This is a genomic window from Dyadobacter sp. NIV53, from assembly GCF_019711195.1.
Lineage (GTDB): Bacteria > Bacteroidota > Bacteroidia > Cytophagales > Spirosomataceae > Dyadobacter.
In genome coordinates, this window is sequence record NZ_CP081299.1 from 6,121,353 (window position 1) to 6,582,725 (window position 461,373).

Below are 461,373 nucleotides of genomic sequence, written 5' to 3' on the forward strand. Positions count from 1 at the left end.
AGAAAGCATTGATTTGCTGAACTCTGGGGCCAGTAAGTTCAAGCAGCCAGCGAATATGTTCCGGAGAAACAAAGTGCCAGGTTGGCCGTAAAAGATGCGTTCTAAGAATAAGCCCGTCATTAAAGGCCTTTTCAATTTCCTGGTCGAATACACCATTTAACCTTAATCCGATTGCCCATTTTGCCATCGCATATTCCTGGGCCTGCATAGCGCCCATCCAGCTCACAACTTCCTGCGGACTGGTGAAATTTTGGGTGGTTATCTGTTGATTATATAGACGGTGGTTTCTGATTTCAGCATATGTCATTTGCAAAAAAAATTAAGATACCATTACCCTAAATATGGCCCGCCAGGAACTCCCCATCCCCATTTTGGCATTGGTTCGTCCGGGTTCATGTTCAATTCTTCTATATTGGAATTGAGTACTGCTATTCTGGTTCCCCATTCGATATAAGCCACAAATGCCGAGCGGAATTCAGGATCATCCGGCAGGTTCATTTCATCGGCCGTTTCTGTCAGTAATGAAACCCAACGCTTTCTATGGTTCTCTGTCAGATGTTTGGCTAAGTGTTTCCGGATCATTTTAAAATGACTGCCTTCTCCGGTACTGTACATTTCAGGCCCGCCAAAAACTTCTGCAATAAAATGGGCAACATGCAGCTGGTGTTCTTTTGACATGTGTTTAAAGACAGGTTCCAGAAGCTCATCACTTAATACTTTTGCATAAAAAAGCTCAGTAAGTTTTTCAAATACAGGCATTCCGCCAGCCCATTCGTAAAGTGTTGGAATTGTTGTTAGTTTTTCGCCCATTTTTATTCAGGTATATGTAGTTTCAGACTTTCCAAGTTTTTTAAACGGGGACGCCTCGTCTTGGAAAGTCCTCAAAGTTACCAATCCATCACCACACCTTCAAATGCATCCAGTTTACTCAGTTCCAGATCAACAAATCCATCTTTCCAGCTAAATTTAACAGGCTTGCCATTAACCATTCCAAAGACCTTTGCAGGTTTTTTATCAGACTTAATCCGGAAATTCAGGTTATAAAGTGTTAGAGGCTCAAAGTAAGTATTGCCACTGAATCCGGTCAGATTTACCAGATGCAGGATCATTCCGTCACTTGTTTTTTTGTCTCTGTTTGCAGTTGTGTTTTTAGTATATTCCTGTAATATAGTTTCCACTCTTGCAGGTGCATTGGTTTGGATTGTTTTAGAAATATCAGGATTAATAAAGTTAATTGCATCCAGTAGAATATTTTTATGTTCCTGATAACCATGCATATAGTAAAGCCGGCCAAGATTTACCGGGAAAATAATGGCCTTGCTTTTCTCATGGTTTTTTATTCCCATGGCATAATACCCAATCGGGTCATGTCCGCCAATAATTTCCGGCGGACCCGGACGCCCTTTTGCAAGAATGGGTAATGCAGTCTGGTCGGCGCCTTTCAGATCGTATAAACCAAGGTTAAATTTCCAGAAAAGCATTGATTGCCCTTTGAAACTTTTGAAGATCTGACGATTGTCTGGCACCAGATAATTGCCAGCGCCGTCGTTATCCTTACTAATGATTCTGGCACCAAACAACTCAAGCAAAGTTTCCGGACTGTCAAAAAGTGAACGGTTTGTAGCAATGAGATTGGTGCCTTTTTTACTGGCTTCTTTGAGGATCCGGATGGCCTCCGGTTTTAAATAAGTGATTTCGGGCAGGATTAATAATTTGTACTTTTTTACTTTCTCTTCCAGATTTGCGATTTGTCCGTCTTCAATAATATCAAAAGGAATATGTGCTTCCCGAAGCATTAGCTGAATCCCGCGATATTCCTGCATCGGTTCTCCGTTGGGCCAGGAACCGGGAGCAATCACTGCAATTTGAGCTATGGATTTGTACTTGCCAAAATAGATTTCATTTTTTTTATGATGTGCATACACTTTTTTAAGAACACCATAGTTCCGTTCATCTTCATAGCCTCTCAAATCACCCATCATGCTCATATCCAATCCTGAACCATTCGCAATGTTTTCATACAAACGGATCTGAACTTCCTGAGGCTCCACTGCATTATAGCGTGATTGAAACGAAATCTGCTGAATACTGGCATTGCTGATGATATGATCAGGAAAAGAATTGACAGCATTACTGACATTGTCGGAAGCTGTATAAGGCCAGTAGGGCAGGGTGGTCATGCTTTGGGATTCGTGACGGATAATATCAACAAACTTGTCGGAGTAAGTACAGATTGCGATCTCCTTGCTTTTGGATTTTACCAGTTTATGCAACCTTTCCGACCAGTCTTCAACAGTATATTTTTTAAATTCAACATACTTTTGGAACAATGTATCTGCTTTGTTTTCTACTGTTGGGAAAGCAGTTCCTTTACTAAATTCAGCAAAACGTTTCTTATCTGCTTCATTCTGATCTATCCCATGGTATTTTCCTTCATAAGGATTATTAACCTGGTACCCCGGCATGTTCAGGAAAATACCATCAATCAGATAGGTATCAATTACTTCCTCAATAATCCTGAACGCTTTATCCTGTACATATGGCGCATTGATAGAAACTACGTACATGTCAGTATTGATAATTCTCTCGCCTTTTGGAGAAATATAACACCATTCCGGATGAGCCTTAAAGATACTTTCGTGCACCCGGCTAAAATCAAAACGGACAATCACCCGGATACCTTTTTCATGACATTTCTTTATCACATCACCCAGCATGTTATTTTTCATGTAAGGATTGGTATAATGAAAATCCAGCATTGTCGGATAAAAAGCCATGATTCCACCGGCATTGATCAGCAAAGTATTAGCAGAAAAATCAACGAGATCTTTTACAAGCGAGTCGGGGTTGAGCGTGGCACCTTCGTAGGAAGGCAGATTGGTTTGAATAACCCTTAGATTATTTCGCTTCCACCACAGTTCAGTTTCAGGTAAAGATGTCTCTTGAGCCGTTGATTGATTGGAACAAAAAAGTAATAAAATCGCAAAGAGGTAAACGGTATTTTTCATTATAATTGATTTATCCTGTTCAAATGAAAGAGTAAAACCCAGGATGGCTACTATAAATTTTAATGTCATTTTAATACTGGACTGATTTTTATACATCATTATACGCGTTAACTATCAGCTTTTATCAGTCGTTATAAAATCACTTTTTAAATTGATCATACATTGAAATACAAATACTTTTGGATGTTTCTCTTAGCTTTTGGGCCGGAGGAATTTTCTTTTGCACAGGAAAAACCAGGTTGGATTAAGCGATTTATACAAAAGAGCATTTCAGATACTACTTCTAATGGAAAACCCAGTTTCAGGATTTATCCTACTTTGGCATATTCTCCTGAAACAAGTTTTGAGTTTGGATTTTCCTCCCTTTTACTTTTTCAGGCGAAAAATGATACACTGAACAGGCTAAGTGAAATTCAGGCATTTACATTCATTACACTGGAGGCACAGTATGGAATCTGGCTCGACAATGCTATTTATGGCAATAAGGACAAATGGTTTGTATTGGGACGTACACGTTTCCAGCGTTTCCCTTTGCTTTATTACGGGATTGGCCCTGAAACTACCGGTAACGAGCCGGCCTTAATTGATGCCAACTATATATTATTACGGCAGCGGATTTTGAGAAAAGTTGTTCCCAATTTGTTTATTGGCCCGGAAGTAGATTATCAGCAATTATATAACACAAAATTTAATCAGCCCGATGACCATGATGCGTACGAATTACCAATTGGGACTGGCGGAGGAAGGAATTTGGGATTAGGGGCAGCTTTGGTTTACGATAACCGGCACAATGTTCTGAATGTGAGAAAAGGGTTATTTGGGGAAATATCATTTCTGAATTACGCGAAATCTCTCGCAAGTGATCATAATTTTTATGGAGTCAATCTGGATATCCGATCATCTCATCCGACAAATGATCGTAATGTTCTGGCCTGGCAATTTCTGGGTAATTTTTTTACCGGTGAAGTTCCCTTTAATCAGTTGGCGCTCATGGGTGGCGAAATGATCATGCGCGGTTATTATTCCGGACGTTATCGTGACAAAAATATGCTGGCAACTCAGGTTGAGCATCGCTGGCTTCCATTCAAATTCAGTAAACGTATTGGCGGGACCGTGTTTGCCGCGGCGGCTGTTGTTGCACCCCGTGTGCATGAATTCAGCTGGAAACATATTCGGCCTTCCGGAGGGGTTGGGTTGAGATATTTGTTGTTTCCTAAAAAAGATATTTTTCTAAGACTTGATGTAGGTTTTACAAAAGAAGGACCTGGCTTTTATTTATTCACCGGAGAAGCGTTTTAAGCATTTTTTAGTGTAAAATACTCTTATAACCTGACTGTAATTAAGGGATTATGAATATTAAATTTTAAACTAAATGTACCTTAATGCCCCAATGGTAATGGCGTGTAACTGGTGCAGTCTACTTTTCCTTATAAGTAAAAGCAACAATTAATAATAATACGCCAACAAATCCCAATGCAATTGGCAGAGAAAAGGCATCAGCAATAAAGCCGATCATGGCCGGACCCGCAAGCTGGCCTGCATAACCTAAGGTTGTTACAGCTGGTAAAGAAACAGAAGTAGGTACGTTAGGAATGTTTCCCGCCGCCGTGAAAAACACCGGAACAACATTGGCAGCACCCAATCCAACAAGTACAAATCCAATTAAAGCAGCACCGGGCCAGGGTATGCACACCGCTATCATAAAACCTGCCGATGCAACCAATGCACCGTACAAAACCACTTTGGAAGACCCGATCTTATGGACGATCTTATCGCCTGTTAACCGCATTACTGCCATGGCAATCGAAAAAGAGGCATAACCTAGTCCTGCCATTTCGAGATCAAAACCCCTGTTAAACTGTAAAAATACAGCACTCCAGTCCAGCATAGACCCTTCTGCTAAAAAGAAAACAAAACACATTAACCCTAAAACCAGAACCGGGCCTTTTGGTAAAACAAATGCAAAAGAGTCTACTTTTTCTTCTTCTGAATGCGGCAACAGGTTTTTGTACTGGCTTGCAGCAATAATAAATAACATACCTGAAATACTGACTGCTGCAATCGTAGGCGACAAGCCTAATTTTATCAAAAAACCCAGTCCAATCGAACCGATTAATCCGCCCAGGCTAAACATGCCATGGAAGGAGGACATAATATGCCTTCCATAACGATCCTGAACAATGACTGCGTGGGAGTTCATCGCAACGTCGATAGAGCCGATTGCTGCTCCAAAAATAAAAAGTGCGATAGCCAGTTGTATTGATGAAGAGGTAAGAAGCAATGCAGGTAGAATTAAAGAAATGACTGTTGCAGCAATTAATGTTATTTTTCTGCTGCCGTATTTATTGATGAACATTCCGGTGAAGGGCATGATTAAAATAGCACCGGCACCAAGCGAAAGCAGGACTAATCCCAAAGCGGCATCGTCCAGTCCCAAATTAATTTTGGCGACTGGCACCATCGGAGCCCAGCTCGACAATCCGATTCCGCAAACCAGAAAGATCAACAAACTTGCTTTTCTGGCTGCTTTAATTTTTTTTAGCTGTAATCCGGTTTGAATGTTTTCCATTGTATGCTTCGTATGTCATTATAATTGCAAATATATGCAAATTTGCATAAATTTGCATAAATGATTTTAATATGACCAGGGAAAAGCGTTTTAATTTTATTCTTGAAAAATTATCAAACAAGAATGAAGTAGGATTCAGTCAGTTAAGCAAGGATTTAAATGTTTCTGAGGATACAATCAGAAGGGATATTGATGCGCTCTCTAGTAACGGACTTTTAATGAAAATCCGTGGAGGCGCTATTCCGCGGTCTCATAATCCGCTTACATTTAAAGAACGGATCGGACATTTGCGTGATGATAAAGAAATCATTGCCTTGAAAGCGCAGACCCTGATCAAATCCGGACAAACTATATTTATGGATGGTGGCACTTCTGTTTATACCCTGGTCTCACTTCTTTCCACTGACATCAAACTTACGGTCATTACCAATAATATGGCTATTATTCCTGCTTTGTCAGCTTATCCGGGCATTGAACTGATTGTACTTGGTGGAAAATATTTGAAAGAATCTGAAACAGTTGTTGGCTTTCAGGCTATAAAAATGGCTGAAAATTTTCAGGCGGACCTTTATTTTATGGGTATTTGTGCGCTCGATACTGAAAAAGGTGTTACCGCCAGTTTTATGGAAGAAGCTGAATTAAAGCAAATTATGATGCAAAATTCCGGAATGTCTGTTGCGCTAAGTACATTTGATAAACTCGGAACTTTTGAAACTTACCGCGTTTGCCCCATTCAGGACCTGGATTATATTATAACGGAAATGGATATCAGGGAAGAGAAGATTAATAATTTCAGAGCGCTAGGAATTAGTGTGTTATAATATTTTCACGTCATGTTGGAAATTGGACAGGGCCGATTTTAAGAGAAGTCAACTTTTTGAAAGTTGACTTCTCTCATTCACAAAACTCCTGCTTTTTATCTAGATATTTTTCTTCTTCGATTCTTTCACTGCAAAATCAACAGCTCTGGCGGTCATTGCCATGTAAGTAAGAGAAGGATTTACGCATGACGCTGAGGTCATGGAAGCTCCGTCTGTAACAAATACATTTTTCACTGCATGTAATTGATTGTTGCCATTCAGTACCGAAGTTTTCGGGTCACGGCCCATGCGGGCTGTTCCCATTTCGTGAATTGCCATTCCTAAATAAGAACCGTTGTCATGTGTTTTAACGTTTTTAACACCTGATTTTTCAAGCATTTCAGCCGCATCATTCATCATGTCCTTTCTCATTTTCATTTCGTTTTCGCGCAGTTCTGCATCAAAAACAACGGTTGGCATTCCCCATTTATCTTTTTTGTCCTTGTTAAGATACATGTGGTTTTCGTGATATGGAAGTGTTTCTCCAAATCCACCAAAGCCCATTGTCCAGTTACCCGGTGTTGTTAGTTCTTCTTTGAAATCCGCTCCGAAAGATAATTCGGCCACATTTCTTTGCCATCCCTGACGGCCGCCACCACCCTGATAACCAAATCCGCGGATGTAATCCCGTTTGTCATTACCGATATTCTGGTAACGTGGAACATAAATACCATTTGCACGGCGCCCGAAATAATATTTATCCAGATCACCCTCCCAAGTTCCGCTTGCTCCGGTGCGGAAATGGTGATCCATTAAATTATGTCCTAATTCTCCTGAATCATTTCCCAACCCGTTAGGAAAACGGTCAGAGGTGGAATTCAGCATGACAAGCGTGGAACCGATCGTACTTGCGCAAACGAATATGATTTTGGCAAGATATTCTCTTTCCTGCAATGTCACAGAATCAGTAACCCGAACCCCGGTTGCTTTTTTAGTTTTATCATCGTACATGATTTCACGCACAACAGTATCCGGACGAAGCGTAAGCAAACCTGTTTTTACGGCAGGAGGAAGTGTACTGGATTGAGTACTGAAATAAGCACCATACGGGCAACCCAATGAACATTTATTACGGTATTGACAAGGAGAACGGCCTCCTTCCAGCTGGATTTTAGTAGGCTGAGAAAGATTGGCAACACGGCCGATAGTCATAGTACGGCCTGGAAATTCTTTTTCCAGTCTCTTACGAACCTCTTTTTCAACATGGTACATTTCCATGGGCGGAAGAAAATCACTATCCGGCAGTTGCGGTAAACCCAGTTTCTCACCCGAAATCCCTACATGTTTTTCAACATAAGAATACCAGGGCGCGAGATCTTTGTAACGGATAGGCCAGTCAACAGCAATTCCGTCTTTTATATTCCCCTCAAAATCCAGGTCACTCCATCTGTACGACTGCCGTCCCCACATAATGGATTTTCCACCTACAATATTAGGGCGAAACCAGTCGAATCTTTTCTTTTCTTCGTATGGTGAATCCGAATCATTCATCCAGTATTTTTCCGTCATTTCATTATACGGATAATCGCGGGACAAAAACGGATGTGTTTCTTTTTGTTTAACCGTGAGCCGGCCGTTATACTCAGTTTCCCAGGGTGCTTTCAGTGCATTTTCGTAACCGGTTACGTGCTCTAAATTTTTCCCTTTTTCAAGCATTAAAACTTTAAGACCTTTTGCAGTAAGTTCCTTTGCAGCCCAACCACCAGATACGCCCGATCCGATGATTATGGCATCGTAAGACATATCTTTTACCGCATCAATATTTAAATTCGCCATTGTTGTTAAAAAATTATTCGTGATACTTTAAACACGGACTGCTATTGAAGAGTAAAGTCAGGAATTTTAAGTTAAGGTAGAGACGCAACTGTAAACTTTCAACCAGCTTCTGCTCTAAACTTTAAACTCTGAACTCTGAACTCTATACTTTTAAACTTTCAAATCGCCCAGCTTTTTTGTCCTTTTGGCATTGGCCATGAACCATCAAAACGGCCGGGAATCGGCAAATAATCCAATGCCTGGGTAGCACCTATTTCAGAAGTGAAATAGCCGGTTACAGTAAGTCCCTTCATTTGCAGGAAAAATGGCTTGTCGGATACTGTGGCTCTCTTAACCATATCCGTTTTCTGGGTAGCATCAAGGGATGCAAATCCTTTCTGATAGACTTCCTTGCTGTCTTTATCCAGTTTATCCAGACCGGCATAAAAAGTTTTCTGATCGTCGAACTTGTAACAATCACGCATCACACGGATTATAAATTTTTCGGCACCTGCTGCTTTTGCACCGGGAGTACCTGTTGTGGGGATAATAACGTCAGCAACATCGGCAAGTAGCGCCTCCTGCTCAGCTGAAACGTCAAGGAATGGTCCGAAATTTAATTTTTCGCCCATCACACCAGCCATAAGTGGTGCTGAAATCATACCACCCATCATGAGGGTAATTTTTTCAATAGCTTCTCTACGGTTCATCGTGTTTTGAAATGGTTACTTATAGGTTAGTTATAATCTTCTTATACGCTGGGTAGCAATGTATATTTTTAATAATACCTTGTTATTTTTGGATTAATAACGAAAAATAAAAGGTGCTCACAATTTAGGTAACTTCTGTCTGATTTGAACAACTGTTAACGAAATTAACAATTTGGAAGGATAAAGTAGGTGTTATTCGGCATAACGGTTTCAAAAGAAGGTGTATTTGTAAAAATACCGGAATATTGATTTACCAAAATTATTGTTCGCCACGGATCTGGCTTTCAGGTAAAATATCTTCAATATATAAATTCTGTTTAGTATTCAGGATCTCTACAAAATGACGGGCGTCTTTTCCGGTCAGTTCCCTGAAATGTTTTCCTTTGTGTTGGTCATAATACCATTGCCAGACCAATTCTGTTGAAATAATGATATAATTTAACTCTTTCATTTCTATACGATTTAGATGTCCGAATTTATGGATTTATTCCATAAATTCGGACAGAAGTCCATGAGAAAGTATTAAATATTTTGCAATTGGAGGTGTTTTGAATTAAAACGAGCAACTTTTTGATAAAAGCTGCTCGTTAAAAATGTTAATATCACACTGCTGGTTTCAATCAGGCTTCCTGGCCAATATGATTCAGCATTGCTTTTAATGAAATTGCTTCATGTGAAGTATTGTAAACACAAACACCGTTTTTAACAACAAGCACCTGTGGTGATTCGTGACGGATCTCGAAAGTTTTAGCGACAAACTGTGATTCCTGACGGTTTTTGATAACGTCTACCATATATATGGGTACATCAATATCATTTGCAGCACTGACTTCTGATTTTAACTGGCGATAAGCCATCAGGCTTGTCATGCATCTTGGGCTATGCTTATAAATAATCGCGTAATTGGCAGATTTACTGATATCAAGAACTTCTTCTTCGTTCGTTATTGTAATCCAATTCATAATTTATAAATGCAAAATGTGATGAGACATAGGAATGAAATTATTTCTATAACATATTTTTTTTCATTTCATTCCAAATGATCATTATCCATGAAGGTGTATTTATAGATAGCAATAAACTTTAACCTTTTATTATTTCTATATTTTAAAAATTATTGAGCTAAATCTTATTTCGAAAAAAATCACTTTATACATATTTACCTAATTTTTTATAAAATATAAAGAATGTGGGTTGTAGTACTACTTTAATTAAATGTTTGCTTTTATTCGTATAACTAAATCTTTATATTTATAAATCACAAATTGACAGGATATAATTTGTGATTCCCGCCGCAAGTGGAAATTATATTGGTAGCCGCACTGCCAGATCTGATTACTGAATACACGTATTGTGTAATTCCGGAAGTGTACAATATTCCAATACTTTAATTTCATACTTATTCTTAAACAGTTACTTATGGGACAGAACATCGACCGTAGAAGTCTTTTGAAATCGGGCTTTGCATCACTTGGTGCATTGGCAGTTTTACCGTTTATCAGCGAAGGGGCATTTGCTGAAACACCTATGCGTTTGGATAATGCTAACCGTATTGTTTATAGTCCAATGGTAAGAGGGCACTACATTGAGCGGGAACTGGATATGCCTAAAATGGTTGCCAGGATCGGTTCAAATGAAAATCCTTACGGTCCGCCGCCAATGGCCAGAAAAGCGATTGCGGAAACGATCGAAAAAGGTAACCGTTACGGAAGAACTGAGTTAAAAGCCCTGACTGATAAAATTGCAGTAAAAGAAGGTGTGGACCCTAACTATATTATGATGGGAAGCGGTTCAGGCGATTTGCTTGAAAAAACGGCTCTTGCCATGTTTAAAGACGGTGGAAATATCGTTTCGGCTGATCCAACTTACATGTCCCTGATCCGCGTTGCTGAATCTATCGGAGCAACCTGGAAACCAATTCCTTGTAAATCAGACTGGTCACATGATCTGGATGCTATGGAAAAAGCCATTGACAAAGACACCAAACTGGTTTATATCTGTAATCCTAACAATCCGATGGGAGCAGTGACTTCTACCAAGGCGTTGGTTGATTTTTGCAGCCGGGTTTCTGAGAAAGTGCCAATTTTTATCGACGAAGCATATATTGAGCTTGTAGAAGGTGCTGATAATAAAAGCATGGTGTTCTTGCTGAAAGACAAGAAAAATGTCATTATCGCCCGTACTTTTTCCAAAATTATGGGAATGGCCGGTTTAAGAGTTGGTTATATTGCTGCACTTCCAGCAACACTGGATACAATCAGGAAAACAACAAAAGGCGGCGGTGGGGGAATTCCTGTAACATCTGCTGCCGGTGCGCTGGCTGCTATGGATGATGTAGAATTCCAGAACATGACGCGTAAATTAAATACAGAAGCAAAAACCTATCTGTACGAAAACCTGACTGCGATGGGTTACAAATACGTGCCGTCATTTACCAATTTTGTGATTTTTCCTATTAACATGTCCGGAAAAGAATTGCTCAGTAAAATGGTAGACAAAGGGATTATGGTCAGGACCCTGGATATCAATGACAAACCATGGTGCCGCGTAAGTATTGGTACGAAAGATGAAATGAAAATATTCGTGACTGCTTTGCAGACTTTCAGTTAAGAGTTTTAGGTCATATTTATTCCGGATAGAATTTAGATTCTGTCCGGAATTTTTTTGTAAAATAAATACTGTCTTAAATAAAGATTATTTATTCAGTTACAATTGTTCAATTATCCATTGAATACATTCAGTTTCTTCAACAATGTTCCATGAATGAGGATGATGCAACCCGCTACTTCGTACTCCCTTTTTTGCTGATTGAATAAATTCCGCATGAGTATTTCCAATTAATGTCAATCTATTTATTAGTTCCGAGGAAAATAGAAAGTTCATATCTAAGGCGCTCCTTCTCCTTTCTTTCAAATACCAGTTAATATCTACATCATGATACACACGTACGCTCATATTTTGCAGATATTTTTCATTGCCCGGTTCTGGCAGATCTTTGTAAAAAGGAGTTAGTTTTTTGTATAAATTAATATTGAATTCTGGCGACCCTATCTCTTCCTGCATCAATTTTAAAGCGAATTTGGCTTCTGTCACACCAGCTTGAGAATAATTCCTACTAATTTCTCTTTCAAAATAATGATATATTTCAATTAAATCTACCGGGGAATCAATGCTGAAAACTGCTTTTGGTTGAATAGGATTAGATTTAGGGAATTCCTTACATAATTCGGCATATCTTAATGCTATTGTACCCCCGGCAGAAAATCCTCCAATTACGATTTTTTCAGGATCAACGGAAAAGTTTTTTATGACTTGGCTGAACGCTAAATTTAATTTTATTAATAAAGAAGAATCTGCATATAACCTGTTTCCTCCTGAAATAGCAATAACTAATATATCACTTTCATAAGCTGCATTTGGAAGTTTAGATTCCTGAAATATAGATTCGGGTGATTCGCCATATCCCGGCAATAAAATCAATGTGCCTTTGATAATGCCGGATTGTGGTTTAACTACAAGATAATATCCAGAATTGCCAACTGATGAATTTATGGAAACCTTTTCTATATTCTGACTATAAAGATTTGAGAAACAGAATATTGTTAAAATAGGTGCAATGAGAATTTTTAGTGTGTTCATATATGTTGGATTTTGGACAAAGCTAGTTTTTGTAATTCAGGTGAAAAAGTTAAAAAACATTAAATAGTGTGGGTTTAAACTGATATTGCCGATTTAAATTATTTCAAACTTATTTCCCCCTTCCCCGTTTTTCTTGTCCTAGTTCAATGTTTTGCCCCTGTTGGGGAGGTTATCTTTGTATCATTAAATCGAAAACAAAAAAACATTTACTGATATGGAAAATACAATCAACGGGATACACCACATTACAGCCATAGCTAGTGACCCTAAAAAAAATTATGATTTTTATACAAGAGTACTGGGTTTAAGAATGGTTAAAAAAACCGTCAATTTCGATGACCCAAATACATATCACTTTTATTACGGGGATAAAAACGGAACACCAGGAACCATCCTGACATTTTTTCCATGGGGAGATCAAATTCCTGCCGGCAGGAGAGGAACGCGTCAGGTTACTGAAATAGGTTACTCAGTACCGGAAGGAAGCCTGGATTTCTGGTTGAAAAGACTGGATGAAAATAAAGTAATTTATAATAAAGTCTCTGAAAAATTCGGGGAACAATACCTGACATTCCTGGATCCTGACGGTTTGAAATTTGAACTGACCGTCCCTAAGAAAGCGGACACCCGTACGCCTTGGGAAACCAGTGAAGTAACTGCCGAAAATGCAACGCGCGGTTTTCACAGCATTACGATCACCAGTAACAAAATTGAAGAAACAGCCAAAATCCTGACTGATATTTTTGGATATAAATTGCTGGAACAACATGTAAACCGTTACAGATTTGTAACAGATGCAGTTGAAAATGCAGCCATTGTTGATTTAGTAGAAGTACCAGGCGAAAGAGCGGGACATGTTGCAGGAGGTTCTGTACATCACGTAGCTTTCAGAGTTGCCAATGATGACATTTTAATGGAGTTCCGTAAAAAAGTAGTAGAAGCAGGACACCAGATTACCGACAAAATAGACCGGAATTACTTCTATTCATTGTATTTCCGTGAACCAGGTGGTGTGTTGTTCGAAATTGCGAGTGACAATCCTGGGTTTGGCACAGATGAAACCGTAGAAGAATTAGGAACGGGTTTAATGCTTCCTCCCCAATACGAATCCCGTCGCGCCCAAATTGAAAAGGTGTTGCCGAAACTGGTTTAGTGAATTGAACTTCTTATTGTAATACTATAAGTTGCTACAATGCTGTCACGCTGAGCGGAGTCGAACTGCAGTCAATTAAGTTTGAATAATCCGGCCCGGATTTCGACTGCTTCGACAGTCTGATCCGCTCACTCTGACAGGATTATGTATAATTCACAGAATTACTTTTAACTCAAAACGGAAAAATGTATTCCCATACAAAACAAATTATAACGAATGGAACGCCGGTTACGGAAGCTAAAAAGGCAATTATCATGCTGCATGGCAGGGGCGGTTCTGCAAGGGATGTTATTTCTTTGAAACGATACCTCAAACTGGAAGGAATGGCGATTTATGCGCCCGAAGCTACCAATAACAGCTGGTATCCTTACAGTTTTATGGCACCAGTTTCTCAAAATCAGCCTGCATTGGATTCAGCTTTAGAGCTAATTGACGAAGTGGTTTCCGAAATTGAAGCCGCTGGAATCTCAGCAGAAAACATATATTTCGCCGGTTTTTCGCAAGGTGCTTGTTTAACTCTGGAATACACAGCCAGAAATGCCAGACGTTACGGTGGAATTATTGCGTTGACTGGCGGATTAGTAGGGCAGGAGTTGGTAACAGAAAATTATCAGGGTGATTTTCAAGGTACTCCGCTTTTCGTTTCCACAGGTAATCCGGATCCGCACGTTCCGGTTTCGCGTGTTCAGGAAAGTGTTAAAATATTTGAAAGCCTGAATGCGGTGGTAACATCGGAAATATATTCCGGCCGTCCTCATACAATTTCAGCAGAGGAGATTGAAATAGTGAATACTAAAATATTGGTGTGAGGTAATATGCCACGAAGCCACAAAGACACGAATTTTAAAATAGTAAGAAATGGCCACCGATGCCTCTCATTACTATAATTCATTTAAAATGTATCATCTTACAAACAAAAAATAACCATGGAACAAAACATCTTACATAAAGCTTCGTCCCGGTTTTCGGCGGATCACGGCTGGCTTAAAAGTGCACAAACGTTTAGTTTTCATGGCCATTACGATCCTGAAAGATTGCAGTTTGGGGCACTAAGGGTTTTGAATGACGATACTGTAAGTGGCGGAAAAGGTTTTGGCAAACATCCGCACGACAATATGGAAATCATATCGATCCCGCTGGGAGGAACGCTGGAACACCAGGATAGTATGGGGAACTCTGCGTTGATCAGGCCGGGAGAAATCCAGGTGATGAGTGCAGGTACAGGAATTTACCATACCGAATACAATAAGGATGAAAATGAGCCTGTTACCTTTTTGCAGATCTGGCTTTATCCCAATCAACTGAATGTAACGCCGCGTTATGACCAGCAGAATTTTGGCCAGAAAGATAAACACAATAAACTTTTACAGATTTTGTCGCCTGATCAGGATGATGAAGGCGTATGGATTTACCAGAATGCATGGTTTCATATCGGAGAATTTGATAAGGATTTTAAAACCGAATATCAGTTAAAAGACAACACAAACGATGTGTATGTGTTTGTGATTGATGGCGAAGTGGAAGTGAATGGCCAGTTACTGAACAAACGTGATGGCTACGGAATCCGGAAAGCTTCTGTTGTTAATCTCCAGGCGGTAAGCAAGGCAAAAATACTGGTAATGGAAGTTCCGGAAAAATGGTAGATCATTCATAAACTTTGAATTCAATATGAGTAAAATTAACATTCTGGTACTGGCCAGTCATCCGGAAATCCTGGAAACGATCATCAGGCTGATCAACAAAAACGAGCGTTGGAATGGAGTAGGGGTTGTTTCGCCGGAAGAAGCAACAGCCGCTTTTGAAATAACTCAGTTTGATTTGGTACTTTTGGGCGTCGGGGTTAATGATGAAACGGAGCAGCGGCTGTTGCAAACTTTTAAGTCGTTAAACTCTGATGTGATTTGTATCAGGCATTTTGGCGGAGGCAGCGGCTTACTCTATTCTGAAATTGAGCATGCGTTTTCCGGCAGGAAGTTGTAACTCAATTGTTTTTATGTTTGAAAAAATTAATGCTTATGCCAAAAGATGCCTGGCTTTCGGAGCCGGTGATCTTGACTATTTTAATTCATTACTTCAGCATAAATTTCAACCCAAAAAGACTTTTTTATTACAGGAAGGCGAAATATGCCAGTTTGAAGCATACATACTAAAAGGCTGCATCCGTACGTATCACATTGACCAGTCTGGTGTGGAAGTGACGTTACAGTTTGCTGTGGAAGACTGGTGGGTGAGTGATATAACCAGTTTTCAGGAACAAAAACCAAGCCTTGTTTATATCGAAACCCTGGAAGACTGCGAGTTGCTGCTTCTTACACCTGAAAATAAAGAGAAGCTGCTCGCACGTGTTCCGGGCTTCGAAAGAATGTTCCGGCTTATGGTACAGCGAAACCTTGCACAATTACAGGAAAGACTGTTCCGCACAATTTCGACAACCGCCGTTGAAAAATATCTTGATTTTTTGAACCGTTATCCTGCTATTCCACAGCGTGTTGCGCAACATTATATCGCTTCTTACCTGGGGTTCTCACCGGAGTTTTTAAGTAAAGTGAGAAGGAAACTGCATAACCAATAGTTGCGTTTATTGCCAAACACGACCTCAATACTTATCTTTGGAGCATGTCAAAAATGATTCCTGAAAATCTTATAGAAATCATGATCCACAATTACATGGAAGTTCAGAACGAACTTGGTAAGGATCATGAACCGGTTGTAAAGCTGCATTCCAAATACGGAATAGCGATCTGGCTTTTGTCCGAACTGGATGCAACCAACCATATTGCCTTCGGACTTTGTGATTTGGGACAAGGAACTCCGGAGCTAAGTTACGTATCTATTGAGCATCTGGAAACCATCAAACACGCACGTTTAAAGGTTCGAATGGTGGAAACAGACCCGGATTTTGAAGGGAAATATCCCATGAGCGTTTACCTGGAAGCCGCCAAAATAAACAAGCGCATCACCGAAGATGAAGAACTTCTTAAACTGGCAGAGAAAACACTGGCTTCCAGAATTTAGTTTAGAGTGAAAAGTATCCGCTGGTTAACGCTTTGGGGAAGTTATAATTAGGAAATAACTTTCCTTTAATAAAATCCTTTTAATCCTGTAATCCTGTCTAAAAAACTTAATTAGACTTTGCAAAAAGTATTTTAATCGAGCGGACTTCCCGGATCCATCTTGCCTGCTTTTTATCGTTGGGAACGATCATACGGAATGGGCCTTCGCCATTAGGTAATGGCTGCCCATCTTTTTCTATTGCCAGTAAAATAACCTGGTCGGTAAATTCCGGATCAATTTCCGGTAAAGAATAAACGACCTCATAACCGTCAGCGGCACTGATTATAACGTATTTTGCCAGATTTTCGCCACGAAGTTTGCTGCCCGTGGTCACACCTGCTTTTTCCATTATTTCAGATAACGCTACACCCTTAAATTCGTGCTCCTTATTATCCCGGTCCTTCACCTTGTGGCTCAATTGTTTGTATCCGGCAAGATCTTCCTTCTTTAATGTCAATGGCGTGGTTACTTCACCGGTAACTGTAAATGAATCAGCATTTTGAGCCTGGCTTAAAATTGGCAACAACAGTAATACAGCGAGTACAAATGGTTTGATTTTGAACATGTTATTGTGTTTTTAAGGTTTGATGCGGATCTGAAAATTCAGGATTGGTGATAAAAGCTGAATCGGTAAGCATGTGCAGAAATGAGATAATATCTGTTTTCTCACTTTTAGTGAGTTCCAGATTTTTGCTGCCTTTCTTGTTTGATATATTTTGTAAAAAGCTGCTTAAGGTCGGGCTTTGCCGGATATGCTCATTGTAATGATCCAGTACATCTTCCAAAGTAGTAAAACGACCGTCATGCATGTATGGAGCAGTTAATGCAATATTTCTTAAAGTTGGAACGCGGAATCTTCCACGGTCTGTTGGCTGGCTGGTAAATTTTTCTCTGCCTGCGTCGGTGACTACGCTATCCAGTCCATTATTATGAAACAGTTCTTTGAACGTTTTTGGGCCGCCATGGCAATGTTCACAATTAGCTCCGCGTATCAGCTTTTCAGCATTTGGAGCATTTTGGAAAAGATCCATGCCGTGTTGTTCCTGTTCAGATGGCTTGTAGTTTCCGGCCAGATATTTGTCATAATTGGAATCTGCCGAAATAAGTGTCCTTTCAAACTGCGCCAAAGCTTTCCTGATCTGATTTTCTGAAATAATATCACTGCCAAATGCACTTTTAAACAAAGGCGGATATAACGTACTGGTACGAAGTTTAGAAACGGATGCTTCCAGTGATTGCCCCATTTCGTGTTCGTTTGTCAAAGGAAAAACAGCTTGTTCTTCCAGGCCCGGCGAACGCCCGTCCCAAAAGAAATTTCTTACCCAAAGCAAATTAGCGAGCGACATAGAACTTCTGGCTGTCAGTGACTTATCTACGCCTTCGCTCAATGCTTTTCCATCCGTAAATGCCATGTTTTGCTGATGGCAGCTTGCACAGGAAAGTGTATTATTGGCAGATAATTTTTTTCATAAAATAACAGACTGCCCAGATAAACACCTTCCTTAGTCGTAGGATTATCCGTTGGAATAACGAAGCGGCCGCCAAAATTGGCAGGATATTTAAGTACATATGGCTCTGTTTCCTGGCTTTGTAAAGAAGGTTTTAGTCCGCAAAATAAGAAAAATGAAACGGCAAGGCATACCTGACACCATCTTGACAGATATGCCTGAAATTGTATGTTCCGTTTCTTTTTCTCTTTTTTCATTTCTTTAAAAATCATTGAAAACAAGATTAACAAAGAAATTGCGCCCAGCTTCCGGAAAGCCTTCAACCAGAGAATAATTGATGTCGAAAATATTATTTAATCCGGCTTCCGCTGAAATAAATTTATATAATTTAACGGATGCTTTGGCATTTATAAGGGTATAGGCTTTTGCTTTCGTGCCATAACTGGTGCTGAACCTGCTGCTGTTATTCTCTATACTCACTAAAATATTGGCACGTTTTAGAAAAGATAAATCAGCATATCCGAAAACTTTATTTTTGGGAACATTCGTAAACAGAATTTCCGGATTGGTTTCGTTTTTTCTTTTGATGTAAGTATAGTTACCACCAAATTTGAAATTACTGATAAGCTGATAATCTGCCCCAAATTCTGCCCCGTAGAATAATGCTTTGCCCGCATTTTGCAATTGAAATTTTCCGGGCTGTACATTGTCCACCTGTTGAATGATATCATTGATATCACTCCTGTAAACACTGGCTTGTAAACTGAGTTTGTCTGCAATTTTTCTGGTGTAACTTACATCATAATTCACAGTAACTTCGGCTGCAAGGTCCGGATTAGGAATTGCTAATCCCATCCGGTAGGAATACCTGTCTTTAATTGTGGCAAAGCGCGTTTTTCTCGCAACTGATCCACGTAGTGAATGATTGGAATTTATATCCCAAAACAGGCCGATCTGAGCATTCACAGCATTATTTTTACTATTGGCAAAATCGGTAAGTTCTTTGGTGGTTCCGTTATATTCCTGTGCCTGCTCACTTTCTCGCGCGTTGAAACTGATACCGGGAACAATTGCCAGTGACGGTAATAACTGATACGTATTTTCGATTCCGATTGAAAGGGTATTGTCAATATAGGATTGAACCGGTTCGTTCAGGTCATTTTCCCTGTGTACATCCCGTTTATACTGAACATTTATTTTGAAAATATTATTGGCCAAAGCCCTTGATTCAAATTCGGCATTTCCGCCAATGGTATAATCATTATAAAAACTTTGGAAAGCGTAGCCTCTCGTTTGTTTTGTATACGTAGTGTCGTCATAGCTGAAAAGCTGATTTACAAATGTGTCGTAGTACAATCTGGTTTTCACTTTATTGCTTTTCCCAATTGCAGTATTGGAAATGAAGTACAGGCTTTGTTTATTCCATTTAGGCCATTTCCAAAACCGGGTTGTTATTTTAGGATCATCACCAACGTAAGGAGGATTTCCCTTTTCCCCTTTTTGATTCACATAACCAATCACATATTCGTCCGTAGCGTTCGGTGTAAAACCTGCTTTAACACTAAATTTCAGATCATCCCGGTAAGAATTTTCGCGGTTTTCCGGTATTTGAAATTTTCTTGCAACATAATCGGCAGACAATGGATATGATTTTTGCTTCAATTGGGAAGCACCTATCTGATAGTAAAATTTGCCCATTCTCGACCCGGCATTTACATTCCACCGATAACCGTCACCACTGTAAATTCCGGCTCTGCCATTAACTTCAAATTTACTGACGGGCTTGCGTGAAATCAGGTTAATGGCACCACCCATCGTATTTGCGCCATAAAGTATTGATGAAAACCCTTTTGAAACGTTGATTTCTGCAAGATCAAAAGTCGTAAACCGCCCCATATCTACATAGCCGTCATAAGGTACATACACCGGCACACCATCAATAAATACCGGAACCTGCCTCAGATCAAAACCACGAATATATACAACGGACTCATTTCTGGGGCCGACATTAGCAATGCTTACACCGGGAAGAATGTTCAGCGCACTGGAAATGTCAGTCCGGTTAAATTTTTCAATCTGCCGGTATGTAAGTGTCTGGCTGCTGTCAGTATTTCCGGTGCCCGAGATTTTTACTTCTCCAAGCTGGAATACCCTTTCCTGAGGTAGTTCCGACTGGGCAAAAATGAATGACATTGAATGAACGGTAATGCTTAATATCAATAGAAGTCTTTTCATTATTTTCGATATGTATGCTTAGCTATATCGCAAATATAAAGATAGACTTTTGTTCAAAAGATCATTTTGTAAAAAATAATATCATATTAAAGTCATAAGCTCCTTTTCGGCTTCCACCACAGCAAGCAGTTTGTCAGTTAGCTTTTTGTAGGTTTCAATAACATTTTTGGCAGTTTCAGTCAGTTCAGCACCACCTCCCTGCTGTCCTCCCTTATGTGTGATTACATAAGGTTGCTGCCCGTAGGTATTCATGGCATCCACCATTGCCCAGGCTTTCTTGTAAGACATATCCATCGCCTTTGCTGCTTTCACAATAGAACCTGTTTCCCGGATATGTTCCAGAAGTTCAAGCCGGCCCGGCCCGAAAAACTTCATGTCGTTGATGAATACCCAATGACGTAAACGTATTTCAATATTTTTTTCCATATCTATTTGTGAAATTTATACTGAGCTTGATATATATGTGCAAATCTATTCTTTAAACGATACATTTGTAAGTATACATTTTATTGAATACGACCAACTTTTGTAAATTTATATTTTGCTGCAATATTTGCGTCTGAACTCAACGTTGATTTAATAGATATATGTCGCTAAAAGGGCCGATAATTTTAGTGGAAGATGATGAAGATGATCAATATCTGATCAATAAAATTTTAGAAGAATTACAGATTCCCAATACACTGCGCTTACATCAAAATGGTCTGGAAGCCCTTAATTATTTAAAAACAACACAGGAGAAACCACTTCTGATTCTTTGTGATGTTAACATGCCCGTAATGAACGGGCTGGAATTGAGAAAAGAAATAGAAGATAATCCGTACCTGAAACAAAAAGCAATTCCGTTTATCTTTTTAAGCACTTCCGGAGATATCGGGATTGTGAAGGAAGCTTACAAAGGAACGATTCAGGGATTTTATAAAAAAGAGAGTAATTACAGCCAGTATAAAAATAATGTAGAAGTGATCATCCGTTATTGGCAATCATGCCTGCATCCTAATAAATAACGTTGTTGCTTTTACTCTGTATGCATATCAAAAAGTGCTTTTGAAATCGATTTCAAAAGCACTTTTTATTTTGAAGGAAATGCACCGGAAAGCTTTGAATTTGAGCCCGTTATAATTTGATAACAAGCTGTTTATCTGTTTTCACCTCATTATTAACAGAGGCTTTGGTTTGCAGGTAAGGCAGATGGTATTGTTCGTAAAAATCCTTCTTTGAATCTTTGTATGAACTGATTGCGCCCAGTTTGTTCATGAATTTAATATAATACCAGGCCAGGTCTATCTGATGTGGTTTAAATCCGCTACGCGCGCTTTTAGGAAATAAATGATGATTATTATGCCACTCGCCGGCTACAATGCCAGGCCATAACTGATTCACGGACATATCTTTCTGGTTAAAATCTATTCCTTCACGCTGTACATGTTCTCCTTTTCCATGCCCCTCATAGTTGAAAGTACGTACACCTACGGCCCAAAAACCCGCAGCTCCAAACAACGTGCAAGCAAGCGCATGACCGCCCAAAAGATAAAATGCCAGGTACCAGAATGACCAGCTCAGCGCCCAGGCCATTACAGCACGGCCCGGATTCACATAAGAACCCCATTTTTGATATTGTTTATAGGTATTGCCTTGTACACCAGTATGTTTCATGAGCAATGTTACTCTGTGGTAATCCTGCCCGTTCAGATCTTTGGCAATTGGCTGATGATTCACATCGGCTAAAAAACAATATAGAAAACCCGCCTGAGCATTGTAAGGATCTCCGGGCTGATCAGATTTGGCATGATGGACATGATGAGAAACTACATAAATTTCTTCGGGGATAACGTTTATTGTAAGGTTTTGTGTGAAAAAACGCCAGAATGCATTTCGGAATTTATAGGCACCGTGCGTACAATATCTGTGATGCCATATAGTACCATGTGTTCCCATGATGATCATGCTGTATAAAAAAGCTGCGGCCAGCATCCAAACACTGAAAAACTTGAAAATAAACAACAGGAAAAATGGAAGCAGGCATAAAACTTTAAGCCAGCTAAAAAATGGCAACCAGTTTTTACGATCTTTAAAGACATTTAAACGAGCAAAAAACTCTTTGAAAATCTGATTCATTTCCGGTTTAACCAAATTCCCTTGTTTGTCTTCCCATCCGTAGGCCGGTGGTTGTAATACGTGGTCCAAAAAAGCCATTAATGAGTATTTAATAATATAATAATTGACAGTCCTCCACTTCGGATTGACTGTTATTGAATATACGAACTATAGTAAATATTCGATTTGACAATACATTTATATGCCCGTAAAACATTAATAATGTTGCATTTACAAAACGTATATAAATAATCTTTATTGTCAGAAAGATTAAACGTACAGTATTTTCACTTTGAATTCAAAAGTAGCTATTCTATTGAGACTGGCAACATTAATTTATTGGATATTAGCCATGTATTTCTGATTTATTTTTATATTTGATTACTTAACCTGCTAAGGGTAAGGATATTGTATTCAAAACTCACTCATATTAATAAACGTTTTATTATAAAACATGATAAGGCATGTTAGCAATTAATCATTGATCTGCCTTTTGAAGAATTTCCAGGTTTCAGTAAACAGGTCAATGTCAGTTGGAAATTCGTGTTTCCCGTTGATCACTTTCAGTAGCGTCACTTCCGGTTTTTTCTTGTTTTTAAAAGTGTAACTTTCCACTGTTATATCATTATTTGGGTTTGCATCTGGTAGAATTCCCCTGACAGGTTCTCCATTATATCCACTTAAAGCAGCCCAATATCTGAACGATTCGTCGGTTGATCGAACATTGCCCAGGGTTAGTCCGCCAGCTTTCACTTCTCCTCCTGCGTAAGGATTGACCGGATCAGCAGTGCCATTGATAATCATAGTGGCAATGGCAGATTTCGATTCAGTGCAATCCAGATTATCTATGGTAGGCATGTTGGCGACCATTGCGGAAATCCCTTTGAATTTTTCTGGCATTGTAATAGCCATCCGGTAAGCCATTTGTCCGCCACCGGAAAAGCCGGATGCAAATACATGCTGGCCGTTAATCTTATAATTCGTTTTAAAATAATTTATCATCCCGGTAAAAAATGCGTCTTCATCAATATTTTCCAGATTAGCAGCTACTGTTGAGGCTTTCCGGCATTCATTCCAATAATTTTTATATCCCTGCGGAAAAACCAGGATAAAATTCTCAGTATCTGAACGAGTTTCCAGTTTTGCAGCATTTTTCATAAAATCCTTTGCATTTCCACCCGAGCCATGTATGGCAAAAATTAGACTGGCGTTTTTAGCAGCAGTCTTTGGTTTATTAAAATAAAATATCCTGTAACGGCCATCAATTAATAATGAATCACTTATAACCTGTGCTTTTGCGGATAAAAAGCTTGTTATCAAAAGAAGAAAAAAGAGGACTTTTAGCATTAATTTGGTTGTTTTTAATTGAAATTTGGGAACTTTTAAGCCAGATTTTCACAAAAGGATATTAGTCAAATCGGATGAATTAATCTGGAATTATTAAAATGCATCATTCACCTTAATTTACTAATATATGACAAACAAGAATGAATTTCGTTTTAAAAAATGCGGATCAAACCTGTCTGTTATGTTCATAACAAGTATATTAAGGGATGGAAACGGTTTTTGCTTTTAGTAACTATTTGTTATTTAAATAATGGGCCATAAAAAGAGAAAATATGAGTGAAATTCAGCTACAACTTGATTCAAGAGGGCGCGGAGCCTTTTATATAGAAGAAAATAAAGTAAAAGTAGGGGAAATGGTTGTAGGGATTTCCGAAACATCCCTCACCGTATACCATACCGAAGTAAATCCGGAAATGGAAGGTAAAGGATATGCAAAACAATTACTGGATAAAATGGTGGAATATGCCAGGGAAAAAAGATCCAGGTACTTCCGTTGTGCGAATACGTGCACACGCAGTTCAAACGGCATCCCGATGAATACGCAGATGTGTGGAAGAAGGGAGTTTAAGAGTTAAAAGTTCAGGAGTTCAAAGTTTACAGTAATAAAATTTAAGCAGCCTAAATGCGGTAAAAGTTTTAAAGGCTTATACGTGAAATTAAAGTGGCTGTGGCAGGTATACCATAAACACGGATCCTTCTCCCGGAGCACTTTTGGCGGTGATGTAACCATGATGGTTTTGCGCTACTTTCTTGCACAATGCCAATCCAATTCCTGAGCCGCTGTATTCACTCTTTCCATGCAGCCTTTGAAACATCTGGAATATGCGGTCCAGGTATTTTTCATCAAAACCAATTCCATTATCCTGAATTTTGATTAGTACATAGGGATGATCTTTCAGGAAATTCGGGAAATTTGCTACTTCTTCTTCGGAAGTTTTTTGATAAGTAATACTGATTTCAGGAATCTGTTCAGACAATCGGTATTTAATCGCATTACTGATCAGATTTTGAAACAATTGTAAAAGCTGCCGCTGGTTGCCAAAAATAGAAGGCAACTGATCCACCTCAATTTGTGCCCCTTGTTCCTGAATACCAATTTCCAGGTCTGAAATTACTTCTGTGATAATAGTGTTTAAATCAACGGCTACAAATTCCCCTTCCTTAGTGGTCAGGCGGGAGTAAGCCAGTAAATCGTCTATCATCATGGACATGCGTTTGGCTGCATCCTGCATGCGGTTCAGCATGAAAATCCCATTTTTATCCAGTTCCTTCGTGTACATCTCCTGCAACCGCGAGCTGAAAGACTGGATCTTACGCAAAGGCTCCTGCATGTCGTGGCTGGCCGCGTATGCAAATTGCTGAAGGTTGTTATTTGAATTGATCAGTTCCTGGTTGGCCAGCCGTAGTTCATGAGTCCGCTGCTGAATCCTCAGTTCAAGTTCATCTGCCAGTTGCCGGTATCGTTCCTCACTTTCTTTAAGCTCCTTACCAGCAATCACCTGCGATGTCACATCCACGGCCATGTCCATAATCGCATAAACCTCACCATCGTGGTTACGTAAGGGTTTGTAAGTATAATCAAAATAGAATGTCTGCAGAACGTTGTCAATGATCAGTTCTGCGGGTTCGCCCTCCGCATGATACGTTTGACCGGAACGATATACCTCATCCAGTATTTCCAGAAAGGGTTGCCCGACCAATTCCGGTATAGCTTCCCGCAATGGTTTCCCTAATACTTCATTTCCCTTTCCCCAGTATTTCAGCATGGTTTCATTAGGGATTTCAATCACCATATCTTTTCCTAAAAACAGAGCTGTTGCAACAGGCGCCTGTTCAATCATGCTGCGCAGGTACTCTTCACTGCTCCTTATTTTTTGCTCGCTTTCAATCCGGTCGCTGATATCGAATAAGATACCGGATAAAGACACGCCTTTACCCGAATTATCATAGAGATACCTGCCGATTACTTTGACCCAGTGTACGGTGCCGTCGTTCCAGACAAATCGTGCTTCGTAATTTAATTCCCCCGTTTCGGCTGCCAGCTGATATGCCTGGTTCCTGATAGGAGAATCATCCGGATGAAGGTGATCTATAAACACACTCCGGTTTATTTTATCCGTAATTTCGCCTGTGATGATCTTCGCCATAGCCGGCGAATAAATTATCTCATCGGTACTTACGTCGACAAGAAACGAACCCGCTCCTGTACCTTCCAAAGTCATTGCAGCCTGCTGGTCGGCAAAATATGCTTTTTCCTGATCAGCCCTCTGATCCGTAATATCCTGGGCAATGCCAGCGAACCTGTAAGCTTGCCCGTCGTTTCTGAAATAGGCCTGTCCTCTGCAATGCAGCCATCTTACTTTCTGGTCACTCTGCGCAATGGTCCTGAACTGAACGTTGTAACTACCATCCGTTACACATGTAATTGCTTCTTTTACAGCTCTTCTGACTTTATTCTGATCTTCCGGATGAATGTATCTGAACAAATCCTGAATGGGTATACTTTCATCTTTGAGATAACCGTAAAGCTCTCTGGTACGGGCATCCCATTCTATTATATTGGTCTCCGGATCAAGGCTCCAGGTACCCAGCTGTGCAGATTTCAAGGCAAAACTCAGCTTGTCATCACTTTCCTTACGCGCTTGCTGCGCCTGTACCTGAGCGGTAACATCCTGCATGGAACCGACCATACGAAAGGGCATATCATTCCGTCGTATCATATAACCGCGGTCATGAACATGCAGGTAAGAGCCATCGGCACACTGAAAACGGTAGAAATCCGACCAGTTGGATCCGCCCCTGTCAATAGCTTCATGAATTTTTTTATCACCCTTTCCTGATCTTCCGGATGAATTCTTGAATACCAGGAATCAGGGCCTCCTTCCAGTTCGTCCTCCCTGTAACCGAAAACCAGATTTATCCCTTCATTCCACCAAACTGTATTTTCCTCAAGATTCCAGTCCCAGATTACATCATGGGTTGCTTTTACAACCAACTCAAATCTTTCACTTGTCAATACTATATTTTCGGGGTTATTGAGCTTACCAGTCATTGCAAATATTCCTGCTTTATACATTCTTTTGAGTTATTTCCAGCATTTCAACAAACGCCTGATTACTACAATTTCAGCAGTATGATACGCATTATGATCTGCTATCAGTACCGCTTCCTTAAACAGGTTTTGACCCTCTCCCCATTCGAAAGGACTAAAAAGATTTAGTTCGCCATTGTTCAGAAGCTCAAAAAAAGCAGCTCTGTCAGTGTTGAGTTCCTTTAAAGATGCTTCCCATTCTTCATCCGTTACTTCTTCTTTGTTAGATGTCCAGTAATCATCCGGCCAGCTTTTGGCTTTATAATCAGCTGACAAAGAAAATTCAACAATATCCTTTTGTGTAAATCTCATGTGATCAACAAGTTGCCAGATACTATAAGGCAACCCGCCGGGTATTTCCGTTCTTGCTTTTGGAGGAAGGTCAGCCAGTGCTTCTTCGAGCGATACATGAGCATGGCTCTTCGTAATCAGCCTTTTTAATTCTGTAACAATAGAAGTTCTGCTGTTTTGCTCCATTTTTTTTGTGTTAAAATTCAGGATTCTAATGTAAAATAAAACAATTAATATGATGTTAAAAACTGGTTAAATATCAAACGAAATGCAGATACGGAAATCCTTCATTTTGAATTAGCTGGACATGGATTTATTTTTTATTTTAGGGTTTTTACTAATCTTTCCTGAATGATCCCTAAAAAACTATGAATCCCAACCGTAGAAATTTCCTCAAAAATGTTACTGCAGGATCAGCATTGCTGGTAACAGACAGCATTGCCAAGCCATTCAATATCATACGTGACTTAAAGAAAATAAGTCCGAATGATAAGATTAGATTTGCCACCTTTGGTATGGGTATTCAGGGAAATCAGGATACGGAAACGGCGATCAGAAGTTCACCTGATTTTGAATTTGTTGCAGCCGCTGATCTGTATGATGGCCGTTTGACACATGTCAGGGAAAAGTATGGAAAGGATATTTTTACGACAAGGGATTATCGTGAAATTCTGGAACGTAAGGATATTGATGCAGTACTTGTTGTAACCCCGGATCATTGGCATGACCATATTACGAAGGCTTCACTGAAAGCAGGAAAACATGTGTATTGCGAAAAACCCATGGTTCACCATATTGATGAAGGGCTTTCCGTAATTGAGGCCTGGAAAAAATCCGGAAAAACGATGCAGATCGGTAGTCAGCGTATCAGTTCTGCTTCTTTTAAAGAAGCTAAAAAATACCTGCAGGCTGGAGAGATCGGTGAAATTAATTACATAGAATCCAATAACGACCGATTCAGCTCACTGGGAGCCTGGAATTACTCAATCCCGACAGACGCATCCGTTTCTACACTCGACTGGGATACTTTTCTGGGTGATGCACCTAAGGTTCCTTTTGACTCCAGGCGCTTTTTTCGCTGGAGAAATTACCGCGATTACGGTACAGGTGTAGCGGGTGACCTTTTTGTACATTTAATAACCGGCGCTCATTTTGTGACAAATGCAATCGGGCCGGAACGTATCTTTTCTTCCGGCGAATTAAGTTACTGGAATGATGGACGGGATGTTCCTGATGTTCTGGTCTCAATCCTGGATTATCCCAAAACGGATGTGCATGCCAATTTCCAGATGGTCCTGCGTGTAAACTTTGCAAATGCAGGTGCAATAAATAATAACACCAGGATTATAGGAACAGAAGGACAGATAGAATTTTCACAAAACGATCTTGTACTGACTAAGAAAAAATTGCCAAAAGCCCCCGAATATGGTGGTTATGACAGCTACGATACATTTTCAAAAAGTGAACAGGTTGAATTCAAAAAACAATACGAAGCGCAATATGCAGAAGCGACCCGTCGGGCTGATCCGGTAAAAGAGATAAAATTTGTGGCACCAAACGAGGATGACGAACATGCCAGCCACTTCCGGGACTTTTTTGAAAATGTTAAAAAGGGAAGTTTAGGCACTATTGAAGATCCCGTTTTCGGATTCCGTGCAGCAGCTCCTGCCTTAGCCTGTAACGCCAGTTATTTTGAAAAGAAAATTATAAAATGGGACCCGGTTGAAATGAAGGTGAAGAAATAGAAAACCATTGGCACCGGATTTGTAATGCTCAGATTATGAAAATTCTTCTCACCGGTGCCACCGGTTATATTGCCCAGCGTCTGCTCCCGGTTTTATTGGAAAACGGGCATGATGTATATTGTTGCGTCCGAGACCAGGCCAGGTTTAACAATCAGCAGTTTCCTTCGGTGCACGTAATTGAAGTTGACTTTCTGAAGAAAGAAACCGTCGGAAATATTCCTGAAGATATAGATGTTGCTTATTATCTGGTTCATTCCATGTCGGCAAGTGGCCAGGATTTTGAAAAACTTGAAGAAACATCAGCGATAAATTTTAAAGAAAGAATTGAACAGACTAATGCCAGACAGGTAATATATCTGAGCGGTATTATCAATGAAGATAAACTATCCAAACACTTACTTTCCCGTAAAAATGTTGAGGAGATTTTAGGTTCTGGCAACTATGCGCTTACGACATTAAGGGCTGGAATTATTGTTGGTTCAGGCAGTGCTTCCTTTGAGATAATCAGGGATCTTGTCGAAAAATTACCAGTTATGATTGCGCCAAAATGGTTGCATACAATTTGCCAGCCTGTTGCTATCCGTAATGTTGTTGAGTTTTTGTACGGCGTATTATTATTGCCATATGCTTACGGTAAAAGTTTTGATATCGGCGGCCCTGATGTGCTGAGTTATAAGCAGATGTTACTGAGATTTGCAAGTGTGCGTGGACTAAAAAGAAGCATTCTGGTTGTTCCGGTTATGACGCCCAGACTGTCTTCCTACTGGCTATATTTTGTGACTTCGACTTCCTATTCGCTCGCAAAAAATCTTGTAAATAGTATGAAGGTCGAGGTGATCTGCAAGGAAAATGATCTGGCGGAAAGGCTAAATATCAAACTGATTGGTTACGAAAAAGCAATTTCCCTGGCTTTTGACAAAATAGAGCAAAATGAAGTATTATCAAGCTGGAAAGATGCCCAGTCGAGTAACGCCTTGTATAAAGGCATCCGTAATTATATTGAGGTACCGGTTAACGGCTGTTATGTAGATAAGCGTGAAATGAAGGTAAATGATACTGAAAAAGTATTAAACCGGATCTGGGCAATTGGCGGAAAAACAGGCTGGTATTACGGAAACTGGATGTGGCAGCTAAGAGGATTTATGGACAAACTTAACGGTGGTGTAGGGTTGAGAAGGGGACGGAAACATCCGAACCAGATATTTGCGGGAGACCCGTTGGATTTTTGGCGTGTGCTGCTGGCGAGTAAAGAGGAAAAACGGCTGTTACTGTATGCTGAAATGAAGCTTCCCGGCGAAGCCTGGCTGGAATTCAAAATTGATGAAGATAATATTTTAAGACAAACAGCTACGTTTCGCCCGCTGGGAATTTTAGGCAGGCTTTACTGGTATTCAGTCCTTCCTTTTCATGGATTTATTTTCAATGGGATGATCAGGAATATTACAGGGAAAATAGAATAATTTAGAATTGCAAAAGGGCATTTGAAAATTTTGGTTTTCAAATGCCCCTTTCTAATTGTCGTCACAAAAACAATATGATCGTTAAGGTCAATCTTTGGTGCTGCGCACGGCTGTTATCGGAAACTCTCCATAATTGGTAAGTACAGTTCCATTTAGTTTTTCTCCTTCCAAAGTCAACTTATAATCTATCAATCCGCCCTCAAATTCCATTTTAAACGACACTTTTCCCGCATCAACTTTCAGCTCCTTCATTTCTCTTGAGCTGCCTGTTTCACCAACATAACCAGTTATTTTTTCTTCTTTCTGCTCGAAAGTCATAACACCACTTTCATACTCAGGCGGGACATTCGAAATGGTATAACTCCATTTACCTACTAATTCATCAGCGTTTATTGCCCGGTGAGCTGCCACGAAAAACATGGATACTACGATAACTGCTACAAAATAAAATTTCCCTTTCATACTCCGATAAAATTTTTAGTTGGTAAAAATAAGCGTCTGAATACATCTTTCGTAAATATAGATAAAAGCAGGTAAGTCACAAATTTTGAAATTGTATTTAGATTTTGTGAAAAAAAATGTCGAATCAGTGGTTTCACCATTTACTCAACATGATTATTCTTCTGGCATTATTTTAACATTGCTATTATTAACTTAAACATTGCTGTTATTAACTTAAACTCATACTGGTTATCAACCTGCATTTATCCGGAAATCATTCATGGCAAACGAGGCATTATTTAAATTGAAAGAAGACGAAACTTCTGAAATCAGGATTTGTAAAGACGAAGTAGAAGAAATCATTCCTGATGCGGATTTCAGGTTTAGTCTCGTCATCCTGAAAAATGGAGGCAAACACTTTGTTTTTGGAACAGAAAAGGAAATCCTGGAACAATTGGATGGCGGTATTTTATGAATTCAGGTTTTTCGTGGAGAAACAAAATTGGCATAGGAATTCCTGGTTTGCCATGTACATAATTTATGCTTTATACATTTTGGGTATAATCCACATAAAACAATCTTGTATAAGCAAAATTTATTTTTAACCGCCACAACCCGTCAAATATGAAGGCTGTAAATTTTGCTTTTTTACTACTGTTTTTGGTTACCTGTTCCTATGCACAATCGGGAAAAGTGCTTGATAACCTGACTGTGCCAAGTAAGCTTTTAAAGTCCGACAGGAAATTTGCCATATACCTTCCAGCAGATTACGAAACATCAGACAGAAGTTACCCGGTTTTGTACCTTCTACATGGCGGGGGAGATAATCATACCGGCTGGGTGCAATTTGGAGAAGTCCTGAACATCACAGACAAAGCCATCAAAGAGGGAAAAGCAACACCCATGATCATTGTGATGCCGGATGCTGATACGGGTAGGAGAGGATATTTCAACGATGTAAAAGGAGACTGGCCATATGAAGACTTCTTCTTTACAGAACTAATGCCTTTTGTTGAAAAGAAATACCGTATTAAAGGAGAAAAACGTTTCCGGGCGGTGGCCGGTTTGTCGATGGGTGGGGGTGGAAGTTTCATGTATGCGCTGCACCATCCCGAATTGTTTTCTTCAGCCTGTCCGCTTAGTGCCTCAACTGGGCCGTTAACAGTGGAAGAGGCCAAAAAAATCTTATTAAAAACAATCCGGATATTCAGGATGCTGCTGTTACAACCTATTTCAACAGGCACAGTGCGCTGGAATTGATAAACAACATACCGGATGATCAGAAAAAAGCGGTTCGCTGGTATATAGACTGCGGCGATGATGATTTTCTTTATGAAGGAAACAGTCTGGTTCACATTGCTTTACGTAAAAAAGAAATTCCACATGAATTTCGTATCCGCGAAGGCGCGCACAACTGGACATACTGGCGCGAATCACTTCCGACAGTTTTAGAGTTTGTTTCCCAGGCTTTTCACCAATATTGAAAAATAAATATACGTAATTGAATATCAGTCAAAAATGATCAACCGGTATAAATTTGTTACTTTAAGTTACTGTTTTAGTTAATTTTAGTTACAATCTTATTAATTGTATTATTTTTGTTAAAAATTGAATCATTTGAAAAGAATTATATCAGCCAGCCTTCTTGTGTTGTTGCTCTACAATATGTTTGGGCTGGCTGTTGGTATTTTCTTTTTTGAAAAAGATTTTCAGATTGCTACCGAAGTACAGTCTGATGACGAATATAAACTAATCAAATACCCGGTTGTAAACGTACCTTATAATACAACCTGGGAAAATACCGATGACGTATCAGGACTGCTCAAAACTGAGGGCAAGTTTTATAATATTACCCATCAGAAAATTGAGAATGATACTGTATATCTCACTTTAAAAACCAATATTTCGGCAAGAGATCGGTTTCTGGAACTGGCAGATCAGATCACTCGCGCAGAACAGGATGATCCGGGCCAGTCTGTTCCGCTGCGTAAGGCGATACATTCCCTGGTTGACCTTGCCAAAATATATTGGGTACATCACTATCAAAATTTATTTGGGATAGCCGATGAATTACTGAATGTTTTTACATCTTACCGCCATCTTCATTCGCATTTTATTTCTCCGTTTCCTTCTGAATTTTCTCTTCCGCCAGAAGCCTGATTTCCATTTTACTTTGTCAATTCTTTTTTTAGACGGATGTCAGTACTGATTGACCGGCTTCAGACATTGTATCATTTTAATAGCTTTCAGACCCAATCCTTACCGGGATGAGGGGTTGTATCATATTGATCTTTTCTACTTTACTCTTATGAAAAACATATATTTTTCCGGAATGCTGCTGATAGCATTCCTTATCAGTTCTGAAATTGTTTCAGCGCAGGGCTGTGTAGCTGTGCGCCAGATGGGTGGCATCAATCCTATGCTTGGATCGTCTTCTTATAATCTTCAGAAAGGCCAGTTTCAGGTAGGAACAAGTTATCGTTATTTTCACTCCTGGCGTCATTTTGTTGGAAAAGAAGAACAACCAGAACGGCAGACTACCGGAGGGGGCCATGGCCCTGACGGAAAAGACAGGGGAAATGCCGTAAATATATATTCCCACGCGCTCGATTTCAACGTGTCTTACGGACTTTCCAACCGTATTCAATTGAATGCAAGTATTCCTTTTGTCCATAATGAAAGATCCCAGGTTTTACGGTCGACTGTCATTGACACTACACGATACAGTGTTTTTGCAAAGGGTTTGGGTGACGTCCGTCTGGGAATTAATTACTGGATTATTGATCCTGACAGAGAGCATAGAGGTAACATTATGATTGGCGCAGGCGTGAAACTGGCTATAGGAAAACACGATGTAATGGACGATGCACTATAGGCTGATGGTTCCAAGCTTAGTGTTGTCATGGATCAGGCTATACAACCGGGTGACGGTGGACTAGGGGTTTCACTTGAAATTCAGGGATTCAGACAAATTGCGAAAAATGTGTATGGTTTTGCTAATGCATATTATTTATTTAATCCCAAAGAATCGAATGGTTCGTTCAAATCAGCACCAGCGGCTGGTTTGGAGGGATACAATATTTATGCGTGTCCTGATCAGTATTTTGCCAGAGCTGGTGTAATGGCTGCTATCGGAAAAGCACAGAAACTAACTTTGTCACTCGCAGCAAGACTGGAAGGAATTCCTGCCTACGATGTTTTTGGAGGAAATCGTGCCTATCGCCGTCCTGGCTATGTGGTTGCCGTTGAACCGGGTGTAACTTATCGCACCGGACAGCATACGTTCAGTATTTTTGTTCCTTATAATTTTATCAAAAACCGTATTCAGAGCGCGGCAGATATTGCCAGCCAGAATTTACAGAATTCTGTAATTACGGACGAAGCTAAAAAGGTACACGTACAGGGAGATGCTGCTTTTGCGGATTATTCTATCAGTATTGGTTATGCTTTTCGTTTTGGTGGAAAAAACAAACTGGGTGCAATTCACTAAAATTCGGTCTTAATGGATATTTAAAAATCCCTGAGGAATGATTTTCATTTTTTCAGGGATTTTTTTATTGCACATTTAAACACCTCACGATCTTGGTATTGCCGGCATTCATTCAATATGTAAATTGAACCGAATTATATATTTACGAAAAAGCTTCATTTTAAATCATGAACAAACAAACTCTTCCCGGCATTAAGCAATTTGACATTACAGGAAAATCGGCCATTATAACAGGCGGTTCAAAAGGCCTGGGATTTGCCATGGCTGCCGGGCTTGCGTCGGCGGGTGCTGACCTGATGCTGGTAAACCGAAATGAAGAAGAGGGGAAAAATGCCGCCGGGGAATTGAGCAGGGAATACGGATGCCGCGTCATTTCATTTACGGCCGATATCACAGAAGTGAAAGAAACAGAGGCTATGGCAGCAGCAGCTGTTGCACTTTTTGGTAAAATTGATATTCTGGTCAATAGTGCCGGAATTAACATCCGTGGCCCGATTGATGAAATTGCACCGGAAGATTTCAGGAAAGTAATGGAAGTCAATGTAAATGGTACCTGGCTTAGTTCGCGTGCAGTTGTACCATTTATGAAAGAAAAATGAACGGTCGGATTATCAATATAGCCAGCACATTGGGTTTGGTCGGATTGGCAAACCGTACGCCTTATACAGCCAGCAAGGGAGCCGTTGTACAAATGACAAGGGCATTAGCGCTGGAACTGGCACCGTTCAATATAATGGTGAATGCAATTTGTCCCGGTCCGTTTCTGACGGATATGAATATTCCGATTGCTGATAGTGAAGAGGCTAAAAGTATTATTTTGGGTGCAACTGCATTGGGCCGCTGGGCACAACTGAAAGAAATTCAGGGTGCGGCAATTTTTCTGGCCAGTGAAGCTGCCAGTTATATGGTAGGTTCAATACTGACTGTCGACGGAGGATGGACAGCAAGATAAATTATGTAATATCCTGGTTATGAAATTGTAAATAAACCGGAAGGAAAACCACAAATTTTGATGCAATGTAACTTTGACACTCGCAGGTGTAGATTAATTTCTTCATAAGATGATACAAAGAATGCTGCGGGAGGCCTATTTGTTTTGGTACGGGATTTAATGGGATTAGTCAGCCGAACGAATTTAAGTTTGGTATAAACCAATATCTTTTTAAATCAACTACTATGAAAACTGCCAAAACCAAAGCAACTAAGCAAATTACTGAAACTGATAGCGAGAAACTGAAAGAACTGTTTGTAGATGGTCTGAAAGACATTTACTGGGCGGAAAAACACCTTGCAAAAGCATTGCCAAAAATGGCAAAAAATGCTACATCTGATGAATTAAAATCTGCTTTTGAACTACATACAACCCAAACCGAAGAGCATGCGACAAGGCTGGAAGAGATATTCGGGATGATTGGTGAAAAAGCACAAGCCAAAAAATGCGCTGCCATGGAAGGCCTTTTGGAAGAAGCTACTGAAATTATAGAGGATACAGAAAAAGGAACAATGGTTCGTGATTGCGGTTTGATTATGGCTGCTCAAAAAGTGGAGCATTATGAAATTGCAACGTACGGAACGTTAAGAAACATCGCAAGAACACTTGGACATGGCGATGTTGCAGATCTTTTGCAGCAAACATTGGATCAGGAAGGAGAAACGGATCATATTTTGACCGGCCTGGCTGAAACCTACGTGAACGAAGAAGCAAACGCAGAATAAATTACTGACCGTATAGTTTCAAAAGTGCTGATAATCTGACGATTATTGGCACTTTTGCGCATAAAACCATTTTGTCGTACTCCTAAAACTTTTACCATTATGTAATTGTCAATAATGGTTAACGACTTTGAACATCTAACTTACTCAACTCTGGTTTTATGAATAAACCAATTATTTGTCTGTTAATTGATGATGATCCGGATGATCATCAAATATTCTATATGGCACTGAAACAGGCATTTCCGGAAGCTATCTGCTCTTGTACATTGAACTGCATTCAGGCAACAGATCAGCTCAGGAATAAAAGCATACCCACTCCTGAATATATTTTTATGGATTGGAATTTACCATATCTCGAAGCAAAGGAATGTATACAATGCTTACAGGATGTTGACGAATTAAAAAATGCGCACATTTTTATATTATCCGGGTTCGTCCCGTTTATTAATGTAAAAGATCTGGATAAACTAGGCTTGAAAAAAGTCCTGAAAAAACAAAATACGATCAGCCTGCTTTCAAAGGAACTCAGCGAAGTATTGCCATAATCTGCGACAAGCCCTGAAATTATGTTCAAATTACTCTCTGCGTTATTTTACCTGAATAAACTGCTCTTTTACGTTCCAGCCATCAAGTGATACCATTGGCAATTCGCCGGATGCGGTGTAATCCAAAATCACAGTTTTCTTTTCACCCGGTAAAACAGATACATAATTATCATCATAGAAAACAGGCAGGATCCGCTTTTTCGTTTGGGGATCCACAAGCGACAATCTGTTGAAAAAGGCGACCGGATTTTTAGCTGGATTCATGAGTGTAACTTCAATTTTTCCTTTCCCCAAAACGCTCGCCTGAACGTCAATTTCCGCTTTTGACATTTGATTTAATCCGCTGTAATTTCCCTCAGAATCTGCCAGCCAATAGAGGTTGTCGCTGATGATTTCTTTATTCAGGTTCAGCAGTCGCAGTGAAAGAAAAGTGCCTTCTTTTTGAGCTAATTTCCTGATCTCATTATTGATAGGAAATATGGTACGCGTAGTGGATGGCCCCATCTCTACAAATGCCTGTCCAAGATTTGTCGCTTTCCCATTCATATCAATCGCATTGACAACCATCATCATATCATACTGATGTTTGAAAGTATTGTTTGTCACCATCACGGTACTGTCGGCATGGTTGTACATAATATGCAAGGGCGCGCTGCCGTTGTGCAGGCCATACAGACAGGCATTCGGGTCAAGGTAATAATCATACATTTGCCCGCGCAAAGCCGTCCATGGATTTTGCGTTTTCCAGATAATTACACCGGTATACCAATCCCACATGTGCGCGCTGAAACCTTCCATCATGGAGCGGTACTGATCATAATTAACAAGCTGTGCTTTTTTGCCGAAATCCTGTAAATCTTTGGGTTTTCCGTAAGCATCCACATGATCCAGATAGCCAATGTATTTGTGGTAATTCCAGACTGAATCCACCTTTTCTTTACCACTTTTTACAGAATAAACCGGGGCAATAAGGTTTTCTTTGGGAATAAATCTCTCCAGGGATTCCAGATCGCCAACACCAACCGAACCAATTTCTGAGTTAAAAGGCCAGGTTTTGTAGTTGAAAAAGCGTTTCAACGGCTGAATACCATATGGGCCGTCCCCATTGCCTCCGATTGAATTAAAAGACATATCGTCGGAATTGGAATAATCCACGAACCAGCGTGTGCCATCAAGTTTGGTAAGGATGGAATCACGAAGGGGGAGCATAATATCCTGCGGTAAGGTAATTTCATTTCCTCCGCACCAGATTGCCAGAGAAGGATAATTACGGATCATTTTGATCTGGTCTGCTGCCGATTCCAGAAACAGGTTATGGTCATCCGGATAGTTGCGCCGTGTCCATTGATCATCCAGTTTCATAGGATCAAGCCAGCGGCCGTTGCAATCGCCCGAGCCCCAGAAATCCTGCATTACCAGAATGCCATATTTGTCGCAGGCGTCATAAAATTCAGGGCGCTCAGTTAAAGCGCCACCCCAGATGCGCAACAAATTGAGGTTCATATCGCGGTGGAAACGTATTTCTGCATCATAACGGACGTCGGAGAAACGCAGCATCGCATCGGAAATGATCCAGTTCCCGCCTTTGATAAAAACCCGCTGGCCATTAACGGAAATTTGCTTGCTTTTGGTAACAGTATTCCAGTCGGCCTGGATTTCGCGGATCCCGACGTTTATATTTTCTTCATCAGAGACTACGCCGTTTGCAATAAACTGCATTTTTAACGGATAAAGCTGTTGTGAACCGTAACCGTGCGGCCACCACAATTTTGGATTTTCAAGCTGAAGATCGGGCAAACTGATTTCCGTAGTTTTATGGGCGGGAATGGTTACTGCTTTCGAAATTTTGCGGCCATCCAGCACATATTGTAAAATTCCTTTTAAGGGTAAGTCAGTAGGATTTTCAAGTTCTGCTGAAACTTGTATTGTTGCTGGTTTCTGTGGTCCGTCAGGTTTTCGCTGACCGGGAACCAAGGTAACAATGTGTGGATTTTTAATGTTTATTTTCCCCGTTTTTTCAATCAGGACTTTATCCCAAATTCCAGTATTACGGTCGCGCACAGGCTGGATCCAATCCCAGCCGGCTACGTACTGATGAGCCACATTTTTTGCAATGGCACCATCGCCGCCCTGTCCGCCATTAGGATTTCCGACCGCATCAGGCGGAAAAACTATTACTGCCAGACGGTTCCGGCCATTTTTTTGCAGCGCAGCAGTGATATTAAAAGACTGGCGCAGGAACATACCGCTATGCCTTTTACTGTTTAATTTTTTTCCATTCAGATATACATCAAAACTGTAATTTACTCCGCGGAAATGCAGCCATGCCTGTTCGCCGGGCTTTACATTTTCTGTAAAATCCTTTACAAACCAATAAGTATAATAATCGCGTCCGGTATTAAATATGTCTGGTATCTTCTCATTATTCATCCCGTAAAAGGGATCGGGTATTTGTTTGTTTTCCAGCATTGTAGTGAGGACAGTGCCCGGAACTACTGCCGGAATCCAGTCTGCTAATGAATATGCCGGATTAGAAATGGCTGAACCATCCGCTTTTATTTTTAAAACCGGACTGCATTTCCAACCTGAGTTCAATTCATATTTGCTTTGGGAAAAAACATTAAAACATATCAGGTTCAGTAAAAGGAGTAAACAAGTGAATATCCGGTTCATCGAAATTTTAGAATTTGGAAGTATTAACGCAACAAATATATTACTACAAAAAACGGGAAACTAGGTATAAACGTTGGTTTGGTAAAATATTGAAGAAGATTCCTGATATTATTAAATTATTTTAAAATCACATCCAATTAAGATGTTCTCAAACTATACTGAAATAGATACAACCACAGAAATTCAGACCCGTTATAGTATCCCATTAAATTTTTCTGGTATGATTATTTATAATTAAAGTCATATTACTTTAAAATAATTTACAACAAATATAGAAATCATGAAACGTATAAAATTGAGTATCATCGCATTGACACTTATAGGTTCAACGGTTGCATTTGCACAAACGACAACATCACCAGGTACTGGCAGTGGAGCAACTACCACACAGCCATCGTCAATTCCGGGGTCAACGCAGCCAACATCCATCCCGGGTAGTACAACACAACCGTCGACCACACCGGGCACCACACAACCATCAACAGTACCTGGAAGCAGCACAACATATCCGTCGTCAACAACGCCGGGCGCTATAACAACTCAGCCATCATCGGTACCGGGAAGTTCTGTTAATCCATCGTCGACAACACCTGGTGCTACCACACCGGGAAGTACGACTCAGCCATCAACAGTTCCAAACAGTACAACAACACCATCAACAACACCGGGAGGAACAATCTCTAATCCTTCAACAGTACCGGGAAGCACTACTTCACCGACTACAAATCCAAGTGATGTAAGAACAAATCCGGGAAGTTCGACCAAACCAATGACAACACCCGGAGGAACTCCGAAATCATCATCGACACCGGGAAGTACGACTACAACGCCGTAATTTCCAGAGTTTGATTTATAAGTAATAACTAAAAACCTGATTACCAAGTCCTAAGGATGGAAGTAGTCAGGTTTTTTACGCTATAAATGTTTTTAATCTGAAATCAATCAGTTAATTGCTGACAGCCAAGCGCTCGGGAAATCCTCAATGCTCATCTTCATCCTCTGAATTTTTTAGTTTTGATAATAGTGTATAAGCACCTTTGATCACGATTTTAGCTTTGGAGCCATCAAATTGATCCGAAAATTTCACCTGCGAAAAACCATTTTCTGAAACACCGAGAATTACTTCTTTCATCTCAAAAAACAGATTTGCAGGGTCTTTATTAACATCACTGATATTTTGTAAAAAAATGTAAGGTTTACCTTCAAAGTCGACGATGGCTTCATCTGGCAAAGCAGTTACCGGATTAGCACCGGTTTCTATAATTGCTTTTACAAAATTCTGTGGTAACAATCCAGGATCATCTTTGGTCAAATGGCAATGCACCCGTACAGTCCTATCTTCATTTATTTTTTGATTGATCAGATAAACTTCCGCCAGATTTTCCTTGCCGGGATTATTGGTAACTGTAAAGCGTATAAGTTGCCCCAGTTTAATTTTGGGAATATCCTGTTCAAAAACAGAAAGTTCTACGTGTAAATGGTGCGTGTCAACAATTTCAAACATTACGTCAGTCGGATTTACATATTTGCCAATATTTACATTTACGGTCGTAACTGACCCATTGATAGGGGAAGTGATGGTAGTATGGTTGACAATCGTACCATTTGCCAGTGTATTCAAATTAATGCCTGCTGTTTTAAGCCTTTCCTTTAATCCGGCTAAACGCGCTTTTTGAATCCTTACTTCTGAATTGGCCTGTTGCTGCACTTTTTTAGCGCTCACATTTTCCTGGCTTAGCTTGTTCTGGCGTTCATATTCGAGCTCGGCATATTCCAGTTTACTTTCAGTTTCCAAATAATCCTGCTGAATTTGTATAAAATCAGGGTTTTCGATGATAGCCAGAACCTGCCCTTTTTTTACTTTCATCCCTTGCAAAAGCTCTGTTTTTCTAATAAATCCACCCATCGGGGCTGAAATACTCACCAGGTTTTGAGGAGGAATGTCGATAATTCCATTGGCAACAACCACGTCACTGAGATTTCGGATACTGATTGGTCCGGTTTCAATTCCGGCAATTTTATACTGAGACTGCGTAATTTCGACGCTGTTACCAGACTCTTCGTGAGGAGCATGTTCTACGATTTCCTGTTTTTCTTCCGTTTTTTTATTGCACGAAAAAATGATAAAAATGATAAAAAAAGTGATGGCTATATTTTTCATTGAATATTTCGGTATTGAAAATCTTAATAGGAAATAAAATATTATTGAACAACAATTAGTGTCCATTCAGGGAGCTTATATCCGTTCCGGAAGGTTTCCTGAAATCCTGCACAACGGTTTTATTTAATGCAGAAAATGCAGCCATATTAAACAGAATAAGTAATACCATGGATTGTGATACCGTATTGCGGGTAAAACGCTTTTCAATAATCAGGTATAAAACCGGCAGGACCAATAAAGTTAGAAGTGTAGCCGAAACCAGTCCGCCAATTACGACTGTGGCAAGCGGCCTTTGTACTTCGGCTCCCGAACTTGTGGAAAGTGCCATGGGCAAAAATCCCAGGGATGCTACCAGAGCTGTCATCAGTACAGGACGTAAACGGGTTTCGGTTCCCTGGAAAATAACCTGTTTTAAATCATTTATTCCTTCTTTACGCAAAGAATTGAATTCGGCAATCAGGACAATCCCATTTAAAACAGCTACTCCGAAAAGAGCAATGAAACCAATCCCGGCGGATATGCTAAATGGCATTCCACGCAGATACAATGCGAAAATACCTCCGATAGCTGATAATGGTATTGCAGTTAAAATCAGGAAACTTTGTCTCAATGAGCGGAAAGTAAAATAAAGCAGCACAAAAATGAGCAGCAACGCAATCGGAAGTGCAATGCTCAAACGGGTATTGGCTTCCTGCAGATTCTGGAACTGGCCGCCATAAGTGGTGTAGTATCCGGTTGGCAGTTTTATCTGGCTGTCAATTTTATTTTGAAGTTCAGCAACTATACTTTTCACATCCCTTCCACGGACATTAAAAGCAACTGTAATCCGGCGTTTTGCATCTTCACGCTGAATCTGATTAGCACCGATTTTCATTTCAATAGTGGCAATCTGGCTAAGCGGAATTTGCTTTCCGTGAGGTGTGGTGATAAATAATTGTTTAACGTCTTCCATAGCCTGGCGGTTGGCATTATTAAGCCTCACAACCAAATCAAAACGTTTTTCACCTTCATAAACCAGTCCCGCGGAACTTCCTGCAAATGCAGTATTAATCGTCCTGCTCGCTTCTTCTATACTGATCCCAAAGCGGGACAGCCGGTCACGGTCAAAATTGACAACAATCTGAGGCAAACCACTCACTGCTTCCACATACAGATCCTCGGCACCTTGTACCGATTTTACTATTTTTCCGATTTTCTTCGCCTGTTCGGCCAGAACGTCCAGGTCTTCGCCAAAAATTTTGATGGCCACATCTTGTTTAACCCCAGTCATGAGTTCATTAAACCGCATCTGTATCGGCTGCTGAACCCCAAATGTGACACCAGGAACTGATTCTGAAAGAAAATCCTGCATTTTTTCTGCCAGTTCTTCTCTGTTCCTGGCCTTTTTCCAATGTGATTTTTCATGCAGGATCACCATCACATCGGCTGCTTCCACAGGCATCGGGTCTGTCGGGATTTCCGAAGAACCTATCTTACCAACCACTTCAATGACTTCATCCGGAAAATCCTTTCTCAGAAAACGTGCGGCTTTCTGACCTGCATCAATGGTTTCTGAAAGTGAACTGCCTGTTAGTACGCGCATTTCAATAGCGAAATCACCTTCATCAAGCTGTGGAATAAATTCGCCTCCCATATTTAGAAAAAGTACAAAACTCAGTATTAATAGACCAAGAGCAGTGACCAGGATTATCGCCCGTCGCCGCAATGCAAAAGTGAGTGCAGGAGAATATAAACGGTGAAAAAAAGCAATGATACGATCGGAAACGTTGGTTTTATGCGTGTTTTGCTTGCTTAAAACCAGTGCGGAAATCATAGGAATATATGTCAGTGAAAGTACAAAGGCACCCAGAATGGCAAAACTGACTGTTTGTGCCATCGGGCGGAACATTTTGCCCTCAATCCCTACCAACGCTAAAATTGGCAGGTAAACGATCAGGATAATAATTTCTCCGAAAGCTGCCGAATTACGGATTTTAGAAGCTGATTCGTACACTTCTGCATCCATTTCCTTCTGTGATAAGCGATGTATATATTTTTTACCCGCGATATGGTGCAGCGTTGCTTCTACAATAATGACTGCACCGTCTATGATCAGCCCAAAGTCTATTGCACCCAGGCTCATCAGATTACCTGAAACGCTGAAGAACGTCATCATACAAACTGCAAATAACATAGCGAGAGGAATCACGGAAGCGACAACAAGCCCGGCCCGCAGATTTCCAAGCATTAAAACAAGTACAAAAATGACGATCAGTGCGCCTTCAACGAGGTTTTTTGAAACGGTGCCAATGGCATTATTAACCAGTTTGGTACGGTCAAGAAATGGTTCAAGAACAATACCTTCGGGTAAAGTTTTACGTATCTGTTCAATTCTTTCTTTTACTTTACCAATTACCAATGATGAGTTGGCGCCTTTCAGCATGAGCACCAAACCGCCCACAACTTCACCATCTTCATTGCGGATCATAGCACCATATCGGACTGCATGCCCAAACCGGACCGTTGCAATATCCCTGATCAGTACGGGAAGGCCATTTTCGGTCTCAGCAACCTGAATTTTTTCAATATCACTAATACTCCCGATCAGCCCTTCGCTCCTTATAAAATATGCATTGGGTTTTTTATCAATATAGGCACCTCCTGTATTCTGGTTATTTTGTTTAAGCGCCGCAAATATGTCGTTCATTGATATTCCGAAACTTCTTAATCTGAACGGATCAATGGCAATTTCATATTGTTTCAAATACCCGCCAAAACTACTTACATCGGCTACGCCTTCGGTACCAAGGAGTTGCCTGCGTACGATCCAGTCCTGGATACTTCTCAGTTCCATGGGCGGATACTTTTTTCATATCCTTTTTTGGTGTGAAGCACATACTGATATATTTCGCCAAGGCCGGTCGTAACCGGGGCCAGTTCCGGTATTCCTGCTCCTTCGGGAATCTGCTGCGAGGCATTTTTCAGGCGCTCGGTAATCTGCTGGCGTGCCCAGTATATGTCCACATGGTCTTTAAAAACAATGGTAACTACGGAAAGGCCGAATCTTGAAATGGAACGGATCTCTTCGGTATTGGGAATGGTAGCCATGGCTGTTTCCACAGGAAATGTAACGAGACGCTCCACTTCCTGTGCAGCCAGCGAAGGGCTGCTTGTGATAATCTGTACCTGGTTATTGGTAATGTCGGGTACTGCATCTATGGGAAGCCTTGTCAGAGAAAAAATACCTGTTACAATCAGTGCAAGTGTGAAAATGCCAATGACAAGCTTATTTTGAATTGAAAAAAGAATGATTTTATCTAACATCAGATTTAGATTGGGTATACAAATGAGCCTGTACACGCCTGAAAAGTGCACAGCAAAAAGCCAAACCGTAAAATAACGTGTCAGATTAAACCCTGGGTGGTTGCCAGATCATCATTGTATTTCCGGAGCCGGAATGAGGAATGTACCTGAAAGATTTTTCGTCAGGAAAAAGAGAATATGAAAGGGCAGGCAACGAAGCTGTTGCATACTGTAACGTAACTCCCGCACAACAAGCACAAATACAAAATGGTGAGCATAAATCAACAACCTGCTGCTCTGCGTTTTGGTTGGTTTTGATATTTGCAATTGCTGAATAAGAATCATGAGACGGCATTACAATTTCGTCCTGGCATGGAATGCAGGATAGAGAAATCGTGTAGAATGACAGTAAATAGAAAATGAGCCTCATGATGCACCAAAGGTAATAGAAATTACTCCAATTTAGGATAATTGGAACTATCAGGCAAAATCCGGAATCTGTTAAATTTAGCATGCACAAATAATGGCAGCTGGTCGAAAGCAACAGTTAACTTTCAATGCAACGCACATGCCGGGACTTAAAGAATACAGAATTTTAGCTACGTTTTTTTTGATTATTCTTTGTTATTCAAACTGTAACAAACTGTTGTTATTTTAGTATGATAGTCAATGTCGTACGTATAGTATAATATTCTTTTGATAAATTTTTTTACAACCCATTTTATTAATAATTTTAAAAACTCAAAGAGTTCCGAAAAAATATGCGTTTTAGATTAATGCTAATTTTGTCCTCACAATAGGAGGTAGTCCGATGGTTGATAGATTAGGTTAATAGCACATACCATTGCCAGTTTAAAAAGTTTTCAGGGATTTGATATAACTAAATTCCGGTTAGTATTTTGAAGTATATTTTTGATCCTTTTGTTATCAGGATAAAAACTGCCCGGATTTACTAAGCATATGATTTTACTCAACGTTATTGAACATAAAAAATGGTACTTGAAGAGAAGCAATGGGAGTTATTTGATTTTGTCAAAGAAAGGCATGAAAATCAAAAAAGAAAGTACACGGGCGAACCCTATTATACACACCTTCTGCGTGTTGCAGAAATTGTAAGTCAACATTCCAACGATGAGATGGAGATAGAAATAGCTTTGTGTCATGACCTTCTTGAAAATACCCAATGTACCAAACAAGAACTCGCTTTGAAACTGATCGATATCGGATATAGCCTGTTTCCGAGAAGTAAAGTTTTAAAAGGAGTGTATGACCTGACAGACCATTACACTTCCGGTGCTTACTCCATGTACGACAGAAAAAAACGCAAGGAACTGGAAGCTGAAAGAATGTGCGATATGCAGCCGTTTTCGCAGACAGTAAAATATGCTGAGATCATTGATAATGCAAAATCTATTATTGAGCACGATCCTGAATTTGCCCCGGTTTATCTTCAGGAGGTTTTAGCTTATATTGATGATATTGACGAAGGCGATCCGCAATTATATAGCAAATGCCGTAAAGTTGTAAAAAGCGCAATGGAAGAACTATTGCTTGCCTGACCATTCCTGAAACCATTAATAAACGAGCCGTGAAATTCATTTTTCATGGCTCATTTGCTTTATGGATATTTGAGAAACCTTGTGTACGGAGCAATACAAATATCATCACAGGCTTAAATAGGACCGATAAGTAAAACTATATCAAGATATTTTTTAAATATTTATTACTTCAAGTGAGTACATCGCTTAAACTGGCTTCTCTCTCTACATAGAAACATTATTGTGCCTATGTCTATTTCTCCAAATCCGGGTTTAATTGATTTGTTATCTGATGCTGGTTTCAGGCAGTGGGTAAAAACCGGTGATTATAAAAAAGCAGATAATTACTGGTCTGATTGGCGCGTGAAAAATGCAGATAAGGACGAAATTGTAAGACAGGCAATTCATATTTTACTGGCATCCCATATAGATGAAAATATTACGGATGCAGATATCGATGAAATTGTGGAAGGGACTTGGGAGCGTATTCATTCTCAGCAAAAAAGAGTAAAACGATTATCGCCACAGTGGTGGTGGGCAGCCGCTTCCATTGGAGTTGTGCTGGCGGGAATCTGGCTGGCGCGTAATCCTGAAACTTTAAATCAGGAAAAGGCAGCAATAAAAATAGTTGCCCGTCAAGATTTGGAGGATTTTATAACACAAACCAATTCAGATAAAAAACCAATGCTGATTATGCTGTCCGACAGCAGTTCGGTTGTTTTGCTACCAGGAAGTGTGTTACGATATCCTGCTGTATTCATGGCTGATACCCGTGAAGTTCAGCTTACCGGGGAAGCTTTTTTTGAAATAAGTAAAAATCCCGCCCGGCCATTTTTTGTGCATACTCTGTCGATCACAACCAAAGTTGTAGGAACCAGCTTCAATGTGCGTGCTTACGAAAATGAGCCGGATGTAAATGTGACCGTAAAAACGGGTAAAGTTTCGGTTTATACCAATGATGAGGACTGGCTTTCGGTTCAGGAGAATGCAGTTCTGGTTCTTCCCGATCAGCATATTATTTATGACAAAGTAGCCAATAAAATGTACCAGCCGGTAATTCAGTCTGATGATGCGCAACTGGCGCTTAGTAAAGCTTCTTTTGAATTTATTGATATGCCGGTAACCGCAATTCTTGATTCCATTGCCGGTATGTATGATTTACAAATGGATTACACCCAGGCTGATCTCAGCAAATGTATCCTTACTACTTCCCTGACAGATGTACCGTTGCAGGGGAAATTGAAAATTATCTGTACTGCCCTGGGACCAGCCGCACATTACAGCATAACCGAATCCGGAATTATAATTACCGGCCGGGGATGCGATTGATATAGAACGATTTACCAAACAAATTTTAACAATATTTTTATGGAATCTATAACCCGGACAAAAGAAGAGATGCTTGTTTCAAGAAATGTGTCAATTATACACACTTAGAATTTTACTAAACTTTTAACTTAAACAAATGTGAGGATATGAAAAAACGTGTAAACGTTAAGCGATGGTTGTGTGTCAGTATGCGGATGTCGATGATCCAGCTGCTATTGGTGCTTGTTTTTACCGGCGGTTCTTGGGGACGAAATATTAATGGACAGGATTTAATGGACAGGAGAGTTAGCCTGAAAGTATCCCGGTCAGAATTACGCAATGTTTTAAACCTGATCAGTAAAGAAGCAAATGTTCGGTTTACCTATAATTCCAAGACCATACAGGCAGACCGGAAAGTGGACGTAAATGTAAAAAACGAACGTCTTGAAGAAGTTTTGAATCAAATCCTGAAACCGCTTCACATTGAACAGGACGTAGTGGATGGACAAATTATACTTCGTAATGCGGCACCAGTGGGTTTGATGAATAACGAGCCGGTACAAAATTCCGCTTCCGTTACAGAAGCTGCCGACAGAACTATAACTGGAAAAGTTTCGGATGCAAAAGGAGGTGTACTTCCGGGGGTAAGTATTGTGGTAAAAGGTTCACAGCGCGGTACAACTACCAATGAAAATGGTGCTTTCAGTATCAGTATCCCGACGGATGATGTAACCCTGATCTTTTCTTTTGTTGGTTATACCTCACAGGAAATCGTTGTAGGTGCACAATCTGTCATTAATCTTACATTAGCGCCTGATACCAAATCACTGAACGAGGTAATAGTTGTAGGTTATGGAACACAAAAACGCAGGGATGTACTGAGTGCGGTATCTTCAGTTAGCGAAAAAGATTTTAAAGCGCAACCGGTAACCCGGGTTGATCAGGTTTTACAGGGCAGGGTTCCCGGTGTACAGGTAACCAATTCCGGCGGTGCACCCGGTGGCGATGTGCGGATAAGGATCAGAGGGTCCAACTCTTTGAGCGGGGATAATGAGCCATTGTATGTAGTGGATGGTTTTGTAGGTGCTGATTTTACAACCATTAACCCGGACGATATTTCTTCGGTTGAAGTATTAAAAGATGCCTCGGCTACTTCCATTTATGGGAGCAGAGGAGCGAACGGTGTTATTATTATTTCGACAAAATCAGGCAAAAGCGGTGCTATGCAGGTTAGTTTTGGGGTAAATGCTTACAGTTCCAAACTCATCAAAAAATACAATACGCTTAACGCTGCCGATTTTGCAGAGACAGTCAACCAGCGAGGCCTGGCACTGGCACCAGCCGGCAGTACCTATATTCCACGATTTTCTGAATCGGAAATACAGGGATTCAGACAAAACGGAGGGACCGACTGGCAGGATGAGATATTCAGGACAGCTCCCGGAAAAGAATATAAGATCGGGATTTCTGGTGGTAACGAAAAGACCAATTATCTTATTTCCGGTAATTATCTGACCCAGGACGGTATCATTGACAATTCTGATTTTAAACGTTATTCTATCCGTACCAATATTGCTTCCCAGCTTTCAAGCAAGTTTTCTTTTCGCATGAATTTTACCGGAACCAGAAAGGAAAACCACAATACCAGCGGAACTTCCCAGCGAAGCGGTGCACTGGCGCAGGCACTCGCATGGGCCCCGACTACTCCCGTATACGATGCAAATGGAAACTATATCTTGTATGATCCAACAAGTTCTATTTTTTCCAATCCGGTAGCTTTGGCCAAAGAGAATGAATACCGTTTTGAGAATACCAATATCAATATCCTGACAGGCTTGCGGTATGAAATACTTTCGGGATTATCACTGGATGTTCAGGTAGGTTTAAATTACGGGAATCTTCAAAGTAAAGCGTTTCAGGGTATTCCGGCATCCAGATCCTGGGCAACGGCCGGCCGTTCGTCGAGCGAAAATATTACTTTGCAAAATACCAATACACTGAACTACAAAAAGACATTCAATGACTTGCACCGTGTTGACATTACGGCTGTTTTTGAAACACAAAAATTTATTGGAACCGGCTTCAATGCCAATGTAACCAACCTGACCTATCCGGCCCAGTCTTATAATAACCTGGCACTTTCGGCTTCCAGTACTGTTGGTTCGGGTTATGGCGGATGGAGCATTTTATCTACGCTGGGAAGGTTCAATTATTCATTCAAAGACCGTTACCTGGTGTCGGCAACGGTGCGGAGAGATGGTTCTTCCAAATTCCAGGGAGACAACAAATACAGTGTTTTTCCTTCCATAGCAGTTGGTTGGAAAGCTTCTGAGGAATCTTTTATCAAGGATTTAAACGTTTTCAGTAATCTTAAAATAAGAGGAAGCTGGGGACTTACCGGAAATCAGGGAATTGGCTCTTATGGAACTTTATCTTCCTATGTAACCAATCTGGACGATGCAGGTGCAGTTTTCAACGGTGCAGGTGCAATTGTACCTGGAATTATGCTGGGAAATCCTGGGAATGTTGACCTGAAATGGGAAACGACGGAACAGATCAACGCAGGAGCGGACCTTGAATTTTTAGATGGCAGAGTTACTTTAACAGCGGATTATTTTGTAAAAAATACACGCGATTTGTTGATGCTGAGATCATTGCCTGGTTATATCGGCGGATACAGTATACAGTCAAACATTGGCCAGATCCAGAATAAAGGATGGGAGTTTGCATTAGGTGTAACGCCGGTTCGGACCAGTGATTTTTCATGGAATACTTCTGTAAATCTGGCTTTGCTTAAAAACAAAGTGGTAAGTCTGGGTGGTGACAGGGATACTATTCCATTGGGTGAAAATGTACTGATTCCGGGTCATTCCATGAATTCGTTCTGGGGTTATAAATTTTTAGGGACATTCAAAGCAAATGAGGCTGATCAGGCAGCAGTTTTTGGCCTGAAACCGGGCGATGCGCACTATCAGGATGTGGACGGAAACGGTATAATTAACGAAAAAGATTACCAGATCATGGGAAATGGTACACCTAAAATGTCGGTTGGCTGGAACAATACATTTGCCTACAAAAACCTCTCGCTGAATGTTTTCTTCCAGGGTATGCTTGGTTTTGATAAACTGAATTACACGTATGCAAACGGGATGCTCGGAAGTACGGACGCTAAGGAAATTATTTTTCAGGATATCAAGAAAAGGTACATTCCCGGTGTGAATGAATCATCCGAGATTCCGGCGTTCAGCAGCGCAGCGAGTAACATGTATGTGCAAACATCCCGATTTATTGAACGGGGTGATTTTCTGCGACTTAAAAACGTGAGTTTGTCTTATACCATTCCCAAATCTATCCTGAAAAATATTGCCAGTGTCAGGTTGTTTTTGAGTGCCACAAATTTGCTGACAATCACAAAATACAAAGGAATTGATCCTGAATCCAACTCAAATAATGTAAGCGGTTTGACCTGGGACAACTTTGGTACCGACGTGCAGCAGGGGATTGATTACGGTTCCTATCCCAATTCAAAAACTTACACAGCTGGTCTTAATCTTACTTTTTAGCCTATCCTGAATATTAATTTTATGAAAAAGATACTCATATATATACTGCTTGCCAGCCTGACTGCATGCAGCGATTTCCTTGAAGAAGATCCTAAAGGCGCCATTATTGGTACCAATGCCATTAGTAGTGTGGAAGGATTGGAAGCGGCATTAACCGGAACTTACAAAGGTTTGCTGAGAACCTGGTCAAGAGGTTTTCTGACTTCTTCCATGCAGGGGTTTGTAATGGGCGGCGACGATCTGACAACGCTTGTTGCAGGAAATAAATCAGATTTTCGCCAGCAGGACCAGTTTGTGGTAACATCGGGAAATTCTCATATCGCCATGATCTGGAACGGTTGCTATAAAACCATTCAGGGAGCCAATAACATTATCAACAACTATCAGAATACGACAGGTGATAAAGCCAGAATTGACCAGATTGTGGGCGAAGCATACTTTTTGAGAGGGTTGTCCTATTACTGGCTGGTGCGTGGATTTGGTAAAGTGCCTGTTATTTTATCTGCTGATTTCTCAACTGACTTGCTTACCATTGGCAAAAGTCCTGAAACAGAAGTTTATGCACTGATTGAAGCTGATTTGCAAAAAGCAGAAGAATTGGTAGCCAATGTAAAGCGTGATCAGGGTCGGCCAAATAAGGGTTCGGTTAAAGCACTTTTGGCAGATGTATACCTTACAGAAGGAGGATGGCCAATAAAAGACCCGACAAAATATGCACTGGCCGCTGCCAAAGCAAAAGAGGTAATTGATAACAAAGCAACATACGGTTTTGAACTGATTGATGATCTGAGCAAACTTTGGTCGCAGGGTGGTGCTTCCGCCATCGGTACATCGGAGGAGGTACTGTCGTTCCAGACCTCGGATCAGTATGGAGGTTCTGCCAATGCATTTTGGGGTGATGCAGCCAGGCCGGGAGATGAAGGTGGCTGGGATGATTACTTTTCCGAAATCAATTTTTTTAACAATTTTCCCGAAGGAAAAAGAAAAGATGCTACGTTTTATACAGTATTTACAAAGAGCGATGGTAGTAAAGTAAACTGGCAAAACAGCCTTTCCAAACATCCATACTACAAGAAATTCCGGCTGACTGTTCCTAACTATATATCTTCCATGCCGGTTCACATTATTCGTTATGCACACGTTTTGCTGATTTATGCAGAAGCGCAGGCAAGATCTGGCAGTACCCCTAATACGGAGGCCTACGCAGCACTGAACGCAGTTCGGGAAAGAGCGGGATTGAAGGCACTGACTGGTTTGACAAACGAAGGTTTTACAAAAGCAGTGGTAGATGAAAGATCCTGGGAATTTGCAGGTGAATTTACCCGGTGGTTTGACCTGGTTAGACTGGAATTGGTAGAAAGCGCCAATGCCAGTAAAAACGTGGACGACCTGAAACCGCTTGCTGCTATCGGCAAAGACAAATACCTTTTTCCTGTTCCCTTAACCGACGCAAATATTAACCCTAACCTTGGACAATAACAGCTCGTCTGTTAGTCTGGTAATTCTCTTTGTAATGAAAGAGGATTGCCAGATTTTTTTATTACTATATTTTGCTGGTAGAATTGATGTGGCCATGGATAGCATTTTGGGTGTTGCATACCTACCGCATTGCCATCTTCGACCTCTGTTTATATTCTACCGATATTATGTCCCTGACCGGACTTGACATGCAATTATTTTTTTATCAGGAACTATCAATGAAAATAACCCACTTCTTTAAAATAACACAACGAACAATAATAATACTGGCAATTCTGATTCTTCAATTCACAAACACAACTGCACAGAAAATTCAATCAAAAATCATTACTATGGATCAGATGATTGGTGCAAATGCGTTTGTGGATGATCCGGTCGATAAGATACAGGCTGTTGGTTTTATCAGGGAGTATCACAACTGGGATTGGGATGAATATGGCGATAACTATCAGGGTTATCCCAATAACCAAATGAAATGGGCACCTGGAAAATGGAATTTTGACACATTTTATACCAATATAAAAAATGCAAATGTGGGCATTTCTCCTTGTTTGCAGGGTGCTGCTAGCTGGCTGCAAGGCAAAACCAACTTTCCTTCTTCACATAAACCGTTGGATAGTGCGGGTGCAAATGCGGCAGATCCTGATTCCTACCGTGCCAAAGCACACCACATGTTTCAGTTTGCTGCCCGTTACGGATCAAAAAAAGTGGCGGAAGATAAACTCACGCTCGCTCCCGGCCAGCCAAAAAATACAGGTTTGGGATTGATACGATATATGGAAGACTGGAATGAACAGGACCGCACATGGGAAGGGCCGGATGCACAGTTTTTACCCGAAGAATATGCAGCCATGGCGAGTGCGGATTATGACGGGCATGGCGGAACGATGAACAAAGGCCCGGAAACTTTTGGTGTTAAAAATGCTGATCCGGATATGAAATTTGTCATGGGCGGGTTAATTGAACTAAAAGTAGATTACATAGCAGATATGAAAAAGTGGTTTTCGGAAAACCGACCTGACGGAAAATTTGCTGCTGATGTGATCAATTTTCACCATTATTCATGGAAAGACGGCGAAAGCTGGCAGGGTGGAGGACCGGCAAAAAGTCCGGAGGAGGACGATTTCAGGGGTAAAATGGAAAAGGTCGTAAAATACCGGGATGAAAATCTGCCGGGCGTCGAGGTATGGATTTCTGAATTTGGCTGGGATACGCATCCGCTTTCCAGGTTAAGAGCTCCGGCTATCGGCGCGTTCGATTCCCAGGAGGTGCAGGGACAATGGCTCGTGCGGTCTTATCTTGCTTTTGCGGCTGCAAAGGTCGATCGTGCACAAATGTTCATGCTACGCGATGTAGATTCAAAAGATACAACATGGTTTGCGACCTGCGGACTCGTTGGCCCGAAAGGAGACTGGACCCCAAAAATATCCTGGTATTACGTTTATACTCTAAAAAACACGCTGAAAGATATGGTCTATATCGGTGATGAGCCTTCTGGTGATCCTAATATCCTGATCTATAAATTCAAAAATGTAAGCGGGAAAAATGGTGTTTATGTGGTTTGGTCAAAAACCAAAGAAAATTATGTAATGAAAGATTACAGATTAGAATTAAAAGGAAATCCAAAGTCGGCAAGGAAAATAGAAATGGCTGTTGGGAGCATTCAGGGTAAAAGCGCCGGTTTGGCTGTTCGTAATCGAAAAGTCATTGTCGATGTGAGCGAAAGGCCATTATTTATTACCGTTGACGAAATCCTGTAAGCCTTGTTTTATCTCGTTTTATGAAAATATTATATCTGTTTATTTTTACATTCATTGTCCATGCATCTCCAGCTCAGCAATTGAATGACAGGCATACTGAATTTTTTAATTTCGACTGGAAGTTCCATATGGGTGATACTTTGGGAGCTGAAAAAGTAACATTTGCAGACCAAAGCTGGCGAAAGCTGGATGTTCCGCATGATTATAGTATCGAAGGTTCATTCGACCAGAATCTGCCAAGCTGTAATGGATATTTGCCCGGTGGAATTGGCTGGTACAGGAAATCATTTTCAGTTTCTGCCTCCGGAAAGGACAGGAAAGTTTTTGTCCGTTTTGATGGTGTATACAAAAATAGTGAGGTCTGGATTAACGGGCACTATCTGGGTAAAAGGCCGAGTGGTTACATTGCTTTCGAATACGACCTTACACCATGGATCAGGTTTGGAAAAGAAAATATCATAGCCGTTAAAAGCGATCACACTGATCTTACAGATTCAGGCTGGTACACGGGTTCAGGAATTTTCAGAAATGTTCATTTGATTTATACTCATCCTGTACACATCAGAAAATGGGGTGTTTTTGCAGCCACAAGCAAGGTGACTGCAACGAATGCCAGCATGGAAATTGCAGTGGATGTAATAAATGAAACAAAAATTCCGGCCGATGCAATTGTACAGGTTAGCCTGGTAGACAAAGCTGGGAAAGAAGTGGCAAAATCAACCGTGAAAAACGTTGTTCAACCCGAAAAGGAAAATAAATTCAATCTGCTGTTAGATATTAAAAATCCGCAATTGTGGTGTGTTGAAAGCCCTTATTTGTATACTTTGAGAACTGTTGTCATGCTTAATAATAGGGTGATAGACAGTGAAACTATATTAACAGGAATCAGGGAGATCCGGTTTGATGCAGATAAGGGCGTATTTCTAAACGGAAAAAATATCAAATTAAAAGGAGTTTGCCTGGTCCATGATGCGGGTGTTTTAGGATCGGCTGTACCTGGGGAAGTTTGGGAAGGCCGTCTTAATACATTGAAATTACTGGGCTGCAATGCAATTAGGGCCTGTCATAACCCGCATGCATCCGAGTTTCTGGATCTGTGTGATAAATTGGGTTTTTTGGTAATTGATGAGGCTTATGATGAATGGGAGCAACCCAAAACGAAATGGATAGATGGCTGGAACCAGTCGAAAAAAGTAAAAAACGGCTATTACAGGTATTTTCCGGAATGGGGAAAACAAGACCTTTCGGACCAGGTGATGAGAGACCGGAACCATCCGTCGGTAATGATGTGGAGTATTGGCAATGAGATCGATTTTCCCAATGATCCCTATTCCCACCCCAGCCTCGATAGCTCGGCGAATCCGCAGACCTTTGCCAAATATATGCCTGAGAATCCGGATGCTTCCAGGTTAAAAGACATTGCCCATGAACTGGTAAAAATTCTAAAGGAAAGTGATATGACGCGTCCTGTTACAGCAGGACTGGCATCTGCGTATATGTCCACGCAGGTTGGGTTTGCATCGGAACTCGATGTAACCGGTTACAATTACCAGGAAAAATTATATGCAGAAAGCCACAAAAAGTATCCAAAGCAAGTTTTATACGGAAGCGAAACCGGGCACAGGTATGAATACTGGAAAGCAGTTGCAGATAATGATTACATTTCCAGCCAGTTTTTATGGACTGGTTTTGAGTATCTGGGTGAATCTTTTAAGTGGCCGCAGCGTACTAATCCATTCGGGATCATTGATTTAGGCGGTTCTTTCAAGCCGGAAGCCTATTTCCGCCAAAGTTTGTGGAGCGATAAACCCATGGCATACATTGGTGCATGGGACACAACAATGGTTGAACCAACACTATTTTACCTCTGGGATCATAAAAACGCATTGCCTCACTGGAACTGGGGAAAAGGCAAAGTGCTAAAAATCAGCGGATTTACAAATTGCGAAGAAATGGAATTGTTTCTGAATGGTAAATCATTAGGTACTAAAAAAATGATTGATTTTGCCGATCATGTTATTACCTGGTATGTGCCGTTTGAACAAGGCGTATTAACAGCTGTGGCGCGTATAAAAGGTGCAGAACTGGCGAAATATGAACTGGCAACTTTCGGTAAGCCTTTTAAGATCAGTGCGGTAAGTGATTTACAACATTTGAAAGCAGATAGGAGGGATGTTGCCAGGATTGTCGTAAATGTAACGGATACTAAAAATGTATCTCATTATCTCGCAGAAAACAGGATTTATGTTGAAACACAGGGAAATATCAGAGTGCTTGGTATCGAAAATTCAAATCCGGCGGATACGGAACATTATAAGAAAAACGAACACCAAGCCTATCATGGGAGAGTGGTAGTATATATTCAGTCGCTTGATAAGCCAGGAAAAGCGTGGGTTAAATTGACTTCTCAGGGTTTGCAGCCTGCAACTGTAAATCTTGATATTGTAAAATAAAATATTTGTTTGATAAAATTATCTTGGATGAGGCATAAAATTTGTAAAATTTGTTCAATAATCTGATCTTCACAATGGTAAATCTTTTTTCTTATTGGTATGTCTATTCAGTTAACGGATCTTTCAGATGAACAACTGTGGAGATCATTGCAAGAAGATGATTCAGAGGCGTTTACGATTTTGATTAAACGTTATTCCAGGTTTTTGCTAAGTTATGGAAGAAAGTTTTCTTCTGATCAGGAATTAATTAAAGATTCGGTCCAGGATCTTTTTACTGAGTTGTGGCTGTATCGCAAAGGTTTATCAAAAATAACTTCTATTCATAGTTACCTTCTCGTATCATTAAGAAGAAAAATTTTCCATTCTTTTAAATCCTTTCCGCACACATCTCTTGGTGATCCCGAGGAAGATGAATATTCGTTTATGATCACTTTTTCTATTCAGGATCAGTGGGTTGAATCCGAAACTGAACAGCACAGGCTGGATCAGCTGAATTTCATGATGAATATGTTGCCAGCCCGCCAGAAAGAAGTATTATACCTGAAATTTTACCAAAATCTCAGCAATCAGGAAATTGCTGAATTACTGAAAGTTCAGTATCAATCCGTCTCCAATTTGTTACAACGTGCACTCACATTTCTTCGCACACATTGGAAAGAAGAATTTACACTTTCTATGATTATTTCTATGTTGTTTTAATTTGCCGGCATGATCGGCATTATGGAATTCGGGTGCTCAAAATGGAGTACTTGTGTCTGCATATGAAGCGTAAAAATTCCGGTCAGAGGCTCGGAATTGGGGTGCTAGATATCAAAAGTGTCAATTATAAAATTATAATTGTCTTATTATCAATTTATTAAGTATTTAAGTATTTAATGATTTAATGATTTAATGATTTAATGATTTAATGATTTAATGATTTAATGATTTAATTTTTTCTGTATTAAAAATAATATTGAGATACCAAAAATAAATTAGTAGAATAAGATTTACAGATTTTAGAATTTGACGTATATTCGAAGTGTATTTTTAATTCTATTAGAACTACTTAAAGTCCAGTAATTAATTATACTATATAGTATTATGATTATTGAAGAACCCCACCACATAATTGCGATAGGTGCTTCCGCAGGCGGAATGGAAGAAATAAATGCTTTTTTTGACCATACCCAGCTTGATGGTGTTTCTTATGTCATTGTACAGCATTTATCAGGAGATTTTAAAAGCCGGATGGTAGAATTACTTTCCAAACACAGCAAACTTGAAGTTAAGGAAGCCGAAGATGGGATGCCTGTTAAAAGTAACCAGGTGTATCTTATTCCAAACGACAAATTTATGACCATACGTAACCGGAATTTAATTTTGGTCAATAAAAATAAATTCCGGGGGCCTCACCTGACGATAAATACTTTTTTCAATTCCCTTGCTGCTGATACAGGCTCCAAAGCCATTGGTGTCATTCTGTCCGGATTGGGTGCTGATGGAACCGAAGGAATTCAGGCAATTAAAAACGCCGGCGGAATGGTCATCGCACGTAATCCTGACACCACTGAATTTGCCAGTATGCCTTCTAATGCAATCGCCACTGGTTCAGTTGATTTTGTGCTGGAGCCCGAACTTATGCCTTCAACCATTGAGGATTATGTAAAACAGGAAGCAGATAAACAGGCAGATAAAATAAAAGACAATCAGAACGTAGATGCTATTCTGGCCCTGATCAATGATCAGCTTCCGCTCGATTTTTCTGATTACAAACAAAGCACCATTTTACGAAGGATCAAACGAAGGGCTGCCATTCACAATTTTACAAAGGTGAAAGAATACCTTGCCTACCTGAAAACGGATCAAAAAGAGGTAGAAACCCTTGCGAATGATTTCCTGATTAATGTTACAGCTTTTTTCAGGGACCCGGAAGCATTTGAAATAATTGGTAATACAGTGTTGCCGGCAATTATCAGGAATCTAAAACCAGAAGACGAAATAAGGTTTTGGGTTGCGGGCTGTGCTACTGGCGAAGAGGCCTATTCACTCGCAATGCTGGTTCATGAGCAATTAGGAGGGAAAACCGATGAACTGGTAATAAAAATATTTGCAACCGATATTGACAGTGCAGCATTAACGCGTGCAGGAAAGGGGATTTACAATAGTAGCAGTCTTAAAAACCTATCACCGGAACGGCAGACAAAGTTCTTTTTAAAAGAAGGGGATAAATACAAAGTCATTCCTGAAATTCGCAAGATGGTCATTTTTGCGAAACACGATCTGGTCAAAAACCCTCCGTATTGCAACATGCAGCTCATCAGTTGCCGTAACCTCCTCATTTACATGACGCCGGCATTGCAAAAGAAAATATTTTCCATGCTGTTGTTTGGCCTTAAACTGAATGGTTATTTATTTCTCGGTTCCAGCGAAAATCCATTGCAGATTCTTGACAGCGTGGAAGTGGTCAATAAGAAGTGGAAGATATTTAATAATCAGGTAACGAAACGGAAGAGTGGGTTTGATGCATTTTCCATACCCGATTTTTTCGAAAAAAAGCAAAATCTTTTTCTTTTCCACAAAAAGACGCATTTCGTAGCGCCAATTATCTTACAGAGGAAGTAAATAAAACGCTGGTGAACAACCTGGATTTTCTGATCATTTGTATTGATGAAAATAACCTGGTTGTAAAGTCATATGGCGATACAACAAAATACCTTTTCCAAAGGAATTTTACACTCAACCTGACGGATCTTTTGGAAGATCGACTTGCAGTTGCTTTCAAAACGCTGAGAAACAAGGTGATAAAGACCAACAAAAAAGCATCCGTAAGCGGTATAGAAATAGAGAAAGGCAAGGCTGCAATTCAGGTGAATTTATCTGTAAGCCCTTTGGCTAACAGCGGTAAAGATCAAAAAATGCTTCTGGTAGTTTTTAGTGAAAACAAACAAGGAAGCCCGGTATCGAAAGAGAATATTATGTTTGATAACAAGATGTATCTGGACCAGTATACACAAAGCCTGGAAGAAGAATTGCAGGAACTGAAAGATACGCTGCGGGATTCTAACGAAAAGTTATATGCCACCAGTGAGAATATGCAGTCTTTCAGCGAAGAGCTTTTATCGGCCAATGAAGAAATGCAGAGCACGAATGAAGAGATGGAGTCAGTAAATGAAGAATTACACACAATAAATTCTGAATACCTTTTTAAAAATAAGGAACTGCTCGAATTAAATGACGATCTCAATAATTATTTCAAGAGTAATATTAATGGCCAGTTGTTTGTGAACCAGCAACTGGAGTTAATGAAATTTTCACCGGGTACATTAAAGCTGATCAACTTACAGGATAGTGATCTGGGGCGGCCAATCAATAAAATCCTGACTAATTTCAAGTTTCAGGCCATTACTGAGGATATTAATAAAGTAATCAAAGATGGAAGTGTTATTACAAAAGAGATTGAAACAAATGATAACAAATGGTATCAGGTCATGACGATGCCATATATCAAACAAGCCGGGAATATAAGAAATGGTGCAATTGTTACTTTCGCCGACATTACAGAATTGAAAGACACACAAAAACAGCTCGATGAAAAGAACAAAAGCCTGATGCGGATCAATGCTGATCTGGACAACTTCGTTCATACTGCTTCACACGATCTTTTATCACCACTGGGAAGTATAGAAGGCAGCATATCAGCAATGAATGAAATAGGAGTGAATGATCCGGAGCTGAAAGTGTTTCTGGATATTATTGATTCATCTATTAAAAAATTCAGATCCCTGATCATTGACATTGCCACCATTGCCAAGCTCGAAAGCAATACTATAATTATGGAGATGGTTGATCTCAATGAAACGATTAATAATATAGAATGGAGCCTGAATGATAAAATCGCCTCGTCGAAAGCTGTGATACACAGGGATCTGGAAATTAAGGAAATCTATTTTTCGAAAAAAAACCTGAGAAGTATAGTGTTTAACCTGATCTCGAATGCTATTAAATTTAAAAGTGATAAACCGCCAGTGATCTATATTAAAACTAAAAAGGTAAATAATAATACTATCCTTACGGTTGAGGATAACGGAATTGGAATTGCGGAAAAAGATAGCGAGCAAATTTTTAAAAAATATGGCAGACTTAAAATGGATATTGATGGCCAGGGAATCGGTTTATATCTTGCAAAAAAAATAGTTGATTCGGCAGGTGGGGACATAATTGTAGAAAGTACGCCGGGAAAAGGAAGCAAATTTATTTTATGCTTTCCAACAGTACAGGATGCTTCGTAACCTGGCGGTTTTGAAAGCATCCTTTTATATATTACCTGCTATTTATCAGTTGAACGATTGCCGGAATTCCAAGGGCGAAAGGTTAGTTTTTGTTTTGAACAACTTACTGAATGACTGCGGATGCTCAAATCCAAGTCCGTACGCAATTTCACTGACAGATAAACTGGTAACAGATAACTTCTCCTTTGCTTTATCAATCAGTTTGTCATGTATATGATGCTGAGTGCTTTGTCCTGTCAGTAATTTAAGTAATCCGCTCAGATAATTTGGTGATACATTTAATGCATCTGCAACATACTGAACGGTTGGCAATCCATTTTGTACCAGAATGTCATTATCAAAATAGGCCGAAAGAATAACTTCCAGCCGGGCAAGAACCTGGTGATTCGTGATTTTCCGGGTAATGAACTGGCGCTGATAAAACCGCTCCGAATAAGTTAAAAGCAATTCCAATTGGGCTATAATTACATCCTGACTAAACTTGTCAATATTGGAATGGTATTCATATTCAATGTTTTGCATAATTCCTGCAATCATTGTTTCCTCTTTTTCTGAAAGATGCAATGCCTCGTGAACTGCATAACTGAAATATTCGTATTGTTTGATTTTTTGTGCCAGCGGTGTGTTCCAGAGAAAGTCGGGGTGAACAAGTAAAGACCATCCTTTGTGCATAATCTCCTTACTTGCTTCAATAGAAAAAACCTGGCCCGGCGAAATAAAAAACATTACTCCTTCATCAAAGTCATATTCCTGCTGACCATATCTCATCTTTGCCTTAAAGCTTCTCTTAAGTGCAATCGTGTAAAAATCATTGATGATACTTTTAGGTTCCTCCTGGCGAAGCCGGGTCACGTTTTCAAAATTGATCACACTGACTAACGGATGTTCAGGTTTGGGCAAATATCTCAACTGATGCCATTCAGCAATTGTTTTAATCCTGAGAGGTTCCATGTTTGTCATATTTAACTGTAATTACTTCTGGTTAAATGCTTTTGCAAAATCCTTGGCAAAATCTTCCAGCTTTACCTTCCCCAATACTGCTGGCTTGTGCAAATCGTAATCCCGCCGTAAACCACCATTGTGAATGCTGGCGTTCAACTCTACCAGTTTCGTAGCCAGGTTAGGCGGTATTCCACTGTTTTCCATCGTTGCCTGCACTTGTTCATCACTAAAAGTTAGCCATTTTAAATCGGGTTTTCCAATGGCAACTCCCAGAATATGCGCTATTTCGTTGCAGGTATGCTCGTCACTGGCAACATACCTGATTTTAATATCAGTGGCTGGTGAAATTATTTCTTCAAAAGCCGCGTCTGCAATGTCATTAGGTGAAACAATTGTCACTTTGTCTTCACCTCCATAATTGGTACCAATACATCCTGTAACTTTTATCATGTTTATAAAATGGTACAGATTGTAGTAAAAAAAAGTTGGGCGAAGATGTATGACTGTAACTTCGGACAATGTATTTAAAATCTGTTCCACATGATAGGAGCCTACAATGACACCTGTTCCTTTTTTAAGGTCAGCGCCCCAGCTGCTAAGATTAACCACTCGTTTTACTCCCGAATGCTGAATAGATTCTGCATAACAGTTTCCAATTATTTTATATCGTTCTACCTGATCCGGTGCCGAAAAATTTGGTGGTATCATAGTGTAAATGGCATCGCTATCCTTAAATGCAGCTGTTAAAAACCCAGTGTCTTCCACTGAGCCGATTGCTGCCATAGCACCCAAAGCTTCGATATCTGTTTGTTTCTCCGGATTGGTGCTGATAACGGTAACTGTATGCCCTTTTTCTATCAGTCTTTCCACCAGCGGCTTACTTATATTTCCTAAAGAACCTGTTACTACAACTTTCATTTTGTTTCTGTTATTTGACATTGCAAAGTTGCACTGTATGAGTCTGACAGAAGTAGCCAAATCTATGGTTGTTGTAGCCGAAAAAATGAAGATAGTTGAAGTCCGCAATTAAAACCAATGTAAAATCCTCATCAATTACATGTTTATTTTTTATCTTTGGTTCAAAAGTTTTAAATGATATAGGATGAGCAGAAAAGAGATAAAAGCATTCGAAATCGCTTTACGTAAGCAGCGAAAAGAAGTTGTTAGCTCGAAAACAGCTGCCAAAAAGTTTTTAACGGATCTTGGAGTCTTTGAAATCCTTGTCCCTAAGGGTACAAATCAAGTGATTTTAAAAAACTAAATTCTAAGTATTCGGTTTTCATGTATTCTTCAAAGCCAGGCTTACTTATAGGATTTCATGGTTGTGATGAAAGTGTTCGGGACGATATTGTATTGGGTAGAAAGAATATGCTTTCCAGCAAAAATGATTATGACTGGCTCGGCAAGGGATATTATTTTGGGGAAAATAATTATGAACGAGCTTTGGACTTTGCACATAATCCTCCCGGAAAGACAAAAATTGCTAAACCTGCTGTACTTGGTGCCATTATTGATCTGCAAAATTGTTTAGATCTTTTAGAAATGGATTATTTGCGACTTGTTCAATATTCTTATCAGAGTCTAGCCTTAACTGCTTCAAAATTTGATCTGGAACTTCCCATAAACAGATCTGGAAAAGGATCAAAAGATTTAGTTTTAAGAAATTTGGACTGCGCTGTTATTGAAAATCTGCACCATACCCAAAAAGCCAATAATTTTATTCCTTTTGATTCTGTAAGAGGTGTTTTTGTCAGAAGGGACTGAACTATACCCGGGAGCTGGCTTTCATGAAAAGAACCATATCCAAATTTGTATTCGAAATCCTAATTGCATCAAAGGGTTTTTCATTCCCAGGGAGGAAGTTGATTGGCCCTGATATTACTTTGTGCCAGAAACCCCTGATTCTTCCTTAGTTTTCCTGCAATTTTATATGGCAAAATTTTAACTTAAAATGAACAGTATTTAATTGATTATGCTGAAGAAATTAAAACTTCATAATTAGTGCCCTTTTGATAAGATTTCAATATCGCAGCCAAAATAATAGTTTTCTTAGTACATTCAGGAATTCAACTTTAACATAAAATCAGCTACATGATTAACTTAAAAAAATCTGCAACAGCGGCTAAAATTCTCTATATCGGGCTTATTGCGATGTTCTTTGCGAGCGGTAGTTTTGCACAAACGGCTGGTACAACCATCACGCTAGCAGGTAATGCAATTCATACAGTAGGGAAGTTGCCGGCTGTGGGAACACAGGTAAAAGATTTCACTTTAATCGGCGTAGACCTTAAAGACAAAACATTAGCGGACTTTAAAGGAAAATACGTTATCATGAATATTTTTCCCAGTGTAAATACCGGAGTATGTTCCAAATCAGTAAGAAAATTTAATCAGGATGCTGCCGGCTTAAATAATACAGCGGTACTTTGTATTTCCAAAGACCTGCCCTTTGCACAAAAAGCTTTTTGCGGTGCAGAAGGAATTGACAAAGTTGTGATGCTTTCCGATTTCAGAACTGATTTTGGAAACACGTATGGTGTTCAAATTGCAGACGGACCCATGAAAGGTTTACTTAGCCGTGCGGTAATTGTGGTCAATCCGGAAGGTAAGATCGTTTATGAACAGCAAGTGCCGGAAATTGGCCAGGAGCCTGATTACACAGCTGCCATAGCTGCAATTAAGTAACTTTAGCTAACAGCAGTCAGCTATCGGCAATCGGCTCAAAATTATTTCCTGGAATAATCCGAAAGCCGATTACCGATAGCTACTTAATTAATATAGCTTTAACTTTAATAAGCATTGTAATATCTGCTTATTAGGATTTTATAAAGGCTAAAAGATCATTATTGATGGTTTCAGCTTCAGTGGCTGGCATTCCATGAGGAAAGCCCGGGTAAGAAATAAGTTTTCCATTTTTCAAAAGTTTGATTGCCTTTGCTCCGGAAATGGGAAACGGAACAATCTGGTCATCTTCGCCATGTAAAACAAGTACAGGAAAATCCACACTTTTAAGGTCTTCTGTAAAGTCGGTTTCTGAAAAGGCTTTGATGCCATCATGATGCGCTTTTACGCTGCCCATCATTCCCTGGCGCCACCAATTATCCCTGATTCCCTGTGATATTGTAGCCCCTTCACGATTATATCCATAAAACGGAATTGTAAAATCCTGAAAATACTGCGCCCGTTTTGTCGCCGTACCTACACGTATTTCATCAAATATGGATAAAGGAACACCTTCGGGATTGTTTTCAGTTTGTACCATAAGTGGTGTAACCGCACTGATCAATACCACTTTTGCAACACGCCCTTGCCCAAATTTAGCGGCATAATGTATCGCTTCACCACCACCAGTCGAGTGACCGATATGAATGGCATCTTTCAAATCAAGTGCCTGAGTAAGCTCAGCAACATCTGAAGCATAAGTATCCATATCATGGCCTCCATCAACCTGAGATGATCTGCCATGTCCCCGGCGATCGTGGGCAATAACCCTGTATCCCTGGCTTAGGAAAAACATCATTTGTCCGTCCCAATCGTCGCCGGATAATGGCCAGCCGTGATGAAAAACAAGTGGTTGTCCTGTTCCCCAATCTTTGTAATAAATTTCAGTACCGTCTTTTACAGTTATTTTAGGCATGATATTGAGGTTTTGAAAGTTAAGAATAGAGTTTTTGGGAAGTTACTTTTTTTTAATGAAAAAGTGGCTTAAACAGGATCCATTTAATGTTTTCTTAATTTAACGGGAAAAGCTGGGGATGGAGTTTGATAAGGTACGGAGAGACCTGGGCCATTGTTCAAATGTAAAAAAAGTAATTCGTTCGATCATCTCAAAATTTCATTATTAGATAGTTATTAAACGGTTTTATGTGATTAAAACTGACTATTAGTTTGGTTAGCAAACGCATGTTTCAAATTAGAACCTGCGAAGGTCAACCGAAAATATACAGTGCTTTTTGCAATACTTATCTCTTCCTATTTTGCAATGATCATTGCTTTCCAAAATCTCCCCCAGGTTATAAACCCAGCAATAACAATGCAGAATATATTTACTCCAATCACTGCTGTTTCTCCTCTTGAAATATGAAAAACAATAGCGCAGAACATCAGTAAAATAATGCATACAGCTGCCCATGGAGTGACTTGTGGTTTGATCCGGAGTAATGACGGGAGAATTAAGCCGATAGCACCAAGTAAATCTATAACTCCAAGAAACCTTACACCTACCTTCGGTATTTCTCCAGTCCATGGCATCATTACAGAAATCTTTTCAATAGGCAGGAATTTCATAATTGCTCCTGATATTAAAAAAACCGCTAATATTACCTGTGCTGCCCAAAGTGAAATGTGTACTATTTTTGAGGATTTTTGTTGAATTGCCATAATGTATTATATTTTAGTTATAGCACAAACGTACTTACATTTGCTTTCCCCTGGAAAGCACTTCCACTTTGGATAGCGCTATCCATTTTGATAGTATCAGGAAAATTAAAACTAAAAACGAATAATGTTAAGTACAGGCGGATGTCCAAAAACTGCTCTTTCCATTAAAGATGCACTTGAAGCGCTGGAAGGCAGATGGAAACTGTTAATTCTGTTTTCATTGTCCGTTGGTCCAAGACGATTCAAACAGATATCGAAAGAAGTAGGAGGGATTACAGATAAAACACTTTCCAGGGAATTGAAAAATCTTGAAGCCAATAGATTAATAAAAAGGCAGGTATATGATACGTTTCCCCCTACTGTTGAGTATTCTATTACAGCACACGGAAAATCACTCGAAAAAGTAATGGATGAACTGCATTATTGGGGGTTGGCACATCGCCAGGAAATTATGGGCAGTTGAATTGGGTTTTACGTAAAAGACTTGCGTTTTTCACAAGTTTTTGATTCGATCCCTTACTAAGGCGGAATTATTTACAAAAAAAGGCTTCGAATTCGAAGCCTTTTTTTGTGTTGTAGGAGGGACAGCATTCGAACGCCAGCGGGCGACCGTCTGTGACCCTCTGGTCCCAAACCAGATGCGCTACCGGGCTGCGCCACTCCCCGAATTTATTAATTGTACATTCTATAAAAAAAGCGTTTAAGTTTTACCTTAAACGCTTGATTATCAATGTGATCCCGTTGTGATTCGAACACAAGACCTACTACTTAGAAGGCAGTTGCTCTATCCAGCTGAGCTACGGGACCCTATTTTCTTTTTAATTTTACTTAATACTTTGTAAAAAAAACAGGCAGTTTTCAGTTTACAGGATGCAGTATCTTTACTGCTTACTGAGGACTGCCAACTGCCTGCTTCAAGTGTCGGGGAGACAGGATTCGAACCTGCGACCCTCTGGTCCCAAACCAGATGCGCTACCGGGCTGCGCCACTCCCCGAGGTATTTTAACAGTTGTTTGACTCTAAATTTTGCAATTTTTGAAAATCAAATTTACTGATTTCAGAAACAGTGTAGAGGAAGCGGGATTCGAACCCGCGGTACCCTTGCGAGTACGGCAGTTTAGCAAACTACTGGTTTCAGCCACTCACCCATCCCTCCTTCTTTCCGTTCTGGGTTGCAAATATACGAGGACGCTCATCAGAAAAACAAACAATTCAGAAAAAAAACTTTACCAGACGTTACAATTGCCTATTTTTGAAAAATTTTAAATCTCACAAAGCGTTCATTATGAACTGGAATTACCCGTTTGATACAACTGAATTTTTTTTCATATTTTTTTTCATACTCGTTTATACCGGCTACATTATTCGCACAATCAGGGTTGCCCGGCAGCTTAAAACAACAGCAAGGACAATCATCATCAAGCTATTTTTACGTGCCATAACTTTTGTTTTGTTAATCATAAGTTTGCTTGGACCATCTTTTGGAGAGGCTGACCGGGACGTTGCTACAAAAGGAAAAGATATTTTTTTACTCGTTGACCTTTCGAAGTCAATGGATGCTGCCGACGTAAATCCATCGCGTCTTGAAAAGGTGAAATTTGAAATGAATCGCTTTGTAGAGAATGAAAGAGCTAACCGGATTGGCATCATTGTTTTTTCCAATGAGGCATTTCTGCATGTTCCGCTTACTTATGACGGAGAAGCATTGGGACTTTTTATCCAGTCGCTTCAAACTGACATGTTACCTACCAGTGGTACGAACATTTGTTCCGCAGCTGAACTGGGTTTCACAAAATTGATCAATACTATAGACCCAACCGGCCGTTCCAAAATTATGGTGTTGTTCACCGACGGCGAAAGCCAGGCCGATTGCAGAAGAAGCCTGTACAATAATGTTCGCCGCTTTGGCATTGGCTTTTATGTAATGGCCGTCGGAACTAAAAATGGTATCAGTATTCCTTCCAATGGGAAACCTTTAATGGATGAAAATGACAAAATTGTGATCAGCAAACTGGATGAGAATTATTTACAAACATTGGCAAATAATACAATGGGTAAGTATTATGAGCTGAATAATTCTAAAAATGAAGTTGGCCAGATGATCACCGATGTGAGCAATGCTGATGGAACACTGGTTGACTCCCGCACTGTAACAGTAGTAAGTAACAAGTATTATTATTTTTTAGGCGCGGCGCTTATTTTAATACTGCTGGATGTTTTAATTACGATAGGAACGTTTCGTCTGTGATATTCTATTGTTAAATTTGCGAATCACAAACCTGATTCTATGACAGCGCTCATACTTTATGTTTTACTCTGGCTATGGGACAACCGGAATTTTGATTCCATAACAAAAGCGAATGAGCGGAAACTGGGAGCGGAACAGGCTTACGACAGGAAGGAATACCGGGAAGCCGCAAAATTGTACCGTCAGATAACTTACGGGTCCATTTTTTCAGACCCGGCTGCAAGGTTAAATATGGCACATTCTTATTATCTGGCAGGGAAATACAGCCTTGCACTACAACATTACGAGCTTTTAAAAAAGGTAGATAATAAGTCAATAGCTTCTACTGCTAACAGTCAGATTGCTATGATTCAGGTCATACAAAAAGACACTGGTGCGGCGCTGGGAAGCTTGAAAACTGCATTGAGACTGGAATCGGGGAATGATATTGCACGCCTGAATTACATTACATTAAAGAGAAACTTTTCCGGAGTTGAGAAACCTTCGGAAGTGAGGATAAATAAAGAAGAATCTGAAAAACAGATCATATCCAGTCAAAAGCCACCAGCTGCTTCCAGCCAAACACCCAAAAATCAGGAAGTGGAAGAAAGTGTGAAAAAAGAGCAGCTTTTAAATAGCCTGAGAGCGATGAATATGTCTGAGGATCAGGCCAAGGCAATATTGGATGCAATGAAATCAAACGAATCGCAATATATTTACCAGCTCCAAAGAAAACAATACGCTAAAAAACCGAAGGAGAACGATCGAATAGAATGGTAATTTTTATAAAAAACCAATGAACAGCATATCTGAAACCAATTTTCAATTCCCTAATCAAACATCCTTTTATAAGGGAAAAGTAAGAGACGTTTATTCTTTTGAAAAACATCTCGTTATGGTAGCTACCGACCGCATTTCAGCGTTTGATGTAATACTTCCCAGGGCGATTCCTTTTAAAGGCCAGGTATTGAATCAAATTGCGGCATATTTTTTAAATGCCACCGCTGATATTGTACCCAACTGGTTAGAGGAAGTGGCGGATCCAAATGTAAGTATCGGTATTAATTGCCAGCCTTATCCTGTTGAAATGGTGGTGAGGGGATATCTTGCCGGCCACGCGTGGCGCGAGTATTCCTCGGGAAAAAGGGCCGTTTGCGGCGTAACGCTTCCGGATGGATTAAAGGAAAATGATAAGCTTCCGCATCCCATTATTACCCCGACAACCAAAGCACATGAAGGACATGATGAAGATATTTCGCGCGAAGAAATCCTGGCACAGAAATTGATCAGCGAAGACGACTATGAGCATTTGGAAAGATATACACTTGCTTTATTTGGAAGAGGAACAGAAATGGCAGCAGATCAGGGATTGATACTGGTTGATACCAAGTACGAATTTGGCAACCTGGAAGGTGTTATTTATCTGATTGACGAAATACATACACCTGATTCCTCACGTTATTTTTATAAAGATGTATATCAGGAAAATCAGCGTTTAAATCTGCCTCAGAAACAACTATCGAAGGAGTTTGTAAGAGAATGGCTCATTCAGAACGGTTTTCAGGGTAAAGAAGGGCAGTCGATCCCCGCAATGGAAGATGAATGGATCCAACAGATTTCGGAGAGATACATAGAATTATACGAAAAAGTAACAGGTAATAAATTTCAGAAAAGTAAAGCCGAGAATCCGTTGCAACGTATAGAAAAGGCAATATTAAGAGCGACAGAGAAATTTTAAGAACAACTATTAATCCTGGTTAAATTTTACACCAGAAATTTAACCAGGCCCATAAAAATCATTTGGTTTAAAAACAAAAACTCCAATGAACCATAAACTGGAAAAAAAGAGCAATACGTATATATTGACCTGGAAGAAGAAGCATTTGCGAACGATATACCGGCTTCCTTCGAAGAAACAGCACGGGCACTTTTCCGTGAAGGATACCACAGCCTGATTGTTAACATGCAACCCGTCAAATCAATTGACACAGCGGGAAGTACAGTACTGAAAAAAGTAAACTGGTTGTGTACGAACGATCTCGGTATACTTGTGATCGTAACTAAGGACGATGATTTTATTGATGAACTGGAAGCATTAAAAATTCCGGATATAAATATTCTTCCAACCAAGGAAGAGGCTATTGATGCAGTGTTCATGAATAATCTTGAAAACGAATTCGGGGCAGGAGATGACGATTATGACGCAGAAGATTATGAAGGGGTAAGCGAATCCAGCGAGCCCTGATCGGTCAAGCCAATTTTAACATTACTAACAAGATTCCATCAGAACCGGTGGGATCTTTTTTTGTGCCTGTAACGAAAAAACATATTTGCATATTCATTTATCTTTAAATAAACAAATAGTCTTACAAGCTAATGATATAATTTGTTTTTAAGACGCCATTTACATTTTTTAAATAATCTGCTAGATTAATTGCAGAACTATTAATATTTACAGATAATTTGTAATTTAAATATTAAAAATGGCTTATGAAAGAAAATTTTGCCATTTGCATATTTCACCAAATATTTTTTATGATTATCTTTCGAGGCTTTACCCTATTCATAATACAATAGAGGTTTAGCGCATAATTTTGTTTGCTTATTTATATAGTTTCTATATACGAATTTGTTAATTACTCTACACTCTTCGATATATGTCGCAAATGTCTGAACCAATGGTAGAAAATCAAGGACTTTATCGTCCGGAATTTGAGCATGATGCATGTGGGATCGGTTTCCGGGCCAACATTAAAGGTCGTAAGTCACACCAGATTGTAGCTGATGCTATTCATATGCTCGAACGTATGGAACATAGAGGTGCTACAGGTTTTGACCCAAATACAGGAGATGGTGCCGGTATCCTGATTCAAATACCGCATGAATATTTTGTTGATGAATGTTTACAATTAGGCTTTCAGTTACCTCCCGCCGGTGAATATGGTGTTGGAATGATTTTCTTTCCAAATGACGAAACCATGAGGGAAGAGTGCCGTAACATTTTAAACCGCAAAATTAAAAAGCTCGGTTTGCCTCTGCTTGGTTACAGAAAAGTACCCACGCTCAATAATACTTTGGGAGAAGGTTCTTTATCGGTTGAACCACATGTAGAGCAGGTTTTTATCAAACGCCCGGACGATGTTACTGATGATATCGGATTTGAGCGTAAGCTTTATATTCTCCGCCAGGTTTCAGCCAGACTGATCAATGATACTGTTAAGGGATCGAAAGGGTGTTTTTATTATTCGTCACTTTCCTGCCGTACTATTTCTTATAAAGGACAGCTAACTACTGCCCAGTTAAAATATTATTTCCCTGATCTGGAAAATGAGGCTGTGGTTTCTGCTTTGGCAGTTGTGCATTCACGTTTTGCAACCAATACTTTTCCAGCCTGGGAACTGGCGCAGCCTTTCAGGTATATTGCTCACAATGGAGAAATCAATACTGTAAAGGGAAACGTTAACTGGATCCGTGCCGGGGAAAAATCTTTTTCTTCTGAATTTTTCAGCAAAGAGGAAATGGATATGATTCTTCCGATTTGCGACAGAAACCAGTCCGACTCAGCCAATCTGGATAATGCCATTGAGCTTTTACATCTTTCAGGACGATCATTGCCGCATGTAATGATGATGATGATTCCTGAAGCCTGGGATGGTAATGAACAAATGGATCCGGCCCGTAAAGCTTTTTATGAATATCATGCCGCTATTATGGAGCCCTGGGACGGGCCTGCTTCCATATCTTTTACAGACGGGAAGATAGTAGGTGCTACTTTGGATAGAAATGGTTTACGCCCGTCGCGTTACTGGGTGCTCGATGATGATACCATTATTATGGCGTCTGAAGCAGGTGTCCTGGATGTAGATCAGGCAAAAGTAGTAACGAAAGGCCGTTTGCAGCCAGGCCGCATGTTTATAGTTGACATGGAGCAAGGCAGGATCATTCCTGATGAAGAGGTGAAAGCAAGTGTTTGTTCAGCTCAGCCTTATCAGCAATGGCTTGATGATTACAAACTGCATGTAGATGTCCTGGATCATCCTATACGTACCTATAGACCTTACGAAGAGAATGCATTATTAAAACGTCAGGTTGCGTTTGGTTATACCTCAGAAGATTTAAGAATGATTCTGGCTCCAATGGGCCAGACTGGTATGGAGGCGATTGGTTCTATGGGAACAGATGTGCCATTAGCCGTCCTTTCTGAACAAAGCCAGCATCTTTCCAACTACTTCAAACAATTATTTGCGCAGGTAACGAATCCACCGATCGACTCTATTCGTGAACGGGCGATCATGTCGCTCATCTCGTTTGTAGGCGGTACGGAAAATATACTCACTGAAACGCCAAAGCACTGTCGCCAGATTGCACTACCGCACCCGGTACTGACGGTTCATGAATTTGACAAACTGCGTTTTGTAGATAAAGCCGGTTTTCAGGCTAAAACAATTAATACTTATTTCCGGGCCGATGAAGGTGGTAAAGCTTTGGAAAGAGCACTTGACCGAATTTGCCGTTATGCTACGGATGCCATTGATGACGGATTTGAAATCATTATTCTGTCTGACCGCGCCATTGATTCGGACCATGCACCGATTCCTTCCATGCTGGCTACAGCAACGATTCATCACCACCTGATCCGTGAAGGATTGAGAGGTAAGGTTGGGTTGCTTGTTGAAGCCGGTGATGTTTGGGAAACCCATCATTTTGCTACTTTAATTGGTTACGGTGCCGCAGGAATTTGTCCTTATATGGCTTTCGAAACTCTTTCTTATATGAATAAGAAGGGCATGATTGATGAAGGATTTACAGACGAAAAATTACATTACAATTATATAAAGGCGGTTAATAAAGAATTGCTGAAGATATTCTCTAAAATGGGGATTTCTACATTGCAATCATATCAGGGCGCACAGATTTTTGAATGTGTTGGTTTAAATAAGGACGTAGTGGACCGTTATTTTACAGGAACCATTTCCCGTATCAGCGGGATGGGGCTTTCTGAAATTGCCCGGGAAATTCTCGTGCGTCATAAAGTTGCTTACCATGAAACAGCCGACGCACATCCTAAGCTGGAAGTGGGTGGCTTTTACCAATGGAAACAGCGTGGAGAAGCACATATTTTTAACCCGGCTTCTGTTCATTTATTACAGCAGTCGACCAAAACAAACAGTTATGAATTATTTAAAAAATTCTCAAAACTGATAGATGATCAAAGCCATAAAGCGCTGACATTACGTGGTTTGATGCGCTTCAAAAAGGGAACACCAATTCCAATTGAGGAGGTTGAACCTGTTGAAAATATATTTAAACGCTTTGCTACCGGAGCCATGTCATTCGGTTCGATTTCGTGGGAAGCTCATACCACGCTGGCCATCGCGATGAACCGTATTGGTGGTAAATCCAATTCCGGCGAAGGTGGAGAAGATGAATTGAGATATAAAAAGCTGCCCAATGGCGACTGGATGAATTCTCAAATCAAACAGGTCGCTTCGGGACGTTTTGGTGTAACGAGCCATTACCTGAGCAATGCTGGTGAATTACAAATAAAAACGGCACAAGGCGCAAAGCCGGGTGAAGGTGGACAGCTTCCAGGCTTTAAAGTGGATGACTGGATTGGCCGTACACGTCATTCTACTCCAGGTGTTGGATTAATTTCGCCACCGCCTCACCACGATATTTATTCAATTGAGGATTTGGCTCAGTTGATCTATGACCTTAAAAATGCAAATCGCACTGCCCGTATAAGTGTGAAACTGGTATCAGAAGCTGGGGTAGGTACGGTTGCCTCCGGGGTTGCAAAAGCACATGCAGATCATATCCTGATTTCTGGTTATGATGGCGGGACAGGAGCTTCTCCGTTGAGTTCTATTCGTCATGCAGGATTGCCCTGGGAGCTTGGGTTGGCAGAAACGCACCAGACGCTGGTAAAAAATAAATTGCGTGGACGTGTTACTGTTCAGGCGGACGGACAATTGCGTACAGGTAAGGACCTTGCGGTTGCGGCCTTGCTTGGTGCCGAGGAATGGGGTGTTGCCACAGCAGCATTGGTTGCGGCTGGTTGTATTATGATGCGTAAATGTCATTTAAATACTTGTCCGGTTGGTGTTGCTACACAACGTAAAGAATTACGTGCCCTGTTTTCTGGTAAACCTGAACATGTGGTAAACATGTTTACTTTCATGGCAGAAGAATTAAGGGAAATCATGGCGCAATTAGGTTTCCGGACTGTTAATGAAATGGTTGGCCAGGCTCAATACCTGGAAATGCGTAACGATATCAAACACTGGAAATATAAAAACCTGAATTTTGATGCTATTCTGTATAAAGAAGGTGACCTGAATGTTGCTCAGTTTAAACAGGAAGAACAAGATCATGGTATCGACAGTATAATTGACCTGGAATTGATAAAAGCAGCGAAATCTGCTCTTGAAACCCAGGAAGAGATTTATAAAGAATTTCCGCTCAATAACCTCAACCGCGCGGTCGGAACAATGCTTTCAAATGAAATTTCCAAGCTTTATGGCGGGTCAGGCCTTCCAAAAGGAACAATTCATTTTAAATTCCGCGGAACGGCCGGTCAGAGTTTTGGTGCTTTCAATACAGCAGGGCTTCGTCTTGAACTGGAAGGAGACGCCAACGATTATTTTGGTAAAGGCCTTTGCGGAGCAGAACTGATTATCTACCCGGATCGTGAATCCAAATTCAAACCTGAAGAAAATATTATTGTTGGTAATGTGGCATTTTATGGTGCTACTTCCGGCGAGGCTTATATTCGAGGTACTGCGGGAGAGCGTTTTTGTGTCAGGAATTCGGGTGCGAAAGTGGTTGTAGAAGGCCTTGGTGATCATGGCTGTGAATATATGACAGGCGGGTTAGCTATCATACTCGGAGAAACTGGACGGAATTTCGCTGCCGGTATGTCGGGCGGTGTGGCTTATGTGCTTGATAAAGCAGGTGATTTCCGTGAAAAGGTAAATATGGAAATGGTGGCACTGGAACCATTGAATGAAGAAGATCAGGGTATTTTGCGTGAATATCTTGACAGACATTTTCAGTATACAACCAGCAATGTTGCTTTCCAGCTTATTCAGAATTGGGAAGAATCTGTGAAACAATTTATCCGGGTATTGCCAGCTGATTTCAAAAATGCTTTGGAAGGCCGTGGAATATCACTGGCGCAACAAATAGCTGATAAAAATGTAGTGTATCAGGATATTGTTGTGGATGTTGATCACTTGTAGCAATTAGCCGACAGGTTAATAGCTTAGAACCACCGGTCACTTTGCAAACCGGAAAGAACCACTAGCTTAGGCTGCTAGATTCGGTTTTTTGATAAAATAATAAATAGCCTGATTGAATCACGTTTAATAAGGAAATAAAAAGAATGGGAAAACCAACCGGATTTTTAGAGTTTGAAAGGGAGTTGCCGAAGAAAAGAGCAGTTGAAGAACGTCTTCATGATTATAAAGAAATCGAAACTGCTCCTACGGATACTCATTCCAAACAACAGGCAGCCCGCTGTATGGACTGCGGAATTCCTTTTTGTCATAATGGTTGTCCGCTTGGAAATATTATCCCCGAATTCAATGATGCGGTATATGATAGCAATTGGGGACTTGCATACGAAATCCTGAGCTCAACAAATAATTTCCCTGAATTTACCGGGAGAATTTGTCCAGCTCCGTGCGAGGCTGCATGTGTATTGGGTATTAACAAGCCGCCTGTTGCCATTGAATATATTGAAAAGGCAATTGCTGAAAAAGCATTTGAATTAAACCTGGTAAAACCTCGTATTCCGAAAAGCCGTACAGGCAGGAAAGTAGCTGTCGTAGGTTCAGGGCCTGCCGGAATGGCGGCAGCAAGCCAGCTTAATCAGGCCGGGCACACAGTTACACTACTGGAAAGAGCGGATCAGATTGGAGGATTGCTTCGTTACGGAATTCCTGATTTCAAACTTGATAAAGGTGTAATTGACCGTCGTCTGGAAGTTATGCAGGAAGAAGGTATTATATTCCGCACCAGTGTGAATGTAGGTGTGGATATCAAAGCAAACGAATTACTTGATGATTTTGATGCGGTTGTACTTACAATGGGTTCTACTGTTCCGAGAGATGTGAAAATAGAAGGCCGTCATCTTAAAGGCGTTCATTTTGCAATGGAGTTCCTTAGCCAGCAAAATAAACGTGTGGCAGGAATTAACCCCGAAGTGGATCAGCGTGGTGTGTCATATACAAACGGTCAACTATTGGCAACTGGTAAAAATGTGCTGGTGATAGGTGGTGGTGATACTGGTTCCGACTGCGTTGGAACATCTTCACGTCACGGCGCTAAATCAGTAACACAAATTGAGTTAATGCCAATTCCTCCAAAAGAACGCGATTCCAGTACGCCATGGCCTAACTGGCCAATGATGTTGCGAACATCCACTTCTCATGAAGAAGGTTGTGACAGACATTGGTCTATTAATACCAAGGAATTTTTGGGCGATGAAAACGGAAATTTGAAAGCAATCAAGATTGTAGATCTGGACTGGCAGAAAGATGCAGAATCCGGGCGTTTGCAAATGAAAGAAGTACAGGGAAGTGAACGCACAATTCCATGTGAACTGGCACTTCTGGCAGCAGGGTTCTTACATCCGCAGCAGGAAGGTTTGTTAAATGACCTTGGAGTTGAATTTGACGACCGCGGAAATATTAAAGCAAATGGATACCAATCCACTACCAATGAAAAAGTGTTTGCCGCCGGTGATTGCCGCCGCGGACAGTCTTTGGTCGTATGGGCAATTAGCGAAGGCCGTGAAGCTGCACGTTCTGTTGACGAATTCCTGATGGGTGAATCATTTTTGGAAGCAAAATCAATATCAGCTTTTAATCCGGTTTTTGCTCACGCCTGATCGTTTAAAAAGTAAATGCGGGTTTTTAGTTTTTAAGTTAACAATGAAAAATCTGAATAGTAGATATCCACCAATTTAAATAATAGTGGTGCTGTTAAATCAGATTTGGCTTATATCAGTATAAAGTTCAGGGAGCGGTCAATTGGCCGCTTCTTTTGTTTTCACGAATTGTACAATTTGCAGGATACACTAATATAAATGATCGTCTGTATCTTTGTCCCAGAATTAACATAGCAAAATTGCCTGACGCAAATTAAATTTTCCAGATGTTTTTACATTATTCCCCTTTTTGGTTAAAGGCTTTTTTTCCACGTTACGTTTGGCACATTCCAACTGTTGAAAAAAAAATTTTTCTGACTTTTGACGATGGGCCAATTCCGGAAGTGACTGAATATGTATTGGCTAAACTGGAAGAATTCGGAGCAAAGGCGACTTTTTTTTGTATAGGTGATAATGTAAGAAAACATCCGGATATTTTTCAAATGTTGTTGACAAGCGGACAGTCGATAGGAAACCATACATACAATCATTTGAATGGCTGGAAAACGGATGATGAAATTTATATGGAAAATATTGCCAGATGTGATGAACAGTTGAATGTATCAACTAATTTATTTCGTCCTCCTTATGGAAGAATGAAGAAAAGCCAGGCAAGATTTTTTTCTACAGATAGAAAAATTATTATGTGGGATGTTCTGAGCGGTGATTTCTCTCCTAAAATTACACCTGAAACCTGTCTCGAAAAGAGTATAAAATACACAAAGCCCGGATCCATAATTTTATTTCACGATAGCTTAAAAGCAAAGAAAAACATGACCTACACGCTTCCTCTTTTTCTTGAACATTTTACAAAACAAGGTTACGGCTTTGAAGCGATTCCCATGATTTGAGCTATATGTTGTCTTTGTAGGCTTTTTCCAAATTCACTTGATTCACCATTTTTTATTACATGTCCGTTCCAGATAATCAGATTGAAGTAAGCGTATTATTAGCGGCTCGTAATGAAGAACACAATATCAAAAAGTGCCTCCAGTCACTATCCGAATTGGATTTTCCAATAAATAAGATTGAGATACTTATTGGAGATGATGATTCTGACGATCAAACTGCTGAAATTATTCAGAGTTTTATTCTTGATAAACCACAATTTGTGTATTTCAGGATTTCAGAAAATGTTTCAGGTTTAAAAGGTAAAGCAAACGTATTAGCACAGCTTTCAAAGAAAGCACAAGGTAAATATTTTCTGTATTGCGATGCGGATATCACCGTTCCGGTTACATGGGTTTCGTCTATGTTAAGTCATTTTGAAGGAAATACAGGTGTTGTTGTTGGTCTGACCCGAATGAAAAAAATCAATTTGCTGTCTGACTTTCTCTCTCTCGAATGGTTGTTTATTTTGACAATCATGCGTTTTTTTTCTTTGTTTAAAATTCCTATGACCGGGTTAGGCAATAATATGGCAGTTTCCAGAGAAGCTTATGATGCAGTTGGTGGTTACGAACAAATAGGTTTTTCCATAGTCGAGGATTATGCACTATTTATAGCCATCATCAGAAAAAAATATGGTTTTGTGCAAACTTACACGAATAAAATTGTAGCGGATTCAGAGCCGGTTTTAACGGTCAGCGAGCTTATCTTACAAAGAAGAAGATGGATGCACGGCATTATGGCATCGCCGGTCATACTCCAGATATGCGTAATTGCGTGCGCACTTTTTATTCCTGCAATGGCAGTTCTGTCTGTTTGGGATATGGAAAGAAGTATTAATATGATCGTTTCCCATTATTTATTTATAACAGGCATCATCATATTAGCAGTTATTATTCTACAACAAAGAGACTTATGGAAAACTGTCTTTTTATTTTGGTTCCATCTGATGGCAATCTGTTTGCTGATGCTTGTAATTTATGTGATCCCCGGTAAAACTTTGTGGAAGGGGAGAGAATATTAATGAGAGAGGTGTAAAGGAGAAAAGGTAGGAAGGGGATTAATTTTATTGAATGCTTAAAATTTGAAAGGATGATAGAAACGCATGCGCATATATATGATGAAAAATATGATGAAGACCGCACCAATATGTTACAGCGTGCATGGGATTCAGGAATTACACAGATATGGATGCCCAATTGTGATCACACGACAATACCCGGTATGATGCAGCTTGCAGAATCATATCCGGGCCGCTGTTTACCCATGATTGGTTTGCATCCAACTTATGTAAAAGAAGGTTTTGAAGAAGAATTACAACTCGTGGAGGAATGGCTGAATAAACATAAATTCATTGCAATTGGCGAAATTGGAATGGATTTATTTTGGGATAAGACCTTTCAGGTACAACAGGAAGAAGCATTTTTGTTTCAATGCGGATTAGCCCGCAAACATAATTTATGGATTGATATTCATTGCCGGGATGCATTTTGGGAGACGGTTTCACTGATCGAAAAATTTGGTGATAGTAAACTGACTGGTATATTTCATTGCTTTACAGGAACTTTGGAAGAAGCTGAAAAAGTAATAGAGCTGGGTTTTAAAATCGGAGTAGGAGGTGTTGTAACTTTTAAAAACGGCGGCCTGGATAAAGTTATTCCCTATGTCGGTCTGGAACATATAGTTTTGGAAACAGACAGTCCTTATTTAGCACCTGTACCATACCGCGGCAAAAGAAATGAAGTTTCTTATATTGATCTGGTAGCGCAAAGAGTGGCCGATTTGAAACAAATTTCAAAAAATGAAGTAATTGCTCTAACCGACAAAACTGCATTAAGTTTGCTCAGTTTGTAACACAATCTATCATTTTGATTTGACTGACAATATTTGATATCCTCATGTCTTACAGCACCATACATATTAACCCTATATCTCCGGCACCAACACAAGGTTCAGTTTTAGTAATTTATACCGGCGGAACTTTGGGGATGGTTTATGAAACCAAAGGCAAACAACTCGTACCTTTTAACTTTGACCAGATATTTGAGAAAATTCCTGAAATAAGCAGGTTAACTTTTGAAATTACTTTTCTGTCGCTGCATGAGCCAATAGATTCTTCTAATATGAGTCCTGCAATCTGGGTTGAACTAGCAGGAATTATTGAAGAAAATTATGACGCTTACGATAGTTTTGTAATACTTCATGGCACGGATACCATGGCTTATACAGCCTCTGCATTAAGTTTTTTACTGGAAAATTTGAACAAGCCAGTTATACTTACCGGAGCACAATTACCAATTGGCGTTGCAAGATCAGATGCGAGAGAGAATTTTATGACCGCACTGGAACTGGCAGCTGCTACTTACCCGGATGGAAAACCTATTGTAACCGAAGTCTGTATTTATTTCAATTCTGTTCTATTAAGAGGTAACCGGGCAAAGAAAAAGGAAAGCTCAAATTTCAATGCTTTCATTTCAGAAAATTATCCACACCTTGCCAACGCAGGCGTCAGAATTGATTATAATTTTCCTTTTTTAAAGCTACACGGCACTGATGAAAAATTTAGCGTTCATAAAGATTTAGATACAAACGTCGCTTTTCTTAAAATGTTTCCGGGTATTAACCAAAGTGTAGTAAGGTCTGTTTTGAAAATTGAAGGATTAAAAGGGCTTGTCCTGGAAACATATGGATCAGGAAATGTTATGACCGATAACTGGTTCCAGAATGTGGTCAGTGAAGCAATAAATAATAAAATCGTAATATTTAATGTTTCGCAATGTTACGGCGGACGCGTAAATCAGGGGCAATACCAGACTAGTAAATTTCTAAAAAAAGCGGGCGTGATCAGCGGCTCAGATATCACAGCCGAAGCCGCTATTACCAAAATGATGTATGTATTTGGGAAAGAGACTGATAAAGGAAAATGTAAAGAAATGCTGGCAATGCCGCTTTGCGGGGAAATGAGCGTTTAATTTTTCCATTAGTCATGCCTCCGGCATTTTGTAGATTAGTATTAACGATTATTTTAATGGATGTAAAATAAAAGCCCTGCAAATCCATCATTTGCAGGGCTTTTGTTATAAAATGCAGAGAGGAAGAGATTCGAACTCTCGATACAGTTACCCATATACTACCTTTCCAGGGTAGCTCCTTCAACCACTCGGACACCTCTCTGTGTGGTTATTCAGGGTGCAAAGATAGCCTTTCTTAATTTATAAGCAAACCTATCTTTGTTTTTAAGCCTGTTTTCTTTTATCGGCATATTGAGATTTTCTGAGCATAATCATAATTGGTATAATTTTTTAATACTCACATTATTGATCCACATATTCAAATCTTAATAATAAAGACATGAAAAAAATCTCGTTAGCATTGTTGTTTGCAGTATTCAGTACTGCTGCTTTTTCACAAGGCTTTTCGTTCGGCCCAAAAGCTGGTATTAACATTAGTAATTATACAGGTGGCGATATCGAATCAGATGCATTGGTAGGATATCACTTCGGTGGATTACTCAACTTTGGAATCGGGAAAAACTTCTCAATTCAACCGGAAGTCTTGTTTTCAACACAGGGAGGGAAAATTAACGACAGCGGAACAAAGTCAAACTTTAAAACCTCTTATGTAGCCGTTCCGGTAATGATCAGATTAAAAACCAATGGCGGATTTTACATTGAAGCAGGTCCTCAGGCTTCCTTCAGGACAGGTGAAGATGTTCCGGATCAAACCATTGACCATTTTGCAAAAAATCTTGATCTTTCAATCGGAGCAGGAATTGGCTATCAATCCAGTATTGGCTTAGGAATCGGAGCAAGGTACATGGCAGGCCTTTCTAAGGTTGGGGATTTTGAAGGAAACGACATTGATCCTGATTTCAAGAACAGCGTTATTCAGGTTAGCTTATTTTGGGTAATTCCAACAAGCAGTAAATAATAACACACTATTTGATTCTTAAAAATGAGCTACGGCTCATTTTTTTGCTTTAGACCCAATCATTTATTTTGATCATAGCCCAGTGCAGCAGCAATCGCTTCCAATATTGCTTTTTTGCCTTCCTCAGATTTAACAATAAGTGCTGCTTCTAAAATATTATTTCTCCTAATTTCACAAGCAATGTGTAAAGCCTGAAAATTGCTTAAATCATTGTATCTGGATTTAAGCTCGCTGACAATCTCCGTTTCTGTTTTCATTTTACAATTAGAATTATTTGGTTGTGAAGTAAACTATCTAATAAAACGATATTTAAATCTCCTTAATTATCAAATAGTTATTACCCGGACAAATATTATTTTTGAAAAAACAGGGAGAGTTTTAGTTTTTCTGAAAAATAAAATTAACCTTTGTCTATCGAATTAGTAGATTTATCGAGAATGAAGGGAGAGGTTAGGCTCTATGATCTTCTGGCAACCTATGACCAATTAAGGTGCCCCAACCTAATTCTAAGGATAAATCTAAAAAAACCAATGGAATATTGAGTTGAAGGCGTGCCGAATTTAATGATGCAATTACCAGAAGGATATGAACTTTCTGAGATACATCATTTATATCACAGATCAGTTTATCGTTTAGGTTTTCAAAAATTACTCTATTACTAAAAGCAAAATTATAAGTAATGAAAATTAAAAGTTTATTTTTCGTAGGTACAATCAGTGCAGTTTTATTGTCTACCACTTTGCTGGCTCAAAATAAGCCATTGACCAATGGCAAATGGAGAGGTGTTTTTCAGGTTGGGCAAAGAGCTGTCCCTTTTAATTTTGAAGTCGCAAACGGGGCTGGCCAAGCACCGGTTTTGACGGCTACGAATGGAGACAGGAGAGATGATTTTAATGTAAAACATATTTCACGGGATTCTATCCAGGTTACTCTAAATACATTTGAATATGCCTGGTTTGCTAAAATTCAAGGTGACGGGAGCATTAGCGGAGTACAGAAAAGCCTGATCGCCGGAAATAAATCAACCCCGGTTTCTTTTACCGCACAGCCGGGACAATCTTATCGGTTTACAGAACCCGGGAAGGAAGTTGCTCCTACAACTAATTTGTCTGGAAAGTGGGTAATTAAAATCAAAGCAAATTCCCCAACAACTGGTAAACCATTACCCGATCGTGTGGCTGTTTTTGAACAAAAAGGAAATAAGCTGAATGGGATTATTCTAAGTGTTTCAGGAGATAGCAGGGAATTGGAAGGAAATGTACAAGGCAATGAATTTGAACTTTCTGGCTTTACCGGATCGGGTGTAGCTTACGTAAAAGGTAAGATCACGGATGATAAAACAATAACCGGTGCCATTGGTGCAGGTGCCGAACCTATCCTTTTTGAAGGTACAAAAGATGATAAAGCTGCTTTGCCTGATGCTTATGCATTGACTTTCCTGAAACCGGGATACGATAAACTGGACTTTACTTTTCCTGATGTAAATGGAAAATTGGTTTCGTTGAGTGATGAAAAATACAAAGGCAAGGTCGTTATAATTGAATTGATGGGAAGTTGGTGCCCAAATTGTATTGATCAGATTCAGTTTCTGGCACCCTGGTATAAGGAAAATAAAGCAAAAGGTGTAGAAGCAATTGCCCTGGCTTTTGAAGCAAAAGACGATTTACAATTCGCAAAAGGTACTTTGACAAAACTGAAAAACCGTTTTGATATCCAGTATGATATGCTTTTTGCAGGAAAAGTAGGAGGAGATATTGTTGCAGAAAAATTACCCGCAATCGACAAATTTATGGCTTACCCGACTACGATTATTGTAGGCCGTGATGGGAAAGTGAAGGAAATACATACTGGTTTTTCAGGAAAGGGAACCGGGCAGTTTTATCAGGACTATGTAAAAAAATGGAATAATGATCTTGCAAAATTAATAGCAGAACCATTGCCATGATCAATTATTGATCGACAACATAGATAGCTAATAACCAGATAATTGAAATTTTAAGAATGGAAATATATTGTGATAACGCTGCTACGACAGCAGTTGATCCCGAGGTAGTAAAAGCCATATTGCCTTATCTGACATCTAATTATGGTAATCCTTCATCAAGTCATTGGGCAGGCCGTAAAGTGAAAGAGGCCATTGCTTCATCTAGGCAGACTATTGCCGGTTTGCTTGGTGCCGATACGAATGAAATTTTCTTTGTGTCGGGAGCGACGGAAGCTAATAATCTTGCTTTGTCAGGAGCAATCAATGCTTACGAAATCAGTCATGTTATCACTAGTAAAATAGAGCATAAAGCAGTTTTACAGACCTTGGCTGTTTATGAAAAAGCCGGTGATATTGAGATTAGTTTTGTGAAACTGGATGACTTTGGGAATGTAGACCTGAAGCATTTGGAAAATCTTTTAAAAGCCAATCCGCAAACACTGATCAGCCTGATGCACGGTAATAATGAAATTGGGAATATAACCGATATCGCTGCAATCGGTGTACTTGCGAAGCAATACAATGCTATTTTTCATACAGATACCACACAAACAATTGGTAAACTTCCTTTTAATTTAAAAGAAATAAATATTGATTTTCTGGTTGGTTCTGCACATAAATTTCATGGGCCAAAAGGGGCCGGATTTATATATATCAATAAAAAGCATAAAATTAAACCGTATATAATTGGCGGAGGCCAGGAAAACGGGCAACGCGGCGGCACTGAAAATGTAATTGGTATTGTTGGTTTGGCAAAAGCACTCGAACTTTCTTACCGCAGTAAAGAAGTCGTACAAACCCATCTGGCAAAATTAAAAAAACATTTTATTTCAAGCCTGGATGATCTGACGATTGGCGGGATTACTTTCAATGGTGAAAGCAGGTCTGTACATAAAAGCCTTAACAATATTGTCAGCGTTGCCTTTCCGTGTTTATCGTCAGGTAATCTGGTTAGTAAGCTAGATAATTTAGGAATTGCAGTTTCGGGTGGAAGTGCCTGTTCTAATTTGGGTAGTGGAGGTTCACACGTTATCAGCGCGATCTATAAAAATCCGGACAAGGAAATTGTTCGTTTTTCGTTCAGCAAATTTAATACAATTGAAGAACTGGATTTTATTGTCAAAGCGATCATCAGTATATACCAGAAAGACCGTATAGAAGAAGCGAAAGATTACGTTCAAACTTTTAATCTGGCTTCCTGAAACAGTTTTTGAGATAAACTAAATCTTATTTTTAACGGTCAGGCTGTTCGCCAGTTCAGATTCCCTGCTATTTTCCTTTACCAGATTATTGACTGTTTTTAACCAATAACGCTGTCCGTGGGTGTTCCAGTGGCCATCTCCAACGTGATACCATTCGGGATGGTTTCGAACAGTGTCCTGAATAGAAAGAACTGGCGTTTTTAACAAAGGATGGTTTTCAATGCGCGTGATTTGATTGTTGTATTCAAAACGGTCGTTTTCACAAACGGTTACTTTATTGGGAACCAAGCAGAAATATACTTCATTGAAGCCCAGGGATTTATAGTAATCCCGCAAATTGTTCATATTGTTTACAACGGTGTCTACCGATCCGTCGGTAATTTTATAAAATGGAGATAAGCTGATTTTTTTGTCAGCCTCTACGTCATAAAATAAATATTGTTGGTTTCGGGAAATTAATGCGCCAGTATGTTTCCTGTCAAACCAGGTGAGCATGATTTCAGATTTTAACTCCTTGATTTTCAGAAAAACAGGAAAATTAAAAAATAAGAATTCAATCCGCTGATTGATCTGTTCACCAAATTTAGCCCACCAGAACGACGGTATTTCTTCCTTTATTTCCTCAAATTCATTTTTCGATTTGCCCTCAACTTTAAACCCTTTGCCAATATATAATTTCTTGTAATCGTCACGAAGGCGTTCCTGAATGGTGCGTTCTATGATTTCAATCACAAGTAATGACTTTTTTCAGGATCGAGTTTGACGGTTTGCGTGTTGACGCCCAGCCAGATATGCGAATTTTTATCACCAGCATAAAAGCTGGTATCCATCTGCGTAAAACTGTCCCCAAGCGTAAAAAGATCCACGTCTTTATAACGCATCACTGGTTTATCCGTTGGAAGCAGCATGCGGTTTTGCTCAAAATCTTTTTCCTTAAACTGTTTTAGGTTGGTCGTATTATAAAGGTCACCAAAGCGATATTGATCGGGTATCCAGCCTTTTGCAGCAATTTTTCGTTGTACATCCTTAGACAGGCTGACAAAAAGTAAAACTCCGGAAATCAGAAGTAATGAACGACGGACAAATCGATTTAAATAATTCATATCTCAGAACTGAAAATAGATAAATTGATTACTGGTAAAAACGCCGAACAGATAACAGAAGAGGCACGTTGGAATAAACAGAAACCAGAAAACACTAGTTTTTGGCATAAAATGAGCAAAATAGCGATCTTTAAAAATAAGCAGGAGGAGCAGCCCGATTGAAAACACATATTCCCCACTATTTATTGCTATGTGTGTGCCGGTGTAAGCCGATGGTGTGAAAATCTTTTGAATGATTTCAAATGCCTGGGAAACGCTGCTTGCACGAAAAAAGATCCAGGCAAATGCAACCAGTAAGAATGTCCAGATAATGTGAAACAATTTTACAAAAACCGGACCTCCCTTTTCAGCATGGTGTGGCCGGAAAATTCTATGTGTTTTAAAAATCTGTGCAAGTATGAGATAAGCACCATGTATGCAACCCCAGATAATGAATTTCCAGTCGGCACCATGCCATAAGCCGCTCAGTAAAAATACCAGCATAGTATTGAAATATAACTTTGCTTTGCCGTGACGGTTTCCGCCTAAAGGAATATAAACGTAATCCCGAAACCAGGTTGACAAGGATATATGCCATCGTTTCCAGAATTCAGAAATTGATTCGGCAAAATATGGTGCATTAAAATTGGTCATTAATTTGAAACCCATAACACGTGCCGTACCCAACGCAATGTCGGAATAGCCCGAAAAGTCACAGTAAATTTGAAAACAATAGAAAAAAGTAGCAATGAGCAGAGTAGAAGCACTCTGATTAGGTACATCGGCATAAGCTGCATCAGTTACCAAAGCCAGGCGGTCAGCAATTACAACTTTTTTGAACATTCCCCAGGCAATCAGAGTAAGGCCTGCCTTAATATTTTCCCAATCATAATCGAATTTTTCGCGAAACTGCCAGAGCACATTTTGTGGCCTTTCGATTGGTCCAGCTACCAACTGGGGATAAAACAGTACATACAAGGAGTAAATACCAAAATGATGTTCGGCTTTCTGGTTCCCGCGATATACCTCAATCGTATAACTCATTGACTGAAAAGTATGAAAGGAAAGCCCAATGGGCAAAATCAGAGAGGGAAACATGACGTGCAATGAAAGCATTTCATTTTTCCGCCCCATCATTTCTAACAAATAGGTGATATTATTATTTATAAAATCAAAGTATTTGAAAAATGAAAGAAAACCAATGTTTGCCACCAGACTAAGTATAAGCAAAAGCAACCGTTTATGTCCCGAAGCATTCTCTATCCAGATACCTGCAAAATAATCGACAACGATCACAACGCCCAGAATCAGCAGGTACACCGGAATAAAAGAAGCGTAAAAATAAGCACTGGCAGCAAGTAAAAGTACCCACCTTAGTTTCCAGGGTATGGTATAATAAAGCGTTGTAACAAAAATAAAAAAGAATAAAAAGTGTAGTGAATTAAAGAGCATTACTTTCAAAATAAGCGATAAAATCCAAAGTAGTTCATCTTGGCCGATGTCGGACGGAATCGCAACGTTGAGTTATCCTGCAAATATAGAGCTATCCTGCAAATAATCGGATCGCTTGCAAATGAAATACGATTATAGCTACTGATGAACTTAGAAGATCAAGGCTTATGCTGTGGTTAGTGTTTTGGTAGAAGTTTTGCGGTATTTGTGTAAGTTAATCAGCAATACACTGCCCAGAATGATCAGAAGCCCGATAATTTGAATTTGCGATATGGTTTCTTTTGCAAAAAATATCCCAAGTAATACCGCCACTATAGGGTTTACGTATGCATGTGTGCTTACTTTTGTTACTGGCTGCACTTTCAATAACCACACATAAGCACTGAATCCGATAATTGATCCGAAAATAACCAGGTACACAATTGCTAACCAGGCATCTGCGGATATATTTTGTAAGTTCACATCCATTATTTCACCGCTAACGGTGCTGGACAACACAAACGCAATACCTGCGGCCATCATTTGCCAGGTTGTGTTTACCGTCGCAGAACTTTGGCCAGGTTGATATTTGGAATACAAAGAACCACCTGCCCAGGACATTGAACCTAATAACACAAATACCATTGCAATGAGATCCCTGCTGCTATTCAGCGATGAAAAAGAGCTGACAATTCTTTCGCTGAAAAGTAGTACAACCCCGGCAAATCCAATCAGTAAGCCGAAAATGGTTGATTTATTGCTGAAATTTTCTTTCCATTTTGGTTTATCCAATAGCACAAACCAGAGTGGGGTGGCGGAAATCATAATTGCAACCATTGCACTGGGAAGGAATTGCTCTACCCATATTACGATCCCGTTGCTAACAAATAAAAGCAGCAACCCGGTTATCATGGCCGGTTTGATCAGTTTCCATGAAAAAACTTTTTCTCCCTGGGTTATACACCAGATCATCATTAATAATCCGGCTGCTACAAAACGGAATGCCCCTAAAATAAGCGGAGGAAAACCAACCAGGGCTTTTTGAATAAAAAAGTAAGTTGATCCCCACACAACATAAATAATAGCATATGCCATTACGAGCATAAAGGTTGACGGAGTTTGGTTTGATTGCGTTTTCACGGTTTCTATTTTTCTGGTATTACCAATTGTTGTTCTTCTTTCACTGTTTCCAGAACGATGGTTGTTCGGGTAGAAAGAATATTAGGAATTTTACTGAATTGATTCCGCATCAGATCCATAAGTGAGGCCGAATCTGCCGTCCTCACTTTAACCAGATAACAATCATCACCTGCAATGTGATGTACTTCCTGCACTTCCGGTATTTTAGCCAGCGCCTTTGCCGTATTATTACTTGCCATTCCTTCCGAAGATTTCATGGAAATAAAAGCGAGTAATTTCTGGTTCACCGCCGATGGATTGAGCCTTGCAGTGTATTGCAGGATCACATTTTTTTGTTCAAGCTTTTTGACCCGTTCGAGTACGGCCGAAGGAGCCATTTCGAGTTCCCGGGCCAGATCTGCATTAGAAATTCGTGCATTTTCCTGCATCAGTTTCAGAATGCTCAGGTCAATCTTATCCAAAACTATATCGTTTCCGCTTATCATTCTGTAAAAGTATTGCAATTCAGAATATAAGTCAATATTAATTATATATTTTTGAATTAAATTCGAAATTATTTACTAATTGGTTATGATTGTTCTTATGTGTCAGAGATATGCCGTCAAAAAACTTACTTATTTTTGGTTATGTTTTTCAATTGGGTTGGTAACCGGTATTATTTAAGTTCAGCAAGAATCTGTAATGCTAAACCGGAACAAGATTTTAAAGGCATTAATACATAAAAAGACATTCTTTTATGTATAAATTTGTTTATGCTCATAGATGGAAATACGATTAAACTTCTGAGAATTCCTTTCTCTTTTTTCCTGTTGCCTTTGTTTCTGTTTGCTCTTAGCCAGGCAGAAACTATTTTATTTCCGCAGGCTTTGTGGGCATTTATCATCATTCATTTCCTGGTCTATCCCGCAAGTAATGGATATAATAGTTATGTTGATCGTGATGAAGACAGCATTGGTGGTTTGGAAAATCCTCCTTTACCGACTATCCACCTGTTTTACACCACTGTTGTTTTGGATATTGCCGGAATCGTTTTAGCTGCATTTTTCGTAAGTATACCATTTGCTTTATGCCTTGTTCTTTACATTGCCGCGTCAAGAGCATATAGTTCAAGGCAGATCCGTCTAAAAAAATACCCGGTTATTGGCTTTTTGGTAGTGATAATTTTCCAGGGCGCTTTTACCTATTATATGTCAATTGCCGGAATAACCGGAAAACTACTTGAACTGAACCGGGAAAACATTTTTGTATTGCTTGGTTGTTCGTTCCAAATAGCCGGGGCTTACCCATTAACACAGATTTACCAGCACAAACAGGATTTAAAAGACGGCATTACGACACTGAGTTACAAACTGGGATATATTGGAACGTTTACTTTTACTGCATCCATGTTTTTGCTTTGTAATGTTTTTTATTATCTGTACTTTATAGAACAGGATCTTGGAACAGTTTTTTACACGGTCCAGGTATTCTTTTTGCCTATTATCGTTTATTTCGGCTATTGGTTTTATCTGGTCAAAACAAACGTAATAAATGCCAGTTTCAAGAATACAATGCGCATGAACTGGATTGCAGCAATTTGCATGAACAGTTGTTTCCTACTACTAATTTATATTAATCATTTTCCTTTGAGTTACATTACTGCTATTGAGACAGCCGTTCCGGATCATTGCTTTTCTCAGGAAATCCTGACTTCGTTTTACATTAAATCAACCGAGGATTTAACGAATAAAAGAAAAATTAAAATTGTAGCCAGTAAAACCGGTATCGAGAAAAGGTATTCTGTTATTTCTGATTTTGATAAAGAACCGGAAGAATACACATTTTTTAACAAGACAAAAACGCTTCTGCCTGAGCCTGGATTAACGCAAAGAATGCAGCTTTATCAGCAACACGCTACTGCACTCTCAATAAAGGCAATTGAGAAGATCAAAGGTTTTGAATTTTTGAAAAAATCTATTACACATCTGATAACGGTGACCTGCACGGGCCTTTTCGCTCCCGGACTTGACGTAGAGTTGATGCGTGAGCTTGACTTGAAACCTTCAACACAACGCAGCAGTATCAATTTTATGGGTTGCAATGCAGCCATTATTGCACTGAAACAAGCCGATGCTATTTGCAGAAGTCAGCCAGATGCGAAAGTATTAGTGGTTTGTACAGAACTTTGTACTATCCATTTTCAAAAAAGATACAACGACGATTATATACTTTCCAACCTTCTTTTTGGAGATGGTGCCGCGGCAGTAATAGTTAGTTCGAAACCCGCAGGAAACTACAATGCCGGTGTGCAGATCAATTCCTTCAATTCTTTAATACTGCACAATGGATATTCGGATATGGCCTGGCAATTATCGGAAACGGGGTTCATTATGAATTTAACTTCCTATGTACCGGATCTGATACGGGAAAACATTAGGCCTATGCTGAAATCTATTCATCTGAAACCGGAAGACATCAGACACTGGGCGGTGCATCCGGGTGGAAAGCGAATTGTTGATGATTTTGCGGCTGCACTGGAACTGGACAAATGTAAACTGGAACCGACGTATAATATTTTGAAAAATTATGGGAATATGTCGTCTCCAACGGTTTTGTTTGTATTAAAAGAAGTACTTGAAAAAGTGAAGCCGGAGCATAAGGGAAGTAAAGCTTTTGCGGCTGCATTCGGGCCGGGTTTAAGTATTGAGACGATGCAGCTGCAATATGTTTAACCGAAGAAGTGATAAAAAAGAACTGCTTGACGAGGATAATATTCCAGCAAGAGATTTATTCCAAAATCTAAAAGAACTGGATTTTATCAATCATTGGCTTGGCGGATATAATATTTCTTTTTCTGCATTAAAGAAAGTCATCAAACCGGGCCGCAATTATAAACTGGTTGATATCGGTTGTGGGGGAGGAGATACATTAAAACGGATCAGTAACTGGAATAGAAATTATGAATATAAACTGGATTTATACGGCATTGATCTTAAACCGGTTTGTATTGAATATGCAGAAACACATTTAACAGATAAATCCATTCAATTTATTTGTGACGATTACCGAAATATTTTCCTACACTTAGCAAATGTCGATATTATACACGCCTGTCTTTTTTGCCATCATTTATCCGAAAATCGATTAATTGGTCTGGTGAAATTTGCGCTTGAAAACCAATCTGTTTTGGTAATTAATGACCTGGAAAGAAACCCGCTTGCTTATTATTCCATTAAATATCTAACACAACTTTTCTCTAAATCGTATCTTGTTAAAAACGACGCACCATTGTCTGTACTGCGTGGTTTTAAAAAGAAAGAATGGTTAGAAATTCTGGAAAAATCGGGTGCAGTAAAATATTCCGTTCGTAATAAATGGGCATTCCGGCATGAGGTGATTGTATATGCAAATTAAAAAGTAATTCATGGAATTTCAATCCGGATCATTTGATTGTGCTATTATCGGAGGCGGTTTGGCAGGCCTTTGTCTGGCCATTCAACTGGTTGAAAAAGATATTTCTGTTGTATTGTTTGAAAAAAATAAGTACCCTTTTCATAAAGTTTGCGGCGAATATATTTCAATGGAAAGCTGGGATTTTCTTAGCGGATTGGGTTTACCATTAGCTGAACTTGGCCTGCCTGTTATTCATCAGTTAGGGATTAGTTCTGAAAAAGGTTTTATGCTAAATCACTCCTTACATATGGGTGGTTTTGGAATTAGCAGGTACAGCCTTGATGATTATTTAAGTAAAATTGCAATAGAAAAAGGTGTAGTCATTTTTGAAAACTGCAAAGTGAATTCAGTTAATACTATTTTCGTTAATAATTATGAAATAAACAGTACCAGCGGATCATTTTCTTCAAAAGTTGTTTGCGGAAGTTATGGAAAATATATGCCGGCTTTTATGCAAAAGAGTATTAATGTTGTAAAAGAGAATAGTAATTATATTGGTGTAAAATATCATATCAAAGCTGATTTACCATCAAACAAAATTGAATTGCACAATTTTACAGATGGTTATTGCGGAATTTCAAAGGTTGACAATGATTGGCATTGTTTATGTTATCTTACTACTTCCAAAAATTTGCACGAAAATGGAAAGGATATCAAACAAATGGAGGAGAATATTCTTTATAAAAATCCATTTCTTGAAAAATACTTTACCCAATCTGAATTCATAAATTCAAATCCTCTGGTAATCAGTAATGTTCAGTTCAGTAAAAAGTATACTGATTTAAATGGCATTTTTCTATTAGGTGATGCTGCTGGTTCAATTACACCATTATGCGGGAATGGAATGAGTATGGGAATGCGTGCATCAAAATTACTGGCAACTGAATTAATTAAGTTATTTGCCAATAAACAACTAAAAAAAGAAGTTATAGTAAATTATAAAGCCTCATGGAATCAGGCATTTAACCGCAGGATTATGGCCGGATATTACCTTCAGAATCTGTTTGGAAAAAGAAATACCACGGATTATGCGTTAAGAATTTTATCAGGATTGCCATTGATTACCAGTAAATTGGTTTCATTAACACATGGTGAGAGATTCTGATGCTTTGAGATTTATTTAAATGGTTGTTATACGCCTCCGGGATTGTGTCAACAATTTTATTTAATATGACTACCGATATTCCATCGCTCCGCAATTGTTCATTAATACCGTTAGGCATTTAACGGACATTACCCAATTTATTTTTTAATTATTTCCTTTCTTTGCATAAAAAATTCAAAGAGAAACGTATTCAGCAACAACATCAGCATTCCATAAAAAAAATCTTCAAATGGAATTGTAAAAAATCTGAATCCCATATTTTCTGCATCATTATACCAAACAACAGGTTTTTCCAATCCAGTTCCCGTTAAAATTCCATTCACAATAAAAAATGGAATCAACAAAAACATGTGTGAATAATAAAACAAACTCAACCATTGAAATTTTACTACATATTTTAAAAATAATAGAAATAATGTAAGTCCGATTGCCGTATAAAAAGTATACAATCTGTCATGGAAGTATATTCCTAATCCTATTGTCATAGTGAGTACAATCCATGTAATTAAATTTTCATATTTTAAAACAAATTTATTTCCCAAATAAATTCTAAAACAGAAATAGGTAAACAGACACGCATACGGAATACAAATAAAGAAAAGGATTTCTTCAATTGGCAGGTGAAAAAAATAAACGTTGAGTAAATATGATGCTGTAAATCCCCATACCCCAATTTGAGTAAAGTGACTATCCCATATTATAAATGGAATTGTAGAAATTAAAATGGCTGGCCAGAGGAATTGCCATTTTTTATATAATGCTATTTGAGGATGAAATGAAAACAAAAACGGAATTGATATGGCTGTAATATCAATGAGCAGGTACGTGAAATTCATTTAGCCATAGAGTTTTTAGCTTCTTTAAAATATTTTAATGGTACCCAAAGCATACCGAAACACTCTCCCTGATGTTTTCCCAAATGTTTATGATGCATTTTATGAGCTCTTCTGATTGCTTTTAAATATATGGAATCCGTATTCCGGAAAATTTTAAAACGCTGGTGTATAAATATGTCATGAATCGTAAAATAGGCAAATCCATAAATCGTAATTCCTAATCCAATCCAGAAAAATGCATTCATCCCATTATTTAGCCCAAATAGTAAACAAAGAATTCCTGGAATAGCGAAAATGACAAAGAAATAATCATTTTTTTCAAAGAAATCCCCATCGTCTCTTTGATGATGGTCATGATGCAAAAACCATAAAAAACCATGCATCAGATATTTGTGCGCCAGCCAGGCAACACATTCCATTCCCACAAATGCGGCTAACACAATTGATGTATTGATAATCCAGGGATTCATGTCAGATCAAAATTTAATTTTATCAGCGACTTCGTCAAAACATATTTTAAGCCATTCGGTATATCTGGCAGGATTTTGTTCCAAATCTGTCTTTAATTCCTCTATTGTAACATATTTATAATTTGATACTTCGGAAGTATTAATAATGGGTTCATGATCCGAAATTCCCCAAAAAATGTGGTCCAGCTCATGTTCAATCAATCCATTTTCAAGCTCAGCTTTATATATAAAAGAATAAAGAAATTCGAGGGAGGCCTGAATGCCCATTTCTTCCTGCAAGCGTCGTACTGCACCACTTGCCGGACTTTCATGTGGCAACGGATGGCTGCAGCAGGTATTGGACCAAAGGCCTTCGGAATGATATTTCCCCATAGCTCTTTGTTGTAACAGAATCTCACCTTTGGAATTAAAAATAAAAACGGAAATCGCGCGGTGTAAAACACCTTTTTGATGCGCTTCTAATTTTGGCATATAGCCAATTTCATCATCGTGTTCGTTAACCAGAACCACTTCATTATCATTTAAACTGGTATTCAAATTTTCAGGAGCTAATAGCATTTTATAAGCGTTAAAGTTCAGTGTTCGGTTTTACAACAACGATTTGTTATAAAAGATCAAACTGGTGCCGTACTAATGAACGAAACATTAAACCGATTTTATTGTAATCCGGAATGCGAATCCTTGCATCCATTACTTTTTCAGGTGGCGTTTCTTTAATTCTAAGGAATAATTTCAGGTAATAATAATAGGCCAGGTATACGCCTCTTCTTGCACCGGCAGGTAATCTTTTTATGCCGATTAACGCCTGTTCGAAATCCGCTTCGATTTCTTTCTGGATTACTTCCTTTTCCTGAAATGAGAAATGATTAAAATTTACTTCCGGGAAATAAGTTCTGCCAAGCATCTGATAGTCAGCTTTAAGGTCACGAAGGAAATTGACTTTCTGAAAAGCGGCACCCAGTTTCATGGCATAAGGCTTAAGGTCGTTGTATATTTTGTCATCGCCTTCTGCAAAAACGCGCAGGCACATGAGCCCCACTACTTCCGCAGAACCCAAAATATACAGATCATATGAATCGCTGGTGTGTTCCTTTTGCATCAGATCCATTTCCATGCTCTTCAGGAAAGTATCAATCAGTTCCCATTCAATGTTATAAGTACGAACAACCTGCTGGAAACTGTTCAAAATTGGATTAATACTTATTCCGTCACGGATCGCTTCCACCGTGTCTTTCCTGATTTTATCCATCAAAAAGACTTTATTGTAATCGTGAAAGCTGTCAACAATTTCATCTGCAAGCCTTACAAATCCATAAATGCCATAAATAGGTGCGTGGAATTCTGTTTTAAGAAAATGAATACCTAGTGAGAATGACGTACTGTACAACTGCGTAGTTTTTTTGCTGCATGAAGCTGATAGATTGTCAAATAAAATTTTCATACGTTACCTGTTTAGGAATTTGAGTAGTTCATTCGCTGCAATTCGTCCTGAAATAATGGAGGGAGGTACGCCGGGGCCAGGCACAGTAAGCTGGCCCGCATAGAAAAGATTCTGTACTTTTTTACTTTTTAATTTTGGTTTGAAAATGGCTGTCTGCATCAGCGTGTTGGCTAACCCATAAGCATTTCCTTTATATGCATTGTAATCATTTATAAAGTCGGATGTTGCATAACTTTTTTTATACACTACATGGCCCCGGATATCTTCACCCGCAAATTTTTCCAAACGGCTCATTAACAAATCATAATACCGTTCACGTGTTGCTTCAGTATCCTCTAAACCAATCGCTATCGGCATCAGTACAAACAAATTTTCACTCCCTTCCGGGGCAACAGACGGGTCAGTTTTGGAAGGGCAGCAAACGTAAAATAGCGGATTGTCCGGCCACTTTTTATCCTTGTATATTTCTACGGCATGCTGTTCAAAATCTTCGTCGAAAAATAGATTGTGATGCCGCAGCTTATCAATTTTTTTGCTCACTCCCAGATAAAAAAGCAAACATGATGGAGCAAAAGTGCGTGAGTCCCAATATGACTCCGGATAAGATCTGTAACGGTCTTCCAGCAGAGCATTTTCAATATGATGATAATCAGCGGAACCGATCACAGCATCAATTTTTTTACTGCTTCCATTACTGTGTAAATGGCTGATCTCTCCTGAATTAATTTCAAGATGACTGACAGTTTCAGATGTACGGAAAGTAACCCCAACATCCTCAGCAATTTTTTGAAATGACCTGGCAACTTGCCCAAATCCGCCCATCGGGTAAAACGTTCCTTGTTTCAGTCCTGAAAAATTCATCAGGCTGTACATTGCTGGTGTATCTTTTGGCATTGCGCCCAAAAACAATACTGGAAATTCAATTAGGGCAAGCAACCTTGGATCTTTAAAATAACGCCTTACATGTTTGCTGAATGAAGTAAATATCTGAAGTTTCAGAGCATCCTTAAATAACTGCAGGCTGAAAAACTCAGTAATAGAATGGCCCGGTTTGTAAACCATATCACCCATGCCAACATGGTATTTGAATTCACCTTCTGCAATAAATTTTTTTAGTTTATCAGCAGCGCCGGTTTCGATACTTTCGAACAACGCACATACTTCGGTAAAATCAGCTGGTATATCCAGCACTTCACCGGCACCAAAGATTACAGCAAAACCCGGATCCAGTTTTTTTAATTCGTAAAAATCAGATGTTATATTTCCAAAAAGATTGTAATAGCTTTCGTAAACATCAGGCATCCAGTACCAGCTTGGCCCCATATCGAACATAAAACCATCACTTTCAAATGTCCTTGCCCTGCCGCCAATTCCAGCATTTTTTTCATAAACAAGTAACCCTGCTGCCGTTCATAGCCATTACTGCTGATGCAGCCATGCCCGCAAATCCGGAGCCGATCACCGCTACTTCGGGAGCCTTTTTAAATAATGTTTTTTTATAAGTCATCAGGTTTTTTAACGATATCAATCAAACTATCAATGGACGATATAAAGCGTACTTTTTTATCGGCAGAAGCCTTGCGAATAAGTTCATTATCTCCGGAAATACAGATATTTAATCCATTAAAATCCGCCGTCAACCGGCTAAGCAGCTGCTCCATTTCTTTGTCCGGCTGTTTTCTGACAACAAAGGAATAAATGTGAGTCGGCTTACATTGGGAAACTACTCCGAAAAGATTCTCGTACGGAACCCGTGCTCCCAGATAAATGACTCTTTTACCATACTGCCTTAATAAATAATATGCAAACAGCAACCCAATCTCATGGTCTTCTTCTTCATTCAGAAACAGGATCCAGGTTTGATCAGGATTATCGGGTAAGGGCAATGTATCAATGGCAGAAAATAACTTTTGTCTGATCAGATTTGATAAAAAATGCTCCTGTGCAGGAAGCAAATCGTCTTTAATCCACATGAGTCCGGTTCGAACAAGCAATGGATAAATAATCTTAACGTATGTTTTATTTAATCCCATTCCTTTAACGGAATTGGAGAACAATACATCAAAAAGCGTTCCATTGTACGTTGAGATCGCAATAAGCGCCTCGTTAATAACAGCTTCAATATGAATATCACTCTGAAAAGAATCTGCTATGATCAAATCAATCTCATCGGCAATCTCTTTCCGGCTAAGTTTGCTGACATGGGAGATTTTCATCCCATTACGGATTAACGTACATACATTCAAAAGTTTCTTTAACTGGTCATCATTATAAAACCTGATGTTGGAATCTGTCCTTTCAGGCTCTAAAAGACCGTAGCGCTGTTCCCATATTCTGATAGTGTGGGCTTTCTGGCTACTGATCCGTTCAAGATCCTTTATAGAGTATGTTGACATTTTGTTTAACTTTTATCAAAAATAGTTAAACAAAATTATTTTACATATTTTTTGCTAAAAATAAAATTTGCTATTACATTTGATATTGTAAGTATCTAATGTTTGATTTTTTAAATATCAATTGATTATGAAAGCTCAGGAAATGTTTTGGTCAGTGAATATTAAGTTTCTTCGGTTACGTCAGAAGCTAAGCCAGGAAGCCCTGGCAGAGAAGTTAGGGATCACGCGCGTGAAATTAAATGCGCATGAAAGCGGAAGAACTACTAATCCAACAATTGATGATCTTATCAATTTTTCTGAGTTATTCAGGATGAGCATTGACAGTCTTTTGAAAATTGATCTGAGCAAATTGTCAGAACAAAAAATCAAGGATCTTGAACTTGGCAGTGAGCTGTTCATGAAAGGCAATAATATTCGTGTACTGGCTGTAACGGTGGATAAAGACGAAAACGAAAATGTAGAGTACGTTCCTGTAAAAGCAAAAGCAGGTTATCGTTCCGGCTATAATGATCCGGAGTTCTTGGCGAGCTTACCAAAGTTTAATCTACCAAACCTGCCTAAAAATGGTACATTTCGTATGTTTCCGACTATTGGAGATTCTATGCTTCCTGTGCCGGAAGGCAGTGATGTTATTACGCGTTATGTACAGGACTGGACAAGGCTGAAAGCTGAAACTCCCTGCATTGTTATTTTAAAGGGTGAGCAGGATTTCGTTTTCAAACAGGTTACCATCAAGCTGGATGGAACAATGCTGCTTCAGTCTTTTAACAAACAATATTTTGCTTACACAATTCCGGTTTCAGAAGTGATTGAACTGTGGGAATATTACAGTTTTCACAGCAAGCAATTGCCAGAGCCGCAAACAGATATGCAGCAGCTTTTAAAAATGCTGCAGGAAATGCAAATGGAAATCAAAGAATTATCGGAGCGTCCTTATAAAAAGAAGTTTACTGGTGGTAATAACTAAACCAGTTTGCGTCCTTTCCATTCATATTCCGGCCTTTGCGCAGCGAGTCCGAACAGACAGACATAAAACGGATAAATAATTTGGGTAACCGGAATATAAATAATTGATCTCTTTTTTTGAAGAAAACCAAGTACTAAACCCAGGAAAATCCATTCCGGTATACATTTGATCATCCATAATATTGCCAGTTCGCCAAGTTCTATATTTCCGGAAACATAATAAATAATGGAAAGTATGAGAGACAGGTTGCAAAGGAAGATATAGAGTGCTAATACAAGCGGAGTTTTACTTTGATAGTGCTTCCACTTACTGGCCCAGCGTTTTCTTTGGCCGCGGGGCGGGCCGGCCGCCCCCCCCCAGCCCCCCCCCCCCCCCCCCCCCCCCCCCCCCCCCCCCCCCCCCCGCGCGCGCGCGCGCGCGCGCCCGCCCGCCCGCGCGCGCGCGCGCGCGCGCGCGCGCCCCCCCCCCCCCCCCCCCCCCCCGGCCGCCTCATTTTTTTTTTTTTTTTTCACACACTTTAAAAAAAAAAAAAAAAAAAAGATTGGTTCTGGCCGATACGGGGGAGCTCCCAGAACTGAGAGAGACTCCCCCCACGATTTTTTTTTTTTTTTTTTTTTTTTTTTTTTGCTGCAGCAGGACACGGAAAACTCATGACATTTGAAAAGTTCCCACGATACGGGAGGCTGTGGGCAGGAGAACCGCGCTTGATTTTTGACAATGCAGGTTTAAAAACACACACACACGCTCACTGGGCACTGTGGGTTGACTTGCCCCTGGACCCTCTGCCGTCGTTCTGTCTGGTGTATGATTGCTTTTTGCACGTCCTTCTTCTTTTAATGCATGTGTTCTTTATTGTTCTCTTTTTATTGATGGAAGAATCTGTTGAAATTGGGTAAATTAATTAAACGAATATTTATTTTTAAGCTTTTAATGCATTGATTGACAATAGCTTCTGTATTATCAGTAGAGCTGTCATTCATTACAAGCACTTCAAACTGATCTTTTGGAAACGTTTGTTTATTGATGTCAGAAAGAAGTGATAAAATATTTTCTTCTTCGTTTCGTACAGGAATAATTACGGTAATAAAGGTTGATGTTTCAGATTGGCCGGGATATTGTGTTTTCAGCTTAGACCATAAAACGGTAAGTCCAACAGTGAAAATGGCATAACTGACCAGAAGAAACCAGATAAAAGGTAGTAACCAGGAAAAAAGGTGATGTTCGGGCATAATTTATTTGATCACATTTTTCCATTTATATTTCCAAATCAGAAAAATTCCGATCAGAATTGGCCCTAATACATTGATAATCCAGATTAAAAATGTGGCTGCGATAATTTCTTCTGCCGGCAAATTGTATTGTTTGAAGACAAAAAGTGCTGTGAATTCCCTTAATCCAAGATCACCTAAAACGTTGATAGCTGGAATTAATGTTTTGGCAAGAAAAATGAGTGCAACACAAGAGCTGAGTTCGGGATAGGTAAGTGGAAAATCAAACAACGAAAGTGCCAATACAAACTGTGTCAGAAAAACGAAATAACGGAACGTTCCATATGCGGTAGACAACAGCAAGTCCGCGGCGGTATATTCGCCGATTATTTTCAGATAGGAATGTAGTTTTTGCAGATATGGCCTGGATGGATGCCAGTTCATCAATTGTTTCCTGAACAAAACAACAATCCAACCCAGGGTTATAATAATGACTAATAAAAGATTTAAAAGTTGTTTGCTGTTTTCAGTTATTGTTAAACGATCCTTTATGAAAAACCAGCCCAAAGCGCCGATTACCACAGATACATAAAACTGGATCCCATTGGAAACAAGGGCTGCACCAATTGCCAGCAACCGCTTGTCTGAACGTAATGCAGCGATGCGGCCGATGGTATCTCCTAATTGAGCAGGGGCAGCAACGCCAATGGCAAGCCCGGTTAATGTCCCTCGAAAAGCGTCCCAAAAACTGATTGGAACTACTTTCCTAGCTAACTGTCGCCATTTCAGGCTTTCCAAAGCCCAGTTGAGCGGCACCAGAATAAGCATGAAGGTTAATATGGGAAAGTGTTCACGTGCTAAAATTCTTTGAAAAACGTCAGCAACATTTCCTATACCTTTTTCTTCGTTTCGAAATGTAGTAACGATATAACTTATTATCAGGATGGTAACCATGAGCTTTCCGATCCACAAAAGCTTTCGCCAGCTTCTTTTTCTTTTGACAAATAGAGTTCCTTATCTTGCACCATGATAAAAATGCAGCAGGCAGACGCTACCGAAAAGGTGATTATTGGAGTAGATCCCGGAACCCAGATTATGGGCTACGGGGTAATATCGGTAAAAGGCCAGCAAATTACTTTGATGCAGTATGGTGTGATTCATTTGAGCAAATATACTACGCATGAGCTGAAGTTGAAGAAAATCTTTGAGCGTATCACACAACTTATCATTGATTACCTGCCTGATGAGATGGCAATTGAAGATCCGTTTTATGGAAAAAACCCGCAATCCATGCTAAAACTGGGCCGTGCTCAGGGAGTGGCCATGGCGGCTGCATTGGCGAGGGATATTCCTATTGTCGAATATTCTCCGAAAAAGTGAAACAATCAGTAACTGGTTCGGGTAGTGCATCTAAGGAACAGGTTGCTTATATGCTGGAAAAAATCCTGAACATGGAATTAAGTAAAGAATTTATGGATGCCACAGATGGAATCGCCATTGCAATCTGTCATCATTACCACGCAAATTCCCCGGCCGCCGCTGCTTCCACGACTTCCAAAAATCAAAAAAAGGAGGTTGGGGAGCTTTTATCACTGAAAATCCCAAAAGGGTTAAGAGTTGAGGAGTTAATGAGTATAGAGTTAATGAGTTCAGAGTTAGGTGCAGAAAAGGGCTACCTCATTTTTTTACTCTGGACTCCTAAACTCATAAACCCTTCACATTATCTCCCCGGATAATGGCATCATCAAAAGAAATTGAAAAAATTACACGCGGTTTGATCTTCCATGATGATCTTAAAATGCCGGTGCTCATGGATTTCAATAACAAACATTTCCTTGTCGAAAGGCAGCCAATGTTCACTGAATTTTGTTTTCTGAAACGCAATGGCTGCATCGTACAAAGTGAAAATCTGGTCCAGGTCTTCTAATGTGTTGTTGGAAAATACTATATAATGCTTTTTGAATTACAATGTTTTTTAAAATCTAAATATAGAAACAGTTGTATTTAGCAGTGAATCAGGTATCTGTGAAATACCATCGAATTCATAATTTCAACAGAATATGATAATAATAAGACCCGGAATTCTTCATTAATAAAATTTTAATGGTATTAATTTAATAAACCCTTGAATGAATCAAACGTTTGTTTGCTAAAATCAAACGATCGTTTGATTTTAGTTTTTCTATGTGTTATTTTTGTATCGTCATTTAGCCAAACTATTAACTGGCAGGTAACTGTGACTTAGCAATGGAATATAACACAAAGCAAATACAGATTATTGAGGTAGCCAGAAGAATTTAACATTTGCCGTTTTACAGGACTTCCCATAAGGGATACCTTCGAAGCCAAATCAGCCAATACTTATCCCCACCCAGTGTCCCCTATTGGCTTTTGGTTCCCCAAAGAAATCAATTGACTCATTTTAATATGTCCCCCTACCCACACTGGTGTGCAACCATGGGGCCAGATCTCATAGAACTGACCTGTGTCCCATCTCGTGTTCTCGGCCCCAACCCCATTCAAGGAAAGAGCTTCCCACCTCCCATCTTGCCCCTGTCCCATTCATGTGCTGTTATAAACCTGTTCTGCCCCATGTGTGTGCTTTCTGCCTACAATTTGGACTTTGGCTTATGGGTTGCATCAAATGGGTCAAATATCAACAAAAATATGAGAAATTCTCTTCCTTACCCATCAATCTGATGTTTTTTTTGGCTTCTGCCATATCATGGGCATAAGTTTGGACAATGAAAACTTTTCATGGTAACTTTTGTTGAAGGTTTATCCAGCTTTTTGGTAGTTATGTGAAGGCCTCATAAATTTTCTTTTTTTTGGCATCAGCTTTTCTAGTTTCAGCTTCTACAATCTTGCTTCCCATTAATTCTGCTGAGCATTTCCAACTTCTTCTGTTGGTCTGTTTGTTCCTTCTGTACTTAATTTGCTATTGAGTTCCAGTTCTGAGCTTCTGGTCTCTCTGGCCTCAGTTTATAAATATTCTTTCTTTAAAATTGAGTCAAACCAATATTGATCTTGCAGGACTCAATATTCGCCAGATAAAAGAAAACCAGCTGCCAAGTTTAAGTGTTTCAGGATCTTATCTGCGTTTAAATACGCCTAACATTAACCTGAAACTAAACCAGAGCGGAGGTGATAGTACCGGAAGCTCCCTTTCCGTACATCAGGCTATGTATGCAATGGCAAGTGCGTCTTTACCTTTATTTTCAGGATTTAAGTTTAAATATGGCCTGGAATCGGCAAAATACCTGGAACAGGCTGCAAGACTGGATGCAGATAATGACCGCGATGCAGTTATCCAGAATGCCATTGCTGCATATGGGAATTTATATAAATCAAGAAAATCGGTAGATCTGGTTGCGGAAAACCTGAAAAGGGAACATGAGCGTGTTATTGAATTTACTAACCGGGAAAAAAACGGGTTACTTGCCCGTAATGATCTGATGAAGGCCCAATTACAGGAATCCAATGTACAGCTTACGTTACTTGATGCAGAAAATGCTTTGAGAATAACAACGATCAACATGGACCTGCTGCTCGGTTTACCGGAAAATACTTCCCTTGAAGCAGATTCGAATAGTTTTATTTCCTTAAAAGAAGAAGGAAATGTGAATGACTGGGAACAGAACGCAATCACGCACAGAAAGGATATCGCAGCAAACGGTATTCGTCAGAAAGCAGCTAATATTGATATCAAAACTGCCAAATCTGATTTTTATCCGAGTGTTGCTCTGACAGCCGGTTATGTTGCTTTGAGTATTCCGGGTGTGGCTACAATCCCCAATGCGATGAATGCCGGGATCGGTTTTAAATACAACATTTCTTCGTTCTGGAAAACCGGTGCGAAAATAGCGCAGGCACGTACGTATGAATATCAGCTGAAGACCAACGAAGAAATTTTAATGGATCGCCTTCATCTGGAAGTGAATACGGCTTATTATAATTATGTTTTGAGTAAAAAGAAAATTGATGTATATGCCAAGGCGGTTGAACAGGCCGACGAAAACTATCGGATTACTAAAAATAAATTTGATAACAGTCTGGTCACGACCACTGAATTACTGGATGCTGACGTAGCGCAGGTTCAGTCTAAAATCAATTTTGAATCAGCAAAAGCAGATGCAATTGTAGCTTATAAAAAGCTGGAACAAACAGCCGGCGTTATCAATTAATGTGATTATTCAAACCAAAAATCATTCGAACATTCTATTATAAAAAATATGGAAACCACGCAGAACACCACAACAGAAGAAGCACCTAAAAAGAAAAGTTACACCTTCGTAATTATATTAGCATTATTAGTACTTGTAGGCGGAACATGGGGTTATACAAAATATAATCACGGGCAGCATCACGAAGAAACGGACGATGCACAAATAGATTCAGATATCAGTCCGGTAATTCCGCGTATATCAGGTTACGTAACAGAAATAAAAGTAAAGGATAACCAGTCAGTTAAAAAAGGGGATACTTTATTGGTGCTGGACAACCGTGATCAGTTAATTAAACTGGAACAGGCACGTGCAGGTTTGGCGGGTTCGGAAGGTAGCCTTACTGCTGCCAATGCAACCACAAATGCATCTGCTGCGACCGGGATAACTTATCAGGCCAACGTGTCAGTAGTAGCCGCACAGATTGAAGAGGCAAAAGTGAATGTGTGGAGAGCGAACCAGGATTTTGCAAGATATCAGAACCTGATTAAAGACCATTCCATAACCCAGCAGGAATTTGAAAAAGCGGATGCTGCCAAACAAACGGCAGAACGTCAGCTGGCAGTTTTAGAAGCGCAAAAATCAGCAGCAGAACGTCAGGCCAGAGCCGCAACATCGCAAACGCAGGCAACTTCCCGCCAAACCAATATAGCCAATGCAACGATTAAAGCCCGCCAGGCGGAAATTGACAATGCGGAATTATTACTTTCCTATACAGTGATTACTGCACCAACTGATGGCCGTGTTTCAAAAGTGAACGCTCAGCTTGGACAATATCTACAGGCAGGGCAGTCTTTGTTCAGCATCATTTCAACGCATAAACCCTGGGTTGTTGCCAATTTTAAAGAAACACAATTGACCCGGATTAAACTTGGACAAAAGGTGATTATCCATGTAGATGCTTATCCTGATCATGCTTTTGAGGCAAAAGTAGCATCGTTTTCTCCTGCAACGGGTGCTCGGTTTGCTTTGCTTCCTCCTGATAACGCAAGCGGTAACTTTGTAAAAGTGGTACAGCGTTTACCTGTCCGTATTGAATTTGTGGAAGGAAAAGATCAGTATATCGATCAGTTGCGCCCGGGAATGAATGTAGATGTAGACGTCGAGCTGGACTCTGTTAATTGAGTTTAGGGTTAAAAGTTTAGAGTAAGAGTTCAAAGTTTAGAGTTCAAGGTTAAGAGGTAAAAGTTCAAATTTAACCTCATTTTAAACTCTTCACTTTAAACTCTAAAAAACTCTAATCTATTTCCTCCTTGCTCTGAATTTATTACTAAAATAAAACAAATGGAATTACATGAATCTCTTGTAGAATATGGTTTTCGCAGGGCGATCATTACAATAACAGCTGTACTCTGTGCACTGCTGGAAATTGTAGATACCACGATTGTGAATGTTGCCCTGAACGATATGAGGGGAAACCTGGGCGGGACATTGTCAGAAGTGAGCTGGGTAATTACAGCTTATGCGATTGGAAACGTAATTATCGTACCGATGACTAGCTGGCTGTCACAGCAATTCGGACGGAGAAATTATTTCGCGGCATCTATTATTATTTTCACAGTTGCATCTTTTCTATGCGGGAATGCAAACGGTATTTGGGAACTGGTGTTTTTTCGCCTTGTACAGGGTTTAGGCGGTGGCGCATTGCTTGTAACTGCACAAACTTTGATCACGGAAAGCTGGCCTCCTGAAAAACGTGGAATTGCACAGGCTATTTATGGTTTGGGTGTTATTGTTGGTCCTACACTAGGCCCTCCGCTGGGTGGATATATTGTGGATAATTACAGCTGGCCGTATATATTTTATATCAATATTCCTTTGGGGATAATCGCTGCCTTGCTTACACTGCAATTTATCCGCAGTCCTAAGTATTCCGAGAAAAAAGCGAGCAATGAAATTGATTACTGGGGTATTGTCCTGTTGGCAATTGCTGTTGGTTCTTTACAGTACGTATTAGAAAAAGGCCAGGAGGAAGATTGGTTCAACGACGAAATTATAACGCTTTTGAGTGTTACCACTGTTTTTGGATTCTTCTTTTTCATTTGGCGGGAATTAACATACAAAAACCCGATTGTAAATCTCAGGGTTTTATCTAACGGAAACCTTCGGGTTGGGACGGTTCTTTCCTTTATACTTGGATTTGGCCTTTACGGTTCAACTTTTATTATTCCTCTGTATACACAGGCAACTCTTGGCTGGACAGCCACGCAATCAGGACTGCTTATGGTCCCCGCTGCCATTGTTACAGCGATTATGATGCCTATTGTCGGACAGCTTTTACAACGAGGGGTAAAACAGCAGTACCTGGTAGCACTAGGAATGATCTTTTTCTTCATTTACAGTTATTGGGGATACCTGATCCTGACACCGGACACAGGCAAAGATGCATTTTTTAATATGCTTCTGGTACGTGGAATAGGATTGGGTTTATTGTTTGTGCCTATTTCAACTCTGGCTTTGTCGACTTTAAAGGGCCGCGAAATCGGGGAAGGTGCGGCATTTACCGGGATGATGCGGCAATTGGGCGGATCATTCGGTGTAGCAGTAATTACTACTTTTATAGCCCGGCAGAACATGTTTCACAGAAATGATCTGGTTTCAAAACTGGACATTAATAATCCTGCCGTTCAGCAACGGGTGAAAGGTCTGGAGCAGGGATTTCTTGCAAATGGTATTTCACCTGATATTGCTTTGAAAAGAGGATACCAGATCCTTGATCTGACTGTCAGCAAGCAGGCGGTGGTGATGTCATATATGGATGTGTTTCTTTATTTAGGGCTTATGTTCTTAGTCTGTGTACCGTTTGTTCTCTGGACCAAAAGCGGCAAAGGAAAAGTTGATACCTCGGCGGCTCATTAATATAATATCCAAAGGTTTAAACTTTGGATTATTGAATATTTTAAAACCCGGAATTTGAGCTGCTGGCTTAAATTCCGGGTTGTTTTATTTTAGCTGTACCGGTCATTTCTCCAAGGGTATGCCGTACTCGAATAACCACGGACTTCCCAGAATCCGAGTTTGTTATAGGGCAAAAATTCAATCCTGTTAATCCATTTACTTCCTTTCCAGGCGTATAGCTGAGGTGTTATCATACGAACCGGCCCTCCATGATCTTTTTCCAAAGGCTTGTTGTCAGCAGTATGAACCAGTAATACGTCATCTTTCAATGCTTCTGCGAGTGATACATTGGTGGTGTACTTGTCATATCCATAACAAAGAATATGTGTAGCCGTTGTCTTCGGAACTACCAGTGCTGCCAGATCAGCCAACCGCACACCAACCCATGGAACATCCATACGCGACCAGGTAGTAACGCAATGAAAATCACTTACATCTTCGGTTTGTGGTAAATTCATAAAGTCATTCCAACTTAATGTTACCGGATTTTCCACTTCGCCATCAATAGTCAGTTTCCATTTTTGGTGTGAAATATCTGGTTTAAAACCCAGATCGAGTACCGGCCATTTTACCGTTTTTATTTGTCCTACCGGAAGTTTTGGCATTCCATGACGGTTAATTTCTCCCGTACCCATTGGCTTTGTATCAGACATTGACGGAGTACCTTTCATTTTTTCTTCAAAACGCGCCTTGAGTTTTAATCTCGCTTCTACTATTTTATCCAGTTTATCCTTCTCTTCCATGCTGGTATTTGATAAAAATGGTTGGTTATCTCAATATGATGAATATACACATTTTATCTTTTTTAATTCTTAGCTAACCAATTTATCTAACGAGTAAAACCACTTTGTTTTTAGATTTTATACTTAATCATATTAACCCTAAGGTGATTTTTAATTTATATCCAGTCTGTACAATTTGATCAAATTTTAAAATTATGGAATTGATATCACGGCGTCATTTTTTACAGTCATCAGGAGTAGTATCGGCCGGATGCGCAGCTGGCTTTATATCACCCGTTTTTGCGGCCCGGACAGCATTGCGATTGGGAGGGCCAATATTTTTGAAAAGTGATGATCCTTTGGAAGTGGCAAAGGAACACCGGAGGCTTGGATATTCTGCTGCTTATGTACCGCCGGTTGAACTAAAAGATGCTGATAAAATCAATGCGATCGGTAAAGCTTTTGCTAAGGAAAATGTGATCATTGCAGAAGTGGGGGCGTGGGTAAATATGCTGGAAAGCGATGCGGAAAAACGAAAGAAAAACATGGATTATGTGACAGAAAGGCTGGCACTAGCGGAAGAAATTGGCGCAATAAATTGTGTGAATATCGGCGGATCCTATAATACTAAACAATGGGACGGGCCGGATGCCAGAAATATGACAGCCGAATATTTTGACGCCACAGTAGAAAATTGCAGAAAATTGATTGATGCTGTCAAACCAAAAAGGACAAAATTTTCGCTGGAAATGATGGGATGGAGTTTACCTGACGGCCCTGATTCATACTTGAAATTTATTAAAGCAATTGACCGACAGGAATTTGGGGCACATATTGACATCGCCAATATCTTAAACAGTCCCGGGAGATTCTTTAATAACAAAGCATTGATTGATGATACATTTAAAAAGCTGGGACGCTGGATTACTTCATGTCATGCAAAAGATGTTGTCGGAAAAGATGTTCATCTGGCTGAAACCATGCCTGGAAAAGGTGGAATGGATTATACCGCATATCTTCGGAACGTCACCTCATTATCGAGAGAAATTCCATTGATGCTGGAGCATTTGAAAACAGCCGGAGAATATGACGAAGCAAGAGAGTTTGTGATTAGTAAAGCAACACAATTGGAAATAAAAATGGCCTGATACCATGATCCTCATACCGATACATCAGAACCAAAACCTGAATTCAGAATTAGCGACAGATCCTGATTGTCTTGACATCCTGGATGTATATCCTTCATTTTATGAAAAGATTGGTTTTAATCCGCCATGGATCGGTTATTTCGCATTCATGAATAATAAAATAGTAGGTGGTGGCGGATTTAAAGGGAAACCAAAAGATGGAAGGGTTGAAATTGCTTATACCACTTTTAGTATTTATGAAGGACAAGGAATAGGCACAAAAATTTGTGGTCAGCTGGTTTCATTATCTTTGGAAACGGATCCGGAAATCACAATAGCTGCCAGGACAATTTTGCCTGACAATGCTTCTTCCGTAATTTTAAGCAGAAACGGATTTGAGTGTGTAGGACAGGTTTGGGATGAGGAAGACGGGAATGTGTGGGAATGGATTTATAAAAAACTATAATTTGATTTATGTTCGATGTTTTTCGAAATTACCTTACCAGTAAAGTTGCACTTACTGACAATGAGCTCGAAATGATAGAAGCAGTAAGTGTCATTAAAAAATTGCGTAAACGACAGTATCTTTTACAGGAAGGTGATCTTTGGAAAATGAACGTATTTATCTGCAAAGGCTGCCTGAGAACCTATCGCGTAGACGATAAGGGAATAGAACATATTCTGAACTTTGCCATAGAAAACTGGTGGAGCGGAGACCGGGAAAGCCTGATGACCGGAAATCCTGCCAAATCCAATATAGATGCATTGGAGGATTCTGTCGTACTACTTATTGAAAAAGAGAAATTTGATAATTTGTGTGATCAGATTCCTGCTTTTAATAACCTTATAAATAATCTTTTACAAAAAAGCCTGAATGCCTCATATAACAGGATTATTGCAAATATCAGCTATACAGCAGAGGAAAAATATCTGAATTTTATAGCGATCAGGTCGGATATTGCTAACCGCATTCCACAGCACATGATTGCTTCTTACCTTGGAATTTCCGCTGAAACATTAAGCAGAATAAGAAACCAGATGTCTAAAAAGTAATAGGGTTAAAATTTCTGATTTTTTAATTCATTGATAATCTTTCTGTTATAATATTCCCTTGATCTAAATCAAGATTTTATTTAGTAAATGTCAATGGAGCAATAGGCTTCATGGATGCACATTTGTATATGGTTTTGATGAACGAAATCTATACAAAAAGATAACATTTACGAAGATGAAAAAGATAATTCTGATTACAGGAACAAGTACAGGTTTTGGAAAATTAATGACGATTACTTTATCAAAAGAAGGCCATACGGTGATAGCAGGCATGAGAGGAACATTAGGTAAAAATGCAGAAGTAGCCAAAGAACTGAATGCATTGCCTCACGTGGAAGTGGCAGAACTGGATATTACCAGCGAGGAATCAGTAAATAGTGCTGTTCAAAAAGTTCTTGATAAATATGGTAAAATAGATGTTTTGGTGAATAACGCAGGAGTTGCAGGATTTGGGCTTGTGGAAGGTTATTCTATTGATCAGGTTAAAAATATGTTTGATGTCAATTTTTATGGCGTTTTGAGAACATATCAGGCTGTTCTTCCATCCATGCGCAAAGAAAAAAGTGGACTGATCATCAATCTGTCAACTGGCGCAAGTGGCTTCACCCTTCCTTTTATGATTCCTTATATGGCATCAAAATTCGCAGTTGAGACGCTGACAGAAGGGATTCAAATTGAATTGAAAGATTATAATATTGATAACGTGACCATACAGTCGGGCGTCTACCCAACAGAAATGAACACAGGTGTAAAAGCTGGAATTCTAGCGGATAAGCCTGAAATCATTGCGGTTTATGGTGATACAGCAACCGAAAAATTCAATGAAATGGGCAACTCATTATTTGGGAAAATGGCTGATTTTAAAATGGATCCGCAAACAATTGCTGATGGTGTTTTGACATTGGTAAATATGGAGAGCGGCACACGTCCTTTACGTTTTCCACTCGATGCGGTTGCGCAAGGCTCAGATATTGAGTTTATTGAATCAAGAGCACAAATTAAAGAAAAATGGGCTGGACATTACGGATTTAACCTGTAACGTTTGTTGTTCTGATACAGATTTGAACCCTGCAAGCATAAAAATGCGTTGTTGATCCAAACAGAAATTACAAAATATTTATGGAAACCGCCACCGTTCATTCTGAAAAAGAATTGTTAGTAAAAATTGTAATTTCTAACTGGGAATTACAAAATAAAAGAATTGATGCATTACTGTTAAAATTGTCAGATGAACAGATTTCATCAGAAGTAAGTCCGGCCAGAAACAGCGGTTTTTATCTCCTGGGACATCTTACGGCAGTCAGTGACGGGATGATTACCTTGCTTGGTTTAGGTGAAAAATTATATCCTGAACTTGAAAATATTTTCATTAAAAATCCGGACCAATCTGGTTTGGAAAGGCCTTCCCTAAGTCAGGTAAAGGCATATTGGAATCATGTAAACAGCACATTGGCTTCATATTTTAGTGAAATGCGTACGGAAGAATGGTTTGCTCCGCATACTGCCATTTCAGCCGAAGATTTTGCAAAAGAGCCGCACCGGAACAAGTTGAATATCCTTCTGAACAGAACTAATCATGAAGCTTATCACTTGGGTCAGCTGATTTTTTTGAAATAAAGTAATTGAGTTAGATGGCACGAACGGGGACTTTAGCGCCATCTGGCTCAATGCATTATTTCCACATTTGTCTTGTTTTGAAAAAGAGTCCAGAGTTTTTGGGCAAGAATATCAGGGGAATGTGTCGGGCTGCCTGTTCTGATAAAACCATTGATAGTTATTGTCCCCACGAAAATTCCATCCGGTTTTAAGCGTTGGTTTAACTGATGTGCAAGATTTAGAATTCCTGCTTTTCCAAGAGCCAGTGATCCGTATTTTGGATTGGGGTTTTTCGCTAAACTTCCTCCTGTCAATAGAACAGCACCCTGGTTACTCTTCAAATCTTCGTGCAGAAGCTGGGCACTGTATAAAGCATGAGCAACATTAAGTTTAAAATCTTCTGCCAGCTCATCCGGTGTTTCCAGCCAGATATCTTTGCTTTTTAATGCTGCCGCATTGTATAATAGCACGGAAATACCACCCAATCTTGTTTTTAATTCAGTAATTGCTTGTTCCAGTTCAATTGGATTACTCGCGTCCGCCGCAGCAAAAAAGCAGGTAATCCCCTTTGCTTCAAGGCCATTCGCCAGTTTTTGAAGTTTTTCTGTATTTCTGCTAATCAGGCCAACTGTATAACCTTCTGCTCCAAATTTTTCGGCAACTCCCGTACTGAATCCTGGCCCTGCGCCTATAATTAAAATTGATTTGCTCATGTTCGTATTGGCTTAATTAATATTAATTTCTACAAGTTAGTTAAAAAGCAGGCACATAAGATTATACGATTTATAATCGTGTAATGATAAAAACTAATTGAATTATGCAAAACCAACTGAAAATAAGTGAATTATTCTCGTATTTTTTTGAATAAATTAATTTGAATTAGTTTAAATTGGAGTGCGATACAAACTTTCAATTACCGATTCCGGTTTGTAATTGAAAAGGCATTCAATCAAGTCCTGTAAATTTAAAAACTGATCTTTGTTACTAAATTACAACAACCTTCACCATGGCAGTATATAACTTAACAGTCAATAATAAAAAAGTCAAAGTGGACGTGGAGCCGGATATGCCCTTGCTTTGGGTAGTCCGTGATTTTGTTGGTTTAAAAGGAACCAAATTTGGTTGTGGAATGGCACTTTGCGGGGCTTGCACGGTACATCTTAACGGAGAACCTGCAAGATCATGCCAGACTCCGATTTCAAGTATTTCGAAAACCGATAAAATAACTACAATTGAAGGAATTGGCGATGGTCAGTTAAATGCTGTTCAGAAAGCATGGATCGAAGAACAGGTTCCGCAATGCGGCTATTGTCAGTCGGGACAAATTATGACGGCCGTGGCTTTACTTAAATCAAATCCGAATCCTGATGATGCCGCTATTGATTCTGCAATGAGTGGTAACTTGTGTCGTTGCGGAACGTATGACCGTATCCGTAAAGCCGTACATCGTGCAGCTGATACAATGAAAGTATCTGGAAACGGAATTGGTCAAAAGTAATCGGGTTTCAATTTTCTATCCACATAAGAACTTCAGATTTTGGAAAATATACAAACATCACGTCGCGATTTCCTAAAGGCCACCGGTTTGACGACTTTTGGCCTGGCTTTGGGCATTTCTTCTTTTGGCAGGGATGCAACAGTCAAAAAAATTACACCTGCTATTTTAAAACTGGAAATCAATCCGTTTATCGTTATTGATACTGCCGGAAATATTACGCTGATCAATCCACGTCCTGATATGGGCCAGGGTTCTACACAAGCCGTTCCATCCTTGCTTGCGGAAGAATTGGAAGTCAATCTGGAAAAAGTACTTATTGTACAAAGTGATGGCAGTGGAAAGTATGGCAGCCAGACATCCGGAGGCAGCAGTTCTGTAAGAGAACTTTGGATGCCGATCCGGAAAGCAGGAGCTGCTGCACGGGAAATGCTGACAACAACAGCTGCCGGACGCTGGAATGTACCTGTTGGAGAATGTATAGCAGAAGATGGCAAGATTCTGCATAAAGCCTCCGGTAAATCACTGAGTTATGGTGAACTGGCTGATGATGCATCTAAACTGGAAATTCCAAAAGAACCCAAATTAAAAGATCCCAAAGATTTTAAAATTATTGGAAAATATAACAAACGGCTTGATGTTCCCGAACGTGTGAATGGAAAAGCGGTTTATGGAATCGACGTAGATGTGCCGGGAATGGTATATGCCAGTATTTTACATTCACCCATTATTCATGCCAAAATAGCTTCTATTGATGATAAGGAGACAAAAAAAGTAAAAGGAGTTCTTAGGGTTATGAGAACTGAGCGTACAATGCCTCACCGGACTTCCGAAGCCGTGGCTGTAATAGCAACCAATTATTGGGCAGCACTGAAAGGCAGAAAGGCACTGAGTGTGAAGTGGGATAATGGTGATTATGATAAAACCGTTAATACTGCTAATTACTTTGCAGCAACTTATGAAGCTGCAAAAAAAGATGGTGTGAATTACGAAGAAAAAGGAAATTTCAATAGCAAGTATGCGAAAGCAGAGAAGAAATTGGAATCTCATTATGAAACTCCGTTTCTTGCCCATGCGCCGATAGAACCAGAGAATGCAGTTGTACATGTAAAAGATGACGGCACAGTGGAAATCTGGGCGCCGGTTCAGGGGCCGGACTGGGCCATGCGTGATGTTTGTGCGTATTTAAAAGTAAAACCGGAGCAGGTAAAAATCAATGTGACCTTATTAGGCGGTGCATTCGGGCGTAAAGCATACCACGACTTCTTGCTGGAAGCATGCCATCTTTCCAGGGAGTTGAAAAAACCGGTAAAAGTATTGTGGACAAGAGAAGATGATCTGAGTCAGGGCCCATACCGACCTGGTATGTTAAGCCACATGCAGGGATATGTTGAAGGTGAAAAAATAACGGGATTTCATCATCATGCTATTGGCGAATCTATTCTGGGCCAGGTTTTTAAAGGTTTGAATGAAGACGATGCTGATGCGTGGATAGGTGAAGAACTTAGTACTGAAAATAATAAATATAAATTTGCATCGGCTTCAAAAATCAGCTGGACCAATGTGAAAACAGATATTCCAATCGTTTGGTGGCGTTCTGTTTATGCTTCTAATTTTGGTTGGGGGCAGGAATGTTTTATTGATGAATTAGCACATTTGGCGGGGAAAGATCCTCTTAAAGCCAGACAGGAAATTTTATCTGATGATCGTATCCTGAAAGTTCTTTCTACTTTGGCAGAGAAAGCTAAGTGGGATGAAAAACTTCCCGAAGGTTCTGGTAAGGGATTAGCCGTGTTTAAGTCTTTTGGCAGTATCTCTGCAACCTGTATTACAGTTTCAAAAAATGATAAGGGTGTAAAAATTAACAAAGTAATATCAGTGATAGACTGCGGCCATTATGTGAATCCTGATAATGTTAAAGCACAAACCGAAGGAAACATTGTGATGGGTTTGACAGCTGCCATTAAAGACGGAATTACATTTGCCAATGGTGCAGCTGAACAAAGTAATTATCATCAGTATAATATTTTGAGACTCAATGAAATGCCCGCTATTGAAATTCATATTGTTGATAGTGGTGCAGTTCCAGGTGGAGTAGGAGAGCCTGGTTTGCCACCAATTGCTCCTGCTTTGGGCAATGCAATATTCGCGGCAACCGGAAAACGAATGAGAAAGCTGCCATTTAATATTGATGATTTAGGTTAGAATATTGTATTCAATTAAGTAACGGACGGAATCATTTTCTGTCCGTTTTTTTTGTGATTTAGTAATCAGTTGGATAATAATTATATAGAATTGCAAATTTTATTTATATTGGTCGCTTGAAAACAAAATAAAGTGGAGTCCAGCAACCACTTCAAAAAACGGGGCGTATCCGAAAAGCCATACGAGTAGGAAATCCTCCAAAAAATTTTTTTAATGAATTATTTTATCAAGGTTTTAAAAAACTATGCAGTTTTTACCGGACGTGCCAGGCGAAGTGAATACTGGTATTTTTTCCTTTTTTACATCATTATATCAATTGCTGTTGCATTTCTTGATAGTATGCTTGGATCCAAAATGGCTAATGGTAGCGGTATACTTGGATCTGTTCTTACAATTGCATTTCTTATTCCTTCAATTGCCGTAGGTGTCAGAAGAATGCATGATGTAGGTAAAAGCGGTTGGTATATTATTATTCCAATTTATAACTTAATTCTTGCTTGCACCGAAGGGGTAAAAGGAAGCAATGAATATGGCCCGGATCCTAAGAATGTAGGGTTGGATGCCCGTTTGGAAGAGATATAATGTAAATATAAAAAGAGCGGCACTTTCCAATTTTAATGGAATGTGCCGCTCTTTTTATATCGAAATAAAATTTTATCTATTCTGCACCATCTGTTTTAGCTCTTGCCACAGCATATTCTCCTACTTTATGCCCTGTTGCCAGTCCAACTTCACAATCGAAACGATAATGGATGAGTCCGTACATTCTGGATACAGAGGCCTCAACAGCCATTGCATTCAGCTTTTCTGCTTCTGCGGGGAAGATATGAGCCAGTACTTCTGCACCAGCTCCGGAGAACATGGAATGTCCTGACGTATAAGACGGGAAGTTTGGCAGACCAACAGATGTTTTGATTTTACTGCTCATTTGGTTCGGTCGTGGATAATAGTAATAATATTTAGCATCCCAGCAACAGATCCCTGCATCCTGCATAGCGGTTCCCAGCAATGCAAAGGTACGCGCGGTACGAATTTCACTAAAATTATTATCATGACATAGAATTGCCGCTCTTCTGTGCCAATGTCCCGGAGGTGTATAACTTCCTACACCATCTGACCAGAAACTGGCAATACGCGCCTGTTCACGGGTTTGCTTTTTAGCAATATCCAGCAATTCATTCATGTCTTTCTGGAATTCTGCGCTTCCCAGAACAGGTGGAGGCAATGGTCGTAAAGCTGTAACGGTTGGTTTATCAAAATTCCACGGTGCAACCAATCCATAGGTAGGAAGCATTGGAGGGCGTTTAGGGAATTCCTGGCTTACCCAGGGTTCTGTAATACCAATTACTTTTGCATTCGCAATCATTTCAGCTGTTTTAGCCTGGTTGTTAGCTGTTCCCATTCCGTCTGTTTTTGCTCTTGCCATTACTTTCGCCCCAACAGCTTTTCCCAATTCTGCACCCGCAGTAATGTCACTTTCCACATTCATACCAGCCAATAACCTGCTGTTTTTGTGTTCAGCCAGTTTTCCTTCAAGAAATGGTACTTCTCCCGGAAACATTGCTTTCAGGATTGCAAAAGATGCTTCCGCCACAACAGCATCTTCAGAAGGATAAGAAGGCAATTCGGTTACAGGTAGTATGGCCATAACAGACGCATCTGTTTTTGACGGTGCTTTCCGGTTATATTTAAACTTGTAGTTCCAGGCTGCTACCAAAGCATCATACTGAGCCACACTCAGGTATGCCAGTGCACGTGCGGTATAAGGTGGATTGGCAAATGGAAATTTTGGATCTGCCAAAGGATTTGCAGCATCCGGAATAGGATATTTGCCATCTTTATCTGAAGCCGGAGGCGTGTTATACCTTGCTGCCAGTTCCCTGCCAATTTCATTCCATCGGTAGGCTGCACCTGCACCCCAGTAATTAACCTGATCACGCTGCATTGGCGTGATCTTGGCCATTGTTTCTTTCAGTTTTTTAATCTCATCAGCATATTCCGCGGAAGTCGCAGCTTTTGGCTCGGCTACCGCAATTTCGCTGGATGATGTTAATATATAAGGTTTCCAGGTTCCGGCATTTTCGTCCAGTGTGGAAGGTGTATTTATGGAAGCAGTTGGCTCATCCACTGTTTTAGAACAGGAAGAGACAAGTAAAATGATTGCTGCTAATCCTGAAATGGAATATTGCCTTGTAAGTTTTAAAGTATATATCGTTTTCATTGTTATTGCTTAAATACGTTTTTATTATTTTCAGATTTCTTTGCATATCTTAACTGGTACAATACGCCGATCATGTAGGCAGTGCTTTTGCCAACATTACTTCCTTCTATCACTTTGCTTGCACGGGCGTTTACACCTATATTTTTAGGTTGAAATTTTGCATAAACTCCGACCGCCGTGGATTTCATATTGTTCGTTGGAAAAGGCATATCGTTTCGGCGGATATTGTCGCCACCATCACATCCTCCGTGTTCGATAAATCCTTCTGCCTGAATTGCTTTTTTCAAATAGCCAATACGGGCCGACATATCATATGCATTAGGTGCACTTACCATATTGGAAGCATACAATTGTCCGTCTGCCTGGTAAGAGTCACGATCAATTTTCACTTTGCTTCTGAAAATATAACTTCCTGAAGCTGTCGCATATAAGCCGGTTGGTTTATTCCGATAACTTGCAAGCAGCCTGCCGGTTGCTGTTTTACACTGCATACCTATGGACATGGGCATAAAGTCCGGGATATAGTTGGTAACAGGAATAGACGCTCCTGCAATTGCATGTAATGAAAAACCGGAGACATTTACAAATCGGTATTTAAGCCAGCCGGAAGCATCCTGTACGCCACTTTGCCACATCAGGTTTCCTGCACTTGCCTGTGTCCAGACGTAAGGAAGCCCAACGATGACATTCAGGTTTTTTGTAACGCCAACAGCTAGCATCGCCATGGCACTTTGGGTAGTGTGCGTGCCAATATTTAGGTTTTCGCGAAGAAGTTTATTTTCCCAATATTTATCCCAGGAACTGTGATTGTAGGATACAGCTAAACAAGCAGTGCCTTTGGCCATATAAATTGCATCATTGGGCATTTGGGCAAACGCTGGCGAAATAATACCTGTAAGAGCAGTCAGCAGAACTCCTGAAAGATACTTTCTAATCTGTAGAATTTGAAACATAGGTTATTTAAATTAAAAGAAGATAACTAAGCACAGAATTTCAGGGTATCAAAGCGATGCCTGAAATTCTGTGATGGCCAGGTGCAGGTACACAACTTAGCCGGACAGTGTTATGTAAAGTTAAAACAGAGAAAACATGCAAATTAAGGTTTGCGGTTATGCAATTTCGGGAGGCGGTGTATTGAGATTAATTTCATACCCGGAGTACACCGGAGTAACGGCAGGCTGATAAATGCCAGTAATCACATTTTCCGGGCAAGTAACATTAAAATCTATATGATGTGAATTCGGGACGTAGATTTTAATTAAGTCATTGAAAAGTTTAAGTGCTGTATTCTGCGCACTTTCCGGAAGCTCTTTATCATTATCAGTCATCATTTCCATCATACTGACTAGTTCAAAGAATTGATCCCTTGCAGCCTGATTAGATTTTAAGGTAACATACAAAGTATCATTTTCATGAAGAACATGCGTAGCATTATAAAATTTACCGTTTTCATGAAGTAACCCTTCAACATTGTCATTTTCCCAGGAACCCGAATAAGGAAGTGATGGAAAATACAATTTCATTGTTTCGAAATCATCATCCTGACTAACGCGAGAAGCAACATTGAAATTTTTCTCAAAGAAGAACACAGCAAACGTGAGCCCCAGAGTATTATAGAGCAGTAAAACCAATAAACCTATGGCCGCAATCTTTTTCAATTCGTCTGAGGATTTGTGCCCAAAATTATAAAATTATTGACTATAAAAATGCAATGATGTGCTAAAAAAAGGCCACACATTGCATGCTTGACATAAGTGATTGATAATCAATTGTATTTTTATTAAAAACAAGGTTTTATTTAAAAAAATCACTTGTAAAGATCTTATTTTTGGTAGAATAAATCCTACTATTAATACTTTTTTTCGGGAATGTTTGTGTAACCAATATTTACTTAAATTAAAATTTAATAGCTCATGCGGATCCGGATTATGTCAGATTATTAAAAATTGAGTAAGTTGCTTTTTGTAAAAAATGAAGTTGTAAAATACTTTCTGCAAAAATATAATCTCAAAATGAAGAAATCAGCCATTAATCCAATGCCGCCTTTTTTTGACAGGTACATTAACATCATTGAAGACATTGATATTTTTGATGCTTTTGAAAAATACCCCCTCGAAAAGGTCTATTCAGAAATAGATAAAATAACAGCTTTGGAAGATAAAATTTATGCACCCGGCAAATGGACCATAAAGGATATTTTTCAACACGTTATTGATAATGAAAGAATTATGTCATACCGGGCGCTTCGTTTTTCGAGAAATGACAAAACACCATTGGCAGGATATGATGAAGAGCCATTTGCAGCGAACACAAACGCAATAAACAGGACTTTACCGGAATTAATGCAGGAAATGGTAGATGTAAGAAAATCGACTATCGCACTTTATAAAGGAATGACGAGTGAAATGATGCTAAGGCCGGGAACAGCTAATAACATCGAAATATCGGCTTTGGCCTTAGGCTTTGTCATTTTGGGACACCCCGTTCATCATATGAATATTATCCGTGAAAGGTATTTTCCACTTCTTTCGTAATCAACATAGTATTAAATCTATTTCCCATTAATCTGTATAAGTGCTTCTTCAACGCTTGTAACTGGTAACTGACAGGTTTTATCATAACAAACATAAATAACGGATTGGCCATTACGGTCAGTCCGGTTATGTAATAAGGGTAATTGTGATTCATTTTTTGTTCCTGTTACAACCTTGTTGGGAATAAAAAAGCGGTCGAGATCTTTACGTAATGAGTCAGCATCATTCCCGACTATGGCGATTTCGGTAGTAGGAGTGGTTCTAAGACAATATAATGCTCCCCAGTTAGTAACCCATTGTACATCAGCCATTAAAATTTTCCGCATACGGGAAAGCATTCCATCTGATAACTTTTCATACTTTTCATGATCAAGAATTTTTCCCAATATGAACAGATTGGAAGCCATAATGGAGTTGGAAGCTGGTATTACATTATCAAAAAGCTCCTTTTTACGTGCAATTAGTGATTCACCATCTGCGTCTGTAAAATAGAAATAACCGTCCGTTTCATCATAGAAATTAGCAATAGAGTAATCCGTGAGTATTTGCGCTTCATTAATCCAGTTTTCATCAAAAGTGATTTGATATAAGCCCAGATAACCATCAATTACCGCTGCATAATCTTCCAAAAAAGCAGTGATTGTTGCCCTGCCATTTTTAAAACTGTGACGCAGTTTGCCTTCAGTTGTCATTTTATCCTGAATGAATTTACCGCATTTCACTGCAAGATCACGTATGTTTTCGTCACCCAATGCACGGTAACAATCTGTCAATCCTTTTATCAAAAGCCCATTCCAGGAAGCAAGTATTTTGTCATCAAGTCCGGGACGAATACGTTCAGAACGTTTTTGAGCAAGTTTTTCAAGTGCCTTTTTGTATTGAGATGAAAAATCAGCCGTATAAATTCCCAGTGTTTTTGCAGTCTGATCGGCATAATTTGTCAGATGCAGGTGATTGTAACCATGCTCCCAATTGCCCCTTTTTTTGATATGATACAATTTTGAAAACCAGTTGAAATCATCACCCAGAATTTCTTTCAATTCCTCCTCTGTCCAAATATAAAACTTGCCTTCAACCCCTTCACTGTCAGCATCCAGCGCTGAGAAATATCCTCCATAATCGCTGAGCATTTCCGTTTCCAGCCATAAAATCGTTTGGCGTATGCGATCCGAATACAATTCATTATTGGTCAACGAGTAGGCTTCGGCATAGATGCTCAGCAATTGGGCATTATCATATAGCATCTTTTCAAAATGCGGAATGAACCAGTCTTCATCCACGGAATAACGCGCCCAGCCGCCTCCTGCATGATCATAAATTCCTCCCAGGGCAATCCGGTTTAATGACAATTCCAGTTGTGCCAGTGCTTCCGGATTCTGGGTGATGTCGTAATACCGAAGCAGGAATTTATAAATAGAGGGCATTGGAAACTTAGGAGCACGATCCATTCCGCCATTCTGAGTATCAAAATGTTTTTTTAATTGTTCAAACATTAAATCCAGTTCATCTATAGAATAATCTGATGTTGAAGGGACCAAGCCATATTTTTCGGATTCCGAAAGGATCATATTCTGAACAAAACCTTCGGCTGAACCTGCCAGTTCATCGTAATGTTTTCCAAATGCTTCTTTAATGCTTCCCAATAACTGCACCCAGTTTTGTGGAGGAAGATAAGTGACTCCATAAAACGGCTTTGCATCGGGCAGAAGAAATACATTTAACGGCCAGCCGCCTCTTACTCCCATTGCATGTACCGCATCCATGTAAACTGCATCGACATCCGGACGTTCCTCACGATCGACTTTTATACAAACGAAATGGTCATTCATAACCGCGGCTACATGATCTTTTTCAAAACTTTCACGCTCCATTACATGGCACCAATGGCATGCAGAATATCCTATACTAACCAGAATTGGCTTATTTTCTGTTTTTGCTTTTGTTAATGCTTCATCACCCCAAGGGAACCAGTCAACAGGATTGTGGGCATGTTGCAATAAATATGGGCTTGTTTCCTGGCTCAGACGATTCATAAAAGCAAATGATTTGAATAATGATAATGTTCACCTTATTGTAAACAGATAACGGTGTTTTGGAATTTAATTCACGGTTATTGATTTACAACAACCTTTTTAATAATGATTTTATTTTTGCTTGCAAATCGGGCAAAATATATGCCAGAGGCCAGTTTGGGAAGTAATATTAACTGTTTGGTATCTCCTGCAAATGACTGCATTTTCTTTTCAAGCACAATCTGCCCTTTAATATTTGTTAAAGAGAAATCCACTTCGGCAATACCAGTAAAGCCGGTCAATACTACGTTAAGGTCATGCTGAACCGGATTGGCATATACATAAGCATCGGCCAAAACAGGTTCAATCGATGTTACAACATCATTCAGATCAAATTTGCACAAAAAAACTTCCTTTCCTTTCAGCGTAATCGTTTTGTACCATTTTTGGTAAGAAACATTTACAAGCGTTTCCGCATCATCCGCTGCGTATGGATTTTGCGCTGCAATGACAATATCAGTTCCTTTTACAACACCACGCCAGATGGGGTTTTGCGCTACCATTTGATCTCTCGCCGATTGTGGGATAACAAGTTCATGAGTTCCCTCAAACATATCTTTGAATTCCGATAACCGATACAACCCATTGATAAAGTGCTCATAGGCCCCATAATTTTCCTGGCGGTTACCCGGAAAAAAAGGATTTTCCCAAAGCCAAAGTCCGGATGCACCGGAAAAGAATGGGAATATGGCCGTAGCCTCTGCCATAAATGAAGTGATCAATGGGGTATTTGGATCATAGCTGTCATGAATGCGAAGCCATACGAACGGAATAACGGGTTTGTCACTCCAGGCACGATTTACTTCAATGTGAAACAGCAAGTAAGACAAATAGTCCTTTCCGAAAGGATTGTCGTATCCATAATAATAGTAAGGCGACGGTGAGATATAATCCAGTGCATCGTAATAACTTCCACCAATTTTACCTGAATTGTCCTGTGTCAGATAATGCGTTCTGGCCAGGTTTGTAGTCCAGTCCTGCCAGCTATTCGCCGTAATATTAAGCCAGGTATTACGAACAGGGACATCACTGTAACCTGTTATGTGAGGTGCAGGATTCAGTCCTTTATTTTTCAGGCGGTTAATCGGTTCAGTATACCACCATCGCATATCTTTCTTATAGGCAGTCAAAAAATCGGCATCAGAAAGATTTCTGTATTGCTGTGGAATCTGACTGTCCAATTTGAGTGCCAATATATCTCTGTCATCCCTTTGCATTCTTTCGATATCCAGGCAAACAATATCTGCCTGAATACCAGCTGTATAATTATCCCAATAATTGCGATATGCCACAGTATCGTTTCCCCAGGGACTGCGTAGTGAATTATTTGCCCAAGGCTGATCGCCGGTTGAAGTTGCGACACCATACCAAAGAACTGCCCGGTTTTTGACAGGAAGTGAACCAGGTTCAGTGCCGCTGAAAGTTGCTAAATGGCTAAATCCGTGTTTTATAGGTTGTGATTGAGTATCACCAAAACGAGGGCCGCTGTAAATGATTTGAAATGGGAGGGTAAATTCAGGAAATTTATTCCATTCAATTGTATTGTTAACCGTAACCGGATTAAGCGTATAAGCCGGCAAACAATTTTGTCCAAACGAATAAATTGAATTGACGAATATGAGAATAATGACAATATGGTATTTTCTTAAGTGCATCTTTGTTTAGTTGTTGATAAGAATAGACGGAACTAATTCGTTAATTTTGCAGGATTTATTTTCAGGCAACTAATTTATATTAATAATGCTTTATTAGTATAATGCAGATTCTGCCCCGTTTGATAACAAATATATAATCGTCAAATACTAATATGAAGCAAAAAATGAACCGGATATTTAGTCTGTTGCCTGCACTTGTAATTTTCTTTACACTCATTTCCTGCAAGGGACAAAGATAAGAACGGAACAGTACAGCCAACTGAAAAGGATAAAATTCTTGTGAATTATCCGTGGAAAATGGCTTCCGTAACTGATCTGTCTGGTAATACGATCCCACCCTCAAAACTGAATTTGCAAACACAAGCCATCCCATTATTAGAAATAGAATTTGTGAGCGGTAATAAGGTATACGCAAAAAGCACTGCTGATTCACAGGTTCAAAATGGAGGTACATGGTATTTGACAGACAATCTGCAGGTACTTGATATTGATATCTCAGGATTCGCCGGAAAGTTTGGCATCGAAGAATTAACTAACAGCAAAATGAGACTTAAGAGTACTATGCCGGTAAGCGGTGTTGATCAGGAAACTATCATGGTATTCAATCCGGTGATTCGGTAATCTTGTTGTTGGATAATTATTAATCAGCCGTCTTTTTGCTGATGGTGGTATATAAAAGAATTTGTTTACAGAGCGGCGGAAATATTCTGCCGCTTTTCTTATTTTGCAATTAATTTTTTCTATGAAAAAGAATAATCCGCTTATTATCAACGCGTGGTGTATGTACGATTGGGCCAATTCCGTTCATGCACTTGTGATTGTTGCAAGTATTTTTCCTGTATATTTTAGTGCGACAGCATTAAGTGCGTCGGGAACACTGGAAATTAACTTTTTTGGATATGAAATTAAAAGTTCAATTTTATTTTCATACACTGTTTCAATTTCTTTTTTAATTACAGCTGCGTTAATTCCATTGTGTACTGCCATTGCTGATTTTACCGGAAGAAAGAAAAGATTCATGAAATTCTTTTGTTATACCGGTGCGGTGAGTTGTATGCTCCTGTTTTTCTTTACAAAGGAAACGCTGACTTCATCCATTTTAATTTTTGGACTGAGCCTGATAGGGTGGAGTGGAAGTATCGTTTTTTATGATTCCTATCTTCCCGAAATAGCCACTGAGGATAACTTCGACCGTTACAGTGCACGAGGTTTTTCAATGGGTTACCTGGGTAGTGTACTTTTATTATTATTCAATTTAAGCATGATACTTTTTCCGGCTTTTTACGGGATAACGGACAAAGGCACACCAGCAAGAATTTCCTTTTTTACGGTTGGCGTGTGGTGGATTTTATTTGCCCAGATTCCTTTCAGGTATCTTCCGGCTCCCGTCAAAAATGGTAAACAAAGAAAAGGAAACTGGGTATTCAATGGATTTCGTGAACTGAAAAAAGTATATATCGAATTACAGGAACAACCTTATCTTGCCAAATTCCTTTCTGCATTTTTTATTTATACTATGGGTTTGCGTACGGTGATGTACATTGCCACGATCTTTGGAGCAACTGAATTGAAACTTCCGTCTCAAAGCCTGATTATAACAGTTCTTTTAATCCAGCTTGTTGGTATTGTGGGTTCATTTGCTTTTGCATGGCTATCCGGAAAATTAGGTAATATTCATGCATTGATGATTGGTGTAGCTATTTGGATTGGAATCTGTACAGGCGCTTATTACACCACAGAAGCTATGGAGTTTTATGTTTTGGCCTGCACAGTTGGAATGGTCATGGGTGGAATCCAATCACTTTCCAGGGCTACATATTCTAAATTGATTCCTGAAAATACCAAAGACACCGCATCTTATTTCAGTTTTTACGACGTAACCGAAAAACTGGCAATTGTGGTTGGAACATTTATTTATGGAATGGTTGAACAGTTGACCGGAAGCATGCGAAACAGTATTCTGGCACTTCTGGTTATATTCATTTTAGGATTGATATTATTATACCGGATTCCTTCCCAAAAGGTTTACAGATATGGATTGGGTGATGGGGAGGGGTGAAATTTAAAAAATATGGGTTGAAGGTAAATGGAGGAACGGTTAAATGACAACGGCTAAATTTTTTAGAATATAAAAGCAAGAGCCTGATCGGGTACCCGATCAGGCTCTTGCTATATTTTCTGGAAGTGAATTATAAAATGAAAAACTTTTAATATTCCATTCCGCCTTCTATTTTCTATTAAAGTGATCTTTTCACTTCACGTAGTTCAAAGCTTTCAATAATATCGCCAACTTCGATATCATTGAAGTTTTTGATACTTAAACCACATTCATAGCCATTTCTAACTTCCTGAACATCGTCTTTATAACGTTTCAAAGAGTCAATTTCGCCAGTCAGAAGTACAATACCATCTCTCACGATACGAATTTTATTGCTTCGTTTAACAAAACCGTCCGTAACATAACATCCGGCAATAGTACCGATGCGGCTGATTTTGAACACCTCACGAATCTCAATATTACCAGTAATAATTTCTTCAATTGTTGGAGCTAGCATACCCGTCATGGCATCCTTAATCTCGTCAATGGCACTATATATTACTGAGTAGTGGCGAATTTCAATCTGATCCTGTTCTGCCATTTTCTTCGCATTCGAAGAAGGACGAACCTGGAAGCCAATCACAATTGCATCAGAAGCAATTGCAAGGTTAACATCCGACTCAGATATCTGACCAACACCTTTATGAATAATATTTACCTGAACTTCGGAAGTAGACAATTGCAACAGCGAATCAGAAAGTGCTTCTACTGATCCATCCACATCACCTTTTATAATCAGGTTAAGCTCACGGAAGCTACCAATCGCCTTACGACGTCCAATTTCTTCCAGTGTGATATGCTTACGGGTACGAATTGTTTGTTCACGTTGAATCTGCTCACGTTTGACAGCAATATCACGTGCATCACGTTCATTTTCAAACACATTGAAACGATCACCTGCTTGCGGCGCTCCATTTAAGCCAAGCAGCTGAACCGGCATAGAAGGTCCTGCTGTTTTAAGCTTGCGGCCTAAATAATCTGTCATTGCCCTTACTTTTCCAAAATGCGCACCTGCCAAAACTACGTCTCCCACTTTAAGTGTACCCGTTTCAACAAGGATCGTAGTAACGTATCCACGTCCTTTATCCAAAGATGCTTCAACCACACTACCAATCGCACGGCGGTTTGGATTTGCTCTTAGTTCAAGTATTTCAGCTTCGAGAAGTACTTTTTCCAAAAGAACATCAATACCTAAACCTGATTTGGAAGATATTTCCTGAGTCTGGTACTTACCACCCCATTCTTCTACCAATATATTCATGTTAGCAAGTTCCTCACGTATTTTTTCAGTATTGGCTCCTGCTTTGTCGACCTTACTAAATGCAAATACAATAGGTACACCAGCAACCTGTGAATGGTTAATCGCTTCACGTGTTTGTGGCATGATACTATCATCCGCAGCAATTACAATAATAACAACGTCAGTAACTTTTGCTCCGCGGGCACGCATCGCTGTAAATGCTTCGTGACCAGGAGTATCCAGGAACGTGACCTGTTTGCCTGTTTTTGTTTTTACACTATATGCACCAATGTGCTGGGTAATACCACCTGCTTCACCGCTGGCAACATTTTCCTGACGGATGTAATCAAGTAAAGAAGTTTTACCGTGATCGACGTGACCCATGATCGTTACAATCGGCGCTCTTTCAATCAGGCTTTCTTCGGAATCAACCTCTTCAACAACATCATTCTGAACTTCTTCTTCTGCTGAGATGAAGGCTACTTCAAATCCAAATTCATCAGCGATAAAAGTAATTGCTTCTGCATCAAGTCTTTGGTTGATAGAAACGAACATACCCATGCTCATACAAACCGAAATAACCTCCTGCACTGTAACATCCATCAGTGAAGCCAAATCGTTGGCCGACACAAACTCTGTTACCCGCAATACTTTTGTTTCTGTTTCGTCCTGTGCATTAGGATCGTTCTGGTCAGCTCTGTCACGACGGCGAAGTCCTCTTCCTCTTCCTGAACTTTTGGTGTTTGCACCTCCGCCTCCCATACGTGCCATTGTTGCACGAATATTATCGGAAACTTCTTTATCAGAAACTTCTTCGCGTTTACCACCGCGACGATTATTATTTCTGCCAATGTTGCTTCCGCTTTTTGGAGCAGCATTACCGGTACCTGGTGTAGTACTGCCAGTTGTGCCAGCCGGAGCCGTCGTTCCTGATAGTACCTGTGGCTGGTGGCCGGTTGTTTGTTCTGTCAGTTCTATTTCCCGGAGTTGCGTTAGCGTCTCTTGGTGGACGGGGAGTTTGGTTAGTACCCGTACTGTTAGTGGTACCCGTTGGAGTTCCTATAGTTGCAGTAACTGTAGTAGCTGGCCTTGCATCCCCAGGCGTAACCACACCATCACGAATCCGTTTTCTCTTACGGCGGCGTTTTTTGTCAGCAGCTGTATCGCTACTGGATGCAACAGGATCTTTTTTCTTGGCTTTATCGGAAGGAAGTTCAATTTTCCCAATTACACGAAGTCCACGCAATTGCTCTCCGCGTGCTTCAATAAGATCAGAACCTCCGGATTCCGGCATTGCCGCTTCTTGTTCCGGAAGCGGTTTTATTTCTGTTTTAACCAATTCGGGTGTTTCAGGTTTAGCTTCTATAACAGCAGGTTTTTCAATAATTGTTTCAGTAGGTATAATTTCTGCTTTTGAAACAACTACTTCCTGAACAGGCTGTTTTTCTTCAACAACAGGTTTTGCTTCAACAGGTTTTTCTACCTTTATTTCAACTTTTTCAGGTTGAACTATTTCTTTAACCGCTTCCACCGGTGCAGTAACTACAACCTCAGGTTTAGCTGGAATTGCGGCTTCAGGTTTTTCCTGCTCTTTAACAGCAGGAGCCGGAGCTTGTTCAACTGGTTTTTTCTCTTCAGCAGAAATAGCTTTAACAGGCTCTTCTACTTTCGGTTCCACTACAGCAGGAGCTGGGGCAGGAACTGGCGGCGGAGTCTGATAAACCGGTTTTTTTGCATCGAGGTCAATCTTTCCAATGACCTTAATACCGGGAAGCCTGTTTTCGAGAGCTGGTAATGCTGCTTCGGTTTTTTCCTCGACTTGCTTTTTCTCTTCAGCAGGTTTCGCAGGATTATTGCGGAAGTATAAAATTCCGTCTACATCACTTTTTACCTTATCTTCCTTTGTCTCAGCAGGTACTTCATGCGTAACGGGCTTCGCTACCAATGAGGTGCGAAGATCTTCCGATTTGAAGTCTTTTGCAAGAAACTCAATTTGATCAGAATTAATTTTGGTATTAGGGTTACTTTCCACCTTATACCCTTTGGCAGACAGATGATCTACGATCGTAGTAATTCCTACGTTCAGGATCCGTGCCACTTGGCTCAGGCGCATCATTTTATCTTCTGCCATATTAGCAATTAATAGAAAAAGTTTTGCATTTGCGGATATATAAACACTATGTTGATATATCCAAATTATATATTATTCAAATTCTTTACGAAGGATATCCAGAATTTCTTCCACGGTCGCCTCTTCCATATCCGTCCGCCTTACAAGTTCTTCTTTATTCAGTGCAAGGACACTTTTTGCAGTATCCAAACCAATTTTGTGCAGTTCACTGATCATCCAGGCTTCAATTTCATCGCTAAATTCCGAAAGATCTACATCCTCGTCATTATGCTCTTCAATATCTCTGAATACATCAATTTCCATTCCAACCAGCTTACCTGCCAGCTTAATATTCTGGCCGCCTTTCCCGATTGCAAGAGAAACCTGGTCAGGTTTTAAAAACACCGAAACGCGCTTTGTGTCACGGTCGATCTGCATAGAACTTACTTTTGCCGGACTAAGTGCCCTGCTGATCAATAATTCCAGGTTATCAGTATAGTTGATAACATCGATATTTTCATTTCCAAGCTCACGAACAATTGAATGGATACGTGACCCTTTCATTCCGACACATGCTCCAACCGGATCAATTCTGTCGTCGTAAGATTCTACTGCTACTTTTGCACGTTCCCCTGGTTCACGAACAACTCTTCTTACCGAAATAATTCCATCATATATCTCAGGAATTTCAACTTCAAACAATCTTTCCAGAAAAACAGGAGAAGTTCTCGAAAGGGTAATTTTTGGAGAACCATTGTTCATTTCTACTTTATGAATGACCGATTTCACGGATTCACCCTTACGGAAACGATCCTTGGAAATTTGCTCAGTACGGGGAAGGGAAAGTTCGTTTCCTTCTCCATCCATGATAATTACTTCGTGGCGCAAAGTCTGATACACTTCTCCGGTGATCATTTCACCCACCTGATCTTTGTATTTTTCATACATAATCTCTTTTTCCATATCCTTGATCTTTTGGATCAAAGTCTGGCGGGCAGTCTGAACAAGCCTGCGTCCGAATTCCACAAGTTTAACTTCTTCGGCAACTTCTTCGCCTACTTCAAAGTCACTTTGTATTTTTCGTGCTTCAGCAAGTGGAATTTTATTGTAATCCCATATATCTTCCGAGTTATCGTCAACAATCTCGCGTGTGCGCCACATTTCAAGGTCACCGCTTTCAGGGTTGATGATCACATCAAAATTATCATCGGTACCGTATTTTTTGCGAATCATTGTGCGAAATACTTCTTCCAAAACACTGATCATCGTAGGACGATCAATATTTTTAGAACTTGCAAACTCGGCGAATGATTCAATTAATATTCCGCTATCCATTGTTATGTTAAAGAATATTTGCTGATACTAAGTTAAACATATTATATAATTGATTACAAATCAGAAAATGATTGTCTGGTATGTAAGTTATTTAAAAGTGATTTCAATCAAGGCTTTTGAAATATCATTTCTGGTGATTTCTTTCAAAAGTGATGCTTCATCAACAGGTATTTTTGTTTTCTTCTTTGGCAAGGGCAATTGTAATTTTACAGTTTCCTCATTCGCATCTGTCAAAGTACCGGAAACAACTTCACCTGTTTTTAAAGTAACCTTCAAATTCCTTCCCAGGTTCTTTTGAAACTGGCGCAACAGAATAAGGGGCTGATCCAGACCAGGTGAGGATACTTCGAGTGTATATGCTTCTGAAAAAACTTCCAGTTCTTCAAGCTGTTTTGCTAATCGCCGGCTTATTGAGGTGCATTCCTGGATAGTAATTCCTTCATCGCTATCAACCAGAATGGTTATTTTTTGACTTACCTTGGAAGGTTTGAAAATGATATCTACCAGAAAAAAGTTGCCTTCCTCCAGCATTGGGTTGAGCAAAACTTCTAAATGTTCTTTTATGGTCATGTATGGCTTACTGCAAATAAAAAAGGGGATTAAATACCCCCTCAATCAACCGATCAAACTTGAATTATGATGCAAAGGTAAAACTATTTTATCATTTGTACAAGTTATGATTAATGAACTAAATTGAAACTGTTGTTCTATTTTTGCAAATGATTTGAAATACATGCTCCATGAAAAGAATAAACGGAATTTTCTTATTTTTTTATAAATGTTTTGCCCTTTATACATTAGTCGTTTATGCCCTTCTGATTTGGTTTCCATTTAAAGACTGGTTTTCAGGTTTTATCATGATGACTTTTCCCGTTGTCATCTTAGGTCATTTGTTTTGCCTGATTTCCTCTTTGTTGACAAACAGGCTAAATATTGTTCTTCCACTTGTACTGCTTGCAGTAGGATGTATTTTTTTACCAAGAACATATTCAATTCATTTCAATAAAGATGACGAAATTGATAACCGGAAAAAAACATTCAAAGTTATGAGCTATAACGTTCATGTATTCAGGCATAATTCGGACAACAGTTCCGATGAAGCAAAGACCGAAATCAGGGATATGCAAAAATGGATATCTACTTCTGGTGCTGATGTACTGTGTATGTTTGAATATTTTAGCAGACGTAAATCATTATTGTTTAATTCGAACAAAATTTTTGAAAATAATGGCTACAAACACGTGGCTTACCTGAATAAATCCGGTTGGAACAGACCTGAAGACTATTGGGGCCTCGTGATCTACTCCAAACTGCCAATTACCGCAGTTCAGGATACACTTTTTATGGCTCAGAATGGTATGATCAGTGCGGATGTGAAAGTAGGTAAGGACACCGTCCGAATAATTGCATTGCATCTCTTTTCCATGACCCTGAAGCTAGATGCATTAAGCAGTCAGCGAACACTTAAAGGACTATGGAAAGAGGGTAAGGATAATGCAAAACGAATAAAGACAGGGTTTATAAACCATGCAGATGAAATGGATATTCTGGAATCATGGATAAATGTATCTCCTCATCCTGTTATAGTCTGTGGAGATTTTAACGAAACCCCGTATAGTTATGTCTATGGCAAAAGCAGGTCTTTGCTTGCCAACTCGTTTGAGGATAGAGGGAAAGGATTTGGATTTACATTTAACGGACTTCCTTATTTTATCCGTATTGATAATCAATTTTATAACTCAGATAAAATCAATCTCCTGAATTTCAAAACAATCAATAACGTACATTATTCTGATCACTATCCGATTTTAGGAACCTACCAGATCAAAAGTAAGGTTGAATAATTGTTAATGGTCAATTTTCAATTGATAAACCATTTTCAATCCCTTTAGCTATATCCTGTAATGCAAAAAAAGCCCGTTAAAAGGGCTTTTTTTGCATTACAGGAAGTATTAAAAATTAACAATTGCAATTAGCCCTTAATAATTAACCTTCATGCTATCAAGCTCAAGTGCCGTAATGGTAGGTGGGAAAATTCCTTTTTCTAATTTGTGAATAACCAGCCTGCCTGTTTTTAACGCGAGATCCTTCGTCTGAAAACCTATTTTACCGGAAACACCCGGAATATACAATTGTTCGATAATGGCTGTTGTATCGGCATAGATCCGGTATCCCCAACCCGTTTCTCGTTTAAACGCCTCCACCTTCAAATTGCGAAAGCCTTCGCTGTTCTGGCTTTCATTTCCATTGGGTATACCCCTGAAAAAAACGAAAGCTAAAACTGCAAAGGCTATAAGGCAAATCAGAATAATTTTATATTTATTTCTAATTTTCACTATATCTTAATTGTCATCATCATTTATGGCAGCAGTAGGATCGAAGGCCCAGAAATCATCTGTATTGACAGATCCGCTGATACCTGTTCCGATGTAACCTGTTGTGCCCAAAGTGAACCCGCCTGCATAACCTCTTGCACCTGGCACAAATGGAGCAACTGATACCCATGTATTTGTTCCCGGTGTATATTCCCATACATCCGATGCACCAGAACCACCTACTATATATGCTTTTTCATTAAGTACCAAAGTGAATGAGAATGAACGTGCGGTCAAATCATCATTTGTGTCTTCCATTAATGACCATGCACCTTTTCCGCTATTGCCGGTTGGATCAAATTTATACAAATCTCTTGTAGCAGCACTTGAATTGTTTTGACCGAAACCTACATAAGCTACACCTCCAACTGTGAAAGCATTGGCACCCCTGCGTTTTCCACCAGTGAATGTAGCGACCTCAGACCATGTATCTGTTGTTGCATTGTACATGTGGAAATCCTGATAAAAACCACTTCCGTTATATCCAAGGCCAACATATGCTTTGTCACCTACTACGAACGCAGACGCATACTGACGCGTTGCAGGGAAATCAGCAACAGCAGTCCATTTGTTGGTTGCCGGATCAAATTGATAGAAATCTTTTTTGTAAGCCAGATCTACAACTGAATTTGCATCATATCCTGTTCCAACGTAAGCTTTGCTTCCAACAACGAACGCTACTGCATCCTGTCTGCCGGTTCCTGCGAAGTCTGCAACCTGCGACCAGATTTTACCTGTTGCGTCGTAAGACCAGAAATCTTTAACTCTAGATATGGTTTCATTTGTATAACCTGTACCAATATATCCTTTTGTACCAATTACAAAACTTACGGCATGACTTCTGGCAGATCCTCCAAATGAAGGGATTCCTGATTTATACCAGTTTCCCAGTTTGTCAGCGTCTACATCATTATTGCAACTAAACTGTACGAGTGAGGCAGAAGCAACGAGAAGAGCTAATGAGGCCTTTTTTAAAGTATTAAACATGAAAAAATTATGGTTTGACTAATTGTTACAAATGAATTTATGCTGCTTGTTCTTAATTCTGAAATAAAAATGACAATGAAATGTTAACGCTTTGGAGACATATTTTCATCAAATTTTCTGCAAACATAACATCTTGAACCTGCTAAGAGAAATTATATAATTACTTTTTGCATAAAAGTTATATTTCAGTCCGGATTTTTTAACGCAAAAATGCCCCGGATGTTGTTGGAAATAATCTTTTTAAAGGCTTAAACAACGATTTATTCTTTTTTCTCAATCACTTTTTCTTCTGAAATACAATTCGTGTTTTTACGTTTGTTTTTTAAGTTTTGCCACTTTCCGGGTTTTTTATGCGTACTGGAAAATAATTAAAACTTGTATTTAAAAGATAAAGAGGCAATTATTCCTGATTCATTGCCGTTTGTCTGACAGAATTATTAACCTTTACGTCCATTACCGGGATTATGTTGCAATGAACCGGATATTGATAAATTTTGCTCATAATGTTTAATTCATGTTGTAATTAACGTTACATCTGATAATTTTGCACTTTTACTGTTCTTGCCTTAAATGAAATTTATTTCTTTTTCTTTCAAAACGTTTTCTCCAGCTGTCCAAAACTTTCTGGTTATAATAGGTCTAAGTGTTTCAATGGCATCATGCCAGTGGGGAGACGAGATTGTATCGCTGGTTCAGCCAAACCCGGATGATTTCACCGCTTTATTTACTGATACCACTACGGTAAAGCTTTCAATCGTTGCACCTGATTCTGTTATGACAGGTTCATCCAGCAGAATATTTGTCGGAAGATTTGCAGATCCCTATATGGGGAAAATGCATGCTGCCTCGTTTTTTCAACCTACTTTGGATGCAGCAGTTAGCCTTGCAGAAACAGCGGTTTACGATTCGCTGATATTGGCTCTGCGTTATGACGGCTATTATTACGGGGATACTACCAAATTAATGAATTTGTCAGTTCATGCATTAACAGAAGATATTCTGGATAAAAATGTGTATTTTAACAATTATTCAACTCCTTATGATGCAATTCCACTCGGTAAAATAAGCCTTTTACCACGGCCGCGTACACCGCATCGGGTGGTAAAGATCAAGCTTTCAAATGTATTGGGTAAAAAGGTATTTGATCTTGCAAAAGGTAATTTGCTAACAACCAATTCGGATTGGATTAATTTATTGAAAGGAATTACTGTACTTCCGGGTGCTTCAGATAATGGCGCAGTAGTAGGATTTACATACTACCAAAATGACAGTACTGGTATACAATTGCATTACCATAATCAAGGTATTGACGCGATAACCAAGGATTCGGTTACATTTAATGTAACAGCATTATACAACCAGGTCGTGGGCGACAGAAGCCAGACTGTTTTAGCCAAATTGCCAGGACGACGGTATTCTTTGCCAACATCTCAAACAGGGGAAAAAGCATTTATTCAGGCCGGACCTGGAATTATGACGCGGGTAGACCTGCCTAGTATACGGCAACTTAAGGACATTAAATATACCTACGCTAACCGTGCATATTTACGGATAACGCCATTGAACCAATCAGCTGCTGAACAGTTTAAAGCACCCTCAACGCTCTATGCGTATTACTGTGATAAAAATAACGAATATTATTCTGGTAGCACCGGGTTGCCGCTGGCCGTAACCGACCTTGCTAATGGTGCAGTTAGTGCGCCTTTAGTTAATGATATGCTAAACAATACACAGTATTATTTGCTTGATTTAAGCGCTTATGTAAGCACAATTCTAAGTAGTGATTCTGAGGAAGCAGCTGGCCTGCTATTGCGATCGGCACCATTTACTGGTTCTGTTACTTATCCTGATGCCAATTCGGAATTTACTAAAGGATTTCACCGCCTGGTGTTTGGCAGCCAGAATAACCCAACGGACAGGGGAGTGAAACTTGAATTATATTACACTGTTGCAAAAGGGAATCAGTAAGTTATACGATACATTATTTTAAAAGCGGATCGGGAATTATTTTGAAGGATATTCAAAATGTTCCCGATCTGCTTTTTATTTACATTACGTAACCATTTTTCGGCAGGATCTTATCGGGAATATTAGGCTCCTCGATAATCTGAAGCAGATTGATTTCAATGGTTCTGCATAAAGTTGTCATGGGTGTATCATTTGCCCCGTTTTCAAAAGGGTTTTGCATCACATAGGAAATGTTTTCAATATAAAAGAACAGAAAAGAAATAACGAAGGTGATCGGGATGGCAATACGTCCTATGCTGTCTATTAGCCCCATTGGAAGTATAATCGTAAATATGAAAATGTTCAAATGCAGAAAGAAACTATACTGGGTTGGAAATATGGTATTTTTAATTCTTTCACATTTTCCCATAGCATCGCACAAACGGGTAAGTGTACCATCCAGGGCCTGAAATAATATATTGTCGATTTCTCCCCGCTGATAAAATTCCGTTAGTCTTAATTGCATCAGATGCAAAATAGCATTGGGAATATTATCGTGGTCTTTGACAAATAAAAGTTCCTCCTCGTTTAAATACAAAGCCGCCATTACAAGAACAGGCTCTCTCCTGAGTGTGTTGCACAAGGCATAACACCATGCGATCTGTAAATGCGCCAGGTTCTTCACTGCTTCGGCTTTATCTTTGGCTTCAGGATTAATGAAAGAAATGGATTGCCTGATTAACGTACGGCTCTCATTCACTATTTCGCCCCAAACCTGCCGTGCTTCCCACCAGCGGTCGTAAGCAGAGTTAGTCCGGAAACCTAATAAAAGTGACAGAGCAGTACCTAAAATTGAAACAATAGAAATGGGGAAAACCAGAAAGTGCCAGTTTTGGTATTGATAGAGATAAAATACAAGCGAGGCATAAGCGGTAACAGCCACAACACCCAGCCAAATGCTTCGGAGCAGTCGCCAGATTGAAAAAACTTGCTTAACGTACATGTTTCAGTAATATGAGTTATTAAGAGGTCAGGAAGATAATACAACAGGCTCTAAGTTTAAAGATATAATTTCAGAGTTAAAAATCAGACTGTTTTTGAGACTAGGTTATCCATATTGTAGGAGAGTGGTGCCTATAAATCAAAAGAAGCACAGAACCCGCGTTCTGTGCTTCTTTTGATACTAAAAAATATTTTTCTCTTATATTCTGGATTCTCTTTCCTGGCGTCTCAGTTTACCTTTGGTTGCGAATTTTTCAATTGCTACAAAAAGTACAGGCACCACAAAGATAGCAAGAGAAGTAGCTGCAAGCATACCTCCAAATACTGTCCAGCCGATCGTTTTACGGGATTCGGCCGCTGCCCCACTTGCGAAGGCTAATGGCAGTACCCCAAGGATAAATGCTAGCGACGTCATAATAATTGGTCTTAAACGAAGCTTAACTGCATCCAGGGTTGCATCAACAATAGGCATTCCGCCATCGACCCTTTCCTTGGCAAATTCCACAATCAGGATCGCATTTTTGGCTGCAAGCCCGATCAGCGTTATAAGCCCGATTTGAGCATAAATGTTGTTTGTCAGGTTCGGAAGGAAAGTAAGTGTCAGGATCGATCCGAATGCACCGATAGGAACCGCGAAGAGTACCGAGAATGGTATCGACCAGCTTTCGTATAAAGCGGCTAGGAACAGGAATACAAAGATAATAGAGATCGCAAAGATGGTGGTTGTACTGTCACCCGCTTTTATTTCTTCACTGCTCATCCCGGAAAATTCATATCCGTAACCGGCCGGAAGTGTTTCTGCCACTTCTTTCAATGCTTCAATCGCTTGTCCGCTACTGAATCCAGGTTTCGGAGAACCGTTAATTTCCACCGCACGATAAATATTATAGTGAGAGATTAAAGCAGGGTTTTCTACCAGCTTGCTCGTAACCAATGCACTTAACGGAATCATATTTCCTTCACTGTTACGTACATAGAATTTATTGATCTGATCCAGATTGGAACGGAAACTACTGTCTGCCTGTACCATTACACGGAAATTCCGTCCGTAAAGGTTGAAGTCATTCACATAAGTACTACCAAGTAAAGTAGACAAAGAACTGAAAACATCATTGACCTGAACACCCAGTTTTTTAGTTTTATCACGATCTACATCAATCTGGTAACTTGGTGTTCTTGCATTAAAGAACGTATAGGCAAAACCAATTTCAGGACGTTTATTTAAAGCACCCAAAAACTGCTGGGTAACGGCTTCGAATTTTTTAATATCATCCGTACTGGTCGTTTGCTGAAGTTCAAAGGTGAAACCGGCGGTCTGTCCCAAACCTGGAATAGCGGGAGGTGCAATAGCCAGTACACGCGCTTCTTTTATATCGCCTGTATTTTTCTGGATCTGTGCAATTACCGCCTGTACGTGATGCTCTGCACCTTTTCTATCTGCCCATGGCTGCAAACTTACAAACATGGTTCCAACATTGGATTTGTTCGAAAAGCTGATAACGTTAAGTCCTGCCAAACCACCGACCGTTTTAACTTCCTTGATTGCCGACACACGTTTCATGATGTCTTTAAGCATTTGAATGTTTCGTGTGGTAGACGCAGCTTCCTGCATTTCATACGTAACAAAAAGACGTCCTTCATCTTCAACCGGAATAAATCCTGATGGTTTATTTTTGAACAGGAATACCAACCCGACGATCAGGCATATCATCATGATAATTACATACGGAGTTCCTTTGATCCATTTTGATACACTACGGGTGTAAGAATTGGAAAGTTTATCAAACCATCTGTTGAAACGGGCAAAGAATTTTTCAAGTACATTCTTTTTCGCATCAGCCGCTTTGGTTGGTTTCAGCATAATTGTACACAATGCAGGTGTAAGAGAAAGCGCAACAAATGCAGACAAAAGAACTGAAACCGCTATGGTAATGGCAAACTGCTGATAAAGCCGTCCAACAATTCCCGGAACAAAACTAACCGGCACAAACACCGCTGCAAGAATCAATGCAATGGCAATTACAGGACCTGAAATTTCACTCATCGCCTTGACCGTTGCTTCACGCGCAGACATTTTATGATGGTCAATATTATGCTGTACGGCTTCCACTACCACAATCGCATCATCCACCACAATACCAATTGCCAGTACAAAGGCAAATAAGGTCAGTGTATTGATCGTAAAACCGAAAGGAATAAAGAATATAAATGTTCCGATCAATGAAACAGGTATCGCAAGGATAGGAATTAAAGTTGCGCGCCAGTTCTGAAGGAAAAGGAAAACCACGATAACTACCAGGATCATTGCTTCGGCAAACGTATGAAGTACTTCTTCGATGGATACCCGTACAACCGATGCAGTTTCTACAGGTATTACGTAGTCAATGTCTTTCGGAAATGTTTTCCTCATTTCACCAAGCGCTTTCATTACACCGTCGTACGTATCCAATGCATTTGCACCCGGGGCCTGATAGATCAGGATAAATGCAGCTGGTTTACCATTCACAAATGCATTACTGGTATAATCAAATTTACCCAGTTCAACTCGTGCAATGTCTTTCATGTAAACTACACTTCCTTCAGACGGTGAAGAACGTACAATAATGTTGTCAAATTCTTCCTTGGTATTTAACCGGCTGTTTGTTAAAACACTGTATTCAAAACTTTGCTGGTTCGGCTGTGGATTACCACCAATTGTACCGGCTGCTATCTGAAGGTTTTGCTCTGCCAATGCAGCTGAAATATCAGACGGTGTCATTCGCAAAGCCGCCAGTTTTTCCGGATTCAGCCAGATACGCATACCAAAGTCATCCGCACGTGAAACGATATCACCCACACCTTTTACACGCTGTATTGCATCTTTCAGGTAGATATTGGCATAATTACCAATGAACTGTGAGTTATGTGTTCCTTTTGGCGAATAAAGAGCCAGGGCGATCATGATACTTGGCTGTCTTTTCCGAACTGTAAGTCCGAGTCTTTTTACAACATCAGGAAGAGCAGGTTCTGCCACACTTACACGGTTTTGTACGTCCAGTGCGGCAATATTTACGTCAGTACCAATGTCAAACACCACGTTGATGCTGCTTTGTCCGCTACTTGTACTGTTACTCGACATGTAGCTCATCCCAGGAGTACCATTCACCTGCGTTTCAATAGCGGTGGTAGTTGTTTGTTCTACCGTCTGGGCGTCGGCACCGGTGAAGTTACCGGATATCGTAACCGTTGGCGGTGTTACATCCGGATACTGCGCTATGGGTAATGTTGTTAATGCAATAAGCCCAACCAAAACAAGCACAATCGATGTAACGATTGCCATAATGGGCCTTTTAATAAAAATATCTGCAATCATTTTTTTTGTATTTAGAGGAATCAGTAGGAGTGGAAATTTTAAAAGCCAGCATCCCGTTTATCTATTTTGCTGCTGGCGCACCCGCAGCCACAGGAGCAGGTTGCGTATTGATCGTGGCGCCTTCACGTAAGTTCTGGACACCTTCCACTGCGATTTTTTCGCCTTCTTTCAATCCCTCTTTTACAATAATATTGTTGCCGATCGCCTTGCCAAGTACAAGTCTTCTCTGGCTCACTTTACTGCTGTCTCCTGCAACATAGGCAAAGAATTCACCTAATTGTTCTGTCACAGCTTTGTATGGAATTACGACTGATTTAGCTGATGAATTGTTTAGAACGCGCACTGAACCCGTCATGCCTGAACGAAGGACATTGTCATTATTAGGAAAAACTAGACGCGCTTTGATTGTACCTGTCTGTGGATCAACGGCTCGGTCAAGTAATGTTATTTTTCCGGGATATGGGTAAATGTCGGTTCCGAAAGCAAGTGTAAAAGTTGAATCTTTCGATTTACTGCTTTTTAGAAGATTAGTAAAACGGAATATTTCTTTTTGATCCACATTAAAATCAACAGCCAGCTGGCCGTCGGATGAAACCGTGTTCAACACCGTTTGTCCCGCAGAAACCGCTGCACCCGGTTTTACCATTGAAATACCAATTGTTCCGTTAAACGGTGCAAATACTTTGGTATAACGAACATTGGTAGAAACAGCCGTAATATTTGCTTTTGCCGCATCTGCCTGTCTTTTAGCTACTTCAAGTGCAGCATCAGCATTATCAACGAGCTGTTTGGCAACGGCATCATTTTTATCCAGTTCGTGATAACGGTCTGCATCTTTTTGCGCTTTTACCACATTTGCTTCCTGTACATTCAAATTGGCAACAGCCTGTTCATAATTAGCAGAATACAATTGTGCATCGATTGAATAAAGCAATTGCCCTTTTTGTACTTTGGCGCCATCCTGGAAATGGATAGACGTTATAAAACCTGTTACCTGAGGCCTAAGCTCAACCTGGTTTAATGCTGTAACACTGGCAGGATATTCGTCGTAATAAGCAGCATCCATTGTTGTTACTTCCTGCAAGGTTACATTAACCGGAGGCGGGCCTTGCTGTGCTGCCTGCTGTGCGTCTTTCTTTCCGCAAGAAACCAGTATTAAAACTGATAATGCTGCTGTATAATATTTCATTGTATTTGAAAACATGGGGATCAATGTAGTTTAATAATTAAATTGGCCTAGGGCTTTTTGTACGTCTATTTTATTTGCAAGAACCTGATAAAGTGCATTGTAATAGTTTATTCTGGCTAGTCGGAGGTCTGTTTCAGACGTAATTACTTCCAGGTAAGTTTTGATACCAGATTTGTATTGTAACTGGATCACATCATATACTTCCCGGGCCAGGTCCACATTTTCTTTTTGTGCCAAAAGATTAGCCAGACTGCCTTTGTAATATCCTAATGCATTGGCATATTCTGAGTTAACATTCATGTTAAGGCTCTTAATATCCAGATCGGTTCGTTTGATCTGCCACTCGGCAGAATTGATATTTAGCTTCCGTTTTCCTCCCTGATAAAGTGGTAATGCCAGTGTAACTGCTGCAAATGAGCTTGGGAAATTGTTTCCATAAAGTTCATTGAACTGGTTATTCTGGTAATTCAGGTTATAAGCCCCGTTTGCAGAAATGGTCGGCAGGAAACTCATTTTGTTATACTGAAGTTGGTATTCTAGTAATCTTTTTTGCGTACTAAGCAACTGATACTCAATTCTTGAAGCAACCTGAGGAGCCTGTAAAGTATCCAAAATCATTTCTCTTTCCATCTGAAGACTGTCGTATTTGATCTTCAGCTCGTTTTCCATCGGATAACCCATCAGAGATTTGAGATATTCAATCTTTCCCTTCAATACCTCTTCATTACTTTTCTTAGCTGCTCTGGTATTATTCAGCGTGATCATTGCCCTTTTGTAGTCAATTTTATCCGCAATACCAGATTTATACTGATTTTCGGCATCTTTCAGACTTCTTTCCAAACGAACTATATCTTCCTGAGAAACATCTATCTGCTGGGTGGTAGCCAAAACATCATAAAATGCCTTTGAAACATTCACGGCAACATCAATTTTATTAGCTGCTGTTGTTTGGCTTGCCTGCAAACGAACATCGCCTTTGGTCCTTTTTGCCAGAATGACATCCCTGTTAAAAATAGCCTGGGAAACCGTAAACTGGGCTGCCGAGGTATTTCCTACGCCCAGTTTAACAGGATTTCCTGCAATGATGCTGGTTGGCACTATTAAATTGTGCTGGAGACTATAGTTGAAATTGATCTGCGGATACCAGTCTGCCAGTTTGGTTTTGATCGTATTTTCAGTAACACGCTCATCGATAACAGACTGTTGTATGAACGGCTGGTTTTTAATTGCATACTGAACGACATCTTCCAGTGTCCCATCGTTTAATGTAGGCTGCCCGGAGCCATTTTGTACGGCCGTTGCTGTTGACTGTGCAAAAACCAGCACAGGCGCCAGAAGCATGAGGGAAAAATTTAATGCTAAAAACCTTATTGTTTTAGCGGTATGGTAAAAATGCATGTAAAAAAGAACGTTAATTTAAGAATAATGAAAATGGTGTTAATGGTAACTAAAATCAAATTGTTGTAGGACACTAACTTGATTCAACTTCGTTTAATTCCTCGATTAGATTCACCATGAATAATTTCCGCAGGTGGATACTTAATTTCTGTTTGAGGGAATTTTCCAGATCCTGCTGGGAAAGTGCGTGCAGATCGTGGAATTTTTTGTAAAAGGCCTGGGTACTTAGTGCCTGGTTAATTGTCCCGAACATGGCAGTTGACAACATAAAAACATCAATATCATTTCGAAATGTCCCGGTCTGCTGACCTTCTGAAATGAGCTTTTGAATTGCCTTTAAATTATTGGTTTTCAGTCCTTCCAGTAATTCTGAAATAATAGGTGTACGGTTATTTCCCGATAACTGCTCCCTCAATACGATATTGTGAAAGCAACGAGTGTCGACTAAGCGGTCAATTACACCGTCAATCATCAGGTTTACTTTTTGAATGGGAGACAGATCAAGATTGACCATCAATTCTTCCAGCCTGTTAATGAAATCTTCCGACCTGACTTTGAAAAGAGCTTCAATCAGCTTTTCTTTTGATCCGAAGTAATAGGATATCATGGACACATTGATATCTGCTTCCTGTGAAATGTCGCGGATAGAAGTTCCGGAAAAGCCTTTTTCGGAAAATAGCTTTTCAGCTACACCAATAATCTGTAATTGTTTGGGATTGTATTTCATTTTGACTTTTATTCAACATCATTGTAAGTAGAATGCCCTGATGCAAATATTACGTCAAATGTAGGTCTTTAAAAAAAGTAAATCAAACGTTTGTTTGAAATAATCAAACGGTTATTTGATAAATATTAGTTTATCTTTATTTAAGTATATATTTTTAAAATTTTGGCATTTTTTTGCCTGAATGAAATCGAATAATTAAAGGTAATGAATCCATTATGTCACCGGTAGATCGGTGGATATATCTGCTACCATGGCCTTTTTAGGTGCTTCCGGCCAGATTTTTTCAAGCAGCCACGCGAAAGAAATTACTAACACACAGCCAATTAAATTCAGCCATAAAAATGCTGTAAGATCTATAACATAACAGATTATCACGAAAATCTCACCAATGATACTTCCCCAGAAAACGGCACGTCCGCCAATATTTTTGAAGTAAAAAGCAACCAGAAATATTCCCAGGATCACACCATAGAACAATGAGCCCAAAATATTCACGGCCTCTATCATACTGCCGAGCCGGGAGGCATATTGAGCCACTGCAATACAGAATATTCCCCAAAAGAATGTAGCCCAACGGGATGCTGTCACGTAGTTTTCTGTATCGCCGTCTTTTCTGTAAATCCGTTTGTAAATATCGACTACTGAACAGGAGGCAAGTGAATTGTAAGCCGAAGCCACAGAACCCATTGATGCAAGAAGTATTACAGCGATCAGTAAACCTACCATTCCAACGGGTAAATAATCGGTTACAAAACGAAGAAAGATGTAATTGACATCATTCGTGTCTTCGCCATTTGCCTTGGATAAAAGGGTTTCAGCTTCTTTTCGGACCTCTTTTACTTCGGTTTCTATATTACCCAGCACGAGGCGTGACTTTTCAATTCCCGTTTGGTCATCTTTTTTTACTGCCTCACTTAAATCCATCACATGCTGGCGTTTGCCGGCCTGAATGATTTTGTGTTTGTTTTCCAGTTGCTGATACTGGGTGGCATATTCGGTTTTCTTTATTTTGTCAACAGCAGTCTGGTTAAAAAATAATGGCGGTGTAGTAAATTGGTAAAAAGCAAAAACCAGAACACCGACTAGCAGAATCAGGAATTGCATAGGGATTTTCAGCAAACCGTTCATGGCCAGTCCAAGCTTGCTTTGTCCCTCAGAACTTCCGGTCAGGAACCTGCCCACCTGCGATTGATCTGTGCCAAAATAGGAAAGCTGCAAAAAGAATCCACCAATAAGTCCTGACCATACATTGTAACGGTTATTGAGATTAAAGGTAAAATCGATCACGTTTGTTTTACCCATTTTCCCTGCCACCTGGAGTGCATCAGTAAATGAAATATTTTCAGGAAGGAATTTTACAACCATTATACCCGCTACGACCATTCCAATTGTAATAATGGCCATTTGCTGCATGTGCGTATGGGAAACCGCCCGGGAGCCACCGGTAATGGTGTAGATCATTACAATACTACCGGAAATAATATTGGTCCAGGTAATATCCCAGCCTAAAATGGCAGAAAGGATTAAAGAAGGTGCATATATGGAAAGTCCGGTTGATAAGCCGCGCTGTAACAGAAATAAAAAGGAAGTAAGCGCGCGCGTTTTCAGGTCAAAACGGCCTTCAAGAAATTCGTACGCAGTAAATATTTTTAGTTTATGAAATTTTGGTACAAATGTGATGCACAATACGACCATTGCCAGAGGCAGGCCAAAATAGAATTGTACGAACCGCATTCCGTCGGTGTAAGCCTGTCCGGGTGCAGATAAAAATGTAATGGCACTGGCTTGCGTAGCCATTAATGATAACGTAACGTGGTACCAGGGTAACGACTGACCAGCCAGCAGAAAGGAATTCATCGTTTGTTTTTCACGGCTGCGGTACATACCGTATGAAACGACAAAAATTAAAGTAAGAGAAAGTACAATCCAGTCAAGATAGCTCATTGAAAATGGGTCATGAATAAGTAAAACAAGAAAATAAGCAGGATCAGCGTACCGATCAGCATTGCATAAAGCTGTGGCCAGCTTTTAACAAATGGTGGAAGCCCGTCGCGATCCTGCGGCGTCTGGTCACTTTCATTCATGATAAGGTTGGGTCTTAAAAAACTGAAAAAATCTCAAATCTTAACTTTGGCAAAAATAGAACGCTTTTTAGATTGTTTTAGCATAAAAAGAGAGAATGATGAGTTTGGAGCTAAGAATGATGAGTTAGGAATTCGGAATGATGACATGAGAATTAAAAATGGTGAGTGAAGAATAATGGCTTAGGAGCAAAGTAATTCCTTGCCCATACTAAAACTCTAAATTCCTTACTCCCTACTCTAAACTTTAAACTCTAAACTCTAAACTCTAATCTCCAACTAGCAGGATACAACAGGCTAGTTTTGTGGATTTTAATCATTTATTTTCGGGGAATATTACAATTTAATTCAAAAATCATCTTATTGTGAAAAAAATATTTGCCCTTATCTGCTGTATTATAAGCTTTTATCCAACTTTTATAATGGCTCAGCAACTGCCTCCGATTTTTGATAATTCATTTGAGGACCAGAAGGATTCCAGAGTAAGGCAATATTTGAGTCCGAAACGTATCGTTTGGTCATCCGATAAAACCGGAACAAACGTAATAGATGCTAAAAATCTAATTAAAAAAGGAACCGGACAAGCTGATCTTGTACATCAGAACATTTGCAGGCTGGTCAGTACTTTTGATACAAGGCCGGGGATTATGCTTGATTTTGGGAAAGAAATTCAGGGTGGGATACAAATCGTAACAGATCAGCCTGCTAATCAGAAACCTATAAAAATCAGGATACGTTTTGGTGAATCGGTCAGTGAGGCAATGTCTGATATTGATACGATCCAGGGCGCTACCAACGACCATGCCATGCGCGATTTTATGATCGAAGTTCCATGGCTTGGCGTCATGAATGTAGGAAACACAGGCTTTCGTTTTGCCCGGATTGATCTCGCCGATCCTGACCGCGAGCTTCCAGCTAAAAGAAGTAAGGGCAATTTTTGAATATCGTGATATTCCGTATCTGGGTTCATTTAAAAGCAATGATGACCGCCTTAATCAGATATGGAACACAGGTGCTTACACGGTACATCTTAATATGCAGGAGTTTCTTTGGGATGGTATAAAACGTGACCGCCTGGTTTGGGTAGGTGACATGCATCCGGAAGTGATGACAATCAATACCGTTTTTGGAAAAAATGAGGTCGTGGCAAAAAGTCTGGACCAGGCACGTGACATTACGCCACTACCAGGCTGGATGAACGGAATCAGTGCTTATTCTATGTGGTGGGTTCTAATTCACCGGGATCTTTACAAAAATCAGGGAGACCTTGAATATCTGCGGCAGCAGCAAAAGTATCTGGTCGGACTTCTGGATTTACTTATTTCGAAAACAAAAGACAATAAAGAGAACCTGGATGGCGGGCGTTTTCTCGACTGGCCTTCCAGTGAAAACCCATTGGGCGTACATGCAGGCCTTCATGCCATGATGGTGATGACACTGGATGCAGGAGCGGAACTATGTACGATTCTGGACGAACCTGCACAGGCAGCAAAATGCAAAGCAACTTCTACCAGTTTGAAGTTATATGTACCGGATGCCAATAATTCCAAACAGGCAGCTGCTTTGCTGGCATTATCGGGACTGGTTCCGGCCGAAAAAGCCAATGCAGATGTAATTTTAAAAGGCGGGTGCGACAATTTCTCCACCTTCTACGGTTACTATATGTTACAGGCAAAAGCTAAAGCCGGAGATTATCAGGGAGCTATGGATTGTATCCGAAGTTATTGGGGTGGAATGCTGGATATGGGAGCAACTACATTCTGGGAAGATTTTGACCTTGCTTGGACCAAAAACGCAGCTCCGATAGACGAGCTGGTACCAGAAGGTAAAGATGATATTCATGGTGATTTCGGAGCATATTGTTATAAACATCTTCGCCATAGTCTTTGCCATGGCTGGGCTTCCGGGCCCACATCCTGGCTTACAGAGCATGTTCTGGGCGTGAGTGTTGTGGAAACAGGATGCAAAACAATACGTATCCAGCCTAACCTGGGTGATTTGAAATGGGTGGAAGGTACTTATCCCACTCCAATGGGCGTGGTAAAAATCCGGCACGAAAAGCAGGAGAACGGAAAAATTAAATCAACCATTGATGCTCCAAAAGGAGTAAAAATATTACGCTAAACGTTAAAATGTGCTCATTTTCATGAAATCCATTCTCTTTTTCTTTCTGCTCATTTTTGCATTTGATATGAGTGCCAAAGGTGTTAATCCGGTTTATCTGCGTTGTGAATACAAAGAAAATCCTGTAACAGACGTTTCAGCTCCGCGCCTTAGCTGGGAATTGACATCAGAAGAAAATAATCAGGTTCAATCTGCCTATCAGGTATTGGTAGCTACGTCCGCGGGTAAATTAACAGAGGAAAAGGCAGACTTGTGGAATTCGGGAAAGAGTGCCGGCAGAATGACGTCACAGATTGAGTATTCAGGTAAGCCATTGATTTCAAGACAAATATGTTATTGGAAAGTACGGAGCTGGGATAAAAATGGTATAGCTGGTGAATGGAGTAAGGTTGCTCATTGGGAAATGGGTTTGCTGGACAAAAAGGAGTGGAAGGGAGATTGGATCGGCCTGGACCTGGATCATCTTGGAAAAGGTAAAACGTATCATTTACCACCGGCTCCATATTTTAGAAAGGACATTAACATCAAATCCGGTTTCGTTAAGGCCAGATTATACGTGACAGCATTAGGATTGTATGAATTTTCAATCAATGGCAAAAAATCAGGCGATGCATTTCTGACTCCCGGCTGGACGGATTATGACAAGCGTGTTTATTACCAGGTTTATGATGTTACTAATCAGGTGAAAACGGGTGTGAATGCATTGGCTTCACAATTGTCTTATGGCTGGTACGCCGGATATCTGGGCTATTCTTTGTTAGTTGGAAACCCGGTGGTGCGTGCATTTTATGGAAAAGTGCCTTTGTTAAAAGCACAATTGGAAGTAACTTATGCGGATGGAAAAACCGAAACTTTCGTAACAAACAATCAATGGAAAGCCAGCAGTGGGGCTTTAATGGAATCGGATCTGCTGAATGGCGAAACATATGATGCCAGGCTGGAATTTACTAAATGGAATTTGCCGGGATTTAAGGATCAGCAATGGAAACAGGCAGAGGTATATCCTGATAAAACGGAGCGTAAAATTGAGGTATACCCCGGGCCTCCGGTAAAAATCACAGAAACTTTATTGGTAAAAAATACAATCAGCCGTCCCGGAGGAGCTTACATATTCGATATGGGACAAAACTTTGCCGGAATTATCCGTTTGCAGGTGAATGGCAGGGCAGGGGACACGATCCGTATGAGATATGGAGAAAAACTTTATCCGGATGGGAGACTTATGACCGAAAATCTTCGGATGGCAAGGGCAACCGATACTTATATATTGAAAGGTGCACCGGAAGGTGAGGTTTGGGAGCCAAAATTCACATTCCACGGATTTCAGTATGTGGAAGTAAGCGGTTTAAAAAGTAAACCATCTGCCAAAACGCTAACGGGACTGGCCATCGGTTCGGACACACCCAAAGTAGGTTCGTTTGAAACGGATAATAAGATGGTGAATCAGCTTTACAGTAATATTGACTGGACGCAACGCGCAAATTATGTTGATATTCCTACTGATTGTCCCCAGCGTGACGAGCGCGTCGGATGGACCGGAGATGCGCAGGTTTATGTAAAATCGGCAACTTTCAACCGCGATGTAGCTTCGTTTTTTACTAAATGGGTGGTAGATCTTAACGACGGCCAGTTTGAAAGCGGTGCTTATCCGCTGTACGCACCAACACCTAATCTCCGCAAAACCGACACATTTTCACCCGGCTGGATGGAAGCCGGAATCATTTGCCCATATCAGATTTACCGCTCTTATGGTGATACGCGTATGATCAGGCAAGGATGGAGCTACATGGTGAAGTTTATGGACTTTTTGGAAAAGCGGAGCAACGGAAATGATGTATTTAAGGAAAAGTCGTTTGAAGATATTGATCCAAAGGGTGGCTATGGTGACTGGCTTTCTTTTGGCAAAAAAACGCCACCGGATATGCTTGCATCATTTTATTATACCTATTGTGCAGATTTGATGGCTGAAATGGCAGGCGCGATAGGGAATGATGCAGATCAAAAACGATTTACAGAAATGGCTGGTAAAGTGCGAAAAGCTGTGTTAGCACATTATTCTGATAAAGATGGAAAATTAATATGTGATTCCGCAGCGTATGGAGATGGCAAAGGTTATGTAGACGGGCAGCTTGGCTTTACAGGAAGTACGCAAACGGCCTATGCCAATGCGATTTATATGAATATTATAAATGGAGAAAATAAAAAACAAGCTGGCCAATATCTTTCAGGCTTACTGACCCAAAATGGTGAAAAGCTTGCGACGGGTTTTCTGGGTGCCAAATCATTATTGCCGGCCTTATCTGCCACCGGTCATTCTGATCAGGCTTATAAGCTTTTTCTGAGCAAGGAATTTCCTTCCTGGGGTTTTGAAGTTGAGAATGGATCGACTACCATTTGGGAACGTTGGGACAGCTTCACCAAGGAAGATGGTTTTAAATATAATGCGGCTATGAATTCATTCAGTCATTATGCATTTGGTGCAGTTTGTGAATGGATGTTTGGGAATGCCGCTGGTATTCAGTTAACAAAACCCGGTTTCTCCGAATTCAGTATCCGCCCGGAAATCGCACCTGATCATTTGAACGGTCAAAGCATCAGCCACTTAAAAGCGAGTTATCATTCTGTAAACGGAACTATTCTTTCAGAATGGAAAAAGGTAGGGAACAAACTTTTAATAAAAGTAAAGGTTCCTGTAAACACTATTGCTACAATTTATATTCCGGCAGATACAGACGAAAAAGTTACCTTAAATGGCAAAAGTCTTGATCAGGACGCAAGGAATCCATGTGAAAGGAAAAGAGGAAGGTTACCTGGTTATTCACGCCGGTTCCGGTAATTATGCATTTGAGACGGGGTATTATAAGAGGTGATGTTCAATCAGTTCATGAATTTGTAGTATTATTGTGCTACCACTTTTGCTTTATTCTATAATAAATAGAATAAATTTGATTTTGGGGTATTGAAATTGCTTGGAATATGTTAATTTTGAACTATAAATTCAGGATTTTGAACTATAATAATTTATGCCTTGATATAAGTGAATCCATGGGACATTCAGTTTTGTACGAAAGTATTCTCTACAGGCGGTATTTGGTTCATTACTTTTAAAGTCAATAAATACTCTTGAAACTGCACTAAATTCGCTGGTTTTGGCTGATCAGATCCCACGTGATTTTAAGCTTTTAAAGATGAATTTTAACCTGAAGTTTTTGAAAAGTGGCTTTTTATGATTGGACATCATTTTTTAAATGAAGAATATCGTTAGTTAAACACGGATAAACTGCCATTTTCATTATTTGCGTATATAGATAATAGTTAATTTTTTCTCTGCTAATTATATGTACTTTGTTATAAATCAGTACGAAATTAATTTGTTGGAAAATAACGATTGACGAATCAAAAAGTGCTTTTATGCAATAAAAATGGCAAAAAAGTAATTTATCAAGTCGTTAGAATCATGAATCAATACTAGTACTAGAAACTATATTTATTGAATATTGAAAGTGTGTTAAATTGGTAATAAAAACCTTAGCTATAATAATTTAAGGTTGCGAACTAATTTTATAATTTATAAGCATTTTTAAAAATAGTAAATAGTATGGTAAGTATATTGAATGAAAACTTCCAGTAAATCTGCTTGAATAAGACTAATTTTTGTTAAATTATTCTCCATTTATTTCTATTATTGATATTTTCAAATCAAAACATATAGTGGGATTTTTTTGAACGAAAACAGAAGAGCCAGGGATAGTCAATATAAGATTATTACATTTTTTGTAAAATAATATTTATATGAAAAATCCGGTGTAAGGAAATCTATACTAATTTTGAAATCGGGATTGTAAATTCATAATCGTACCCGGGCATTTTATATTTAATATAAACTTTTTTAGATTTGGCTACAATGATCTGCTTTAAGAGATAATTTATATCGGGCTCAAACTGATCATTCAAAATTTTACATTCAGCGATTCATTGGATTGATAATCAGTTAAAAATAAGCCAGTAACTTATATAGGGATATTAGACAGGAACTTAGTATGCTTTCTAAGTCAGGATAAAACGCAATTTTTGGCATGTAGTAATGTGCCTGGTACAAATTGTATAATTTGATAGTTGGCCAGGCCGTTTTTTTGAATTTTTTTGATAATTAATTTAAAATTCGTGAAATTGCGATGAAATAATTTCTATAAACAGCCGTTTCAACTATACGTAACATAGAGGAATAATAACAAATCCTTTGTTTGCCAGTTTGCGATAGAGAGACTATTTATTTTTATTTTGTCTATCATGATAATAGATAATATTCAGTTCTTTTGATAAGGCCATAAATGTTTTAATAGAAGATTTACTATGATGACCGATAAAAGTTTAGGACAAACCCACATTATTTAGATGTTTTATGCCCGCTTTAAACGTCAATTTGTCCGTCTTGTTGGGATATTGTTTGCTTTGAAAGCTTATGGGTTCTTTTTGCCTTATGATAAGCTGCTGATTTTTTTAAGAGCAGAAGCATTATGGTCAAGTAAATTGTTGACTTGTGGCAGTTTTAAGCCAATTGGTCAGTCAAATATTTGAACAACAAATTATGACAAAAACTATGCACCCTAGATACAATCATTTAACATCGTTACTCTATAAGGTACCTTTGTTTTTTGCATTGATCCTCACTTTTAACAACTCTGTAAATGGTAGGCCATCTTCACATCCGAATAACAAAAATCCCAATACCACCAGGGAAATAAATTACCAGAAAGCTCTCCCGAATATTTGCCCGCCCATTGATAAGTTTTCTTACTCCACTCCCAAAGCTAACCTGTCCTTCACTTCCATATTTGATACAGCCATCACTGGTACTTTTACCAACCAGAATGCAGCTTTATTTGCAAAGACAAAGGCGGATACAACTGGTGAGACAGAGAACCAAAACCAGCTCACAGCTGCAATAAACTGGCTAAACATAAAATTCGCAGCATATACTACCGGTTTATTACCATCCTCCGGTGATTCAGGAAATCGTGACGGAAAGGATGCCGGTGAAAATTTCAATGCTGATTTTTTACCCGAAGGCAATTCTGCTCCAAATGGTTACGTAGCTGATATTGGTCTGCCTTTTAGTGAAGAACGCAAATATGGCTGGGTCAACCCCGTAACAAAAGCACCAGTGAACCTGGCAGCCAACATGCGGATAAGGAAAACCTCGCCAAACGCAAAACAGCGGGCGCTGGTGCAAATGCAGGCAGCTACTGAAAACCAGGTACCGGGTGCATGGGAATATATGGTCAAAAATGGTTTTTATAAAGTAACCGTAAGTGCCGGCGATTATGATTGTTTTGATGGCAGTAATCATGAGATCAATGTAGAGGGATTACCAGTAATCAGTGATTTTGTGCCATCTTACAAAGAGCGGTTTCGTGTTTCAACTGCAACCGTAAAGGTTACGGATGGTAAGCTGACAATTGATGCAAAAGGCGGGTTTAATACCAAAATGAATTATGTAAATATCAGCAGGGCAGAACCAGTGAACGATACGATTGCGCCTTTGGTAAATGCACGGTTTTCCGGGCCGGTTAAATCAGGAGCGGTTTACAAAAACCAGGCACAGGTGTTTATTACTGCCAGCGATTCCGGCGGATCCGGGCTGGCAACTTTGCAGTATGCTCTAAACAATGGCAAATATGTTAATTATTCATCGCCGCTGACCATCACAAAGCCTGGTAAATACAGGTTGAAAATTAAGGCAATTGATGCCAGTAATAATGAGACCGTTGCCGATGATTATAAATTTCAGATCATAGACGCTACTGTTGGAAGAACACTTTCGTTTTCAGTTCGTAAGCTGAGTTTTACCATTTTAAAAGGTACACGCATACTTCCGCAAATGGTTAAGATTACGGGAAGCCCGGCAATAGCATGGTTTAGTTTATCCAAAACAAAAGCAGACTGGCTCAAACTTGCAAAAAAAACTTCCCGGTTTTTAGAATTCGGCCCGCAAAATATTAGCTCCGACCTGGATGCTGGTAATTATCATACTTTGGTTACGTGCAGTGCCGAAGGCTATAAATCCGCTTCTTTACTTATCGATCTGCATGTAGTTGATGCAATGGTGCCGCAACCTATTAATGTAGATTTTCAGGATCCGCAAAGCGAACCACCGCTTGGTTATGTCCGGGATTACGGTCAGGCTTTTGGAAAACGGACAGACTTATATCAGGGTGCGGGATTAGAATACGGATGGAGGAAAAGATCAGATGGAAGTCTGCTGGACCTGACGGCGAACGGACGTAACCGTAATACTCCGGAAGATGTATTGCTTGCCACACTGGTACACATGCAGGCTAATCATATCCATCGTTTGTGGAGTGGTATAAAAACGGAAGGGTACTGGGAAATCAAAGTGCCCAACGGTATCTATGATGTAACTGTTTCGGTTGGAGATGGGGTTTTAAACATGGCGCCCGAATACCATAGTATCAATGTAGAAGGTGTCAATGCAATAAATAAATTTATACCAAATGGTAAAAAGGGCACGATAAGCCGGTTTAAATCTGCTACTGTGAGGGTAAATGTGGCCGATGAACATTTAACAATAGATGCCGACGGAGGAACGAGTACTAAAATTAATTTTGCGAGCATTGTTCCGGTTTCTCCGGCTCCGAATTTATTCTGGGCATCCAATTGCTCCAACATCATTATCAAAAAAGGTTCGGCTGAAACCAACAGATTTTCGATCGTTCTGGGCAGCTCCAATCACAGGGCGTCGTCCTACACGATCGGTGTTCGTTATGCAGAAGGGGCAGCTAAATGGATAAAGCTGAAAACGGCACCCTTGGGAATACAACCAACAATTTCCTTTGATTATTCATTGGCCAGGAATCTGCCGGTTGGAATTTACAAAGCCACACTTTATGCCATGACACCGCAGTTTACCAGCGCAAGTTTTGACGTTCAGCTAAATGTGGTAGATAAAACAAAGCCATATGTTGTTTCCTCTTCACCTGCCAATGGCTCGACGAAAGTAAGCCTTAATACAGTTAGTATAGCGGCTAACAATCTTCATATACCGGTGGCGCGTGGTTACAAAGGAGGTGTTAACAATAAAACAATCACGAATTCCAGTGTCAAATTGCTCAAACTGGTTGATAAAAATTTGATCGAGGTGACAGGTGTGGTGCAGGGAACCGGGGGCGGTGATGCGATCAGTTTTACTCCATCGGCCAGTCTGGAAGCAAATACAATTTATAAGTTTGTGGTAACTCCGTATGTGAAATCTTACACCGGAGCTGAGTTTGCGCCTTACGAATCCACTTTTGTTACCGATGCGGCCAAAGTAGACTCCAGTAATATTCTGGATGCCCAGTTTACCAAAGTTGCTATGCCGGGGACACAAAACAAAAAATACAGCACTCTGACAATTGGCCCGGACGGCAGGTTTTACGCTTTGCGCCTGGACGGAACCATTGAGCGGTATAATATAAATCACATTGACGGCATGTTGACCGGCCAGAAAATTATAAGCACTCTGGTTAAAAAATATGGCAGCCGTTCGGCAATCGGGCTGACTTTTGATCCAAAATCAACGCCAACCAATTTAATTGCCTGGGTATCACATTCTTCTGCCGGCCTTTCAGCTGCACCTTCTTTTGATGGTAATATTTCACGCCTGAGCGGTGATAGTTTACAATTTGAGGAGCTGGCAATTACCAAACTACCTCGTTCTAAAAGAGATCACCTTGTAAATAGTATGGCTTTTGGGCCGGATGGGACGCTGTATATTTGTCAGGGGAGTATGAGTTCGGCGGGTTCTTTCGATGACGATTGGCAGCGCGACGAAAGCCTGCTTGCAGGAACTGTTCTGCGATTAGATGTTAACAAGCTGAATAAATTCGTACTGCCTCTGAATGTGAAAACGACATCCAACCAGAACGTGATCAATCATGCTCCGGCCAAATCGGCCAGCATGCGTGACGGCACTTACAATCCTTATGGCAGCAGTGCTCCGCTAACTATTTATGCGTCGGGAGTACGTAACGCGTTTGATCTGGTCTGGCATTCTAACGGACAATTATATTTACCCACGAATGGCTCTGGCGGCGGTGGTAATTCTCCTGCTTCGGTAAGAGGCACTCGCAGGCCGAATGGTACATTTTATAGTGGCCCTGGTATACCGGCTACAAATGGCATACAGGCACAGCATGACTGGTTGTTCCGCATTAATCCATCCAAACCTATTGGTTATTATGGCCATCCCAATCCGCTGCGGGGCGAATACGTTTTAAACCGTGGTTTTGAAGATAATCCCTTGTATTTACCCTCGGTATCTTCCGATGATAGATATCGTGGAGGTTATGATTTTGGATTAAACAAATCTCCCAACGGCGCTTTGGAATACAAAAGCAACACATTTGGCGGCGTTTTAAAGGGCAAATTGTTAGTCTGTCGATTTTCCGGTGGCGGTGATATCGCTGTTATGGAGCCCGGTTCGTTCGTCCCAACCAGTACTCCGGCAAATGACGACAGCATTTATGATATTGTAAAAGTAACAACCGGTTCAGGAAACAGCGGATTGGTTGGTATGTCAGGTTTTGGCAATCCGCTTGATATAGTGGAAGATGTAGTAAACGGGAACCTGTATCTGATTCAGTATAACTGGAACGATAGCCCAAATCTTACCTCGCAGATTATACTTTTACGTGCACATGCTGATCAGGCACCGCTAACACTTACAACTCCGGCGAATAAACCGGCGCGCAAAATCCAGAAAAAATCAAAAAAATAATAAAGAAAGTTTTGAGAGAATTAGTAACGGAAAATTCCTGACTATTTTCATAAAAAAAGAGGCATTCTAGCCTCTTTTTTATTTTGCTAACGGTCAATAATTACGATTTGGTAGTTTTGGAAATGTAAAAAAATGAAACTCCGACACCAAGAACCAAAAGGATGATAACCAAAAACAGTGGGAGCTTGTAAGTTATATTCACAAGTTTTAAGGCATAGTCAAAGAGAAAGCTTAAACTGTTCCAAACCTTGGTATTTTTGATTGCATTGTAAATTAAAGTCCCGATTGTACCACCTGCTGCACCAATTAATAATCCGGAAATAAGAGGGTTGAGACCTGTAAAAAATTTCTTCATAGGGGTTTACTTATTTACTTTTTCTGTACTAATGGTTGAGAGTATCCAATCCTTATTATTCGTTATTTTCAACATTTAATTTACTAATTAATTCCATAGGAACCAAACAAAAAATGCAATTTTACGCAAAATATATCGTATTGTCAATAATGTCATTTAATGAATAGTAATTATTGATTTTCAACTTTTTATTTAGGTATAAATTGAATATTTCTTACTTGTATTAACGGTATGATTCGTATTGAAAATATTATTTAAATTCAATTAATTTTTTATTTGTAATAAAACTATATCTAATAGATGCAGCTTTTATATCCTACAAATTTGTACTTCTTCTGATAACATCTATGTGAATGAATTTTAGGGTAAATATTCAAAATTCAAAAATACCTGCCCAATAGTTCCAATCAAAATAAAATGATATTTTAAGTTAAATAAAGTATGTTTATATTGATAAAATTGAAATTTTGATGAAAATTTTCGTGATATAGTATAAGAAATAATTGAAATTATCAAAGCTTAAAAAATCTAAGTTGTTTGCGTATATATATGATAGTTAATTAAGTTGCTATCATATTTAGATGGCCAGGATTATCAAATAAAACATTGCTAATCTGTTTTTTGATCATGAAAAGAACTGCTTAATATATAATGGATTGTAACAGGCGGATATTTATTGTGTAGAATTTTTTTAATAGAATGTCAATAAGCTTTTATCGGTAATTATTAATTTATAAGATAAGAGCAACTATTTGTTGGTCAATTAGTTATTTTGTTTCTAAAAATGCAACTCATAATTATTCAAATGGAAACAGGTGGTTTTGTTTTAAAAGTTGATTCGAAAATATTTATCAAATAAATTTAATTGAATTGCCTGTTTAATGTGTGAATTTGCCCGTTTTATTATAATTTTTCTAAATAATAAGTCGTTGATTTGATAATTTTACGTTATTTGCAGATCCGTTACACTCCTTCCACAATATTTATCTGATATAGTGTTTTAGTAATCCGGATTTGACCGATACCAATTTTATATCAATCTTCTTAAAAAATAATTTGCTTGATTTATTCAGAAACCCCGCAATTATTTGAATCTATATTTTACCCTCCCAATTTTTTTTAAGATATCGTCGTTTTCACTAATAACTAAGAAATCTTATGCGGAAAAAGGATCACTTATTAATGTTGTAATGGCCGTAAAAAGCTAAATGCATTTCCATATTCAGGTTTACAATTCAATGAGTCTTCTTATTATTCAGACGGTATTCAACCAACAGCAATCCTTGTTTTATTTATGAACTTTGTTTTTTTGCTGTTGCGGGGATTTCAGGCTGGTACATTTTTAGATGAGCTTAAAACATAATCATGACAAAAACTATGTACTTTAATTCTAAATCTCATTTAATATTATTTTTAAAAATACAATTCACACTGATTGTATTCGCAGCCTCTTCTAACGCTTACAGCAAAGCTATTCCGGCCCTCCATAAAACAATTGAAGCGTCTGGTTATCCCGATACATTAGCAGTAGGTTGTTCTCCGATCAGTACATTGTCCTGTTCGGCACTTAAAGTTGACCTTCCTTATTCTTTATCATTTAATGCCGCCGTTGCTGGTACAATCACCGATAAAAATGGTGTAGGAACCGGATTTACTACAGTAAATACTTATTCGGGAACACGGCTTACAGCGGATGGTCAGCCAACGAACACTCAGGTTCCTGGTTATGAACCATCAAAAATAACGGTCACCGGTGGGCGCTTACAGCTTGTAGCCAATAAGGGCATCGATTTCCTGACTAATAACAACCAGCTCAATGTTCTGGGCGTGAAAATTAAACCAACCAGAAAAGTGCAGCTTGAAGTAAAGCTGATCAATCCTGTGAATAAAACGGCATCCCAGCAAGGCGGGTTATGGTATGGTCGTAACGATAAGACATACATTAAGCTGGGCGTTACGGGTAATAAAGTTGAGCTGAGAAAAGAAATAAATGATGTGACCAGTGTAACAGCAGGGCCCAGTAATCCTGACCAGCGCATTACCGCCGTAATCAGTAATCTGAATACAAAAACCGTACAATTGCGAATGGTGATTGATTCCATGGCTGGTACGGTTGCAGGTTATTATTCAATAGATGGAGGTATCACATTCATTAATGCGGGCATGACGTATGCGTTGCCGGAGCTTAGTGTTACCGGTATGGCTTTAACGGACAGTGTTGCATACGGCGGAATTTTTGCGACTTACCGTAACGGATCGAACCCTGATACTTACAATTTTGATGATTTCGGTATCAGCAGTTTAACTACACCGACCGTATTACAAACTGTTCAGATTGATTTCCTTCCCAAAACAACGACTGCACCTGATGGTTTTCTGGCCGATGTTGGACTGGCTTTTAATGTAAACCGTAAATATGGCTGGCTGAATACGGCTACTCAGCAGCCATCGGATTACAGTGCCAACATGCGATTACGAAGCGGGACTACGGACGCAAAACAACGCTCGCTCGTGCAAATGCAGTCTACCACGGATAATAAGGCTCCCGGAAGCTGGGAATATACGGTACCGAACGGCTTGTACACGGTTACAGTAAGTGCGGGGGATAATAATTACTATGATAGTAATCACCAGATTAACGTAGAAGGATTACCGGCTGTTTCGGATTTTACGCCATCTTCTTCGAATAAATTTCGGGTTGCTACGGCAACTGTGCAGGTCAATGACGGGAGATTAACTATAGATGCAACGGGGGGAACAAACACTAAAATGAATTATCTGATTTTTGCACCTGCAAAATCAGTAACGGACGTTACTACGCCAACTGCAAGTGCCAGATTTGTCGGTACACTTAAATCAGCAAGAGTTTACGACAAACAGGTCCAGGTATATATTACAGGCAAAGATGAGGGCGGGTCTGGATTGACCAAGTTGCAGTACACTTTGAATGGAAGTACATATACCAATTATACTGCTCCTTTTGTGATTAACACACCGGGAAGTTACAGCATGGCTGTTAGGGCTGTTGATGCGAATAATAATGAAACCGTTACAAATGTCTATTATTTTAGCGTTTACGACGAAACTGCGTATCAGGCTGTCAATATAGATTTTTTGCCTGAGGGGGCTCCATTGGCAGTAGGCTTCACCCCGGATTACGGAAATCCGTTTGCATCCTCAAGGAAATTTGGCTGGTTGAGTGCATATTCCGGAAATCCATCCGATTATCGGGCTAATATGCGTTTGCGGAGTGATACTACCTATGTAAAACAACGAACGCTGGTAGAAATGCAGTCCAATACGGACAATGAGCAGCCGGGAGTATGGGAACATATTGTCCCAAATGGACTATACACGGTAATTGTAGGAGCAGGTGACAGCGATTATCTCGACAGCGATCACCAGATCAATGTGGAAGGTTTACCCGTTGTCAGTGATTTTATTCCTTCTGCTGACGAAAAATATCGCGTTGGAACAGCAACTGTTCAGGTTAATGACGGCAGGCTTACAATTAATGCAACCGGCGGAGTAAAAACCAAAATGACTTACCTGAGTTTCAGCCTCGCCAGTACAGTTGCTGATACGGTTGCACCGGTAACGAATGCCCGTTTTGAAGGTTCGGTATATGCCACAGATGTTTACAATGATCAGGTTAAGATATTTATTACAGCAGCAGATGAGGGCGGATCAGGCCTGGCAATCCTGCAATATGCGATAAACGACGGAGCCTACATTAATTATACAGTACCTTTTGCCATACAAACCCCGGGTGATTATAATTTAAAAATCAAAGCTGTTGATGCTAACGGGAACCAGAAAATTGTATCTGCCTATAATTTCACGGTAATTGATCCGAATGCGCCTAAAATCCTTTCTTTTTCGAAGGAAAGAATAAGTTTTACCATATTGAAAGGACAAACGATATTGCCGCAGACCGTAAATCTGACAACAAGCCCGACAACAAATTCGTATATTTTTGCTAAAACGGAAGCAAGCTGGCTAACTCTGCCGGCAAAATCACGCACTTTACAATTTGGCCCGGACAACATTAATTCCAACATGCCGGTAGGGGATTACCAGGCTCTGGTGACTTGTACTGCGGATAATTATCAGACTGCAACGCTTCTCATCGATCTGCATGTAATTGAAGATAGCAAGCCACAAGTCAGTGATGTAAATTTTCAGGATGCTGCAACTGTACCTCCATTGGGTTATGTGCGTGATTATGGGCAGGCATACGGAGTACGGACCGGGCAGTATCAGGGTGCAGGGTTGGAATATGGCTGGAGAAAACGCTCGGATGGAACTGTTGTCAACCTGACAGCGAACGGCCGTAATCGTAATACGCCGGAAGATATTTTACTGGCTACGTTATTCCATATGCAAGCCGATGACATCCCCGGGACTTTTGCTGGTACAAAAACGGAAGCATACTGGGAAATGAAAGTGCTGAATGGTACTTATGACGTAACCGTCGCTGTGGGCGATGGTTTGGTAAACACTTCTCCTGAACTCCATTCCATTAATATTGAAGGGGTGAATGTAATAAACCAGTTTATTCCAAACGGAAAAAAAGGGACTAACAGTCGTTTTAAATACGTTACATCCAGGATCAATGTCACGGATGAATATCTGACTATAAATGCCGATGGAGGTACAAATACCAAAATCTGTTCAGTCAATATTCTACCGGTTTCGCTGGCTCCTTATTTATTCTGGGCGTCGAAAACTACAAACGTTCTTATAAAAAAAGGATCTGCTGAAAACAGTTCATTTTCGATTGTGCTGGGAAGTTCCACGAGTTCGGCATCCGGTTACACACTCACAGCAAATTATGGGTCAGGTGCGACAGGATGGCTTTCTTTCAACCCGTCTCCTACAGGATTACAGGCTAATGTAAGTTTTGATTTTTCGGCGGCGAAAAATCTGGCAATAGGAATTTACAAGGCAACAATTAAAGCAACCTCAGCCGGATTTACCAGCGCAGCATTTGACATTCAGATTAACGTAGTAGATGGTTCAAAACCCTACGTAATTTCTTCATCGCCGGCTAATGGTTCGACTAAGGTTGCTTTAAGTACGGTCAGTATCGCTGCTAATAATTTACATATTCCTATTGTTGAGGGATTTAAGGGCGGGGTTAATAATAGCACCATTGATAGTTCGACTGTTAAATTACTTAAAATTGTAAACGGTACAAGTACCAAAGTGGCAGGAGTAGTGCAGGGAACGGGTGGAGGTGATGTAATCAGTTTCTCGCCATCGAGCGGCCTTGAAGCCAATACAGTTTATAAATTCGTAATTACGTCCGGTGTGCAATCCTACACAGGTGCAGGTTTTTCACCATACGAAGCAACCTTTACTACGGCAGCAGCCAAAATTGACTCAAGCAATATTCTGAATGCCCATTTTACCAAAGTGCCGATTCCCGGTACGCAGAATCAGAAATATACTTCTTTAACCGTCGGGCCCGATGGCAGGTTTTATGCACTCAGGCTTGACGGAGCAATTGAACGTTACAATATCAATCATGCAGATGGTATGCTGAGCAGTAAATTTACCATCAGTACGCTGGTCAATAAATATGGTAACCGTTCGGCAGTTGGGCTGGTTTTTGATCCACTGTCAACCGCATCTAATTTGATTGCATGGGTTTCCCACTCATCAGAAGGATTGGCTTCGGCACCGACTTTTGACGGTAACATTTCGCGTTTACAGGGAGATAATCTGCAAAATGAACAGTTGGCCGTTACTAAACTACCGCGTTCAAAAAGAGACCATCTGGTCAACAGCCTCGCTTTCGGGCCGGATAGCGCCTTGTATATTTGCCAGGGAAGTATGAGTTCGGCAGGATCTTACGATGGTGACTGGCAACGGGAAGAAGTGTTACTTTCAGGTGCCGTGCTAAGGCTTGATCTGGTAAAGCTCAGCGGGTTCAATTTACCCTTGAATGTTCAGACTACCTCAAACCAAAACCTGATCAATAATGCACCGTCCATTTCGGTGACTATGAGCGACAGTACCTACAATCCTTATGGAAGCAGCTCGCCTTTAACTATTTATGCATCTGGTGTTCGTAATCCTTATGATTTGGTGTGGCATTCCAATGGCCAGCTTTATCTGCCCACGAATGGTTCGGGAGGTGGAGGTAACTCTCCGGCTTCGGTAACCGGTACCCGAAGGCCAAATGGCACATTTTATAACGGGACAGAAGTAACTGCTACAACAGGCATTGCTGTACAGCACGACTGGCTGTTCAGGGTTAATCCTGCCATGCCGGTTGGTTATTTCGGGCACCCAAATCCACTGAGAGGTGAATATGTTCTGAACCGCGGATTTATGGATAATAATAAATATTTCCCATCTGTTGGTACTGACGTTAATTATCGGCCGGCTGCTTATGATTTTGGATTAAATAATTCACCAAACGGGGCTTTGGAATATAAAAGCAACACATTTGGTGGTATTTTAAAAGGCAAACTCCTTGTGTGTCGTTTTGCCGGGGGAGGAGACATCGCCGTTATGGAACCGGGTTCCAAAGTGAAAACCAGTTATTCCGGTAATGACGACAGTATTTATGATATTGTAAAGGTTACTACCGGTTCGGGAAATAATGGGCTCGTGGGCATGTCGGGATTCGGCAATCCGCTTGATATTGTGGAAGATGTGGTTAACGGGAATTTGTATATAGTAGAATATAACTGGAATGACAGCCCTAATTTAATATCACAGATAACGCTGTTAAAGGCGCAAACAGGACCTGCTCCGGCTGTAAGAACTGCGGCGAGCTACGAACCTGTAAGCAATGAAGTTCAGGCTAAGAACAAGAAATATGATATTACTGTAAGTAACAAAGGCGGTGATGTTCTGAGGGTGAAAAGTATCCGCATTACCGGACCTGACGCAGCAAAATTCAGGATTACTGATGTAAACCTGCCAACTGAAAAATCTCCATTAAGAATACGCAAAAATAGCCCGGTAACATTTAAAGTATATGCTAAAGCTGCGGCACCTGAGTTCGCTTGCTATGCGAAACTGTTGATAACCAGCATGGATAATTCAGTAACAGAAGTTGATATCAACAATGCGCTGGAAAGTGATATCATTGAATTTGAAAATATCCAGGCGGAAATTAATGATGACGGTTTAATGGATCATAGCCTGGAAGTGTACCCTAATCCTAATGACGGGCGTCCGTTGTCAGTTCAGCTCAAAAGGTTTAACAGCCAGGAAAAGGTCAGTATTTATCTGTACGATAAAACGGGCAACATGATTAAATTTATAAAAGGGGTAACGAATGAAAAAGGTGAATTCACAACCGGAATTCCCCTGAATGGCATTGTAAAAAGCGGTTTTTACATTGTCAGGGTTGAGTATTTATCAGGTTTTAGAGTTGCGAAAATTATCAATATAGATTAATTGCCCTGAATAATATTAGTCTTACTGAAACTTACAAATGCAATCTGAAATGGATAAAAACAGGTTGCATTTGTAATTAATAGGTTTTTTATCCTAAAAATTGGCATGATTTTAATAAAGCAACGGAGAAAATTTTATTCAGGTTCTTTTGGTTGATTGCAATATTGACAATTTTTAAAACAGAATTTCGGTTTGATCGGACTAATTAAAAATTTTAAATTTTTACTAGCGATAACCTGTCTTTTTTATATTCAGCACATATTTTCGTCATATTTTTTGTAAACTTTGTATATAATATAATTGTTAGCAAGTTAAAATGTTGGGGATAAAATTCCACTATTTGTCCTTTAATGTAATATTATTAAGAATTAACTTTGTCTGAAATAAACTTATGATGAAAGAAATATATTAAGATTACATATATCCCTTATCTTCGTATAACCGTTAACTAACTTCGCCTGATATAGCGCATATACATCCGTAGTCACCGTTTAGAACAAATTAAAACTAAAATATAGTAACCGTAATTTTATCAGATAAATGTTTCAAAAGTTGCCGGGCATAAATGTTTGGTGAAATAGGGGGTTCTAATTCGATACAACCTAAAAATTATAATAATCCAATATTCTGGTTTTAAACAAAAAACAATTGCAAGATACTATTTTGTACAAATTCGCAATTATTAAGTTTTTGTCACAATACAATCCAGTCTTTTAGCTTCGGCCCGGTTTAATCATGTAATGAAGATAGTAATCATTTTAAGTAAATTTCCCTTCCGTTATGACTGATGTATTAATTATTGAAGATGATTTAGAAGAGGCAAATCTGTTAAAGGAAATGATTGAAGATACTGGGACTGACTACAAGGTTTGCAGTATAATACACTCTGTTGCAGATGCCAGAATATGGCTAATGAAAAACAGGGCTCCTCAGCTCATTTTTTGCGATATTCAATTATCTGACGGATTGGGTTTTAAAATTTTCCAGGATCTTTCCATTACAATTCCTGTTGTATTTTGTACTACTTACCATGAATATGCGCTTGAAGCTTTTGAAAATAATGGTATAGATTATCTCATTAAACCAATTGACAACGTAAGGCTGCATAAAAGCCTGAGAAAGTACTCCCAGCTAAAGGAATTATTTGGGGAAGCTAATAATTCCAATTATAACAAGCGCTTTAATGGTGGCATTCCATACATGAATGGCTACAAAAGTTCTCTGCTGGTTTATTATCAGGATAAGATCATACCAATCAGCCTGGATCAGCTGGACTTCATATATTATAACAACTATCAGGTAACGGTTCATACGCAAAATGCTCACTATGAGACCCGTGATACATTAAATAATATATTCGCAACACTCAATCCCCGTGATTTTTTTCGTGCTAACAGGCAGTTTATCATACATCGCAAGGCTGTTACAAGTATACAGCAATACTTTGGCAGGAAACTATTAATCGGTACATCATCGCCAACTCCTGAGCCTGTAATTATCAGTAAGGCCAACGCATCTGAGTTTCTGAAATGGGTCGAAGGATTGAAAAGTGATGCAGTTACAATGCCCCTGATTATGGATAGCGCCCGTTTTATTGGTTAATTTGTCCGTCTTATTATATTGTTATTCAAGCCTGACTATTTTCTTCGCATTTTTGACTGAAAATGTGATATTACAGTTCTAAATCCAATTTAATCAACTTTGGAATTTTTTACATTTGAATCCGAAATTCAATTCCAGCTACTTTTCTTTTTATAAATATTGCATGGGCGATATGGATAAAACATCATTTGTATAACTAATATTACAAGTACTCAAAGTATATTTACGACGGTTGATTCAGTATATCTTTTAAATAAATATAAGACATTTTGGTTGTCTTAAAGATGCTGTTGATTTAAAGAAACGAAAAGTAGTTTTTGAAAAAAGAGAATAATAACATAAAATAGGTGTTCGTATATTGATAAACGTTATTTTTTATATAGCCGAATAAATTTGACATTATATCATATTATTTATTAATGTCTAAGCAATCTGGATTGACTCCGTACAATATGAAAAAGTCTAATATTTTTGTTTACATTGAATTGTCTAAATTTGTTGAAAGTCTTACAACCAACATGTTATTATGTAAGCAGCATTTGAAGTCGCAGGCAAGTTATTTTTTGTTAATTCCATCTAAATACTTCTCGGTCAACCTGAATACGGAATGGGAAAGCATTTGTCATGTAGTCACGAAAAATGGCCCGGGACTAAATGAAAATGGTAAGGTAATATGCAATGCAGTGATCAATACAATTGACCAAATGTCGGCACAGGAGTGCCTGGCTGTAGCAAACCGTATTTTTTTACTGCACGAACAAGTAAAAAAAGAGTTTGCTTAATAATATACCCTTTCAAAATCAGTTATTTAAAGAAATTGGTTTACTTGGAACCCAATAGATACTCCCTCCTGACATAAAAATAAATTAGTGTTCTTATTATAAGTTTAACCCTCTTTACAAGTGTAATTAATAGAGTTCAGATCCGTTCAATCCTTATTCAGGTTTTGTTGAAATCACTTTACAATAATGTAAAGGTGATATAATCCGGGCTATATCTATTCCTAACATTTTTTAGAAAACCTTATGTACGTATCCATATATTTTTTGTCAATTTTTGAAAATTTAAAAACAAATCATGATTAAAATGATGTACCGAAGATTAAATTACTTATCGTTTCTCTTTAAAATGCACATGATTCTGGCAGGATTATGTGCATCTTTTCATTTAACCCAGGCCAAAGCGGTAGTTGAAGCTGGACACAGCAATACGGCGATAGTTGAAGATGCCTGCTCGCCGGTAAGTACACTTCCTTGTTCTGCCATCAAGGTCACCCTTCCTTTTACATTGTCGTTTAATGCTGGTGTTGCAGGTTCTATCCTTGATAAGGCAGGGGTTGGAACTGGTTTTACCACCGTTAATACGTATTCGGGAACCAGAGCTGCTTCCGACGGAGCGGTTGTCAATTCACTGGTACCGGGTTATGTTCCATCCAAAATATCGGTTACCGGTGGCAGTTTAGTACTCACCGCCTGTAAAGGGATAGATTCACAGACCAATAATAATATGCTCAATGTGCTTGGGGCAAAGGTTGCGTCGGTGAAAAAAATGCAGCTGGACGTCACTATTATTAATCCTTTAAACGCAGCATCTTCCCAACAGGCTGGATTATGGTATGGCATCAATGACAAAACGTTTATTAAGTTGGTTGTTTCCGCCAACAAAGTTGAATTAAGAAAAGAAAAAAATGATGTAACAAGCTCTGTCACATCTAATAATCCTGACCAACGTATTACAGCTACTATCAGTAATCTTAATACGCAAACTGTGCGCCTGCGTATGGTTATTGATTCGGCAGCCAATACGGTTGAAGGTTTGTATTCCACCGACGGTATCAATTATATTAGCACCGGAGCCACTTATTCAATTCCAACCCTGGATATTACAGGATTAGGTGTTACGGGAAATGAAGTTTATGCGGGTATTTCCGGAACGTACCGCAATAGCAGCACTGCCAATACATATACCTTTGATGACTTCTCAATTAAAGATTTAAACGCAGTCGCTCCTGTTTTTCAAGCTATCAATGTTAACTTTCGCCCGACAGGAACGGCTGCACCAGCTGGTTACCTGGCTGATAACGGTTTGGCGTTTGATGCAACACGTAAGTACGGATGGATCAGTCCGACTACAAAGCTGCCAATTGATCTTAAAGCAAATATGCGTTTAAGAACCGGCTCCACTGATGCCAAACAATTGTCTTTGGTCCAAATGCAGGCAACTACTGATAACCAGAAGGAAGGTGTATGGGAATACGCTTTGCCGGCGGGATTATATACCGTTACAGTCAGTGCGGGAGATAATAATTTTTACGACAGTAACCACCGTATCAATGTTGAAGGTTTACCAACAGTGAGTGATTATGTTTCCAGTGCTCAAAATAAATTTCGCGTGGCAACAGCAACCGTTCAGGTTAATGATGGAAAACTTACAATTGATGCTACCGGCGGGGTTAATACAAAAATGAATTACGTTATCATCAACCAGGCTTCGACTGTTGCTGATGCAGTTGCTCCTACTGCCAGTGCACGTATTACAGGTACCTTATTATCACCTAATGTTTATGAAGATCAGGCGCAAATATATCTGACCGCTACGGATACAGGAGGATCGGGCTTGTCAAAACTACAATACTCCATCAACAACGGAGCCTATATCAATTATTCACTTCCTATCAGTATCATCACCTCAGGTAATTACAGCCTGAAAGTGAAGGCAGTGGATGCCAATAATAATGAAACCATTACCAGTGATTACAATTTCGGCGTAATAGTTAAGCCAGCTACAGGTGTATATATGGTATTGAAAAATATGGATAATTTCCCGGCCAATGACCAGCTGGTTTTTTCATATATCAATATTCCATGGAGGCGTACAAGCCCGGATACAACTGTATATAACTCGAATCATGACCGGGTGAAACTCAGGATTTACAGCAAAGGCACTGGAAAGCTTACTATAAATAGTATGGGATTATCCAATTCTTCGGCCTGGAAAATAGCTTCTATCAATGCGGACACCACTTCGGCACTTCCTATACTGATTAATCCCGGCGCTTATGCTGAGGTGACTGTGCAGTTTATGGCACGTGATCTGATGCCAAGAGTTCAGTTGTTTGCAGATACCCTGACCATAACGAGCAATGACAGCCTGGCTCCGCTCAAAAAAGTTATGCTGCGCGGTATATGGCAAAAAAGAGGTGAAGGGAATTACGAGCCTTATGCACAGGAAATTATCAACGGATCCGGATTCAAATCCCAAACCGGATATACTAACAATGATGCTGGTATAAATGGTAAAACGATAGTTCCGAATTCAAGCGAGATTGCTGCTTCCTACTTTGTAAAAGCGGATAATAGTAAGCCTGTTACGGTTTACCAGGTAGCTGCTTATCACGGTTGCTGTGCTGCAACGGAATCAATCAGGTTTTTCCCGAAAGGATCCACCACGCTTACAACCATTTTTACCCATACGAATCTGGATGGACAGTCTATGCTGCCGAGGTTAAGAACGCCGATCACTTCTCCTGCCCAGGGTTCTTTTGAGTCAGCTGTTCCTTTTGGATTTACCATTGGTACTGCCAATACGGACAGAACAAAGAACTACAATAAACTGATTGGGATCCGGATTTTGAAAGCTTATGATTCTGATGGTAATATTATTCCTAATGCCTATTTCTTCAATGGTGATTACCTGGGAACGGCATATACCAACTTTGATTATCAGGATAATATATACTATGTAGAAAACATCAAGCCTGAAACAGGCTCTGTTGGTTATTCCGATCTGGCATCTGTCAATGCTTCTGCAGTGAATTTCAATACCATTCAGGCCGGTGCCACTACTCCTGTTACGCTTACACTTAAAAACATGGGCATAGCTTATTCTGGTACGCCGAGCGATCCTGCTATAACGCTCATCAGTGCACAGATATCAGGTGTTAATGCCAGCGAGTTTACGGTTGGTTCACTGGCAACTACTAATATGGCTGTGCAGGGTACGACCCCGCTGACAGTTACATTTAAACCTAATTCAGTGGGTATAAAAAATGCGGTTTTACTAGTAAAATACAACAATGCAGCTTCACCGCTCCGCATTCCGTTATACGGAATTGCCAATAGCAGCAGTGCATCGGTAAGTGTAGCGAAACGCATTAAAAGTGGTGTCAATACCAATATGACAATTGGAAATAACGTTTATGAAAACGACCAGAATTATAGAAAAGGGTCTGTCAAACTGGATGTTCAGGTAGGTCTGACGGATGTAAGAAGCACAGACATCGATTCTTTATACCAAAGTTATCTGTCATCCGCAGCTGACCTGGCCGAAACCAGTTATGAGATCCCTCTTTCCAATGGTAACTATGCTGTTCGTATGCATTTTATAGAAAATTACTGGACAGCCGAAGGCCTGCGTATTTTCAGTGTGACTGCAGAAAATAATAAAGTATTGTCCAATCTGGATATATTCAGGGAAGTAGGGTACAGGACTGCTCTGGTTAAAGATTTTAATGTAACGATAAGTGATGGTGTACTTAATATGAAGTTCAATCCAACTGCTAACCGATTAGCCATTGCCGGTTTAGAGATATATAAAATCACCAACAATAATACGAGAGTTGCAACTGCAGATAGTGTGGTTGAAACAGCTCCAAAGAAAATCCTGATTACTTCAGAAGATAAAATACTGGAGAAAGGATTGTCGGTTTATCCTAACCCGAACACCGGAAGCCAGATTTACCTGAATGCTACCAATTTCGGCAAAAATGAAAAGGTAAACGTATCTATTATAAACTTGTCCGGCCAGGTCATTCAGACACAGACATTTGTAACGGATCAGTCAGGTAGTGCAATTCTGCCTGTAAACGCGGGAAATAAACTGCACAAAGGAATGTATATCATAAGTGCTCAGTCGGCTACGGGTATTTTGCGCTCCAAATTGCTGATTGAATAGAAGATTTTTAATACATCTTACCAACTCTGCACAGGCTGGCTGAAATTTTCAGTCAGCTTTTTTAATACAAATAAATAAAAAACGCACCATTTGTTCCTATCCGGAATGGTGCGCTTTTTATTTATTTGTAATTTTTTATTGCTTCCAGTTTTTCAATGCAAACTGCAAGGCTGTCACGCCAGTAAGGAATTTTGATACCAAACGTATTTTTTATTTTTGTTTTGTCCATGACGGAATAAGCCGGACGGACTGCTTTTGTAATATATTCAGAGGTTTTTACCGGATTGGTTACAGCACTTGTTTCACTTATTTCAAATATAGCTTTTGCGAAGTCATACCAGGATGTAACACCTTCGTTACTGTAATGATAAATGCCGTATGCCTCACTATTTGATTCGATAATGTCGAGTATTGCCGCAGCCAGGTCAATCGCGTATGTAGGGGAGCCCACCTGATCCACAATCACACCTACCTGTCCCCGTTCTTTTCCGAGGCGCAGCATGGTTTTTACAAAATTGTTTCCATATTCCGAATACAGCCAGCTGGTACGCAGCGTAAAATGTTTTGGTAAAATAGTTGCAATGGATGCTTCACCTTCAAGTTTAGTAAGGCCATAAATATTTTCCGGCTCTGTTCGGTCAGTTTCCGTCAGTAAATGCGGAACATTGCCTTTAAAAACGAAATCGGTTGAAATATGAATCAACGCGGCGTTATGCTGAGCGCAGGCGATTGCAATGCAGGTTGCACCGTCACGGTTTACTTTACGGCATATTTCCTGGTCATCTTCCGCTTTGTCAACTGCAGTATATGCAGCACAGTTGATAACAAATGAAGGTTTTTCCTTCAGAAACAATTTATTCAGCAAATCAGCATCCAGAATATTTCCTTCTTCTTCGCTAGGGAAAGAAATGTTGGCAAGATTTCTCTCTGCGGATACTTTTTTTAAGCAACTACCTAACTGGCCGGAGGCTCCAAGAACAACTATTTTCATGATCGGATTATAAATAATTCTGCAAATATAACAGCTAAGGTAACATCTTAAGACAGAAAAACCCGGCAAAATAAATTGCCGGGTTTTTACTAAACTATATTTAACGTTGAGTAAGAGATGAGTTAGTAAATTCCAGTTATATCATTGCCCTCTGCCTAACACCATAACCTGAACTGTTCTGAAAATCAGCAGTACATCGTCCAACACACTGTATGTTTTTAAATACTGAAGATCATATTTCAATCTTTCCACATTTTTCGCCACTGTGTCCGCATATCCCACATTAATTTGTCCAATGGATGTAATGCCAGGCTTAACTGTCAGCAACCTCTGGAAATCATGGGGAGCAGCTTCCATCAGCATATCCACATCGTATTTGAACAAAGGACGCGGGCCAACTACCGACATTTCTCCTTTAAGTACATTGATGAACTGAGGCAATTCATCCAGTCTCGATTTTCTCAGAATCCTTCCAATTGAAGTGATCCTTGGATCGTGATCACCCTGAGAGTGCTGCAAGCCCATTTTGTCTGCATCAACACGCATACTCCTGAACTTGTAGATGTAGAACATTTCTCCCCAGCGTCCGGACCGCTGCTGTTTAAAGAACACGGGTCCCGGTGAGGTAATTTTAATAGCTGCCCATACTGCAAAGAAAATCGGAGCACCCAAAATCATAACAATGACTGAAAAAACAAGGTCAAAAGTGCGTTTCAGTGTTTGCTCATTAAAACTAGAGAACGGTTTCGTATTGACCTGAATAATCGGATACATATCGTGGTATTCGATTGTTGCCATATTCGTCATGAAGCCACGGAAATCAGGAACCAGCCTTATTTGTGTCCTCTGACGTTCGCCCATGCGGATCACATCCTGAACCTGTTCGTCGTCCATTTCGGACAAGCAGCAATAGATGTAATCAAGCTTCTTTTCTTTCACCATTGCTTCCAAGGATTCCAGTTTGTTGGACAGCCCGTCCATTTCAAACATACCATAAAAGCGATAACCCAACTCTTTGCGCTCGTTGTAAAATTCGCGGATCAAAGATGCAAGATCCCCTTTTCCTAAAATAACGTAGCGGTTGTAATTATATCCTGCCTGGCGGTAAACTTTAAGAAAAAGAATTGTGGCCGCTCTGAATGCTGTGGTAGTAACAATAAACAACCCGTAAGTCATCAAAAACTGGTATCTCGAATAATCTTCACCTTGTTTTGTAAGATAAAGAAAGGATATCATGATGGCACAATGTACCGATACCGCTTTCAGGAACTTACTTAACTGGGTATTAAAATGATAAGATAACCTTGTGAAGAGATAGGTTTTAAAAACATGTATGATAAAAATCCATACAAGGTTAGCAACCAGTAACAAATTTATATACGGGTGCTGAAATATGCCCGACCAATGCTCAAATCGAAATAAATAAGCTGCAAAAAAGCTAAAATTCAAGAGACCTACGTCTGCCCATAAGTGTGCTTTAGGGAGAAGTCCCTGATAATGATTTTTCATAAAAATAACGTTGAGTAAATTTTGTACAATTATAATACGCTTACAATGCTTTCCAGATTAACTTACCAGAGAAAATTGTTATTAGAACTTTCAGATTTCATTCATAAAACGTAATGTTTTAATTCTGCACTGCTCCAAAAAGTTTTATATTTGATTTAACAAGTTTAAGACAATTCTTTTATTTTTCAAAATAATATCAAATAAATATTTTGTTGCAAACTTGGTTAATCAATAGTTAATGTTCAATTTTTATTATTAGATCAATGTGTGTCTTTCTTTTATACAATTCACAAAAATCATTCCCGGGTCTTGCTTTTTGTGTCTTTAGGTGAATTAATTTTCACCTTCCTCTTATTTTAATACAAAAACAAATAAATCTTACTATCTGTATATTTGAGGAACCTGTAATTTTAATCTGACGCTCGTTGAGTACGTCGCAGATATATGACTATTCAGTGTATTTAGTTCACATATCTGTTCAATTGTTTTAATATGCTGTTTAAGTTAAAAAAAGAGAAAAGGGTTTAAGTAATTTATCACAGGTTAAAAGGTATTATGAAAAGTAATTCTTCGATTGTGTTTTTAATACCTCCGAAACCAGTGTCTTGAAAGCACCGTCATATTGTTTTTCCACTCGTTCCAGTGCCAGGTGAACATTCTTTTTGGCAGACGGATAATCATTATAAACCTGCATCAGCCGGTCTGTTATTTGTTTTCCTGTCGTTTGCATCACTTCAAATGTCCAGTCTTTCAATCCAAGGTCATAATACATTTGTCCTTTGATCGTATCCTCCGGCTGGCGGATATAAAAAGCGGGAGTGCCGTTTGCAATCGCAATAATTGGTGAATGGCACTCAAGGCTTAGTATGGTGTGTGCGTCTCGGTAAAGCGATGCTGCTTCGTCAGGAAGCCAGTATCCATGTTTTACAATAAATGGTTTCACATCTTCCGGTAATGGATTTACCAGAAGTTCATCAATAATATCCACCTGATATGTCATTTCAGGGCATACCACAATTTTATTCCCGGTTTGGCGCACCCATGCAATCATGGCTTCACGCACCTTCGCGTGGTCCTCTTCTTTATATTTATCGTTAATTGCGTTTACTTCTTTTATGCGCTCCTCAGACCATTTGGTTTTGCCAGTCCTTATTTTATTATAAGGCGTGATGCGCAGCCTTGGTATTACGCAAATAAACTTGCGGGCTTCCAGGTCATTCGCCTTCATGTAGCTTTTTGCTTTGGCATCATCATGGATTTCCAGAGCAAAAGTGGCATCCGGTGCGAAGCGTATGAATTCTCCTTCAATGCCGTTCTTCTTTAAAACAGCAATAGAGGCGGTTTCACGCGTGAAAATAAAAGTAGCTTTCTGAAGTATAGATTTTAACTCAGGGTTGATTTCCTGGATTGTTACCCCAAATATGCCAAAGGGTTTTGTGGTCTGTGCAGCCCAGGCCTGCAGATAATCAGCAGCAAGAACAGCCGGTCCTGATCCGTGTATGAAAAAATCGGCCTCCTGAAATGCTTCCCTCACAGCTTCACTTTGAGGAGTATCGTCGGAAACCGAGCCATGTATGATCCTAACCTCCGGATAATGCCTTTCCAGCATTTTATCCACTATTTCACTTTTATTCTTTTTCCAGAGAATGATATTTACCTTGGGAAGCCTTTGTTTGATAAGGCCTATCAGGCCGGGTGTGTGTGCAATGTCGCCGATGTTAACGTCTTGCCAGCCGGAAACAATAAGTATAGTTGGGTTCGTCTTTTCAGTTACCTTAACAATGGAGGTTGACAATATAGCACCCGTTAAAAGGCCGGCTTGCTGAAGAAAATTTCTACGATCCATATATATTATTGTTAGGTATTTTTAGATCCGGACATTAATTCTAAATATGATCCGGCCTAAATTTTCTAATCTTTAATTGAGTTTTTTTTGATTCTTATCCCTGTGTTTTAAACCTTGCCCGTTCATTTTAAGTCTGAGGAACATTTCCGGTAATTTCCGGACTGGTTTGTTTAAGTTTATATCTGTTGGACTTCTCAAAACCGGTCAAAACGCCTGGCTGAGATATTTGATATAAACATCCTTTAATTTTGTTCGAGACAATCAGAATAAAATTCATCCGCAGCTGGAACCATGCAGAGTGCAGTACTATTTACAACGAAGACGATCTCTGTCTAATTACAGATTCAGGTATATGCCGACACTAAATAGTTCTACATGAATAAAAACTTTTGTCTCCGGCAAAATTCTTAAAAGCCTCAAATAGTTGCTAACGCCCATTGTATACGCTACTAACATTTTCCGTTCACGCAGGTTTGGTGCCAGAAGTCAACTCTATGTCTAAACTAGTAACAGATTGCGATTGTAATTAGCTTGTATATTGTTGTCATATATAATTTTTTTAGTTGTCAAATAAGTGAATTACGTATTAAACAGTTAAGACAGCTTGATTTTTATCTATGAAAAAATATATTTCCTGCCGGTTTCCGCTTACTTGCAATTACAGATCAATTACAATCCTGACTTAGTCGGCACAGATTTAGACCAAACAAATGTGCATAATCGAATAAATTTTTCAAATAGTATTATAATAAGACGGACAAATTAGCCAGTGAAGCGGACATTGTCCATCATTAGCGGCAAAATTACATCTTCGGTACTCAATCCTTCGACCCATTTGAGGAAATCCGATGCATTTGCTTTACTGATGATAACTGGCTCCGGAGTAGGGGAATTGACACCGATAAGAAGCTTCCTTCCAAAGTATTGCTGGATGTTGCTTACCGCTTTACGATGTACGATAAACTGCCTGTTGGCACGGAAGAAATCCTTGGGATTTAGCGTGGAAAATATGTTATTAAGCGTGTCACGCGTTTCATACTGACCATTTTGCGTGTGTACAGTAACCTGATAGTTATTGTAATAAATGAAATCTACCTGATCCAAATTGATCGGAATGATTTTATCCTGGTAGTAAACCAGCAGCGAGCTCTTGTAATTACTGGTATAACCTCCTGTATAACTAATTCGCTTGCTGTAAGAAGAATTTACTTCTGCGAACAGCTCTTTTAGCTGTGTGAATTTTCTAAGGCTCTTATTCAGCCTTACATTGTCAATAGGCTTTATCAAATAATCGATTCCGTTATTTTCAAAAGCTTCCAGAGCGTATTCATGATAGGAAGTGCAAAAAATGACGGGAGCCGCGATCGGGAAATCTTCGAATATGTCAAAACCCGGTCCATCGGCCAATTGAATGTCACAGAAGATCAGTTGCGGCATTTTGTTTTTTAACAGCCATACCCTCGCGTTCATTATAGAACTAAAAATACCACAGACTTTAAATCCAGTTGCTGTTTGTTCGATCATTTGCTTCAGCAATTCTGCTTCTGACAAATTTTCTTCAATAATCAATACTTCAGTCATAACGAAGAGTTTTAGAACTAGTATGCCGGGGTTCATTCGACTATACCAGTGAATATGAATTTTTGTTGAGTTTAAATGCTTTCAGTGTGTGTGACCTGTCTAAAATGTCCGCTGCGCTTTGCAAACCGAACTATTAACTCAGGATTCCGTCTTGATTTCTTAAAATATCTTTAAACAATTCGAAGATATTTTAATTTAGTTTTGATGAAGGGTATGCCCTTGTCGCTTATTGTCTTACGGGCAATACAAAGAAAGTTAATCCTTTTTTAAACTCTAAAAATTTGGGGTGCAACACCTATATTTTGGGGTATAAGTCAGTCTTGTGAGATAAAGGCTTAAAATCAATTTTTATTTTAAAAAAAATGCCTTTTTCAAACTACTTGTAAAAAATAGTTTGATGGAATTATTTACAAAAAATATCGGTAAAATACAAAATCGAATTAATGGTATTAATCAGGATAATTATATTGATGACAAGAAGTCGAAGCAAAATGGAAGCTTGTTTGATTTTGGATTATTAGTAGCTGTTTATTCACTATGAAATAACTCTAAGGGGCTTATCAATCTTGTTTGGGCCTTACAGATATAAAATTGATTGTTTTACTTACCTGAGATTACAAAACTCAGCAATGTGTCGTATATAGTTCAGGCAAAGTTTTAATTTAATCACTGACAAATACAAAATCGGTTTTGCAGTGAACGAAATGTGTTTTTATAAAAATGCCAAGATTTTATAATGAAACATTGAGATTTAAAATACATTATTTCTGGAATGATCAGAAAAACTTACTGGTTTGTGCAGGTGCATTTTTTATTAATAAAATGGGAAGGATTAAAACTGAAAATCTGCCTTTCTATTGAAACTCCGGCTGGCGGGTCATCCAATAAAAAGACAGATTTGATTTTAGCCTGGCACAAGCCTGCTGCTACTCGTAGATATAGAGCTTACATATTTCTGATGTTAAAAATGTGGGAAGAACTAACTAAATCTAATGGGGAGGAATTATCTCACCAGTAATTTTTTGGAATACTGGGAATCTTTTTCACTGATTTTGACGAAATACATTCCGGAGGATAGTTGTGGAATGGCAACTGTTTGTTGTTTGTCTTTGAGGGTAAAGCTTTGCTGATTGATGACACGTCCAAGACCGTCGAATAAGGATACCTGAATTTCTTTTCCATTTTCAAAATCATCCAGTCCCAGTGTAATTTGTTGGCTGGTGCTAACAATTGGATTAGGATATACCGAGAAATCTTTTGCAACAGGTTTCACTTCGGCGGTAACCGGTGCAATGATCGTTTCTTTCTTTTTGCTTTCGGCCTGACGGATTGGATCAATTATAAAAACCAAACGGCTGCCTGCATGTAAGGATGAATCGTTCTTATTAATATTTTCTCCTTTGAAAAGAACACTGTTATTGGCAATACTACGGATAGAGAATTTTCCGTCTGAGCTGTAATCCAGATTATCCGCCGGTGCGTCATGAACATCTGTAAAAAGATACATGCGTTTAAGATTGGCCTGCCAGTTGGTTTTTGCGGGACGCACAGTTTTGGCTTGCTGAGCATACGAAACTGAGAACAAAACTGATAGAAATAAGACAAGGGAGTACCGTAGAACAACTGATGAAGTTCTTGCTGAAATTGAAAAACGCATGGTTGAAAAATGATAAATTGGTGAATTAGTAATTTTAGTTATTTCTCTCAGCCCGTATGGAGAGGAGGATTTAATGCTTTACTGAAATTTCTTAAACAATTAATAATGGATTGGTGATGCGCGATATCAGGGATTCGGTTGTACTGAGTTCCATGTTCGCGTAGTCAACCATAAGAGTTTCTACTGATTTGGTCCGGTAAATACCGAATTTCCAATAAGGTCCGACGGTGTCATTATTTCCCATTCCAATGTTGATCAGATTTAATTTTTCTACGCCGTTTTCCCACCATTGTAACTGACCGTTGGTATGATGAAACCGGATCCTCATTACGTTTCTGACCCATACACCCCGTTGCAATTTGCCAGTATAACGTATTACGCCAGCTAAGTTTTTTGTTGCGATCTTGTCTGTGTTGGCACAAGTTGTAATTGACAAGTTATCTTCTCCAACAAATCGGAATGTTAATACCGGTACAGATGCTGCATCACCTGCGTCTTCAGTAGCGTGGAACTGTCCAAAGTGGCAAAATTTTGAGGTAACAGCATCACCAGGAGCAACTTTTACAGCGTAAGACAACCAGATGTCCTGGTTAAACGGCATCTTGTCAAGTGAATATAATTCCGACCGTTCTTTGTCTTTGCCAGCATCGCTTGACCATTGATCACCGGAATTCAGTTGAAATTTGTATTGCTGACATGATTTGTTTTTAGCCAGGCTTACAGAATAATCTTTATTCGGGCTTTGTACGCGGTAATCGTTTCCGAATATGTTAAGCTTTGTTGTGCTCAGGCCAGCATTTTTATAATCAGCCGGGAACATTGTTTGCGAAATGTCTTCTTTCTGATCCCTGGTTGTTCCTGATGACCAGAAGCTGCCAGTCTGTAACTCATATCTTGAAGTTGGTACAATGTAGTTGTTCGAAACATTATCAACCCAGGTACCTCCGTTGGTTCTCTGAATCATGATATCATTTGACGAAGGGATCGGTGGCAGAAGAGCACAATTTTCTGCACTGCGCGTTACCGGTACTTTTTCGGTAGGGATATAGCTGCTGGCGTAAGTACCGGCTTCAAGCTGTGGGCCCCACACATATATTCCGTATGCACCGTTTCCTTTGTATGCTCTTTCGTTTTCGTTTATTTCTACTCCAACACTTGTATCCATTTCTGCGGTTGAAGCTACGAGTGTGGCACTGTAACGGCACCATCCGTTTCCAATCCGTTCAATATTTGTGGACTGATAGGCTGGATTCACACTTCTGCTCACAGATCCATCGCTCAGGTCAAAATGAACCGTTGCACCACCAATGTTGAAATATGCCCATTTACGTTCAGCCGGGCGGATGTAAATGCTGAATGTATAAACCTGGCCAACTATTACTGCCGGTTTGATCGCCGGGCGGATATAATGTGAATTGGATGTAGTGTCCTCAACAAGTTTAATTGCTTTACTGATACCATTAGGCGATAGGAATTTCTCATTTTGAACCTCTACGTTACGAATCAGCCAGATAGAACTGTCGCTGAAATTTTCTGATTGTTTTAAAATATTGGTTGCAGCCGGCTCTACCATGAGCCCTTTAAGTTCCAGAGTATCTGGATCGTAAGTATAACGTGGTTCTGCATATGGTTTATTGGTTGTCAACTTATAATCTGATGCTACCGGTGCTGCTTCAAACTGAGCTCCCCAGCTGTATATATAATTGGAATCACTTCCTGCATAACTGTAATTGTATGAATCATCTACGATGTATATGTTAGAACCGGATATTGTACTCAGATCAGGAATTGCTGTAAGAACAACTCTCCACCAGCCATTGCCTTCATCTGTTATCGAAGATTTTACAACATTCGATGTGATAGAAGAAATTGTACCCGTTACCAGATCGACATTCAGCTTTGGATTGCCACCTGTGTAACTCGAAGAATTGGACAACCCGATCCTTACCTTTGAGCGTGTACCTGCTTTTAAGTATATACTGAATGTTTGTGGTGCACCTTTTATTACTGTAAGTCCTTTACTTAAGCGATGCTCTCCAAGGCTGCCCGTTTCTGAAAGCATGTTGGTAGTACGGCTGCCATCCGGAGCAATAATATCACTTGCAGTTGTTACAACGGTTCCTGCTTTAACCCAGCTTGAATTGGCAAATTCCTGACTATATGTAAAAGAATTCTGACTTGTATATTTTAAGAAACCATTAGAATTGTAATAGGATGCAGCAGAAGAACGAGTCAGGGAGATATTTTCCATGTCTTCCAAAACACTTGCAGCATCGAAATTCTTTACTGGTTGTAGTTTTTTAAAAAGCTTTGATTTAGCTTCGGCACTTTTAGGAATAATAAACTGCGGAATCGCCATTAGCATAACACCAGCCATGGAAGATTTTTTAAGGAAGTCTCGTCTTGTGTTCATGATATTTAAAATTAAGTGTGATTATTTAAATATTTATTATTACTACAAATGAATATAATTACTTGTTGTTTCATTGTAGTATACAAATGTAGCTATTTGTAGTAATACTATTACGTTATTATGTAATTATTTTTTAATTATTTTTTCTGGATTGGGATATTTACAGGAAAAAGTGCCTTCACAGCGTTTAAATGGCATAGGTAGTAAAAAAATATTTTTTCAATTTGTACTACTACAAACAGTTTTGTAGTAGTTATTTGTAGAAATAAATAAAAAAAAGAGCCGTCCTGATTTCTTTTGTAGAAATCGGGACGACTCTTTAAAATGGTAGTTCAGGCTATCCTGAAAAGGTCTTACCTGTTATTTCACAAGTAATTTTTTTGAATACTGCTTATTATTTTCATTGATTTTAATGAAATACATTCCGCTGGACAATTTTGGAATAGCAACCGACTGCTGATTTTCCCGCGGAGTAAAACTTTGCTGGTTCAGTACCCTTCCTTGTCCGTCATATAAGGACATTTGAATTTCTGCTCCATCTTCGAAGCTGCCAAGGCTTACCGTAATTTCCCTTTGTGTATTATCAATCGGGTTAGGAAATACTGAAAATTCCTTTGGAAGTTCATTGATTTCCCGTTTCACTTCAACCACGCTATCTTCTTCGGTAGCTTGGGTTCTGCCAGCCGGATCAACTACGAAAATTGAATGGTTGGTAATTGTCACAGCGTTATCTTCCTTTTTGTTCAGATTTTCACCAGAAAATATCACTTTGTTGCTTGCCGTACTACGGATCGAAAATTTACCTTCGGCGGTGTAGTCAAAACGACTATCATTTTCTTCTTTTATATCTGTGAACAAAAATATTCTTTTCAGATTCGCCTGCCAGTTTGATTTAACAGCGCGCGGCGTTTTCGCATCCTGGGCATTACAAACATTTGAAAAAGTGGTTAGTAGCAGGAGTAAGGCGCACGGCAATAAAAATGCCGGTATTCTAATCTTAAGTGGAAGTAGAAGTAACATAATTTAATAGATAAAAGTGAGTCAGCTGAGTTTGAGAATATACATCCGGATTTGTTTCCGGTTAATAAGAATGGATTAAAGAATTAACAATGGACTTTCAATGCGTGAGCGCAATGAGGTCGTTGTAGAGAGCTCCATATTGGCATACTCAACCGTTAGCGTTTCCGGGGATTTTGTCCGGTACAGGCCATATTTCCAATATGGGCCGACAGTATCATTATTGCCAATTCCAACTCCGCTCAAATCCAGTTTCTTTACTCCGTTTTCCCACCATTCTACCTGTCCGTTTGTATGATGAAAACGGATCCTCAAAACATTCCTGACCCAAATACCACGTTTCAGTTTTCCGGTATAGCGCACAACGCCGGACGTATTGGTTGTTGCAATTTTGGCCGTATTGGCACAAGTCGTTACAGATAAATCGTCATTTCCGTTAAAACGAAAGGTTAACACCGGCACAGAAGCTACTTCATTTTGATCCTCTGTTGCGTGGAACTGGCCCAAATGGCAAAATTTAGAAGTAACTGCAGGGCCTTCCGCCACTCTAACCGCATAGGATAACCATACATCCTGACTGAAAGGCATCTTATCCAGAGAATATAATTCAGCTCTTTCCTTGTCTTTTCCGGCATCACTTGCCCACTGATCCCCGGATCTGAGCTGAAAACGATGGATCTGACTGGTTTTATTTTTGGCGTAGTTGACCGACCAGCTTTTGTCCGGACTTTGTACACGGTACGTATTACTGAATATTGTCAGTTTGGTGGATGTGAACCCGGCATTTACATAATCAGATGGAAAGAGGGTATCTACAATATCTTCTTTTTCCTCGTCAGTAGTTCCTACGTCCCAGAAACTGCCCGTCTGAAGTTCGTAGCCTGATGCAGGAACAATAAAAGAACTGGTTACATCGTCAGCCCAAAGACCGCCGTTTGTTCTTTGCAAAAGTATATCATGAGAATCGGTAGTAGGAGGAAGCAATCTGCATATTTCACCGCCCCGTGTAGCAGTGGAAGCGCCGGTTGGGATATAACTTGTTGCAACAATGCCTGTTTCAAGCTGTGGTCCCCATACATATATTCCTGAAGAACCATTTCCTCTGTATTGCCTTTCATTTTCGCTTACTTCAACACCAATAGTCGTGTCCATTTCGGTACCCGTGGCTATGATGGTACCAGAGCAGCGGAACCATCCGTTCCCCATTTCTTGTATGCTTGTATACAGATACAATGGATTTACACTCCTGCTTACTATTCCGTCGGTCAGATTAAAGTGAGCTGTTGATCCATCGAGATTAAGATAAACCCATTTTCTTTCAGCTGGACGTATGAAAACACTAAATGTATAAACCTGGCCTCTGGTTACAACTGGTTTGATGACAGGACGCATAAAGTGTGAATTGGTAGTACTGTCTTCAACCAGTTTCACTGCATTTACATTGCCATCCGGAGACTCAAACTTGTTAGCCTGCACTGTTGTGGCACGAAATAACCAGGCAGACGTATCGCTAAGTTTACCTGATTGACGCACAAAATTGGTTGCTGCAGGTTCTACCATAAGGCCTTTTAGCTTCCGGGTAGCAGGGTCATAGTTGTAACGCTCACCCGAAAAAGGCTTACTTGTTGTTGCAAAGTAGGAGGAAGGGCTAGAACCGGCTTCAAATTGTGCACCCCACAAATAGAAATTCTTTCCGCTTCCTGAATAGTTAATGATTTCAGATGTATTGAGCATGAAAATCTGAAAACCAGATATAGCACCCAGATCAGGTTTTCCTGTAATTGAAACTCTCCACCAGCCATCGCCTTCATTGACAACAGAAGAATTTATCACATTGGCTGTTTTGTTTGTGATTGCTCCTGTTGCCATATTAAAAAAGAAATTTGGATTCCCTCCTGTATAGTTTGCTGCGTTCATAAAACTAACACGAACTTTGGTACAGGAACCAGCTTTCAAATGGATACTAAATGTGTAATTAAGCCCTTGATTAACAGCAACGTTTCGGCTGAGTCGATGCTCGCTTCGAGCGCTTGTTTCAGTTAATACCTGAGCAGTTTTAGAACCATCAGGTGCATTGACGCTACTTGTAGAACCTGCCGTGGTTCCGGTTTTACTCCAGCTGCCATCTTTGATATCCTCACTGTAAGTCAGTAAATTCTGGTTGGCATAGCTGAGCACGCCGCTAGAGTTAAAATAGGTAGCAGAGGAAGGCCGGCTAAAAACGATGTTTTCGATCTCTTCCAATATCGGTGGTTCAAAAACCGATTTTTTTAGGTTTTCAGGCCTCATTTTCAGTAGCTGTGCCTTGTTGCGGCCATAGCTTTTCGTCGTAAACAAATGCGGAGCCGTAAAAAGCAGAGCACTTGCCAGGGACGTTTTTCGAAGAAAACTACGTCTTGAATTCATAGATACTAAGGTTAAGTTAGTGGAGTAATTGGTAAAACTTGAATTAATACTGTTACAATTTTAATAAAGCAATGCACTTGTCACAGAACTGAATCTGTGATTGCGGTATAGATTATAATGGTGTGTGATTCTTATTTTGTGTCAGTTACTCTTGTATAGTGTGTGGCTACATACTATATGTGAACATAGCAGCAATTGAATCGGAAGGCCTTTTACGGACTTACAGTATTTTTTATTAGAAGGGGCAATTAATAATCATTTTACATGCATAATTAATACAGGCTAATGCTTGCTATATGTTTATGTAAGTAAAATCATCTTTCAGTTCCGTAACCGAAGCAGCGTTACGGTCAAATACTTGATTAACAAAAATCACTCTTTTATTCAGTTTGGTTAAGTTTTAATGACTGGATCATTTTTAAATTAGCATTTTCATTTCCTATTATAACATCATCGAAAAAAACAACTCTTTTGGTCACGGTCGATTTACTTGCTTTATTTTTCCAGTCTGGCTTATATATCCCAAATTTGAAAAAGGGACCTTTTTTGTCATTGTAGTAGTTGGGGCCGGGATAGTTCAGGACGGGTTCACCGTTTTTCCATATTTCTATAAGCCCGTCGTCGTTGCAGGAAAAGCGGATATGGAATACCCAGTCAGTCCATTGATTTTTGTCTTGTTTGCCAAGAGCGAAGTTCTGTCTTCCGCCAATATTCTTGTCATCATTTACTTTGTCTGCCGACCATTGGATTGCGGCTCTCCAATAGCCATTTTGCGTCTTTAAAGCAATAGGTGCTGTTCTCCAGCTTTCACCCAGATCTAAATCAGGTGACTCATGCCATTGTGCAAGTATCTCGGATACCTGTTCTTTTTCATAATCTGCGGGCAAAAATATACTGAAAGAAAACCACCGGTCTATGTTGGTTTTCTTTTCAGTAAACCATGCTATTTCAGCGCGTTTGCCATTGGCAACAGACTTATCTTCTCTGTTAACTTCAAATCTTACGGAATGCTTGCCGGAATGGGCAACGGAGTCGGAACGTTGAATGGAAAAATCGCAACATTTTTCCCTGCCTTCTCCAACTTTTAGCAAATGAAGTATCTTCAAATGATTCATTAATGGAAAAAATCTGAGCAAATATTTTTTGCTCAGAAATAACAAACATGCAAGCAAAAATAGCTATCTGAAAAAGTAGTTTATTTCTTTTGCAAGTAAATTTGGTCATAACAACTTAGAATAAAACTCTATTAGTTTTTTACTTTCATAATCCCAGGACAGCTCGTTGATCACACGATTGTAACCAAACTCTCCCATTTTAATTCTAATAGCTTCGTTATTCAAAAGATAGTCAATTTTCTCAGAAAAATCCGCCACACTGGTTGCATATAAGGAAGCATCCCTGGCTGAATACCTTCCCTCTTTTAAATCAAACTGTACAATTGGTTTTTTTAAAGCCATGTACTCCATTATTTTGTTCATTGTCGACAAATCATTCATTTTTAAAGGCTTGTCCGGATTCACACAAATGTCTGCGGTGTTAAGAATGTCTACCATCAATTCGTCTGATACTCTTCCATAAAAATCCACGTATTCACCCAAGCCTTTTTCTATTGCAAATGCCTTGAGATTTTCAAGGCTCGTGCCACCTCCCACGATGGCAAGCTGCACATCTTTTCTATGGTCTGTTAGCAATTTAAATGATTCTAACAATAAATCTATGCCTTCCTGATCACCAATAACTCCTAAGTATCCAATTAAATAACTTCGACCTTTTTTGTAGACAGGATTTCCATTAGTAATTTTCAACCGGTCCAACTTCGGCCCGCTTCGGATCACCGTCACTTTATCAGGGTGCATTCCGCCTCTTTCAATTGCAATATTTCTGTACGATTCGTTGGTGGCAATGCTGGCATTTGCAGTCTTAAAAGTCAGCTTTTCAAACAGAACCATCAGCTTGTAAAAGGTATCTTTTTTCTCGAATTTAGCCTCGTACAATTCCGGGTTAATATCATGATGATCAAATACATACTTGACACCCAACAGTTTAAATGGGAGCGCCACCAGAAATATAAGATCCGGTGGATTGCAACCCTGAATAACATGGAACCTCTTTTTGGAAAATATTTTCACCGCCAGCACAAATTCCCAGAAGAGAGCAGCTCCATATTCCAGCAAATATCCAAGGGCTCCACTTGCCTCCAAAGGCAGTGGATGCCGATAAATATCAATACCATCAATAACCTCCCGGCTTTTTGTATACCCTTTCATTTTAGGACAAATGATAGAGATTTTAGCACCATACTCCTTTAATGTAGTTGCCTCCTGCCACACCCGGCGATCGAAAGGAACCGGAAGGTTTTCTACGACAATTAAAATATGTTTTCCTGAAAGGTTATTGTTCATTTTATTATTTATTGAGTGCAATTAAGCTTACCAGTTTATTCCGTAATAAATATTATTTTCTTTTACCTGAGCTGGCAGACGTACCATGTCCACAATTGTTTTGTCTTTAATTGTGTTGAGTTTTTCTACAAACTGTTGCTCTTTGTTACATACTACAAGTACATCACATTTATCCAGGACATAGTCAAGGTTATCAACAAGAAGCTTGGAAAGGTGAGGAATGCGGCTCTCAATATAGTCCTTATTCTTACCGGTCAGCTTCGCGATCTGAATGTTGGAATCGTAGATTGAGATGTCGAAACCTTTTCCGATCAGCGTTTCCACAAGTTCTACTGATGGGCTGTTACGAAGGTCGTCTGTTCCTGCTTTGAAACTAAGCCCAAGTACGGCTATCCTCTTACCAAAAAACTTACTTAATAAACCCACGGCGCGTTGGATCTGGATCGTGTTCGTAAGGTCGATACTTTCTATCAGAGGTACCTTTACGTATAGGTCATGAGCCAGTGTCTGCAAGCCTTTCAAATCTTTCGGCAAGCATGAGCCACCATACGCAAAACCCGGTTTAAAGTAGTATGGGGATATATTTAGTTGTTTATCCATGCAAAATATTTCCATCACTTTATGCGAATCAATACCCAGGGCACTCGAAATATTTCCTACTTCGTTAGCGAAAGAAATTTTCAAAGCATGGAAAGTATTGTTCACATACTTCATGATTTCGGCTGTTTTTGTATCCGTAATTACAACCTTAGCCGGAAGTTGTTCGTAAAGTGTTGAAAGCAGGGAAGTAGCTTGTTCGTTTTCACCGCCTATCAGTGTAAGCGGTGGATTATAATAATCCTGAACAGCAGTTCCTTCTCTCAAAAATTCAGGGTTATCGACAACTGCAAAATCTACATTGCTTTTCTTACCGGAAGCATCTTCAATAATGTGGGCGAACTTTTCGCAGGTACCAGGCAGTACAGTAGAGCGCAGTGCAATCACGTGGAACGCTTCTTTTTCTTTTAGCACTTCCCCAATGTTCCGCGCAACATTAAAAATGTAATCCAGGTTCAAATGCCCCTTTGCACTCGACGGTGTTCCCACTGCAATAATGGACACTTCGGTCTTCAGAATGGCTTCTTTGAAGTCAGAAGTTGCTGATATTCTACCTGCTTTATGCTGCTCCAGAATAATATTATCAATGTCTTTTTCTACAATTGTAGCCTGACCGCTATTGATCTGGTCGATTTTGTCTTTGCTGACATCTACTCCTATAACACTGTGGCCATTTTGAGCCAGACAGCCAAGGCTTACACAGCCTACATATCCTAATCCGAAAATACTGATGTTCATAACGTTGATAAAATTTTGATTTTTGTAGGTATTGAAATTGATTTAGTTAAAGTGGTGCGTCCAATTAATAAAGAGGAGGGCACCTTCACCATAAACGAGGGTGAATACCATCCCAGAGGATTATCCTCAGTAGCAGTTACGCTGTTCCAGCTTAAAAGCGGACTGAGTTCTATATGGATTTTAAGCGTTGTGTCTTCCGGTCTTGATAAAATATAACTGGTCGGGCTCACTTCCTCAATCTGAACAGAAGGATGCAAGTGAAAAGGCATCCTGATTTCGATGTCTTTTCCACCTTCCAGCTTTACTTCATCCAGCAAACGAAACTCCGACTCAGCTTTATGGAAATCGACTGTTCTTCTGTGTGTTATGCCCTGTTTAATATAACCGTTGTGGCTTGCGACCACTTTTTCTACACGGTCGCTCTTGTCAACAGATTCTACTTTGCTTTTGTAATGCTGCAGCCACATAGTAGGGCCGGCAAGTTTAGCCTGGTCGGTATCGCCAACAGCTACGGTATTATGGCCTAGTGTACTCACAAAGTACTCCCTCCATTCAGGATGCGTATGATAGGTGAAAGTTCCAGGGTCTACGAGGAAAGGATAGCCGTCGAGATTCAGAAAAAATGACAGCGAATCAGCGTGTCCGTGTGCTGCGATTGATAAAAAACCCAATGGTGCAGCATCCAGATGTGCATATATCTCTTTTCCTTTAAAGGCTTTGCTTTTGAAATAGAAATGGCCTTCTTCCGGATAAAAAGCGCTCTTAGCCGGAACAGAAACCGGGATAATTTTACTCCAGAAACTTTCTCCTTTACAGTAAGTAGTTAGTAATTCAGATTTGATATCCCATTTTGCATCAGGCCTTTTCCATTCCGGTTTTTTGAAAAGTACAACGGCTGTATTTAAAATGGAAATAAAATTATTGCTGTGCGTATCATTATCTGGCAGTATAACACGGCCGTCATCTTCATCCCCATACTTGGGGAAATTGCCTTTTGAGTCCAGAAACTCGAATATATAATTACAGATATTTCCGAGGCTGGTATGATAGGTAGTAGAAAATGAAATTCCGTGCTGTTCGCCGACAACATAACTCAGCAAAAAGAAATCAGTGATAAACTGAATGTATTCAGCTGCCTCTTCCTTATTGATACCGTTTTCAGAATGCTGGACTACAATTTCTTTTTCTAATCCTTTTTTTGCGAATTTCAGCCATTTTTCAGATTCCTGAAATTTCCAAAGGCAATTGGCAATGAACAATCCCGCATACTCTGATATCAAATGGTTATTTGCAGAAGAATAATAAGATGGATTATTGTATGAATAAAAACAATGCTGGTAAATCAGCGGCAACCAGATCCCATCGGTAAATTCTTTGTAACGGGCGTCTGCTTTCCAATTTTTGTCATTCGCCAGGATTTGCCAGCACCAGTACCAGTTAATAAGCCGGATATTGACTTCGATATTGCTGTACCAGTTAACTCCTTTCAGATAAGGATTTTGCACCTGCCAGTCGGTCATGATCTGAACGAACTGATCCAGCAATGACTGATCGTCTGTTTGTTTATATTTTATAATTAATGGTAATAGAAATTGCAGGCGATTAACCTCCCAAACCACTTTGGCACTGCCAAAAGCATCCGAACGGATATTGATGTCTTTTGAAAAGGACATCGGAAATTCCTTTCCGGTTGAGATATCAAGATGGAAATTGATAGGTTTACTGATATCCATTTCCAATCCAAAAAAATGATATTTGTTTATTTCCGGTAAATCAAATGCGCTGAAATTGCCTGGTTTAAATGTTGATAAAGCGTTGACATTAATTAATTTTGATTCAGGGGTTACAGATCTTTTTTCTCTATTTTTTTCTTTAAAAATTGATTTGTTCTAAACTGGATTTCTCCGGCACTCATTGTTTTCAGGCGATTGAATAACCATTTGACATCGGCCATACTTTATTAGATTAGGGTCTGTTAAATCATCACTATTGAGTAATTGCAGTATTCATTCTTCCAACCATTAAATCAATACTGGCTTCTTCATGAATGGTATTAAGTGCATTGTTGCTTAGTTTTTTGAGTAAAACAGGGTCTTTTAAAAGGAAAAGGATTTTATCTGCCAGTTCCTGTATATCGTTCTCCTTAACAAAATAGCCATTCTGTCCGTCATGCAGCAGCTGTATTTCCGGGCTATGAAAATCAATATCCTCGGTGATAAGCGGTAACCCATAAGTAAAAGCATGAACGATCGCAAGGCCGACATATCCTGGCATAATGAAGATGTCGGAAGACAGAAAATATTTCCCCACAATGGTTTCTTCGAAAACAGAACCCAGAAAATGGACTTTTTTGGATAGATTAAGCGAAGCACTTAATTCCGTCAAAGCGCCTCTTTCCTCTCCGTCTCCCACCACAATTAAATGAATGTTGGGATCAGCAGCACTGAGGAGTGACATGGCCCGGATTATAGCATCTACCTTTTTGAATTTGTTTAACCGGCCAGAAAAAATGATCACTTTTGATTCTTCGTTCAGGTCAGGAGACAGTGTTTTCAGGAACGTTGTCCTGTCAAAATCTGCTTTGATATTTTCTTTAATTGCCAAAAGCCTGTTAGTATCCAGCGTATTCGGGGCCACATGGATTTTATCTTTATTGAATCCTTTACCTACAAGATATTCCTTCCCTACATAAGAAAACGTAATGATGGAATCGGCAAGAGAAAAGAAATAATAATTCTGGAAATCTTTAAATGCCTTTTTAATTGGATTTTTGATCGGTTTGTGATCATAAGCGTGCGTCCAGGCAATAAATTTTATTCCTGTAAGCTTACAAAAAAGCAAACTGACATATTCCGTTATCTGTGTTCCGTTGTTAAGCCCAAGTATATAAGACGGCCGGTTTTTCAAGAAATAAGAAATTGCACCCGGAAAAAAGCTTTTTTTAGAATCATCTGAAAAAACATTTTTAAATATTCTGTATTTCAAACGGTCGTTTTCCTTGAGGTAGGGTTTTAATGTGCCTATAGTCAATATTTCTACCTGCAGATCATGTTTATTGGCAAGATAAGTTAGTACCTCATTACGATAATGCTGCCAGTTGGCATCCCTGGAAATAAAGTAAAGTTTTTTACTCATGATTTCGATTTATTTAATTTCACGCTGGATACCAATATTGACTTCATTACTCTTGATGTATCAATTAAAAAGTAAATCAGATGATGAGATTTTGAATGAACTTTTGCCCAGCGATAACGTATTTTTAAGTTCGATGGTGATTTAATGGAAAACAGCGACAGTTTCAGGAATTTAAAAAATGACAATTTTTTAATTGTGTTAATACCCGTATCATTTACATGGCTGAATACAACCGCTTTGGCAGAAACTAATAATTTATAACCAGCATTAGCCGCACGCAAAGTGTAATCATGATCGGCGTTGTACTGAGGGAAATTCACGTCATCAAACAACCCGATTTCCTTAAATGAATTAATTGGAATCAATGTACCTCTTCCTGGCAAATAGGATGTTTCTATAAATTCATAATCCTTTTGCAGCTGATCCAATTCCAGGGAACCATTTAGCGATGGCCGGCGATAGGCCAGGTAAGGATTCCATATAATTCCTGCATAATGAACAGAATTCGGATTATTGATATCCGCAGAAACGGAGCCGATCAGTGAATGCGGGTTTTTGTCTGCTGCTTTTACAAGCTCCTCTATATAATCAGGTTTTACAATTAAATCATTGTTCAATGCGAGAATAAAATCTTTTTCGCTGTGTTTCAAACCAAGTACATATTGTACACCCACATTCATCGCTTTCGTCCACCAAAGATTTCCATCTCCCTTCAAAACAATTACATCAGGAAATTTTTCAGCAATTACTTCTGATGTAGAGTCGGTAGAACCATCATCCACAACAATGATCCTGAAATCTGGATATGTTTGTGTTTTTAATGTTTCGATACATGCAAGTGTATAATTAAGCCTGTTATATACCGGAATTATGACTGATATCATGGTTATGTTTTTAAGCTGATTAAACTTTCCATTCATTGCCTGGTTTAGAAAATAATGCAATTCCGGAATGTTAAAATATTATTAGCTATGCTGAAATTCTCTGTACATCCCAGGATTTCTCCTCACCAGTTTTTGCTTTTTCTTTTTTTCGATAAAGTCTGGCTGTGCATAACATATTACGATCAGTGCAAAGAAAAAGATTTGCCGCGGATCAGTAATAAAGCGTGAATAATAGAACATGGCAATAATTAAAAGTGACATCACAGTGATAACAATGCCTCTGTTTTTCTCCCAAAATAAAGAAAACGTTACAGCAAATGTGATGACCAGTACAAGCATATTAGCAATACCCGTTTCATAGATTTGGATAAATGCCTCGTTCATACTGATATGTTCAAGTATATTGATGCGCTTGCCATCTATGTCAAAAATGTGGGAAACAATTCCTAAACCCTGCCCAAATGCATAGCTCTGCCGGGACTGCAAAATATATTCAAGTATTCGGGAGCGTTCTGCTTTTTCTTCATTGTCTGAATTCAGATACAAATCAAAACTCCTGAAAATTACTTTATCTACAAATATTTGAAAATCTGCAATCGCATTGTAACAGACCACTACCACAACAACTGTTAAAGTAGCGAGGGTAATGGTTTGAAAAATCAGTCTGGGGTTTTTAAACATATAAATTCCTACGGAGACAACCAGGCCCAGGTAGAAAAATTTGTTATCCGTAAGTGATGAAAGAAATATAGATATAAAAATGAGCGAAATAGTAAGCAGCTTAAATTTATCCCGAAGCAACCCGTAATTAATTAAAAATAACCAGAATATACCCGTTGCATGCGAGGATCCATTCCCAAATAATCCGTTGTGTTCGTCAATATTCCAGGGTTCAGCCAGATATTCTCTTACTATAAAAGGTATATTTAAAAAGAACTGAACACAACCTATGACGTATAAATGATATAAAACTTTCTTAATATCTATTTCTTCATTCTTAATTAACTGAGCGAAAAAATATAAAATAAAAATAAACCGGATGTTATAGTAAAACCGGAAAAGTGCTAAGGGGGATAATCCAAACATGTAGAGCTGTGCAAACATAAAACCAAAGTTTATGGCCAGCATAATTCCAATATTTATTAAATTTTGTGTCAGCGTTTGTGAAAAACATACATACACAAAAGATATAAGGAATAGCAGGTCAAACAGGAGCCATGGAGCTCGTGCTTTTCCTAAAAAGATAAGAAACACTGTCAAACCAACCAGAATATATCTGGTCCATTTATTTGTGTCAATAGTTTTGTTCAATAATGTATGTGTTGCCATATTTAAGACTTGTATTAGTAAGCCAATTGTGTAATTTTTATCAATTACCTATTCAGAAAAATAAGAAAATAATGTTTCTGAATTGCGTATATCATTATCAGTTTTTTAAGTCTGGAACTTTTTCAGAATATTCATCCAGAAATGGATCAATGTTATTAAATAAACCAATATTTTTTTGTATTTTTTCTGTTTCCCAATTCCACCATTTTAATTTTAAAAGTTTTTCAATTTGTTCATCAGAAAATCTTTTTTGATGGGCTTCGCAGGAATTCCACCAACAATCGTATAAGGTAATACGTTTTTGGTAACTACGGAACCAGCAGCTACAATAGCACCATCTCCAATAAACAAACCATCAAGAATCGTTACATTATTTCCAATCCACACGTCGTTTCCTATATTAAGAACATACTTTTTTCATCATCAACAAACAAATGTTCTTCAAAAATAGCCTCTTTCACAAAGCTTACTCCGGTCGGGCTGACCGGAGAAAAAACGAAGGATGTGTTGACACAAAAGTAGTAGAAGGATGCCTGCCTACATATGTTTGTACAAATGATCCAATTGAACAATATTTACCAATTTTACATTTTAAAATCCTGCTCTGATTAGCAATGTAAGTTCCTGTTCCTAATTCTGATGATCCTACAAATGATCCGTTTCCAATCCAGTTATTTCCTTCAAATTTATTTTTTGTATCCAGGTTTACATTCCCTTTAAACACAACACCATTTCCCCTGGAAGATAATTTATAGTATAAAATTTTTAAAAGCCTTTTCATATCTTCAAATGAGTTACTTATCCTGAATCAGTTTACCGGTTTATCTTTTTTAATAAAAAATGCTTTACCAGTGCATATGTATTTCGGGCAGTTATATTTTTATAATCATAAAGCAATCTGAGAACGGTTAAATCTTTTTGATTTTTTGTCCCGTTTTTTCCGGTTTTTGTATCATACAAAAAAATATCGGCTCCATCAATATCATAAATTATGTTATCTTCATGAGGACGCATTCTCAAACCAAATGACTTGACAATTTCAAAGGTTCGGCTGCCATAGACAGCAAATATCTTTTATTGGTATTTGTTTTGGTGCCGTATAAATTGACCAGCAACTCAGAATCCTGAACACTGATCATAATTCCCATTTCTTTCCTTTCAAAAAAAGCATCATATTTTACTGCTTCTTTCAATGAAGGAGTTTTATAATTCAGAAATGAAGTTTGTAGAGGAACCTGATATTTGGTGTTGTTTATTTTATTGTGGGTACCGGCATCACTAAAATTAGTTGATAATGAAACCTGTGGATAGACAAAATATTTATCCGTTTTCACAACATAAGTGATAAAATATTTAAGCCATGAAGACTTTGGCCAGCTCGTTACAAAAGCCGGGATCTCATCCTGGGAAACCAGCTCCTGTTCGTTCTGAATATACCAGTCATGAAATTTTTTCCACATCGCCGAGGTCCAGCATTGGCCCCAGGATTGTGCGAATTGCATGAAGAAAATGTCAAATCCATTATTGGAAGCTATAAACGGCCTTGCCGAATTGACATTCCATTCGTGTTTATATAATGATATTCCTGCTATGTAATCCTCATTGCCATAAGCAGTTAACATTTGCAGGCTGTAATTGTAAAATTGTGGCGAAACAAATACATCATCTTCAAGCATGATCAGTGAGCCATAAGTAGCTGACATATTTCCACATAAAAGAACGTGTTTTCTCAGACCCAGATTTGCTACATGTGGGATAACTGTCTTGTTGCCGTGTTTCCATTCGAACGCATTGGCAATTTCAACAACTTCCTGATGAGAATCAGAATCCTGATAATCAATGCTAATGATCAGTTCAATGCCGTTTACCGGATATTGTGCACGCTCTAGCGAGGACAACAGTCTTTTTAAAGAGACTGGCCTGTTATAAGTTACAACTGCTATTGCCGGTTTGATCATAAATTATTAGTCGTACGTTTTATAATTACTGTTTCTGATTTTTTGGAATGATTAAAAAATCAACCGAAATTCATTAACTGCTTTTTTATTATGTATTTAATATTTTGTTTCAGGCGTAATTTCCATGGTGCTCTTAAATGCAAACTTTTGATCTTTTCTGATACAAATTTTGGAGCAAGGATTTTTCTCGTGATTAAATGATTATATAAAAAGACATCAAGAAACTGGCTTAATTCATCATCATAAATTCCCTTTTCAAGTAAATATTCCTTTATTCTCATTCTGAGATTTACCAGATTATTTAATATTTTTTCAACCCTTGCCTGGTCATTACTTTTAGATACAGAATCGTCGAGACTATGAATCAAAGCGGACGGCGTCATATCAAAACAGATTTTGGATTCAGCTTGTATAAGCCTGAACAATAAATCATATTCTTGTGAAGAACTCAGACTTTCGTCCCAGCCACCAACCAGGTTTAATTTTTCCTTATTCCAAAGATTAGCACTTGTAATACCAAGTTTTGAAGAAATAAGGCCCTTCCAAACACTATTATTATTCGGGTTTACAACCTTTTTTGTTCCTGCCCCTTTATATTTTTTACAAGAAAAAACTTGAACTGACCAGATGTGCATTATGCTCTTTTAATAATTCCAGTTGTCTTTCCAGTTTATCAGGAAGTAATTCATCATCGGCGTCCAGAAACTCAATCCATTCACCTTTTGCTTCCGAAAGCCCCTTGTTACGTGCTGCACCTCCGCCTTTTTTCAATTCCATGTATGTCCGGATTTTATCAGCATATTTTTTCTGATAATCATCCAGCACTTTTTGTGTTTTGTCTTTTGAATTATTGTTAACCAGGATTAATTCCCAGTCTGTATAATGCTGGTTCAACACACTTTCTATGGCTCTGCTTACAAAGCTCTCACAGTTGTAACATGGGATTACTATCGAGACCATTAGATTTATTTTTTATTTCAATTCTTAAAAATAATTATACAGCAAACAGGTCTGACAATTTTTTCTTTATTGTTGTATGATTGCTTTCCTGTGCTTTTTTAAATCCGGCCATATTATTTTCTTCGTTTGCCAAAACAGCATTCAGTTTCTGAATATTTTCATCAGCACTTTCCTTTATGTCCAGAATCAGATTATTAAGATCATTATCATTAAAAATGCTGGTAATTTTTCTGTTATCCTGTTTGTCAACAAGAGGGAACGACAACGTACCGCATTTTAATGCAAGCAATAATACGTGTAATCTGTTGCTGATAATATAACTGGCACCGCCATATAAACCGATCGCTTCCTGCAAAGTCAGTTTGTGGTCAATCAGTTCAACATCAAAATCACTTTTTAAACTTTCATATATTTCAATTGAAGGTTCGCGGTCATATTTAACCTGATAAGCAACCTTGATCTTAACAGGTGGCTGCCCTGATTTCCCCAAAACATTTTTTATTCTTTCAATTAAAGGAGCGAGATAAGCTGAATCGTGGTTGACTCCAAATGCATTGGATCTCATACTGATCACGATGTAATCAGTTCCCGTGCCATTCAATTTCTTTTCCGGTGCATAAGCCCAGGCAAGATCAGGGAAATGCTGAGGTTTTTTGAATTTATACTTATTCGCAATTTTTAATGATTCGTGATCACGAACAGCATAATAGGAATAAGAGTAGGAAGCAAAAGATTCTGACAGGCCATTGTAAAAATCGAAAGGGCCAATTGAAAATCCAACCCGAACAATTTTACACCCGAGCAAATTAAGCAAGTGATATTTCATGTTTAACTGAACATGTTTTATCGCTCTTTTTAATCCTTTTCTTGAAGTATGTCCCGGCTGAATCACCAGATAATACTGAGTCCTTTCGCCTTTGGAAAACAGCTGTTTTTTTAAAATATCTGTTAAAGCATCTAATAATGGTTTATCTGAAATCTGTGATAAAAGCTGGTCACTTTTATCCGTACTGATTTCTTCTACAAACCAGGAAGGCGTTGCGGAATCGTCAATGACAACTTGTCCGAAAGGTCGCAGTAAATCAAGTTCTACTAAATTAATTAACAGATCTCCTATGTTTTCGACTTGTACCGCTGGTTTATAAAATATTTTCTTTTTCACTTTTTTTACTGGTTTTTTTAGGACTGTGCTTACGATCATCTTTTTCTCAGATGCACTAAGCAATACGTAGGATAAAGCACAAAAGAATATAAATAAGGCACCGCTGTGAACGATCAGGTGGGGCCAGTCATTTATTTCAAAAATGGTATAATAAAAAGTACTGGTAATCAATGCAATGGCAACCAATACAATGCTGCTTAATGATGCTTTAAAAAATGTTGTTTTACTGATCCCCATATTATGTGCTACATAAATAGGCATAAAAACGAAATTTTTGAAGGTCAGAATAATACCACTGGCCACAGCAACACCGTATAATTTGAGGCTTGTTTCGCTTACTAAAAATATAGCCAACAGTAAATTACATACTCCCATAAAGAGTGTATATATTCCTGGTATACGCAATTTGTTATAGGCACGGTTCAATGAAAATAATGGCAGAACCCCGAGATTTATTGGCAGCGGAAGCAATACTAATATAAACAGCCATTTAAGTGAAGCAAAATCCTTGCTGATCCAGATTGTAAGCAGGGCAGGAGCAATAATACAAAGTACGCTGACCATACACCCTACAAAAAGTGACAATGCTTTATTGGATAATTTAGTCAGACGAATCATCTGATCAAAATCTTTTTTAGCGTACAAATTCAGGATCAGCGGCCCAAGTGCTCCGGATAATGTAATGGATAAAGTCCGGATCATATTACTCCATTGCAGGATAATTCCATATTTTCCTGCTTCAACATTTCCCAGCACTTTATTAATTACCAATAAATCAATTTGCAGAAAAAGAATTGTTCCCAGCTGAATAACTATTAACCACCAGCCCATTGAAAGCAATTCGGAAAGAACTGATTTATCAAAAAGCTTGAAATTAATTTTTATTGTAGGAGTAAATTTTTTGAAAAGATAATAACTGTAAGAACTCGATATAATACTTCCGAAAAGAATGGCGATTCCATAACCTGTCAACGAGACTTTTAACAAAAGAAAAATCCCGAATATAAAAATCACCCTTACATAAGTATTAATTACCGAAACCCGGTTAACCAGGTCCAGTCTGTTCGCTATGTATGCTGATGAATTAAAAATAGATGCAAAAGCTGACATAATGAAAGCTACACTAACACACATGAAAAGAACCGAAGCATCGTGACCGATTCCAGCCGGAATTGAAATAAAAGATGAAATATTATATGAAAAAATAAACAAAAACGGAGCAAGTATCATTAAGAGAACAAACAGCGAAGTAAATGCTGTATTGAAAGTTCTGTTAGCAGCTTCGTAATTATGATTGGTAAGATCAAGTGCAAGGAAACGCGATAGAGAACTGTTAATTGCTACGGTTACAATAATCGCATATCCGATGAGCGAAGACGAAAGCGGAATAAGGCCGTACGATCCGATCCCAAGATTTTTGACCAGAAATGGTGGCAGCCAAAAACTAATCACTCCGTTGAGAAGGAAGAGAAGAATTTGTGAAATTAAATTTTTCTTTAAAGCACTCGCCGTATTCATTATAAAATTTTTACTTGAAAAATTGTTACCGGGCTTAGGTCATACCTGGTTATTTATAGCAATCAAAATCCTGAGTCAATTGTTATCAGGATTTTGATTTTATTATTTTCAGCAGAACAAAAAATACTGCTCAATTGAATTTTAACGGCTATAATTAATAAATAAACTATCCGGCATTGATAATAAACTATTGAAATTATAGTAAGTACCATTAATCATTAACAGAGCATCAGTTAGTTAAAAATGATGCTCTAAAAATTTCAAAATGATATCAGTTATTATTCAAAATAATTCAATACTCCAAATCCTTCTTTCAGCAATAACTGATCTTTCTGGAACAAACGAAGATCAGATGTTGCCATATCTTCTATCAGGCTGTCCAATGTATGTTTAGGTTTCCATCCCAATTTTTCGTTGGATTTTGCCGGATCTCCGATCAGCAATTCTACTTCGGTCGGGCGATAATATCTTGGGTCAATTTTCAGGATTACTGTTCCGGGAGCAAGGTGAGCACCTTTTGTTATTCCTAATTCCTGAATACGCTCTTCATTAATGGAGGCAATAGTTCCTACTTCATTTTCTTCCGAGCCTGTGAACTCAACCACAACACCCAGAAAAGCGAAAGTTTTACGGATAAACTCACGTACGCGGGTCGTAACGCCGGTTGCAATTACAAAATCTTCTGAAACTTCCTGCTGAAGTATCAGGTACATTGCTTCCACGTAATCTTTGGCATGTCCCCAGTCGCGCTGAGAATCAATATTTCCCATGTACAAAGTATCCTGCAAACCTAAAACGATTTTGGCAGCAGCACGGGTAATCTTACGGGTTACAAAAGTCTCACCGCGCAAAGGCGATTCGTGGTTAAATAATATTCCGTTTGAAGCAAATATTCCATAAGCTTCACGATAATTTACTGTGATCCAGTAAGCGTATAGTTTGGCAACGGCGTAAGGAGATCTTGGATAAAAGGGAGTAGTTTCAGATTGCGGAACAGCCTGAACCAAGCCGTATAGCTCAGATGTTGAAGCCTGATATATCTTGGTTTTTTTAGTAAGTCCCAAAAGTCTTACCGCTTCTAGTATACGCAATGTGCCTATTCCATCAGCATTGGCTGTGTATTCAGGCATTTCGAAGCTAACCTGTACATGGCTCATTGCCGCCAGATTGTAAATTTCGTCAGGCTGAACTTCCTGGATAATCCGGGTTAGGTTCATTGAATCCGTTAAGTCGCCATAATGCAGGATGAACCTGGCATTTGTAACATGAGGATCTTCGTAAAGATGGTCAATCCGGTCAGTATTGAAAAGGGAACTTCTACGTTTGATACCATGAACGATGTAATCTTTACTTAAAAGAAGTTCGGTCAGATAGGCGCCATCCTGTCCCGTGACACCCGTGATTAATGCAACTTTTGCCATATAACGATGAGATTTATAATTTTTTGTTCAGAGCTTTCAGCTATGAAACTAAGTTTCTTTGGATAAAACGGATAAATTCATGGCAGGCCGTTCCGTTTTAAACTTGCCTGCCATGTTTTTCTGTTTTATTGAACCAGTTCGGGTTTTTCCCTTTCCAGTCTTTCGTATATTTTCTTTACATCCTGCGAACTGCTTTTGGCAAGTACCAGAATAGCATCTGTTGTTTCTACAAGCACCAGATTATCCACTCCCAGGAATTCTACATGTTTGGTAGAACCAACCACACAATTGTTTTTAATAAAACGGTGGTTTTCACCCTGCACTTCCCAATGCTCCCAAATGGATTCAAACGAACCCAGATCTGACCAGCCAAAACTTGCTTTTACTACTTTGATCTTGTCAGAACGTTCCATTACTGCATAATCAATGCTGACGGAAGGGATCAGCATCGTTTCATCTTCCGGAAGAAAATCCTCCGATTTTGAAATGAATGCTGTATAGGAAGCCGCGAATATTTCCGGTTCGAATTTTTTCAGTTCTTCCAGATATTTTCCCGCCTGAAAGCAAAACATTCCGCTGTTCCACAAGAAGTTACCTGATTCCAGGAAAATATTAGCCAGGTCTGCATCCGGTTTTTCCCTGAAAGAAAGTACGTCGTTTTCTTCGAATTCGATATATCCGTAACCTGTTTCCGGTTTGGTAGGATTAATACCAAAAGTTACCAGATATCCGTCATTTGCAAATTCAATGGCTTCTGCAATGGATTTTGCATAGGCACTTTCATTTGTAATAATATGATCCGACGGCGTAACCAGTAATATATCATTCGGCTCAACGGCGAATGCCGCAAAAGCCACAGCCGCTGCCGTATTACGGGGTGCAGCTTCTATAATTTCGGCATATTGGTCTATATCAGCCCGAAGCATATCAGCCTGTGAAAGCAGATAATTATCTTTGTTTCCAACTACCAACGCCTGGCCTACCAAATGTTTGTTCCGTTCTGCTGTAAGCTGAAACAAAGATTTGTCCCCAAACATTGGAATATACTGCTTAGGCATAGACTTCCGGGATACTGGCCACAGCCGGCTTCCAACCCCTCCTGATAATATGACGTGTACGACTTTTGACATTTTATAACCTTTTAAAGGTGGGTTTCTGCTAATTGTCAGGTGTTATACAAGTTCTTTTACATTCAGCGCTTCGCGGCCGATACTGTAATAAGTGAATCCCTGCTCACGCATCTGATCAAGCTCGTATAAATTCCTTCCGTCAAAAATGACTTTCTCTTTAAGCAGTTTGCCCATTTTATCAAAGTCAGGCGTGCGGAACTGAGGCCATTCTGTAAATATCATCAGGGCATCAGCATCATCCAAAGCAGCATAAGCTGTGTGGCAATAAGTAATATCAGGAAGTAAACGTTTTACGTTTTCCATTGCTTCAGGGTCATACACAGTAACTTTTGCACCTTCGGCCAGTAATGCTTTAATGTTTTCCAAAGCAGGAGCTTCACGGATATCATCAGTATAAGGCTTGAAAGCAAGTCCCCATACAGCGATGGTTTTTCCTTTCAGGTTTCCGTCAAAATATTCTTTAACGATAGGAAGAAGTCTTTTTTCTGATCCTCGTTAACTGCCATAACTGATTGCAGTGTACGGAATGCATATCCATGATCCAGGGATGTTTTGGCCAATGCCTGAACGTCTTTTGGAAAACAGCTTCCGCCATAACCAATTCCTGCAAAAAGGAATCTTTTACCAATACGGCTGTCAGTACCAATACCACGACGAATATCGTCTACATTAGCACCAACTTTTTCGCAAAGGTTGGCAATCTCATTCATGAATGTGATTTTCAGCGCAAGGAATGAATTGGCAGCATATTTAGTCATTTCAGCCGAACGTTCGTCCATGAAAATAACCGGATTACCCTGACGAACCAATGGTGCGTACAGTTTTTCCATTACTCTTTTTGCCTTATCAGAAGTAGTTCCGACCACAACACGGTCAGGCTTCATAAAGTCCTCAACTGCAACACCTTCGCGTAAAAACTCAGGATTAGAAACGACATCAAAGTCAACTTTTGCATTCAAAGCGATTGCGGCACGTACTTTTTCTGCTGTTCCTACGGGTACAGTACTTTTATCAATAATTACTGCATAAGATTCAAGGATAGGGCCCAGATCGTTTGCAACTTTTAGAATATATTTTAGATCCGCTGATCCGTCTTCACCCGGAGGGGTAGGGAGTGCCAGAAAAATAACTTCGGCATCTTTAATTCCTTCTATCAGGTTAGTAGTAAATGTAAGACGTCCTTCGGCAACGTTTCTGTCAAATAATACGTCCAGCCCTGGCTCATAAATAGGAATTTCTCCTTTCATGAGGCGTTCAATTTTGTTGACATCGATATCAACACAGGTAACCTGATTTCCGGTTTCAGCAAAGCATGTGCCTGTTACCAAGCCAACATACCCTGTTCCAACTACTGCTAGTTTCATGTTTCGTTAAATAAAAATGATTGAATTCAGTGATATGCTTAATTACAGGGAGAACCCGATCTGCAATTGATGACTACGGTTCGCTAATGCATTGTAGCAGCCACAAGGAGAAAGAAAGATAGTTTTCATATAATTAACGTTGAGTGATATTTACATTAAGAATTACCGTGAATAGAGGGAATGATTGGCTTCTTAAAGTTTAGTATTCTAAAAATAGTACAATTTATATTGTAATCCTATCATTATTCAAATAAATGCTAAAAATTTAAAAAATTCCTTTTTCTGTTTAACAAAATCACGGACAAGGTATATTTTTTAAATTTTTAGCATTCTGTACTTTTATAACAAAAAGGTTGTTAGCTTTTTAGCTTCTTTTCATCATTTTTCTAAGCCGGGTTTCAATGTTCGGCTTTTTGATATCTGTATCTTCTCCGTAATACCCGTAGCCATAGCCTCCGTATCCGTAACCATATCCATATCCGCCGCCATATTTAACGCCGTTGAAGATGACTGAAAGATTGGTGAAACGATGCGCACGCTGCAATTCGCCTATACGTTTAAGGTGATCTACCAATGTATAGTTGAAACGAACGACATAAAGTGTTGCATCAGCATGTCTTGCTATCAATGCCGAATCGGTAACTAATCCGAAAGGAGGTGAATCGATCAGAATGTAATCATATCTCTCACGCAGTTCAGCAAGTAATATAGGCAGGCGTCCGTTACTCAAAAGCTCTGATGGGTTAGGCGGTATAGGGCCGCTTGTCAGTACATCAAATCTTGGATGAATTCCTGTAGGCTGAATATAATCATCTACATTGCCTTGTCCAATCAGGCAGTTGGTTACACCATATTTGTTGGATACCAGCAGGCGCTCATGAAGCGTTGGCTTACGAAGATCGAGTCCGATTAGTAATACTTTTTTGTCAGAGTAAGCAAGACTGGCAGCCAGGTTGATACTTATAAAGCTTTTTCCTTCTCCACCAATGGACGACGTGAACATAATAACCCGGCAGGACCCATCGCCCAGATATTGGAGATTCGTTCGTAATGCCCGGAATTGTTCAGCAACTGCTGTGCGGCTCGTCATTTTGATAATTGCCTCATCACCAGGTACATTTTTCACATTTTTCATGTGACCAATCTCACCCAGAACCGATACATGGGTAACCTTTTGGATTTCATCGCGGGTTTGTACCGTATTGTTTAAAAGTAACAACACATTGATCAGCAATGCCGGAAGTAAAAGTCCGCCAAGGCCGGAACCCAGCCAAACGAGTGCTTTCATTGGTTTGATCGGGTTGTAAGAAGCTTGGGGAGCATCTACAAGCCGGCTATCAGTAACAGTAGCGGCATATCCCAATGCAGTTTCTTCTCTCTTTTGCAAAAGATAAAGATACAAACCCTCCTTAATGCTTTGCTGACGCTTGATTCCAACATATTCACGTTCTTTCTGAGGAATGCTTCTCAAACCTGCTGAAAACTTGGAATTAACTGCTTCCAGACTTTTCTTGGTAATATCAAGGCCACGACGCAGATTCTGAAGGTTTTCTTTGATCGCCTGAACCGTACTCGTAATTTGTGTATTGATCGTACCCAGCAAAGGGTTGCCGGTTTGTGTTGTCTGAGCGTATTTTTTCTCTCTGAAGCTGTAACTCGTTGTATTTTGTTAATAAAGTAACAAGGACAGGATCGTTAATCATATAAGTGGCAGGAGCAGGAGCACCATTGTCCGAATTTTTTATATAATTATCAACGCTTTCTAAAACAGAGATTTTAATATTGACATCATTCAATTGCGTGTCATTTGCCTGAATGTTTTGCAGATACAAGTTTGATTCTGCACTAAGATCCGTAAGGCCCTGCGTTGTTTTATAAGATTCGACATCTTTTTCAACGTCTCCCAATTCTCCGGTGATCAGCCCAAGTCTCGACTCAATAAATTTAAGCGTATTACTTGCTTCATTATTTTTGTCATTCAGTGAAGACTGAACATAAACATCCAGTAATTTATTCAATACATCCCTGCTGCGCTGGATCGATGTATCTTCAAAACTTAATTCCAGAACAGTGCTTTTGATATTTGGCTTAATGATTTCAAGCCTTGCAAGCATGTTGGTTGTAAGGTTCGGAATATTCTTAAAAAGAACATTCACATCCTCGTATTCAGATTCCGTTCCCTTAGAAACAGTAAAAAGGCCCCATGCGTTACGAAGCTTCTGTCCGTATTTATACTGAATACCTTCTTCATTAATGGTATAATGCAGGCTGTCCGTAACGTGAATCGTCAAAGGATTCTTCAAAGCGAATTCAGAGATCAGCTCTGGTTTCACGATCACAGGGCTTGCTTTATATAAGTCTATTGTTTCAAGACCGTCGGTAGCCTCGAAACTTACGTCCAGATTGAGCTCCCTTACAATCTGTTCCATCAGAGTCTGGGATTTTAATATCTCAATCTCATTTTCTACCAGTTTGTTTCCGCCAAACTGAGTCATTTGCTCAATGATGTCACTACTTCCACCCAGGCCTTTTTGTTCATCCTTGATAAGGAGTGTAGCCTTTGCCAGATATACAGGTTGCGTCACCTGAATATAATAGTAAGCCGCGGCAAGCGCTGCAAGAAGAAATATTGGAAACAGAAACCAATAGCGTATATAACCCCTTACATAGCTTTGGACGTCAAATTTCTTTTCCTCCTCTTCAATTTGCTCCTGATAAAATTCAGTTTTTTGATTGTTCATAACTAACGTTGATTTCATTCTTTAAAAAAAAGACCTGTTTTAACTTGAAGTAAGTTATTTGTCAAACAGCTTACCTTAATCTATAATCTTAATCTATAAAATGCTAAACTAAGTGCCGTTACGATACCAAGGAATAACGGGGCAAGCTGAACTGTTCTGTCAGTAAGATTCATACGTGCTTTAATTGGCTCCACGTAGATCACGTCATTTTTATGCAAATTGTAGAAGGGGGAATCAAAAGTAGCTCTGGAGGTAAGGTCGATCCGCGCATACTGACGTTCGCCTTTTTCCTCACGGATGATCATGATATTGTTACGTTTACCGTAAATTGTAAGATCACCGGCAAGACTTAAAACTTCGGGAAGGGTTATTTTTTCGTCAGGAATCACATAAACAGATGGACGGTTTACTTCTCCCAAAACTGAAACTTTAAAATTAACATTTTTAATGTTAACTGACGGCTCTTTAAGGTACACCTTGCAGGCGTCTGCGGATTGTATCTGCTGCAACTTGCATTTTCAGGCCTTCAACCCGTATTTTACCAATAAGCGGGAGTTCTATATTACCCTCATTATCCACCAGGTAACCGAATGGCTGGCGTGCGATATTGCTTCCTGAGCCGTAACTGGTAGATGTGGTAGAATATTCGTTAGCAGAATTGAATATTTCGTTAGCTTCCTGATTTAAACTTCCTACAATGATAGATAGCAAATCATTGCTTTCGATGATTGGCACATAGTTTTGTAAAATTTTTGAAGATGATAAACGTGTTGTATCTCCTTGAAAATATACAATTGATTTGGGGGATACGCAGGAGGTCGTTCCTTCGATTATTACAATGGTAATTAAAAATAAAAAGAGGGGGAACTTAAGGGACTTTAAGTGGTGTAATTTCATATGTTAACGTTGAGTAAATAATTTTTCTATAATTTATTGATTGTAATACGTTTATCCAATCTTGATAAAATGATAATATGCTATCTGATTTGTATTCTGCTATTTAAAGTTAAAAATTAAAAGGCACGATTAAGGAGCGGTTTTTCTAGTTCTTAATATTATGCAAATTAATAAATTTTTCTGCAACGTGACAAATATAGATTAAATATGATTATCATCATTATATATTAATAATTTTTTCGTTTTGAAAATGATATTTTGACAGCCAGTTATTTTTGTCACCTTTATTGATTAAATCCAAATGCTGCATTCTGTGCGCATCAGTGCCTAAGAATGAAATGAGGTTGTTACGAAGAAGCCATTCTGCCATTTTATTTACATTTTCTCCATAGTAACCGCCAAGAGATAATATGTTGACCTGCAACTCACAGCCCTGGTCAACGAGTTTTTTATAAATCGAGGGATCAGAATAATAATAAGTGTAGCGTTCCGGATGTGCCAGTACAGGCTGATAACCTTTCCCAATAATGGAGAACAGCGTTTCAAAAGTATTCATGAGAGGAGTAGAGTAGGGCAGTTCTACTAAAAGCCGGTTGCCTGGAAGTGTTAAAAACTGTTCTTCATTAGCAAGCAGACTGATAAAATGCTCGTCGATAAAATATTCTGCCGCTGCATCAATCTGAATGGTGAGGCCAGCTTTTTTTACTTCATGCCTTACATCTTCCAGGCCGGCCAGAATAATTTCGGGTGTGTTTTTGTAACAATCCCACATTACGTGCGGAGTCGTTACCATCCGGCTGTAACCTAGTTCCTGCATTTTCTGAGCCATCATAACGGATTCCTGCACCGTTTCAACGCCGTCATCAATACCGGGAATAATATGGGAATGTAAATCTATTCCTATATGGGAAAGATTTACTTTTTCATTTTTCTTTTTATCGAATAGCCAGTTGAGCATGTTATTCGGTTATGTGTGTAAATCGTTGATGAGGGTCAAATCAGAGATATTAGTAAGCTCCTAATTTATTCTGAATAAGTCGAGCAAATTTAAGTTAAAAAAAACGACTGATAATAGAAATATCTCTATAAATAGAGAATAATTTCATAAACTGTAAAATTGGATTATTCTTTTGTACGATTCAGTTACAAATTATCCGGAAATTGAGCACAATCCTTCTTCGTTTACGACACTGGTAACATTCAAGCTAAGTACTATCTGATAAAGTAAATGAATTAGAAAATTACAAAAATCGGGTACTTGCCTAAGCCTTCATATTATTGTTTTTTCTAAAATGCATTTTTGTGTCAAATTGGTGCAACAGTATTTATTTTGATGGCGTATGAGCTAATATATCATTGGTGCTAAATCCGTTCCGTAATTTTTATCCGGTTTATGAAACAACTTCTGCTTCTGATTTTCCTGCTCTTACTTTTATTTGTACGTGCTGAGGCACAGGTGGATTGCAATAACATTGGATTTGAGCAGGGAAATTCTAACGGCTGGACTTTAACTTATGGCACAGTCACAGACCAAAATCAGAAAACGGTTTACGGTGCTGAATCGAACGGTACACTAAATAATGACCATTATGTGACTAGTCTTAGTGATGGTAATGATCCCAAAATTTCTGCCATTCCAATGGTGGCTCCGGGTAGTACACATTCTATCCGGATCGGGAATACGGTCGAAGGAAGTCATTTTTCAAGGATACGTGCCAATTACCTGGTTACTTCAGATAACACATTGTTCCAGTATAAATTCGCAGTAATACTGCAAAATACAGATGGAACCGGTGGTGGAAACGGAGGGGCTAACCACGAGCCTTACCAGAAACCCGGGTTTAATATTTTGATCTATGACAGTAACGGCGACGAATTGCCCTGTAGCAGCTATGATATTCAGCTTGAAGGCAATAACACTGTGGATGGTTTTACAACATCCGGTGATATACAGTACCGCAACTGGACAACAGGAGCGATAGATCTGAGAAACTATGTCGGAAAAAGTATAAATATCGTAGTAACTGCACACGGTTGTACGCGTATGAGGCATTTTGGTTATGCTTATTTTGATGCGGAGTGTTTGAAATCCGAAATAAAAATTGCATCATCCTGCCCTGACTCTGACGGTAATCTTACGCTGATGGCACCTGAGGGTTTCGGGCAATATGCTTGGAGTAATGGGGAAACAACACAAAATATTAAAGTAAAAGCTGCTTTGGGTGCTCAGTATAGTGTTCAGTTGGTGCCGCTTGGAAGCCTGGATGTAACTTGTGCCCTAAAACTGGATTATACCATTGAATATAAAAAAGCAACTGCATCAATTAACCGAACAATCTGTGAAGGGGAAGAGGTGGCAGTTGGTGATACAGTTTACCGCACTTCCGGTACTTTTATAAAGGTTGTTAATCAGTCTAACGTATGTGACAGTACGGTTACACTTAAACTGACTGTCAACCCGGTTGCAAGATATTCCCAGGACATCACCATTTGTGCCGGAGAAAGTTTGACAGTAGGCGATACAGTTTATACCACCTCCGGAACTTACACGAAAGTTATACCTCAGAATACCGGATGTGACAGTACTGTAATTACGAATCTTAATGTATTAGAACTTGATATTGCAGTAACTTCCAATTTTACAATTACCCAGGGAGACAGTGCCCAAATACAGGTTCTTGCAGAACCGCAGGGGAATTACATCTATCTCTGGGAAAAGGAAAATAGCGTAACGTGTCCTAATTGTGCACAAACCTGGACAAAACCGGATAAATCGACTCAATATAACATTACAGTTTCTGATGCAGATTTGGTTTGTTCCCGAAAGGGCAGTGTTTACATTTCTGTAAAACCATGCGGAATTACAGTTCCCGACGCTTTTTCACCTAATAATGACCAGTATAATGAAGTATTTTTTGTTTACGGCAACAGCTGTGTGAAACAAATACGGGAAATGATGATATACAACCGCTGGGGAGAAGTAATTTATGAGCAGTCTAATTTTGCCGCATCTGATCCTGCTTTCGGATGGCCGGGAACTTACCATGGTGTAGTAAGCTCCGCAGGCGTATATCCATATAAAATTCAGGTAGAGTTAAAAGATGGTGATATTCAGAATTATGAAGGGGTTGTGAATTTGTTGAGGTAGGAGGGAAGGGAGGGAAAGGGTTAAAAGGTGAATGGTTAAAAGGAATGATGGCGCGAACGTCCCCGTTCGTGACGGAATGATGGCACGAACGTCCCCGTTCGTGACTTTTATTGAAAGGCCTCTGGCCTTATTTTGAAATATTATTTTTGATATTAATGGTCAGGCCGGAGGCCTTGTAATAAAAGTCACGAACGGGACGTTCGCGCCATCATGGGACGTTTGCGCCATCATGGAAAAAAAAGGTTAAAAGGGCAATGAAAGGATGGCCGCCAGCGGGTCATAACGGTACTAGTTATTTTTTCCTTTTTTTATTAACCTTTCCACCATTAACCTTTTCCCTTTCTAACCTTTAACCCTTTCCCGTTTCCCTTCTTCTTCCAATACCTGTTGGTGTTTCCATAAATCCTGAAAAACACTGCTGTTTTCCCTCAGGTCATGAAAGGTGCCTTCGTCAATGACGTACCCATTACGCAGAATATATACGTAATCGAATTTGGCCAGCAAATGTAGACGGTGAAGCGATGAGAGTATTGCTTTTCCTTTAAATTCCTCAAACATATTATCGTAAAGCTGGGATTCTGTTTTAGAGTCAACACTACTGGTGGGCTCGTCGAGCAGAATGATATCACTGCTCCGGCCGGCTAAAATTCCTCTGGCCAATGCCAGGCGCTGCTTTTGGCCTCCGGACAAATTCACTCCTTTTTCCTGTATATTGGATTCCAGCCCGTTTGGAAGATTGGCAACGACATCTGAAAAATAGGCAGTATCACAAACCTGGTCGATCTCCTGATGATCGAAATCCAATCCTAACGTAATGTTATAAGCAATTGTGTTTTCAAAAATTTCGGGATCCTGAGGAAAAAGGGTAACGGTTCCTGCCAGCATTTTTATATTCGCTTCCAGGCCGTCGACTGAAACGATCACGTCTTTTTCCGGATCGTAAAGTCCGCGAAGTAATGCAAGTAATGTACTTTTCCCGCTACCGCTTTCACCAATAAAAGCGATGCGTTTACCACGATTAATCCGAATATTCAATCCATGAAGGCTATGTGCTTTCTGACCGGCCCGGTAGATATCATCATGTGAGAAATTAAGATTCCGGATATTAATTTCTTTCCAGTTTTCAGGAAGAGCAGTGCCGGTTTGAGGTATAAGGCGATTGTATTCTTCACTTATAACCCGTGCTGTTTGTACCTCGGTGTTATAACGAATAATTTCTGTATACTGCCAAGCCACATCCTGAAACACACTTGTAAACTGATTCACATATCCTAAAAGAGTTACAAGCCCGCCAACCAGAAATATTTGTCCGGGAGTATAATTTTGGTAGATGAAGCCAATGGTAACAACAATGTAGATCAGTGCCACGAAGATACTGGCAACAAACCATTTCCATTCGTTGATAACTACGCTCTTTAAAAACGAAGGGAAAACATCTTTCACTTTACTCATGAGGCTCACTTTCATTCGTTTTTCCAATCTCAGCGTAATGACTGTAATGATATTGGAAAGACTGTCAAAAAGTGTGGATGATACAATATGTTCTTTTTCGTTTGTATCGTCGAGTGCCTTCATAAAAGGTTTGTCGAACTTAAAAATCACCCAAACTGTCAAAGCGCCTATCAGTATACCAATACTGCCAAAAACCGGTGAGAACCATACGATGGCTATAAACGAAAACACAAATTTGAAAAAAGCGTGCAGAAATATAAAACCGTTCTGAAAAAACTCTTTCAGCGCTTCATATGCTTTTCTGATCCTGTTAATCGTCGAACCGCTGTGATGATCCTGATGCCATTTGATAGGCAGGTTCAAAACCTGATGATACAATTCATCCAGAAAATTACGGCTCAGGTCGAAGGCAAGTTTCCGTTCCATAATTCTGGCTGGTCCGTGAAATATCCATTCCAGTAAGGTAAGCAGAAGATAACCACAGGCGTACAGCCATACATTGCTCAGAACAGCGTCCGGTTCCTTTTGGACAGATTGTATAAACCAGCCTAATAATAAAGGATGCATGGCCAACGCCAGATTAGCCATAACGAACATGGCATAGATCAAAAGATATCGTTTCTTTTGCTGGCGTGCATAATGCCAGGCAGTGGCGAGGAGGGAGAGATAAGGGTTACGCATTGACTTTAATTCATAACAGAGATACTAAATCACCGGATTTTTTTAAAATATTATTGGACACTTTCCGTTTCGGAAGACAGTAATCTTTGGCAGGTTAAGCAGTAGTTTTCTAGCCAAAAATGTTTTTACTTATTAAGAAAATATGGCAGAGAATGGCTGATAATTTTATCCTGATTCCGTCAAAATAGTTAACGAATTGTAAAATATTTTAATCTGTACAAAGTAGAATAAATTTAGACAAATATTCAAATTTTATATTTCAGTTATTAATCAAAAATGTTCAAATGAAGAGATTATCATTTTTCAGCTCAATACTATTTTTAATCGTTTGTAGTAATCTTCCGGTTTTAGCTCAGGATGGCTGGGTTTCAATATTTAACGGGACCAGTCTTGATGGTTGGAAAGCAGGTGTAAACGCCTCCTCATTTTCCATTGTAGACGGTGCCATACAGGTTGCCGGTCCGCGTTCCCACTTGTTTTATGAAGGTCCGGTGAAAAACCATATGTTCAAAAATTTCGAGTTCAAGGCGACCGTGATGACGAAACCGGGATCAAATTCCGGAATATTTATCCATACTGCTTATCAGGAAGACGGCTGGCCGGCCAAAGGGTATGAAGTGCAGGTAAATAACTCGCACACCGACTGGAAGCGTACAGGAAGCTTGTATAATGTTATGGATGTAAAAGAGACTTATGTAAAAGACAATGAATGGTATACTGAATATATTAAAGTAGAAGGCAAACATATTACCATTATGATCAATGATAAAGTGGTTGTTGATTATGAAGAATCAGATATAGACAAACGGGAAGGTGATATGAAAACCAAATTTCTAAGCAGCGGTACTTTTGCCCTGCAGGCACATGATCCGAAAAGTGTAGTGCTCTATAAGGACATTAAGGTGAGGCCATTGACTGAATAAACATTCAATTAGCATTGGAAGAGGCTATTCATTTTGAATCCCAGCCTGATCGCCTCCCCAAAAAGGGAGGCGAATTTTATATGATGGTACCGGATGATGTTGCGCTGAAGTTTGTAAAAGGACGAAAACCGGCAAGGATAAGATGCAGACTCAATGATAGGGCTGACTTTTAATGTGCAATTATGATGATAGACCGGTTAAAAAGCGGTAAAATCTGATTTTTTTAATTGATAGCTTCGTTTTTATCCGTCACCGACCGGTACTGCGTTGGCGATATTCCTTCCGATTTTTTAAATTGCCTTCCAAAATAATTCAAATCCGTAAAGCCAAGCTGGTAACAAACATCGGAAATACTGGTTTTCGATTCACTCAGAATCTGCTTTGCTTTTTTGATTTTTTCCTTCAATATAAAATCAAGAGGACTTAGGTTAAATTCCCGTTTAAAGGCACGGTAAAAAGAGGTTCTGCTCATACATGCCTTTTCGCTCAGATCTTCCACCTGGATTTTCTCACTGATATTAGCCCGGATATAATTGACGACATAGGCCAACGGATTATTATGGTCAATGTTATCATCCATAATTGTTTGCAGATTTTGAGTCTGGAGAATATGTACAACCAGCTCCTGTAAAGTAAGATCCGCCAGAATATCTTTTCCAATTCCGGATCCGGAGCAGATCCTGATCAGTTTGTTCATAGTTTGTGCCAGTTCTACATTATTTAAGAAGTGGTACTGATTGTGCTGTAATTTCCAGAAATGTTCTTGTCCCTCACGCGGATATTCCTCATTGAGCCTGTCTATGATATGCTGTATTTTAGTCTGATCCAGGGCAAGCGCAATACACTGGGTCGGATTTTGTTCTGTTGCGTCTGGAAAATCAATTTTCATAGTGACATTAGCCGGCACCAAAACTGTTTCTCCGGGTAAATAGTCAAAACCAGGTTTGTCAAAAAGATGCATCACTTTTTTCCCCGAAGCATACTGGTAACGACAAAGTCTGAAAAGGTAAGCGGCACCAGTGCAGAAGCCTGCAAAGTTTCAAATAAATTCAGTTCACAATTTTGCAGGGTAAAAGCACGCCTGTTTTCAACCAAAGTTTTAAGGGATTTTTCACCTGAAACTTCGACCTGATTTAATTTATAACCTAATGGCATGACGTAGGGATTGAAAGTTTAGGAGTTCAGTATTTGGGAGTAAATAAGCGTAGTTGAAAATTGAATGTTGCAATAAACGAATCCTGTTTACATTTTAACAACGCACATTACTTTGCGTTAAGTCTACTTTTTCTGTGTTTTGCTAAATATAATTATTTTTTAAATAAATGAGATAATTATGCTACAATATGGAACGATTGTACCAATGTTTGGTCAAATGATCTTATAAATTTGTTGTATTAAATCATTAAATAAAATCATTTTTAAGTTATGGATACGATCACCGCAGAACCAAAAGCTGAGAGTAAAGCCAACGTAAATGAAACACTGGCGAACAGGCCGGAATTTAAGGAGAAGTACGGAAATTATATTGGAGGTAAATTTGTGGAACCCGTAAAGGGAGAATATTTTGATAATATATCACCTATTGACGGAAAGGTTTTCACCAAAGCAGCGCGGTCAACGAAGGAGGATATTGAAAAAGCATTGGATGCAGCTCATGAAGCATTTGCAACCTGGGGTAAAACGGCAGCAGCTTACCGGAGTAATTTGTTGTTAAAAATAGCGCAAATTATTGAAGACAACCTGGAATACCTGGCTGTGGTCGAAACGATTGACAATGGTAAGGCAATCCGTGAAACCCGTGCGGCGGATCTGCCTTTATGCGTTGATCACTTCCGTTATTTTGCTGGTGTAATCCGTGCAGAAGAAGGAGGGGTTTCAGAGCATGATGAGAATACGGTTTGTATCAATTTGCATGAACCGCTTGGCGTGGTTGCGCAAATTATTCCATGGAATTTTCCTTTGCTCATGGCAACCTGGAAAATTGCTCCTGCATTAGCCGCCGGCAATTGTATTGTCGTAAAACCTGCTGAACAAACGCCGACATCTATTATGGTATTGATGGAATTAATCGGAAATATTCTGCCTCCCGGCGTTTTAAATATCGTAACGGGTTATGGTGTGGAGGCTGGTAAACCGCTGGCATCTTCTCCCAGAGTTGCCAAAGTTGCGTTTACCGGAGAAACTACCACCGGCCGGCTGATCATGCAATATGCTTCTGAGAACCTGATTCCGGTTACAATGGAGTTAGGCGGAAAATCGCCAAATATATTTTTTCCCTCAGTTGCTGATGCAGATGATGCATTTTTTGATAAAGCCATAGAAGGTGCGGTTTTGTTTGCCTTGAACCAGGGCGAAGTTTGTACCTGTCCATCACGGATTCTGGTTCATGAAAGTATTTATGATAAATTCATGACCAGGGTAATCGAACGTACCAAAGCGATCAAAATGGGGCATCCGCTGGATAGTACTACTATGATGGGTGCCCAGGCTTCTAATGACCAGTATGAAAAAATCCTTTCGTATCTGAAAATAGGAAAGGAAGAAGGAGCAGAGGTATTGGCGGGCGGAGATGCGCAGACTTTTGAAAATGGGATTTCTGGCGGTTATTACATTCAGCCTACTATTTTTAAAGGACATAATAAAATGCGGATTTTTCAGGAAGAGATTTTTGGCCCGGTTGTATGTGTAACTACTTTTAAAACAACAGAAGAAGCTATCAGCATTGCCAACGATACTTTATATGGATTAGGTGCAGGAGTCTGGACAAGGGATGCACATGAAATTTATCAGGTGCCTCGTGCCATTCAGGCAGGCCGCGTGTGGGTGAATAATTACCATGCTTATCCGGCACATGCTCCGTTTGGCGGATACAAAAAATCGGGTTTTGGAAGGGAGAACCATAAAATGATGCTGGGCTATTACCGCCAGACTAAAAATATGCTTATTTCTTATGATAAAAATAAGCTTGGGTTCTTCTGATAAAAAGGTCTCACGCTGAGAGTAAGAAGTTAGTCACAAAGGTGCAGGTTTTTAGAGAAGTCAACTTTTCAAAAGTTGACTTCTCTTATTACCATTAAACTTTTCAATCAATTACTTCATTATCTGTGAAACCATTAATCGCATAAAACCTTATTCATTTAAATCTAATAATCCATGATACCAAGAGTCACAGTTACTCCGGAAGCTACCGAGATAATAAATCAGTTAAAGAAAAGATTTGGAGAGTTGATGTTTCACCAAAGTGGCGGATGCTGCGACGGTTCGCAACCCATGTGTTTTGAAAAAGGGGAATTCAGGACCGGTGATAGTGATGTATTGCTGGGGGAAATTGCAGGATGCGAATTTTTTATGAGCCGGGACCAGTTTGAATACTGGCAGCATACACAACTAACTATTGACGTTACGCCGGGAAGAGGATCGAGTTTTTCTCTTGAAATTCCTATGGGTGTGCGGTTCATCACCAAATCCAGGATGTACACGCCCGAAGAGGCAGGTGATCTGACAGAAGTAATATAAAAACTATTTTACCGAATTATTTTAAGTTAAGTCTTACATCCCCACACATATTCACTGTTAATCGGGATGATTCCTCTGTGCCTATTCTTCGCACTTCAAAGTTATTTAGTTATATTTGTTTAAAATCAAGCGGTTTGCTGACTGGGAAATTAAAAGTCAGCTCTTTTTGTTACCTAAATATGTCAGAGGCAGAATTTTTCTTCCAATGGCCTTAAAAAGCTGAATTTTGAATTTCAACGAATTTGATCTCCACGAAGACGTTCTCAACGCCGTGGATGCCATGAATTACCAACAAGCTACACCTATTCAGGAACAAGCTATTCCTCATATTTTAAAAGGAAAAGATCTTTTGGCCTGTGCCCAAACCGGTACCGGTAAAACCGCAGCTTATTTAATCCCCATTCTGGATAAAGTGGCTCATCAATCGGGCACACATACGGGTGCGCTTATACTTGTTCCAACGCGTGAACTCGCTGTTCAGATCGACCAGCAAATTCAGGGACTTGGCTACTTTGTGGGTGCAACCAGTATCGCCGTGTACGGTGGCAACAAAGGGCCTGAATGGGATCAGCAGAAAAAAGCGCTCACCCAGGGAGCCGATATTATCATTGCTACACCTGGCCGGTTGATTGCACATTTGCAATTAGGTTATGTTACTTTCAGCCAGATCAAACATTTGGTACTGGACGAAGCGGACCGTATGCTGGATATGGGATTTTTGAGCGATATCCTGAAAATCATGAGTTTTCTTCCTGCAAAAAGGCAGACACTTATGTTTTCGGCAACCATGCCTGCTAAAATCGGAGATCTTGCCAAACGCATTTTACACAATCCGGAAGAAGTAAGATTAGCCGTTTCCAGGCCTGCCGAGCGTATTGATCAGCAGTTTTACATGGCTAAGGACGAACAAAAACTTCCATTACTGACCCATTTATTGAGTGAAGTTCAAAATATAAGTATGGTATTGTTTACTTCACGTAAGTCTACGGTGGAGCCAATCGTACGTGCTTTGAGAAAACTGGGGCTTGAAGCCAATGGAATTTCATCCGATTCTGATCAGGCCAACAGAGAAATTGTACTGAGGGATTTCAAAAACAGAAAATTTCCTATTCTAGTAGCGACAGATGTTTTATCGCGAGGAATTGATATTGATAATCTGAGCCACGTTGTTAATTACGATGTTCCGCGTGACCCTGAGGATTATGTCCATCGGATTGGCAGAACGGCACGTGCTGAATCCAAAGGAATTGCGATCACTTTTATCAATGAGCAGGATCAGAAATATGTTCTTAAAATTGAACGCCTTTTTGAAAAAGAAATAGAAAAACGTTCTCTTACCCAGGAACTCGGATTAGGTGATGCGCCGGTTTTTGATCCGAGAAAGTTTAGAACCACCGGACCCGGGAAACCTGGTGGAAGCAAATCAGGCAATAAGCCTTCTGATTCTTCATCAAGAAATAAAAGACGTAAACCTAAAAATGACCAGAAAAGCCAAATTAAGGCTTAATTACCCCCCTATCAGTAGTTTGTCAATAATAAGGCAGCAAATAATAAAAGAAGATTAAAGGAATTATACATTGGGTCAATGCTCACTTTAACGAAAATTACCCGCTATTTATCTCTTCTGTTTGTTTGGTTTTTTATTGAAGTACGAAAATTAAAATTGAATGGCATTAGAACGATTTATAGAATGGGTTAAAAATTATAGGTTTACGGTTTCAAATCCTCCCATTATTTCAATGGAAGGATTATTTTCGTTGTTACTGCTCCTGATTCTCAGCCTGGTAGCCGTATTTTTTCATCTTGTCCGTATTTTCTTTAATGCACCCATTGATTTTTCAATGGACTGGAATTTGTTTCTAAGCTGGATACCGCTGATCATTGCGTTTTTTGCCAATAACCTGACAAAAAGATATGGGCAGATTCCTGTAATCCTGATTTTCCTGAGTTTTGTCTGGCTTGCTTTTCTTCCCAATGCGCCATACATGATTACCGATCTGGCGCATTTAGCAGTGGACTACAAGCGTGACCTCACATGGCATGATACCATTATGCTGTTTTTTTATGCAGAAGTAAGCCTGTTCAACGGCCTGGTATCGTTATACTGGATGCATCAGGCATGGAGGCACATATTTTCAAGAAACGTTAGCGCCACAATGCTTTTCATTAGTTTGCCATTAGCTGGTTTCGGGGTATATTTAGGCAGGGTCAGGCGGATGAACAGCTGGGACATTATACATGATCCGCGATTGATTCTTAAAAATCTTTTTCAAAGTCTTTTTGATAGAACTGCCTGGGTTTTTAGTTTGGAAATCGGTACATTATTAGGAATTTTGTACGTTGTTTTGTGGGTAATTATTCGCTTCAGGGTGAGGTACACCAAGAAAACATCCAGTTAAGATTTTATTTACTTCCAAGCTAATTATAATGCAGATATCTGAAAATATTAAAGAATCCTATTCCAGCCAGTACGACGCGGATTCTGTGGAATGGCGTAATACAGGTGCGAAATATAAAGCACTTAATATTGTAGCGCTTTCTAAAAATATTAGTTTTAAAAATGTTCTCGAAGTTGGAGCAGGAGAGGGAAGCATACTAAACTGGCTTTCAAAATGGAATTTTTCAACGGATCTTAACTGTGTGGAAATTTCGGAGAGCGGTATCGAAATGATCAAACAAAAGCAGATCGAAAATTTAAAAGAAATCCTGCTTTTTGACGGGTATAAAATTCCTTTCGCTGATGATCATTTTGATCTGGTTATATGTTCGCACGTTATGGAACATGTGGAACACGAAAGGGTTTTGCTCAGGGAAATAAAAAGAGTGTCCAAATACCAGATCTTTGAAGTACCTATCGACTTTTCATTTTATGTAGATAGGAAGCTGAAACATTTTTTAGCTTATGGTCATATCAATATTTATACACCAGGGCTATTTCGTTTTTTATTAAAATCAGAAAATTTTGATATTAAAAACGACATCTGCTATCTGTATCCGGACGAAGTATTAAATCCAACCTTTAAGAATAACCGAAAGGGATTTTACATTACCAAGATCAAGCATTTTATCCTTAAAATGTTTCCTTATCTCTTAGGGATCAAACCCAATTCGTATGCTGTTCTGACTTCTAAAAACAGTAATGAAATCTCCATTTTTTAATACAGTTTTTTGACAGCAGATCCATTACTCGAAATACTTTATCAGGATGCTGACCTGGTTGCGATTAATAAACCACACGGATTATTGGTACACAAAACGTCTATCGCAGCAGATACGAATCAGTTTGCTGTTCAGATACTACGTGATCAGCTTGGGAAAAAGGTCCATCCGGTACACAGGCTTGACCGTAAAACAGGAGGTATTTTATTATTTGCGTTAAGCGAAGAACTTAACAGCCTCATGCAGCAGCAGTTTGCGGAGGGCCTGGTAAAAAAGAAGTACCATGCGATTGTCCGGGGTTTTACCGAAGATTCCATGGAAATAGATTATCCATTAAAACGGGATGACGGCGTAGTGCAGGAAGCATTCACAGCTTTAAAAACACTTCGAAAAACAGAAGTTCCTCTGCAAATTGGCAAACATCCTACTTCACGTTTTTCATTGGTGGAGCTTACTCCGTCGACGGGAAGAATGCACCAGCTTCGAAAACACATGGCGCATATTTTTCATCCGATCATTGCAGACCGACCTCATGGCTGTAATAAACAAAATAAATACTTCAAAGAGCAGCTGGACATGGACACCATGTTGTTACATGCTATAGAACTGGAATTTAATCATCCGGTTACACAGAAACCAATCCACATTGAAGCAGATTACCAGCCTGAATTCAAACGAATGCTGAAAACTCTTGATTTTACAGTATTTACATCTGAACTGTAAATAGTATCCTAGCGGATTAAAATTTAATTAATTTCAGTTACAACTAATTTGTATCACGTTGTGTCCTAATTAAAAAAACGGGATACAATGAAGAATCTTATATTTCCTCTGCTTCTTGTAGTTTGTCTGCTGTCATGCCTGACAGATAACGGTGACGAACCAATTAACGGCATCAGCTTCGATGGTACCGGTTACATTCCAGTATATGCAACTGCTGCCGAGCTCAGCGAAGTAAAAATCACTGATGCACTTGCCTTGGCAGATCCGGGGAAAATATATCTTTTAGATCCTTACATTTTTGTGAATGAAAGGGGAAAAGGAGTTCATATTATAGATAATTCTGATCCGAAAAATCCGAAAAATATGGCTTTTATTTCCATTTTGGGTAATTACGATATTGCAGCAAAGGACAACTGGCTGTATGCCGACAATGTTTCTGACCTTTTAGTCTTTGATATTAGTAATCCCAAAGCTCCCAGGCTGAATAAGCGTATTGCCAATGCCATTCCCGTAAATAATTATCCTCCTTTTCAGAATGTTTACTTTGAATGCGCCGATTCGAAATCGGGCATTATTGTTGGTTGGGAGAAGGTTCCCATGTCGGTAAGGCCGAAGTGTTACAGATAAATATACAGTAAGATTTCAGTTTAAATTAAGCTTCTAAATCTGTATTGAAATGAAAAAAATTACTCCCTTCTTATTCATAGGCATTGCCTTTATTGGTTTAATAATCCTGATAACCAGTTGTGATAGCAGTTCAGATTCTGCGGTCAGTCCGCAAACCGGCTTAGGAGGCTCCATGGCTCGTTTTGCCATAACCGGTAACACCTTATATATTGTATCCAGGCAAAGCCTGGAAGTATATAATATTGCCAATGGCGGCAATCCTGTAAAAGCAGTAACAAAAAATATAAATGTAGGGATTGAGACCATTTTTCCATACAAAAACCACTTGTTTATCGGTGCTACGGATGGCATGTACATTTACAATAATCTGACACCTGATAATCCAACATTGCTGACAAAATATACACATGTCCAGTCTTGTGACCCGGTCGTAGTTCAGGGGAATTACGCCTATGTCACTTTACGCGGAGGAGTCGTTTGCAGAAACTGGGTTGCACAAAGCTCACTGGATGTTGTGGATATCAGCAATCCCGGAAATCCTCAGCTTATTAATTCCCAAAGTATGCAATCACCTTACGGACTGGGTGTGTCAGGAAAAAGATTATTCGTTTGTGAGGGTGATAACGGATTTAAGGTTTTGGATATCAGCGATCCACAATTGCCTGTCATCAAGCATCATTTTACTGATCTTGCTTCTTATGATGTAATTGTAAAAAATAACCGGTTAATTATTACAGGAGCCAAAGGACTTTTTCAGTACTTGTACGACGAAGATGACAATGTTGAACTGTTGAGTAAAATACCGGTATTATGAATTGTCGCATATCATTGCTTTTTATTTTTCTGCTGGTATTTCATTTTTCTCATGCTCAGATAGATCCTGATGAATCCAAAAATCATATTATACTGAAATGGTCCCCGCTTAGTCTGTTTGATATTGATAACACGGTGCAGTTGGGATTAGAAGTGCCGGTAAATGATAAATTTACTATTCAGCAGGATATCGGTTATGGCCATTCCGGTTTTAATGTCTGGTATGCTGATTATGAGAACCGTCCTGATATTGGTACCATAAAATCCAGGACTCAGCTCAGATATTATTTTTACGCAAAACCCAGATTCCGATCCTATCTTGCGGGAGAATATTTATTTAAAAGAGTAGTAAGGCAGGAAACCAAATGGGTAGGTATGGACTGTGTAGATAACGGCGGATGTTCCTATTTTTCGTATAAAAATGTAAAGCAGGGCAAATTTGTTAACGCCCTGCATGCAAAAATCGGATGGCAGTTTTACTTTTCCAACCGAACTTCTCTAGATTTATTTGTTGGCTTTGGGCTACGAAAAGCTCGAATAAGAACGCTGACAAAAGGTGTCGGAAATGTTGATTTTGATAATGGATGGGACTGGTGGATAAATGCTAATAACAACGATCCCCAAATCATTCCCAGTGTGTCAACAGGCTTTCATTTGGGCTTTGCATTAGGAAGATTTAAAAAGAAGGAAGACTAATCTGATGCTTGTTTTTATTACCGCAACTAAGGTTTTATTACCATAGTTCCGGGCTGTCCAACTTTGGATGTTAAAATAAAACGGTTGAAAACAACTTCTATAACTTTACCTGTAGAGTCAAGTAATAGCCTCTTCCGTCTGAAGGCAAAATCCCTGGCCCCGGATATCCGGTTGCACGCCGGGTAAAGTACATTTCATTTCCGAGGTTATTGATACTGGCTTCTGCTTTGATTTTTTTCCATTCGTAAGAAAAACTCAGATCCATAATTTTATAGGAAGGTATAATTCCGACAACAGAAGATATTCCTCCATCCCGCGCATTGGTTGCATCCGAAAACTGATCGGTGAGATAGGTAAACTGGAAAGAGCCTTTCAACTTTTTGTAACCCAGGCGAAGTCCGGTTTTAAGATTTATCTTTGGGACAAATTCAACTTGATTTTCCTGTACACCCGGAATTTCGCTCTTTTTGTATTCCGATTTGATAAATGCAAAGTTCCCGAATAACACACCGCTCAGATCCTTACTTTCCGAATTATTGATACGCAGTAAATCGGCTTCTGCATAAGACTCCAGTCCCATTATAACTGCCTGTCCGACATTACTTCTCAATCTTAAAACACGGTTGCTTTCATCATAAAACTGTACTTCACCAATACGGTTGTTATAATTTAGATAGAACAAACTTATATCGTAATTGTAGAATGAAGTTTGGTGGCTACGAATTCCAAGGTCTATCGAATAACCTTTTTCATCTTTCATATTGGGATCAATAACCGAAGACGGATTTGAAATGCGCATATCGCTAAAAGTAATCGAGCGGTAATTCTGAGAAATATTGGCATACAAATCGAATTTTATTACCGGTTTATAGCTAAACCCGACACCGGCCAGAACGAATTGCCTGGAGTTTTTTCGTGACTCATCGGTATGAGAAATATTAATAACATTGCCTGCAAGATCACGGGATATGTTTCCGTAAAAGCCATCAGCTGTTGTATTGATGTATTCAAACCTTACGCCTGGCGTTATTGAAAATTGGTCATTTACATAAATTATATTTTCTGCAAACGCAGAGACATTCCTGTTTGGAAAGCGGTAGTCGTAAGTGATGAATTTTTCAGGTTGTACAAATGTAAAATCAGCATCTTTTCCCGTTGTGCCTTCTCCTTGCAGGCTGTGGTTGTATCCATAATAATACCGGCTTCCTATTAAAAGCACCGAAGGTATTTTTGCAAGATTATAACGTTTCATATACCTGGCTTCGGCACCCCAGTTATTGAATTGTCCTTTGATCAGGTCCCTTGCGCTGCCATCGTCAATTGTTGCCACACGGTTGGGGCGGAAACCCAGTGAATAACGATGCGCCGACAGACCAAATACTCTCAGATTGAATTCGCTCGTTGTGTTGAATTTATGGTCAAAATGTAAAGCGAACAGATTCCAGCCCACCTGAAACCAGTTTCTTTCCCGGTTCGTTTGTCTTGGATTTTCTTTAAACATGGCGTCTGAAAGTCCGCCGGGTTGCTGCGACAAATAATGCATATGTGTTACATCCAGTCCGACAGAAGTTTTTTCTGTTAGTTGATAATCCAGATCTGTATAAAAAGTATAGCTGTCAAAGTGCGAGTTCTTCCGCCAGCCATTTGCTTTTTTATACTGAAAAAACGAATAATAACTCAGTTTTCCGACCGTTCCGCTCACGCTTGTCAAAGCATTATAAAAACCGAAAGATCCTGCGGTTTGTCGCGCGGCTACTTCTATATTTTTATTTTGAACGGGTTTTCGCATGATGAAATTGATGAGCCCGCCAAATTGTGTACCGTATTGCAGTGATGCTGCACCCCGTACGATTTGTATTTTTTCCACTGCTTCAACAGGCGGCGTGTAATAACTTTCGGGATAACCCAACGCATCTGCACTGATATCATAACCGTTTTGGCGCACATTAAAATTGGAAGTCCGGTTTGGGTCAAGTCCGCGGCCACCAATGCTGAGCTGTAAACCACCACCTTCATTTTCCCAGATATTAAGCCCGGCCACTCTTGAATAAATTTGTCGTGCATTGTTCGTTGACAGGTTGGCCACAAGCTGTTCGGGTGTTATCACTTCTGATTTTTTGCCTTCGTAAATTCCAAGGTTTTCAACGCCTCTTAATCTTGAAAAACCAAAATCGGTCTGTTTCTCTTTTACAGTTATTTCCTCCAATGTCCCATCCATCGTTTCCACCTGCACAACGGTATAAACATTTGATCCTGCAATTAGTATTTTATGCTTTTGCGATTTGTATCCGTTGTAATCCGTTTGAAGATGGTAAGTTCCGTTTGGTAAATCAGGAAATGTAAATAGCCCTTCTTCATCAGTAATTACACTTAAATTTTTATTTAGATAAACAGTACTTCCACTTACACCAGACGTGTCATGCCTTGAAATAATTTTTCCTGATAAACTAAATTGGGCAAATGCTGTTACGGAAAACAGGCACGCAAATATAAAAACACTAGAAACCTTTAATTTCATCGTTGAAGGGGATAATCCATGTTTTATGCCAGAAAGAATCAGTCTCTTCGGCAAGGTTAGTATTGGAACGAACAATTGGTTTTCCTATCCGGCCGTTAAGAGCAACATACGAATCCACATAGATCTGTGGTTTATTATAACCTTTTTGTTCATAATAATCGTGAAGGATATGCGCATATTGCAAAAGCATATCCGGCTGCGTACTCACCATTTTCTCCTGCAAAGTGGTAAGGAAATTGTTATTATTAATTATTTCCTGCTTTCCGCGATCATCTCTTACGGTGAACTGTGCATAACCTGCTTTTTCCATGAGCATAACCCGCCATGAAAAGCGATAACCCTCCTCGGTCCAGAAAAGCTCATCAGGATATAACAGGTACCGAAACGGGAATAAAAGCTGGATTGTAAAAAATAACACCAAACCGGAGTGCAGGACGAGGGCCGAAATGGGAGAAAAAACATAGTTTTTTGCCGGTCTTAAAAAATTAGGTTCAAACTGAAAAGCAGAGCCTATTGCAGTGATCAGGTTCTGATGGAATCGTCCTGAAAAGAAGATCAGCGCCGTGACAATCATTACATAAGGAAACATACCGATTGGAAACAAAAGCGCAGTAAGCAAGTGAAATAAGACAACAGTCGCATAAGCAAATGGCCTGGTTTTCCTGTTCCATAGTAAGAACCCGATGCTTAAATCATACAGGCAGCCAAACCAGCTGAATACAAATGGAACCCAGAAGGAATTAAATAAAGATCCGATCACAGGCATGTCGTTTCTCGCTGGCAGCCATATTTTCAAAGGTAAAGCGAGTAAGAGCCAGTCACTGTTCAGTTTGGCCAGCCCTGCATAGAAATATAAAATACAAACCATCAGCCGGATAGAATCAATGCACCATGCCGGAATTTTATCAGACCTTAATGTTTTTTTTCTGAAACTATCTACTGAAAAACAGACATGCGCAGGCAGGAAAATGAGCAGAAAACAAATCAGGCTTACAAAATAGTAATGATTTAAATAAGTGGATTTGTCAATGAGCTCAATGTAAGTAAAACTCAAAAATAAACCGGCTGCTGCCCAGCGATATAAAAAACCCAACGCTACAAGAAGTGCGCATATTCCGCAAATTGCAAATAGCAAGTAAGTATTTTCACCCAATGGTTTTACAAATTCAAATCCGTAGTAAGGGAAAAAATGCAGAGGTTTAATGTACAGCTCTTCTATCCAGCCTTTGTTCCAAAAGCGTATTATACTGGCCAGTATCATAAATCCAAACAGGATCCGGAATACAGCAAGCGGTGCGGCAGAAGTGTATTTTTGTAAATAGGGCATAGGCCACAAGGCTATCAGCCAAAGCTCATTGCAAAAAGCTATGAGCCAACAGCTTTTTGATTAATCTCCGTCGTTGTCTGTGTATGTAATGGTAATGCTCATCGCAGAAGTCATGTCAACTTTCAGCATCCGGACAGCTTTTTGCATTTCGGTATAAGTATCTTTCATGGCCTGGTTATTGGTCAAAACCTCTTCATAAAAGTTTGGATTTAAAGCATCAACCTTCTTTTTGCTTGCGTCAAATTGCGTATTGATCATATCGCTGAGCGTGGTACCAGTACTGCTGTCTTTTGCTCCCAAGCCATCCAGATAACTTTTCAGGGAAGGCCCGTTAACTCCGGTTTTCAAGTTTTTACCATTAAAGAAATCAACAACAGCCTGATGAGCAGCCTGTGCAAGACTTTGAGAAATATCTTTTTTATAAAATCCTTCTACTTTTTCAGCGGCTGCAACACCATTTAACATAGCCCCCGAAGGAATGCCGATTTTACCCGAACGGATATATCTTTCATAATGTAAAATGTAGCCATTCACCAGCTCACCCATGGGAGAACCAGTATCCGTTCCGGTTTTAGTAATAAAGTCTTCATGGTAATTTCCGTTCCATTCAGTTATTACATTTTGAATCAGATGATCCATGTGCCCGGTAATGCGCGTTAAGTAAGCAAGGCGTTTGGAACCATCCGATGCGGATGTATACCAGGTGATAATTTCTGCATCCGTTTTGCCAACTCCGTTTAGCATATAATCGAGTGCCGGAAATCCCTGCTTGTCATACGAAGCAGTTACTTCAAGATTTTCAGAAGGATTGTTGATATAGGCAATAATTCCCTGAACATTGGCAGGATAAATATTATAATAATTTCGGATTGCATTCCTGGCTCCCGGGCCAAAATCAAACAGCTCGGATTTTTGCCATTCGATGTATGCAGCTACCCAGGCGCTGCGGAATTCGGTGAGTGTTGTAATATCAGGTTTGGCAGTGAAAGCCTGGGATTTGGCCAGCATCACATCAAACTTAGTTTTAAAATTGGCGTACGACGGGATAATAACATTGTCGGCCAGGTTAGTAAGTACGGCCTTGCGGTCCTTATTCAGATCAGGTTGGGTTACATTGGTTTCACTGTCCGAACATGCCCAGGCTGATAGTCCTGCGAGGAGGAAAATGCCTGCTTTTTTCCAGAGTTTTTTAGTCATCACTTAAATGATAATAGTGGGCCGGTTGCAATATGATTGCCGCCAGCCCACTTTAATTTTATAATAAGAACGAAGATTTACAACTTGAATTTCGCTTTGATGGCGTCAGAAGCTGTTGTAATTTTTGTTGGAGTCAAATCCCAGAAACCGTTTTCAGAACCAACCAGCCCAAGAAGGATCTGATCAGAGAAAGCAGGTGTTCCACCATTGATCGTCAGAAAGCGAAGAGAATAAATAAAGCCAAGGCCTTCTCCAATTGCATGTGCTTTTATTGCATCCGTAGCACCATTTCCCCATTTGCCCAGATAACCAACTGCTGCTGCTGCAATTGCTTTTTCAAATGCTGCTTTGATAAAGTCAGCTTGCTTTTTTAATTCAGCTGTATCGTTGTTCACGATCGCTGCACGGCCTTTCAAAAATGCAGGATAGATCTGAGCATATTCTGCTTTGTTATATTCCCAAACATAAGAACCCAAAGCAAATTCGGTAGTTCCTCTCACATCGTTGGTAGAACCAGTCAAATAAACAGGATTTAAGGTAAGTAATCCATATGCTTCGTCCCAGTTTTGTTCAAGCTGCGTATAAAGTTTTCCGCTAACTACTGTTTTGTTATCGGCCTCAAGACCTTTTGTCAATAAAACATTGGCAATGTAATCGTATTCCAATGAGCCAATTAACGACTTCTGGATAATTTGTATCGGTTCAATACCCTGTGCATTCACCAGGTAAGTTCCCAGTTTCCCTGCTTTTCCTTTTTCAGCAACTGCCGTTACCGATTTGCTTGTAGCTGCTGTTTCGGTAAACAATGTTTCGAATCTCACACGTACTGCTTCTGCATCAGCTGCTGGCCATGAAGTTGCTACTACATTCCGCAATTGTACCCCGGAAGTATTCAGTTTGGTACTATCCGCGAAAGCATTACCTGTATTGGCAAACATGTTTTTGAGTACAGCTGCGTCAATTTCTTTATTATCACGAATAGAAGTACTGATGAGGGTATTCAACGCCTGGAACATCCTGTAGCGATTGTTTCCATTGGATAAATCAACAGTTGATTTACCGGCTGCGTCTACAAAAGGAGTCGAGTAGGGCGTCGTTGCTGTAAGCGTAGCATAATCAATCTTAGTACGCAGGTTGACAACTACGGGAGGTACAACATCGGGAGCTACATCGTCATCGCTGCACGAAAAAATACCTAATGAAAGTACTGATGCAAAGAGTAGGGCAGGAATGCGTAAATTTTGATAAAACATGATTTTTATAAATAATTGTTAGAGATGATTATCGGTGCAGCATTTCCAATCATTATCTGGATTAATACTAAACCGGTGACAAACATATAGATTATTTAGAATTAGAACAAATTATATTTGTTGATAAGAGGTTCGCCTGAATTCATTTATTTTTTGATTGTAATGTAAAACAGGAGTATGTGTCTGGAATTGAATTATTTAAATAAAAGAATATACGTTTTGCGTACACGGGATTCATTAAATTTTTGTCTGTATTTTATTGTAAAATACCTGAAAAATGAAAATTCCCGGACTAACAGTTTGTTACTGTTAATCCGGGAATTATAATCCTGTTTGTTTCTTTATATCAGCTTCCGCTGTTGGCTTTTGTCTTTTTGTTGTATTTTTTTTCTGCGGTCTGCGCTTTTTCAAAATCCAGAACTACTCCGTTGATACAATAGCGTAAACCGGTTGGCGGCGGGCCATCGTCAAATACGTGCCCTAAATGTGATTTGCAGCGGCCGCACATTACTTCCGTACGACGCATTCCCAGACTGTTATCACTCGCTTCAATAATGGATTTTTTACTGATCGGTTCAAAAAAACTTGGCCATCCGCAGCCGCTTTCATATTTGGCATTACTACGGAAAAGTGCATTTCCGCAAACAGCACAATAAAATGTGCCAACCTCTTTTGAATGCTCGTATTCACTGGTAAATGGCCGTTCTGTTCCTTTTAAACGCGCAACGTTATAAACTTCCGGAGCCAGGATCTTTTGCCAGTCTTTATTACCAACATTTACTTTTGAAGTATCAGTATGGGAATATTCAGGGCTTTTTTTCTGGTTTTCCGGTTTAGAAGCCGGCTGTCCGTAGCAGTTCTGGAGAAGTATCCCGATCATGCCGCATAACAGCAGGGTTATTTTATTTTTCATATGGTCTGTTGGTTTTATTTAACTTATATACGATAATAAGCGATCAAAAGTTGATTCAAAAATCATTTCTTTTTTAACAACAAAACCGACAAATAAATTAGAGAAATACTGATAAATCCTTTACGCCCAGTTTGCGGCAGGTAGTAAAACCTTCTCCAAAAGTTACACCAATCGAATGTCCCATTTCCCGCGCTCTTGCTATGGTAAATTCCAGAAAATCGGGAGATGAGATATAACTTTGCGGTTCATTGCTTGTTGCATCGTATTCAGGAATGTGAAACTGGCTTTTGAAAGCGCGGATCGCCTGAAGTTTCTGATCATGGAAAGGGGTGATATCTACTACAAAATCAGGTTTGATATACCGGTCCTGAACAGAATGAAATACGTTTTTGGGCCGCCATGCTTCCTGCGGCTGTCCATTTTCATCGAGTGTTTCTACCATCCTTAACCCGGAATAAAAACAGCTGTCGGAAACCAGCTGAGCGCCACGTCCATGATCCGGGTGACGGTCGTCAATACTATTTGTAATTACAATATCGGGCTGGTATTTTCGGATGTAATGAATAATTGCTTTCTGGGACTCTTCATCATTTTTAAAAAAACCGTCCTTCAAGCCTACGTTTTCACGAATAGCAATATTCTGGATTCTTGCTGCTTCCAAACCTTCAAGTATTCTGCCTTCCGGCGTTCCTCTTGTACCTAGTTCTCCTCTTGTCAGGTCTACGATCCCTACTTTTTTACCCAGAGCCATCTGTGCTAAAAGTGTACCGGAACAGCAAAGTTCCACATCATCCGGATGTGCGGTGATGGCCAAAATATCTAATTTCATAGGAAGGTGTTTCAATTATTTAATGCGAAGTTTCTGACCGGGACGCAAAGTCGATCTCGTAGAAATTCTGTTCTTTTTAGCGATGGACGAAATGGAAACGCCGTATTTGCCGGCAATGGATGACAAAGTATCACCCGAACGTACCTTATGCAAAATAGAACGTTTATAGGATACCGGTACAGCATCGCCGGATTCAAATTCGCTTTTGGTTGATTTGCCACGCAAGTGATTCCAGGCCTCACTGGTCAGCATAAAATGGTCAGATTTTATTTCTTTTTTATCCCAGTCAAAAATATGGCGGGAGTCGAATGGATTTCCTTCGTAACGGTTCTCATAATGTAAATGTGATCCTGTACTCCGCCCCGTATTTCCTCCAAGCCCGATTACTTCACCCGCTCTTACAAGCTGACCGGATTCTACGAGTTGCTTTGACATGTGTCCATAAAGCGTTTCCAGGCCATTATAGTGGCGAACCAATACAAATTTTCCATAACCGCTGCCGTCAAAGGCTACAATCCTGACCATACCATCGTACGTAGACCGGACACTGTCACCCGTTTCCAGGTCCAGGTCCGTTCCATTATGCCAGCGTCCCCATCGGTACGAAAAATTGGAAGTTGTACGTGTTGGATTGAGTGGCACACTCCACATTCTGTTCGCGGCTTCGTCAAATAATTTAAGATCTACGGGTTCGTCAAATTCCAGCGGGCTCAGGCCGTATGGATTAATAGCGCGTGCATCCCATATTACATAATATTCGGCTGCTTTTACCCATTCGTCTGCTACCAGTAATGAGTCTACTACCTCAACCACTTCTGTTTCACCTTCATCAATATTTGAGGTATCTTCACTTACAACCGGATTAAGTGGTTTGACAGGTTCGAACTGATTCTGGAATTTTAAGTTTGAAGTTTCTACCTGATATTCGTCTTCAGGCTGTGGAGTTCCTGCTTTGGTAGGCCCTTCGTTTGCATTGTCCCCGGACTGGTTAATTTTTGGATTCCTTTTAAATTTTCCCCGCTCTTGCGCTTGCGTGTCCCAGGATATCAAACACAACATCATTAGCAAACCAACAATAAGCTTTCCTTTCATAAGTATAAATAATAGATCAAGCTGCACTGTATATTTTATTTACAGTGCAGCTTGATTTAAATTTCTGAGTTCAGTGGATTATTTCCTTTATGCGGTTACTTCTATAATTTCTTCAACTTCACGTTCCATCAAAAAGCGTTCAGCATCCAAAGCTGCCATACAACCGGTTCCTGCTGCTGTAATTGCCTGGCGATAAACATTATCCTGAGCATCACCGCAGGCAAATACCCCTTTTATATTGGTACATGAACTACCTTTAATGGTTTGAATATAACCGGTTTCATCCATGTTGATATAACCTTTAAAAATATCCGTATTCGGTTTGTGGCCAATGGCAACGAAAAATCCGGTAGCTTCCAGCGTACGTTCTTCCCCGGTTTTGCTGTTTTTTACCAATACGCTTTCCAAACCATCTTCTCCATTCAATTTTACGGTTTCAGTACTCCATAATATTTCAATATTCGGAAGCATTTCCACACGTTTCTGCATGATCTTGGAAGCACGCATTTCATCACGGCGAACCAGCAGGTATACTTTACGCGCTAATTTTGCAAGATAACTCGCTTCTTCGGCGGCGGTATCGCCAGCACCAACCACCACCACATCCTGTCCGCGGAAGAAGAAACCATCACAGACAGCACAGGCAGATACGCCTCTTCCGTTTAATCTTTCTTCATCTTCAAGTCCAAGCCATTTGGCAGAAGCACCGGTTGAGATAATTACAGAATCTGCGGTAATCTCATGTTTCCCGTCAATAATTACTTTATGTGGGTATGATGTGAAATCTACTTCAGTTGCGAGTCCGTAACGAACATCGGTACCAAAGCGTTTTGATTGTTTTTCAAAATTTATCATCATTTCCGGGCCAGTGATCCCGTCAGGATAACCCGGATAATTGTCAACTTCTGTGGTGATTGTTAATTGTCCGCCAGGTTGTGCTCCCTGATACAAAACCGGGTTCAAACCCGCACGGGCAGCATATATGGCGGCTGTATAACCGGCAGGGCCGGAGCCAATAATAAGACAGGATACTTTTTCGGATGTCATGATATTTTATAACTAAATGTTATTTTAAATGAAGCTTTTAGCTACCAGCTTTCAGCTTTTTTGCTTTTTGGATGTTTGTTAAAAACGTCCGCATACTCGTAAAATACAACAAAGACTTGGTGACAAAAGTGCGAAAAATAGCTTCATTTAGCAAATTTCATTACTGTATCTTCCATTCAATGCGCCTGTTCTTCTGGCGATTTGGTTCTGAATCGTTGGTTATTACAGGTTTTGTTTCGCCATATCCTTTTGATACAATTCTTTCAATAGATATTCCGGTTTTCTGCAAATAATCCTGAACCGACTGTGCCCTTCTTCTCGATAATTCAAGATTTTCCTTGTCTGAACCTACATCATCCGTATGTCCTGATATTTCTATTTTAATGCTTTTATTCTGATTCATGAAATCGGCCATTTTATCCAGTTCCACCTTTGATTTTTCATCCAGATCGTAGGCACCAGTTTTAAAAAAAATGTTGTTTAAAACTTCAATACGATCTTTTTCTATTGCTTCCAATGGAATTTCGAGGTTAACAGATGAAGTAGAATCGGAAACATTGAAGGAAAGGCTTTTAAATAAATAACCTGTTTTTGACACATAAAAAGCATATTCGCTTCCACGGTTCAGTACCGCCAGGAAAGTGCCCGTTTTGCTGTCGGATGTAAATGTGGCAACCTTATGCTGTGATTTTAAATCGTAAAGATCAATATCAGATGACAACGCTTTACCTGTTTTTTTATCAAAAACTTTCCCCTTTGCATATCGGGTCGGCACAATCATTTTTTGAAGCGAATCAGGTAGTTCAAAAGTATAAAGTAACGAACGGCTCCGGCCATTATCCGACTGGTCGTCGTCTGAATAAAATGCTCTTTTGCCATCCGATGCTATATAAAGTCCTACCTGCTCCGAAATGGTATTGATCGGGTAGCCAATGTTTTTTGGTTCTGACCAGGTGGTATCAGCGCGTTGGGATACAAAAATGTCAAATCCTCCCATGCCTGGCAAACCGTTGGATGCGTAGAATAAGGTTCTTCCATTGGCATGAATAAATGGTGCATTTTCTTCGTCGGCAGTATTAATAGTTGGTCCCAGATTTTTCGGTTCGTTCCATTTCCCTTTTCCGTTCAGGTAAGAAACCCAAATATCTCTTTTTCCCTGTCCGCCACGACGGTCAGAAGCGAAGTAAAGCATGTGCCCGTCAGCGGACAAAGACGGCTGGGATTCCCAGTCCCTGGTATTGATCGGTTCGCCCATATTTACCGGCGTACTCCAGTCTTTCCCTTCTTTACGGGTAATGTAAAGGTCGCAGCTGCCATAACCATCCTGACGGTTACAGGCAGTAAAAACCAGCGTCCGCCCATCGGCAGACACACTGCAGGTACCTTCGTTATTGATTGTATTGATTTCTTTTGAAATTTCTTCCGGCACGTCCCAGCCTTTTCCCTTCCGGTGAGTGATGTAAATATTTTCGTCCCGGTTTTCTGTTAAACCAGAGAATATCAGTGTTTCATCATCTGCGGTTAATACGGGGAAATATTGTGAATGTAAAAAATTTACTGTGTCACCCAATGTATGCTTTTGAATTTTTAAAGGGCTTTTAACTGCATTTCGGGCAAACTTGGAAGAATTGACTGATTTTTCAGCAAGCCGTGCCAAACTTGATTTTGGTGGAAATAAGGAAAGCGCTTTTTGATAGTTTACCAATGCAGAATCATATTTTTCCAATTGAAAAAAATAACGCCCAAGCCACTGGTAAGCAGTAGCCGACTGGGCGACCGATGGTTGAATGGCTACAAGCCGGACGTAATGCAGTTTGGCTAAATCTGTATTTTTTTGAAGATCATAGATCTGGGCAAGACGCAAATGGCTTTCTGCGTGGTCTGGTTCTGCCTGAATAACTTTTTCAAACAATGCAGCCGCTTCATTCAGCTGACGATCCTGCCAGGCTTTTTGTGCTTTGTCATAAAGTTCCCGTGCTTTTTTTGACACTGGCACATTTTGCCCGAAACCGGGCTGCAAACAAACAAAAAATCCTATTAGAAAAGTCAGTAAAGCGCGGTGCATTATGGAATATTCATGTACTTGTGTGTCTGTAACGACATTTTCCATTTTGGATTGTCTTTGATATAATCAATTATCAAAGGCAGCATTTGCTCGTGCTTACTCCATTCCGGCTGTAATAATAAAGTACAGTTTTCATTGACTAATGCAGCATGTTCTTCGGCAAAAGCAAAATCACTTTTGTTATAAATAATCGCTTTCAGCTCATTGGCGGCTGTATAAATATCAGTATGCGGCGTTTTAAATTTCTTGGGAGAAAAACAAACCCAGTTCCAATGCCCGGTAACCGGATAAACACCGGATGTTTCAATATTCGTCTGGAAACCAGCATGCTGTAAACGGCTTGTCAGTTCATCCAGATTATACATCAGAGGCTCTCCGCCCGTTATCACCGCCAACCGGCCTTTATATTGCAAGGCACCTGCTATAATAGTATCCAATGAAGTTTTGGGATGAATGTCTGCATCCCAGGATTCTTTTACATCACACCAGTGACAGCCCACATCACAGCCTCCAAGGCGGATAAAATAGGCTGCTTTACCGCTATGCTGGCCTTCACCCTGTAAGGTGTAAAAGGCTTCCATCAGGGGAAGTTGAGTAGTAACGATGGGTAATGTTTCAGTAAGCAAAATTGTAAATGACAAGTGTTAAAAAATAGGTAACCGCTAAGTTAGGTCAACAAAAGTACGGCTGGAATGGTTTAACCGGCTGCCTTAGAAAGATATGTAGGTTAAAAATACTTGCTGATACAGTCAGCAATTGTCTGCATTCCTTTGTCCGAAGGATGCATACCAACACCTGCATCAGTAAAAGATTTATAAGCTGTAAGGCTTTTATCGTTAGAATAAGGCTCCAGATCTGCAACAAGATAGCTTTTCGATTTTGCTACATTTCTTATCCTGCTGCTTACTTCCTGCTGGTTTTTCCAAAAGCTGGTTGTACAAATTACTTTTGGCGTTGTTTTTGAAGTAAGCGTAACCAGAAACTGGCCGTAGCTGGCCTCAAAGAAATTAATATAGTCTTGATTCGTATTTTCAGCGATTCTCATGATGATCAGATCCGGCTCAAAATCTGCATAAGGCTGTAATTTAGCAAAATCATATTGCCAGAAATTCTGCTCAAAATCTATTGCCTGAACAACTTTTATCTCAACCCCGGAATTAAGAAGCTGCAATTCTTTTGTTATGATATGTACATAATCCTTTTCGGCGCTGCTTGCTGCCATACCCCAGTCACCTGACCAGCCTATCGCGGGAGCAGGAGCATGTTTGGTAATACTGTTTCCAAAAATTATAACTCGCTTATAATAAATGGAATAGACCGCTTTTGTGACTGCTGAAACAATATTTTTGTACCGTGACCTTCCCCATATTTCCCCGGAATTAAGCGCAACAATACACTTTGCCGGTTTCCATATTTTCCCACTGTCGATACTTACTTCAAAAATTCCTGCAACGGAGCCGGAATCAGCTAGCAAATGTACTTTACTGCCGTAAGGCAACAAACCAGAGGGAAGCGAAAATGAGGGCTGGTCTAATCTGGTAATAGTATCACCATTTGTAATATTCAGATAGCTGGTACAAGAGTCTGCAGGTACCGTTTCAATCGGATCCGGCTGATTTTTTTGTTGACAGACTGACAAAAATAAAAGGCAAAATAGGAGCAGGAGCCCTTTTAGAAATCTAAGTATCATTTAATAATGTTTTTTAACCGCAGACCAGGTGCTTCAACATAACGCCAGGAAAACCATGCGAATGGTAAAGTTAACCCGAATGAATACAGGAACATTTCAGCTATTGAAATATTGCCGGCACCAAAATAAAGTACAATGAGCTGTTGTAGTGGAAATGAATAAATATAAAGGCCGTAAGAAATATCACCTGAACTGCCAAAATGATTAAGCCGGCCTTTCTGAAATCCAAAGAAAATGATGGCGTAGGGAAGGAAAATATATCTTACCCATACTATACTTTTTAGGGGAATTATATCCCATTTGGACGACATAAAATAACTCAGCATAAAGACTGCAAAAAGCGAAATGAGCAGAATCCAATTGTATTGGACCAGATTGCTGAAAAAATAAAGCAGGCTTCCTGCCAAAAAGTATAAACCGAAATCAAGCAGATCTGATAAATTCAAATGAATGAAACGGATCGGAACGTGATAATTTATCAGATAGTCATGCCATAGGAAAAACGAACCCCATAAGGATAAAAAGACAAAAAGAGCCGCAAATTTAATTCGTTTGCCCAGAACAATATAAGCAGCAAGTGAAATCATATAACAGGAAACTTCGTAAGCCAGAGTCCATAAGGAACCGTTAATCAGCATGGAAGGCAAAGTTTTGAACACACCAGGTAAGCTGTCATTATATTCCGGAAACAGCTTGATAACCTTTGCATAGGCATAAGTGGCAGGATTTGTAAAATATTCGGACAAGGTAAGGCTTGTAGCCAGCGGCCCGATGACAAAAATGGTAAATAGTACTGCTACAATTAATCCGGGCATGATACGTACCAGGCGCTTCCAGAAAAAATGAAAGTAATTTTTACTTTGCACTAAACTTTTTGCAATAAGATACCCACTGATAGAAAAGAAAATACATACACCAATGTGGGCAGACGGAAACAAACCACTTGTTATTTCCTGAATATAATCCGCCTGCTCAAAACCTGCAAGTGGGTAAGAATGACCGAATATGACGAGTACAGCTGCAACAAAACGTAAGAAATGAAAATTATTAGTGTGCATTATATCAATATAAAAACCTCAGCGTGTGGGATTGAACAAGCGCGAAAGTATAAAGATGTGGTTAACTTACAAACAGGGTTATGAATGATTGTAGTTTTCAAATCAATATTATAGCCTTATAATTTATAAAAACTTTAAGCTGCAAATTTAAAAATATAACGTCTGGACTGTGCCATCTTTGCACTATGAATACAACTCAAATCCATCAGCAGGAAGTAATTTGTGCCCTGGCAACACCGTCGGGAGTAGGAGCGATTGCCATTATACGTGTATCTGGTTTAGGATGCATAACGCTGGTCAATACAATTTTTAAGGGTAAAAATTTAGAAAGTGCGGAAAGCCATACTGTACATTTCGGTACCATTCATACTGAAAATGAGATCATAGACGAGGTTCTGGTAACTGTTTTTAAAACACCCAGGTCCTTTACAAAGGAAGATTCAGTAGAAATTTCCTGCCACGGATCAGATTATATCATTCGCCAGATACTGAAATTAATTATTAGAAACGGCGCAAGAATTGCCAGACCGGGAGAATTTACACAACGCGCATTTTTGAACGGACAATTTGACCTCGTACAAGCCGAAGCCGTCGCCGATCTGATCGCAGCAGATTCCGAAGCAAGCCATAAAACGGCATTAAACCAGTTGAGAGGAGGTTTTTCCAAAAAACTGACTTCATTAAGAACAGAACTGATCCATTTTGCATCCTTAATTGAGCTCGAACTGGATTTTGGTGAAGAAGACGTAGAATTTGCGGGACGCGATGATTTGAAACGATTAATCAGTTCCCTTCAGCAAACGATTGCGCCTTTGATCGAGTCGTTTGATTACGGGAATGCGATTAAGGACGGTGTTCCTGTTGCCATCATTGGCTCCCCGAATGTTGGAAAATCGACCTTGCTCAATACATTACTGAATGAAGAAAAAGCGATTGTAACCAGCATAGCCGGAACAACGCGGGATGTAATTGAAGATACTATTATACTGGATGGTTTAAAATTCAGATTTATAGACACGGCAGGAATCCGGGAAACGACCGATCTGGTAGAATCCATTGGAATTGAACGCTCAAAAGGTGCAATGGAAAAAGCCGATATTGTAATTTTTCTGTTTGACAGTGAAGAAAACTTCAGGGAAAACCAACAGTTAGGAACATTGCTTTCGACTGATAAAGAACTTTTGTGGGTTATAAACAAAATTGATCTTTATCCTGACACAGCCGAAAGATTAATACAATCCAATCCCGAAATCATTTCCATTTCAGCACAAAACCATCAGGGGATTCAAACACTCACCGACAAACTGGTTTCGTTAGTACACAAACAAGCCGCTACCGATACCGTAGTAACCAACCTTCGCCACTACGAACATTTGTTAAAAACCCAGGATGCATTAAGTGATGTTTTAAACGGGTTGGCAACGGGCGTTACGGGTGATTTCCTGGCGCAGGATATCAGATTATCACTGTATCATTTGGGGGAAATAACGGGGACAATTGTAACGGATGATTTGCTGGATAATATTTTTAGTAAGTTTTGTATCGGCAAGTAGAAGGTCAAACTTAAAGAATCATTTTTCCAACTCTTCAAACGATTAACCAATATAAAAGCTAAATTTGACCAAATCTGTCATCACAATTTGAATGAGTAAGGAAAGCCAAATAGAAGATAGTCTGATCCAGCAACTTACGGAGCTTAAATATGTTCACCGCCCTGACATCGTTGATCGAAAAACACTTGAGCAGAATTTTAAAACCAAATTTGAAGCACTTAATCGTGTAAGGCTGACCGAAAATGAATTTTTTCGCCTGAGAGAAGAAGTCATCACTACGGATGTTTTTGCTGCTTCTAAACTTTTACGGGAAAGACAATACTTTCAACGCGAAGACGGTACGCCGCTTCATTATACTTTGGTGAATAACAAGGACTGGTGCAAAAATGATTTTGAAGTTATCAGTCAGTTACGCATTAATACTGAAAACAGCCATCAGCGTTTTGACGTCATTTTGTTGATTAATGGTTTGCCTTTGGTGCAGATTGAATTAAAGAAGGGAGACATTTCGCATCGGAAGGCGATGCAGCAAATTGTTGATTATAAAAATGATGCAGGCAACGGATATGGTAACTCTTTCCTGTGTTTTATGCAGCTGTTTATTGTCAGTAATGGAGGTAGAACGCTCTATTTTGCCAACAATAGAAATCAGCATTTCGCTTTCAATGCCGACGAGCAGTTTTTACCGGTTTACGAACTAGCCGATATTGACAACCAAAAAATTAACAGACTTGATCAATTTGCTGAAAAATTCCTGACCAAGTGTACGCTTGGTGAGATGATCAGTAAATATATGGTGCTGGTGGAGAGCGAGCAGAAATTGCTTGTTATGAGGCCATATCAGATTTATGCAGTTAAAGCCATTGTGGACTGCATACACCAAAATAGAGGAAACGGTTATATCTGGCACACAACGGGAAGTGGTAAAACCTTAACTTCTTTCAAAGCTTCTACTTTATTAAAAGATAATCCTGATATTGAAAAATGCCTTTTTGTTGTTGATCGCAAGGATCTTGACAGACAAACCCGTGAGGAATTCAACAAATTTCAGGAAGGCAGCGTAGAAGAAAACACCAATACCGAAACATTGGTAAGGCGTTTGTTATCCACGGATTATTCTGATAAGGTAATTGTCACAACCATTCAAAAGTTAGGTTTGGCGCTGGATGAGAACAATAGGAGAAACTATAAAGAACGTTTGGAGCCATTAAGCCAGAAGCGCGTGGTTTTTATTTTTGACGAATGTCACCGTTCGCAGTTTGGTGATAATCATAAGGCGATTAAAGAATTTTTTCCAAATGCCCAGTTGTTTGGTTTTACAGGTACACCTATATTTGAGGAAAACGCATCTTACATCGTTAGAGCAGGTGAAGAAGCTAAGTATAAAGAAACAAAAGACATATTTGAAAAGGAACTACACGCCTACACCATCACGAATGCTATCGATGATCGGAACGTTCTAAAATTTCATATTGATTATTTCAAAGGTCAAGGCACGCAAACTCCTAAACCGGGTGAAGCTGTTGCACAACAGGCCGTCGTTGGTGCTATTCTGGATAAACACACTGCTGCAACCAATTTCAGGCGTTTCAACGCAGTATTGGCAACGGCTTCTATCAATAACGCGATTGAATATTATCAATTATTTAAAGAGACTCAGAAGAAAAAATCCGAAGAAAATCCTGAATATCTGCCACTTAATATCGCTTGTGTGTTTTCTCCTCCTGCCCAATTGATAGCAAAAGAGGGAGACAAACAAAGTCAGAAAAATGCGGAGGATATTAAGCAGTTGCAGGATGATTTGCAGCAGGAAAAACAGGATAACCAAACCGATCCGGAGGGGAAGAAAAAGGCACTCATGGAGATCATTGCCGATTATAACAAGCAATTCGGCACGAATCATAACATCAATGAGTTTGATCTGTATTATCAGGATGTTCAGCGGCGGATCAAAGACCAGAAGTACAGCAACAAAGATTATCCGCACAAAAACAAAATTGATATCACGATTGTGGTAGATATGTTATTGACAGGGTTTGATTCCAAATACCTGAATACGCTGTATGTGGATAAAAATCTGAAATACCACGGTTTGATCCAGGCATTCTCCCGTACCAATCGGGTATTGAATGATACAAAACCATATGGAAACATTCTGGATTTTCGTTCTCAGCAAGATGCCGTTAATAAGGCCATTGCGCTTTTCTCCGGTAGAAGCAGCGAAGATGATGCACAGGAAATATGGATTGTGGAACCAGCGACAGTTGTCATCGACAAATACAAAGAGGCGGTAGAAAAGCTTGGTGGGTTCATGAAGCAGCACAACTTGTTGCAGGAACCGCAGGAAGTATATAACCTGAAAGGTGATGCTGCACGAATTACTTTCGTGGAAAACTTCAAGGAAGTACAAAAATTAAAAACGCAGCTTGATCAATATACCGATCTGGACAAAGAACAGCAGGCCAAAATTGAAGCTATTTTACCAAAAAATTCATTACAAGAGTTTAGGAGCTCTTATTTAGAAACCGCCAAGCAATTAAGAGAAATACAACAAAAAGGAGGTGACGACGTGCCGCCTGAAATATTGGAGCTGGATTTTGAATTTGTGCTTTTTGCTTCTGCTATTATCGACTACGATTACATCATGAATCTGATCGCCGACAGTACGCAGAAAAAACCATCCAGACAGAAGATGACCAAAGCGCAGGTGATCAGTTTGCTGGGTGCTAATTCCAATTTGATGGACGAGCAGGAGGACTTAACGGACTACATTAATGGGCTAGACTGGAATAGTGGAAAGGATGTAGATACATTAAGAAAGGGTTATGAAACTTTTAAAGTTGACAAAAACGACAAAGAACTGGCCGGTATCGCTCAAAAACACGGATTGCAAACGGCAGATTTAAAAGGTTTCGTGGATAGTATCATGAGCCGGATGATCTTTGATGGAGAAAAGCTCACAGATCTTTTGGAACCACTACAATTAAGCTGGAAAGCACGCCGGGTAAAAGAGCTGGCATTGATGGAAGACCTTGTGCCTCAACTCAAAAAAATAGCCGAAGGAAGAGAAATATCAGGATTGGCAGCTTATGAGTAACGACAAACCAAAACTACCGCAGCTGCAAGAAGCGGAGTATATAGATATATTGAAGCAGGCGATCAGCCAGATCCGTACGGCTCGTATTCAGATTGCAAAGCAGGTAAACAGCACCACAAACTCCGTGTATTGGAATTTGGGAAAACTGCTTTCCGAAAAACAATTGGAAGAAGGCTATGGCAGTGGAGTGGTGCAACAATTATCCATCGACCTAAAAAGCGAGTTTCCGGATTTGGGTCTGTCTCCGCGAAACCTTTGGGATATGAAACGCTTTTATGAGCATTATTCTCAGGCAGATACAAAACTGCGACAAGCTGTCGCAGTTTTGCCTTGGGGACACAACTTACTCTTAATCAATAAAGTTAAAGACAATTCGCAGATTGAATTTTATGTAAATGAAACGCTTCAAAAAGGTTGGTCACGCGATTTACTGCTCAATGCAATCAAAATGGACAGTTACAGTCTGGCACAAAGGCAGTTTAAAACACACAACTTTGATCAGACACTCCCAAAGGCACACGCCGATTATGCCAATGAAGTATTTAAAAGTTCTTACAACCTGGGTTTTTTGGGTATTACAGAACCCGTAAAAGAGTTAGAATTAGAAAATAGGTTGATAGCCAAAATCAGGGCTTTTGTGTTAGAGTTAGGAAAAGGGTTTTCCTTTATTGGAAACCAATACCGGCTGGAATACAACAACAAAGAATATTTTGTAGACATGCTTTTCTTTCACCGGGGCCTTCGTTCTTTGGTGGCGATAGAGTTGAAAATTGGTGGTTTTAAAGCGGAGTATGTGGGTAAAATGAATCTCTACCTTTCTTTGCTCGACCGCCTGGAAAAAGGTGAAAACGAAAACCCATCCATTGGGATCATTCTCTGTGCCGATAAAGACCACCTGGATGTGGAAATAGCCTTGCAAGACATTAACAAACCCATCGGCGTAGCTGAGTATCAGCTTTTGTTGCCCAAAGCAGAATTGCAATCCTTGATCCTGAACGAATTAAATGCCACTCAACAAGAAAATGAATAACGATACGAATAAATTAATACCTGAATTGCGCTTTCCTGAGTTTGTGAATGAAGGGAAATGGGACGAGAAAACAGTAGGAGACATTTATGATTTTAAAGTCACCAATTCTTTTTCAAGAGAAAATTTAAATTACGACAAAGGATTAGTTAAGAATATTCATTACGGAGATATTCATACAAGATTTAATACTCTTTTTGATATTTTAAAGGAAAAAGTACCATATATTAACCTAAATGTTCCCATCGAAAAGATTAGGGAAGAAAGTTTCTGCGTAGAAGGAGATATGGTTTTTGCAGATGCATCAGAAGACCTAAACGACATTGGTAAAAGTATTGAAATAATTAATTTGAATGGCCAAGCGGTTCTTCCCGGTCTTCATACTTTATTAGCAAGACAGAAAGAAAGGAGATTGATAACAGGTTTTGGCGGTCATTTATTTAAGACTTATAGTATTAGAAAACAAATTCAAAGAGAAGCACAAGGAGCAAAGGTTTTAGGAATCTCAGTCGGAAGAATTTCAAATGTGAATATTTCATTTCCGAAAAATCCTAAGGAACAACAAAAGATCACCTCTTGCCTTTCTTCCTTGGATGAAGTAATTGCAGCCCACAGCCAAAAATTAGAAGTTTTAAAAGAACATAAGAAAGGCTTGATGCAAAACCTTTTCCCGCAAGAAGGTGAAACGGTTCCGAAATATCGTTTTCCGGAGTTTTTGGGGGATGCGGATTGGGTGGAGAAGAGTATTCAAAAGCTAATTGATGAAAATAAAATAATTAGTCACCTTGACGGCAATCACGGTGCATTATATCCCAAAGCCGAAGAATTTTCGAAAGAAGGTATCCCTTATATTTCAGCCAATGACTTTATTAGTGGAATAATTGATTTTTCGAAATGCAAATACCTTCCTTTATCTAAAGCCAACAAGTTTAAAAAAGGGGTAGCCAAAGATGGTGATATCCTTTTTGCACACAATGCGACTGTTGGTCCGGTGGCAAAGTTAAATACGGATTTTCCATTTGTGATACTAAGTACAACAGCTACATATTTCCGATGTGACAATAAGAATTTAATCAATGATTTTTTAAGGTTTGCTTTGACAAGTCCATCATTTGTCCGACAATATACACGCGTGATGTCTCAATCTACAAGAAACCAAATTCCTATAACAGCACAAAGGGAATTTATTCTGCAAATACCAAAACCAAAGGAACAACAAAAGATAGCCGAATGTCTTTCCAGTTTGGATAATTCAATTACTGTGCAAGTAGAAAAAGTTGAGCAATTGAAGTTGTATAAAAGAGGTTTGATGCAGGGTTTATTTCCAAAAGTTATTGAAGAATAATGAGCGGCGAAAAAAAATTATATAAATATAAGACATTAAAAAGTGTCGCTGTTCGATTAAGGGACGATCTAAATGATCACCATTTTGTTTTGCTATATGCTTACAATGGAACCGGAAAGACGCGCCTTTCTATGGAATTTAAGGATATAGTAAAAAAGCGTAAGAAAAATCCACTTACAGACACACTTTATTATAATGCGTATACAGAAGATCTTTTTCACTGGAATAATGATTTGGATAACGACTCTGAAAGGCATTTAATAATAAATCAAAAGTCAAGGTTTTTTGAAGGGTTCAGGGAGCTTGCGCTTGATGAACGAATATTCGGTTTTCTAGAGAGGTATGCAGATTTCAATTTCACCATCAATTACGTTGATTGGAATATAGCTTTTAAGAAACAGATTAAGAACCACAAATTCAGGCCGGATTCTGAGGAGCCCGAATATGTAATTCAGGAAAATATCAAAGTCTCCAGAGGAGAGGAAAATATATTTATCTGGTGCATTTTTCTAGCTATTACTGAGTTAGCCATTGATGGTGATGAATCGTATGGCTGGGTAAAGCATATTTACATTGATGATCCGATTTCATCGCTTGACGATAATAATGCTATTGCGGTAGCTAGCGATTTGGCACAGCTATTAAAAAGAGGAAAGGATAAGCTTAAAGTCGTTATTTCTTCTCATCACGCGTTGTTTTTTAATGTGATGTATAATGAACTTAGGAACATTGCACATAAAAGCCATTTTCTTCATAAGAATGGATCGGATGGTTATATACTGAGAGCGACGGACGATACACCATTTTTCCATCACGTTGCTTTGTTGAGTGATCTTTGGAAGGCATCTGAGACGGGTAAAGTCAATACCTATCATTTTAACATGTTGCGTAGCGTGCTGGAAAAGACTTCTACCTTTTTTGGCTATGACGAATTTTCTAAATGTATATATGGTATTGAAGATGAAGTACTTTTCTCTCGAGCATTAAACTTGCTAAGTCATGGAAAATACTCGATCTATCAGCCAGTTGAGATGAACCTGGATAATAAAGAATTATTTACGAGGATACTGAAAGCTTTTCTTGATAGACATAGTTTTCAATTACCTGAAATTTTTGCATAATAATATATCATGACACAACAGCAACAACTGGGTAAAACCCTTTGGAATATAGCAGACCAATTACGTGGAGCGATGAACGCGGATGATTTCCGGGATTATATGCTTTCATTTCTTTTTCTTAGGTATTTGTCTTCCAATTATGAAGAATCTGCTAAAAAAGAACTTGGAGCAGATTATCCTATATTGGAAAAAGATGATAATCGGACACCTTTATCGGTTTGGTATGCAGCCAACGAAGATGACGTAGCAGAGTTTGAAAAGCAAATGCGCAGAAAGGTGCATTATGTAATTTTGCCGGAATACCTTTGGAGCAACATCGGAGAACTGGCGCGGACGCAGGGTGATGAATTGTTAAAAACCTTAGGTAAGGGATTTAAATATATTCAGGACGAATCTTTTGACAGCGCTTTCCAGGGGCTGTTTTCGGAAATCAATCTTAATTCTGAAAAACTAGGCAGAACGGAAACGGAAAGGAACAAAAAGCTCTGCACCATTATTCAAAAAATTGCCGAAGGTATTGCCGATTTTTCGACAGATTCCGATACGCTTGGCGATGCTTATGAATATTTGATCGGGCAATTCGCCGCAGGTTCGGGGAAAAAGGCAGGGGAGTTTTACACGCCACAACAAATCTCAACCATCCTGTCTGAAATTGTAACCCTTGACAGCCAGGATCCGAGATCTGGCAAGAAAATTAAGCTGGATAAAGTTCTCGATTTTGCTTGCGGTTCGGGTTCTTTGCTGCTAAATGTAAGAAAGAGAATTAAAGACAATGGAGGAAGTATTGGCAAAATATACGGGCAGGAAAAGAATATTACCACCTACAACCTTGCCCGGATGAACATGCTACTGCATGGAATGAAGGATACCGAATTTGAGATTTTTCACGGAGATACGTTGCTCAATCAATGGGATTTATTAAATGAGATGAATCCATCTAAAAAGATCGAGTTTGATGCCATAGTCGCTAATCCACCATTCAGTTTACGCTGGGAACCGAATGATACTTTTAGGAGACGATTTCCGTTTCAAAAGTTATGGTCTGGCGCCAAAATCAGCAGCGGACTTTGCCTTTTTGTTACACGGGTTTCACTTCCTGGGAAAAGAAGGTACTATGGCCATTATCTTGCCACACGGCGTATTGTTCCGTGGCGGCGCAGAAGAAAGAATCCGTACCAAACTTTTGAAAGATAATCACATCGACACGGTTATTGGTCTGCCTTCCAATCTGTTCTATTCAACCGGAATCCCGGTTTGTATTCTGGTTTTGAAAAAATGTAAAAAACAGGATGACGTACTTTTCATCAATGCCAGTACCCATTTTGAAAAAGGCAAACGCCAGAACGTACTGAGGGAAGGAGAAGACGGAGAACCTAATGACATTGAAAAAATTGTGCAGACCTATCAATACCGCCCGGATCATATTGAAAGATATGCTCGCAGGGTTTCCATTGAGGAAATTGAAAGGAACGGCTATAATCTGAACATTTCAAGATATGTGAGTACATCTGATGATGAGATACAGATTTCTTTGGAAGATGTAAATGCAAGATTGAAAGCAATAAATGAGGCTATTGAGACAAGTACAAATAAGCACAATGAATTTTTGAAAGAATTGGGGTTGGCGCCTATTTGAAAAATTGGTGATTGAAATCGTAAGCTTGTAGTAGTCTAGCGATTTCTTTTAAATAAATGGGTCTTAATTTTATAATTACTAATATTCAATGCAAATCTTCCAAAATAACAAACAAAGCCTCTCCACCCTTCGCGAACTCCCTTTCAAACTTGAAAAAGAAATTCAAACCCTCTTCGAGCAAAATATTGAATTGCTTAGCAGTTTGAAGCTTGTCAAGTCTGAGTTTACGATAAAGAGTAATAGGATTGATACACTGGCTTTTGATACAGAAAGCCAGGCTTTTGTGATTATTGAATACAAGCGTAGTCAGAATTACAGTGTTGTAGATCAGGGAGTTTCCTATCTGAATCTGATGCTGGATTACAGGGCCGATTTTATTATTGAATACAATGAAGTGCATGGTGAAAGTCTTAAACGAAACGATGTAGACTGGTCGCAAAGCCGAATTATTTTCGTTTCTCCGTCTTTTACCGATTTTCAAAAGCAGTCGACTAACTTTAAAGACTTTGGGATTGAGTTGTGGGAAATCAAGCAGTTTGAGAATGATATAATCACTATTAATCAGATCAAAAAGTCAAAGTCGGCACCAAGTATCGGACAGATGCAGAAGGGCGATAGTTCAGAAATTAGTAAGCTGGCCAAAGAAATCAAAGCTTATTCAGAAGAAGACCATTTGCAGGGAAAGAGTGATGCCACTGTTGAGCTTTACGAAACCTACAAAAATGCCATTCTTAATCTGGGCTCCGACATCGATGTAAAACCGCAAAAAATGGTAATTGGTTTTACTTGCAAAGGGAAAGTATTTGCAGATGTACTGGTTTTAAAATCTGAATTAAAGTTTTGGATTAATCTGAAAACCGGAAATCTTGACGATCCGAAATTATTAACCAGGGATGTTTCCAACGTAGGACATTGGGGCAGTGGTGATTATGAGATCAGGGTAAGTGATACCAGGAACCTTGAATATATTATGAGTTTGGTGAAGCAGGCTTTGGTGGTTTGAACTGAAAAATTGTTCATGCAAAATCAAATTGAAATATACCGCAGCAGTGATGGACAAACTCAGATCGAGGTAGTGCTTGAGGAAGAGGCGGTTTGGCTTTGTCAGTACCAACTGGCGTATCTGTTTGAACATACGAAGTAAAATATCAGTCTTCCTATCGGAAATGTTTTCAAGGAAGGAGAAATGAAGAAGGCGGCAAGAGGATACCTCAAAACCAAAATGAGGCATCCTCTTTCGTTTATATTGTGAACTTCAAGAAATTTTTTTTGAAGTTCACAATCAATTCTCACTGGCTTAAATTTGTAAATTCATCGTTAAAGCCATTCCTAAGCGGCTTTTTTTCTGATATTCTGAACCTTATGCCATTTAAAAGACCTGGGAGGCGGCCCGAAAGGTATTGGTGTGCGCTTCAAGAATGGTCCTGAGCTGAGGGGAGTAACCGCCACCCATGCTGCACTGCAGGGGTATACCATCCTTCTGCGCCGTATGCAGTACCATTTCGTCCCTTTGCCTGCAGCCTTGCTGAGTACAGGCCAAGCGCCCTATCCGGTCAGAATGCAGGATATCCACACCGGCCTGGTAGAAGATAAAATCCGGTCTTACCCGGTCAACGAGTTTGGGCAGTATCTCTGCCAGTATCCGCAGGTAAGCCTGGTCGGCTGTCCGGTCTTCAAACGGGATATCCAGGTCACTTTTTTCTTTTCTGAAAGGGAAATTATTGCTGCCATGCATCGAAAAGGTAAATACGTGCGGCTCATTGGCAAAGATAGCTGCTGTCCCGTTGCCCTGATGGACATCCAGGTCAACGATCAGGACCTGCTTTGCTTTTTTATGGTTGATCAGATACTGCGCCGCCACTGCCTGGTCGTTGATCATACAAAACCCCTCGCCGTAACCAGGGCCGGCATGGTGCGTGCCACCGGCTATATTGAAGGCGATACCGGTTTGAAGGGCTTTGAGTGCCCCCTGTAGGGTCCCGTTTGTGATCCTCAGCTCCCGCCCGGCCAGAAGCGGAGTCTGCTCAAAACCAATCCGGCGCATTTCCTTCGGGCTTAACTTTCCCTGCATGAACCGGTCTGCATAGGCAGCGTCATGCACGGCATATACGGCCTGCAGGTCCACGGGGCACGGACTGAAAAAGTCGGACGGTTCAGCCAGGCCTTCCCGCAGCAGCTGCAATGGCAGCAGCTCGTATTTATCCATCGGGAAACGGTGCCCTTCCGGCACGGGATATTTGTATATGGGGTGGAATGCAATCGGAAACATGCTGCTATTAAATTTGCCGGCTGGAAAGGCATACAAATCTAGTAAACTTCCGGTTATCACAACGTGGGACAGCCACAGTATTCATGTCTGACCATGTTGCCATCTGATACTGTTTTCATGATTTGCGGCCAAACTGCTCCACATAAATAAATTCGAGTTGTTTTCCTGACCAATTGGTCAGGTATTCCAATATCCCTTTCAACCATAAATTCAACATACTGCAGCAACGGATGAATGAAATTTATGTATGTTATTTGTCATCTTTGAAATTGAATTAACCAATTATAAGGCTAAACAAATTATAAAATGGATTTTACAATCGAACTGGAAGATTTGATCAGTATGCTGATGTCAATTCTTTGTGGTGGGATCATTGGTTTTGAGAGGGAATACAAAAACAAATCAGCCGGGTTCAGGACGATCGTTCTCATTACGCTGGGATCCACAATCTTTACCATCGTATCCCGGCATGGATCAGGCGCAGATGACCGTATCTCGGCAAATATTATTACCGGCATAGGATTTATCGGTGCCGGCGTTATTTTCAAAGACCGGTTTTCGGTTTGGGGCCTGACCACTGCTGCTGTCATATGGACCTCGGCAGCTATCGGTATGACCACCGGTATAGGCTACCATGCCCTTGCTTTTGTATTTACGATCATTACATTGGGCATTCTACTGATGGTAAGCAGGATCGAAAGACTGATCGGCGAATTACAAAAGCAGAAAATTATCAGTGTTACTTTTAGAAAGCCTGATTTTGACCAAATCAAGAAGCTTCAGGACCGGTTAGGGGAAATAGACGTGAAGATGGAACAGATACAACTTAGTAAGGACGAAGATCTTCTTACGGTGGTCTGGCAGGTTTCCGGAAAAAAACAATATCTGCTTAAATTAAATGAAGTACTGGCCGGAAGCCCTGAAATTATTGGTTTTAAATAAGTCACATTCTTTACCAGCCTGCCAGAACTAACGTCTTAAACGGCAACAGAACAGCAAGGAATAGTAAGTTCAAAAAGTAATGGTATCTAACGCGGTCTGTTGGCAATACTGGTGATTATTTTTGGAAATATATTGACTGTATGCCAACAGGCCTTTATCGGCGGTGAGTGGATCGCTTTTGATGTTGTCTACGGTTCTGTTTCACGTATTTCCTGGATATTGACACTTCAAACCACTGTCAAATATAGCATCCTGATTCTGTGGCCAGACAAAAAATGTGAAGGAGTTATCAAGACAGGTATATACCGGTGTCGCCATGGTTTGCTTGTTTTACTCCCGGTAGTTGACGGCAGTAGGGTAGGGATGACCTGCCAGTATACCTGGTTCATCCGTATTTGATACACAAGTACTAATTTCCTTACAAGGAGGGACTTCGTGAGTACTATCCTTAAATAATCAAAATGCAAGTGCACTGCAAAGCCATTTATGGTGTATTTTCAATGCTTAATATTCGAATTATGCAAAAATTAAGTTTTATAAAAAAATCCAGTTAAAAGAGGGGGGTAAAATGAGGTAAATACAGGTAAAAAAAATTACATTTGGATTATTTATAAATAGTCTAAATTAAAATGATGCAAAAACTACTCCTAACAGTGCTTTTAAGCCTATTATTCAACCAGGTTTATGCCCAGAATAAAACCGGATCAATTTCCGGGAAAGTAACAAGTCACCAGGGTACACCATTGCCCGATATCAATGTTGGACTAAGGGGAACTCCCTACGGATCGCTCACCGATAAAAATGGTGTTTACAATATCAGCGGGGTTGCTGATGGGCATTATACCATCGATATATCAGGGATAGGTTTTGATGCTCACACAAAAAAATCCATATAGTAGGTGTAACGGCACAAAATTTTACATTAAAGGAAAAAAATGAAGAGTTGCTTGAAGTGACTATTGCCGGTGTGAGGGAACAAAAGTATAACAACGAAATTTCCACTCTTGCTTCCAAATCGCCTATCCCGCTAAAAGATGTGCCGCAGGCAGTAAGTTATGTTACCAGGGAATTGATGCAGGACCAAAAGGCCTTCCGGATTACGGACGTGGTGAAAAATGTGAGCGGTGTGAACCAGGAGTCGATCACAGGTGATTACATGATCAGAGGATTTGCTACGGGTAACAATGCAATGATTAACGGCCTGAGGATCAGTAAAGGCTGGACGCCAGCCTTAATCAGTAATTTGGAACGGGTAGAGGTCATTAAAGGAGCGAATTCCGCACTATATGGATATTCCGATCCGGGTGGAACGATAAACAGCGTAACCAAAAAACCTTTGGATGTTTCTCGCCAGGGAATCAGTTTTACAACCGGCAGCTTTAATACAATAAGAGCGGAAGCGGATGTTACCGGTCCGGTCAACGACAATAAAACATTGCTTTACCGTGTCAATCTGGCCTATCAAAGTGCAGGTTCATTCAGGGATTTACAGGGTGGAAAAGATCTTTTGCTTGCACCTTCCATCTCTTATGTGCCCAACGAAAAAACAAGAATAGACCTTGATCTGATTTACAGTTCCATCAATGCAAGAGTGGACCGGGGACAGCCATTGCTGGGTGGAAATGGCGGGGATTCTCCCCTGCATTCCACTCCGGTATCTCTTATAGCTACCTACTCCAATAGTTACAATAAGGAGCAGGGGCTTTCTTTCCTGGCTTCTGTCAACCATAAATTCACTAAAAATATTACGTTTAATACCTCGTTCATTACCTACACGTATGACCGGGATTACCTGGAACACCGTGTAAACAATGTATATGCTCCGGATGCTGCCGGCAAGGAAATTTCAAACCTGGTAGAAATGCGTTTGCAGAGAGGTATGCAAAAAAATACGAATTTTAATCTGATGTCGTATCTCAATTTCAATCTGAATACAGGGCCGGTTGAGCATCATTTACTTGCAGGTTATGATATAGCAAAGCAAAGCACGCCTGCCGGATCCTGGCTGACCAGTTTGAAAGGCGCCTATCGGAATGCAGCAAACACAGCAGCAATTAATACTTATGACCCCAAAAAACCGGAGTTATATCTTCATGATAAAGCTGGTAACCCTGTGCCAAATATGCCGCATTTTGATCTTGCTAACCCAAACTACACACCTCAGGATATAAGCAGTTATTTTACTTCAACAGCCCAGGTTGCCACTACCATGTATTATACCAATGGTGTATATATTCAGGACCAGATCAAAATGGGCAAGCTGCAATTGCTTTTGGGGCTTCGCCAGGAATTTTATACTGATTTTCAAAACTATAAAAAAGCAGAGGAAAAGAAAGTCAGGCAGACGGCCTTGATCCCCAGGGCAGGTCTGGTTTACGCACTGAACAAAAATATTAATTTATACGGTACTTATGTGGAAGGATTTCAGCCGCAAAGTGCAGGGATCGTTGGTGATCCAGCCATTTATGGGGGGCCGTTTGACCCGCTTACAAGCAATATGATTGAATTCGGTTCTAAAACAGAATGGTTTAACAAAGGATTAACCCTTTCAGCTTCTGTTTACAGAATCGAACAAAATAATATTTTGATCAATGCAAATAATGCTGTAAACCCTGAATTTCTTGAGCAAAGAGGCCAGGAGCAATCCAAAGGAATTGAGCTGGATGTCAACGGGAGAATCCTGCCGAATCTTTCTGTCAGTGCAAACTATGCATATAATAAAAGCATTATCACTGAAAGTGCCAATCCGGAGCTGGTTGGTGCAGGGAAGGAATTTGCGCCGCACCACATGGGCGGCAGCTGGATCAGATATAATCTGATCAAAGGTGCACTCAAAGGTGCTGGTGTTTCTCTGGGGGCCAACTTTGTCACTTCTCAAAAAACGGCGCAGTACGGCTTGATTACTTTACCTTCCTACACTGTTTTCAATGCCGCTTTATTTTATCAGATCAGAAAGATACAGCTATCACTGAATGTCAATAACCTGACGGATAAAACGTACTGGCTGGGCCGGGGAAGGTCTACCGTGACGGTGAACCCGGGCGCGCCTCGTAATTCATTGTTTAGCATCGGCTACATTTTCTAACAGGTTAAGGATGAAAAAAGCAATTGCCAATATACACCTCTGGCTCGGGCTGGCGTCGGGGCTGGTGGTGTTTATCATCAGTGTCACAGGCTCCATTTATGTTTTTGAAAAAGAGCTGAAAGCCTGGTTTTATGCTGACCGGGAAACCGTTGAAGTACCTGCTCACCTTGTTAAAAAACCATTGCACGAGCTATTGTCAGTTGCTAACAAGGCAGCTGGTAAAGACCACACAATTCAGAGTATTACCGTTTCCAGCATTCCAAACCAGACTTATTCTTTCCGGCCAAAGCAAATACGCGATACGACGGCTTTCACTCATTTCGGGGAAATTGTTTACAATCACAGATTCTATCTGGATCCGTACACTGCTGCCGTGGTAAAAGATGAAAATACAACTACGGAGTTTTTTATGGTGGTTCTCAGAATGCACAGAAACTTGCTGATCAACAGAAGTCTGGGTAAAATGATCATTGGCATATCGGTAATCATATTTGTTGTCACGCTCCTGAGCGGAATCGTCTTATGGTGGCCGAAAAACAAGAATGCAGCCAAACAAAGAATCTGGTTCAAGTGGAAAGAAAGTACCAGTCCGAAACGAAAAAATTATGACCTGCACAACATCCTGGGCTTTTACAGTATGTTTATCCTGCTGGCAATTGCGTTGACAGGGCTGAGCTTTTCCTATCCCAAATTTGAGCAAAGCGTTGAATGGATGGTCAATGGAGGTGATAGTTCGCCTAAGCCCGAAAAGTTACGCTCCAAAAAAACAAAGCCAGGTGTACTGATGCCGCTGGACAGCATTCTTTACCAGGCCCAGGCGCTGAATCCAACCGCACATTCTTTTACAGTTACTCTTCCCGAAAAAGCAAAAGGTGTTATCAGTGTAACTGCGCAGATTGGGAAAGATACCCGTTACGACGAAAATGAGTACCAGTTTGACCAATATACCGGAAAACTGCTGTCATCCACTGGTTTTGATCAAATGAACCCGGGGCAGAAACTTTCAGCCATAAATTACGATATCCATGTAGGAGCTGTATTAGGCCTTCCAGGCAAGATCCTTGCTTTTTTTGCTGCCCTTATTTCTGCTTCTTTACCAGTAACAGGTTTTATGATCTGGTTGGCGCGTAGTAAGAAAAAAGCGCCCGTGAAACGTTCACGGACGCCAATTCCGTTAAAATAGTTTTGTCAATGCTATTAGGCATACGCTTATTTAACTGTAATTCATTATTTATTACACTGGTAGCTTAAAGTAGCATGCTGTGATCATTGGCAGGGAAAATAGTCAGCATATCGCCTAAGCTAATATTTGCCAACATTTTATTTCAATCCACCGGAGAATTCGACTAAGATGGACAAGAATAAGAAATAACCGAAAGATAGCTCCACCCATATCTATCCGGTGGTGCTTTTTGCCTTATTTGTAACAACTATTGCTTGTCTAATATCATGAAGGCTTTGTGTTTTTATAGACATTCTCATTTTGTAGCCGCATTTGTTGGTAAAAAAAGGTAGGATATGCTTTCAGTACTCTCAATTATTCTGAACTTATGTCTGTTAAGAATAATTAAATGATGTTTTCAGTACATTAAATTTGCACATGAAAGATGTTGCCGGTCTGCTGGTCAAACTCGATTTCCTGTGTTACGGTATTCAAATTTTTAATTAAATTTTTAAAGGATCACTTTTGAATTGCATCATTTCCTAAGTATAGGTAACTGCGTTTCAGTGATATAAAATTAGAAGTCATTTAGAGCCGAAACCATATTTAAAAGGAAGCAATCCATATCTAAAGGATAGTAATCGGGAATCAGGACTTTGAACTGCATTCCATGTTGATAAATTATTTTCTTCAAAAAAATAGGGCCTTTAAACGTCGTCACTGAAAAACTGCCCGAAGAACCATCCGCAATTATAATCGCAGCTTGTACCATATGCGCTGTGGCCGCCGATACCGTTCTCGGCCCGTTCTGATGGTTGAGATCGGTGGCGGTGTAGCTATAGGTAGCACATCATTATTGGAAGTTTCTGTTGCCAATGTGAATAGCTTCGTTAAATGTCAATAAAAAAGTAAGAACACATGGATTACAAGATAACTGGTAAATATTTCTATTGCAGCAAATCAACTGTCAACCTTGTTGGTATAGCAAAGTCTAGTTGCAATAGGAGAATACATATTTCAGGTGAATGCTATTTAGACCATGTGAACCGAAGGTCTCGATAAGTTAGGTAGTCTGGCATTCGGAACTAAGTATTGGCCGGCTGTTGCTGATCTAAATGGCGAACTAATTACCATTCGTTTCCGGCGGACCAGCGAAAGCTTTCATATTCGACATCATTTCATCAGAATAGGTGAAGAACTGGACCATATCCTTGTTAAACAGAATAGCTATTTAGACAATGTCTAGTTCAGAACTGACAACATGCTTCAAAATCACATCCAACAAAGGGTCTTCTTGTTCATCGCCACATTGCCTTAAAGCAGCAATCACGGGGATTACGGTTTTACCAAATTCGGTAAGGCTGTATTCTACTTTTGGCGGCACAACGGGATAAATTTTTCTAGTGGCCAGTTCGTGTTCCTCCAATTCTTTCAACTGAATATTCAAAACCCTGCGTGAAGCATCAGGGATCTTGCGCTGCAGTTCGCTCGGGCGTTGATGACCGATATGGATAAACCACAGCAAGCGGATTTTCCATTTGCCATAAAGCACTTCACCTATCAGGTCAAGCCCACAATTGAGATTCGGTATTATCTTTCTTTCATACATATTGTAAAATTAAACGTATGTCTAATTTGGTGCAATAGGGGATAAATTTTTCCCTATATGAATCGTAATTCCGTACTTGTCTAAACTTCTTTTACACACCAATTTTGTCCTATCAATAATTCTTAAAAGTTAGGACAATAGAATGGAACAGTTCAATTTCAACAATGAGTTATCAGGCAAGATTACCTTGGTAACGGGAGGTACAAAAGGAGCAGGAAGGGCCATTGCAGAAAGGCTTCAGCAAGCAGGTGCAACGGTTATTATTACCGCAAGAAACGCACCGGAAAAAGAAAACAGCAAGTTGCATTTCATCCCGTCCGATTTAGGTAAGGCAGATGAAGCACAAAAACTAATCAGCAAAGTGCTGTCAACTTATGGTAGATTGGACATCCTGGTGAACAACTTTGGTTCTTCGGTAACACCCGCTGGTGGGTTTGTAGTATTATCCGATGAAGATTGGGAATCTACCCTACAAGCTAATTTGCTTGCCCCAGTCCGGTTGGACAGAGGATTTTTGCCACAAATGATCGAGCAAAAAAGTGGCGTTATTATTCACATAGCTTCCATTCAGGGCAAGCTTCCCCTATTCGAATCTACTTTGCCTTATGCAGCTGCAAAAGCCGGATTGATCAATTACAGTAAAAGTTTATCCAATGAAGTTACGCCAAAAGGTGTCCGGGTGTTAACTGTTTCGCCAGGATGGATCAGGACAGAAAATGTCAAACAATTTTTGGACACGATCGCCAGGAATTCAAATATATCGATTGAGCAGGCTCAACAAAGTGTTGTGGATGCATTGGGTGGAATACCTTATGGCAGACCAGCCGAACCAGAAGAAGTAGCCGAGTTAGTTGGTTTTCTTGTTTCACCGAGAGCCAAATATTTGACGGGGACTGAATTTGTAATTGATGGCGGTACCGTACCGACAGTTTAATCACATTAAAAAAGTAGAGAAATGAAATTACCCAAAATAGTAGCAGATCTGGTAACAGCACAAAACAACTTTGATAGCGTTGCCTATGCAAATTGTTTTTCCGAAACAGCGGTAGTCTTTGATGAGGGTAAAACGCACCATGGAAGAAAAGAAATAGCACATTGGATTGCAAATGCCAACGAGCGGTATGAGGCTACGATGAAGCCCGTCAGCTTTGATGCGGAAAGCATTCTAAAAGCAGAAACCTCAGGAAATTTTCCCGGAAGCCCAATTGTATTGAGTTATCATCTTCAAATAGCAGATGGATTGATACAGTCATTGAATATTACCGGATAATTGGAAATGGCTAATTTTGGCCATTTCTTTTTTAGCTCCTAACAAGAAGAGAAGTAGATAAAGAATGACTAATTGTATAGCCATAGAAAATATGCAACTGAACAAAAAAACGCTTTGCACAAGAATGATCACGACAGCAAATCTCATCGGCCAAGCTTTCGGGCAGGCACGACAGCCAGGAAATCGGATAGTTTTTTTGAAATCCAGTAAGTCATGACCTAATAAAACAGCCTATCACCGGAAAAAAGGCACTACCCTGATTGTGGATATAAGCGGCTATTCCCAGTTTGAAGAACAAGCGGATAATACCGCAGGCGCTAATGTGATATCAAGCATGTTAGGCTGATTGTAAGAAATAATACACTGGATTTTCAAATTTCTATAAATAGAAGGAATCTATAAGAAATCAGTGCTGGATGATTTGGTAGTATTTCTGTAATCTTTGTATTTTCATCTTTTCTGCTCTTTTAATTCTTAAATAAATTAGATAATATTTTTAGTTCATTAAACTCCTTGGCCAATAGGTTTAAATTTATCTCTGTACTCTTGCTCCAAATTTTTATCCTGTCTTTTTAAATCGATACAGATAGGGTGCTGTATTTGCAGCACCAGTAAACTTCTTGTGAAGCCTTTCCAGAACATTCAGGTCCATGATCTTTTTCTGAAAATTGTTAATTGCAAATGGTTTATCATAAACCGCTTCATAGAGATGCTGCACTTCCCGTATTGTGAATGTTTCAGGTAAAAGATTAAACCCGATCAGTTTTTTGTCAAGATCCTGGCGCAGCGCATCTAAGGCATATGTTAAAATTTCTCCATGGTCGTGAATCATTTCCGGGATGTCTTTAACGCTTCTCCATTCAAAATATTCATCAAACTCACCGGGCATGGGATTAACTTTATTAATCTCGACGAGCGCGTAGTAACCAATAGAAACGAACCGGCTTGTCATCCATTCCAATACCCTTTCATTGAATCTTTGATAATCAAATTTATTTAGCTGTTCTTTCAAAACATCCTTATATCGGCTCTTGGCAATACGGTTTTCATCTCCAAATACCCTAAATTGTTCCAAGTAGATATTTTCCAGGTTAGTCCTGTTTTTCAGAATTCGTTGAGCTGCTGCATCTGTACTTTCGTTTTTATTAATATATCCGCCTGGCAGCGTCCAGCTGCCGTTGCCGAATTTGAATTTGGCAATCAGGACTTTCAATTCTTTGTTCTCAAAGCCAAAAACCACGCAGTCAATCGATAGATTTGATATGTAATTGTCGTAAATGGATTCCGTCATAGCGTTGCTTTAAAATTAACCAGCTCACCTAAGCCAGCTTTGTAAAGCAAAGATATTGCTAATCTCACAAATTTGAATTTTTAAATAATAGGATTAAACAAATTAATAACATTAAAAATAATATTTATCTTCTTTTTTTAGAAGATAAATATTATCCATACATTCGCTCCGTCTATTGGTATAAATCGCTCTAAAACAGATTATTTATGAAGTTACTTCTTCGGTTTGCAATCGTCCTGCACAATTTTAGCAGGCAGGTTTTATGCGCTATGTTCATGTTTTTTTCCCTTTGTTCATTTAGGCAAAGCGAAAAAGACACAACAAGCTACATTCAGACACTAGACATCCTGAGTGGCAAAATTGATACAGTCGTGATGATTAAAGCACATTTTGAAGCGCCTAACTGGCACCCGGATAATTATCTGGTTTTGAATTCCAAAGGAAGAATACACACGCTGGATCTGGTATCCCGAAAATTGACTGAGCTCAATACCGGTTTTGCGACACAGTGCAACAATGACCATGGCATTTCTCCGGACAAAAAATGGCTGGTTGTCAGTCACAACGACAAAAAAGATCCTTCGACAAAACGCTATAAGTCTGCATTATACATTTTGCCAGTGAAAGGAGGCGACCCTAAAAGAGTAACACCCGAAGTGCCATCTTTCTGGCATGGCTGGACTCCGGATGGAAAGACGCTGGCATACTGTGCGGAGCGCAGTGGCAATTTTGATATTTATACCATTGACATTGAAGTAGGCATTGAAAAACGCCTTACAACTGCGGATGGTTTGGATGATGGTCCGGACTATTCGCCGGATGGAAAGTACATTTATTTCAATTCGTACCGCAGCGGGCGCATGCAGATCTGGCGTATGCTGGCTGACGGATCTCAGCCTGAGCAATTAACATCAGACGAAAACTCCAACTGGTTTGCACACCCTTCACCTGATAACAAATGGATTGTTTACATCGCTTACACATCAGACCAGAAGCAGCAGCACTTATTTGGGAAAGATGTTAAACTCCGTTTAATGGATACCCAAACCAAAGTTATAAAGGATCTCACACCAGTATTTTTTGGAGGCCAGGGAACCATCAATGTTCCTTCATGGAGTGCAGACAGCCGTAAAATCGCCTTTGTAAGCTATTCAATTAACTAACTTTTACTAATCAATACATTTATGAAAATTATTAATCCATTTATCAGAAGACAAATACCGGGACAGATCGGAGCTGTAAGCCAGATCTTGTTTTGCTTTATTGTCTTTTTTACCATTGTAGGGAAAGTAAGAGGCCAGTCGCAGGATTCTCATGCTCAGAAAGTCGGGAATACTACCGAAACCTACATGGATGTAACATCAGAATTTGTCCCGATTGCCCCGGATTTACATGCATTGGACGCTGCGTTTGTGGATGTCGATAAGGACGGCGATTTGGATATTGTACTTGCTGTGGAATATGGAATTAACCGCCTTTACCTGAATGATGGAAAAGGGAAACTCACCTGGAAAGAAGGGGCATTCGGAAATGTGCGTCATGACAGTGAACATGTCTTAAGTGCCGATTTTAATAAGGATGGCTTTGCTGACCTTGTATTTGTAGCCGAGGACGATCATGTGCATCAGCTCTTTTTGGGTGGGCCTGATGGTAACTTTAAGGAAGTAACTGAAAGACTTCCCGCCCAGAGCGAAGGCAATGCGCTGGCTATTGCTGATGTAAACGCCGATGGACTGCCAGATATCATCATTGGCAACTCATCGGAAGACCGCGGGAAAAATAAAGAACGGGCATCGGGCCAGGATTTTCTCTGGCTGAATGATGCAAAGCGCCCAGGTTATTTTTTGGATGTTACTGCGACACATATGCCCAAAGACAATGACGATACTCAGGATATCAAACTGTCTGATCTGGATGGTGACAGAGACCTGGACATGGTGATTGCCAATGAAACGCCTCCGAGCCGTTTGCTTCGCAATGACGGCAAAGGACATTTTTCAGATGCTTCCGACAGACTGGAATTATTAGTACCCATGGAAACCCGGCAGGTTCAAATTTTTGATGCGAATGGAGATCATTTGCCGGATCTGCTTTTTTTTAACCTTACAAGTAATAACAAAGGTTGGGATAAAGATCCTCAGGACCGTTTACTGATAAACAATGGCAAGGGCTACTTTAAAGATCAGACCCGGGAACTTCTGCCCAAAAACACGTTTTCGAGCTGGAGTGGCATCATCACCGATTTTAATAGCGATGGACATGCTGACATGCTGGTTGGAGCAATTCAGGTTCCTGGCTTTGTTCCTATGCAACTCCGGGCCTGGCAGAATGATGGAAAAGGTCACTTCCAGGACGTAACCCCTAAAGTAATTCCTGAGCCAACGATTGGCCGGCACTGGGGCATGGCGATAGGGGATATCAATGGCGATGGAAAAGAAGATGTTTTTATTGGAGCATGGGGTAGCCAGGCCCGTCTGTTGATTCGCCGCTGAAAACAAAATTCATTCGGTTAATCTTCGTTGTTGCCTGATAATCAAGTTGCTAAATGTTGAGAAATTTCGAATTTTGTTGAATTATAATAACTTCTATGTTGCTGAAAGGTGGTCTACAATTTCAGGAAATGGAATTATTTCAACATTTTTTAAAAAAATACGAAATCTGGAGGGGACACTTTATGTTTTTTTTACTCTAATACATATAGTAAAAATTATTACGTTTTTTCTGGGATTAGTACCGTGATACACTACAAGAAATATACGACCGAGGATTTGATACAGGACGAATATTTTCGCCGCTGGGTTCTAAGGCCAGCTGAGGATACAAGTTTGCTTTGGGAGGAATTCCTGTCCGATTATCCGGAAAAACAAGGGGATGTGATCCGCGCTCGTGCACTTCTTTTGGCAATGCATCAAATGGATCAGGATCCTGGTGCCGGGCAAGGGGACCGCATATGGGGAGGTATTTTAGACAGGATAGAAACAGAAACTCAAACAGAACGACCAATACGAAGACTTGGTTTTGGCCAGTTTAACCGTTATTGGGCGTACGCCGCAGCTATGCTGGTTTTAGGTGGTGCAATCAGCTGGATTGTTTTGATTAAGGATTTTGGCAGTATTGCCCGCACTTATGAAAAACAAATAGCGCAAACGGATAACCAATTGATCGAGTATGTTAATCAGACCAAAGCAGCATCACGCCTCGTCTTGCCAGATGGAAGTATTGTGGTGCTCAGCATGGATTCAAAAGTGAGTTATGAAAAAGGGTTTTCTTCGGATCAGCGAAGGGTATATTTGTCAGGACAAGGATATTTTGAGGTAGAAAAAAATCCACAAAAGCCATTTTTAGTTTTCGCTGGAAATGTAGTTACCCAGGTAGTAGGGACCAGGTTCACAGTTAACAGCACCTCTGGAAGTTCCGATATCAGTGTGTCAGTAAGGTCCGGAAAGGTAAAAGTGTTTACAATTGATGATTATCAAAACCAGAAATCAGATGGCAGCACACAGTCTGTTATGCTCAGTGCAAATGAACAGGCGACTTTTGAGGGAGGAAAAAGATTGCTTACCAAGGGTATTGCGGCAAAGCCTGAGGTACTCAAAGCACCTGTTAAATTCCCGGATTTCAATTTTGAAAGAGCTTCTATGGAAGATGTGTTCACCACGCTGGGCGATTCGTATGGGGTAGTCATCGAGTACGATCCAAAGGTGATTGCAAATTGCAATCTCACAGCAGAACTTGGCAGCGAGCCGCTGTTTAAGAAACTGGATATCATCTGCCGGACTATTGACGCTACTTACGAAGTTTGGGGTACCAAAATTATAATCGAAGCAAAGGGATGCAATGCCTTTTAATATTTTTTTCTGCACAGTTTAAACTGCAATTGCCTATGAAATAACAATAGCTTAACCCACAAAAAAAGCCGGCAATGTTTCAGCATCACCGGCAAATTCTTCCCACGATTCTAGTCAGACTAAGTATCGACCTGTTTCAGCAGGCAGGGATTGTTTTGCCCAGTACTTCCAATACATGAACCAAAACAGTGTAAATCTATGAAATTTTTATTTGATTCATTACCACCATTGATCAAAATTATGAGGATCACGTGCACGCAGCTATTGCTGGTTATGATCTTTACCAATCTGTCGCTGGCACATCATAGCCTGGCGCAGGAAGTGTTGAGCCGGCCGGTGTCTGTAAATATGAAAAGCAGCGGGCTAGGCCTGGTGCTTGATCGTATTGCCAAAGAAGCCAAAATCAAGGTTACCTATGTGCCCAGTGTGATTGATGCCGATCAGAAGGTGTCTTTTACCGCATCCAACGAAAAGCTTTACCTTGTACTGGACAGGCTTTTAAAGCCTTTAAATATTAAATATGAAATTGATGGCAGGTTCATTGTTTTACGCCGCCAATCACCACAGGTTATCACACCAAAAGAAAGTGGTTCTGTGCCCAAAGAACAGAGTAAGCCCGCGTTGATTGTTCCGGCAGATATCACAATTACGGGCAGAGTTTCAGATGAAAAGGGGGAGTTTCTGCCGGGAGTGAGTGTGATCCTGAAAGGTACACAGCGGGGGACAACCACAGATATAGATGGCGCTTTTACAATTAATGTGCCTGATAACCAGGGGGCGTTGGTTTTTTCATTTGTGGGCTATGTTTCACAGGAGATAGTGCTCAGCAATCAGACTAAATTTGAAATCAAGCTTGTGTCGGAGAGTAAATCACTGGATGAGATTGTCGTGGTAGGATATGGGGTTCAGGAGAAAAAAACGCTTACTGGCGCAGTATCAGCTATCAATGAAAAGGATCTTAGGGCAGTACCTACAGGAGATGCTGCGGCAAGGCTCCAGGGCAGGGTTGCCGGTGTTTCAGTTACCAACAGCAGTGAACCAGGCGGCGGTTCAACGGTCCGGGTACGCGGGGTGGGTTCTATCAATAATAATGATCCGCTTTACATTGTCGACGGCATTCCAACCAATACGGGCCTTACCGGGATTAATCCCAACGATGTAGAATCGATGACCGTTTTAAAGGATGCATCTGCGGCAGCGATTTATGGTTCCAGGGCTGCAAACGGTGTGATCGTGGTAACTACCAAACGTGGCAAACAGGGTAAGGTAAAGCTGAGTCTGGACGTTCGCTACGGGTCACAGCGTGCTTCTAATAAGCTTGATATGCTTAATTCTCAGGAACTTGGTGAGCTGTTTTGGCAACGGAAACGTAATGCAGGGCTCACTGTCGGTGGGGCTGGCTGGGCAGATGCACAGTATGGTAACGGAGAAAACCCTGTTGTTCCTGATTATGTGCTGCCGGGAGGCGCCATGGCGGGAAGTGTCGACGAAAGTACCTATTCCTATCCGTCACCTTACAATGGTGTCAGCAGGGCGAATAAACAGGGTACAGACTGGTTTGATGACGTGTTTTCTGCAGCGCCCATTCAGGAATACAACCTTTCAGTAGGGGGAGGAGGGGAGAAAAGCAATTTTGCGATTTCAGGCGGGTACCTGAATCAGAAAGGAATTGTTGATTATACCGGCTTTAAACGTTATTCCCTTCGTGCAAATTCGGACTTTGTGGCCACCAGCTGGCTGAAAGTGGGGCAGACAATTGGTGCGACGCTGGCCGACCGTGATGGCAGCATCGGAGCAGTGCCTGTAACCTTTGCCATCCGCCAGCATCCGTTGATACCTGTCTACGACATCCGCGGACATTTTGCGGGTACCAAAGCTCCCGGAACGGGAAATGGACAAAATCCTGTGGCGATGTTATACCGGGCAAAGGACAATCTTAGCAGACAGATGCGTGTGATGGGAAGTGTTTACGGGCAAATCGATTTTAATAAAAGCTTGTGGTTTAAAAGTTTGGTGGGTATCGATTACAACACCACACGTGCCAGGGTACGGACGTTGGCTGATCCTGAGTGGACACAGTCTACCAACAATAATGTTCTGAGTGATAGCCAAAGGGAAATTTTTCAGTATAACTGGACAAACACCCTAAATTTCAGCAAAACAATTGGTGCGCACAAAGTAAATGCGCTCGTAGGGGTAGAGGCCATTAAAAACAGGGATGAAATCTTTCAGGCCAGCCGTTCCACGTTCCCGTTTACAGATCTGGATTACATGGTGCTCGATGCCGGGCAGAAAGACATTGCCAATACCGGTACATTTGATGAATGGGCATTGTTCTCTTACTTCGTACGTCTTAACTATGACTACAAAGGTAAATATCTGCTGGAAGCTACAACAAGACGGGATGCTTCATCACGCTTTTCTAAGGCTAACCGGTGGGGTACGTTTCCCGCATTTTCGGCTGGCTGGCGTTTGGTGGAAGAGCCATTCCTGAGGGATGTCAGATGGCTCAGCGATTTGAAACTTCGCGCCGGATGGGGCCAGAACGGAAATGACAATGTAGGAAATTACAACTCGTATACTACATACCGTGCGGCCGGTCTTGAATCTTATTATAATATTACGGGGATCAGCAGCACCAAATCTGATGCAGGTCTGCATCTATATTCAATAGGGAATCCGGCGGGGCAGTGGGAGACGTCCATTTCGACTAATGTTGGGTTAGATGCTGTATTTTTTGACAACAAATTAGAAGCAAATATTGATGTCTATAAACGCAGGACTACCAATATGCTGTATCCGGATTCCCGTCCTGATACATGGGGTGGGGTAGTGCTGCCATCAATTAATGTCGGGGAGATGCAAAATAAAGGAATTGACCTGATTCTGAGCTACCGTGACAAAATTGGAAAAGATCTGGAGTTTTCCATTGGAGCCAATCTTTCCCATTACAAGAATAAAGTAGTTACTCTTAATAACAATCCAAAAGAAATCCGTTTTGGAAACTCTTTGCTCAATGAAGTCTACACGGCAACAACTGCCGGACAGCCCATTTCGTCATTCTATGGATATATTGTAGAAGGCATTTTCAACACCCGGGAGGAAGTAGCCAATCATGCGAAATACAATCCGGATATCAATGGCAGGGACACCTACAGCATGCCGGGTGTGTTCAAATACAAAGACATGAACGGCGATGGAAAAATCACGACCGATGACCGGACTTTCATCGGAACGCCGCACCCAAGCTTGACCTATGGTTTAAACATCGGGTTTAATTACAAAAACTGGGACCTGACAACTTTTTTTCAGGGAATAACCGGAAACCAGCTGGTGAACTTTACCAACCGTGAAATCCTGTTCACACGTCATGAAAGTAACTATCTGAAAACGCGACTGTATGAATCCTGGACACCTGAACGATATGCCAATGGGGATAAGATTACATTGCCGATGACTCTTGCCAATGACGGAAACATGCAGAAGCCATCATCCTTTTTTGTGGAAAACGGCCGCTACCTGCGGATGAAAGATTTCCAGATCGGCTACACACTTTCTGCCAGGCTGGCTGAAAAGCTTAAAGTTGACCGTCTGCGTGTATATTTTCAGTCTACCAACCTTTTCACACTCACCAAATATTCGGGATTAGACCCGGAAGTGACAGAGCCTAATGATGGTCACAAAGGTGTGGATGCCGGGGTTTATCCGGTTCCACAGATTTTTATGTTCGGTGTTAATCTTAATTTCTAATCCTAAACAGAACCAGAAATGAATAAGAAAATATTAAAAGTCCTGATACTTTTACCAGTAATGCTTTACGGCTGCACGGGTGATTTCCTGGATATCAAACCCAAAGGACAAGCTTTTTTTGAAGCATTACCCAACAAACAGGGTGTGAATTTACTTCTGACTGGTGCTTATTCGGTGATCGACGGAGTCAACGGTCGCAATGGGGATGGCTGGGCCAGTGCGGTCAGTAACTGGGTTTGGGGCGGTGTGGCTTCCGATGATGCCATTAAGGGTTCAAACGCAGGAGACCAAAACGCGATCAATGCCATTGAAGGCTTTTTTGCAGATGCTGAAAATTTATATGTGGCCCAGCATTGGGCTCCGATGTATGACGGGATCGTGCGTTCAAACGATGTTTTGAAGGCAATCAAACTGGCAACGGATATGACCGCCGATGAGAAGAAACTGGCAGAAGGGCAAGCGCGGTTTCTGAGAGCACACTTTTACATGGAACTTACCAAGATCCATGGCAAAGTACCTTACATAGATGAGAATACTCTGGACCCGACTATTGTATCCAATGATCATATACTTTGGCCGGAAATTGAAGCTGATTTCGGCTATGCTATAAGTGTACTGCCCTCCCGCTGGTCTGACAAAGGACGTGCTACAAAATGGGCCGCTGAAACCTATCTGGCGCGTGCATACATGTTTCAAAAGAAATTTCCGCAGGCCCGGGAACTCTTGCAGGATGTGTATGCCAACGGCGGTTTTTCCCTTGTACCAAGCTATGAGCAGAATTACCTGATCAAAACCATTAATAATTCAGAGTCCATATTCGAGATTCAATATGCGGTCAATGACGGCTTTCCGAATTCTCCTAATGCAGGTGTGGGCGAGTCTATTGCAGGCCCGCATTTCATGGGGTCGAGTGGTTTTTATCTGCCAACGCACAGTTTGGTGAGTGCATACCGGGTTGGCTCAGACGGGCTTCCCTTGCTGGATGACACTTATTCGGCAGAGGATATTTTACCCTATTCGAAAACCGGTGCAGAGGTTTCCTATAAAGGGCTGGTAGATCCAAGATTAGATCATACCATTGGCCGGCCCGGTGTGCCGTTTCTGGATTGGGGGATTCATAAAGGTGATTCATGGATCAGGGATCCGAGTAATGCAGGGCCATATGTCAATAAGAAAAATATGTTCCTTAAATCAGAATTAGGAGCGCTTTCCAATACAACCGGCGTACGGGTGTTTCCAAACGCAAACAATTACCGTATGTTCAAACTTAGTAATGTGATTCTTTGGCTGGCAGAATGTGAGGCCGAAGCCGGGTCATTACAAACAGCGACTACACTAGTCAATCTGATCAGGAACCGCGCAAAAAATTCTAACGTGGTACGTTTCGCTGATGGCACACCTGCTGCAAACTACAAAGTTGAACCATATCCTTCGAGCTTTGCAAGCAAAGATTATGCGCTTGCAGCGGTCCGATATGAAAACAGGCTGGAGTTTGCCATGGAAGGGATCCGTTTTTTCGAGTTGGTACGGTGGGGCATCGCAGGGCCGGTCATGAACAACTACCTGACCGTTGAATCAGCAAGACTGCCCTATTTGAGAGGTAAGGCTTTTACGGTTGGGCAACATGAAATCTGGCCCATTCCACAGCGTCAGATAGATATTTCAGTCAAAGACGGAAAATCGGTATTGACACAGAACAACGGTTATTAGATCCACCAGCATGGCGTGCCAAGGCTAAAGCTCATGGCACGCGTATGCCCAAATTTCTTAAATATGCTATCAGTTACAAAAATGAACAGCCGAAAGTTGTTGTTTTCGACACTTACTTTCATTGTTGCCGTACTTGGTTTGACGGCCTTCGTGGGTTTTCGGCATGGAATCGATACGAAGGATCCGTATTCGCAGTGGACAGTTTACGGCGGCGGGAGCGATAATATCAAGTACTCCTCACTCGCCCAGATCAATACAGAAAATGTCGGCAAACTTAAAGTTGCCTGGGAGTACTCGGCTGGTGAGGCTTCACCGACGAATACCACCGACATGAAGGTAAACCCCCTTATTATTAACGGCGTTTTTTATGGTCTGAATCCGCAGCTTAAACTATTTGCGCTTGAAGCAGCCACTGGAAAAGTGAAATGGGTATACGATCCTGTCAGTATTCCCGTACAGGGAAAGAACACAGGCCGCGGCCCATTTGGTCCGTCCACAAAAATTAGCCGCGGGTTGACTTATTATCGCAAAGGTAACGACCAACGAATTTTCTATACGCCTGGTGGAGGCCATATGTTATACTGTGTCAATGCGCTAACCGGAAAGCTGATCACCAGCTTCGGAAATAATGGCCGTATTGACCTGCACGACGATCTGGATATGGAAAATGCACATGATCTGCATATATCCAATACCAGTCCGGGTATCATTTACAAAGACCTGATCATTCTGGGTTCCCGCTTGTCGGAAGTGGCTGCGTCTGCACCCGGCCATGTTCGGGCTTACGATGTACATACGGGTAAACGGAAATGGATTTTCCATACGATCCCACATCCTGGCGAAGCGGGTTACGAATCCTGGGAGAATCCGGATGCATATAAGTATGTAGGTGGTGCCAATGTATGGGGTGGTTTTTGCCTGGATGAAAAGCGTGGTTTGGTGTTTGCCGGCACAGGATCTGCAACACCAGATTTTTACGGCGGTAACCGGAAAGGCAATAATCTTTATGCTAATTCAATTTTGGCGCTTGACGCTGCCACGGGTAAACTGAAATGGCACTATCAGACAGTACATCATGACCTGTGGGACTATGACCACGCTGCACATCCGATCCTGGTTACAGTAAAAAAAGATAACCCCGACGGTCGGCCCCGAGACGTCGACGCTGTGGTTCAGGTCACCAAGCAAGGGTTCATCTTTATGTTCAACCGGGAAACCGGAGAGCCAATACATCCGATTAATGAAATACCTGTTCCCAAATCTGAACTGGCAGGAGAATGGACTTCACCCACCCAGCCTGTACCTACATTTTTTAAACCATTTGTACGTCAACGGCTCACCGAAGCAGATCTGCTAAGAGAAGGTATTCCTGATTCTTCATACCAGGATATTCTGAAACGATTCCGCTCTTATAAAACTGATAACATGTGGAACCCGCCTTCTCTGCAAGGGACGATTCAAAGTCCGGGATGGAACGGCGGCGCAGAATGGGGAGGTCCTACCTTTGACCCAACCAGTGGATTGATGTACATCAATGGTAACGAATCGCCATGGATCATGAAGATGGATGAAGTTAAAAAGACGGCAATGGTTTCCAAACAGACTAATCTGGAAGCCGGGGAGCTTCTTTATAAAACCAATTGCAGCGGGTGTCACGGTCAGGACAGAAGAGGAGGAGAAGGCAATCCGGCCCTGGCAGCTAACCCTTCCCTCTTAAATATTTCCAAAAAGAGCAACATGAGCCCAGGGATGAAATTTGATGAACCATCCTTTAAAAGTCTGATCACTTCCGGGCGCAATAACATGCCGCCTTTTTCACACCTGAGTGCGGAACAGAAAACGGCTCTGGCATCTTTTATTCTTGATCTGGATGAACTGAAAAAACAGCCATTCAAGGACTCCAATATCAATGAAGAGCCCGAACACTTTCGCTCTCCTTACAGTTTTTCAGGTGGCATGACCGGAGGAGGAAAGTTCCTGACAAAAGAAGGTTATCCGGCCGTGGCTCCTCCATGGGGACATTTGACAGCAGTTGATTTAAATACAGGAAAAGAGGTTTGGAAACAAACGATCGGTGATTATCCGGAAATGAAGGCAAAAGGAATTCATACAGGAAGTGAAAATTTTGGAGGCTCAGTTGTGACGGCAGGTGGTTTGGTTTTCATTGCTGCCACAAGAGATGAAAAAATCAGGGCATTTAACAAGAAGACGGGAGAGCTTCTCTGGGAGGCGGATTTGCCTGCCGCGGGTATCGCAACTCCTGCTGTGTATGAAGTGAATGGGAAACAATTCGTAGTCATAGCTTGTGGAGGTGGCGGAAAGCAGCGCACGAAGTCTGGCGACAAGTATTTGGCTTTTGCTTTACCTGATTCAGTGAAATGATTTCTTAACGTGTTTAATATAACAACTATGAAAAATTGCTTGAACGTTATCTCCTTCCTTCTACTGCTGATCATAAACTGCAAACTTGCTTTTGCTCAGAAATCTGACACAGACTGGGAGACTCTTTTCAATGGCAAGGATCTGAGCGGTTGGCGTCATATTAACGGCAATCACAAAGTTGAAGCAAAGGATGGAATGATTGTGGCTACTACGGTGCCGGGCGAGCCGAACGGGTTTCTGGTCACCGAAAAGGAGTTCGCAGACTTTATTCTTGAGCTCGATGTAAGTATTGATACAACGATGAACAATTCAGGCATACAGTTTCGGAGCCTGAGTAATTCCGAATACCAGAACTATCGTCTGCATGGTTTTCAAATGGAAGTTGATCCCAAACCACAGCGATGGAGCGGCAGTATTTATGATGAAGCGCGGCGTGGCTGGCTCTATACCACTGAACTCAATCCAGCCTCCAAATCTGCCTTTAAAAACAATACCTGGAACCATTACCGGATAGAGTGTTTTGGCACAAGCAACAGAACCTGGGTAAACGGAGTTCCGGTATCTCATTTAATTGACAATGAAACAGTTAATGGGCTTATTGGGTTACAAATGCACAGCAATAACCCCAATGATCCGATTCCGCCAGGTGATCACCAGATCCGGTTCAGGAATATTAGAATCAAAACGAAAAATATTCAACCCTCACCGCCGGACGACATATTTATCGTAAACCTGATCCCAAATGATCTTTCTGCCCAGGAAAAGAAAAATGGATACAGCCTGCTTTGGAATGGTAAAACCAGCAATGGCCTTCACGAAACAAATCTTGGGAAATTCCCTGAAAATGATTGGGTAATTGAGCAGGGAGGATTGACAATCAGGGAATCCAAGGCAAAGGAGAAAAAGAGTTTATTTTTCAAAAATCCTTACAAAGCTTTTGAGCTTAAATTCGATTTCAGGCTCGCAGAAAGCGCAGACAGTGGAATCAAATACCTACTGAGCAAACCGGATGAAAGTGCCGAAGGACTGGAATTCCAAATCCAGGATGACATGTTACCTGGTGGTGTTCCCAGGGAAAATCAGAAAGAATATTTGGCTTCTCTGAATGGGCTTGTGGCATCGCAACAGACTATTTTCTCAAAAAGACGTATCGGACAATGGCATTCGGCGATGATCCGTGTTTATCCCGACAACCGTATTGAGCACTGGCTTAATGGTTTTAAAATGTTGGAATACAAAGGAAAGGCACATGAGAACGGATTTATTATGTTGGAAAACAAGGGATTGTCGGTTTCATTTCGAAGTATCAAAATTAAAGAGTTACACTGATGGAGAAGGAAGACAGGCCCGTTTTCATCATGGTCAGCGGGACCTTGTCTTCTGTTGATCGCCATCATTAGGTATCCATGACTTAAATTTATATGTATGTATAGGCCTGCCATTTTTCTCTCTGATGTACTGATTAGCTTGTGCCTGGCTGGTGGTATAAATAAAGTCTTTTGCCAAGCTGCTATGGAAAATGTAACCACAAAAGATGGGCTGAAAATCCGTTTGGATTCAGATACCTGTATTTCCGTTCTAAAATCAGACGGAAAACAGCTTGTGTTACGGCAAGTAGCCAAGCCAGGTGAGCGGCCATATATTCATCCAATCTATTCCCCTGATGGCCAGACCGTGATCACTGAATTTCGTCCGGGCCACCATATTCACCAGACAGGCGTTTTTTGGGGACTTAAACGGGTGAACGGACGGGATTACTTTATGAATGGCCGGGGCGATTACTGGAAGCGCAAATCGTTGCAGGTGACAGAAAGATCCGGCAGGCAAGTGTCATGGCAGACCGTATATGACCTGCTGGATTCCACGGGACATACAATCATGGAGGAAGAGCAAAACTGGGCCATTGAGGAGATTGACAACAGATATATCCTTGACTTCGAATGGAAAGGAAAGGCCGGTGTCAATATTCACATCGGCAAGTTTTATGTCGGAGGTTTGTTTGTCCGTATGCCCTGGCGGAAAGGTACGCCAGCAGAAGCTATCAATGCATCCGGATTGATTGACAAGCAGGCTGAGGGGCAGCGGTCTGAGTGGTTTGATGTTGGCATCCAGTTCAAAGATCCAACCAAACGGATACATTTTGCCATACTGGATCATTCATCAAATAAAGCATTTCCAACACCTTGGAGGATCGACGGAGAGTTTGGCTTTGGGCCTTCAAGGCAGATCATGGAGGATTGGGAAATTGCCAGCGGCAAAACTGAAACCATTCGTTACCGGGCCATCATTTATACCGGGGATCTGGACAAGGCTCTAATTCAAAAAGAAAGTAACAAGTACCAGGCTCAATCCAAATTCTGACCAAACTTTAAAAGCGGTATACAGCTGGCGGAAATATCACCTGCTGGTTCACACAGCTCCATTTAAATTAAAAACAGGCACTGAGGTGTCACTAAACAAATATATCTAATGAAAATTAATGTTGCGATTGTTGGCCTCGGTTTTGGTGCGGAGTTTATACCGATCTATCAGAAACATCCTGATACCAGTATGTATGCGGTTTGTCAAAGAAATGAACAGAAATTGAAAGAAGTTGCAGATGCATACGGTATTGATGTCAGATATTCTAGTTTTGAACAGTTACTGGAAGATCCAATTGTTGATGCGGTTCATATTAATTCACCCATTCCCAATCACGCGGAGCAAAGCATTAAAGCATTAAGGGCAGGTAAACACGTGGCCTGCACGGTTCCCATGGCAACAAGCGTTGAAGATTGTTTGGAAATTGTACGCGCCACAAAGGAAACCGGCAAGAAGTACATGATGATGGAAACCGTTGTTTACAGCAGGGAATTTCTGTTTGTAAAAGAATTATATGAAAAAGGGGAATTGGGTAAAGTTCAGTTTTTAAAAGCAAGTCATCAGCAGGATATGGAAGGTTGGCCTGACTACTGGCCGGGCCTGCCTCCAATGCATTATGCCACGCACTGCGTTGGGCCTGTCGCCGGACTTCTCAGATTGGAAGCAGAATATGTTTCTTGTTTTGGTTCAGGCACAATAAGTCCGGAACTCGCCAGCATCCACAATTCGCCATTTGCGGTAGAATCAGCTCATATCAAGTTTAAAAACAGTGATTTGGCTGCCTATGTGTACAGGTCACTTTTTGATGTGGCGCGACAATACCGTGAAAGCTTTGAAGTATATGGTTCTAAAAAATCCTTCGAGTGGCCACTCATTGAAGGAGAAAAAGCGGTGATCCATACTGCCAAGAAACCGGAAGCAGAAATTGCTGAAAAGGTACGCGTTCCTGATTTTGCGCATTACCTGCCTGATGAAATTGCTTCTTTCACCATGCAGGGCGTTTATAATGAAGGCGAACAGCAACATTTGTCTTTTGTACAGGGAAGTGGTCATGGAGGCTCTCATCCGCATATGGTTCATGAATTTGTGACAGCCATTGTGCAGGGCAGAGATCCATTCCCCAATGCAGTGCAATCTGCAAACTGGACCAGTGTCGGTATCCTTGCGCATCAATCTGCTATGAAGGGTGGCAAGCTGATGCAGATACCTGATTTTGGTGAACTGTAAATGGAGTAAAGTGCTTATTTTGTTTAAAAATCAGAGGCTTAATCAATTGATCAGCAGAAAATGGTACAGATTGAGATGTACGGGTTTTAGGAGCAATGGCTACCTTCATTATTTGCAGACGGTAGCACAGTGGTGTGCCAACACTCAACCCGAACTACTGATGCTATACGCAGGTAAAGTTTAAGTTGATACCTGCTCAAAGCAGATTTATACAAAAGAGAATGAACAGTAAATAATCAAGAGCCTGGATATTGATACGTAAATGACAGATGGCCTTATGAAGGGTATTACGAACGGATTTTTCAGTAATACCCATGATTGAAGAGATCTCGGAGGTTGAAAAATTTTCGTAGTAGCGCAGCATCACTACATCCAGCTGCCGTTTTGGTAAACTTTTCAGGGTATTGCCTAACTTATTGATAAGCCATTTTTCATAGTCATCCTGTTCATAATGGGTTTCTTCAAAGAGATTCAACGAATCGGAAATGTCATCGATGTCAACGGCAAATTGGTCACTTTTAGATTTTCGGAGAATTTCCCTCCGAAAAATGGTAAACAGGTAAGATTTGACATTACGGAGTTCAGGGAGCTTGTGCCGGGTATTCCAGATATTAACAAACAAATCCTGGATTGTGTCTTCTATTGTATCCGAATCTGATTGTAACCGATTGCCATATCGGTATAGTTGACGGTAATAGAGTTGATACAACTCTCCCAATGAAACCTTGTTGCCATCTTTTATTGCATTCCAATGCGTGTTGTCTGCATGAGATACCTGTTCCAATGAATTGAGCTTAAACGTGGGTAATCGATATATTGCTAAATTACAAATTTACAATTTAAAAGCAAAAAAACACAAAACTAATAATGCCATTTACAATCCAAAGTGAAGAACGGTCAGGCCTGGCTTGATTGGTTCATTTGCTATAATAAAGTGTATCTGAACGGAAATAGGAAGTTTTATTGGTTTGATTTCAACTATAAAAAGTGTGCTGAGAAGAGTTCGGACATACCTATTTGCCGCTCCGGGAATAAAAGTTTAAACTGGCGCAATTCTATAAATTCTTTTGTAATAACTTCCAAAGATCAAAGTAGAAACTGATAAGAAATTCTTATTATGGCAACATCTCACGCCATTAATATTTCTTTCAAGTTTAATAATAAAATTCTGCCAGCAAATGGCTGTGCACCAATAGAATGCTTACCCGTAGGTAACGATTTGGATAGGTTTTCCACTTCGCCATTTATTTCTAACAAACCGTTAACACGTCAGATGAGATTCCATATTTATCCTTTTATATTTTCTTTATTTTTCATCGGTTGTATTATAAACCGGCCTCTTTCTGCACAGCAGTTAAGTGCTGATCTTTTACAGAAACCATGGAAGGCACAATGGATAACCGGACCGGGAAAACCAATTAACCGATTCAACGCTTCATCGGATTTAACCTTGAAAGAGTATGGCGTGTTTAAGTTTAGAAAAACAATCGAGCTGACAGCAAAGCCGACATCTTTTGTGATACACGTTTCGGGTGATAATCGCTACAAACTTTTTGTAAATGAAAAGCACGTCTCACAAGGACCGGCACGGGGAGATCTTTATTTCTGGAATTTTGAAACGGTTGATATTGCATCTTACTTACAAGCCGGAAAGAATACAGTTTCGGCGGTAGTGTGGAATGAAGGCCGTGTGAAACCTGAATCGCAGATTTCCTATTTGACCGGGTTTATCCTGCAGGGAAACACAGCGGTGGAAGAAATACTGAACACAAACGACAGCTGGAAAACTATAAAAGATGAAAGTTATCAGGCCCGGTCGGTTCGGGTGCCTGGGTATTATGTTGCTGGTCCGGCTGAACAGGTTGATATGAACAGTCATGTCACTGGCTGGGAAAAACCGGAGTTTGATGACAGCCAATGGGTAAAAGCGCGGCTGATAGGGCCTGGAGTTACAAAAGACGCAGCGGTGAATTCTTCCGGATGGATGCTGGTACAATCGCAGCTTCCTCAAATGGAAATGACCGTTCAGCGGCTTGCAACTACCAGGAAAGCGGATGGTATTCAGGTGCCCTCCGGATTTCCTGCCACCAAAATAAGTGTTTCCGTGCCGGCAAATTCAAAGGCTACAATTTTACTGGATCAGGGATTTTTAACCAATGCTTATCCAACGCTGGAATTTAGTGGAGGTAAAAACGCCGGTATATTAATGGGGTATTCCGAAGGGCTTTATGTGGGTAAGAAAGAAATGTTAAATAGCCCAAGGTTACCAATGATGCCCAAGGGGAACCGGAATGAAGTGGATGAAAAGATCTTTATTGGTAGGGCAGACAGCATCCGCTCCAACGGAAATGCCAACCAGCAATATACACCGCTCAGCTGGCGGACCTACCGCTACATTCAGCTGACCGTTGAAACCAAAGCAGATCCTCTGATCATTGAAGACCTGTACGGCACTTTTACAGGCTACCCGTTTGAACAAAAGGCAAAACTTCAAACCCAGAACGCAGAGATGGGAAAGATGCTCGATATTGGATGGCGGACTGCCCGTCTTTGTGCTTTTGAAACTTACATGGATTGTCCTTATTACGAGCAATTGCAATATATTGGCGATGCCAGGATTCAAGCGCTGGTCTCTATGTATAATGCAGGTGATGACCGGCTTGTGCGGAATGCACTTACATTGATGGACCATTCGCGGATTGCCGAAGGAATCACGTTAAGCCGTTATCCCACAGACCTGCACCAACAAATCCCAACATTTTCTCTGTGGTGGATTGCCATGCTGCATGATTATTACATGTACCGGCCCGACAGCCAGTTTATCAAAGACAAACTTCCAGGTACAAGACAGGTTATTTCATTTTTTGAACGATACCAACAGGCTGACGGTTCGTTGAAAAATGTGCCGTACTGGGTATTTACAGACTGGTCACAGGGAAAAGGCTGGGATTTTGGGATGGCTCCTATCGGCAAAAACGGGGAATCCGCAGTTTTGGACATGCAGCTGCTTTGGATATATCAGCAGGCAGCCGAAATGGAAGCTGCTTTGGGAGTTAAGGAACTTGCCAACGATTACAGAAGCCGGGCTGAAAAGCTGAAAAAGACCATCCAAAGTAAGTATTGGGATCCAGCTAAAAACCTTTATGCAAACACACAGGACAAGGATAATTACTCTCAGCACGCCAATTCACTGGCTATTCTTTCCGGCGTTGCCGCACAGCAGCAGGCAAAACCTTTGGCTATAAGAATGCTCGCTGACACAAGCCTTGCACCTGCTTCAATATACTTTAAGTTTTACCTTCACCAAGCCCTTACAAAGGCAGGACTGGGAAATGATTACTTAAGCTAGCTAGGTAAATGGCGTGAAAATATCGATATGGGCCTTACCACCTGGGCCGAGACCTCTGATGTAAATACATCAAGATCCGATTGCCATGCATGGGGATCAAGTCCAAACATTGAATTTTTCAGAATTGTCCTGGGAATTAACAGTGATGCCGCAGGCTTTTCAAAAGTACTGATCACTCCGCATTTGGGATCAATTGACGATATCAGCGGGGAGATGCCACATCCGAATGGGAAGATATTGGTTAATTACAAAGTGAAGCAAGGCGCGATACAAGCTGAGATTGAACTTCCGGAAAAGACATCTGGTAATTTTATATGGAAAGGCAAAACACTTGGTTTAAAAGCAGGAAAGAATTCTTTAAAATTGTAGTGGCCAAGTATAATTAACTATTGATTCAAATCTTTAACAATCCAATACTCCTAGTATGTTTTCCTTTAGAGTAAGAAGCCGTTTTCAGGCTTCCCACTCTAAAAAGATTTTCGGAACACTATTTCGTTTTATCGCTTTGCTTTCTGGCATCCTGTTTTTTAGATTTTTCCTGCGCTGTTTACACCAGCCGGGCACTCCACAAAGAAATAACCATTTTCCGTTAAGCTGGGGTAAAACCGGGTACTGTGAAAGAAAAGCATCCTGAATCAGTGCGCTCTTTTTCTCTGAACCATTGTCAGTCAAAGATTTAACGCCACCCAAGTCCAGGTGCCACATGCTCTAAAATAGAGGACAGCACATGTACATTGTAATCGACCCCCAGTGTATTGGGTATTGTCAGGAGAACCGTATCCGCTTCCTGAATAGCCTCGTCCTGCGCCAATTCTTTGATGAGCTGATCCGGTTCAGCCGAATAACTTCTACCGAAAATCGCGCGTTTGTCCTGTTCAATCATCCCGATTTTATCTCTCCGGTCAGACTCCTGTCCAAAGTAATAGCGGTCTTGATCGTTTACCAATGCAAAAATAGACCGGCTTACCGACACCCTTGGTTCACGTTGGTGACCCGCCTTTTTCCAGGCTTCTTTGTACAACCTGATCTGTTCCGCCTGCTGCACATGAAAAGGCTTGCCGTTCTCATCGTATTTCAGCGTAGAACTTTGAAGATACATTCCGTTTTCGGCCGCCCACACAGCAGTAGCATTAGAAGCGGCGCCCCACCAGATACGCTCCCGCAACCCTTCCGAGTGTGGTTCCAAACGCAATAAGCCCGGCGGATTCGGAAACATCGGGTTTGGATTTGGCCTTGCAAATCCTTTACCTTTTAGTCTCTCCAGGAATTCCAATGCCTTGCGGCGTCCCATATCCGCTTCGGTTTCTCCTTCAAGCGGCTCGTATCCAAAATACCGCCACCCGTCAATTACTTGTTCCGGAGACCCTCTGCTAACGCCCAATTGCAGTCGCCCCTCGGAAATTAAATCCGCAGCGCCGGCATCTTCCACCATATACAGTGGATTTTCATAACGCATGTCAATGACACCCGTTCCAATCTCTATTTTGCTTGTTTTGGCACCAATGGCCGAAAGCAGCGGAAAAGGCGATGCTAACTGAGATGCAAAATGATGAACACGAAAATAAGCGCCATCTAAACCAATTTCCTCGGCTGCAACAGCCAGGTCAATAGATTGCAGCAAGGTATCACTTGCTGTTTGCGCCTTATAAGCCGGATGGTCAGCCCAATGTCCAAACGATAAAAATCCTATCTTCTTCATTAAATGTTTTTCAGTTTCATTTTAGAATTAGACAGAATATTGGGCGTTAAAAGTTCCTGGGTTTGGATGCGGGTTGGTACTGGGTATTGTTTTGTGGTTTTTATAAATAGGATGGGTGGATAAACTGGAACCGATTTTCTAGGTCTGGGAAAAGTGCTGTAATAAAAATTTACGGGTCATTATTGGGAATGTTCCCGAAGCATTGTGTCCGGTTTAACCAGCTGACTGAACGGGGGATTTCTTCCGTTTGATAGAGGGGTATTCATAGCCTGCTTTTCATCAATGTTCCGAATCTTCCATAATGTTAGAAAAGCTAAACCTCGGCGAGGTAAGCCCTCTAAACCTTCCGCCCATTGACAAAGCCACCAATGCCCCATTTTTTGCCAAATGGCAAATAATTCCATTCTAATTAAAACCACCTTTGCCCTGTCGAACACCAAAAAATCAAAAAAACATTATTAATTACAGGAGCCTCGGCTGGAATTGGGAAGGCAACTTCGTCTATTTGCTTATTTCTAGTTCAGATCCGTATGAATCCGGTACTCATTGGGTGAAATTCCAACACGCTGTTTAAACAACCGGCTAAAATGCTGGGGGTATTTAAATCCGAGTTCATAAGCAATTTCACTGACGGATTTATCGAGATTAAATACCCGCTCTTTGGCCATGTTGATGATCTTCATCTGAATGAATTCCTGAGCAGACTTGCCGGTTTCTTTTTTGATTATATCCCCGAAATAATTGGGAGAAATATTAAGTTCGTCAGCACAGTAAGATACTGTTGGTAGGCCTAGTTGATGTGGTTTATCCGACTGAAAGTATTCGTTAAGCAAGCCATCAAACTTTTCCAGGATACCTTTGTTGGCTGTATCCCGGGTGATGAACTGCCGGTCGTAAAACCGTACGCAATAGTCAAGAAATAGCTCTATGTTGGCAGAAACCAGCTTTTTGCTATGTTTATCAATTCGCTGCTCCAATTCATACTGAATTTTTGAAAAGCAATCTTTTACAATGCTCCGTTCCTGTTCCGAAAGGTGAAGCGCTTCGTTGACTTCATACGAGAAAAAAGTATAGTCACTCATATGTCGTCCAAGCGTTGTGCCCAGCAAAAGATCGGGATGAAATACCAGTGCATACCCTTGAGGTTGGTAAAAATTATCCTTGATGTTCTCACCAATAGCTTGGCCTGGTGCAAGGAAAATCAGTGTTCCTTCTTCATAGTCATATATATTAAGACCATACCGCAGATCACCGCAATGAATTTTTTTGAGGAACACCACATAAAAGTCATAACTCATCCGGCGCGACTCTCTCGGATCTGCTTTAGACAGATCGACAATGCTTACCAGTGGATGAAGAGTTTCATGCTTGTTGAAAGCGTTGTACTCATGAATTGTTTTGAATCTCAGGATATTTTCCATAGACCAGGGATTTAGATAACTATATCTACAAATTTAGTTGATCATTTTCCATTAGATGCAAACCGTACCCCGGATCGGTAATATTGGTAGACAAATCAGGAATCTGTATACATAAGATGGAACAGAGAAACGAGAACTTTGCAAATCAATATTTTAGGAATGAACAACCGAAAGAATATTTGTGATTATGTCGGGACGAAATGTTTACACTTTACTGACCAAGATTTTTTTGATTTTTGCCGTTGCGTGGTTTTCTGGTTGCAAACCAGGTAATGACACGGACCGCACCTGGTCTGTTTACAAAGCTGACGTAAGCAGCAGCAAGTACCTACTATTAGATGAAATCGAAATATCTGATGTTGGCCAGTTCAAACTGGATTTTGGCATTTACAATGCTGCATTGGCTGGAGTGATCAATGCAAATGCTTGCAGGTATCGAGTAAAAGAACCGCAATATCCTACTGGCCCGGTAACATCCTCAATGAAAAATTTATTTGGTATTATTTAGCATTTGCTTAACCACGAACTTCGAGCAAAACGGTAAATTAGATTCGCAATAATAATTCTTTGTAAAATCATTTAAATTAAAAGGCTGTGTTAAAAAAGGTAATCCGAAATCTTTATTTTTCGAGTTTAGTAATCGGGACTTCCCTGACTGGTTATTCCTGTTCAACAGGTAAAATAAGTAAAAACGCTAATTTATTAAGCATTCGCGAGCAGGGAAGCTTTGCTGTGGGTGGCAGTATCATAACTAATCCCGGAACATTTGATGCAAAGACCCGGACTCCCGAAGGGCAAACCTTTCACGGAGACCATGCATACGTTTTTTATCAGATTCCCGATAAAGCCCGAAAGTTACCGCTGGTATTCTGGCACGGCATAGGGCAGTTTTCGAAAACCTGGGAAACAACACCGGATGGACGTGAAGGATTTCAAAATATTTTCCTCAGACGTAATTTCGGCGTTTATCTGATCGATCAGCCGCGCAGAGGAAATGCAGGTCGCAGCACCGTAGCTGCTACGATTGCACCGATACCTGATGAGCAAGGTTGGTTCGGTACGTTCCGGGTTGGCATTTGGCCCGACTACTTTCCAGGTGTTCAATTTTCCAAGGATCCGGAAGCTCTTAATCAATATTTCCGTCAGATAACGCCCAATATTGGGGGCTTTGATACCGAGGTGATCGCTAGTGCCACTTCAAAACTATTTGATAAAATTGGTCAGGGAATCCTGGTTACCCATTCTCATTCTGGTGGTTTTGGCTGGCAGACGGTCGTTAAAAACAGTAATGTGAAGGCTGTTGTCTGCTACGAACCAGGCAGTGGTTTTCTTTTTCCGCAAGGCGAGGTACCCTTGCCAATTGCCAGTTCCTCTGGCCCACTGGAAGCGACTGGTATACCCATGGCCGACTTTATGAAACTGACCAGGATCCCGATCATTATTTATTACGGTGATTTTATTCCTGATAAACAAATCGATAATCCGGGGCAGGATGGCTGGCGTGCCCGTCTTGAAATGGCCAGGTTATGGAGAGATGCTGTCAATAAACATGGTGGAGATGTGACGGTCGTTCATCTTCCAGAAATCGGAATCAAGGGAAATACCCATTTCCCTTTTTCGGACTTGAATAATATTGAAGTAGCAGACCAGATGTCTAAATTTTTAAAGGAAAAAGGCTTGGATAAATAACAAAACATCAGCTATAAAAGCAATGATTATTAGCCTTTGATGACTTAGTCTGCATCAAGTATTGGCAAAGGTTACATCCAAGATAAAATGGTGTAACGGTTAAAAAATAGCACTATGAATGATATTTCAAGAAGGCATTTCATTAAAGGGGCATCCACTGCAAGTGTTGCGATTTGGCTGGGACTATCCGCCAAAGGCGCAGCAACTAAAACCTCTGTTGCCGCAATTGCAAGGAATTTTACACCGTTCATTCTCGTTGAGTCAAACGGTCAAATAACACTTTTTAACACCAAACCTGAAATGGGGCAGGGGACTTTTCAGTCTATTCCTGCGCTGATCGCCGAAGAATTCGAGGTGTCACTTGATCAGGTAATCATTAAAAACACGGGAGGTGAAAAAGAATTTGGCAACGGGCAGCGTGCAGGAGGCAGTACTTCGGTACGCGGCAGCTACACCCAGATGAGGACTGTTGGTGCAGCTGCAAAAGCTGTTTTTATTAAAGCTGCCAGTAATAAATGGCAGGTTGATGAAGCCAGCTGTTATGCAGAAAATGGAAAAATTATTCATCGTCCCAGCAAAAAGTCAGCAGCATACAGTGAACTATTAGAGGAAGCATCCAAAATAGAGCTGCCAAAAGAGCCTAAGCTAAAAGATCCCAAAGATTTTAAAATTATTGGCAAACAGGCCCACCGTCCTGATGTTCCACTGAAAACGTCGGGCAAGGCAGTATTTGGTATTGATGTTGAAGTTCCCGGAATGTTGCATGCTGCCGTGAGCAGGTGCCCTGTTATTGGAGGAACTTTAAAGAGCTTTGACGCCAGTGAAACCCTTAAAATGCCGGGTGTGGTCAAGGTGTCTGAGGTTGAAAGAATTGTTGGAATTTACAGTTTTATTGGTGTGGTGGTGATTGCAGATTCATACTGGAATGCAATGCAGGGCAAAAAGAAACTGAAAATTCAATGGGACACCAAAGGTCACGAAACATACAATTCTTCCGATTATGACCAGTATCTGCGGGACCAGCAGGATCAGGAAGGCATGATTGATAAAAATATAGGTAGTATTGATGCTGTGAAAACGACAACAGAAAATACGGTTGATGCCTTTTACGAAACTCCGGTTATTTCCCATCAAACGCTGGAACCGATGGTCTGTGTTGCTCAGGTTGCGGGCGACAAAGTAGAGATCTGGTCATCAAACCAGGTGCCTAATCTAATAACCGGTCCTGGAAACAATGACATCCCTGCACTGACTGGATTTAAGCCTGAAAATGTCAAATACCACAATATGTTTATTGGCGGCGGTTTTGGCAGGCGGCTTTATTACGACTATATCGTTGAAGCAGTCAATGTCGCTAAATTAATAGACAGGCCTGTAAAAACACTTTGGAGCAGAGAAGAAGTGACGCAGAATGGACCATGGCGCATGATGACATTCTCGAAAATGAGTGGAACTATCGGTGAAGATGGGAAACTGACCGCTTTTCGGCATAAAGTAATCGGGCCAAATTTTCATGAATCCCTTTTTAAAAATTTCGATCAAACCAAGCTTGATCCGAGTATGGTAGAAGGAATCGGTACCCAGGATTATCAGATACCGAATCTAAAAACATCCTACGTTAAAACTGACTCCCATATTCCGGGTGCCGCTTTTCGTTCGGTAGTTAGCTCTACCATTTGTTTTCCCCACGAAAGTTTTGTTGACGAAATGGCCGTAAAAGCAGGGGCAGATCCTATGGAATTTCGATTGAATATGGTCGCCAAAGATTCTGATACCTACAAACTCTTAACAAAACTTAAAGAAGTATCTGGGTGGGAATCTGTCCTGCCAAAGCACAAAGGCCGGGGTATCGCCCAGTGGAAATTCTTTGGATGCCAGTGCGGACAGGTCGTTGAAGTGAGTTATGACCCTTCTAAAAAAGTAGTAAAAATCGATAAGGTTATAGTAGTTATTGATCTTGGCGTTGTGGTCAATCCTGATAATGTGAAAAACCAGATGGAGGGGGGATTATCATGGCTATGTCAGCAGCTACAAAACCTGGGATTACGTTTAAAAACGGGATTGTGGAGCAGAATAATTTTTATGATAACTCGGTACCCCGTATCAATGAGTCATTCCCTATTGAGGTGCACATCATAGCAGACGGAAGTAAAATGAAAGGTGTAGGAGAGCCAAGTGTTCCTCCTTTTGCACCGGCACTTGCAAATGCAATTTTTTCAGCCACGGGCAAACGTCTCAGAAAGCTGCCTATCGACCTTTTCAATGTATGAAACATGTATTAAGCGAGCTATTAGCAGTCAGCATTTTCTTGTTGTTCCTCTCAAATAATGTCCTTGGCCAGACAAGTGCTGATACCACCAATGCCGGACGGCAGGGTGTTTTGCAGGTAGGTTGCTTTATAACGGGTGGTGCATCTTCTGCCAGCAGACTTGCCCAGGTTCCACAGATGAATTGTGGTGTTAGCAGGGTAAGTTTTCAACCCGGTGCAAGAACAATATGGCATTCTCACGCAGGAGGAAAGGTCATTGTTGTAACAATGGGCACAGCCTGGTATCAGGAAAAGGGTAAACCCAAGCAAATACTTAACCAAAGTGAAGCCATCGTTGCCCCACCAGGCGTCATGCACTGGCATGGAGCAACACCTGACGCACCTATGATCCATACAGTGGCAACACCAAATCTGGATAAAGGCGGTGTAACATCAGGGGCAGCGGTAACAGATCAACAATATCTGAATCAGTAATATTGGCAGGCTTTTCAGTAATTTTTCCCAACTTAAAACGGTTTTTCAAAGTGAAAAAACTTTTAACAGGTCTTTCCATCATCATGAGTTTGGGGTTGCGCGCCCAACAAACACATCCCAGTGGTACATCGGCCGCGGGGCCAGTAGTTCGCACCTTGTCAGGATCGGTACGAGGCGTGATAGAAGGAAATTTTGACAGCTTCAAGGGAATTCCCTATGCTGCCGCGCCGGTGGGTGCGTATCGGTGGCGGCCGCCAAAACCCTTTCCTGTCTGGCAAAGGGTACGCGATGCGAGCAAGTTTTGCTCAGATTGCGCGCAGGCATGTTGGCCGCGTAAGGCTGGCACAATTCGGGAAAATACTTCCGAAGATTGTCTTTTTTTGAATTTGTGGAGGCCGGCAGGAGCAAAAAGAGGAGCAAAGCTGCCTGTTATGGTTTGGATTTATGGTGGCGCTTTCGTGGGAGGAGGCAGCTCTTATCCGGAAACTTTCGGTGATCACTTTGCCAGGCAGGGAGTCATTTTAATCAGTTTCAATTATCGCCTCGGACGGCTTGGCCATTTTGCATTTCCTGCCCTCTCTAAGGAGTATCCACAGGAGCTTAAAGGTAGTTATGCATACATGGATCAGATTGCGGCACTTAAATGGGTGCAGCAGAATATTGAGGCCTTTGGAGGTAATCCCCAAAACGTTACAATTTTCGGAGAGTCTGCAGGTGGTGTTTCGGTACATTCTTTAATAACAATTCCAGCAGCGAAAGGCCTGTTCCAAAAGGCAATTATTGAGTCCGGAGGTGGCAGGGACGGTGTGTTGACAGCCAGGCCGATAAATAAGGAAAATGCTGACCCTTATTACCCGGTTTCAGCAGAAGCGATTGGAATAAACTATGCGAAAAAACATGGGATTGAAACCAAAGATGCGGCAGCACTTGCCAAGCTCCGTTCATTAAGTGTTGAAGATATCGTGGACAGTGGACAAGAAAATAATGGAGAAGGAGGCGAACCTATTTATTCTGGGCCGATTCTGGACGGTAAGCTTGTCGTAGAAACAGCAGAGAGTGCATATAAGGCAGGCAGACAGTCCAGGGTACCACTTATTATCGGATCAAACAGCGCGGAGGTTCCAGCCGGATTTGTCAATGCCAGGTCAAAGGAAGAGTTGCTGGAGCAATTTGAAACTGTAAAAGTAGCGTTTTCAGCAGCATATGACCTGGAAGATAAAACGGATTTTGCCGAAGTGCTTACAATGGTTAATACGGATAAGGTATGGGCTGAGCCAGCGAGGTTCACCGCAAATGCTTTTACTGCCAAAGGCGACCGGGCATACATTTACCTTTTCTCCTACGTTGCCGAGTCGATGAAGCAGCGGATGAAATATGGCGCATCACACGCATCTGAAATTGCTTATGTGTTTGATAATCTGACAGGACGAAATGAAGCAGCTATAACATCTAAGGATTCTGAAGTTGCTAAAATGATGAACACTTATTGGTCCAATTTTGCTAAAACAGGAGATCCAAACGGAACGGGTTTACCAAAATGGCCCATTTACGATCCGAAAAAAGTGAAATTCTGGAATTTCGGGCAGACGGTACGGCGGTAGGTATTCCCGACCCCAAAAAGGCACGGCTGGATGTCATGGAAAAGGCTGCGAAAAAATAATGAATTTCCTAAACAGTAACATTGGTAGGTAAAACAGGAATTAGTATACAAAATTTGCCTGTTTATGTCAGGAACTTTGCATCATCAACAGATAACTAAAATATAGTGGAAACAGTAAAATTAAATAACGGTATTGAAATGCCCATTTTGGGTTTTGGAGTATTCCAGGTACCAGACCCAAAGGAATGTGAACGAAGCGTACTGGATGCTATTGAAACCGGTTATCGTCTGATAGACACAGCCGCTTCTTATGGAAATGAAGAAGCCGTAGGAACAGCAATTAAAAAGAGTGGACAACCACGTGAAGACCTATTTATTACAACTAAACTCTGGATACAATCCAATGGATATGAGGACACAAAGAGAGCTTTTGAAGCTTCAATGAAGAAGCTGCAACTAGAATATCTGGATTTGTATCTGATCCATCAACCATTTGGTGATGTTTACGGGGAATGGAAAGCGATGCAGGAGTTGTACAATGAGGGCAGGATCAGGGCTATCGGCGTTAGTAATTTTCACCCGGACAGACTTATAGATTTGATTGTTCACAATGAAATTGTTCCGGCGGTCAATCAAATTGAAACACATCCTTTCCATCAGCAAGTAGATACACAACAGTTTCTGGTAGAAAACAATGTCCAGATCGAATCCTGGGGGCCATTTGCAGAAGGAAAAAACGGGCTTTTTCAAAATGAGCTTTTGGCGTCGATTGGTGAGAAATACAATAAAACAATTGCACAGGTGGTTGTCCGATGGCTCACGCAGAGAGGTATAGTTGCAATCCCTAAATCGGTCCGTAAAGAAAGGATGGCCGAGAATTTCAACAGCTTTGATTTCCAGCTAAATACCGAAGAAATGGAAGCCATCAAAACATTGGACACAAATGCCAGTGCCTTTTTTGATCACCGTGACCCTAAAATGGTAAAATGGCTGGGGGAAAGAAAGTTATAAGTTTAACTCGCGGGATTGATTCCTGTAAAGATTATATTTTTAACCTATGAAAACATTAAAGAAAACGAACAAATATCACCTGACGTTGGAGCTAAGCGCATACGCTAATTCTGAGACTAATCCTGCGAAATATCTGGAAACAGACATTGAAAATCATGATGAGATCTTTGAAATTATTAAAACAGGAAGTATCTGGTACAAAAAAACGGACGTGCATGATGTGGCAGTAGAGACTTTTGATGACACGGCAATCATCTGGAGCCGCATTACATTGTCCGCTATGGTTCGGGGTACTGAGGCGAATACCGAATTTACAGTGACTGAGGTGTATAAAAAGAAAGGAAATGGTTGGAAAATGTTAGCGCTGACATTTAGCAGTGTACGGGACACCCATGTCATCAAACACTAGATATAAACCAATGTTAAACGAATCAAACCCATCATTATGAAAGAAATTACAAATCTTAAATGGTTAACCAGGAATCTGGTTGTTTTCATTGTTGGATTAGCGCTTATCCTGTCTAAGCCCGAAAGCGTATCCGCGCAAACACAAAATGCAAATACATCTGACGCAGAAAGACAGATCGCTACGCTTTCAAAAGATAAATGGCGCTGGATGTCAGAAAAAAATATAGACTCATTAGCCGCTCTTTTTGATGATAAGGCAGTCTTTGTCCATATGGGAGGTAGCTGGGGGAAAGACAGAGAGCTCGATGTAATTAAGGGTGGCGGCATTTGGTACAAAAAAGCCGAAGTTTACACAGTTTCTGTTAATATTTTTAACAATACTGCTATCCTCTTAAACGACATTGACCTCCTGGCTGTGGTCGGTGGAAATGAACCGGGCCGCCGGAGCGGTTACTCATGCCTTTATGGTCACTGAGGTATACATCCGTGAAAACGGTAAATGGAAAATGGGTTCCCTTACTTTTTCACAACTGCTCAGACCGGTGAAAATGAATGGCGCTACCAATAAGCCACAACACTAACACTAATCAGCGTCTTCCGGGTTTGAACAGCCGTCCGGAACATATTAAGGAAGTAGTGGAAGGAATGCTCAAACGCCTTCGCACCGACCGTATTGACCTATTGTATCAGCACCGTGTGGATCCGGCTGTTCCGATTGAAGACGTTGCTGGAGCAATTAAAGACCTTATCAAAGAAGGAAAAGTGCTTTACTACGGACTATCCGAACCAGGCGCTAAAACCGTCAGACGTGCACATGCGATTCATCCCGTTACGGCTATCCAGAATGAATATTCGCTTTTATGGAGAGGGCCGGAAAAGGTGATTATTCCTTTATGCCAGGAACTTGGCATTGGCTTTGTTCCATGGAGCCCTCTTGGTGTAGGCTTTCTCACAGGCGCTATTGATGCAAATACACGGTATGCTCCGGGTGACATTCGAGGTGGGGAATCCAGGTTTGCTCCTGAAAATATTAAAAATAACCTGGTATTTGTTGACCTGGTAAAAAAGTGGGCAGCACAAAAAGACGCGACCGCAGCACAAATCTCACTGGCCTGGCTTTTGGCGCAAAAACCGTGGATTGTGCCCATTCCCGGCACAACACAAATGGCGCATATGCTGGAAAATAACGGAGCAGATTCTGTAAAGTTTAATGAAGATGAATTAAAACAGTTCAATACAGAACTGGCAACGATTGAAATTAAAGGTGCTCGTTTGCCGGACTTTGTGCTTGCATTCTCCGATGTCGAAGCGCCGTTAAAGAAATAGGTATGAAAAGAATCATTTTTCTGTTAATAATAATTTTATGTTGCATATGGGTTAGCTCAAATGCTCAATTAATATCATCTGAAAAGGTGTTAATTGTGTATTTATCCAGAGCAAGCAACACGAAGGCTGTTGCGGAAATGATTAAAAAAAGTACCGGAGGAACCTTGGTAGCTCTGGAACTGGCAAAGCCATATCCGTAAAATTATAAGGCTACCATCGCACAGGTTGCCAATGAAAATGAAACAGGCTATTTGTCACCGTTAAAAACAAAAATAGCTGATATCGAAAAATACGACGTAGTATTTATCAGCTTTCCAACCTGGGGTATGAAACCGCGTCGGCGGCCCGGCCAACAGACGACAAAGGTTTCCGACACTTACCTTTGCGATTTCGTTATCGCGAAGCTTTAAGACTGTTTGGGTAGTGCGCCACTGCGACCAGACTTTTTTCGAATGGGTACATTTAACTCGTTTTCGGCAACCTCGATCATTGTGTTCAAAGCTAAAATCAGTAAGTTAGCCTGATTGAGGGCATATTCCAATTCCTCAATCCGTTGTTTCAGGTCTGTAATGTCCTGTGTCCGTGCCTTTTTCATAGCAGGTAAAGTTATCAAACCAGTTTGAATCTTTCGTTGATACAAAAGTACCCAGTTACGAAGCGTATAACTATTATGAATATGTAAATCAGCCATAACCTTGCTGGGTTTTTCCCCTCCAAAAAGGATTCGAAAAACGGCGCTCTCTTTAAGTTGCTCGCTATACTGAAAGCGATTAAGTAGGTCGCGAATGTGGTCTTGCATAGATGTGAATTGCGCAGGTCGTTGGGTTGTGCCAATCTGGCACCGTACAACCTGCGCCAGCTGAATGATCTCATTCGCTTCTCAGTGACGTTACCGGATTCATCAACGCTGATTTTATGGCTTGATAACTGATGGTAAGCGCAACAATAAAAAAGGCGATCAGCCCCGCTAAAACAAAAATCCAGAAACTGATCTCCACCCTGTAAGCAAAACCTTCAAGCCATCGGTTCATTACGTACCACGCCACCGGAGTCGCAATCAGAATAGCCACGACAACCAGTTTAATAAAGTCGCTGGAAAGCAACAGAACGATCGTGCGGGAATCTGCTCCCAACACTTTTCGGATACCGATTTCTTTTGTGCGCTGCTCTGCCATGTACGTCGCCAGTCCGAGCAGTCCCAGACATGCAATGGCTATGGCCAGGCAGGAAAATGTGGTAAACAACTTTCTGAAAGTAAAATCATCCTGATACTGGCGATTAAAATCTTCATCCAGAAAACTGTAAAGGAAAGGCCTGTGTGGTTCTATTTCACTCCAGATGGCACCAACCTGCTGAATCGTTTTTGTCAGGTCTTCTGACTTAACTTTAATGGATAGATACCGGCTTGAATAGGCCTGGAAAGGCAGGGTGAGCGGTTCGATTTTTTGATGCAAAGAAGTGAAATTAAAATCTTTCACGACCCCGATCACCACACCTTTTCTTCCCCACTGACTGAATTTTTTACCCACGATTTCTTCGGCATTTTTATATCCGTATTGTTTTGCTGCTGCTTCATTAATGACCAAAGCACTGCTGGAGTCCGCAGGGAAATCTCTGGAGTATGATCTGCCTGCAACGAGCTCTAAGCCAAAATGGGGTATAAAGTCTATTCCGACCTCGAAGATGGGTTGCCCCATCATTTTCGTTTCGCCATTCTTTGTTTCTATTTCCGTGCCGGCATGCGGGAAAAAGCTTCCGGGAACGCTTCGGGAAAAAGCGACTGAAACAATAGATGGGTTTTCTTCCAGCCTTGTCTTTAAAAGCTGCGACCTGGCATTCACGGCCTCATCGTAGTTGTAGTCGATTACCAGCATACTTTCTTTATCAAAGCCTAAATCTTTATCCAGTAAATGATTCATTTGTGTATAGACGATAATCGTCACCGCGATGAGCAGTATGGAAAGACTGAATTGAAAAACCACCAATCCTCTTCGCAGATTTACACCTGATGTTGACTTGGTCATACCTTTCAACACATGAACCGGACTAAATCCCGAGAGAACCAGTGCCGGATAAGAACCCGCCACAAAAGCGATCAACACCATGGCTCCGATAATGATGGGAATACTTTTCCAATGGATTAAAATGCCTGGTTCAAATTCTTTTCCGGTCAGTCCTGTCATAAAAGGTAACGAGACCACCACCAGAATTACAGCAGTTATCATCGACAGAGAAACGATCACAAAGGATTCGCCTAAAAACTGAGAGATCAAGCTGCTTCTGGCAGCACCAATTGATTTGCGGATGCCGACCTCTTTACTTCGTTCCATGGAACGGGCCGTGGACAAGTTCATAAAGTTGATCATGGCAATGACCAGGATGAACAACCCGATGATAGAGAAAATATACATGTTTGACAGACTTCCGGTTTCTCCCGGCTGGCGGTCCGCTTCGGATTTTAAGTAAACATCGTTCAGCGATTCCAGCTCTATGACATATTTTGTTTTCGGGTCCTTGCGCTGCCGCTTTACAAATTCAGGAAGCTTTTGTTTAAAAGCAGCTTCATTGAATTTTTCGTTTACCAGAAAGTAGGTGTAGAAATCAACATAGTCCCACGTCTCAAAGATTTCCGGTAACGATTTTTTAAACGTACTCAGCGAAAGGAGGGCATTAAACTTAAAGTGAGAATTGCCGGGAAGATCCTTCATGATACCGGTCACGATGTATTGACCGGCATTCGCTCTGCCTGGTGAATCGCTTCCTTTCAGCATTTTACCCAATGCATTTTCATTGCCGAAATATTTCCGGGCCGTGCTCTGTGTCAGTACGATGCTATACGGATTGACCAATGCAGTTTTAGGATCACCCTGCAACAAATCCCAGCTGAATACATCAAACACGGTGGAATCTATGAAGAATACGCCGTTCTCCTGATACTTTTTATCATCGTTAGTCAGCAGAATGTCAGACCTGCCTGAAAACTGAACTACTTTTTCTATTTCAGGAAAGTCATTTTTAAGTGCCGGTCCGACAGGGGCGTTACCCCAGACCCAGGAAGGGCCTTCTTTCGACAGATTTCGGGGATCTTCGGAAACTCTGGTTCCATGTATGATGCGGTAGATCCGGTCGCGCTTGCTATGATATGTATCGTAGGAAAGTTCACTTTGCACAAACGTAAAAATCAGAAAGCAGCAGGCAATTCCTACCCCCAATCCGAGAATATTAATGGCCGAATACGCTTTCTTTTTAATCAGGTTTCTCCAGGCAATCAGAAAATAATTTTTATACATGGCATAAGGTGTAAAAGTGTAGGATGATTTAAAATTTCTCAATAGCACCGGGCGAAGCAACTTTAACATTTCCCATGTATAAATCCGCTTTGCCTTCCTTACAGAATACTGATGAAGATTATCCTGAAAAATCTCCTCCATATCGCCTTCAATTTCTTCCAGGTATTCCGTCCGTAAAATGCCCCGCATCAAACGCAATGGCCATTGAGGCGGTTGAATATGCTCAGGCGCACTCATATCATTTTCAATTCAGAGGCTGTCAAAGGAATTGAACTCCACAGATCGGCGCGTATTGCTCTAATTTCTTCCAGCACTTTAAGCGCATAGGAAGTAGTATAGTAAATGCGTTTGCGTTTACCTCCTCTTTTCAAAGTGGCTTCGCCGAAGGCTGAGGTGAGAAAGCCTTTTTCTTCCATCCGTTTCAATGCCGACTGAATAGACCCTACACTTAGTTTTTCTTTCAACCGTGTTTCCAGCTCCCTTTTTATCTCCGCTCCGTACGCATCGTGCTGTAAGGCTGCTACTGTAAGCAATACGAGCTCTTCGAACTCACCCAGTTTCGTCTTCTTCATGATCTGCTATTAATCGTAATTGCAGTTAATATAAGTACTTTATTTTATTCTTAATTGCAGTTAATATTAAATAAAATAATATTTTTAATTCAGTGCGGTGAATATCAGTGTTTTATATTTTGAAAAATATTTAGTGTACAAATGGAATGATGGGTTAAATTAAAAGAAAGTGCGGCAGCGGCCTGGTCGGCCATGCCGCCGCAAAAGGCGCCACGGGTTTAGCGTAGCAAATTAAAGGGAACAAATGAGCTATAATCAGATCTCAGCCCCATCTTTAGAGATGTTTTGAAAATAGTCTGGTATGAAGCATAGCGACTTTGTCCCATTTTCTCATTTAGGATCAGTTTTGAATTGAAAAAATAACCAGTTGTCGCATAATTTGCGACCAACAGAAATAATTGCATCAAGATTGTAAACCTTCTGGTTTCGTTTTACTTCTCTTTTTCCCTCCATTTGAACTATTAAGAGATCCTTAATAGTTGCCTATTTTGTCAGCTCACCTTCATCGAATACATTGCTAAGGTGCATATTACTATTAGGCACCGTCGTATGAAACAAGACAGCCATCATCTTCTGCGCCAGCCAAACTGTGTCTTGTTCAAATTTTACTTCAACCTGAGTTTCACCATCACCACTTTGATAAATTTCTATTTGATTCTCCATTCCAAAGATTTAATAATTCAAATTTAAGGATAACCTGATGAATGAAGAATAACACCTATAATCGCATTACTGATAAGATCATTCGGCAATGCGAAGTATGCTTATTTATCAACGCGCTAATGGCTCCAAATAAAAAGTCTGGCTGAAAGCACCGTTTACAGCGCTGTCCCAGGCTTCTATGCGCATCCATTTTCTGCCTTTCAGTTTAGGATGGAACTGAAATTTTTGCTCGCCGAATGCGCGGGTGTTTGTTAGTTCGATTTGTTCCCTGTACACTTTTTCCCCGTCGCCCGATATGACCTCCACAAAATTCATCGGGAAAGTCCAGCTCAATTTTAAGTCTACATCGGCCGTGCCGTCGGCATTCAGCGTGAGCGTTTCACCGGACAACTTTCCGTTTACTTTCAGTTCATGTATCAGTACTTCTCCGGTGGTTCCGAAGAATTTCCCATGCTGCATCGCGTCTACAACGGGTTTCCAGCCTGAGTCAAATCCGGGCAGCTGGTTCAGCATCATGTAATTGACATTCATATGTGCATACATTTCGTTCTCCTGCGTAACTGTGAACAGGTCGGCTTCTGTGATCACGGTTTTTTTCTCTCCCCAATTGTTCATGTCATCCAGCAGATCAAGCACGCGGTTACCCAGCCGGGGCTGCGAAAGATCGGCAGGCATCGCTTTCCAGGCTGCACCCATAAAGCGGTCGGATTTGAAGAACGCTTCATGGTTATAAATGTCAGGGGTATTAACCGATCCCTTGGTTCGCGCATGAGCAGTCCAGGCCAGTCCCTGTTCATCCTGTAACAATTTCAGCATGTCTTTTTTATCACCAATATGGTACACTTTGCCAAATCCCGGCTTGTCTTCGACGAAAGGCGTTTCTTTATCACGCGACATAATCCAATAAACGGGTTTTGGGAAAATTTGCAGCCAATGCCCGCCGAAAAATTCGTTGGGTTCTTCTCCTGGCATAAGCAGAAAGTTGTTGTCCGACAGTCGCCGGCATTGCTCAAACAGCGCTTTCAATTCCCTGAGCCGAAGTGAATCCGGGCCTTTGGGATGAGCAGTATAGTGAAATTCTCCAAGGTGGACCATATCCAGGCCGAGCCGCTTGAACACTTCGACAAACTCAGGTTTTTCCGGAACCGGTTTGCCCGCCAGCACGACATTCATGATAAACTCATTATGAAAATGGCTTGACATCGTTTTGAAGCCCGGAAGCCTGACGTAACGATCAGAATTTGTGAATTTTTTAACGGCATCAATAGCTTGATTACCTTCTGCATTACTTATCAGACAGAAAAAATTCATACGCTGCTGCGTTCCGGGAGGGGCATTAAACCACGGAACAAAGCGGCGGTCACCTTCCAGTTCCTGCCGGATCCCGATACCGTAACCATCGAGCATTTTCCTGTAATTATTTCCATGCCAGATGAATTTCAGGTTGAATGCTTCATCAAGCGGATAAAAATATTGGTGTGGTGCAGGGAAAATGGCCATTGAACCGCCTTTGCTTCCGGCAGCGATGGTGCGGTATTTCACGCCCAGGTTTCTTGCCGAATCACTATATTGTACAGCCGCCGACTCCATCTGATCAGCCGTGTTCGTCCAGGAAAGATTTGTCCATTTCTGCGTTCTGCTAACCAGTCCGGCATCATACACGATGGCTGTTGCCTCAGCTTTGGTTGACATTACGGCTGCAATATTAAACAGGGGGCTGCCGTTGTAAAAAGTCACTTCGAGTACCCCCGAAAACCGGTCGGCGGTAAGGCTTCCGATTGTTACCACGGTGCGGGTGCCAGTACTCCTTACTGCAATATTAGTTTTTTTGAGGACTACCTTAAAAGTCTGAAAAGGCCGCAGAGGTACTTTATCGAAAAATATATTCCATCCGTTCTGTGACATCAGGTCCCGTTTTCCTACGGTCAGCAAAAATGCTGCATCCAGATCTTCTGACACAATAATCGGCTCCGTTTTCGTACCAAGAGCGATTCGTTTGAACAAAGGATTGGAAGGTGACATATCAAATTGTACTTTCCCTGATTTACCTTCCCCGGTTGGCCAGGTAATCTCCACCAGCTCCTTTTGTATCCAAAGTGTAGCTTCACCTTTCCGGTTGAATTTTTCTGTATTGAATTTTAGTTGAGCCTGCGCCGTTAATATTCCTGTTACCAGGATGGCGGTTAAAATAAAAGATCTGAGTTTCATGTATGGTCTTTAACAATTCTGACATTACTTTTTATTAATTGGCATAAGTAAATGCCGGCGGGCTTTTACCCGGTTTTAAACCGTTTTTAGGTAAGCAAAGTAATTTTATGTCCTATTTTAGTAGCTGAAAAGAATAAGGTTGGTAAATAGGAAAAGCATTTGTGAAGTGCTCAAAGGGAAGGTGAATCTTGCCCTAAACCAAAGTTCATTATATATTCCCATGGACCCTGATGATAGCGCCACAAGTCAATGCCATAGATGGTAAAGCTGAATGGTTTGAAATTCTTCGCTAAATCCGCCTGTAGTTTTTTTGCAGCCTGAGATTCTACTTTGTTTTGTATTGTAATATGAAAGTTTCTTTTCTGCCGGTCCTGGTCGGTCAGAAAATCAAACCAGTTTTTTTGAAGCTTCTGATGAAGTAAGGGCAGCTCGGGCGATGCAATTTTAAAAGCAGTCCCATTTCCAAGAGATACAATAGACTGGGCATTGACCTCGAAAGGCAGTTGATCTATTGCCAGTTTTTTAAGATCTTCCATAATCCACGGTTCATCTGGTAAAGCATGAAAGAGAGTCAGATGTGCATCCAGATAATTACGCTCAGCCGGAAAATGCTGTTTTCGCAGTTTGTTGAAGTAACTTTGTGCATACGTGCTGATTGCAAGTGTGGCAACCAGTGGCTTCCGTTTTGATTGCTCTGTCATCAGGCGTTTTGTTTTCTAATTTAGGTTTTTATAACTGAAATCAATTTTTATCTAAATAAAAACAGGAAGTAATGCATGCGTTTTTTGAAATAAACAACATTGATTTATGGATATTTTAATACACGAAATGAATAATACCAAAATAGCGGAGATTACCTCAGAAATTATCCTGGTCTCCAATCCTGAGGACAGCCTTCAGATACTTGCAGATATTTATTACCAGGATATTGATAAAATAATCCTGCATGAGAAGAATTTCAATCCGGAATTTTTTGAGCTTAAAACTGGCATGGCTGGCGAGATACTGCAAAAATATTCCAATTACAAAGTAAGGCTGGCCATCGTCGGGGATTTTTCTAATTATAAGAGTAAAAGCCTTAAAGATTTTATCTTCGAGAGTAATAAGAAAAACCAGATCAACTTTACCAGATCTGTTGAGGAGGCTTTACAAAAGCTATTATTGTGAGGAATTATTTGCTGCTGAAATGATTATTTAATGTAAATATCTTTATGGAAATACAGTACAAATATCTGATTTTGACGGTAATGTGTTTCAGCCACAACGGGTTTTGAATTCTGGTGAAAATTGCGGATTTAACCTGATGTGTTCTTCCAGTTCTTTTTTATAAGTGCATATTCAGCATTGTTTTCCGCTTCTTTCCATCTGGTGAAAAATATGGTAGCGGCTTCGGCTTTTTCCTGTTCGCCGGTACCTTTTTCCAGAAGCTGGTAGTCATGATCTTTATCATATTTTTTGCCGCCCTTGTAATTGGCATACCGGCGTGCGCGGGTAAAGCCCATTTGTAAATATTTGCGCGCCATATCGGCTCCGACAAAGTCTTTCTGATCCAGATAAGCCAGAAAAAGGTCATAAATTTTACGGCTGCTTTCCTCCGCAATGACTTTGGTTTTAAAACGCCAGAATTGTCCGATTTCTGATTTATACGGTTCACAAATCAAAACACCCTGTTCACCTTTTCCAACGCGGTATAGTTCAGGGTGTTCCCGATAATCGATATCAGGTTTCCAGGCATAGGCTGGCTTATCGAAATTCAGGTACGAAGGTTTGTCGCCCATGGATGATCGGAAAGTATACTGACTTCTGCAATCGGATTGATCTGACTATATTTAAACTATCACAAATCTTACGGATAGCCAGAAACTGACTAATAGTTTTTTCAAGCAGAATCATTCAATTTAAACTAAAAAAGCTGCCTCTTTCAAGGCAGCTTTCAACTAATTATTTTTTAGATCAGGCCTTTGCAGCATCGCGCAAAGCTTTAATCCGGTCATGGGCAGCATTTATTCCCTGCGCCTGGCTGCTTACAGTTGCGATAACATCAGAAGGAAGTTCACCTTCGCTTAAAGCATCTTTATACGCTTTTTTGATTGCATCTTCGCCACGTTCTGCTTCGGACAGAATACTTGCGCGGTCGCTTCCGCCAAACAATGATTTTACATCAATCCACGCACGGTGTAAAGTACCGCTTACACTATTGCCTGTTTCCACTTCTTCAGCCGAACCAACTATTGCAGCCAGTTCCTGTCCGTTTTTACGGCTTTGTTCTGCATACTCCTGAAAAAGCTCTTTCAGGTCAATGTTTTCATCATTAATATCTGCGATAGCCTTTTCAAAACCAGCTACGCGGTCATTGTTGATTTCGATCAGGTCATTAAGTACTCCAGTTGCATTTGTTGTAGTTGCCATAACAGTTTTTCTTTTTGTTGAAATAAATCTTGGTTTTAATTCACTGTTATGAAAACTGTGCCAAAGTATAGTTTTCCTCAGCTCCTTGATTGTTACGTTTAGTGGCTGTTTAAGTGAATTATTTATACAAAATGTGTTGATATTTCAAATTTTAAGCGATTTATCACCCATTATTATGAACTCAATCTATACAATTCAAAATTTGTCATCTTATCCTGATGAAACGATTTTCTTTATCCAACCGGGCAAATTCTTACACAGCCCGCTTATATTCCTGTCTGGATTTTATCATTATAAAGATGGTACCCATGCTCTGCTTTAACTGGTAGTAACTATGGTATCACCTTTGTGAAATTGGTTCAACAGGGCCTGTTTAGCTACTATTTCCCTTCGTACGCCTCCTGCAATGTTGCAATATCCAGCTTTTTCATCGGTAAAAATGCCTGTGTGATCCGGTTGATCTGCTCACGATTACCTTCATCCATCATTTGCTCCATGGCGGTTGGTGAAATCTGCCAGGATAAGCCATATTTATCTTTCAGCCATCCGCATTGTTCAGCTTCAGGAACTGACGATAATTTTTTCCAGTAATAATCTATCTCTTCCTGATCTTCACAATTTACCAGAAGTGAGATAGCTTCATTGAAATCGAATTGGTGTTCCTGTGCGCTGTCCATGGCAACAAACCATGTATTTTCGATCTTAAAATCCGCATACATGACCGTGCCTTCCTTGTCTGGCTGCTGGCCTTCACCGTAACGGAATATAGAGCCGGATTGTGAGTTTTTGAAAACAGAAACATAAAAGCTTATAGCTTCTTCCGCCTTTCCGCAATTGTCCCCTACAAACATAAGTGAAGGAATGATCGCCGGTCTTGGCTCACCTTCGGAACCTGTAAGTATCAACTGCCATGACAGGCCGTATTTATCCTGGATCCAGCCATATCGCTCACTAAATGGGTATTTATCAATGGGCATGAGCACATTACCACCGTCTGCCAGTTTGTTCCAGGCCTCATCTAATTTTTCACGGGCATCTTTTTCCGGCGCCGCAGATGAGCCAAACAACAACGGGTCAAAATTCACCATGAACGAGATAGACGGATTAAATTTAAACAGCGGGCCTGCATTGATGGCCATGAATTTTTGGCCCCAAAGCTCGAACGTTACCACGTCGGTATCACCCGATGGTGTATTCTCTAGCGTAGTAGTGCTGGTTACCCTTGAATTGGGGAACAGAGATGTATAAAATGCTGCTGCTTCTTTAAGCTTCCTTATCAAACCAAAGATGCGGGATAACTTTTGCGAATGTTTCCATATCAGTCAATTTAATATTTTTTTGGAAAGTGCAACCATAACTATGCCAGTGGGTTATTGTCAATTCTGTTAATAACGGATCATAAAATGGTGTATAGAAATCACTGCAAATCACTTTTATTATAGAAATAGCTGGCTGAGTATATATCTGCAGGGGTTTCTGTACTTAATGATTCAGAAAACAAAAGCGTAAATACGACTGATATAACAATATTTGATGTACATAATTCAAGTTTTTCATAGGATTGTCCATCATTTAGAAAAGAGCGTCCATTTTCTATAAGGTTATTAACAGGGAAATTTGTGAAGATATAAATAGTACTATACTGATTTATTTTTTTACAATATGGAGTTAATGACTGGCTTTTCTAAACTTTAACCAATTTATTATGAAACAATTAATACTTCTGATCAGAAGATTGATTTTAATGTTGATTGTATTTTCCACCTTGCGGGTAAGTGCGCAAAGCAATCTTATAGGTAAGGTTACCGGAGATAACAATGAGGCGCTTCCAGGTGTGAGCATCACGGTGAAGGGAACCAGTAAGGGGACTACAACAGATGCAGAAGGAAATTTTAAAATCGAAGCCTCAGCCGGTACCAGACTGGTTTTTAGTTTTATCGGTTTTGAAACTCAAGAATTAATCACGGATAATGCCACTACACTGAATGTCAGGATGCTGTCCAATGTGAAAGCGCTTGAAGAATTGGTTGTTGTTGGTTACGGACAGGTGAAAAAAGTGATCTTACAGCGTCCGTTTCCAGTGTCAAAGGTGCTGCAATCAAGGAGTTTCCAGTTACTTCACTGGATCAGGCTTTGCAGGGACGGGTTTCAGGTGTTCAGATTTCGCAATCTTCCGCCGCGCCAGGTGGAGGCCTTTCCGTACGTGTCCGTGGGCCTAATTCTATTCTAAGTGGTTCTGAGCCATTGTATGTTGTGGACGGATTGCCAATTTACCCTGATAATAATGCTGTTGGAACGGGCGGAAACCGTCAGCCATCTAATGCTTTGGCTATGCTTAACCCGAATGATATCGAGTCAATTGAAGTGTTAAAAGATGCATCCGGTACAGCCATTTACGGTTCCCGCGGCGCGAATGGCGTGGTGATGATTACGACCAAAAGAGGAAAAGACGGAAGCGGCAGATTAACTTATGACGGTTCTTATTCGTTTCAGCACATGGCCAGAAAGGTTAAAATGCTTCGCGCAGACGATTACATGCGTTACATTAATAAACTGGAAATCAGCCAGGGTGGAGCAGGCCGATACAGCGACGACCAGATTTCAGCTATCGGTGCAGGAACCAACTGGGTAGATGCAGTAACGCGTGCTGGTAGCATACAAAGCCATCAGCTTACTTTTTCAGGAGGAAACCAAACTACAAAATATGCTTTTAGTGCGAATGTGCTTGATAATCAGGGTATCGTTCTCAATACAGATTTTAAACGTTACGGCTTCCGTGTAAACCTGGACAATGACTTTCTGGGTGGAAAAGCGACGCTGAGCAATAGCTGGTCATACAGTCATTTGGTTTCCAATAACGTACCGACTGACAGAGGTGGCCCTGGCGGGATTATGATCACGGCACTTGGCCTTGATCCAACTGTTCCGATTTACAACCAGACCGGAGGTTACAATTATCCAAGCTACGATGGTCGTTTCGCGATCAATCCGGTTGCAGAGGCCAAGGAAGGTTTTGATCAGGATATTACAAACCGCCTTTTCGGAACAACGGCTATTACCTTCAAACTTTTACCAGGTCTGAATTTCAAGACCAGCATTGGTGCTGACGTGGTAAGCGCGGCAAGGACTTCGTTTTATAACAGCTTCACAAGGCTTGGACGGCAAAACGGCCGTGAGCTGGACAAGTTCAATAGAAATGTGTTGAATATTTTGAACGAAAACTTATTGTTTTATCACAAAGAACTCAATCCAAATCATGTTATTGACGCTACGGTTGGTTACACTTTTCAGCATGAAATTAACCAGTATGCATCAGCTTCTACTTTTGGGCTGCCTTCTGATGATGTGGAGTCAATGAACCTGCAAAACGGATCGAAAATCCAGACGCCTTATTCAGGAAGGCAGGAATGGAACCTTCAGTCAGTAATTGGCCGCTTCAATTATTCCGCTTATGACAAATATTTGCTGACTATTACTGTTCGTCGGGATGGTTCTTCAAAATTTGGCCCTAATAATAAACATGCAACGTTTCCTTCCGCAGCTTTGGGATGGAAAATTGCAAACGAAAAGTTCTTCACCGATTCGAGGCTAAGCAATATTTTTGACGACATGAAATTGCGGGTTAGTTACGGTATTACAGGAAACTCCAACATTCCTCCTTATCAATCCGTATCAGGCCTTGTTCCCTATAATTACGTTTTTGGAGGCCAGCTAAGTGCAGGTTACGGTGCGAACAACATTGCGAATCCGGATCTCAAATGGGAATCGACCAGAATGCTTAACATTGGTTTTAACACAAGGTTGCTTAAAAACCGCCTCGATCTTTCGATCGACTGGTATAACACCAAAACATCCGATTTGCTACTATATGTTTCCATTGCGCAAAGTACCGGTTTTGGTACTGTGTTGCTGAACTCCGGAACATTGACCAACAAGGGGATGGATTTTGAAGCCAATTTCAAAGCGATTGATGGCGAAAAACTGAAATGGGATATAGGAGGTAACATTTCTTATGTAAGAAACAAACTTACTGACCTGGGTAGAAGCACACCTTATTTTGCAAGCAGTCCGAGTGGTCACCTTGGGATCGACGGAAGCTGGGTGCAAGCCGGTAACCCGATAGGCGTTTGGAGAGGATATGAATATGCAGGCTTATTTACCTCTGACGGAGAGGCGGCAACTTACTCAGCAAAGGCAGGATACCCGAAATATACAGACGTAAATGGTGACGGCAAATACACATCCGATGATTATAAAATCATTGGTAATCCCAATCCAAAATTCACCTGGGGACTAAACAGCTCCGTGAAATATCGCGGTTTTGATTTTGGTATTTTCTTCCGTGGTGTTCAGGGGAATCAGGTTCGTAATTTGCAGCAATCTGAAATAGGCGATGGTGTTCAGAAAATTAACCAGCTTTCTAATATTTTGACTGACTCTTACAGTGCCGAAAATCCGAATGCAAGCCGGCCGGTTATTGATGGAAGAAGGGATTTTATCTCTTTCCGTAAATCGTCCTTTTTTATCCAGGATGGTTCGTTTGTAAGGTTGCAGAACGTGTCGCTGGGCTATAACGTCCCGCTTTCCAGCAAATTTATCCGCTCGGCAAGAGTGTCCGTGAGTGGCCAGAATCTATTTTTGATCACAAAATACAAAGGTTTTGATCCTGAGGTAAATAACAGTGGACAAAGCAATTTGAACCGTGGAGATGACTATGATGCTTACCCTCGTGCACGTACTGTGACCGTAGGTGTGAATCTTGGATTCTAGAAGATAGGTGGTGCAGAAATGTGAGCTAATTGTTTTTAAAACATAACAAGATTGATCAAATGAAAAACAAATTTATAAAACAAGCCAAGGTTGCAGTGGCAGTAGGAATGCTGATTACGGCTGGCTGTTCCGATCTTAAAGAAAAACCTGATTTTATTAATCCGGATAGCTTCTACAAATCAGCGACTGAGCTCGAACTGGGCGTGAATGCTATTTATGATGATCTGGGAATGGGAAATGGTGACTGGTCCAATCACTTTTATGACCGGTATGTATTTGAATGTCTGGTAGGTTACCAGATCGGGTGGGAGAAGGGCCCGCTTCAATACAATCTGGGGAATATCAGTGCTTCCGATGACTATATCAACATTTACTGGCAGGAATGTTACCGTTCTATCGACAGGGCTAATAAGCTTATCGAAGTTGCAGACGCAATGGACGATCCGGCCAATGTCGACAAAGTACAGAGGATCAAAGCAGAAGCAGAATTTCTTCGTGCGTTCTATTTCTATGAGCTTTTGAGATACTTTGATAACCCGCCAATTAAAATAACTTCCACAAAAAGCTTCAAGGATTTGCCGGATAACGCAGGCGGCAAGAGAAAAGTGATTGACCAGATCTATGCGGATGCTACTGCTGCTGCTGCTGTTTTACCTGCAAGTTATACCGGAACCAATGCCGGTCGTGCCACTAAATGGGCTGCAAAAACATTGCTGATGAAAGCGCAGCTGTGGGATGAGAAATGGGCAGATGCAAAGACAACAGCGGAAGATATTATTGCAAACAGCGGGATGACTTTGTATACTGATTTTGTAAATAATTTTGATACAGACCACGAAAATCAGGGCGAACGGATTTTCGAAGGGCAGATTTCGGCAAAAGCCAATTCTGCTGAATATGGTAATAACTCGGCGCATTTCAACCCGGAAGACTTTCCAAGCGACCTTGGCGGTGCCGGATGGGGTTGGTTGAGTGCGACAAAAGATTTCAGAATGTCTTATGAGGATGACGACAAAAGGATTGGAGGTACTTTTATTGAAACCTATCCAACAGGAAGAACCGCGAAAACATCCGACGGTAAATTTCCGATGGTAAAATGGTCGGCAAAAGCAGATTATAATTTATCCCGTTTCGGCGGACTAGTTGATCCGAATGCAAATCCCAATAAGCCTGAGGAGTTGATTTTTAGCAAAGCATGGTCTGGAAAACTTGTTGAACTGGATAAAAACTATTCAAATGCTGAAAAAAATACGATCTATATGCGCTACGCAGAGGTATTGCTCGGTCATTCGGAAGCCTGTAACGAAAGCGGACAAGGCGATGCTTATGAAAGTATCAACAAAATAAGGGCGAGAGCGGGCCTTACTCCTTTGAAAGGATTGACACAAGCCACTTTGCGTAATGCAATCGTTGACGAAGTAGTGCACGAATTTGCGTTTGAACAGGTTACTTATCCTGAACTTCGGAGAAAAAGTAAATTTGGTGGTTCGCCCGATTATCTGGGCGACTATATCAAGCGGTATTCTGCGACGTATAAGGTAGGGCGTGTTCCGAAAGCGAAAGATTATGTACTGCCGATTCCACTGATAGAGATCCAGGGAAATCCGAACGTTGTACAAAACCCGGAATGGAAATAAAAGCCTGAATAATAAAATGGGGAGCTAAACCAGGCTCTCCATTTTTCGTATATTATCAATTATCTTTTTGAATTAAAAATGAAAGTAAAGCTGAGCTGTTTCCTGTTTTGGATTTTAATCATTTCCTGTAATCAGGAAAAACAGACGCTATTTACATCACTCCCTTCTTCCCAAACAGGAGTCAAATTTGAGAATACCATCAGGGAAAATGACGATTTTAATCTGATTGATTATTACTATGTCTACAATGGCGGAGGTGTGTCGGTCGGTGATATCAACAATGATGGCTTACCAGACCTTTATTTTACCGGAAATCAGGTTCCTGATAAATTGTATTTGAACAAAGGGAAAACAGAAAATGGTGGACTTCATTTTGAAGACATTACAGAAAAAGCAGGTATAAAAACCGGCGGATGGAGCACGGGCGTAACCATGGCCGATGTGAATTCCGACGGTCTTATGGATATTTATGTTTGTAAATCAGGTAACTATCCGGCTGAAAAAAGAAAAAACAAATTGTTTCTCAATAAAGGCAATTTACAATTTGAAGAGTCTGCGGAGCGGCTTGGAATTGCGGATACAACCTTTACCAATCAGGCCGCATTTTTAGATTATGATAAAGACGGAGACCTGGATCTTTTCCTGATCACGAGTACGAATCTGATCAGAAATCCCAATAAGCTTGTCGCTCAGGTCAATGATGGAAGCGGGCTTTCACCTGATAAACTTTACCGCAACGACGGCGCCAAATTTACAGATGTGTCGGTACAAGCCGGTATTGTCCACGATGGAATGAGCCTGGGTTTGTCGGTTACCGATTTTAATGCCGATGGCTGGGATGATATTCTGGTCGGCAACGATTTTCTTTCCAGTGATTTACTGTATATCAATAACCAGGACGGCACCTTTACTGAATCCGCAAAGGAAGCTTTCGGGCATCACAGCCAGTTTACGATGGGAACGGACGCTGCGGATTTTAACAATGATGGGAAGATCGATCTGATGACTGTGGACATGCTTCCGGCTGATAATGAGCAACGGAAATTAATGGCCGGACCGGCGAATTTTCAGCAATTTCAAATGGCGCGTCAACTGGGTTATCATCCTCAGTATATGAGGAATATGCTTCAATTAAACGCCGGATCAGGCCAGGACGATGCTGAAAATAAACTGGTTCATTTTTCCGAGATCGGGCAGTTTGCAGGTGTACACAGCACAGATTGGAGCTGGTCTCCGCTTTTTGCAGATTTCGATAACGACGGATTGAAGGATCTTTGTATTACCAACGGCTATTTGCGCGACATAACGGATCTGGATTTTGTGGCTTACAATATGGAAATGGCGGCAGGCGGAGCGTCAATTGATATCATCAACAACCGGATGAAGACAGAAGCCTTGAAAATGAAGACTTTAAAAAAGAATAATTTTATATGCAAAAACAACGGCGACCTCACTTTCACAGACAAAACAAAAGACTGGTTTGGTGATTCTCCTTCTTTATCCAACGGTTCGGCTTATGCTGACCTGGATGGTGATGGCGATTTGGATTTGGTTGTGAACAATATTAACCAGGAGGCTTTTATTCTTCAAAATAACACAACGGAAAAAAACTTTTTAAATATTAATCTGAAAGGTAAAAAAGGAAATATCAGTGGATTAGGGGCCGAAATCACGCTTTACAATGGCGACAATTTGCAGAAAATAAACCACTCGGTTACGCGGGGATTTCAGTCTTCGAGCGATTACCAGGTTCATTTTGGTTTAGGAAATGCCAAGCTGGTAGATTCAGTTCAGGTTACCTGGCCGGATGGAAAAGGTCAGATAATTAAAAGGATTCCGGTCAATCAGCAATTAACGGTTAATTATCAGGATGCAAGGCAATTAACACCGAAGGAAAAAGTTATCGTTCCAATTTTGAAAGATGTTACAGCGCAAACGGGAATTAATTATCAGCATCAGGAAGAGCCGTACATGGATTATAACCAGGAACCAATGTTGCCGCATCTGCTTTCTAAACAGGGGCCGAAAATGACTGTTGGCGATGTTAACGGCGACGGGCTGGAAGACTTCTATATCGGCGGTTCGTATCGTCATCAGGGTAGTTTCTATATTCAGAATGTATCCGGAAAGTTTACTCAAAAGTTTATAAAAGGATTGGCTGAGCAAAAAGACGAAGAAGATACCGGCGTGTTGCTCGCAGATCTGGATGGTGATCAGGATCTTGATCTGTATCTTGTAAGTGGTTCTAATGAGTACTTTGATGGTTCGGAATATTACCAGGACCGGGTTTATCTCAATGATGGTCGCGGAAATTTTACGACTGCAGTAAACATGCTTCCTATGATCCGGCATAGTGGTTCCTGCGTTGTGGCAGCAGATTTTGACAAGGATGGCGACCTGGATTTATTTCGTGGTGGTAGGCTTACGCCGCTCGGTTATCCGAAGGCAGGCGAAAGTTGTATCTTACGTAATGACCGTGGACATTTTACGGATGTGACCGATTTGATTGCGCCAGGTTTAAGGAAAATTGGCATGGTAACCGATGCGGTATGGGCGGATATAGATAATGATTCCTGGCCTGACCTGATGCTTACCGGCGAATTAATGCCTTTGACTTTATATAAAAATACCAATGGGAAATTTGCTGATAAAAATAGTTTCCCCTTTTCAAATGGTTTCTGGAATTGTGTAAAAGCCGCTGATTTTGATCACGACGGCGATCTGGATTTTGTGGCCGGAAACCTCGGCATGAACAGCCGTTATCGTTTTTCAAAAGAACAGCCTATGTCCATTTACAGCGCCGATCTGGATGGAAATGGCCGTTATGATGCCATACCTGCTTATTATCTGAATGGAATTGAATATCCCGTTCCGTCAAGGGATGAACTGGCGAGGCAAATTCCGGTTTTCAAGAAACGTTTTCAGTCATACGCTTTGTATTCCAGGATCAGAATGAGCGAACTGCTGACTGCCGAACAGATGAAAGGAGTTACGGTAAGTAAGGCTTTTCAACAGCAAAGTGTATACATCGAAAATAAAGGATCAGGAAATTTTGTGATAATACCGTTACCCCAGATTGCTCAGCTTTCAGTAATGCAGGATATTCTGATTGAAGATGTTGATATTGACGGAAATATGGATGTGCTTCTGGTTGGAAATGATTTTACCACAGAACCAATTGCCGGACAATATGATGCGTCATATGGTTTGTTTTTGAAAGGAAATGGAAAAGGAGATTTTAAATCTGTTGCTACTGAAACTTCCGGTTTTTTTGCTGGCGGTGACTGTCGGAGTATCAAGAAAGTAACAGGTAAAAAGGATCTTTTCTTTGTGTCCAGAAACAGTGGAAACTTGTCTGTGTTTACCAAAAACTGACATTACCAGACCTTTTGTTTTAGTCAATTTTGGTATGAAATGAATAAATGGTTGTTGAAGTAAATTCTTCGCCAGGTAAAAGCAAAGTTGAAGGGAAGCCAGGCTGATTGGGAGAATCTGCGAAATGCTGTGTTTCGAGGCAAATCCCGGCATATTTTGGATAAGATTTGCCAAATTTTTCACTCGTTTTTCCATCAAAATAATTAGCACAATACACATGAATTCCAGGTTCCGTTGTGAAGGTTTCCATGGTAATTCCGCTTGTTGGAGAAAAGAGCCGGGCTGCTAATTGCAGTTCTTGGGAATTTCGGATTTTTAATACATAACTGTGATTGAGTCCAAAATCCAGTTTCATCTGAACATGGACGTCAGTAAGCGCGTCACCCAATTTTTCTGGCTTTACAAACGAAAATGGCGTTTGTAAAACGAAATCATAGTTGCCATTTGGTACAGACTGCTCGTTATTAGGAAGATACAAATCACTGTTTATCTGAAGAAAGTGATCTTCTATTGTTCTTTCTGAACCAGCTGAAAGATTAAAATAACTGTGTTGCGTGAAATTAATATATGTTGTTTTGTCGGTAATCCCCCGATATTCAATTTTAAGTTCATTCTTATCCGTTAAAGTATATAATACCTGAACGCTCAGGTTACCCGGAAAGCCTTCTTCACCATCCGGACTGGTGTATGCTATTTTCAGCGAATCAGAATTATGGCTTACTAATTCCCAAAGTTTTTTATTAAATCCATGAAAACCTCCATGCAGACAGTTCTGCCCATTGTTCACCGATAGTTGAAATTCCTTTCCATTCAGTTCAAAGCGTCCATTCGTTATACGATTGGAATAACGCCCGACCAGTGCACCCATGTAAGTTTGATCGGCCACATATTCTTCAAGCGATTCAAAGCCAAGTACCACATTAGTCATTAAACCAGTTTTATCAGGAACATGTAAGGATTTTATAATTCCTCCGTAATTCAATATTTCTGCCGTGTAGCCTTTGCTGTTTTTCAACACAAAAAGCGATACCTCTTTTCCATCAGGCAAGGTTCCAAACGTATATTCTGACATAGTTTATTATGAATTGATCCAGCTGATGGCCCTGTTTTCTCACTTAATCGGGAATGCAAATATATTATAATTAAGTTGTGAAATATTTGCACTAAAATTTTATAATGATAGACAATCTTATGAATTATTTGTTTAGGTTTGTTTAAAATTCATCGTTATGAGTGATACCGTTATTTCCAGAAAAAGAGACGGCTTTGCCGGCCAGCAAGCCATAGTACTTCCAAAAAGTGTGGTGGATATTTGTTCAGAAACGCCACCGATCAACACCATGTATGTCACGGACATGGGATTTTATCCAAAGGCGCAATTCCATTACAGGCAGCGCCTTGATGGTGTGCCCGAAAATATTCTTATTTACTGTGTAGATGGAAAAGGTTGGGCCCAGATGCCGGATAAGGGTATTGTTCCTATTAAAACAGGCGAATTTCTCATTATTCCAACCGGGACACCACACAGATATGGCGCTGACGAAGTCCATCCATGGAGTATTTTCTGGATGCACCTTAAAGGCGAACAGGCAACAAACATCGCTAAGCTAATGATGGATTCGGGCAAGAGCCACATAAATGCTGTGCCTTATGACGAAGAACGTGTACGGCTTTTTGATGACATGTATTACACATTGGAAAAGGGATATGGGCTGGACAATCTTATTTATGTTAATATGACGCTCTGGCGATTTCTGGTGTCTTTCATTCAAAGTGATAAATTTACTTTGACAAGAAAAACGATTGATAAGGACGCGATCAGTAAAACGATTGATTACATGCAGGAAAGTATTCATTTGTCTTTAAAACTGGATGACTTTGCGGCTTACGTTAATATTTCCCCTTCACATTATTCGGCTCTTTTTAAAAAGAAAACGGGTTATGCGCCAATCGAATATTTTAACCATTTGAAAATACAGAAAGCATGTCAGTATCTGCAATTTACAGATCTTCGTATTGGTGAAATTGCACAAAAGATCGGCATCAGCGACCAGTATTATTTTTCAAGGCTGTTCAGGAATATCATGGAAAGCCCTCCCATTGAATACAGAAAGAAAAGGTTGTTTGTGGAAGATAGCACGATAATAAACCAGGCATAACCGGTCAAATGGCAGAGGCCGGTTATGCCTGGTTTCAGGTGTAATCTGTAAGTACAAAAGCCTATTTAAGAAAGAGCTTTTCAAGTGCAGATTCAGTAATTTCCGTAGTCGGATTAAATTTTTTGCTGTTCAAATAATTAAGCAGGCTGTAACGCAGCTGGCGTGCAGAATGCCTTTCTCCAAGATCCGATTCCAGGTCTGCGCTGCAAATCAGTAATTTTCCTTTACCCACCTTCGCCTCAAATATCAGCCCCAACTTTCTGTTTTCGAACCAGGTATCAATTGGTTGAATCAGTGGATTAACAGACGGGCTCAGGTCGGTAAGTATCATTGCCTGGGATTTGCTCACTATTTCCTGCCATTGGTAATTGCTGTGGAATTCCGTTGGAAATTCAGTGAATAAAGGATGCTTCGGATCCACCAGTAATCCCAGCGTATGCGGCCCTTGCCCTTTTGTCCAGGATGTGTTCCAGAATATACTTGAAAAGCCTATTTTAACATCACCGCCCTGATCTTTTCTCACCTTACCGAATGCCTCAAAATACACCGTCGCTCCATTTTTGAGCTGGGTTAACACTTCTTCGGTGAGTTCTTTAACCACCAATGTCTTACCAATATTTTCATTTACTTTATCAGGATAAACCCACACGTTCCAGCTATTGTAAATGGTTGAGCCTTTCAGCTGTACTTTTAAGGTAAGTTGTTGAGCACGTTTGAAACCTTTCAATGAAAGATTAATAGACCCAATGGATTGCGCGTTCTCTATTAGTATCTGCTCTTTTTGGATCTGGCCACTTTGATACCTTTTTCCGGTTTCATCAATAATGCTCCAAAGCAAGGTCTGGTTCGCTAAAGGACTGGCTCCAAAATGGGCGATTTCCAGATCTGCCCTGAGCGTGTCAGACGATTTATACAACAATTTGTTCATTCTGGCCAAAAGCACAGTTTCATTGCAAAAAGTCCTGTATTCTTCGGGAGTAATGTATCCTTTCGACTGCCAGAATACATCCAAAACGCCGACCAGTGCGGAACCCTGTCCCGGAAAATCGTGTAAGCCCAGCAGCTGAAATCCGGCAAAACCGGGAGTACGAAGTGCAGCCTCGATATCAGCCTTATAGCAAAGTGCCTGCAACTTTCCGGAAGACATCAGAAACGGTTTTGCCAGATCGGCCATTCCGTTTTTTCGCAGGCTTTCCTGAAATATCTCAAAATTCGCAGCCTTCGTTACGCCTGAGTATTTTGGAATTTCCTCGAAATTGGGAAAAGCGCACCATTGTCCGATTTCGTGGCTGACGTAGGGGCGGGGATGTGATTTAATGATTTCCCGCCAGTCATATGCAGTGCTCGGCGCTTGTTTGTTTATGATACTCGTAAGCTCTTCACCCCATCTTTGGATCCGGGCGTCGGAATGAATATCAAAATCATTTTCCGGAATAGACGGCCAGCCTGCCGCGCTTGTATACAGTCTGCGGTTGTCATATTGTTTGAAAAAATTCACATATTTTCCCAGGAATTCTGTTTGATCTCCTCCGGCAGGCTCGTTGCCATACGACATAAAACAAAATGAAGGATGATTGCCATATTCAGCAATAAGCCGGAGCGATTCATCATAAATGAAGCGGTCAATAATACCATCTGTTCCTACCGCACTTCCCTGGTTTGCCCAAAGCGGCGCTTCCACATATAAATACAATCCAAGCCTGTCTGCCACTCTGAACGCTGCATCCGGCGGGCACCAGGAATGAAACCTAAGATGGTTAAGTCCATAGTTTTTTGCCGTTTTCATAATGGTTTCCCACTCCGGTTCTGAGGTTGGAGGAAAGCCAGTCAACGGAAATGCTGCACAATCGACATCTCCTCTCAAAAAAATGGGCCTGCCGTTCATGGTAATACGTGTGCCTTTTTTACCTACTTCTCTTAAACCAAATGTGTGTTTCTGATCAGAAACGACGACTCCTTCCTTACTTTTTAGCTGAACTGACATCGTGTAAAGATTCGGTGAAAATTCATCCCAGAGTTTTGGATTATCGATTTTATAACTTGTAATTAAAGTAGTCGTATCATTTTTCAGGTGTACAGGAATTTCAACAGTTTTGTCATTATCACCGACTTTTAACGTTAATGTTCCGTCAAATTCGTGGTTCCTGTCCTGTTTTATTTTAATAATGGCGTTCGCTGTACCAGTCGTTATGTCGGAAGATATTCGAACGTCTTCTATATAAGTTCTTGCAAATAATTCAAGCGATAAATCTCCGACTATGCCATTCCAGTTGGTTTGTGTGTGATCCGAAATGCTATGGGAATTCGGGCCGATATTCAGTTTTATCCGGTTGTCAACTCTCACCACAATGGCATTACTGCCTGCTTTTAAATATGGCGTTACATCAAACCTGTGCGGCGCGACCAGGCTGTTTCTTGATCCACAGAAAATACCGTTTACATAAACTGACGTTTCCCAATGGCATCTTTCAAGATTTAGCGTTACGCGTTGTTTTGACCAGTTTTCCGGAATATCAATTTTCCTTTTGTACCATGCCGGCCCGACATAATAATGTGCCGGAGTAAGCCAAAACGGGACTTTTACATGGCCTTCCCTGTAAGGTTTATATTTTTCAGATGTGAAATATGTACTGTCAAACAGATCACCAACCCATGGCGTATCGACACGGACGGTATCACCAATACCGTTTGATGTAAGGGATCCTGGCAGTTTGATTTTATCCGGATAAGTCTCGTACCAGTAATGTTTCCGCACACCAGTATCTGTTGGATCGAGGAGTACTGACCATTCTCCGTGCAGAGAAATTTTGGTTTGAGCAGTTACATGAAAATGTATTGTCGGAACCAGAAAAAGCAGTCCGGTCAACAGTAGAAATGTACTTATTCGTCGCATAAAAATGAATTATTTTAAAAGCGCAAGTACCTACATTTTTTATTTTCCCTCAATGGATAGCAATTGGAATTTCATGGATTATCTGATTATTGTTCAATGATTGAAACCCATAGGAATCGTCCTTTTCTTTTCAATATCCTTTAATGATGACCCCGGAAGGTTTACCAAATAGGTGATTTCTGAACATTAGCTACAAACGAACTGTGTAGATTGAGCGGGAAATTAGCAAAAGACAAATTAACCGGAGTATAGTTCATCATTTCGATAAATTAGTCCATTCTGTTATTCAAATCAAAAGGACAATTTTGCATATTGAAACAGGCCCGTTTAAAATGAAAAAGTGCTTTACAAAAACAATTAAGAGCAATGCAAACTGAACTCGTACAAAATACTATCCGATACAACAGCGGCTATATTGTGGGTATATCTTTGATTTCCGCACTGGGAGGATATCTTTTCGGATTCGACTTTGCGGTAATCTCCGGGGCGCTGCCATTTTTAAGAACTGAATTTCAGCTTGATGTCTGGTGGGAAGGTTTTCTTACCGGATCGCTTGCTTTGGGTTGTATGGTGGGCTGCATGTTCGCCGGAAAACTGGCCGATCTGTACGGACGTAAACCGGGGCTGGTCGTAGCAGCAGCTATATTTGCCATTTCTTCGGTAGGTATGGCTCTTTCGGGTAATCTGACCGTGTTTGTATTGATGAGGTTTGCGGCCGGCATTGGCGTAGGCATGGCTTCCATGCTGAGCCCCATGTACATTGCGGAAATCTCTCCCGCAGAAATGCGTGGAAGGAATGTGTCTATCAATCAGTTAACTATTGTATCCGGTATTTTGATCACGAATATGGTCAATTATTTTCTTGCTGATACCGGTCCCGATGCGTGGCGCTGGATGTTTGGCCTTGGCGCTGTGCCCGCCGCTCTGTTTCTAATGGGCGTAATCTGGCTTCCTGAAAGCCCGCGCTGGTTAATTAAAGACGGTCAGGTAGAAAAGGCGCATCAGGTATTGTCAAAAATTGGTAATGAACATTTTGTGCGTGAAACACAGGAGGCAATTGGTAAAACGTTATTGTCGGCACCGAAAGCCTCTTTTTCCGATGTTTTTCAAAAAGCGGTAAGACCGGCATTGCTGGTTGGGATTACACTCGCGGTATTTCAGCAGCTTTGCGGGATCAATGTCGTTTTTAATTATACATCTACCATTTTTGAATCTATCGGCGCAGACCTTGACAGGCAACTGATGGAAACTGTTGCCATCGGGGCAGTCAACCTGATCTTTACTTTGGTCGCCATGTGGCAGGTCGACAAGCTGGGCAGGCGGCCTCTGATGTTAATCGGATCACTGGGTCTTTCGATCACTTATATTGCACTGGCATATGTTTTGCAAAACGGCGCTCCTGCCATTGTGGTATCGATCCTTGTTCTGTCGGCAATTGCGTTATACGCCACTTCCCTTGCTCCCGTGACCTGGGTTTTGATCACCGAAATATTCCCCAACAATATAAGGGGAATGGGTATTTCGATTGCGACGGTATCGCTGTGGGGTGCCTACTTCATACTGGTTTTTACGTTTCCTGTTTTGGCCAAAACCTTGGGAACATTCGGGCCATTTTACCTGTACGCGGTTATTTGCTTTCTGGGTTTTGTATTTGTCAAAGCAAAGGTAGCCGAGACGAAAGGGCAGACATTAGAAAATCTGGAAGAAAGTTATATCAAACATTAATCAAATTAATACGGTAATGGATAACGTCGAGATTTGGGAAGAAAAAGTCATCATACCTACTTATGAAGTCGGTGAGCCTGAAAAGAATCCCATGTTTTTTGAAAAAAGAGTATATCAGGGAAGCAGTGGGGTGGTTTACCCAAATCCGGTGATTGAGAAAATATTTGATACAAAAGTTGAAAAGGAGTATACCGGGCTTTTTCTTGAAAACCGGTACTTGAAAATTATGATTTTGCCCGAACTTGGTGGCCGGGTGCAGATGGCATATGATAAACTTAAACAAAGACACTTCGTTTACTACAACCAGGTGATAAAACCGGCCCTGGTGGGTTTAACAGGTCCCTGGATCTCAGGAGGCATTGAATTCAACTGGCCGCAGCATCATCGGCCTTCTACATTCGAACCTGTCGATTACCGCATAGAGGAAAACGCGGACGGCAGCAAAACTGTTTGGGTCAACGAAATTGAGAAGATGTTCCGGACAAAAGGAATGGCGGGTTTTACGCTCTATCCCAATCATGCCTATCTGGAAATTAAAGCCCAGCTTTACAATCGCAGTACGCTTCCACAAACATTTTTATGGTGGGCAAATCCGGCTGTGAAGGTTAATGATGATTACCAGTCTGTTTTTCCTTCCGACGTAAATGCTGTTTTCGATCATGGAAAGCGGGACGTATCTACGTTTCCAATTGCGACCGGTACTTATTATAAAGTCGATTATTCGCCAGGTACTGATATTTCGCGGTACAGGAATATTCCGGTACCGACTTCGTACATGGCCATTAATTCCGATTATGATTTTGTGGGAGGTTATGAGCATGATACAAAGGCCGGATTGCTGCACATCGCCAACCATCATGTATCACCAGGCAAAAAGCAGTGGACGTGGGGACATGGCGATTTCGGGCAGGCTTGGGACAGAAACCTAACGGACGAAGACGGGCCTTATATTGAATTAATGACGGGTATGTTCACCGATAACCAGCCGGATTTTACATGGCTGATGCCCAATGAAGAAAAGTCATTTACTCAGTATTTTCTTCCTTATCATGAATTGGGTGTAGTAAAAAACGCGACCAGGGATATCCTGATAAATCTGGAAAGAGAAGATCTGGAAGTTAAAATACAGGTACTTGTCACATCTGAACAGGAAAATCTCCGTGTTGTACTTGTCCAGGGAGTTGAGATACTTTTTGAAATTCAAACCGATATTAAGCCAGAAAAGATATTTGAACACAAACTTGTACTGCCTGATCACATCAATCCTGCCAAAATTGCACTGACTGTTTACGACCGTTTTGGAAAAGAGAAAATCCGCTTTGATCCATCAGCAAACCGGAAAAATGAGATTCCTATACCGGCTGCTGCTCCGGCTGCGCCAAAAGACGTTGAAAGTAACGAACAACTCTTTCTGATCGGCCATCATCTGGAACAATACCGGCATGCTACTTATAGTCCGGTTCCCTATTATGAGGAAGCGCTTCGACGTGATCCTTCCGATATCCGTAACAACAATGCATTGGGTGCCTGGTATTTAAGAAGAGGACAGTTTGCCAGAAGTGAAGGTTATTTTCAAAAAGCGATTAAAAGTGTAACGAGCCGTAACCCAAACCCTTATGATGGGGAAGCCTACTACAATCTTGGTATTTGCTGTTTATTTCTGGGTGAAACCGACAAAGCATATAAGGCATTTTATAAAGCAGCATGGTCGTCGGCGTGGCAGGATGCAGCCTATCTTTCGCTGGCACAAATTGATATTAAAAGAGGAGATTACGATCTTGCTTTGGAGCACATTAGCTTTTCTCTCGACCGCAATGCCCGCAGCAGCAAAGCTTATGTCATGAAAGCTGCTTTACTCAGAAAACTGGGGCGTAACCAGGAGGCTTTGGTTGTTTGCCGGGAGGCCATAAAACGTGACGGGTTTAATCTGGGAGCCCGATATGAGCTTATTATAACTGAACATATAAATACCTCCGGCGCACCCGATCTAACCTTAATCCAGTCGCTGGGAAGGAACAACGACAATAATTATATTGAATATGCACTGGATTATGCATGGGCTGGCTTGTATGAAGAAGCGCTGGATTTTTTGTCCCTTTCAGAAAAATCAGGTTCGGGCAATCCAATGGTTTATTATCATCTGGCTTACATTTATCGCAGTCTCGGCCAGGAGGATCTGGCTCAAAACTATCTGATAAAAGCCGCAGCCCAAAAGCCGGACTACTGTTTCCCGAATAAACTTGAAGACATCCTTGCCCTGGAATCTGCAATTCAGCATAATCCGTCTGATGGTTATGCACCATATTATTTGGGAAATTTGTTTTACGACAAAAGGCAGTACAACGAGGCAATTAATTTATGGGAACAATCGGCGAAGATCAATAATGCCTTTCCTACTACATTCAGGAACCTGGGAATTGCCGTTTTCAATAAGCTTAATAATCACAAATTAGCTACTGAATATTTTGAAAAGGCATTTTCCTTGAATCAGAATGATGGACGTATATTAATGGAAGTGAATCAGTTGTATTTACGCTTAAATAAACCGCCGCAGGAACGATTAACCTTTTTATTGGAACATGCAGAAACGGCAGCCGGAAGAGATGATCTGTATCTTGAAATTGCCGCTTTGTACAATTTGACAGGAGAACCAGCAAAGGCTTTACAACTCATCGAAAAGCGGCAGTTTCATCCCTGGGAAGGAGGAGAGGGAAAGGTTTCCAGCCAATACGTATTTGCAATGATAAGTCTGGCGCTGGAAAATTTGGCAAATGAAAATTACAGGGAAGCCATTGCACAATTAGAACGTTCACGTACACTGCCGCATAATCTTGGCGAAGGTAAACTGCCGGATACGCCTGAAAACGATGTTCATTACTGGCTGGGATGCGGTTATGAAGGACTGAATGAAACAGATACCGCGAACGATTACTTCCGGAAAGCCACAAAAGGAAACAGTGAGCCGTCTGCGGCGATTTTTTATAATGACCAGCAGCCCGATAAAATATTTTACCAGGGTTTGGCATGGAAAAAACTGGGAGAAACAGAAAAGGCGAACCAGATTTTCGGCAAACTTATTGCTTATGGAGAAATGCACCAAAACGATCAGGTAACGCTTGATTATTTCGCCGTGTCCCTTCCGGATCTGTTGATATTTGATTCCGATCTGAATGTGCTTAATCAGATACATTGCCTGTATATTTCGGCTTTGGGATATTTAGGATTGGAAAATTATCAGACAGCTGTGGATTTATTCAAAAAGGTGCTCACAAAAGACGCCGCCCATTCAGGTGCTGCTGTTCATTTGGAAATGATTAAAAAGGCTCTGCCAATCGGATAATAATTTCTTTTATTTCTACAATCTTATCAAAGCTTCTCTATCAAAAAGGTGGAGGAGCTTTATTTTATTATCAGACATTCGGAGCATGAACCTGCCACAGGATCTGAGGCTTATTTCGATAAATTAGATTGGAAGTATTAGTGTAAGATTTGATAAGACTAAAAGGCCAATTATTCTAATGAGACCTCTTTCCGACAAAATATAAACTCCCAGCTTCTATTTTTGGAAGTTGGCTATACTTGCGATCTTTTCTTAGCCAGAATTCATCCAGATGTGTAAGTTCCTTAAAATCAAAGGATTTATTTTGCTAAGCAGACTTCTTTTGCAAGGAAACCTACTTTCTTGTTTGTAACACTTTTTTAGTGTTATCGTATGCGCAAAAAATATTATGTAAAATAAATTGTGACCAGTCCACAACTTCTGCGTCTGGTCTAACATAGTTATATAAATATGTTTTGTACAACTAGTTTATTAAATAGTGAAAAATATTTAATACTATTCATTTGAAAATAACTCTCCTTTCCGCACAATTTCGTTTATCTACGGCCAATTGTCTCGCTACCGTAAACAGGTGCAGCTGTTTTATTTTATTAATCCTGCTGGTACTTTCCTGCAAAGAGAAAGAGTCGCTGCCTGGCAATGGACATATCCTGTCTTTTGCCCTTCAAACTGTAACTGCGACAAGTATAAATATTGATGAAAGTACGGGCAGGATCCAGATAGCAGTTGCTTATGGGACTGTGCTGAACGCACTGTCTGCAGATATACAGATCAGTCCGTCTGCAACGATTGTGCCTTCCGGCTCTGTGCTTCAGGACTTTTCCAGGCCGGTAAGTTATACAGTCACCGCGGCGAACGGATCAAAAAAGGTATATACGGTTATGGTGTCTTCTGCACAGCAGCCAGCAGCTCAGATCCTTGGCTTTTCCAAAGAATCCCTCAGGGCAGGGGAGACGCTGCTGATTTCGGGAAAGGATTTTGGAAGCTTCGGTCTGGCTATCAATGCCATGCTAAAAAATGTACAGGGGCAGGAATTTGCCATTCCTTCGGAACTGATCGATTCGTCCCATGTGCGTCTAACCATCCCCGTCAGTATAGATCCTGCGGCCTATTTTGTGAAAATAATTAAAAACAAGCTGGAAACAGTTTCGACTCAAACGATCATGGTGCGAATTCCCGCACCGGAAATAACAGCAGTCAAAGTGCATAACATTTTGCAGGGAGATAGTCTTGTTGTAGCGGGCAGTTATATTGTCCCGGCTTTGCATGTGTACCAGCTAATCCTGGTAGGTGAACAGGGAACTTACAGTCTGCCATCTGCTGCCGCGCAAAATGGTAAACTTTCATTTGCTGTGGGTACGGATATTAAAGCAGGCCTTTACACGGCCTCCCTTCTGCAATACGTCCGAGTCAGTCACTGGTAAAGCGGCGGGGCAGATTATCCATATCTATGACAATCAACTGCCTTTTGTAACCGGAACTACAGCTGGGAAGTCTACATATAAAGCCGGCGATTTGGTAGAGCTTCGGACTAAAGGTTTTGACAAGCTAGCCACACGGTTTTACCAGGTACAGCTTACAGGCGCCGGAGTTATTTACAATCAGAACGGCGTCTATTTGGCTGAGAATAAAACCCTGTCCATCACTTTGCCGGCAGGTATAAAACCCGCTGCCTATATGGTCAGTATCCTGTTCCTGTCCACATCCGGTCAGCAGTTATATGAGCAGCAATCTGACCAGCAGCTGACCATTATTGAATAACATTAACTAGTATTCCATTTTCCATGACAAAATTATACACAAGGTTCCTGAAAGCGGTGCTTTTGCTGATTACACTCGCGGTACTCTTTCCACTAGTTTCCACAGCTCAGAACAAACTGTTTATGAACCCGGTCAAATATACGGACCGGCAGCTGGAAGTTTATGGCTCATCATGCAGTGATCCGTCAACCATCCATCTTTTCATCAACAATGCCGAGATAGGCTCTTCACAGCTAACACCACTCTATATTGTTGGGGGTTACTATGCCTTTGAAATGGATTTCGGGCTAATGAAACCAGGTGATGTTTTCAGGGCCACTGATGACTGCGGAGGGATCACTTACCAGCAGACTGTCAAGGATGATTATGTATATGTTCAGGTTCAGGGAGGCAGCGGTTTTTCTGGAAACGGTATCGGTGCCAACGACCAGTATCCGCCATACAGCAAACTTTCCACTCCGGTAGCGATTGGCAAATGTTCACCGGTAACTATCGGATCACACGGTCTGGTCAGCTACTATGTTTTCAGCCCGCAGACTAATGGTACATTTAAGGTAAATGGCACAGCATTGACCGACGGGGCGACAGGAATCAACCCGGGCGGATATGACATTAATTTCAACGGTTACCAGGGAACACCGGTTTACAGCATTAATACCAATGGGTCTATCACCAGTAATACCTCGGTCAAATTAGAAAGTAATACACATTTTTCCGGCGAAATCCCCATTGTGCTTGAGTACAACCATGGCGGGCAGGATCCGGCAGGTGATTTGTCTTTCGGCTTTAAAGCCATGGCTATCCGGCAGGTCAACAATGCCGGGTTCCAGATACAGAAAGCATCGCTGGGCGGAGTTTTGACAAGCACCTCTTACAGCTCTGGGCCGGCATCTAAATTTAAGGTCACTTATGACGGGGTGTACTACAGGGCTTATGTGGATAATGTGCTCATTGATGAGATGCGGCGCTTTGTCGAATATGGTTCATCCAGCGGCAGCCTTACACCGGGCTCCGGAGCGGGCCTGGATTATGGTACTGCGGTGAGTTGGACAGGTATGCAGACCGGCTCACAGTGGGTCAGTGTGCTGGTTGATGGGGTTCTGTATACCCGGCAGCTTTTCCAGGTAGCGGCCGATATTACGATTAACCCGATTGTAACCGATATAGCATGTAGTGGCAGCGGATCCGGCCAGATCACGGTGAATACGGCAGGCGGACTGGCACCTTTGCAATATGCACTCGACGGAGGGGCATATGTTTCATCAAACGTATTTACCGGCCTGGCTGCGGGAAACCATGTGATTAAGGTGCGGGATGCGTCAGGTTGCATGGCTACACGGAATGTCACAGTCGGTTCTTCTTCCGCCATGCTGATAAGCGTATCTGCCAAAACTGATGAAACCTGTGCATCAACTGCGAATGGCATGGTCACCATTGGGGTGACCGGCGGATCGGCGCCTTACCTGTATGCAAGTGACGGTGGCAGTTTTGGTAACGCCAATAGTTTTCCGGGCCTGGCGGCAGGTGTACATACTTTTTCAGTGAAAGATAACAATGGGTGCATAGCAGCTTTAAGCGATACAGTTCATACTACTAGCAAACTGTTGGCCAAAGTGGCCAGCCTGCAAAACATCAGCTGCTTTGGCGGCAATAATGGCTCCATTACAATTGGTACCGCAGGATCGCAGGTCAGCGGGACGCTTCAATTTTCTGTGGACAACGGTGTTACCTTCCAGGCATCCAACATTTTTTCTGGCTTGGCGGCAGGAACTTATTCGGTTGTTATAAAAGACAAGGTATGCTCCACAACCATCAATGCTACCATCACACAGCCCGGGGATCTCACTATTTCTGCTGATTTACAAAAGGCTGTATCTTGCAACGGACTTAGTGACGGGGCTGTACAGGGGTTAGCTGCTTCCGGAACCGCTCCGTATCAGTATTCAATCAACGGAACGTCATACGCTAATACCAATAGCTTTAATGGACTGCCAAACGGTAGTTATAAAATCTGGACAAAGGATGCCAACGGTTGTGTGAAGGAATCCAACATCGTAGCTGTAACCCAACCAACGGCGGTTTCTGTTTCTGTATTAAGCAAATCGGACGTGACATGTTTCGCTGCTGGAAATGGTTCGCTTACCCTGGCCGGATCGGGTGGGACCGTGCCTTATCAATTTGCAAAAGATGGTACCAGCTTCCAGGACTCGCAGGTTTTTGGTTCCTTGCCAGCGGGCAACTTAATCATTACACTGAAAGATGCCAATGGTTGCAAGGCAACCGTTTCCGGCGAAATCCTGCAGCCAACTGATCTTGTGGTAACGGCGTCCAATAGCGCAACAGTCAGTTGTTTCGGCGGGAGCAACGGACAGATCAGCGCGGTTGCTTCCGGAGGCACCGGTATTATCAAATATTCAATCAATACTACTGATTTTGTTACAGCTTCGTCCTTTACGTCATTAACAGCAGGCAGCTATCATATTACTATCCGCGATGCGAATGGCTGTCAGAAAATTTCTTCGGCCGTTACTGTTGTTCAGGCTTCTGATATTGTGCCGGCTTTTGCCAAATCCGATGTGAAGTGTTTCGGCGGGAGTGATGGCAGTGCAGCAATCACTGCTATAGGCGGAACCGGTGCTTACACTTATTCTATAAACGGCGTGAACTTTCAGGCTGCCGCTAGCTTTCAAAGTCTGGTAGCCGGTAGTTATGTGTTCTCGGTGAAAGATGCCAATAGTTGTGTCCGTACCATCAATGGAAACATTACGCAGCCAACGGATCTTGTCGTAAGTAATTCCATCATCCAGCAGGTTTTGTGTTATAATGGCAGCAGCGGCATAATCCAGGCAGCATCCGCAGGCGGAACACTGCCCTATCAATATTCAATTAATGCAGCATCCTACCAGGCTTTGCCCACTTTTTCATCGCTGGCCGTGGGGACTTATAAAGTTTGGGTAAAAGATGGAAACGGCTGTATAAAGGAAACGAACTCCGTAACACCCAACCAGCCCGCCGATCTTATCCCTTCGATTCTGTCACAAACCGCTGTGAAATGCAACGCTGGAAGTGACGGTTCTGTGCAGCTTGCCGCAACAGGAGGGGTGGCGCCTTATACTTTTTCCAAAGATTCGGTTAACTACCAGTCTGCTTCTTTATTTTCGGGCCTGAATGCTACCGGGTTTCGTTTCATAGTTAAGGACGGCAATGGATGTACCAAAGGGGTTTCGGCCCAGGTTGCCCAGCCACTGCAAGCTTACACAGTGACCATTGCATCGCAGGCCAGTCTGACTTGCTACAACCAAAACATTGGCCATTTTGAAATAAAAAATAATGGAGGTACCTCTCCATATCAGGTATCGCTGGACAACACAACTTATCAAAGTTCAGAGGTATTTGCCAGCTTGTCGGCCGGGACGTATACCGTGTATGGTAAGGACGCAAATAATTGCCTTTTTACCCTGCCAGGTATTAAATTAACACAGCCTATAGATATCCTCGTTTCGCTTCTAAGCAAAAAGGATGTGGACTGCGAGTACTACACGAGGGGAGAAGCGCTGGTAACTGCTGTCGGCTCTAACGGAAATTTTTCCTACACATTAGGCGGGTCGGATTTCAAGTTTAATCCCATAAGTCCTGTTACTAATGCAACAGGCTTTTTTGATAATTTAAAAGCAGGAGATTACACTGTTTCGGCAAGAGACCAGGCGGGCTGTACCAAGGACTTTCCAGTAACGATCATTCCAAAAAGTACCAACATCCGTTACGAGGTAACCAAATCTTTGCCCTCCGGCTGCACCAGTGAGGACGGCTCGATCAGCATTGTCAATGCGAACGGAGGCCAGCCACCGTACCAGTACAGTATCAGTTCCCAAAACAGTTTTTCTTCGAACGCGACTTTCTCAGGGCTTTTAAACGGGACTTATATTGTAACCGTTGCGGACGAGCTGTGTTCCTATAAAAAAGAGGTAGATCTTAGTTTACCAAACAGCATCAAAACGAGCTATACGATTGATCCGGTCAGCTGCGCCACGCCGGTTGCGAACCTGAACATTACCAATATTACCGGGGGCAATGGCAATTATCAGTTATCGCTAAACGGAAGTGCATTTTCGGGTAACAGAACATTTACCGGACTACACCCCAATGTGTATAACCTGGTTGTCCAGGATGCCCCGCTTTCCTGCAAAACAGCCACAGCTATTGAAATTAAGGAACAAAACCGGGCCGATCTATAGATTGTGGGCAGGCAGAATGTATTGTGCTACGGAGGAAACAGCGGGATAATTACGATTAAAGGGGATAATAATGCAGGCCCGTTCACTTACGCAATTGATAACGGCTCTTTCGGTAATGATGGCACTTTTGCGGGCTTGTCTATCGGTACATACCGTCTTTATGCTAAAAACCGGCTGGGTTGTATTGACAGCCTGAGGACTACACTTGTACAGCCTACGCAGCTGACGAGCAACTTTACCAAAAAAGACAACGATTGCAACGGAGATAAAACGGGAGGCCTGGAAATATCTGGAAACGGAGGAACTCCGGCATATACTTTTTCAGTCGATGGCACAAACTTTCTTTCATCTGGTAAGTTTGAAACACTAAGCGCCAACACCTATACGGCCTTTGTCAGGGATGCTAACGGATGCATCAGTACCCAGCAAGTTCCGGTGGTTCAACCTTCCTTACTCACCATGGCAACCGTTTACCAGGATACGATCCGTTGTTTTGGGGAGTCAAACGGAATGGTCAACGTGGCAGCAGGCGGCGGCACACCCACTTATCAGTATTCAATGAACGGCACCGATTTTTTCTCAGATTCCAAATTTTCTAACCTGGCGCTGGGTACTTATAAGTTTTATGTAAAAGATACCAAGGGATGTTTGAAAGAAAGCAGCCTGGCGCTCACACAACCTGACTTGCTTAGTCTCGCATTGGTTTCGAAACTGAACCCATTGTGTTTTGAAGGGAAAGACGGCAAGATTCAGGTTTCTTCAAAAGGAGGTAACGGTGGTAATATTTACACACTTGATAACGCTGTCAGCCAGCCGGAAAACCTCTTTCAGGGGCTGACGCAATCGATATATGCAGTTAAAGTGACAGACCGCAAAGGATGTAGTGTTTCCATGGAAACAGTGGAGTTGAAATGGCCGTCAAAGATAGAGTCCAAATATGCGACGGTTATGCCACTCTGTAACGGGGATGCCAACGGTACAATCACTGTGGATGTTTCGGGTGGGACACCGGGCTATAAGGCGATTTTTGAAGGACAAACGTTTAATCCTGTTAATAACCGGTTCGTTTTTGCCAATGTAAAATCTGCTACTTATGCTGTGGATATCAAAGACCAGAATGGCTGCACCGATAAATTAAGCATTCTTCTTGAACAGCCGACCCAATTGACTGGCACATTCACTGCGTCAAATAACAAATGTTACGGGGACCAAACGGGCAAAATAGAAGTCATAGGCTCGGGTGCTACCCCGGCCTATACTTATGCCATCAACGAAAGTTCCTATTCCAGCAACGGTACTTTTACCGGACTTACTGCCAATGGTTATAAGGTTCAAATCAAAGATGCCGTGGGTTGTGTCCTCACCAAACAAGTGGAGCTGATCCAGCCAACGATTGTGAGTTTGTCTGCTATCAACAGCGATACGGTTCGTTGTAACGGTGAGAAGAATGGTAGTATACGTATACTGGCCAAAGGAGGGACACCGGGATATGTCTATTCGCAGGACGGAAATCAGTACTACTCCGATGACACTTTTAAAAACCTTTCCGCTGGTGCATATCGCTTTTGGGTAAGAGATGCACAGTTGTGCGAGCATACGACATCATTGACCATTACCGAACCTGCCAAACTGGATTTTACCCTGATCAAAAAAACGGATCCGCTTTGTACGGGTGACCAGAATGGGAAAATACTGGTGAGCGCTGCCGGAGGAAATAATGCCTACGTCTACTGGAAAGACAATGTGACACAACAAAAAACGGGAGTTTTTGAAGGGCTGACCCAGGCTGAATATGCTTTTAAGGTGGTAGACCGTAAAGGCTGTGAAGCACTGATAGAACCTGTAAAACTGGTGTGGCCCAAATCACTTATGAGCCAGGTGTCCTGGCAGGGGCCGGTTTGCGCTGGAGAGAGCAATGCGGGTATTGCAATTTCCCTGGCAGGCGGCACATCACCGTATTCTGTTGTGGCGCCTTCAATAGCAAGCAAACCTACCGTGCAGGATAATAGTTGGAATTACAACGGACTTACCCCGGGTCAGTACATGCTCAACGCCAAAGATGCCAATGGGTGCGTTTCTTTTTCTGTGGTCAACATTACGGCCGCCGAAAAGATCAACAATGCCATTTTCCCAACACCTGAGCCGGTTTGTATCGGACAAGAAGTGATACTGGAGGCTAATAATCCGGGTATGGCCATTCAATGGTTTTACAAAGATGCGGAGATTTCCAGTGCCAAAAACAGTCAGAAACTGGCGGCTGTGGATGCCGGGATTTATAAGGTGGTGATGACCAATAAAACTGGATGCGCATCAAGCAGCGAGTTTGTTTTGGAAAATAACAACAATGCACTTAAAGCCGATTTCCTGATGACGATCCAGGCATTTGTCGGCGATACGATTACGGCACTGGATATTTCAAAGCCTGCACCCGACCAGATAATCTGGGAACTTCCTGCACAGGCGCAGACAATTGTAAACCAGATGACAAAACTCTCTTACTCGGTCATTTCGGCTGGCGAGTACACCATCAAAATGCTGGCCAGGAAGGGTGACTGTCTCAATACAAAAATCAGGACGATCCGGATTTTTGACAAGGACGATATTGACCAGACCGATTCATCACTGCATTACCATGATACCAATCTGATCCGGGAAATGAGTGTTTATCCCAATCCAAACTTTGGAAAGTTTACGGTGACCGTCAAGCTGACCAGGATAACGGATGTGGTGCTCACCATGGCCAGTTCGACTACGAATATTACCCTGCTGAAAGAAGAGAAAAAAGGCGCAAAAGAGTATGTTTTTGACATCGACCAGAAAGACTTTGAGCAGCAGGTGTACATCATCACGGTTCAGGCAGGTAAGTCAATCCTGTTCAAACGGGCGCTTTTGATGAATTAGGAGTGGGGCGAGGGGCAAGAGGGAAGGGCATGGGGTGAAGGGCAGGGGGCAAGGAGAGTGGGGATTGGGGAATTGTAAAAAAATAGCAACAAACAGATTTATGAATAAAATTTTATTATCCCTCTTTTTGTCTCTTGGACTTATGGCAGCTGGTCAGGCTCAGGACTACTCGCCACAGGGCCGCTCGCCGCATGGCCTGGAAAAACTCAAAGACCTTAAGAATGTTTCAGCCAAAGGCATTCTTAAAAAAGGCGTTAAAATAACGGGTATGGCCGGGGCCAATTTTGTGTACTATAATGCCAGTGGGATCGACGGAAGGAACATCCCCTTCAATACCCTTTTTACAGGAAACCTCAATATTGACTTGTTTGGCAAGATAAAAATGCCCGTCATGTTCAGCTTGTCAAACCAGAATATTAACTGGTCACATCCTTTTGATAAAAACCACCAGTTTATGCAGCCCTTTAACCGGTTTGTTTTTAAGCCAACTTACAAAGGGTTCACCTTGCACGTCGGTGTATGCTCATTGAATTTTTCCCCCTTCACACTAGCGGGCCACCGTTACGACGGGGTAGGGCTGGAGTACAGGCCCAAGGCAAAGCCGTTCTATTTCGGGCTCATGCTGGGTAACCTGCGCCGGGCAATACGGATAGACAGCACTTTTCAAACGCCTAACAATATCCCGTCCTATAAAAGGCCCGGCATGGGCTTTCAGCTAGGGTATAGGAAAAAAGAAGACAAAGCCGAACTGATATTTTTTACCGCAAAGGACATCATTAATTCCCTTCCGTACACATTGGATGCATATAATGTCATGCCTGAACAAAACGCAGTCGTTTCTTTAAAGGGAGCAAAGGTTTTAAGGAAAAAGTGGGTACTTGATGCTGAAATTGCTTTATCGGGAATCAGTCAGGATCTCCGGGCGCAGACTGAAGGCATTTCGTCCAATGTTTTCAATAGTTATCTTGGGGTATTGCCTGTCAGCAGTTCAACAGATTATAAAAAAGCGATCAAGGGCGGATTAACTTACCGGGGAAAAGGCTTTAACGCCGGCCTGGATTACAGCCGGATCGATCCGGGTTACCGGACATTAGGCGCTTACTATTTTGCAAACGACCTGGAAACCTATTCCGGAAAAGTGGCCAGCCAGCTGTTGCAGGGGAAATTAAATGTAAGTGCCAACCTCGGTATGCAGCATGACAATGTGCAGAAGCAAAAACTGAAAACCCTGAAACGCTGGGTAGGTGCCGCCAACATTACCTATATGCCGGCTGAATGGGCCACAGTGCTGCTGAGCTATTCTAATTTTACGAGTTTTTCTAATCTGCGACCTGTTTATGACTATCTGAAACAGGTAACACCCTACCAGGTATTGGACACGCTCAATTTCCGGCAGATTAACCAGAACATTCAGGGAGGGATTAATCTGGTGCTTCCTTCCAAAAACGAAGCCATTACCCAAAATATCGGGCTGAATATGGTTATGCAGCGCGGAGCCGACAACCAGGGTAGTCTACAGACTAATAACAATCTGAGCAATACCTCCCTGGATTACAGCTACGGTGTGAAACCCCTCAAACTGAACCTGTCTGCCTCCGTATATTATAGCAAAAGCGATATTTCGGGAATTTCGGGAACCCAATGGGGGCCTTCCCTGGGATTCTCCAAAGGTTTTGGAAGAGAAACGGGCGTGTTATGGAAAATGCAGCTGAATGGCACTTACACCTCTGGAAAAATGTCAGGCGGTCCGCCGCGCGTCGCCACGCCGCGCGGTGTGGACCAAAAAATGCTGAATGCCCGCGCGGGACTTGGTGCGAGCCTGACCAAACAACTTAACCTGAACTGCAACATCATTTACCTGAACCGCAGCAATGTCAGCACCGAAAGGTCCATTCCTTCTTTCAGTGAGATCACCGGGACGCTTGGGCTGGTTTATACATTTTCGGTGTTGTAAGCTGGCCTAAAGAGATTAAGTCTTTTGAAAAGAAAACCGGGCAGATAGAAAAATTTTCAATCAGGTTAAATCCTGATATATAACTAGTCAAAATGAAAAAATCATTACGCATCATCGTACTTGCAGGATTATGGTTTGGGGCTCCCGCTTTAAAGGCTTCCGATTTGGATCCCAAATTATCGACAGGGACGTCAACACACAAAACAGAATTAACTCCGCACCATGATGGCCGGCATTATTTCATCAGCCATTCGGCCCCGACAGGACAACCAACTCAGGCTGACATTGATGCAGCTATATCCGATGCAACCGGACAGGGGCGGATCATAAAAGTAATAACCGGAGGGCTTAATATTCCCGCAGCTATGAAAGAGGTCACGAGCCTGCCGGTTATTTTCCGGACTGTGATCAACGATTATTCCTACGACATTACGGTGATTTCTATGAATTTCACCCCAACCGGCGCTACACTCAATATTGGTTGCCGGTTCACTGTTCCCAACACGCCGACCAATCTTTATTTTGGAGCGAATGGTGTCCCTGTTTCGGGTAAAAGTGGTTTCAAGGGTGATCTCCCGATCCTGGAATCATCACTCAGTGAAGCAAACACAGCGCAGCTGGACGACCCTTCCAATTTGCTGGTTGGGCAGACAAAATTCACGGAATTTGTTTTACCAGGCTTCAAAGACCATCTTTTTATGGGTTTGGGAAAGGCGTCTAAGATGGATCTTTCCTGTGGCGCTTTCGGGAATTTTACTTTGTCAGGATATGTAAAAGCAGGCCAGCTGGTTGAAAAAGAAGGAGCGGATGGACAGTATACAGCCGATGGCAAACCCTTGCTGCTCGTTTTCGATAACCAGCAAACGGCAGACTGGAAAGATATTTTCTTCGATGCCAAGGTATCATCAGGTTTTCATGCTGCCGGTTACGATGATCTGGGATTCCACTTTGGGGCTGATAACCCGGCTAAAATTGATTTAAGTAATCTTCGTAATCCTGATAACCTGCCGTCCTGTGCCCAGGTTTCTGCGGAAAACTGGCAGGGAGTTGCTTTTCCAACCTTTAAGGTGCGGCTTCCCGGTTTCTTTAAATTGCGTTCGGGCACGTCTCTGGCCATGGGCAGCGTGGCTCCGGCCACCGGAAAAAACCTGTTTATGGACGCCAATGGACTGATCGGCAATGTGGCAGCCGAAAATGTATACACTTTGCAGCAGGGCTATACGGATGAAGTCAACAAATACGATATGTCTCTGGACAACCTGACGGCTACTTACACCTGTAACGGGCAGGTAACGGTTTCCATGCTGGGTAAGATAGGGCTTCCATGGTGCGGAGCGGCGGCAAAATCGACCACACCGCAGCTTGATTATAGTTTCCGGTATAGCAATAACCGTTACGAAGTATTTATCAAAGATACGGGTGCCGGTACTTTCAGTTCCAATAAGTATGCGCTTTCAACGGGATCGGATATTATTTTTAATGTCAACGACAATGGGCTTTCCGTTAAAGCAAGTCTGGCTGAAAAGCCCCTGCTTTCAGTGGACGTTTATGGAAACAGCATCTGTAAGGATTTTCCAGCCAAACTTTCGGCCTCTCAATGCACAGGTAAACAATTGCTTTGGAGCACGGGTGACACGGGTTCAACGCTTACCATAAAGCCACTGGTTACGACAACCTACTCAGTCAAATGCCAGGACAATTATTGCGTTGCGGCAGTTTCTGATTCTATAAAAATAACAGTTTATGAATCCTTGCCAAGCCCGACACTTGTTTCCGGGCGTGATGCTTTCTGCAGACCTGAAGGTACAGATCTTCGGGCAGACAATTGTGTTGGAAAAATGGAGTGGCAGCTGCCGGGCAGCAGTTCTTTTAAAGAATATGGCACCGATCAGCGTTTTCAAAACGCCAGCTTTCCTGACATCAACCAGACTTCCGCATTTACTTATTCAACCCGCTGTAACCTGAACGGATGTTTGAGCCCGGTCGCAGTCAAATCCGTGACGGTCAATCCTGAACCGGCAGTACCTGATCTTTATTCCAATGCGGCCAATAACACCATCGACCGGAATGGCCTGGTAAGCCTGGGCGGAAGCTGCGATGGCGGCGCCCGTTTGATCTGGGAAAATCTGGCACAAAGTACACTTTCATTATCCAATACCAGCACTTATAATGCAGTTTGCCGAAATGATGCTACCGGCTGTCAAAGCCGGACGAGCAGCAGTATTACGATCAGTGTTTTGTATTTTCCGCCCGGAGCCCCTTCAAATCTCACTTTTCCAGGTGCAGGAACAAATTATCTTACCCTTACCTGGCAGGACAATTCTAATAATGAAGACGGGTTTCAGATCTTCCGTTCAACTTCGCCTTCCTTTGTTAATCCTCAGATTGCGGGTAGTGTTGCGGCCAATACAACATCTTTCCAGGATAATAACCTTTTGGAGGGTGTAACCTATTATTACCAGGTTATCGCACATAATAAATATGATCATGGGTATTCGGGGTGGGCGGGTAAGAGCACGCTGCTCAAACCGACAGCACCGGAATTGAGCGCAGTAAGTTCACGAATTGTCAGAGGAACCAACGCCAATGTAAACGGATCTTGTAAGACTGGTAGTTTGGTCTGGACTGTCCCTGTTGGTTATGGGGGCGGAGAAAGAAATCAAACTGAAGAAGTAACCTACTGGGCTAAATGTGTGAGTAATGGTGTGGATGGACCCGGCTCAAGTATCACTGTTTATGTTTATGATGCAAAACCGGGTGTCCCGGTTTTGTCAGCGGTAAATACCAGGATACCAATGGGGGGTAAAGCAAATGTAACGGGCGTTTGTCCTTCAGGAACAGCTCTGGTTTGGACTGTGCCTGTTGGTTTTGGCGGTGGGCTTTTAAAACAGGAGGTTAATACAACTTATTGGGCCAAATGTGTTGGTAGCGGTGGGGAAAGTGATGGGGCGAGTATTGCAGTGAATGTATACAATCCCTGTGAGGGCTTTGCCTCTCCGGCAATATCGGGCACCAACAATACGGTCAAAGGGGAAAATTTCACCTTGACCGCGAGCGGTTGTGCCGACGGCAGCTCATACAGCTGGGAGCCACAGGGCAATGTCCGGTTCGACAACGGGGTCTCCAGCAATGAAATCAGTATCCAGTCTGACACCAATTTTAAGGTAAGCTGCAGAAGGGACAATTGTTACAGCGAATCGAGCCGTTACGTTTCTGCCAGTGACCGCACCAATCCCTGTGAGGGCTTTGCCTCTCCGGCAATCTCGGGCACCAACAATACGGTCAAAGGGGAAAATTTCACCTTGACCGCGAGCGGTTGTGCCGACGGCAGCTCATACAGCTGGGAGCCACAGGGCAATGTCCGGTTTTACAACGGGGTCTCCAGCAATGAAATCAGTATCCAGTCCGACACCAATTTTAAGGTAAGCTGCAGAAGGGACAATTGTTACAGCGAATCGAGCCGTTACGTTTCTGCCAGTGACCGCACCAATCCCTGCGACGGCTTTGCCTCTCCGGCAATCTCGGGCACCAACAATACGGTCAAAGGGGAAAATTTCACCTTGACCGCGAGCGGTTGTGCCGACGGCAGCTCATACAGCTGGGAGCCACAGGGCAATGTCCGGTTCGACAACGGGGTCTCCAGCAATGAAATCAGTATCCAGTCTGACACCAATTTTAAGGTAAGCTGCAGAAGGGACAATTGTTACAGCGAATCGAGCCGTTACGTTTCTGCCAGTGACCGCACCAATCCCTGTGAGGGCTTTGCCTCTCCGGCAATCTCGGGCACCAACAATACGGTCAAAGGGGAAAATTTCACCTTGACCGCGAGCGGTTGTGCCGACGGCAGCTCATACAGCTGGGAGCCACAGGGCAATGTCCGGTTTTACAACGGGGTCTCCAGCAATGAAATCAGTATCCAGTCCGACACCAATTTTAAGGTAAGCTGCAGAAGGGACAATTGTTACAGCGAATCGAGCCGTTACGTTTCTGCCAGTGACCGCACCAATCCCTGCGACGGCTTTGCCTCTCCGGCAATCTCGGGCACCAACAATACGGTCAAAGGGGAAAATTTCACCTTGACCGCGAGCGGTTGTGCCGACGGCAGCTCATACAGCTGGGAGCCACAGGGCAATGTCCGGTTCGACAACGGGGTCTCCAGCAATGAAATCAGTATCCAGTCTGACACCAATTTTAAGGTAAGCTGCAGAAGGGACAATTGTTACAGCGAATCGAGCCGTTATGTTTCTGCCAGTGACCGCACCAATCCCTGCGACGGCTTTGCCTCTCCGGCAATCTCGGGCACCAACAATACGGTCAAAGGGGAAAATTTCACCTTGACCGCGAGCGGTTGTGCCGACGGCAGTTCATACAGCTGGGAGCCACAGGGCAATGTCCGGTTCGACAACGGGGTCTCCAGCAATGAAATCAGTATCCAGTCTGACACCAATTTTAAGGTAAGCTGCAGAAGGGACAATTGTTACAGCGAATCGAGCCGTTATGTTTCTGCCAGTGACCGCACCAATCCCTGTGAGGGCTTTGCCTCTCCGGCAATATCGGGCACCAACAATACGGTCAAAGGGGAAAATTTCACCTTGACCGCGAGCGGTTGTGCCGACGGCAGCTCATACAGCTGGGAGCCACAGGGCAATGTCCGGTTCGACAACGGGGTCTCCAGCAATGAAATCAGTATCCAGTCTGACACCAATTTTAAGGTAAGCTGCAGAAGGGACAATTGTTACAGCGAATCGAGCCGTTATGTTTCTGCCAGTGACCGCACCAATCCCTGCGACGGCTTTGCCTCTCCGGCAATCTCGGGCACCAACAATACGGTCAAAGGGGAAAATTTCACCTTGACCGCGAGCGGTTGTGCCGACGGCAGTTCATACAGCTGGGAGCCACAGGGCAATGTCCGGTTCGACAACGGGGTCTCCAGCAATGAAATCAGTATCCAGTCTGACACCAATTTTAAGGTAAGCTGCAGAAGGGACAATTGTTACAGCGAATCGAGCCGTTATGTTTCTGCCAGTGACCGCACCAATCCCTGTGAGGGCTTTGCCTCTCCGGCAATATCGGGCACCAACAATACGGTCAAAGGGGAAAATTTCACCTTGACCGCGAGCGGTTGTGCCGACGGCAGCTCATACAGCTGGGAGCCACAGGGCAATGTCCGGTTTGACAACGGGGTCTCCAGCAATGAAATCAGTATCCAGTCTGACGCTGATTTCAAAGTGACTTGTAGTAAAAATGGCTGCAATAGCGAATCGGGCTGGCATGTTAAGGCAGGCGATAGTGTTCGACCTATTCCAAAGCCCAATGTGAATCCTACTTATACACACATGTGCGCCGGAAGTTCAGTTAACATTAGCATCACAGGATGCCCTGGAAACAATTTCTCCTGGAGAGACATCTATAGAAATCAAAGCGGCAGCCAGAATGGAACCAGCTACACGGCAGACCATCCGTCTTATTATGCATTAGCCTGCCTGGTCGATGGTCGCTCCGGTGATGGCGTAACTGTTGATGTGCTGGAAACTCAGGCTCCCTCAGCTCCATCGCTTTCCGGGCCTGATGAGGTATTACCCGGGGAGGCCTTTACCCTTAAGGCGACCGGATGTGCAGGTACGTTTAACTGGTCACCAGGAAATTACAATGCCGCATTACGGATCCTTCCCTATGGTGAATCTGCTATCAATGCCTCCATACATTCGGATACGCAGTTTAGTGTAAGCTGCACGAAGGATGGCTGTACAGGTCCGCCGGTTTCCAAGGTCGTTCGGGTAATTTCCGATACTTTCCCAAATTGGCAACAAACGACCGAAGTATGTAATAGAACAGGAAGAATATGGCAGGATATGAATCCCAACTCCAAGACACGTTTTCAGAAGCAGTGTAGAATGCCGACTGTCAAATGCATTACCTACAACGTATCTGTGAATACTTCCGAAAGACTGACAGATCCCAAAGACCCTAATTCAGATTACAATAATAATCCGGATACCTGTACTAACTGTATTATTTACAGGAATTGTAGTGGCGAATTGCAGGTCGGAGATATATGCTGTGGAACTTATAATTATCCTCTTGAAGCACTGGAAGGTTCAGTTACATGCCGCGGTTGTACTGCCTTCCCGAAATAATCCCTGAAATCTCGAAAACAGGGAGGTAGCCGAATCCCTCATTGTGAAACCTATTAGTTACTATTCAATAATATTGCCTTTCATGCGTAACCGCCTCATCCACCACTTAATCATCCTCCTGGGAATCCTATTCTTCTCCCGGGAAAACCTCGCCCAATCCACCGACCAGAATTTCCCTGTAACTGCCCAGGCGTTCATTGTGCCTCAGCCCAACCAGAAACTGGCTAACTATTTTTCAAGCAGCCAGGCGCTGACGATAAACCTGCTTTTAAAGGATCTGACCAAGACCAGTATCCAGGTTTATTTGAAATGGAGCATGGACGGGCCGGGTGTGAGGGTTGCGAGTATGGATGGTTATGTACCCCCGTCTTTCATCACGCTTCAAAAAGGCGTGATCGAGCGACTGAACGGTCTGAGCTTGCAAAATGATTATTTTAGGAATGGGCTCATTGAAGAACAGGGGCTGGGGGGGGTAATCCACTGCGAACAAGTTTGCCCGAAGGCTTTTACACTTTCCGCGTACAGGCACTGGAAGCAGGTACAGGCCGTGAGGTTTCCAATATCGGTGAGACTTATTTTAGTGTTACCACGCCGTTGCCTCCGGTGATCAACATTCCTTTTAATGGGGCAGAGCTGTTGATGTTGGAGCCACAGAAGGTTAACATCCAATGGATGCCACGCCATTACAAACAGGCTGGCAACATCACCACCTATGACCTGAAAGTTTGTAAAGTCCCAGACGGCTACGAACCGACGGAAGCTTTGGACGCCTGCGTGAGTCCGGTTATCGACGACAAGGCCAATCCCGGAACCTTTTATCCGGGCAATACTGGCATTGGTAACAGCATAATCGGCGCATTGGAACGCGGGGCAAGATATGCAGCGCGGGTAACGATCCATGAGTTTGACCCGGATGGGAACGAAGTGGCTTTTGCCAATGAAGGGAGGAGTGAGGTGACGTGGTTCCGGTATGGCGCGCCTTGTGTGTGTCCTGAAACTTTTGCGATTAAAGAAGCGGGGCCGGGACGTGTACAACTCACCTGGGAAACCCAAATCGACAACAAAAGTTATAAAATTTTATACAGGAAATCGGGGGAGAGTAATTGGATTACCCAAACTGTATCGGGGACTACTATAACGATCCCGAATCTTTCCAAAGGCACCTATGAATTTGCCGTACAAGTCGCGTGTACGGAAATTATGCCTACCAATTTACAGGCTTTTGAGCTGGAAGAAGAAGACGATGAGCAGTTGCCGCCAATCCTGCAAAATCCACTGCTGACGCTGGTCAGTGTTTCCGGTGGCGGCAAGCCAATTACAATCGACAGCCTGCATACTTTACTGGATTCTATCAAGATCCCATGCGCTGCCCAGATCAGTGACTATGCGGGTTGCGATGCCGACATGCCTACGGTTAATCCAACGGGCGTGGCGACGCCCGGAACCAAACCTCTTACCTCGTTAAACCCAGGAGACCTGTTGAGTATTTACGACATGACCGTCGTGGTGACCGAAGTGAGCGGCGGTAATGCATTTAGTGGCAAGGGTTTGGCACGTTTACCCTTCGCCCAGAATACAATGGTATCCGTGGAATTCAGCGGGGTAAAAGCCTGGAAGGCACAGTCCGAAGACATAAAAGGGGGCTGTGTGTATCAAATAGACGGCTACTTCAAAACCAAAAACCTGTCCCCAGCCGACCTGGCTGGCCAGCAGTCACTGGTGATTGCGGCGTTGACAAATTCAAAGGACACGATGGGTTTTAATGGCACGCTCACCGATGCGCTCAAAGCGTATGATTCAACCACAACGGTAGATGATCTTTCCAAATACACCGCGGCTGTATTGCAAGGGAGCCAGGCCATTGCAACGGCACTCGATGATTTGGTGGACGAATATTCTGACCCGCGCCTGATCAAAATCCGGACAGAACTGGATTCGCTGATAAAGGTGCTGGCGGTGAATGATTCGCTTTGCCGTGCGACCGGAAACATTACCAGGATCAATAATCTGACAAGCGTATACACTGATCTGTTCAAGAGGCTGGAAGATTTAAAAAACGAAGCCGGACAAGATCCGGCTGATGGGATTTATGCTATACGGAATGTGGAGGTGAGTAATGTGGACGATCAGTCGGCCAGGATAAGCTGGGTGCCGTCGGGCAACTTTGCGGAACGCCGCCCGACCAAATATGTGATAGAGTATCAGGACCCAAATGGTGGTGTGTTGCAGGAAACGGTGACTGGTTCGCAGGTCAACCTGCTCAGGCTACAGGAGGGTATTTCCTATAAATATAAGATACTTGCTTATAGCGGAGATAAAGTCGTGGCCACATATGGAGAAGGCATGTTTACCACGATTAAGCGTACCATCCCAAAGCCGGAAAACCTGGCATATACGGTGCTTGACGGAAACCGGGTAAAAATAACCTGGGACAAAAACAGCCTACATAAGGATTTTAAACTCGTGTTTCATGCTGAAAACGGTGAGACGGGGTCTGTTTATCCTACGGAAAACGAGATTATTTTAAATAACATCACTCCCGATCAGATATACAATTACGAAGTAGTGGCCTATGGAAACGAGCGCTTGTCAAGTGATGCTTCTACTGAAAGTTTTAATACGGGAAAGGTTTGCTCAGTTAAAATCATAGGGCCATCAAGGATCATTCAGGATGATGAAGTGAATCTAACGGTAGCTGGATGCAGGGCTCAAATTGGGAGTAACAAAAACGAACCGGTAAATGGCACTCTATCATGGGAAACTCCAGAGGGTATTAAACTAGGGTCGTCGATAACTGTGTCCCCTAGGGTGACCAGTACTTATAAGGTGACTTGTAGTTTTGGTAGTATTTCATGTCCTGATGAAATTACAATTTACGTAGATAAGAAGTGTAAGGGGGTGATGGCAAATATGGTTCCGGAAAATATTAAATCTGGGGAGCCGGTATTATTAAAGGGTTCAGGATGTTTAGGGAAATATTCATGGAGCGATGGGTATCCATCCGCTAGTATTTTATCAAATTCTAAAAGTTTTATAGCATACCCGCAAGCCGGTAATAAGACTTATACCCTTTCTTGCACAGATGCCGATGGATCGGTTTGTCTTGTTCAAACACCTGAATTAGTAGTCGATTGCAGTTTTAAACTGGCGGTCACAACTCACAACGATGAAATTCAAGATTGCGCCTTCATTTGCTTTCGCTCAAATACCGGGACAATTTATGTAGAGCCGGTAGGTTGCGATGGGACTATTGTATGGGAAAGAATAGGAGGTAAAGGACAGTGGGGGAACAAAATTGTAGAAAGTAATTGGGGTAATGGGGGCAAGAGCTATAATCCGGTTGAAAGAGGTTTTACTGTCAATGCAAAGTGTACTTCTAGTGGGTGCACGGCAACGACCGGGTTTATTTCCAGGCCACCTGTAAGAAAGGAGGGCGGATGTGACAATTATCCAGAAAAGAAGAGAATAACTATAGTAAGTGAAACCTCCAATGTTCTTAAACTTTCATTAACGGGGGCACCTAATTATAAATGGGATGATAATGAATCAACGGAAGAGATCAGATCCTTTCCCATGCCACAAACGGTTATGACGTATTCCGCATCCACGGATAATGGCTGTAAAACTTCCCTAGCCTATGCACCCAAGAAGATAACGAATGAAACATCGCCAATTCCTTGTAAGGATTTTATCATATCGGGACCAACAAATGTAGAGATACCAGAAAATGGATCTTCTGTTAAAATTCAATTGAAGGCATCCGGGTGTACCAATGGATTAGAGAATTCTATCATTAGCTGGAAGCGGGATGGTGTTCAAATAAGCTCTGGTATTCAGGAAAGTATAACGATTACTTTTTTAGATTCTGATAAAGATAAAACACGCAATTTTTCCGCTACTTGCACATTGACCGGGGATGTCAAAACGCATAACGTTAAGGTAACTAAGGTAATACCCGCTCCACTTGCACCCCAAGATCCTTGTGATTTTTACTTGTATACAAATAAAGGACAGTTCTATGATACTTTTTTAGAATCAAATCAGGAAAACGTTGAAATATTTACTTGGGGAATGGGTACTCAGGTTCAAGCTTTCTTACAAACTGATGATAACAAAATTATCTCTGTCGGCCCGAACGTGTCATATAAAAATGGTGAAGCAATAATATCGTTTTTCGTTCATAACGCTAAAAAGGGATCTATCTCTGTTAAAGTTACCAATTGGGTCGGAGGCGCTTTTTGTAGTAAGTCGATCTATATTAATGTAAGTAATGATCGAAGTGTCAACCCGAATTTTGTGCCATTCGAATTTAAAGGGCCTGTTACTCCGATCTCAGGGAATTGCGAAAAATACAGAGGCAAAACAGAAATTCCAATTATCAGAGATTCATATGGACAATCTCTATATATTCTGAACAATAGTAATCTTAGGGATTTTGGGGTACTTTCATTATATGTGAAAGGACAAACCGTCTTTTATCAAGATGTTACTGTTCCGGACAAAATAGCATTGGTAGATAAAGTGTGTAATGCAAACCGGGGTTCTACTTCTTATTGGTATGCAGATGCTGCTAGGACTTCCCGGCTTAATGATTTCATTACGTTAGGAGGCTACACGACAGCAATAGTGGACGATCCTGATTTTGAAAGAAGTAAAACTTATTTTTCACGCTGTGTATTCAGAAATGGAGATTATTGTGACAAGCAGGTTGTAGTAAATCCTGGAATGTCACGATATGGACGTATCGGAACGACAGAGTCAGGATCTTCCATTGTTGAAACGACGTTAGGCTGTCAGTTCTCCAAACAAAAAGCTGTCGATATTCTCTTATCCGATATCCTATGCCAAAAACTAAGTTTATTAAAAGGTAGTGAGAAGGACGTTCTGATTGCATTGAAAATAATTCTCGGTGAGCAAGGGGTAGAACTTGCTATCATCACGGATGCAATGGTAGCCGATATGGTAGCCGGTGAGTGCTATAAAGTGGTAGAGGCTCTCACGGCCAACATCACGGGAACCGCTTCGGTATCAGACCTCAATAATAATTTGGTAAATGAGAAAAATGTTAACAATATTTTCAGTCAGATTGGCGATAAAATTCTTGTCGATCCGATCGACGAATGCACCCCGCCTCCTGCCGATCTTGACGAATCTTCTTTCGGTGGCGGACGTGTAGCTGCAAATGTTATTGATTATAACCGTTTCTTTATCGCTCCTGATGGGCGCGCGATAAAGTTACCACCAGGAGCAGAACCCAAATTTTTCAATTTTGGAAAACGGTGGGGAGCGCCACCAAAGGGTACTTTGCAGGGTTTTGTACTTGCAAGTGGTAAGAAGTATTTTGCCGATATTACCAACAGTCCTCAGCGGTTTAACGGATATATATTGGTACAAGATCCGATTTGCGAGGAGAAGGAGATCTATCCTGAGTCACTTTATCAGACAGCGCCTGCAGGAAGTAAGGTATATTATCTTGAAGAGTACAAACAGGAGGGCGATTGCGGATACAACTGGATTGAAGCGAATTATACTTTTTCGCCGTCAAGCCAGGGTTCCATTAAGGACATTGTCCCACCACTCACAGGCAGTTATGTGAACATAACACGGTTTACCGGGTGTGTGGAGGAAACACCATGGACGACCGGAATAGACGGAATAAAACGTAAAACGATCATTGATGCGGGTAATAAGTTTTCCCTTGAAGACAAAAACGGAGACATCACCGTAAAGGGAGCATGGAAGTCTTTCCCAAAATGCCCAACCTGTGGTAAGGTTGCCGAAGATGCCCTGCAAAATGCATTGACCAAGGCGCGGCAGAAAAATGGAAAGATCACGGAGAAAACCAACGTAGTAGACAAAATTAAAATACCCTATGGTCTGGCAGGTAACGTGACCTATACGAACATGAATGTGAGTGACATCCTGAAAAACATGGCTGAAACTTACAACAGCTTGCTCGAAAAAGCGCGCATACCTGTGGAAGCCTGGCAGCCAAACGGGCAGTTTTACATCCGTGACGAAACGGCTGTGATTAGTGGGGCGATAGATCAGGCTATCGAAGAAACAACAGAGACGGCTCAACTGGTAGGTTTGGGACTTACTCTGGTCTCGGATCCCCAGGGAGCCTATGACCAGCTAAGTAGTTTTGGCAATGACCTGATGGACTGGGAAAAGGCACAGGGAATTGGTAAGGAACTTGTAAAAGGTGCGGTGTTTGCGGATGAATTCGGGAAAGGTGGAAAGTATGCGCTCCATGCAACTGGACGCGCCGGGGTTGTAATAGCGAAAACGGTGCTGACTGCTGGCGCAGCAATAGTGATCATCAAGGATGCGCCTGGTGCGCTTCGAAGAGCAGTGCTCATGAAGTTGCTAAGATCGAAGCTCAAAGACCCAAGCCTGGAAACCCAGCTTGAGAAGGATATTGCCAATGATGCTTTTTACAAACTTCTGGATGCAGATAATGGATTAACGGAAAGCTGGGAGGTGCTGCATAATGCCGAAAAACCGAAGCTGAAATTAGCAAAGGAGGCACTTGAAAAAGTAAAAGAATTACTGACGGATGCCAAAGTGCAAAAAGCATTAGGGGCAAATTATGCGGATGAATTGTCTGCGATTTGTAAAGCGCAGGGATTCCCACCTCATGGTGGATACGGCCCTAAATCCTTAGTTTCTCATCTTGACGATCTCAAAACATTCTTCACTAAATTTGAAGGCAAGGAAGATATGGCTGAAATGATTAAGGCAATGAAGAATTCCAATGAAAACGTGCAGGATGGTTTACAGCACGCTTTGGCGCAACTCAATAGCCTTGAAGCAAGTTCCGTTAAAAAGTTTGATGTGGAGTTTGATGCTGAAGGGTTTGATTGCCCAAAAACAGCTTGTAGATTGGATGTTGAAATGAATGGCAATAATCCACGTTTTTACGAGTATAAAAGTTATCAGGATGCTTCCCAGATTTCAGTTAATCAGTTTACTTCTTATCTTAGTAGGGTATCGTCATTGTCAGAAATGAAGTATATTTTCAATGCAGCAAAGTTGTCGACAGAGCAGGCTAAGGAGGGGATGAAGGTGTTTATGAGTAATTCTTCAAACAAAAAGCAAATATTTGATGCTATGCAGACCGAATTAAAAAACGCTTTGGAAATTGATGAACTCGGTGATTTGACAGATTTAAAAATTACAGAATTGGTAGAGATGTTTGTAGAATCAAAATAGAACAAAGGTGAATATAATCGGAAAATTAGAAAATACATCGTCTTTTTCAGCCCAGTTGGATAAAATTTATCTTACTAGGAATAAAACAGAAATTCTTGTCGTAACTAATAAACTAATCGTTCTACTATCCAAAAGTACTGGAAATGATTTACAGGAAATCAATTTGACAAACGGATTTTTCTGGATCAACACATCTTCAAAAGGGACTTCATTTTTTTTAAATGATTATCAATTTGAAGAAGAGCCATACTTAATAAAATATATATCAGAAAGTAGATGTATATATTGTAAATTGAGTGGAAAGGGAACTAAGCTTAACATTCATGGTGATATTATTTGGCAGTTGGGAGGCAATTTTTTTGAATTTATTATTACCAAAGGATCTTTTTTTACAGAAAAAGAACAGACATAATCACAAATATTAACGATCGATCGGGGATTGAATTGTGGAATTATTATTTGCCCGAACGAAAATACGACTGGTATACCAAGAATAACTACGAAAATGAACCTGATGAACTTCAAAAAGGTGAGATATCACGGATAATTGGAGAATATGCCGGAACGCTTTGGGTTGCATTAAATTCCGGCTTGATATTGGGTTTGGAGACTGAATCAGGAAAACTTGTTTATGAGTTAAGTCATCCCAACAATCATGATCAGAATGGGACACCATTCGGTCCTGCAATTAGCACTCAGTTGGATGAGAGAAATGGCGTTCTTTTTGGCCTTAGGAACAAATGTTATTGGGAAATTGATTTAGCAGATCCACAGAACAGATACCAGTTTTACGATGTATCACAAAGCTGCAACGCATGGCATATTTCAGCGGATATGCCAGTACGGGAGTGGTCATGGTGTAAAAATAATATCTATTTTGGAGAGATATACGACTCACCCCATGATCAAAACCTGAACAATGTGGGTGTCTTTGACAGAATAAAGAAAGAGGTGATCAGCGCAATGCGTATAGGAGAGGGAGGCAGGCGTGACGTACTGCCCAATATCCAGAAAATTCAATTTGAATCTGGTTGTCTTTATGTACTTGACGGCCGCAAAGTTTTGCATATTCTTGAAGAGGATCAAACCTTAACCGAGGCTTATGAGATGTAAATCCGGATGAAAACCACTAACGGGAACGTACAGGATGGCCTCCAGCATGTACTAACCCAGGTAAATAAAGCTGAATTTGATACAGGTAAGGTAGGTAAGTTTGATATGGAGTTCGAGGGTGAAGGGCTTCCTTGTAACAAATGTAAGTTCGATGTACAGCTTGCCGAGGGAAGCAAACCAAGGCTGATAGAATACAAAAGCTATTCAGACGCATCCCAAATCCAATTGCCTCAGTTTTTAAACTATATTGCTAGCGTGAACAATCTTTCGGAAATGAAATATGTTTTTAATGCAGCAAAGTTGACGACGGAACAGGCAAAGGAGGGGATGAAAGTGTTTATGAATAATTCTTCCAACAAACAAGCCATATTTGATGCAATGAAAGCAGAATTGAGACAGTCATTGGCAATCAGGAATATTGGTGACTTGACAGATACCAAGATTGTAGGCATGGTTACCATATTTGTAGATACTAAATGAAAATTCATGAAAAAGTTGACTGACATATTCAATATAAATTCATTTTGTTCGGAAAATGATGTAATCGCAGTAGTCTTTAAAAAAAGTACTGTTCAATTATTAAATGAGTATTTTGAAATAGATTATGAAAAAGATCTTGGAGAGAATTTACAAGATATTTTTATAGACGATAATTTCATTTGGACAAACACGGCGATGGATGGGAAAGCCGTAATAATCTCAAATGGCAGTATTACGGTTGAGAATTTCTATTTGACTACAATTAAAAATTATTTTTTTTATATTAGTCAAGATGGGAAAGATAAAAAGATAAATGAATCAGGTGAAGTAATGTGGGAAATTCCAGATGGTCTATTTTTTTATAAATTCCTTTGCAATGAATTATGTTACAAAAAAAATATAAATGAACTGATTCTACTGGACGATTTGAATGGAGAAAAATTGTGGAATTTTATACTCCTTGATGGAAAATATAATTGGGAAAGTAATGGGCCATATCCTACAAAGTACACGGGAGAAATAAATAATATAATTGGTGCATTTAATAATACATTGTGGGCGGTCTTAAATAGCGGGATATTAATTGGGATTGATGTGAAGTCTGGGAAAATAGAGTATGAATTAATATTTCCAAATAAGTCAGATGAAGATTTTACAAATAGTAGGAATGTATTTCTATATGGTTTACATACGAAACTAGATGAATTAAGAGGAACCCTTTTTGGCTTGTTTTTTCACTACTATTGGGAAATTGATCTGGCCCATCCTTTGGATACGTATGTCTATTACGATATAGAGGAGACCTGCAAGCAACATGAAATTGCCTACAACAACTTAAAATATCATTGCCACTTGGGTGATGAAGTCGTTTTTGCTCAACAGGAATTTGCGCAAGACCCTTCCTATGTTGGCATATTTAATCGAAACACAAAAGAAATCACCTGGACAAGCCGGGAGTTGGGTGAAGATGGGGTATTTAAGGGTGTAAAAAAGATCGATTTTTCCGACAATAGACTTTACGTTTTTGATCGGGCTAATACCTTGCATATCTTTGAGAGATAGGGAATTTCCGAGCCGCGTTTACTGCAAGACGTTGGGGTCTCGAAGAAACACTGGCTCAAATGAAAAGCTATAAAATCGGAGACAACGCCACTGATTTTGCTTCCATCTGTGAAGGCGTAAAGGATATGGTTGAAAATGCACTACCGGACGCGAGCAAAGTAGATGGACTGGATAAATATCTTAGGTAGCAGCGGTTTCACCAATGCCAGCGACTTTACACGACGCCATGCTGATCTTGGCTTGCAAAAAATCCGCGAGAATGCAGATTTTATTAAAAATGCGGAAAATGTTAAATTTGAAGAGTTGGCTAACTACGACGGGATACCAAATGCAATAGCGGATATTGATTTTGTGAAAGAGGGGAAACGGTATGTTGGAGAGTTTAAGGCTGGTGATGCTGTGATAACAAGTAATTTCCATACCCAATGTATCAATTATTTTCAACGGGTTACAGATCTTCGCAATTTTAAGTTATTTCGTAGACCTGATGTAATTTTAACAAAACAAACTGTTATTTATAACTGGGTTAGTAAGGGGGTAGTGAACGATGAGAGTTTCAAAAATCTAGTTAGACAATATGCTAATGGACTTACGATTTTGATTTAGGTAGTTATGCAGAATATTTAAGTAAAAAGTGATGATTGGTCTAATGGAATATTTAATTCAGATTTCAAATGAAAAATGAGATTACTAAATTATACAATATATATAAATACCTCATTTTAATAATAGAATTGTTTTGTTCTCGAATGAGAATAAGGTTGGGTACAATTCCATTGTATTTTCAAATTCCATACATTCCATTGGTTCAATAAAAAGCAATGGGAAGAGGTTATTTTATCAGCTACAAGAAAATTCAAATGTTATAGAGGTTAAAAATAATTTCGAATTGTGCAGTTTTGGATATGATTTTAATCCGGAAAGTAGATTTTTCACCGAGAATAGTTTGATTCTGGTAAATAGGAACACTAAAACGTTTTTTGAAATTGATGATGTTTCCTGAATTGAATTAGGATATTATAAAAGAAAGGATCAGATCTTACAAGGGAAATATTTTGTCAGGCGGTAAATTCAGATTTGATAAATATTTCAACTATTGAAAGTGACCTATGGCAGATTGATATATCGAATTACAATAATAGTCATGATTTGGAAATAGGAGAAAAACTTGACTTGAAAAAGAGCAACACGATTAGTGGAGATTTAATTTCGTATGGCAATACCGTGATTGCCCCTCTTTTGGATGGACGTGGTAGTGTATCAGACCTGTTGGTGGCTGCAAAAAACCGCTTTTTTGAATAATAAGTGACATTTTGGTTTAGCGATAGTTAAAACGGAGACTGCCGTTAGGGTTGTCTTTATGATTTTGGGCACCTTAGAATTGAAAATAGGATGAATTTTCACCCCAAGTGTATCAGACCTGTTGGTGGATATGTAACTTGTTGTAAATGTGGCAGTTGTACGATAAGACATGGTAGGTCAGCTCAAAACAAACAGCGTTACTATTGCAAACATTGTAAAAGTACCAGGGTTGAAAATTACTCTTATACAGCGCAGCAACCGGAGATTAATCCAAACATCATATCGCTCACCAAAGAAGGTTGCGGTATCCGTTCCACAGCACGGCTCTTAAGGATTTCAACTACCACAGTGACTTCAAGAATAAAGAAAATAGCTTCTAAGCTCGTTCAACCAACGATTTCGATTGGAAAGACTTACGAAGTAGACGAGCTGCGGACTTTTGTCAGAAAAAAGATAATTTGATCTGGGTGGTTTCAGCCTTTGAAAGAGAAAGTGGCAAAATAGTTTCATTCAAAGTAGGCCGCCGGACCAATAAAACTTTGAAAGTAGTTATTAATACCCTAATAAATTCGGACTGTAAGACGATTTATACTGATAAATTAAAGAACTACAAATCGCTGATTGACAAAACAATACATCGTACAAAACTACGAGGAACAAATCATATCGAAAGAGCGCATCTTACACTCAGGACGCATTTGAAAAGACTCAATCGGAAGACGATTGCATTCAGCAAAAGCGTGATTATGCTCAACGCGGTTTTGAAGATATACTTTTGGGGATAAGGGTTGCAAACAGAGAATCCGCTTCGTACCAACTTACCCGAAGGTTTTTACACTTTCCGTGTACAAGCCCTGGAAGCAGGCACAGGCCGGGAGGTTTCCAATATCGGTGAAACTTATTTCAGTGTTACCACGCCGTTGCCTCCGGTGATCAACATCCCCTTCAACGGAGCGGAGCTGACTATGTCTGAACCTCAGAGGATCAACATTCAGTGGATGCCCAGACATTACAAGCAAGCAGGTAATATTACGACTTATGATCTGAAAGTATGTAAAGTCCCAGATGGCTTCCGGGGCGCCGGACCGGAACCGACAGAAGCCCTTGACGCGTGCGTGAGTCCGGTTATTGACGACAAGGCCAACCCAGGAACTTTCTATCCAGGCAATACGGGCACTGGCAACAGCATCATTGGTGCGTTTGAAAGAGGCGTGAGATACGCCGCACGTGTAACGATTCATGAATTTGATACAGATGGAAATGAAGTGGTTTTTGCCAACGAAGGCCGGAGTGAGGTGAACTGGTTCCGGTATGGAACAGCTTGTGTGTCTCCTGAAACATTTACCATCAAAGAAGCAGGACCGGGGAGAGTACAACTAAACTGGGAAGCCCAAACCGATACCAAAAGTTATAAAATCTTATACAGGAAATCAGGAGAAAGTAATTGGATCACCCAAGCCGTATCGGGGATTACAATAACGATCCCGAATCTTTCCAAAGGCACCTATGAATTTGCCGTACAAGCCGTGTGTACGGAAATTATGCCTGCCAATTTACAGGCTTTTGAGCTGGAAGAAGAAGACGATGAGCAGTTGCCTCCCATCCTGCAAAATCCACTGCTGACGCTGGTCAGTGTTTCGGGTAGCGGCAAGCCCATTACAATCGACAGCCTGCATACTTTGCTGGATTCTCTCAAAATCCCCTGCGCTTCCCAGATCAGTGATTATGCAGGCTGCGATGCGGATATGCCAGTCATCCTGAGCCCGTCGAAGGACGCCAACAAGCAGCTCACCTCTTTAAACCCAGCCGACCTGGCTGGCCAGCAGTCACTGGTGATTGCGGCGTTGACAAATTCAAAGGACACGATGGGTTTTAATGGCACGCTCACCGATGCGCTCAAAGCGTATGATTCAACCACAACGGTAGATGATCTTTCCAAATACACCGCGGCTGTATTGCAAGGGAGCCAGGCCATTGCAACGGCACTCGATGATTTGGTGGACGAATATTCTGACCCGCGCCTGATCAAAATCCAGACAGAACTGGATTCGCTGATAAAGGTGCTGGCGGTGAATGATTCGCTTTCACGTGCCGCCGGAAACATCACAAAGATCAATAATCTGACAAGCGTATACACAGATCTGTTCAAGAGACTGGAAGATTTGAAAAATGAAGCTGAGCAGGATCCGGCTGATGGGATTTATGCAATACGGAATGTGGAGGTGAGTAACATCGGGGAAGAATCGGCGCGGATCAACTGGGTAGGGGCGAAGGGAAGTTTACCCGGTGATTTCACGAAATATGTGATCGAATACAACGATGCAAGCGGTGGGGTTTTGCAGGAAACGGTCGACGCCTCGGCGGGTACAAATCCGCTAGTCAATCTTCAAAGGTTGCGGACAGGGCTGGATTACCAGTTCACTATCACGGGTTATAAGGGAAACCAGGCCATGACCACGGCACAGGGGAATTTCAGTACGATAAAAAAGACGGTCCCTGTACCTGAGAACCTTGCATACACGAGGCTCGATGACAATTCCGTTAAAATCACCTGGGACCCGAATGCCCAGCACGAAAGTTTCAAGATCCGGTATACCGACGAGCGAGGGGAGGTGCATTATATCTATCCGACTACGAATACGGCCGTGCTGACGGGGCTTAATCCCGATGATTATTATGACTATGAAATTGTGGCCATCAGCCACCAGAATCTGGAGAGTGTTCCTGCGAACGCCAGGGTTACTACCGGGGAAAAGTGTAAACTGGCCGTTTCGGTTCTGAACGCGCAGAATTCGACTAGCCTTACAGGTTATCAGCAATGGCTCACAGTTTCGGGATGTTTGCCTGAGGGAGCAACTTCCAGTTCTGAATACCCTAAAATCACTTGGTCAAACGGAACACCCGGAGCAACGAATGGCAACGGCGCTATCCTTTTTGCCGATGGAGAAGCAGCTGAAATAAGTACGAAGAATTCACCATTCATTGGGGAGAACCGCCTGTTGGCTGTAAACCCATCTGGAAACAAATCCTATACGGCTATCTGTAAGATGAGTGCAACCTCGGAGGCTTGTACGTATACTGTAGATGTAAAAGTATCATCCCCGGAATGTAAGGGAGATTTTAAAATTAGTTCAGATTTGACATCAGTTACAAAAGGCAGCCCGGTTAATCTCCAAAGCACCTTCTGTCATGGACGAGTAGTATGGAATAATGGAATAGCTGAGGGGGGCAAAATTGTACTATATCCCGAGAAGGAATTGTTAATTTCCGCAAAATGTGTATCCGGGAGCACGGTTTGTTACTCGAACAGCATTTCAATCTCGGTAACTCCACTGGAAAAAAAATGTGACTTGTCTTTATATGTAAAGAGTAAAAACGTTATTGAATCGGGTCCGTTCAATAAGGCACATAGATACTTAGAAATAAGCTCGTTTGGCTGCAACGGTGGAAAAATTGACTGGAAAATTGACGCGGATGTCAGGATAGGTGGATCCAGGGTAGTCGGTACTACCGGAGTGTCAATCAACGACATGAAAAGCGATAATGCAACGATCACCGCTACCTGCGTACTGGACGGTGTAAGCTGCCCTGCGGTTACTTTAATCACGAATATTCCTCTTAAGGAATGCTCAAAGAAGTATCTGGAATCGACGACCGAAAATGCTTTGCCAGGACATATCCTCGTTACCGTATCGGATAATAGCCCGTTTGTTTTGAAAGATAATTTAGGGAATGTTTATACCTCGTCAGATGACAAAGGAGTGAATGTTCCGCTGTTTTCTCAGGAAAGACTTTGCCTGACAACCATTGATCCGGATTGTGGTGAGATTGGGACTAAGATTCCGGCTTTGAGTTTCAAAACCTTATTGGCCTATACCCAAACCAGCTTAAATGGCAACTGGATTTCTACCGGAATGGATGTAAACAAGTATGCAGAGATGAAAGTTGAAAGTCGCCAGTATCGGCTTTCTTTAAACAATTCATGTGCTGGCAAAGTCATTTGGACAAATAGTATAGATGCCAATTTTTATGCCGAAGGTCCCATCCTGACCTTCACAGAAGATGACAAGTCGGGCGTTATCGGCGATATTAATTACTTACCGTATCCGGAAATTACAACCACCTATAGTGCTGCTTGTCAATCAGCCAATACGGACGGGTCATCCGTTGTTTTCCCCGCAACAAATAGTCAGACTATTATTGTCGCTTCCAATTCGTGTTTTAGGATTACCCAAAATCTAAAGAGTGTAATTAAGGGAGGTCAAGTCAAATTTAATTCGATAGGATGCAGCACTGTTACCTGGAAGCAAAATAATGTAGTGTTGGGTGTTGGTACTGAGCTTTTGACAACTCCGACAGCTACGGCTACTCCATCCAGCGTGACTTACACCGCTGTCTGCGAGGAATTGGGATGCAGTGAAGAAGTTACTGTGCAAGTCCAGCCTTGTGATTTTAAAATAACACCTTCCAAAGCCCTGGCCAAAATTGCTGAACCGGTCACACTCACAGCAACGGGATGTTCCGGGGGATTGATACAATGGAGTACCGGGGAATCTGATAAAACCAGCATTACCGTCAAACCGCTGGCAGAAACCCATTATTTTGCGAGCTGTACTTTGGATGGACTAAGTCTGTGTGATAATTCAACCGTTGTGACCGTTGATAATCAGCCTCCTGCTGACATCGAATGCCCGCCTTTTGAAGTATCGTATCAGGCCGTTACAAAATGTTCCTCGGTTATCCTGGTTCCCAAGGGCTGTCCTGCCGATGGAACCATCTTATGGGAAAACACAAAGACAACCGGAGGTGCAGAAAAATACACGTTTGTGCTGAATGCGGAAAAAACGATAAGAGCAAAATGTACTACTATTTACAAGGATGAAGTGACCGTTGAGGTGAAAGTAATGCCTACAACTCCGGTATTAAGCGTTTCACCTTTGGAAGTTTATGCAGGTTATGCGGCGATATTAAGAGCTTCCGGATGTTATAATGATCAATGTAAAGAAGGAAGTTATAAATGGGAAAGGGACAAAGCGGCAACATTGTTTGGTAATAGCATTAAGGTAAAGTTAACTGAAAACACCGACTTTAAAGTAACCTGTGTTGAAAGTGGCAGTTCTCAAACAATTAACGTTAAGGCTAAAAAGAATGATTGCGACGTCAAATATAATTCGTTTATAAAAGGCAATTCCAGCCGGGTAGAAATTAATGCTTCGTGGTGCGATGTAAATTATCCTATTAACTGGTTTAAAAATTATTCAACCGGCTCGGTTGGGAGAAAGACAATAGAGTATACTGAGGGTAAAAACAGAAGAAGAATTGCTGTGGATCGTCCAGAAGAGACAAAACCTGTCGAAACTGGAATTAGTGATACCTATATTGTTTCATGTGTAAAAGAGGGTAACGCGGTGCCTTGTGATTACTCTTTTTCGGTGGAAAGTAAAGAATTATATGACAAATTTCCTTCCGGGACAGGTTTGTCCGGAAGTGGAAGTACTGATGATCCGATTATTCCTGATCCATGTAATGAACTGAAGTTTCTAGAAAAGGGAGGACTGAAAAACTTTACAAGAAGTCCGGGTGATGTTGAGGAATCCAATGGTAAGAGTTACGAACTTTACTCAGACTGGTGCCCTGGTAGTAAAGTAGAATGGTTTTCGGGAACTAATAAAATTGCACAACTAGCAACGCCTAACGATAGATACACAGTTGACAATGCCCAACCGGGAGCTATCTATCGCTACAAATGTTACCTAAGTGGCAGTAACTTTTGCGAAGATGTTTATAAACTTCCAAAAAGTGATGGATTGCGAGTAGCGGCAGTAGCTTCGGTGACCTCAAATATCGTTGAGGAACAATGCACGAATAGCATTTCATTAGCAACTGCTATGCAGGTTTATTATCAAAATATGCTTTGCCAGGATGTAAACTTGTACCAAGGGGATAAAACAAAATCTGAGAATTATCTGGAACTGCTTATCTCGACAACCAAGATAAGTACTGCCGGCACACCAGTTAAATTTCCTTCAAATACTGATGCGATCGTAGACGCAATGGTAGGAGGGCACTGCAAAACTGCGGGAAATCTCTTGGCAAATGCTAACGGTAACACGATAGTGCCAAAAGCGGAATTCAGTGATGAAATTTTACCAGATTATAATTCGACGCATTCTATTGTCATAGATGCGGAGTACAAAGCTGTCACCTTAATTGAGGGTCTTCCGGGAATAAATTATCCAGAAGGAGAAACGATCGGTGGCGAATGGTTGCCCTTAACTCCGCAGAAGTTTTTAGAAATTTGTGTTTCCAACGGAATAAAGAAGGAGATTGACGCTAAATTTCCAGCAATGAGTAGTGATGAGCGAAATACACAATTTATAGTTAGGATGGGTCGGATTTTTGAGAAAAGTATTCTAAAGTCTTTGGGTATACCAAAAAACAATAGAACTTTCATTGTGAGTAACCCATCTTTGAGCCCCTCAAAAGTAATACCAGACGGTCTAGATCATAGTGCGGTTGAGACAGAGGAGAAAATAAATGCGGTTAAGGAAAGAAAAATTTACTGGTGGCTAAATAGCGTATTTCTTGACGCCAAGATAACATTTACTAGTGAAAAGAAAATTAAACTAAAAGGAAATAACCCTAGAAATGAAGATCAAATAGAAGGCTTTATTGATGTACTTGCCAACAATAATGATGCAGAATTCACTACGGGGAACTATCTAGCAGAAGTAAAGCAGCTAATTGGACTAGGTACTAGGGTATTTAAGAATGCAGCCAAAATGGGTGGTGCTTACTTACATATTATTACTCCTGCTGAGGTTAGCTTGGAACAGCTTATACTATCTACCTCGGGGGCTCAAAATATTATTTTACTTCATTCCGAAGTTGAGTATAATTCTACATCAGGGCAAATTAGAGTAAAACCAGCAATAATAGAAAATAGCAATTGGCTAAATAAAAAGCCAGGTATAATTCGAAATCCTTATGGATATCCAATAGAAATTTCATTTGAACAACAATAAATCACTGTATATGAAAGGGGAACATATTTTGCATAACTTAAATCCTTTTGGAAAAGATTTAAAAAATCACATTGAATATTTGGTAGGAGTCTTGCCTGCAAGACTTGGTATTCCTATAAGTGAACTAAACTTCACTGAGGACAGTATTTATGCGCTTGATACTTATTTAAGTAAAATACAAAAAGAGATTGATGAAAAATTTGTGAATGAGAATGTTATACCACTAACTGTCTATTTGAACGAGATTTTTGTGAGAGCCAATGGTGGAGAATGGTTCATGGAATTCGATGAAGACACTTGGCAGCCAGTGATATTGACGAGGTTTGGAGAAAGAAGACAATATTTTAGTTACATATATGAAAATCTTATGTACGATGAAGTAATTAGTATTAATTCCTGTTATTTTTCTGGCGGTAGCCCTGCTTAAATAATATTTTATTTTGTCATAAATTGGTAGTTTGGCTTTTAAATTGACATCTGAATTAATGATATTTTCCACTGCACATTCCGCGAACAATCCGAGCAAAAACGTACGAATATTCGTACATGGAGAGTCAAAAACTTGGAATGAATAGCGTAGAATCGACATAGTGATCCCATGGAGTTGTTTTCGTTAGGGATCAGCATGTCAAAGAGCGGTCAATTTCAGGGTCTCATATCTGGCAAACCTGATCGTAGGAGACTTTTTGGTTCATATCTATTCGGGGTAGTGTATCAGACCTGTTGGTGGCTGCGAAAAACCGCTTTTTTGAATAATAAGTGACATTTTGGTTTAGCGATAGTCAAAACGGAGACTGCCGTTAGGGTTGTCTTTATGATTTTGGGCACCTTAGAATTGAAAATAGGTTGAATTTTCCCTCCAAGTGTATCAGACCTGTTGATGGATTCGTAACTTGTTGTAAATGTGGTAGTGGCATGGTAAGATATGGTAGGTCAGCTCAAAACAAACAGCGTTACTATTGCAAACATTGTAAAAGTACCAGGGTTGAAAATTACTCTTATACAGCGCAGCAACCGGAAATTAATCCAAACATCATATCGCTCACCAAAGAAGGTTGCGGCATCCGTTCCACAGCACGGCTCTTAAGGATTTCAACTATCACAGTCACTTCAAGAATAAAGAAAATAGCTTCTAAGCTCGTTCAACCAACGATTTCGATTGGACAGACTTACGAAGTGGACGAGTTGCGGACTTTTGTCAGAAAAAAGGATAATTTGATCTGGGTGGTTTCAGCCTTTGAAAGAGAAAGTGGCAAAATAGTTTCATCCAAAGTAGGCCGTCGGACCAATAAAACTTTGAAAGTGGTTATTGATACGTTAATAAACCCGGACTGTAAGGCGATTTATACAGATAAATTAAAGAACTACAAATCGCTGATTGACAAAACAATACATCGTACAAAACTTCGAGGGACAAATCATATTGAAAGAGCGCATCTTACTTTAAGAACCCACCGTGTGACGGACCGATCAAGCGTCTCAACCGTAAAACAATTGCTTTTAGCAAGAGCGCAGTCATGCTCAACGCAATTTTGAAGATATACTTCTGGGGATAAAGATTTTGAATTGGGAATGATAGCATCGATAGGGTTGGGGCATTCAGTAATGGTTTATTACAAGAAGCTTTGTGACAAAACGATATCATGTACGTCACAGGTAAGTACCCGACAGCCTCCATGCCATACCGCTTCATCCACCACATCATCATCATCCTGGGAGCCCTTTTCCTCTACCGGGAAAGCCTTGCCCAATCCACCGATGAGGCGGCCGTCCGCCAGAACTTTCCGGTAGTTTCCAAAGTTAGAGCCCAGGCCTTTATTTTGCCACAGCCCAACCAGAGATTGGTCAACTACTTTTCAAGCAACCAGGCTTTGACGGTGAACCTTTTGTTAAAGGATCTTACCAAAACCGGTATACATGTGCACCCGAACATGATCAGCATTTTCCGTATCAAAAAAAGTAGCCGACTTTGAGAACAATTTTACCACCCCGACTGAAGATTTGGATAGTTCTATTAATAGTTGCATTTGGTAGCTCTTGCTCGAAAGATAAAAGTGAAACAGTTCTACCACTTGCAAATACTATTTATGCAGTAAATGAAACTGGGGAAGTCTATGCTGTCGACGCCGAAAACGGGCTCATTAAATGGGTTTATCAGGCAAAGGGGTATATTGATGCAAGTCCAATTGTCAGCAAAGGTGTTTTATACATTGGTGACACCCGGGGTATCTTTGTTGCAATTGATGCGGTAAGTGGGAAAGAAAAATGGCAGGTTGATCTTCGTGGAAGAGATTTGTCTAGCGCAATTGTTTCCGACAATATCGTATATGTTACGATCGGTGCCACTTGCTTTGCTCTCCGCTGTTCTGATGGATCTATTCTTTGGAAATTCGAAACAACAGACAGTATCTACGGCGGACCAGCCATAGCGGGTGAAATGGTTTACTTCGGAGATTACGGGAAACATCTCTAAGCGGTTGATAGAAGGACTGGAAAAGAAAAATGGAAATTTGGAACGAGTGGCGAAATAATTGAAAACCCGATCGTTCGCAATGGTGTAGTTTACGTTAACGATAGCTTTGCAGGAGTTTATGCGCTGAATGCAGTTACCGGGCAAATGAAATGGAAGTTCGATACTAATGGACGTAGTCATGGTTCTCCGGTAATAACAGACTCGGAACTTTACTTTATCCAGATAGATGAATTAATTTCGGTTGATCTCAACACCGGGAAACAAAAATGGTCCTGTGAAATTAATCTGAAGGCAGGCATTGCGAGCCCGACACCAGCAATATCAAATGGGTTAGTTTATGTGCAGGGGCTGACTTATACAAAGGATGTAAGTTTAAACTGGCTTTGCGCAATTGATGCAAAAAATGGCAATCAAAAATGGAGATATGAAGCAAAAAAGCCAAACACTTCGAACTACCTCAGATGGTTTTCTCCTACTGCCAATGAGGGACATGTCTACATAGCCTCCTGGGACGGATACATCAGGTCAATTGACCCGAATACAGGAAAACTGCAATGGGAGCTTGAGACTATCTCCGCTTTTGGCGGCAGTATATGCGTGGCGAGTGCTGAGGGGCGTGTACTCAGAGGGCTTGGACAGATTGATACTTTTGAATAATATCCGTCACAACTGTACAAATCATTTCTTTATAAGCGATTGACTTTAATATGAGAACAAAGTTTGGATTGGGCGCTCTCTTGATTGTCTGGGTGGCAGTTTTATTTTACTCTTGTTCAAAAAACAAGGATAAAAAAGTTGACCCTCAAGCAGGTGCTGTTGTTTATGCCGTAAGCGAATACGGTAAGATCTATGCGATTGATGCCGGGACAGGGATACCGAAATGGGTTTATTTGGCAAAAGGTAATATAAATTCAAGTCCCATTGTAGACGCGGGGACTTTGTACATCGCTGATGTAAGGGGTCGTTTTGTCGCAATTGATGTGAACAACGGTAAGGAAAAATGGTTTCATAATTTGGGTTCCGGAAATGTAACCAGTGCAATTGTCGCTAACAATATCATTTATCTTACCTCGCGTGGAGCTTGCTTTGCACTTAGTCCTGAGGACGGCTCTGTTTTATGGAAATTTGAAACAGAGGAAAATATTTACGCCAGCCCGGCGGTGGACAATGAAACGGTCTATGTAGGCAATTTAGAAAATTATCTTCATGCTATTGATGGAAAAACTGGAAAAGAAAAATGGAAATTTTGTACCGAAGGTGAAATTTACGAGAGTCCGGTAATACGCAACGGAACTGTTTATGTCAGTGATTATAATAATGACGCGGGAGTTTACGCTTTCGATGCAAACTCAGGGCAATTAAAATGGAAAACCAATATTGAAGGCAACTACTACGTTGGTCAGCCTGTTGCAAGCGATTCTGGATTGTATGTTATGAAAGGCAACCAGCTTCTGTCCTTTGACCTTATTACCGGTAAACAAATATGGTCAGCTAAAACAGATCCAAACCTCAGTTTTGTTGTACCGATTCCTACTTTGGTCAATGGTCTGGTCTATGTTCAGGGCTACTATCAACAGGGAAATGTGTATGCTTGCTGGCTTCGGGCCATAAATGCAGAAACAGGTCAGCCAATTTGGCTTCACGAATCAAAATCAAACAAGCCGTTTTTTTTTAATTCTTTAAATGCCTCGTTTGCACCAACTGCTAGTGGGGATTATGTTTACTTCGCCTCACAGGACGGACATTTAAGATCCGTAGACGCCAGGACGGGGAAAGAAATTTGGGCCTTCAACGCAGATGAAACGCTTAACGGCAGCCCATGTGTAGTGACCGCACAAGGACATGTACGCCGGGGCCTTGGTCAGGTAGATTTATGATCTAGCATAGGTGATTGTGGGTGAACTTTGATTTATAAAATCCTTCACCAGTAAAAGGCGGCTATTTCAGTTTGTTTGGATGAAAATTAAAAAAGGGTTTTGTCAATTTATGAAAGGTAATAGATTTTTAATTGAGCTATGCTGATTTGGTTTAACGTTAACCAGTATTTTAATAACTGATGTGTTTTTCATCGCTGGAAACCTTTGTAATGAAAATTTCGGAACTCATTTATGAAAAACTCACTTCAACTTTTCAATCTGGTCTTCATAACGTTTCAAGTCCTCCTTAGCAGTACGGGCGATTCCCAACGCCTGTTCTGCATTTTTTAAGGCTACTTGTTTTTGCCCCATTATGCCATAAGCTTCTGCCAGTTCATAATACAGGCCGGCCATTTGTTTGGAATTTAGCTCTTCTGGTTTCGCAAGACAGATTCCTTCCGACGCCCAAACTGGGATTTCGGTTAAATAGGAAGTGTCAGTTGACTTTTCGTTGAAATATTTCATTAAATAGGCATAGTCAGCGGTACCGAGAGAAGGAGCGGTGATTCTGTATTCATTAAAACGTTTTACTGCTCCGCTCGTATTTTTGTCCCGCATATATGCGTCCAGTTCCTTTAATAGTAACCTGGCAGAAGCGTCCTGTGGCGAAACGCCGAGGTCTTCCATGCTTTTACGCATTCGGATGATCTCATTGACGCTGAAGCTGTCGGCTTTTGAACCATATAATGAATGATATAAGATCGCTTCACCAGCTTCCTTAACGTCCTTTGCGGGATACCTGGATTTGAACTCATTCAAATGAGAGAAGAAGTAAACGGATAAAGGGTTTTCGTAGTCGTTAATAAGTCTCTGCAATACATAAAATCCAGCCTGACTGGTCTTATCTTGTGGGGTAATGAGCGATTTGGCCAGAGCTTCATTGATTTCGTTCAATTTATTCTCATCCTTAATAGTCTTGCAATGCTTTCCGTAATTGATCAAAAACATCAGGTCACGGTCACCACCTGCGAACCTTGCCGAATAGCTGCCGGTCCTTTTCAGAGGATCAAGAGCAATTTTACCTACCAACAGTATTTCCTCTATGAACTTTTGTCTGGTAGGCCGATCAGCAGGATTGGAGAGATGGATCAGATCGCCATTAGAGTCAAAGAAAAACAGGATTGGGAATTCAGGATAAGTAACACCTTTCGCTTTTTGAAACGCAGCTGATTCCTTTGAATTCACCTCTGCTTTCCAGCTTACGAAATTAGCGTTATAAAAATCGCCAACTGCTTTTTCTGATAATACGGGTGCAAGAGCCTCACAATGAGGACAGCCATTCAGGTAAATCTCAACGAACAAAGGTTTATGTACTACTTTGGCCTTTTCAATTGCATTTTGGAAATCGCCTGGTAAAAAACGGATACCTGGGTTAGTGGCTTTACCAGTCTGGGCATTAGAATGGCGATTTAGGAATAATGACAGGAACAGAACAAATAAGAATAGGCGGGGGTGTGTTGAATGCCTCATTAAATTTTTTTGATGAAATGTATTTGATTACAAATTAAGGGAATATTCAAATCAACTGAAAATAAAGGCAGGGGATAGGGTGGGTGAGTTTAAATGAGATTTTATAGTTGCCATCCGTTCTGATTTTTTTACTATTTTAAAATGCCTAATGAAGTGCGGTCAGCATTAATTGAGCTTTCTTATTGATCCCGGTTGTAGTGGATTGTCTTTAATAAATTCATTCCAACAAATATTTCGAGATTTATTTCCAGATAATACCCGCAATTTAAAGTTTCCGGTGGATTTTGGTTCAGTGTAAATTAGTAAATCATAGCCTTTATTTATAATGCTGCTCTCATTTAAACCAGCATATTATCCAATACAATTCTTACGATGGGCTGTTTCTTTTGACCATAAAATTTGAACCAAACAGGATTGAATGTCAACCTGTTTCGGTAGTAAACAGATATGCAATTTCGGACATTAATTGTCCGGAATCGTACAAATTCCCTAACCGACTAGCTCTTTAATCATTGTAATAAAGGTTTTTGTTTCCTGGTATAAAAATTGAACTAATGCGGTTAGGGATGTCCTGTTCCATGCACCACGATTGAGAAATATGCTACGAAACTACCTTAAAATTGCCTGGCGTAACCTTAGTAAAAACGGCACTTATGCTTTCATTAATATAACAGGGCTGGCACTGGGTATAGGCTGTGCGCTGCTGATTTTTGCGCTTGTCCGGTTTCACTACCAGACCGACCGTCACCACCATAATTACGACCGGATTTATCAATTCACCTCACGGTTTACCTCGTCCTCCGGCGAGTTCAATATTCAGGGCATACCTTATCCATTAGGCCAGGCAGTCCGCAACGATTACCCCGGGATTGAACGCATTGCGATGCTGGATGAGTGGTATGGGCCATTGGTAACAGTGCCTGTCCTGAACCAGGCTGATAAAAAAATTAAGGACAAACATGATAAAGGAGCGTTTGTTGAACCGGCCTATTTCCGCATTTTCGATTACACCTGGCTGGCTGGGGGGCCAGACGATCTTAGTCAACCCGGCACTGTTGTGATGAGCGCTGATATGGCCCGAAAATGTTTCGGCACTGCAACCAACGTCATCGGCCGTATTGTAAAACTCGATGCCCGCATTCCTTCCCGCGTGGTAGGTGTGTTTGCTGACTACAGGGATGATACCGATCTGGCCTACTCGATCATGGCCTCATGGAGCTCACTAAAAGAACAGCTCAATGCCCGGCCCGAGGATCAGCCCTTTGACAACACCAACGGCAGCACCCACTGTTTTGCTTTGTTCAATGACCACTTCACGGTTTCCGACTGGAGCAGGCAGTTGCCAGCATTCGTCAAAAAAAATAATTCCCGAAAAATTAAAGAAACTTCTTATCCTGCCGTGCCCTTCCGAACAATGCATTTATCCACAGAGTACGGGGGTGTAAGCAAGGGGTTGTTGCTTTCGCTAATCTTGATTGGTCTGCTTCTGATCGGTACGGCAAGTATCAATTTTGTAAACCTGGCGACCGCACAGGCGCTCAACCGGGCACGGGAGGTTGGTGTACGCAAAGTACTGGGCAGTACAAAAACGCAGCTATTCTGGCAATTCATGGGTGAAACCATGCTTATTGTACTGGCAGCCCTGGCCTTGGCGATTGTAATATTTCAATATGGTCAGACGCTTGCACACACTTATCTGCATGGACCTTTCCGGTTTACATTTTACTTTTCACCATCAGTATTGGTATGGTTAGCACTTCTGGTGGCAGTTGTCATTTTATTGGCTGGTCTGTATCCCTCGTTGGTAGTAGCAGGTTTCCGTCCGGTAGTAGCATTAGCGGGACGGCTTACAACACAGCAGTCGGGTGGTTTTTCCCTTAGACGGGGACTGGTTGTGACGCAGTTCGCAATTTCACAAATGCTTATTATAGGTTTGATTGTAGTGGCCAATCAGCTCAGCTACATGCAGACAAAGGATCTGGGATTCAGAAAGGAGGCTATCCTGACTGTAAGCCTGCCAAATCTGCCGGCTCAGGACCTCAGTAAAATGCGTGCATTCCGTAACATGGCTTCCGCTTTGCCTGATGTAAGTAAGTTCAGCTACTCGATGAGCGGACCTCCCCAGTCAGGCTGGAACAGCCAAACCAGCGTCCGCTTCGACACACGCCCTGAACAGGAACCATTTGGACCGCAACAGACCTGGATTGATGCCAATTATGTGGGCTTGTATGGTCTGAAATTAGTGGCCGGACGCAACCTGCAACCCTCCGACACGGCCCGCGAAGCGCTCATTAATGAGACATTCATGCAACGGCTGGGTTTTACCCGGCCGGCAGACGTGGTGGGCAAGTACTTGTATAAAGCAGGTTTTGCACCGCTGGAAATTGTCGGTGTTTTAAAAGATTACAATCAGCTGAACCTCAAACAGCAGATTAACCCGCTGTTTCTGACCACGTTGGCCAGCGGCTTTTATTCCGCCAATATACAGCTGCGTTCTGCCAACTACAGCAGTGCATTGAGCCAGTTGGAGAAGGTCTACAACCAGGTGTATACTGATAACTTTTTTGAAACAGCGTTTGTAGATGACCAGATTCAGCAGGCTTACCAGCAGGAGCAGACGATGGCCAGGCTTATCAACTTTTTTACCGGGATTGCCTTGCTCATTGGCTGTATGGGCTTGTACGGACTTGTTTTGTTTATGGTCGTGCAACGAACCAGGGAAGTTGGTGTTCGTAAAGTATTAGGGGCCAGTGTGGGCAGCATTCTGTGGCTGTTCAACCGGGAATTTATGCAATTGATCGGCATTGCTTTTTTACTGTCAACGCCCGTTGCGTGGTGGGTGATGAACGGCTGGCTGAAGAATTTTGAGTACAAAATTTCTCTTAGTCCCGTCATATTTCTGCTGGCACTTTTGGCAACCATAGTTGTTGCGCTTCTAACGGTGAGTTTTCAGAGTGTGAAAGCGGCCCTGATGAACCCGGTGAAATCATTACGAAACGAATAAGAAAATGATTTTACCCGTACTAAAAATTTTCCCTATTAAAACTGCAAGGTAAGTTGGGGATTACGTTTATTAGAAGATAAGTTATTTGGTATAGTTTAACATTTTTTATGCTGTATTTTCCAGATATTATCTTGATGAACAAATAGCGGTTATGTCTACAGGGTGTAAGCAGTTAGCGAGTAATTGCTAAAAGACCTATGGATCAAATTACCTTTTTGTAACCTGTTTAATCAAAACGAACGGGATCATACCGCAACGGATTAAAGTAACACAAGCGGGCTGCCAATCCAAAAGCTGTACAAGCGTAAGTTGGAAAAAATAATGGCTGGGAATGTCCTTGCCAGGCAACAGTGAGTTTCTCATAGCTGCTTTTAATCACTTCATGGATGTTTTCTTACGTCCTGTAATTCTCCGTATTGAAAAATTCTGATGACAGAGGCAATTTTGTTAAGCCGGGCGACGATTGCCCGGGTTCATCTGTTAGCCATAAACTAAAATACAATGACAGTAAAATTCAGGAAACGCCGCCAAGATACCATGGACAGTCTGCTATTAATCAGCCCTGCTTTATGGTTTGTATCCAGTTTACGTACACTAGTATCCGTCATTTTTTTTGTCGTAATGACAGCCTGTACAATACCCCAAACCGGCGAGATGACGGCAGAGCGTGTAACCAGTCACCGGCTAACGGTAAGTGTTAAAACATTTGCCGGAACAGACACCAGGAAAGGGTACGCAGATGGCAAAGGTACAGCTGCCAGGTTTTTATATCCGGGCCAGATGGTGTTTGACAAACAGGATAATCTGTATGTGATTGATCAGCTTTACGGGTATGTGGGTGGCAGTGTTGTCCGTAAGATAGATGCGCAGGGAAATGTGACAACTTTTGCCAAAGGGCTGAGCGCCATTACGGACATCTGTATTGATCCGGCAGATGGCAAAACGATCTATGTAATTGAAAGTGGTGACCAAACCAGTGTCCCCAACGGTATTTTTCGTATTGATGCAAACGGAATTGTGAAACGCCTTAGTGGCGGAGCAGGCCTTCGCGGTTATGAAGATGGGCCGCTAGTTACTGCTAAATTTAACAGGCCAGGCGGGATTGCCATGGACAACAAGGGAAATTTATTTGTGGCTGATGCCGGAAATTATTGTGTCAGAAAAGTGAATCTTAAAACCGGCATGGTGACTACCCTGGCGGGTCAGCATTTGCCTGGCCAGACAAACTGCTTTTATGCAGACGGACATGGAAAAGCAGCCCAATTCTGTGCATTTGACGATCTTACGCTGGACGATGCCGGAAATGTATTTGTGCCCGACCGGATGAACCATCGGGTGCGCCGCGTTACCTCAGGTGGGGATGTGTCAACCTATCTGCAGATTGGGGGCGCGGGAACCGTGGAAGGCCCGTTAGCCAATGCTAAAGTGTGGTACCCAACCATGGCTCACTTCCATACAGGCAGCGGACAATTGTACCTGATAACCGATAGCGGTAAACAGCTGGATGTGGTCACAAGGGACAATTATCTGTTTAACCTGTCAAGATACATCGGACAAAACGACTATGTAAACAGCAGCACTGGCACGACACATGGTTACTATGGGCTGGCCGTCAATAGCAAAGGAGAACTTTTCATTGCGGACAAATACAATCATTGTATCCGCAAGATCATAGTCAGCTGGTAATTCCAATTTCACTAAGGATCCGGAATTGAATAAAACCGGTTTCATTGCCTGGTATTTACCGGGCAAAGTATAGGTGGTCCTGTACCGTACAGACTGGTATTGCGTTTCAGGCTGATAAAGGGATTAGGGACAATTTACAAATATCTTAGTACGTAAAGTTCTGCGCAGTAATACGTCGCAGGCCCGCAACTTTCCCCTTTCATAGCCTGGTGTAAGCAAAATCCGTTTCATCGGACGCTTATTCCGTTTCATCAGAATACCTGTTTTAACCAATTACTTTCGCTCCTATTTTTGATTCAAATTAAATTTTATTCTAAAAGAACATATCATTCGTAACCAAAACCGGCAACCAGCCACAAAAATCAAAAGCCATGGAAACACTTGAAATTACCCCAAAAACTCTTACCTCGCCAGCAGGCATTATGCAGATCGGCATGGGCTTCTGGGCATCCAAAACCCTGCTCACTGCTGTAAAACTCAACTTGTTCACCGAAATCGGAGACGGATCACTGAGCAATGATGAGCTTCGTATGAGGCTTGGTCTTCATACACGAAGCAGCGCCGATTTTTTTGATACACTTGTCTCGCTGGGCATGCTGAACCGTACTGGAAACGGAGCCGGATGCAGGTACTGTAACACGCTGGAAACCAGACTTTTTCTGGTTCAAACTTCGCCAGCCTATATAGGTGGGCTCCTTGAAATGGCAAACGACCGTCTTTATCCTTTCTGGGGTAGCCTTGAAGAAGCCCTCCGCACAGGCCTGCCTCAAAACGAGGTGAAACAGACCGGCAAGTCTGCATTTGAGGCCATCTATGAGCAACCGGCTGTTTTGGAGCAGTTTATGGACGGCATGGCAGGTGCGCAGGCAGGCAACTTTATGGCACTTGCCAATGCTTTCGATTTTGGCAGCTACAATTCGCTCTGCGATATCGGTGGCGCCAACGGCTTGTTGTCAGTATGCGTAGCACGCCTCCATCCTTACATTCAATGTTTGTCGGTTGATATGCCGCCGGTGGCACCGATTGCGGTACAGCATATAGCGCGGCAGGGCCTTTCACGGCAGATAGAAGCCGGTACATTGGATTTTATGTCAGAACCTTTTCCAGGTGCAGAGGTGATTACAATGGGAAACATCCTTCACGACTGGAACCTGGACGTCAAAAAGATGCTAATCCGCAAAGCCTTCGTGGCACTACCGGAAAACGGTGTGCTGATTGTGGTTGAAAATATCATTGACGATAACCGCCGGGAGAATACGTTTGGGTTGCTGATGTCTTTGAATATGCTGATCGAAACGGAAGGTGGTTTTGACTACACCCATGCCGACTTCAACGAATGGGCCATCGAAGCAGGTTTTCAGTCCACTGTGAAACTTGCCTTAACGGGCCCAAGCAGCGCTTTAATTGCATATAAATAAAGATTTCGCAGACAAAAGCAGTTATACAAAGGCTGTTCCTATAATAACGGCAGCTTCACACGGAAGTACATGCCATCGTCTTCGACGGTAGGGGCAGCTTGTCCAAGGACCTGATATTTGGTCAGTATATTGCTCAGTCCAACGCCGTTTGAAAGTATTCTGCTCGTCTTGCGCTGAAGATTATTACTAACAACCAGACGGTGTTTTTCATCAGTCGCCAGCCAGATTGTAAGTGGCTGTTCAGGAAGGATTATGTTGTGTTTTACAGCATTTTCAATCAATAATTGCAGTGTGAGAGGAGGAAGCTTCAATGATTCCTGTACGGGGTCAATATCAATTTCTACTTTTAATGAAGCCCCGTGACGTGTTTTAAGAAGCTCAAAATACGAGCGGATGAATTCAAGTTCACTGGAAAGTGTAGTCAAAGGCGATTCATTGCTCCGAAGCAGGTAACGATAAACGGAACTCAATTCTTCGGCAAAATTTTCGGCTTGCCGGGGATCTTCCGAGATTAATGAGATCAGGGAATTAAGGCTGTTGAAAAGAAAATGAGGGTTGACCTGCTGGCGCAGCGCATCCAGTTGTGCCTGAAGCTGGGCCTTGCTGAGTGCTTCAACTTCCTGGCGGGATTGCTCCCAACGGGCGAAATTGTGAATGCCTTCGTAAACAAAAACTACGACCAGAACAAGCAGTGAAATAAACAGCAAAGCCAGGGCCAGCCTGGATAAATCAGGCTCGAAATTGGGCAACCCGATCAGCGTGTACACAGTGAAAAGTGCCGTATAAATCAGACAGGAGCTTAATGCGCAGCTTCCATAGCGCCAGAAGGCCCTGCGCATGTAGGTGGACAGGCCAGGATATTTCTGGTCAAGCTTTATTGATATAAAGTTGTTGGCCAGCCAGTTGCCAAATGAAAAGAAAAGTGTCAGAAAAGTCGCGATCCAGAAGGTAGATAAGTTTTTGAGATATGGATCACCAATCAGAATCCAGTTGAAGCCCGCTATAACTATGGGCAGAACAATGGCTTGCAGGAGCTTATCGTAACGTGAATAGGTGATGAACTTCATATCGGGGCGAGCCAGAATTTGCTTACCAAAAATACATATTCGGGGAAAGAAGTCAAAGGTTAAATTTTAAGTCATTTGTTACAAATATCTTTCCCAACAGATAAATTTAACAGGCTTTATTTTCGTAAAAATAACTGGTTTATCAAATAACAGTCAGCCGTTTCATTGGCCTGGAAAGCTGTTTGATCCATGGCTTTTTACGCTTCATCGAACAAATGATTTTTTTTATCAATGATCGATATAACCTTGAGACCCGGTTTTGGTATCCTATTGCTGACTTAACTCTTGGAACAGCCTTGAAGATGCAGGTAATTACGAATTCTAATATCTTGTAAATGATTTGCGAAATAATGTTTTTTAGAAAGATGTATTTATCCAGGAAAAAAAGTCCTACGCTGTCTGAACAGGAAACGGAAAGACTTCGGATGGCCAATCTGCAAAGCCAGCTCGACGCATTAAAACAACAAATCAACCCGCACTTCTTTTTTAACAACCTGAATGTGCTGGATTCGCTCATTGAAGAGGATGCTGTGCGCGCGAGGGTTTTCCTGGAAGAACTTGGTGCGGTGTATAGATATCTGCTGAGATGCAGCGAGTTCCAGCTGATCGCATTGGCCAGCGAAATGGATTTCATCAAATCATATTACCATTTATTAAAAACCCGTCTCGGAGATGGCTTACAGTTGGTTATCCGGATTGACCAAAAATATGAGGCTTGCCAGCTTCCGCCGCTTACCATTCAATTACTGGTAGAAAATGCATTTATACAAAATATTGTTTTGCCCGAACAGCCATTGGTCATAACCATTTCAACCGATAGTAACGGGCATTTGTTGGTTTGCAATAATGTGCAGCGAAAACAAAATGTAGTTGTTACTAATCCAGCGGGGTTGGATGATATCCTTGATAAATATAGGATACTGCAAAAGGAATTGCCCGGGATTACGGAGCAACAAGGGCAATTCATAGTTACTATTCCACTGATTCCAGCTATTTGCCCATCCATTTTTTAAAATCAGTTGCGCGCTCACGGCTGATAAGCACCTCATCTTCCGTTTCGGGTTTGAGAGCCAGTTTGAGTTTATTGTTAAAGTAAGGATGGATTTGCTGAACGGAGCGAATATTAACGATATACTGCCGGTTTGCTCGAAAAAACTGAGCCGGGTCAAGCATGGTATCCAGTTCGTCGAGCGTGTAATCCAGGGTGAATTTCTGTTTTGACCAGGTGTAAAACAACGTTACGCCCGCTTCGGAATTAAAATAAGCAATCTCGCCTGTTTCCACAGGCACCCATTGAGAAAGATGCCGGACAAGAAAACGTCTTCTGTATTCAGTGGGCGCAATACGTTGCCGGAGTTGCTGAACCAGGGCGTCGATTGCCATGGCAGGTATCTTCTCAGCGGAACTGTTATTTAGTCTGCTGTGCTTTTCCAGACTTGCTTCTAATTCATGCCGTTTAACCGGCTTAAGAAGATAATCAATACTGTTGACCTTGAATGCACGCAAAGCGAATTCATCGTACGAAGTTGTAAAAATAACCGGAGCAGTTACGGCAGTCTTTTCAAAAATCTCAAAGCTCTGGCCATCTGCAAGCTCAATGTCCATCAGGATCAGGTCCGGGGCCAAAGGTTTACCAGCGGAGTTTGTTTCAAGCCATGCTATAGAGGCCCTGACGCTAGGTGCCGTACCTGCAATAGAAATAGATGGATCGATCTCATGTAACAGTCTGGCTAGTTTCCGAACCGCAAGATCTTCATCTTCAATTATGAAAACTTTCATGATCAGATATTTTGATAAGAATCCTTATAAATTTATCTATTACGGCAGGTAGAACCAAGATTGCTGGCTGCCAAACGGAAAATAAATTGGTTGGAATGGAATAGAGTGGGATGGAAGCGGGTACTTACATTTAAAAAAAGTACGTCTGTAATCAATTTTCCGGTACAAGTATGAAACCAGCTCATGTATGCCATGAAAGAAATAATCGTGTCGAATGTGTTTTTTGAAAATGTCCGCTTTTCCTGGTTCAGATGATTCGGAAGAAGCGGACATTTTTAATATGCTATACAATTAAATTAATCACTCAACAGCGAGCTTTATTACTTCACTGTATGCAGATGATTGTATTTCAAGCAAATACAAGCCTGCGTTCAGGTGTAATGACGAGGTATCAAATTTAAGTGTATTGCTGGTTGCTGACTGCGGTACTTTGCGGGAAATGATAGTATTGCCAGGTGAAGACATCAGCCGCAGGCTTACGTTACCTTTATGCCGGGATGACAGTTTAACCTGGAATGTGTTCTTTACCGGGTTCGGGTAAACATAAGAAGTCGTATTTGATGGTGCTTCCTCCACAGTTTCAGTGATGCCCTGCCTGATGTTGCTGTGATCATGTTCCTCCACATTTTCGATGATCAGTTGTGGTGGGAACTCTTCATTTTCACGGCTATGGAACACAGCACGGTCGTTCTGGACATTGTAAATGATAAAACTCGCCATCTTGTCGCCCTTCATTTCGGAAAGCACAAATTCGGTTACATCCATTTCGTAATACTGTAATGTACTTGAAATGCGTACCGTATCCATAAGATGGCCTGGTACTGACGGGGCATTTTCCCAGTTGATACCCGTTTCAGTCCACGAATCATTGGCCAGGCTGCGTGCTGCAATGGTGATCATGTTATCGTTTTGAATATTCTGTCCGTATAAACGGATCCGTGCCGAGCCGATTTTGGATACATCGGCCAGTGAGAATTTCAGGTAGGTACGCCGGTTAAAATCGGTAAATTCGGATCTCTTTGTTTCCAGGGTCGTATATAACCCGAAGTTTTCCAGTTTTGATTCACCGTTCCTTATGTAGGCATCTTCTATGGGTGAAAGCAGCTCCTGTTCAACAGGTATTACCTCAATGGCGCAAATGGTTGGTAAATCGGCATTACCCTTTGAGAAGTCAATATTTACAAAGCCGTCCTTTACCTCCACGGTAAATGTTTTCCTGACTGCACGCAGTGAACCGCCGGTTTCTGAATAGATATCATAGTTACTCAGGAAACGCTGCTCTTCAATATCGACATTAAACAAACGTTTTCTGAGTCCTTCTGCACCTCCGCGGCCTCTGATTCCCCAAAACAGCTCAGCAAAATGCAGTACAACGCGGACTTTACCATTCCTGACCGGGATTGTATAATTGAAGGCTGTCGACGATCGTTCTGCCCGGTAGAGTTCATCATCTTCTGTATTTTTGATATCCCATTCCGGAATAGCCACAACACGGTCGGTGCCTCCATAGTACCGATCCGCAATGAAGTGCCGGTTGGCTGAGGCATCAAACTCTTTTCCTCCTGCATTGATCCTGATACTTGCGGTGGGTGCTTCTGTCTGTCCAATCCCAAGTGCGGTAATGACTTTTCCGACTGGAATAGTTCCTGTCAGCATACTGTTTTCTGTTACAGAAGAAGCAGATTTTTGCCCGCTGAGGTCGATCCATTGTTTGCCGTCCCATCCTGCAAGCCGAAGATTTTCAGCAGCTGCAAAACCGGATACGTCAGGAATGGAAACCGTAACAGTAATTGGATTTGTCTGATCAGTAATACTTATCCAGTCCCACTGCCCAACCTTGGACACTGAAGAAAGCGGGGCCAGAAAATCCGTTACCGGATGGAATGGGCTGGCATCAGAAGGGTCTTGTGTTTCAGACGGATCTCCAGGTATCCACGCCATACTTATTTTTGCAGTTGCTGGTTCCGGGGCACTGATTTTGACCGGCCGGCTATCTGTACCGCTGCCTACCGGAAAGGTAAATGGTTGGTTGCCAACTTTGGTCACATACCCGTTGACATGCTGGGAGTCCTTATTACTATTGGAATAACCTGCACTTTCTTCAAACAAAACAGAACCTTTCTCCGTAAGATTTCTAAGGGTAGAGGTAATGCCGTTCTCGAAATTCAGGTTTCCCGCAATGACTATACCTTCAGTATTCGTAATCTTTATCAGGCTGCCGGTACCATTTACAAAGTCGGCATCAAAGAAATGAGGACGCCGCGAACCGGTAATTTCCTGTGTGCCACCCGCCGTACCTGGACCTTTGAAAACATCTTTATGCCCGCTTGATGTATTATATTCTCCACGATTCGTAAAGGTTGCCACACTTGGTCCATAATGACCTGATACACCGTTCCCACTACCGGCATACTTTCCGTCTGATGAACTGTTCCAGGCAGCATGGTTTTCGAAAATACCTCCTTTATTGCGTATTGTACCACTGATGTCGGTTACTGTTTCAGGATCACAACCTCCCAGAACAACGAGTTTGGCGGTTGCGGACAATGTCAGTTCCGATCCTTTTTCCATTCTGATAGAAGCGATACTTGCAGTTGAAATCAAGTCGCATCGTGGGGCATTAGCCGGGAAAATGACGGTAGTTTCCTGATCAGGAATTTGCATGATATCCCAGTTTTTAGGGTTAGACCAATTCGAACTGGTTTGTCCTTTCCAGATTGCGATTTTTTGCTTTACGGTAACTATCAGCGTGTCAGTACAGCCTGCGGGATTTGTAGCGACGAGCTTATAAATTCCTGCTCCCGCTTCTTCGGGTTTGTCTGTATTCCAGACTTTAGTAAAATCCATATTACTGAAAAGTACCGTCAGGTCCACCTTTTCGTTTGCACATTTTATTGCAATCGTACTGTCCTTGCCCAGTCCGGGAATAGCATTGACGGTTGTAGACCGGGTCGCAGTCTGGCCACTCAGTTTATAACTGATGATGTGCGTACCGGTTCCGGCCAGAGATGGGTTGAAGATATTCCCAACGACTCCCGGCCCGCTGAAAACACCGCCGGACGGAATTCCTGTGAGTTTTTGCGAAGATGAATTATGGCAATAGGCATCCTGCAAACCACTGAACGTAACTTCGCCCGATACGAACTTCACCACAACCACATCTGTACTGAACAATGTCCCGTCGCTTACAATCAGCATGAAAGAATACGTTTTTCCACGATCGGCTTCTGTCATGGTGAAGGAAGGTGAAACAGCCGTTGTATCGCTTAATATAATTCCTTCCGGAGCTACCCAGCTATATGTAAGTGCATCGGAGTCCGGGTCAGAGGATGCCGTGCCATTTAGTTTTATGGTCCCGGTTTTGGTCACACTGATGTCGGTTCCGGCATTTGCCAAAGGTGCCTTGTTGGCTGACTCGACAGTCCAGGATACAGAAACATTTCCCGGGTTTGTTTTACCGCTGCTGTATTTGCTTACATTCTGAATATTGAAAGTGATCTGGTAAGTTCCGGCCGTATTACTGATATTGTTGATGCCCTTGATCTTGTACAATGAATCATTGACCGTTTCAAAACCCAATCCGGACGATGGTATCAGAACACCATCCTTCCTCAGCTGGATGCCTTCCAGGAGTTTGGCGGTATTAAGCAGTTTTGATGAAAAAGCAAGCGGAATGCTGCTGATCTGCGTTTTCAGGATCTGTCCCGGTGCCAACTTCCAGTATGCAAGAAGCGGTAACTGATCAATATAAAGCGCTTTTTCTGCCATTACCGCCCCGCCAACGGCTGCTGTCGCGGTTATTCTGATCTTCAATTCACCCCCTCCTGAAATATTGATAGCAGCCGTCCGGTTACCGGCAGCAACAGCTGACGTGTTGGACAACACCACTTCACCACTTGGGTCAATCTGTGAAATTGTAACCTGTGATGCATTTTCATTCAGACGGTATCCGACTGTCAGAGACTGCCCGGAAGTATAGCCATCTGTTGAAGAAAACCCAAGGTCCGGACTAATGGTCACATTGGAAATGGTGATCGTAGATTGATGGTTTACTTTCCATGAAAGTTGTTTGGTGCCGCTGCCTATGTTTCCACTGCTATCGACAACATTTTCGAGGTTAACTGAAAACACATAATCTCCGTCAGGGTAAGTCTGCATACCGAAATTACCAGCCACCCAGTTCCTGGAATCCACAAAGGCCAGCTGCGTAAATCGGATCGGTATCGCTTCCCCGTTTCTTGTAAGACTGAATGCGGATGTATTCAGCCCTGAAACTCCTTCATTGAAACGGAGTTTTATAAATGCAACATGCAGCGGATCTATTGCGCCTTCATCCGACTTTTCTATACGGGTGAGGGTAGGGCCGGTATTATCTACGGTCAGGAATACGGACTGGACCTGCTTGCCTTTTACCTTTGTTTCAGAACTTATGTTCAGCATGTCTACCCGCAGTTCATAAACACCGCTTTGTGTAAGGATTTTATCCAGTCCCGACAAACTGAACAACCTGTGATCGCTGCTGACGGAATCGATCTTCAGACTGCCGGATTGCAGGACCTTGTCTTTATAAATTGTAAACCGGGCAGGTGTTACGGTTGCCACTTCGATGGGCAGGTTAAAGTAAATACCAACGCTGCTGTAAGACTGGGCAAACCGGTCAGCTGGCAGACCTTCAAATGCCTGAACGATTGGTGTATTCAGGAACTGTGACCAGGTGACCTGTTTTCCGCTCAGGCCAGAAGTACCATAAATATCGGTGATTTCCGCAGCTTGTGCGGTAAAATTGAAAAATCCATTGCCGGTAGTAACAGCAGACAGGTCTACATCGAAGGTTGCAGAGTCCAGCTGGGTGATAATGACAGATGAATTTATGATATTCGCTCCGCCTTGCAAAGTTAGGTTCAGGTCTTTATAGGTGAAGGTCGAGGCGTCAATCCCTTTATTGAAATAAACCTTAAGATGCTTCACCTGCTCCGATACCACTTCGGCCGGAGCACCCGCAATGCTGTCAATCCGTGGTACATCTGTATTGACAGGTTTCCAAATGACAGTATAATTTGTGGCTCCTTTTGAACCGAAGTGATCAACAAAATGGAATTTATTTTCATAAACCGGGGACCTGCTCACAGGCAGGGTAACGAAAGTAAGCCACGCATTATCCAGTGGTATTGCCTGTCCATCACCACGTGTTACGCTGACCAATTCGTAAAGCCTGTTGCCCGGGTCGTCAAGTTTGATATAATTGAAACCTGTATCTGCCGGTGTGACGGTAAGTGTATTGGTAAACGATGGAGGTGATACGGGGGCACTGAAACTTCCGCTAGCAGCAGCATTCACCTTGGCCGTCCTGTTGCCCTGGGAGAAATAAATGATATCCGGCCTGTCGGCAATATCAAAGACGTCGTTCACCAGGAAATCGTTGATGCCGTCTTTTAAACCGCCGTAGAGTTGGATGCTTTTGGTAAGCTCGTGTAATTTCACACCTTGTATCAGGCTGAGTTCCGGATTTCCGAAACTATTGGAATGAACAACTTTGGCATCGTAGCTGACAAATTTGCCCAGGAGGGAACTCGTAAAATACCACTGTCCTATACGTGTCTGCAGACCGGGAATGGTACCAAAATTTATATTGGTGATCCCAAGCTGTTTTGCCTGTCCCTGAAAATTGGAACCTATCAGGCTGAAATTAATAGCCAGCCCTTTTTCATTATCCACAATTTTTGGCTGGGCTGAAGAGATTGTCATGTTCACAGCCGGCCCGTAACCTTTGTTTTCAACCATCACAGCCAGTTCTGCCGGTATCGTAGGCTCAATCTCAGGTGAAGTAAGTGCATCGTCTCCCAGAATATTCCTTTGCATGAAATAATGCAGCATCAGATTAGGGCTTGGATTCACGGTGATAGATACAGCTGATAATGGCAGGGTGATAACCTTTTCTGCATAAGGGTCCCAATAGGTAATCGATCCGCCGAATTTGTATAATTTCGGTGCTTGTGGAGCCGCACCAATTTCGGGGATGAACAGGAATTTGACTGATCCCTTTTCCTGGGCTCCTATTTCCCCCGTACCGGTCACGTCGGATAAATTGGTCAGGCTTTTGGTCTGGATCTCAAAAAGCCCGTTACTCGGCGTACCTTCTTCGTCAGTGATCATAAGGTTGACCGAGATGGTCTTCATTGCGTCAGTAGGATGCCCGTTACTGATCTCCAGTGTTCCTTCGAATGCCTCCCGTGTCATGGTCACCTTTTGGTTAAACTGGACAACTACCGAAGCACATACACCTTCATTCTGACCGTCAATGATTTCGTTGAGCGCCGCAATCGACTTGCTATGCATGTCATCAATTGTCTGATATTCTTTCTCGACAGAATAGTTGTGCGCGTTAATCAGGGAATCAACATAATTATCGACCAGATTCCAGTTGATAATGTTTGGATATTCTGAATTAGGAGCCTGTACACCTTTGCTTAAAGCTTCCAGCGATTTGTTCCAGCGTACGAAGAAGGCTGAAAGGGTAGTTTGTTCTATTTCGTATCCTTCCATTGCAGTTAGGATATCGTTCTGAACATTTACCGGAATAGGGGTAAGATCGTTAAGGTATTTTTTTACCAAAGGAAAAAGAACTGTCAGGCCTTCTTCCGTGATCATATCGCCAAAATACTCTGACATCCAGGCCGAAAATGAAGTATAACCCTTCAGGACAACCTTAAGATTTCCTGATATCTCAGTAAGTGCCGCACTAGGCAAATCTTCCGAAGTTCGCAGTGCACTTTGCATGCCATTCAATCTGCCGCCACCTGCTACTTGCGTATTCGAACAGGTCTCAATAGCTTTTAATATTCCTCTTATACAAAGTAATTGTGCACCACCCGGAACTAGACCGCCAATTTTTCCTATAACACCTTCAAGTGCACAGTCAGCAAGTCCCGCCCCTTTTTTGTGATTCGCTCCATCCAGTGCTACACCTCCTACACACACCAGTAAACTAGGTAAATCGGCACCAGGAATGCAGCCAAGCACTGCTCCGGCAATGTCTGCAATACATGCAACACAGCTGGTTTTTGCAGCTTCAACGGTTGGAATATTACTGGCGCCACCTGATGAGGGGCCATCGCAGCCGATAAAGCATGGGGGCACCCCAATCGGGTATCCTGTGGCAGACGATCCGGTCCACCAGGGAGTGGGTATTTCACCTCCATTTCCCGGACAGGAACGACCCTGGTAAGTGAACGTCGCCGGATTCTGCTCCCACAAACCAGTAGCAAGATTACATTTGTAGGTATACATCACTACTACGTAATCAGAACAAGGCAGATCTTCTGCTGTTGCCATTGTCCGGCCACCTGTCAGCCCATTTTTTCTTCTCATAACAGCCGGAACCTGGATGCTCTGCTGGGCAAGGAGGTCGGCTGTTACATAATTAGTCACAAATTCGTATTGTGGGTCTGTCGTAGGCAGCATTAACGTTACCTGTTCAGCTGTAATAAGCCCATGATTGGTGAGTGTAATGTTAAAAGGATATTCCTGTCCCTCTGCCAGCTGGGGCATGGTCTTGGGCATTTCGATGGTCACTACGGGTATTGGTACATTCGTTTCGAACTTGGATTCCAGGACCACCTCATATTCATCCTGTATGGCTGTAGGCACCACTGTCCAGTTGAAAGTAATTGCCTGGTAGTTCAGGAAAACATCCTGTTCTACTGTGCGGCCCGGGTTAATTTCCAGCACATTATTGTAAGTCTGGTGATGCTCTTTTTCGACCGTGATCCGGTGAGTGCCCTCAGGGATATCTTTGGCTTCAAACACACCATCAGCATTGGTAGTGCCTTCGGCATAGACTTCTCCGGTAAAATAATTTTTGATGGTAACCTTGGCATCCTGTACTTTGGGCGCACCCTCAGAATAATAGGTAAACTGGTCTGAGACCGTAATCAGGGCTGTTCCGGAAGCTTCTGCTACTTTTTCGAAAATAAAGGGAATGGTGAAAGAATTTCCGTTTGCAGCGTTAATCCCGATATTTCCAGTGACCGGAAAGTCAAACGGGACTTCATCCAGTGCGAGAAAACTAAGCGTTACTACGGTTGTGTCTCCCAATGAAAGGGAAGATATGGTTTTAGGAGTAATGCTTTTCATCCAATTGACAGCAGGCAGGTTTACGCTGATCTCACCAGTTGCTCCCTTCCCTTTATTGACAAGCAAAAATTCAACTTTCCGCTCTCCTGAACTCTGGGAAACACTCGCCTGAATGCTGGATACATTGGAAACAAGGTACCCGTTTGCTGCCTGGCAGTAATAATAAATTTTTGAATTCTGGTTAAGGCCCTCATCGGATTTTGCCTGCAGGCCGGCCTCCAGATAGTTGTTGCCATTGGATAGTTCAGATCCCTTGATGGTGTAGCTAAGATTGACCGAAGCATTTCCGGCAAGGGAAGCCAGAGTAGCAAATTCCATTGTTAATCCGTCTGGTAATGTTACCGGATCCAATGTAAAATTCGTAAGTGATTTATTACTAAGATTTTGTATTTTTAATGATCCGGTCAGAGGTTCGTTTAAGATGACCTGAAACTTGGGAATTACGTTGTCATTGATGCTCACACCAAGGATATCAAAAGCGTCCTGCTCGGTAGTCTGGTTCATGCCCGGGAAGCTTGCTCCGAGTATATAATGCCCGGCCTCTCCGGCAAGTGGCGTAAACTGGACAGTAAACTTACCTGAGCCATCGGTAACAGCTTTAATATTCCTTCTTATTCCGTTTACAATTACATATACCTCTACTTCAGAATTGGGAGCGGGTGACCCGTCGGCTTTACTTGCAGAACCGGTAATAGGGATGTTCGTGCCCTTCTGGACAAATGTCGCAGCAGCTGATGCTTTAGCCAGGAAGCCCGGTTCAATAGTGAAGTCTATGGCCTTGGAAACGTTGTTGGTCAGCAGAATTTCGTTTTGTGCAGCATCCGGATTGACCCAGAAAAGCAGTTTAAACGATCCTGACAGATCAGGGCTTTTGGCCGCATTGATCAGTATCTTCGTTTGTCCGGCATCTATAGCTTCCATGAGCAGATTTTCCGAAACTAAAATATCAGAATTATCAATTACATCATCTTTGGACAAATAGCCGCGAACCAATATTCCCGAAGGCGCTTTGGAAGATCCTGAATTTTTTATGGACACCTGATAGTTAAATAAAGTGCCTGTCTGTACGGAATTGCTGCTTAACTGCACTAATGGGATTTCAAAATCCGGCTTGTTCAAATCTGTAACCATCACCCAGATAGATCCTGACGAAAAACCGCTCGCCGATACCGTGAAATATACCTGCTGGTTTCCGTCCGTAACGCCATCATTCAATGTTGTAACGGGTATATCAATAAAGGTTTTACCGATCGGTATTACAGCAGTTTGGGGAACAGTGGCTTCGCTGAGATCCGACGATGAAAGTGTAACGGAAAGTGCGTTTGTAGTGGGTGTGTTTCTGGTTATTCTTAACAGCCCCGCATTAGGCAGTCCTTCCGGAAATGTTTGCTGCGTTACGGTCAACTGCAAGGGACGGGCCATCGTTATCATTAATGGTAATATCCGCAGAAACCGAGCCGGAACTTGCCGGTGGTGTATTGCAGCCGCAGGAAGAAACAAACATGGAAGCAGTAAGAGTCACCTTGCGCTGACCGTCTGCTATGTTATTATCAATGACACCGATCGTAAAGGTTTTTTCATTTTCACCCGCTGCCAGGGAAATGGTTTCCGGCAGGACCAGTGTATTGGGTATACTTGCTGATAAATTGGCAGTAAAAGCAAATGATTTGCCAGTTGATGTCCTTCGCAAAGTTGCCTGGGTGGCATGAAGTCCGGCGGATTCTGAAATTGTATTGGTTTGTATTACAAGTTCAAGATTCGGTAAATCGTCGTCTTTCACCAGGATCGTCTTAGTCACAGGCTCGTGATTTGCTGCACCAGCTGTAAATGTAACGGCGAGGTCAATTTCGGGAATATCATCCTGGGCCAGAATAACCGGTACATCAATACTCAATGCCCCCGCAGGAATAATTACCGTGGCAGGAACCGGAAACCTTACTGGATTAGCAGATTGAAAATAAACCGTAAGCGGGCTTGAGGGAGCCAGGCTGGTTTGTACCTTAAATGTTACTGTCTGTCCTTCCAGGGCACTCGCCGGTAAATTGGTGACAGACAATGAAGCCAGATCATTGTCAAAAACTGTTATCTCACCTGATGCTCCCTGAAACCCTGAGGCCGAAACTTTAAGCTCGCTCGTTGCTGTTGATTCTGCTGTGCTGTTATCCGGAGCCTCAATTGTAAATGAAACGCCAGCCTGTCCGGCGGGAATTATTACAGATGCCGGAAATGAAAACCGGGATGCATTGTTAAGGCTGACAGAAACAGTTAGCGCATTGGCAAGTGAACCTGTCCTGTTAACTGTTGCTGAAATATCGTTGGAAGAACCTTCTGTTATCTGGCTGGATGATAACGACAGGGTAAGCACTTTTTTGATTGTCCATGCAGTTTGCTGGATACCGGTATTATTTTCCTGTGTCCCGGGTGCTTCCTGGACCGAACTGCCGGCAATTAATTCAACTACAAAAACAGCCTGATTCCCGACGTTTAGTTCGGCCGGAATAGTAACTGTATCGCTTCGTGAAATATGCTTTCCGGTAGCCAGGGTACTATTATTAAAGACAGTAACCTGCCTGATCTGCGTCCTGTTTTCGCCTGATGGGGATTGTATATAGATCCGCTCGGTCCAGTCTGCTGGTGAAGGTGCCGTGCCATCATTGTAAACATCCCAGGAAACATTAACCACCTCATTTGGCCCCGCACTTGACTTACCGGAAGTAACATTTTTTACAGCCAGGTCAGGATGCCCGGCAGAAACAATGAAACTTTGCCGAATGGCAGCAGCTGGACTGTATATGTTGTTCCCTGATTGCGTAGCCTCTATGGTAACCGTACCTGCAGCCGTTAATGTAACCAGGGTTCCGTTTAGTGTAGCTGGCCCGGAAATAATCCTGAATGCTACTGGTAATCCTGACGATGCTGTGGCATCCGGATTGAAAGGTGCATCACCAAAAGTTTTAGGAGGGATTGGTTCAAAAGAGATTTCCTGGTTACGTTTTATAACATCAAATATCCTCTCGGCCTGGGCAGGTTTGAAAAAATCGTTCCCAGCCTGAAAAGCTTTTACCTTTACTTTTCCAACACTGCCGGTAAAAGTGATTGTATCACCGGACAACCTTGCAACGCCGGAAGATGGCTGTGTGGTAATAGTATAAGTTACCGGTAAACCCGAAGATGCTGTGGCTCCAACGACCAGAGTACCATTCGGGTATTGATCTGGAATCACAGGAAAATCTATCGTTTGTTCGGCTGCCAGTATTTGTTTCGTATCAAAGGTAGAAACCGGCCCCGCAAGTTCATAACATGCCCGTCTGGCTACAACCTGCCATTTATAAACTTTTTCATCTGCGATAACGAATGGGTCGTTGCTTGTATAGCTCGTAGATGCAATATCTTTAATTACCGGTATTGCCGGCCTGGTTTCATTTTCAGGCCATATATAAAGGTCATATAACGACGCATCTTTTACCGCAGACCACGAAAAAGTCAAAGGCAGGTTTACATCGGTTTTTCCATTGGCCGGAAGCAGATTTTGAAAATTTCCGGTAAGCGGGCTATTAATGACTTTGACCTTTAAAGTTTTAACAGAATCATCCGCCGCACATACTCCGGTATATTTCACTTTGAGTACAAATGAACCTTCTGCATTCCAATTGACCGATGCCAGGTTTTGATCTGCCGAAAGGGCGCCGCCCCCGGAAAGTGACCACACATACTTCTCAACATCTGTGGCGTAATTGTTTAAAGCATATTGTTTGCTGCCAAAGCAAACCAACGTATCTCCCGTAATGGTGAAGGCCGGAGGCGTGGCGCGGATGGTTAAGTCAGTATTGTTTGAAGCACTGGTCCTTTCAGGATTGCTGGCTATTATCCGGATCCTGTATGCAGACCCTGGTGTTACTTGAGGTACCACAGCTTCGATTGTTCCTGATTTGGTACCTGATAACGTTCCAATTACCCGTGGAGAACTGAAACTCCCGTTTATATCGGATAACTGTGCTGTAAAAATATTATCTGCTGAAAAATTCCCGTTTACTGTAAAGGGCACCGAAACAGAACTTCCTGTGCATAAGATTTTATTGATCTGCCCTATTGTAACGAAAAGTCCGGTAGGAGGTTCTATTCTGAAGGTGTTTGAATGTGCAATACTCCAGTTGTCGTTTTCATCCTGCGCCCTTATAAAAATTAAATGATCACCCAATGAAAGTGTATTGTCTTCTATTTCAAAAGCAATATTTTTAATATCAGTACCAGATGTAATAGCGATTCTTTTGCCTTTTCCAAAGCCCGGATCTTTGTCTATGAAATATTCTACCCTGCTTATTTCGGATAACGTGTCTGAAACGGGTAAAGTATTTTTATAAAATGATCTGCCGGCTGTCAGCCCCCAATTTCCTTTTGCATCTTTAAAACGGATATGTAACTGATGAAAACCCTCGTCAGAACCGGATATATCAGCTAGAAATGCAATGTTGTTTACATCCGTACCGGCGGTCACAGCAATGGCAGTTCCTTTCCCAAATCCGGGATCGCTATCTAAAAAGTACTCACCCTTTACAATTTTTTCTGGTCCGGTACTATTCGGGTTCAGATTTTCTTTGTAAAAAGTACGAAGGGATGTCTGGCTCCAGGAGCCGTTATCATCCTTGAATCTGGCATAGATATTATGAAAACCTGTGGGAAACGGGGTAATATCAATTGCCAGGGAAATCTGTCCGGGTTCTGCCGATGGGGAAACAGGAATATTGGTTCCTTTCCCAAATCCGGGATCTGTATCAATAAAATATTCTCCTTTTACAACCTTAGACAGTAATGTGGAGCCGGGAATCAGGTTTTCTTTAAAAAATGAGCGGGCAGGTGTTAAGCTCCATTTTCCATTTTTGTCTTTAAAACGTACTTGCAGTGTATGAAAACCATGTTCCAGTGAAGTAATGTCAAAGGCAAAAGAAACTTTATTCAGGTCCGTTCCGGGTGTCAACGGAATATTGGTTCCTGAACCGATACCCGGATCGGTATCTATAAAATACTCGCCTTTTATAATATTTGGAATTACTGAAATGTCAGAACTTAAATTTTCCTTATAAAAAGTGCGTGTACCTGTCAATGACCAGCCACCCCTGGTAATGGTGGTGTTATCATTTAATTTTTCCTGATAAGGTTTTATAAAAGACCTTACGAACAGGTTATGAAAACCAAAGGAAAAGGTATTAATATCAACCGGGAATGATGTACTTACGTCCAGTTCTGATTTAAACGGTACATTCACACCACGGCCAAAACCGGGGTCCGCATCTATATAATATTCAATCTTTGAAACCTGTTGCGCCTTAATCGCAAAAGAAAAAAACAAAGACATAAAGATGTCGCAAATAATGTAAGGAATTGGCGTAAAAGTCTGGTCATAACAATTGCAGTTCAGCAATTACATGTTGAATAAAAATTTCAGAAACGGGAATACTGTCAGTTGTTTGACCTTACTTTTAAAGTAACATCAATCGGATCGTTCGTGCTGCCAACTGGTTGGTTCTCAAATGAGTAAATAGACGGAACGGGCGGAATGCCAGAGAGTTTGTATGTAGAATAACTACCAAATATTCCACAATCAATTGGATTAGCGGTAGTACTGCCATATCCTGCTCCTATTGCAGGAGATCCTGATTTTAGTTTCCATTTAGCATCTGACGAACCTGTTGCCACGAAAACTTTGGTCATGTCAATGCTGGATTTATTTCCGTTGGTTGTACCAAATTGCGTACCGGAGCCAATGTTATTAGCAACCAGATTACCTGCTCCATCAAAGAATCCGGCAAATAAAATGTTATTGGTAACGCTGCTGTTATACGTAAGTACTTTACCGCGCCGGAAAATATTGTTCTGAACAAGCAATATTGCATTTGCGCTGGCAGTTAAACATACATTTTCGGTTTCTTCGCCAAAGTATTGAGGAACGGTGATATAATTATTGGTAATTAAAATTCCGGTTGAAGGATAAGCCACGTTTACGGTAAGCCCGTAGTTCTGTGATATGATAATGTTTTTGGCACCAATTGCGCCATTGTTCTGAACGTAACTAATATATACTGAACCAATCCCCCAATCCGGTTCAGCTCCGTTTGGGGACGAAAATTTATTTCTTTTAATTACAATGTCATTGGAACTGACAGAAATAGTCCCGCCCCAAAAATCAATACCCATCACTTCGGATCCCGCTGATCCTTCCTGGTAACTGATTCCCTGAATTTTAGCTGACAAGGTAATAGCCTGAAATCCGGTATTTTGATCTAAAAAGTAACCCGGACCTATTATTACTAATTTCTTGGTGGAACTCAGGCTGCCATAATCATTAGGAGAACCTTCCAGGTGTAAAGTATCACCGGATTTTGCTCCGTCATGTGCTGCCTGTACTGTGGTAAAATCTGCCAAAATTCCATTATTGTTATTTACACGCCAGATTTTAGCATTGCAGCATAGTGAACTAAGCAGGAAGATTCCTGACAAGAGAGAAAGTTTTTTCATGTAAGTTGAGTGTTTTAGCTTTACAATTTAAAAGTATAGATACTTTCTTGCTATTTCAATTACTTTCTATTCTATGACGACGATACTTATTAAACGGCTAATTAATGGCTCATTCAGGCTGAATGGCCATTTATTTCCCAAAGCAATAAAATGAAAGTAAAGTTTAATATCATTCTGGTTGCATCCTGCTATACGAAAGACCCATATAGCTATTACTTAATCTAACGCCGGTTAAATGCTTCGGTGTAAGTTAATGTGTTGTTCACACTTTCGGATTATGTTCTTGCCAGAGTTACAGTAGTGGGCCGTTCTTTCGTCCGCAACTTATCCCGGCCATTGTACAGGATTAATTCAAAGAATGGAAACAGGTATAAATCGGGAAGGACAGATATTATATAGTATAACTTATTTATTAGTTTTTAAACTAATAAATAAGTTATACATTTAGCCCGTAATAACCGGGATAGGACTTTATCTAATTATCTGATCATAAATTCACGTTGGCCATGATACGGAATTACATCAAAATTGCCTGGCGTAATCTGCTAAAGGATAAATCGATTTCGTTCATCATGATATTTGGGTTAGCTTCTGGTATAGCTGCTTTTCTTTTAATCACCCGGTACGTATTCTCTGAGTTTAGTTATGATGAATTCCATACCAAGGCAGAAAATATCTATCGTATCCGGCTCGATGATTACAAGCAGGGTGTTCTGACGAATAGCAGTGTAATCAGCTATCACGCCGAAGCTCCGGCCCTGAAAGAAGCGTTTCCTGAGGTCGAAAATTTCGTTCGGCTGCACCGGGCAGATGGTATGATCAGTTACCGGAAACCAACGGGTGAAGTGGTCAGTTATTATGAAAAAAAGGCATTTTATGCTGACTCATCTTTATTCAATATATTTTCATTCCCCTTGCTGAAAGGTTCTGCCAGCCAGGTGTTACGACGGCCTGAGTCGGTTGTAATTTCTGAAACGATGGCACATAAATATTTTGGCCGGCAAAATCCGATGGGCAAAACGCTTCGTTTAAGTACAGATTGGCAGGGGGGTGACTTCGTGGTGGAAGGCATATTTGCTGATATCCCGGCAAACAGTCATATCCATTTCGATTTTGTTTTTTCCATCCGTAATCTGCTTAAAAATCAACAGTTTGCCACGGGAGGCTGGTACTGGACCAATTTCTATACATATCTGCTCCTCAAACCAGGCACTTCGCACAAAGCGTTACAGGGCCGGCTGTCCGGTATTATCGAAAAGCATATTGGCAAACAACAGAAGAAATACAAGGTCCGGCAAACTTTTGTTTTACAACCTCTCACTGCAATTCACCTCTATTCCCAAACGGCCACGGAGGTTGAAGCAAACGGAAAAATTGGTATCATGTATGTACTTATCCTGGTTGCTTTCCTGATTCTGGCCATTGGCTGGCTTAATTATATCAACCTGGCCACTGCGAGAGGTATTGAAAGGGCAAAAGAGGTAGGAGTTCGAAAAGCAATGGGTTCTGAAAAAGGACAATTGATCCAGCAGTTTTTTGTTGAATCCGTGGGTTTTAATCTGTTAGCCGTAGTAATTGGCATTGGTCTTTTTTTACTTGTGCAGACGATCTTTAATGACCGGATTCAGGGTACCAATGGCTTTTCAATGCTTCAGGAGCCCAAATTTTGGATCGTATGCTTAACGGTAGTTTGTCTGGGGTTCTTTCTTTCCGGATTTTATCCCGCGTTTATCCTTTCCTCGTTCAAACCAATTGCCATTTTAAAAGGGTATTTGCCTAAAAAAACAGGGGGTGAATCTTTTCGCAGGGCCTTGGTAGTGTTTCAGTTTACCGTTTCGATTTTCCTGATCATTGCCACATTGGTTATTAACCGGCAGCTTACTTTCATGCAGCAGCAGGATTTAGGAATGAACATCGACCAGAAGCTTATTATTAAAGCCCCCAAAGTGTTACGTACGGACAGCTTTACCAATGACATTCGCTTTTTTAAGGATCAGATGTTAGCGAATACCGGTGTCCTGCAGGTGGCGGCTTCTTCCGAAGTTCCGGGGCAGGAAATTTTCTGGACAGACGAATGGCAACGGTTCCATGAGGCTGCCGCCGGTTATAAACTGTGCAGTATGCTGGCTGTTGACGAAGATTTTATTCCGGCCTATAAAATCAGGTTGTTGGCGGGGCGAAACTTCAGCAAAGAGTTAATACTTGATAACGACGTGGTTATCATCAACAAAAGCGCGTTAAAGGCTTTTAGGTTCGCAACCGCGGAACAGGCAATCAATCAGGAAATTGGCAACGTACTACCTAAAAAGATTATTGGCGTCGTGAATGATTTTCATCAGCAATCCCTGAAAACGGCAAACCGTCCCATTATTTTTCAACATATTCCCTGGAATAGCAGCTTTCTGACGATAACGTTACGAAACAATAATGTAAGGCAATCGATAAGTACGTTGCAAAAGACCTATCTCGAAGCGTTTCCCGGCAATGCATTTGAGTTCTTTTTTCTGGATGATCATTTTCAGCGACAGTACGAATCTGATGAACGGGTAGCCTCTCTGTTTAGCTGGTTCGCACTGGTAGCGATTAGTATTGCCTGTTTGGGTCTTTTGGGTCTGGCTATGTTCACGGCTAAAAATCGCACTAAGGAAATTGGTATCCGAAAAGTACTCGGAGCCAGCGTTGGCAGTGTTGTCATGCTGCTATCCAGGGATTTTCTTAAGCCAGTGGGCCTGGCAATTATTGTAGCTTCCCCACTTGCCTGGTACGCTATGACCTGGTGGTTACAGGACTTCGCTTATAAAACGGATATCAGTTGGTGGACATTTTTAGTAGCCGGTGGGTTAGCGATTGGAATTGCCCTGATCACCATAAGTTTTCAAAGTGTCAAGGCAGCTTTGATGAATCCTGTCAGGAGTTTACGCAGTGAATAAGGTTGGGTTTGGCTTATGTAAAACCATGTTTTAGATAACGCCTAAGATAAACCATGGCCGCGTGCATCGCATAAACGCTCTTTTTTTCAGGATAATACATAATGGTTTCACGTCTCGCAATGAAGGGTTTTCTTAAACTTTAAAAACTTTGGAATAATTGAAGGCAGCAGAAAGGCGATTTCAATCAATGATAGCTTCGCGAATTCCTGGTAGTTTGAATCCCAATATTATCATTGTGTAACCAAGCGTTTTTATGTCTGTTTTTGATTTATCTTGTCTGTGTAATCTCAATCATACTTTTATCGGATCCGGATTCCGGAAAACGGGAGCTCACAGGCCCGCAGCAGGTTAACTTAACTTGCTATGTCCATTTACTAAAAGATGATTGCAGCGCAAAAGCAGGTCTTACCTGTCTTAGATTGATCCTGAAGATATCTCAAAGAAGTAATTGCACTTGATGCGCCCATTTCTTTGTTGCAGATTGCCAGGCGGCCAGCAATGGCCGCCATTTTTAATTTGAGTTAAAAGGTGAGACTTTTGTTTTGCAAGTGCAGATGATGTTGTAATTGCTTTCATGTTAAGGAGCATTTAATCGCTTGTTTTGATTTTCACTTTTGCATTGATAAAATTACAATCAGGCCAGATCCGGTTCATATAATTCACACCTTTTTTGTGATCGTGGATCACGATATGGCCGTTTTTTTCTTTCCGGATCAGCATAAAAACTTTCCTTAATTAATCCGGCAGCTGCTCCCTGAAAACATTCAGATAAGACTTTACCATCTTTTCCCATCCAAAATTGTTTTTTGTATAAGACTTTCCGGAATTTCGCAAACTATGAAAATTGGCTGGCCCGCTGATAAAATTATTCAAAGCTGATACCCAACCGGATATATTTTCAGCAGGAATCAAGGTGCCGTTTTTACCAGGATGAACAGCGTCTGTCAGTCCGTCAATCCCGGAAGCAAATACCCAGGCGCCGCATAAGCTGGCCTCCAGACATACGAGCCCGAAACCTTCCATATCACCTTTTACCAAAATATTTGGCATCAAAAAAGCGTCCGTACGCACGAGAACCTGTTTGAGATGCTTGTTTGAAAGTTTTCCCAGATGGATAGCCTTTTCATTAAACCGTTTTTCTGAAAGCAGTCTGCGTACCTGGTTTTCGTCCGTAGGATATCCCAGCAAAAGTTCCAGCTTATTGCGGACAACACCCGGAATACTACTGAAAAGGCGGTCGCTGAATAATCTTTTTTTGTTAAATGGGCCAATAACCAGAATAATAAAATCGCCTTCCAGCCGCGGCAGGACATTTTCTATAAACCATGAGAAACCTTTGCGCTTTACCGGCCTTCCCATTACTGTCAATACAGTTTTACCTTTAAGACTGATTCCATAACCAGCTGAAAATGATTCAAAAAAATCTTTATCAGCCTCAGTGTCTAACAGTGAATGATCTACACCGTTATTGATTACGACCAGTTTCTGCGGGGCAATTCCACGATCTGTACAAGCTGATGCTGTAGCCTGGCTTACTGCAATGACCAGGTTGAATCGGTTGAATGCGGGCAGTACAAATTTTTGGTAAATACGAACTGGAAATACTACATCCAGCCCATGTACAGTGACTGCGGTAAAAAGATGATTATAAGATGTGTGTGTCAGGCAAAATGAAGCTATCAGTGCATCATTGAAATGGATAACCGAAATGGCCGGAAATTTTCGTAAAGTATCCAGGATCCTTTTTTCCAGAACCAGAAAGAAAAGTAACTTATTCTGTCCGCTGCTGCAAACAATAGAATGAACGGTTGCAAAAGGTTTCATCCCGTTAATCAGCTCAAAACTTTGCTTTTCCATACCGCCAACTGATGGAGGATATTTATGGCTTACAAATAATATTTCCATCACTGAGGGATTGTAACTTTTTCCTTTTTATAAATGATCAGATAAGCTGCAAGCCCGAAAGCAATCCAGAAAAGCTGCCTTGAACGCCTTAAAATCGAAACTGTTACCCAGATATCCGTATCAGGAATTCCAATCAATCCGAGCATAATCTTATTTCCGATCTCTTCAATCCCGATTTGGCCTGGTATGAATACACCGGCCGTTTTAAAAAGTACAATTCCCATATCTACCAGAAGAATCGGGATTATACTGGCCTTGACACCAAGGAACAGTAAAATGAAATAAATTTCCAGGGAACCGATTATCCAGTGCAGCGAAAAGAACAGCGTGCAAAAGAAAAGCCCTTTCCCATTTGTTTTAAAAAAGTACTTAAACCCGGTCAATACCTGTTTGATTTTCCAGTTGGGTAATTTCCTTTTTATCAATTGATACACTTTTGTTTGCTGTACTGCTTGTTTGAGGTAATTATTTTTTAAAAGAACGACAGTCAGGATGCTGAGAAGGATCACGACAAACAACGGTGTTGCCAACCAATGCTTTGGAATGGGCAATGATTTTTTTCCGGAAAAGAATACAAACGCCAGTGAAACAAAAAAGAGCAGGACCTGTGTGATGGCCATCATAACTCTTGAAACCAGTACGGAGGTAATGATATTTGTTTTATCAATTCCCTTTTTTTGAAGCATGTAAACTTTAACCGCTTCTCCGCCAATTACGCTCGCGGGGTTGACAAGGCTGACCATCTCTCCAATGTGCCTGATCAAAAAAAGATCCGTGGTTTTCAGGTTCACAGCCTGTTTTCCAATGCAGTATTTCCAGCCAACGGCGGCCAAATAATAGGCGGTAAAAGTCAGAATCAAAAGAAACAGAAAACCAAATCCAACCCGCTGAACGGATAGGATGACTTTATGCATATCGGTTGCCCTGAGAAGAAGGCCGAAGGATAAAAGAACAGCAATAGCAATGATGATTTTTAAAATTTTAAGCCGGCTTTCCATGCTTTTGCTCATTAAGTATGAAGGACGCCTGCTAAATTTTCGAGTTCCTCAAAATATACATCCGTTAACTTATCCCAGTCAAATCCCAGACTGTACTGCCTCCCGTTTTCAGAAATCATTGTTTTTAAATCCTCATTCTGAACCAATGCTTCGATCTTGTCTGTATACTCCACGTAATTCTCCGGCTGGCATTTGAAACCATTTACCCCCTGGATTATAAAATCTGCTGAACCGCCGCCATCTGCAATTACACAGGGCAGTCCGGAAGCCATAGCTTCCAAAACCACATTGCCGTAGGTCTCTGAAACCGATGTAAAAAGAAATATATCGGCAGAGGCATATAATTCAGCGAGTTTATCATGCGTAAGCTTACCCGTAAAAATGGCGTTTTTCATGCGCTGCCTGCAGGATTTACCGGCCGGGCCATCGCCGGCGATGATAAAATTGTAGCCCAGATTTTTGCTTTCGCAGTAATCGTAGATACTGATCAGCGTTTCCAGGTTCTTTTCCCAAACGAGCCGGCTTGCAAACAGTATGTTGGTCCCGTCGTTGCCCGTTAAGAGCCGTATAGATTTAACATTCCGTTTTTGAGGAGAAAATAACGTTGTATCTATTCCGCGTTTCCATATTTTCATCCTGTTTCGCTGTATACCCATTTTCTCCATTTCAATAATAATACTTTCAGAAGGTACATAGATCACATCACAGAAATTATAGAAATTCCTTTGAGAGGCCGCCACTCTTGCTTTGGCAAAACTGATCAGGAATTCGGCCTTGCTGAGATAATAATCCAGATAAGCAATAAAATGCGTATGGTAAATGGTTAATACAGGTAACTGGTTTTGCCTTGCAAAGTTAAGTGCAAAGATGCCAAGCGGGGAAGGTGTTGCAATATGGATAATATCAGGAGCAAATGCTGTCAGTTTTTGTTCCAGTTGTGATTCTGCCAGAAAGGGCAGGGCCATTGTATAACTATTATTAACGGGCAAAGTGATCGAAGGCACAAGCAGGCAATCAAAGCCAAACAGCTGCGACGGCCCGTTACCGCAAACAAACAGAAACTCAAATTGGTGGTTGGGTATACGCCTGATGATCTGGAACATAGTCCGCGAGGCACCGTCAAAATCTTCAATCAGAATTTCTGCAAAAAAGGCTACCTTGACTTTTTTCATATTATCCAAGTCATTATTTTTTTGTAAAATTCTTTAACCTGTAAACGTACCAGTACCTGGCAACGTTGCCATTTCTGATTTGTGGTGTCCTGTATGGTTTTTCAATAATTTGAAAAATTTTACCATAAAGGATGTTGGGGTCGGCAAAATCATCAGACGAGGTAATAAAATAGGCGTTCGAACCTATGGCAGGGCTTCCGTATATGACATTCAGCCAAACAAATTTATGTAACTCGTTGAGCTGGCCGATACCGGTAAAACGCATTTTTAAAGGATAGGCTACGTAATACAATAAATGACCACCGGGAAACCATTTGTGCGTAACAATGGGTGTTTCAGCAGACATCCGGCCGGTTTTTATATCGTTCAGCCTTAGTTTCTTGAATTCGTCCGAAAGTCCTTCCCATCCGGATATATCCAAAGTAAAGTCCCCTGAACCTGTTTTTGGCCACGGTCTGGTACTAAGTGTGCCCGGGTAAAAATTAACAAGTAAAGTCCCTGCAACTATCACAACTGCTATCAGAGTCGCGGAAATTTTCAGAAGCCTGGTGTAAAGATTGGTTCCGGATTTCATACGAAAGTCAATATATGCAGCTGAAAGGAGCATCAGGCCCAGGAAACCCGGCCCGCTCCAATGAGGGAGGGTAAAACGAAAAATGGAAACGAGCACAGTGCAGAAAATTATTGGCAAACTGCACCAAAGTAATATCTGAAGCACATGTGAATGGATCAGATATTTCCATTTTTTAATGGCGGCCAGCGTGATTAAAAAAATACAAACATTAACAGGGTTGTTGTAAGCGATCTGCCCCAGGGTAGTGGTTAAAAATAAAGCCAGGTTAATGCCATTTTTTACTTCAACCCGTTCACTATGAAAACGCCAGCTGATAAATTCATTTTGGAAATTCCAGATAAGAATAGGGGAAATAATTAAAAACGTCAGCAACAGGGAAACATATAAACAGGGGTTTTTAAGCAAACTTCTTTTATAAAAAAGGATATAACCCAGGAATCCAGACCAGAGAAAAATACCATGAACTTTACACATTATGGCCAGTCCGATCCAGACGCCGAGCATTAAAATTTGTTTATTTTGAAGGGCCTGGTTACTGACCGTGCTCAGTCTTAACATATGATACAATGCAGCCAGCCAAAAAACCAGTTGAACAGAGTCGGGAAGGATAAATAAACCGGCTATGATGCTCGTGTAAATGGACGTGTTGTATAATACGGCTGCAATAAAACCCGTCCTTTCGTTTTTTACCACCAAACCGCAACGGGCTATTAGCCAGGTGTTTAATGCAGCACCTAAAATGGCCGGAAGTCGTACCGCCAAATCGTTGATCCAGTGAAGGTTCAGTGTGAAAAGCCGGATAAATAACCCAACCATCGGAGGATGGTCAAAATGGTTCCAGTCGGGTTGTACTGCGTAGGTGAAATAGTACGCTTCGTCGTTGCCAAGTTCTACATAACAGGCAACGATACACCGGATAACTGTTGTAATAACAATCAGCCATTGTAAGTAAAAACTGTAAGGTTTGTTTCTCTTTATATGATCAGAGAACTGATGGCTTTGGCTGGTGGAAACGGTCATCTTAATGAAAATTTATGCCTTCCGGAACGCTGCCCGCTATTCATATTCAGCTGCCACAAAAACAACAGCCAGCCACATAATACAATAATACCCATTGTCCTGAACAGCATTGTTTCGTTTCTGTTTTCGTATACCGTAGTTTGCTGGTAACCCGACCCGGACGTAAAGAAAACTGGATTCAGGAATACCATAGTACCATTTTCGTAACGGAAAGTGGCACGTGCATAATGGTCGGTACTTTTCAGCTGAAAATCAATTTTATTTGTTTGCTTGTAATTTGCAATCACTTTTCCATTTTGTCCGGTTACCGTCACTTCGCTGGCGGGCTGGTCCATTTCCACACTTACGGATGTCTTGTTTACCTGTAGACAATTCAGGTGCGGAATAGAATCAGGGTTCTGTTTGTTACCAATAACAACACCATAGCTCTGGCCGGATTTGAGCGCTTGCAGGACATTGCGTCCGGTAGGTGCCGGTACGTTTACAAAAGTGCACATTTTGCCAAGTCTGTCTTTGGCAATTACATTATGTATATCATCATTTCCGACAATAAATACCTTTTTTCCAGCAGACAAAGCGGCATCCCATTGGTTTGTAGAAATAACGGATGGATTTAGAACTTCCATACAATCGTAATTCGACAGATTTTCAAAATCCTGCTTTGTGTAGCCGTTACGCAATTCGGGATGGTTCAGGATAACAACGCCGTCGGGGTGATACAGATTTTTAAGTATATGCTGCTTATTATGTATTGTTTGAGGTAATATATAGTCAAGCCATTGCACTTTATTACTGCCCAGAACCAGCTGATGTGTTTTACTGATGTTGTAACCATGTTCATACGCGCTGATAAAACCTACATTGTCTGCGTTGGTGGAATCAATATGATGATAGTTGGAAACACAATGGATTCCATAACTTAATGACTGATAGGCCTGGTGAATATCAGCAGCATCACCATGTCCGTTTGTAATGCCGTTCCATGCTTTGGCATGTGCATGAAAATTGCATTTCACCCAGCTTTCAGGTTTAATGGATTCATACGGATTGAACAGGATATCTCCTTCAAAAGCGGCAGGATCCTGAAACTGAAAACGCGCACAAAAAAAGTATTGGGACAGTACCAGCCATAACAGCCAGCTGACAAGCAAAAGCAGTACAGTACATAATGTTCTCATCCTGCAAATATGCGGCACCTACATTACTACACGATTAAGGAATTGAAAAGATATAGCTGTTTATCATAATATTTAAAATTTATGCCTGTTTTCAATACAGTTAATGATCCTGACAGTTCAGCCTGTTAAGGACGGAAGTCTGACTGATACTGATAAAATAAGAAATAGGTATGGAGAACAATATGGGAGTGCCTGACTGCATCAGGGGAAAAAAAGTTGATGTTAATTTTGTATTAAATTCGGGCTGGTTCCTTAACTTTGTATTCATTCTGACACCAATTTATCGTGATTAATTTCCCTGCCTCTTGCATCCTGGTTTTTTTTGTCTGTTAAACCGTTTACATTATGGTCAATGTCTCAACTCAGCGTCCGGTAACACAAAAGATAAAATAAGCTTAAACAGCCATATTTTCGCTGTCTATGATTCATGTGTTACCGACAGTAATCCCGATAGCGATCTCGCGTTTATTGAAGAACGTTTGTGCAGTGACTTATCCGTTGATCAGGCTGATCAGGATGAGCATTATTTCAGTACATTAAGTGAAGCCAAAACCTATGTTCATGATCATTTCAGTTCGGGAGCGGAGTATTTCTCTTTAAAGCAAAGCCATGATCCTGATAATTTTATTTTCTTGCTCATGGACAAGATTTCGTACTTTATGGCCTGAATTCCTGTCCGGCTTTTAATTAATCCAAGTGTTGGAATTAATTAATATTTACTTCATTTTGGACCCGAAGTGTTAACTTTCCGGTAAAACAAGGAAGAGTAATTTTGCTGAAAAAACAGCTTAATTTCTATGAAAATCAATTTATTCGCCGCTTCCTTCGTTTTCACTGCATCCATCGTTATCAGCTGCACCGACCACGACATACCGACTGATGAATTCCCGGAGAAAGCCCAGGCTTCAAATCCGGTTGTATTAACTGAGGCGCATGGAGTTAAGGTTTACAACGGCGGATTTGGATCTGCCCTGGTACAGGATCCATCGGACAAAAAAGTTTTTTACCTGCTCACCGACAGAGGCCCGAATATTGACGGGACAGTTGCCAACTCCAAAGTATTTGCCAAGCCGGATTTTGTACCTCAAATCGGAAAATTCCGGTTGGTTGGAGAAGAATTGGTTTTGGAACAAACGATTTTATTGAAAAATGAAAACGGGGTCAATTTAAATGGCCTGCCAAACCCGGTTGGACAAGGTTTTAGCGGAGAGCTGGCCCTGGATGCTATGGGAAATACGCTTGCAAATAGTTCTGACGGACTGGACAGTGAAGGCATGGCTATGGCCCCGGACGGAAGTTTCTGGATCAGTGATGAATATGGGCCGCATCTGGTGCACTTTGACGCAAGCGGAAAGACAATCGAAAGAATCAACCCGTTTGGAACAGGAAAGGGCGGGCGCAAAATACCGGCAGTATTTGCATTGAGAAGGCCGAACCGCGGTATGGAAGGACTGGCGATTACACCTGATGGCAAAACACTGGTAGGGATTATGCAGTTTCCTTTATATAATCCTACATCCGCAGCCATTGCCGGTACACTTGTAACACGCATTTTAGCTTATGACATAGCAAGCGGAAGCAGTAAGCAATATGTTTACCTGATAGATAAAGCCAATTTACAGGCCAACAGCGAAATCGCTGCAATCAGCAATACTTCTTTCCTGGTTTTAGAACGTGACGGGGAATATGCTACCAATGCAAACAAAGCAACGGTTATCAAAAAAATATACAAAATTGATATTTCGGGTGCTACGGATATTTCTGATCCTGCAAACGGAGTGGGAGGGAAGTTATTTGGAGGCCTTACAGTAGAGCAACTTAAAGACGCTGCCACTTTGCAGTCCAATGGAATCACGCCTGTCACCAAAACACTGGCGGCGGATCTGATGACGGATATATCAACGCTGTATCCGCACGATAAAGCGGAAGGTCTGGCGATTATCAACTCAACCACCATAGCGGTCTCTAATGATGATGATTTTGGAGTGACGGGTGCCGGAACATACATGGCAAAAATTTTACCTGCCACAGCAGCTTTGGACCGTAATACCATCTATTTTATAAAATTGAAGCAGCCTCTCTGGTAGGCCGGTTTAAGGTATGCTTTTCAGTAAACAGTTAAGAAATTCAAAACGGGCCGTTTCAAAATAAGTGGAACGGCCCGTTTTAGATTTTTTAGTAATTTCTGAATCACACGTTGTTGGCATTTCCCGAATTCGTTTAATACAAAATACCCTATTTCCCCACCATCCGGCTTCTGCCGTCCTGCCTTATTTTTGCAAGCAGCGCGGAAAGTTCTGTTACAATTTGCGGATGTGAAGCGGCAAGGTTGTTTTTTTCTCCGATATCATTTTTTAAATCATACAACTGTACTTCGGTATCATTTCCCGTTTCGACACCGGTAAGTTTGGCCACTTTCTGCCCTTGTGAAGGTTCGATGTATTTCCAGTTATCCTTTACAAGAGAAAATGCACCGCCCTGCTGAATGAGTACCTGCCTGCCAGCGGGTGATTTTCCTAAGAAAGTGTTAAAAAGATCCTGGCTGTCCACGCCATCTTCGGCCTGAAGTTTTTGACCGAAAAACCCGGCAAAGGATGCAATCAGGTCAATCTGGCAAACCAGGGCATTTGATACTGAATTTGGCTTGACCTTACCCGGCCAGCGAACCAGAAATGGCACCCTTGTTCCACCTTCAAATGCACTTCCCTTCCCGCCGCGTAAAACACCAAGCTGATTATGTCCGTTAAGCTGTGTAACTGCACCGTCCTCGTAACCATCATCAAGTACCGGCCCGTTGTCACTGGTGAAAATAACCAGTGTGTTTTTGTCCAATCCAAGTACTTCAAGTTTTTTTAAAATCCTGCCTACCGTCCAGTCAAGCTGTAAAATAGCATCGCCTCGGAGTCCGAGCCCGCTTTTACCCTTAAACTCAGTACTTGGCATCCTTGGTACGTGAATGTCGTTCAGGGAAAAGTATAAAAAGAACGGCTCCTTCTGGTGTTGCTCAATAAAATTTTCTGCCTTGTCAACAAAAACGTGGGCTACTTCCTCGTCAGTCCAGCGCGCCTGTTTTCCTCCCGACATATAACCGATCCGTCCGATTCCGTTAACTATTGTATTGTTGTGCCCATGATTGGGAGAAGCCTTTAATTTTAAAAGTTCAGGATTTTCGCTGCCCGTTGGCTCTGCACCGATTTTCTGTTTGTAATCTACTTCAATAGGGTCGGAGGCCTGTAAACCAACCACATTTTCATTTTCTATAAATACGGTGGGGACACGGTCTGAGGTAGCCGGGAATATAAATGAATAGTCGAATCCAACCGCATCCGGCCCTTTTGTGATCGGCACGTTCCAATTTATTTTCTGGCCTTCTTCTCCAAGTCCTAAATGCCATTTGCCGACGGCGCCCGTTTTATAACCCGCTTTTTGAAACACAGAGGGTAATGTTGCATGGTCGGTTGGAATAATCAGGTTAGCATCACCTGGCAATATACCCGTTCCTTTTTTACGCCATGGATATTGTCCGGTCATTAAGGCATAACGGGAAGGCGTACAGGTTCCGGAAGTCGTATGTGCATTGGTAAAGCGAAGGCCTTCTTTGGCCAGCCTGTCTACGGATGGGGTACTGATTTTTGTGGCTCCGTAAGCACTCAGATCACCGTATCCAAGGTCATCCGCATAAATATAAACCACATTAGGCCGGTCCTTTCTCGGATCCTGCGCAACAATTGTTAGTGAAAAAAGAGATAACCCCAGTACTAAAACTTTAAAAATCCGATATTTTTTAATCATAGTTATTTTATAAAAGAAAATTTGCTATTGTTATTAAAATCAAGCGGTTTATTGAATTTTGCGTGCAACCTGTTTATTTGTTTTGCAAATTAAGGATTAATACATTACTTTGCCTATCTATTTTATAGACTATTTAAATTTATTGCTTTTCGGAAAATAGAAATTTTGACTCCCCGGAAAGAAAATGGATTTACGCGATGCAATATATTTTACAGCCTTTTTGTTGAAATAAGCATGGAACGAGTTTTCCTTCATAAATTTTTCCCTGTTATAGTGTTGCTGATTTTAGCAGCGCTCAGTGTGGGGATTAAAAATTCGGTTGTAAATCCGGGTGACCCGAACCCGCCCAAAACAACTGCTTTTCAAAGTAAAAGTGCAAACTCAAAACGGCCGAATATACTTTTTTGCATAGCTGACGATGCCACATTCAGGCATATGAGCGCTTATGGGTGCAAGTGGTTACAAACCCCTGCTTTCGACAGGATTGCTCATGAAGGTTTGCTTTTCAGTAATGCCTACACGCCCAATGCTAAATGTTCACCTTCACGATCCTGCATTCTGACAGGAAGAAATTCGTGGCAATTGGAAGAAGCAGGAAATCATGTGCCTTATTTTCCTGCAAGGTTCCAAACTTTTGTTGAAACACTTGCTGAAAACGGTTACAAGACCGGATTCACGGGAAAAGGATGGGCACCAGGCAATGCAGGAGAAATTAACGGAAAACCGCGGTTGCTAACCGGCCCTGTTTTTAACGAAAAGAAACTATCTCCGCCAACATCTTCGATTTCCGACATTGATTATGCATCCAATTTTGAAAGCTTTTTAAGCGATCGTGAAGCCGGAAAACCATTTTGTTTTTGGTATGGAGGCCACGAACCTCACCGTGCTTATGAGTATGGTTCAGGTGCTGGGATCGGTGGAAAAAAATTAGATAATATTGATGAAGTTCCTGCTTTTCTGATAGACAATGATACGGTCAGAAATGATATGCTGGATTACGGTTTTGAGATCGAATATTTTGACAAACAGCTCGGAAAAATAATTGCACTGCTTGAAAAACACAATGAACTTGAAAATACACTGATCGTTGTTACTTCTGATAACGGAATGGCATTTCCAAGAGCGAAGGGTCATGTGTATGAATATTCAAACCATTTGCCTTTGGCCATAATGTGGAAAAACGGTATCAGTAATCCTGGCAGGAAAGTGGAGGAATACATCAGTTTTATCGACTTTGCACCTACCTTTCTTGAAGTAGCAGGCGTAAAAGAAAATGCTATGCAGCCCATCGAGGGTAAGTCACTGACGGATGTATTTAAATCGTCCGGGGTCAAAAACCGTGATCATGTACTGCTTGGAAAGGAAAGAAACGATGTAGGACGGCCGTCAGATCAGGGTTATCCGGTACGGGCCATTATAAAAGGAAATTATTTGTATCTGAAAAATTATCAGCCTGATCGCTGGCCGTCCTCAAATCCGGAAACGGGGTATATGGACACGGACGGCAGTCCTGCCAAGACAGTAATCCTTAATGCTGGCCGCCAAAACCGGAAGAATTCCTATTGGCAATTATCTTTTGGTAAAAGGCCGGTGGAAGAATTATATAATCTGAAAACTGACCCCTACTGCGTACAAAATCTTGCGGGTAAGCAACATTTGAAATCATTACAGAGTAGTCTGTCCGGCCAGATGGATAAAGAATTAAAACAGCAGAAAGATCCCCGGCAGTCGGGCATGGGTTATTTGTTTGACCAGTATCTTTATGCGGAACCCAAAGTCAGAAATTATTATGATCGTTTTCAAAAAGGAGAAAAGATTAAGGCTGGCTGGATCAATGAAAGTGATTATGAGCCGGCTGGTTCACTTTAAACAGGATGTTGCCTTGTCAGGATCTTTATTCATTGCAACAAATTCAGCGATGCACATCAAACATAGCCTGTCCGCTTAAAAATGAAAAAATAATTTGCATATGCATTTTTAATAACTTTACTTTGTCTATCAAATTAATAGAGTAAATGCTTTTCTTATCAGCCACCGGTAGGGATAGTAACTCGGCAAATTTTAATCAACATGATGATGATTTTACATGGTGCAATAATGATTAGCACAAAAAGCAAGGTGGCTAACTTCCAGACTTCTATGCGGAAAATACTTCATTCTTCCGTATTTCCTTTTCTCAAAAATTCTCCTTGTCAGGATACCTGATTTTACCTGTACTATTCCGTATGGCTTCTGCCCGACTAACAAGTTTTTTGGTCTGTCAGGTAAAGTTTTTTCAACATTAAGCCGTCATTTTTAAACATTAGCGACGGAAATAATGAAGCCAAAATCAGGTTTATTGTTTTGCGTATATACTGTAACGTGTTATTGTGCACAGGCATTTTATTAGAGTGAATTGAATTCAGGCAGATCAAAAAAAATCATATTAATTCATTGTAACTGAAAAATGAAAACGAAAATAATTTTAGTATTTATTTTTTTTAGCGCACTAAGCACGGCTTACGCCCAACCGGTACAGAAAAAAATCGCCGATACTGAAAAGTCAGCTACGTCGATTCAGGATGAAGTTAAATCAGGAAAAGCTTACCTGATTGACGTCCGCACTGCCCGGGAATACCAGTCGGGCCACCTGAAACAAACCCGTAATATTGATTACAACAGTCCGGGTTTTGGGGCTGCCATCAGCAAATTAAACAAAACAAAGCCCGTTTATCTCTACTGCCGGTCTGGAAACAGAAGCGGTAAAGCACTCGATTCTTTAAAGGCACTGGGGTTTAAGAGTTATTATAACCTGGGCGGATTAGAGCAACTCAAAACGGAAGGTTTTGCCGCAGAATAACGGTCAAAGTCTGATACCTGATGATTTCCATTTTAATTACCTATAAACCTAATATTTAGAAAGTATGAAAAATTTTAAAGTTTGTGGATTCGTGCTGATCGCACTGTTTTTACAAAATCTTTCGTTTGCCCAAAATTCACCAAAACCAGATTTACTGACATTTGAGCAATTTGAAGCTAAGCTGGCAGCAGCAGGAAAAAATGCCCAGATTCTGGATGCGCGTTTGCCGGAGGAGTTTACGCAGAATCATCTGGAAGGGGCGGTTAATTTCAATATTATCAGCAAAGAGGAACTCGAAAAGCAAAGTGCCCGGCTCGACAAGAATAAACCTGTTTTCATTTATTCCATAGGCAGTGGCCGTAGCAGTATACTGGCCAAGGATTTAAAAAATAATGGCTTCAAAGACGTAACGGTTGTACCGGGAGGCCTGAGCAAATGGATTGGTTTGGGCAAACCAGTTATTTCAACCGTTGGAAAAGGGCTGTCTAAAGAGGATTACCTGGCTTCACTGAAAAGTGACAAACTTGTGCTGGTTGACTTTGGATCACGATATTGCCCGGGCTGTAAAAAACTGGATCCAACTATTGATTCGCTTAAAAATGAACAGGCAGGCAGTTTAAAAGTGATCAAGATCGAGGCATACGAAAATAAGGATCTTGTCAAACAACTAGGTGTCGTAGGTCTTCCAACGCTAATACTATACAGAAATAACGAGGTTGTCTGGGAGAAAAAAGGCGGTGTTTCCAAAGCTGAAATTGAAAAAGTAATAGCCGGACAAACTTTGTGATATTAGTTTTTTACTACTAATATCCGTCCGACAGAGAAAAAGCTGTCCGACCGAACCTCCGGTCGGACAGCTTTTCCACCATCCAACCGGTAACAAAAAACACATTGCTGAATTCCACAAAATTTTAAGACTAAATCTATCCCTTTCCAATGAAGTTTAAATTGCTGATCTGCCTGCTGCTTTTGGATAGCGCAGGTATAGTGTTTGCCCAAAAAAATAAAAAAGCAGATTCCAGGCCTAATATCATTCTGATCATGGTAGATGACCTGGGATTTTCGGATATTGGCCCGTTTGGCTCTGAGATACAAACGCCTAACCTCAATTCCCTGGCAACTGAAGGTATTCGATTCCGGGAATTTTACAACAATTCCATCTGTGCACCAACACGTGCGTCGCTGATTACAGGCCAGTATCAGCACAAAGCAGGAGTGGGTTATTTCAATGTCAATCTCGGGCTTCCTGCATATCAGGGATACCTGAATAAAGAATCACTGACGTTTGCAGAAGTTTTACGGAATGCCGGATACAGTACACTGATGAGCGGAAAATGGCATGTTGGTAACGACAGCATTGCATGGCCGAACCAGCGCGGTTTCGATCATTTTTATGGGTTTATTAACGGCGCCAGCAATTATTTCGATCTTGGTGAATACGGAAAAGGGCCTGCCGTAGAACTGGTGAAGGATAATATCCGCACCAATCTGAAACCTGGGCAATACCTGACCAATGAAATAACCAGCAATGCCCTCGAATTTCTGGATGACCAGAATAAAAGCGGTAAGCCGTTTTTCCTGTATGTTGCTTACAATGCACCGCACTGGCCATTGCAGGCATTACCGGAAGATATTGCAAAATATAAAGGCAGGTACAGTATTGGCTGGGATTCATTACGCAGCCAGAGGATTGTGCAGCAGAAAACTTTGGGTATTTCAGATCCGAAACAAGCCATCGCCAAACGCGATCCGGAAGTTCCGCTTTGGGAGAATGTCAGTTTTGATGAAAAAAAGTTATGGGAAGCAAAAATGGAAATTTATGCTGCCATGGTCGACCGCGTTGACCAGAATATTGGTCGTCTCCTTGATAAGCTGAAAGAACTAAAAAAGGATGAAAACACACTGATCGTATTCATTTCTGATAATGGTGCACAGGGAGGATATACGCCAAAAGGAAGAAAACCCCCACGCAATACCGGGCCCTTGGGAACCGCCGGGTCATACGGATATCAGGAACAGAGCTGGGCTTATGTTTCCAATACACCACATACCAGTTATAAGAATAATATGCACGAAGGAGGGATCAGTGCACCATTTATTGCCTGGTTTCCCAAAAAGATCAAGGCAGGAAGTATTGTCAAAGGAACCGGGCACCTGATTGATCTTGCTCCCACATTTTACGAATTGGCAGGTGCCGGATATCCGTCACAGTTCAAAGGCGTTACCACCAATCCACTTGCCGGGAAAAGCCTGCTTCCTGTCCTGACAGGCAATGGAGATGTGGTAAGCAGGGGAGAGCCGATATTCTGGGAAAGAGCTGGTAACAGAGCAGTGAGGAAAGGAAACTGGAAAATTGTATCTACCTATCCATCATACAAATGGGAATTATACGACCTGGAAACAGACAGGGGAGAAACAAGGGATATTTCAGCGGCTCACACCGAGGTGGTTAATGAACTTTCGGCAGATTATAACAAATGGGCAGATAAAACCGGTGTGGTGGATTATGATAAAATCAAACCCGCCAATCAATCCGGGCCCGCTCCGGAGGCACCAGTTGCAGGCCGAGGCAGACAAGGAAACAACTGACCCGTCGAAACGAATGAAAAAAATACTTTTAAGCCTGGTTTTCCTCACGGGTTCCTTTGCGGTTTTGGCTCAAAATAAAAAAATAAAACCCAACATAATCCTGATCATGACGGACGATCAGGGTTATGGGGATTTTGGCTTTACCGGAAATCCATACATAAAAACACCAAACATTGATAAACTCGCGGGCAGATCTGTCCGGTTAACCAATTATCACAATTCACCGGTTTGTGCGCCTACAAGGGCAAGCCTGCTTACGGGACGATACGCCCAGCGGACAGGTGTGCACGATACCTATAACAATGGCGCTATTATGGCAGCCGAGGAAATCACAATAGCTGAAATACTGGCTAAAAATGGATATAAAACAGGTATCGCAGGAAAATGGCATCTTGGAGACAATTACCCGTTCCGCGCTTCCGACCAGGGATTTCAGTACAGTTTGGTACATGGGGGCGGCGGGATAGGCCAGCCGGGCGATCATATTGCGAACTTTACCAGGCCGGATAGCAGCTATTTCAATTCAGTGCTTTCTGAAAACAACAAACTGGTTTATCCCAAAGGTTATTGTTCAGATATTTTCACGGATGCCGCCATTAAATTTCTTCGGGATAATTCCGGCAACCCGTTTTTCCTATATCTTTCTTTTAATGCCCCCCATACTCCATTACAGCTTCCCGGGAAATATGAAGAACAGTATAAAAACCTAAAATTTGATTCTGCTTTTGATCAGGACCCAGCCAAACCCTGGTCTGAAATGACAACGGCCGATAAGGAAAATGCACGTAAAGTGTATGGAATGGTAACGAATATTGATGATAATATCGGCAGGTTACTTACAGAACTGAAAACCCGGAAACTTGAAGAAAATACCATTGTGATATTTCTGACAGACAATGGAAATCAGCAGCTCCGGTATAATGGCGGTTTCAGGGGTTTGAAAACTTCCGTTTATGAAGGAGGGACTCTTGTGCCATTTCTGATTTCCGGTGCAGGGTTACCTGAAAATAAAGAAGTAGACGCCCTGGTTGCCCACGTTGATATAATGCCAACTATCCTGGAAGCGGCAGGAATTCCGTTTCCTAAGGAAATACAAACCGACGGGCAATCGGTTTTACAACTGTTATCGGGCAAACAAAATACTAACGAACGCCTTTTTTACAACAGCTGGAACCGTGGCTGGCCTGAACCTTACCGCAATGCTGCCATATATCAGGGAGATTTCAAACTGGCAGCCGTAAATGCTTCGGAAGATATCAGCTCATTTGGCCTTTTTAACCTGAAATCGGATCCTTTTGAAAAGGAAAACCTGGTTGAGCAAAATCCGGTTCTAGCTAATAAACTGAAACAGAAACTCGACAGTGTTTTTACGGATATTTCAAAAAGCCCTCATTTAAGTGTGAGAAGAATAGCGGTTGGGACGAAATATGAAAATCCGGTTACACTGACCCGGCAGGATCTGGGCGGGGTTGGAGTAAAAGACTGGGAAGGAGAAAGTGCATTTGGAACATGGACGGTGCAGGTAAAAACAGAAGGCAGTTACGATTTTAAACTGATCAGCATTAAACCGGTTCCAGCAGGTACAAGAGCACTGGTCAGGCTTGGACAAATTCAGAGAAGCAAGGTAGCGGATGGAAAAGAGCAGCATGTTTCCCTGACAAATATCTATTTGAAGCCCGGGAATTATGACATCGAGTCTTGGTTTGAGAATGGAAATAAAACAACCGGCCCGTATTATCTTGAAGTGTTCAAAAGACCTTAATTGTTCAATGGACGGTTTTTATTTGGGAGCATTCGGGAATAATTCGTATAATCGGCATCATCCAAAATCTCCTTCCGTGCGTCAGTTTGATAGCCGAATGCCGACGGCCGATAGTATTACAAAAGAATTCGTGATAACATCTGATATGAATATATTTAAATGGAGAACCCTGGTATTAATATTGACCTTACTGGCCACAATAAATTTTAATACTGCTGCACAGCAAACTTCTAAAACCAGAAAAACAGATCGCCCGAATATTATTGTTATTCTGGCCGATGACATGGGTTTTTCTGATATTGGTTGTTACGGAGGTGAAATCCCGACGCCAAATATTGACATGCTGGCTAATAAAGGTTTAAGGTTTTCACAGTTTTATAATAATGCAAGGTGCTGTCCGACAAGGGCAAGTTTGCTAACAGGATTGTTTCCGCATCAGGCTGGTATTGGCCGTATGTCGGAAGACCCTGAGGACCCGAAAGCCAACGATGAAGGAACGGACGGATACCGCGGTTATCTCACAAAAAATTCCGTAACTATTTCCGAAATTTTAAAAACCGGCGGATACCATACATATATGTCAGGCAAATGGCATGTAGGTATGCATGGAAAAGAGAAATGGCCTTTGCAGAGAGGTTTTGATAAATTTTATGGAATACTTTCAGGCGGTTCGAGTTATCTGAAACCCTTTCCACCGCGGGGAATAACATCCGGCAACAGCGATCCACAGTATGATTTTCCTGATGATTTCTACACGACAAATGCTTTTACCGACAATGCCATCAGTTTTATAAGTGAACAAAAGGATACTAAACCGTTCTTTTTATATCTGGCTTATACGGCTCCGCACTGGCCATTGCAGGCACAGGAAAAGGACATAGCCTTATTTCAGGATAAATATCTTGTTGGCTGGGATTCCGTAAAACATGAAAGGTTGAGAAAACAAACCGCAATGGGCCTTAATAAACCAGAGTGGGGACTTGCTCAAAAAGAAATGCGCCCGTGGAAGGAACTCAATGCAGCGGAACAAAAGGATGTTGCTTACCGGATGAGTGTTTACGCGGCCCAGGTTTATCGTATGGATCAAAATATTGGAAAGTTACTGGCTGCTTTAAAAAAAGACAACAAACTCGACAATACCCTGATCGTGTTTCTCTCCGACAACGGAGCCTGTGGGGAACCGTATCAGGAACTTGGCGGCAAGGCACAGGAGGAAGTAAATGATCCGGGTAAATTCTGGCTGGTTTCTTACGGAACGGGTTGGGCCAACACGTCGAATGCACCCTTTAAAAAATGGAAGAATTCCACTTACGAGGGAGGTATTGCCGCACCATTCATCGCATACTGGCCAAATGGTATCAAAGAGAAATCCGGAAAATGGAGTACTACACCTCATCATATTATTGATCTTTTACCTACACTGATTGACATTGCCGGTGCAAAATATCCTGATTCGTTTAACGGCAGCACTGTCATCCCTTCTGAGGGTTTAAGTATGTTACCCGATTTTACAAAAGGAGATACCAAAACCCATGATTATATGTACTGGGAACACGAAGAAAATTGTGCCGTGCGACATGGTAACTGGAAAGGTATAAAACGCCTGCCCGCCGGAAAATGGGAGCTCTATGATCTGGAACTTGACCGTACGGAAAGAAACAATGTTGCTGACCTTCACCCGGACGTTGTTAAAGATTTGAACGATAAATGGCAAACCTGGGCGGATACCCACAAGGTATTTCCGAAAGGAAGCCGCTACACCAGATAGTCGTCTGTTTCCTTATAATTAATCTACCTGGATGATCAATATTTCTTTGGCATTCAAGTGTATGTGTTAAATAATAAAAATACTCTCTATCCTATTTATGGCGGTAAAACAAAGAAGAAACAGATTGATTTTGATCACAGTCCTGGTTTTGTCATCTGTTACAGCCTGGCTATTCTGGCCGCTGGCAAGTGACGAATTCCTGATCATACCGGATCAGCAAAAGATCAGGGCTAAGGAGTCATTCCTGAAAGAGACCGTCAGTGATTTAGGGCAATCGAGGCCGAACATCATCGTACTTGTAGCAGACGACCTGGGTAAAACGGATCTTCCGCTATACGGAAACAAGGTTGTGGAAGCGCCAAACATTACTGCTCTGGCCAGTGAAGGAGCTGTATTTAATGAAGCATACGTTTCAGCTTCGATTTGTTCACCTTCACGGGCCGGGCTGCTTACCGGTCGATACCAGCAACGGTTTGGTTACGAACTTCAGCCGGTCAACAATTATCTGAAGAACCGCTTTTTAAAACTTTTTGTCAATAACACTTTTGACCTGCAGGAGCTTGAATTTGCAGATTACGACAAAGTGCCCAATCAGGAAGCTATTGGTCAGCAGGGACTTCCGGAACAGGAAATTACCATTGCCGGGTTGTTGAAGAAAAATGGATATGCAACTGGTATCATTGGTAAATGGCATCAGGGCGATGCCGAACAATTCCGGCCATTAAAGCACGGTTTTGATTACCACTATGGATTTTATGAAGCGTTTTCCTGGTTTGATGACACGACCAAAACAGTGAATGTACGGCACAAGGGCATTATGGATTCGCATATATGGGAACAGGGAAATACTGGCCGGGCTGCCAAGAGAAGAAATAACGAAATTATCAAAGTCGACGAATTTTATACGTATGCCCTGGCGAGGGAGGCAAACCAGTTTATGGAGAAAAATAAAGCCAGGCCCTTCTTTTTATATGTGCCGTTCAACGCGCCGCATACCCCCTTTCAGGCTTTGAAAGAAGACGTTCAGAAGTATAAAGCCAAAGGTATAAAAGATCTCAACCAAGCCGTTTACTACTCACTGATCACCGGACTTGACAGCGCGATCGGGCAAATTCATGATAAAGTCAAATCACTTGGACTGGAAGATAATACGCTCATCGTTTTCCTGAGTGATAATGGTGGTGCGACGTACACCGGTGCAACTGATAATGCGCCATTGAAAGGCGGGAAAATGTCCCTTTATGAAGGAGGCATTAATATACCCTTTGTGGTCAAATGGAAAGGGAAGGTTAAACCTGGGACTATAGTGGATACTCCCGTAAGTTCACTCGATATATTTGCTACTGCGGCCGGTGTTACGGGTTCCCTTTTGCCCAAAGACCGGATTTATGATGGTGTCAATCTCATCTCGTTTCTGACCGGAAAAGATAAATCGAATCCTCATAACATCCTGTATTGGAGAGCGGGTTATAACAAAGCGATACGGAAAGGCGACTGGAAGCTGGTATTGAACCTGAAAGATGATATTACGGCACTTTACAATCTGAAATCCGACAAGTCGGAAAAGAATGATATTTCGGCACAAAATGCTTCAAAGGTAGAGGAGCTGAAAAAGGACCTGGCAAGCTGGGAAAAGCAACTGATCAAACCGCTTTGGCCGAGCAGCGGTTTTTATAAAAATGATATAAACGGAAAAAGTGACAGGTTTACCTTGTAAAAAATTCGGGTATTTTATTTATAACGTGTGGTAGGAAACTAGTTAGACTCTGAGAAATTTTGTAGTTGAAATGATCGTAGCTGAGGGCAGATAATCATTAACTTTTGTCATCTGTTTATAAAAAGTTAGGGGCGTACATGTGTTGATGCAACGCCCCTAACAAGGATCGGCATAAAGCCTCCTATCTAGGTCGGTCCCTTAGGACGCCTAAGTGTATAAAATTAAAAAAGGTGAAAAATAAATCAAAATAATTTCGTGATTTTTTTTATGAAAGAGTTGGTTATAAGGTAGATGGCTATTCAAAACAGAGCCTGGCTATCCTCAAAAAATTGATCCTTATTTTTCCAGTAACAGAACTGAATCGCTTTTTTTGCCAGTTGATTAATATATGAACGTATTATCAAAATTAAAAAGAACAATGCTGGTCATTGTTCTTCTCATTTGTTTTAAAAGTTATGCCCAACAGAAGAAAACTATTGAGGGAAAGCTGATTTTTTCGGAGAATTTTACTGGAAATATGGATAAAAAGCGCTGGATTGCGGAGATTGAACCAGTTGAAAAATCTGTGGTTTATAAACTAGACGGCAAGCTGATCATGGATACGGCCGGAGGTGTAACAGTTTGGTTTAACCAGAAACTTGAAGGTAATATCCGCATTGAATACGATTGGAAAGTAGTAGTTGACTCCGGCCGGAATGACCGGTTATCGGATCTGAACCAATTCTGGATGGCTTCCGATCCCCGAAACGAAAACCTTTTTACAAGATCAGGAAAGTTTGAAACTTACGATTCGCTTACTTTATATTATGTTGGATTCGGAGGAAATAGTAACACAACCACAAGGTTCAGAAAATACCATGGAAATGGCCTGAAACCGTTATTACAGGAATATCTGGATTCCGCACATTTACTGAAATCCAATTATTTATACCATATTTCTATTAAAATTATCAACGGAAAAACTACTTTTTCAGTTGATGGAAAAATAGTTTTTGATTGGTCAGATTCCAACCCGCTCACGAGTGGCTATTTCGGTTTCCGTTCTACTGGCGCCAGGCACGCAATTGATAATTTTCGGGTTTATCAATTGCCATAGTTAACACAGGTATATTAATGAAAAAATGCATTGGAAGAATACTACCTGCCATAAATCGAATTAAGATATTGCTTTTGCAATGTGGAAAAATAAGCGAGTGACCCGATGGTGAGAGCAGATAAAAACACGAAGGTTGTAGGGTGGGGGAAATAGTAAAAAGTAGTGATTGCTACTAAAAAGCCTCTTGCCAGTTCCAGTAAAAATACCCATCTGCGCTGTTCCAGGATTGCCCCGCAATTGATAATGGTAACGACAATAAACAACGCCGCCATAATTTGCAGAAACTGGTCTGTGTGATGCTCAAAAAGCAACAATAAAAACAATACAACAACCATCACCGTGAATTGGCCAAGAACATAATTCCTGAATTTTTGGGAGCGGATCTTTACTTTATGTTTAGATAAAAATTTCTGCTCAACAACTGCTCTTATGTGCGGATCAAAGTCGGAGGGGCTGCCAAAAACAACTTTCAGTTTATTGAAAAATCCCTTCTTTTGTTTTGTAACGTACCAGAGTTCTACCAGGTAATGGAAGTGCTGCCAGAGAAAACTGTAACTGTCGAGCTGTTTGGTCAGGCCGTATTGCGCTTCTTCTTTTTCTTCTGCAAATGTCCCGAAAAGCTTGTCCCAGATAATGAACATATCACCGAAATTCTTGTCAAGATAGGCTTCATTGCTCGCATGATGAACACGGTGATGAGACGGTGTAACCAGAAAATATTCCAGAATACCCAGTTTTCCAATCAGTTGTGTGTGTGTAAAAAACGGGTACAATCCGTGTACAATCAGCATTATTGTGATCATCGAAGCCGGAAAACCAACCACCGGTAAAACCGACCAGAAAAGGGTTCTGACCAAAGCCTGAAAGATCGTTATTCGTGTTCCGGCAGTATAATTAAACTCTTCGCTTGTATGGTGCACCACATGAAAACCCCAGAATAAGTTGATTTTGTGGCCCATACGATGGTACCAATACCAGATAAGATCGGTGGAAAGGATAAGCGCAATCCACATCAGAATAGTTGGTTTTATGTCAAAAATGGCATAATGCTTATGCAAGTAATCGTAGAAAAAATAAAAGGCGCCGGCTGTAAACATGTCGATCATCCTTTCGGCAACGCCTACATTCATATTGGCAATGGAACTGCTAAAACTAAAAACAGGCTTGCCGAGCCGTTTGGATAGGAAATATTCCAGTCCAATAAAAAACAGAAAGAAGGGAACGGCAATAGCCATGTAATTTAAATTCGAAATCAAATGATGCATAGGGTATTATGTTGGCCACTTTTGAAAATGGGATCTTGGCCAAAAATACAAATATTTAGTTTAAATTATATTAACTCTATGGAATTAGTATATAAATGATAATGAACTGCGAAAGTCCGCGATGCAAATTAAAATTTCACATATATTTGATTTATGATATCCAAAAAAGCAAAATATGCACTTAAGGCCCTGAAAGTATTGGCAGAAAAGTATGCACAAGGGCCTGTTCTCATTTCTTACATCGCTGAAAAGGAAAAAATCCCTAAAAAGTTTCTCGAGGCAATCTTGCTTGATCTGCGTAATAACGGGGTTTTACAAAGTCAGAAAGGAAAGGGTGGCGGATATATGCTGAGAATACCTCCGGAGGAAGTCAGTTTTTCAAAGGTGCTGAGAATTATTGACGGGCCGATTGCTCCTGCACTTTGCGTTTCCATGTTTTTTTACGGCCGGTGTGATGATTGCAAAGACGAAGAGACATGCAGCCTGAGGAGTGTCCTGGCAAAATGGAGAGATGCAAATCTGGCAGTCCTGGATAAAACTACACTAGTAGATATTCTTAAAGCAGAGGAAACTTCGGATGCCAATATATTGACAGGATCCTGATACAAATTCCTGGGAAGTTAACTATTAATTATTACCTGAAAGCCTTTGGAACTGTGCCAGTCATTTTTTTGAAAAAGTTATTAAAGTATGTTGGGGAATCAAATCCCAGGCTGTAAGCCACATCCGTAATGTTCCAGTCGGTTTGCTTCAGCAGTGTTTTTGCCTCAATAATCACACGTTCCGAAATGTGGTTAGTCGTCGGCCTGCCCGTTACTTCTTTAACTACCCGGTTCAAATGGTTGATATGCACGGCCAGCCCCGTAGCATAGTCATGGGCAGTTCGCAGTACAAGCGGTGTATTTGGATTTTCGATGGGAAATTGTTTTTCCAGCAGATTCAGAAACAATCCTGTAATACGGTTGGCGGCGTTTTGAGGTTTAGAAAAACGCTCAATGGGCTGCATTTTTAATACTTCATGTACAATCAGACTCAGGTAATTTCGCATTAACTCGTCCTTATAAATATAGTCGCCTGCCTGTTCGGCCAGCATCTTTTGAAAAAACGGGCGAATGAATCCGGCTTGCAGGGTATTTAGCGAAAATACAGGCAAGCCGGCATTTCCAAACAAAGAATTTTTTAACATACTCCCTGACCGATCATTTGTTTTTAAAAAATCATCTGTGAAAACACACATATAACTTCTTTGATCCGCTGATTGGGTTTCGAGCGAATAGGGGATGAGGGAATTGGCAAAAACCAGAGCGTTATCACTTAACACAATACTCTGGTCAGCATAATGAATAACGTTGTGACCACTGATCAGGCTGACCATGTAATAATTACTTTCATTATTTTTGGCCGGACGGTTGGAAGCCAGATTGTATTCGTAGACCTTAAAACCTTTCAGCTTCATGTCCCGGATTTCTATTCCGGCAATTTCAGAAACAGTTTGACTTTTCATAAGTTTAAAAAGTTAAAATAAATGAGGTCAGTTTTTTAAGGCTGTTACTTTGGCTAGTACCCGCCTGCCTTCATCCGCTTCTTTTTTTCCAACTTTGGTTTCAATCAAAGAAAGTACCTGCCCGAGCTCTTTATTTGTAAATCCCAGGTACAAACAAATTCCAAAATGGCCTGACAGCTGAGATTCTACGCCACCCAAACTGATAAGTGCAGCAATTGTAATAAGCTCACGTTCTTTATTGGTAAGGACTTCACGCGTAAAAATATCGTTAAAAAGATGTTCTTTTAAAAGCGTATCAATAGCGGGCACAAAGGCTGCATAACCGGTTTTCGGACTAGCCTCAGGCCTGCCAGTTAGCGATTCCAGGACTTTTTTGCCAGTTTGATATTTGTCGGAACCTGCCACTTTCGAGGCTGCTTTACCTTCTTTATCCGTGATGCCTTTTGACTTGCGTTCGGTCAGTACCGTGCTGAATGTGTTGATACCATTCAGGCTTCGTGGAAACCCGCAATAGGCAGAAATGTGGATCAACTCTTCTTTTATTTCATTGATAGTCAAACCCGTTGTAAGCGCATCGTTCAATGCCTGTTTCAAATTGGTTAAATCACCGTTTGCGGTAAAAGCGGAAATGGCTACAATGCTTCGCTGCCTGTCATTGAGGTCAATGATTGTTTGGTCAGTATTACGGGCAATTGCTTTAGCGGAAAAGATAAACGAAAGGATCAGCAGTAATGTAATGGGCTTCATGTTGTAAGATTTAGTTCCTTTAACTTTTATACACTTTAAATCATCTTTATCTTTTGCAGCCATTTTTTGACTTGCTGCTCAACCTCACTGGCCCGTTCCGTCTTGATCACCAGTAATTTTCCGTCTCTTTCCAGACCGCCACGCGTTGTGAATCCTTCCGAAATTTGACTTTTAGGGCAAAGTTCCCGCACCGTTTCGAAACTGTTTCCGGTACCATAGCCGCCATTTGTATTAAAGGGAATGACCGTTTTACCACTCAGATCATATTTCTTCAGAAAGCTTTTCATGGGTGGAGGAAGCTGCATTCCCCAGGTTGGAAAGCCAACAAATACGACATCATATTTTTGCACACTGTCGATCTTAGTCTTTAATGGCGGTAAATAACCCGTTTCATTTTCATCAGCAACTTGTTTTACAGTAGCCTGATAATTTTCAGGATAAGGCTTTTCGGGCTCAATTGTCACCAATGTTCCACCTGTATACTTATGTATCATTTCTGCCACCGCCCTGGTATTGTTCGTTCTTGACAAATACACAATCAATACCCTGGCCGGATTAGGTTCAGCATTAAAATGTTCGGTCTGGGTAGAAGAACAAGCTGAAATCAGCAGGAAAAATGCGAAAAACACTTGGATTTTAGATGTCATTTAATGTTTAATTGCATGGGTATCTCTTACACTGCTAAAAGTCAGCGCCAGTATTTTCCAATTATCCGCTTCTTTTTTATAGACTTCGGTAACTGTGAATTCAGTTTTTGCTTCATTGCCCCGAACCATGGCTTCCAGTGTAATGCGGGACCATATTATAGCCGTATCGTCGAAAAGCTCTACTGCAACATCATGTACATCTGCTTTTTTGTACCAAATACTTCCGGTTTTAATGATATCAAGCTCTTCGTCCTTTTTCCAGGTTCCGCTCATATGAACAAATTTTGCCTTATCGTCGAATAGTATAGCCAGTTTGTCCACATTTTTGTCGGCCATCCACTGCCATTTGTCTTTGGAAAGGGTGATGATTTGCTCTTCAGTATTGACAGAAGCGGTTTTATTTTGGGCTTGTGCAATGGCTCCTTCCAAACCGATGAATAAGAAAAGCAGTCCGGTAAAAGAAACATTCATGACCATTTTAAGTGATGAATTTTTGATGAGTGTTTTCATTATAGTCGTTTTTTGAATTTATAGATTTAGTTTATATTCTCCTTTTTAACTTACACAGTGTCCCGGTGGCCAGATAACCTGTATGGCGTTTGTGTTGCAAAGTTGGCCGTTCTTTTATCCTGTACTTGTATACAGATTACGGTATTACCTACCAAAATTACTGATCAGGAATGACGCATGCTGTGAATGACAGGCTAAGCTGTAAATTTGTTCACAAGTCATCCAAAACACTGATCTATGGAAAATGTCCTAAGATTTAAAAGTATCCGGGAATATAATGCTTTCAACAAACACGAAACCCTGCATCCGCTGGTCAGCATTGTAGATCTTTCGAAAGCAGATCCCCGGGAGTCGCGGCGAATGGGTTACGACTTTTATGTCGTTTTTCTCAAACAAATCAAATGCGGGGATTTGCGTTATGGTCTTAATGTATATGATTATGAAGAAGGTACACTGGTTTTTCTGGCACCCGGCCAGATCATAGGCGAAAACGTCAGGGATAATTTTTACCAGCCTCAGGGATATGCATTGGTATTTCATCCGGATCTTTTGCAGGGCACTGCACTTGGCCGGCATATGAGCGATTATACTTTTTTCTCCTATGAAGTCACCGAAGCGCTGCACTTATCCGAGCAGGAGCGGCAAATGGTTACAGATTGTTTTTCGAAAATCGAATATGAAATAACGCAGCGGATTGATAAACACAGCAAAAAGCTTATAACGGCTAATATAGAGCTGTTCCTCAATTATTGCGTACGCTTTTATGACCGTCAGTTTATCACCCGCGACGTGGCTAATAAGGGTGTATTGGAAAAGTTCGACGGGATACTCAATGCATACTTTCAGTCGGATAAACCTCAGCAGATCGGCCTTCCTACGGTAGGATATTGTGCAGACCAACTCAATTTGTCGTCCAATTATTTTGGTGACCTGATCAAGAAAGAAACCGGCAAGTCGGCTCAGGAATACATCCAGATGAAGATCATCAACATGGCTAAGGAAAGAGTATTTGATCCGGATAAGTCAGTCAGCGAAATTGCTTACGAACTGGGGTTCAGATATCCGCAGCATTTTAGCCGGTTATTCAAGCAGCGGGTCGGTCTTACACCGAATGAGTATCGGATTCATTCGGATTTGAACTAATTAACATAAGATTGTCATCAATGATGAAAAATCAGATCCCTCATCCGGTGTTAGTACTATCTTTCCAAAGGGGCAAAAGGTTCCGGCTGGTAATTTTACCGGAAATGCCTGGGTTTATCAATTGATTGAGCCGGATAGCTATCACACCCAATACCGTAAAAGGAAGGGTAACCTGGTTACAGGAAGTAACTGATCATGAATATCACAGTTTGAAAAAGTAATTATTCATTTTTGCAATCCAGCTATTTTACATTCAGGTGAACAGCTGATTTTTAAAGTGTCGCTTAGCAGCTACCTGTTTGTAGCCACGGAGTTAACCACCTTCCACGGCTTGCTATCAGTACGCGACAACTGTTATCAGGCAGGTCCTGTTCAATCATTTCTTTTCCATAGATTAATTGGTTCCAATTACTTACAGTAATTAGTTTTCTAAAATAACTTTATTCATGAAATGATATCTGTGCAGGTAAACACTATTTTGCACTGATCCATTTTAAGCGAGAATTTTTTTTACTAACAAGTAAAGGCTTCGGCCAATTATTGGTATTTAAAACGCCCCAAAATTTGTTATTCTGTACTCAATAAATTTACTTTGTCTATATATTATAGACTTATAGTTTGAGCCACCCTTTCTATGAGTAAATCTGAAAGATCATTTTGACATGAAAATTTTCAATTTACCTCAATTGAGTTTCTTCTGCTTTAGAAATATCCGGGCACTACTGCTATCAAATTCCCCCGGTGATTGTTGTCCAGGGTAAATTTCCAATAAGCTTTACCGGTTGTGTTTCCCAAAACGTCAAACGGTAACTTGAAACGTATTTCTGATTAAATCCTGGCTATATCAACTAATGAAATTAAGTCCTGTTTTTTTGCTGGTTTTTCTGGCCATTTGTGGAACTGTATCGGCTCAGCAGGTGCCTGATTTTCAATTTGATCCAAAAATTTCAAATCCTCTTTATACCAATCAGAACGGCCCGGTTGTCGTCGTGGATGAAGCGCATCACAATTTTCATATTATTAAAAGCCGTTACAATGCGTTTGCAAAAGTATTGACGCTGGATGGCTATCGTGTAAAGCCCGGAACGCGACTTTTTAGCGCTGAAAGTCTGAGTGGTGTTAAAATACTGGTGATCGCCAATGCGCTTAACGCTGCCAATGAAAATGAATGGAGCAAACCGACACCCTCCGCCTTCACACCGGACGAGATCGAAGCTGTTAATAAATGGGTGAAGGAAGGTGGTTCACTGTTTCTGATAGCGGACCATATGCCATTTCCCGGAGCGAATGAGGCGCTGGCTGCCACTTTTGGTTTTAAACTTTACAATGGTTTCGCAACTGATACCACGGCTGCGCCTTTTCCCGGAAGTAAAAAAGGACCGGATATTTTCAAAAAAAGCGATGCTTCCCTGGCTTCTCATGTCATTACTAATGGTAAGTCGAAAGCGGAAAGTATCGACCACTTAGCCACGTTCACCGGTCAGGGTTTTGAGATACCCGGGAAGGCTGTTTCGTTAATCACCTTTAATGATAAGTATAAAATATTTCTTCCGGATACTGCCTGGAAATTCAATGAAGCCACACCCAGGTTACCCATTAAAGGATTTTCTCAGGGCGCCGTACTCAATTACTATAAAGGCAAAGTCGCAGTTTTCGGTGAAGCAGCAATGTTTTCTTCCCAGGTAACTGGCAAAGACAGAGTACCAATGGGTTTGAGTCACCCGGAAGCAGGCCAGAATGTTCAGTTTTTACTAAATCTAATTCACTGGCTCGACTGAAAATTTTGAAGTTACAGATCCGGCCACCTTAAAAAATCGACTTCCATGAAACACTCTTCCGTTGAAAATTTTGTAATTTTTGTTGCGCTTTTGTTTCTTTATATCCAGACTTCGGCGCAAGGTTATCTTAAAGCGGAGACTTTCAAAGGCGCAGATCTGTACGCAGATGTGGTCCAATATGTCAAATTCGGAATCCACCGCACCGGCACGGAAGGCGATAACAAAACTTCGGAATGGATCAAAGGCATTCTGGACAAAAATGGTTTTAGCACGGAATACGTGCCATTTCCGGTCGAGCAGTTTTTTCCTGAAAAGACATCATTGGAAATCGGAGGTAAATCGCTGGAAATCTTTCCGGTATGGCCGGTTAAAGAGGCGAATTTCAGTATCAATGCACCTCTGGCTGAAGCAAACAAAGATTTGACTGGTATCTCCGGGAAAATTGTCTGGATCAATCAGCAGTCGAAAGAAAGATCTTTCAGCTTTATGGATGAGGACAATGCGGCCTTTATCAAAAAAATCATCGATGGGGGAGCGAAAGCAATTGTTCTGGTCACGGATAATGCGGCCGGGGAAATTGCCGCGATCAATACGCTTCCCGGCGTTTCATATCCGATACATGTGGTACAAGTCGCCCCAAAAGATGTCAGGAATCTGACGGAATCCAACGCAGTTTTGACTGTTAAAGGAACATTGAAAAATGTAACGGCCCGGAACATTCAGGGAACGATCGGAAGCGGTACGAAAACGGTAATTATATCAACGCCAATCAGCGGATGGTTCACTTGTGGTGGCGAACGTGGCCCCGGTGTTGCGACTTTCAACGCGTTGGCAAAGTGGGTGGCCGAAAAGAAACTTCCTTATAAATTTATATTCACGGGCAATTCCGGACATGAACTTGCGCTGCATCAGGGAACGCATATTTTCCTGCACGAAAAAGCACCGAAACCTGCTGATGTCCGCCTTTGGGTACATTTGGGTGCCAGTTTCGCCACTTTTGCTTATACCAAATCAGATCATGGACTAACAAGAGAAACGAAAGCAGACACCAATCGGATCGTTTATTTCGCAGGTGATGTAGAAAATTCAGTAAGCCAGGCTTTCGGTAAAATTGATATAAAAAAAGCGAAGGACAAGGCTTATGGAGAATTGGTAGTCGCTCAAAAACAAGGTTATTCCCCGTTCATCGGCTTTGTAGGCACGGCTTCATTTCTATTGTTTCATACCAAGTTGGACGACGCTTCCGCAACTTCCCCGGAATTACTGGAAGAAATGGCCAATGCCATCAAACAAGTTATAGAATTTGAATTGGCCAAAGACAAAATCTGATCCTGTTAGTAAGCATCATCAAATATTCTGAATTAAAAGTGTCCACTTACTTAAATGTTAATTAACCCAAATGGTTGTGCTTAAATGGAAATATGATTCTCTGCTTGTGAATTTGATTTTTATCTTTTTATTATCAGTTCCTGCTTATTCCCAGACCAAACCCAATATCGTTTTTATCCTGACGGACGATCAGGGGTGGGGGGATTTGAGTATCAATGGAAATACTAATATTCAAACACCTCGTATTGATAAACTTGCCAGGGAAGGCGCACGTTTTTCACGTTTCTATGTCGCTCCGCTTTGTGCTCCCACACGGGCCGGATTGTTAACGGGACGTTATCATTATCGTGCAGGCGTTTACGGTGTTTCTAATTCGAAAGAATTTCTCAACACCGATGAGGTTACATTCACTGATTTATTTAAAAAGGCTGGATATGCCACGGGTTGTTTTGGTAAGTGGCACAACGGAAGCCAGTATCCTTATCATCCGAACGGACGCGGTTTCGATGAATTTTATGGTTTTACCAGCGGCCATTATGCCAATTATTTTAATACCATGCTTGATCATAACGGAGAGGCGGTCAGAAGTAAAGGATTTATTACTGATGATCTGACGGATAAAGCGATCGGTTTTATTGAGAAAAATAAGGAAAAACCGTTCGTATGTTACATTCCTTATAATGCACCTCATTCGCCTTTTCAGGTTCCCGACAAATATTATGACCGCGTAAATGTAAGAGGGATTAAGCTCCACAACCAAAATCCGGAACTGGAAAATGACGAGGCGACAATTTCAGCTTTGGCAATGTGTGAAAATATTGATTTTAATGTTGGCCGGATTCTTGATAAACTTGATGAATTAAAGCTTTCTGAAAATACGATTGTCATTTACATGACTGACAACGGGCCAAATACATGGCGCTGGAATGGTGGTATGAAAGGCAGAAAAGCAATGGCGGATGAAGGTGGCGTGCGGGTTCCGTTCTTTATTAAATGGCCGGGACATATTAACGCCAACAAAGTAATCAGTGACAATGCCGCCTATATTGATTTGCTTCCAACGCTGACTGATCTGGCTGGGGTTTCACGAAAAGGAACCAAGCCGTTGGACGGGCTAAGTCTTGGACCGCTGTTAACAGGAAAAGCGGATAACATACAGGAAAGATTTTTATTTTCCTCCATTAATAAAAATAACAGTGTTAGAAAATGGCCTTATGTTGCTTCAAGTGGATTTTTATTTGATTTGTCGAAGGATTCAATCCAAAGTGTCAATTTAGCTGATCAGTTACCGGAAGTTTACACGGCATACATTTGCGAACTGGGAAAATGGTATAAAGATGTAAGAAAAGATCTTGATACAGTTCGGGCATTGCCTGTTGGTTATACCCAGTTTCCCAGGGCATTACTTCCGGCACAGGACGCACATTTGCACCGTTCCAAAGAAGGAAAGTTATCTTACAGCGCATCAGCTCCTAATTCTTCATGGATCACCAACTGGAACGACAAGGATTCTTACGCCACCTGGGATATAAATGTGCATACATCCGGAAAATATAAGGTCTCCATTTTATATACAAGCCCGGCGGAGACGGTTGGGAGTGAGTTTTCCATTGGTTTTCATATTAAAACCATTTTCGGTAGTATAAAAGAAGCATATGATCCGCCCCTCATTCCAAGTCCGGACAGGGTGAAAAGAGAAGGGGAATCTTATGAAAAGGAATTTCGTAAAGAAGTGGTCGGTACCTGGGATTTAACCAAAGGCATTGGTCCGATCCGCCTCTCTGTGAATAAAATAAATGGCGGTAAATTCGCTGATATAAAGGCGATTGAATTGGAGTTGTTAAAGTAAAATGCACTTTACCAACCCTTAATCGCACCACCATGAAATATCCTCGCAGCAGCTGCTTCAACTTCTTTCGACTGGTATGCTTTTACATAATTTTTAACCTTTTCTTCATTTTTATTGTCTTCCCGTGCAACGATCAGATTTACGTATGGTGACTTTTTGTCTTCCACCAGTAGCCCGTCCCTGGTTGCCAGTAAGCCGACTTTTGCAGCGAAATTGTTGTTGATAATAGCCAGCGTAACGTTCTTGTCGTCAAGTGTTCCGGGAAGTTGCGGTGCTTCAAGTTCCAGGATTTTTAGCTTTTTCGGGTTCTCTATTATGTCGATCACTTTGGGTAAAAGTCCAACGCCATCTTTGAGTTTGATTAGTCCGTATTTTTGCAAAAGCAATAAGGAGCGACCGCCGTTTGTAGGATCATTAGGAATAACAACCGTGTCTTCCGGTTTTAATTCATTAACATTTTTAATCTTTTTTGAGTAGCCTACGATCGGATAAACGAAGGTATTGCCGACGATGGCCAGCTTGTATCCGCGCTGTTTTACCTGCTCATCCAGATATGGCTTGTGCTGAAATGCGTTAATATCGACGTCACCATGATTCAGCGCTTCATTCGGAATTACGTAATCGTTAAACGAAATCAGTTCTACTTCCAGGCCATATTTTTCTTTGGCTACTTTTTGGGCAACCTGCGCCACTTCATATTCAGGCCCAACGGCGATGCCTACTTTAATATGGTTTGGATCACTGTCTTTGTCTGCTTTTCTGTTGCAACCGGAAAGTGCGAACGTTGCGGCGATTGGAATGAGCAGGGCGAAAATGTGTTTTTGGACTTTCATGTTTTGTGAGTTTAAACGCGGAGTTAATCGCAGAGTTTTAATTTACTATAAATGACAATTTCTTGACGACCTCCTGACAACACTGGACCACTAACTGGCCATAATGCTATCTGTGATCCACCCGCTTCGCCAAAGCGTCCCCCGAGAATTGTATGATGAAAACCAGAGCAATCAGCAAAATCAGTACAATGTTCATGATCACAGCATCGTAGCCGATGTAGCCGTACTGGTAACCGATCTGGCCAAGTCCTCCTGCGCCAACTGCGCCACCCATCGCAGAATAGCCGACGAGCGTGATCAGGGTTATGGTTGCACAGTTGATCAGTGATGGCAATGCTTCCGGTAACAGCACTTTGTACACGATCTGTAAGGGCTTCGCGCCCATGGCTCTCGCCGCTTCGATCAGTCCGCCGGGAACTTCGATGAGGCTGTTTTCCACCAGACGGGCAATAAACGGTGCTGCTCCGATACTCAACGGAACCAGCGCTGCGGCTATACCAATAGAAGTACCGACGATGGCTCGTGTAAACGGTATCATCCAGACGATCAGGATAATAAATGGTATTGATCTGAAAATGTTAACAGCCAATGAAATAGAGTTGTTGATCAGCCTGTTTTCTAAAACCTGTCCTTTTCTTGTCAGGAAAAGCACAATTCCGGTGGGTAGTCCTAATAGAAAACCGAAAAAGCCGGAGAGGATGGTCATGAAAACCGTCTCGCCGGTTCCTGCCAGCAACAATGATACGATTGGATCAGACATATCCTATAATTTCAACTTTGATTTGATTATTAGTAAAAAACTGAATGGTTTTCTGGTAGTTTTCCCGGTTTCCTGAAAGCTCGGTCAGGATCACCCCGAAATTTTTATCGCCTGCATGATCCATTTGCGCGCTGACGATCTTCGTATCCACATCAAACAATCTGGCCGCTTGTGAAAGGACCGGTTCGTTGGCGGTTTCACCCGTCAGGTGGAGTTTCAACAATGGAGACAGATTTCCGGGATCGGTGGCTTTCAGGCGTTGTGCGTAAAAATCCGGGATTTCAATATGCAGCGAAGTGCTGATAAATTCTTTTGCCAGTTCAGTTTTTGGATTAACAAAAATATCGCTTACCGTGCCCTGTTCAATCAGTTTCCCCTCACTGATCACCGCCACAAAATCACAAATCGATTTCACAACCGCCATCTCATGCGTAATTAGCAGAATGGTGATATTCAGCCGTTTGTTAATGTCTTTAAGCAGATTGAGTATTGAACGCGTCGTTCCGGGGTCCAGCGCACTGGTAGCTTCATCGCATAAAAGAACTTTCGGATTATTGGCGAGCGTACGTGCAATGGCGACCCGCTGTTTTTGCCCGCCTGAAAGATTGGCTGGATAATCATTCGCTTTGTCTTCCAAGCCGACCAGTTTCAACAATTCTGATACCCTGATTTTAATCTCATTTTTTGGCACGTTGTCCAGTTCCAGTGCAAAAGCCACATTTTCTGAAACGGTGCGTGAAGAGAGCAGATTGAAATGCTGGAAGATCATACCGATCTGTCTCCTTTCTTTAACCAGCTCTGATTCAGACAAGATCGTCAGATTCTTCCCATCTACAATCACATCACCAGATGTTGGTTTTTCAAGCAAATTTACACATCGGATCAGCGTACTTTTACCAGCTCCTGAGGTTCCGATCACACCAAAAATTTTACCAGGCTCAATTTTAAGCGACACACCGGATAATGCAATTATCTCTCTGTCTTTCTGCCGGAAAACTTTAGTAACATTTCTTAACTCGATCATTAAGTTTACTGTCTTTTTAGCTTAAATCAGTTTATTTCTTGCAAATTAGATAAATTTTATACTTTTGAACGATAAATACTTTATTTAGTATATCAATTAAGTATAGATTTGCATTTAGAGCGAAATAATACTGGGAAAAGTTATATTTTTGTTTGGGTATTTGTATCGTCTCTCAGAGAGTTTTACACTTTTTAAATAGAAGAGAACCCTAAGCAAAATTGTCAACCCGCTGAAATCAAATATCGAATAATGGATAACAAAATCGCTCTTATTACGGGACCCACATCGGGCATTGGGTATGTTACCGCCGTCGAATTGTCAAAACAAGGGTTCGACCTTATCCTTGTTGCAAGAAATGAAGCCAAGGTGAAGGAATTACAGCATGTTATTGGAGACCGGGTCAAAATTGATTTTATCTCTTGCGATCTCAGCAGTATAAATTCTGTAAGAATGGCTGTGGAGAAGATTAAAAGCAGATTCGTACGAATTGACGTGTTGATCAACAACGCAGGTATGATAGTCCAGGACAAGCAATTTTCGGTGGATAATATTGAACTTACTTTTGCTACCAACCATATCGGTCCGTTTTTGTTAACAACCGGGCTTATTAATCTTTTGAAGGCCGGAGAACGGGGCAGGATTATTCACGTTTCTTCTGAGGCTCATTTTTTTGCATTTTTCGATTTGAACAAACTGGTAAATCCGCCTTCATATCAGGATCTCATTGTTTACGGCAGATCCAAACTAGCGAATATACTTTTCTCAAATGAACTGGCGGATCGTCTGAAACCATTCGGCATTACCTCCAATGCATTACATCCGGGAACTGTTGCCAGTAACTTTGCAGGAAATGGAAATGGCGTTTCATCATTTTTCATGAAGTTGTTCCGCCCGTTTTTTAAATCCGTGGAACAGGGTGCTGCAACATCCATTTATCTGGCAACATCGCCCGAGGTTGAGGGAGTTTCCGGTAAGTACTTTACTGATTGCAAGTTGGGCAGGAGGTCCTCCGCTTCCAGGAACCCGCAGTTAGGTAAGTCTTTATGGGAACTGAGTGAGAAGCTGGTGAACCAGGCCTGAATAATTCTGGCCGAAGAAGTTCGAAGGATAACTTTTATTATTCCGGCAACTTTACAAATATTTTAAGTGATCAAAAAGACGGTTTTTATATCCGCGCCTGACGATGGCAGCCCCCTTATAAATGCCACTTTATCTTTTAACGACATATTTCAGGCGATCTGATGCTGAGGGAGAAATGGCGTAAGGTATTCGTCAATTTCCGTATGGATCGCATTGTTGAAGATGTTGGTTGCGATCATAATTCCTGCAAAAGCAGTAAATACATCAATTTCTTCATCAGAATATCTTTCGCCGATCGGTCTGTAAATGTCTTCATGTACAAAACCTTTGTTTTGGGCAATCGCTGCGCCAAAAGAAAGCAGCTCCTTTTCAGATTCTGACAGGATCAGATCTTCCGGTTGTTCTCCAGACTCAATAATTGCTTTTCTGAAATAGGTGCTGCATAACGGGCAGTCTGCTGCTTCCGACACCGACCATGCGAAAAGTGTAGCAAGCCTGGCCCCAACCAGCCGTTCTACTTCTCGAAACATCGGATACCATCGCATAAAATACTTTGAAAGCAACCGGGGAGTAGCCCAACGTAGCTTTCATATTCGTAATCTTGCTGTTGTAAAAGGTCTATGGATTTTATCATATATTTGAATTTGCCATTATACCACAACTGAGTTTAGCCCATTGCCTGAGTTACTAATTCTAGCCGTTTAGTAGTCGGTATTTTAGCTTTTGTCAGATCAATTTTGAAATCGCCTAAAAAAAAGCTAAAAATATTTGGTAAAACAAAAGCGTTTACTTTACTTTGTCTATCTAGTTAATAGACTAATAAAAACTAGCGACGATCCACCCGAAGCTGAGTATGATCCAAATCTCATTTGCATATGAATTCGATCCATTTACTTTACTCAAAATCATTCCTTCGGTTGGAAACTTATGTGACTTTCACACTTGCTCAGCAACCTTGTTGTAGTTGTTGAACCTTTCCTGATTTAGATCTTAAGATCCATCCTGATTTTCCCTAAGACAGTAAAAAAATCCGGCAACCGGCATTTCGGTGGTAATTAATTTCTGTTGCCCGGACAACTGTCCCGGGATAAGTGCTTATGGCCTCATCCCAACTCCATATCATTTTATACAACAAAAAATGTTTCGACATGAGATTCACTGACAGTTTTATATATTACGAAATACTTACACTTTTCTTCGTTATCAGCGCCGCGGAGTTTTTAACCGGATTATACAAAAGCGATAAATGGTCTAAAAATGAATGGTATATCAATTTCGCCGGGCTTTTTCTGTCCAGTACCATTACCAGGCCAGTCAGCTTTCTGTTATCGGCTTATGTTCTTAACTACTTCTTTCCCCAATATTATAATGCCTTCGAAAGCGTACCCCTTTGGGCAGGTATCCTAATCACCTGTTTGCTGGAAGATTTTACACAATATTGGTGGCACAGGGCCGCGCACACTTACACCTGGCTTTGGAAAGCACACCGGGTACATCATACCGCTCCTGAAATGAGCGTATTTCTCACAGGCAGGAATTCTTGGATATATCTGCTCCTATTTCCATCACGTATAGTGTCTACCGCTTTGATCTTTTTAGGTTTCGGACAAGCGTTCCTGATCGGATATTTTTTCAAGGCACTCATTGGAATTTCAGCGCATTCCAGTGTGAAATGGGATAAACCTTTGTATAAAATCAAATGGCTGCATCCGGTGATGTGGGTGGTTGAACGGACAATTTCTACACCTGCCACGCATCATGCACACCACGCTGCAACGGACGCTGACGGCATTGGAGTGATCAATGGTAATTATGGAAACATGTTCTTTTTCTGGGATATGATTTTTGGCACGGCGAAGATCACCAGGGAATTTTCAGAACACATTGGCCTGGAAGATTACCATGAAGAACCTTGGTATGTCCAGTTGGGTTATCCGCTATTTAAATCGAAAGACGAACGCAGCGAGCTTTCCCAATAACCTGAAAATGCGAAACTATTAAACCGCACAGCTGATGAATATATTGGACAAAGTATTGATTGTAATGTTTTTGATTTTTCCAATGACCGGAATTTCGCAGGCTATAGTATTTTATGATGTCATGGTAGGAGGGCGAACGGTTGGTTCGGTTAAGGTTTTGCACTTTTTGCCTGGGCAGGAAGCCGGTAAACGGAGGATTGAAGCCGAATTTAGTATTCCGTTTTATTCAGGAAGTTTTTTTAGTGAAAACCAGTTTACAAATGGAATTTTAAAAAATTCTGTAACGGAACACCGCGTAAACGGAAAGAAAAAAGAACAGACACGAACGCTCGAAAACGCCCGGCATCAGTACCAGATTGATTTTTTTGAAACAAATGCTGAAATCAGGAAAACAAAGGATATCAGGTTTTGCATAAACAGTACACTCACAAATCTTTATTATGAGGAGCCCGTCAATATTTGTTCGGTATATTCTGAAAGGTATGGGCAGATGTGTACGGTAAAAAAGTCAGGCGAAAACAGTTATACAGTAACGCTGCCAAACGGAAAACAAAGCGTTTATTCTTACAGTGACGGCCAATGCAAAGAAGTGCATGCGGAGCTGGCAGGTTTTAAACTGCGTATTATAAAAAGGAACATCAGCCTGGTAAAAAACAATTACGATAAAAACAAAATACGATTATGATTCACGAAAAAATATTCAGACATGCGGTTGGCAGGTTGGCCAAAATTATCGTGAAAGGAGAGAAGGCCAGATTCAGTAATGATATTATTCTGGAACTGGAATTTCTTGTTAAAGATACACAGGACCTTAATTTTCACGCACCTATTGGTATAAATCATCCTCAATACTGGAAACTAAAAAAGTATACAGCTGAGCGCGCCCAATATTTGCAACTGGAATACAGCGGGATTTCCAGAAAAGAATTACTGGAAACGGTGAAAGAATTTAAATTGTTACTTGGCTCCGGATTTAATTTCCGGTACAAAGTTCCTATTACTGAACGCATAAAATCGCTAAAAGGGATCAGAGTAAGCGCAACAAACAGAAAAATGCTACATTCACTTAATTAAGGCAGATGATTTATGCCGCACCCGTATGTATCCATTGGGTTAATCAACAACCACGGCGTGCTATAGGTACACGACAACTGTTATCAAGCAGCTCCGGTTCAATCCTTTTTTTTATCATTGATTAACTTGTTCCAATTACTTATCACGAATTATACTGGAAGACAGTATTGCTATCGGCCGTCGGCATTTGGCTATCAAATTGATGCATGGAAGGAGATTTTGGGTGATTGCCGACTGGCCGATAGCCGACTGCCGACTGCCGATTGCCGGTAGCAATACAACAGAATTCGTGATAAGGCCTATTAATACCAAAAAAAATCTCCGTTATGAGAAGCCCATAACGGAGACGGATACTTAAGTCACCTATTACCTATTTTACCGGATGTTCAATTAGTTTAACACCGAAAGCAGGAGTGCCATTAAGAAGCCCATTGGTAAAAACTGTGTAAATCTTACCTGCTTCCAGCGTTACTGTGGAAGTAGTGCCGGTAGTGTTGCCGCTGGATGCATTGGTAAAATTGAGCTGATAATTTCCCGGATCAACGCTCTGGAATGGCCCTAACGACCATGCACTTAATGCCTCACCAGAAAGAGCAGAATTGGCTGCCCTGCCGTATTCGACATTCGAAAAAAGCGGCGTTTGGTTGTTCAGTACGTTAATCGTTCCGAGTCCGGGAGAAAGATTTACGAAACGGAGTTTTGCCTTTCCTGTATCCGGCGCTTTCAGGTCATCATAAAACAAAATCAGTGAATCGGCTTTATTGTTACTTGTTCTGGCAGCAACAACCGTATGATAAAATGTGGCAATGGGGCCATTGGGACGGCCGGTAGCTGAAAAAGTGGCGCTGTTACCAAACTGATACGAAGCTTTGTAACTTGTATTGGTGCCTTCTGTAATATTGATCTGAACATTGCCGAATACGGTAGGATAATATTCCGATGCGTTATTGACAGCAATCGGAGCCGGCGTTATTTTGTCGGTGAAAGTCCAGAAGCTGAGTGGTGCATTTATTGCCCTTGCATTGACAAAACTGATGTATGCGCTCAGTGGCGGCCGGTTTGAAGCGTCTACATCCAGATAGCCGGTATCTTCGCAGCTTGTTAGTCCGCCGGTAATTGCAGCCAGCGCCAGTACTGAATTTATAGAAGAAAATAGTAATTTCATATTGTTCAGTTTTATTATTTCTAAGAATTATAGTCTCGCTGTGATACGTACAAAAGGCTGAATTCCGGCACTTCCATTCTGTATACCAATGATGGAAGGATTGTTCAATGCAGATAATTTTTTGTCCGAATAATCACCAAGCTGGTTAAATGCATTGTTTACACCGATTACGCCCTGTAGTGATTTGGTAAAGGAATAAGCGACTGATGCGTCCACTACCCAGATCGGGCTTAGCTTCTGGAAGAAATAATCCGGTTTGGGAAAAGTTGCATTGAGGGCAGAAGCGGTAGTTACCGATCCGAAATAAATGCCGCGAACCATGTAAGTAAGCTTACCGACTTTAAAACTTCCCTGCAGATTGACTTTCCTGCCGGGAATATTCGAGGTTACCCGTGCTTTTTCGCCATCGTTGAAAATAATATAACGGTAAGCTTCGAGTCCCTTTGGCGTATTGACGCTTGTTACGTCATTCTTTACAAAATTAGCACCAAATAACAAGGTCAATGCGCCTTTTCGGAAAGGTGTACGGTAACTTCCTGTAACTTCCAATCCTTTGGTACGCGTACTGAATGAATTGTAAAAAAACTTGGCCTGCGTTGTTCCGGTTTGTACAAACAGGCTCCTCACTTCCAATGGAAGATTTACATCCGTGGCCGAAAAGTTCCCTGTATTTCCAACCCTGTTGTTAACGTCAACCAGATAAGCATCCGCAGTAAATTCAAAATTCCTGAATGGCTGGGAAGTGATACCCAAAGTATAGCCTTTTGATTTTTCTGGTGTCAAAGTCGGAATTCCAAGGGCACGGGTTGCCGCACTTTGATTAGAGGCAGTCACCTGGTCGATAGCGCGTCCCTGCTGAAAACTTGTGGAGGTTTCAGTGTAATAATACTGGGCCAGATCCGGCGCCCGGAAACCGGTGTTGTGCGATCCACGAATGCCCAGCCAGTCAGCTATACTGTATTTGGAGGCTATTTTATAAGTCGTTACATTACCAAGGCCCGAAAAGTTTTCCAAACGCAAAGCTCCTGATACCAGCCATTTCTGCGTAATATTCGCTTCCACATCAGCATAACCTGCCAGTATCGAACGGTTCACATTTACCGCGTTTTCCGGACGGAAACCGGCATGGATCTGTGAGCCGGGCGACAAACCGTTCAGCCCTATCTGCCCTTCCTTTGTAGTGTAAACGATGCCGGTCCCGGTTGTGTCCAATCCATAAACTGTTCTCAAATCGGCCTTGGAATAAGACGCTTCTTCACCGGCAACGATCTGGTAAGATTCTACCCGGTACTGAGCTCCGAATGCAACGTTGATACCTTTTAATGCTTTGTCAAAATATCTGCTGATATCAATACTTCCCGTGTTCTGGCTGGCATTGTAACTTCCTGCATCAAAAGTTGTTGGCGTTTTTAATCCCAGACTGGCATTCAGCGAATTCGTAATAACGTTGCCAAAATTGTTCCTGCCATATACATTGGAAATGTCCACATCCCAATTCCGGATTTTACCTTTTATGCCAATTGCGAGTGATTTATCAGATATAATATTTTCCATGGCTGGCAAAAAGCCGTCAGGATACAAAAACGCATTATTTCGTTCCGTCCAGCCGGGCAGGCGATAAACGGCAGTAAATTGCGAATTGCGATGGCTTATGCCTCCAAAAGCATATATTTCCGCATTCTGCCTGAGAGGAATCGCTGCATTGAAAAACAGGAGGGCATCCTTGGCTTTATTGGAACCTCCGCCTCGGCGGTCAAAATAATGCCGGTCAATACCACGGTCGCTCAATATTTTTTCATCAATTTCCTTTGTATAGATAGCGTCATAATTTCTTGTATTGGCACCACCTCCATAAATCGGTCCAAGATATAATGCAGCATCGTCGTTTCCCGGCAACAGGGCGATCGCCTGTGTGGCAAATTCCGCAGTTGTGTTCAGATAACCACCTGTTTTACCAAGAGCAAAACCATAATTTGCATTCGTACGGGTAGTAGTACCGTCTCCCCGCCGCCTCGTACTGGCCGTTGAGCTCAATGTAAGCTCTTCAGTTGTTTTGTTCAAAACAATGTTGATCACACCGGCAATAGCATCAGACCCATATTGTGCTGCTGCTCCATCGCGAAGGATTTCTACACGCTGAATGGCAGCCGTTGGAATAGAGTTGAGATCATAACCTGTTGCCCCGTTTCCCAAACCACCCCAGTTGATATTGGAGCTTTTGTGACGGCGCTTGCCATTGACTAGTACAAGAAGCTGGTCGACGCCCAGGCCTCTTAACTGAGACAGGTTCAGTGCGGATCCTGCATCGCCCGCATTGCTTCCATTTACGGAATGAAACGAAGGAGAGACATATTGAAGCAACTGCGTGATACTTACCTGCGGAGCAGATTCTAAAAGAGGTTTAAGGTCAATCACATCGACCGGAACAGGTGAATCCAATTTGGTACGATTGGCGTTTCTGGAACCTACCACCTGCACTTCTCCAAGCGTATGGCTGGCGGGCTGAAGTACCACATTATAACTGTTTTCAGCTGTGATCTTAATCTCCTGTGCTGCAAACCCAATAAAAGAAAAGACGAGCTGTTCGCCTTTTACAAGGTTCAGGCTAAACCGTCCCTCAGCGTCCGTAATTGTGCCCTGCCTGGTGTTTTTGATTGAAACGTTTACACCGGGAAGTGTACCTCCGTTTTCAGACTCAGTAACCGTTCCAGTTATGGTTCGCTGCTGTGCAAAGGAGGCAACGGAAACGATCAGGAATAAAAGTAAAAAGTATTTTTTCATTCAATAAAATGTTAAGAAGCTGTTGAGTGCTTCGGGTATACAGGTAATGGAAAGATCGTAACGTGAAATGATAAGAATCAAATAACTTATATCTATATACGTAATCTGTTTTTCGATTTGGTGACGACGGGATTGTAAGTCTACATGTTCAGCAGGGCGGGGGAGCCTGCAGTTCCTACCCCTTTTGAGCCGTGTCCAAACATAATAAGGGTTACTTATTATTTACCCCGTCTGTCACCAAATCGGAAATTACAGCCGATGAGAAGAGTTCGGAATCTATTATTTGCTTTTAGTGCTTGCTTTGGTAACTGACGATGATTGGGTAGCAACAAGCGAAACATCAAGATTGAAATTGTCGTCGATGGCTTTGTCGCCTATTGTAGAAAAAAAGCTTTTTGAATTATATTTAATATCATATTTGGTGCGGTCAATTGCAATTTTTGCATTTGCTGTCAGGTTTTTTCCATTTGCCGTAATTTCAGCTGGAAAACTTACCTCATTGGTTATCCCTTTAATAGTCAGTTTTCCTTTTACATTGTATTTATTGGCACCCGCAGCAGTCACCGATGTGATATCCAGTTTTGCCACCGGATATTTTGCAACTGAAAAGAAATCGTCATTCTTAAGGTGACCTGTAAGTTTTGCATTGTACTCCGGATCTTTAATATCCGTGACAGTCAGATCATTAAGGTTTATTTCAAAGCTGCCGCCTTTTAATTTGCCCGCATCCAACAGCAAAGTGCCGCTTTTAATGGGTGCAAGGCCTGTATGCTCGCCGGTTACTTTTTTTGCATTCCATACCAGTTTACTTTGCTTTGTATCAACGGTATACGAGTTTTCCTTCACTATTTTACTGTAAGGGCCTGTAAATGAAACCAACGCAAAAGTTGTAAGGGAAATGGCAGATAAAAGAATCTTTTTCATGAGGTTGAATGGATATTGAGATAATAATAAAATACTTAATCTAGTGATTATATAGAGTAATTTTTGATACGATTTAGGAAATAAAAACAATCTACCCCCAAACCGTACTTACCAGAGCAGATTGTTAAATTTTTAAGGATTTAACTTCTCCACTTATCACCGGGACAACATTTGCCAGAGCCAGACTTTTGACAACTTGCAACTCCGTTAAAAACGGAACGGGATAAAACACATTTTTTTGACATGACTGGTAAATTTATAGTTCCTGTATTAGGCAGGTTAGCACTTATTCCGCCTTGGAAAGTTGCTAAGAGTTCATTGAGCCTGTCTCTCCCTCTTTCTGTATAAATCCACTTTTACTTTGCAGGTAGTAATCGTAAGACGATGCAAAGGTAAGGCCATGATTTCCGGTTTATCAAAAATTATTTGAAGTATTTTTAATAAAATCGGGAATTATGCCACAGAATAATTGATTGTCGTTACACGATTTCCAGAATGATTTAGCACCCATTTTCGTAGCTATTTTGTTCTAAACAAAATACAATGGGTTTTGTTGTTGCCGGTTACATGAAAAGAATGCTTAATAGGAGATATGGTTTTTCGTACCTAAGAGGAAGGAGTACTTTGTCAAATTTAAAACCTAACTTATCGGGTGAATTATTAAAAAAGGAGTTAATAGTTAGCTAAGATGATTGATCGAGCGATAGTTACCGCACGGCGGACCGTTCAGTGTGACAAACATTTTGTTAAATTGAAAGCTAACAGCTCAATATACCGCATCTTGGTGGTACGAAACCAAATAAACCTATAAACTCTATAAAATTAGTAGACAAATATTTGTGATCATTTTTTTTCTGTCCTACATTTGTCCACGTTTTAGAAACGACTGATTAGAAACCACCTTTAATTGGTTAACATATTCCCCGGAAAAAATCCTGCAAATGTTTCCGGCAGAGTGAGAGTTCTTTCGGATAATTCCGGTAAGGCTATATGATTAACTATTTTTCAATTTTAACAAATCACGTTGTATGAAAATCAACAACCAGATGAAGGCGGTGGCTTTGGCAGGTGCCACTATTTTAAGCAGTTTTGCAAGTGCATCGGATGACAAACCTCACGCAAAGTCACCGAAACAAGGAATTTGGCGCGGGGAGTTCGTAATCAGCGAAACGCATATTCCGTTCAATTTCGAATACAATGCAAAAGACAAAGATCATCCGGTTCTGACCTTACTTAACGGAACGCGCCGTGATGACTTCAAGGTGACCAAATTAAGCGGAGATTCTATTTTTGTAAAAATGAATACCTATGATGCCGCACTGGTTGCCAATGTGGAGTCAGACGGTAAAATCACAGGCGAATACAGAAGCCTTGTGCCTGGTTTCCGTGGAAGCTCACTTCCTTTCTCGGCGGAACATGGGAAAGACTATCGTTTTGTGGAAAAAGGAAAAGAACAGCCAACCAGGCACAATTTAACAGGTAAATGGGATTTGCAGGTTTTCAGCAAAGCTAAAATGCCTGACAATATTGCGCTTCTTAAACAGGAAGGTAACAAGCTGACCGGTGTTGTTATGTCAACAGTAGGGGACAGCCGTGAGCTGGAAGGCGTGGTTGAAGGCGATGAATTTGTACTTTCGCATTTCTCAGGCCCAAACCCAAGGGTTTACAAAGGGAAAATCAATGAAGATGGTTCAATCACAGGAGTGATCAGTTCCGGAATTTATGATAATACTAAATTTGAAGGAAGCAAAAATGCCCAGGCTGCTTTGCCCGATCCTTATAAACTGACGCATTTGAAAGAAGGTTATACCAAACTCGATTTTACACTTCCTGACCTGAACGGCAAAAACGTGTCGTTGAGTGATGACAAGTATAAAGGAAAAGTCGTGATCGTCGAGATCGTTGGAACGTGGTGCCCGAACTGTACAGACCAGACTTCGTTTCTTTCTCCATGGTTTAAAGAAAACAAAGCGCGTGGCGTAGAAGCAATTGCGATTGGTTTTGAACAAAAAGATGACCTGGAATATGCAAAATATACACTGGGTACCTTGAAGAAAAAATACGGAATTGAATATGATATTCTGTTCGGCGGAATTGCAGATAAGAAAGTTGCTTCTGAAAAACTTCCTGCCCTGAACCGTATGATGGCATTCCCGACCACGATCCTGATTGACCGTAATGGAGATGTTCGCCAGATACATACAGGATATACCGGAACCATTACCGGAGATTACTATACGGAATATGTAAAAAAATGGAACAAAGACCTGGATGAATTGATCGCTGAGCCGGTTCCCGCTGCGTTTACTTCTGTCAATACTTCATCTGCGAAGAGCTCAAAATAAAAATGATTTATTTTAGGTAAGTGACACGCCGGTAATTTGAAACAACTGTAAAGCAAATCCAAATGCGCTTTGCAGTTGTTTAACTTACTTAACTTATAAAATTTATCAATTTGGAAATTATAAATCCCATCTGTTACCAGTACGGTGGTATTTTATTAATCAGGCAAACTCATGACCAGGAAATTCCTTTTATTTTTCTTACTACTATCTGTAAAAATCCAGGCACAGGACGCCGGTGAAATTTCAAAGTGGGACATATCTGTTTCAAATAAAGAAGCCAAAGCAGGCGAGGAGATAGAACTGGTTTTTTTAGCCAGCATTGACAAAAACTGGAAATTGTATTCTTCTGATTTCAGGAATGACATTGGTCCGCTTCCCACAGAATTCAGGTTTGCTGAAACAGACGGTTATAATCTTGTCGGCAAAATTGAGCCGGTAAAACCTAAAAAAACCGTTGACCCAACGTGGGATGTAGCCTATACTTACTTTCTTGAAAAAGCAGAATTCAGGCAGAAAATAAAACTTACCAGGAAAGATTTCATTGTAAAAGGGACTATAAAAGGCCTTTTGTGTAGCAATGAAGACGGAATATGCATTCCATTCCAAAAATCTTTTCAGGTTAATTGAAACCGAATTTTATTAAGATGTTTAGAATCAGAAATATCTTTGGTGTACTGATTTTCGTGACCACCGTGGCATTTCAGTACCAGGAAAATGATGTTTCCACCAGGGAAGAATTAGGAGAGAAACTGTTTTCCGATCCAATCCTGTCAAAAGGCAGGGCTATAAGCTGCGCTTCATGCCATATTCCCGCTTTTGCTTTTGCAGACACTGCCGCTTTTAGTATCGGTGATAAAGGCACACGTCTTTCGAGAAACAGCCCGCCGCTGACAAACCTTTCCGGAAGGACAGACTTTTTCTGGGACGGCAGGGCTTCATCACTGGAAGAACAGATTTTGGGGCCGTTGTCGTCACATGATGAAATGGACCTGCCCATAGAGCAGGCGGTAGAAAGGTTAAAACAAGATGCCTTTTACAGTACTGCTTTTCAAAAAATATTTAAAACGGATGTCAATCAAAAGAATTTGCTAAGTGCCATTGCGTCTTTTGAAAGAACACTGGAAACGACCGACACCCCTTATGACCGTTACCTGGACGGAGATGAAAAGGCTATGTCGCCTGAGGCCGTTCGCGGACGTATATTGTTTATCGGTAAGGCAAATTGTGCACTTTGTCATTCGGGAGAGGATTTCACTGCCGACCGTTTCAAAAGCATAGGTTTATTTAATGGAAAGGAATTAACAGATCCGGGACGGTTTAAGATTACAAAAGACAGCGTTCATATCGGCATGTTCAAAGTGCCTGGCTTGCGGAATGTGGCAGTTACAGCACCATACATGCACAATGCTATGTTCAGGACGCTAAAAGAAGTGGTTCAATATTACAATACACCCGACAAGTTTGTAAGCAATAGTATCAACCGTGACCTTTCACTGGGCAGTTCGCTCAACCTTTCCGACGGCGAGGTAAACGATATCGTAGCGTTTCTGGAAGCTTTGACAGACGATCGGTTCAGGAAAAAATAGAAAAAAAACTAATCAGCATAGATGATGAAGAAAATCCGGATACTCGTATTGATCGCAGCCGCATTTGTTGCTGAAGCAAAACCGTTACAAAAGGAAATTAACGGGATTGTCACTTCAAAAGGCAATGGAGACGTGCTTGATCTCGTGGTAGTTTGGGTAAAAGGAACCAATCAGGGAATGGTAACCGGTGAAGACGGTTATTTTGATCTGCTCGTAAATGAAGGCGACACGCTTGAATTTTCCGGCAGAGGATACAAAACTACCCAGCTTGTTGTTGGTGGTAAAAGCCTTTACAAAGCAGAACTGGAAAAGGAGGAAACGGCAACGAATAACAGATTGCGCGTATCCGCTATTGATGCCCGGATTAATGCAAAACAGGATTAAGCACCAAGGTTTATTGAAGGATACGGCGGCTTTTAAGGAAGATCATAAAAAGCAAATTTTTGAACCGCCAGGACTGGAAGTTGGTAGAGACAATCCAAAGGAAAAGCTGGATTCGGCCGGGTATAAAAAGTTTAAGGATGCATATCTTAATATTTAATCCCAATAAAAAAATACTACAACGAATTAATCCCTAAGTCGTTATCACCAAAAATTTAAATGAGTATTTTTAGAAGGAAGGCCGTTTTGTTTGTAACTTATTAAGTATTTTCAAACAAAACGCTTCTCCGGATGAAGCTTACAACGATTTGGTTTGCTGCAAGTATTTATGTTTGACACTTGCAGTCCGCGAAAGGACAGCAAGACAGTGGTGCTGGAATTACCCATTACATTTGAAAATGGTTTCGGCCCTTTTGAAGAAACTTATTCTGTTCTGAATCAAGAACCATCATCCGAAAATCTTATCGGATCGCCATGGGTGGCTACGTACCCATCCATAAAGGGCATTCCGGACAATTGGCATCATGTAGTCAGGTATATGGAATGGCTTAACGCAAGACAATTCGTTTACCAGAATTATCATCAGGGTAAAATCGGTCCTGAATTGTATAACAGCTTACTGAAAAGCTGGAACTGGGTTCCTGATCAAACAATCTTATCCAAAAAGCCTATCAATTGTTTTGTGTATGTAATTACTGGCCAGGACAGTTATGGCAATAATGTCATGAGAATCGACTGCAATAACAACCTGGATTTTAGCGATGAAACAACTTTTTATCCCAAAGCGCTGAGCCGGTTTTGGAAAACTAAAAATGACCAATTCAAAAGTGGTTACAAGAAATTCCATATGGTTCAATACGAGTCCGTACGTTTTGGGAAAATAGTCCCGGATAGCATTCCGATGATTCTCCGGTATGCGCCGGAACAAGTAAATGAAAAGCTGTACTGGTGCAGTTTTCCGCAATATGGCGTCACAACATTGTCCTGGAAAGGCAGGAATTATCGTATAGCAATCAGCAGAAATTTTAATGGTTCTTCCTTTTACGACGCACGGATCGTTGCTTTGGGCGAATCAGATGATGACAAAAATTTGACATTTTTCCAAACAATCCAAATAGGAGGCTTTTTGGAAACCGGGACTTTACTCAGCAGATCAAGGTTTAAGTATTTGGGCATAAACCAGTCGGAAAATATCCTGCTGCTGGAAAGTGCAGAAGAGATCAAAAAAAGAATACTATGTAGCAAGTTCCAAATCGTACATGCCTATACGAAACAACATTCCTGAGAAATAAACGATCAGCTGTTTTTCCAGGCTGCATTTTCAAGCTCTTGTTTGCCTTTAAGGAACAAACGTTTTTCCCTGTTAATTACATTGAGTTCATTGATTTCATGTAAATGTCTTGTTTGGATACCGGAAATATACAAGCGGCTATGGTAACAATTTTGAGCCTCATTATTCTCCAGCCTATGCAATATTCCCAGATTGTGACGGGATTTAATTTCATTGGCATATAGTGACTTCCATTCGGCACAATGTAGTTTTAGCAAACTCAAAGCCGAGTCCGATGATAAAAATGTGAAAGATAACATATCGAAATGGTTGAAATGTGAAGCGGTGTGCTTAAAGTTACGAAAATTCATGGTGTTTACGTATACTCTTTAAATTAAATATAACATTTGTGCAATGATGTGAATATCAAAGCAATGTCCAGTCATCATTTTTTAATATTGTATCTGATCAGCATCGCTTCTGCGCTATCGTAACAACCGAAATAGTGTAGCCCGCCAGACAAAAACAATGCCTGTCCCTCTCGAAAATATAAACAATAATTGAAATGCAAGGTGAAGGGGCTTTGTATGGCTAAGCCTGGTGATTTAAATGTATTGTACGAAATCGCCATTTTAAAAAATGGGAAAGTCTGGTATAGGATAATCTGGTTGTAGGGTAAACAAGCTTTTCATTTCATAGTAAACTTAGATTTATTGATGATTAAAAAGTCTTTTAATCTTAATATATAGATAGTTCTATTTATTGAAATAATTTGTAGAAATTTCTAATTATCAAGAAGTTATGGTATTTATATTGGGTTAAATAATTGTATTTTTAATGTTTGGCATATTAATGAAAATGTGATGTTAAGAGGAAAATCCTTCTTGCCTGAATGTTGGGATATTTAGAAAAATAATGTATTAAACCGACTTTCGTGTAATTATTAAATTCAAATTTTAGTCCATTAATAGTAGGTGGGTACCGGCAACTGAATCTGAAAATTAATATGAAATACCTGAGCATTGTTATTTTCCTGCTTTTAGGCACGGTCGTGGCCAGAGCTCAAAATCCGAAAATTGATAGCATAAACCTGCTGATCAATCGTGCGAAAACGGATACCGGACGTATTAACCGGCTTATTGACAAAATAGATTTACTGGCACAAATAAATATAGATTCTGCGCTGAACCTGAGTGTATCGACGATTGAATTTGCAAAAAAGAGCAATTATCCTGCAGGAGAAGCCCGTGCCAGAACTAAACTGGCCAATCATAATTCTTACAAAGGAAATTTTGCGGCGGCGAAGGAAAACCTGGAAATAGCCATAAAAATGTTCACTGCCCTCAAAAATAATGTACAGTTGCTCAAAGTCTACAATTCATATGGTACCATGTACGGCATGCAAAGTAAGTACGACAGCTCGCTGATGTTCTTTGAAAAAGGGGCAACTATTGCAGAGGCAGACAAGGAAAATCAAAAGGACATATTGGGTACATTAGGCACTATTTACATGAACATTGGCATCTCATACCAGATGCTTTCCAATCAGCCACAGGCACTTTTTTATCAGCAAAAGGCATTAAAAATTGCGGAAGCTCAGCACGACGTCAGCTCGCAAGCTTATTGCATGCTAAATATCTCAAATACCTTACGCAATATCGGTGACATAAAAAGGGCTGAAAAAAGCATGCAGCAGTCAATTCGGTTAGCCAAACAAGTTTCTCTGAAAAATGTTGAATTATATGCATATACCAATCTTGCGGCACTTTACAGTGAGCTGAAGACCAATCAGAAAGCATACGATTACGCGATGAAAGCAGCAGGCCTTGCCAAGGAAATGGGTGATACCGGCATCGAGGCAACCAGTTTGTCGCGTGCTGCCACCAGTTTAGCAAAGCAGAAAAAGTTTAATGATGCTGAAAAATTAAATACTCAGGCTATTGGCATTGCGGACGAATCGAGGCAGCCGCTTAATATTCACCAGACTTACTCCTCCATGGGCGTTATCAAGCGAATGCAGGAAAAGTATGTGGCTGCAATCCCATATTTCGAGAAAAGTTTTGAAGCCCTGAAAAATGCTGATATATATGATTTGCAAACCGGGGAAATGTATTCGGAGTTGTCATTATGTTATGAGAAATCGGGTAACTTTCCTCGTGCACTGGCAACCCATAAAATTGCTGCATCCATTGCGGATTCGGTCCGTGGAAAGGAGAATATTCGCAAGACTACCGAATTGAATATGAATTATGCCTTTGAAAAACAGCGGCAGGCGGCACAGGCCGAGCAGCAAAAACAGGATGCGTTGACCAAAACACGCCAGACTACATTAATGGGTGGAATGGGATTAATGCTTGCGCTGGCCGGGATGAGCTTTTACGCTTATCGTACCAAACAAAAGGCAAATGGATTGCTCGAAGTTCAAAAAACAGAATTGGAACAAACACTTACCAAGCTCAAGACAACCCAGACACAATTGATCCATTCCGAGAAGATGGCTTCCCTTGGAGAGTTAACCGCCGGTATCGCACATGAAATTCAGAACCCATTGAATTTTGTAAATAATTTCTCTGAGGTAAGTGCGGAACTGGCCGAAGAAATACTGCAGGAGCTGGAAAACGGCGACCCTGATGAGGCAAAGGCTATTGCTGGTGACATAAAAGATAATTTACAAAAGATCATCCTGCACGGCAAGCGTGCAGACAACATTGTAAAAGGGATGCTGGAACACTCCCGCAGCAGCAGTGGTACGCTTAAGCCGACAAACCTGCATTTGCTGATTGATGAATATATCAAGCTGGCGTTTCACGGTTTTAGGGTAAAAGACCAGTCTTTTCAGGCAGAGCTGGTAAACGAGCGGGACAGTGGCATCGGAAAGATCAATGCTGCTCCTCAGGATCTGGGCCGGGTACTTTTAAATCTGTTTAACAACGCATTTTATGCCGTTAAAGAAAAGCAGCAGAATAATGGCCAGTCTGATTACAAACCTACCATTATAGTCAGTACACATCGCCTGGAAGATTTTGTGGAAATTCGTGTGCGAGATAACGGTACCGGTATTTCGGAGCATGTAAGGCAAAAAATATTCCAGCCCTTTTTTACGACCAAACCAACCGGACAGGGAACCGGCCTTGGCTTATCCATAAGTTATGACATTGTTACCAAAGGCCATGGCGGAACGTTAGCAGTCGAGTCTGAGATGGGTGTAGGGACTGTTTTTATACTAAGATTGCCGGTTTAGGCTTCATGGGGAATAATGAATCTTTTTATTCATGAGGAGTGTAAGTGGCTGTAATTTACCATGGCAGGCTTTTATTTTTAAGTGATTATTTTGCCGTTCCGCCGATGTTATTTAAACTGGATTCACCATTTCCTAACACATAAACAAAGCGAATAGAAATTCCCAGGATTGGTTTTGTAAAGAAAAAACGATTGTCACTTTCGTCCAAAGCAGTCAATTCCTGGCCTCCCTCTGTTTTGATCGGCTGGTTATTAAACCTGGTTTTTATTTCGTCACGGATCTGTCGCGAACTCGAAAAATCCAGCAACGCGACGCAGTGAAAATTAGGATCAATTCTTATTCCTAAACCGATACCTCCTTCAATACTCTTATTAAATCCAACTCCGCCGTCAGATAATTCTGCGATATTGAGCGCGGCCACGTATGAGACTTTACCGGGATACAGATATTTATCACTGTCCGGGACTGTTGCAGCCAAATGACTCTTCATATGTTCCCCGGTATCGACCTGGTCGTTGGCTACCATTCCTTTGGTTTTTTTGTGCCATCGGAGCCTCGTGTATACCAGACTGGTTGAAAGTTTTAAAGAAAATGGGGATAATTTTTGAAATTTGAGAGAATTGTTATCTGGTGCAAGATATGCGCTGTTTGTCTTTTGAAAATTTAGAGTAGGGCCAATGGCGACCCCAAATTTAAATGACTGCAAGTCTGCTTTCGGTACTGTTCTTAATGAGACCGAATCCTGAGCTTTTGCAAATTCAAAAAATAATACCACGATGATAAACAGGTGAAGGTTTGTTTGAGTTTTCATAAATAGCCCGTTTTGCGATTAATGAAAAATTTCGGTTTTACCTGGCAGTAATTTATAATTCAACCGGGATAATTCATAACCGGTTAATAATTAGCCAGGTATAGAAGTATCCGGGAGATTAGCCGGTAACAAAATAATCCAGTTATGCAGTTGTAATGAAAGATGAAAAACGTTGATTCTTACAGGTGCTTTTTTATTAGTACTTCTGATAACCTAAGAATGTATCAAAGAGTATGACTGACAAATAGGTGATACTCTTCCTGTTGTTGAAAGAGGACGGAACGGTACTTCAGGAATCGGAATATTATGCTTTTGGTTTGCCGGTATAGAGAACGGGTAATGATGCAGCAAACAAGTACCTTTATAATGGTAAGGAAAAGCAGCCCGAAACGGGGTGGCTGGATTATGGAGCGAGAACATACATGCCGGAAATTGGAAGATGGGGGTAGTGGATCCAATGAATGAAGTTTATGAAAATATTGCTTAGCAATTTGCAGACGGATTTGTTGATGGAATTTATTCCTTATTTAATAATCACCACCCTGGCGGCAGGGAGTGGGAAAAAATATGATGATAAAATAGGAACTTAATTAGGAGGTTTATTAACTATTAATCCTGCAAGTTTATTGGAAACTCAAAAAGTACAAGGAATTAAAATGAGCCTTGGTATTGCAAAGGGGATTGGAAGTGATGCTACGCAATTGGCACTTGCCTAGAAACTAAATATGAACCTTTCTAGTCAGAATACAAAACAAGTCTTGAATAGTTTCAATGTAACCGTTGAGTAGTTCATTTCAAAAATAGAAAATCATACATTTTAGAAATATTTCCCGGTGAATATTTAAACATGACTGTTGAAGAAGCATTAAAAAGTGGAAATTCAACGGTAAGAAAATTATTAAATATTAATAGACTTATTATATAATGGAAAAGGATAAGACAATTACCAATTTTTTAGATAGATTAAATTTAAAAAATTCCACTTTTTCACTGGAAGTTGTAGATTTCTGGGAATCAGATAATTGTGCAATTGGGTTAAAAAAAGAGAATAAACTAATATATATTTCGACATTCAATTTCTTTGACAAAACTCCCATAAAGTACGATTTTGATCTGGAATTAATTATTCCAATGTTGATGAATATAAAGTAATCAAAGAATGCAGAGAGGTATCAGAAAAGGAACTTACTCATGAAATATATTTATTTTTTGATCTTTTATAAATTGTCTGAATAATATTTTAAATGAACTTAGTTTTTGATTGCTTTTAAGTCCGAATAGGGGCTAATATTGTTCATTTTTATAAGCCTGACAGATGGGTTTACCTAGAAAGGAGTTTATAAACTTTTAATCAAACCATACTAACACGGTAATTTTTAAATTAAATAATCAGATTGTGATAAATGCTGCGAAAAATTACCCCAATTTTTTTCGAAATGCCGGAAGACATACAACCCATTATTGGGGTCATGTCCGAATGTTGGGAAAGAGGTTTCAATTGGCAAACTCAATTGATAAAATTGCTAATATTATAGTAAAGGGATAGCTGATTTGGGGATTGTAAATGCAATAATAGAAGGAGGTAATCTATATAATACAAGTAGGCAAGGAACAATTCATGCTTCAGATATATGAGGAGCAGTTTTTAGTACTGCCATAGACTTTTTAGCTTTATCCAACCCAGTAACTGCTACTACAATGGCTATTTATGTCATTGCAGATTACAGCGGAGCATTGGATACAGCCAAATTAATTATCTCGCAAGCTGTCAATAATGCTTTCGATAGCCAACTACAAAATTTGACAAAATAACTTATGATTAAAATACTAGATTTCTTATACTATTTTATTTTTCAACTCAATAGAAGGGGATATAAAACAAATAATTACGAAAATGCTCGATTTGGATTAGGAGGATTATTTTGTTTATTCTTAATTTTTATTGGTCCAATTATCGATCCTTTAACTATGTATTATTTTGAAAATGAATTCATTGGAAACAATTGGATAATCTTATCAATTATTATTTCTTTTAGAATGTCTTATTATTTAACGGCGAAATATTATAGTATTAATGGAACTAGAAACTGGGTAGTTTCAGAATTTGATAAGAAATATACCATTCGAAAGCAAAATTCAATTGTTCAAGTTATTATATTAATTATACTTTTAGTTTCTATTTTTGTATTTTGTTTTCTAATGGGTATACGTATATGACGCCATTTTGGGCTTTTGATACCTGGATAACTAATGTTCGTATGGTATTGAAAGAGGATGGAACAGTTCTACAGGAAACAGAATATTATGCTTTTGGCTTGCCGATATTGAAAACGGGTAATGATGCTGCTAATAAGTATCTTTATAATGGTAAAGAAAAGCAGCCAGAAACGGGGTGGCTGGATTATGGGGCAAGGACATATATGCCGGAAATCGGGAGATGGGGAGTGGTGGATCCAATGGCAGAGAAATACTTTGGAGACTCTCCTTATAACTATGTTCATAATACACCTTTTAATGCAGTAGACCCAGATGGACGTCTAGTAATTTTCATAAATGGACAGAAATTATATACTGAAGGACTTCGGGCTTATTGGGGTAGATTTGATATTAATGTTAAGCAACATTTCAATGATAAAAATGCTCAATATTACGATGGATCTAGTAGGTGAGTTTTTAAATACCTTTACTGCTGGAATTCTACCAAAAAATTCGGAGTCTAATGGAGTATCTTTAGTTCGTTACAAAGCTGGCCAACGACAAGGGTTGATTGATGCTGCTGGAATAATAGAGAATTTGGCTAAAGATAGCCATGGTAACATAATCGAAACCATTAAGATAATTACCCACAGTATGGGAGGAGTGTATGGAAGTGGATTAGTTGCAGGCATTAAAGCATATTTAAAGCAACATCCTGAATTGGCCAAGCAAGTGAAAATATCATTGATGGCACATTTTGATCCATTTCAGGCTGGTTCAATTGATGCAGATCCTAATATATTCACAATGCAGTTTTTACACAAATCAGGAAAAGGTAAAAAAGATAGTGACGGGCTTGGCTTTTTAGCTAATGAACGTATGAATGGAGTAGACGCTTTCTATGAAAGTACGAATCAAGCTGCTCATGGTGTTTCAACATTTTTACTAAATATAGAGTCCTTAAACGTGGGAAAATGTATTTGGAATGGTTCTTCTTGGGAATGTCAGAATTGTAAATAAATAATTATATGAGAATTTTGATGTTAGTGCTAATTGAAATGTGGTTTTTAGGTTGTTCAAAAGAAAAAAGTGACAAGATATATACACCAGAAAAGTATCAGAACAATGTTCATGTCTCGCCAAAGGAATATTATAGGGATAGTATTAAAATTCACGATGAAATAACACTACTTGTCAGAAAGCATAATCAGGATTTTAATGCTTATAAATTTCCCTATATCGATACAACAAAGTTAGAAATTTTAATAGACACGATTCTGTACGATAGCATAAAAACTAAAGGCTTAGTCTTAATGACTGTGAAAACATTTAATTTGAATTATTATAGAGCTAAGATAAATGGAAAGGAAGTAAAGCCTAATAAAAAATTTCTATATGATGGTTTTGCCGTTTTGACTAAGAAGAACAAAGTGAAATGGAATTATAAAATTTACTATATCCATGCAGTAAATTATGAAAGTGCATTTAAATGTTTAGCACGTTTACGAGAAATTTATTTTCATGAATTAGGGCCAATTAATGAAAAAGGATATAATCGATATAACATTGATGACAAACGTATGTGGAACGAACCAATATGGAATAGCTTTTAAACAAAAAGGAATATTTAAATAAACAAATTGATCTATTATTTACCAGTGATAAATACAGTTACAATCAAATAAATGAACAAATTTCAAACGGACTAATACTAACCTCCATGAAAAATACTACTTAGTATATTTTATACTCGTGATAATGACACTAGGTCCTAGTCAAGCATTATCGCAAATATCTGGCCAAGTCTGGCTAGATGTTTATGGGGAGTACTTCAAAGTTCATTGCCTGGAATTTTAATAGGTTGCAAAGAGGTAGGGTTCAGGAGTTTTGCATTGTGCAGGCACATAATACACTAGAATATAAACCTTGTAGCACCGTAAATAAAAAGCAAATTCCCAAACACGCTCTTATGTTCCCATCATTCAATCATCTTCCCGTTCACCTTCACATTCATCAGCTTAAAATCCTGAACAACTGATTTGTTGTAAGTGGCATTTTTGGTGGTAATATTCAGGTTTTCGAAACTGAACCTGGATAATTTATCAAATTCGCCTGGTTCTACATCAAAGAAAACTTCGCATTTCAGGTTGATGTTTTTTAAGCTGATGTTGTCACAATAGGATAGGGGAACGTCTTTCCTGCCTTTCAGATCGAAAAATTGTTTCCAGGGCTTCACGTAGATCAGACTATAAGCATAACCATCAATATTTTCAACACTGACAAACTCATATTTTTGTGGCGTATCCGGCCGCATTTTCAGCCAAAGCACGCGCATAGCATTCGTAATATGGCAGTTCCGCATCACAATATTTTTGTTGTGAATCGCCTCACTTCCACAGGTAAGCGCTGCATGGCAAAAACCAAAGTCACAGTCTTCAATGATCACATTTGTGTTAGCTCCATTACCTTGCTCAGTATCAGCATAGGGCCCTTTTCCACCTTTTAATGCAATGGCGTCGTCATTCACAGCGAGGTAACAGCCTTTAATCAGTACATTATTACATACATCCAGATCTATTGCATCGGTACTTGGTGCCTTAACCGGTTCATGCGGTGCTGTTATTCGCACGTTCAGGATCTTGATGTTATTGCATTGGTAATAGTGGCTCGTCCAAAAGCCAGAATTTTGAAGCCGGACATCCTGAACCTGTACATCGTTACTTTTCCAAATAAAAACCAGGCGGGGGCGGGACACTTCCAGGTTGGTACAATTAGGATTTTCTTTTCTTCTTTGCCAAAATGCTTTCCAGTAATTTAAGCCGTTGCCATCAATGGTGCCTTTGCCAGAAATCGTAAAACCGTTTACGCCATACGCATTCACCAGTGCAGGAAAATAGTCCAGACTTTGCCCTTCCATTCTCGACGGCATAATGGGGTAATCTGTTATTTTATCTGAACCTTTCAGCACAGCACCTTCCGAAATGTACAAATGGGTTTTGGGCTTAAAAAATAAGGCACCACTCAGAAAAGTACCTTTTGGAATTACTATTACACCACCGCCCTGCTGATGGGCAAGGTCAATTACTTTTTGAATTACGGCTGTTTGCACAACTGTACTATCCGTTGTGGCTCCATGTTTTGTAATCATAAACTGTTTACCCAAAGCCTCTAAACTGATCTTTGAACTATCCGAAAACCAGCCGGGTATTTTGGTTCCGTCAGGAAAATTGGCAGATTTGTTAACCTGCGAAAATGCGGCTAAAGAAACACAAAAGAGATATAAAAAGAGCAGGCTAAATCTTGTCATGACAAAAAAACAGTTGTTAATTTCTATCAAAATATGCAATTATATTTGATTTAACCGCATTTTCTGTATTCATAATCGGTACAAGATGTTCAGGACTGAACAAAATGTTGTTCATTTTCGGACAGGGAAATAAACAATTTAATCTGGTAATGTGCCTATTATGCTATTTTACGCCACTTTGGGCGTCCTGGTAAGGATTTTGTGGTGTGTAAAAACCCTTATTCATCGTTTATGCTACAAAACTACCTCAAAATTGCCTGGCGCAACCTTGCCAAAAACAGTGTATTTTCAGCAATTAATATCGTCGGTTTATCTGTCGGGATGACTACGGCGGTACTGATCAGCCTGTGGGTTTGGGATGAGTTGTCCTACGATAAGTATCACCAAAATTATGAACGCATTGCGCGGGTAATGCAACACCAGACTTCCAACGGAACTACTAACACCAGTATTGCTACACCGCTTCCCCTGCGTGCAGCTTTGCAGACTGAATATGCCAGCGACTTTAAATATATCGCTTTGTCGTCATGGACAGAAGATCATATTTTAACTTACGGCTCAAACAATTTTACCAAAACGGGTAACTGTGTAGAACCGGATTTCCCGCTGATGATGTCTTTAAAGATGATAAAAGGATCAGCCAAAGGACTGGATAATCCGACTTCTGTCCTGTTGTCCGCATCTATATCGGAAGCCTTATTTGGCAATGCAGACCCTCTTAATAAACTTGTCAAGGTTGATAACAAACATTATTTTAAAGTAACTGGTGTATATGAAGACCTGCCCTTTACTACTGAGTTTCGCAATGTGTCCTTTTTACTCCCATGGAAGTTTTTCGTGGAGGAAGAAGCATGGGTGAAACGCTCAGAAACCAACTGGGGAAATAACTCCTTTTTGCTATTGGTACAAATAGCATCCCAAGCCAGTTTTGAGCAGGTTACAGCCAAAATTGAGGGTATCAAAGCCCGTCATGCGAAAGAAGAAGCCAGATTTAACCCGAAAGTCTTTTTGCATCCGATGAGCCGTTGGCATCTTTATTCCGAATGGGAGAATGGCATGCCTGTTCGGGGGCGCATACAGTTTGTGTGGCTATTCGGAATCATTGGCGGATTTGTGCTTTTGCTTGCATGTATCAACTTCATGAATTTGTCAACCGCCCGGTCCGGGAAACGTGCTAAGGAGGTCGGTATCCGCAAGGCTGTCGGTTCGTTACGCGGCCAGTTAATTGCCCAGTTCCTCAGCGAATCGGTGCTTATGGCAATTATTGCCTTTGTTCTTGCCCTTTTGCTCGTACTTCTTCTTTTGCCCTGGTTTAACCAAATAGCGGATAAGAAAATAATCTTTCCATGGAATAACCGGCAAAGCTGGATATTTGGGCTTGGTTTTACCTTGCTTACCGGCTTACTGGCAGGCAGTTATCCGGCATTGTATTTGTCGGGTTTCCGGCCGGTTCAGGTACTTAAAGGTACGGTTTCATCGCTGCGGTTTCGTTTCGGGCAGTTGGTTGCTTTACCGCGACAGGTGCTTGTCATTATTCAGTTCACGGTATCGGTCACACTGATTATTGGTACACTCATCGTTCTTCGCCAGATTCAGTATGCCAAAAACCGGCCTGTTGGTTTTGACCGGTCTGGGTTACTTTCCATCAGTATGAACACTTCGGATCTCCGGGGCCATTACCAGGCGATTCAACATGATCTGCTTCAAACGGGTGCTGCACTTAATATGGCCGAATCGTCCAGCCCTACCTCGGAAGTATGGAGCAGTGATGCCAGTTTCGACTGGCAGGGCAAAGATCCTGACCAACAGGGCGACTTCGGTACAGTCGGTGTTACACATGAGTACGGCAAAACCGTTGGCTGGGAATTCAAACTGGGCCGTGATTTTTCGCGCAGCTTTTCAACCGATACCCTAGGCCTTGTTCTCAACGAAAGCGCTGTTAAATTTATGGGCGTAAAAGAGCCTGTCGGAAAGAACATTAAGTGGAATGGCGATCAGTATACAATTATCGGGGTTATTAAAGATGTTGTGATGGGATCTCCTTTTATGCCGATCCAGCCAACAATTTTTCTGCTCAGAGAGGATTGGGCCTATTTTATCCACGTCAGGCTCAACCCTGTAATAAGCACATCAAAGGCATTGGCTGCGCTTGAACCTGTTTTTAAAAAATATAATCCCGGCAGTCCTTTTGAATACAAATTTGCCAGTGAGGAATATAACCGGAAGTTCCAGGCCGAAGAGCGGATCGGGCAACTTGCTACTGTTTTTGCAACCCTGGCAATTTTTATCAGTTGTTTGGGCCTGTTCGGTCTGGCTTCTTTTTTTGCCGAACAACGCCGGAAGGAGATCGGAATCCGCAAAGTACTTGGTGCTTCGGTAGCCAACCTCTGGCAGATGCTCTCCAGAGATTTTGTGGTGCTGGTCATTATAGCCTGTTTGCTGGCAGTGCCAATTTCCTATTATATGATGAATGACTGGTTGAACCATTACACTTACCGGATCACCTTTTCGTGGTGGATTATTGCGGTAGCCATATCGGGTGCACTGGCAATTACCCTGCTTACTGTCAGTTTTCAGGCGATGAAAGCCGCGTTAATTAATCCGGTCAAAAGTTTAAGAAATGAATAGACTTGATCATAAATTCTTTTGTATTGTCATCGGCATTCGGTGGGGCCGCTCCGGTAATTGTCCAAAATCTTATTCTATGCATAAATTTGATAGCTAAGTGCCGACAGCCGATAGCAATACAATGTAATCCGTGATAAAGTCTGTTAAAGAAGTTATAGTCAACTTCTAGTGAGCCGTACGGGCAAATTATTTGAGCCGTAGAGGAAACTGGCATGGTTGTTGAATTATGACCTTTGTATCATGAAAAACAACACAAAAATTCAGTTGGGTCTAAACGGCCCGTTAGTGTCTAAACTTGGTTTAGGCTGTATGCGTATGTCGTCAATCTGGGGCGGGCCAACACCCGACGAGGCAGAAAGTATTGCTACGATCCGGGAAGCCCTTGACAGAGGTATTAATTTTTTGAACACCGGTGACTTTTACGGTGCCGGCCATAATGAAATGCTGGTAGGAAAGTCCATTAAAGGAAGGCGCGACGATGCCTTCATCAGCGTAAAATTTGGCGCTATTTTTCACAATGGCCAGTGGCTGGGAATGGATCTGCGACCCATCGCTATTAAAAATTTTATAAACTTTTCTCTGACCCGTTTGGGTATTGAAACCATTGACCTCTACCAGCCTAGCCGTATGGATAACAGCGTGCCGGTGGAAGACATCATCGGAACGGTCGCCGACCTGGTTAAGGAAGGTAAAGTGCGTCACATTGGTGTTTCGGAAATTACGGCTGAACAACTTCGTAAAGCCAACAGCATACACCCCATAAGCGCGCTGGAGATTGGTTATTCGCTGGCTGAACGTCAGATAGAAAATGAATTGCTGCCAACTGCTAAGGAATTAGGCATTGCGACAGTGGCCTTTGCCAATACCGCCGAAGGCTTATTGACCGGTGACATGAAAGCTCCACTTCCAGAAAATGATTACCGTAACCATTTCTCTCGTTTTAAGGGTGAAAACTTAATTAATAACCTCGAAAAAGTCGAAGTCTTAAAGCAATTAGCCAGCAATAAAGGCTATACGCCAACACAGATTGCGATAGCCTGGGTGAAGGAGCAGGGCGAGCATATTATGCCATTGGTAAGCATGAGCCGCAGGTCACGGTTGCCGGAAAATATAGCAGCAATGGATATTGAATTTACACAGGAAGAAATGACAACCCTAAACACTACTTTTGCAATAGGCGCTATACTTGGCGGCACTTACTTACAACGCTAAATGACGAGTCCAGCAGAAATTCTTCAGGGAGTGATCTTTTATTCTTACCTCTCCGCTGAGCGGAAAGAGAAAGTATGTTTCTGGAACCACCATACCTTAGTATTGCAGGTTTCGGGACAATTCATGCTGGAAACATCCGCGCAAAACATTTCGATGACCGGAGGAGAAATGCTGTTGATAGGAAGAAATCAGCTGGGTACGCTCACTAAATCACCGGTGCCCGGAGGCACGGTGCCCGGAGGCATGGTGCCTGGCGGGAACTATGAGACTATCGTGATATCCCTGCAGGAAGACCTGCTGCGCAAAATCGCGTTAGAAGAAAAGCTCGGAGCGGACCGGAAATACATCGGTCCGCCCAATATCCTGATTCCTTCCAACGAATTCCTGCAGGGATATTTTCAATCAATTGTTCCGTATGCCCGAAACTCCGGAGCAGCCATGACAGACGAAATGGGTATTCTGAAAGTGAAGGAAGGAGTTAAATTACTACTACTTGCCATGCCCGGACTTTGCAATTTTTTATTCGACTTTTCAGAACCTTATAAGATCGACCTGGAAAGGTTCATGGTCAGTAACTTCCATTTCAACGTTCCTATTGAAAAATTCGCGCAGCTTACCGGCCGCAGCCTGGCCGCCTTCAAACGAGATTTCCTGAAAACGTTCGGCGCTCCGCCTCGTCAGTGGCTGCAGGACAAACGCCTGACCGAAGCAAAACACCTCATCGAAACCAAACATCAGAAACCCTCGGCTATTTACCTCGACCTGGGTTTTGAAAGCCTGTCACACTTCTCACATTCTTTCAAGAAAAAATTTGGCATGGCGCCCACTGCACTGAACTATGATATTTCATCAAAGTGATCGTAAAAATGCTTTGATATTAACCTGTTCAGATATGTAAGCTTCCAATGAAGTTTTGCCTTTATGTAACACGCAGGAGATCTCATACTTTTCATTAAGCGTAATTGCGGTCATATTTGCCATTGCCACGGCTGCTTTATCCGAAAAACCCATACCAGTGAGGGTTTGTTTCCAATTTTCAGAAGGAACTTTAACAGCCTTCACCGTTTTATTCAGCGCTGTTGAAAATGCCCGGGCAACATCAATATTGTGTAATCCTGTATTTTCTAATGGTACTGTTAAAAGCTGTGCCGCCAGCCGGCCGATATCTGATGGGGCAACCATGGGTAATTTATAATCTGTTGTTTGACAAAAACAATGCCACTGTTTATATTCAGAGCCGGTTTTTTGCTGACAATCCGAGGATTATTTCACATTTCTGCCATTCGATAAATCGAGTGTCAAAACATTTCCCTTTGGAGACATCCTGAAAATATTATCGTTACCTGGTTTGGAAAATGATCCGGCAATTGCGTTTAAAGAGTAGGGCAGCCCTTCAAATTCACAGTCTATCTGTGCAGATTTTACACTTTTAAAAGGCAGGTTTTCAGCTTTTGGTGCTGTTAGATCCAGAAACCATTTTCCCACATTTTCGCCTGTAATGGAAACCGTCATTTGTTTTTCACTAATATCAATGACCAATGTTCCTTTAAAAGTAGTAAGTGGCCATGAAACCAGCAGTTTACCTTCGGATGGATTTGAAATAACCGGATCGCCGCCTTTGATTAAAATTTCCTTACCGTCTACAATGGTTTTAAATCGTAAGCCGGCCAAATCTTCATTTTTACTCCACAAATAACCGTCTACGATCGGAAGTGTAAAAAACGAACACTCATTGGAAGTCGCCTTTTGCGTCGTATAGGCCGATGGTAGTTTTTCATCAAACATGTGAATATCCCGGATGCGCAGCGCTCCATTTTCCCAGAGCAGATTTAATCTGTAAAAGCGGCTGTTGAACCATACGGTTTTAAGGTCACCGCCAGGCAGATCATGATTGGCAGTGAAAGAAGTAACGGGCGTTAATTTGAAATTCTTTTTGAACCATAATCCGGAAGCTTCAAGAGTTTCCACTTTAATCTTGCCTTCATCCCGTAACCTGGCAATAAGCGGCATCTGAATTTCAAATCCTTTTGACATAGCATCCCATGTAAAGGAATTTTCCTGTCCGGCCTGAGTGTAGTTGAATGCCATGGATTCACCCTCGACAAATTCTTTGAAAAACCAGTTCACCCAGGTCGCACTTCCTCCCGCCTCGGGATACACCGGTTCCAGTGTAATCACACCCTGTCTTTTTGATCCCAGTCCAGTGTCATACTGGCGGATCGGGTCACTGCCAAGCATTCGGAAAATAGGTACTGGTAACTGGTTTTCAACCGTTTGTGCCGGCATATAAGAATTTATACGGCTTGGATAATAAGCCTGGTTCCAGTATCCTCCCCATAAAGTATATCCATCGGTGCCGTACTGGTCCTTACAATTGGCCGATGCAACGATCTTATATTTGTCATACATATAATTCAGTGAATGCGCATCGATAAACCATGAACCAACAGATTTTGGATAATAGCCGAAGAACTTTTTGAAATCCGCCATGTACACATCAATGATCTTCTCACGTTCCTGAGGCGTATAACCAGTGGAAAAGCCAATATCCGCGTGCCAGTCCCACGGAAAGCGGCCACGCCATTTCAGTCCGGCTTTTTCAATTAATGGCTGCGGTAGTTCCCACCATGCCCCGATCTCAAAGGAATCAGCAGGCAGTTCTTTGAGCAATTTTTGATATCGCGGGTCAATCAGTGCGTCATATTGCAAAAGAAAAGTGCCGCCAAGTTTATACTTTTTCATTATTTCAACCTGCTTCACAACAGTCTGGTACAATACATCCTGCGTGATAAGCGAATCCCGGGGTTCGAGCAAACGGATAAAATTGACAATGTTGACGATTTTTGGACGGTCTTTGATTTTTGTCGTTTTATCACTGAATTGCATATTTGTAAACGAGCAAAATATTCCGATACAGGCAAATCCAATGACCATACAGGTCAGAATCGTCCGCTTTCCAATTTTTTTAATCATAACGAGCAAATGAAAATTTTAAAAGGTTAAGGCTATGAGGACCGGTAATATACTCGTGTTTAAGAACTACGTCCTTGTCAGGAAGGAACCCGGGCAATTTTTTCTTCAACGAAGGTCAGGTTAATCTGTACACCCTGATCCTGGCTGATGTTCAGCGTTCCTTCAATCTGTTCACTTAAACCACGGATCAAACTCATCCCAAGGGTACGGCTGCGGCCAGGATTTAAATCTAATGGAAATCCAACCCCGTTATCGCCTATAAAAAGCCGGTATTTTTTGCTGCCTTCTTCAATCAGTTCAATGGTTAAAATGCCGGTTCGATCACCGGGAAAAGCATACTTGAGTGAATTTGTTACCGCTTCATTAAGGATCAGTCCTAATGGAACGGCGAATGTAACATCCAGATCGATTGGAGCAACTGTTATCTTTTTTTGTATTGTATTTCCGCGGTTGAACGTAGCAATTAAATAATCGACTATTTCTTTAATGTAATCAACCATCGGAATGCTCGACAGCCGGTCTGCCTGGTAAAGTTTCTGGTGGATCAGTGCCATCGCATGAACCCGGTTCTGGCTTTCCCTGATCGCAGCCAAAGCTTCTTTATCTTTGAGAAAGGAGCCCTGTGAATGAAGCAGGCTGGTGATAATCTGCAAATTATTTTTTACCCTGTGATGCATTTCCTTTAGCATCCATTCCCGTTCTTCCAAAAGATGGTCTTTGTCTACCAGTAACTGTTCTTTATCAATTAATAGGTGGTCTTTTTCCTGTACAATCTGTTCCAGAGAATAGTTTTTACGGTTGATTTCGATTTGTTTGGCTTCGAGCAATTTATTGTTTCGCTGTTTAAGCTGGTAGCGATTGACCCCTAAACCCAGTAAAAGGATGAGCAGAATAACACCCGCGATGATACTGTTGCGCATGATCGCCGCCTGTTGTAACTGATTTTGCTGACGCTGGCTTTGTTCGGTCAATAGCTGAATGGCCTGCTGTTTGAGTTTCAGGTCCTGGTCTTTTGTTTCCGTTTCGTATTGGATACTTAGCTGGGAAATTTGCCTGCTTTTTTTCTCATTGAAAACCGAATCGTTCAGGGCTTTGTATTTCTGGTAATGTTGAATGGCCGACGGATATTTGCCCTGCGCTGAATCCACCTTGAAACGCATCAGGTAAACTTCTATCTGATGACTGGGAATAATCTTTTTTGGCGGGGCCGCCAGCAACTTTTTCAAATACTGGTCGGCTTTATCATACTGGCCGCTTGCGACATAAAACTGGCTGATCCTGCGCCAGGCAGAATACTGAAAACCGAAAGTGATCTCTTTACTCCATGCAACACTTTCCAGGTAATACTTTTCAGCCAGTTTGTACTGATTCAACGCGCTGTAACAGGCTCCGTAACAATGTGCCATCAGCAGATTATCCTCGTAGGTATACGGCAGGTTTTTACTCGTAATGTCCTGCAAAAATTGTAACGCTTCTGTTGCTTTTCCTTGTTTAAGCATAGTCACAACCATTCTGCTGGCTATGCCTACCTGGATAAATAACATGCCCCTTTGATGGCTGAGCATTAAAGATTTCCGGTGGTATTCCATGCTTTTGTCAAACTGGCCCAGTTCATAATAGGCGTTCCCCAACTTAAAATAGGCATAATCCAGCTCCTCAGTCTGCCCGCTGCTTTCTACGCTTTTGACAACTTTAAGAATGTAAAACAGTTTTTGGTTTAAGTCGCCTTTTGCCTGGCTCAGGTCGGACATAAAATAATAGGCGTTGGATAAGTAGCCATATTCACCCGGCATTTTATAAACGCTTTCCTCTGCCAGCGCATGATATGCCCTGACCAGTGGTTTAAAACCGATCTTATTTTGAATGGCCAGTGCCTGAAGCGCTTTTGGCTCCGATTCTTTAGTATCCCCGCTGCTTATCTGGAAATATTCGTATCCCATTTCCATCAGGATAAGCATCTCCAGCGCCTGATCACCGATTTGGCGGGAAAGGGTCAGTGCTCTTTCAAGTGCATTGATATTTTCCCGGCAATCATCGCAAAATGTTGTCGTTGCCATTCGGAGCAGGGCCCTGATTTCTCCGGCCTTATCACCCCTTCGGCGACGAGCTTCCGTCACCTTCATAAAATAAGCTTTTCCCTGTTGCCAGTCTTTACTCAGCAGATAGGCCACGCCAATCAGGCACTGGCTTTCTTCGAGCCATTTACGGTTACCAATTTCCATACTGACTGTTTCTGCCTGACGGAAAAGTAAAATGGCACTGTCTCGGTCGGCTTTTTGTGTATAGGTTGGCCGCAGTTTAATCCTGCCCAGTTCTATAAAGAGTTTAATGCGGCTGGTATCACTCAGGTTTTTTAACAACGGAAGAGCGACGTTAATTTTTTGCTGTCTGGTATATGCTTTGCCCCGAAGAAAAATGGCATTGTCTTTACCTCTGTCATATCCCAGCTGTTCGCTTAGGTTTTCCGCCTGCACAGCAAGTACCAGTGCGCTATCCCAGTCATGTTTAGGATTCAGTGTCCGGCTGAGATAATAATCACTTAATTTAAGCAGCTCTTTTACACGATTGGCATCGGGCTTGCCCAGCCGTATTGACTTCTTTAACCTGATGGCCTCATTTGCCGGGATCTGTTGTGCTCCTGCCGGGCCTGCACAAAGGTACAGGCAGAATAAGCAAAACAGGAAATGAACAGACCCAGGGTAATTCATAATTAATGGCAGGTAATATATTTGCTTTTTCCGCTTTGAGAGCCACATCAGGAACCCGGCGGCTGAACTGTAAGCGTTTTCCGGATACCCATTTTTTCCATTCTGTACTCCAATGTAGTCGGCCTTAAATTCAAAAGCTCAGCTGCACCACCGGCGCCCCGGATACGTCCGTTTGTTTGCTTTAGAACAGTCAGAATATATTCCCGTTCAGTTGCCTGCTGCATTTGTTTCATTTCAGGCAGATCTTTGGGTGGGCTAAACGTAAACTGCCCGTGAACCTTACTATTTTCAGTCTGGCTGAGCGGAGGATTCAACGCGAACGAACGCTTTTGCAGTGGCCGGCCTAATGCCAGCAGTGTTTGTCCGTTGTTAAGAATAACGGCCTGTTCAATAACATTTTCCAGCTCCCTGATATTTCCTGGCCATGTATAATTGGTCAATTCGGAAAGGACCAAGTCGCTGAATCCTAAAAATGGTTTTTTTTGCTTTTGGGCAAGTTTTCGCGCAAAAAAATGAGCGAGCAGCGGTATGTCTTCTTTGCGTTCGCGTAATGGGGGTAAAGTGAGCGGAAACGTTGCCAGCCGGAAAAAAAGATCCATACGAAAGCGGCCTTCTTTTACCTCTTCTTCGAGATTCCGGTTCGTTGCTGCTATTACCCGAACGTCCGTTTTAATAGGTGTTTTACCACCGATCCGTTCAATTTCCTTTTCCTGAAGTACACGCAGCAGTTTTGATTGTAATTCCAGCGGAAGTTCACCGATTTCATCCAGAAATATGGTTCCGCCCTGGGCCAGTTCAAACTTGCCGATGCGCTTTTCAAATGCACCGGTAAATGCTCCTTTCTCATGGCCGAATAATTCCGATTCGATCAGATTAGCAGGTAACGTGGCGCAATTGATTTTGACTAATATCTTTTCTTTTCGGGACGACTGGTTGTGAATTGCCCGTGCAATTAATTCTTTTCCGGTGCCGCTTTCACCCATCAGCAACACAGTGGTATCAGTGGGAGCTACCTGGGTAACCAGGCTAAATATGTGTAACAGGCTTTCGCTTCTCCCAATAATCTCCTCAAAATTTAACAGGGTTTTCACCTCTTCCTGCAAATAGGAATTTTCCTGTTTAAGCTTTTCGCTGAGCCGTGCAATCTCTTCGTATGCCAATACCCGTTCGAGGGTCAGCAACAAGGGCTGTTCCAAACGCTCGAGCAAAGCCTGATGACGGGACTGGTAAGGTTCGGAATTCCTGTTCAAAAAACAAATGATAAAACGTTCACCATTTCCAAAGGTAAATGGCATTACAAGTGCAGACTCTAACCGGAACGTTTTTGCCAAAAATTGAATGTACGGATCCTGCTGGTATAAAGTGTTTAATCCTTCACCGGAGTATCGCGCCGGCCCTTTTTGTATGAAATTATCCAACGGCAGCAATTGGAAATCACTCCTTAAATTTGTCATCTGCTGAATGGCCTGAACACTCAGAATTTGATACTCGTCAAATCCAATCCTGTAAAAATTGAAAGTATGCGTTGTATCCGGACGCTGGTGGCGGATTGTTAAAAAATCAAATGGAATATGTTTTTGAAGCAATTTCGCTGTCGTCAATAACTTATTCTCCCAGTTTTCCGAATCGGACAAGGCGTCGGTAAGTGCAATTTGTAAGGCTTTTTCTTCTCTTAAATTCAGTTCAACTCCATGCGAATGCCTGTATCGTCCGATTTCAAGCGCTGTTAGTACATCCTTTTCACGAAAAGGTTTGACAATATAACCACTTGGCTGTGTAGCTTTTACAGCTTCAAGTACGCTCTGGTTGTCGTTGGCAGATACATAGATAAACGGAATATTGATTTCTTCGAGTTGTTTGGCCAGGTCAATACCGGTTTCTATACCTTTCAGGTAAATATCCAGCAGCACCATGTCGGGACGTTGCTGTTCGATCAGGGCAAGCGCTTTTGCAAATGAATTAGCAATTCCAATCACCGGATAACCAGCATCATGAAGTATAATTTCAAGATCGTTGGCAATGATATATTCATCTTCAACGATTAAAATCTTACAGGCCGATGTTGGTATGGCCGAGGGATTGGGGGTTGACTGCATAGTTTAAAAACGGGTAGGGTTTTCTGTAAATACAGACTAATTTTTATTTAACGAATAAGAATTATACCTTTTGATTAACAGGCCAGTTTAACCTGGTTATCCTTTTAAAATGTGAATGTCAGGATAGGTGCCAATAAAAAGCTAAAAATTACTGTAATGAATTGATTCAGAGAGTGTAATACATGCCAGTGAAAAATGATTATTTACACCTGATATATACTTTTGAATCTTTTGGTGGTAATTTATAATACACTGTATTCAATTCACTTTTCTGTTTCAATTCGGCTTCTATTTATAATATCCAATTTATTGGATGTGGAAACTACGAGTATTTGTAAAAATACGGTTTTTTGGAGATATCTGTTGTTCTGGATTTATCCCGCGATTTGGATTAATACAACCTGAATGTTACCAGGATTGCAAACTTCATGGGCATTTAAACTCAATGATGCTGCTTTTTCAAAATGTTTCTAACATGGCACGGGCTTTGATCTCTCTTTCGTATTGCTGCTGAATAGCGATTTATCCTTCACTTTAACCAAACAAAATGTTATAGACACAAAAAAATATCTGGCATTAAATCAATCAAGTCATCTGTTCATTTCCGGAAAACTTAAAACTCAATTATCATGTATAAATTAAATGCTGTTATCATCTTCCTTGGTTCGTTTTTCATTCTTTCGAACACAAATCTGGCTCAGGCGCAATCGAAAGGTGTAAAAAATATTGTGCTTGTCCACGGTGCATTTGCAGATGGATCGAGCTGGGCCAAAATTATCCCGCTTCTTGAAGCCAAAGGATTAAAGGTTATTGCAGTCCAAAATCCATTAAGTTCTTTAAAAGACGATGTTGCGGCTGCCAAACGCGCCATTGCACTGATGGATGGGCCGGTTCTGCTGGTTGGTCATTCCTGGGGAGGCGTTGTCATTTCGGAGGCGGGCAATGACCCAAAAGTAACGCGGCTTTTGTACGTTGCAGCCTTCGCCCCGGACGGTGGCCAGTCATTAAGCGATGTGGCAAAAACTTTGCCTCCCGGGCCGGGAAATAATGAAGTAAGGCCCGATGCATCCGGATTTCTATCGTTAACACCGAAAGGTATTCATGAAGATTTTGCGCAGGACCTGCCGGAATCAGAACGCAGGATTATTTTAGCTACGCAGGGGACCTGGTCCGCCGCAGCACCAGGTGAAAAAATTGCTAAAGCAGCCTGGAAAACCAAACCTTCCTGGTACATAGTTGCCAAAAAAGACCGGATGATCAATCCTGATCTGCAACGGAAAATGGCCAAAAATATCAAAGCAACTACCATAGAGCTAAATACCAGTCATGTGCCAATGGTTTCCCAGCCAGCGAAGGTAGCAGCCTTTATTATTGAAGCCGCCAGTAACATAAGCAACAAGAAACTGGCCTCGAACTAGCTTGTTTACGAGAGCCGGAAAACCCATAAAAAAAACTATTAAATAATTTGAATCATGGAATTACTAAATCTGGAAATGATCAATGCAGGCCCTATTCTTGCCGATCTGCGGTCAAGGATACAAAACTTTGATGTTTCAGAAACTGTATTTTTAAGCCGCACCAATTCCGGGAATGCGGAGGAACAATCATTATCCGTTCCTGATATAAATGCCTTTAATGTAAGTGAATTTATCCTTCCCGAAATCCTTCATATGATGGGCATTCGCAGCCTGGCCTTAAACAAGTTGCATGACCTCACTGCACTGGCTAATTTTGATCTTGACATAAAAAATGTTGCCAGTGAACATTATCCCTGGCATTATCTGCGGAACGAGGGCATCATTACTGAACTGCGCCTGTTATTTCAAAATTGCCGGACTATTGCATTTGATAACTGGTCAAATCATACCGGAGCTTCCGATTTATGGAGCGGATTGCTGGCAGATGTTATCAGGCCGCTAAAAAAGAAGGATTTTGAATTTATATTTTATTTGGGTGACCCTCAAAAAAAGCTGTCATTTCAGGTGGATGAAGCTATTGATATTATCAGCGACTTTTCACTTTATGGTCAGGTTACCTTTGCATTGGACGAAAATGAAGCCATCAAATTATGGCAGATACTGAATGGAATAGACCTGGATACGACGGATGTAAATCAAAATACCCATGAATTAAACCGGAAATACATTTCGATTTTCAGAACGATGAATGTTACGCGTTTACTGATTTATTCTGCGTCCAAGGCGATTTTGTTTACCAAACAACGGCAGTTTGTACTGGCCAGGAAAAAGGTTGCCCCAACGATCGAAATGGCCACGAACGCACGTCAGAATTTTGTTGCAGGTTTCAGCATTGGGTTGTTACTTCAGCTTGATATTGTACATAGCCTTACCCTGGCTCTGATTGTTTTCGAAAGTTTATCAGAACAAAAAGAACGCATGGATCAGAAGAACCTGCTGGCCCATATTGACCGATGGATTGAAGATCTGCAAAAACCGGAAACGATGTATCTATATCAGTAAAGCGTTTTAACATCATTTTGTCCTTTCTATTTGACTTATTATAGTCGGACGGAATGATCCGTGGCACGGCTGGACGATCCGGCTTTTAACAAAGCTTTATGAATCAGCTGTGCTACGGATTAGGCAATTCCTGGTGGAAAACCTGAATATATCTATCCGGAGTACGACCTGCTTTACCAGGCCTTACCTGTTTTTGTAGAGGAATTGAGCCGTTCGGGCTTCCTGTGCCAGGTAATGGCTAGCCAAAAGGGACTGATTAAAATGTGATATTAAATACGTCGCTTATGTACGGAATGCCTTAGGCTATCGATTGAACGGATTGTTAAAAACGGGAAACTGCGATGTGGCCGGATTCAGTATTTAACGGCTGCCTTTCAGTCCCTGCAAATAGATATTTGT

General features: G+C 41.1%; 346 protein-coding genes, 5 tRNA genes, 12 pseudogenes and 2 riboswitches (1 of these 365 cut by a window edge). Of the genes and pseudogenes, 200 read left to right on the forward strand and 163 right to left on the reverse strand.

Translation table 11 applies throughout. The annotated features are described in order from the left end of the window. The 3 genes from KZC02_RS25195 to KZC02_RS25205 all read right to left on the reverse strand — a co-directional run. Nucleotides 1–307, reverse strand: partial view of a winged helix DNA-binding domain-containing protein gene (locus tag KZC02_RS25195; protein WP_221391195.1) — the start only. Its footprint begins 752 nt before the window's first position; 307 of the gene's 1,059 nt are visible here — the first part of the coding sequence; the start codon lies at nucleotides 305–307; its stop codon lies off the left edge, out of view. 23 nt (nucleotides 308–330) lie between these two features. Continuing rightward, nucleotides 331–810 carry a group II truncated hemoglobin gene (locus KZC02_RS25200; protein WP_221391196.1) on the reverse strand — a complete coding sequence of 160 codons (480 nt, stop codon included), beginning with the start codon at nucleotides 808–810 and terminating at the stop codon, nucleotides 331–333. Between the two features lie 77 nt (nucleotides 811–887). Beyond that, the gene (locus KZC02_RS25205) at nucleotides 888–3,008 is read right to left on the reverse strand and encodes an alpha-amylase family protein (RefSeq protein WP_221391197.1); all 2,121 of its coding nucleotides are present in this window, start codon (nucleotides 3,006–3,008) and stop codon (nucleotides 888–890) included. 183 nt (nucleotides 3,009–3,191) lie between these two features. On the opposite strand from KZC02_RS25205, the gene KZC02_RS25210 reads away from it, so the two are divergent. Further along, entirely contained in the window at nucleotides 3,192–4,307 is a 1,116-nt protein-coding gene (locus tag KZC02_RS25210) for a BamA/TamA family outer membrane protein (protein WP_221391198.1), read from the forward strand. Nucleotides 4,308–4,425: 118 nt separating this feature from the next. On the opposite strand, the gene KZC02_RS25215 is transcribed toward KZC02_RS25210, so the two are convergent. Continuing rightward, nucleotides 4,426–5,577 (reverse strand): MFS transporter, encoded by a 1,152-nt coding sequence (locus KZC02_RS25215; protein ID WP_221391199.1) that lies wholly within the window; start codon nucleotides 5,575–5,577, stop codon nucleotides 4,426–4,428. Between the two features lie 71 nt (nucleotides 5,578–5,648). On the opposite strand from KZC02_RS25215, the gene KZC02_RS25220 reads away from it, so the two are divergent. Then, the gene (locus KZC02_RS25220; RefSeq protein ID WP_221391200.1) at nucleotides 5,649–6,398 is read left to right on the forward strand and encodes a DeoR/GlpR family DNA-binding transcription regulator; all 750 of its coding nucleotides are present in this window, start codon (nucleotides 5,649–5,651) and stop codon (nucleotides 6,396–6,398) included. 99 nt (nucleotides 6,399–6,497) lie between these two features. On the opposite strand, the gene KZC02_RS25225 is transcribed toward KZC02_RS25220, so the two are convergent. From KZC02_RS25225 to ytxJ, 4 genes are all read right to left on the reverse strand, one after another. Next, nucleotides 6,498–8,213, reverse strand: a complete 1,716-nt coding sequence (locus KZC02_RS25225) for a GMC oxidoreductase (RefSeq protein WP_221391201.1) — start codon at nucleotides 8,211–8,213, stop codon at nucleotides 6,498–6,500. 158 nt (nucleotides 8,214–8,371) lie between these two features. Next, on the reverse strand, nucleotides 8,372–8,902 hold the full coding sequence (locus KZC02_RS25230; RefSeq protein WP_221391202.1) for a gluconate 2-dehydrogenase subunit 3 family protein: 531 nt from the start codon (nucleotides 8,900–8,902) through the stop codon (nucleotides 8,372–8,374). A gap of 259 nt (nucleotides 8,903–9,161) precedes the next feature. Then, entirely contained in the window at nucleotides 9,162–9,353 is a 192-nt protein-coding gene (locus tag KZC02_RS25235) for a hypothetical protein (protein ID WP_221391203.1), read from the reverse strand. A 169-nt stretch (nucleotides 9,354–9,522) separates the two neighbouring features. Next, the gene (gene ytxJ / locus KZC02_RS25240; RefSeq protein ID WP_221391204.1) at nucleotides 9,523–9,864 is read right to left on the reverse strand and encodes a bacillithiol system redox-active protein YtxJ; all 342 of its coding nucleotides are present in this window, start codon (nucleotides 9,862–9,864) and stop codon (nucleotides 9,523–9,525) included. A gap of 457 nt (nucleotides 9,865–10,321) precedes the next feature. On the opposite strand from ytxJ, the gene KZC02_RS25245 reads away from it, so the two are divergent. Beyond that, nucleotides 10,322–11,512 carry a histidinol-phosphate transaminase gene (locus KZC02_RS25245; RefSeq protein WP_221391205.1) on the forward strand — a complete coding sequence of 397 codons (1,191 nt, stop codon included), beginning with the start codon at nucleotides 10,322–10,324 and terminating at the stop codon, nucleotides 11,510–11,512. Between the two features lie 96 nt (nucleotides 11,513–11,608). On the opposite strand, the gene KZC02_RS25250 is transcribed toward KZC02_RS25245, so the two are convergent. Continuing rightward, the gene (locus KZC02_RS25250) at nucleotides 11,609–12,541 is read right to left on the reverse strand and encodes an alpha/beta fold hydrolase (RefSeq protein WP_221391206.1); all 933 of its coding nucleotides are present in this window, start codon (nucleotides 12,539–12,541) and stop codon (nucleotides 11,609–11,611) included. Between the two features lie 214 nt (nucleotides 12,542–12,755). Between KZC02_RS25250 and KZC02_RS25255 the strand changes: the two genes are divergently transcribed. The 6 genes from KZC02_RS25255 (at nucleotide 12,756) to KZC02_RS25280 (ending at nucleotide 16,709) form a co-directional block, all read left to right on the forward strand. Beyond that, the gene (locus KZC02_RS25255; RefSeq protein ID WP_221391207.1) at nucleotides 12,756–13,694 is read left to right on the forward strand and encodes a ring-cleaving dioxygenase; all 939 of its coding nucleotides are present in this window, start codon (nucleotides 12,756–12,758) and stop codon (nucleotides 13,692–13,694) included. 185 nt (nucleotides 13,695–13,879) lie between these two features. Then, entirely contained in the window at nucleotides 13,880–14,503 is a 624-nt protein-coding gene (locus tag KZC02_RS25260; protein WP_221391208.1) for an alpha/beta hydrolase, read from the forward strand. A 117-nt stretch (nucleotides 14,504–14,620) separates the two neighbouring features. Further along, entirely contained in the window at nucleotides 14,621–15,337 is a 717-nt protein-coding gene (locus tag KZC02_RS25265) for a pirin family protein (RefSeq protein ID WP_221391209.1), read from the forward strand. Nucleotides 15,338–15,362: 25 nt separating this feature from the next. Next, complete coding sequence (locus KZC02_RS25270; RefSeq protein WP_221391210.1) at nucleotides 15,363–15,674, forward strand: response regulator receiver protein; 312 nt, start codon at nucleotides 15,363–15,365, stop codon at nucleotides 15,672–15,674. A 13-nt stretch (nucleotides 15,675–15,687) separates the two neighbouring features. Beyond that, a complete protein-coding gene (locus KZC02_RS25275; RefSeq protein ID WP_221391211.1) occupies nucleotides 15,688–16,266 on the forward strand; it encodes a Crp/Fnr family transcriptional regulator in 579 nt (192 codons plus the stop codon). Between the two features lie 44 nt (nucleotides 16,267–16,310). Further along, nucleotides 16,311–16,709 (forward strand): DUF2958 domain-containing protein, encoded by a 399-nt coding sequence (locus KZC02_RS25280; RefSeq protein WP_221391212.1) that lies wholly within the window; start codon nucleotides 16,311–16,313, stop codon nucleotides 16,707–16,709. Between the two features lie 106 nt (nucleotides 16,710–16,815). Here KZC02_RS25280 and KZC02_RS25285 read toward each other — a convergent pair whose 3' ends face one another. From KZC02_RS25285 to KZC02_RS25300, 5 genes are all read right to left on the reverse strand, one after another. After that, nucleotides 16,816–17,313, reverse strand: coding sequence for a molybdopterin-dependent oxidoreductase (locus KZC02_RS25285; RefSeq protein ID WP_229253786.1), 498 nt, complete (start codon nucleotides 17,311–17,313; stop codon nucleotides 16,816–16,818). A gap of 1 nt (nucleotide 17,314) precedes the next feature. Beyond that, the gene (locus KZC02_RS25290; RefSeq protein WP_229253787.1) at nucleotides 17,315–18,160 is read right to left on the reverse strand and encodes a cytochrome-c peroxidase; all 846 of its coding nucleotides are present in this window, start codon (nucleotides 18,158–18,160) and stop codon (nucleotides 17,315–17,317) included. Next, on the reverse strand, nucleotides 18,133–18,468 hold the full coding sequence (locus tag KZC02_RS32135) for a hypothetical protein (RefSeq protein WP_229253788.1): 336 nt from the start codon (nucleotides 18,466–18,468) through the stop codon (nucleotides 18,133–18,135). The genes KZC02_RS25290 and KZC02_RS32135 overlap by 28 nt, the downstream gene beginning before the upstream one ends. Further along, nucleotides 18,458–20,431, reverse strand: a complete 1,974-nt coding sequence (locus KZC02_RS25295) for a TonB-dependent siderophore receptor (protein WP_221391213.1) — start codon at nucleotides 20,429–20,431, stop codon at nucleotides 18,458–18,460. The genes KZC02_RS32135 and KZC02_RS25295 overlap by 11 nt, the downstream gene beginning before the upstream one ends. Before the next feature lie 81 nt (nucleotides 20,432–20,512). Further along, a complete protein-coding gene (locus KZC02_RS25300; RefSeq protein WP_221391214.1) occupies nucleotides 20,513–20,857 on the reverse strand; it encodes a winged helix-turn-helix domain-containing protein in 345 nt (114 codons plus the stop codon). A gap of 161 nt (nucleotides 20,858–21,018) precedes the next feature. Here KZC02_RS25300 and KZC02_RS25305 point away from each other — a divergent pair, with 161 nt between their 5' ends. Next, nucleotides 21,019–21,438 (forward strand): response regulator, encoded by a 420-nt coding sequence (locus tag KZC02_RS25305; protein ID WP_221391215.1) that lies wholly within the window; start codon nucleotides 21,019–21,021, stop codon nucleotides 21,436–21,438. Between the two features lie 109 nt (nucleotides 21,439–21,547). On the opposite strand, the gene KZC02_RS25310 is transcribed toward KZC02_RS25305, so the two are convergent. Both KZC02_RS25310 and KZC02_RS25315 read right to left on the reverse strand, forming a co-directional pair. Then, nucleotides 21,548–22,627 carry a fatty acid desaturase gene (locus tag KZC02_RS25310; protein ID WP_221391216.1) on the reverse strand — a complete coding sequence of 360 codons (1,080 nt, stop codon included), beginning with the start codon at nucleotides 22,625–22,627 and terminating at the stop codon, nucleotides 21,548–21,550. Nucleotides 22,628–23,002: 375 nt separating this feature from the next. Then, nucleotides 23,003–23,875: a PHB depolymerase family esterase gene (locus KZC02_RS25315; protein WP_221391217.1), complete on the reverse strand. Its 873-nt coding sequence runs from the start codon at nucleotides 23,873–23,875 to the stop codon at nucleotides 23,003–23,005. 272 nt (nucleotides 23,876–24,147) lie between these two features. Here KZC02_RS25315 and KZC02_RS25320 point away from each other — a divergent pair, with 272 nt between their 5' ends. Further along, complete coding sequence (locus KZC02_RS25320; protein ID WP_229253789.1) at nucleotides 24,148–24,450, forward strand: GNAT family N-acetyltransferase; 303 nt, start codon at nucleotides 24,148–24,150, stop codon at nucleotides 24,448–24,450. A gap of 81 nt (nucleotides 24,451–24,531) precedes the next feature. Here KZC02_RS25320 and KZC02_RS25325 read toward each other — a convergent pair whose 3' ends face one another. The 3 genes and pseudogenes from KZC02_RS25325 to KZC02_RS25330 all read right to left on the reverse strand — a co-directional run bounded on the left by KZC02_RS25325 (nucleotide 24,532) and on the right by KZC02_RS25330 (nucleotide 27,443). After that, nucleotides 24,532–26,595, reverse strand: coding sequence for a PAS domain-containing protein (locus KZC02_RS25325; RefSeq protein ID WP_229253790.1), 2,064 nt, complete (start codon nucleotides 26,593–26,595; stop codon nucleotides 24,532–24,534). A gap of 18 nt (nucleotides 26,596–26,613) precedes the next feature. Then, nucleotides 26,614–26,951 (reverse strand): annotated as a pseudogene (locus tag KZC02_RS32140) (PAS domain-containing protein); the annotation flags it as partial. 9 nt (nucleotides 26,952–26,960) lie between these two features. Beyond that, nucleotides 26,961–27,443, reverse strand: a complete 483-nt coding sequence (locus KZC02_RS25330; protein ID WP_221391218.1) for a DinB family protein — start codon at nucleotides 27,441–27,443, stop codon at nucleotides 26,961–26,963. 182 nt (nucleotides 27,444–27,625) lie between these two features. Here KZC02_RS25330 and KZC02_RS25335 point away from each other — a divergent pair, with 182 nt between their 5' ends. Both KZC02_RS25335 and KZC02_RS25340 read left to right on the forward strand, forming a co-directional pair. Then, nucleotides 27,626–29,002, forward strand: a complete 1,377-nt coding sequence (locus KZC02_RS25335) for a Gfo/Idh/MocA family protein (protein WP_221391219.1) — start codon at nucleotides 27,626–27,628, stop codon at nucleotides 29,000–29,002. A gap of 35 nt (nucleotides 29,003–29,037) precedes the next feature. Then, entirely contained in the window at nucleotides 29,038–30,462 is a 1,425-nt protein-coding gene (locus KZC02_RS25340; RefSeq protein ID WP_221391220.1) for an SDR family oxidoreductase, read from the forward strand. Nucleotides 30,463–30,549: 87 nt separating this feature from the next. Here the strand turns inward: KZC02_RS25340 and KZC02_RS25345 are convergent, their stop codons facing one another. Then, nucleotides 30,550–30,924, reverse strand: coding sequence for a hypothetical protein (locus KZC02_RS25345; protein ID WP_221391221.1), 375 nt, complete (start codon nucleotides 30,922–30,924; stop codon nucleotides 30,550–30,552). A gap of 259 nt (nucleotides 30,925–31,183) precedes the next feature. Between KZC02_RS25345 and KZC02_RS25350 the strand changes: the two genes are divergently transcribed. The 8 genes and pseudogenes from KZC02_RS25350 to KZC02_RS25385 all read left to right on the forward strand — a co-directional run bounded on the left by KZC02_RS25350 (nucleotide 31,184) and on the right by KZC02_RS25385 (nucleotide 36,654). After that, nucleotides 31,184–31,378, forward strand: coding sequence for a hypothetical protein (locus tag KZC02_RS25350; RefSeq protein ID WP_221391222.1), 195 nt, complete (start codon nucleotides 31,184–31,186; stop codon nucleotides 31,376–31,378). A 149-nt stretch (nucleotides 31,379–31,527) separates the two neighbouring features. Beyond that, nucleotides 31,528–32,387, forward strand: a pseudogene (locus tag KZC02_RS25355) (alpha/beta hydrolase). Nucleotides 32,388–32,520: 133 nt separating this feature from the next. After that, the gene (locus tag KZC02_RS25360) at nucleotides 32,521–33,063 is read left to right on the forward strand and encodes a hypothetical protein (protein WP_221391223.1); all 543 of its coding nucleotides are present in this window, start codon (nucleotides 32,521–32,523) and stop codon (nucleotides 33,061–33,063) included. A gap of 148 nt (nucleotides 33,064–33,211) precedes the next feature. After that, on the forward strand, nucleotides 33,212–33,778 hold the full coding sequence (locus KZC02_RS25365; protein ID WP_221391224.1) for a hypothetical protein: 567 nt from the start codon (nucleotides 33,212–33,214) through the stop codon (nucleotides 33,776–33,778). A 27-nt stretch (nucleotides 33,779–33,805) separates the two neighbouring features. Beyond that, on the forward strand, nucleotides 33,806–34,393 hold the full coding sequence (locus tag KZC02_RS25370) for a hypothetical protein (protein WP_221391225.1): 588 nt from the start codon (nucleotides 33,806–33,808) through the stop codon (nucleotides 34,391–34,393). Nucleotides 34,394–34,560: 167 nt separating this feature from the next. Continuing rightward, nucleotides 34,561–35,345, forward strand: a pseudogene (locus KZC02_RS25375) (SDR family NAD(P)-dependent oxidoreductase). Between the two features lie 224 nt (nucleotides 35,346–35,569). Next, nucleotides 35,570–36,109, forward strand: a complete 540-nt coding sequence (locus KZC02_RS25380) for a ferritin-like domain-containing protein (RefSeq protein ID WP_221391226.1) — start codon at nucleotides 35,570–35,572, stop codon at nucleotides 36,107–36,109. A 158-nt stretch (nucleotides 36,110–36,267) separates the two neighbouring features. Continuing rightward, complete coding sequence (locus tag KZC02_RS25385; RefSeq protein ID WP_221391227.1) at nucleotides 36,268–36,654, forward strand: hypothetical protein; 387 nt, start codon at nucleotides 36,268–36,270, stop codon at nucleotides 36,652–36,654. A gap of 42 nt (nucleotides 36,655–36,696) precedes the next feature. Here the strand turns inward: KZC02_RS25385 and KZC02_RS25390 are convergent, their stop codons facing one another. After that, nucleotides 36,697–39,249 carry a glycosyl hydrolase 2 galactose-binding domain-containing protein gene (locus KZC02_RS25390; RefSeq protein ID WP_229253792.1) on the reverse strand — a complete coding sequence of 851 codons (2,553 nt, stop codon included), beginning with the start codon at nucleotides 39,247–39,249 and terminating at the stop codon, nucleotides 36,697–36,699. A gap of 358 nt (nucleotides 39,250–39,607) precedes the next feature. Between KZC02_RS25390 and KZC02_RS25395 the strand changes: the two genes are divergently transcribed. Next, complete coding sequence (locus KZC02_RS25395; RefSeq protein ID WP_221391229.1) at nucleotides 39,608–40,162, forward strand: hypothetical protein; 555 nt, start codon at nucleotides 39,608–39,610, stop codon at nucleotides 40,160–40,162. Between the two features lie 144 nt (nucleotides 40,163–40,306). On the opposite strand, the gene KZC02_RS25400 is transcribed toward KZC02_RS25395, so the two are convergent. The 3 genes and pseudogenes from KZC02_RS25400 to KZC02_RS25410 all read right to left on the reverse strand — a co-directional run bounded on the left by KZC02_RS25400 (nucleotide 40,307) and on the right by KZC02_RS25410 (nucleotide 45,200). Further along, complete coding sequence (locus KZC02_RS25400; RefSeq protein ID WP_221391230.1) at nucleotides 40,307–41,488, reverse strand: efflux RND transporter periplasmic adaptor subunit; 1,182 nt, start codon at nucleotides 41,486–41,488, stop codon at nucleotides 40,307–40,309. Nucleotides 41,489–41,681: 193 nt separating this feature from the next. Next, nucleotides 41,682–44,791, reverse strand: a pseudogene (locus KZC02_RS25405) (efflux RND transporter permease subunit); the annotation flags it as partial. A gap of 85 nt (nucleotides 44,792–44,876) precedes the next feature. Then, nucleotides 44,877–45,200 (reverse strand): DUF6660 family protein, encoded by a 324-nt coding sequence (locus KZC02_RS25410; protein ID WP_221391231.1) that lies wholly within the window; start codon nucleotides 45,198–45,200, stop codon nucleotides 44,877–44,879. A gap of 562 nt (nucleotides 45,201–45,762) precedes the next feature. Here KZC02_RS25410 and KZC02_RS25415 point away from each other — a divergent pair. The 9 genes from KZC02_RS25415 (at nucleotide 45,763) to KZC02_RS25455 (ending at nucleotide 61,142) form a co-directional block, all read left to right on the forward strand. Further along, nucleotides 45,763–46,329 carry an HD domain-containing protein gene (locus tag KZC02_RS25415; RefSeq protein ID WP_221391232.1) on the forward strand — a complete coding sequence of 189 codons (567 nt, stop codon included), beginning with the start codon at nucleotides 45,763–45,765 and terminating at the stop codon, nucleotides 46,327–46,329. A 228-nt stretch (nucleotides 46,330–46,557) separates the two neighbouring features. Next, nucleotides 46,558–47,637: a FecR family protein gene (locus KZC02_RS25420; protein ID WP_221391233.1), complete on the forward strand. Its 1,080-nt coding sequence runs from the start codon at nucleotides 46,558–46,560 to the stop codon at nucleotides 47,635–47,637. Between the two features lie 146 nt (nucleotides 47,638–47,783). Further along, complete coding sequence (locus KZC02_RS25425) at nucleotides 47,784–51,179, forward strand: TonB-dependent receptor (RefSeq protein WP_221391234.1); 3,396 nt, start codon at nucleotides 47,784–47,786, stop codon at nucleotides 51,177–51,179. A gap of 21 nt (nucleotides 51,180–51,200) precedes the next feature. Next, nucleotides 51,201–52,658, forward strand: coding sequence for a RagB/SusD family nutrient uptake outer membrane protein (locus KZC02_RS25430; protein ID WP_221391235.1), 1,458 nt, complete (start codon nucleotides 51,201–51,203; stop codon nucleotides 52,656–52,658). A 332-nt stretch (nucleotides 52,659–52,990) separates the two neighbouring features. After that, the gene (locus KZC02_RS25435) at nucleotides 52,991–54,418 is read left to right on the forward strand and encodes a hypothetical protein (protein ID WP_221391236.1); all 1,428 of its coding nucleotides are present in this window, start codon (nucleotides 52,991–52,993) and stop codon (nucleotides 54,416–54,418) included. Between the two features lie 20 nt (nucleotides 54,419–54,438). After that, a complete protein-coding gene (locus KZC02_RS25440; protein ID WP_221391237.1) occupies nucleotides 54,439–56,871 on the forward strand; it encodes a sugar-binding domain-containing protein in 2,433 nt (810 codons plus the stop codon). A 99-nt stretch (nucleotides 56,872–56,970) separates the two neighbouring features. Further along, on the forward strand, nucleotides 56,971–57,570 hold the full coding sequence (locus tag KZC02_RS25445) for an RNA polymerase sigma factor (RefSeq protein ID WP_221391238.1): 600 nt from the start codon (nucleotides 56,971–56,973) through the stop codon (nucleotides 57,568–57,570). A gap of 384 nt (nucleotides 57,571–57,954) precedes the next feature. Further along, entirely contained in the window at nucleotides 57,955–59,475 is a 1,521-nt protein-coding gene (locus tag KZC02_RS25450; protein ID WP_221391239.1) for a chemotaxis protein CheB, read from the forward strand. Between the two features lie 11 nt (nucleotides 59,476–59,486). Beyond that, nucleotides 59,487–61,142, forward strand: coding sequence for an ATP-binding protein (locus KZC02_RS25455; RefSeq protein WP_221391240.1), 1,656 nt, complete (start codon nucleotides 59,487–59,489; stop codon nucleotides 61,140–61,142). 45 nt (nucleotides 61,143–61,187) lie between these two features. Here KZC02_RS25455 and KZC02_RS25460 read toward each other — a convergent pair whose 3' ends face one another. Continuing rightward, nucleotides 61,188–62,102 carry an AraC family transcriptional regulator gene (locus KZC02_RS25460; protein WP_221391241.1) on the reverse strand — a complete coding sequence of 305 codons (915 nt, stop codon included), beginning with the start codon at nucleotides 62,100–62,102 and terminating at the stop codon, nucleotides 61,188–61,190. Between the two features lie 12 nt (nucleotides 62,103–62,114). Beyond that, the gene (locus KZC02_RS25465; protein WP_221391242.1) at nucleotides 62,115–63,002 is read right to left on the reverse strand and encodes an NAD(P)H-binding protein; all 888 of its coding nucleotides are present in this window, start codon (nucleotides 63,000–63,002) and stop codon (nucleotides 62,115–62,117) included. A 184-nt stretch (nucleotides 63,003–63,186) separates the two neighbouring features. On the opposite strand from KZC02_RS25465, the gene KZC02_RS25470 reads away from it, so the two are divergent. From KZC02_RS25470 to tpx, 3 genes are all read left to right on the forward strand, one after another. Beyond that, nucleotides 63,187–63,345, forward strand: coding sequence for a hypothetical protein (locus tag KZC02_RS25470; protein WP_221391243.1), 159 nt, complete (start codon nucleotides 63,187–63,189; stop codon nucleotides 63,343–63,345). A 20-nt stretch (nucleotides 63,346–63,365) separates the two neighbouring features. Continuing rightward, nucleotides 63,366–63,848 (forward strand): hypothetical protein, encoded by a 483-nt coding sequence (locus tag KZC02_RS25475; RefSeq protein ID WP_221391244.1) that lies wholly within the window; start codon nucleotides 63,366–63,368, stop codon nucleotides 63,846–63,848. A gap of 327 nt (nucleotides 63,849–64,175) precedes the next feature. After that, on the forward strand, nucleotides 64,176–64,769 hold the full coding sequence (gene tpx, locus KZC02_RS25480) for a thiol peroxidase (protein WP_229253793.1): 594 nt from the start codon (nucleotides 64,176–64,178) through the stop codon (nucleotides 64,767–64,769). A 130-nt stretch (nucleotides 64,770–64,899) separates the two neighbouring features. Here the strand turns inward: tpx and KZC02_RS25485 are convergent, their stop codons facing one another. Continuing rightward, the gene (locus tag KZC02_RS25485; protein ID WP_221391245.1) at nucleotides 64,900–65,721 is read right to left on the reverse strand and encodes an alpha/beta fold hydrolase; all 822 of its coding nucleotides are present in this window, start codon (nucleotides 65,719–65,721) and stop codon (nucleotides 64,900–64,902) included. A gap of 335 nt (nucleotides 65,722–66,056) precedes the next feature. Continuing rightward, entirely contained in the window at nucleotides 66,057–66,464 is a 408-nt protein-coding gene (locus tag KZC02_RS25490; protein WP_221391246.1) for a DoxX family protein, read from the reverse strand. 124 nt (nucleotides 66,465–66,588) lie between these two features. On the opposite strand from KZC02_RS25490, the gene KZC02_RS25495 reads away from it, so the two are divergent. Continuing rightward, a complete protein-coding gene (locus tag KZC02_RS25495; protein ID WP_221391247.1) occupies nucleotides 66,589–66,927 on the forward strand; it encodes a helix-turn-helix domain-containing protein in 339 nt (112 codons plus the stop codon). 113 nt (nucleotides 66,928–67,040) lie between these two features. Here the strand turns inward: KZC02_RS25495 and KZC02_RS25500 are convergent. From KZC02_RS25500 to KZC02_RS25515, 4 genes are all read right to left on the reverse strand, one after another. After that, nucleotides 67,041–67,130 (reverse strand) — tRNA-Pro (locus KZC02_RS25500). Nucleotides 67,131–67,197: 67 nt separating this feature from the next. Then, a tRNA-Arg gene (locus KZC02_RS25505) sits at nucleotides 67,198–67,271 on the reverse strand. A gap of 114 nt (nucleotides 67,272–67,385) precedes the next feature. Next, nucleotides 67,386–67,459, reverse strand: a tRNA-Pro gene (locus KZC02_RS25510). A 74-nt stretch (nucleotides 67,460–67,533) separates the two neighbouring features. Next, a tRNA-Ser gene (locus KZC02_RS25515) sits at nucleotides 67,534–67,620 on the reverse strand. A gap of 129 nt (nucleotides 67,621–67,749) precedes the next feature. On the opposite strand from KZC02_RS25515, the gene KZC02_RS25520 reads away from it, so the two are divergent. The 10 genes from KZC02_RS25520 (at nucleotide 67,750) to KZC02_RS25565 (ending at nucleotide 81,483) form a co-directional block, all read left to right on the forward strand. Beyond that, complete coding sequence (locus tag KZC02_RS25520) at nucleotides 67,750–68,712, forward strand: VWA domain-containing protein (protein ID WP_221391248.1); 963 nt, start codon at nucleotides 67,750–67,752, stop codon at nucleotides 68,710–68,712. Nucleotides 68,713–68,751: 39 nt separating this feature from the next. After that, entirely contained in the window at nucleotides 68,752–69,471 is a 720-nt protein-coding gene (locus tag KZC02_RS25525; protein WP_221391249.1) for a hypothetical protein, read from the forward strand. Nucleotides 69,472–69,487: 16 nt separating this feature from the next. Next, nucleotides 69,488–70,429 (forward strand): phosphoribosylaminoimidazolesuccinocarboxamide synthase, encoded by a 942-nt coding sequence (locus KZC02_RS25530; protein ID WP_221391250.1) that lies wholly within the window; start codon nucleotides 69,488–69,490, stop codon nucleotides 70,427–70,429. Between the two features lie 156 nt (nucleotides 70,430–70,585). Then, entirely contained in the window at nucleotides 70,586–70,936 is a 351-nt protein-coding gene (locus tag KZC02_RS25535) for an STAS domain-containing protein (protein WP_409014272.1), read from the forward strand. Between the two features lie 412 nt (nucleotides 70,937–71,348). Beyond that, nucleotides 71,349–75,932, forward strand: coding sequence for a glutamate synthase large subunit (gene gltB / locus KZC02_RS25540; RefSeq protein ID WP_221391251.1), 4,584 nt, complete (start codon nucleotides 71,349–71,351; stop codon nucleotides 75,930–75,932). Nucleotides 75,933–76,075: 143 nt separating this feature from the next. Beyond that, nucleotides 76,076–77,584 carry a glutamate synthase subunit beta gene (locus KZC02_RS25545; protein ID WP_221391252.1) on the forward strand — a complete coding sequence of 503 codons (1,509 nt, stop codon included), beginning with the start codon at nucleotides 76,076–76,078 and terminating at the stop codon, nucleotides 77,582–77,584. Between the two features lie 266 nt (nucleotides 77,585–77,850). Then, the gene (locus tag KZC02_RS25550; RefSeq protein WP_221391253.1) at nucleotides 77,851–78,474 is read left to right on the forward strand and encodes a polysaccharide deacetylase family protein; all 624 of its coding nucleotides are present in this window, start codon (nucleotides 77,851–77,853) and stop codon (nucleotides 78,472–78,474) included. Nucleotides 78,475–78,533: 59 nt separating this feature from the next. Then, nucleotides 78,534–79,535 (forward strand): glycosyltransferase, encoded by a 1,002-nt coding sequence (locus KZC02_RS25555; protein ID WP_221391254.1) that lies wholly within the window; start codon nucleotides 78,534–78,536, stop codon nucleotides 79,533–79,535. Between the two features lie 68 nt (nucleotides 79,536–79,603). Continuing rightward, nucleotides 79,604–80,365, forward strand: coding sequence for a TatD family hydrolase (locus KZC02_RS25560; protein ID WP_221391255.1), 762 nt, complete (start codon nucleotides 79,604–79,606; stop codon nucleotides 80,363–80,365). Nucleotides 80,366–80,409: 44 nt separating this feature from the next. Further along, nucleotides 80,410–81,483: an asparaginase gene (locus KZC02_RS25565; protein ID WP_221391256.1), complete on the forward strand. Its 1,074-nt coding sequence runs from the start codon at nucleotides 80,410–80,412 to the stop codon at nucleotides 81,481–81,483. A gap of 115 nt (nucleotides 81,484–81,598) precedes the next feature. On the opposite strand, the gene KZC02_RS25570 is transcribed toward KZC02_RS25565, so the two are convergent. Continuing rightward, a tRNA-Ser gene (locus KZC02_RS25570) sits at nucleotides 81,599–81,685 on the reverse strand. Between the two features lie 177 nt (nucleotides 81,686–81,862). Here KZC02_RS25570 and KZC02_RS25575 point away from each other — a divergent pair. Next, nucleotides 81,863–82,441 (forward strand): porin family protein, encoded by a 579-nt coding sequence (locus tag KZC02_RS25575; protein WP_221391257.1) that lies wholly within the window; start codon nucleotides 81,863–81,865, stop codon nucleotides 82,439–82,441. 59 nt (nucleotides 82,442–82,500) lie between these two features. Here KZC02_RS25575 and KZC02_RS25580 read toward each other — a convergent pair whose 3' ends face one another. Beyond that, entirely contained in the window at nucleotides 82,501–82,698 is a 198-nt protein-coding gene (locus KZC02_RS25580) for a hypothetical protein (protein ID WP_221391258.1), read from the reverse strand. Between the two features lie 168 nt (nucleotides 82,699–82,866). Then, nucleotides 82,867–82,960: riboswitch (SAM riboswitch) on the forward strand. A gap of 160 nt (nucleotides 82,961–83,120) precedes the next feature. Between KZC02_RS25580 and KZC02_RS25585 the strand changes: the two genes are divergently transcribed. Together KZC02_RS25585 and KZC02_RS25590 are read left to right on the forward strand one after the other, a co-directional pair. Further along, entirely contained in the window at nucleotides 83,121–84,386 is a 1,266-nt protein-coding gene (locus tag KZC02_RS25585; RefSeq protein WP_221391259.1) for a peroxiredoxin, read from the forward strand. Nucleotides 84,387–84,442: 56 nt separating this feature from the next. Then, a complete protein-coding gene (locus KZC02_RS25590; protein ID WP_221391260.1) occupies nucleotides 84,443–85,627 on the forward strand; it encodes a cysteine desulfurase family protein in 1,185 nt (394 codons plus the stop codon). Nucleotides 85,628–85,645: 18 nt separating this feature from the next. Here the strand turns inward: KZC02_RS25590 and KZC02_RS25595 are convergent, their stop codons facing one another. The 5 genes from KZC02_RS25595 to KZC02_RS25615 all read right to left on the reverse strand — a co-directional run bounded on the left by KZC02_RS25595 (nucleotide 85,646) and on the right by KZC02_RS25615 (nucleotide 89,765). Further along, nucleotides 85,646–86,359 carry a hypothetical protein gene (locus KZC02_RS25595; protein ID WP_221391261.1) on the reverse strand — a complete coding sequence of 238 codons (714 nt, stop codon included), beginning with the start codon at nucleotides 86,357–86,359 and terminating at the stop codon, nucleotides 85,646–85,648. Beyond that, on the reverse strand, nucleotides 86,356–86,730 hold the full coding sequence (locus tag KZC02_RS25600) for a hypothetical protein (protein WP_221391262.1): 375 nt from the start codon (nucleotides 86,728–86,730) through the stop codon (nucleotides 86,356–86,358). The genes KZC02_RS25595 and KZC02_RS25600 overlap by 4 nt, the downstream gene beginning before the upstream one ends. Nucleotides 86,731–86,733: 3 nt before the next feature. Next, a complete protein-coding gene (locus KZC02_RS25605; protein WP_221391263.1) occupies nucleotides 86,734–88,161 on the reverse strand; it encodes an MBOAT family protein in 1,428 nt (475 codons plus the stop codon). A gap of 165 nt (nucleotides 88,162–88,326) precedes the next feature. Beyond that, entirely contained in the window at nucleotides 88,327–89,280 is a 954-nt protein-coding gene (locus KZC02_RS25610; protein WP_229253795.1) for an EamA family transporter, read from the reverse strand. A 5-nt stretch (nucleotides 89,281–89,285) separates the two neighbouring features. Next, the gene (locus tag KZC02_RS25615) at nucleotides 89,286–89,765 is read right to left on the reverse strand and encodes an Lrp/AsnC family transcriptional regulator (RefSeq protein ID WP_229253796.1); all 480 of its coding nucleotides are present in this window, start codon (nucleotides 89,763–89,765) and stop codon (nucleotides 89,286–89,288) included. Between the two features lie 267 nt (nucleotides 89,766–90,032). Between KZC02_RS25615 and KZC02_RS25620 the strand changes: the two genes are divergently transcribed. From KZC02_RS25620 to KZC02_RS25630, 3 genes are read left to right on the forward strand one after another with little or no spacing between them, the layout of a single operon-like run. After that, entirely contained in the window at nucleotides 90,033–91,991 is a 1,959-nt protein-coding gene (locus tag KZC02_RS25620; protein WP_229253797.1) for a UbiA family prenyltransferase, read from the forward strand. Then, nucleotides 91,984–92,673, forward strand: coding sequence for a methyltransferase domain-containing protein (locus tag KZC02_RS25625; RefSeq protein WP_221391265.1), 690 nt, complete (start codon nucleotides 91,984–91,986; stop codon nucleotides 92,671–92,673). The genes KZC02_RS25620 and KZC02_RS25625 overlap by 8 nt, the downstream gene beginning before the upstream one ends. 10 nt (nucleotides 92,674–92,683) lie before the next feature. Further along, complete coding sequence (locus KZC02_RS25630; protein WP_221391266.1) at nucleotides 92,684–93,817, forward strand: NAD(P)/FAD-dependent oxidoreductase; 1,134 nt, start codon at nucleotides 92,684–92,686, stop codon at nucleotides 93,815–93,817. A 137-nt stretch (nucleotides 93,818–93,954) separates the two neighbouring features. Here the strand turns inward: KZC02_RS25630 and KZC02_RS25635 are convergent, their stop codons facing one another. From KZC02_RS25635 to KZC02_RS25660, 7 genes are read right to left on the reverse strand one after another with little or no spacing between them, the layout of a single operon-like run. Further along, complete coding sequence (locus KZC02_RS25635) at nucleotides 93,955–94,653, reverse strand: lycopene cyclase domain-containing protein (protein ID WP_221391267.1); 699 nt, start codon at nucleotides 94,651–94,653, stop codon at nucleotides 93,955–93,957. Beyond that, nucleotides 94,650–95,123 (reverse strand): sterol desaturase family protein, encoded by a 474-nt coding sequence (locus KZC02_RS25640; RefSeq protein ID WP_221391268.1) that lies wholly within the window; start codon nucleotides 95,121–95,123, stop codon nucleotides 94,650–94,652. The genes KZC02_RS25635 and KZC02_RS25640 overlap by 4 nt, the downstream gene beginning before the upstream one ends. 6 nt (nucleotides 95,124–95,129) lie before the next feature. Continuing rightward, nucleotides 95,130–95,681 (reverse strand): isopentenyl-diphosphate Delta-isomerase, encoded by a 552-nt coding sequence (gene idi, locus KZC02_RS25645; RefSeq protein WP_221391269.1) that lies wholly within the window; start codon nucleotides 95,679–95,681, stop codon nucleotides 95,130–95,132. Between the two features lie 46 nt (nucleotides 95,682–95,727). Continuing rightward, nucleotides 95,728–96,564 carry a phytoene/squalene synthase family protein gene (locus KZC02_RS25650; RefSeq protein ID WP_221391270.1) on the reverse strand — a complete coding sequence of 279 codons (837 nt, stop codon included), beginning with the start codon at nucleotides 96,562–96,564 and terminating at the stop codon, nucleotides 95,728–95,730. Nucleotides 96,565–96,567: 3 nt separating this feature from the next. Further along, the gene (locus KZC02_RS25655) at nucleotides 96,568–97,935 is read right to left on the reverse strand and encodes a phytoene desaturase family protein (RefSeq protein WP_310590460.1); all 1,368 of its coding nucleotides are present in this window, start codon (nucleotides 97,933–97,935) and stop codon (nucleotides 96,568–96,570) included. 13 nt (nucleotides 97,936–97,948) lie between these two features. Then, the gene (locus KZC02_RS33170; RefSeq protein WP_310590377.1) at nucleotides 97,949–98,071 is read right to left on the reverse strand and encodes an FAD-binding protein; all 123 of its coding nucleotides are present in this window, start codon (nucleotides 98,069–98,071) and stop codon (nucleotides 97,949–97,951) included. Continuing rightward, complete coding sequence (locus KZC02_RS25660) at nucleotides 98,061–98,960, reverse strand: MerR family transcriptional regulator (RefSeq protein ID WP_221391271.1); 900 nt, start codon at nucleotides 98,958–98,960, stop codon at nucleotides 98,061–98,063. The genes KZC02_RS33170 and KZC02_RS25660 overlap by 11 nt, the downstream gene beginning before the upstream one ends. Before the next feature lie 127 nt (nucleotides 98,961–99,087). Between KZC02_RS25660 and KZC02_RS25665 the strand changes: the two genes are divergently transcribed. Continuing rightward, nucleotides 99,088–99,927 (forward strand): helix-turn-helix domain-containing protein, encoded by an 840-nt coding sequence (locus KZC02_RS25665; protein ID WP_221391272.1) that lies wholly within the window; start codon nucleotides 99,088–99,090, stop codon nucleotides 99,925–99,927. Here the strand turns inward: KZC02_RS25665 and KZC02_RS25670 are convergent. The 3 genes from KZC02_RS25670 to KZC02_RS25680 all read right to left on the reverse strand — a co-directional run bounded on the left by KZC02_RS25670 (nucleotide 99,924) and on the right by KZC02_RS25680 (nucleotide 102,089). Next, on the reverse strand, nucleotides 99,924–100,100 hold the full coding sequence (locus KZC02_RS25670) for a hypothetical protein (protein ID WP_221391273.1): 177 nt from the start codon (nucleotides 100,098–100,100) through the stop codon (nucleotides 99,924–99,926). The two genes, KZC02_RS25665 and KZC02_RS25670, sit on opposite strands and share 4 nt — an antisense overlap. 690 nt (nucleotides 100,101–100,790) lie before the next feature. Continuing rightward, nucleotides 100,791–101,156, reverse strand: a complete 366-nt coding sequence (locus KZC02_RS25675; RefSeq protein WP_221391274.1) for a glycosyltransferase family 2 protein — start codon at nucleotides 101,154–101,156, stop codon at nucleotides 100,791–100,793. Between the two features lie 3 nt (nucleotides 101,157–101,159). After that, nucleotides 101,160–102,089, reverse strand: coding sequence for a lysylphosphatidylglycerol synthase domain-containing protein (locus KZC02_RS25680; RefSeq protein ID WP_229253799.1), 930 nt, complete (start codon nucleotides 102,087–102,089; stop codon nucleotides 101,160–101,162). Nucleotides 102,090–102,161: 72 nt separating this feature from the next. Here KZC02_RS25680 and ruvC point away from each other — a divergent pair. The 5 genes and pseudogenes from ruvC to KZC02_RS25705 all read left to right on the forward strand — a co-directional run bounded on the left by ruvC (nucleotide 102,162) and on the right by KZC02_RS25705 (nucleotide 108,217). Next, nucleotides 102,162–102,756 (forward strand): annotated as a pseudogene (gene ruvC, locus KZC02_RS25685) (crossover junction endodeoxyribonuclease RuvC). 114 nt (nucleotides 102,757–102,870) lie between these two features. Continuing rightward, nucleotides 102,871–103,062 (forward strand): hypothetical protein, encoded by a 192-nt coding sequence (locus tag KZC02_RS25690; protein WP_221391275.1) that lies wholly within the window; start codon nucleotides 102,871–102,873, stop codon nucleotides 103,060–103,062. Nucleotides 103,063–104,140: 1,078 nt separating this feature from the next. Beyond that, nucleotides 104,141–105,319, forward strand: coding sequence for a TolC family protein (locus KZC02_RS25695; RefSeq protein ID WP_229253800.1), 1,179 nt, complete (start codon nucleotides 104,141–104,143; stop codon nucleotides 105,317–105,319). A gap of 48 nt (nucleotides 105,320–105,367) precedes the next feature. After that, nucleotides 105,368–106,483 carry an HlyD family secretion protein gene (locus KZC02_RS25700; RefSeq protein WP_221391276.1) on the forward strand — a complete coding sequence of 372 codons (1,116 nt, stop codon included), beginning with the start codon at nucleotides 105,368–105,370 and terminating at the stop codon, nucleotides 106,481–106,483. A 159-nt stretch (nucleotides 106,484–106,642) separates the two neighbouring features. Further along, nucleotides 106,643–108,217 (forward strand): DHA2 family efflux MFS transporter permease subunit, encoded by a 1,575-nt coding sequence (locus KZC02_RS25705; protein ID WP_221391277.1) that lies wholly within the window; start codon nucleotides 106,643–106,645, stop codon nucleotides 108,215–108,217. Between the two features lie 89 nt (nucleotides 108,218–108,306). Here KZC02_RS25705 and KZC02_RS25710 read toward each other — a convergent pair whose 3' ends face one another. Next, nucleotides 108,307–108,999 carry a molybdopterin-dependent oxidoreductase gene (locus KZC02_RS25710; protein ID WP_221391278.1) on the reverse strand — a complete coding sequence of 231 codons (693 nt, stop codon included), beginning with the start codon at nucleotides 108,997–108,999 and terminating at the stop codon, nucleotides 108,307–108,309. Between the two features lie 194 nt (nucleotides 109,000–109,193). On the opposite strand from KZC02_RS25710, the gene KZC02_RS25715 reads away from it, so the two are divergent. The 5 genes from KZC02_RS25715 to KZC02_RS25735 all read left to right on the forward strand — a co-directional run bounded on the left by KZC02_RS25715 (nucleotide 109,194) and on the right by KZC02_RS25735 (nucleotide 112,775). After that, nucleotides 109,194–110,126, forward strand: a complete 933-nt coding sequence (locus KZC02_RS25715; RefSeq protein WP_221391279.1) for a sugar phosphate isomerase/epimerase — start codon at nucleotides 109,194–109,196, stop codon at nucleotides 110,124–110,126. A 4-nt stretch (nucleotides 110,127–110,130) separates the two neighbouring features. Then, nucleotides 110,131–110,571: an N-acetyltransferase gene (locus tag KZC02_RS25720; RefSeq protein ID WP_221391280.1), complete on the forward strand. Its 441-nt coding sequence runs from the start codon at nucleotides 110,131–110,133 to the stop codon at nucleotides 110,569–110,571. Between the two features lie 8 nt (nucleotides 110,572–110,579). Then, nucleotides 110,580–111,158 (forward strand): Crp/Fnr family transcriptional regulator, encoded by a 579-nt coding sequence (locus tag KZC02_RS25725; protein ID WP_221391281.1) that lies wholly within the window; start codon nucleotides 110,580–110,582, stop codon nucleotides 111,156–111,158. Between the two features lie 175 nt (nucleotides 111,159–111,333). Further along, on the forward strand, nucleotides 111,334–112,197 hold the full coding sequence (locus KZC02_RS25730) for an SDR family oxidoreductase (RefSeq protein ID WP_221391282.1): 864 nt from the start codon (nucleotides 111,334–111,336) through the stop codon (nucleotides 112,195–112,197). 80 nt (nucleotides 112,198–112,277) lie between these two features. Next, nucleotides 112,278–112,775, forward strand: coding sequence for a DinB family protein (locus KZC02_RS25735; protein ID WP_221391283.1), 498 nt, complete (start codon nucleotides 112,278–112,280; stop codon nucleotides 112,773–112,775). Nucleotides 112,776–112,822: 47 nt separating this feature from the next. On the opposite strand, the gene KZC02_RS25740 is transcribed toward KZC02_RS25735, so the two are convergent. Then, the gene (locus KZC02_RS25740) at nucleotides 112,823–113,467 is read right to left on the reverse strand and encodes an SDR family oxidoreductase (RefSeq protein ID WP_221391284.1); all 645 of its coding nucleotides are present in this window, start codon (nucleotides 113,465–113,467) and stop codon (nucleotides 112,823–112,825) included. A 293-nt stretch (nucleotides 113,468–113,760) separates the two neighbouring features. Between KZC02_RS25740 and KZC02_RS25745 the strand changes: the two genes are divergently transcribed. The 3 genes from KZC02_RS25745 to KZC02_RS25755 all read left to right on the forward strand — a co-directional run bounded on the left by KZC02_RS25745 (nucleotide 113,761) and on the right by KZC02_RS25755 (nucleotide 117,036). Next, nucleotides 113,761–114,252, forward strand: a complete 492-nt coding sequence (locus KZC02_RS25745) for a (2Fe-2S)-binding protein (RefSeq protein WP_221391285.1) — start codon at nucleotides 113,761–113,763, stop codon at nucleotides 114,250–114,252. Between the two features lie 39 nt (nucleotides 114,253–114,291). Then, nucleotides 114,292–116,454 (forward strand): molybdopterin cofactor-binding domain-containing protein, encoded by a 2,163-nt coding sequence (locus KZC02_RS25750; protein WP_221391286.1) that lies wholly within the window; start codon nucleotides 114,292–114,294, stop codon nucleotides 116,452–116,454. A 213-nt stretch (nucleotides 116,455–116,667) separates the two neighbouring features. After that, nucleotides 116,668–117,036 (forward strand): DUF805 domain-containing protein, encoded by a 369-nt coding sequence (locus KZC02_RS25755; RefSeq protein WP_221391287.1) that lies wholly within the window; start codon nucleotides 116,668–116,670, stop codon nucleotides 117,034–117,036. A 76-nt stretch (nucleotides 117,037–117,112) separates the two neighbouring features. Here the strand turns inward: KZC02_RS25755 and KZC02_RS25760 are convergent, their stop codons facing one another. The 3 genes from KZC02_RS25760 to KZC02_RS25770 form a co-directional block, all read right to left on the reverse strand. Continuing rightward, entirely contained in the window at nucleotides 117,113–118,675 is a 1,563-nt protein-coding gene (locus KZC02_RS25760; protein WP_221391288.1) for a phosphatase PAP2 family protein, read from the reverse strand. Between the two features lie 2 nt (nucleotides 118,676–118,677). After that, a complete protein-coding gene (locus KZC02_RS25765) occupies nucleotides 118,678–119,628 on the reverse strand; it encodes a hypothetical protein (RefSeq protein ID WP_221391289.1) in 951 nt (316 codons plus the stop codon). Between the two features lie 156 nt (nucleotides 119,629–119,784). Further along, a complete protein-coding gene (locus KZC02_RS25770) occupies nucleotides 119,785–120,333 on the reverse strand; it encodes a hypothetical protein (protein WP_221391290.1) in 549 nt (182 codons plus the stop codon). A 354-nt stretch (nucleotides 120,334–120,687) separates the two neighbouring features. Between KZC02_RS25770 and KZC02_RS25775 the strand changes: the two genes are divergently transcribed. Next, nucleotides 120,688–121,209, forward strand: coding sequence for a DinB family protein (locus KZC02_RS25775; protein ID WP_221391291.1), 522 nt, complete (start codon nucleotides 120,688–120,690; stop codon nucleotides 121,207–121,209). 17 nt (nucleotides 121,210–121,226) lie between these two features. Here the strand turns inward: KZC02_RS25775 and KZC02_RS25780 are convergent, their stop codons facing one another. Together KZC02_RS25780 and KZC02_RS25785 are read right to left on the reverse strand one after the other, a co-directional pair. Further along, nucleotides 121,227–123,242 (reverse strand): thioredoxin domain-containing protein, encoded by a 2,016-nt coding sequence (locus KZC02_RS25780; RefSeq protein WP_221391292.1) that lies wholly within the window; start codon nucleotides 123,240–123,242, stop codon nucleotides 121,227–121,229. A 77-nt stretch (nucleotides 123,243–123,319) separates the two neighbouring features. Then, entirely contained in the window at nucleotides 123,320–124,936 is a 1,617-nt protein-coding gene (locus KZC02_RS25785; RefSeq protein WP_221391293.1) for a T9SS type A sorting domain-containing protein, read from the reverse strand. 279 nt (nucleotides 124,937–125,215) lie between these two features. On the opposite strand from KZC02_RS25785, the gene KZC02_RS25790 reads away from it, so the two are divergent. Both KZC02_RS25790 and KZC02_RS25795 read left to right on the forward strand, forming a co-directional pair. Continuing rightward, nucleotides 125,216–125,557: a hypothetical protein gene (locus tag KZC02_RS25790; protein WP_229253801.1), complete on the forward strand. Its 342-nt coding sequence runs from the start codon at nucleotides 125,216–125,218 to the stop codon at nucleotides 125,555–125,557. A gap of 121 nt (nucleotides 125,558–125,678) precedes the next feature. Then, nucleotides 125,679–126,995, forward strand: a complete 1,317-nt coding sequence (locus tag KZC02_RS25795; protein WP_221391294.1) for an MFS transporter — start codon at nucleotides 125,679–125,681, stop codon at nucleotides 126,993–126,995. Between the two features lie 178 nt (nucleotides 126,996–127,173). On the opposite strand, the pseudogene infB reads toward KZC02_RS25795, so the two are convergent. The 3 genes and pseudogenes from infB to rimP form a co-directional block, all read right to left on the reverse strand. Then, a pseudogene (gene infB, locus KZC02_RS33430) lies at nucleotides 127,174–130,405 on the reverse strand (translation initiation factor IF-2). A 72-nt stretch (nucleotides 130,406–130,477) separates the two neighbouring features. After that, nucleotides 130,478–131,719, reverse strand: a complete 1,242-nt coding sequence (gene nusA / locus KZC02_RS25805) for a transcription termination factor NusA (RefSeq protein WP_221391295.1) — start codon at nucleotides 131,717–131,719, stop codon at nucleotides 130,478–130,480. A gap of 87 nt (nucleotides 131,720–131,806) precedes the next feature. Continuing rightward, nucleotides 131,807–132,289, reverse strand: a complete 483-nt coding sequence (gene rimP, locus KZC02_RS25810; RefSeq protein WP_221391296.1) for a ribosome maturation factor RimP — start codon at nucleotides 132,287–132,289, stop codon at nucleotides 131,807–131,809. Between the two features lie 170 nt (nucleotides 132,290–132,459). Here rimP and KZC02_RS25815 point away from each other — a divergent pair, with 170 nt between their 5' ends. Continuing rightward, nucleotides 132,460–133,563 (forward strand): endonuclease/exonuclease/phosphatase family protein, encoded by a 1,104-nt coding sequence (locus tag KZC02_RS25815; protein ID WP_221391297.1) that lies wholly within the window; start codon nucleotides 132,460–132,462, stop codon nucleotides 133,561–133,563. Nucleotides 133,564–133,698: 135 nt separating this feature from the next. Here KZC02_RS25815 and KZC02_RS25820 read toward each other — a convergent pair whose 3' ends face one another. Both KZC02_RS25820 and KZC02_RS25825 read right to left on the reverse strand, forming a co-directional pair. Continuing rightward, the gene (locus KZC02_RS25820; RefSeq protein WP_229253803.1) at nucleotides 133,699–134,055 is read right to left on the reverse strand and encodes a DUF4907 domain-containing protein; all 357 of its coding nucleotides are present in this window, start codon (nucleotides 134,053–134,055) and stop codon (nucleotides 133,699–133,701) included. 6 nt (nucleotides 134,056–134,061) lie between these two features. Then, entirely contained in the window at nucleotides 134,062–135,081 is a 1,020-nt protein-coding gene (locus tag KZC02_RS25825; protein ID WP_221391298.1) for a kelch repeat-containing protein, read from the reverse strand. A gap of 651 nt (nucleotides 135,082–135,732) precedes the next feature. Between KZC02_RS25825 and KZC02_RS25830 the strand changes: the two genes are divergently transcribed. Continuing rightward, nucleotides 135,733–137,049 carry a DUF4270 family protein gene (locus tag KZC02_RS25830; RefSeq protein ID WP_221391299.1) on the forward strand — a complete coding sequence of 439 codons (1,317 nt, stop codon included), beginning with the start codon at nucleotides 135,733–135,735 and terminating at the stop codon, nucleotides 137,047–137,049. Between the two features lie 79 nt (nucleotides 137,050–137,128). On the opposite strand, the gene KZC02_RS25835 is transcribed toward KZC02_RS25830, so the two are convergent. From KZC02_RS25835 to KZC02_RS25865, 7 genes are all read right to left on the reverse strand, one after another. Next, nucleotides 137,129–138,031 carry a bestrophin family protein gene (locus KZC02_RS25835; protein ID WP_221391300.1) on the reverse strand — a complete coding sequence of 301 codons (903 nt, stop codon included), beginning with the start codon at nucleotides 138,029–138,031 and terminating at the stop codon, nucleotides 137,129–137,131. 198 nt (nucleotides 138,032–138,229) lie between these two features. After that, nucleotides 138,230–141,382 carry an efflux RND transporter permease subunit gene (locus KZC02_RS25840; RefSeq protein WP_221391301.1) on the reverse strand — a complete coding sequence of 1,051 codons (3,153 nt, stop codon included), beginning with the start codon at nucleotides 141,380–141,382 and terminating at the stop codon, nucleotides 138,230–138,232. A gap of 61 nt (nucleotides 141,383–141,443) precedes the next feature. Then, nucleotides 141,444–142,571, reverse strand: coding sequence for an efflux RND transporter periplasmic adaptor subunit (locus tag KZC02_RS25845; RefSeq protein WP_409014222.1), 1,128 nt, complete (start codon nucleotides 142,569–142,571; stop codon nucleotides 141,444–141,446). Between the two features lie 30 nt (nucleotides 142,572–142,601). After that, the gene (locus KZC02_RS25850; RefSeq protein ID WP_229253804.1) at nucleotides 142,602–143,912 is read right to left on the reverse strand and encodes a TolC family protein; all 1,311 of its coding nucleotides are present in this window, start codon (nucleotides 143,910–143,912) and stop codon (nucleotides 142,602–142,604) included. Nucleotides 143,913–144,042: 130 nt separating this feature from the next. Continuing rightward, nucleotides 144,043–144,696 carry a TetR/AcrR family transcriptional regulator gene (locus KZC02_RS25855; RefSeq protein ID WP_221391304.1) on the reverse strand — a complete coding sequence of 218 codons (654 nt, stop codon included), beginning with the start codon at nucleotides 144,694–144,696 and terminating at the stop codon, nucleotides 144,043–144,045. A gap of 213 nt (nucleotides 144,697–144,909) precedes the next feature. Next, complete coding sequence (locus KZC02_RS25860) at nucleotides 144,910–146,640, reverse strand: sodium:solute symporter (protein ID WP_221391305.1); 1,731 nt, start codon at nucleotides 146,638–146,640, stop codon at nucleotides 144,910–144,912. Further along, nucleotides 146,637–146,780, reverse strand: coding sequence for a hypothetical protein (locus tag KZC02_RS25865; protein ID WP_221391306.1), 144 nt, complete (start codon nucleotides 146,778–146,780; stop codon nucleotides 146,637–146,639). The genes KZC02_RS25860 and KZC02_RS25865 overlap by 4 nt, the downstream gene beginning before the upstream one ends. Nucleotides 146,781–146,826: 46 nt before the next feature. Between KZC02_RS25865 and KZC02_RS32640 the strand changes: the two genes are divergently transcribed. The 6 genes from KZC02_RS32640 to KZC02_RS25885 all read left to right on the forward strand — a co-directional run bounded on the left by KZC02_RS32640 (nucleotide 146,827) and on the right by KZC02_RS25885 (nucleotide 157,680). Beyond that, nucleotides 146,827–146,949: a hypothetical protein gene (locus KZC02_RS32640; RefSeq protein ID WP_255637026.1), complete on the forward strand. Its 123-nt coding sequence runs from the start codon at nucleotides 146,827–146,829 to the stop codon at nucleotides 146,947–146,949. Between the two features lie 250 nt (nucleotides 146,950–147,199). After that, entirely contained in the window at nucleotides 147,200–147,718 is a 519-nt protein-coding gene (locus tag KZC02_RS32155) for a hypothetical protein (RefSeq protein ID WP_229253805.1), read from the forward strand. Then, nucleotides 147,651–148,901: an alpha-L-rhamnosidase C-terminal domain-containing protein gene (locus KZC02_RS25870; RefSeq protein ID WP_229253806.1), complete on the forward strand. Its 1,251-nt coding sequence runs from the start codon at nucleotides 147,651–147,653 to the stop codon at nucleotides 148,899–148,901. Before KZC02_RS32155 ends, KZC02_RS25870 begins: the two co-directional genes overlap by 68 nt. Before the next feature lie 22 nt (nucleotides 148,902–148,923). Further along, nucleotides 148,924–151,737: an alpha-L-rhamnosidase gene (locus KZC02_RS25875; RefSeq protein ID WP_229253807.1), complete on the forward strand. Its 2,814-nt coding sequence runs from the start codon at nucleotides 148,924–148,926 to the stop codon at nucleotides 151,735–151,737. A gap of 1,559 nt (nucleotides 151,738–153,296) precedes the next feature. Continuing rightward, nucleotides 153,297–153,479, forward strand: a complete 183-nt coding sequence (locus tag KZC02_RS25880) for a hypothetical protein (protein WP_221391307.1) — start codon at nucleotides 153,297–153,299, stop codon at nucleotides 153,477–153,479. A 10-nt stretch (nucleotides 153,480–153,489) separates the two neighbouring features. Beyond that, nucleotides 153,490–157,680 (forward strand): Ig-like domain-containing protein, encoded by a 4,191-nt coding sequence (locus tag KZC02_RS25885; protein ID WP_221391308.1) that lies wholly within the window; start codon nucleotides 153,490–153,492, stop codon nucleotides 157,678–157,680. Nucleotides 157,681–157,780: 100 nt separating this feature from the next. On the opposite strand, the gene KZC02_RS25890 is transcribed toward KZC02_RS25885, so the two are convergent. Further along, nucleotides 157,781–158,035 (reverse strand): hypothetical protein, encoded by a 255-nt coding sequence (locus tag KZC02_RS25890; protein WP_221391309.1) that lies wholly within the window; start codon nucleotides 158,033–158,035, stop codon nucleotides 157,781–157,783. 1,365 nt (nucleotides 158,036–159,400) lie between these two features. Between KZC02_RS25890 and KZC02_RS25895 the strand changes: the two genes are divergently transcribed. From KZC02_RS25895 to KZC02_RS25910, 4 genes are all read left to right on the forward strand, one after another. Further along, on the forward strand, nucleotides 159,401–165,454 hold the full coding sequence (locus tag KZC02_RS25895) for an OmpL47-type beta-barrel domain-containing protein (RefSeq protein WP_221391310.1): 6,054 nt from the start codon (nucleotides 159,401–159,403) through the stop codon (nucleotides 165,452–165,454). Nucleotides 165,455–166,234: 780 nt separating this feature from the next. Next, a complete protein-coding gene (locus tag KZC02_RS25900; protein WP_221391311.1) occupies nucleotides 166,235–167,056 on the forward strand; it encodes a LytTR family DNA-binding domain-containing protein in 822 nt (273 codons plus the stop codon). A 452-nt stretch (nucleotides 167,057–167,508) separates the two neighbouring features. Continuing rightward, nucleotides 167,509–167,838: a hypothetical protein gene (locus tag KZC02_RS25905; RefSeq protein WP_221391312.1), complete on the forward strand. Its 330-nt coding sequence runs from the start codon at nucleotides 167,509–167,511 to the stop codon at nucleotides 167,836–167,838. Between the two features lie 346 nt (nucleotides 167,839–168,184). Continuing rightward, nucleotides 168,185–172,009 (forward strand): malectin domain-containing carbohydrate-binding protein, encoded by a 3,825-nt coding sequence (locus KZC02_RS25910; RefSeq protein WP_221391313.1) that lies wholly within the window; start codon nucleotides 168,185–168,187, stop codon nucleotides 172,007–172,009. Nucleotides 172,010–172,130: 121 nt separating this feature from the next. Here KZC02_RS25910 and rfbD read toward each other — a convergent pair whose 3' ends face one another. The 4 genes from rfbD to KZC02_RS25930 all read right to left on the reverse strand — a co-directional run bounded on the left by rfbD (nucleotide 172,131) and on the right by KZC02_RS25930 (nucleotide 177,936). After that, nucleotides 172,131–173,069 carry a dTDP-4-dehydrorhamnose reductase gene (rfbD, locus tag KZC02_RS25915; RefSeq protein ID WP_255637027.1) on the reverse strand — a complete coding sequence of 313 codons (939 nt, stop codon included), beginning with the start codon at nucleotides 173,067–173,069 and terminating at the stop codon, nucleotides 172,131–172,133. Between the two features lie 72 nt (nucleotides 173,070–173,141). Further along, complete coding sequence (locus KZC02_RS25920) at nucleotides 173,142–174,509, reverse strand: sugar transferase (protein ID WP_221391314.1); 1,368 nt, start codon at nucleotides 174,507–174,509, stop codon at nucleotides 173,142–173,144. A 553-nt stretch (nucleotides 174,510–175,062) separates the two neighbouring features. Continuing rightward, entirely contained in the window at nucleotides 175,063–176,355 is a 1,293-nt protein-coding gene (locus KZC02_RS25925; protein WP_221391315.1) for a polysaccharide pyruvyl transferase family protein, read from the reverse strand. A gap of 762 nt (nucleotides 176,356–177,117) precedes the next feature. Beyond that, nucleotides 177,118–177,936, reverse strand: a complete 819-nt coding sequence (locus tag KZC02_RS25930; RefSeq protein ID WP_221391316.1) for a LytTR family DNA-binding domain-containing protein — start codon at nucleotides 177,934–177,936, stop codon at nucleotides 177,118–177,120. A gap of 772 nt (nucleotides 177,937–178,708) precedes the next feature. Here KZC02_RS25930 and KZC02_RS25935 point away from each other — a divergent pair. Continuing rightward, nucleotides 178,709–178,954, forward strand: coding sequence for a hypothetical protein (locus KZC02_RS25935; protein WP_221391317.1), 246 nt, complete (start codon nucleotides 178,709–178,711; stop codon nucleotides 178,952–178,954). Here the strand turns inward: KZC02_RS25935 and KZC02_RS25940 are convergent. The 25 genes and pseudogenes from KZC02_RS25940 to KZC02_RS26050 all read right to left on the reverse strand — a co-directional run bounded on the left by KZC02_RS25940 (nucleotide 178,940) and on the right by KZC02_RS26050 (nucleotide 208,623). Then, entirely contained in the window at nucleotides 178,940–179,593 is a 654-nt protein-coding gene (locus tag KZC02_RS25940) for a T9SS type A sorting domain-containing protein (RefSeq protein WP_221391318.1), read from the reverse strand. The genes KZC02_RS25935 and KZC02_RS25940 overlap by 15 nt on opposite strands. 91 nt (nucleotides 179,594–179,684) lie before the next feature. Further along, nucleotides 179,685–182,006, reverse strand: a complete 2,322-nt coding sequence (locus KZC02_RS25945) for a heparin lyase I family protein (RefSeq protein WP_221391319.1) — start codon at nucleotides 182,004–182,006, stop codon at nucleotides 179,685–179,687. A 360-nt stretch (nucleotides 182,007–182,366) separates the two neighbouring features. Beyond that, on the reverse strand, nucleotides 182,367–183,026 hold the full coding sequence (locus KZC02_RS25950; RefSeq protein ID WP_221391320.1) for a T9SS type A sorting domain-containing protein: 660 nt from the start codon (nucleotides 183,024–183,026) through the stop codon (nucleotides 182,367–182,369). A 75-nt stretch (nucleotides 183,027–183,101) separates the two neighbouring features. Then, complete coding sequence (locus KZC02_RS25955) at nucleotides 183,102–185,429, reverse strand: heparin lyase I family protein (RefSeq protein WP_221391321.1); 2,328 nt, start codon at nucleotides 185,427–185,429, stop codon at nucleotides 183,102–183,104. 380 nt (nucleotides 185,430–185,809) lie between these two features. Continuing rightward, entirely contained in the window at nucleotides 185,810–186,544 is a 735-nt protein-coding gene (locus KZC02_RS25960; protein WP_221391322.1) for a polysaccharide lyase, read from the reverse strand. A gap of 105 nt (nucleotides 186,545–186,649) precedes the next feature. Continuing rightward, nucleotides 186,650–187,831 (reverse strand): glycosyltransferase family 4 protein, encoded by a 1,182-nt coding sequence (locus tag KZC02_RS25965; protein WP_221391323.1) that lies wholly within the window; start codon nucleotides 187,829–187,831, stop codon nucleotides 186,650–186,652. A 27-nt stretch (nucleotides 187,832–187,858) separates the two neighbouring features. After that, nucleotides 187,859–189,166, reverse strand: coding sequence for a UDP-glucose/GDP-mannose dehydrogenase family protein (locus KZC02_RS25970; protein WP_221391324.1), 1,308 nt, complete (start codon nucleotides 189,164–189,166; stop codon nucleotides 187,859–187,861). Next, entirely contained in the window at nucleotides 189,163–190,899 is a 1,737-nt protein-coding gene (locus tag KZC02_RS25975) for an alginate lyase family protein (protein WP_221391325.1), read from the reverse strand. Before KZC02_RS25975 ends, KZC02_RS25970 begins: the two co-directional genes overlap by 4 nt. A gap of 253 nt (nucleotides 190,900–191,152) precedes the next feature. After that, complete coding sequence (locus tag KZC02_RS25980; protein WP_221391326.1) at nucleotides 191,153–192,301, reverse strand: glycosyltransferase family 4 protein; 1,149 nt, start codon at nucleotides 192,299–192,301, stop codon at nucleotides 191,153–191,155. Continuing rightward, nucleotides 192,298–193,185 (reverse strand): glycosyltransferase family 2 protein, encoded by an 888-nt coding sequence (locus KZC02_RS25985; protein ID WP_221391327.1) that lies wholly within the window; start codon nucleotides 193,183–193,185, stop codon nucleotides 192,298–192,300. Before KZC02_RS25985 ends, KZC02_RS25980 begins: the two co-directional genes overlap by 4 nt. A gap of 81 nt (nucleotides 193,186–193,266) precedes the next feature. Further along, on the reverse strand, nucleotides 193,267–194,514 hold the full coding sequence (locus KZC02_RS25990; RefSeq protein ID WP_221391328.1) for a hypothetical protein: 1,248 nt from the start codon (nucleotides 194,512–194,514) through the stop codon (nucleotides 193,267–193,269). Between the two features lie 97 nt (nucleotides 194,515–194,611). Then, nucleotides 194,612–194,913, reverse strand: a pseudogene (locus tag KZC02_RS33435) (CatB-related O-acetyltransferase); the annotation flags it as partial. Nucleotides 194,914–194,980: 67 nt separating this feature from the next. After that, nucleotides 194,981–195,295, reverse strand: a complete 315-nt coding sequence (locus tag KZC02_RS26000) for a hypothetical protein (protein ID WP_221391329.1) — start codon at nucleotides 195,293–195,295, stop codon at nucleotides 194,981–194,983. Nucleotides 195,296–195,530: 235 nt separating this feature from the next. Beyond that, complete coding sequence (locus KZC02_RS26005; RefSeq protein ID WP_221391330.1) at nucleotides 195,531–196,472, reverse strand: glycosyltransferase family A protein; 942 nt, start codon at nucleotides 196,470–196,472, stop codon at nucleotides 195,531–195,533. Between the two features lie 59 nt (nucleotides 196,473–196,531). Beyond that, the gene (locus tag KZC02_RS26010) at nucleotides 196,532–197,107 is read right to left on the reverse strand and encodes a hypothetical protein (protein ID WP_221391331.1); all 576 of its coding nucleotides are present in this window, start codon (nucleotides 197,105–197,107) and stop codon (nucleotides 196,532–196,534) included. Further along, nucleotides 197,073–197,432: a glycosyltransferase family 2 protein gene (locus tag KZC02_RS26015; RefSeq protein ID WP_221391332.1), complete on the reverse strand. Its 360-nt coding sequence runs from the start codon at nucleotides 197,430–197,432 to the stop codon at nucleotides 197,073–197,075. The genes KZC02_RS26010 and KZC02_RS26015 overlap by 35 nt, the downstream gene beginning before the upstream one ends. A 34-nt stretch (nucleotides 197,433–197,466) precedes the next feature. Continuing rightward, nucleotides 197,467–200,112, reverse strand: coding sequence for a polysaccharide pyruvyl transferase family protein (locus KZC02_RS26020; protein ID WP_221391333.1), 2,646 nt, complete (start codon nucleotides 200,110–200,112; stop codon nucleotides 197,467–197,469). 278 nt (nucleotides 200,113–200,390) lie between these two features. Further along, a complete protein-coding gene (gene gmd, locus KZC02_RS26025) occupies nucleotides 200,391–201,533 on the reverse strand; it encodes a GDP-mannose 4,6-dehydratase (protein WP_221391334.1) in 1,143 nt (380 codons plus the stop codon). 125 nt (nucleotides 201,534–201,658) lie between these two features. Then, complete coding sequence (locus KZC02_RS26030; protein WP_221391335.1) at nucleotides 201,659–202,663, reverse strand: mannose-1-phosphate guanylyltransferase; 1,005 nt, start codon at nucleotides 202,661–202,663, stop codon at nucleotides 201,659–201,661. A 42-nt stretch (nucleotides 202,664–202,705) separates the two neighbouring features. Continuing rightward, nucleotides 202,706–204,027 (reverse strand): annotated as a pseudogene (locus KZC02_RS26035) (UDP-glucose dehydrogenase family protein). A 364-nt stretch (nucleotides 204,028–204,391) separates the two neighbouring features. Then, nucleotides 204,392–205,630 (reverse strand): CpsD/CapB family tyrosine-protein kinase, encoded by a 1,239-nt coding sequence (locus KZC02_RS32165; RefSeq protein WP_229253810.1) that lies wholly within the window; start codon nucleotides 205,628–205,630, stop codon nucleotides 204,392–204,394. After that, nucleotides 205,548–206,768 carry a Wzz/FepE/Etk N-terminal domain-containing protein gene (locus KZC02_RS32170; RefSeq protein ID WP_229253811.1) on the reverse strand — a complete coding sequence of 407 codons (1,221 nt, stop codon included), beginning with the start codon at nucleotides 206,766–206,768 and terminating at the stop codon, nucleotides 205,548–205,550. Before KZC02_RS32170 ends, KZC02_RS32165 begins: the two co-directional genes overlap by 83 nt. An 80-nt stretch (nucleotides 206,769–206,848) precedes the next feature. Continuing rightward, nucleotides 206,849–207,187 (reverse strand): hypothetical protein, encoded by a 339-nt coding sequence (locus KZC02_RS32175; RefSeq protein ID WP_229253812.1) that lies wholly within the window; start codon nucleotides 207,185–207,187, stop codon nucleotides 206,849–206,851. A gap of 46 nt (nucleotides 207,188–207,233) precedes the next feature. After that, the gene (locus tag KZC02_RS32180; RefSeq protein WP_229253813.1) at nucleotides 207,234–207,503 is read right to left on the reverse strand and encodes a polysaccharide biosynthesis/export family protein; all 270 of its coding nucleotides are present in this window, start codon (nucleotides 207,501–207,503) and stop codon (nucleotides 207,234–207,236) included. A 382-nt stretch (nucleotides 207,504–207,885) separates the two neighbouring features. Next, entirely contained in the window at nucleotides 207,886–208,623 is a 738-nt protein-coding gene (locus KZC02_RS26050; protein ID WP_221391336.1) for a tyrosine-protein phosphatase, read from the reverse strand. A 435-nt stretch (nucleotides 208,624–209,058) separates the two neighbouring features. Between KZC02_RS26050 and KZC02_RS26055 the strand changes: the two genes are divergently transcribed. Continuing rightward, a complete protein-coding gene (locus KZC02_RS26055; RefSeq protein ID WP_221391337.1) occupies nucleotides 209,059–210,813 on the forward strand; it encodes a gliding motility-associated C-terminal domain-containing protein in 1,755 nt (584 codons plus the stop codon). A gap of 342 nt (nucleotides 210,814–211,155) precedes the next feature. On the opposite strand, the gene KZC02_RS26060 is transcribed toward KZC02_RS26055, so the two are convergent. After that, complete coding sequence (locus KZC02_RS26060; RefSeq protein ID WP_221391338.1) at nucleotides 211,156–212,946, reverse strand: ABC transporter ATP-binding protein; 1,791 nt, start codon at nucleotides 212,944–212,946, stop codon at nucleotides 211,156–211,158. 284 nt (nucleotides 212,947–213,230) lie between these two features. Here KZC02_RS26060 and KZC02_RS26065 point away from each other — a divergent pair, with 284 nt between their 5' ends. Beyond that, nucleotides 213,231–213,869, forward strand: coding sequence for a DUF1080 domain-containing protein (locus KZC02_RS26065; RefSeq protein WP_221391339.1), 639 nt, complete (start codon nucleotides 213,231–213,233; stop codon nucleotides 213,867–213,869). A 223-nt stretch (nucleotides 213,870–214,092) separates the two neighbouring features. On the opposite strand, the gene KZC02_RS26070 is transcribed toward KZC02_RS26065, so the two are convergent. Both KZC02_RS26070 and KZC02_RS32185 read right to left on the reverse strand, forming a co-directional pair. Continuing rightward, a complete protein-coding gene (locus KZC02_RS26070; protein WP_229253814.1) occupies nucleotides 214,093–214,830 on the reverse strand; it encodes an AraC family transcriptional regulator in 738 nt (245 codons plus the stop codon). Beyond that, complete coding sequence (locus KZC02_RS32185) at nucleotides 214,830–215,024, reverse strand: hypothetical protein (protein WP_229253815.1); 195 nt, start codon at nucleotides 215,022–215,024, stop codon at nucleotides 214,830–214,832. Before KZC02_RS32185 ends, KZC02_RS26070 begins: the two co-directional genes overlap by 1 nt. 270 nt (nucleotides 215,025–215,294) lie before the next feature. Here KZC02_RS32185 and KZC02_RS26075 point away from each other — a divergent pair, with 270 nt between their 5' ends. The 9 genes from KZC02_RS26075 (at nucleotide 215,295) to KZC02_RS26115 (ending at nucleotide 223,403) form a co-directional block, all read left to right on the forward strand. Next, nucleotides 215,295–216,848, forward strand: coding sequence for an aldehyde dehydrogenase family protein (locus KZC02_RS26075; protein ID WP_229253816.1), 1,554 nt, complete (start codon nucleotides 215,295–215,297; stop codon nucleotides 216,846–216,848). A gap of 174 nt (nucleotides 216,849–217,022) precedes the next feature. Next, nucleotides 217,023–217,385, forward strand: a complete 363-nt coding sequence (locus KZC02_RS26080; RefSeq protein ID WP_221391340.1) for a DUF779 domain-containing protein — start codon at nucleotides 217,023–217,025, stop codon at nucleotides 217,383–217,385. Nucleotides 217,386–217,611: 226 nt separating this feature from the next. After that, nucleotides 217,612–218,892, forward strand: a complete 1,281-nt coding sequence (locus KZC02_RS26085) for a DEAD/DEAH box helicase (RefSeq protein ID WP_221391341.1) — start codon at nucleotides 217,612–217,614, stop codon at nucleotides 218,890–218,892. Nucleotides 218,893–219,052: 160 nt separating this feature from the next. Then, nucleotides 219,053–219,784 (forward strand): DUF1361 domain-containing protein, encoded by a 732-nt coding sequence (locus KZC02_RS26090; protein ID WP_229253817.1) that lies wholly within the window; start codon nucleotides 219,053–219,055, stop codon nucleotides 219,782–219,784. A gap of 28 nt (nucleotides 219,785–219,812) precedes the next feature. Next, nucleotides 219,813–220,544: a class I SAM-dependent methyltransferase gene (locus KZC02_RS26095; RefSeq protein ID WP_221391342.1), complete on the forward strand. Its 732-nt coding sequence runs from the start codon at nucleotides 219,813–219,815 to the stop codon at nucleotides 220,542–220,544. 9 nt (nucleotides 220,545–220,553) lie between these two features. Beyond that, complete coding sequence (locus KZC02_RS26100; protein WP_221391343.1) at nucleotides 220,554–221,267, forward strand: pseudouridine synthase; 714 nt, start codon at nucleotides 220,554–220,556, stop codon at nucleotides 221,265–221,267. 87 nt (nucleotides 221,268–221,354) lie between these two features. Then, nucleotides 221,355–221,894 carry a hypothetical protein gene (locus KZC02_RS26105; protein WP_221391344.1) on the forward strand — a complete coding sequence of 180 codons (540 nt, stop codon included), beginning with the start codon at nucleotides 221,355–221,357 and terminating at the stop codon, nucleotides 221,892–221,894. A 49-nt stretch (nucleotides 221,895–221,943) separates the two neighbouring features. Next, nucleotides 221,944–222,708 (forward strand): LVIVD repeat-containing protein, encoded by a 765-nt coding sequence (locus KZC02_RS26110; RefSeq protein WP_221391345.1) that lies wholly within the window; start codon nucleotides 221,944–221,946, stop codon nucleotides 222,706–222,708. Continuing rightward, the gene (locus KZC02_RS26115) at nucleotides 222,705–223,403 is read left to right on the forward strand and encodes a DUF3575 domain-containing protein (protein ID WP_221391346.1); all 699 of its coding nucleotides are present in this window, start codon (nucleotides 222,705–222,707) and stop codon (nucleotides 223,401–223,403) included. The genes KZC02_RS26110 and KZC02_RS26115 overlap by 4 nt, the downstream gene beginning before the upstream one ends. A 97-nt stretch (nucleotides 223,404–223,500) precedes the next feature. On the opposite strand, the gene KZC02_RS26120 is transcribed toward KZC02_RS26115, so the two are convergent. The 12 genes from KZC02_RS26120 to KZC02_RS26175 all read right to left on the reverse strand — a co-directional run bounded on the left by KZC02_RS26120 (nucleotide 223,501) and on the right by KZC02_RS26175 (nucleotide 238,392). After that, the gene (locus tag KZC02_RS26120; protein ID WP_221391347.1) at nucleotides 223,501–225,921 is read right to left on the reverse strand and encodes a TonB-dependent receptor domain-containing protein; all 2,421 of its coding nucleotides are present in this window, start codon (nucleotides 225,919–225,921) and stop codon (nucleotides 223,501–223,503) included. Next, the gene (locus KZC02_RS26125; RefSeq protein ID WP_221391348.1) at nucleotides 225,902–227,248 is read right to left on the reverse strand and encodes an HTTM domain-containing protein; all 1,347 of its coding nucleotides are present in this window, start codon (nucleotides 227,246–227,248) and stop codon (nucleotides 225,902–225,904) included. Before KZC02_RS26125 ends, KZC02_RS26120 begins: the two co-directional genes overlap by 20 nt. Nucleotides 227,249–227,308: 60 nt before the next feature. Beyond that, nucleotides 227,309–228,445: an imelysin family protein gene (locus KZC02_RS26130; protein ID WP_221391349.1), complete on the reverse strand. Its 1,137-nt coding sequence runs from the start codon at nucleotides 228,443–228,445 to the stop codon at nucleotides 227,309–227,311. A gap of 77 nt (nucleotides 228,446–228,522) precedes the next feature. Next, the gene (locus KZC02_RS26135; protein ID WP_221391350.1) at nucleotides 228,523–229,698 is read right to left on the reverse strand and encodes a DUF4856 domain-containing protein; all 1,176 of its coding nucleotides are present in this window, start codon (nucleotides 229,696–229,698) and stop codon (nucleotides 228,523–228,525) included. Nucleotides 229,699–230,044: 346 nt separating this feature from the next. Then, complete coding sequence (gene msrB / locus KZC02_RS26140; protein ID WP_221391351.1) at nucleotides 230,045–230,611, reverse strand: peptide-methionine (R)-S-oxide reductase MsrB; 567 nt, start codon at nucleotides 230,609–230,611, stop codon at nucleotides 230,045–230,047. A 97-nt stretch (nucleotides 230,612–230,708) separates the two neighbouring features. Next, nucleotides 230,709–231,440 (reverse strand): bacillithiol biosynthesis deacetylase BshB1, encoded by a 732-nt coding sequence (bshB1, locus tag KZC02_RS26145; protein WP_221391352.1) that lies wholly within the window; start codon nucleotides 231,438–231,440, stop codon nucleotides 230,709–230,711. Between the two features lie 15 nt (nucleotides 231,441–231,455). Next, complete coding sequence (locus tag KZC02_RS26150) at nucleotides 231,456–232,532, reverse strand: M23 family metallopeptidase (protein WP_221391353.1); 1,077 nt, start codon at nucleotides 232,530–232,532, stop codon at nucleotides 231,456–231,458. A gap of 87 nt (nucleotides 232,533–232,619) precedes the next feature. Then, nucleotides 232,620–233,579: a thioredoxin-disulfide reductase gene (gene trxB / locus KZC02_RS26155; protein ID WP_221391354.1), complete on the reverse strand. Its 960-nt coding sequence runs from the start codon at nucleotides 233,577–233,579 to the stop codon at nucleotides 232,620–232,622. A 160-nt stretch (nucleotides 233,580–233,739) separates the two neighbouring features. Beyond that, nucleotides 233,740–235,689, reverse strand: a complete 1,950-nt coding sequence (locus tag KZC02_RS26160; protein ID WP_229253818.1) for an OmpA family protein — start codon at nucleotides 235,687–235,689, stop codon at nucleotides 233,740–233,742. Then, nucleotides 235,644–236,225 (reverse strand): 7-carboxy-7-deazaguanine synthase QueE, encoded by a 582-nt coding sequence (locus KZC02_RS26165; RefSeq protein ID WP_221395199.1) that lies wholly within the window; start codon nucleotides 236,223–236,225, stop codon nucleotides 235,644–235,646. Before KZC02_RS26165 ends, KZC02_RS26160 begins: the two co-directional genes overlap by 46 nt. 146 nt (nucleotides 236,226–236,371) lie before the next feature. Next, the gene (locus KZC02_RS26170; protein ID WP_221391355.1) at nucleotides 236,372–237,283 is read right to left on the reverse strand and encodes a hypothetical protein; all 912 of its coding nucleotides are present in this window, start codon (nucleotides 237,281–237,283) and stop codon (nucleotides 236,372–236,374) included. A gap of 47 nt (nucleotides 237,284–237,330) precedes the next feature. Continuing rightward, complete coding sequence (locus tag KZC02_RS26175; RefSeq protein WP_221391356.1) at nucleotides 237,331–238,392, reverse strand: acyltransferase; 1,062 nt, start codon at nucleotides 238,390–238,392, stop codon at nucleotides 237,331–237,333. A gap of 185 nt (nucleotides 238,393–238,577) precedes the next feature. Between KZC02_RS26175 and mnmE the strand changes: the two genes are divergently transcribed. The 8 genes and pseudogenes from mnmE (at nucleotide 238,578) to KZC02_RS26210 (ending at nucleotide 249,174) form a co-directional block, all read left to right on the forward strand. Further along, nucleotides 238,578–239,945 (forward strand): tRNA uridine-5-carboxymethylaminomethyl(34) synthesis GTPase MnmE, encoded by a 1,368-nt coding sequence (gene mnmE, locus KZC02_RS26180; protein ID WP_221391357.1) that lies wholly within the window; start codon nucleotides 238,578–238,580, stop codon nucleotides 239,943–239,945. 91 nt (nucleotides 239,946–240,036) lie between these two features. Then, the gene (locus tag KZC02_RS26185) at nucleotides 240,037–243,042 is read left to right on the forward strand and encodes a type I restriction endonuclease subunit R (protein ID WP_221391358.1); all 3,006 of its coding nucleotides are present in this window, start codon (nucleotides 240,037–240,039) and stop codon (nucleotides 243,040–243,042) included. Beyond that, a complete protein-coding gene (locus KZC02_RS26190) occupies nucleotides 243,035–244,072 on the forward strand; it encodes a YhcG family protein (protein ID WP_221391359.1) in 1,038 nt (345 codons plus the stop codon). The genes KZC02_RS26185 and KZC02_RS26190 overlap by 8 nt, the downstream gene beginning before the upstream one ends. Next, the gene (locus KZC02_RS26195) at nucleotides 244,065–245,414 is read left to right on the forward strand and encodes a restriction endonuclease subunit S (protein WP_221391360.1); all 1,350 of its coding nucleotides are present in this window, start codon (nucleotides 244,065–244,067) and stop codon (nucleotides 245,412–245,414) included. The genes KZC02_RS26190 and KZC02_RS26195 overlap by 8 nt, the downstream gene beginning before the upstream one ends. Next, the gene (locus KZC02_RS26200) at nucleotides 245,414–246,535 is read left to right on the forward strand and encodes an AAA family ATPase (protein ID WP_221391361.1); all 1,122 of its coding nucleotides are present in this window, start codon (nucleotides 245,414–245,416) and stop codon (nucleotides 246,533–246,535) included. Before KZC02_RS26195 ends, KZC02_RS26200 begins: the two co-directional genes overlap by 1 nt. A 72-nt stretch (nucleotides 246,536–246,607) precedes the next feature. Further along, nucleotides 246,608–247,486: pseudogene (locus KZC02_RS32645) on the forward strand (N-6 DNA methylase); the annotation flags it as partial. Between the two features lie 49 nt (nucleotides 247,487–247,535). Next, on the forward strand, nucleotides 247,536–248,171 hold the full coding sequence (locus tag KZC02_RS32650) for an N-6 DNA methylase (RefSeq protein ID WP_255637047.1): 636 nt from the start codon (nucleotides 247,536–247,538) through the stop codon (nucleotides 248,169–248,171). Nucleotides 248,172–248,259: 88 nt separating this feature from the next. Next, on the forward strand, nucleotides 248,260–249,174 hold the full coding sequence (locus tag KZC02_RS26210) for a DUF5655 domain-containing protein (protein ID WP_221391362.1): 915 nt from the start codon (nucleotides 248,260–248,262) through the stop codon (nucleotides 249,172–249,174). A gap of 366 nt (nucleotides 249,175–249,540) precedes the next feature. On the opposite strand, the gene KZC02_RS26215 is transcribed toward KZC02_RS26210, so the two are convergent. Next, on the reverse strand, nucleotides 249,541–250,440 hold the full coding sequence (locus tag KZC02_RS26215) for a histone deacetylase (RefSeq protein ID WP_221391363.1): 900 nt from the start codon (nucleotides 250,438–250,440) through the stop codon (nucleotides 249,541–249,543). 306 nt (nucleotides 250,441–250,746) lie between these two features. Between KZC02_RS26215 and KZC02_RS26220 the strand changes: the two genes are divergently transcribed. From KZC02_RS26220 to KZC02_RS26235, 4 genes are all read left to right on the forward strand, one after another. Then, nucleotides 250,747–251,382, forward strand: coding sequence for an MgtC/SapB family protein (locus KZC02_RS26220; protein ID WP_221391364.1), 636 nt, complete (start codon nucleotides 250,747–250,749; stop codon nucleotides 251,380–251,382). Nucleotides 251,383–252,011: 629 nt separating this feature from the next. Beyond that, nucleotides 252,012–252,278 (forward strand): carboxypeptidase-like regulatory domain-containing protein, encoded by a 267-nt coding sequence (locus tag KZC02_RS26225; RefSeq protein WP_221391365.1) that lies wholly within the window; start codon nucleotides 252,012–252,014, stop codon nucleotides 252,276–252,278. 56 nt (nucleotides 252,279–252,334) lie between these two features. Beyond that, the gene (locus KZC02_RS26230; protein WP_229254417.1) at nucleotides 252,335–254,467 is read left to right on the forward strand and encodes a TonB-dependent siderophore receptor; all 2,133 of its coding nucleotides are present in this window, start codon (nucleotides 252,335–252,337) and stop codon (nucleotides 254,465–254,467) included. A 10-nt stretch (nucleotides 254,468–254,477) separates the two neighbouring features. Continuing rightward, nucleotides 254,478–255,650, forward strand: a complete 1,173-nt coding sequence (locus KZC02_RS26235) for a PepSY domain-containing protein (RefSeq protein ID WP_221391367.1) — start codon at nucleotides 254,478–254,480, stop codon at nucleotides 255,648–255,650. 1,210 nt (nucleotides 255,651–256,860) lie between these two features. Here KZC02_RS26235 and KZC02_RS26240 read toward each other — a convergent pair. Continuing rightward, nucleotides 256,861–257,238, reverse strand: coding sequence for a helix-turn-helix domain-containing protein (locus KZC02_RS26240; RefSeq protein WP_221391368.1), 378 nt, complete (start codon nucleotides 257,236–257,238; stop codon nucleotides 256,861–256,863). 142 nt (nucleotides 257,239–257,380) lie between these two features. On the opposite strand from KZC02_RS26240, the gene KZC02_RS26245 reads away from it, so the two are divergent. Together KZC02_RS26245 and KZC02_RS26250 are read left to right on the forward strand one after the other, a co-directional pair. Next, nucleotides 257,381–258,172 carry an SDR family oxidoreductase gene (locus tag KZC02_RS26245; protein ID WP_221391369.1) on the forward strand — a complete coding sequence of 264 codons (792 nt, stop codon included), beginning with the start codon at nucleotides 257,381–257,383 and terminating at the stop codon, nucleotides 258,170–258,172. 21 nt (nucleotides 258,173–258,193) lie between these two features. Beyond that, a complete protein-coding gene (locus tag KZC02_RS26250; RefSeq protein WP_221391370.1) occupies nucleotides 258,194–258,508 on the forward strand; it encodes a nuclear transport factor 2 family protein in 315 nt (104 codons plus the stop codon). A 559-nt stretch (nucleotides 258,509–259,067) separates the two neighbouring features. On the opposite strand, the gene KZC02_RS26255 is transcribed toward KZC02_RS26250, so the two are convergent. Further along, entirely contained in the window at nucleotides 259,068–259,799 is a 732-nt protein-coding gene (locus KZC02_RS26255; RefSeq protein ID WP_221391371.1) for an NrtR DNA-binding winged helix domain-containing protein, read from the reverse strand. 206 nt (nucleotides 259,800–260,005) lie between these two features. Between KZC02_RS26255 and KZC02_RS26260 the strand changes: the two genes are divergently transcribed. The 9 genes from KZC02_RS26260 to KZC02_RS26300 all read left to right on the forward strand — a co-directional run bounded on the left by KZC02_RS26260 (nucleotide 260,006) and on the right by KZC02_RS26300 (nucleotide 275,077). Further along, nucleotides 260,006–260,962 carry a transporter gene (locus KZC02_RS26260; RefSeq protein WP_221391372.1) on the forward strand — a complete coding sequence of 319 codons (957 nt, stop codon included), beginning with the start codon at nucleotides 260,006–260,008 and terminating at the stop codon, nucleotides 260,960–260,962. Nucleotides 260,963–260,983: 21 nt separating this feature from the next. Next, nucleotides 260,984–262,291: a VCBS repeat-containing protein gene (locus tag KZC02_RS26265; RefSeq protein WP_221391373.1), complete on the forward strand. Its 1,308-nt coding sequence runs from the start codon at nucleotides 260,984–260,986 to the stop codon at nucleotides 262,289–262,291. A 243-nt stretch (nucleotides 262,292–262,534) separates the two neighbouring features. Beyond that, nucleotides 262,535–263,647, forward strand: coding sequence for a FecR family protein (locus KZC02_RS26270; protein ID WP_221391374.1), 1,113 nt, complete (start codon nucleotides 262,535–262,537; stop codon nucleotides 263,645–263,647). Nucleotides 263,648–263,845: 198 nt separating this feature from the next. Then, nucleotides 263,846–267,397 carry a TonB-dependent receptor gene (locus KZC02_RS26275; RefSeq protein ID WP_221391375.1) on the forward strand — a complete coding sequence of 1,184 codons (3,552 nt, stop codon included), beginning with the start codon at nucleotides 263,846–263,848 and terminating at the stop codon, nucleotides 267,395–267,397. An 18-nt stretch (nucleotides 267,398–267,415) separates the two neighbouring features. Continuing rightward, nucleotides 267,416–269,107 (forward strand): RagB/SusD family nutrient uptake outer membrane protein, encoded by a 1,692-nt coding sequence (locus tag KZC02_RS26280; RefSeq protein WP_221391376.1) that lies wholly within the window; start codon nucleotides 267,416–267,418, stop codon nucleotides 269,105–269,107. A gap of 63 nt (nucleotides 269,108–269,170) precedes the next feature. Beyond that, nucleotides 269,171–271,489 carry a PQQ-binding-like beta-propeller repeat protein gene (locus KZC02_RS26285; RefSeq protein WP_221391377.1) on the forward strand — a complete coding sequence of 773 codons (2,319 nt, stop codon included), beginning with the start codon at nucleotides 269,171–269,173 and terminating at the stop codon, nucleotides 271,487–271,489. A 39-nt stretch (nucleotides 271,490–271,528) separates the two neighbouring features. After that, the gene (locus KZC02_RS26290) at nucleotides 271,529–272,818 is read left to right on the forward strand and encodes a DUF1080 domain-containing protein (protein WP_221391378.1); all 1,290 of its coding nucleotides are present in this window, start codon (nucleotides 271,529–271,531) and stop codon (nucleotides 272,816–272,818) included. Nucleotides 272,819–273,001: 183 nt separating this feature from the next. After that, nucleotides 273,002–273,850, forward strand: coding sequence for a DUF6807 family protein (locus tag KZC02_RS26295; RefSeq protein ID WP_221391379.1), 849 nt, complete (start codon nucleotides 273,002–273,004; stop codon nucleotides 273,848–273,850). 108 nt (nucleotides 273,851–273,958) lie between these two features. After that, the gene (locus KZC02_RS26300; RefSeq protein WP_221391380.1) at nucleotides 273,959–275,077 is read left to right on the forward strand and encodes a Gfo/Idh/MocA family protein; all 1,119 of its coding nucleotides are present in this window, start codon (nucleotides 273,959–273,961) and stop codon (nucleotides 275,075–275,077) included. 196 nt (nucleotides 275,078–275,273) lie between these two features. On the opposite strand, the gene KZC02_RS26305 is transcribed toward KZC02_RS26300, so the two are convergent. Further along, nucleotides 275,274–275,861 (reverse strand): RNA polymerase sigma factor, encoded by a 588-nt coding sequence (locus KZC02_RS26305; protein WP_221391381.1) that lies wholly within the window; start codon nucleotides 275,859–275,861, stop codon nucleotides 275,274–275,276. Nucleotides 275,862–276,194: 333 nt separating this feature from the next. On the opposite strand from KZC02_RS26305, the gene KZC02_RS26310 reads away from it, so the two are divergent. Beyond that, on the forward strand, nucleotides 276,195–278,426 hold the full coding sequence (locus KZC02_RS26310) for an alpha-L-rhamnosidase N-terminal domain-containing protein (protein ID WP_229253819.1): 2,232 nt from the start codon (nucleotides 276,195–276,197) through the stop codon (nucleotides 278,424–278,426). Between the two features lie 27 nt (nucleotides 278,427–278,453). Next, nucleotides 278,454–278,795 (forward strand): alpha-L-rhamnosidase C-terminal domain-containing protein, encoded by a 342-nt coding sequence (locus KZC02_RS32190; RefSeq protein WP_229253820.1) that lies wholly within the window; start codon nucleotides 278,454–278,456, stop codon nucleotides 278,793–278,795. An 84-nt stretch (nucleotides 278,796–278,879) separates the two neighbouring features. Here KZC02_RS32190 and KZC02_RS26315 read toward each other — a convergent pair whose 3' ends face one another. From KZC02_RS26315 to KZC02_RS26325, 3 genes are all read right to left on the reverse strand, one after another. Then, nucleotides 278,880–279,131, reverse strand: a complete 252-nt coding sequence (locus tag KZC02_RS26315) for a hypothetical protein (RefSeq protein ID WP_221391382.1) — start codon at nucleotides 279,129–279,131, stop codon at nucleotides 278,880–278,882. Then, nucleotides 279,103–280,125 carry an LLM class flavin-dependent oxidoreductase gene (locus KZC02_RS26320; protein ID WP_221391383.1) on the reverse strand — a complete coding sequence of 341 codons (1,023 nt, stop codon included), beginning with the start codon at nucleotides 280,123–280,125 and terminating at the stop codon, nucleotides 279,103–279,105. The genes KZC02_RS26315 and KZC02_RS26320 overlap by 29 nt, the downstream gene beginning before the upstream one ends. Nucleotides 280,126–280,640: 515 nt before the next feature. Then, nucleotides 280,641–281,546: an AraC family transcriptional regulator gene (locus KZC02_RS26325; RefSeq protein ID WP_221391384.1), complete on the reverse strand. Its 906-nt coding sequence runs from the start codon at nucleotides 281,544–281,546 to the stop codon at nucleotides 280,641–280,643. A 187-nt stretch (nucleotides 281,547–281,733) separates the two neighbouring features. Between KZC02_RS26325 and KZC02_RS26330 the strand changes: the two genes are divergently transcribed. The 10 genes from KZC02_RS26330 to KZC02_RS26375 all read left to right on the forward strand — a co-directional run bounded on the left by KZC02_RS26330 (nucleotide 281,734) and on the right by KZC02_RS26375 (nucleotide 290,323). Then, nucleotides 281,734–282,054, forward strand: coding sequence for a hypothetical protein (locus tag KZC02_RS26330; RefSeq protein WP_221391385.1), 321 nt, complete (start codon nucleotides 281,734–281,736; stop codon nucleotides 282,052–282,054). Between the two features lie 86 nt (nucleotides 282,055–282,140). Continuing rightward, complete coding sequence (locus KZC02_RS26335; protein WP_221391386.1) at nucleotides 282,141–283,235, forward strand: alpha/beta fold hydrolase; 1,095 nt, start codon at nucleotides 282,141–282,143, stop codon at nucleotides 283,233–283,235. A gap of 114 nt (nucleotides 283,236–283,349) precedes the next feature. Continuing rightward, a complete protein-coding gene (locus KZC02_RS26340; protein WP_221391387.1) occupies nucleotides 283,350–285,374 on the forward strand; it encodes a molybdopterin cofactor-binding domain-containing protein in 2,025 nt (674 codons plus the stop codon). Further along, nucleotides 285,362–285,505, forward strand: coding sequence for a hypothetical protein (locus KZC02_RS26345; protein ID WP_221391388.1), 144 nt, complete (start codon nucleotides 285,362–285,364; stop codon nucleotides 285,503–285,505). Before KZC02_RS26340 ends, KZC02_RS26345 begins: the two co-directional genes overlap by 13 nt. Next, a complete protein-coding gene (locus KZC02_RS26350) occupies nucleotides 285,502–285,978 on the forward strand; it encodes a cupin domain-containing protein (protein ID WP_221391389.1) in 477 nt (158 codons plus the stop codon). The genes KZC02_RS26345 and KZC02_RS26350 overlap by 4 nt, the downstream gene beginning before the upstream one ends. Nucleotides 285,979–286,028: 50 nt before the next feature. Next, nucleotides 286,029–287,579, forward strand: coding sequence for a carboxylesterase/lipase family protein (locus tag KZC02_RS26355; protein WP_221391390.1), 1,551 nt, complete (start codon nucleotides 286,029–286,031; stop codon nucleotides 287,577–287,579). Nucleotides 287,580–287,743: 164 nt separating this feature from the next. After that, nucleotides 287,744–288,589: an aldo/keto reductase gene (locus KZC02_RS26360; RefSeq protein ID WP_221391391.1), complete on the forward strand. Its 846-nt coding sequence runs from the start codon at nucleotides 287,744–287,746 to the stop codon at nucleotides 288,587–288,589. Between the two features lie 46 nt (nucleotides 288,590–288,635). Further along, entirely contained in the window at nucleotides 288,636–288,998 is a 363-nt protein-coding gene (locus KZC02_RS26365) for a DUF4440 domain-containing protein (RefSeq protein ID WP_229253821.1), read from the forward strand. Nucleotides 288,999–289,034: 36 nt separating this feature from the next. Beyond that, nucleotides 289,035–289,472: a nuclear transport factor 2 family protein gene (locus tag KZC02_RS26370; RefSeq protein ID WP_310590378.1), complete on the forward strand. Its 438-nt coding sequence runs from the start codon at nucleotides 289,035–289,037 to the stop codon at nucleotides 289,470–289,472. A 77-nt stretch (nucleotides 289,473–289,549) separates the two neighbouring features. Then, nucleotides 289,550–290,323: an aldo/keto reductase gene (locus KZC02_RS26375; protein WP_229253822.1), complete on the forward strand. Its 774-nt coding sequence runs from the start codon at nucleotides 289,550–289,552 to the stop codon at nucleotides 290,321–290,323. Between the two features lie 406 nt (nucleotides 290,324–290,729). Here the strand turns inward: KZC02_RS26375 and KZC02_RS26380 are convergent, their stop codons facing one another. The 6 genes from KZC02_RS26380 to KZC02_RS26405 all read right to left on the reverse strand — a co-directional run bounded on the left by KZC02_RS26380 (nucleotide 290,730) and on the right by KZC02_RS26405 (nucleotide 297,757). Next, nucleotides 290,730–291,014 (reverse strand): hypothetical protein, encoded by a 285-nt coding sequence (locus KZC02_RS26380; RefSeq protein ID WP_221391392.1) that lies wholly within the window; start codon nucleotides 291,012–291,014, stop codon nucleotides 290,730–290,732. Between the two features lie 178 nt (nucleotides 291,015–291,192). Beyond that, nucleotides 291,193–293,850 (reverse strand): ABC transporter permease, encoded by a 2,658-nt coding sequence (locus KZC02_RS26385; RefSeq protein ID WP_221391393.1) that lies wholly within the window; start codon nucleotides 293,848–293,850, stop codon nucleotides 291,193–291,195. Continuing rightward, nucleotides 293,847–294,185 carry a PadR family transcriptional regulator gene (locus KZC02_RS26390; protein WP_221391394.1) on the reverse strand — a complete coding sequence of 113 codons (339 nt, stop codon included), beginning with the start codon at nucleotides 294,183–294,185 and terminating at the stop codon, nucleotides 293,847–293,849. Before KZC02_RS26390 ends, KZC02_RS26385 begins: the two co-directional genes overlap by 4 nt. Nucleotides 294,186–294,668: 483 nt before the next feature. Beyond that, entirely contained in the window at nucleotides 294,669–294,848 is a 180-nt protein-coding gene (locus KZC02_RS26395; protein WP_221391395.1) for a hypothetical protein, read from the reverse strand. A gap of 108 nt (nucleotides 294,849–294,956) precedes the next feature. Continuing rightward, complete coding sequence (locus KZC02_RS26400) at nucleotides 294,957–297,056, reverse strand: hypothetical protein (protein WP_221391396.1); 2,100 nt, start codon at nucleotides 297,054–297,056, stop codon at nucleotides 294,957–294,959. 170 nt (nucleotides 297,057–297,226) lie between these two features. Then, nucleotides 297,227–297,757, reverse strand: coding sequence for a 2'-5' RNA ligase family protein (locus KZC02_RS26405; protein ID WP_221391397.1), 531 nt, complete (start codon nucleotides 297,755–297,757; stop codon nucleotides 297,227–297,229). A 106-nt stretch (nucleotides 297,758–297,863) separates the two neighbouring features. Here KZC02_RS26405 and KZC02_RS26410 point away from each other — a divergent pair, with 106 nt between their 5' ends. After that, nucleotides 297,864–298,223 (forward strand): DUF4180 domain-containing protein, encoded by a 360-nt coding sequence (locus tag KZC02_RS26410; RefSeq protein WP_221391398.1) that lies wholly within the window; start codon nucleotides 297,864–297,866, stop codon nucleotides 298,221–298,223. Between the two features lie 128 nt (nucleotides 298,224–298,351). Here the strand turns inward: KZC02_RS26410 and KZC02_RS26415 are convergent, their stop codons facing one another. The 3 genes from KZC02_RS26415 to KZC02_RS26425 form a co-directional block, all read right to left on the reverse strand. Further along, nucleotides 298,352–298,834, reverse strand: a complete 483-nt coding sequence (locus KZC02_RS26415; RefSeq protein ID WP_221391399.1) for a DUF4385 domain-containing protein — start codon at nucleotides 298,832–298,834, stop codon at nucleotides 298,352–298,354. Nucleotides 298,835–299,009: 175 nt separating this feature from the next. After that, complete coding sequence (locus KZC02_RS26420; protein WP_221391400.1) at nucleotides 299,010–299,465, reverse strand: PA2169 family four-helix-bundle protein; 456 nt, start codon at nucleotides 299,463–299,465, stop codon at nucleotides 299,010–299,012. Between the two features lie 380 nt (nucleotides 299,466–299,845). After that, nucleotides 299,846–300,745 carry a VOC family protein gene (locus KZC02_RS26425; protein ID WP_229253823.1) on the reverse strand — a complete coding sequence of 300 codons (900 nt, stop codon included), beginning with the start codon at nucleotides 300,743–300,745 and terminating at the stop codon, nucleotides 299,846–299,848. 464 nt (nucleotides 300,746–301,209) lie between these two features. Here KZC02_RS26425 and KZC02_RS32195 point away from each other — a divergent pair. The 4 genes and pseudogenes from KZC02_RS32195 to KZC02_RS26440 form a co-directional block, all read left to right on the forward strand. Next, a pseudogene (locus tag KZC02_RS32195) lies at nucleotides 301,210–301,437 on the forward strand (carboxypeptidase-like regulatory domain-containing protein); the annotation flags it as partial. A 125-nt stretch (nucleotides 301,438–301,562) separates the two neighbouring features. Further along, on the forward strand, nucleotides 301,563–304,235 hold the full coding sequence (locus tag KZC02_RS26430) for a TonB-dependent receptor (protein WP_229254418.1): 2,673 nt from the start codon (nucleotides 301,563–301,565) through the stop codon (nucleotides 304,233–304,235). A gap of 59 nt (nucleotides 304,236–304,294) precedes the next feature. Then, on the forward strand, nucleotides 304,295–305,872 hold the full coding sequence (locus KZC02_RS26435; RefSeq protein ID WP_221391401.1) for a RagB/SusD family nutrient uptake outer membrane protein: 1,578 nt from the start codon (nucleotides 304,295–304,297) through the stop codon (nucleotides 305,870–305,872). Between the two features lie 78 nt (nucleotides 305,873–305,950). After that, on the forward strand, nucleotides 305,951–309,247 hold the full coding sequence (locus KZC02_RS26440) for a VCBS repeat-containing protein (RefSeq protein WP_221391402.1): 3,297 nt from the start codon (nucleotides 305,951–305,953) through the stop codon (nucleotides 309,245–309,247). A 19-nt stretch (nucleotides 309,248–309,266) separates the two neighbouring features. On the opposite strand, the gene KZC02_RS26445 is transcribed toward KZC02_RS26440, so the two are convergent. After that, nucleotides 309,267–310,319 carry an aldose epimerase family protein gene (locus tag KZC02_RS26445; protein ID WP_221391403.1) on the reverse strand — a complete coding sequence of 351 codons (1,053 nt, stop codon included), beginning with the start codon at nucleotides 310,317–310,319 and terminating at the stop codon, nucleotides 309,267–309,269. Nucleotides 310,320–310,476: 157 nt separating this feature from the next. Between KZC02_RS26445 and KZC02_RS26450 the strand changes: the two genes are divergently transcribed. Continuing rightward, on the forward strand, nucleotides 310,477–311,406 hold the full coding sequence (locus tag KZC02_RS26450; protein WP_221391404.1) for an AraC family transcriptional regulator: 930 nt from the start codon (nucleotides 310,477–310,479) through the stop codon (nucleotides 311,404–311,406). A gap of 61 nt (nucleotides 311,407–311,467) precedes the next feature. Here KZC02_RS26450 and KZC02_RS26455 read toward each other — a convergent pair whose 3' ends face one another. Beyond that, nucleotides 311,468–314,299: a glycoside hydrolase family 2 protein gene (locus KZC02_RS26455; RefSeq protein WP_221391405.1), complete on the reverse strand. Its 2,832-nt coding sequence runs from the start codon at nucleotides 314,297–314,299 to the stop codon at nucleotides 311,468–311,470. Between the two features lie 366 nt (nucleotides 314,300–314,665). Here KZC02_RS26455 and KZC02_RS26460 point away from each other — a divergent pair, with 366 nt between their 5' ends. From KZC02_RS26460 to KZC02_RS26580, 26 genes and pseudogenes are all read left to right on the forward strand, one after another. Then, entirely contained in the window at nucleotides 314,666–316,024 is a 1,359-nt protein-coding gene (locus tag KZC02_RS26460) for a sugar porter family MFS transporter (RefSeq protein WP_221391406.1), read from the forward strand. Nucleotides 316,025–316,040: 16 nt separating this feature from the next. Next, nucleotides 316,041–319,364: a DUF5107 domain-containing protein gene (locus KZC02_RS26465; protein WP_221391407.1), complete on the forward strand. Its 3,324-nt coding sequence runs from the start codon at nucleotides 316,041–316,043 to the stop codon at nucleotides 319,362–319,364. Nucleotides 319,365–319,867: 503 nt separating this feature from the next. After that, the gene (locus KZC02_RS26470; RefSeq protein WP_221391408.1) at nucleotides 319,868–320,788 is read left to right on the forward strand and encodes a DUF5018 domain-containing protein; all 921 of its coding nucleotides are present in this window, start codon (nucleotides 319,868–319,870) and stop codon (nucleotides 320,786–320,788) included. A 91-nt stretch (nucleotides 320,789–320,879) separates the two neighbouring features. Continuing rightward, entirely contained in the window at nucleotides 320,880–321,125 is a 246-nt protein-coding gene (locus KZC02_RS26475; protein WP_221391409.1) for a hypothetical protein, read from the forward strand. A gap of 23 nt (nucleotides 321,126–321,148) precedes the next feature. Next, on the forward strand, nucleotides 321,149–325,360 hold the full coding sequence (locus KZC02_RS26480; protein ID WP_221391410.1) for a SprB repeat-containing protein: 4,212 nt from the start codon (nucleotides 321,149–321,151) through the stop codon (nucleotides 325,358–325,360). A 3-nt stretch (nucleotides 325,361–325,363) separates the two neighbouring features. Beyond that, entirely contained in the window at nucleotides 325,364–328,261 is a 2,898-nt protein-coding gene (locus tag KZC02_RS26485) for a SprB repeat-containing protein (protein WP_221391411.1), read from the forward strand. Nucleotides 328,262–328,361: 100 nt separating this feature from the next. Further along, a complete protein-coding gene (locus KZC02_RS26490; protein ID WP_221391412.1) occupies nucleotides 328,362–330,215 on the forward strand; it encodes a hypothetical protein in 1,854 nt (617 codons plus the stop codon). 92 nt (nucleotides 330,216–330,307) lie between these two features. Continuing rightward, entirely contained in the window at nucleotides 330,308–336,352 is a 6,045-nt protein-coding gene (locus KZC02_RS26495) for a fibronectin type III domain-containing protein (RefSeq protein ID WP_221391413.1), read from the forward strand. 199 nt (nucleotides 336,353–336,551) lie between these two features. Beyond that, on the forward strand, nucleotides 336,552–336,959 hold the full coding sequence (locus tag KZC02_RS26500) for a hypothetical protein (RefSeq protein ID WP_221391414.1): 408 nt from the start codon (nucleotides 336,552–336,554) through the stop codon (nucleotides 336,957–336,959). Then, on the forward strand, nucleotides 336,845–343,567 hold the full coding sequence (locus KZC02_RS26505; RefSeq protein ID WP_221391415.1) for a fibronectin type III domain-containing protein: 6,723 nt from the start codon (nucleotides 336,845–336,847) through the stop codon (nucleotides 343,565–343,567). Before KZC02_RS26500 ends, KZC02_RS26505 begins: the two co-directional genes overlap by 115 nt. A gap of 7 nt (nucleotides 343,568–343,574) precedes the next feature. After that, entirely contained in the window at nucleotides 343,575–343,979 is a 405-nt protein-coding gene (locus tag KZC02_RS26510) for a hypothetical protein (RefSeq protein ID WP_221391416.1), read from the forward strand. Between the two features lie 47 nt (nucleotides 343,980–344,026). Continuing rightward, entirely contained in the window at nucleotides 344,027–344,680 is a 654-nt protein-coding gene (locus tag KZC02_RS26515; protein ID WP_221391417.1) for a hypothetical protein, read from the forward strand. A 6-nt stretch (nucleotides 344,681–344,686) separates the two neighbouring features. Beyond that, on the forward strand, nucleotides 344,687–345,160 hold the full coding sequence (locus tag KZC02_RS26520) for a hypothetical protein (RefSeq protein ID WP_221391418.1): 474 nt from the start codon (nucleotides 344,687–344,689) through the stop codon (nucleotides 345,158–345,160). Nucleotides 345,161–345,166: 6 nt separating this feature from the next. Next, on the forward strand, nucleotides 345,167–346,222 hold the full coding sequence (locus KZC02_RS26525) for a hypothetical protein (protein WP_221391419.1): 1,056 nt from the start codon (nucleotides 345,167–345,169) through the stop codon (nucleotides 346,220–346,222). A 59-nt stretch (nucleotides 346,223–346,281) separates the two neighbouring features. Then, nucleotides 346,282–346,410: a hypothetical protein gene (locus tag KZC02_RS32655; protein WP_255637050.1), complete on the forward strand. Its 129-nt coding sequence runs from the start codon at nucleotides 346,282–346,284 to the stop codon at nucleotides 346,408–346,410. Continuing rightward, on the forward strand, nucleotides 346,385–346,828 hold the full coding sequence (locus KZC02_RS26530) for a hypothetical protein (protein WP_221391420.1): 444 nt from the start codon (nucleotides 346,385–346,387) through the stop codon (nucleotides 346,826–346,828). The genes KZC02_RS32655 and KZC02_RS26530 overlap by 26 nt, the downstream gene beginning before the upstream one ends. Before the next feature lie 543 nt (nucleotides 346,829–347,371). Further along, nucleotides 347,372–347,524 carry a hypothetical protein gene (locus KZC02_RS26535; RefSeq protein ID WP_221391421.1) on the forward strand — a complete coding sequence of 51 codons (153 nt, stop codon included), beginning with the start codon at nucleotides 347,372–347,374 and terminating at the stop codon, nucleotides 347,522–347,524. Between the two features lie 90 nt (nucleotides 347,525–347,614). Continuing rightward, on the forward strand, nucleotides 347,615–347,986 hold the full coding sequence (locus KZC02_RS33440) for an IS1-like element transposase (RefSeq protein WP_221391422.1): 372 nt from the start codon (nucleotides 347,615–347,617) through the stop codon (nucleotides 347,984–347,986). Between the two features lie 5 nt (nucleotides 347,987–347,991). Continuing rightward, complete coding sequence (locus KZC02_RS33445; RefSeq protein ID WP_221391423.1) at nucleotides 347,992–348,309, forward strand: IS1 family transposase; 318 nt, start codon at nucleotides 347,992–347,994, stop codon at nucleotides 348,307–348,309. A gap of 3 nt (nucleotides 348,310–348,312) precedes the next feature. Beyond that, the gene (locus KZC02_RS26550) at nucleotides 348,313–354,549 is read left to right on the forward strand and encodes a fibronectin type III domain-containing protein (protein WP_221391424.1); all 6,237 of its coding nucleotides are present in this window, start codon (nucleotides 348,313–348,315) and stop codon (nucleotides 354,547–354,549) included. Between the two features lie 10 nt (nucleotides 354,550–354,559). After that, complete coding sequence (locus tag KZC02_RS26555; RefSeq protein ID WP_221391425.1) at nucleotides 354,560–354,976, forward strand: hypothetical protein; 417 nt, start codon at nucleotides 354,560–354,562, stop codon at nucleotides 354,974–354,976. 488 nt (nucleotides 354,977–355,464) lie between these two features. Continuing rightward, entirely contained in the window at nucleotides 355,465–356,085 is a 621-nt protein-coding gene (locus KZC02_RS26560) for an IS1 family transposase (protein WP_221391426.1), read from the forward strand. 107 nt (nucleotides 356,086–356,192) lie between these two features. Then, a complete protein-coding gene (locus KZC02_RS26565) occupies nucleotides 356,193–356,522 on the forward strand; it encodes a hypothetical protein (RefSeq protein ID WP_221391427.1) in 330 nt (109 codons plus the stop codon). Further along, nucleotides 356,519–357,022: a PQQ-binding-like beta-propeller repeat protein gene (locus KZC02_RS26570; RefSeq protein ID WP_221391428.1), complete on the forward strand. Its 504-nt coding sequence runs from the start codon at nucleotides 356,519–356,521 to the stop codon at nucleotides 357,020–357,022. The genes KZC02_RS26565 and KZC02_RS26570 overlap by 4 nt, the downstream gene beginning before the upstream one ends. 9 nt (nucleotides 357,023–357,031) lie before the next feature. Then, nucleotides 357,032–357,679: pseudogene (locus KZC02_RS33450) on the forward strand (PQQ-binding-like beta-propeller repeat protein); the annotation flags it as partial. Between the two features lie 50 nt (nucleotides 357,680–357,729). After that, the gene (locus tag KZC02_RS26580) at nucleotides 357,730–358,899 is read left to right on the forward strand and encodes a PQQ-binding-like beta-propeller repeat protein (RefSeq protein ID WP_221391430.1); all 1,170 of its coding nucleotides are present in this window, start codon (nucleotides 357,730–357,732) and stop codon (nucleotides 358,897–358,899) included. Nucleotides 358,900–359,139: 240 nt separating this feature from the next. Here the strand turns inward: KZC02_RS26580 and KZC02_RS26585 are convergent, their stop codons facing one another. After that, complete coding sequence (locus tag KZC02_RS26585; RefSeq protein ID WP_221391431.1) at nucleotides 359,140–360,408, reverse strand: thioredoxin family protein; 1,269 nt, start codon at nucleotides 360,406–360,408, stop codon at nucleotides 359,140–359,142. Nucleotides 360,409–361,006: 598 nt separating this feature from the next. Between KZC02_RS26585 and KZC02_RS26590 the strand changes: the two genes are divergently transcribed. From KZC02_RS26590 to KZC02_RS26600, 3 genes are all read left to right on the forward strand, one after another. Beyond that, entirely contained in the window at nucleotides 361,007–363,412 is a 2,406-nt protein-coding gene (locus KZC02_RS26590; protein ID WP_221391432.1) for an ABC transporter permease, read from the forward strand. Between the two features lie 501 nt (nucleotides 363,413–363,913). After that, complete coding sequence (locus tag KZC02_RS26595) at nucleotides 363,914–365,098, forward strand: SMP-30/gluconolactonase/LRE family protein (RefSeq protein ID WP_229253824.1); 1,185 nt, start codon at nucleotides 363,914–363,916, stop codon at nucleotides 365,096–365,098. A gap of 422 nt (nucleotides 365,099–365,520) precedes the next feature. Next, on the forward strand, nucleotides 365,521–366,516 hold the full coding sequence (locus tag KZC02_RS26600) for an acetylserotonin O-methyltransferase (protein WP_255637510.1): 996 nt from the start codon (nucleotides 365,521–365,523) through the stop codon (nucleotides 366,514–366,516). A gap of 38 nt (nucleotides 366,517–366,554) precedes the next feature. Here KZC02_RS26600 and KZC02_RS26605 read toward each other — a convergent pair whose 3' ends face one another. Beyond that, the gene (locus KZC02_RS26605; RefSeq protein ID WP_221391434.1) at nucleotides 366,555–367,583 is read right to left on the reverse strand and encodes a sensor histidine kinase; all 1,029 of its coding nucleotides are present in this window, start codon (nucleotides 367,581–367,583) and stop codon (nucleotides 366,555–366,557) included. A gap of 335 nt (nucleotides 367,584–367,918) precedes the next feature. On the opposite strand from KZC02_RS26605, the gene KZC02_RS26610 reads away from it, so the two are divergent. Then, nucleotides 367,919–368,596 (forward strand): sensor histidine kinase, encoded by a 678-nt coding sequence (locus tag KZC02_RS26610; RefSeq protein WP_221391435.1) that lies wholly within the window; start codon nucleotides 367,919–367,921, stop codon nucleotides 368,594–368,596. On the opposite strand, the gene KZC02_RS26615 is transcribed toward KZC02_RS26610, so the two are convergent. The 4 genes from KZC02_RS26615 to KZC02_RS26630 form a co-directional block, all read right to left on the reverse strand. Continuing rightward, nucleotides 368,574–369,362, reverse strand: coding sequence for a LytTR family DNA-binding domain-containing protein (locus KZC02_RS26615; protein ID WP_221391436.1), 789 nt, complete (start codon nucleotides 369,360–369,362; stop codon nucleotides 368,574–368,576). The genes KZC02_RS26610 and KZC02_RS26615 overlap by 23 nt on opposite strands. A 300-nt stretch (nucleotides 369,363–369,662) precedes the next feature. Further along, nucleotides 369,663–378,917: a malectin domain-containing carbohydrate-binding protein gene (locus KZC02_RS26620; RefSeq protein WP_221391437.1), complete on the reverse strand. Its 9,255-nt coding sequence runs from the start codon at nucleotides 378,915–378,917 to the stop codon at nucleotides 369,663–369,665. Further along, a complete protein-coding gene (locus tag KZC02_RS26625; protein WP_221391438.1) occupies nucleotides 378,859–382,848 on the reverse strand; it encodes a hypothetical protein in 3,990 nt (1,329 codons plus the stop codon). Before KZC02_RS26625 ends, KZC02_RS26620 begins: the two co-directional genes overlap by 59 nt. 104 nt (nucleotides 382,849–382,952) lie before the next feature. Then, on the reverse strand, nucleotides 382,953–384,008 hold the full coding sequence (locus KZC02_RS26630) for a hypothetical protein (RefSeq protein WP_221391439.1): 1,056 nt from the start codon (nucleotides 384,006–384,008) through the stop codon (nucleotides 382,953–382,955). Nucleotides 384,009–384,514: 506 nt separating this feature from the next. Here KZC02_RS26630 and KZC02_RS26635 point away from each other — a divergent pair. After that, nucleotides 384,515–386,938 (forward strand): ABC transporter permease, encoded by a 2,424-nt coding sequence (locus KZC02_RS26635; protein WP_221391440.1) that lies wholly within the window; start codon nucleotides 384,515–384,517, stop codon nucleotides 386,936–386,938. Nucleotides 386,939–387,526: 588 nt separating this feature from the next. Here KZC02_RS26635 and KZC02_RS32670 read toward each other — a convergent pair. The 6 genes from KZC02_RS32670 to KZC02_RS26660 are packed head-to-tail and all read right to left on the reverse strand — an operon-like array spanning nucleotide 387,527 to nucleotide 393,785. Beyond that, nucleotides 387,527–387,658 (reverse strand): hypothetical protein, encoded by a 132-nt coding sequence (locus KZC02_RS32670; protein ID WP_255637052.1) that lies wholly within the window; start codon nucleotides 387,656–387,658, stop codon nucleotides 387,527–387,529. A 15-nt stretch (nucleotides 387,659–387,673) separates the two neighbouring features. Further along, a complete protein-coding gene (locus KZC02_RS26640; protein WP_221391441.1) occupies nucleotides 387,674–388,843 on the reverse strand; it encodes a glycosyltransferase family 4 protein in 1,170 nt (389 codons plus the stop codon). After that, the gene (locus tag KZC02_RS26645; RefSeq protein ID WP_221391442.1) at nucleotides 388,843–389,841 is read right to left on the reverse strand and encodes a lysylphosphatidylglycerol synthase transmembrane domain-containing protein; all 999 of its coding nucleotides are present in this window, start codon (nucleotides 389,839–389,841) and stop codon (nucleotides 388,843–388,845) included. Before KZC02_RS26645 ends, KZC02_RS26640 begins: the two co-directional genes overlap by 1 nt. Nucleotides 389,842–389,852: 11 nt before the next feature. Then, nucleotides 389,853–391,013: a glycosyltransferase family 1 protein gene (locus tag KZC02_RS26650; protein ID WP_221391443.1), complete on the reverse strand. Its 1,161-nt coding sequence runs from the start codon at nucleotides 391,011–391,013 to the stop codon at nucleotides 389,853–389,855. Nucleotides 391,014–391,026: 13 nt separating this feature from the next. Continuing rightward, nucleotides 391,027–392,607: a glycosyltransferase family 39 protein gene (locus KZC02_RS26655; RefSeq protein WP_221391444.1), complete on the reverse strand. Its 1,581-nt coding sequence runs from the start codon at nucleotides 392,605–392,607 to the stop codon at nucleotides 391,027–391,029. Beyond that, nucleotides 392,604–393,785, reverse strand: a complete 1,182-nt coding sequence (locus KZC02_RS26660; protein ID WP_221391445.1) for a hypothetical protein — start codon at nucleotides 393,783–393,785, stop codon at nucleotides 392,604–392,606. The genes KZC02_RS26655 and KZC02_RS26660 overlap by 4 nt, the downstream gene beginning before the upstream one ends. A 305-nt stretch (nucleotides 393,786–394,090) precedes the next feature. On the opposite strand from KZC02_RS26660, the gene KZC02_RS26665 reads away from it, so the two are divergent. Both KZC02_RS26665 and KZC02_RS26670 read left to right on the forward strand, forming a co-directional pair. Continuing rightward, nucleotides 394,091–394,453, forward strand: a complete 363-nt coding sequence (locus KZC02_RS26665; protein ID WP_221391446.1) for a hypothetical protein — start codon at nucleotides 394,091–394,093, stop codon at nucleotides 394,451–394,453. A 129-nt stretch (nucleotides 394,454–394,582) separates the two neighbouring features. Continuing rightward, the gene (locus KZC02_RS26670; protein WP_221391447.1) at nucleotides 394,583–395,872 is read left to right on the forward strand and encodes an esterase-like activity of phytase family protein; all 1,290 of its coding nucleotides are present in this window, start codon (nucleotides 394,583–394,585) and stop codon (nucleotides 395,870–395,872) included. Nucleotides 395,873–396,020: 148 nt separating this feature from the next. Here KZC02_RS26670 and KZC02_RS26675 read toward each other — a convergent pair whose 3' ends face one another. Then, the gene (locus tag KZC02_RS26675) at nucleotides 396,021–397,577 is read right to left on the reverse strand and encodes an arylsulfatase (RefSeq protein ID WP_221391448.1); all 1,557 of its coding nucleotides are present in this window, start codon (nucleotides 397,575–397,577) and stop codon (nucleotides 396,021–396,023) included. 234 nt (nucleotides 397,578–397,811) lie between these two features. Between KZC02_RS26675 and KZC02_RS26680 the strand changes: the two genes are divergently transcribed. The 8 genes from KZC02_RS26680 to KZC02_RS26715 all read left to right on the forward strand — a co-directional run bounded on the left by KZC02_RS26680 (nucleotide 397,812) and on the right by KZC02_RS26715 (nucleotide 409,348). Then, nucleotides 397,812–399,446, forward strand: coding sequence for a sulfatase (locus KZC02_RS26680; protein WP_221391449.1), 1,635 nt, complete (start codon nucleotides 397,812–397,814; stop codon nucleotides 399,444–399,446). A 577-nt stretch (nucleotides 399,447–400,023) separates the two neighbouring features. Continuing rightward, nucleotides 400,024–400,416 (forward strand): rhodanese-like domain-containing protein, encoded by a 393-nt coding sequence (locus KZC02_RS26685; protein ID WP_221391450.1) that lies wholly within the window; start codon nucleotides 400,024–400,026, stop codon nucleotides 400,414–400,416. Nucleotides 400,417–400,480: 64 nt separating this feature from the next. Further along, complete coding sequence (locus tag KZC02_RS26690) at nucleotides 400,481–401,203, forward strand: thioredoxin domain-containing protein (protein WP_221391451.1); 723 nt, start codon at nucleotides 400,481–400,483, stop codon at nucleotides 401,201–401,203. A 149-nt stretch (nucleotides 401,204–401,352) separates the two neighbouring features. Next, complete coding sequence (locus tag KZC02_RS26695; RefSeq protein WP_221391452.1) at nucleotides 401,353–403,005, forward strand: arylsulfatase; 1,653 nt, start codon at nucleotides 401,353–401,355, stop codon at nucleotides 403,003–403,005. Then, on the forward strand, nucleotides 402,923–404,767 hold the full coding sequence (locus KZC02_RS26700; protein WP_221391453.1) for an arylsulfatase: 1,845 nt from the start codon (nucleotides 402,923–402,925) through the stop codon (nucleotides 404,765–404,767). Before KZC02_RS26695 ends, KZC02_RS26700 begins: the two co-directional genes overlap by 83 nt. Nucleotides 404,768–404,774: 7 nt before the next feature. Continuing rightward, nucleotides 404,775–406,535 carry an arylsulfatase gene (locus tag KZC02_RS26705; protein ID WP_229253826.1) on the forward strand — a complete coding sequence of 587 codons (1,761 nt, stop codon included), beginning with the start codon at nucleotides 404,775–404,777 and terminating at the stop codon, nucleotides 406,533–406,535. Nucleotides 406,536–406,659: 124 nt separating this feature from the next. Then, nucleotides 406,660–408,252, forward strand: a complete 1,593-nt coding sequence (locus KZC02_RS26710) for a sulfatase (protein ID WP_221391454.1) — start codon at nucleotides 406,660–406,662, stop codon at nucleotides 408,250–408,252. 418 nt (nucleotides 408,253–408,670) lie between these two features. After that, entirely contained in the window at nucleotides 408,671–409,348 is a 678-nt protein-coding gene (locus KZC02_RS26715; RefSeq protein ID WP_221391455.1) for a DUF6250 domain-containing protein, read from the forward strand. 41 nt (nucleotides 409,349–409,389) lie between these two features. Here the strand turns inward: KZC02_RS26715 and KZC02_RS26720 are convergent, their stop codons facing one another. Next, nucleotides 409,390–410,613 (reverse strand): sterol desaturase family protein, encoded by a 1,224-nt coding sequence (locus KZC02_RS26720; protein ID WP_221391456.1) that lies wholly within the window; start codon nucleotides 410,611–410,613, stop codon nucleotides 409,390–409,392. A gap of 153 nt (nucleotides 410,614–410,766) precedes the next feature. Between KZC02_RS26720 and KZC02_RS26725 the strand changes: the two genes are divergently transcribed. Continuing rightward, nucleotides 410,767–411,216 (forward strand): Rrf2 family transcriptional regulator, encoded by a 450-nt coding sequence (locus tag KZC02_RS26725; RefSeq protein ID WP_221391457.1) that lies wholly within the window; start codon nucleotides 410,767–410,769, stop codon nucleotides 411,214–411,216. 31 nt (nucleotides 411,217–411,247) lie between these two features. Here KZC02_RS26725 and KZC02_RS26730 read toward each other — a convergent pair whose 3' ends face one another. The 4 genes from KZC02_RS26730 to KZC02_RS26745 are packed head-to-tail and all read right to left on the reverse strand — an operon-like array spanning nucleotide 411,248 to nucleotide 413,982. Beyond that, nucleotides 411,248–412,117 (reverse strand): AraC family transcriptional regulator, encoded by an 870-nt coding sequence (locus KZC02_RS26730; protein WP_221391458.1) that lies wholly within the window; start codon nucleotides 412,115–412,117, stop codon nucleotides 411,248–411,250. Nucleotides 412,118–412,144: 27 nt separating this feature from the next. After that, nucleotides 412,145–412,864, reverse strand: coding sequence for a carboxymuconolactone decarboxylase family protein (locus tag KZC02_RS26735; RefSeq protein WP_221391459.1), 720 nt, complete (start codon nucleotides 412,862–412,864; stop codon nucleotides 412,145–412,147). A 35-nt stretch (nucleotides 412,865–412,899) separates the two neighbouring features. Further along, nucleotides 412,900–413,511, reverse strand: coding sequence for a flavodoxin (locus KZC02_RS26740; RefSeq protein WP_221391460.1), 612 nt, complete (start codon nucleotides 413,509–413,511; stop codon nucleotides 412,900–412,902). After that, nucleotides 413,512–413,982: a nuclear transport factor 2 family protein gene (locus KZC02_RS26745; RefSeq protein ID WP_221395202.1), complete on the reverse strand. Its 471-nt coding sequence runs from the start codon at nucleotides 413,980–413,982 to the stop codon at nucleotides 413,512–413,514. 276 nt (nucleotides 413,983–414,258) lie between these two features. On the opposite strand from KZC02_RS26745, the gene KZC02_RS26750 reads away from it, so the two are divergent. The 4 genes from KZC02_RS26750 (at nucleotide 414,259) to KZC02_RS26765 (ending at nucleotide 420,120) form a co-directional block, all read left to right on the forward strand. Next, nucleotides 414,259–415,164, forward strand: coding sequence for an AraC family transcriptional regulator (locus KZC02_RS26750; protein ID WP_221391461.1), 906 nt, complete (start codon nucleotides 414,259–414,261; stop codon nucleotides 415,162–415,164). Between the two features lie 851 nt (nucleotides 415,165–416,015). Beyond that, a complete protein-coding gene (locus tag KZC02_RS26755) occupies nucleotides 416,016–416,942 on the forward strand; it encodes a DUF4350 domain-containing protein (RefSeq protein WP_221391462.1) in 927 nt (308 codons plus the stop codon). 45 nt (nucleotides 416,943–416,987) lie between these two features. Then, a complete protein-coding gene (locus KZC02_RS26760) occupies nucleotides 416,988–418,271 on the forward strand; it encodes a hypothetical protein (RefSeq protein WP_221391463.1) in 1,284 nt (427 codons plus the stop codon). A gap of 70 nt (nucleotides 418,272–418,341) precedes the next feature. Then, nucleotides 418,342–420,120, forward strand: a complete 1,779-nt coding sequence (locus KZC02_RS26765) for a sulfatase-like hydrolase/transferase (RefSeq protein WP_221391464.1) — start codon at nucleotides 418,342–418,344, stop codon at nucleotides 420,118–420,120. Between the two features lie 8 nt (nucleotides 420,121–420,128). On the opposite strand, the gene metQ is transcribed toward KZC02_RS26765, so the two are convergent. The 3 genes from metQ to metN all read right to left on the reverse strand — a co-directional run bounded on the left by metQ (nucleotide 420,129) and on the right by metN (nucleotide 422,737). Continuing rightward, a complete protein-coding gene (gene metQ, locus KZC02_RS26770) occupies nucleotides 420,129–420,953 on the reverse strand; it encodes a methionine ABC transporter substrate-binding lipoprotein MetQ (RefSeq protein WP_221391465.1) in 825 nt (274 codons plus the stop codon). Between the two features lie 106 nt (nucleotides 420,954–421,059). Further along, nucleotides 421,060–421,713 (reverse strand): methionine ABC transporter permease MetI, encoded by a 654-nt coding sequence (gene metI / locus KZC02_RS26775; RefSeq protein ID WP_221391466.1) that lies wholly within the window; start codon nucleotides 421,711–421,713, stop codon nucleotides 421,060–421,062. Next, the gene (gene metN / locus KZC02_RS26780) at nucleotides 421,706–422,737 is read right to left on the reverse strand and encodes a methionine ABC transporter ATP-binding protein MetN (protein WP_221391467.1); all 1,032 of its coding nucleotides are present in this window, start codon (nucleotides 422,735–422,737) and stop codon (nucleotides 421,706–421,708) included. Before metN ends, metI begins: the two co-directional genes overlap by 8 nt. Before the next feature lie 249 nt (nucleotides 422,738–422,986). Between metN and KZC02_RS26785 the strand changes: the two genes are divergently transcribed. Continuing rightward, nucleotides 422,987–423,817, forward strand: a complete 831-nt coding sequence (locus KZC02_RS26785) for an SDR family oxidoreductase (protein WP_229253828.1) — start codon at nucleotides 422,987–422,989, stop codon at nucleotides 423,815–423,817. Nucleotides 423,818–423,966: 149 nt separating this feature from the next. Here the strand turns inward: KZC02_RS26785 and KZC02_RS26790 are convergent, their stop codons facing one another. Beyond that, nucleotides 423,967–424,347, reverse strand: coding sequence for a hypothetical protein (locus tag KZC02_RS26790; protein WP_221391468.1), 381 nt, complete (start codon nucleotides 424,345–424,347; stop codon nucleotides 423,967–423,969). A gap of 618 nt (nucleotides 424,348–424,965) precedes the next feature. Between KZC02_RS26790 and KZC02_RS26795 the strand changes: the two genes are divergently transcribed. The 3 genes from KZC02_RS26795 to KZC02_RS26805 are packed head-to-tail and all read left to right on the forward strand — an operon-like array spanning nucleotide 424,966 to nucleotide 426,870. Next, nucleotides 424,966–425,796: a sterol desaturase family protein gene (locus tag KZC02_RS26795; protein ID WP_221391469.1), complete on the forward strand. Its 831-nt coding sequence runs from the start codon at nucleotides 424,966–424,968 to the stop codon at nucleotides 425,794–425,796. A gap of 34 nt (nucleotides 425,797–425,830) precedes the next feature. Continuing rightward, nucleotides 425,831–426,481 carry a DUF6134 family protein gene (locus KZC02_RS26800; RefSeq protein ID WP_221391470.1) on the forward strand — a complete coding sequence of 217 codons (651 nt, stop codon included), beginning with the start codon at nucleotides 425,831–425,833 and terminating at the stop codon, nucleotides 426,479–426,481. Next, entirely contained in the window at nucleotides 426,478–426,870 is a 393-nt protein-coding gene (locus tag KZC02_RS26805; RefSeq protein ID WP_221391471.1) for a hypothetical protein, read from the forward strand. The genes KZC02_RS26800 and KZC02_RS26805 overlap by 4 nt, the downstream gene beginning before the upstream one ends. A gap of 370 nt (nucleotides 426,871–427,240) precedes the next feature. On the opposite strand, the gene KZC02_RS26810 is transcribed toward KZC02_RS26805, so the two are convergent. The 3 genes from KZC02_RS26810 to KZC02_RS26820 form a co-directional block, all read right to left on the reverse strand. Further along, entirely contained in the window at nucleotides 427,241–428,035 is a 795-nt protein-coding gene (locus KZC02_RS26810; protein WP_221391472.1) for a DUF4397 domain-containing protein, read from the reverse strand. Nucleotides 428,036–428,062: 27 nt separating this feature from the next. Beyond that, nucleotides 428,063–430,816, reverse strand: a complete 2,754-nt coding sequence (locus KZC02_RS26815) for a TonB-dependent receptor (RefSeq protein ID WP_221391473.1) — start codon at nucleotides 430,814–430,816, stop codon at nucleotides 428,063–428,065. A gap of 279 nt (nucleotides 430,817–431,095) precedes the next feature. Next, nucleotides 431,096–431,740, reverse strand: coding sequence for a YceI family protein (locus tag KZC02_RS26820; RefSeq protein ID WP_221391474.1), 645 nt, complete (start codon nucleotides 431,738–431,740; stop codon nucleotides 431,096–431,098). Nucleotides 431,741–431,993: 253 nt separating this feature from the next. Then, nucleotides 431,994–432,091, reverse strand: a riboswitch (SAM riboswitch). Between the two features lie 677 nt (nucleotides 432,092–432,768). Between KZC02_RS26820 and KZC02_RS26825 the strand changes: the two genes are divergently transcribed. From KZC02_RS26825 to KZC02_RS26850, 6 genes are all read left to right on the forward strand, one after another. After that, complete coding sequence (locus KZC02_RS26825) at nucleotides 432,769–434,085, forward strand: peroxiredoxin (RefSeq protein WP_221391475.1); 1,317 nt, start codon at nucleotides 432,769–432,771, stop codon at nucleotides 434,083–434,085. 171 nt (nucleotides 434,086–434,256) lie between these two features. After that, a complete protein-coding gene (locus tag KZC02_RS26830) occupies nucleotides 434,257–434,712 on the forward strand; it encodes a protein-disulfide reductase DsbD domain-containing protein (RefSeq protein WP_221391476.1) in 456 nt (151 codons plus the stop codon). Between the two features lie 17 nt (nucleotides 434,713–434,729). Next, nucleotides 434,730–435,671 (forward strand): cytochrome-c peroxidase, encoded by a 942-nt coding sequence (locus KZC02_RS26835; protein WP_221391477.1) that lies wholly within the window; start codon nucleotides 434,730–434,732, stop codon nucleotides 435,669–435,671. Between the two features lie 21 nt (nucleotides 435,672–435,692). Continuing rightward, entirely contained in the window at nucleotides 435,693–436,055 is a 363-nt protein-coding gene (locus KZC02_RS26840) for a carboxypeptidase-like regulatory domain-containing protein (RefSeq protein ID WP_221391478.1), read from the forward strand. A 13-nt stretch (nucleotides 436,056–436,068) separates the two neighbouring features. Further along, the gene (locus tag KZC02_RS26845; protein ID WP_221391479.1) at nucleotides 436,069–436,212 is read left to right on the forward strand and encodes a hypothetical protein; all 144 of its coding nucleotides are present in this window, start codon (nucleotides 436,069–436,071) and stop codon (nucleotides 436,210–436,212) included. Between the two features lie 168 nt (nucleotides 436,213–436,380). Continuing rightward, on the forward strand, nucleotides 436,381–437,337 hold the full coding sequence (locus KZC02_RS26850; RefSeq protein ID WP_221391480.1) for a hypothetical protein: 957 nt from the start codon (nucleotides 436,381–436,383) through the stop codon (nucleotides 437,335–437,337). A gap of 11 nt (nucleotides 437,338–437,348) precedes the next feature. On the opposite strand, the gene KZC02_RS26855 is transcribed toward KZC02_RS26850, so the two are convergent. After that, nucleotides 437,349–437,642 carry a hypothetical protein gene (locus KZC02_RS26855; protein WP_221391481.1) on the reverse strand — a complete coding sequence of 98 codons (294 nt, stop codon included), beginning with the start codon at nucleotides 437,640–437,642 and terminating at the stop codon, nucleotides 437,349–437,351. A 686-nt stretch (nucleotides 437,643–438,328) separates the two neighbouring features. Here KZC02_RS26855 and KZC02_RS26860 point away from each other — a divergent pair. Further along, the gene (locus KZC02_RS26860; RefSeq protein WP_221391482.1) at nucleotides 438,329–440,563 is read left to right on the forward strand and encodes an ATP-binding protein; all 2,235 of its coding nucleotides are present in this window, start codon (nucleotides 438,329–438,331) and stop codon (nucleotides 440,561–440,563) included. Between the two features lie 85 nt (nucleotides 440,564–440,648). Here the strand turns inward: KZC02_RS26860 and KZC02_RS26865 are convergent, their stop codons facing one another. Further along, nucleotides 440,649–441,374 (reverse strand): hypothetical protein, encoded by a 726-nt coding sequence (locus tag KZC02_RS26865; protein WP_221391483.1) that lies wholly within the window; start codon nucleotides 441,372–441,374, stop codon nucleotides 440,649–440,651. A gap of 353 nt (nucleotides 441,375–441,727) precedes the next feature. Here KZC02_RS26865 and KZC02_RS33455 point away from each other — a divergent pair. The 5 genes and pseudogenes from KZC02_RS33455 to KZC02_RS26890 all read left to right on the forward strand — a co-directional run. Next, a pseudogene (locus KZC02_RS33455) lies at nucleotides 441,728–441,823 on the forward strand (RHS repeat-associated core domain-containing protein); the annotation flags it as partial. A 475-nt stretch (nucleotides 441,824–442,298) separates the two neighbouring features. Next, nucleotides 442,299–442,526 (forward strand): hypothetical protein, encoded by a 228-nt coding sequence (locus KZC02_RS26875; RefSeq protein ID WP_221391484.1) that lies wholly within the window; start codon nucleotides 442,299–442,301, stop codon nucleotides 442,524–442,526. Nucleotides 442,527–443,587: 1,061 nt separating this feature from the next. Further along, nucleotides 443,588–444,043 (forward strand): RHS repeat domain-containing protein, encoded by a 456-nt coding sequence (locus KZC02_RS26880; protein ID WP_221391485.1) that lies wholly within the window; start codon nucleotides 443,588–443,590, stop codon nucleotides 444,041–444,043. Continuing rightward, nucleotides 444,012–444,590 (forward strand): hypothetical protein, encoded by a 579-nt coding sequence (locus tag KZC02_RS26885; RefSeq protein ID WP_221391486.1) that lies wholly within the window; start codon nucleotides 444,012–444,014, stop codon nucleotides 444,588–444,590. Before KZC02_RS26880 ends, KZC02_RS26885 begins: the two co-directional genes overlap by 32 nt. An 8-nt stretch (nucleotides 444,591–444,598) precedes the next feature. Continuing rightward, nucleotides 444,599–445,183: a hypothetical protein gene (locus tag KZC02_RS26890; RefSeq protein ID WP_221391487.1), complete on the forward strand. Its 585-nt coding sequence runs from the start codon at nucleotides 444,599–444,601 to the stop codon at nucleotides 445,181–445,183. Between the two features lie 365 nt (nucleotides 445,184–445,548). Here the strand turns inward: KZC02_RS26890 and KZC02_RS26895 are convergent, their stop codons facing one another. Continuing rightward, complete coding sequence (locus tag KZC02_RS26895) at nucleotides 445,549–446,877, reverse strand: glycoside hydrolase family 28 protein (protein ID WP_221391488.1); 1,329 nt, start codon at nucleotides 446,875–446,877, stop codon at nucleotides 445,549–445,551. Between the two features lie 231 nt (nucleotides 446,878–447,108). Here KZC02_RS26895 and KZC02_RS26900 point away from each other — a divergent pair, with 231 nt between their 5' ends. The 3 genes from KZC02_RS26900 (at nucleotide 447,109) to KZC02_RS26910 (ending at nucleotide 451,575) form a co-directional block, all read left to right on the forward strand. Then, the gene (locus KZC02_RS26900; RefSeq protein ID WP_221391489.1) at nucleotides 447,109–449,505 is read left to right on the forward strand and encodes an ABC transporter permease; all 2,397 of its coding nucleotides are present in this window, start codon (nucleotides 447,109–447,111) and stop codon (nucleotides 449,503–449,505) included. 240 nt (nucleotides 449,506–449,745) lie between these two features. Next, a complete protein-coding gene (locus KZC02_RS26905; RefSeq protein WP_221391490.1) occupies nucleotides 449,746–450,717 on the forward strand; it encodes an aldo/keto reductase in 972 nt (323 codons plus the stop codon). After that, complete coding sequence (locus KZC02_RS26910) at nucleotides 450,718–451,575, forward strand: AraC family transcriptional regulator (protein ID WP_221391491.1); 858 nt, start codon at nucleotides 450,718–450,720, stop codon at nucleotides 451,573–451,575. On the opposite strand, the gene KZC02_RS26915 is transcribed toward KZC02_RS26910, so the two are convergent. The 4 genes from KZC02_RS26915 to KZC02_RS26930 form a co-directional block, all read right to left on the reverse strand. Continuing rightward, on the reverse strand, nucleotides 451,567–451,899 hold the full coding sequence (locus KZC02_RS26915; protein ID WP_221391492.1) for a hypothetical protein: 333 nt from the start codon (nucleotides 451,897–451,899) through the stop codon (nucleotides 451,567–451,569). The genes KZC02_RS26910 and KZC02_RS26915 overlap by 9 nt on opposite strands. Before the next feature lie 81 nt (nucleotides 451,900–451,980). Then, the gene (locus KZC02_RS26920) at nucleotides 451,981–453,690 is read right to left on the reverse strand and encodes a hypothetical protein (protein WP_221391493.1); all 1,710 of its coding nucleotides are present in this window, start codon (nucleotides 453,688–453,690) and stop codon (nucleotides 451,981–451,983) included. A 77-nt stretch (nucleotides 453,691–453,767) separates the two neighbouring features. Then, nucleotides 453,768–456,398: a histidine kinase dimerization/phosphoacceptor domain -containing protein gene (locus KZC02_RS26925; RefSeq protein WP_221391494.1), complete on the reverse strand. Its 2,631-nt coding sequence runs from the start codon at nucleotides 456,396–456,398 to the stop codon at nucleotides 453,768–453,770. A 47-nt stretch (nucleotides 456,399–456,445) separates the two neighbouring features. Then, nucleotides 456,446–458,494, reverse strand: coding sequence for a sigma 54-interacting transcriptional regulator (locus tag KZC02_RS26930; protein WP_221391495.1), 2,049 nt, complete (start codon nucleotides 458,492–458,494; stop codon nucleotides 456,446–456,448). Nucleotides 458,495–459,123: 629 nt separating this feature from the next. Here KZC02_RS26930 and KZC02_RS26935 point away from each other — a divergent pair. After that, nucleotides 459,124–459,912: an alpha/beta fold hydrolase gene (locus KZC02_RS26935; protein WP_221391496.1), complete on the forward strand. Its 789-nt coding sequence runs from the start codon at nucleotides 459,124–459,126 to the stop codon at nucleotides 459,910–459,912. A gap of 54 nt (nucleotides 459,913–459,966) precedes the next feature. Then, nucleotides 459,967–460,974: a hypothetical protein gene (locus KZC02_RS26940; RefSeq protein WP_221391497.1), complete on the forward strand. Its 1,008-nt coding sequence runs from the start codon at nucleotides 459,967–459,969 to the stop codon at nucleotides 460,972–460,974. The last annotated feature ends 399 nt before the right edge of the window (nucleotides 460,975–461,373 follow it).

Bases quoted from the DNA above. Each gene is read 5' to 3' on its own strand.
- KZC02_RS25200 (WP_221391196.1), bottom strand. From the start codon at position 810: ATGGGCGAAAAACTAACAACAATTCCAACACTTTACGAATGGGCTGGC.
- KZC02_RS25205 (WP_221391197.1), bottom strand. From the start codon at position 3,008: ATGAAAAATACCGTTTACCTCTTTGCGATTTTATTACTTTTTTGTTCC.
- KZC02_RS25210 (WP_221391198.1), top strand. From the start codon at position 3,192: ATGTTTCTCTTAGCTTTTGGGCCGGAGGAATTTTCTTTTGCACAGGAA.
- KZC02_RS25215 (WP_221391199.1), bottom strand. From the start codon at position 5,577: ATGGAAAACATTCAAACCGGATTACAGCTAAAAAAAATTAAAGCAGCC.
- KZC02_RS25220 (WP_221391200.1), top strand. From the start codon at position 5,649: ATGACCAGGGAAAAGCGTTTTAATTTTATTCTTGAAAAATTATCAAAC.
- KZC02_RS25225 (WP_221391201.1), bottom strand. From the start codon at position 8,213: ATGGCGAATTTAAATATTGATGCGGTAAAAGATATGTCTTACGATGCC.
- KZC02_RS25230 (WP_221391202.1), bottom strand. From the start codon at position 8,902: ATGAACCGTAGAGAAGCTATTGAAAAAATTACCCTCATGATGGGTGGT.
- KZC02_RS25235 (WP_221391203.1), bottom strand. From the start codon at position 9,353: ATGAAAGAGTTAAATTATATCATTATTTCAACAGAATTGGTCTGGCAA.
- ytxJ (WP_221391204.1), bottom strand. From the start codon at position 9,864: ATGAATTGGATTACAATAACGAACGAAGAAGAAGTTCTTGATATCAGT.
- KZC02_RS25245 (WP_221391205.1), top strand. From the start codon at position 10,322: ATGGGACAGAACATCGACCGTAGAAGTCTTTTGAAATCGGGCTTTGCA.
- KZC02_RS25250 (WP_221391206.1), bottom strand. From the start codon at position 12,541: ATGAACACACTAAAAATTCTCATTGCACCTATTTTAACAATATTCTGT.
- KZC02_RS25255 (WP_221391207.1), top strand. From the start codon at position 12,756: ATGGAAAATACAATCAACGGGATACACCACATTACAGCCATAGCTAGT.
- KZC02_RS25260 (WP_221391208.1), top strand. From the start codon at position 13,880: ATGTATTCCCATACAAAACAAATTATAACGAATGGAACGCCGGTTACG.
- KZC02_RS25265 (WP_221391209.1), top strand. From the start codon at position 14,621: ATGGAACAAAACATCTTACATAAAGCTTCGTCCCGGTTTTCGGCGGAT.
- KZC02_RS25270 (WP_221391210.1), top strand. From the start codon at position 15,363: ATGAGTAAAATTAACATTCTGGTACTGGCCAGTCATCCGGAAATCCTG.
- KZC02_RS25275 (WP_221391211.1), top strand. From the start codon at position 15,688: ATGTTTGAAAAAATTAATGCTTATGCCAAAAGATGCCTGGCTTTCGGA.
- KZC02_RS25280 (WP_221391212.1), top strand. From the start codon at position 16,311: ATGTCAAAAATGATTCCTGAAAATCTTATAGAAATCATGATCCACAAT.
- KZC02_RS25285 (WP_229253786.1), bottom strand. From the start codon at position 17,313: ATGTTCAAAATCAAACCATTTGTACTCGCTGTATTACTGTTGTTGCCA.
- KZC02_RS25290 (WP_229253787.1), bottom strand. From the start codon at position 18,160: ATGGCATTTACGGATGGAAAAGCATTGAGCGAAGGCGTAGATAAGTCA.
- KZC02_RS32135 (WP_229253788.1), bottom strand. From the start codon at position 18,468: ATGATTTTTAAAGAAATGAAAAAAGAGAAAAAGAAACGGAACATACAA.
- KZC02_RS25295 (WP_221391213.1), bottom strand. From the start codon at position 20,431: ATGAAAAGACTTCTATTGATATTAAGCATTACCGTTCATTCAATGTCA.
- KZC02_RS25300 (WP_221391214.1), bottom strand. From the start codon at position 20,857: ATGGAAAAAAATATTGAAATACGTTTACGTCATTGGGTATTCATCAAC.
- KZC02_RS25305 (WP_221391215.1), top strand. From the start codon at position 21,019: ATGTCGCTAAAAGGGCCGATAATTTTAGTGGAAGATGATGAAGATGAT.
- KZC02_RS25310 (WP_221391216.1), bottom strand. From the start codon at position 22,627: ATGGCTTTTTTGGACCACGTATTACAACCACCGGCCTACGGATGGGAA.
- KZC02_RS25315 (WP_221391217.1), bottom strand. From the start codon at position 23,875: ATGCTAAAAGTCCTCTTTTTTCTTCTTTTGATAACAAGCTTTTTATCC.
- KZC02_RS25320 (WP_229253789.1), top strand. From the start codon at position 24,148: ATGAGTGAAATTCAGCTACAACTTGATTCAAGAGGGCGCGGAGCCTTT.
- KZC02_RS25325 (WP_229253790.1), bottom strand. From the start codon at position 26,595: ATGATACGACGGAATGATATGCCCTTTCGTATGGTCGGTTCCATGCAG.
- KZC02_RS25330 (WP_221391218.1), bottom strand. From the start codon at position 27,443: ATGGAGCAAAACAGCAGAACTTCTATTGTTACAGAATTAAAAAGGCTG.
- KZC02_RS25335 (WP_221391219.1), top strand. From the start codon at position 27,626: ATGAATCCCAACCGTAGAAATTTCCTCAAAAATGTTACTGCAGGATCA.
- KZC02_RS25340 (WP_221391220.1), top strand. From the start codon at position 29,038: ATGAAAATTCTTCTCACCGGTGCCACCGGTTATATTGCCCAGCGTCTG.
- KZC02_RS25345 (WP_221391221.1), bottom strand. From the start codon at position 30,924: ATGAAAGGGAAATTTTATTTTGTAGCAGTTATCGTAGTATCCATGTTT.
- KZC02_RS25350 (WP_221391222.1), top strand. From the start codon at position 31,184: ATGGCAAACGAGGCATTATTTAAATTGAAAGAAGACGAAACTTCTGAA.
- KZC02_RS25365 (WP_221391224.1), top strand. From the start codon at position 33,212: ATGAAAAACATATATTTTTCCGGAATGCTGCTGATAGCATTCCTTATC.
- KZC02_RS25370 (WP_221391225.1), top strand. From the start codon at position 33,806: ATGGATCAGGCTATACAACCGGGTGACGGTGGACTAGGGGTTTCACTT.
- KZC02_RS25380 (WP_221391226.1), top strand. From the start codon at position 35,570: ATGAAAACTGCCAAAACCAAAGCAACTAAGCAAATTACTGAAACTGAT.
- KZC02_RS25385 (WP_221391227.1), top strand. From the start codon at position 36,268: ATGAATAAACCAATTATTTGTCTGTTAATTGATGATGATCCGGATGAT.
- KZC02_RS25395 (WP_221391229.1), top strand. From the start codon at position 39,608: ATGAAACGTATAAAATTGAGTATCATCGCATTGACACTTATAGGTTCA.
- KZC02_RS25400 (WP_221391230.1), bottom strand. From the start codon at position 41,488: ATGAAAAATATAGCCATCACTTTTTTTATCATTTTTATCATTTTTTCG.
- KZC02_RS25410 (WP_221391231.1), bottom strand. From the start codon at position 45,200: ATGAGGCTCATTTTCTATTTACTGTCATTCTACACGATTTCTCTATCC.
- KZC02_RS25415 (WP_221391232.1), top strand. From the start codon at position 45,763: ATGGTACTTGAAGAGAAGCAATGGGAGTTATTTGATTTTGTCAAAGAA.
- KZC02_RS25420 (WP_221391233.1), top strand. From the start codon at position 46,558: ATGTCTATTTCTCCAAATCCGGGTTTAATTGATTTGTTATCTGATGCT.
- KZC02_RS25425 (WP_221391234.1), top strand. From the start codon at position 47,784: ATGAAAAAACGTGTAAACGTTAAGCGATGGTTGTGTGTCAGTATGCGG.
- KZC02_RS25430 (WP_221391235.1), top strand. From the start codon at position 51,201: ATGAAAAAGATACTCATATATATACTGCTTGCCAGCCTGACTGCATGC.
- KZC02_RS25435 (WP_221391236.1), top strand. From the start codon at position 52,991: ATGGATCAGATGATTGGTGCAAATGCGTTTGTGGATGATCCGGTCGAT.
- KZC02_RS25440 (WP_221391237.1), top strand. From the start codon at position 54,439: ATGAAAATATTATATCTGTTTATTTTTACATTCATTGTCCATGCATCT.
- KZC02_RS25445 (WP_221391238.1), top strand. From the start codon at position 56,971: ATGTCTATTCAGTTAACGGATCTTTCAGATGAACAACTGTGGAGATCA.
- KZC02_RS25450 (WP_221391239.1), top strand. From the start codon at position 57,955: ATGATTATTGAAGAACCCCACCACATAATTGCGATAGGTGCTTCCGCA.
- KZC02_RS25460 (WP_221391241.1), bottom strand. From the start codon at position 62,102: ATGACAAACATGGAACCTCTCAGGATTAAAACAATTGCTGAATGGCAT.
- KZC02_RS25465 (WP_221391242.1), bottom strand. From the start codon at position 63,002: ATGAAAGTTGTAGTAACAGGTTCTTTAGGAAATATAAGTAAGCCGCTG.
- KZC02_RS25470 (WP_221391243.1), top strand. From the start codon at position 63,187: ATGAGCAGAAAAGAGATAAAAGCATTCGAAATCGCTTTACGTAAGCAG.
- KZC02_RS25475 (WP_221391244.1), top strand. From the start codon at position 63,366: ATGTATTCTTCAAAGCCAGGCTTACTTATAGGATTTCATGGTTGTGAT.
- tpx (WP_229253793.1), top strand. From the start codon at position 64,176: ATGATTAACTTAAAAAAATCTGCAACAGCGGCTAAAATTCTCTATATC.
- KZC02_RS25485 (WP_221391245.1), bottom strand. From the start codon at position 65,721: ATGCCTAAAATAACTGTAAAAGACGGTACTGAAATTTATTACAAAGAT.
- KZC02_RS25490 (WP_221391246.1), bottom strand. From the start codon at position 66,464: ATGGCAATTCAACAAAAATCCTCAAAAATAGTACACATTTCACTTTGG.
- KZC02_RS25495 (WP_221391247.1), top strand. From the start codon at position 66,589: ATGTTAAGTACAGGCGGATGTCCAAAAACTGCTCTTTCCATTAAAGAT.
- KZC02_RS25520 (WP_221391248.1), top strand. From the start codon at position 67,750: ATGAACTGGAATTACCCGTTTGATACAACTGAATTTTTTTTCATATTT.
- KZC02_RS25525 (WP_221391249.1), top strand. From the start codon at position 68,752: ATGACAGCGCTCATACTTTATGTTTTACTCTGGCTATGGGACAACCGG.
- KZC02_RS25530 (WP_221391250.1), top strand. From the start codon at position 69,488: ATGAACAGCATATCTGAAACCAATTTTCAATTCCCTAATCAAACATCC.
- gltB (WP_221391251.1), top strand. From the start codon at position 71,349: ATGTCGCAAATGTCTGAACCAATGGTAGAAAATCAAGGACTTTATCGT.
- KZC02_RS25545 (WP_221391252.1), top strand. From the start codon at position 76,076: ATGGGAAAACCAACCGGATTTTTAGAGTTTGAAAGGGAGTTGCCGAAG.
- KZC02_RS25550 (WP_221391253.1), top strand. From the start codon at position 77,851: ATGTTTTTACATTATTCCCCTTTTTGGTTAAAGGCTTTTTTTCCACGT.
- KZC02_RS25555 (WP_221391254.1), top strand. From the start codon at position 78,534: ATGTCCGTTCCAGATAATCAGATTGAAGTAAGCGTATTATTAGCGGCT.
- KZC02_RS25560 (WP_221391255.1), top strand. From the start codon at position 79,604: ATGATAGAAACGCATGCGCATATATATGATGAAAAATATGATGAAGAC.
- KZC02_RS25565 (WP_221391256.1), top strand. From the start codon at position 80,410: ATGTCTTACAGCACCATACATATTAACCCTATATCTCCGGCACCAACA.
- KZC02_RS25575 (WP_221391257.1), top strand. From the start codon at position 81,863: ATGAAAAAAATCTCGTTAGCATTGTTGTTTGCAGTATTCAGTACTGCT.
- KZC02_RS25580 (WP_221391258.1), bottom strand. From the start codon at position 82,698: ATGAAAACAGAAACGGAGATTGTCAGCGAGCTTAAATCCAGATACAAT.
- KZC02_RS25585 (WP_221391259.1), top strand. From the start codon at position 83,121: ATGAAAATTAAAAGTTTATTTTTCGTAGGTACAATCAGTGCAGTTTTA.
- KZC02_RS25590 (WP_221391260.1), top strand. From the start codon at position 84,443: ATGGAAATATATTGTGATAACGCTGCTACGACAGCAGTTGATCCCGAG.
- KZC02_RS25600 (WP_221391262.1), bottom strand. From the start codon at position 86,730: ATGAATTATTTAAATCGATTTGTCCGTCGTTCATTACTTCTGATTTCC.
- KZC02_RS25605 (WP_221391263.1), bottom strand. From the start codon at position 88,161: ATGCTCTTTAATTCACTACACTTTTTATTCTTTTTTATTTTTGTTACA.
- KZC02_RS25615 (WP_229253796.1), bottom strand. From the start codon at position 89,765: ATGATAAGCGGAAACGATATAGTTTTGGATAAGATTGACCTGAGCATT.
- KZC02_RS25620 (WP_229253797.1), top strand. From the start codon at position 90,033: ATGCTCATAGATGGAAATACGATTAAACTTCTGAGAATTCCTTTCTCT.
- KZC02_RS25625 (WP_221391265.1), top strand. From the start codon at position 91,984: ATGTTTAACCGAAGAAGTGATAAAAAAGAACTGCTTGACGAGGATAAT.
- KZC02_RS25630 (WP_221391266.1), top strand. From the start codon at position 92,684: ATGGAATTTCAATCCGGATCATTTGATTGTGCTATTATCGGAGGCGGT.
- KZC02_RS25635 (WP_221391267.1), bottom strand. From the start codon at position 94,653: ATGAATTTCACGTACCTGCTCATTGATATTACAGCCATATCAATTCCG.
- KZC02_RS25640 (WP_221391268.1), bottom strand. From the start codon at position 95,123: ATGAATCCCTGGATTATCAATACATCAATTGTGTTAGCCGCATTTGTG.
- idi (WP_221391269.1), bottom strand. From the start codon at position 95,681: ATGCTATTAGCTCCTGAAAATTTGAATACCAGTTTAAATGATAATGAA.
- KZC02_RS25650 (WP_221391270.1), bottom strand. From the start codon at position 96,564: ATGAAAATTTTATTTGACAATCTATCAGCTTCATGCAGCAAAAAAACT.
- KZC02_RS33170 (WP_310590377.1), bottom strand. From the start codon at position 98,071: ATGACTTATAAAAAAACATTATTTAAAAAGGCTCCCGAAGTAGCGGTG.
- KZC02_RS25660 (WP_221391271.1), bottom strand. From the start codon at position 98,960: ATGTCAACATACTCTATAAAGGATCTTGAACGGATCAGTAGCCAGAAA.
- KZC02_RS25665 (WP_221391272.1), top strand. From the start codon at position 99,088: ATGAAAGCTCAGGAAATGTTTTGGTCAGTGAATATTAAGTTTCTTCGG.
- KZC02_RS25670 (WP_221391273.1), bottom strand. From the start codon at position 100,100: ATGATCAAATGTATACCGGAATGGATTTTCCTGGGTTTAGTACTTGGT.
- KZC02_RS25675 (WP_221391274.1), bottom strand. From the start codon at position 101,156: ATGCCCGAACATCACCTTTTTTCCTGGTTACTACCTTTTATCTGGTTT.
- KZC02_RS25680 (WP_229253799.1), bottom strand. From the start codon at position 102,089: ATGGTTACCATCCTGATAATAAGTTATATCGTTACTACATTTCGAAAC.
- KZC02_RS25690 (WP_221391275.1), top strand. From the start codon at position 102,871: ATGGCATCATCAAAAGAAATTGAAAAAATTACACGCGGTTTGATCTTC.
- KZC02_RS25700 (WP_221391276.1), top strand. From the start codon at position 105,368: ATGGAAACCACGCAGAACACCACAACAGAAGAAGCACCTAAAAAGAAA.
- KZC02_RS25705 (WP_221391277.1), top strand. From the start codon at position 106,643: ATGGAATTACATGAATCTCTTGTAGAATATGGTTTTCGCAGGGCGATC.
- KZC02_RS25710 (WP_221391278.1), bottom strand. From the start codon at position 108,999: ATGGAAGAGAAGGATAAACTGGATAAAATAGTAGAAGCGAGATTAAAA.
- KZC02_RS25715 (WP_221391279.1), top strand. From the start codon at position 109,194: ATGGAATTGATATCACGGCGTCATTTTTTACAGTCATCAGGAGTAGTA.
- KZC02_RS25720 (WP_221391280.1), top strand. From the start codon at position 110,131: ATGATCCTCATACCGATACATCAGAACCAAAACCTGAATTCAGAATTA.
- KZC02_RS25725 (WP_221391281.1), top strand. From the start codon at position 110,580: ATGTTCGATGTTTTTCGAAATTACCTTACCAGTAAAGTTGCACTTACT.
- KZC02_RS25730 (WP_221391282.1), top strand. From the start codon at position 111,334: ATGAAAAAGATAATTCTGATTACAGGAACAAGTACAGGTTTTGGAAAA.
- KZC02_RS25735 (WP_221391283.1), top strand. From the start codon at position 112,278: ATGGAAACCGCCACCGTTCATTCTGAAAAAGAATTGTTAGTAAAAATT.
- KZC02_RS25740 (WP_221391284.1), bottom strand. From the start codon at position 113,467: ATGAGCAAATCAATTTTAATTATAGGCGCAGGGCCAGGATTCAGTACG.
- KZC02_RS25745 (WP_221391285.1), top strand. From the start codon at position 113,761: ATGGCAGTATATAACTTAACAGTCAATAATAAAAAAGTCAAAGTGGAC.
- KZC02_RS25755 (WP_221391287.1), top strand. From the start codon at position 116,668: ATGAATTATTTTATCAAGGTTTTAAAAAACTATGCAGTTTTTACCGGA.
- KZC02_RS25760 (WP_221391288.1), bottom strand. From the start codon at position 118,675: ATGAAAACGATATATACTTTAAAACTTACAAGGCAATATTCCATTTCA.
- KZC02_RS25765 (WP_221391289.1), bottom strand. From the start codon at position 119,628: ATGTTTCAAATTCTACAGATTAGAAAGTATCTTTCAGGAGTTCTGCTG.
- KZC02_RS25775 (WP_221391291.1), top strand. From the start codon at position 120,688: ATGAAGAAATCAGCCATTAATCCAATGCCGCCTTTTTTTGACAGGTAC.
- KZC02_RS25780 (WP_221391292.1), bottom strand. From the start codon at position 123,242: ATGAATCGTCTGAGCCAGGAAACAAGCCCATATTTATTGCAACATGCC.
- KZC02_RS25785 (WP_221391293.1), bottom strand. From the start codon at position 124,936: ATGCACTTAAGAAAATACCATATTGTCATTATTCTCATATTCGTCAAT.
- KZC02_RS25795 (WP_221391294.1), top strand. From the start codon at position 125,679: ATGAAAAAGAATAATCCGCTTATTATCAACGCGTGGTGTATGTACGAT.
- nusA (WP_221391295.1), bottom strand. From the start codon at position 131,719: ATGGATAGCGGAATATTAATTGAATCATTCGCCGAGTTTGCAAGTTCT.
- rimP (WP_221391296.1), bottom strand. From the start codon at position 132,289: ATGACCATAAAAGAACATTTAGAAGTTTTGCTCAACCCAATGCTGGAG.
- KZC02_RS25815 (WP_221391297.1), top strand. From the start codon at position 132,460: ATGAAAAGAATAAACGGAATTTTCTTATTTTTTTATAAATGTTTTGCC.
- KZC02_RS25825 (WP_221391298.1), bottom strand. From the start codon at position 135,081: ATGTTTAATACTTTAAAAAAGGCCTCATTAGCTCTTCTCGTTGCTTCT.
- KZC02_RS25830 (WP_221391299.1), top strand. From the start codon at position 135,733: ATGGCATCATGCCAGTGGGGAGACGAGATTGTATCGCTGGTTCAGCCA.
- KZC02_RS25835 (WP_221391300.1), bottom strand. From the start codon at position 138,031: ATGTACGTTAAGCAAGTTTTTTCAATCTGGCGACTGCTCCGAAGCATT.
- KZC02_RS25840 (WP_221391301.1), bottom strand. From the start codon at position 141,382: ATGATTGCAGATATTTTTATTAAAAGGCCCATTATGGCAATCGTTACA.
- KZC02_RS25845 (WP_409014222.1), bottom strand. From the start codon at position 142,571: ATGAAATATTATACAGCAGCATTATCAGTTTTAATACTGGTTTCTTGC.
- KZC02_RS25850 (WP_229253804.1), bottom strand. From the start codon at position 143,912: ATGCTTCTGGCGCCTGTGCTGGTTTTTGCACAGTCAACAGCAACGGCC.
- KZC02_RS25855 (WP_221391304.1), bottom strand. From the start codon at position 144,696: ATGAAATACAATCCCAAACAATTACAGATTATTGGTGTAGCTGAAAAG.
- KZC02_RS25860 (WP_221391305.1), bottom strand. From the start codon at position 146,640: ATGAGCTATCTTGACTGGATTGTACTTTCTCTTACTTTAATTTTTGTC.
- KZC02_RS25865 (WP_221391306.1), bottom strand. From the start codon at position 146,780: ATGAATGAAAGTGACCAGACGCCGCAGGATCGCGACGGGCTTCCACCA.
- KZC02_RS32155 (WP_229253805.1), top strand. From the start codon at position 147,200: ATGGCTCAGCAACTGCCTCCGATTTTTGATAATTCATTTGAGGACCAG.
- KZC02_RS25875 (WP_229253807.1), top strand. From the start codon at position 148,924: ATGAAATCCATTCTCTTTTTCTTTCTGCTCATTTTTGCATTTGATATG.
- KZC02_RS25880 (WP_221391307.1), top strand. From the start codon at position 153,297: ATGTTTTATGCCCGCTTTAAACGTCAATTTGTCCGTCTTGTTGGGATA.
- KZC02_RS25885 (WP_221391308.1), top strand. From the start codon at position 153,490: ATGACAAAAACTATGCACCCTAGATACAATCATTTAACATCGTTACTC.
- KZC02_RS25890 (WP_221391309.1), bottom strand. From the start codon at position 158,035: ATGAAGAAATTTTTTACAGGTCTCAACCCTCTTATTTCCGGATTATTA.
- KZC02_RS25895 (WP_221391310.1), top strand. From the start codon at position 159,401: ATGACAAAAACTATGTACTTTAATTCTAAATCTCATTTAATATTATTT.
- KZC02_RS25900 (WP_221391311.1), top strand. From the start codon at position 166,235: ATGACTGATGTATTAATTATTGAAGATGATTTAGAAGAGGCAAATCTG.
- KZC02_RS25905 (WP_221391312.1), top strand. From the start codon at position 167,509: ATGAAAAAGTCTAATATTTTTGTTTACATTGAATTGTCTAAATTTGTT.
- KZC02_RS25910 (WP_221391313.1), top strand. From the start codon at position 168,185: ATGCACATGATTCTGGCAGGATTATGTGCATCTTTTCATTTAACCCAG.
- KZC02_RS25920 (WP_221391314.1), bottom strand. From the start codon at position 174,509: ATGAAAAATCATTATCAGGGACTTCTCCCTAAAGCACACTTATGGGCA.
- KZC02_RS25925 (WP_221391315.1), bottom strand. From the start codon at position 176,355: ATGGATCGTAGAAATTTTCTTCAGCAAGCCGGCCTTTTAACGGGTGCT.
- KZC02_RS25930 (WP_221391316.1), bottom strand. From the start codon at position 177,936: ATGACTGAAGTATTGATTATTGAAGAAAATTTGTCAGAAGCAGAATTG.
- KZC02_RS25935 (WP_221391317.1), top strand. From the start codon at position 178,709: ATGATCAGAAAAACTTACTGGTTTGTGCAGGTGCATTTTTTATTAATA.
- KZC02_RS25940 (WP_221391318.1), bottom strand. From the start codon at position 179,593: ATGCGTTTTTCAATTTCAGCAAGAACTTCATCAGTTGTTCTACGGTAC.
- KZC02_RS25945 (WP_221391319.1), bottom strand. From the start codon at position 182,006: ATGAACACAAGACGAGACTTCCTTAAAAAATCTTCCATGGCTGGTGTT.
- KZC02_RS25950 (WP_221391320.1), bottom strand. From the start codon at position 183,026: ATGTTACTTCTACTTCCACTTAAGATTAGAATACCGGCATTTTTATTG.
- KZC02_RS25955 (WP_221391321.1), bottom strand. From the start codon at position 185,429: ATGAATTCAAGACGTAGTTTTCTTCGAAAAACGTCCCTGGCAAGTGCT.
- KZC02_RS25960 (WP_221391322.1), bottom strand. From the start codon at position 186,544: ATGAATCATTTGAAGATACTTCATTTGCTAAAAGTTGGAGAAGGCAGG.
- KZC02_RS25965 (WP_221391323.1), bottom strand. From the start codon at position 187,831: ATGAACAATAACCTTTCAGGAAAACATATTTTAATTGTCGTAGAAAAC.
- KZC02_RS25970 (WP_221391324.1), bottom strand. From the start codon at position 189,166: ATGAACATCAGTATTTTCGGATTAGGATATGTAGGCTGTGTAAGCCTT.
- KZC02_RS25975 (WP_221391325.1), bottom strand. From the start codon at position 190,899: ATGGATATCAGTAAACCTATCAATTTCCATCTTGATATCTCAACCGGA.
- KZC02_RS25980 (WP_221391326.1), bottom strand. From the start codon at position 192,301: ATGAGTAAAAAACTTTACTTTATTTCCAGGGATGCCAACTGGCAGCAT.
- KZC02_RS25985 (WP_221391327.1), bottom strand. From the start codon at position 193,185: ATGATATCAGTCATAATTCCGGTATATAACAGGCTTAATTATACACTT.
- KZC02_RS25990 (WP_221391328.1), bottom strand. From the start codon at position 194,514: ATGGCAACACATACATTATTGAACAAAACTATTGACACAAATAAATGG.
- KZC02_RS26000 (WP_221391329.1), bottom strand. From the start codon at position 195,295: ATGAAAAGGCTTTTAAAAATTTTATACTATAAATTATCTTCCAGGGGA.
- KZC02_RS26005 (WP_221391330.1), bottom strand. From the start codon at position 196,472: ATGATCAAACCGGCAATAGCAGTTGTAACTTATAACAGGCCAGTCTCT.
- KZC02_RS26010 (WP_221391331.1), bottom strand. From the start codon at position 197,107: ATGCACATCTGGTCAGTTCAAGTTTTTTCTTGTAAAAAATATAAAGGG.
- KZC02_RS26015 (WP_221391332.1), bottom strand. From the start codon at position 197,432: ATGGTCTCGATAGTAATCCCATGTTACAACTGTGAGAGCTTTGTAAGC.
- KZC02_RS26020 (WP_221391333.1), bottom strand. From the start codon at position 200,112: ATGAATACGGCGAGTGCTTTAAAGAAAAATTTAATTTCACAAATTCTT.
- gmd (WP_221391334.1), bottom strand. From the start codon at position 201,533: ATGGCAAAAGTTGCATTAATCACGGGTGTCACGGGACAGGATGGCGCC.
- KZC02_RS26030 (WP_221391335.1), bottom strand. From the start codon at position 202,663: ATGTCAAAAGTCGTACACGTCATATTATCAGGAGGGGTTGGAAGCCGG.
- KZC02_RS32170 (WP_229253811.1), bottom strand. From the start codon at position 206,768: ATGAACAATCAAAAAACTGAATTTTATCAGGAGCAAATTGAAGAGGAG.
- KZC02_RS26050 (WP_221391336.1), bottom strand. From the start codon at position 208,623: ATGCTCAACTGGCTATTCGATAAAAAGAAAAATGAAAAAGTAAATCTT.
- KZC02_RS26055 (WP_221391337.1), top strand. From the start codon at position 209,059: ATGAAACAACTTCTGCTTCTGATTTTCCTGCTCTTACTTTTATTTGTA.
- KZC02_RS26060 (WP_221391338.1), bottom strand. From the start codon at position 212,946: ATGCGTAACCCTTATCTCTCCCTCCTCGCCACTGCCTGGCATTATGCA.
- KZC02_RS26065 (WP_221391339.1), top strand. From the start codon at position 213,231: ATGAAGAGATTATCATTTTTCAGCTCAATACTATTTTTAATCGTTTGT.
- KZC02_RS26070 (WP_229253814.1), bottom strand. From the start codon at position 214,830: ATGCATCTTTTTGACAAACCTGGTTTTGACTATTTACCCGGAGAAACA.
- KZC02_RS32185 (WP_229253815.1), bottom strand. From the start codon at position 215,024: ATGCCATTAGGTTATAAATTAAATCAGGTCGAAGTTTCAGGTGAAAAA.
- KZC02_RS26075 (WP_229253816.1), top strand. From the start codon at position 215,295: ATGGATACGATCACCGCAGAACCAAAAGCTGAGAGTAAAGCCAACGTA.
- KZC02_RS26080 (WP_221391340.1), top strand. From the start codon at position 217,023: ATGATACCAAGAGTCACAGTTACTCCGGAAGCTACCGAGATAATAAAT.
- KZC02_RS26090 (WP_229253817.1), top strand. From the start codon at position 219,053: ATGGCATTAGAACGATTTATAGAATGGGTTAAAAATTATAGGTTTACG.
- KZC02_RS26095 (WP_221391342.1), top strand. From the start codon at position 219,813: ATGCAGATATCTGAAAATATTAAAGAATCCTATTCCAGCCAGTACGAC.
- KZC02_RS26105 (WP_221391344.1), top strand. From the start codon at position 221,355: ATGAAGAATCTTATATTTCCTCTGCTTCTTGTAGTTTGTCTGCTGTCA.
- KZC02_RS26110 (WP_221391345.1), top strand. From the start codon at position 221,944: ATGAAAAAAATTACTCCCTTCTTATTCATAGGCATTGCCTTTATTGGT.
- KZC02_RS26115 (WP_221391346.1), top strand. From the start codon at position 222,705: ATGAATTGTCGCATATCATTGCTTTTTATTTTTCTGCTGGTATTTCAT.
- KZC02_RS26120 (WP_221391347.1), bottom strand. From the start codon at position 225,921: ATGAAATTAAAGGTTTCTAGTGTTTTTATATTTGCGTGCCTGTTTTCC.
- KZC02_RS26125 (WP_221391348.1), bottom strand. From the start codon at position 227,248: ATGCCCTATTTACAAAAATACACTTCTGCCGCACCGCTTGCTGTATTC.
- KZC02_RS26130 (WP_221391349.1), bottom strand. From the start codon at position 228,445: ATGACTAAAAAACTCTGGAAAAAAGCAGGCATTTTCCTCCTCGCAGGA.
- KZC02_RS26135 (WP_221391350.1), bottom strand. From the start codon at position 229,698: ATGTTTTATCAAAATTTACGCATTCCTGCCCTACTCTTTGCATCAGTA.
- msrB (WP_221391351.1), bottom strand. From the start codon at position 230,611: ATGAAAAATAAAATAACCCTGCTGTTATGCGGCATGATCGGGATACTT.
- bshB1 (WP_221391352.1), bottom strand. From the start codon at position 231,440: ATGAAATTAGATATTTTGGCCATCACCGCACATCCGGATGATGTGGAA.
- KZC02_RS26150 (WP_221391353.1), bottom strand. From the start codon at position 232,532: ATGAAAGGAAAGCTTATTGTTGGTTTGCTAATGATGTTGTGTTTGATA.
- trxB (WP_221391354.1), bottom strand. From the start codon at position 233,579: ATGACATCCGAAAAAGTATCCTGTCTTATTATTGGCTCCGGCCCTGCC.
- KZC02_RS26160 (WP_229253818.1), bottom strand. From the start codon at position 235,689: ATGGAAAATGTCGTTACAGACACACAAGTACATGAATATTCCATAATG.
- KZC02_RS26165 (WP_221395199.1), bottom strand. From the start codon at position 236,225: ATGGAAGCCTTTTACACCTTACAGGGTGAAGGCCAGCATAGCGGTAAA.
- KZC02_RS26175 (WP_221391356.1), bottom strand. From the start codon at position 238,392: ATGCACACTAATAATTTTCATTTCTTACGTTTTGTTGCAGCTGTACTC.
- mnmE (WP_221391357.1), top strand. From the start codon at position 238,578: ATGAATACAACTCAAATCCATCAGCAGGAAGTAATTTGTGCCCTGGCA.
- KZC02_RS26185 (WP_221391358.1), top strand. From the start codon at position 240,037: ATGAGTAAGGAAAGCCAAATAGAAGATAGTCTGATCCAGCAACTTACG.
- KZC02_RS26190 (WP_221391359.1), top strand. From the start codon at position 243,035: ATGAGTAACGACAAACCAAAACTACCGCAGCTGCAAGAAGCGGAGTAT.
- KZC02_RS26195 (WP_221391360.1), top strand. From the start codon at position 244,065: ATGAATAACGATACGAATAAATTAATACCTGAATTGCGCTTTCCTGAG.
- KZC02_RS26200 (WP_221391361.1), top strand. From the start codon at position 245,414: ATGAGCGGCGAAAAAAAATTATATAAATATAAGACATTAAAAAGTGTC.
- KZC02_RS32650 (WP_255637047.1), top strand. From the start codon at position 247,536: ATGATACTTTTAGGAGACGATTTCCGTTTCAAAAGTTATGGTCTGGCG.
- KZC02_RS26210 (WP_221391362.1), top strand. From the start codon at position 248,260: ATGCAAATCTTCCAAAATAACAAACAAAGCCTCTCCACCCTTCGCGAA.
- KZC02_RS26215 (WP_221391363.1), bottom strand. From the start codon at position 250,440: ATGTTTCCGATTGCATTCCACCCCATATACAAATATCCCGTGCCGGAA.
- KZC02_RS26220 (WP_221391364.1), top strand. From the start codon at position 250,747: ATGGATTTTACAATCGAACTGGAAGATTTGATCAGTATGCTGATGTCA.
- KZC02_RS26225 (WP_221391365.1), top strand. From the start codon at position 252,012: ATGATGCAAAAACTACTCCTAACAGTGCTTTTAAGCCTATTATTCAAC.
- KZC02_RS26235 (WP_221391367.1), top strand. From the start codon at position 254,478: ATGAAAAAAGCAATTGCCAATATACACCTCTGGCTCGGGCTGGCGTCG.
- KZC02_RS26240 (WP_221391368.1), bottom strand. From the start codon at position 257,238: ATGTATGAAAGAAAGATAATACCGAATCTCAATTGTGGGCTTGACCTG.
- KZC02_RS26245 (WP_221391369.1), top strand. From the start codon at position 257,381: ATGGAACAGTTCAATTTCAACAATGAGTTATCAGGCAAGATTACCTTG.
- KZC02_RS26250 (WP_221391370.1), top strand. From the start codon at position 258,194: ATGAAATTACCCAAAATAGTAGCAGATCTGGTAACAGCACAAAACAAC.
- KZC02_RS26255 (WP_221391371.1), bottom strand. From the start codon at position 259,799: ATGACGGAATCCATTTACGACAATTACATATCAAATCTATCGATTGAC.
- KZC02_RS26260 (WP_221391372.1), top strand. From the start codon at position 260,006: ATGAAGTTACTTCTTCGGTTTGCAATCGTCCTGCACAATTTTAGCAGG.
- KZC02_RS26265 (WP_221391373.1), top strand. From the start codon at position 260,984: ATGAAAATTATTAATCCATTTATCAGAAGACAAATACCGGGACAGATC.
- KZC02_RS26275 (WP_221391375.1), top strand. From the start codon at position 263,846: ATGAAATTTTTATTTGATTCATTACCACCATTGATCAAAATTATGAGG.
- KZC02_RS26280 (WP_221391376.1), top strand. From the start codon at position 267,416: ATGAATAAGAAAATATTAAAAGTCCTGATACTTTTACCAGTAATGCTT.
- KZC02_RS26285 (WP_221391377.1), top strand. From the start codon at position 269,171: ATGCTATCAGTTACAAAAATGAACAGCCGAAAGTTGTTGTTTTCGACA.
- KZC02_RS26295 (WP_221391379.1), top strand. From the start codon at position 273,002: ATGGAAAATGTAACCACAAAAGATGGGCTGAAAATCCGTTTGGATTCA.
- KZC02_RS26300 (WP_221391380.1), top strand. From the start codon at position 273,959: ATGAAAATTAATGTTGCGATTGTTGGCCTCGGTTTTGGTGCGGAGTTT.
- KZC02_RS26310 (WP_229253819.1), top strand. From the start codon at position 276,195: ATGGCAACATCTCACGCCATTAATATTTCTTTCAAGTTTAATAATAAA.
- KZC02_RS32190 (WP_229253820.1), top strand. From the start codon at position 278,454: ATGGGCCTTACCACCTGGGCCGAGACCTCTGATGTAAATACATCAAGA.
- KZC02_RS26315 (WP_221391382.1), bottom strand. From the start codon at position 279,131: ATGTGGCACCTGGACTTGGGTGGCGTTAAATCTTTGACTGACAATGGT.
- KZC02_RS26320 (WP_221391383.1), bottom strand. From the start codon at position 280,125: ATGAAGAAGATAGGATTTTTATCGTTTGGACATTGGGCTGACCATCCG.
- KZC02_RS26325 (WP_221391384.1), bottom strand. From the start codon at position 281,546: ATGGAAAATATCCTGAGATTCAAAACAATTCATGAGTACAACGCTTTC.
- KZC02_RS26330 (WP_221391385.1), top strand. From the start codon at position 281,734: ATGTCGGGACGAAATGTTTACACTTTACTGACCAAGATTTTTTTGATT.
- KZC02_RS26340 (WP_221391387.1), top strand. From the start codon at position 283,350: ATGAATGATATTTCAAGAAGGCATTTCATTAAAGGGGCATCCACTGCA.
- KZC02_RS26350 (WP_221391389.1), top strand. From the start codon at position 285,502: ATGAAACATGTATTAAGCGAGCTATTAGCAGTCAGCATTTTCTTGTTG.
- KZC02_RS26365 (WP_229253821.1), top strand. From the start codon at position 288,636: ATGAAAACATTAAAGAAAACGAACAAATATCACCTGACGTTGGAGCTA.
- KZC02_RS26370 (WP_310590378.1), top strand. From the start codon at position 289,035: ATGAAAGAAATTACAAATCTTAAATGGTTAACCAGGAATCTGGTTGTT.
- KZC02_RS26375 (WP_229253822.1), top strand. From the start codon at position 289,550: ATGGCGCTACCAATAAGCCACAACACTAACACTAATCAGCGTCTTCCG.
- KZC02_RS26380 (WP_221391392.1), bottom strand. From the start codon at position 291,014: ATGGCTGATTTACATATTCATAATAGTTATACGCTTCGTAACTGGGTA.
- KZC02_RS26385 (WP_221391393.1), bottom strand. From the start codon at position 293,850: ATGAGTGCGCCTGAGCATATTCAACCGCCTCAATGGCCATTGCGTTTG.
- KZC02_RS26390 (WP_221391394.1), bottom strand. From the start codon at position 294,185: ATGAAGAAGACGAAACTGGGTGAGTTCGAAGAGCTCGTATTGCTTACA.
- KZC02_RS26395 (WP_221391395.1), bottom strand. From the start codon at position 294,848: ATGGAGAATCAAATAGAAATTTATCAAAGTGGTGATGGTGAAACTCAG.
- KZC02_RS26400 (WP_221391396.1), bottom strand. From the start codon at position 297,056: ATGAAACTCAGATCTTTTATTTTAACCGCCATCCTGGTAACAGGAATA.
- KZC02_RS26405 (WP_221391397.1), bottom strand. From the start codon at position 297,757: ATGACAGAGCAATCAAAACGGAAGCCACTGGTTGCCACACTTGCAATC.
- KZC02_RS26410 (WP_221391398.1), top strand. From the start codon at position 297,864: ATGGATATTTTAATACACGAAATGAATAATACCAAAATAGCGGAGATT.
- KZC02_RS26415 (WP_221391399.1), bottom strand. From the start codon at position 298,834: ATGGGCGACAAACCTTCGTACCTGAATTTCGATAAGCCAGCCTATGCC.
- KZC02_RS26420 (WP_221391400.1), bottom strand. From the start codon at position 299,465: ATGGCAACTACAACAAATGCAACTGGAGTACTTAATGACCTGATCGAA.
- KZC02_RS26435 (WP_221391401.1), top strand. From the start codon at position 304,295: ATGAAAAACAAATTTATAAAACAAGCCAAGGTTGCAGTGGCAGTAGGA.
- KZC02_RS26440 (WP_221391402.1), top strand. From the start codon at position 305,951: ATGAAAGTAAAGCTGAGCTGTTTCCTGTTTTGGATTTTAATCATTTCC.
- KZC02_RS26445 (WP_221391403.1), bottom strand. From the start codon at position 310,319: ATGTCAGAATATACGTTTGGAACCTTGCCTGATGGAAAAGAGGTATCG.
- KZC02_RS26450 (WP_221391404.1), top strand. From the start codon at position 310,477: ATGAGTGATACCGTTATTTCCAGAAAAAGAGACGGCTTTGCCGGCCAG.
- KZC02_RS26455 (WP_221391405.1), bottom strand. From the start codon at position 314,299: ATGCGACGAATAAGTACATTTCTACTGTTGACCGGACTGCTTTTTCTG.
- KZC02_RS26460 (WP_221391406.1), top strand. From the start codon at position 314,666: ATGCAAACTGAACTCGTACAAAATACTATCCGATACAACAGCGGCTAT.
- KZC02_RS26465 (WP_221391407.1), top strand. From the start codon at position 316,041: ATGGATAACGTCGAGATTTGGGAAGAAAAAGTCATCATACCTACTTAT.
- KZC02_RS26480 (WP_221391410.1), top strand. From the start codon at position 321,149: ATGACAAAATTATACACAAGGTTCCTGAAAGCGGTGCTTTTGCTGATT.
- KZC02_RS26490 (WP_221391412.1), top strand. From the start codon at position 328,362: ATGAATAAAATTTTATTATCCCTCTTTTTGTCTCTTGGACTTATGGCA.
- KZC02_RS26495 (WP_221391413.1), top strand. From the start codon at position 330,308: ATGAAAAAATCATTACGCATCATCGTACTTGCAGGATTATGGTTTGGG.
- KZC02_RS26520 (WP_221391418.1), top strand. From the start codon at position 344,687: ATGAAAACCACTAACGGGAACGTACAGGATGGCCTCCAGCATGTACTA.
- KZC02_RS26525 (WP_221391419.1), top strand. From the start codon at position 345,167: ATGAAAAAGTTGACTGACATATTCAATATAAATTCATTTTGTTCGGAA.
- KZC02_RS32655 (WP_255637050.1), top strand. From the start codon at position 346,282: ATGAAAAGCTATAAAATCGGAGACAACGCCACTGATTTTGCTTCCATC.
- KZC02_RS26530 (WP_221391420.1), top strand. From the start codon at position 346,385: ATGGACTGGATAAATATCTTAGGTAGCAGCGGTTTCACCAATGCCAGC.
- KZC02_RS33440 (WP_221391422.1), top strand. From the start codon at position 347,615: ATGAATTTTCACCCCAAGTGTATCAGACCTGTTGGTGGATATGTAACT.
- KZC02_RS26555 (WP_221391425.1), top strand. From the start codon at position 354,560: ATGAAAGGGGAACATATTTTGCATAACTTAAATCCTTTTGGAAAAGAT.
- KZC02_RS26560 (WP_221391426.1), top strand. From the start codon at position 355,465: ATGGTAAGATATGGTAGGTCAGCTCAAAACAAACAGCGTTACTATTGC.
- KZC02_RS26565 (WP_221391427.1), top strand. From the start codon at position 356,193: ATGTACGTCACAGGTAAGTACCCGACAGCCTCCATGCCATACCGCTTC.
- KZC02_RS26580 (WP_221391430.1), top strand. From the start codon at position 357,730: ATGAGAACAAAGTTTGGATTGGGCGCTCTCTTGATTGTCTGGGTGGCA.
- KZC02_RS26585 (WP_221391431.1), bottom strand. From the start codon at position 360,408: ATGAGGCATTCAACACACCCCCGCCTATTCTTATTTGTTCTGTTCCTG.
- KZC02_RS26590 (WP_221391432.1), top strand. From the start codon at position 361,007: ATGCTACGAAACTACCTTAAAATTGCCTGGCGTAACCTTAGTAAAAAC.
- KZC02_RS26595 (WP_229253824.1), top strand. From the start codon at position 363,914: ATGACAGTAAAATTCAGGAAACGCCGCCAAGATACCATGGACAGTCTG.
- KZC02_RS26600 (WP_255637510.1), top strand. From the start codon at position 365,521: ATGCAGATCGGCATGGGCTTCTGGGCATCCAAAACCCTGCTCACTGCT.
- KZC02_RS26605 (WP_221391434.1), bottom strand. From the start codon at position 367,583: ATGAAGTTCATCACCTATTCACGTTACGATAAGCTCCTGCAAGCCATT.
- KZC02_RS26610 (WP_221391435.1), top strand. From the start codon at position 367,919: ATGATTTGCGAAATAATGTTTTTTAGAAAGATGTATTTATCCAGGAAA.
- KZC02_RS26615 (WP_221391436.1), bottom strand. From the start codon at position 369,362: ATGAAAGTTTTCATAATTGAAGATGAAGATCTTGCGGTTCGGAAACTA.
- KZC02_RS26620 (WP_221391437.1), bottom strand. From the start codon at position 378,917: ATGGCCCGTCCCTTGCAGTTGACCGTAACGCAGCAAACATTTCCGGAA.
- KZC02_RS26625 (WP_221391438.1), bottom strand. From the start codon at position 382,848: ATGTCTTTGTTTTTTTCTTTTGCGATTAAGGCGCAACAGGTTTCAAAG.
- KZC02_RS26630 (WP_221391439.1), bottom strand. From the start codon at position 384,008: ATGAAAAAACTTTCTCTCTTGTCAGGAATCTTCCTGCTTAGTTCACTA.
- KZC02_RS26635 (WP_221391440.1), top strand. From the start codon at position 384,515: ATGATACGGAATTACATCAAAATTGCCTGGCGTAATCTGCTAAAGGAT.
- KZC02_RS32670 (WP_255637052.1), bottom strand. From the start codon at position 387,658: ATGCTGATCCGGAAAGAAAAAAACGGCCATATCGTGATCCACGATCAC.
- KZC02_RS26640 (WP_221391441.1), bottom strand. From the start codon at position 388,843: ATGGAAATATTATTTGTAAGCCATAAATATCCTCCATCAGTTGGCGGT.
- KZC02_RS26645 (WP_221391442.1), bottom strand. From the start codon at position 389,841: ATGGAAAGCCGGCTTAAAATTTTAAAAATCATCATTGCTATTGCTGTT.
- KZC02_RS26650 (WP_221391443.1), bottom strand. From the start codon at position 391,013: ATGAAAAAAGTCAAGGTAGCCTTTTTTGCAGAAATTCTGATTGAAGAT.
- KZC02_RS26655 (WP_221391444.1), bottom strand. From the start codon at position 392,607: ATGACCGTTTCCACCAGCCAAAGCCATCAGTTCTCTGATCATATAAAG.
- KZC02_RS26660 (WP_221391445.1), bottom strand. From the start codon at position 393,785: ATGAGAACATTATGTACTGTACTGCTTTTGCTTGTCAGCTGGCTGTTA.
- KZC02_RS26670 (WP_221391447.1), top strand. From the start codon at position 394,583: ATGAAAATCAATTTATTCGCCGCTTCCTTCGTTTTCACTGCATCCATC.
- KZC02_RS26675 (WP_221391448.1), bottom strand. From the start codon at position 397,577: ATGATTAAAAAATATCGGATTTTTAAAGTTTTAGTACTGGGGTTATCT.
- KZC02_RS26680 (WP_221391449.1), top strand. From the start codon at position 397,812: ATGGAACGAGTTTTCCTTCATAAATTTTTCCCTGTTATAGTGTTGCTG.
- KZC02_RS26685 (WP_221391450.1), top strand. From the start codon at position 400,024: ATGAAAACGAAAATAATTTTAGTATTTATTTTTTTTAGCGCACTAAGC.
- KZC02_RS26690 (WP_221391451.1), top strand. From the start codon at position 400,481: ATGAAAAATTTTAAAGTTTGTGGATTCGTGCTGATCGCACTGTTTTTA.
- KZC02_RS26695 (WP_221391452.1), top strand. From the start codon at position 401,353: ATGAAGTTTAAATTGCTGATCTGCCTGCTGCTTTTGGATAGCGCAGGT.
- KZC02_RS26700 (WP_221391453.1), top strand. From the start codon at position 402,923: ATGATAAAATCAAACCCGCCAATCAATCCGGGCCCGCTCCGGAGGCAC.
- KZC02_RS26705 (WP_229253826.1), top strand. From the start codon at position 404,775: ATGGACGGTTTTTATTTGGGAGCATTCGGGAATAATTCGTATAATCGG.
- KZC02_RS26715 (WP_221391455.1), top strand. From the start codon at position 408,671: ATGCTGGTCATTGTTCTTCTCATTTGTTTTAAAAGTTATGCCCAACAG.
- KZC02_RS26720 (WP_221391456.1), bottom strand. From the start codon at position 410,613: ATGCATCATTTGATTTCGAATTTAAATTACATGGCTATTGCCGTTCCC.
- KZC02_RS26725 (WP_221391457.1), top strand. From the start codon at position 410,767: ATGATATCCAAAAAAGCAAAATATGCACTTAAGGCCCTGAAAGTATTG.
- KZC02_RS26730 (WP_221391458.1), bottom strand. From the start codon at position 412,117: ATGAAAAGTCAAACTGTTTCTGAAATTGCCGGAATAGAAATCCGGGAC.
- KZC02_RS26735 (WP_221391459.1), bottom strand. From the start codon at position 412,864: ATGAAGCCCATTACATTACTGCTGATCCTTTCGTTTATCTTTTCCGCT.
- KZC02_RS26740 (WP_221391460.1), bottom strand. From the start codon at position 413,511: ATGACATCTAAAATCCAAGTGTTTTTCGCATTTTTCCTGCTGATTTCA.
- KZC02_RS26745 (WP_221395202.1), bottom strand. From the start codon at position 413,982: ATGAATGTTTCTTTTACCGGACTGCTTTTCTTATTCATCGGTTTGGAA.
- KZC02_RS26750 (WP_221391461.1), top strand. From the start codon at position 414,259: ATGGAAAATGTCCTAAGATTTAAAAGTATCCGGGAATATAATGCTTTC.
- KZC02_RS26755 (WP_221391462.1), top strand. From the start codon at position 416,016: ATGAAATTAAGTCCTGTTTTTTTGCTGGTTTTTCTGGCCATTTGTGGA.
- KZC02_RS26760 (WP_221391463.1), top strand. From the start codon at position 416,988: ATGAAACACTCTTCCGTTGAAAATTTTGTAATTTTTGTTGCGCTTTTG.
- KZC02_RS26765 (WP_221391464.1), top strand. From the start codon at position 418,342: ATGGTTGTGCTTAAATGGAAATATGATTCTCTGCTTGTGAATTTGATT.
- metQ (WP_221391465.1), bottom strand. From the start codon at position 420,953: ATGAAAGTCCAAAAACACATTTTCGCCCTGCTCATTCCAATCGCCGCA.
- metI (WP_221391466.1), bottom strand. From the start codon at position 421,713: ATGTCTGATCCAATCGTATCATTGTTGCTGGCAGGAACCGGCGAGACG.
- metN (WP_221391467.1), bottom strand. From the start codon at position 422,737: ATGATCGAGTTAAGAAATGTTACTAAAGTTTTCCGGCAGAAAGACAGA.
- KZC02_RS26785 (WP_229253828.1), top strand. From the start codon at position 422,987: ATGGATAACAAAATCGCTCTTATTACGGGACCCACATCGGGCATTGGG.
- KZC02_RS26790 (WP_221391468.1), bottom strand. From the start codon at position 424,347: ATGTTTCGAGAAGTAGAACGGCTGGTTGGGGCCAGGCTTGCTACACTT.
- KZC02_RS26795 (WP_221391469.1), top strand. From the start codon at position 424,966: ATGAGATTCACTGACAGTTTTATATATTACGAAATACTTACACTTTTC.
- KZC02_RS26800 (WP_221391470.1), top strand. From the start codon at position 425,831: ATGAATATATTGGACAAAGTATTGATTGTAATGTTTTTGATTTTTCCA.
- KZC02_RS26805 (WP_221391471.1), top strand. From the start codon at position 426,478: ATGATTCACGAAAAAATATTCAGACATGCGGTTGGCAGGTTGGCCAAA.
- KZC02_RS26810 (WP_221391472.1), bottom strand. From the start codon at position 428,035: ATGAAATTACTATTTTCTTCTATAAATTCAGTACTGGCGCTGGCTGCA.
- KZC02_RS26815 (WP_221391473.1), bottom strand. From the start codon at position 430,816: ATGAAAAAATACTTTTTACTTTTATTCCTGATCGTTTCCGTTGCCTCC.
- KZC02_RS26820 (WP_221391474.1), bottom strand. From the start codon at position 431,740: ATGAAAAAGATTCTTTTATCTGCCATTTCCCTTACAACTTTTGCGTTG.
- KZC02_RS26825 (WP_221391475.1), top strand. From the start codon at position 432,769: ATGAAAATCAACAACCAGATGAAGGCGGTGGCTTTGGCAGGTGCCACT.
- KZC02_RS26830 (WP_221391476.1), top strand. From the start codon at position 434,257: ATGACCAGGAAATTCCTTTTATTTTTCTTACTACTATCTGTAAAAATC.
- KZC02_RS26835 (WP_221391477.1), top strand. From the start codon at position 434,730: ATGTTTAGAATCAGAAATATCTTTGGTGTACTGATTTTCGTGACCACC.
- KZC02_RS26840 (WP_221391478.1), top strand. From the start codon at position 435,693: ATGATGAAGAAAATCCGGATACTCGTATTGATCGCAGCCGCATTTGTT.
- KZC02_RS26850 (WP_221391480.1), top strand. From the start codon at position 436,381: ATGTTTGACACTTGCAGTCCGCGAAAGGACAGCAAGACAGTGGTGCTG.
- KZC02_RS26855 (WP_221391481.1), bottom strand. From the start codon at position 437,642: ATGTTATCTTTCACATTTTTATCATCGGACTCGGCTTTGAGTTTGCTA.
- KZC02_RS26860 (WP_221391482.1), top strand. From the start codon at position 438,329: ATGAAATACCTGAGCATTGTTATTTTCCTGCTTTTAGGCACGGTCGTG.
- KZC02_RS26865 (WP_221391483.1), bottom strand. From the start codon at position 441,374: ATGAAAACTCAAACAAACCTTCACCTGTTTATCATCGTGGTATTATTT.
- KZC02_RS26875 (WP_221391484.1), top strand. From the start codon at position 442,299: ATGGAAAAGGATAAGACAATTACCAATTTTTTAGATAGATTAAATTTA.
- KZC02_RS26880 (WP_221391485.1), top strand. From the start codon at position 443,588: ATGACGCCATTTTGGGCTTTTGATACCTGGATAACTAATGTTCGTATG.
- KZC02_RS26885 (WP_221391486.1), top strand. From the start codon at position 444,012: ATGCTCAATATTACGATGGATCTAGTAGGTGAGTTTTTAAATACCTTT.
- KZC02_RS26890 (WP_221391487.1), top strand. From the start codon at position 444,599: ATGAGAATTTTGATGTTAGTGCTAATTGAAATGTGGTTTTTAGGTTGT.
- KZC02_RS26895 (WP_221391488.1), bottom strand. From the start codon at position 446,877: ATGACAAGATTTAGCCTGCTCTTTTTATATCTCTTTTGTGTTTCTTTA.
- KZC02_RS26900 (WP_221391489.1), top strand. From the start codon at position 447,109: ATGCTACAAAACTACCTCAAAATTGCCTGGCGCAACCTTGCCAAAAAC.
- KZC02_RS26905 (WP_221391490.1), top strand. From the start codon at position 449,746: ATGAAAAACAACACAAAAATTCAGTTGGGTCTAAACGGCCCGTTAGTG.
- KZC02_RS26910 (WP_221391491.1), top strand. From the start codon at position 450,718: ATGACGAGTCCAGCAGAAATTCTTCAGGGAGTGATCTTTTATTCTTAC.
- KZC02_RS26915 (WP_221391492.1), bottom strand. From the start codon at position 451,899: ATGGTTGCCCCATCAGATATCGGCCGGCTGGCGGCACAGCTTTTAACA.
- KZC02_RS26920 (WP_221391493.1), bottom strand. From the start codon at position 453,690: ATGATTAAAAAAATTGGAAAGCGGACGATTCTGACCTGTATGGTCATT.
- KZC02_RS26925 (WP_221391494.1), bottom strand. From the start codon at position 456,398: ATGAATTACCCTGGGTCTGTTCATTTCCTGTTTTGCTTATTCTGCCTG.
- KZC02_RS26930 (WP_221391495.1), bottom strand. From the start codon at position 458,494: ATGCAGTCAACCCCCAATCCCTCGGCCATACCAACATCGGCCTGTAAG.
- KZC02_RS26935 (WP_221391496.1), top strand. From the start codon at position 459,124: ATGTATAAATTAAATGCTGTTATCATCTTCCTTGGTTCGTTTTTCATT.
- KZC02_RS26940 (WP_221391497.1), top strand. From the start codon at position 459,967: ATGGAATTACTAAATCTGGAAATGATCAATGCAGGCCCTATTCTTGCC.